Source organism: Streptomyces sp. NPDC101227 (assembly GCF_044767545.1).
In the GTDB taxonomy this organism is placed as follows: Bacteria; Actinomycetota; Actinomycetes; order Streptomycetales; family Streptomycetaceae; genus Streptomyces.
The window spans coordinates 1-425,812 of the sequence record NZ_JBIWOD010000005.1; the positions used below are offsets into that span (position 1 = coordinate 1).

General features: G+C 70.9%; 376 protein-coding genes, 7 tRNA genes, 1 other RNA gene, 4 pseudogenes and 1 riboswitch. Of the genes and pseudogenes, 184 read left to right on the forward strand and 204 right to left on the reverse strand.

Going from position 1 to position 425,812, the window contains the following annotated elements; translation table 11 throughout:
* Positions 1 to 202: 202 nt before the first annotated feature.
* From trxA to ACIRPT_RS12405, 7 genes are all read right to left on the reverse strand, one after another.
* Positions 203 to 529: a thioredoxin gene (trxA, locus tag ACIRPT_RS12375; RefSeq protein ID WP_403499809.1), complete on the reverse strand. Its 327-nt coding sequence runs from the start codon at positions 527 to 529 to the stop codon at positions 203 to 205.
* Between the two features lie 48 nt (positions 530 to 577).
* A complete protein-coding gene (trxB, locus tag ACIRPT_RS12380; protein WP_403825928.1) occupies positions 578 to 1,552 on the reverse strand; it encodes a thioredoxin-disulfide reductase in 975 nt (324 codons plus the stop codon).
* A gap of 114 nt (positions 1,553 to 1,666) precedes the next feature.
* Entirely contained in the window at positions 1,667 to 2,596 is a 930-nt protein-coding gene (locus tag ACIRPT_RS12385; protein WP_403825930.1) for an anti-sigma factor family protein, read from the reverse strand.
* Positions 2,593 to 3,288 carry an RNA polymerase sigma factor SigM gene (gene sigM, locus ACIRPT_RS12390; RefSeq protein WP_403825933.1) on the reverse strand — a complete coding sequence of 232 codons (696 nt, stop codon included), beginning with the start codon at positions 3,286 to 3,288 and terminating at the stop codon, positions 2,593 to 2,595. Before sigM ends, ACIRPT_RS12385 begins: the two co-directional genes overlap by 4 nt.
* A gap of 291 nt (positions 3,289 to 3,579) precedes the next feature.
* Positions 3,580 to 5,307: a protein kinase family protein gene (locus ACIRPT_RS12395; RefSeq protein ID WP_403825935.1), complete on the reverse strand. Its 1,728-nt coding sequence runs from the start codon at positions 5,305 to 5,307 to the stop codon at positions 3,580 to 3,582.
* Positions 5,308 to 5,414: 107 nt separating this feature from the next.
* On the reverse strand, positions 5,415 to 7,637 hold the full coding sequence (murJ, locus tag ACIRPT_RS12400) for a murein biosynthesis integral membrane protein MurJ (RefSeq protein ID WP_403825938.1): 2,223 nt from the start codon (positions 7,635 to 7,637) through the stop codon (positions 5,415 to 5,417).
* A 46-nt stretch (positions 7,638 to 7,683) separates the two neighbouring features.
* Positions 7,684 to 9,996, reverse strand: coding sequence for a DUF6049 family protein (locus ACIRPT_RS12405; protein ID WP_403825941.1), 2,313 nt, complete (start codon positions 9,994 to 9,996; stop codon positions 7,684 to 7,686).
* A 182-nt stretch (positions 9,997 to 10,178) separates the two neighbouring features.
* On the opposite strand from ACIRPT_RS12405, the gene ACIRPT_RS12410 reads away from it, so the two are divergent.
* On the forward strand, positions 10,179 to 11,654 hold the full coding sequence (locus tag ACIRPT_RS12410; RefSeq protein ID WP_403825944.1) for a CCA tRNA nucleotidyltransferase: 1,476 nt from the start codon (positions 10,179 to 10,181) through the stop codon (positions 11,652 to 11,654).
* Positions 11,655 to 11,777: 123 nt separating this feature from the next.
* Here the strand turns inward: ACIRPT_RS12410 and ACIRPT_RS12415 are convergent, their stop codons facing one another.
* The 3 genes from ACIRPT_RS12415 to ACIRPT_RS12425 form a co-directional block, all read right to left on the reverse strand.
* Complete coding sequence (locus tag ACIRPT_RS12415) at positions 11,778 to 13,058, reverse strand: MFS transporter (protein ID WP_403827048.1); 1,281 nt, start codon at positions 13,056 to 13,058, stop codon at positions 11,778 to 11,780.
* Between the two features lie 76 nt (positions 13,059 to 13,134).
* The gene (locus tag ACIRPT_RS12420; protein WP_403499788.1) at positions 13,135 to 14,217 is read right to left on the reverse strand and encodes an inositol-3-phosphate synthase; all 1,083 of its coding nucleotides are present in this window, start codon (positions 14,215 to 14,217) and stop codon (positions 13,135 to 13,137) included.
* A gap of 47 nt (positions 14,218 to 14,264) precedes the next feature.
* Positions 14,265 to 14,939 (reverse strand): PadR family transcriptional regulator, encoded by a 675-nt coding sequence (locus tag ACIRPT_RS12425; RefSeq protein ID WP_403499785.1) that lies wholly within the window; start codon positions 14,937 to 14,939, stop codon positions 14,265 to 14,267.
* A 361-nt stretch (positions 14,940 to 15,300) separates the two neighbouring features.
* Between ACIRPT_RS12425 and ACIRPT_RS12430 the strand changes: the two genes are divergently transcribed.
* Both ACIRPT_RS12430 and ACIRPT_RS12435 read left to right on the forward strand, forming a co-directional pair.
* Positions 15,301 to 17,964 (forward strand): transglycosylase domain-containing protein, encoded by a 2,664-nt coding sequence (locus ACIRPT_RS12430; protein ID WP_403825949.1) that lies wholly within the window; start codon positions 15,301 to 15,303, stop codon positions 17,962 to 17,964.
* Between the two features lie 139 nt (positions 17,965 to 18,103).
* Positions 18,104 to 19,594 (forward strand): glycosyltransferase family 87 protein, encoded by a 1,491-nt coding sequence (locus ACIRPT_RS12435; protein ID WP_403825952.1) that lies wholly within the window; start codon positions 18,104 to 18,106, stop codon positions 19,592 to 19,594.
* A gap of 82 nt (positions 19,595 to 19,676) precedes the next feature.
* Here ACIRPT_RS12435 and ACIRPT_RS12440 read toward each other — a convergent pair whose 3' ends face one another.
* The 3 genes from ACIRPT_RS12440 to ACIRPT_RS12450 all read right to left on the reverse strand — a co-directional run bounded on the left by ACIRPT_RS12440 (position 19,677) and on the right by ACIRPT_RS12450 (position 22,355).
* A complete protein-coding gene (locus tag ACIRPT_RS12440) occupies positions 19,677 to 20,708 on the reverse strand; it encodes an alanine racemase (RefSeq protein ID WP_403825955.1) in 1,032 nt (343 codons plus the stop codon).
* A 78-nt stretch (positions 20,709 to 20,786) separates the two neighbouring features.
* Complete coding sequence (locus ACIRPT_RS12445; protein ID WP_403499774.1) at positions 20,787 to 21,908, reverse strand: lipid II:glycine glycyltransferase FemX; 1,122 nt, start codon at positions 21,906 to 21,908, stop codon at positions 20,787 to 20,789.
* 129 nt (positions 21,909 to 22,037) lie between these two features.
* Complete coding sequence (locus tag ACIRPT_RS12450) at positions 22,038 to 22,355, reverse strand: hypothetical protein (protein WP_403499772.1); 318 nt, start codon at positions 22,353 to 22,355, stop codon at positions 22,038 to 22,040.
* 230 nt (positions 22,356 to 22,585) lie between these two features.
* Between ACIRPT_RS12450 and rpsF the strand changes: the two genes are divergently transcribed.
* The 4 genes from rpsF to rplI all read left to right on the forward strand — a co-directional run bounded on the left by rpsF (position 22,586) and on the right by rplI (position 24,369).
* The gene (gene rpsF / locus ACIRPT_RS12455) at positions 22,586 to 22,876 is read left to right on the forward strand and encodes a 30S ribosomal protein S6 (protein ID WP_003978891.1); all 291 of its coding nucleotides are present in this window, start codon (positions 22,586 to 22,588) and stop codon (positions 22,874 to 22,876) included.
* An 82-nt stretch (positions 22,877 to 22,958) separates the two neighbouring features.
* On the forward strand, positions 22,959 to 23,555 hold the full coding sequence (locus ACIRPT_RS12460; RefSeq protein ID WP_403825959.1) for a single-stranded DNA-binding protein: 597 nt from the start codon (positions 22,959 to 22,961) through the stop codon (positions 23,553 to 23,555).
* A gap of 112 nt (positions 23,556 to 23,667) precedes the next feature.
* Positions 23,668 to 23,904, forward strand: a complete 237-nt coding sequence (gene rpsR / locus ACIRPT_RS12465; RefSeq protein WP_003978893.1) for a 30S ribosomal protein S18 — start codon at positions 23,668 to 23,670, stop codon at positions 23,902 to 23,904.
* 18 nt (positions 23,905 to 23,922) lie between these two features.
* The gene (gene rplI, locus ACIRPT_RS12470) at positions 23,923 to 24,369 is read left to right on the forward strand and encodes a 50S ribosomal protein L9 (RefSeq protein ID WP_400069096.1); all 447 of its coding nucleotides are present in this window, start codon (positions 23,923 to 23,925) and stop codon (positions 24,367 to 24,369) included.
* An 89-nt stretch (positions 24,370 to 24,458) separates the two neighbouring features.
* Here the strand turns inward: rplI and ACIRPT_RS12475 are convergent, their stop codons facing one another.
* The gene (locus ACIRPT_RS12475) at positions 24,459 to 25,325 is read right to left on the reverse strand and encodes a trypsin-like serine peptidase (protein WP_403499766.1); all 867 of its coding nucleotides are present in this window, start codon (positions 25,323 to 25,325) and stop codon (positions 24,459 to 24,461) included.
* Positions 25,326 to 25,364: 39 nt separating this feature from the next.
* Positions 25,365 to 26,702 (reverse strand): MATE family efflux transporter, encoded by a 1,338-nt coding sequence (locus ACIRPT_RS12480; protein WP_403825964.1) that lies wholly within the window; start codon positions 26,700 to 26,702, stop codon positions 25,365 to 25,367.
* Positions 26,703 to 27,166: 464 nt separating this feature from the next.
* On the opposite strand from ACIRPT_RS12480, the gene dnaB reads away from it, so the two are divergent.
* Positions 27,167 to 29,578 carry a replicative DNA helicase gene (gene dnaB / locus ACIRPT_RS12485; protein WP_403827050.1) on the forward strand — a complete coding sequence of 804 codons (2,412 nt, stop codon included), beginning with the start codon at positions 27,167 to 27,169 and terminating at the stop codon, positions 29,576 to 29,578.
* 289 nt (positions 29,579 to 29,867) lie between these two features.
* Here the strand turns inward: dnaB and ACIRPT_RS12490 are convergent, their stop codons facing one another.
* The gene (locus ACIRPT_RS12490; RefSeq protein ID WP_403499746.1) at positions 29,868 to 30,113 is read right to left on the reverse strand and encodes a hypothetical protein; all 246 of its coding nucleotides are present in this window, start codon (positions 30,111 to 30,113) and stop codon (positions 29,868 to 29,870) included.
* A 939-nt stretch (positions 30,114 to 31,052) separates the two neighbouring features.
* Positions 31,053 to 32,024 carry a lysostaphin resistance A-like protein gene (locus tag ACIRPT_RS12495; protein WP_403825967.1) on the reverse strand — a complete coding sequence of 324 codons (972 nt, stop codon included), beginning with the start codon at positions 32,022 to 32,024 and terminating at the stop codon, positions 31,053 to 31,055.
* 289 nt (positions 32,025 to 32,313) lie between these two features.
* Between ACIRPT_RS12495 and ACIRPT_RS12500 the strand changes: the two genes are divergently transcribed.
* The 7 genes from ACIRPT_RS12500 to ACIRPT_RS12530 all read left to right on the forward strand — a co-directional run bounded on the left by ACIRPT_RS12500 (position 32,314) and on the right by ACIRPT_RS12530 (position 40,379).
* Positions 32,314 to 33,561 (forward strand): sensor histidine kinase, encoded by a 1,248-nt coding sequence (locus ACIRPT_RS12500; RefSeq protein ID WP_403825970.1) that lies wholly within the window; start codon positions 32,314 to 32,316, stop codon positions 33,559 to 33,561.
* Entirely contained in the window at positions 33,558 to 34,295 is a 738-nt protein-coding gene (locus ACIRPT_RS12505; RefSeq protein WP_403825973.1) for a response regulator, read from the forward strand. Before ACIRPT_RS12500 ends, ACIRPT_RS12505 begins: the two co-directional genes overlap by 4 nt.
* A gap of 187 nt (positions 34,296 to 34,482) precedes the next feature.
* The gene (locus ACIRPT_RS12510; protein WP_403825976.1) at positions 34,483 to 35,688 is read left to right on the forward strand and encodes a MerR family transcriptional regulator; all 1,206 of its coding nucleotides are present in this window, start codon (positions 34,483 to 34,485) and stop codon (positions 35,686 to 35,688) included.
* A 16-nt stretch (positions 35,689 to 35,704) separates the two neighbouring features.
* The gene (locus ACIRPT_RS12515; protein WP_403825979.1) at positions 35,705 to 36,415 is read left to right on the forward strand and encodes a hypothetical protein; all 711 of its coding nucleotides are present in this window, start codon (positions 35,705 to 35,707) and stop codon (positions 36,413 to 36,415) included.
* Positions 36,416 to 36,697: 282 nt separating this feature from the next.
* On the forward strand, positions 36,698 to 38,089 hold the full coding sequence (locus ACIRPT_RS12520) for a serine hydrolase domain-containing protein (RefSeq protein WP_403827052.1): 1,392 nt from the start codon (positions 36,698 to 36,700) through the stop codon (positions 38,087 to 38,089).
* A gap of 135 nt (positions 38,090 to 38,224) precedes the next feature.
* The gene (locus ACIRPT_RS12525) at positions 38,225 to 39,364 is read left to right on the forward strand and encodes a pyridoxal-phosphate-dependent aminotransferase family protein (protein WP_403827054.1); all 1,140 of its coding nucleotides are present in this window, start codon (positions 38,225 to 38,227) and stop codon (positions 39,362 to 39,364) included.
* Between the two features lie 307 nt (positions 39,365 to 39,671).
* On the forward strand, positions 39,672 to 40,379 hold the full coding sequence (locus ACIRPT_RS12530) for a TetR/AcrR family transcriptional regulator (RefSeq protein WP_403825981.1): 708 nt from the start codon (positions 39,672 to 39,674) through the stop codon (positions 40,377 to 40,379).
* Positions 40,380 to 40,531: 152 nt separating this feature from the next.
* Here the strand turns inward: ACIRPT_RS12530 and ACIRPT_RS12535 are convergent, their stop codons facing one another.
* Together ACIRPT_RS12535 and ACIRPT_RS12540 are read right to left on the reverse strand one after the other, a co-directional pair.
* On the reverse strand, positions 40,532 to 40,984 hold the full coding sequence (locus ACIRPT_RS12535) for a GNAT family N-acetyltransferase (RefSeq protein WP_403825984.1): 453 nt from the start codon (positions 40,982 to 40,984) through the stop codon (positions 40,532 to 40,534).
* Between the two features lie 49 nt (positions 40,985 to 41,033).
* The gene (locus ACIRPT_RS12540; protein ID WP_403499722.1) at positions 41,034 to 41,522 is read right to left on the reverse strand and encodes a MarR family winged helix-turn-helix transcriptional regulator; all 489 of its coding nucleotides are present in this window, start codon (positions 41,520 to 41,522) and stop codon (positions 41,034 to 41,036) included.
* A gap of 133 nt (positions 41,523 to 41,655) precedes the next feature.
* On the opposite strand from ACIRPT_RS12540, the gene ACIRPT_RS12545 reads away from it, so the two are divergent.
* Both ACIRPT_RS12545 and ACIRPT_RS12550 read left to right on the forward strand, forming a co-directional pair.
* Positions 41,656 to 42,876 (forward strand): MFS transporter, encoded by a 1,221-nt coding sequence (locus ACIRPT_RS12545; protein ID WP_403825988.1) that lies wholly within the window; start codon positions 41,656 to 41,658, stop codon positions 42,874 to 42,876.
* Between the two features lie 150 nt (positions 42,877 to 43,026).
* Positions 43,027 to 43,458: a heme-binding protein gene (locus ACIRPT_RS12550; protein ID WP_403499716.1), complete on the forward strand. Its 432-nt coding sequence runs from the start codon at positions 43,027 to 43,029 to the stop codon at positions 43,456 to 43,458.
* Between the two features lie 14 nt (positions 43,459 to 43,472).
* Here ACIRPT_RS12550 and ACIRPT_RS12555 read toward each other — a convergent pair whose 3' ends face one another.
* Positions 43,473 to 43,979 carry a DUF2269 domain-containing protein gene (locus ACIRPT_RS12555; protein WP_403825991.1) on the reverse strand — a complete coding sequence of 169 codons (507 nt, stop codon included), beginning with the start codon at positions 43,977 to 43,979 and terminating at the stop codon, positions 43,473 to 43,475.
* A 186-nt stretch (positions 43,980 to 44,165) separates the two neighbouring features.
* Between ACIRPT_RS12555 and ACIRPT_RS12560 the strand changes: the two genes are divergently transcribed.
* The 3 genes from ACIRPT_RS12560 to ACIRPT_RS12570 all read left to right on the forward strand — a co-directional run bounded on the left by ACIRPT_RS12560 (position 44,166) and on the right by ACIRPT_RS12570 (position 47,994).
* Positions 44,166 to 44,801: an HAD family hydrolase gene (locus tag ACIRPT_RS12560; RefSeq protein ID WP_403825993.1), complete on the forward strand. Its 636-nt coding sequence runs from the start codon at positions 44,166 to 44,168 to the stop codon at positions 44,799 to 44,801.
* Positions 44,802 to 45,248: 447 nt separating this feature from the next.
* The gene (locus ACIRPT_RS12565) at positions 45,249 to 47,057 is read left to right on the forward strand and encodes a globin domain-containing protein (protein ID WP_403825996.1); all 1,809 of its coding nucleotides are present in this window, start codon (positions 45,249 to 45,251) and stop codon (positions 47,055 to 47,057) included.
* Between the two features lie 64 nt (positions 47,058 to 47,121).
* Entirely contained in the window at positions 47,122 to 47,994 is an 873-nt protein-coding gene (locus ACIRPT_RS12570) for a pyridoxamine 5'-phosphate oxidase family protein (RefSeq protein WP_403825999.1), read from the forward strand.
* Positions 47,995 to 48,032: 38 nt separating this feature from the next.
* Here ACIRPT_RS12570 and ACIRPT_RS12575 read toward each other — a convergent pair whose 3' ends face one another.
* The 5 genes from ACIRPT_RS12575 to ACIRPT_RS12595 form a co-directional block, all read right to left on the reverse strand.
* Positions 48,033 to 48,512 carry an NUDIX domain-containing protein gene (locus ACIRPT_RS12575; RefSeq protein WP_403499702.1) on the reverse strand — a complete coding sequence of 160 codons (480 nt, stop codon included), beginning with the start codon at positions 48,510 to 48,512 and terminating at the stop codon, positions 48,033 to 48,035.
* 98 nt (positions 48,513 to 48,610) lie between these two features.
* The gene (locus tag ACIRPT_RS12580) at positions 48,611 to 49,507 is read right to left on the reverse strand and encodes a LysR family transcriptional regulator (protein ID WP_403826002.1); all 897 of its coding nucleotides are present in this window, start codon (positions 49,505 to 49,507) and stop codon (positions 48,611 to 48,613) included.
* A 217-nt stretch (positions 49,508 to 49,724) separates the two neighbouring features.
* The gene (locus ACIRPT_RS12585) at positions 49,725 to 50,855 is read right to left on the reverse strand and encodes a cystathionine gamma-lyase (RefSeq protein WP_403826005.1); all 1,131 of its coding nucleotides are present in this window, start codon (positions 50,853 to 50,855) and stop codon (positions 49,725 to 49,727) included.
* On the reverse strand, positions 50,852 to 51,352 hold the full coding sequence (locus tag ACIRPT_RS12590) for a low molecular weight protein-tyrosine-phosphatase (RefSeq protein ID WP_403827056.1): 501 nt from the start codon (positions 51,350 to 51,352) through the stop codon (positions 50,852 to 50,854). The genes ACIRPT_RS12585 and ACIRPT_RS12590 overlap by 4 nt, the downstream gene beginning before the upstream one ends.
* 149 nt (positions 51,353 to 51,501) lie before the next feature.
* The gene (locus ACIRPT_RS12595; RefSeq protein ID WP_403500652.1) at positions 51,502 to 51,879 is read right to left on the reverse strand and encodes a phage holin family protein; all 378 of its coding nucleotides are present in this window, start codon (positions 51,877 to 51,879) and stop codon (positions 51,502 to 51,504) included.
* Positions 51,880 to 51,928: 49 nt separating this feature from the next.
* On the opposite strand from ACIRPT_RS12595, the gene ACIRPT_RS12600 reads away from it, so the two are divergent.
* From ACIRPT_RS12600 to ACIRPT_RS12615, 4 genes are all read left to right on the forward strand, one after another.
* The gene (locus ACIRPT_RS12600) at positions 51,929 to 52,246 is read left to right on the forward strand and encodes a cupin domain-containing protein (RefSeq protein ID WP_403499691.1); all 318 of its coding nucleotides are present in this window, start codon (positions 51,929 to 51,931) and stop codon (positions 52,244 to 52,246) included.
* A gap of 200 nt (positions 52,247 to 52,446) precedes the next feature.
* On the forward strand, positions 52,447 to 52,671 hold the full coding sequence (locus ACIRPT_RS12605) for a DUF5326 family protein (protein WP_403499689.1): 225 nt from the start codon (positions 52,447 to 52,449) through the stop codon (positions 52,669 to 52,671).
* A gap of 308 nt (positions 52,672 to 52,979) precedes the next feature.
* The gene (locus ACIRPT_RS12610) at positions 52,980 to 53,750 is read left to right on the forward strand and encodes an IclR family transcriptional regulator (RefSeq protein WP_403500650.1); all 771 of its coding nucleotides are present in this window, start codon (positions 52,980 to 52,982) and stop codon (positions 53,748 to 53,750) included.
* Between the two features lie 104 nt (positions 53,751 to 53,854).
* A complete protein-coding gene (locus tag ACIRPT_RS12615) occupies positions 53,855 to 54,277 on the forward strand; it encodes an SsgA family sporulation/cell division regulator (RefSeq protein ID WP_403500646.1) in 423 nt (140 codons plus the stop codon).
* Positions 54,278 to 54,305: 28 nt separating this feature from the next.
* On the opposite strand, the gene ACIRPT_RS12620 is transcribed toward ACIRPT_RS12615, so the two are convergent.
* Positions 54,306 to 55,658 carry a YibE/F family protein gene (locus ACIRPT_RS12620; RefSeq protein WP_403826009.1) on the reverse strand — a complete coding sequence of 451 codons (1,353 nt, stop codon included), beginning with the start codon at positions 55,656 to 55,658 and terminating at the stop codon, positions 54,306 to 54,308.
* A 71-nt stretch (positions 55,659 to 55,729) separates the two neighbouring features.
* Positions 55,730 to 55,886, forward strand: a riboswitch (TPP riboswitch).
* Between ACIRPT_RS12620 and thiC the strand changes: the two genes are divergently transcribed.
* A complete protein-coding gene (gene thiC, locus ACIRPT_RS12625; RefSeq protein WP_403499684.1) occupies positions 55,881 to 57,689 on the forward strand; it encodes a phosphomethylpyrimidine synthase ThiC in 1,809 nt (602 codons plus the stop codon). Its footprint overlaps the riboswitch before it by 6 nt.
* Before the next feature lie 148 nt (positions 57,690 to 57,837).
* Here thiC and ACIRPT_RS12630 read toward each other — a convergent pair whose 3' ends face one another.
* The 3 genes from ACIRPT_RS12630 to ACIRPT_RS12640 form a co-directional block, all read right to left on the reverse strand.
* Positions 57,838 to 58,764: a hypothetical protein gene (locus ACIRPT_RS12630; protein WP_403826013.1), complete on the reverse strand. Its 927-nt coding sequence runs from the start codon at positions 58,762 to 58,764 to the stop codon at positions 57,838 to 57,840.
* A 220-nt stretch (positions 58,765 to 58,984) separates the two neighbouring features.
* The gene (locus ACIRPT_RS12635; RefSeq protein WP_403826016.1) at positions 58,985 to 60,094 is read right to left on the reverse strand and encodes a metallophosphoesterase; all 1,110 of its coding nucleotides are present in this window, start codon (positions 60,092 to 60,094) and stop codon (positions 58,985 to 58,987) included.
* A gap of 281 nt (positions 60,095 to 60,375) precedes the next feature.
* Positions 60,376 to 61,476, reverse strand: a complete 1,101-nt coding sequence (locus ACIRPT_RS12640; protein ID WP_403499675.1) for a LacI family DNA-binding transcriptional regulator — start codon at positions 61,474 to 61,476, stop codon at positions 60,376 to 60,378.
* Positions 61,477 to 61,847: 371 nt separating this feature from the next.
* Between ACIRPT_RS12640 and hisC the strand changes: the two genes are divergently transcribed.
* Positions 61,848 to 62,927, forward strand: a complete 1,080-nt coding sequence (gene hisC, locus ACIRPT_RS12645; protein ID WP_403826020.1) for a histidinol-phosphate transaminase — start codon at positions 61,848 to 61,850, stop codon at positions 62,925 to 62,927.
* Positions 62,928 to 62,996: 69 nt separating this feature from the next.
* Here the strand turns inward: hisC and ACIRPT_RS12650 are convergent, their stop codons facing one another.
* Positions 62,997 to 63,365 (reverse strand): cyclophilin-like fold protein, encoded by a 369-nt coding sequence (locus tag ACIRPT_RS12650; RefSeq protein ID WP_403826022.1) that lies wholly within the window; start codon positions 63,363 to 63,365, stop codon positions 62,997 to 62,999.
* A 247-nt stretch (positions 63,366 to 63,612) separates the two neighbouring features.
* On the opposite strand from ACIRPT_RS12650, the gene ACIRPT_RS12655 reads away from it, so the two are divergent.
* The 5 genes from ACIRPT_RS12655 to ACIRPT_RS12675 all read left to right on the forward strand — a co-directional run bounded on the left by ACIRPT_RS12655 (position 63,613) and on the right by ACIRPT_RS12675 (position 72,953).
* Positions 63,613 to 65,121, forward strand: coding sequence for a cytochrome ubiquinol oxidase subunit I (locus tag ACIRPT_RS12655; protein ID WP_403826024.1), 1,509 nt, complete (start codon positions 63,613 to 63,615; stop codon positions 65,119 to 65,121).
* Between the two features lie 9 nt (positions 65,122 to 65,130).
* Positions 65,131 to 66,171, forward strand: coding sequence for a cytochrome d ubiquinol oxidase subunit II (cydB, locus tag ACIRPT_RS12660; RefSeq protein ID WP_403826026.1), 1,041 nt, complete (start codon positions 65,131 to 65,133; stop codon positions 66,169 to 66,171).
* Positions 66,172 to 66,183: 12 nt separating this feature from the next.
* Complete coding sequence (gene cydD, locus ACIRPT_RS12665; RefSeq protein WP_403826029.1) at positions 66,184 to 69,804, forward strand: thiol reductant ABC exporter subunit CydD; 3,621 nt, start codon at positions 66,184 to 66,186, stop codon at positions 69,802 to 69,804.
* 134 nt (positions 69,805 to 69,938) lie between these two features.
* Positions 69,939 to 71,660: a GAF domain-containing sensor histidine kinase gene (locus ACIRPT_RS12670; protein WP_403500643.1), complete on the forward strand. Its 1,722-nt coding sequence runs from the start codon at positions 69,939 to 69,941 to the stop codon at positions 71,658 to 71,660.
* 147 nt (positions 71,661 to 71,807) lie between these two features.
* Positions 71,808 to 72,953, forward strand: coding sequence for a M23 family metallopeptidase (locus tag ACIRPT_RS12675; RefSeq protein WP_403826032.1), 1,146 nt, complete (start codon positions 71,808 to 71,810; stop codon positions 72,951 to 72,953).
* A gap of 62 nt (positions 72,954 to 73,015) precedes the next feature.
* On the opposite strand, the gene ACIRPT_RS12680 is transcribed toward ACIRPT_RS12675, so the two are convergent.
* Both ACIRPT_RS12680 and ACIRPT_RS12685 read right to left on the reverse strand, forming a co-directional pair.
* Positions 73,016 to 73,903 carry a Cof-type HAD-IIB family hydrolase gene (locus tag ACIRPT_RS12680; protein ID WP_403827059.1) on the reverse strand — a complete coding sequence of 296 codons (888 nt, stop codon included), beginning with the start codon at positions 73,901 to 73,903 and terminating at the stop codon, positions 73,016 to 73,018.
* Between the two features lie 72 nt (positions 73,904 to 73,975).
* On the reverse strand, positions 73,976 to 74,884 hold the full coding sequence (locus ACIRPT_RS12685; RefSeq protein WP_403826035.1) for an LLM class flavin-dependent oxidoreductase: 909 nt from the start codon (positions 74,882 to 74,884) through the stop codon (positions 73,976 to 73,978).
* A gap of 239 nt (positions 74,885 to 75,123) precedes the next feature.
* Between ACIRPT_RS12685 and htpX the strand changes: the two genes are divergently transcribed.
* Complete coding sequence (gene htpX, locus ACIRPT_RS12690; protein WP_046927012.1) at positions 75,124 to 76,023, forward strand: zinc metalloprotease HtpX; 900 nt, start codon at positions 75,124 to 75,126, stop codon at positions 76,021 to 76,023.
* A gap of 65 nt (positions 76,024 to 76,088) precedes the next feature.
* Entirely contained in the window at positions 76,089 to 76,652 is a 564-nt protein-coding gene (locus ACIRPT_RS12695) for a hypothetical protein (protein ID WP_403826039.1), read from the forward strand.
* Positions 76,653 to 76,690: 38 nt separating this feature from the next.
* On the opposite strand, the gene ACIRPT_RS12700 is transcribed toward ACIRPT_RS12695, so the two are convergent.
* A complete protein-coding gene (locus tag ACIRPT_RS12700) occupies positions 76,691 to 77,233 on the reverse strand; it encodes an RNA 2'-phosphotransferase (RefSeq protein ID WP_403499646.1) in 543 nt (180 codons plus the stop codon).
* 48 nt (positions 77,234 to 77,281) lie between these two features.
* Positions 77,282 to 77,854: a PadR family transcriptional regulator gene (locus tag ACIRPT_RS12705; protein WP_403826042.1), complete on the reverse strand. Its 573-nt coding sequence runs from the start codon at positions 77,852 to 77,854 to the stop codon at positions 77,282 to 77,284.
* A 160-nt stretch (positions 77,855 to 78,014) separates the two neighbouring features.
* On the opposite strand from ACIRPT_RS12705, the gene ACIRPT_RS12710 reads away from it, so the two are divergent.
* Entirely contained in the window at positions 78,015 to 78,599 is a 585-nt protein-coding gene (locus ACIRPT_RS12710; RefSeq protein ID WP_403826045.1) for a hypothetical protein, read from the forward strand.
* Between the two features lie 4 nt (positions 78,600 to 78,603).
* Positions 78,604 to 79,953, forward strand: a complete 1,350-nt coding sequence (locus tag ACIRPT_RS12715; RefSeq protein ID WP_403826048.1) for a carotenoid oxygenase family protein — start codon at positions 78,604 to 78,606, stop codon at positions 79,951 to 79,953.
* Between the two features lie 19 nt (positions 79,954 to 79,972).
* On the opposite strand, the gene ACIRPT_RS12720 is transcribed toward ACIRPT_RS12715, so the two are convergent.
* The 4 genes from ACIRPT_RS12720 to ACIRPT_RS12735 form a co-directional block, all read right to left on the reverse strand.
* A complete protein-coding gene (locus tag ACIRPT_RS12720) occupies positions 79,973 to 81,115 on the reverse strand; it encodes a MerR family transcriptional regulator (protein ID WP_403826051.1) in 1,143 nt (380 codons plus the stop codon).
* A 36-nt stretch (positions 81,116 to 81,151) separates the two neighbouring features.
* On the reverse strand, positions 81,152 to 82,069 hold the full coding sequence (locus ACIRPT_RS12725) for a metal-dependent hydrolase (RefSeq protein ID WP_403826054.1): 918 nt from the start codon (positions 82,067 to 82,069) through the stop codon (positions 81,152 to 81,154).
* An 89-nt stretch (positions 82,070 to 82,158) separates the two neighbouring features.
* Positions 82,159 to 83,997 carry an SDR family oxidoreductase gene (locus tag ACIRPT_RS12730; RefSeq protein WP_403826057.1) on the reverse strand — a complete coding sequence of 613 codons (1,839 nt, stop codon included), beginning with the start codon at positions 83,995 to 83,997 and terminating at the stop codon, positions 82,159 to 82,161.
* The gene (locus ACIRPT_RS12735; RefSeq protein WP_403826060.1) at positions 83,994 to 84,869 is read right to left on the reverse strand and encodes a M24 family metallopeptidase; all 876 of its coding nucleotides are present in this window, start codon (positions 84,867 to 84,869) and stop codon (positions 83,994 to 83,996) included. Before ACIRPT_RS12735 ends, ACIRPT_RS12730 begins: the two co-directional genes overlap by 4 nt.
* Positions 84,870 to 85,125: 256 nt before the next feature.
* On the opposite strand from ACIRPT_RS12735, the gene ACIRPT_RS12740 reads away from it, so the two are divergent.
* The 4 genes from ACIRPT_RS12740 (at position 85,126) to ACIRPT_RS12755 (ending at position 88,776) form a co-directional block, all read left to right on the forward strand.
* Complete coding sequence (locus tag ACIRPT_RS12740; protein ID WP_403826063.1) at positions 85,126 to 86,166, forward strand: ABC transporter ATP-binding protein; 1,041 nt, start codon at positions 85,126 to 85,128, stop codon at positions 86,164 to 86,166.
* Complete coding sequence (locus tag ACIRPT_RS12745) at positions 86,156 to 87,082, forward strand: ABC transporter permease subunit (protein WP_403826066.1); 927 nt, start codon at positions 86,156 to 86,158, stop codon at positions 87,080 to 87,082. Before ACIRPT_RS12740 ends, ACIRPT_RS12745 begins: the two co-directional genes overlap by 11 nt.
* Positions 87,079 to 87,990 carry an ABC transporter ATP-binding protein gene (locus ACIRPT_RS12750; protein ID WP_403826069.1) on the forward strand — a complete coding sequence of 304 codons (912 nt, stop codon included), beginning with the start codon at positions 87,079 to 87,081 and terminating at the stop codon, positions 87,988 to 87,990. Before ACIRPT_RS12745 ends, ACIRPT_RS12750 begins: the two co-directional genes overlap by 4 nt.
* Before the next feature lie 66 nt (positions 87,991 to 88,056).
* Complete coding sequence (locus ACIRPT_RS12755) at positions 88,057 to 88,776, forward strand: ABC transporter permease subunit (protein ID WP_403827061.1); 720 nt, start codon at positions 88,057 to 88,059, stop codon at positions 88,774 to 88,776.
* A 64-nt stretch (positions 88,777 to 88,840) separates the two neighbouring features.
* Here the strand turns inward: ACIRPT_RS12755 and mltG are convergent, their stop codons facing one another.
* From mltG to ACIRPT_RS12770, 3 genes are all read right to left on the reverse strand, one after another.
* The gene (mltG, locus tag ACIRPT_RS12760; RefSeq protein ID WP_403826072.1) at positions 88,841 to 89,671 is read right to left on the reverse strand and encodes an endolytic transglycosylase MltG; all 831 of its coding nucleotides are present in this window, start codon (positions 89,669 to 89,671) and stop codon (positions 88,841 to 88,843) included.
* 324 nt (positions 89,672 to 89,995) lie between these two features.
* Entirely contained in the window at positions 89,996 to 91,276 is a 1,281-nt protein-coding gene (locus ACIRPT_RS12765) for a CynX/NimT family MFS transporter (protein WP_403826075.1), read from the reverse strand.
* Positions 91,277 to 91,387: 111 nt separating this feature from the next.
* Entirely contained in the window at positions 91,388 to 92,098 is a 711-nt protein-coding gene (locus ACIRPT_RS12770; RefSeq protein WP_403826078.1) for a FadR/GntR family transcriptional regulator, read from the reverse strand.
* Positions 92,099 to 92,350: 252 nt separating this feature from the next.
* Here ACIRPT_RS12770 and ACIRPT_RS12775 point away from each other — a divergent pair, with 252 nt between their 5' ends.
* The gene (locus ACIRPT_RS12775; protein WP_403826081.1) at positions 92,351 to 92,800 is read left to right on the forward strand and encodes a VOC family protein; all 450 of its coding nucleotides are present in this window, start codon (positions 92,351 to 92,353) and stop codon (positions 92,798 to 92,800) included.
* A 322-nt stretch (positions 92,801 to 93,122) separates the two neighbouring features.
* Here the strand turns inward: ACIRPT_RS12775 and lysA are convergent, their stop codons facing one another.
* The 3 genes from lysA to ACIRPT_RS12790 form a co-directional block, all read right to left on the reverse strand.
* Complete coding sequence (gene lysA, locus ACIRPT_RS12780) at positions 93,123 to 94,508, reverse strand: diaminopimelate decarboxylase (RefSeq protein ID WP_403826084.1); 1,386 nt, start codon at positions 94,506 to 94,508, stop codon at positions 93,123 to 93,125.
* Positions 94,509 to 94,524: 16 nt separating this feature from the next.
* The gene (locus tag ACIRPT_RS12785; RefSeq protein ID WP_403826087.1) at positions 94,525 to 94,935 is read right to left on the reverse strand and encodes an SAV_915 family protein; all 411 of its coding nucleotides are present in this window, start codon (positions 94,933 to 94,935) and stop codon (positions 94,525 to 94,527) included.
* A 491-nt stretch (positions 94,936 to 95,426) separates the two neighbouring features.
* On the reverse strand, positions 95,427 to 96,965 hold the full coding sequence (locus ACIRPT_RS12790; RefSeq protein ID WP_403826090.1) for an MFS transporter: 1,539 nt from the start codon (positions 96,963 to 96,965) through the stop codon (positions 95,427 to 95,429).
* A 116-nt stretch (positions 96,966 to 97,081) separates the two neighbouring features.
* On the opposite strand from ACIRPT_RS12790, the gene ACIRPT_RS12795 reads away from it, so the two are divergent.
* Both ACIRPT_RS12795 and ACIRPT_RS12800 read left to right on the forward strand, forming a co-directional pair.
* Complete coding sequence (locus tag ACIRPT_RS12795) at positions 97,082 to 98,107, forward strand: Lrp/AsnC family transcriptional regulator (RefSeq protein ID WP_403499598.1); 1,026 nt, start codon at positions 97,082 to 97,084, stop codon at positions 98,105 to 98,107.
* Positions 98,104 to 98,925, forward strand: a complete 822-nt coding sequence (locus ACIRPT_RS12800; protein ID WP_403826095.1) for a rhomboid-like protein — start codon at positions 98,104 to 98,106, stop codon at positions 98,923 to 98,925. The genes ACIRPT_RS12795 and ACIRPT_RS12800 overlap by 4 nt, the downstream gene beginning before the upstream one ends.
* Here the strand turns inward: ACIRPT_RS12800 and ACIRPT_RS12805 are convergent.
* The 9 genes from ACIRPT_RS12805 to ACIRPT_RS12845 all read right to left on the reverse strand — a co-directional run bounded on the left by ACIRPT_RS12805 (position 98,913) and on the right by ACIRPT_RS12845 (position 109,207).
* Positions 98,913 to 99,722 carry an HAD family hydrolase gene (locus ACIRPT_RS12805; RefSeq protein WP_403826098.1) on the reverse strand — a complete coding sequence of 270 codons (810 nt, stop codon included), beginning with the start codon at positions 99,720 to 99,722 and terminating at the stop codon, positions 98,913 to 98,915. The genes ACIRPT_RS12800 and ACIRPT_RS12805 overlap by 13 nt on opposite strands.
* Entirely contained in the window at positions 99,719 to 101,008 is a 1,290-nt protein-coding gene (serS, locus tag ACIRPT_RS12810) for a serine--tRNA ligase (protein ID WP_403499590.1), read from the reverse strand. The genes ACIRPT_RS12805 and serS overlap by 4 nt, the downstream gene beginning before the upstream one ends.
* Positions 101,009 to 101,650: 642 nt before the next feature.
* Positions 101,651 to 102,577 carry a prephenate dehydratase gene (pheA, locus tag ACIRPT_RS12815; protein ID WP_403499587.1) on the reverse strand — a complete coding sequence of 309 codons (927 nt, stop codon included), beginning with the start codon at positions 102,575 to 102,577 and terminating at the stop codon, positions 101,651 to 101,653.
* 119 nt (positions 102,578 to 102,696) lie between these two features.
* Complete coding sequence (gene efeB, locus ACIRPT_RS12820) at positions 102,697 to 104,079, reverse strand: iron uptake transporter deferrochelatase/peroxidase subunit (RefSeq protein ID WP_403826103.1); 1,383 nt, start codon at positions 104,077 to 104,079, stop codon at positions 102,697 to 102,699.
* A complete protein-coding gene (locus ACIRPT_RS12825; RefSeq protein WP_403826106.1) occupies positions 104,079 to 106,112 on the reverse strand; it encodes a copper resistance protein CopC in 2,034 nt (677 codons plus the stop codon). Before ACIRPT_RS12825 ends, efeB begins: the two co-directional genes overlap by 1 nt.
* A gap of 55 nt (positions 106,113 to 106,167) precedes the next feature.
* On the reverse strand, positions 106,168 to 106,638 hold the full coding sequence (locus tag ACIRPT_RS12830; protein WP_403826109.1) for a copper chaperone PCu(A)C: 471 nt from the start codon (positions 106,636 to 106,638) through the stop codon (positions 106,168 to 106,170).
* Positions 106,635 to 107,276, reverse strand: coding sequence for an SCO family protein (locus tag ACIRPT_RS12835; protein ID WP_403826112.1), 642 nt, complete (start codon positions 107,274 to 107,276; stop codon positions 106,635 to 106,637). The genes ACIRPT_RS12830 and ACIRPT_RS12835 overlap by 4 nt, the downstream gene beginning before the upstream one ends.
* 63 nt (positions 107,277 to 107,339) lie before the next feature.
* Complete coding sequence (locus tag ACIRPT_RS12840; RefSeq protein ID WP_403827063.1) at positions 107,340 to 108,107, reverse strand: YcnI family protein; 768 nt, start codon at positions 108,105 to 108,107, stop codon at positions 107,340 to 107,342.
* A gap of 197 nt (positions 108,108 to 108,304) precedes the next feature.
* Entirely contained in the window at positions 108,305 to 109,207 is a 903-nt protein-coding gene (locus ACIRPT_RS12845; RefSeq protein ID WP_403826115.1) for a hypothetical protein, read from the reverse strand.
* A gap of 246 nt (positions 109,208 to 109,453) precedes the next feature.
* On the opposite strand from ACIRPT_RS12845, the gene ACIRPT_RS12850 reads away from it, so the two are divergent.
* Positions 109,454 to 109,954 (forward strand): ATP-binding protein, encoded by a 501-nt coding sequence (locus ACIRPT_RS12850; RefSeq protein WP_403499572.1) that lies wholly within the window; start codon positions 109,454 to 109,456, stop codon positions 109,952 to 109,954.
* A gap of 138 nt (positions 109,955 to 110,092) precedes the next feature.
* Here the strand turns inward: ACIRPT_RS12850 and ACIRPT_RS12855 are convergent, their stop codons facing one another.
* Positions 110,093 to 110,848, reverse strand: coding sequence for a TetR/AcrR family transcriptional regulator (locus tag ACIRPT_RS12855; protein ID WP_403826118.1), 756 nt, complete (start codon positions 110,846 to 110,848; stop codon positions 110,093 to 110,095).
* 114 nt (positions 110,849 to 110,962) lie between these two features.
* Between ACIRPT_RS12855 and ACIRPT_RS12860 the strand changes: the two genes are divergently transcribed.
* The 3 genes from ACIRPT_RS12860 (at position 110,963) to ACIRPT_RS12870 (ending at position 113,630) form a co-directional block, all read left to right on the forward strand.
* Positions 110,963 to 111,559 carry an NADPH-dependent FMN reductase gene (locus ACIRPT_RS12860; RefSeq protein WP_403826121.1) on the forward strand — a complete coding sequence of 199 codons (597 nt, stop codon included), beginning with the start codon at positions 110,963 to 110,965 and terminating at the stop codon, positions 111,557 to 111,559.
* A gap of 51 nt (positions 111,560 to 111,610) precedes the next feature.
* Positions 111,611 to 113,143 carry an MDR family MFS transporter gene (locus ACIRPT_RS12865; RefSeq protein ID WP_403826124.1) on the forward strand — a complete coding sequence of 511 codons (1,533 nt, stop codon included), beginning with the start codon at positions 111,611 to 111,613 and terminating at the stop codon, positions 113,141 to 113,143.
* A gap of 223 nt (positions 113,144 to 113,366) precedes the next feature.
* A complete protein-coding gene (locus tag ACIRPT_RS12870; RefSeq protein ID WP_403826127.1) occupies positions 113,367 to 113,630 on the forward strand; it encodes a peptide deformylase in 264 nt (87 codons plus the stop codon).
* 437 nt (positions 113,631 to 114,067) lie between these two features.
* On the opposite strand, the gene ACIRPT_RS12875 is transcribed toward ACIRPT_RS12870, so the two are convergent.
* From ACIRPT_RS12875 to ACIRPT_RS12885, 3 genes are read right to left on the reverse strand one after another with little or no spacing between them, the layout of a single operon-like run.
* On the reverse strand, positions 114,068 to 114,475 hold the full coding sequence (locus ACIRPT_RS12875) for an arsenate reductase ArsC (RefSeq protein ID WP_403826130.1): 408 nt from the start codon (positions 114,473 to 114,475) through the stop codon (positions 114,068 to 114,070).
* Positions 114,468 to 115,562 (reverse strand): ACR3 family arsenite efflux transporter, encoded by a 1,095-nt coding sequence (gene arsB, locus ACIRPT_RS12880; RefSeq protein WP_403826133.1) that lies wholly within the window; start codon positions 115,560 to 115,562, stop codon positions 114,468 to 114,470. The genes ACIRPT_RS12875 and arsB overlap by 8 nt, the downstream gene beginning before the upstream one ends.
* Positions 115,559 to 115,966 (reverse strand): ArsR/SmtB family transcription factor, encoded by a 408-nt coding sequence (locus ACIRPT_RS12885; protein ID WP_403826136.1) that lies wholly within the window; start codon positions 115,964 to 115,966, stop codon positions 115,559 to 115,561. The genes arsB and ACIRPT_RS12885 overlap by 4 nt, the downstream gene beginning before the upstream one ends.
* 79 nt (positions 115,967 to 116,045) lie before the next feature.
* Between ACIRPT_RS12885 and ACIRPT_RS12890 the strand changes: the two genes are divergently transcribed.
* Positions 116,046 to 116,486 (forward strand): ArsI/CadI family heavy metal resistance metalloenzyme, encoded by a 441-nt coding sequence (locus tag ACIRPT_RS12890; protein ID WP_403826139.1) that lies wholly within the window; start codon positions 116,046 to 116,048, stop codon positions 116,484 to 116,486.
* Between the two features lie 257 nt (positions 116,487 to 116,743).
* On the opposite strand, the gene ACIRPT_RS12895 is transcribed toward ACIRPT_RS12890, so the two are convergent.
* Positions 116,744 to 117,316 carry a hypothetical protein gene (locus ACIRPT_RS12895; protein ID WP_403827104.1) on the reverse strand — a complete coding sequence of 191 codons (573 nt, stop codon included), beginning with the start codon at positions 117,314 to 117,316 and terminating at the stop codon, positions 116,744 to 116,746.
* 246 nt (positions 117,317 to 117,562) lie between these two features.
* Here ACIRPT_RS12895 and ACIRPT_RS12900 point away from each other — a divergent pair, with 246 nt between their 5' ends.
* Together ACIRPT_RS12900 and ACIRPT_RS12905 are read left to right on the forward strand one after the other, a co-directional pair.
* A complete protein-coding gene (locus ACIRPT_RS12900) occupies positions 117,563 to 117,973 on the forward strand; it encodes a hypothetical protein (protein ID WP_403826141.1) in 411 nt (136 codons plus the stop codon).
* Positions 117,974 to 118,503: 530 nt separating this feature from the next.
* On the forward strand, positions 118,504 to 119,217 hold the full coding sequence (locus ACIRPT_RS12905; protein WP_403826144.1) for a TetR/AcrR family transcriptional regulator: 714 nt from the start codon (positions 118,504 to 118,506) through the stop codon (positions 119,215 to 119,217).
* Positions 119,218 to 119,273: 56 nt separating this feature from the next.
* Here the strand turns inward: ACIRPT_RS12905 and ACIRPT_RS12910 are convergent, their stop codons facing one another.
* Complete coding sequence (locus tag ACIRPT_RS12910) at positions 119,274 to 120,746, reverse strand: aminopeptidase P family protein (protein ID WP_403826147.1); 1,473 nt, start codon at positions 120,744 to 120,746, stop codon at positions 119,274 to 119,276.
* Between the two features lie 166 nt (positions 120,747 to 120,912).
* Positions 120,913 to 122,697, reverse strand: a complete 1,785-nt coding sequence (locus ACIRPT_RS12915) for a PP2C family protein-serine/threonine phosphatase (protein WP_403826150.1) — start codon at positions 122,695 to 122,697, stop codon at positions 120,913 to 120,915.
* A gap of 527 nt (positions 122,698 to 123,224) precedes the next feature.
* On the opposite strand from ACIRPT_RS12915, the gene ACIRPT_RS12920 reads away from it, so the two are divergent.
* Both ACIRPT_RS12920 and ACIRPT_RS12925 read left to right on the forward strand, forming a co-directional pair.
* Positions 123,225 to 123,938 (forward strand): bifunctional DNA primase/polymerase, encoded by a 714-nt coding sequence (locus ACIRPT_RS12920; protein ID WP_403826153.1) that lies wholly within the window; start codon positions 123,225 to 123,227, stop codon positions 123,936 to 123,938.
* A 201-nt stretch (positions 123,939 to 124,139) separates the two neighbouring features.
* Positions 124,140 to 124,817, forward strand: coding sequence for a hypothetical protein (locus tag ACIRPT_RS12925; RefSeq protein ID WP_403826156.1), 678 nt, complete (start codon positions 124,140 to 124,142; stop codon positions 124,815 to 124,817).
* Positions 124,818 to 125,009: 192 nt separating this feature from the next.
* On the opposite strand, the gene ACIRPT_RS12930 is transcribed toward ACIRPT_RS12925, so the two are convergent.
* The 3 genes from ACIRPT_RS12930 to ACIRPT_RS12940 all read right to left on the reverse strand — a co-directional run bounded on the left by ACIRPT_RS12930 (position 125,010) and on the right by ACIRPT_RS12940 (position 127,855).
* Positions 125,010 to 125,978 carry a DUF5926 family protein gene (locus ACIRPT_RS12930; protein ID WP_403826158.1) on the reverse strand — a complete coding sequence of 323 codons (969 nt, stop codon included), beginning with the start codon at positions 125,976 to 125,978 and terminating at the stop codon, positions 125,010 to 125,012.
* 291 nt (positions 125,979 to 126,269) lie between these two features.
* Positions 126,270 to 126,938 (reverse strand): ATP-binding protein, encoded by a 669-nt coding sequence (locus ACIRPT_RS12935; RefSeq protein WP_403499552.1) that lies wholly within the window; start codon positions 126,936 to 126,938, stop codon positions 126,270 to 126,272.
* Between the two features lie 53 nt (positions 126,939 to 126,991).
* Positions 126,992 to 127,855, reverse strand: a complete 864-nt coding sequence (locus ACIRPT_RS12940; RefSeq protein WP_403826161.1) for a glycerophosphodiester phosphodiesterase — start codon at positions 127,853 to 127,855, stop codon at positions 126,992 to 126,994.
* Between the two features lie 394 nt (positions 127,856 to 128,249).
* Here ACIRPT_RS12940 and ACIRPT_RS12945 point away from each other — a divergent pair, with 394 nt between their 5' ends.
* Together ACIRPT_RS12945 and ACIRPT_RS12950 are read left to right on the forward strand one after the other, a co-directional pair.
* Positions 128,250 to 129,743 carry a S1C family serine protease gene (locus ACIRPT_RS12945; protein ID WP_403826164.1) on the forward strand — a complete coding sequence of 498 codons (1,494 nt, stop codon included), beginning with the start codon at positions 128,250 to 128,252 and terminating at the stop codon, positions 129,741 to 129,743.
* A gap of 42 nt (positions 129,744 to 129,785) precedes the next feature.
* Positions 129,786 to 129,872, forward strand: a tRNA-Ser gene (locus tag ACIRPT_RS12950).
* Positions 129,873 to 130,020: 148 nt separating this feature from the next.
* Here the strand turns inward: ACIRPT_RS12950 and ACIRPT_RS12955 are convergent.
* The 15 genes from ACIRPT_RS12955 to ACIRPT_RS13025 form a co-directional block, all read right to left on the reverse strand.
* The gene (locus ACIRPT_RS12955) at positions 130,021 to 131,433 is read right to left on the reverse strand and encodes a tyrosine-type recombinase/integrase (protein ID WP_403826167.1); all 1,413 of its coding nucleotides are present in this window, start codon (positions 131,431 to 131,433) and stop codon (positions 130,021 to 130,023) included.
* A gap of 65 nt (positions 131,434 to 131,498) precedes the next feature.
* Positions 131,499 to 131,687 carry a helix-turn-helix transcriptional regulator gene (locus tag ACIRPT_RS12960; protein ID WP_403826170.1) on the reverse strand — a complete coding sequence of 63 codons (189 nt, stop codon included), beginning with the start codon at positions 131,685 to 131,687 and terminating at the stop codon, positions 131,499 to 131,501.
* A 477-nt stretch (positions 131,688 to 132,164) separates the two neighbouring features.
* The gene (locus ACIRPT_RS12965; RefSeq protein WP_403826173.1) at positions 132,165 to 133,640 is read right to left on the reverse strand and encodes an ATP-binding protein; all 1,476 of its coding nucleotides are present in this window, start codon (positions 133,638 to 133,640) and stop codon (positions 132,165 to 132,167) included.
* Between the two features lie 3 nt (positions 133,641 to 133,643).
* Positions 133,644 to 134,480, reverse strand: coding sequence for a bifunctional DNA primase/polymerase (locus ACIRPT_RS12970; protein WP_403826176.1), 837 nt, complete (start codon positions 134,478 to 134,480; stop codon positions 133,644 to 133,646).
* Positions 134,481 to 134,564: 84 nt separating this feature from the next.
* The gene (locus ACIRPT_RS12975) at positions 134,565 to 134,702 is read right to left on the reverse strand and encodes a hypothetical protein (RefSeq protein ID WP_403826179.1); all 138 of its coding nucleotides are present in this window, start codon (positions 134,700 to 134,702) and stop codon (positions 134,565 to 134,567) included.
* A gap of 9 nt (positions 134,703 to 134,711) precedes the next feature.
* Positions 134,712 to 134,900, reverse strand: a complete 189-nt coding sequence (locus tag ACIRPT_RS12980; RefSeq protein WP_403826182.1) for a hypothetical protein — start codon at positions 134,898 to 134,900, stop codon at positions 134,712 to 134,714.
* Positions 134,891 to 135,175, reverse strand: coding sequence for a hypothetical protein (locus ACIRPT_RS12985; protein WP_403826185.1), 285 nt, complete (start codon positions 135,173 to 135,175; stop codon positions 134,891 to 134,893). The genes ACIRPT_RS12980 and ACIRPT_RS12985 overlap by 10 nt, the downstream gene beginning before the upstream one ends.
* 150 nt (positions 135,176 to 135,325) lie before the next feature.
* Positions 135,326 to 137,404 (reverse strand): cell division protein FtsK, encoded by a 2,079-nt coding sequence (locus ACIRPT_RS12990; protein WP_403826188.1) that lies wholly within the window; start codon positions 137,402 to 137,404, stop codon positions 135,326 to 135,328.
* Between the two features lie 85 nt (positions 137,405 to 137,489).
* On the reverse strand, positions 137,490 to 137,666 hold the full coding sequence (locus tag ACIRPT_RS12995; protein ID WP_403826191.1) for a DUF6257 family protein: 177 nt from the start codon (positions 137,664 to 137,666) through the stop codon (positions 137,490 to 137,492).
* A 76-nt stretch (positions 137,667 to 137,742) separates the two neighbouring features.
* Complete coding sequence (locus ACIRPT_RS13000; RefSeq protein WP_403827065.1) at positions 137,743 to 138,129, reverse strand: DUF6251 family protein; 387 nt, start codon at positions 138,127 to 138,129, stop codon at positions 137,743 to 137,745.
* Positions 138,126 to 138,377, reverse strand: coding sequence for a hypothetical protein (locus ACIRPT_RS13005; RefSeq protein ID WP_403826194.1), 252 nt, complete (start codon positions 138,375 to 138,377; stop codon positions 138,126 to 138,128). Before ACIRPT_RS13005 ends, ACIRPT_RS13000 begins: the two co-directional genes overlap by 4 nt.
* 15 nt (positions 138,378 to 138,392) lie before the next feature.
* Positions 138,393 to 139,529 (reverse strand): hypothetical protein, encoded by a 1,137-nt coding sequence (locus ACIRPT_RS13010; RefSeq protein WP_403826197.1) that lies wholly within the window; start codon positions 139,527 to 139,529, stop codon positions 138,393 to 138,395.
* On the reverse strand, positions 139,526 to 139,972 hold the full coding sequence (locus tag ACIRPT_RS13015; RefSeq protein WP_403826200.1) for a Pycsar system effector family protein: 447 nt from the start codon (positions 139,970 to 139,972) through the stop codon (positions 139,526 to 139,528). Before ACIRPT_RS13015 ends, ACIRPT_RS13010 begins: the two co-directional genes overlap by 4 nt.
* Positions 139,969 to 140,343 carry a hypothetical protein gene (locus ACIRPT_RS13020; protein WP_403826203.1) on the reverse strand — a complete coding sequence of 125 codons (375 nt, stop codon included), beginning with the start codon at positions 140,341 to 140,343 and terminating at the stop codon, positions 139,969 to 139,971. Before ACIRPT_RS13020 ends, ACIRPT_RS13015 begins: the two co-directional genes overlap by 4 nt.
* Positions 140,340 to 140,738 (reverse strand): hypothetical protein, encoded by a 399-nt coding sequence (locus ACIRPT_RS13025; RefSeq protein WP_403826206.1) that lies wholly within the window; start codon positions 140,736 to 140,738, stop codon positions 140,340 to 140,342. The genes ACIRPT_RS13020 and ACIRPT_RS13025 overlap by 4 nt, the downstream gene beginning before the upstream one ends.
* 817 nt (positions 140,739 to 141,555) lie before the next feature.
* Here ACIRPT_RS13025 and ACIRPT_RS13030 point away from each other — a divergent pair.
* From ACIRPT_RS13030 to ACIRPT_RS13040, 3 genes are all read left to right on the forward strand, one after another.
* Positions 141,556 to 141,891, forward strand: a complete 336-nt coding sequence (locus ACIRPT_RS13030) for a GntR family transcriptional regulator (protein WP_403826209.1) — start codon at positions 141,556 to 141,558, stop codon at positions 141,889 to 141,891.
* Between the two features lie 234 nt (positions 141,892 to 142,125).
* Positions 142,126 to 143,349 carry a helix-turn-helix domain-containing protein gene (locus tag ACIRPT_RS13035; RefSeq protein ID WP_403826212.1) on the forward strand — a complete coding sequence of 408 codons (1,224 nt, stop codon included), beginning with the start codon at positions 142,126 to 142,128 and terminating at the stop codon, positions 143,347 to 143,349.
* 19 nt (positions 143,350 to 143,368) lie between these two features.
* Positions 143,369 to 143,872, forward strand: a complete 504-nt coding sequence (locus tag ACIRPT_RS13040) for an NUDIX domain-containing protein (protein WP_403826214.1) — start codon at positions 143,369 to 143,371, stop codon at positions 143,870 to 143,872.
* A gap of 174 nt (positions 143,873 to 144,046) precedes the next feature.
* Here the strand turns inward: ACIRPT_RS13040 and ACIRPT_RS13045 are convergent, their stop codons facing one another.
* Positions 144,047 to 144,979: a hypothetical protein gene (locus ACIRPT_RS13045; protein ID WP_403826217.1), complete on the reverse strand. Its 933-nt coding sequence runs from the start codon at positions 144,977 to 144,979 to the stop codon at positions 144,047 to 144,049.
* Between the two features lie 322 nt (positions 144,980 to 145,301).
* Here ACIRPT_RS13045 and ACIRPT_RS13050 point away from each other — a divergent pair, with 322 nt between their 5' ends.
* Positions 145,302 to 145,922 carry a hypothetical protein gene (locus ACIRPT_RS13050; protein WP_403826220.1) on the forward strand — a complete coding sequence of 207 codons (621 nt, stop codon included), beginning with the start codon at positions 145,302 to 145,304 and terminating at the stop codon, positions 145,920 to 145,922.
* Between the two features lie 316 nt (positions 145,923 to 146,238).
* Here the strand turns inward: ACIRPT_RS13050 and ACIRPT_RS13055 are convergent, their stop codons facing one another.
* A complete protein-coding gene (locus ACIRPT_RS13055) occupies positions 146,239 to 146,607 on the reverse strand; it encodes a hypothetical protein (RefSeq protein ID WP_403826223.1) in 369 nt (122 codons plus the stop codon).
* A gap of 288 nt (positions 146,608 to 146,895) precedes the next feature.
* On the opposite strand from ACIRPT_RS13055, the gene ACIRPT_RS13060 reads away from it, so the two are divergent.
* Positions 146,896 to 147,423 carry a GNAT family N-acetyltransferase gene (locus ACIRPT_RS13060; RefSeq protein WP_403826225.1) on the forward strand — a complete coding sequence of 176 codons (528 nt, stop codon included), beginning with the start codon at positions 146,896 to 146,898 and terminating at the stop codon, positions 147,421 to 147,423.
* A gap of 176 nt (positions 147,424 to 147,599) precedes the next feature.
* The gene (locus ACIRPT_RS13065) at positions 147,600 to 148,376 is read left to right on the forward strand and encodes a class I SAM-dependent methyltransferase (RefSeq protein ID WP_403826228.1); all 777 of its coding nucleotides are present in this window, start codon (positions 147,600 to 147,602) and stop codon (positions 148,374 to 148,376) included.
* A gap of 43 nt (positions 148,377 to 148,419) precedes the next feature.
* On the opposite strand, the gene ACIRPT_RS13070 is transcribed toward ACIRPT_RS13065, so the two are convergent.
* Entirely contained in the window at positions 148,420 to 149,406 is a 987-nt protein-coding gene (locus tag ACIRPT_RS13070; protein WP_403826231.1) for a bifunctional DNA primase/polymerase, read from the reverse strand.
* Between the two features lie 454 nt (positions 149,407 to 149,860).
* Between ACIRPT_RS13070 and ACIRPT_RS13075 the strand changes: the two genes are divergently transcribed.
* From ACIRPT_RS13075 to ACIRPT_RS13115, 9 genes are all read left to right on the forward strand, one after another.
* Positions 149,861 to 150,169 (forward strand): hypothetical protein, encoded by a 309-nt coding sequence (locus ACIRPT_RS13075; protein WP_403499531.1) that lies wholly within the window; start codon positions 149,861 to 149,863, stop codon positions 150,167 to 150,169.
* 246 nt (positions 150,170 to 150,415) lie between these two features.
* Entirely contained in the window at positions 150,416 to 151,627 is a 1,212-nt protein-coding gene (locus ACIRPT_RS13080; RefSeq protein WP_403826234.1) for an acyl-CoA dehydrogenase family protein, read from the forward strand.
* Positions 151,624 to 152,574: a bifunctional MaoC family dehydratase N-terminal/OB-fold nucleic acid binding domain-containing protein gene (locus ACIRPT_RS13085; RefSeq protein ID WP_403826238.1), complete on the forward strand. Its 951-nt coding sequence runs from the start codon at positions 151,624 to 151,626 to the stop codon at positions 152,572 to 152,574. Before ACIRPT_RS13080 ends, ACIRPT_RS13085 begins: the two co-directional genes overlap by 4 nt.
* Positions 152,574 to 153,623 carry an acyl-CoA dehydrogenase family protein gene (locus ACIRPT_RS13090; protein WP_403826241.1) on the forward strand — a complete coding sequence of 350 codons (1,050 nt, stop codon included), beginning with the start codon at positions 152,574 to 152,576 and terminating at the stop codon, positions 153,621 to 153,623. Before ACIRPT_RS13085 ends, ACIRPT_RS13090 begins: the two co-directional genes overlap by 1 nt.
* Positions 153,620 to 154,009, forward strand: a complete 390-nt coding sequence (locus ACIRPT_RS13095; protein WP_403826244.1) for a MaoC family dehydratase — start codon at positions 153,620 to 153,622, stop codon at positions 154,007 to 154,009. Before ACIRPT_RS13090 ends, ACIRPT_RS13095 begins: the two co-directional genes overlap by 4 nt.
* Complete coding sequence (locus ACIRPT_RS13100) at positions 154,006 to 155,172, forward strand: lipid-transfer protein (protein WP_403826247.1); 1,167 nt, start codon at positions 154,006 to 154,008, stop codon at positions 155,170 to 155,172. Before ACIRPT_RS13095 ends, ACIRPT_RS13100 begins: the two co-directional genes overlap by 4 nt.
* A gap of 175 nt (positions 155,173 to 155,347) precedes the next feature.
* Positions 155,348 to 155,881 carry a SigE family RNA polymerase sigma factor gene (locus ACIRPT_RS13105; RefSeq protein ID WP_403499514.1) on the forward strand — a complete coding sequence of 178 codons (534 nt, stop codon included), beginning with the start codon at positions 155,348 to 155,350 and terminating at the stop codon, positions 155,879 to 155,881.
* A 128-nt stretch (positions 155,882 to 156,009) separates the two neighbouring features.
* Positions 156,010 to 156,579 (forward strand): GNAT family N-acetyltransferase, encoded by a 570-nt coding sequence (locus tag ACIRPT_RS13110; protein ID WP_403826251.1) that lies wholly within the window; start codon positions 156,010 to 156,012, stop codon positions 156,577 to 156,579.
* A 142-nt stretch (positions 156,580 to 156,721) separates the two neighbouring features.
* Positions 156,722 to 157,078: a YciI family protein gene (locus tag ACIRPT_RS13115; RefSeq protein ID WP_403826254.1), complete on the forward strand. Its 357-nt coding sequence runs from the start codon at positions 156,722 to 156,724 to the stop codon at positions 157,076 to 157,078.
* Between the two features lie 75 nt (positions 157,079 to 157,153).
* Here ACIRPT_RS13115 and ACIRPT_RS13120 read toward each other — a convergent pair whose 3' ends face one another.
* Together ACIRPT_RS13120 and ACIRPT_RS13125 are read right to left on the reverse strand one after the other, a co-directional pair.
* Positions 157,154 to 157,981, reverse strand: coding sequence for a two-component system response regulator (locus ACIRPT_RS13120; protein WP_403826257.1), 828 nt, complete (start codon positions 157,979 to 157,981; stop codon positions 157,154 to 157,156).
* Positions 157,978 to 162,315, reverse strand: coding sequence for a HAMP domain-containing protein (locus ACIRPT_RS13125; protein ID WP_403826260.1), 4,338 nt, complete (start codon positions 162,313 to 162,315; stop codon positions 157,978 to 157,980). Before ACIRPT_RS13125 ends, ACIRPT_RS13120 begins: the two co-directional genes overlap by 4 nt.
* Before the next feature lie 324 nt (positions 162,316 to 162,639).
* Here ACIRPT_RS13125 and ACIRPT_RS13130 point away from each other — a divergent pair, with 324 nt between their 5' ends.
* Entirely contained in the window at positions 162,640 to 164,424 is a 1,785-nt protein-coding gene (locus ACIRPT_RS13130) for a SpoIIE family protein phosphatase (RefSeq protein WP_403826263.1), read from the forward strand.
* A gap of 25 nt (positions 164,425 to 164,449) precedes the next feature.
* Here ACIRPT_RS13130 and ACIRPT_RS13135 read toward each other — a convergent pair.
* Positions 164,450 to 165,043, reverse strand: a pseudogene (locus tag ACIRPT_RS13135) (protein-L-isoaspartate(D-aspartate) O-methyltransferase); the annotation flags it as partial.
* 26 nt (positions 165,044 to 165,069) lie between these two features.
* Here ACIRPT_RS13135 and ACIRPT_RS13140 point away from each other — a divergent pair.
* The 3 genes from ACIRPT_RS13140 to ACIRPT_RS13150 all read left to right on the forward strand — a co-directional run bounded on the left by ACIRPT_RS13140 (position 165,070) and on the right by ACIRPT_RS13150 (position 167,739).
* On the forward strand, positions 165,070 to 165,702 hold the full coding sequence (locus ACIRPT_RS13140) for a DUF5753 domain-containing protein (protein WP_403827067.1): 633 nt from the start codon (positions 165,070 to 165,072) through the stop codon (positions 165,700 to 165,702).
* On the forward strand, positions 165,699 to 165,911 hold the full coding sequence (locus tag ACIRPT_RS13145) for a DUF397 domain-containing protein (RefSeq protein WP_403826266.1): 213 nt from the start codon (positions 165,699 to 165,701) through the stop codon (positions 165,909 to 165,911). Before ACIRPT_RS13140 ends, ACIRPT_RS13145 begins: the two co-directional genes overlap by 4 nt.
* Before the next feature lie 178 nt (positions 165,912 to 166,089).
* On the forward strand, positions 166,090 to 167,739 hold the full coding sequence (locus tag ACIRPT_RS13150) for a long-chain fatty acid--CoA ligase (RefSeq protein ID WP_403826269.1): 1,650 nt from the start codon (positions 166,090 to 166,092) through the stop codon (positions 167,737 to 167,739).
* Between the two features lie 49 nt (positions 167,740 to 167,788).
* Here ACIRPT_RS13150 and ACIRPT_RS13155 read toward each other — a convergent pair whose 3' ends face one another.
* Together ACIRPT_RS13155 and ACIRPT_RS13160 are read right to left on the reverse strand one after the other, a co-directional pair.
* The gene (locus tag ACIRPT_RS13155; protein WP_403826272.1) at positions 167,789 to 172,024 is read right to left on the reverse strand and encodes a PAS domain-containing protein; all 4,236 of its coding nucleotides are present in this window, start codon (positions 172,022 to 172,024) and stop codon (positions 167,789 to 167,791) included.
* 191 nt (positions 172,025 to 172,215) lie between these two features.
* On the reverse strand, positions 172,216 to 172,761 hold the full coding sequence (locus ACIRPT_RS13160) for an SSI family serine proteinase inhibitor (protein ID WP_403826275.1): 546 nt from the start codon (positions 172,759 to 172,761) through the stop codon (positions 172,216 to 172,218).
* A gap of 241 nt (positions 172,762 to 173,002) precedes the next feature.
* On the opposite strand from ACIRPT_RS13160, the gene ACIRPT_RS13165 reads away from it, so the two are divergent.
* The 4 genes from ACIRPT_RS13165 (at position 173,003) to ACIRPT_RS13180 (ending at position 175,224) form a co-directional block, all read left to right on the forward strand.
* Positions 173,003 to 173,093, forward strand: a tRNA-Ser gene (locus tag ACIRPT_RS13165).
* A gap of 115 nt (positions 173,094 to 173,208) precedes the next feature.
* Positions 173,209 to 174,255 carry a GlxA family transcriptional regulator gene (locus ACIRPT_RS13170; RefSeq protein ID WP_403826277.1) on the forward strand — a complete coding sequence of 349 codons (1,047 nt, stop codon included), beginning with the start codon at positions 173,209 to 173,211 and terminating at the stop codon, positions 174,253 to 174,255.
* Positions 174,256 to 174,361: 106 nt separating this feature from the next.
* On the forward strand, positions 174,362 to 175,018 hold the full coding sequence (locus ACIRPT_RS13175; protein ID WP_403826280.1) for an HD domain-containing protein: 657 nt from the start codon (positions 174,362 to 174,364) through the stop codon (positions 175,016 to 175,018).
* A gap of 133 nt (positions 175,019 to 175,151) precedes the next feature.
* A tRNA-Arg gene (locus tag ACIRPT_RS13180) sits at positions 175,152 to 175,224 on the forward strand.
* 80 nt (positions 175,225 to 175,304) lie between these two features.
* On the opposite strand, the gene ACIRPT_RS13185 is transcribed toward ACIRPT_RS13180, so the two are convergent.
* The 13 genes from ACIRPT_RS13185 to ACIRPT_RS13245 form a co-directional block, all read right to left on the reverse strand.
* Complete coding sequence (locus ACIRPT_RS13185) at positions 175,305 to 176,588, reverse strand: tyrosine-type recombinase/integrase (protein WP_403826283.1); 1,284 nt, start codon at positions 176,586 to 176,588, stop codon at positions 175,305 to 175,307.
* Positions 176,588 to 176,785, reverse strand: coding sequence for a helix-turn-helix domain-containing protein (locus ACIRPT_RS13190; protein WP_399496559.1), 198 nt, complete (start codon positions 176,783 to 176,785; stop codon positions 176,588 to 176,590). The genes ACIRPT_RS13185 and ACIRPT_RS13190 overlap by 1 nt, the downstream gene beginning before the upstream one ends.
* A 486-nt stretch (positions 176,786 to 177,271) precedes the next feature.
* The gene (locus tag ACIRPT_RS13195) at positions 177,272 to 178,747 is read right to left on the reverse strand and encodes an ATP-binding protein (protein WP_403826286.1); all 1,476 of its coding nucleotides are present in this window, start codon (positions 178,745 to 178,747) and stop codon (positions 177,272 to 177,274) included.
* A gap of 3 nt (positions 178,748 to 178,750) precedes the next feature.
* Entirely contained in the window at positions 178,751 to 179,629 is an 879-nt protein-coding gene (locus tag ACIRPT_RS13200) for a bifunctional DNA primase/polymerase (protein WP_403826288.1), read from the reverse strand.
* Between the two features lie 89 nt (positions 179,630 to 179,718).
* The gene (locus ACIRPT_RS13205; RefSeq protein ID WP_403826291.1) at positions 179,719 to 180,018 is read right to left on the reverse strand and encodes a hypothetical protein; all 300 of its coding nucleotides are present in this window, start codon (positions 180,016 to 180,018) and stop codon (positions 179,719 to 179,721) included.
* A 58-nt stretch (positions 180,019 to 180,076) separates the two neighbouring features.
* On the reverse strand, positions 180,077 to 181,981 hold the full coding sequence (locus tag ACIRPT_RS13210; RefSeq protein WP_403826294.1) for an FtsK/SpoIIIE domain-containing protein: 1,905 nt from the start codon (positions 181,979 to 181,981) through the stop codon (positions 180,077 to 180,079).
* A gap of 329 nt (positions 181,982 to 182,310) precedes the next feature.
* Positions 182,311 to 182,622 (reverse strand): hypothetical protein, encoded by a 312-nt coding sequence (locus ACIRPT_RS13215; RefSeq protein ID WP_403826297.1) that lies wholly within the window; start codon positions 182,620 to 182,622, stop codon positions 182,311 to 182,313.
* Positions 182,622 to 182,987, reverse strand: a complete 366-nt coding sequence (locus tag ACIRPT_RS13220) for an RRQRL motif-containing zinc-binding protein (RefSeq protein WP_403826300.1) — start codon at positions 182,985 to 182,987, stop codon at positions 182,622 to 182,624. Before ACIRPT_RS13220 ends, ACIRPT_RS13215 begins: the two co-directional genes overlap by 1 nt.
* Positions 182,987 to 184,090 (reverse strand): conjugal transfer protein, encoded by a 1,104-nt coding sequence (locus tag ACIRPT_RS13225; protein ID WP_403826303.1) that lies wholly within the window; start codon positions 184,088 to 184,090, stop codon positions 182,987 to 182,989. The genes ACIRPT_RS13220 and ACIRPT_RS13225 overlap by 1 nt, the downstream gene beginning before the upstream one ends.
* Complete coding sequence (locus ACIRPT_RS13230) at positions 184,087 to 184,533, reverse strand: Pycsar system effector family protein (RefSeq protein WP_403826305.1); 447 nt, start codon at positions 184,531 to 184,533, stop codon at positions 184,087 to 184,089. Before ACIRPT_RS13230 ends, ACIRPT_RS13225 begins: the two co-directional genes overlap by 4 nt.
* Complete coding sequence (locus tag ACIRPT_RS13235; RefSeq protein WP_403826308.1) at positions 184,530 to 184,799, reverse strand: DUF6284 family protein; 270 nt, start codon at positions 184,797 to 184,799, stop codon at positions 184,530 to 184,532. The genes ACIRPT_RS13230 and ACIRPT_RS13235 overlap by 4 nt, the downstream gene beginning before the upstream one ends.
* A 91-nt stretch (positions 184,800 to 184,890) precedes the next feature.
* Positions 184,891 to 185,343, reverse strand: a complete 453-nt coding sequence (locus tag ACIRPT_RS13240; protein ID WP_403826311.1) for a protein kilB — start codon at positions 185,341 to 185,343, stop codon at positions 184,891 to 184,893.
* 461 nt (positions 185,344 to 185,804) lie between these two features.
* On the reverse strand, positions 185,805 to 186,584 hold the full coding sequence (locus ACIRPT_RS13245) for a GntR family transcriptional regulator (protein ID WP_403827069.1): 780 nt from the start codon (positions 186,582 to 186,584) through the stop codon (positions 185,805 to 185,807).
* Between the two features lie 78 nt (positions 186,585 to 186,662).
* Between ACIRPT_RS13245 and ACIRPT_RS13250 the strand changes: the two genes are divergently transcribed.
* Positions 186,663 to 187,082 carry an NUDIX domain-containing protein gene (locus tag ACIRPT_RS13250; protein WP_403826314.1) on the forward strand — a complete coding sequence of 140 codons (420 nt, stop codon included), beginning with the start codon at positions 186,663 to 186,665 and terminating at the stop codon, positions 187,080 to 187,082.
* 1,506 nt (positions 187,083 to 188,588) lie between these two features.
* Positions 188,589 to 188,662 (forward strand) — tRNA-Met (locus ACIRPT_RS13255).
* 84 nt (positions 188,663 to 188,746) lie between these two features.
* On the opposite strand, the gene ACIRPT_RS13260 is transcribed toward ACIRPT_RS13255, so the two are convergent.
* Positions 188,747 to 189,538 (reverse strand): NAD(P)H-dependent oxidoreductase, encoded by a 792-nt coding sequence (locus tag ACIRPT_RS13260; RefSeq protein WP_403826317.1) that lies wholly within the window; start codon positions 189,536 to 189,538, stop codon positions 188,747 to 188,749.
* Between the two features lie 44 nt (positions 189,539 to 189,582).
* Between ACIRPT_RS13260 and ACIRPT_RS13265 the strand changes: the two genes are divergently transcribed.
* From ACIRPT_RS13265 to ACIRPT_RS13275, 3 genes are all read left to right on the forward strand, one after another.
* Entirely contained in the window at positions 189,583 to 190,629 is a 1,047-nt protein-coding gene (locus ACIRPT_RS13265; protein ID WP_403826320.1) for a GlxA family transcriptional regulator, read from the forward strand.
* A gap of 208 nt (positions 190,630 to 190,837) precedes the next feature.
* Positions 190,838 to 191,680, forward strand: a complete 843-nt coding sequence (locus tag ACIRPT_RS13270) for a DUF2797 domain-containing protein (RefSeq protein WP_403826323.1) — start codon at positions 190,838 to 190,840, stop codon at positions 191,678 to 191,680.
* Positions 191,681 to 191,789: 109 nt separating this feature from the next.
* Positions 191,790 to 192,692 (forward strand): amidohydrolase family protein, encoded by a 903-nt coding sequence (locus tag ACIRPT_RS13275; RefSeq protein ID WP_403826326.1) that lies wholly within the window; start codon positions 191,790 to 191,792, stop codon positions 192,690 to 192,692.
* A gap of 15 nt (positions 192,693 to 192,707) precedes the next feature.
* Here ACIRPT_RS13275 and ACIRPT_RS13280 read toward each other — a convergent pair whose 3' ends face one another.
* Positions 192,708 to 193,244 carry an NADPH-dependent FMN reductase gene (locus ACIRPT_RS13280; protein WP_403499459.1) on the reverse strand — a complete coding sequence of 179 codons (537 nt, stop codon included), beginning with the start codon at positions 193,242 to 193,244 and terminating at the stop codon, positions 192,708 to 192,710.
* 357 nt (positions 193,245 to 193,601) lie between these two features.
* Here ACIRPT_RS13280 and ACIRPT_RS13285 point away from each other — a divergent pair, with 357 nt between their 5' ends.
* From ACIRPT_RS13285 to ACIRPT_RS13315, 7 genes are all read left to right on the forward strand, one after another.
* Positions 193,602 to 194,375, forward strand: coding sequence for a response regulator transcription factor (locus tag ACIRPT_RS13285; RefSeq protein ID WP_403827071.1), 774 nt, complete (start codon positions 193,602 to 193,604; stop codon positions 194,373 to 194,375).
* 5 nt (positions 194,376 to 194,380) lie between these two features.
* Positions 194,381 to 196,012 carry a sensor histidine kinase gene (locus tag ACIRPT_RS13290; protein WP_403826329.1) on the forward strand — a complete coding sequence of 544 codons (1,632 nt, stop codon included), beginning with the start codon at positions 194,381 to 194,383 and terminating at the stop codon, positions 196,010 to 196,012.
* A 26-nt stretch (positions 196,013 to 196,038) separates the two neighbouring features.
* Entirely contained in the window at positions 196,039 to 197,421 is a 1,383-nt protein-coding gene (locus tag ACIRPT_RS13295) for a glycosyltransferase (RefSeq protein WP_403826332.1), read from the forward strand.
* The gene (locus ACIRPT_RS13300) at positions 197,418 to 199,571 is read left to right on the forward strand and encodes an ArnT family glycosyltransferase (protein WP_403826335.1); all 2,154 of its coding nucleotides are present in this window, start codon (positions 197,418 to 197,420) and stop codon (positions 199,569 to 199,571) included. Before ACIRPT_RS13295 ends, ACIRPT_RS13300 begins: the two co-directional genes overlap by 4 nt.
* 177 nt (positions 199,572 to 199,748) lie before the next feature.
* On the forward strand, positions 199,749 to 201,308 hold the full coding sequence (locus ACIRPT_RS13305; protein WP_403826338.1) for an MFS transporter: 1,560 nt from the start codon (positions 199,749 to 199,751) through the stop codon (positions 201,306 to 201,308).
* 46 nt (positions 201,309 to 201,354) lie between these two features.
* Complete coding sequence (locus tag ACIRPT_RS13310) at positions 201,355 to 202,137, forward strand: TetR/AcrR family transcriptional regulator (RefSeq protein WP_403499445.1); 783 nt, start codon at positions 201,355 to 201,357, stop codon at positions 202,135 to 202,137.
* 281 nt (positions 202,138 to 202,418) lie between these two features.
* Positions 202,419 to 202,781, forward strand: coding sequence for a hypothetical protein (locus ACIRPT_RS13315; protein ID WP_403499443.1), 363 nt, complete (start codon positions 202,419 to 202,421; stop codon positions 202,779 to 202,781).
* A gap of 218 nt (positions 202,782 to 202,999) precedes the next feature.
* On the opposite strand, the gene ACIRPT_RS13320 is transcribed toward ACIRPT_RS13315, so the two are convergent.
* Both ACIRPT_RS13320 and ACIRPT_RS13325 read right to left on the reverse strand, forming a co-directional pair.
* Positions 203,000 to 203,263, reverse strand: coding sequence for a hypothetical protein (locus ACIRPT_RS13320; RefSeq protein ID WP_403826342.1), 264 nt, complete (start codon positions 203,261 to 203,263; stop codon positions 203,000 to 203,002).
* Positions 203,264 to 203,277: 14 nt separating this feature from the next.
* Entirely contained in the window at positions 203,278 to 203,460 is a 183-nt protein-coding gene (locus tag ACIRPT_RS13325; RefSeq protein ID WP_403499439.1) for a hypothetical protein, read from the reverse strand.
* 387 nt (positions 203,461 to 203,847) lie between these two features.
* On the opposite strand from ACIRPT_RS13325, the gene ACIRPT_RS13330 reads away from it, so the two are divergent.
* Both ACIRPT_RS13330 and ACIRPT_RS13335 read left to right on the forward strand, forming a co-directional pair.
* A complete protein-coding gene (locus ACIRPT_RS13330) occupies positions 203,848 to 204,474 on the forward strand; it encodes a DUF5753 domain-containing protein (RefSeq protein ID WP_403499436.1) in 627 nt (208 codons plus the stop codon).
* Positions 204,471 to 204,689, forward strand: a complete 219-nt coding sequence (locus ACIRPT_RS13335) for a DUF397 domain-containing protein (protein ID WP_403826346.1) — start codon at positions 204,471 to 204,473, stop codon at positions 204,687 to 204,689. The genes ACIRPT_RS13330 and ACIRPT_RS13335 overlap by 4 nt, the downstream gene beginning before the upstream one ends.
* A 79-nt stretch (positions 204,690 to 204,768) precedes the next feature.
* Here ACIRPT_RS13335 and ACIRPT_RS13340 read toward each other — a convergent pair whose 3' ends face one another.
* The 5 genes from ACIRPT_RS13340 to ACIRPT_RS13360 all read right to left on the reverse strand — a co-directional run bounded on the left by ACIRPT_RS13340 (position 204,769) and on the right by ACIRPT_RS13360 (position 210,448).
* Entirely contained in the window at positions 204,769 to 205,143 is a 375-nt protein-coding gene (locus ACIRPT_RS13340) for a hypothetical protein (RefSeq protein ID WP_403499431.1), read from the reverse strand.
* Positions 205,144 to 205,400: 257 nt separating this feature from the next.
* A complete protein-coding gene (locus ACIRPT_RS13345; protein WP_403499428.1) occupies positions 205,401 to 205,973 on the reverse strand; it encodes a dihydrofolate reductase family protein in 573 nt (190 codons plus the stop codon).
* A 198-nt stretch (positions 205,974 to 206,171) separates the two neighbouring features.
* Positions 206,172 to 207,293, reverse strand: a complete 1,122-nt coding sequence (locus tag ACIRPT_RS13350; protein WP_403826350.1) for a serine hydrolase domain-containing protein — start codon at positions 207,291 to 207,293, stop codon at positions 206,172 to 206,174.
* 153 nt (positions 207,294 to 207,446) lie between these two features.
* Entirely contained in the window at positions 207,447 to 209,729 is a 2,283-nt protein-coding gene (locus tag ACIRPT_RS13355; protein ID WP_403826353.1) for a DPP IV N-terminal domain-containing protein, read from the reverse strand.
* 47 nt (positions 209,730 to 209,776) lie between these two features.
* The gene (locus tag ACIRPT_RS13360; RefSeq protein ID WP_403826356.1) at positions 209,777 to 210,448 is read right to left on the reverse strand and encodes a DUF4097 family beta strand repeat-containing protein; all 672 of its coding nucleotides are present in this window, start codon (positions 210,446 to 210,448) and stop codon (positions 209,777 to 209,779) included.
* A 232-nt stretch (positions 210,449 to 210,680) separates the two neighbouring features.
* Between ACIRPT_RS13360 and ACIRPT_RS13365 the strand changes: the two genes are divergently transcribed.
* Positions 210,681 to 211,433, forward strand: a complete 753-nt coding sequence (locus tag ACIRPT_RS13365) for a helix-turn-helix domain-containing protein (RefSeq protein ID WP_403499417.1) — start codon at positions 210,681 to 210,683, stop codon at positions 211,431 to 211,433.
* Between the two features lie 106 nt (positions 211,434 to 211,539).
* Here the strand turns inward: ACIRPT_RS13365 and ACIRPT_RS13370 are convergent, their stop codons facing one another.
* From ACIRPT_RS13370 to ACIRPT_RS13380, 3 genes are all read right to left on the reverse strand, one after another.
* Entirely contained in the window at positions 211,540 to 212,382 is an 843-nt protein-coding gene (locus ACIRPT_RS13370; protein ID WP_403826359.1) for a YceI family protein, read from the reverse strand.
* A 195-nt stretch (positions 212,383 to 212,577) separates the two neighbouring features.
* A complete protein-coding gene (locus tag ACIRPT_RS13375) occupies positions 212,578 to 215,151 on the reverse strand; it encodes an MFS transporter (RefSeq protein WP_403499411.1) in 2,574 nt (857 codons plus the stop codon).
* Positions 215,152 to 215,171: 20 nt separating this feature from the next.
* Positions 215,172 to 215,654, reverse strand: a complete 483-nt coding sequence (locus ACIRPT_RS13380; protein ID WP_403827073.1) for a MarR family winged helix-turn-helix transcriptional regulator — start codon at positions 215,652 to 215,654, stop codon at positions 215,172 to 215,174.
* A 217-nt stretch (positions 215,655 to 215,871) separates the two neighbouring features.
* On the opposite strand from ACIRPT_RS13380, the gene ACIRPT_RS13385 reads away from it, so the two are divergent.
* Positions 215,872 to 216,096: a hypothetical protein gene (locus ACIRPT_RS13385; RefSeq protein WP_403499408.1), complete on the forward strand. Its 225-nt coding sequence runs from the start codon at positions 215,872 to 215,874 to the stop codon at positions 216,094 to 216,096.
* Between the two features lie 270 nt (positions 216,097 to 216,366).
* Complete coding sequence (locus tag ACIRPT_RS13390; protein ID WP_403826363.1) at positions 216,367 to 216,966, forward strand: hypothetical protein; 600 nt, start codon at positions 216,367 to 216,369, stop codon at positions 216,964 to 216,966.
* Between the two features lie 195 nt (positions 216,967 to 217,161).
* On the opposite strand, the gene ACIRPT_RS13395 is transcribed toward ACIRPT_RS13390, so the two are convergent.
* Positions 217,162 to 218,019, reverse strand: a complete 858-nt coding sequence (locus ACIRPT_RS13395; protein WP_403826366.1) for an alpha/beta fold hydrolase — start codon at positions 218,017 to 218,019, stop codon at positions 217,162 to 217,164.
* 140 nt (positions 218,020 to 218,159) lie between these two features.
* Between ACIRPT_RS13395 and ACIRPT_RS13400 the strand changes: the two genes are divergently transcribed.
* From ACIRPT_RS13400 to ACIRPT_RS13410, 3 genes are all read left to right on the forward strand, one after another.
* Positions 218,160 to 218,729, forward strand: a complete 570-nt coding sequence (locus ACIRPT_RS13400; RefSeq protein ID WP_403826369.1) for a helix-turn-helix domain-containing protein — start codon at positions 218,160 to 218,162, stop codon at positions 218,727 to 218,729.
* Between the two features lie 206 nt (positions 218,730 to 218,935).
* Positions 218,936 to 219,184, forward strand: coding sequence for a hypothetical protein (locus tag ACIRPT_RS13405; protein WP_403826372.1), 249 nt, complete (start codon positions 218,936 to 218,938; stop codon positions 219,182 to 219,184).
* A 53-nt stretch (positions 219,185 to 219,237) separates the two neighbouring features.
* Positions 219,238 to 220,065 carry a GNAT family N-acetyltransferase gene (locus ACIRPT_RS13410; RefSeq protein WP_403826375.1) on the forward strand — a complete coding sequence of 276 codons (828 nt, stop codon included), beginning with the start codon at positions 219,238 to 219,240 and terminating at the stop codon, positions 220,063 to 220,065.
* A gap of 58 nt (positions 220,066 to 220,123) precedes the next feature.
* Here the strand turns inward: ACIRPT_RS13410 and ACIRPT_RS13415 are convergent, their stop codons facing one another.
* The 6 genes from ACIRPT_RS13415 to ACIRPT_RS13440 all read right to left on the reverse strand — a co-directional run bounded on the left by ACIRPT_RS13415 (position 220,124) and on the right by ACIRPT_RS13440 (position 224,296).
* On the reverse strand, positions 220,124 to 220,597 hold the full coding sequence (locus tag ACIRPT_RS13415; RefSeq protein WP_403826378.1) for a VOC family protein: 474 nt from the start codon (positions 220,595 to 220,597) through the stop codon (positions 220,124 to 220,126).
* 164 nt (positions 220,598 to 220,761) lie between these two features.
* On the reverse strand, positions 220,762 to 221,580 hold the full coding sequence (locus ACIRPT_RS13420; RefSeq protein WP_403826381.1) for a hypothetical protein: 819 nt from the start codon (positions 221,578 to 221,580) through the stop codon (positions 220,762 to 220,764).
* A 135-nt stretch (positions 221,581 to 221,715) separates the two neighbouring features.
* Positions 221,716 to 222,573 carry an RNA polymerase sigma factor SigF gene (locus tag ACIRPT_RS13425; protein WP_403499392.1) on the reverse strand — a complete coding sequence of 286 codons (858 nt, stop codon included), beginning with the start codon at positions 222,571 to 222,573 and terminating at the stop codon, positions 221,716 to 221,718.
* A gap of 190 nt (positions 222,574 to 222,763) precedes the next feature.
* Positions 222,764 to 223,573: an RNA polymerase sigma factor SigF gene (locus tag ACIRPT_RS13430; RefSeq protein ID WP_362702785.1), complete on the reverse strand. Its 810-nt coding sequence runs from the start codon at positions 223,571 to 223,573 to the stop codon at positions 222,764 to 222,766.
* Positions 223,574 to 223,775: 202 nt separating this feature from the next.
* Positions 223,776 to 224,069: a Dabb family protein gene (locus tag ACIRPT_RS13435; protein WP_403826385.1), complete on the reverse strand. Its 294-nt coding sequence runs from the start codon at positions 224,067 to 224,069 to the stop codon at positions 223,776 to 223,778.
* A 62-nt stretch (positions 224,070 to 224,131) separates the two neighbouring features.
* Entirely contained in the window at positions 224,132 to 224,296 is a 165-nt protein-coding gene (locus ACIRPT_RS13440; protein WP_362702783.1) for a hypothetical protein, read from the reverse strand.
* A gap of 650 nt (positions 224,297 to 224,946) precedes the next feature.
* On the opposite strand from ACIRPT_RS13440, the gene ACIRPT_RS13445 reads away from it, so the two are divergent.
* Both ACIRPT_RS13445 and ACIRPT_RS13450 read left to right on the forward strand, forming a co-directional pair.
* Positions 224,947 to 225,726, forward strand: a complete 780-nt coding sequence (locus tag ACIRPT_RS13445; RefSeq protein ID WP_403499387.1) for a DUF2127 domain-containing protein — start codon at positions 224,947 to 224,949, stop codon at positions 225,724 to 225,726.
* 25 nt (positions 225,727 to 225,751) lie between these two features.
* Positions 225,752 to 226,210: a hypothetical protein gene (locus ACIRPT_RS13450; RefSeq protein ID WP_403826390.1), complete on the forward strand. Its 459-nt coding sequence runs from the start codon at positions 225,752 to 225,754 to the stop codon at positions 226,208 to 226,210.
* 116 nt (positions 226,211 to 226,326) lie between these two features.
* On the opposite strand, the gene ACIRPT_RS13455 is transcribed toward ACIRPT_RS13450, so the two are convergent.
* The 5 genes from ACIRPT_RS13455 to ACIRPT_RS13475 form a co-directional block, all read right to left on the reverse strand.
* Positions 226,327 to 227,583: an Nramp family divalent metal transporter gene (locus ACIRPT_RS13455; protein WP_403826392.1), complete on the reverse strand. Its 1,257-nt coding sequence runs from the start codon at positions 227,581 to 227,583 to the stop codon at positions 226,327 to 226,329.
* Positions 227,580 to 227,933, reverse strand: coding sequence for a ferredoxin (gene fdxA, locus ACIRPT_RS13460; RefSeq protein ID WP_403826395.1), 354 nt, complete (start codon positions 227,931 to 227,933; stop codon positions 227,580 to 227,582). The genes ACIRPT_RS13455 and fdxA overlap by 4 nt, the downstream gene beginning before the upstream one ends.
* Before the next feature lie 114 nt (positions 227,934 to 228,047).
* Complete coding sequence (locus ACIRPT_RS13465; RefSeq protein WP_403826398.1) at positions 228,048 to 229,289, reverse strand: MFS transporter; 1,242 nt, start codon at positions 229,287 to 229,289, stop codon at positions 228,048 to 228,050.
* Positions 229,286 to 230,647, reverse strand: a complete 1,362-nt coding sequence (locus tag ACIRPT_RS13470) for a 3-keto-5-aminohexanoate cleavage protein (protein ID WP_403826401.1) — start codon at positions 230,645 to 230,647, stop codon at positions 229,286 to 229,288. The genes ACIRPT_RS13465 and ACIRPT_RS13470 overlap by 4 nt, the downstream gene beginning before the upstream one ends.
* 513 nt (positions 230,648 to 231,160) lie before the next feature.
* On the reverse strand, positions 231,161 to 232,432 hold the full coding sequence (locus ACIRPT_RS13475; RefSeq protein ID WP_403826404.1) for an ATP-grasp domain-containing protein: 1,272 nt from the start codon (positions 232,430 to 232,432) through the stop codon (positions 231,161 to 231,163).
* A 410-nt stretch (positions 232,433 to 232,842) separates the two neighbouring features.
* Between ACIRPT_RS13475 and ACIRPT_RS13480 the strand changes: the two genes are divergently transcribed.
* The 8 genes from ACIRPT_RS13480 to ACIRPT_RS13515 all read left to right on the forward strand — a co-directional run bounded on the left by ACIRPT_RS13480 (position 232,843) and on the right by ACIRPT_RS13515 (position 243,293).
* Complete coding sequence (locus tag ACIRPT_RS13480; protein WP_403826407.1) at positions 232,843 to 233,835, forward strand: SGNH/GDSL hydrolase family protein; 993 nt, start codon at positions 232,843 to 232,845, stop codon at positions 233,833 to 233,835.
* A 199-nt stretch (positions 233,836 to 234,034) separates the two neighbouring features.
* A complete protein-coding gene (locus ACIRPT_RS13485; RefSeq protein ID WP_403826410.1) occupies positions 234,035 to 236,185 on the forward strand; it encodes an iron-containing redox enzyme family protein in 2,151 nt (716 codons plus the stop codon).
* 70 nt (positions 236,186 to 236,255) lie between these two features.
* A complete protein-coding gene (locus tag ACIRPT_RS13490; protein ID WP_403499357.1) occupies positions 236,256 to 238,091 on the forward strand; it encodes a carbamoyltransferase in 1,836 nt (611 codons plus the stop codon).
* A gap of 44 nt (positions 238,092 to 238,135) precedes the next feature.
* Positions 238,136 to 238,279 carry a hypothetical protein gene (locus tag ACIRPT_RS13495; protein ID WP_403499354.1) on the forward strand — a complete coding sequence of 48 codons (144 nt, stop codon included), beginning with the start codon at positions 238,136 to 238,138 and terminating at the stop codon, positions 238,277 to 238,279.
* A gap of 59 nt (positions 238,280 to 238,338) precedes the next feature.
* Positions 238,339 to 239,661, forward strand: a complete 1,323-nt coding sequence (locus ACIRPT_RS13500; protein ID WP_403499351.1) for an aspartate aminotransferase family protein — start codon at positions 238,339 to 238,341, stop codon at positions 239,659 to 239,661.
* A 66-nt stretch (positions 239,662 to 239,727) separates the two neighbouring features.
* Entirely contained in the window at positions 239,728 to 240,741 is a 1,014-nt protein-coding gene (locus ACIRPT_RS13505; RefSeq protein ID WP_403826415.1) for a dihydrodipicolinate synthase family protein, read from the forward strand.
* A 2-nt stretch (positions 240,742 to 240,743) separates the two neighbouring features.
* A complete protein-coding gene (locus ACIRPT_RS13510; RefSeq protein ID WP_403499346.1) occupies positions 240,744 to 242,030 on the forward strand; it encodes an ATP-grasp domain-containing protein in 1,287 nt (428 codons plus the stop codon).
* Complete coding sequence (locus tag ACIRPT_RS13515) at positions 242,031 to 243,293, forward strand: MFS transporter (protein ID WP_403499343.1); 1,263 nt, start codon at positions 242,031 to 242,033, stop codon at positions 243,291 to 243,293.
* Positions 243,294 to 243,469: 176 nt separating this feature from the next.
* On the opposite strand, the gene ACIRPT_RS13520 is transcribed toward ACIRPT_RS13515, so the two are convergent.
* The 4 genes from ACIRPT_RS13520 to ACIRPT_RS13535 form a co-directional block, all read right to left on the reverse strand.
* Positions 243,470 to 243,557 (reverse strand) — tRNA-Ser (locus ACIRPT_RS13520).
* 92 nt (positions 243,558 to 243,649) lie between these two features.
* Entirely contained in the window at positions 243,650 to 244,204 is a 555-nt protein-coding gene (locus ACIRPT_RS13525) for a nucleoside deaminase (RefSeq protein ID WP_403499341.1), read from the reverse strand.
* A 56-nt stretch (positions 244,205 to 244,260) separates the two neighbouring features.
* Positions 244,261 to 244,803, reverse strand: a complete 543-nt coding sequence (locus ACIRPT_RS13530; protein WP_403499338.1) for a hypothetical protein — start codon at positions 244,801 to 244,803, stop codon at positions 244,261 to 244,263.
* A 187-nt stretch (positions 244,804 to 244,990) separates the two neighbouring features.
* Complete coding sequence (locus ACIRPT_RS13535) at positions 244,991 to 245,182, reverse strand: hypothetical protein (RefSeq protein WP_403499335.1); 192 nt, start codon at positions 245,180 to 245,182, stop codon at positions 244,991 to 244,993.
* Positions 245,183 to 245,448: 266 nt separating this feature from the next.
* Between ACIRPT_RS13535 and upp the strand changes: the two genes are divergently transcribed.
* On the forward strand, positions 245,449 to 246,084 hold the full coding sequence (upp, locus tag ACIRPT_RS13540; protein WP_403499333.1) for a uracil phosphoribosyltransferase: 636 nt from the start codon (positions 245,449 to 245,451) through the stop codon (positions 246,082 to 246,084).
* An 81-nt stretch (positions 246,085 to 246,165) separates the two neighbouring features.
* Here the strand turns inward: upp and ACIRPT_RS13545 are convergent, their stop codons facing one another.
* The 8 genes from ACIRPT_RS13545 to ACIRPT_RS13580 form a co-directional block, all read right to left on the reverse strand.
* Complete coding sequence (locus ACIRPT_RS13545) at positions 246,166 to 246,822, reverse strand: LytR C-terminal domain-containing protein (protein ID WP_403826420.1); 657 nt, start codon at positions 246,820 to 246,822, stop codon at positions 246,166 to 246,168.
* Between the two features lie 132 nt (positions 246,823 to 246,954).
* Positions 246,955 to 247,269, reverse strand: a complete 315-nt coding sequence (locus tag ACIRPT_RS13550) for a type II toxin-antitoxin system VapB family antitoxin (RefSeq protein WP_403826423.1) — start codon at positions 247,267 to 247,269, stop codon at positions 246,955 to 246,957.
* A gap of 186 nt (positions 247,270 to 247,455) precedes the next feature.
* Entirely contained in the window at positions 247,456 to 248,031 is a 576-nt protein-coding gene (locus ACIRPT_RS13555; protein WP_403826426.1) for a DUF4232 domain-containing protein, read from the reverse strand.
* An 80-nt stretch (positions 248,032 to 248,111) separates the two neighbouring features.
* Positions 248,112 to 248,654 carry a hypothetical protein gene (locus ACIRPT_RS13560; RefSeq protein ID WP_403826429.1) on the reverse strand — a complete coding sequence of 181 codons (543 nt, stop codon included), beginning with the start codon at positions 248,652 to 248,654 and terminating at the stop codon, positions 248,112 to 248,114.
* Complete coding sequence (locus ACIRPT_RS13565) at positions 248,651 to 249,352, reverse strand: RNA polymerase sigma factor (RefSeq protein WP_403826431.1); 702 nt, start codon at positions 249,350 to 249,352, stop codon at positions 248,651 to 248,653. Before ACIRPT_RS13565 ends, ACIRPT_RS13560 begins: the two co-directional genes overlap by 4 nt.
* Before the next feature lie 8 nt (positions 249,353 to 249,360).
* On the reverse strand, positions 249,361 to 249,840 hold the full coding sequence (locus ACIRPT_RS13570) for an LAETG motif-containing sortase-dependent surface protein (protein WP_403826434.1): 480 nt from the start codon (positions 249,838 to 249,840) through the stop codon (positions 249,361 to 249,363).
* 121 nt (positions 249,841 to 249,961) lie between these two features.
* Entirely contained in the window at positions 249,962 to 250,195 is a 234-nt protein-coding gene (locus ACIRPT_RS13575; protein ID WP_403826437.1) for a hypothetical protein, read from the reverse strand.
* 231 nt (positions 250,196 to 250,426) lie between these two features.
* Positions 250,427 to 250,753 carry an ArsR/SmtB family transcription factor gene (locus ACIRPT_RS13580; protein ID WP_403826440.1) on the reverse strand — a complete coding sequence of 109 codons (327 nt, stop codon included), beginning with the start codon at positions 250,751 to 250,753 and terminating at the stop codon, positions 250,427 to 250,429.
* 239 nt (positions 250,754 to 250,992) lie between these two features.
* Here ACIRPT_RS13580 and ACIRPT_RS13585 point away from each other — a divergent pair, with 239 nt between their 5' ends.
* Complete coding sequence (locus ACIRPT_RS13585; protein ID WP_403826443.1) at positions 250,993 to 253,227, forward strand: MMPL family transporter; 2,235 nt, start codon at positions 250,993 to 250,995, stop codon at positions 253,225 to 253,227.
* Here the strand turns inward: ACIRPT_RS13585 and ACIRPT_RS13590 are convergent.
* Together ACIRPT_RS13590 and ACIRPT_RS13595 are read right to left on the reverse strand one after the other, a co-directional pair.
* On the reverse strand, positions 253,214 to 253,828 hold the full coding sequence (locus ACIRPT_RS13590) for a TlpA family protein disulfide reductase (RefSeq protein WP_403826446.1): 615 nt from the start codon (positions 253,826 to 253,828) through the stop codon (positions 253,214 to 253,216). The genes ACIRPT_RS13585 and ACIRPT_RS13590 overlap by 14 nt on opposite strands.
* A gap of 143 nt (positions 253,829 to 253,971) precedes the next feature.
* A complete protein-coding gene (locus tag ACIRPT_RS13595; protein WP_403826449.1) occupies positions 253,972 to 255,030 on the reverse strand; it encodes an NAD(P)-dependent alcohol dehydrogenase in 1,059 nt (352 codons plus the stop codon).
* 666 nt (positions 255,031 to 255,696) lie between these two features.
* Between ACIRPT_RS13595 and ACIRPT_RS13600 the strand changes: the two genes are divergently transcribed.
* On the forward strand, positions 255,697 to 256,143 hold the full coding sequence (locus ACIRPT_RS13600) for a nuclear transport factor 2 family protein (protein WP_403826452.1): 447 nt from the start codon (positions 255,697 to 255,699) through the stop codon (positions 256,141 to 256,143).
* Between the two features lie 81 nt (positions 256,144 to 256,224).
* On the opposite strand, the gene ACIRPT_RS13605 is transcribed toward ACIRPT_RS13600, so the two are convergent.
* Positions 256,225 to 256,419, reverse strand: coding sequence for a ferredoxin (locus tag ACIRPT_RS13605; protein WP_403499297.1), 195 nt, complete (start codon positions 256,417 to 256,419; stop codon positions 256,225 to 256,227).
* A 41-nt stretch (positions 256,420 to 256,460) separates the two neighbouring features.
* Positions 256,461 to 257,687 (reverse strand): cytochrome P450, encoded by a 1,227-nt coding sequence (locus ACIRPT_RS13610; protein ID WP_403826454.1) that lies wholly within the window; start codon positions 257,685 to 257,687, stop codon positions 256,461 to 256,463.
* 241 nt (positions 257,688 to 257,928) lie between these two features.
* On the opposite strand from ACIRPT_RS13610, the gene ACIRPT_RS13615 reads away from it, so the two are divergent.
* The gene (locus ACIRPT_RS13615) at positions 257,929 to 258,462 is read left to right on the forward strand and encodes a MarR family winged helix-turn-helix transcriptional regulator (protein WP_403826456.1); all 534 of its coding nucleotides are present in this window, start codon (positions 257,929 to 257,931) and stop codon (positions 258,460 to 258,462) included.
* Positions 258,463 to 258,487: 25 nt separating this feature from the next.
* On the opposite strand, the gene ACIRPT_RS13620 is transcribed toward ACIRPT_RS13615, so the two are convergent.
* Positions 258,488 to 258,838 carry a hypothetical protein gene (locus ACIRPT_RS13620; protein WP_403826459.1) on the reverse strand — a complete coding sequence of 117 codons (351 nt, stop codon included), beginning with the start codon at positions 258,836 to 258,838 and terminating at the stop codon, positions 258,488 to 258,490.
* A gap of 87 nt (positions 258,839 to 258,925) precedes the next feature.
* Here ACIRPT_RS13620 and ACIRPT_RS13625 point away from each other — a divergent pair, with 87 nt between their 5' ends.
* Positions 258,926 to 259,588: a hypothetical protein gene (locus tag ACIRPT_RS13625; RefSeq protein ID WP_403826462.1), complete on the forward strand. Its 663-nt coding sequence runs from the start codon at positions 258,926 to 258,928 to the stop codon at positions 259,586 to 259,588.
* 148 nt (positions 259,589 to 259,736) lie between these two features.
* On the opposite strand, the gene ACIRPT_RS13630 is transcribed toward ACIRPT_RS13625, so the two are convergent.
* The 5 genes from ACIRPT_RS13630 to ACIRPT_RS13650 all read right to left on the reverse strand — a co-directional run bounded on the left by ACIRPT_RS13630 (position 259,737) and on the right by ACIRPT_RS13650 (position 264,337).
* Positions 259,737 to 260,903, reverse strand: a complete 1,167-nt coding sequence (locus ACIRPT_RS13630) for a flotillin family protein (RefSeq protein ID WP_403826465.1) — start codon at positions 260,901 to 260,903, stop codon at positions 259,737 to 259,739.
* 11 nt (positions 260,904 to 260,914) lie between these two features.
* On the reverse strand, positions 260,915 to 261,166 hold the full coding sequence (locus ACIRPT_RS13635; protein WP_403826468.1) for a hypothetical protein: 252 nt from the start codon (positions 261,164 to 261,166) through the stop codon (positions 260,915 to 260,917).
* 187 nt (positions 261,167 to 261,353) lie between these two features.
* Positions 261,354 to 262,001 carry a peroxiredoxin-like family protein gene (locus ACIRPT_RS13640; RefSeq protein WP_403826471.1) on the reverse strand — a complete coding sequence of 216 codons (648 nt, stop codon included), beginning with the start codon at positions 261,999 to 262,001 and terminating at the stop codon, positions 261,354 to 261,356.
* On the reverse strand, positions 261,998 to 262,648 hold the full coding sequence (locus ACIRPT_RS13645; RefSeq protein ID WP_403826474.1) for a TetR/AcrR family transcriptional regulator: 651 nt from the start codon (positions 262,646 to 262,648) through the stop codon (positions 261,998 to 262,000). The genes ACIRPT_RS13640 and ACIRPT_RS13645 overlap by 4 nt, the downstream gene beginning before the upstream one ends.
* Positions 262,649 to 262,780: 132 nt before the next feature.
* Positions 262,781 to 264,337 carry an MFS transporter gene (locus ACIRPT_RS13650; RefSeq protein ID WP_403826477.1) on the reverse strand — a complete coding sequence of 519 codons (1,557 nt, stop codon included), beginning with the start codon at positions 264,335 to 264,337 and terminating at the stop codon, positions 262,781 to 262,783.
* 171 nt (positions 264,338 to 264,508) lie between these two features.
* Between ACIRPT_RS13650 and ACIRPT_RS13655 the strand changes: the two genes are divergently transcribed.
* Positions 264,509 to 265,405 carry a helix-turn-helix transcriptional regulator gene (locus ACIRPT_RS13655; RefSeq protein ID WP_403826480.1) on the forward strand — a complete coding sequence of 299 codons (897 nt, stop codon included), beginning with the start codon at positions 264,509 to 264,511 and terminating at the stop codon, positions 265,403 to 265,405.
* 254 nt (positions 265,406 to 265,659) lie between these two features.
* Here ACIRPT_RS13655 and ACIRPT_RS13660 read toward each other — a convergent pair.
* Positions 265,660 to 266,313: pseudogene (locus ACIRPT_RS13660) on the reverse strand (class I SAM-dependent methyltransferase); the annotation flags it as partial.
* Here ACIRPT_RS13660 and ACIRPT_RS13665 point away from each other — a divergent pair.
* Positions 266,276 to 267,880 carry a PLP-dependent aminotransferase family protein gene (locus ACIRPT_RS13665; protein WP_403826483.1) on the forward strand — a complete coding sequence of 535 codons (1,605 nt, stop codon included), beginning with the start codon at positions 266,276 to 266,278 and terminating at the stop codon, positions 267,878 to 267,880. The pseudogene ACIRPT_RS13660 and the gene ACIRPT_RS13665 sit on opposite strands and share 38 nt — an antisense overlap.
* Here ACIRPT_RS13665 and ACIRPT_RS13670 read toward each other — a convergent pair.
* On the reverse strand, positions 267,868 to 268,305 hold the full coding sequence (locus ACIRPT_RS13670; protein ID WP_403826486.1) for a nuclear transport factor 2 family protein: 438 nt from the start codon (positions 268,303 to 268,305) through the stop codon (positions 267,868 to 267,870). The genes ACIRPT_RS13665 and ACIRPT_RS13670 overlap by 13 nt on opposite strands.
* A 173-nt stretch (positions 268,306 to 268,478) precedes the next feature.
* Between ACIRPT_RS13670 and ACIRPT_RS13675 the strand changes: the two genes are divergently transcribed.
* Complete coding sequence (locus ACIRPT_RS13675; protein ID WP_403826489.1) at positions 268,479 to 269,114, forward strand: TetR/AcrR family transcriptional regulator; 636 nt, start codon at positions 268,479 to 268,481, stop codon at positions 269,112 to 269,114.
* Between the two features lie 45 nt (positions 269,115 to 269,159).
* On the opposite strand, the gene ACIRPT_RS13680 is transcribed toward ACIRPT_RS13675, so the two are convergent.
* Positions 269,160 to 269,630 (reverse strand): hypothetical protein, encoded by a 471-nt coding sequence (locus tag ACIRPT_RS13680; protein WP_403826492.1) that lies wholly within the window; start codon positions 269,628 to 269,630, stop codon positions 269,160 to 269,162.
* 259 nt (positions 269,631 to 269,889) lie between these two features.
* On the opposite strand from ACIRPT_RS13680, the gene ACIRPT_RS13685 reads away from it, so the two are divergent.
* Both ACIRPT_RS13685 and ACIRPT_RS13690 read left to right on the forward strand, forming a co-directional pair.
* Positions 269,890 to 271,146: a sensor histidine kinase gene (locus tag ACIRPT_RS13685; RefSeq protein WP_403826495.1), complete on the forward strand. Its 1,257-nt coding sequence runs from the start codon at positions 269,890 to 269,892 to the stop codon at positions 271,144 to 271,146.
* Positions 271,131 to 271,778, forward strand: coding sequence for a LuxR C-terminal-related transcriptional regulator (locus ACIRPT_RS13690; protein WP_403499257.1), 648 nt, complete (start codon positions 271,131 to 271,133; stop codon positions 271,776 to 271,778). The genes ACIRPT_RS13685 and ACIRPT_RS13690 overlap by 16 nt, the downstream gene beginning before the upstream one ends.
* Before the next feature lie 59 nt (positions 271,779 to 271,837).
* Here the strand turns inward: ACIRPT_RS13690 and ACIRPT_RS13695 are convergent, their stop codons facing one another.
* Positions 271,838 to 272,179 carry a DoxX family protein gene (locus ACIRPT_RS13695; RefSeq protein WP_403826499.1) on the reverse strand — a complete coding sequence of 114 codons (342 nt, stop codon included), beginning with the start codon at positions 272,177 to 272,179 and terminating at the stop codon, positions 271,838 to 271,840.
* A gap of 195 nt (positions 272,180 to 272,374) precedes the next feature.
* On the opposite strand from ACIRPT_RS13695, the gene ACIRPT_RS13700 reads away from it, so the two are divergent.
* Positions 272,375 to 273,619 carry an alpha/beta hydrolase family protein gene (locus ACIRPT_RS13700; RefSeq protein ID WP_403826502.1) on the forward strand — a complete coding sequence of 415 codons (1,245 nt, stop codon included), beginning with the start codon at positions 272,375 to 272,377 and terminating at the stop codon, positions 273,617 to 273,619.
* Positions 273,620 to 273,683: 64 nt separating this feature from the next.
* Here ACIRPT_RS13700 and helR read toward each other — a convergent pair whose 3' ends face one another.
* Positions 273,684 to 275,867, reverse strand: a complete 2,184-nt coding sequence (helR, locus tag ACIRPT_RS13705) for an RNA polymerase recycling motor ATPase HelR (RefSeq protein ID WP_403826505.1) — start codon at positions 275,865 to 275,867, stop codon at positions 273,684 to 273,686.
* Positions 275,868 to 276,208: 341 nt separating this feature from the next.
* Entirely contained in the window at positions 276,209 to 276,601 is a 393-nt protein-coding gene (locus tag ACIRPT_RS13710; protein WP_403826508.1) for a cupin domain-containing protein, read from the reverse strand.
* A gap of 70 nt (positions 276,602 to 276,671) precedes the next feature.
* Between ACIRPT_RS13710 and ACIRPT_RS13715 the strand changes: the two genes are divergently transcribed.
* Both ACIRPT_RS13715 and ACIRPT_RS13720 read left to right on the forward strand, forming a co-directional pair.
* Positions 276,672 to 277,631 carry a helix-turn-helix domain-containing protein gene (locus tag ACIRPT_RS13715; protein WP_403826511.1) on the forward strand — a complete coding sequence of 320 codons (960 nt, stop codon included), beginning with the start codon at positions 276,672 to 276,674 and terminating at the stop codon, positions 277,629 to 277,631.
* A 40-nt stretch (positions 277,632 to 277,671) separates the two neighbouring features.
* Positions 277,672 to 278,208: a hypothetical protein gene (locus tag ACIRPT_RS13720; RefSeq protein ID WP_403826514.1), complete on the forward strand. Its 537-nt coding sequence runs from the start codon at positions 277,672 to 277,674 to the stop codon at positions 278,206 to 278,208.
* Positions 278,209 to 278,227: 19 nt separating this feature from the next.
* Here the strand turns inward: ACIRPT_RS13720 and ACIRPT_RS13725 are convergent, their stop codons facing one another.
* Positions 278,228 to 280,120 (reverse strand): protein kinase, encoded by a 1,893-nt coding sequence (locus ACIRPT_RS13725; protein WP_403826517.1) that lies wholly within the window; start codon positions 280,118 to 280,120, stop codon positions 278,228 to 278,230.
* Positions 280,121 to 280,349: 229 nt separating this feature from the next.
* Here ACIRPT_RS13725 and ACIRPT_RS13730 point away from each other — a divergent pair, with 229 nt between their 5' ends.
* Together ACIRPT_RS13730 and ACIRPT_RS13735 are read left to right on the forward strand one after the other, a co-directional pair.
* Positions 280,350 to 280,832, forward strand: a complete 483-nt coding sequence (locus ACIRPT_RS13730) for a DUF3515 domain-containing protein (protein WP_403826520.1) — start codon at positions 280,350 to 280,352, stop codon at positions 280,830 to 280,832.
* Between the two features lie 101 nt (positions 280,833 to 280,933).
* Positions 280,934 to 281,794, forward strand: coding sequence for an aldo/keto reductase (locus ACIRPT_RS13735; RefSeq protein WP_403826523.1), 861 nt, complete (start codon positions 280,934 to 280,936; stop codon positions 281,792 to 281,794).
* Between the two features lie 61 nt (positions 281,795 to 281,855).
* On the opposite strand, the gene ACIRPT_RS13740 is transcribed toward ACIRPT_RS13735, so the two are convergent.
* The 4 genes from ACIRPT_RS13740 to ACIRPT_RS13755 form a co-directional block, all read right to left on the reverse strand.
* The gene (locus ACIRPT_RS13740; protein WP_403826526.1) at positions 281,856 to 282,623 is read right to left on the reverse strand and encodes an alpha/beta hydrolase; all 768 of its coding nucleotides are present in this window, start codon (positions 282,621 to 282,623) and stop codon (positions 281,856 to 281,858) included.
* A 278-nt stretch (positions 282,624 to 282,901) separates the two neighbouring features.
* Positions 282,902 to 284,146: an ornithine--oxo-acid transaminase gene (rocD, locus tag ACIRPT_RS13745; RefSeq protein WP_403826530.1), complete on the reverse strand. Its 1,245-nt coding sequence runs from the start codon at positions 284,144 to 284,146 to the stop codon at positions 282,902 to 282,904.
* Positions 284,143 to 285,000 carry a dimethylargininase gene (gene ddaH / locus ACIRPT_RS13750; RefSeq protein ID WP_403826533.1) on the reverse strand — a complete coding sequence of 286 codons (858 nt, stop codon included), beginning with the start codon at positions 284,998 to 285,000 and terminating at the stop codon, positions 284,143 to 284,145. Before ddaH ends, rocD begins: the two co-directional genes overlap by 4 nt.
* 182 nt (positions 285,001 to 285,182) lie before the next feature.
* Positions 285,183 to 285,698, reverse strand: a complete 516-nt coding sequence (locus ACIRPT_RS13755; protein WP_403499225.1) for an Lrp/AsnC family transcriptional regulator — start codon at positions 285,696 to 285,698, stop codon at positions 285,183 to 285,185.
* Between the two features lie 236 nt (positions 285,699 to 285,934).
* Between ACIRPT_RS13755 and ACIRPT_RS13760 the strand changes: the two genes are divergently transcribed.
* Both ACIRPT_RS13760 and ACIRPT_RS13765 read left to right on the forward strand, forming a co-directional pair.
* A complete protein-coding gene (locus ACIRPT_RS13760) occupies positions 285,935 to 286,732 on the forward strand; it encodes a GntR family transcriptional regulator (protein ID WP_403826536.1) in 798 nt (265 codons plus the stop codon).
* 12 nt (positions 286,733 to 286,744) lie between these two features.
* The gene (locus tag ACIRPT_RS13765; protein ID WP_403826539.1) at positions 286,745 to 288,331 is read left to right on the forward strand and encodes an MFS transporter; all 1,587 of its coding nucleotides are present in this window, start codon (positions 286,745 to 286,747) and stop codon (positions 288,329 to 288,331) included.
* Positions 288,332 to 288,384: 53 nt separating this feature from the next.
* Here ACIRPT_RS13765 and ACIRPT_RS13770 read toward each other — a convergent pair whose 3' ends face one another.
* On the reverse strand, positions 288,385 to 289,656 hold the full coding sequence (locus ACIRPT_RS13770; protein WP_403827075.1) for an amidohydrolase family protein: 1,272 nt from the start codon (positions 289,654 to 289,656) through the stop codon (positions 288,385 to 288,387).
* A 742-nt stretch (positions 289,657 to 290,398) separates the two neighbouring features.
* Here ACIRPT_RS13770 and ACIRPT_RS13775 point away from each other — a divergent pair.
* From ACIRPT_RS13775 to ACIRPT_RS13785, 3 genes are all read left to right on the forward strand, one after another.
* A complete protein-coding gene (locus tag ACIRPT_RS13775) occupies positions 290,399 to 291,403 on the forward strand; it encodes a RimK family alpha-L-glutamate ligase (protein ID WP_403826542.1) in 1,005 nt (334 codons plus the stop codon).
* A complete protein-coding gene (locus tag ACIRPT_RS13780) occupies positions 291,400 to 292,317 on the forward strand; it encodes a RimK family alpha-L-glutamate ligase (protein WP_403826545.1) in 918 nt (305 codons plus the stop codon). Before ACIRPT_RS13775 ends, ACIRPT_RS13780 begins: the two co-directional genes overlap by 4 nt.
* Positions 292,318 to 292,396: 79 nt before the next feature.
* Positions 292,397 to 294,631 carry a germacradienol/geosmin synthase gene (locus ACIRPT_RS13785; protein ID WP_403826548.1) on the forward strand — a complete coding sequence of 745 codons (2,235 nt, stop codon included), beginning with the start codon at positions 292,397 to 292,399 and terminating at the stop codon, positions 294,629 to 294,631.
* A gap of 78 nt (positions 294,632 to 294,709) precedes the next feature.
* Here ACIRPT_RS13785 and ACIRPT_RS13790 read toward each other — a convergent pair whose 3' ends face one another.
* Positions 294,710 to 295,888, reverse strand: coding sequence for a sulfite oxidase (locus ACIRPT_RS13790; protein ID WP_403826551.1), 1,179 nt, complete (start codon positions 295,886 to 295,888; stop codon positions 294,710 to 294,712).
* A 254-nt stretch (positions 295,889 to 296,142) separates the two neighbouring features.
* Between ACIRPT_RS13790 and ACIRPT_RS13795 the strand changes: the two genes are divergently transcribed.
* Positions 296,143 to 297,522 (forward strand): FAD-binding oxidoreductase, encoded by a 1,380-nt coding sequence (locus tag ACIRPT_RS13795; RefSeq protein WP_403826554.1) that lies wholly within the window; start codon positions 296,143 to 296,145, stop codon positions 297,520 to 297,522.
* A 41-nt stretch (positions 297,523 to 297,563) separates the two neighbouring features.
* Here the strand turns inward: ACIRPT_RS13795 and ACIRPT_RS13800 are convergent, their stop codons facing one another.
* Positions 297,564 to 298,004: a MarR family winged helix-turn-helix transcriptional regulator gene (locus ACIRPT_RS13800; RefSeq protein WP_403827077.1), complete on the reverse strand. Its 441-nt coding sequence runs from the start codon at positions 298,002 to 298,004 to the stop codon at positions 297,564 to 297,566.
* 175 nt (positions 298,005 to 298,179) lie between these two features.
* Between ACIRPT_RS13800 and ACIRPT_RS13805 the strand changes: the two genes are divergently transcribed.
* From ACIRPT_RS13805 to ACIRPT_RS13815, 3 genes are all read left to right on the forward strand, one after another.
* Positions 298,180 to 299,208 carry an SMP-30/gluconolactonase/LRE family protein gene (locus ACIRPT_RS13805; RefSeq protein WP_403826557.1) on the forward strand — a complete coding sequence of 343 codons (1,029 nt, stop codon included), beginning with the start codon at positions 298,180 to 298,182 and terminating at the stop codon, positions 299,206 to 299,208.
* An 86-nt stretch (positions 299,209 to 299,294) separates the two neighbouring features.
* Positions 299,295 to 300,227 carry a phenylalanine 4-monooxygenase gene (locus ACIRPT_RS13810; protein WP_403826560.1) on the forward strand — a complete coding sequence of 311 codons (933 nt, stop codon included), beginning with the start codon at positions 299,295 to 299,297 and terminating at the stop codon, positions 300,225 to 300,227.
* A 10-nt stretch (positions 300,228 to 300,237) separates the two neighbouring features.
* Positions 300,238 to 300,777, forward strand: coding sequence for a hypothetical protein (locus ACIRPT_RS13815; protein ID WP_403826563.1), 540 nt, complete (start codon positions 300,238 to 300,240; stop codon positions 300,775 to 300,777).
* 16 nt (positions 300,778 to 300,793) lie between these two features.
* Here ACIRPT_RS13815 and ACIRPT_RS13820 read toward each other — a convergent pair whose 3' ends face one another.
* A complete protein-coding gene (locus ACIRPT_RS13820) occupies positions 300,794 to 301,447 on the reverse strand; it encodes a hypothetical protein (RefSeq protein ID WP_403826566.1) in 654 nt (217 codons plus the stop codon).
* A gap of 350 nt (positions 301,448 to 301,797) precedes the next feature.
* On the opposite strand from ACIRPT_RS13820, the gene ACIRPT_RS13825 reads away from it, so the two are divergent.
* From ACIRPT_RS13825 to ACIRPT_RS13855, 7 genes are all read left to right on the forward strand, one after another.
* On the forward strand, positions 301,798 to 302,502 hold the full coding sequence (locus tag ACIRPT_RS13825) for a hypothetical protein (protein WP_403826569.1): 705 nt from the start codon (positions 301,798 to 301,800) through the stop codon (positions 302,500 to 302,502).
* A gap of 74 nt (positions 302,503 to 302,576) precedes the next feature.
* Positions 302,577 to 304,214 carry a PucR family transcriptional regulator gene (locus ACIRPT_RS13830; protein WP_403826572.1) on the forward strand — a complete coding sequence of 546 codons (1,638 nt, stop codon included), beginning with the start codon at positions 302,577 to 302,579 and terminating at the stop codon, positions 304,212 to 304,214.
* Positions 304,215 to 304,340: 126 nt separating this feature from the next.
* On the forward strand, positions 304,341 to 306,833 hold the full coding sequence (locus ACIRPT_RS13835; protein WP_403826575.1) for a SpoIIE family protein phosphatase: 2,493 nt from the start codon (positions 304,341 to 304,343) through the stop codon (positions 306,831 to 306,833).
* 512 nt (positions 306,834 to 307,345) lie between these two features.
* Complete coding sequence (locus tag ACIRPT_RS13840; RefSeq protein WP_403826578.1) at positions 307,346 to 308,815, forward strand: amino acid permease; 1,470 nt, start codon at positions 307,346 to 307,348, stop codon at positions 308,813 to 308,815.
* Positions 308,816 to 308,947: 132 nt separating this feature from the next.
* Positions 308,948 to 309,913 carry a hypothetical protein gene (locus ACIRPT_RS13845; protein WP_403826581.1) on the forward strand — a complete coding sequence of 322 codons (966 nt, stop codon included), beginning with the start codon at positions 308,948 to 308,950 and terminating at the stop codon, positions 309,911 to 309,913.
* A 1,166-nt stretch (positions 309,914 to 311,079) separates the two neighbouring features.
* Positions 311,080 to 312,891, forward strand: a complete 1,812-nt coding sequence (locus ACIRPT_RS13850; RefSeq protein WP_403826584.1) for an ABC transporter ATP-binding protein — start codon at positions 311,080 to 311,082, stop codon at positions 312,889 to 312,891.
* A gap of 227 nt (positions 312,892 to 313,118) precedes the next feature.
* Positions 313,119 to 313,874, forward strand: coding sequence for a DUF998 domain-containing protein (locus tag ACIRPT_RS13855; protein WP_403826587.1), 756 nt, complete (start codon positions 313,119 to 313,121; stop codon positions 313,872 to 313,874).
* Here ACIRPT_RS13855 and ACIRPT_RS13860 read toward each other — a convergent pair.
* Entirely contained in the window at positions 313,809 to 314,300 is a 492-nt protein-coding gene (locus ACIRPT_RS13860) for a MarR family winged helix-turn-helix transcriptional regulator (RefSeq protein ID WP_403826590.1), read from the reverse strand. The two genes, ACIRPT_RS13855 and ACIRPT_RS13860, sit on opposite strands and share 66 nt — an antisense overlap.
* Positions 314,301 to 314,391: 91 nt before the next feature.
* Between ACIRPT_RS13860 and ACIRPT_RS13865 the strand changes: the two genes are divergently transcribed.
* Entirely contained in the window at positions 314,392 to 315,528 is a 1,137-nt protein-coding gene (locus ACIRPT_RS13865; RefSeq protein ID WP_403826593.1) for a hypothetical protein, read from the forward strand.
* 119 nt (positions 315,529 to 315,647) lie between these two features.
* Entirely contained in the window at positions 315,648 to 315,968 is a 321-nt protein-coding gene (locus ACIRPT_RS13870) for a GYD domain-containing protein (RefSeq protein WP_403826596.1), read from the forward strand.
* Positions 315,969 to 316,043: 75 nt separating this feature from the next.
* Here ACIRPT_RS13870 and ACIRPT_RS13875 read toward each other — a convergent pair whose 3' ends face one another.
* From ACIRPT_RS13875 to ACIRPT_RS13945, 15 genes and pseudogenes are all read right to left on the reverse strand, one after another.
* Positions 316,044 to 318,044: a hypothetical protein gene (locus ACIRPT_RS13875; RefSeq protein ID WP_403826599.1), complete on the reverse strand. Its 2,001-nt coding sequence runs from the start codon at positions 318,042 to 318,044 to the stop codon at positions 316,044 to 316,046.
* Positions 318,041 to 320,098 (reverse strand): hypothetical protein, encoded by a 2,058-nt coding sequence (locus ACIRPT_RS13880; protein WP_403826602.1) that lies wholly within the window; start codon positions 320,096 to 320,098, stop codon positions 318,041 to 318,043. The genes ACIRPT_RS13875 and ACIRPT_RS13880 overlap by 4 nt, the downstream gene beginning before the upstream one ends.
* A complete protein-coding gene (locus ACIRPT_RS13885; RefSeq protein ID WP_403826605.1) occupies positions 320,095 to 322,668 on the reverse strand; it encodes a hypothetical protein in 2,574 nt (857 codons plus the stop codon). The genes ACIRPT_RS13880 and ACIRPT_RS13885 overlap by 4 nt, the downstream gene beginning before the upstream one ends.
* Positions 322,665 to 326,165 (reverse strand): tubulin-like doman-containing protein, encoded by a 3,501-nt coding sequence (locus tag ACIRPT_RS13890; RefSeq protein ID WP_403826608.1) that lies wholly within the window; start codon positions 326,163 to 326,165, stop codon positions 322,665 to 322,667. Before ACIRPT_RS13890 ends, ACIRPT_RS13885 begins: the two co-directional genes overlap by 4 nt.
* A gap of 128 nt (positions 326,166 to 326,293) precedes the next feature.
* Positions 326,294 to 328,564 carry a VWA domain-containing protein gene (locus ACIRPT_RS13895; protein WP_403826611.1) on the reverse strand — a complete coding sequence of 757 codons (2,271 nt, stop codon included), beginning with the start codon at positions 328,562 to 328,564 and terminating at the stop codon, positions 326,294 to 326,296.
* A gap of 129 nt (positions 328,565 to 328,693) precedes the next feature.
* Positions 328,694 to 329,245, reverse strand: a complete 552-nt coding sequence (locus ACIRPT_RS13900) for a Pycsar system effector family protein (protein WP_403499149.1) — start codon at positions 329,243 to 329,245, stop codon at positions 328,694 to 328,696.
* Entirely contained in the window at positions 329,245 to 330,303 is a 1,059-nt protein-coding gene (locus ACIRPT_RS13905) for a hypothetical protein (RefSeq protein ID WP_403826614.1), read from the reverse strand. Before ACIRPT_RS13905 ends, ACIRPT_RS13900 begins: the two co-directional genes overlap by 1 nt.
* Entirely contained in the window at positions 330,296 to 332,818 is a 2,523-nt protein-coding gene (locus ACIRPT_RS13910) for a hypothetical protein (protein ID WP_403826617.1), read from the reverse strand. The genes ACIRPT_RS13905 and ACIRPT_RS13910 overlap by 8 nt, the downstream gene beginning before the upstream one ends.
* A gap of 5 nt (positions 332,819 to 332,823) precedes the next feature.
* Complete coding sequence (locus tag ACIRPT_RS13915; protein ID WP_403826620.1) at positions 332,824 to 333,675, reverse strand: hypothetical protein; 852 nt, start codon at positions 333,673 to 333,675, stop codon at positions 332,824 to 332,826.
* Between the two features lie 116 nt (positions 333,676 to 333,791).
* Positions 333,792 to 334,538 carry a Crp/Fnr family transcriptional regulator gene (locus ACIRPT_RS13920; RefSeq protein ID WP_403826623.1) on the reverse strand — a complete coding sequence of 249 codons (747 nt, stop codon included), beginning with the start codon at positions 334,536 to 334,538 and terminating at the stop codon, positions 333,792 to 333,794.
* A 430-nt stretch (positions 334,539 to 334,968) separates the two neighbouring features.
* A pseudogene (locus ACIRPT_RS13925) lies at positions 334,969 to 335,308 on the reverse strand (restriction endonuclease); the annotation flags it as partial.
* Positions 335,309 to 335,469: 161 nt separating this feature from the next.
* Entirely contained in the window at positions 335,470 to 338,613 is a 3,144-nt protein-coding gene (locus tag ACIRPT_RS13930; RefSeq protein ID WP_403826626.1) for a type I restriction endonuclease subunit R, read from the reverse strand.
* A gap of 1 nt (position 338,614) precedes the next feature.
* Positions 338,615 to 339,790 carry a restriction endonuclease subunit S gene (locus ACIRPT_RS13935; RefSeq protein ID WP_403826629.1) on the reverse strand — a complete coding sequence of 392 codons (1,176 nt, stop codon included), beginning with the start codon at positions 339,788 to 339,790 and terminating at the stop codon, positions 338,615 to 338,617.
* The gene (locus ACIRPT_RS13940; protein ID WP_403826632.1) at positions 339,787 to 341,523 is read right to left on the reverse strand and encodes an N-6 DNA methylase; all 1,737 of its coding nucleotides are present in this window, start codon (positions 341,521 to 341,523) and stop codon (positions 339,787 to 339,789) included. Before ACIRPT_RS13940 ends, ACIRPT_RS13935 begins: the two co-directional genes overlap by 4 nt.
* A 393-nt stretch (positions 341,524 to 341,916) precedes the next feature.
* Positions 341,917 to 342,546: a TetR/AcrR family transcriptional regulator gene (locus tag ACIRPT_RS13945; protein ID WP_403827079.1), complete on the reverse strand. Its 630-nt coding sequence runs from the start codon at positions 342,544 to 342,546 to the stop codon at positions 341,917 to 341,919.
* 107 nt (positions 342,547 to 342,653) lie between these two features.
* On the opposite strand from ACIRPT_RS13945, the gene ACIRPT_RS13950 reads away from it, so the two are divergent.
* From ACIRPT_RS13950 to ACIRPT_RS13960, 3 genes are all read left to right on the forward strand, one after another.
* On the forward strand, positions 342,654 to 343,244 hold the full coding sequence (locus ACIRPT_RS13950; protein WP_403827081.1) for a dihydrofolate reductase family protein: 591 nt from the start codon (positions 342,654 to 342,656) through the stop codon (positions 343,242 to 343,244).
* Between the two features lie 98 nt (positions 343,245 to 343,342).
* Positions 343,343 to 344,101 (forward strand): VOC family protein, encoded by a 759-nt coding sequence (locus tag ACIRPT_RS13955; protein WP_403827083.1) that lies wholly within the window; start codon positions 343,343 to 343,345, stop codon positions 344,099 to 344,101.
* Between the two features lie 86 nt (positions 344,102 to 344,187).
* Complete coding sequence (locus ACIRPT_RS13960) at positions 344,188 to 345,069, forward strand: GNAT family N-acetyltransferase (protein ID WP_403826635.1); 882 nt, start codon at positions 344,188 to 344,190, stop codon at positions 345,067 to 345,069.
* A 93-nt stretch (positions 345,070 to 345,162) separates the two neighbouring features.
* Here ACIRPT_RS13960 and ACIRPT_RS13965 read toward each other — a convergent pair.
* Positions 345,163 to 345,250 (reverse strand) — tRNA-Ser (locus ACIRPT_RS13965).
* Between the two features lie 131 nt (positions 345,251 to 345,381).
* Between ACIRPT_RS13965 and ffs the strand changes: the two genes are divergently transcribed.
* From ffs to ACIRPT_RS14015, 10 genes are all read left to right on the forward strand, one after another.
* Positions 345,382 to 345,480, forward strand: an RNA gene (gene ffs / locus ACIRPT_RS13970) — signal recognition particle sRNA small type.
* Positions 345,481 to 345,568: 88 nt separating this feature from the next.
* Positions 345,569 to 348,073 carry a DNA polymerase III subunit gamma and tau gene (locus ACIRPT_RS13975; protein WP_403826638.1) on the forward strand — a complete coding sequence of 835 codons (2,505 nt, stop codon included), beginning with the start codon at positions 345,569 to 345,571 and terminating at the stop codon, positions 348,071 to 348,073.
* A 268-nt stretch (positions 348,074 to 348,341) separates the two neighbouring features.
* The gene (locus ACIRPT_RS13980) at positions 348,342 to 348,695 is read left to right on the forward strand and encodes a YbaB/EbfC family nucleoid-associated protein (protein ID WP_403499089.1); all 354 of its coding nucleotides are present in this window, start codon (positions 348,342 to 348,344) and stop codon (positions 348,693 to 348,695) included.
* Positions 348,696 to 348,746: 51 nt separating this feature from the next.
* On the forward strand, positions 348,747 to 349,346 hold the full coding sequence (gene recR, locus ACIRPT_RS13985; RefSeq protein WP_403499087.1) for a recombination mediator RecR: 600 nt from the start codon (positions 348,747 to 348,749) through the stop codon (positions 349,344 to 349,346).
* Complete coding sequence (locus tag ACIRPT_RS13990) at positions 349,339 to 350,001, forward strand: DUF5063 domain-containing protein (RefSeq protein WP_403499083.1); 663 nt, start codon at positions 349,339 to 349,341, stop codon at positions 349,999 to 350,001. Before recR ends, ACIRPT_RS13990 begins: the two co-directional genes overlap by 8 nt.
* Before the next feature lie 293 nt (positions 350,002 to 350,294).
* Positions 350,295 to 351,566 (forward strand): aspartate kinase, encoded by a 1,272-nt coding sequence (locus tag ACIRPT_RS13995; protein ID WP_403499081.1) that lies wholly within the window; start codon positions 350,295 to 350,297, stop codon positions 351,564 to 351,566.
* A gap of 30 nt (positions 351,567 to 351,596) precedes the next feature.
* The gene (locus tag ACIRPT_RS14000) at positions 351,597 to 352,718 is read left to right on the forward strand and encodes an aspartate-semialdehyde dehydrogenase (RefSeq protein WP_403826643.1); all 1,122 of its coding nucleotides are present in this window, start codon (positions 351,597 to 351,599) and stop codon (positions 352,716 to 352,718) included.
* Positions 352,719 to 353,316: 598 nt separating this feature from the next.
* Complete coding sequence (locus tag ACIRPT_RS14005; RefSeq protein WP_403827085.1) at positions 353,317 to 353,892, forward strand: SigE family RNA polymerase sigma factor; 576 nt, start codon at positions 353,317 to 353,319, stop codon at positions 353,890 to 353,892.
* A 224-nt stretch (positions 353,893 to 354,116) separates the two neighbouring features.
* Entirely contained in the window at positions 354,117 to 355,451 is a 1,335-nt protein-coding gene (locus ACIRPT_RS14010) for a hypothetical protein (RefSeq protein ID WP_403826646.1), read from the forward strand.
* Positions 355,452 to 355,668: 217 nt separating this feature from the next.
* On the forward strand, positions 355,669 to 356,556 hold the full coding sequence (locus ACIRPT_RS14015) for an SURF1 family protein (RefSeq protein ID WP_403826649.1): 888 nt from the start codon (positions 355,669 to 355,671) through the stop codon (positions 356,554 to 356,556).
* A 357-nt stretch (positions 356,557 to 356,913) separates the two neighbouring features.
* Here the strand turns inward: ACIRPT_RS14015 and ACIRPT_RS14020 are convergent, their stop codons facing one another.
* Positions 356,914 to 358,887, reverse strand: coding sequence for a S9 family peptidase (locus tag ACIRPT_RS14020; RefSeq protein ID WP_403826652.1), 1,974 nt, complete (start codon positions 358,885 to 358,887; stop codon positions 356,914 to 356,916).
* Positions 358,888 to 358,955: 68 nt separating this feature from the next.
* Between ACIRPT_RS14020 and ACIRPT_RS14025 the strand changes: the two genes are divergently transcribed.
* Positions 358,956 to 359,789 (forward strand): class I SAM-dependent methyltransferase, encoded by an 834-nt coding sequence (locus tag ACIRPT_RS14025; protein ID WP_403826655.1) that lies wholly within the window; start codon positions 358,956 to 358,958, stop codon positions 359,787 to 359,789.
* Between the two features lie 383 nt (positions 359,790 to 360,172).
* On the opposite strand, the gene ACIRPT_RS14030 is transcribed toward ACIRPT_RS14025, so the two are convergent.
* Positions 360,173 to 360,610, reverse strand: a complete 438-nt coding sequence (locus ACIRPT_RS14030; protein ID WP_403826657.1) for a CBS domain-containing protein — start codon at positions 360,608 to 360,610, stop codon at positions 360,173 to 360,175.
* 282 nt (positions 360,611 to 360,892) lie between these two features.
* Between ACIRPT_RS14030 and ACIRPT_RS14035 the strand changes: the two genes are divergently transcribed.
* Both ACIRPT_RS14035 and ACIRPT_RS14040 read left to right on the forward strand, forming a co-directional pair.
* The gene (locus ACIRPT_RS14035; RefSeq protein WP_403826660.1) at positions 360,893 to 362,962 is read left to right on the forward strand and encodes an APC family permease; all 2,070 of its coding nucleotides are present in this window, start codon (positions 360,893 to 360,895) and stop codon (positions 362,960 to 362,962) included.
* 52 nt (positions 362,963 to 363,014) lie between these two features.
* On the forward strand, positions 363,015 to 363,416 hold the full coding sequence (locus tag ACIRPT_RS14040) for a DUF4180 domain-containing protein (protein ID WP_403826663.1): 402 nt from the start codon (positions 363,015 to 363,017) through the stop codon (positions 363,414 to 363,416).
* 88 nt (positions 363,417 to 363,504) lie between these two features.
* On the opposite strand, the gene ACIRPT_RS14045 is transcribed toward ACIRPT_RS14040, so the two are convergent.
* The gene (locus ACIRPT_RS14045; protein ID WP_403827087.1) at positions 363,505 to 364,269 is read right to left on the reverse strand and encodes a MerR family transcriptional regulator; all 765 of its coding nucleotides are present in this window, start codon (positions 364,267 to 364,269) and stop codon (positions 363,505 to 363,507) included.
* A gap of 468 nt (positions 364,270 to 364,737) precedes the next feature.
* On the opposite strand from ACIRPT_RS14045, the gene ACIRPT_RS14050 reads away from it, so the two are divergent.
* The gene (locus tag ACIRPT_RS14050) at positions 364,738 to 365,073 is read left to right on the forward strand and encodes a hypothetical protein (protein WP_403826666.1); all 336 of its coding nucleotides are present in this window, start codon (positions 364,738 to 364,740) and stop codon (positions 365,071 to 365,073) included.
* An 89-nt stretch (positions 365,074 to 365,162) separates the two neighbouring features.
* On the opposite strand, the gene ACIRPT_RS14055 is transcribed toward ACIRPT_RS14050, so the two are convergent.
* Positions 365,163 to 365,615 (reverse strand): DoxX family protein, encoded by a 453-nt coding sequence (locus tag ACIRPT_RS14055; protein ID WP_403826669.1) that lies wholly within the window; start codon positions 365,613 to 365,615, stop codon positions 365,163 to 365,165.
* A gap of 180 nt (positions 365,616 to 365,795) precedes the next feature.
* Here ACIRPT_RS14055 and ACIRPT_RS14060 point away from each other — a divergent pair, with 180 nt between their 5' ends.
* A complete protein-coding gene (locus tag ACIRPT_RS14060) occupies positions 365,796 to 367,031 on the forward strand; it encodes an amidohydrolase family protein (RefSeq protein ID WP_403826672.1) in 1,236 nt (411 codons plus the stop codon).
* 90 nt (positions 367,032 to 367,121) lie between these two features.
* Here ACIRPT_RS14060 and ACIRPT_RS14065 read toward each other — a convergent pair whose 3' ends face one another.
* The 8 genes from ACIRPT_RS14065 to ACIRPT_RS14100 form a co-directional block, all read right to left on the reverse strand.
* Entirely contained in the window at positions 367,122 to 367,883 is a 762-nt protein-coding gene (locus ACIRPT_RS14065) for a glycosyltransferase family 2 protein (protein WP_403826675.1), read from the reverse strand.
* 306 nt (positions 367,884 to 368,189) lie between these two features.
* Positions 368,190 to 370,751 carry an ABC transporter permease gene (locus ACIRPT_RS14070; RefSeq protein ID WP_403826678.1) on the reverse strand — a complete coding sequence of 854 codons (2,562 nt, stop codon included), beginning with the start codon at positions 370,749 to 370,751 and terminating at the stop codon, positions 368,190 to 368,192.
* A gap of 70 nt (positions 370,752 to 370,821) precedes the next feature.
* Complete coding sequence (locus ACIRPT_RS14075; protein WP_403826681.1) at positions 370,822 to 371,667, reverse strand: ABC transporter ATP-binding protein; 846 nt, start codon at positions 371,665 to 371,667, stop codon at positions 370,822 to 370,824.
* A 130-nt stretch (positions 371,668 to 371,797) separates the two neighbouring features.
* Positions 371,798 to 373,060, reverse strand: coding sequence for a sensor histidine kinase (locus tag ACIRPT_RS14080; RefSeq protein WP_403827089.1), 1,263 nt, complete (start codon positions 373,058 to 373,060; stop codon positions 371,798 to 371,800).
* Complete coding sequence (cseB, locus tag ACIRPT_RS14085; protein ID WP_403826684.1) at positions 373,057 to 373,749, reverse strand: two-component system response regulator CseB; 693 nt, start codon at positions 373,747 to 373,749, stop codon at positions 373,057 to 373,059. Before cseB ends, ACIRPT_RS14080 begins: the two co-directional genes overlap by 4 nt.
* 613 nt (positions 373,750 to 374,362) lie before the next feature.
* Positions 374,363 to 374,436, reverse strand: a tRNA-Pro gene (locus tag ACIRPT_RS14090).
* Positions 374,437 to 374,448: 12 nt separating this feature from the next.
* Positions 374,449 to 375,114, reverse strand: a complete 666-nt coding sequence (locus tag ACIRPT_RS14095) for an integral membrane regulator (protein ID WP_403826687.1) — start codon at positions 375,112 to 375,114, stop codon at positions 374,449 to 374,451.
* Between the two features lie 71 nt (positions 375,115 to 375,185).
* Positions 375,186 to 376,112: a metallophosphoesterase gene (locus ACIRPT_RS14100; RefSeq protein ID WP_403826690.1), complete on the reverse strand. Its 927-nt coding sequence runs from the start codon at positions 376,110 to 376,112 to the stop codon at positions 375,186 to 375,188.
* Between the two features lie 111 nt (positions 376,113 to 376,223).
* Between ACIRPT_RS14100 and ACIRPT_RS14105 the strand changes: the two genes are divergently transcribed.
* Positions 376,224 to 376,688: a GatB/YqeY domain-containing protein gene (locus tag ACIRPT_RS14105; RefSeq protein WP_403826692.1), complete on the forward strand. Its 465-nt coding sequence runs from the start codon at positions 376,224 to 376,226 to the stop codon at positions 376,686 to 376,688.
* Positions 376,689 to 376,837: 149 nt separating this feature from the next.
* Here ACIRPT_RS14105 and ACIRPT_RS14110 read toward each other — a convergent pair whose 3' ends face one another.
* A complete protein-coding gene (locus tag ACIRPT_RS14110; protein WP_403826695.1) occupies positions 376,838 to 379,030 on the reverse strand; it encodes a transglycosylase domain-containing protein in 2,193 nt (730 codons plus the stop codon).
* Positions 379,031 to 379,414: 384 nt separating this feature from the next.
* On the opposite strand from ACIRPT_RS14110, the gene ACIRPT_RS14115 reads away from it, so the two are divergent.
* The gene (locus tag ACIRPT_RS14115) at positions 379,415 to 379,756 is read left to right on the forward strand and encodes a WhiB family transcriptional regulator (RefSeq protein ID WP_238574326.1); all 342 of its coding nucleotides are present in this window, start codon (positions 379,415 to 379,417) and stop codon (positions 379,754 to 379,756) included.
* Between the two features lie 204 nt (positions 379,757 to 379,960).
* On the opposite strand, the gene ACIRPT_RS14120 is transcribed toward ACIRPT_RS14115, so the two are convergent.
* Positions 379,961 to 381,253 (reverse strand): ArsA family ATPase, encoded by a 1,293-nt coding sequence (locus ACIRPT_RS14120; protein WP_403499023.1) that lies wholly within the window; start codon positions 381,251 to 381,253, stop codon positions 379,961 to 379,963.
* Complete coding sequence (locus ACIRPT_RS14125; RefSeq protein WP_403826699.1) at positions 381,250 to 382,311, reverse strand: ArsA-related P-loop ATPase; 1,062 nt, start codon at positions 382,309 to 382,311, stop codon at positions 381,250 to 381,252. Before ACIRPT_RS14125 ends, ACIRPT_RS14120 begins: the two co-directional genes overlap by 4 nt.
* Positions 382,312 to 382,484: 173 nt before the next feature.
* On the opposite strand from ACIRPT_RS14125, the gene ACIRPT_RS14130 reads away from it, so the two are divergent.
* The 4 genes from ACIRPT_RS14130 (at position 382,485) to ACIRPT_RS14145 (ending at position 384,957) form a co-directional block, all read left to right on the forward strand.
* Positions 382,485 to 382,643, forward strand: coding sequence for a DUF4177 domain-containing protein (locus tag ACIRPT_RS14130; RefSeq protein ID WP_003967454.1), 159 nt, complete (start codon positions 382,485 to 382,487; stop codon positions 382,641 to 382,643).
* Complete coding sequence (locus ACIRPT_RS14135; protein ID WP_403826701.1) at positions 382,640 to 383,104, forward strand: RidA family protein; 465 nt, start codon at positions 382,640 to 382,642, stop codon at positions 383,102 to 383,104. Before ACIRPT_RS14130 ends, ACIRPT_RS14135 begins: the two co-directional genes overlap by 4 nt.
* Positions 383,105 to 383,182: 78 nt before the next feature.
* Positions 383,183 to 384,130, forward strand: coding sequence for an NUDIX hydrolase (locus ACIRPT_RS14140; protein ID WP_403826704.1), 948 nt, complete (start codon positions 383,183 to 383,185; stop codon positions 384,128 to 384,130).
* On the forward strand, positions 384,127 to 384,957 hold the full coding sequence (locus ACIRPT_RS14145) for an MBL fold metallo-hydrolase (protein ID WP_403826707.1): 831 nt from the start codon (positions 384,127 to 384,129) through the stop codon (positions 384,955 to 384,957). The genes ACIRPT_RS14140 and ACIRPT_RS14145 overlap by 4 nt, the downstream gene beginning before the upstream one ends.
* 347 nt (positions 384,958 to 385,304) lie before the next feature.
* Here the strand turns inward: ACIRPT_RS14145 and ACIRPT_RS14150 are convergent, their stop codons facing one another.
* Complete coding sequence (locus ACIRPT_RS14150) at positions 385,305 to 385,979, reverse strand: Crp/Fnr family transcriptional regulator (RefSeq protein ID WP_006604164.1); 675 nt, start codon at positions 385,977 to 385,979, stop codon at positions 385,305 to 385,307.
* 509 nt (positions 385,980 to 386,488) lie between these two features.
* Here ACIRPT_RS14150 and nth point away from each other — a divergent pair.
* The 3 genes from nth to ACIRPT_RS14165 all read left to right on the forward strand — a co-directional run bounded on the left by nth (position 386,489) and on the right by ACIRPT_RS14165 (position 389,511).
* Positions 386,489 to 387,493, forward strand: a complete 1,005-nt coding sequence (nth, locus tag ACIRPT_RS14155; protein ID WP_403826710.1) for an endonuclease III — start codon at positions 386,489 to 386,491, stop codon at positions 387,491 to 387,493.
* 73 nt (positions 387,494 to 387,566) lie between these two features.
* Entirely contained in the window at positions 387,567 to 388,298 is a 732-nt protein-coding gene (locus ACIRPT_RS14160; RefSeq protein WP_403826713.1) for an NUDIX hydrolase, read from the forward strand.
* 13 nt (positions 388,299 to 388,311) lie between these two features.
* Complete coding sequence (locus ACIRPT_RS14165; RefSeq protein WP_403826716.1) at positions 388,312 to 389,511, forward strand: MarP family serine protease; 1,200 nt, start codon at positions 388,312 to 388,314, stop codon at positions 389,509 to 389,511.
* A gap of 72 nt (positions 389,512 to 389,583) precedes the next feature.
* Here the strand turns inward: ACIRPT_RS14165 and ACIRPT_RS14170 are convergent, their stop codons facing one another.
* From ACIRPT_RS14170 to ACIRPT_RS14195, 6 genes are all read right to left on the reverse strand, one after another.
* A complete protein-coding gene (locus tag ACIRPT_RS14170) occupies positions 389,584 to 389,781 on the reverse strand; it encodes a hypothetical protein (protein WP_403499000.1) in 198 nt (65 codons plus the stop codon).
* A gap of 167 nt (positions 389,782 to 389,948) precedes the next feature.
* The gene (locus ACIRPT_RS14175; protein ID WP_403498997.1) at positions 389,949 to 390,887 is read right to left on the reverse strand and encodes an alpha/beta fold hydrolase; all 939 of its coding nucleotides are present in this window, start codon (positions 390,885 to 390,887) and stop codon (positions 389,949 to 389,951) included.
* On the reverse strand, positions 390,884 to 391,342 hold the full coding sequence (locus ACIRPT_RS14180; protein ID WP_403826720.1) for a phage holin family protein: 459 nt from the start codon (positions 391,340 to 391,342) through the stop codon (positions 390,884 to 390,886). The genes ACIRPT_RS14175 and ACIRPT_RS14180 overlap by 4 nt, the downstream gene beginning before the upstream one ends.
* Before the next feature lie 45 nt (positions 391,343 to 391,387).
* Positions 391,388 to 392,782: a Na+/H+ antiporter NhaA gene (nhaA, locus tag ACIRPT_RS14185; protein WP_403826723.1), complete on the reverse strand. Its 1,395-nt coding sequence runs from the start codon at positions 392,780 to 392,782 to the stop codon at positions 391,388 to 391,390.
* 238 nt (positions 392,783 to 393,020) lie between these two features.
* Positions 393,021 to 395,009 carry an acetate--CoA ligase gene (acs, locus tag ACIRPT_RS14190; protein WP_403826726.1) on the reverse strand — a complete coding sequence of 663 codons (1,989 nt, stop codon included), beginning with the start codon at positions 395,007 to 395,009 and terminating at the stop codon, positions 393,021 to 393,023.
* A gap of 149 nt (positions 395,010 to 395,158) precedes the next feature.
* Positions 395,159 to 397,507 (reverse strand): SulP family inorganic anion transporter, encoded by a 2,349-nt coding sequence (locus tag ACIRPT_RS14195; RefSeq protein ID WP_403826729.1) that lies wholly within the window; start codon positions 397,505 to 397,507, stop codon positions 395,159 to 395,161.
* A gap of 324 nt (positions 397,508 to 397,831) precedes the next feature.
* Between ACIRPT_RS14195 and ACIRPT_RS14200 the strand changes: the two genes are divergently transcribed.
* Complete coding sequence (locus ACIRPT_RS14200) at positions 397,832 to 399,211, forward strand: hypothetical protein (RefSeq protein ID WP_403826732.1); 1,380 nt, start codon at positions 397,832 to 397,834, stop codon at positions 399,209 to 399,211.
* On the opposite strand, the gene ACIRPT_RS14205 is transcribed toward ACIRPT_RS14200, so the two are convergent.
* Positions 399,192 to 400,178, reverse strand: a complete 987-nt coding sequence (locus tag ACIRPT_RS14205) for an ATP-binding protein (RefSeq protein ID WP_403826735.1) — start codon at positions 400,176 to 400,178, stop codon at positions 399,192 to 399,194. The two genes, ACIRPT_RS14200 and ACIRPT_RS14205, sit on opposite strands and share 20 nt — an antisense overlap.
* Before the next feature lie 101 nt (positions 400,179 to 400,279).
* Between ACIRPT_RS14205 and ACIRPT_RS14210 the strand changes: the two genes are divergently transcribed.
* Complete coding sequence (locus ACIRPT_RS14210; RefSeq protein WP_403826738.1) at positions 400,280 to 401,137, forward strand: oxidoreductase; 858 nt, start codon at positions 400,280 to 400,282, stop codon at positions 401,135 to 401,137.
* Between the two features lie 437 nt (positions 401,138 to 401,574).
* Here ACIRPT_RS14210 and ACIRPT_RS14215 read toward each other — a convergent pair whose 3' ends face one another.
* Positions 401,575 to 402,432, reverse strand: coding sequence for an HAD family hydrolase (locus ACIRPT_RS14215; protein ID WP_403498974.1), 858 nt, complete (start codon positions 402,430 to 402,432; stop codon positions 401,575 to 401,577).
* Positions 402,433 to 402,950: 518 nt separating this feature from the next.
* Between ACIRPT_RS14215 and ssd the strand changes: the two genes are divergently transcribed.
* The 7 genes and pseudogenes from ssd to ACIRPT_RS14250 form a co-directional block, all read left to right on the forward strand.
* Positions 402,951 to 404,132 (forward strand): septum site-determining protein Ssd, encoded by a 1,182-nt coding sequence (gene ssd / locus ACIRPT_RS14220; RefSeq protein ID WP_403826741.1) that lies wholly within the window; start codon positions 402,951 to 402,953, stop codon positions 404,130 to 404,132.
* A complete protein-coding gene (locus tag ACIRPT_RS14225; protein WP_403826744.1) occupies positions 404,129 to 405,286 on the forward strand; it encodes a TadA family conjugal transfer-associated ATPase in 1,158 nt (385 codons plus the stop codon). The genes ssd and ACIRPT_RS14225 overlap by 4 nt, the downstream gene beginning before the upstream one ends.
* 236 nt (positions 405,287 to 405,522) lie before the next feature.
* Positions 405,523 to 406,164 carry a type II secretion system F family protein gene (locus ACIRPT_RS14230; RefSeq protein ID WP_403826747.1) on the forward strand — a complete coding sequence of 214 codons (642 nt, stop codon included), beginning with the start codon at positions 405,523 to 405,525 and terminating at the stop codon, positions 406,162 to 406,164.
* Between the two features lie 65 nt (positions 406,165 to 406,229).
* Entirely contained in the window at positions 406,230 to 406,988 is a 759-nt protein-coding gene (locus tag ACIRPT_RS14235) for a type II secretion system F family protein (protein WP_403827091.1), read from the forward strand.
* A gap of 64 nt (positions 406,989 to 407,052) precedes the next feature.
* A complete protein-coding gene (locus tag ACIRPT_RS14240; protein WP_403826750.1) occupies positions 407,053 to 407,241 on the forward strand; it encodes a DUF4244 domain-containing protein in 189 nt (62 codons plus the stop codon).
* Positions 407,228 to 407,608: a TadE family type IV pilus minor pilin gene (locus tag ACIRPT_RS14245; RefSeq protein WP_403826753.1), complete on the forward strand. Its 381-nt coding sequence runs from the start codon at positions 407,228 to 407,230 to the stop codon at positions 407,606 to 407,608. Before ACIRPT_RS14240 ends, ACIRPT_RS14245 begins: the two co-directional genes overlap by 14 nt.
* A gap of 46 nt (positions 407,609 to 407,654) precedes the next feature.
* Positions 407,655 to 407,855, forward strand: a pseudogene (locus ACIRPT_RS14250) (Rv3654c family TadE-like protein); the annotation flags it as partial.
* An 84-nt stretch (positions 407,856 to 407,939) separates the two neighbouring features.
* Here the strand turns inward: ACIRPT_RS14250 and ACIRPT_RS14255 are convergent.
* The gene (locus tag ACIRPT_RS14255) at positions 407,940 to 410,384 is read right to left on the reverse strand and encodes a DEAD/DEAH box helicase (RefSeq protein ID WP_403498957.1); all 2,445 of its coding nucleotides are present in this window, start codon (positions 410,382 to 410,384) and stop codon (positions 407,940 to 407,942) included.
* 80 nt (positions 410,385 to 410,464) lie between these two features.
* On the opposite strand from ACIRPT_RS14255, the gene bldG reads away from it, so the two are divergent.
* From bldG to ACIRPT_RS14290, 7 genes are all read left to right on the forward strand, one after another.
* Positions 410,465 to 410,806 carry an anti-sigma factor antagonist BldG gene (gene bldG / locus ACIRPT_RS14260; protein WP_046926810.1) on the forward strand — a complete coding sequence of 114 codons (342 nt, stop codon included), beginning with the start codon at positions 410,465 to 410,467 and terminating at the stop codon, positions 410,804 to 410,806.
* 107 nt (positions 410,807 to 410,913) lie between these two features.
* Complete coding sequence (locus ACIRPT_RS14265) at positions 410,914 to 411,357, forward strand: ATP-binding protein (RefSeq protein WP_403498954.1); 444 nt, start codon at positions 410,914 to 410,916, stop codon at positions 411,355 to 411,357.
* A 725-nt stretch (positions 411,358 to 412,082) separates the two neighbouring features.
* Entirely contained in the window at positions 412,083 to 414,488 is a 2,406-nt protein-coding gene (locus ACIRPT_RS14270) for a sodium-translocating pyrophosphatase (protein WP_403826758.1), read from the forward strand.
* 216 nt (positions 414,489 to 414,704) lie between these two features.
* Positions 414,705 to 415,304, forward strand: a complete 600-nt coding sequence (locus ACIRPT_RS14275; RefSeq protein ID WP_403826761.1) for a small secreted protein — start codon at positions 414,705 to 414,707, stop codon at positions 415,302 to 415,304.
* Between the two features lie 110 nt (positions 415,305 to 415,414).
* Positions 415,415 to 416,965, forward strand: coding sequence for a methyltransferase (locus ACIRPT_RS14280; protein WP_403826764.1), 1,551 nt, complete (start codon positions 415,415 to 415,417; stop codon positions 416,963 to 416,965).
* 155 nt (positions 416,966 to 417,120) lie between these two features.
* Complete coding sequence (locus tag ACIRPT_RS14285) at positions 417,121 to 417,318, forward strand: hypothetical protein (RefSeq protein ID WP_403826766.1); 198 nt, start codon at positions 417,121 to 417,123, stop codon at positions 417,316 to 417,318.
* A gap of 189 nt (positions 417,319 to 417,507) precedes the next feature.
* Positions 417,508 to 417,912, forward strand: coding sequence for a hypothetical protein (locus tag ACIRPT_RS14290; protein ID WP_403498945.1), 405 nt, complete (start codon positions 417,508 to 417,510; stop codon positions 417,910 to 417,912).
* A gap of 122 nt (positions 417,913 to 418,034) precedes the next feature.
* Here the strand turns inward: ACIRPT_RS14290 and ACIRPT_RS14295 are convergent, their stop codons facing one another.
* Both ACIRPT_RS14295 and ACIRPT_RS14300 read right to left on the reverse strand, forming a co-directional pair.
* Entirely contained in the window at positions 418,035 to 418,448 is a 414-nt protein-coding gene (locus ACIRPT_RS14295) for a DUF2752 domain-containing protein (protein ID WP_403826770.1), read from the reverse strand.
* The gene (locus ACIRPT_RS14300) at positions 418,445 to 419,095 is read right to left on the reverse strand and encodes a hypothetical protein (RefSeq protein ID WP_403826773.1); all 651 of its coding nucleotides are present in this window, start codon (positions 419,093 to 419,095) and stop codon (positions 418,445 to 418,447) included. Before ACIRPT_RS14300 ends, ACIRPT_RS14295 begins: the two co-directional genes overlap by 4 nt.
* Positions 419,096 to 419,582: 487 nt before the next feature.
* On the opposite strand from ACIRPT_RS14300, the gene topA reads away from it, so the two are divergent.
* On the forward strand, positions 419,583 to 422,417 hold the full coding sequence (topA, locus tag ACIRPT_RS14305; protein ID WP_403826776.1) for a type I DNA topoisomerase: 2,835 nt from the start codon (positions 419,583 to 419,585) through the stop codon (positions 422,415 to 422,417).
* Between the two features lie 127 nt (positions 422,418 to 422,544).
* On the forward strand, positions 422,545 to 425,703 hold the full coding sequence (tmk, locus tag ACIRPT_RS14310; RefSeq protein ID WP_403826779.1) for a dTMP kinase: 3,159 nt from the start codon (positions 422,545 to 422,547) through the stop codon (positions 425,701 to 425,703).
* Positions 425,704 to 425,812 lie beyond the last annotated feature (109 nt).

Sequence of the window (425,812 nt, forward strand, 5' to 3'; positions counted from 1 at the left end):
CTCGGCGGTAGATGTCGCAATCCCCACCGAGCCAGAAGGCCCTCACCTCGTTCAAGCACCCAGCGCGCGTGTCACCAACGTGCCGGGACAGCACATCTAGCGCCTTCAGCCGGGAACGCCGAGATCGGCTCAGTAAGAGAACGGGCCCGCCCCCTGGAAAGGGGACGGGCCCAATGTTTCACGTGAAACGTGACCGCGTGATTCAGGCGAGGTAGTCCGCCAGCTCGCGCTCGATCCCGGCCTTCGGCTTGGCGCCGACGATGGTCTTCACGACCTCGCCGCCCTGGTAGACGTTCATGGTCGGGATCGACATGACGCCGTACTTGGCGGTGGTCGCCGGGTTCTCGTCGGTGTTCAGCTTGGCGATGACGATCTCGTCGTGCTCGGCGGCAATGGCCTCCAGAGACGGGGCGACCTGGCGGCACGGGCCGCACCAGGTGGCCCAGAAGTCGACGAGGACGGGCTTGTCGCTCTTGAGGACGACCTCTTCGAAGTTGTCGTCCGTAACGGTCACCGTGGCGCCGGCCATGGCTGTCTCCTTACTCGGTGGGTGGTGAAAAGTTGGGGGTGACGATGGTCAGGCGGAGATGGTCTTCTCCGGCTCGGCCGTGGCCTCGCCGTCCGACAGCGCCGCAAGGAATCGCTCGGCGTCCAGGGCGGCGGAACAGCCCGTGCCGGCCGCTGTGATCGCCTGACGGTAGGTGTGGTCGACGACGTCACCGGCGGCGAAGACACCCTTGAGGTTCGTACGAGTGCTGGGCGCCTCGACCTTGAGGTAACCGTCGTCGTCCAGGTTCAGCTGGCCCTTGAACAGCTCGGTCCGCGGGTCGTGGCCGATCGCGATGAACAGGCCGGTCACCGGGAGCTCCGAGGTCTCGCCGGTCTTGACGTTGCGCAGCGTCAGACCGGTGAGCTTGTTCTCGCCGTGGATCTCGGCGACCTCGCTGTCCCACACGAACTTGATCTTCGGGTCGGCGATGGCGCGATCCTGCATCGCCTTGCTCGCCCGCAGGGCGTCGCGGCGGTGGACGACCGTGACGGAGTTGGCGAAGCGGGAGAGGAACGTTGCTTCTTCCATCGCGGTGTCGCCACCGCCGATGACGGCGATGTCCTGGCCCTTGAAGAAGAACCCGTCGCAGGTCGCGCACCAGGAGACGCCACGGCCGGACAGCTCGTCCTCACGGGGCAGCCCGAGCTTGCGGTGCTGGGAGCCGGTGCTCACGATGACGGCCTTCGCCCGGTGGACGGTGCCCGCGGTGTCGGTGACGGTCTTGATCTCTTCGGAGAGATCGACCGAGACGATGTCGTCCGGGACGAGCTCGGCACCGAAGCGCTCGGCCTGGGCGCGCATGTTGTCCATGAGGTCCGGCCCCATGATGCCGTCGCGGAAACCGGGGAAGTTCTCCACGTCGGTGGTGTTCATCAGTGCGCCGCCGGCGGTGACGGCACCTTCGAAGACGAGCGGCTTCAGGGACGCGCGGGCGGTGTAGAGCGCTGCGGTGTAGCCCGCGGGCCCGGAGCCGATGATGATCACGTTGCGGACGTCGCTCACGGGTGTCTTCCTTGTCTCTGCCGACGGCTTGCTGGGGTATCGGAACTCTCACCCCACCCAACGGATCCTACGGGGCGAGCATTCCCGGAGTGTCACAGCGCACGTCTCGTCGTTTCAGTCTCGCTGGTACGAGTGGGTCAGCAGGACCTTGCCGGGGGCCGGTGGGGTGGCAGAGACGCAGGAGGAAGACACGACATAGGCAGAGACGCGCGACGGGTCGGACGCGTGTGGCAGCACCACGAGATACGCGTCCTTGCCGTTGTAGGTGTTGTGGCTGGAGGCGAGCGGAGTTTCTGTGCGGCCGATGCCTTGGCGCACGCACGAGGGGACGGTGTCGGCACTACCGCGCAGCGGTGTTTCGGGAGAGCTGCGGGTGCCGATCTCAGGAGTCTTGTGTCCGTGTTTCGCCGCCAGCAGTCCGTGGACATGCGCTCCGAGGGATGCCGACGTCAGCGCCGAACCGCCGGAGCTGTGCTCGGCGGGTGCGCTCGCCCGGTCCTGGTGGGTGGCCCGGGTGCCGTCGGTGGCGGCGTTCTGGAAGAGGAGTCCGCCGATGCTGAGGGCTGCGGCGGCCGCTGCCGTACCGAGCAGAACGCGGGGCCAACGCCGTGCACGGGACGAGCGGCTGCTGGGTGTCCGGCGGCCGGGACCGGAGGCGCCCTTGGGGCGACCCGCCGGCCGGTCCGAGGGAGCGCTGTGTGTGGGCGATTCCACATCGGTTTCACGTGAAACCGAACCGGCGGCGGTCGATGTTTCACGTGAAACAAGAGTCCCCGTGGAGGGCGTCGTGGAGTTCAGCAGCGCCTCGGCTGCGAGCGCGGCATCGATGCGCCCCACGACATCGGCCGGCATCCTCGCCGGGCCGGGGAGTGTGCCGAGCAACCCCCGGATTTCCTCCAGTGATGCGTAGACGTCCGCGCACAGCGGGCAGCCGGCGAGATGGCGGCGAAGTTCCCTGGTGCGGGACGGGGGCAGCAGTCCGTCCGTGAGGTCGGAAATCTCGGAGACCTCCGGGTGCTCATCCGAGCCGGTCGTCGACGTCACGATCGCCCACCTCCGCCCTTCACGGCACCTGTGTCCTTCGGTCCTGCCGTCGGTGGGACGGATGTCCCCTGCGCCCGGTTCCTTCCCCCGCTTGCGGGCCGGCTATCCCCGCCGTCTGCGCGCAGATGGGTGACCAAGGGAAGGAGCCGCGCACGGCCCCGGGCGCAGCGGCTCTTGATCGTTCCCGTCGGCACACCGAGGACCGCGGCTGCTTCGGCGACGGGGTAGCCCTGCATATCGACGAGGACGAGCGCGGCGCGCTGTTCCTCGGGAAGTGTGCGCAGCGCGCCGAGCAGTTGCCGGTGCAGATCCTGGCGCTCGGCGGGAACGGCCGCGGATTCTTGGGGTTCGAGGAGCTGTTCCAGTCGCTCGGTCTCGGCCACGGGTGAGGTGCGCCGGGAGGCGGCCTTGCGTGCCCTGTCCAGACAGGCGTTCACCGTGATGCGGTGCAGCCAGGTCGTCACGGCGGACTGCCCACGGAAGGTGTGGGCCGCGCGGTAGGCGGAGACCAGTGCGTCCTGGACGGCGTCCGCGGCTTCTTCGCGATCTCCGAGGGTGCGCAGTGCCACGGCCCAGAGGCGGTCGCGGTGGCGTCGGACGATCTCCCCGAACGCATCGGGATCGCCCTTCACATGCAGAGCAAGGAGATCGGCGTCGGTTGGTGTCGAAGCCTCGTCGCTGTCGGTGGACACGGGCCCCCCGGCCGTAGCTGCCTGATCTCGGGTTCCATTGAAGCCCGCCAGGTCAGGAAAGTAAATGCCGATGAAATCGGGGCCCCGGCGGTTCCCGGCGACTCTGGAGATCGCTGCAGCACGTGACCGTCGTGTCAGGCCGCGAGTAGTTGTGCGGGCATTCGGATGGTTGCTCCCGATGGTCCCGCATGTTGCGTAGCCGCTCAGGCCCTGGTCCGTGAGCCGGAAGTATCCCTCCCGCTCACGGACCGGTTTCCGTTGACCCTGGCAGCCGCTGAGCTTGCTACCTGCTCAGCTGGTGAAGGAAACCTCCGTCACGCCCTGCTTATAGCCTTCGCCGCTGTACGTTTCCGGATCCGCCGGGGAGTACGGCATCGCGGTGATCCACACCAGGATGTACTGAGCCTTCACCGGCTTATCGATCTTGATCTCGGCCGTCTTCTGCGAGGTCTGAGCAGTACCGAGCTTCTGCATGGAACTCACCGGCTCAGACGGCGAGAGAGAGCTGGCCGCGTACAGCGTCACGGTGGTGCGGGGGCCACCGTAGTGCAGCCCGATCGACGCGCTGCTTATCCGTTGTTTCGACCCCACGTCGTAGATGAGGCCGACGCCCTGCTTGAAGGCCGGATTCAGGTCGGGGCCTTCCTTGAAGGTCTTGCTGTACCAGAAAGTGCCGGCGTCCCCGTCGTGGGTGTCCTGGGCCTGGCCGGGGTGCTGCGGCTTGCCGTCCGGGTAGTACTCCTCGGCGTCTGCGATCTTGATTGGCTTGTCGGCCGGCGTCTTGGCCTTGCCGCCGGTGGTGTGAGAGCTGCTCGGGCCGTCCTTGTCGCCCTCCAGCGAGAGCAGGGTGTCCGCGAGCTGCCAGCTGCCCAGTCCCAGGGCCGCGATGAGCAGCGCGGAGACGGACCATTTCAGCGCCTTGCCGGTACGGCTCTGCAGCGGGGGCGGCGGGGTGGGGATGGCCTGCGTCGGCCGGCCTGGCTGGCCGTTGCGGGCCGGCGACTGGCGGTAGGTGCCCTGCTGGTATCCGGTGCGCTGGTAGGGCGGCGGCGTGTTGAAGGTCGTCTCGGGGGGCCGGATGCGCGGCATCGCCGCGACTGCCTTGGCCAGCTCTTCCGGAGTGGTGCAGGGCTGCTCCTGCCGGGAAGCCGTGGCGCCATCGTTGACGACCGCGCGCATGGCGAGTTCGGACAGCCCGCGGTGGACCCCCGCACGCACCTGGTCCGGTGCGATCAGCCCGACGCCCTTGGGCAGACCGGTGAGACCGTAGGCGTCGTTCTCGTACGGCCAGCGCTGGGTCAGCGCGGCATACAGCAGTGCGCCGATCGCTTCGGTGTCCGTGCGCTGGGGGTGCTCACAGGTGATGCCGCGCAGCGCGGCCATGACCGCCAGGCCACGGATACGGTACTGGCCGGACTCCGTTCGCAGCACCGAGCCGGGAGTGATCCGCAGATGGGCCAGGCCCTCGCGGTGCGCGGCGGCCATGGCCTGGGAGACCTGGCTGACGAGCTGGTAGGCGTCGTGCGCTTCGAGCGGGCCGCCGGCAAGGACGGTGGTGAGCTCGGTGGCGTCCGGCAGCCATTCGTGGACGACGTAGACGAGGTCGTTTTCCTCCACGGCGTCGAGGACCTGGACGAACCGGGGGTCACCGAGAAGCGCGGACGAGCGGGCGGCGGACAACACCGGGCGGGCCCGCGGGTGGTCCGCGGGCAGGATGTGCACGCCGACGGCTCTGCGCAGCTTTTCGTCGACCGCGCGCCAGCTGCTGAATCCGTCCAGACGGGTGACGCACTCCTCGAGGCGGTAGCGTCTGGCGAGCTTATGGCCACTGTGCAGCTCCGGTGGCTGGGAGTCGGCCGCCGCGGCACCAGTCTCGTCACTGCCTGCGGTGTCCTTCTCCCCGCCGGATACCTTCTCGGCCTCCGCTCCGTCGTCCGTGGCCTGACCCGCCTTGGCGGTCAGCGGTTCCTCACCGCTCGTGTCGGCCACGTCGACGGCAGCCGTGCTCCGTTCCGCCACCGTCGTTCCTGCCTCCCCATCCGTTGCAGGCTCAATGAGCCAAGACAATTGTGCCCACAGTCCGCCACTATGCACGACACACGGTGGCGGTCGATGGTTGTGCCCGGTCAGCGACCCAGCTTGGCGCGGACCATCCCGACCAGGGCGTTCAACTCTTGGATCCGCATCTTCCGGGCGGCCGCGTAGAAGACCGCCAGAAGTACGGCGCTGCCGCCGACGAGGGCGGCGAGCGAGCCGGTGAACCCGCTGCCGAGTGCCTGCATGATGCCGTACACCGCGGCCCCGGAGACGATCGTGGCCGGAATGCTGGCGCCGGCCAGCCGTGCGTAGGTGCGCACGACATGCGCGGTGTCGAGGTCGCCTCCCATCCGCTTGCCCAGGCGGCGCCAGGCCACACCCACGCCGATGATGTACGCCAGACCGTAGGAGGCCGCCATGCCGATCACGGCCCAGCGCGCGGGGAGGATCAGGAAGCAGAGGGCGGAGGCGGCGGCGTTGACCGCGGCGACGATCACCGTGTTGTAGAAGGGGGTGCGGGTGTCCTCGTACGCATAGAAGGCACGCAGGACGACGTACTGCACCGAGAACGGGATCAGGCCGACGCCGAAGGCCATCAGCATGTAGCCCATCGGGATACCGGCGCCGGACGAGCCGTAGACGAGGGTGCACAGCGGGATACCGAGGGACAGGAAGCCGAACGAGATCGGCACGATGGCGACGGCCGAGGTACGAAGTCCCTGGGACATGTCGTCGCGGACGGCCGCGGTGTCGCCGTCGTGCGCGGAGCGTGCCAGGCGTGGCAGCAGCGCCGCCATCACCGAGACGGTGATGATCGCCTGCGGCATGTTCCAGATCAGCTGTGCGCTGGCGTAGGAGATGAAGCCGGTGCCGGGGTGGCCCTGCTCGTTGGCGGTGTTACCGGCCCATGTGGAGAGCTGGGTGACGACGAGGACGCCCGCCTGGTTGGCGAGGACGAACAGCACCGTCCACTTGGCGAGCTTGGCGGCTTTGCCCAGGCCGTGGCCGCGCCAGTCGAAGCGCAGCCGGAGCTTGAAGTCGGCGTCCCGCAGGTACGGGATCATCGCCAGCGCCTGGACGACGAGGCCGAGGAGGGTGCCGATGCCCAGCAGCCGGATGCCCTCGGTGGGGATGGTCGTGACGCCGATGTGGGAAGTCTTGGCCGAGCCGTAGACCCAGATGAACAGGCCGAAGGTGGCGATCATGACGATGTTGTTGAGGACCGGGGTCCACATCATCGCGCCGAAGCGGCCGCGGGCGTTGAGGATCTGCCCCATCACCACGTGCAGACCCATGAAGAAGATCGTGGGCACGCAGTAGCGGGTGAAGGCGACGGCGACCTCGTTGGCCGCCGGATCGCGGGAGATATCGAACGAGACCAGCTTCACCAGGACCGGTGCGGCGACCACGGCCAGGACGGTCAGTGCTCCGAGGATCACGATGACGAGCGTGAGCAGGCGGTTGGCGTAGGCCTCGCCGCCGTCGTCGTCCTCCTTCATCGCGCGGACGAGCTGCGGGACGAAGACGGAGTTCAGACCGCCGCCGATGGTCAGGATGAAGATCATCGTCGGCAGTTGGTAGGCGACCTGCCAAGAGTCACCGAGGACCGCGCCGCCGAGCGCCGCGACGATCAGCGCGGAGCGGATGAAGCCGGTGAGCCGGGACACCATGGTTCCGGCGGCCATCACCGCGCTGGACTTGAGCAGTCCCGAGGCCTTGCCGCCGGACTGCTTGCCGGCGGCTGCGGGAGCGGGCTCGGGCGTCGGCGCGGGCTGCGGGGGTACGGCTTCCGGCGTCGGCGCGCCCACTCCCCCGGCCACGGCGGGTGCCGGGGCCGGAGCGGGGTGCTGGGGCTCGTACGGCTGCTGGTCCCGGAAGAGATGCGCGAAGGCGTCGGGTTCCGAGCGCTCGTCGGATGCCTGGGTGATCAGGTCGTCGACACCCACGAATTGCGTGGTCGCGGCGTCAACGTAGTGGGGTTCGGGTCCCCCGGCACGGGAGTCGGGTGGGGTGGGCGTCGCCCAGAGCTGCGGGTCGGGGGCGTGCTGTGCCGCGGGGGGCTGCTGGTAGAGCGGCTGGGTGTGGTCCAGCGGGGGCGCGGAGTGCGCGGCGCGGTCGTAGGGCGCCTGGGCGCCCGGATCCGGGACCCCCGGGGGCGGAGCGTGGTGCGGGTCGTTGCGGTAGGCGTCCTGGACGTAAGGGTCCTGGGCGTAGGGGCCGGGAGCTGCGGGCACCTGGGGCGTCGCAGGGACCGGCCCAGCCGGGTCGCCATGGGCGTCCCGGCTGCGGTCACCGTCGTACGGCGCGTTCATCGCTGCCCCATCTCATCCGTCGCGGGCCATCCGGCCCCGCCATCTATCAACGGTCCACTTTCTCACCTGAGCCGGACGGGTCGGTGCTTTCCGAACCGGTGTCCGGCGCGGGGTCACTCGGCTGCTCGGGCTTGTCGCCGTCCGTGCCGCCGTTGTCGCCGTTCGTGCCTTCCTCGCCGTCCGGGTCTTCGCCGTCGGGTCCGTCCTCCGGGGGCGCCGCGGCCATCCGCTTGCGCTGGAGGTAGATCCGTACGCCGGCAAGGACCAGCAGCAGCACGCCGCCGGCGATGACGAGCATCACAGTCGCGGTGATCTCGGTGACGTTCACCTGGAACGTCATCGGTTCACCGTAGGGCTTTCCGTCGGCCGTGTAGAGCTGGGCGGTCACCCAGGCACGACCGTTGGCATTCGCCGTGGTGTCGAACTTGAACGACTGGCTGTGCCCGCCGTCCACCTTGATCTGCTGTGACTTCCCCACGTCCAGACGGTTGGGCTGGGACGAGGTCAGCTTCAGGGTCATGCCTTCGACGCCCTGGACCAGGTTGTTCTGCACCGTCACAGGAATCGTCGCGCTGCGCCCGGAGAGTGTCGCATCCGACTTCTGGATCAGGTGGACCTTCTTGGTCAGGCCGTCGAGATAGCCGCGCACGGAGTTACGGAAGGCCCCGGCACCGGTCGGGTCGCCCCGCCACTCGGTCGACATCTCGCGCAGTATGGCGGTGCCGAACGGGGTCACCACGCGCTCCGGCTGGGCCAGGATCACGCGGTAGTCGTCCAGTGCCGCCTGGGTTTCCTGGATCTTCCGGAAGGCCTCGGTGGGAAGCTCTTCCCTGCGCAGCGAGCCCGGGTAGGCGGCGCCGCTCGGCACCTGACGGGTGGCCGCGGGGTCGGGCTTCGCGTTGGTCGCATCGCTGAGGTCCAGTGGCTGTGTCCACCGCCCCGCGTCCTCCAGATTCCGCAGAGCGGTGGCCATCGCATGGGCCTGTTCGGCCGAGGGCATGCGCTGGGGGGCGACGACGATGCTGCGCTGCCGGTCCGGTGCCTGGAGGTTGATCATCTGCGTCTGGGCGACGAATTGCTGAATCGCGCGGGAGGCGTTGTCCGCCTTCGACATATCGCCTTCGAATGCCCGGGAGAGCCGCGCGTCCGCGACGATGGCGGTGTTGCCACCGCCGATGGGCCGCGCCGCTGTCGGTGTGTAGGGCAGTCCGCCGGTCTCGCGCAGGCTGTCGCTGCGGGTGATCACGTTGTGCGCACCGGCCGAGGTGGCGACATCGACGGTCGAGGAGTCGATGGCGCCGTCGACGGGCCAGGCGAAGTCCGTACGCGGTGTGACCCCCAGCACCGTGTCCACGGTCGTGGCGGCGAGCTCGGTGGCCGGACCGAGGTGGCTGAGGGCACTGGGGACGCTCTTGCCGTGGTGTGCGAGCGAGGCGAGGTCGGGGTCGGCGAACGGCAGGGCGACGACCTCGTGCGTCTTCACTGCCTTTTGGAGGTCGTTCAGCCACTGCTTGGCGACGGCTTGATTCTTGCCCGCCGGGCCGTCCGGGCCGCCAACCTTGTACGTCCTGGTCATGGCGTCGACACTGGCGAGCAGATCGGGATCGATGACGAAAGTCACCGGCAGGTTCTTGGCGAGCGTCACCATCTGCTGCAGCCGGCCGCCGGGCGCGAGCTCCGCAGCGAGATCGTCGTTGCGGAAGACCGGCGTCTGCGCGGCGTCGGTCTCAGCAGTGAGATGGGTGTCGGAAATGAGCGGCCACAGGTAGGTGAGCTGGGTCTTCTTGCCTGCGTCCCCCTTCTGCCAGGGCAGGAAGGTCCGGTCGATGCCGAGCACCTGCTCGAAGGGCGAGGTCTGGGTACGCCCTGACAGCGTGACACTGAGCCGGTACACACCGTCTTCGCCGAGGTCGAGGTCCGTCGCCGGCACGCTGAGGGAGAAGGGGCGGCTGGCACCGGGATCCAGCTTGTCGATCTTCTCCTTGTGGCCCTTGACCTCCGGTCCGTCGACGCCGGGTACGTAGCCGGTGTGCCGGGACGCGGTGTCGATGGAGCTGCGGCCGCCGAGAGATACGCCACGGTGCATTCCGACGTGCGCGTCCGTGATCGTCCTGCTGCCGTCGTTGGTCAGCGTGCCGGAGACCGTGACCGTGTCCGCCTTCGTGGGAGCCGACGGCGTCATCGATTCGATGCTGATGTCGACCGGGCGGGAGCCCGTCGGGGCGGCCTGTGCGGAGGGGGCCTGCGGGGCCAGCAGCAGGCCTGTGAGCAGGGGTGTTCCGGTGAACAGCGCCACGGTCCTGCGCAGCCATCGGCCGCGCGGCCGTTCAGTCCCCTGGAACCCTGCCGCCTCGGCCACGCGCTCGCCCGTCCCTCGTCGTCGTCAGTGGTCGTCGGAATGTGCGTCCACGAATGGTAACGAGGCCCGCTGCGCCGTAGTGCCGGGGACTGCTCCACATGATCGCCGGGACGGCGCCGGCCGCCGCGTCCCCTTTATTAACGTGACGCTTCCTACAGCGCAGCCACGTACTCTGTTTTGTTGTGCCGAACGCCAACAATGACCTCCCCACCCCGCCGACCGAGCGGACGCCGCAGTCGACGAACGCGTTGAACCATGTCCAGCGCCGTGCCGTGAGCGAGCTGCTGCGGGTGTCCCCCGTAGCGGACGATCTGGCCCGCCGGTTCCAGGAGGCCGGGTTCACGCTTGCCCTGGTCGGGGGTTCGGTGCGGGATGCGCTGCTCGGGCGGCTCGGCAACGACCTGGACTTCACCACCGATGCCCGTCCCGAGGACGTCCTGAAGATCGTCCGGCCGTGGGCGGACGCGGTGTGGGAGGTCGGCATCGCCTTCGGCACGGTCGGCTGCAAGAAGAGCTCGTTCGACATCGAGGTCACGACCTACCGCTCCGAGGCGTACGACCGCACCTCGCGCAAGCCCGAGGTGTCCTACGGCGACTCCATCGAGGAAGACCTGGTCCGTCGGGACTTCACGGTGAACGCCATGGCAGTGCTGTTGCCGCAGAAGGAGTTCGTCGACCCGCACGACGGGCTGGAGGACCTGGCATCGCGCGTGCTGCGGACGCCGGGGACGCCGGAGGAGTCGTTCTCCGACGATCCGCTGCGGATGATGCGCGCGACCCGTTTCGCCGCCCAGCTGGACTTCGAGGTCGCCCCCGAGGTGGTCGCCGCGATGAAGGCGATGTCGGAGCGGATCGAGATCGTCTCCGCGGAGCGTGTACGGGACGAGCTGAACAAGCTGATCCTTGGGGCGCACCCGCGCAAGGGGCTCCGGCTGCTCGTCGATTCAGGGCTCGCCGCCCGGGTGCTGCCCGAGCTGCCCGCGCTGCAGCTGGAAAGTGACGAGCATCACCGTCACAAGGACGTCTACGAGCACTCGCTGACCGTCCTGGAGCAGGCAATCGACCTGGAAGAGGACGGGCCCGATCTGGTGCTGCGGCTGGCGGCTCTGCTGCATGACATCGGCAAGCCCAGAACGCGGCGCTTCGAGTCGGACGGGCGGGTCTCCTTCCACCACCACGAGGTGGTGGGGGCGAAGATGACCAAGAAGCGGATGACTGCGCTGAAGTACTCGAACGACATGATTAAGGACGTCTCGCACCTGGTGGAGCTGCATCTGCGCTTCCACGGATACGGGACGGGTGAGTGGACGGACTCGGCGGTCCGGCGCTATGTGCGTGACGCCGGCCCGCAGCTGAAGCGGCTGCACAAGCTGACCCGCTCGGACTGCACCACCCGGAACAAGCGCAAGGCCAATGCGCTGTCGCGGGCGTATGACGGGCTTGAGGAGCGCATCGCACGGCTCCAGGAGCAGGAAGAGCTGGATGCCATCCGACCGGACCTGGACGGCAACGACATCATGAAGATCCTGGGGATTGCGCCGGGGCCAGAGGTAGGCAAGGCCTACAAGGCGATGCTGGAACTGCGACTGGAGCGCGGCCCCATGGATCGGGACGCGGCGGTTGCCGCTTTGAAGGAGTGGTGGACCGCGCAGGGCTGAATGTTTCACGTGAAACGTTCGGTCGATGAACCGCCATGTTTCACGTGAAACATGGGGCGGTGTTTCACGTGAAACATCGCCCTACGCGGATGGGTGGGCGCCGCCCCGTGGGCTGAGGCCCCGTTATTCAAGGGGAGACTTGCCCCATCGTCGCCAGGGTCGGGCCAATGCCGTGGCGACGATCGCGTAGAGAACGGTCACCACGATGAGCAGCACGACGGACCGTCCGTCCGGCGGCAGCATGAGCGCCGCGACCGCTGCTGCACCCACGAAGGCCACGTTGAACAGCACGTCGTAGATGGCGAAGATCCGGCCTCGGAACGCGTCGTCGACCGTGGACTGCACCACGGTATCCGTGGAGATCTTGGTTCCCTGGGTGCTGAGCCCGAGCATCAGCGCGGCGGTCAGCATCGGCTCGGGGGCGAAAAACAGCCCGAGCGTCGGCACCAGTACGGCTCCCATGGCCGCGCAGCAGGCGATCCATCCGAACGGGCTGAGCTTCTCGACCGCCCACGGTGTGACGAGAGCGGCCGCGAAGAAGCCGACTCCGGACACCACTACGGTGATCCCGAGCAGGGCCAGGCCGTCGGATTCGGTGTCGGCCCAGGAGTAGCGGCACAGCATCAGCACCGTGACCGTCAGAGCTCCATAGCAGAAGCGGATCAAGGTCATTGCCGTCAGGGCGCGGGCCGGCGTGCGCCGCTCCTTGAGGTGGCGCAGACCCTCTACCAGTCCCCGCACAGTACTGAACAGGGCTGCCCACACATGTGGTTGGAGCCGGGCGGGGTCGGGCCCGAGGAGTGTCGGTGCCATGCGCAGGGCAGTGAGGGCCGAACAGAGATAGAGAGCCGAGGCAAGCAGCACGACAAAGGCGTCGACATGTGAGCCGGCGAGCCGGACGGCGAATGCGAGCCCGCCGCCGGCGGTCGCGGCAAGCGTTCCGGCTGTGGGCGAAACGGAGTTGGCCATCACCAGCTGCTGTTCACCGTCGACCACGCGTGGCAGTGAGGCCGAGATACCGGCCAGTACAAAGCGGTTCACGGCCGTCACGGAGAGCGCCGAGGCATAGAAGAGCCAGTCAGGAACATGAGCCACGATCAATGCGGCGGTCGCGGCGGCGAGCACGGCGCGCAGCAGATTTCCATAGAGCAGAACCTGGCGGCGGCGCCAGCGGTCGAGCAGCACTCCCGTGAACGGCCCGAGGAGCGAGTAAGGCAGCAGCAGGATCGCCATGGCGGAGGCGATGGCCGCGGGCGAGGCCTGTTTCTCGGGTGAGAACACGACGTATGTGGCGAGCGCGACCTGGAAGACACCATCGGCAGCCTGGGACTGGAGCCGTACGGCGAGGAGGGAACGGAAGTCGCGGAGCCGGAGTAATACGCGGAGGTCGCGCACTGCATGCATGGCGCACAGCCTCACACAGCCCGCAGGCCCCCGGGTGGAATTCCCGGAGGCCTGCGGGCTGCGTGAGGCGAACGTCTTAGCGCTCGACCTCGCCCTGGATGAACTTCTCGACGTTCTCCCGCGCCTCGTCGTCGAAGTACTGCACCGGCGGCGACTTCATGAAGTACGAGGAAGCGGAGAGGATCGGGCCCCCGATGCCCCGGTCCTTCGCGATCTTCGCGGCACGCAGGGCGTCGATGATGACACCCGCGGAGTTCGGGGAGTCCCAGACCTCGAGCTTGTACTCGAGGTTCAGCGGGACGTCACCGAAGGCGCGGCCCTCGAGGCGGACGTAGGCCCACTTGCGGTCATCCAGCCAGGCCACGTAGTCCGACGGGCCGATGTGGACGTTGTCCTCGCCCATTTCACGGTCCCGGATCTGGGAGGTGACCGCCTGGGTCTTGGAGATCTTCTTGGACTCCAGGCGCTCGCGCTCGAGCATGTTCTTGAAGTCCATGTTGCCGCCGACGTTCAGCTGCATCGTGCGGTCCAGGATGACGCCCCGGTCCTCGAAGAGCTTGGCCATCACGCGGTGCGTGATGGTGGCGCCGACCTGGGACTTGATGTCGTCACCGACGATCGGGACACCGGCCTCGGTGAACTTGTCCGCCCACTCCTTGGTGCCGGCGATGAAGACCGGGAGGGCGTTGACGAAGGCGACCTTGGCATCGATGGCGCACTGGGCGTAGTACTTCGCCGCGTCCTCGGAGCCGACAGGGAGGTAGCAGACCAGAACGTCGACCTGCTTGTCCTTGAGGATCTGGACGATGTCGACCGGGGCCTCTGCGGACTCCTCGATGGTCTGGCGGTAGTACTTGCCCAGACCGTCGAAGGTGTGACCGCGCTGGACCGTCACGCCGGCGTTCGGCACATCGCAGATCTTGATGGTGTTGTTCTCGCTGGCGCCGATGGCGTCCGAGAGGTCGAGGCCGACCTTCTTGGCGTCGACGTCGAAGGCCGCCACGAACTCGATGTCACGCACGTGGTAGTCGCCGAACTGCACGTGCATGAGGCCGGGCACGCGGCTCTTCGGGTCGGCGTCCTTGTAGTACTCGACGCCCTGTACCAGCGAGGCGGCGCAGTTGCCCACGCCGACGATGGCTACGCGAACCGAACCCATTCCGGTTGCTCCCTGTGTTCTCGATGAGGACCTGGCACCGCAGGGCCTCATGTGGTGGTGTCATCGGACGGATCCGGCCGGGAACCACCCCGGTGCCGGGGCAGGCCGCCCGCATCTTCTGACTTCTTGTCCTGCTCTGCGGGATCCGGTGCGCGCTGATCGCGCCCGGTGCGCTCACTCTCGATGAGCTCGTTCAACCAACGGACTTCGCGTTCCACGGATTCCATGCCGTGGCGTTGCAGTTCGAGGGTGTAGTCGTCCAGCCGCTCGCGGGTCCTGGCCAAAGAGGTGCGCATCTTCTCAAGGCGCTCCTCCAGCCGACTGCGGCGGCCCTCCAGCACGCGCATCCGAACGTCCCGCGACGTCTGACCGAAGAATGCGAAGCGGACGCCGAAGTGCTCGTCCTCCCACGCATCCGGTCCGGAGTGGGCGAGCAGCTCCTCGAAGTGCTCTTTGCCCTCTGCGGTCAATCGGTAGACGATCTTTGCCCGGCGCCCTGACAGTGCCGCGCCGGGCGCGCCCTCCGGGGCGTCGCCCGTCTCCTCGACGAGCCAGCCGCTTGCGACCAGCGCCTTGAGGCAGGGGTAGAGGGTGCCGTAGCTGAACGCACGGAAGACACCGAGCGAGGTGTTGAGCCGTTTTCGCAGCTCATAGCCGTGCATCGGAGACTCCCGAAGCAGGCCCAGGACGGCGAACTCGAGGATGCCGGAACGTCTGCTCATCCTCCGCCTCCTTGGCCCGGTGCGTTCTTTATCTCGTGCTGATGTATCGACTCGATACATCCAGACGATAGAACGGTGCCTCGAATGGAACAAGCGGGGGCACGGTGAACGGCGTCACATCACCAATTCGCTGCACGCAACCTGACTGATTTGGAGTGAATTTCAACACTGGGCAGGTTTTGGCGGTGCGTAGTCTGTGCGGCATGCAGACTGCCGGGAACCGCGGACCGATATCTGGCGTCCCCGTCCTCGGTGTAGTGCGGCCCTCACCCCACGAGTGGGCCGTGCATCGGGGGGACCTGAAGACAACTGCCGCCTTCAGGCGACGAGAAAGCGCGCCTGCCCGAGGAGTAATCGTTCCATGAGCGAGCACCGTCGCAAACCGCCACAGCCACAAGGTGGCGGACGTGCCGCGGCCCGACGTGCCGCGCAGCAGTCAACAGGGCGTCGTGCCGCGCCCTCGCGAGACTCGGCTGCCGGCCCGCCGCCCACCTCCGATCCGCATGGTCAGGAGCGGCCGTACGGTGGACGTGCCGAAGCCCGCCGGGCCGCGCAACGCGGCGGCCGCCGGCGCGGATCAGATTCCGCTGCGATGGCCGCCGGCGGCGGCCCCGGTGGTCATGGTGGTGGAGGCCGTGGAGGCCGCCGCACCGGTGGCGGCGGCAACGGCCCCGAGGGAGGCGGCCGAGGGCGTGGCAGCGCGAAGCCTGTCAAGAAGCGCTGGATCGATTATCCGCGTGCCAACCGCAACGGCTGGCGCCGCTTTGTGCCGTCCTGGAAACAGGTCACCAGCCTGTGCGTAGGCTTCCTCGGTCTGATCGTCGGAGCTGCCGGCGTCGCGCTGGCCTTGGTGCATGTTCCCGACGAGAACAAGGCCGCCATGGCCCAGAACAACGTCTACTTCTGGGCCGGCGGCAAGGTCATGGCCCGCGACGGCGAGACGAATCGGCAGAACCTCAAGATTGCCCAGATCCCCGATTCGATGCAGGACGCGGCGGTCGCAGCCGAGAACGCCTCGTTCTGGCACGACTCGGGCGTAGACCCCATGGGTATCGCACGCGCGCTGTTCAACATGGCCAAGGGTGGGGAAACCCAGGGTGGTTCGACCATCACGCAGCAGTACGTCAAGAACGCGATGCTGACCCAGAACCAGACGCTGGACCGTAAGTTCAAGGAACTGTTCATCTCGATAAAGGTCGGGGCACTCAAGGGCAAGCCCGAGATCTTGCAGGGGTACCTCAACACCAGCTACTACGGGCGCGGTGCCTACGGCATCCAGGCCGCGGCCCAGGCGTATTTCGGCAAGGACGCCGGGAAGCTGTCGCGGAGCGAAAGCGCCTTGCTGGCAACGGTGCTCAAGGGCGCCGACCTCTACGACCCGGCCGGCGGTTCCGGGCCGAACTCCGACCGGGCGGACAACACCAAGCGGGCGAAGGCGCGATGGTCCTGGATCCTTGATCGGGAAGTCGCGAACGGGATGATCAAGAAGCAGGATCGACTCAAGATCACGAAGTTCCCGCACGTCGAAGACCCGAAGCCGGTGGCCAGTAAGGCCGGCCAGATCGGCTACCTCATGGACACCGCCAAGAAGTATGTCCTGAAGCACTCCAACCTCACCGAGAGGGAGTTCGACAGGGGCGGCTACACCATCCAGACAACCTTCGATGAGTCGAAGGTCAACAAACTCACCGACGCGGTCAAGAAGGTCGACAAGCGATACATCGACCCGAAGAAGCGTGCGAAGGACAAATACGTCCAGTTCGGTGCCGCCTCCGTGGTGCCCGGCGATGGCAGGATCGTCGCGCTGTACGGCGGTGAGGGTTACGACAAGGGACACTTCAGCAATAACGCCGACACCTATGGTGTGCCCGTCGGCTCGACCTGGAAGCCGTTCGTTCTTGCGGCGGCGATGAAGTACGGCACGGCCGCCAGCGAGGGTGCGCCGATCCCTCCGGAGAGCAAGTACAACGGCGACGACCATCTCAAGGTGAAGAACGCAGAGGGCGGCTACGTCCTGAAGCGGGACAACTCGCCCTTCTATCAGGAGAACGAGAGCAACCATCCCTGGGGCTACATCACCTTGACCAAGGCGATGGAGCAATCCATCAATACCCCGTTCGTTCAGCTCGGCATGGATGTCGGTATGGACAAGGTGCGGGACGTGGCGGAGTCGGCGGGTATCTCACGGGACAGCTTCGACAAGAACCTCAACCCGTCGTTCGCGCTGGGCACCTCCACGCCGAGTGCGATCCGGATGGCCAATGCCTACGCGACCTTCGCTGCTTCGGGCACCAAGGTCGATCCGTACTCGGTGACCAAGGTGACGTCGGAAGGCAAGGACCTGCCGGGCTTCGAGAAGCCCGAGCAGGTGTCGGCGCTGCAGCCCAACATCGCCGACACCGTGACCAAGGTGCTGCAGAACGTCATCCAGAACGGCACGGCGAAGGAAGCGAAGCGGTTGGGTATTCCGGCTGCTGGCAAGACCGGCACCACCGACGAGAACAAATCGGCCTGGTTCGTCGGCTACACGCCGCGCCTCTCGACGTCCGTGACGATGTTCCGTGAGGACCCGCAGAATCCCCGCCAGCTGTCCATGAACGGAGTCGGTGGCTTCGACTCGATCCACGGTGGCGCCCTGCCCACTGAGGTGTGGACCGAGTACATGCTGGCGGCGCATATCCCGTCGAAGGACTTCGAGGCGCCCACGTCGTCCGTCGGTCCGCCGGTGAACGAGGCAGGCATGCCGACGCCCAAGCCGACCCCGACCCCGACGCCGTCGCAGGAGCCCTCCGAGACGCCGTCCGAGTCCGCCACCCCCGGCGACTCGCCGTCCCCCAGCCCGAGCGAGACCTGCTCCAAGTGGGACATCGGCTGTGGAGGCAACGGTGGCGGCACGGGTAATGGCGGAGGCAACGGTGGCGGACCCGGCGGGGGACCGGGCGGTGACACCGGAGGCGACGTGACTCCGACGCCCGATCCCACCGGCGGCGGTGGCGGCATCTTCGGCGGCCCCAACGGCAGCTAGCGTCCATCACCGCGAGATGTTTCACGTGAAACACGCAGACCGTTTCACGTGAAACACGGACTCACGAAGCCCCCGACCCGGGATGACCGGGCGGGGGCTTTGCCGTCTGCGGCCGGGGACCGTACGGCAGGATGGGGCCATGACGAGCGTGCGACAGGACGAGCCTGTACGGCCGACGAACAGGGATGAGGTGGCGGCGGCCGGGAGCGAGCTGATCGGCGGTCCGATCGGCCGGCGCGCGCTGCTCGGAACGAACTGGCTGACGCCGGTGCGGGTCATCGCGCTGGTCGCCATCGGCGTATTTGCGCTCGGCATGGTGCAGAAGCTGCCCTGCTACAACGGCGGGTGGTTCTTCGGCGCCACGACCCAGTACACCCACGCCTGCTACTCCGACATTCCCCATCTCTATGTGGGGCGGGGTTTCGCCGACGGTCTGATCCCGTATTTCCAGCGACTGCCCGGCGATATGGAGTACCTCGAGTACCCCGTGCTGACCGGCCTCTTCATGGAGGTCGCCTCATGGATGACGCCGCTCCCGGGCACGATCCAGGACCGAGTCCCCAGTGAGCAGATCTACTGGCTGGTGAACGCCGGGATGCTGATGGTGTGTGCCGCCATCATGGCGGTCTGTGTGGCCCGCACCCACCGCCGCCGTCCCTGGGACGGACTGCTGGTCGCCCTGGCGCCCGCCTTCGCCCTCACCGCCACCATCAACTGGGACCTGCTGGCAGTCGCCCTGACCGCTGCGGGGATGCTGATGTGGTCGCGCAGCCGCCCGCTGGCGGCCGGCGTACTGATCGGCCTGGCGACCGCGGCAAAGCTGTACCCGGTGCTGCTGCTGGGGCCCTTGCTGGTGCTGTGCTGGCGCGCGGGGGCCTGGCGGGCGTACGGCCGAGCCCTCACCGGCGCCGTGGTGGCCTGGCTCGTGGTGAACCTGCCGGTGATGATCACGCATGATGCGGCCGGCTTCCACATCCGGGAGGGCTGGGCGAAGTTCTACACCTTCAGCCAGGAACGGCCGATCGACTTCGGTTCACTCTGGCTCCTGATCTCCCAGCGCACGGGCAACCCCCTGGAGAACGCCAACACCTATGCCACGCTGCTGATGATCGTCGGCTGCGGCGTCATCGGATTGCTCACTCTGTACGCACCGCGCCGGCCGCGCTTCGCGCAGCTTGCTTTTCTCGTCGTGGCGTTGTTCATCCTCACGAACAAGGTCTACTCGCCGCAGTACGTCCTGTGGCTGATCCCGCTCGCCGCGCTGGCCCGCCCACGCTGGCGGGACTTCCTGATCTGGCAGGGCTGCGAGGTCATGTATTACCTCGGGATCTGGATGTACCTCGCGTACACCAGCAACGGCGACAAGCATCAGGGGCTGCCGCCCGAGGGCTATCAGCTCGCCATCGCGCTGCACCTCCTGGGCACGCTGTATCTGTGCGCTGTGGTCGTACGGGACATCCTGATGCCGGAGCGCGATGTGGTGCGCAGGGACGGGGACGATGACCCGTCGGGCGGTGTCCTGGACCGGGCGCCCGATGCGTTTGTGCTCGGGCGGGTCGCCCATGAGCCACGGCACGCGGCGCACCTCGAAGGGGCGGCGGCGGTGCGCTGGGGCGCCGTACGGAAGTAAGCCGACCCCGGTGGACAAGCATCGGGCCCGGTGTCGCAGAAGATGTCTGCGGCACCGGGCCCTTGGCGTTACGGAGGCCGGGTCAGCGGTCCACGATGCGGTCGAACTGGGTGGTGGTGTGGCGCAGGTGGGCCACCAGCTCCTCGCCGACCTGGGGCTCCGGTGCATCCCCCGGCACGAACAAGATCGACACCTGCATGTGTGGCGGCTCCGCGAACCAGCGCTGCTTACCGGCCCATACATACGGGGCCAGATTGCGGTTGACCGTTGCCAGGCCGGCTCGTGCCACGCCCTTGGCGCGCGGCATCACGCCGTGCAGCGCCTTGGGGGACTCCAGGCCGACGCCGTGCGAGGTGCCGCCGGCCACCACGACCAGGTAGCCGTCGGAGGCCGCCTTCTGCTGGCGGTAGCCGAAGCGCTCCCCCTTCGCGACCCGGGTCACATCGAGGACCGAGCCGCGGTACTCGGTGGCCTCGTGGTCGCCGAGCCACAGCAGCGTCCCGATCCGTGCACGGAAGCGGGTCTGCGGGAACTGCTGCTGGAGCCGGGCGAGTTCCTGCGCCTTGAGGTGGCTGACGAACATGGTGTGCAGCGGCAGCCGGGCGGCGCGTAGCTGGTCCATCCAGCCGATGACCTCCTCGACGGCGTCGGAGCCGTCGGCGCGGTCCAGCGGCAGATGGATTGCGAACCCTTCGAGCCGGACGTCTTCTATGGCCGTGGCCAGCTTCGGCAGGTCCTCCGGCTTGACGCCGTGCCGCTTCATGCTGCTCATGACCTCGATGACGACCCGGGCGCCGACCAGCCCGCCCACACCCTCGACCGAGGAGACCGAGCGGATCGCCCGGTCCGGCAGCGGCACCGGCTCCTCGCCGTGCCGGAACGGGGTCAGGACGAGCAGGTCGCCGCTGAAGAAGTCCTTGATGCGGGCCGCTTCGTAGGTCGTACCGACCGCGAGGATGTCGGAACCGAGGCGGGTTGCCTCCTCGGCGAGGCGCTCGTGGCCGAAGCCGTAACCGTTGCCTTTGCAGACCGGGACCAGCCCGGGGAACTGCTGGAGCACGCTCTGCTGGTGTGCCCGCCAGCGCGCGGTGTCGACGTAGAGAGTGAGCGCCATGGCCGGGCCCGGGACCTTTCTCGTAGCTGGGTGTCTCAGGGTACGAACGGTGCGGTGGAGCTGTCGGCGGTGCGCAGGCTATCCGCGGAGAGACATCGCGATGTCGAATGCCTTCTGCATGAGCTTGTTGAGTGGGAAGTCCCACTCACCGAGGTACTCCGCTGCCTGCCCACCCGTGCCGACCTTGAACTGGATCAGGCCGAAGAGATGGTCGTTCTCGTCCAGCGAGTCGCTGATGCCACGGAGGTCGTAGACCGAGGCGCCGAGCTTGTAGGCGTCCTGCAGCATCTGCCACTGCATGGCGTTGGACGGGCGGACTTCCCGGCCGATGTTGTCGGAGGCGCCATAGGAGTACCAGACGTGCCCGCCGACGACCAGCATCGTCGCCGCGGAGAGGTTCACGCCGTTGTGCCGCGCGAAGTACAGCCGCATGCGGTTGGGGTCCTCGGTGTTGAGGGAGGTCCACATGCGCTGGAAGTAGCTGAGCGGTCGCGGACGGAACTTGTCGCGCTCCGCGGTGATCTCGTAGAGCCGCTGCCATTCGGCCAGGTCCTCGTAGCCGCCCTGGACGACCTCGACACCGGCCTTCTCGGCCTTCTTGATGTTCCGACGCCACAGCTGGTTGAAGCCCTTGTGGACCTCCTCCATGCTGCGGTCGGCGAGCGGCACCTGGAACACATAGCGGGGCTGGACGTCGGCGAAGCCTGCGCCGCCCTCCTCGCCCTGCTGCCAGCCCATACGGCGCAGCTGGTCGGCCACCTCGAAGGCGCGCGGCTCGATGTGGGTCGCCTCGACGTCGCGCAGGCGCTTGACGTCCTGGCTCTGGATGCCGGCCTTGATCGCCGCGGCGTCCCAGCGGCGGATGACGACCGGCGGGCCCATCTTCACGGTGAAGGCGCCCTGCTGCTTGAGATGCGTGAGCATCGGCTGCAGCCAGTCCTTGAGGTTCGGCGCGTACCAGTTGATGACCGGTCCCTCGGGGAGATAGGCGAGGTAGCGCTTGACCTTGGGCACCTGGCGGTAGAGGACGAGGCCGGCGCCTACCAGCTCGCCGCTCGGGTCGAACCAGCCCAGGCTCTCCGCGCGCCATTCGGCCTTGACGTCCGCCCAGGCAGGAACCTGCATGTGGCTGGCCGCGGGCAGGCTCTGGATGTATGCCAGATGCTGCTCTCGACTGATGGTCCTCAGGGTCAGGCTCATGCGGGGCGCTCCTCGGCAGGTGTGTCCCCATTGTCGGGGCTCCGGCTCTCGCGCCGAAGCCTACTGTGACCAGGGAGCGCCCCGACTGGCCCATGCGGGCACGGGCCCGTACGGCCCCTATCCGTTGCGCTAACCGATGACCCCGCCGAAGAGTCCGCCGTGTGCCAGGCCGAGGTAGAAGCCGAAGGCCGCCGCTCCGAGCCCGATGATCAACAGGAAGCGTTCACCTGTCGTGGACGAGATGAACTGGCCCCAGAGGCCGGTGCCGATTCCCACCAGGCCGACCCAGGAACTGACCAGGTGCAGACTGGGGGAAAATGTGGCGAAAGCGGCGATCGCGCCGAGGACTACGGTCACGATGGCGAGAGTGTTCTCGACGGGATGAGCCTGGCCGTCGCTGTTGAGCAGCGAGATCAGGCTGCGCTGGGTCCTTACTGCCTGTGCCATGCGGCACCTCCGATGACAGGGCGGCGCACTGTAACGCCGCTCACACCCGTTGTGTTCCAGATTGAGGGGTGTGGCACTCGGATTTCAACCGGAAGGCCTGAGGCAGGTACGCTGTACGGTCTGCGCCCATGTCTGTCCGGATACTCCGGCCGGGCTCGGTGCGGAACGCATCATGACCCTCCTGCCACGGAACGACCGTGGCCGCTGAGTCCAAAGGAGGTGGGTTCTACATGCGTCACTACGAGGTGATGGTCATCCTCGACCCCGATCTCGAGGAGCGCGCTGTCTCCCCGCTGATCGAGAACTTCCTCTCCGTCGTCCGTGAGGGCAACGGAAAGGTCGAGAAGGTCGACACCTGGGGCCGTCGTCGTCTCTCGTACGAGATCAACAAGAAGCCTGAGGGCATCTACTCGGTCATCGACCTGCAGGCCGAGCCTGCGGTCGTCAAGGAGCTCGACCGTCAGATGAACCTGAATGAGTCGGTCCTTCGGACCAAGGTCCTCCGTCCCGAGACCCACTGAGCGCGCAAGCGTCCAGCGGTAACCGGGTTCGAGTAGCAGCAACACCAGCAGCCAGCAGCACACCCGCCGAGAGGTTCCCCTAATGGCAGGCGAGACCGTCATCACGGTTGTCGGCAATCTTGTCGACGACCCCGAGCTGCGCTTCACCCCGTCGGGTGCGGCGGTCGCGAAGTTCCGCGTCGCGTCCACCCCCCGCACCTTCGACCGTCAGACCAATGAGTGGAAGGACGGCGAGAGCCTGTTCCTGACCTGCTCGGTGTGGCGTCAGGCGGCGGAGAACGTCGCCGAGTCCCTCACGCGGGGTACCCGCGTGGTCGTGCAGGGCCGCCTCAAGCAGCGGTCGTACGAGGACCGCGAGGGCGTGAAGCGCACGGTCTACGAGCTCGACGTCGAGGAAGTCGGCGCGAGCCTGAAGAACGCCACGGCCAAGATCACCAAGACCGGTGGTCGCGGTGGCCAGGGCGGCGGCTTCGGCGGCGGCGGCCAGCAGGGTGGCGGCGGCCAGGGTGGCGGCAGCTGGGGCGGCGGCTCCGGCGGCGGCCAGCAGGGCGGCGGCGGTGCTCCCGCCGACGACCCGTGGGCGACCGGTGCACCTGCCGGCGGCGGCCAGCAGGGTGGCGGCGGCGGTGGCTGGGGCGGCAGCTCCGGCGGCGGCTACTCGGACGAGCCGCCCTTCTAGGTCCGTACAGCCGGTCCGTCCGAGGCGTTGTTTCACGTGAAACAACGCCGTGGAACGGCCGGGGGCCTTGAGGGCGTCAGCACAAACTTCTTGAACTCACTGGAGAGAGACAATGGCGAAGCCGCCTGCTCGCAAGCCTAAGAAGAAGGTTTGCGTGTTCTGCAAGGAGAAGATCTCCTACGTCGACTACAAGGACACGAACCTGCTGCGGAAGTTCATCTCCGACCGCGGCAAGATCCGTGCCCGCCGGGTCACCGGCAACTGCACTCAGCACCAGCGTGACGTCGCCACGGCCGTGAAGAACAGCCGTGAGATGGCGCTGCTGCCCTACACGTCCACCGCGCGATAAGGGAAGGGTGACCGACACATGAAGATCATCCTCACCCACGAGGTCTCCGGCCTCGGCACCGCCGGCGACGTCGTTGACGTCAAGGACGGATACGCCCGTAACTACCTGGTCCCGCGTGGTTTCGCGATCCGCTGGACCAAGGGTGGCGAGAAGGACGTCGAGCAGATCCGTCGCGGTCGCAAGATCCGCGAGATCGCCACGATCGAGCAGGCCAACGAGGTCAAGGGCCAGCTCGAGGGCGTCAACGTGAAGCTGGCCGTCCGTGCCGGCGACGCGGGTCGTCTGTTCGGCTCCGTCACCCCGGCCGACATCGCCTCGGCGATCAAGGCTGCCGGTGGTCCGGACGTCGACAAGCGCCGTGTCGAGCTCGGTTCGCCGATCAAGACCCTGGGCGCGCACCAGATCTCCGTGCGTCTGCACGCCGAGGTCGTTGCGAAGCTCGGCGTCGAGGTCGTCGCCGCGTAATCGCAGCAGTTCAGCACAACGCTGAAGGGCCGTACCCCCCCTCGCGGGGGTACGGCCCTTCGCCGTGTTGCGGTGCCGTGGGCCGGCGCTCAGTCCACGTCCTGTGCGTGCTTGTACAGCTCGGCGATATCGTCGTCGAAATACGCGGCATAGGAGATGTCGTCCTCGTCGCCGCCGCCCTCATGGCCGCCCAGGACGCCGATGACCGTGCCGGTGTGGCTCTTGGGGTCGTAGTCGGCCAGCCAGGGACTGCCGCTGGTGCCGCCTTCGAAGTCGGTGCACTGGACGCGTAGCTGGGTGTCGCTGAACTTCGTGGTGCGGTTCTGGCAGGAGATCGGGGTCTCGCGGCTCGTGGGGTAACCGGTGATCTTGACCTCGTTGTCGAAGCCGCGGTCGATGCCGAGGGTGTTGCCGCCCAGGACGTCCTGGATCTGCTTGCCGTGCTTCTTGTCGAGTATCAGGAAGGCGACGTCGAGATCCTCGTCCTGCGACTTTGCCCAGCGGTCGTCGATGACCACTTTCTTGACCTTCCACAAGCCGGTGGGTTCGTCGCCACCGCGGTAGTCGGGGGCGAAGACGAGATCGTTCACCGTGGTCCCGGCATCGGCGTCGAAGGCGCAGTGTGCCGCCGTGATGAGCATGTTGCGGCCGGGACTCTGGACGACGCTGGCGGTGCAGAAGTGGTCGCCGGAGTCGTCCTTCTCAAAGACCACGCCGACCCGGGCGTTCTGCTCCGTTCTGCGCGGGGTGTAGGCGTTGCCGTCATCGGCCGGGGCCGTCGCGGCGGGATCCTGGTCCTGGGGATCCTGTCCCGGTTCGCCGGACTTGCCGAAGCTGCTGCGGCCACTGCCGATGTAGCCGGTGTCGGCGTCCTCCGCGGAGTAGCCCACCACAGCGGCTGCCACGACGACGATGAACGTCAGGGGCAGGAGGGAATTCCTGGTCAGGGCGCGCACACGGTCATTATCGACAGCCACTCGCGGTTACGGGACAGTTCAGCGGGAGGCTCCGGTCACAATCCATCGGCCCGAGCGGGTCCGGAGCCAGAGCGTCAGCATGCGCACGGTCATCATCAAGGCCATCGCCCACCACAGGGCGACAAGCCCGCCGCCGAGGGCGGGTGCGGCCAGCGCCACCGGCGCGAACAGGGCCAGCGTCACGACCATTGCCCAGGCGAGGTACGGGCCGTCGCCCGCGCCCATCAGGACGCCGTCGAGTATGAAGACGATGCCGGATATCGGCTGAGTGACGGCCACGACCAGCAACGTGGTCATCAGCGGTCCGCGGACGGCGGGATCGGCGGTGAACAGGGGGACGAACAGCGGCCGGGCGAGCGCCACCAGCACCCCGAGGACCACGCCGGAGGCGATGCCCCACTGCACCATGCGGCGGCAGGCGGCCTTGGCGCCGTCCCGGTCGTCCGCACCGAGGTAGCGACCGATGATGGCCTGGCCGGCTATCGCTATCGCATCCAGCGCGAAGGCCAGCAGCTGCCAGAGAGTGAGCACGATCTGGTGCGCGGCTATCTCCGCGTCGCCGAGCCGGGCCGCGACGGCGGTGGCGATCATCAGCACCGCGCGCAGCGAGAGAGTGCGCACGAGCAGGGGGATGCCGGCCTGTGCACAGGCGCGTATCCCCGAAGCATCGGGGCGGAGCGAGGCGCCGTTGCGCCGTGCGCCGCGGATCACGACGGTGAGGTAGGCGGCGGCCATGCCGCACTGGGCCATGACCGTGCCCCAGGCGGAGCCGGCGATACCGAGGCCGGTGCCGTAGACCAGGCCGGCGTTGAGCGCGGCGTTGGCGGAGAAGCCGCCGATGGCGACGTACAGCGGGGTCCTGGTGTCCTGGAGGCCGCGTAGCACGCCGGTGGCGGCCAGTACGACGAGCATCGCAGGGATGCCGAGGGCGCTGATGCGAAGGTAGGTCGTGGCGTACGGTGCTGCGGTGCCGGATGCGCCGAAGGCTTCGACGAGCCAGGGGGCGGTGGGCAGCACTGCCGTGATGACCGCGGCACCGAGGAGGAGCGCGAGCCAGATCCCGTCCATGCCCTGACGGATGGCGGCGGGGAGATCGCCGGCGCCGACCCTGCGGGCGACCGCGGCGGTGGTGGCGTACGCGAGGAAGACGAAGACGGAGACCGCGGTGGTCAGCAGGGCGGCGGCGACGCCGAGGCCGGCCAGCTGGGGGGTGCCGAGGTGGCCGACGACGGCGCTGTCGACCATGAGGAAGAGAGGTTCCGCGACCAGTGCGCCGAAGGCCGGCAGGGCGAGGGCGACGATCTCGCGGTCATGGCGGCGGTGGGCGCGCCGTGGCGTCGCGGGAGCCTGTGTCATGCAGGCAATCTAATCTTCCACAGGTAAGAGATGCAATCCTCTTGTGGTCCTTACTTTCCGCTGTGTGGAGTCGTCATCTCCGTACTGTTTGCCGTGATCTTGACCAGGTCGTCGAAGTTTTTCTCCCCCACAGCCTATGGATGAGGAAACTGCAGGTCAGAGGCGTGTGGGTGGGCTGATTGTGTGCTTGTCCACAGTAGTTTCCCCCGGCCCGTGCACAGGATCCGGGGACTTCTCCACAGCTGGAGGCCCGTCATCCACACGGCCTGTGGATAACCAGATTGGCGGACGGTGCCCGCGGGCCTACCGTGGTCCGGCACCCGCCGCCTGTTCCGGCCTGAAACATCGTCCGAACTCGACGCGCCGTAACCGGAGTCGGGCGTCTCGATTGTCAGAGCTGTGCCGTAAGAAAGAAGAGCACAGCAAGGTCCGCGCCGCGGACGGGAGGAGGTGCCGGGGTGAGCATGCCCGAGCCCATGGAGGACCCTTGGGCGGACTCCGGTCCGAGCGACCGGCTGCCGGCCCCCCGCTCCCGTCGAGGTGAGGGCAAGGGCCGCGGACGCGGCGACCGCCAGGACCGTGGTGACGATGAGGGCGGCTCCTGGGCGGGCGGCTTCGAGCGGGTCCCCCCGCAGGATCTGGACGCGGAGCAGTCGGTGCTCGGCGGCATGCTGCTGTCCAAGGACGCCATCGCCGACGTTGTCGAGGTCCTCAAGGGCGAAGACTTCTACCGCCCCGCCCATGAGCTGGTATTCCAGGCGATCCTCGACCTCTACGCCAAGGGCGAGCCCGCCGACCCGATCACCATCGCGGCGGAGCTGACCAAGCGCGGCGAGATCGGGCGGGTCGGCGGCGCCTCGTATCTGCACACCCTCGTCCAGTCCGTGCCCACGGCGGCCAACGCCGAGTACTACGCCGAGATCGTCCACGAGCGTGCCGTGCTGCGCCGGCTGGTCGAGGCCGGCACGCGGATCACGCAGATGGGATACGCCGCGGACGGCGACGTCGACGAGATCGTCAACAGCGCCCAGGCGGAGATCTACGCCGTCACCGAGCAGCGGACCAGCGAGGACTACCTGCCGCTCGGCGACATCATGGAAGGCGCCCTCGACGAGATCGAGGCGATCGGCTCACGCCAGGGCCAGATGACGGGCGTGCCCACCGGCTTCACCGACCTCGATTCCCTGACGAACGGCCTGCACCCGGGCCAGATGATCGTGATCGCGGCCCGTCCCGCCATGGGTAAGGCCCTTGCTCTCGACACCCCGCTGCCCACCCCCTCCGGGTGGACCACCATGGGCGAGGTGAAGCCCGGGGACTATCTCCTCGACGCAACGGGGAAGCCCACTCGCGTGGTGGCCGCCACCGAGGTGATGACGGGACGCCCCTGCTACGAGATGTCGTTCGACGACGGCACCACCGTGATCGCCGATGCGGATCACCAGTGGCTCACCGACACCCGGGCTGCTCGCAGGTCGGCGCAGGCCGCCGACGTCGGGCACAGCGGCTCCCGCGACCAGCGCAACTTCGCCTCGGTCAAGACGACCAAGGAAATCGCCGCGACGCTGCACTGCCACACGGCCGAGCGGCGCAACAACCACAGCGTAGAGAACGCAGCCGCTCTCGAACTCCCGCATCGGGACCTGCCGGTGGCTCCGTACACCTTGGGCGCCTGGCTGGGGGACGGCCAGAGAGAAGCCGCCGGCCTTCAAGACGCGCTGCGGAACATGGGTCTACTGGGGAAGGCACACATCCCTCAGGAGTATCTGCGCAGCGCCGTTGCCCAGCGCAGAGAACTCCTCGCGGGGTTTGTCGACACCCACGGAGCCGTCACCAGCACTGGATCGGTGCAGTTCACGGTCACCAACAAGGCGCTGGCTGAAGGGCTTTGTGAGCTGGTGGTGAGCCTCGGCCAGCGCTGCGACATGCGCGCCGAGCGGATCACGGGGCGCGCAGAGGAGTCGTCCACCGCGTACCGCATCGCCTTCACGCCGACCAACGAGGTGGTCGGCCCGGAGCGGATGCGGAGCGACCACGCAGAGAGCGGACGCCCCGGTACTGCGGAGGCGAAGCAGCGCTTCATCACCGACGTCCGCGAGATCGAGAGCGTCCCGGTCCGCTGCGTCCAGGTGGACAACCCGGATCACCTCTACCTGGCCACTCGGTCAATGGTCCCCACCCACAACTCCACCCTCGCGCTGGACTTCGCACGTGCCTGCTCGATCAAGAGCAATCTGCCGAGCGTGATCTTCTCGCTGGAAATGGGGCGCAACGAGATCGCGATGCGTCTGCTGTCCGCCGAGGCCCGGGTGGCGCTGCACCATATGCGCTCCGGCAGCATGACGGACGAGGACTGGACACGCCTGGCGCGCCGTATGCCGGATGTGTCGGCCGCGCCGCTGTACATCGACGACTCGCCCAACCTCTCGATGATGGAAATCCGCGCCAAGTGCCGTCGGCTCAAGCAGCGCAACGAGCTGAAGCTGGTCGTCATCGACTATCTCCAGCTGATGCAGTCCGGCGGATCGAAGCGTGCCGAGAGCCGCCAGCAGGAGGTCTCGGACATGTCCCGAAACCTCAAGCTCCTGGCGAAGGAACTCGAGCTCCCGGTCATCGCGCTCTCCCAGCTCAACCGTGGTCCCGAGCAGCGCACGGACAAGAAGCCGATGGTCTCCGACCTCCGTGAATCCGGCTCGATCGAGCAGGACGCCGACATGGTCATCCTGTTGCACCGCGAGGACGCCTACGAGAAGGAGTCCCCGCGCGCCGGCGAGGCCGACCTGATCGTGGCGAAGCACCGTAACGGTCCTACGGCGACGATCACGGTGGCGTTCCAGGGGCACTACTCGCGGTTTGTGGATATGGCGCAGACGTGAGTGAGGCCTTGTAGGGGCGTACATCGCCTGGCGTTGGAGCAGTTGACGGCGAGCCCGACATCGTGGTCCTGCTCCCAGCAGCCAGTTGTGCTCCATGTCCGAGTACCCACCAGTGCTGCTTGTCCGAGTTCCCAGCAGGCCGAAAGCAGTTCCTGCGATCGAGGCCCTGGTGTCGCGTATCGCGAACCGGCCCGCGCTCAGGTCCTGCGGGTCGGAAATGGGCCCCGGCGCCGGGCCTGTGGCTCGGACACCGCGGCCCATTTCCGTCACCTACGCGACTTTCCGGCGGTCACCAACCATGGCCGTTACAGCCCATGGACGAGCCCATGCCGGTGATCTGCCCGCCCGGTGATCCCTCGCTGTTGATCAGGTTGGACAGAATGCCATTGGCGATCCCAACCTCGCCGAGGACGTTGACGTCGAGGACGTGCGCCCCACACCCACCGGCGCCGCCGGCGTTGGCGGTGCCGGCGCCGAGGAAGCTGACACTGCCGAGGACGGCTGCCACAACAGCGGCCTTGTGAAGCTTGCGCATATCTCCTCCATTGATTGAGCGGATGCGATCTGCAACAGATCCACTTCGTACAGTTACTGGAAGCTAATACGAAAAATCCCGCCCCGCTCATCGGCGCTGGCATACGGGTCTTCGGGGGCGGCCGGTTCGCGGCGCGCAACGCCCGGCAGTCCGCCTTTCAAGGGGTGGCGGTCGACAGCGATTGTGTGACCTGCCGTCATCGCGGAGGGTGCCGCGATCGCCGGCGCGTCTGCCTCCCTCTCGCCTTCGCTTGTGAGGCGTGAGAAGAGGGGGAGTTGGCGACCGTGCCGGACTGTGCGCGTGTCATCTCCGGTCTGTTTGCGACGGGTTCGGACCGTCGCTCGGGAGGCGGGATGGAGGGGGCCGCTTTGCTTCCAGGAAGCGCCAACTCTCCTTGGAGTTAATGAGGTTGGTGGGGATGGGGCAAGGTGAGACGCCGTCGGTCATCAGCTCGGGCTTGATTCTTCTGGCTGGGCAACCCGGCGCGGTCGGGTTCCGCGACTCACTTCGCCCGCGTGCTCAACTAGCTTTGCTGCGAGGGCTTCATATTCGCCGTGGCGGGTCAACGCCCTCTGCATGTAAGGAACCTCGACGTTTCGATGAGGTCATGTGGGCCGGACGTGCTGGTGGCAGCGTTCCAAGTTGTTCTCGAAGCAGCTGTGGCCCACTTGGATGATGCGGCCGGCCAACACCCCATGCCGTACCGGCGGATCCGGAGCGGCGCAGTGGTGCGGGCGGAGCGCTCATTGTGGTGGGTCTGCTTCCGGGGGCTGAATGAGGTGAGGTCCAGACGAAGCGGAAGGGGCGGGTGTAGGGCCATTCCGGCTACGCCACCCAGATGCCGATCGTCCACGGGCGCTGGCTGTGGACCTGGCCGACCCGGCGGACCCGATAGGCCTGGGCTCGGCGGCTCCGGCGTACGACTGACGCCCCGACGGGTTAGCCCTCGAAGTCGCAGACAGCACCGGAGGGCTCAACGGATGGCTTAGCGTCGGGCAGCGCCGCTCCGAACTGACTGCCCGACAAGTGTTCGCCTCCGCGCGAGGCCGGAGCCGTCGTCGAGGTGATGACGCGGTGAGTGGACCGGGCGTGGTCGCGACGGGGCGTCAGCCCTCGGCCGAGGACGATCCATGCGCTCAGTGCGGCCATGGGGACGGTGGGGAGCAGTGTGGTGACGACGGCGCTGAGGCCGCCCCCGGTGCCGAGTAATTGCCCGGTGATCAAGAAAAGGACCATGTTGTTTCCGGCATGGGCCAGGCTTGCGACCCAGACGCTGCCGCTGCGCTGGTAGAGCCAGGCGAGAATGATTTCCTGGCAGAGAAAGGAAACGGTCCAAGTGGCCAGGCCGGGTATCAGGTCTGAGAATTCGATATAGCCTATAAAGGGCAGGGGGTAGTGCCACGTCGCCCAGATGAGGCTGGTTGTGATGAGGGACGGTGCAGTTCTGCCCGCGTACAGGCGCGGACGGAGGTAGCCGGTCCAGCCGAATTCCTCGCCCCAGTACAGCGGTATCAGGAAGGGGACCACCAACATCAGCAGGGCTATTGCAGCCCATCCGGGGATTCCGGGCAGCAGACTGTTGAGCGGTGAGAGTTCTGGGCGCCATAGGCCCAGTGCTGCCGCCAGGCCGACGGTGGCGGCGGCTGTGAGGAGCGGGCCGAGCCAGGCAGCGAGGTAGTAGGGCCAGCCGGTCTTCAGGTGCGGACGCAGTCCCGCATCGGCGAATCCCTCCTTGGTGACCCAGCGCCGGACGATCAGCGCGGCCATCCCTGGCATGCAGAAAGCGGGCAGTTGCAGTAAGGGATGGAGCGCCGAGAGTCCGAGGCTCAGGTGTGCGATCAGCAGCCAGAGCCATGCTCCCCCGAAGGAGATGGCGAGGAATGCTGCGATTCCCTTGTTTCTTGTTGACATGAGTATTTTCCTTCCAGTGGCAATCAGGGCGGGCTGAGTCCGAGGTGACTGTTATTCGGGCGAGCTCATATCTCGCGTAGAGTTTTGAGCACGGGTAGTCGATGTGGTCTCAGTGACCGTCTCACTGTGTGCCGGGTGCGCGCATCGCCGCGAAGGGGGAATAGCGGCCCCTCGAAATCGGGACGCCGTTCTGGCTCTTTCGGGGGAGGATTACGTACCGGCCGGGTGTCATCATCAGGCCGTGCGCAGAATGAATCGCCCGCGCTTCGGCAGGGCCATGAAACAAGGCATGACGGACTGGAGCCACGCGTTCCTCGGTGCGCTGCTGGGCGTAGTGCCGCTGACGACCGCGCTGCTGTTCGCGCCGCCGGCGTGGCCGGCGGCGCTGCGGATGGTGGGTTTCACGCTCGCGCTCGCGGCGGTGATCATGGCCATGGCTTGCCCCCGTGCGGCGCGCCGCGGCAGCGTGCGCCTGGCGAATCACCTGCTGGGGACAGATCTTCCCGCGCCGATCAAGCCGGCGTCAGGGGAGCGTCCCTGGGGCCCCTGGGCCAACCGTCTCCGTACGGCGGGGTGGCTGGTGCCGCATATGGCGCTGGGTGGGCTGGTGACAGGGCTGACGGGCCTGCTGTTGTTCAGCGCTGTCATGCTCGCCTCGGTCTGGCTGCGGGGCGGAGGCGCTGTCGACGCCTTCGGACGGCACATCAAGGTGGACTCCGGGCTGCCGGGCCTGTGGGCATGGGGCGCGGTCGCCGGGTGCCTGGCGCTGGCCGTGGCGGTCTGCGCCGGGTCGGCGGCCGTACTCCGGCTGCTCGCGCCGGTCTTTCTCGACCACCACCCGGCAGAACGGCTGGCCGCCGTTGAGGAGCAGATGCATCAGCTGGCCCAGCGCAATCGTCTGGCCCAGGAATTGCACGACTCCATCGGCCACACCCTCACGGCGTCCACCATCCAGGCCGCCGTGGCGGGGGAGTTGATGGAGCGTGACCCGGATGCGGCACGTCGGGCCCTGGCCAGCATCGAGGAGACCTCCAGAGCGGCGATGGACGACCTCGACCATGTGCTCGGGGTCCTGCGGGAGGGACGGTCGCCCAGAGCACCGCACCCCACGCTCGGCGATCTCGGTTCCTTGGTGGAGCGGGTCCGGCGGGCCGGAGCGGAGATGCGCGTCGAGACCTTGGGTGCGGTGGACCGGATACCGGCCACCGCCTCCCGGGAGGCGTACCGCATCGTCCAGGAAGGGCTGACCAATGCCCTGCGATACGGGACGAAGACGGGGATCGCGCTGAGGGTCACCGCACAGGACGGCTGGCTGGTGGTGGAACTCACCAATCCCGTTGATGTGGGCGGTGCTTGCTTCCGCTCGGGCGAGCGTCTGGGGCAGGGGCGCGGCCTCGTCGGGATCGCGGAGCGGGTGCGGCTGCTGCGCGGCGAGGTGTTCACCGGAATAGCACCGGGCAAGGGCGACGAGGGGGATGAGCACGGCGGCGGACTCTGGCGTCTCTTGGTGCGGATTCCACTACCGTCGGCGTCATGAGCAGCACACACACCGTCAGCACCGTGAACGCCGCGCCGGCCACGCTGGACAAGGCACCGGACAAGGCCCCGGACGCGTCGGTGAGTGTGCTCATCGCCGACGACGAGGAGCTCACCCGTACCGGACTGCGTGCCCTGCTGTCGGCCAAACCCGACCTGGATGTGGTCGGCGAGGCCGCCGATGGCGCGGAGGTGCTCCCCCTGGTCGTGCGGCTGCGGCCGGACGTGGTGCTGATGGACGTACGGATGCCCCGGCTGGACGGAATCGAGGCCACCCGGCGGCTGCGGGCCGAGCTGACCGACCCACCCAAGATCATCGTGATCACCACATTCGAGAACGACGAGTATGTCTATGACGCCTTGCAGGCCGGGGCCAGCGGCTTTGTCCTCAAGCGCGCCCCGGCGCAGCAGATCGCGCACGCCATCCGGCTGGTCACCACGGGCGACAGCGTGCTGTTCCCCGAGGCGGTGCGACGACTGGCCACCGGCCGGCCCGTGCGTCGCGACGCCGCCCGCAGGCTGGACGCGCTCACCCCCCGCGAGACCGACATTCTGCGGTGGATGGCGAAGGGCCTGACGAACCAAGAGATCTCCGCCGAGCTGATCGTGAGCCTGGAGACCGTGAAGACCCATGTGGGCAATGTGCTCGCCAAGCTCGGCGCCCAGAACCGTACGCAGGCGGTCATCCTGGCGTATGAGACGGGGCTCGTGGGGCCCGGAGCGAGCGGTCTGTAAGACGACGTCCGGTAGCCGCGCCGCCCGCCACGGATGGCGACGCGCGGGGAGCGCGCAGGGCCGGCCGGCGCGGCCCATGCTCATCGGCGGAACGCCCTCCCGAGGTTCGAGCCTCCCGATGCCGTAACTGATCTTCCGTGGCGGAGTCTTTGACCTTCAGGCTGGTTGAAGCCCGACAATCCCGCTCATGGACGAGGACGAAGAGCTCTTGGGTATCGGCGCGTTCGCGCGGCGGGTGGGGCTGGCGCCGAGCGCGCTGCGCTTCTACGACGACTGCGGCGTGCTGCGACCGGCCCGGGTGGATGAGGCCACGGGATACCGGCAGTACGCGGAGGCGCAGGCGGCCCGTGGTGTGCGGCTGCGCCGGCTGCGGGCGGCGGGACTGCCGCTGGTGGATGTCGCGGTGGTGCTGGATGGACCTCAGCACGCGGCGCGGGACGTGCTGCGAGCGCATCTGGAGCGAACACGGCGTACGGCGGATGAGGCGCAGACGGTGGTGGAAGGCTTCCTGTGGGAGGCGGCCGGAGACCCGCGGGGGCGCTGCGCACGAGCCCGCGTCGACGGTGCCGAACTCGCCGGTGCGGTCCGCCAGGTGGTGCCCGCCGCGGCAGTGGGGACGGCAAGCGAGGAGTTCCCGGTGCTGGGGAGTGTGCTGCTCGAACTCGTCGACGGCGAGGTGCGACTGGTGGCCACGGACCGCTATCGGCTGGCTGTGCGGGTGCTGCGGGCCGAGGTCTTTGAGGGTGGGCCGCGCAAGCTGCTGATCGGCGCGGGGGCGGCGCGGGACCTGGCGGAGTGGGCCGTACGGCGGATGACCGTCGTGGTGGAGTGCGGGCCGGAGACGATGAATGCGGAGGGCACGGCGGAGGCGGCGGGATTTCGGCTTCGGGGCGCCGCGGAGGGCGAGTGCTGGGAGCCACCGCGGGAGCGAGGCCGGAGCCCCCGCCAGGACCCCGATGCCTTTCTGGACTACCGGCTGATTCTGGAGGGGCTGGAGCCGGGTCGGTACCGCGTCATCGTCGACCGGGGCGGGCTGCGGGACGCGGTCGCCGGGCGGGGCGGTGTGGTGGCGCTCGAGGCGCGCATGGGGCGAGGCGGCGAGCAGGAACTCGAGGTGACGGGCGGAGAACAGCCGCCGGTCCGGCTGCGGGCGGTGTTTCACGTGAAACATGACGCCGTGAAACATGAGGCGGTGCCGCGGATCGCCTTTGATCCGGCGGTTCTTGTGCCCGCGCTGGAGGCCGGAGTGGGGCCCGATGCGCTGCTGGAAATCGCCTCGGAGGTCCGGCCCGTCGTGGTGCGCTCCGCTGACCAGGGGAGCTTTACGACGTTGGTGATGCCGGTGAGCGAACAGGCCGGCGCCGGTACGGGTGAGGGCCGCGCCGATGGCTGATGAGGGGAGCCGGGGGATGGATCCGGAGCTGCCGGTCGTGCGGCTGTGTGTGGCGGGGATGCAGGCGGAGGCGGAGGGACGCACCGATGCGGCGTACGAGCTCTTTAGACAGGCCTGGGACGCGGCCGGCGACGACTATGAGGCGTGCATCGCCGCCCACTACCTCGCCCGGCACCAGAGCTCGCCCGAGGAGACGCTCCGCTGGAACCAGGAGTGTCTGAACCGGGCCGACCTGGTGGCGGACGAGCGGGTGCGGGGGTTCTATCCCTCGCTGTACGTGAACATGGGACGGGCATACCGGGATCTGGGGCAACCGGCCCTGGCGTACGGGTACTTCATGCGGGCCGCCGAGCGGGTGGGTGAGCTGCCGGAGGGGCAGTACGGCAACTGGATTCGGTTCGCGATCGGGGAGGGCATGCGCGACACCGCGCCGGAGGCGAAGGATGCGGCGACGGGAGAGGGCCCCACGGGCGCCGTTTCTCCGGCACCGTGGGCCGTTGAAGACGACGTCGATACCAGCATCCGGAACCTGTTGTGGGGGTGGTGTGCGCGGGCCGATTTTGTGGCGCTGGGGCTGACGCTGCCGGCCTATCTCGGGTACCTGGGGACGGACGAGGACCGGATGCGGTTGCGGACCGCGCTGCACACGGTCCATGCGGCGCGCCGGCTGCCGGAGGACGAGCAGGCGAAGCTCGGTGCGGTGATCGGGGCTGCTGCGCTGCGGTGAGGGTGAGCGGTGGGGGCGGAATGGCCTCGCATGCCGGGCGGTACTCACGAGAAGGTGAGCCACGGTGGGCAGGAGCTCGCCGATCAGCCGCACCGGCCGTTGAGGAGCGCCATGTCCACCGCTGCGTCCGCCAAGTCCCAGCAGTCCGAGTCGCGGGATTCCGGGGGCGAAAGCCCGGAATCCCAGGAGACCGAGGCCCTGCCCGAGCCGCGTGCCGGCGAGCCTCTGCCGGCGGCCGTCCGGGCGGGAACGGCCGACACCGGCGAGGCGTATGCCGAACTGATGCCGCAGACGCGGCGGGCGCTGCTGCGCCGGCTGGCGGTCGGGCAGGCTGAGGGGCGGGCGCCGTCCATGATGGGCGCGGTCGTCCGCGAGGGGCGGGCGGTGTGGACGGGGGCTCGGACCTCGGTGCCGGGGGAGGTGCCGCACGCCGATGTGCAGTACCGGGTCGGTTCCCTCACCAAGACCTTCGTCGCGGTGCTGGTGCTGCGGCTGCGGGATGAAGGGCTGCTGAGGCTGGCGGACCCGATCGGCCGTCACCTGGAGGGAACTCCGGTGCCGCAGGCGACGGTCGCTCAGCTGCTGGCGCACAGTTCGGGGCTGGCGGCGGAGGCGCGGGGGCCGTGGTGGGAGCGGACCGCGGGCGAGCTGCGGCCCGAGCCGACCGATCTCTTCGGCGAGCGGCCGCAGCGTCTGCCGGCCGGACAGCGGCATCACTATTCCAACCCCGGCTATGCCCTGCTCGGCGCGCTCGTCGAACGGCTGCGGGGCGGCGAGCCATGGGGCGAGGTGCTGCGGCGCGAGGTGCTGGAGCCGCTGGGTATGGCGCGCACGGCGCTGCGACCGCAGATGCCGCATGCGGGCGGCTGGGCGGTGCACCCGTGGGCCGATGCGATGCTGCCCGAACCGGCCCAGGACACCGGGCTGATGGGCCCGGCGGGCCAGCTGTGGTCCTCGCTGGAGGACCTGTGCCGGTGGGCGGCGTTTCTGCTGCGGGGCGATGAACGGGTACTCAGCGCGTCGAGCCTGGCCGAGATGCGGGCCCCGGCGGTGCCGCCCGAGGGGGACGGCTGGGAGGCGGGCTACGGCCTGGGGCTCCAGCTCGTACGGACAGATCCACGGCGGACGGGCGGCGGCGAGCCGGCATCGGACGGACGCCTGCTGGCGGGGCACACGGGATCGATGCCCGGATTTCTGGCGGCGCTGTGGGTGGACGTCGAGGAAGACGTCGCCGCCATCGCACTGGCCAACTGCACCTCGGGGCCGGCCGTGGGCACCATCGCAGCCGATCTCCTGGAGATCGTGGCCGAGCGCGAACCGCGGATTCCGGAGCCCTGGCGCCCGCTGGCCGGACCCCTCGACCATGACCTGCTGGCGCTCACCGGGCCCTGGTACTGGGGCGCGCGCCCGTTCGTGCTGCGGTTGACGACGGAGCGCGGACTGGAGCTCGCGCCGCTGTCGGGGGCCGGTCGCGGCTCGCGCTTCCAGCCGGAGCCGGACGGCACCTGGACCGGCCTGGACGGCTACTACGTCGGCGAAACGCTGCGGTTGGTACGGGAGTCGGACGGCTCGGTCAGCCATCTGGACCTGGGGACGTTCGTCTTCACCCGTGGCCCGTACGAGCCCGCCGGGCCCGTGCCGGGCGGGGTCGATGAGGAGGGCTGGCGCGTCTGAGCGGTGCGGCGGGACCGCACGGAGAGTCCAGGGCCGTTCGGCGAGGGCGTTACGGGCGGACGTACAGTCGAGCGAGATACCAGGAGCCGCACCGGATCGCGCGGCTCGCTACCGCTGGAAGGCCCTGTGACTGCCGTGTCTGACCCGACCGCGAATCCCGCCGCCCCGGACCTGCTCGATCTGCCGCCGCTCACCGCCGCGCACTTCGCGCGGATCGAGGACAAGGTCGCCGAGCTGATGGGCACCCGTTGTGACGTCGTGGCGATGCAGGGAGAGGCGCTGCTGCCCCTGGAGGCCTGCATTCGCTCGGCCGTACGACCCGGCAGCACCGCGCTCAACATCATCACCGGCCCGTACGGCGAGACCTTCGGCGGCTGGCTGCGCTCCTGTGGCGCCGAGGTCGTCACCATCACCGTGCCGTTCACGGGCGCGGTGAGCCCCCAGCAGGTGGCGGACGCGCTGCGCGAGAACCCCGAGATCGACTTTGTGAGCCTGGTGCACGCCGAGGCGGCGACCGGCAACACCAATCCGGTCGCCGAGATCGGCGCCGTGGTGCGCGAGCACGGGGCGCTGCTGATGCTGGACGCGGTCGCCTCGGTCGGCGCCGAGCCGCTGCTCACCGATGAGTGGGGCGTGGACCTGTGCGTGATCGGAGGGCAGAAGGCGCTGGCCGGGCCGGCCGGGGTGTCCGTGGCATCGGTCAGCGCCCGGGCCTGGGAGCGGATCGTGGCCAATGAGCAGGCGCCGCGCCGTTCTTACCTCTCGCTGCGGGACTGGAAGGAGCGCTGGATCGACGGCGGGCGTACGGCTCTGCCGCACGCGCCGGCGCAGCTGGAGATGCTCGCTCTGGAGCAGGCCGTCGACCGTATCGAGGCGGAGGGACTGGACGCGGTCATCGTGCGGCACCGTGCGGCGGCAGCGGCGGTCCGGGCGGGCGTACAGGCGCTGGGTGGTCCGGTGCCGTATGTGATCCGGGACGAGGACGCTGCACCGGCCGCGACGACGCTGCGCGCGCCGCGGGGCCTGGACGCCCGGGAGGTGGTGTCCGCCGCGCTCGCCGCCGATGGCTCGGTCCCTGTGCAGGCCGCCGCGGGCGCGCTGGCCAAGGAGATGATCCGGGTCAACCACTACGGCCGCGCCGCGGACCGGGGTGTGGTGCTGGCATCGATCGCGGCGCTGGCCGTCGGCCTGCGGGCGCTGGGCACCGTGGTGGACGAGGCTGCGGCCGCCGGGGCGGCGGGCGCGGCATGGGATGAGGCGGTTACCGCGCGTTGATGGGCGCGGGGCGCCGCTGACGTCGGCCCGAGGCCGTCGGGGCGGCGGATGGGGCCCTGTTTCACGTGAAACCGAGCGTTTCACGTGAAACAGGGCCCCTTTTGTGTGGGCCGGAGCCGAGCCCCGCCCCGCGATCCGGGCCTGGCCCTCCACCCCTCCCTTCCAGGGCTCTCATAGAATCGGAATGACGGGCCCGGTTGACGTCCGGCGCGTCCTCAACCGTGAAACCGGGCGATCTGAGGAGACCGAAATGACGGATGGCGGCTCGGCTCCGTCGCGCGCGGATGCTCGGCGCAATCGTGCTCTGGTGCTCCAAGCGGCCCGATCCGCCTTCGAGGAACGGGGGTTGGGCGTCCCGCTCGGCGAGATCGCACGCCGTGCCGGAGTGGGGGCGGGGACCGTGTACCGCCATTTCCCTTCCAAGGACGCCCTGTTCAGGGCATCGGTCGTGGACCGGATACAGCTCTTCACGGACACCGCAAGGGACTTGGCCGATGCCGAGGACCCGGGTGGGGTGTTCTTTCGCTTCCTGGCGTCGGTGGTACGGCTCGCCGCGCAGAACAAAGCGCTCTGCGATGCGCTGGAGGCGGCGGGCGGGGCAGGCGCGGCGGATGCGGAGGTGTCGACGGGGCCCGAGAGGGACTTCGCGGAGGCCTTGGGCGTCCTGGTGGTACGCGCTCAACAGGCTGGCGCCGTACGGCCGGACGTGGAATTGGATGATGTCCGTGCGGTGCTGGTCGGGTGTATGACCATGGAGCGCCGGCGGTCCGGTGAGGGGACTGCGGCGGGGGCTCCGGGCCGGATGACGGCGCTGATGTGTGATGGGCTGCGGGCGAGCCGTACCGTAACGAAACTGCCGACGATGGCGGCCGGCCGTAACGAAACACGCTGCGAGGTATGTGATGGGCCGGTCGCGGCGGCCCCTACCGGCCGGCCCGCGCGCTACTGCGGTGCCGCCTGCCGGCAGAAGGCGCACCGGGCGCGGGCACGGGAGCGTGCCGACCGCGCCCGGTAGCGCCGCGCCGCCTTTCGGCCCGGAAGCGCCGCCGACCGGAAGATGCCAACGAGGACCTGTCGGCGAGAAGCTCTCAGCCCAAGACAATCGGCCCAGAAGTGCTCAGCCCAGAGCCCAGAAGAGCTCAGTCCAGTGCTCAGCCCCGGAAGCGCTCAGAGCATCAGCTTGAAGCCCAGGTGGGAGGCCTCGAAGCCGAGGCGCTCGTAGAAGCGGTGGGCATCGATACGGGTCGCGTCGGAGGTGAGCTGCACCAACGAGCAGCCCCGTGCCCGGGACTCCTCGATCGCCCAGTCGATGAGCCGGGTGCCCAGGCCGCCGCCCCGCTCGTCGGCGTGGATCCGTACGCCCTCGATGATCGAGCGGGCGGCGCCGCGCCGGGAGAGGCCCGGGATGACCGTGAGCTGGAGCGTGCCGATCGTACGGCCGGCGCGGACCGCGACGACCAGATGCTGCTGGGGATCGGCGGCGATCGCCTCGTACGCGGCGCGGTACGGGGTCAGATCGTCCGGCGACTCGCGGGCGGCGCCCAGCGGATCGTCGGCCAGCATCGCGATGATGGCGGGCAGGTCGGCCTCGGTCGCGCGGCGTATCTCGATATCGCTCATGGGCGCGACCTTATGCGGGCCCGCCGGGCGTCTGCCGTGGGCGTCCGCGTTATGCCGAAGGCGCGAGCGTCTCGACGGCCGTGACCAGAGGCGCCAGCTCGGGCCGCTTCGCCGCGTCGTGGAGGGCCTCGCGCAGGGCGCTGTCGTGCGTCGGCCGGGCCTCTTCCAGGAGTGCGAGGCCGTCCGGGGTGACGTTGGTGTAGATGCCACGGCGGTCGTCCGGGCACAGATAGCGCTCGAGCAGTCCGCGTTCCTCGAGCCGGGTGACCAGCCGGGTGGTGGCGCTCTGGCTGAGGACGACGGCGTCCGCGACCTGGTGCATCCGCAGATGGCCGCCGGGTCCGCTGTGCTGCTCGCTGAGCACATTGATGACCGAGAACTCACGGACGCTGAGGTCGTGCTTGGCCTGGAGCGCGCGCTCGATGTGCGACTCGATACGGCCGTGCAGGGCGGAGAGTGCGCACCAGCCCTGGGCGAGCCCGCCGCCGGGTGCCTCTGCGGCTGCTGCCTGCGGCGTCGCGTGCGTCTGCTGCGTCATCGGAGACCTCCTCGTGGGTCGTACGAATCAGGATAGGACACTTCCGAAATAGCCCGCGCTTGCAAGTAGTCCGCGTCTGCAATTATTGTGGACGCCCGTAAGGGACGGACGCAATCATTTGAAGGGATCCGTCATGCCTCTCGCACTCCTGGCGCTCGCCATCGGCGCCTTCGGGATCGGAACGACCGAATTCGCGGTCATGGGCCTGTTGCCCGACATGGCGGCCGGCTTCGGCGTCTCCATCCCGCTCGCCGGTTACGCGACCACCCTCTACGCCCTGGGCGTGGTGGTCGGAGCGCCGCTGATGACCGCGCTCGGCACACGGTTCACCCGCAAGCAGATGCTGACACTGCTGATGGGCCTGTTCATCGTGGGCAACCTGCTCACGGGCCTCGCGCCGAACTTCGGGATCATGCTGGCCGGGCGGATCGTTGCCGCGTTCACGCACGGCGCGTTCTTCGGCATCGGCGCCCTGGTGGCCGCCGACCTCGTCGCGCCGCAGAAGCGGGCCGCCGCCATCTCGATGATGTTCAGTGGCCTCACCATCGCCAACGTCGTCGGCGTACCGGCAGGCACCATGCTTAGCCAGCAGTTCGACTGGCGGACGACGTTCTACGCCATCGCCGCGCTCGGCGTGCTCGCCCTGCTGGGCGTCGTCAAGCTCGTCCCCGCCCACTCGGCGAAGGCGGCCTCGCGGATCGGCAGCGAGCTCGCGGTCTTCCGTAACCCGCAGGTCGGCCTCGCGATGCTGATGACGATCCTCGGCTTCGGCGGCGTCTTCGCGGCCGTCACCTACCTCGCCTCGATGATGACCGAGGTCACCGGCTTCGCCCCGTCCTCCGTCATCCTGCTGACGGCCGTCTTCGGCCTCGGCATGGTCGGCGGAAACCTGGTCTCCGGCCGCTTCACCGACCGCGCCATGATGCCGATGCTGTACATCGCGCTGACGGGGCTGGCGCTGGTGCTGGCCGCGTTCACCTTCACCGCGCACGACAAGGTGGGCGCCACCGTCACCGTCGCGCTGATCGGCTTCTTCGGCTTCGCGACCGTCCCGCCGCTGCAGAAGCGGGTGATGGACCAGGCGGCCTCCGCCCCCACCCTCGCCTCGGCGGGCAATATCGCCGCCTTCAACTTCGGCAATGCGCTGGCCGCTTGGCTCGGCGGGATCGTCATCTCGGCCGGACTCGGCTTCACCGCGCCCAACTGGGTCGGCGCGCTGATGACCGTGGCCGCGCTCGGTGTGGCGATCTTCGCTTCCGCGCTGGAGCGGCGCACGGCGAGCCGTAGCCGGGTGGTCGCCGGCGGCGTGCCCGCCACGGTCGCCGACCAGCCGGTGGCCGGCCAGGCCGTGTGACCGACGGGACGCACTCGAAGGGCGTGAGGAATATGCGTCGCCTGTGCCATCAAATTTACTTAAGCCGCTAATAGGGCCATAACTCCCCTAATCCGTAAGAACCTTCGCGGCACCGTCACCGCCACCGCACACCCCCAAGGAGCACCACCCATGAGCACCACCACCCCCACCGTCCGCCCCCTCACCACCCGCGACGCCGATGCGCTCATCGAGGCCGCCGTACGGGCCGCCGACGGACTCGGCGTGCAGGGCAGCGTCACCGTGCTGGACGCAGGCGGCCACCTTCTCGGCTTCCGGCGGGATGACCGCGCGGTGCTGATCTCCGGGGAGACCAGCACCCGCAAGGCGTACACCGCGCTCCAGTTGGACACGCCGACCGCCGACCTCGTAGATCTCGTACGGCCCGACGGGCTCTTTCACACGCTGCCCACCGCCCTCGACCGGCCGCTGCTCTTCATCGCGGGCGGGGTGCCGCTCCACCGGGACGGCCGGCTGATCGGCGCGATCGGCGTCGGCGGCGGCGCCCCGGAGCAGGACCACCGGATCGCCACCGCGGCGGTGGAGGAATCGACGCTCGCCTGAGCGCCGTGGCTCCCCTAGGCCGACTGCGCCCGGCGGCGCAGTCGGCCGCCGCGTTTGGTCGGCCCCCAGGGCTTGAGCACGGAGATGGCGGTGATGAAGACGTACGTCGCCGTGGCGACCGACGGCGCGACAAGGAGGCCGATGTCGGGCGTCGGGTTGCCCGCGGCGGCCTGTGCCGCGAGATGGTCGATGCCCGGCCGCAGGGAGAACGCCGACAGCAGGACGGTGATGAGGGTCAGCCAGAACTTGATGTAGACCCACCGGTGCCGGGCCAGCCCCCATCGCGTACCCAGGGACAGCATCAGCCCGCTGACCAGGGAAATCAGTGCCACCGGAAGGATCAGCCAGTCGCCGAAGATCTTCATCGCACGGTAGGCGACCGCGGCCAGATCGGGGGAAGCGGTGGTGTAACCGGTGATGCTCAGGGCGAGCAGCCCGAGCGTGAGTCCGAGCCAGCCGACGGAGACGGCGACGTGGACGACGAGGAGAGCCCGGCGGGCGGGGCGGCTGAGCTGTGGCATGCCCTCCACGGTGGCGGGCGGGGCCCGCGCGCCGCATCTGACGGTGGGAGTATTCCCGCGTACCCGGCGTTGAGTACGGCGAGTACGCGGGACCGGCGCCCCTGCCCGTGTGTGGTGCGCGGTGAGTGAGGGTGAGCCGTGAGCCCGGCCGTCGCGTGGGTTCGCCGCCGACGTACCCTCCCACGCATGACCAAGCTGCATCTGTTCGACATGGACGGCACCCTGCTGTACGGGTCCGCGGCCGCCGTCGAGATTTCCCGGCAGCTCGGGCTGGACCGGGAGATCGCCGAGTTGGAGCGCGGCTTCTTGGCGGGCACGCTGACACCGGCGCGGTTCGCGCAGCTGGCGGCCGATCTCTGGGCCGCCGAGCTGACCGAACTTCACCTCGCGGCGGCATTCGACAATGCGCCCTGGCTGGCCGGGATCCGGGAGGTCTGGGCGGACATTCGTGCACGGGGCGAACGGTGCGCGGTCATTTCCCTGTCCCCGGACTTCTTCGTCGAGCGGCTGCTGCCCTGGGGCGCCGACGCGGCGCGTGGTTCGCGCTGGCCCGCGGTGCCGATCCGTCAGCCGGTGGAGCCGGCCGGCATCCTCACGTCGGCGGCGAAGGTGCGGATCGCGGATGAACTCTGTGCGGAGTACGGGTTGACCCGTGCCGACTGCGTGGCATACGGCGATTCGATGTCCGACACCGACCTGTTCGCGGCGGTTCCGGCGTCGGTGGCCGTAAATGCGGACCACCATGTCAGTGACGTCGCCTCATATGCGTATGTGGGGCGTGATCTTCGCGAGGCATACGAACTGGTACGTACTGGCGAGTAATTCGGAGCTTTCTATGACGGCATTCGTCCGTGGTATGTGCGGAAAATGCACTCTGTGGGGAGTGTCACTGTTATCGAAGGGGGCGCGCTGAGTGTTCCCAGATCGGGGCTTGTGGTTTCAACCAGTGCCGGTATGGTCGAGTCCGGCTTGGCGAGGGTGAGATCTTCCGCGGGCCCGTGAGGGGCGTGCAAGCCCGCCAGCCTACCGGCGAAGCGGCCCGCGACGACCGAACTTCCGGCTATTTGTCCGTTGTGCTGAGCCGGGATGGCATGCTGCTGCGACGGTAACCGCATCGATTGCGCAGGGAAGTGAGCTTGTCCGCTATGGAGGATGTTGCCGGAATAGCTTGACTGATGAAGGATTCCGGGGCAGGGCGGGGGAATTCCGGGCAGTTCCGATCAACGGAAGTGCGAAGACAACCGAAAGACGTTCGAGGCGAGGCAGACCATGGACGCTCCGACCACCACATCGGCCGATAACGGCTCTTCTGGCGGCAGCAGTGGCGATTGGGGTTGGTTCACTCCGCCGTCGAAGAAGTCCCCCGAAGAAACGCGGGACCAGCAGCACCGCCAGGACCATCCAGGCGGCCAGGACGGTCACAGTGCGCAGGGCGATGCCGGTGGCCAGGAGGAGCAGTCCGGCCGGATACCCAGCCGCCCGGTCAATCCGATCAGGCCGGTAGGCACCGCCGCCGAGCGCGAGCGCATACCGGAGCCACGCCAGGAGCCCCAGTCGCGGCAGGAGCCGCAGCCACGGCAGGAGCCGCAGCCGCCCCAGGCGGTGGCGCAGTCGCCCCGCGAGCCCCAGCCTCTCCAGGCGGCGCAGGCGCTCCGCGAGGCACCGCCGCGCCAGGAGCCTCAGCCGTACCAGAGCCCGCGGCCTTACGGGGAGCCGGAGCCCGTACACGAGCCGGTGCACGCCACGCGCGCCGCCGCCGGACCGCGCGCCGCCGCGGAACCGGCAGCCGAGCCCGCCCCCCGCTCCTTCTTCACTCCCCCGGAACGCCAGGTGGAACGCCAGACCGAGCGCCCGGCGGAAAGCCAGGACCCCGCGCGCCGCCCCGCCACGGAGCCCACGCTCGGCGCGGTGGAAGCGGCCGCCTCCACGGCACCTCCTGCCTCCCCCGACGCCATCCTCATCCGGCGCACCATGGCGGAGATCGAGCCCGTCGCCGACAAGGTGACGTCGTACTTCTATGCGCTGCTCTTCGTCCAGCACCCCGATCTGCGGGCACTGTTCCCCGCCTCGATGGACACCCAGCGCGACCGGCTGTTCAAGGCGCTGCTCACCGCCGCCAAGCACGTCGACGACGCCGACATCCTCACCGACTACCTCTCCCACCTCGGCCGCGGACACCGTAAGTACGGCACCATGCCCGACCACTACCCCGCGGTCGGCGAGTGTCTGCTCAGCGCGCTCTCGCGCTATGCGACGTCCAGCTGGAGCCAGGAGGCCGAGGCCGCGTGGGTGCGCGCGTACACCGCGATCTCGCAAATCATGATCGACGCGGCCGCCGAGAATGAGGCGATCGCCCCGGCCTGGTGGCAGGCCGAGGTCGTCTCGCACGAGCTGCGGACGCCGGACACCGCCGTGGTGACGGTCCGTCCCGACCAGCCGTACCCGTTCCTCGCCGGGCAGTACACCAGCCTGGAAACCCCTTGGTGGCCCCGGGTCTGGCGGCACTACTCCTTCGCCTCCGCGCCCCGCTCCGATGGTCTGCTCGCGTTCCATGTGAAGGCGGTACCGGCGGGATGGGTGTCCAACGCGATGGTGCACCGTGCCCGCCCCGGTGACGTCATCCGCCTCGGGGCCCCGGCCGGCTCGATGACCGTCGACCACACCACCAACAACGGCCTGCTCTGCGTCGGCGGCGGTACCGGCATCGCGCCCATCAAGGCGCTGATCGAGGACGTCGCCCAGCGCGGCAGCCGACGACCCGTCGAGGTGTTCTACGGCGCCCGCAGCGACCACGGCCTCTACGACCTCGACACCATGCTCCGCCTCGAGCAGAGCCACCCCTGGCTCTCGGTGCGCCCGGTGGTCGCCACCGGGTCGGTGCGCGGCGCGTCGAACGGCGTCACCGGGCAACTCCCGGACGCCGTCCGCCAACACGGTCCGTTCCGGGAATTCGACGCCTACCTTTCCGGGCCGCCCGGACTGATCCGCAGCGGCGTGGACGCGTTGCGGGGGGTCGGCATTCCGTCCGACCGCATACGGCATGACTCCATAGAAGAGCTGGTCTCGGCAGGAGATTGAGGTCTTGGCAGCACAAGGCGAATTCGGTCGGGCCGACTACGGTCGGACGGGGGACGAACGGGGCATGCGCGGGCAGCGCCCCGGGAGCGACGGCGAGCACTTGGTGCAGCAGAGACTCGGTACGACGCAGCGTGCCGACCGTTTCTACGGTGACCAGGTCCTGGATCATCTCAACGTCCGGATGCGGGAGTTCGTGGCCCGGCAGGAAATGTTCTTCCTGGCCACGGCCGACCGGCACGGCGAGTGCGACTCCACCTTCCGCGCCGGACCGCCCGGGTTCATCCAGGTGCTGGACGAGCGGACGCTGGCCTACCCGGAATACCGGGGCAACGGCGTCATGGCGTCCATCGGCAACATTTCGGAGAACCCGCAGCTGGGCATCCTGATGATCGATTTCACCCGGGACCGCATCGGGCTCCACGTCAACGGCCGGGCGCGGGTGGTACTGGACGAGGAGATGCGGGCCGCCCACTTCGATCTGCCGGTCGACCCGATTCCCGGGCGGCGCGCGCAGTTGTGGGTGACGGTCGAGATCGAAGAGGCGTACATCCACTGCGCCAAGCACATCCCGCATCTGCAGAAGGTCCCGGCACAGGCGCGCGGGGCGCGGGCCTGGGGCACGGACGACTTCAAGCGGAAGGGCGGCGACTTCTTCGGCGCAGCGGCCGAGGCGGCGGAGCGCCCGCCCTTCCAGCGCGAGGAGCACAAGAACCCGCATCTCCGGGGTGGCCTGCACGAGGACACATACGAGCGGCACGCGGCCGACCCCGAGCGGCGGGTCGCGTCTTCGCCGGCGGCCGGACCCATGCGGCCCAGCTTCGCGGAGCAGCTGAACGAGGAGTTCCTCGACCGGGTCGAGCAGGTGCTCGCGCGGGCGCAGCCGCGGCGGCCCGCCGAGGAGGAGCCCGGATTCCGTGGCTGGTTTTCGCGTGAGTGAGCGGCGGACTCGAGCACGCGACCATTCAGGCGCCGGCCTCAGCCGAGATCCGGTGCGTGCATCGCCCGTACGCCCTCGATGTTTCCGTCGAGATAGTGCCGCAGCGACAGCGGTACGACCTCGACGGATGCGATCCCGACACGGGTGAAGGGCACCCGCACGATTTCGTAATCCCCGCACGGCTCCTCGACTTCGGGGCCGTGCCGGCGTGCGGGGTCCATCGAGTCCAGCCGGCAGACGAAGAAGTGCTGCACCTTCACCCCGTCCACCCCGCCGTCGCTGAAGTGCTCGACGGTGTCGACGAAGACCGGCACGACGTCTTTCACCTTCGCGCCCAGCTCTTCGTCCAGCTCGCGGTGGAGGGCGTCGATGACGGTGGCGTCCTCGGGCTCCACGCCCCCGCCCGGAGTGATCCAGTACGGGGCCCGGCCCGGCTTGGTGCGCTTGATCAGAACGAGATCCTCGCCGTCGAGCAGAATCGCGCGGGCGGTGCGTTTGACGACTGGCCGTACGGTCATAGGGGACAGATGCCGCAGTCATGGGCCGGCGAAACCCGCGGCACCGGATGCGCTTCCGCCGACCTCCCGTACCCGCGCCCCAGGCGGCGCTCCCCCGCTCACCAGCCCACCGCCGTCCGCAGCAGCCACTCATGCGCCCGCGCGATATGCGGCAGGCCGAGCGTGCCGGTCCGTATGGCGAGGAAATACGTGCGCAGCGGGGGCACCGGCGGGTCCAGCAGGGCGACGACCTCGCCGCTGTCCAGCGCGTCGGCACACAGATAGCGAGGCAGTACCGCGAGCCCGGCGCCCGCCGCGACGCAGCCCAGCACCGCGCGGAGGTCGGACGCGATAACGGCGGCGGAGGCCGAGGGCTTGGTGTCGAAGACCGCCGACCAGTAGCGGGTGATCAGCGGGAGACTCTCATGCACCTCGACCAGCGGTACGGGATCCAGCGCGCGCACACCCCTGGCCTGGAGGACTGCTGGGCCGCCCAGCCGGGCCGCCCAGCGCGGCGCGGCGACCAGCACATGTTCCTCGTCGCACAGGGGGGTCGAGGTCAGGAGGCCGCCGCGCGGGCGGACGGCGGTGACGGTCAGATCGTGGTGGCCGGCGGCGAGGCCGGTCAGCAGCTCCTCGGCGGGGCCGAAGGAGACACGTATGGACAGGCCCTGAGCGATGAGCGGGGTCAGCGCGGGCAGCGCGCGTTCGGCGGTGAACTCCGGGGGCCCCGCGAGATGCACGGTGCGGGTGACGGAATCCGCGGCCAGACCGGTCTCGGTGATCTCGGTGAGCGCGTCGAGGTGCGGGGCCACTTTGTGGGCGAGTTCGTCGCCGATGGTGGTGGCGGTGACGCCGCGGGCATTGCGCAGGAAGAGCGGTCGGCCCAACTGGCGTTCCAGCGCCTGGATCTGGCTGGTCACGGCGGGCTGGGAGAGGCCGAGCAGCGCCGCGGCGCGGGTGAGGGAGCCGGCCCGGTGCACCGTGACGAAGGTACGCAGCAGAGCCAGATCCATCGCGTACCTCCTGCGCCCCTCGGAAGCCTGGTCGCGGGTCCACTATAAATTTGTCGATAGGCATGTGTCGCTAGCGTGATTGGACACTGACGCTCGGTCAACTAGCCTTGTTGAAACGGGTAGTTTCACGTGAAACACCGCGAAGACTGTTTCACGTGAAACACCGCGGCCGGCAGGGTGACGAGGGGGGATATCCTGCCGGCCAATTCCGCCTCGTTCAGCCGCGCTTCTGGGCCGCGTCCAGCGCCCGTACGACATCCGCGACCAGGTCCTCCGGCTCCTCGATGCCGACCGAGAAGCGGATGAACCCCTCGGGCACGGCGTCGCCGCCCCAGCGGGCGCGTCGCTCGGCGGTGGACCGTACGCCGCCGAAGCTCGTTGCATCGTCCACCAGCGTTAGCGCGGCCAGGAATCGCTCGGCGTGCGCCTTGTCGGGCAGCGTGAAGGAGACCACGGAGCCGAAGCGGCCAGGGCGCATCTGCGCTGCGGCGAGCGCATGGGACGGGTCGGAGGGCAAGCCGGGGTGGCGCAGGCCGGTGATCTCGGGGCGGTCGGCCAAGGCTTCGGCGAGCGCCAGCGCACCGGCCGACTGCTGGCGGACGCGCAGTGCGAGGGTGGCGAGCGAACGATGGGCGAGCCAGCTCTCCATCGGGCCGGGGATCGCGCCTACCGTCTTGCGCCAAAGCCGTACGCCGTCGGCCAGCGCGGCATCGCGGGTGCTGGCATACCCGAGCAGGACGTCGCCGTGGCCGGTCAGTGCCTTGGTGCCGCTGGCGACCGAGAAGTCGGCGCCGAGGTCCAGCGGGCGCTGGCCGAGGGGAGTGGCGAGGGTGTTGTCGACGGCGACCAGGGCGCCGCGGGCGTGCGCCGCGTCGGCCAGCCGCCGGATGTCGCAGACGTCGAGGCCAGGGTTGGAGGGCGTCTCGATCCACAGCAGCCGCGCGCCGTCCAGCACGTCGAGCTGGGCGTCGCCCGCGGTCGGCGCGGTACGGACCTCGATGCCGTAGCTCTCCAGCCGGTCGCGGACGGCCGGCAACAGCTGGTAGCCGTCGTTGGGCAGCACCACAGCGTCGCCGGCGCGCAGTTGGGAGAAGACGACGGCGCTGATCGCCGCCATGCCGGAGGCGAAGGCGATGGTGTGCGCGGGCTCCTCCGGCGATTCGAGTTCGCCGATGGCCTCTTCGAGGCGCGACCAGGTCGGGTTGGCGTCGCGGCCGTAGGTGTAGGGGCCGGTGGCAGCGCCGGGGAGGTGGAAATGGGCCGCGAACACCGGGCCCGGGAGAGAGGGTTCGTAGGCCGCGGGCTCCGGAAGCCCGGCCCGTACGACGCGCGTGCCGTCGCCCGTCATGCGTTCTCCTTTGTCCCCGAGGCGGGGCTGAGGGGTGCTGGGGCGTCCGGGGCGCCGGTGGTGACGGCGGCGCGGACCGCTTCCAGGAGGCCGTCGGCGGCTTTCTCGATCATTTCGAGGCATTCCTCGAAGCCCTCGAATCCGCCGTAGTACGGGTCCGGCACATCGAGGCCGAGCTCCCCGACGTCCGCCGCGTCGGCCGCGTACGAGCGCAGCAGACGAACCTTGGCAGCGTCCTGCGGGGTGGGGGCCAGCCGGCGCAGCTCGCGCAGATGGCCGGAGTCGAGCGCGATGACCAGGTCGCGGTCGGCGAACCAGGAGGCGTGGAACTGCCGGGCGGAGTGGGTGGATTCATAGCCGCCCGCGCGCAGTACGGCGACCGTGCGCGGGTCGGCTCCGTCGCCCTCGTGCCAGCCGCCGGTGCCCGCACTGTCCACCTCGACCAGACCGGCGAGCCCTTCCTCCGCGATTCGGGAGCGGAAGACGGACTCGACCATCGGCGAGCGACATATGTTGCCGGTGCAGACGAAGCAGATGCGGAAGGCGCGGTTCACGAGGGTCTGTCCTTGTCGGGGCGGTCGGGTCGAGGAGGGTTCGGTCGCCGGCTGAGTGTTGGCCGGCTGTTGGCCCGGGGAGTCTGGGGCGGTCAGTCGTCTTCGGGAAGGATCATGTGCAGCGCCCAGGAGACGATGGAGACGATCACGCCGCCGAGCACCGCGGTCCAGAAGCCGTCCACGTGGAAGGCCAGATCGAATTTGCCGGCGACGAAGGACGTCAGCAGCAGCATGAGCGCGTTGACGACCAGGGTGATCAGGCCGAGCGTGAGAATGAACAGGGGCAGGGACAGCAGCTTCACCACCGGCTTGACGATGAAGTTGACCAACCCGAAGATCAGCGCGACGAGGACCAGCGTGAGTATCTTGCGGCCGGTGTTGTCGCCGGTGAGCGTGATGTCCTTGAGCAGCCAGATGGCCACGGCAAGCGCCGCGGCGTTGGCGATCGTCTTGACCAGAAAATGCTTCATGGTGAGATCGTCGCAGACGACTCTGAATTCCTTGAGGGGTGCGAACGGCATGAAGGCCTTCAGACTGGATGAGCTGGAAGCGGAGCGGGCCGCCAACGACGGTGCGTATCTGCAGTTCCTCAAGGAGCGCAACATGTCTGTCGGCTTGTATGCGCTGGATGCCGGCAGCGTCGATCCCCAGCAGCCGCATGCCCAGGACGAGGTGTATCTGGTGGTCAGCGGCCGGGGGGCGATCACCGTCGGTACGGAGACGCAGTCGGTGGCGCGCGGCAGCGTGGTCTATGTGCCGGCCGGTTTGCCCCATAAGTTCCACCACATCAGCGAGGACCTACGGGTGATGGTGGTCTTTTCTCCACCTGAGAGCTGAGACCGGACCCTCGAACCCGTAAGGGTCGGTTCAGGGGAGTACCGGGGCTGCGAAGCCCCCACGGCCTCTTTCGGCGACCTAGCATCGATGGTGAAGGGGGACCGGAGACGCGGCGCGGCAGATGCGACGTGTGCGGACGGTGCCATGGACGCGACCGCGACAGACCGACGCGACAGACCGAAAGAAAGCAGGGCAGAGAAGTGGCTGGTAAGGGGATATTCGCAGGGCTTCCGTGGTGGGTCACCTGGGTCGTGCTGCCCGTCATCCTGATCGTGGTGTTCGGCGGACTGATCGCCACGGCGGTCGGCTTTCTGATCGGCGTGCTGTTCAAGATCCTGATAGCGGCCGCCCTGATCGCCGGAGTCATCTATCTCGTGCGCAGGTTCAGCGGATCCTCGTCGTCCTCGTCGAAGGGCGACTGGTAGGCCGTCGGCCGCCGGCCACGGGTCAGCCCTCACTGATCCGGCCGACACCGTCCGATCGCCGTGCGATCTCCGTTTGAACCCCCGTCCGACGATGCCCCGCTCCGGCCCCGGAGCGGGGCACCGTTCGTTCACCGCAGGCGCGCGCGGCATCACGTCACGCCATAACCGGTCATGACGTGCGCCAGGTGGGTTAACTCATCGGCTTTCGCCGTGCGGTCCGGACCGCCCCGGCTAGAGTGCGGATCGCAGTCGTCTTCCGGACGATGACATTCCGGAAAGCAGTGGGTCCTGGGGGGTTGGCCTTGGCGATCGGGAACGGCGAATCCGCCGCTCACCCCACCCTGATCGGATCGGTGCAGCGCGCGCTGCGGCTCTTGGAAGCGGTCGGCGCGCACGCCGGCGGGGCGCCCGCCAAGCAGCTCGCCAGAGAGGCCGGGCTGCCGCTTCCGACGACGTACCACCTGCTGCGGACGCTGACGCACGAGGGCTATCTGCGGCGGGAGAGCGGTGTCTTCGTCCTGGGCGAGGCCGCCGAGGCCATCGGGCAGGCGGGGGCGCGGCGTCGGCAGCGCACTCGTATCTCTGAGGCGCTGGCTCTGGCGGGCCGTGAGCTGAGAGCCGCCGTCTACTTCGGCGTCTACCGCGAGGGGGAGGTGGAGGTGGTGGCCGTCACCGATGACCCGGAACGCCCGCCGGTCGAGGAGTGGGTGGACTTCCGTACCACCGCGCATGCCCACGCGATCGGCCAGTGTCTGCTCGCGCAGCTCGACGACGCGACCAGGAAGGAGCATCTGGCGCGCCACCCCGTGCAGTCCATAACCCCGTTCTCCGTGCGGACCGAGGACGATCTGCTGCACCGCCTGGATGCGGTGCGTCGTGGCCACGCTGCGTATGAGCAACAGGAGTACGCCCTGGGCACGGTGTGCTCCGCCATCCCCATCCAAGTCGGCTCGGCGGCCGCGGCGCTCGCGCTCTCGCTTCCCGCGGACGAACTGCACCGATTGCGCACCGTCACAGAACAACTACGGAAAATGGCGGAGGCGACGCTAACGACACTCGCGTTCTCTATCAGTATCTGAAAACTCACTCCTTGTGATCTGCTGGTGCCTGGCAGACGATGGCGTGAATAGGGCTGCGGGGGATGATTCCCGGCCATCTCCGATCAATTGCGGGGCAGTGGTTGATGACCGACACAGTTCAGGCAGAAGTGATCATGAGCTTTCTCGTTTCCGAGGAGCTCGCGTTCCGGATCCCAGTACAGCTGGACTTCGACATCGCCGATCCGTTTGCCGTCCGTTTCACCTTTGATCTCCCCGGCGATATGCCCGTGACCTGGGTGTTCAGTCGTGAGCTCCTGCTGGATGGACTGAGCCGGCCTGCCGGCGAGGGGGATGTACGCGTCGAGCCGTCGTCTCCGGAGCGCCTGGGCGATGTCTTCATCAGCCTCCAAGTGGGCGCCGAGCGGGCCCTGTTCCGGGCCGGCGCGCCGCCGCTCGTCGCCTTCCTCGACCGCACCGACCGGCTGGTCCCGCTCGGTGAGGAAGAGGTGTGCGACACCCTCGAGGCCGTACTGGACCGGATCCTCACGGAGGCGCCGGCGGGCTGATCCCGGACCGGCCCGTCCGCCGGTCCCGTCATCGCTTACGGCGCCTGCCGCGTGATCCGTGCCGCCCGGGGCGACCGCCCGTGGCGGTCAACGGTGCACCCGAGGCGGGCCCCGGCACGCCCTCTTCCCGACGATCCGCGGAGACCACCAGCGCCGCCAGTAGCGTTGTCAGCGGCACCGAGGCGACCAGCCCGATGCTGCCCACCAGCGTGCGCACGATTTCTTCCGCGACGACCTCACTCGTCGCGACCGTACCGACGCTGCTCCGGGCGATCGAGAACAGCAGGAGCAACGGCAGCGCCGCCCCCGCATAGGCCAGTACGAGGGTGTTCACGACCGACGCGATGTGATCCCGTCCGATCCGCATCGCGGCGCCGTACAGCTTGCGCCAACTCGCCGACGGGTCCGCCTCCTTGAGCTCCCATACCGCGGCGGTCTGGGTCACCGTCACATCGTCGAGCACGCCCAGCGACCCGATGATGATCCCCGCCAGCAGCAGGCCACGGATCTCGATGTCCGGGTAGAGGCCGTGCACCAGCCCCGTCGTGTCGTCCGTATTGCCCGTCAGCAGAGCCCACCCGGTGAACACCGAACCGAGCAGGCTGATCAGCAGCAGCGAGGCGAGCGTGCCGAGCACCGCCACCGACGTACGGGCCGTCAGACCGTGGCACAGATAGAGCGCGATCAACATGATCGCGCTGCCGCCGACCACCGCCACCACCAGCGGATCGGAACCCTGGAGGATGGCCGGCAGGATGAACAGCGTCAGCACCATGAAGCTCGCCATCAGTGCGACCAGCGCGAGCACCCCGCGCAACCGGCCGACGATCACGACTGCAATCGCGAAGATGGCGGCCAGAACCCACATCGGGAACGTCCGGTCGACATCGCTGACCGAGTACTGCAAATCCTTCGGGGCCCGGGGGGAGTACGACACCACCAAGCCCTGGCCGGTCGTGTAGTGCCGCAAGGCGTCCGGTGTCACCACCGTCTGGAAGGTGCGCCCGGCGTTTTGTCCTGTGATGACCTTGATTGTTGCCCGCTGGCACTTCTTGCCCTTTGGTGCTCCTCCGGACGGAGGCTGCCCCTGCGGCCCCGGTGGCTGCGGCTGCGGCTCGGCGTGCACATCCGCACAGTTCACCTCCTCCACCTTGATCACCCGGGCCTGCTCCGTGGGCTGGTCGAAGCCGACCCCGGACGGCTTGTGCGGGGGCGCGCCGCCCGGCCACAGCACGACCAGGCCGACCACCACGGCGGCCGCGAACGGGATCAGAATCGCCGCGATGACCTTGCGCAGATGGCGTGAGACGGGCGCGGCAGGCCCGTGGCTGTGGGCATGCGAGTGCGCGACGGAATGAGGGTGGGACTCGGGAGGGCTCACACCCCGATCCTTGCAAGAACTCCAGGGGCCCCCTGTTCACCCCGGCATATCGGCCGCTACCGTGGTGGCACCTTTGCAATCGCGGGAGCTCGGAGCACCGGGCTGAGAGGGCGCTGACCTTCGTCCCAGCGACGTTTCACGTGAAACGTCGGCGGACGGAAGCCGCTGCGTCGACCGCCGAACCTGTTACCGGGTAATGCCGGCGTAGGGAGTTGGGTCTTTATGACTCTGCAGGATGCACGCACGCCTGAAAACGCTCAGGACGGCAGCCAGAACGGTGCCGCCAACGGCAGCCAGCCGCTGATCGGCTGGCACAAGGGCTATGTCTCCGGTTCGCGGCCCGATCTGCGGGTCCCCGTCCGGAAGGTGCACCTCACCAACGGCAAGGACGTGACGCTCTATGACACGTCCGGGCCGTACACCGATCCGAACATCGACACCGACGTCCGCCGCGGCCTCGCGCCGCTGCGGGAGAACTGGATCATCGCTCGCGGCGACACGGAGGAGTACGCGGGCCGCCCCATGCGGCCTGAGGACGACGGTCTCAAGCACACCTCGCCGCGCGGCGGCCTCAAGAACCTCGACGCGGTCTTCCCCGGCCGCCCGCGCCAGCCGCGCCGCGGCCGGGGCGGCGCCGCGGTGACCCAGCTCGCCTACGCCCGGCGTGGCGAGATCACCGCGGAGATGGAGTACGTCGCCATCCGCGAGAACGTCAGCCCCGAGTTCGTACGGGACGAGATCGCGGCCGGCCGCGCCGTACTGCCGGCCAACGTCAACCACCCGGAGATCGAGCCGATGATCATCGGCAAGAACTTCCTGGTGAAGGTCAACGCCAACATCGGCAACTCCGCCGTCACCTCCTCCATCGAGGAGGAGGTGGACAAGATGACCTGGGCCACCAAGTGGGGCGCCGACACGGTCATGGACCTCTCCACGGGACGCAACATCCACACCACCCGCGAGTGGGTGCTGCGCAACTCCCCCGTCCCCATCGGCACCGTCCCGCTCTACCAGGCTCTGGAGAAGGTCGACGGCAAGGCCGAGGAGCTGACCTGGGAGATCTACAAGGACACCGTCATCGAGCAGGCCGAACAGGGCGTCGACTACATGACGGTGCACGCGGGCGTGCTGCTCCGCTACGTCCCGCTCACCGCCCGCCGTAAGACGGGCATCGTCTCCCGCGGCGGCTCGATCATGGCCGCCTGGTGCCTGGCCCACCATCAGGAGTCGTTCCTCTACACGCACTTCGAGGAGCTCTGCGAGATCCTCGCCTCCTACGACGTCACCTACTCGCTCGGCGACGGCCTGCGCCCCGGCTCCATCGCGGATGCCAACGACGAGGCCCAGTTCGCGGAGCTGCGGACGCTCGGTGAGCTCAACACCATCGCCAAGCGGCACGGCGTCCAGACGATGATCGAGGGCCCGGGACACGTCCCGATGCACAAGATCAAGGAGAACATCGACCTCCAGCAGGAGATCTGCGAGGAGGCCCCGTTCTACACGCTCGGCCCGCTGACCACCGACATCGCGCCCGCCTATGACCACATCACGTCCGGAATCGGCGCCGCGATGATCGCCTGGTGGGGCACCGCGATGCTCTGCTACGTCACGCCCAAGGAGCACCTGGGCCTGCCCGACCGTGATGACGTCAAGACCGGCGTCATCACGTACAAGATCGCGGCCCATGCGGCGGACCTTGCCAAGGGCCACCCGGGCGCGCAGGACTGGGACGACGCCCTCTCCGACGCGCGCTTCGAGTTCCGCTGGGAGGACCAGTTCAACCTGGCCCTCGACCCGGACACCGCCCGTGCCTTCCACGACGCGACCCTGCCCGCCGAACCGGCGAAGACGGCCCATTTCTGCTCGATGTGCGGCCCGAAGTTCTGCTCGATGAAGATCAGCCGGAGCATCACCGAGCAGTTCGGTGGCGAGGCGGACGCGTCGCCCGAGGAGATCGAGGCGGGGATGCTCGAGAAGTCCAAGGAGTTCGCGGCCAGCGGGAACCGGGTGTATCTGCCGATGGCGGACTGACACCCGTAGAGGACCAGCACTGCGCGGGCCGGCGCCGCTCCGAGGCGGAAGGATGCCTGGGGGCGACGCCAGTCCGTGTGGGCGCCGCAGAACAATCGGCCGGGGCTGTCGCCGAAGCGGGCGCCCCGGCCGTCGCCGCCGGTCCGGCCTACTCCGGTGATCCCCCGCCCGGACCCTGCCCCGCACCCGATTCCCCGTACTCCGGGCTCGTGAAATCCGGGCTGGAATAGCGCGGACGCGACCCCGATGAGCCGCTGTCGGGGCTCGAGAACGTGGGGCGGGTGTAACCGAGGGTCGGGATGCGGTGTTGGGGGGCGGGCTGGGGGACGTACCGGACGGGGTCCGGATCCGCGTCCGGGGAGGGGTCGGTGAGGGCCTCGCGGAGAAAGGGCAGGAGACCGCGTTCGAGGAGGGCGTGGCGCCAGGCGTCGCGGGCGCGGTCGAGGTCCATGGTCAGGAGTTCCTGCGCTCTGGAGGCGCGGGAGGACGTCGAACCGTTGCGCAGGGCCGTGATGACGAGGCCTGCCATCGCAACGAGGGCGCCGGCCGCTGTCAGGGCGGCGAATATCCAGCCGACGCTGATCAGCGGCTGGGCCATGGACTTGTCGGGGCTGACGGCACGCAGGACATAGCCGATGAGGAGGAAGAGGACGGCGGCGATGCCGGCGAGAACCGGGACGAGGACGGCGATCATGGCGGCCAGCCCGGCACCGGCCGTCTCCGGGACCTCAGGCGGGGAGGCGGCGTCGGCCGAGTGCGTACCGGTGGCCAAACCTGTTGCCTCGTCGGTGGTTTCGTTCCGCTCCGAGTCGTCCGTTCTGTCCGTGGACGGTGCCGCCGCGGGTGCCCGCAGGGCGGTGCGGAGCTGGACATAGCGCTGGTATTCGGCCGTGGCGCAGGCGGCGATGGCGGTGGTGGCGCTTATTGCCATCGCACGCAACTGCTCGGCGCTGAGGTGCTGACCCGCGGCGGCGGTGAGGCCGTCCGGGTGGTGTCCGGCGGTGCGCAGTGCCTCATCGAGGAGCCGCGTGAATTCCGCGCGATCCTCGTTCAGCAGGTGCGGAGCGCTGTTCATGTGGATCCCCCGATGCTCCGTAGGGCCGTACGTGCCGGCTGGGCCGGGCAGTGGGCGGAAACGGAGGAGAGCCTGCTACGGATAGCCCGATGGTAGAGCGCCTCCGGCACGGGGTGACAGTGAGTTTGCGGAATTTGAGTAATGCCGCGACCGGATCCCGCCCCAACCAAAGGCCCGCCGCCCACCCACCGGCCCGGGCAGGCATCTGCCCGGAGAACGCTCAGCCATTCAGGGGGAGCTGAACCACCAGCAGCTTTCCGGCCATGGTGACGCCGCCGTCCATCGCGATGGCCAGTCCGTCGGCGTAGACATGCGGACCGTCGACGGCGATGCCGTCGTTGTCGCCGTCCTCGGTGCCGACCTCGCCGAGGAGGTAGGGAATCGGGCTGTGGCCGTGCACCACGCGCTCGCCGCCGTAGGCGTCCAGAAGCTCGCGTACGGCCTGGGATCCGGACTCGTCGCGGAAGGCGAAGCGCTTGGTGAACTTTCGGAACAGGTCCCAGACTTCGCCGGCGTCGCTGCGGGTCAGCACGTCGTGGACGGTGTCGTTGACGGCCTCGATGGAGTCGCCGTATTCGAGGTAGGCGGTGGTGTCGGAGTGCACGAGCAGATGCCCGTCCTCCTCCATCACGGCGTCCAGGCGGGCCATCCACTGCAGGTGGTGGTCCTGCAGGCGTTCCATGTCGGACTTCTGGCCGCCGTTGAGGAGCCAGGCGGCCTGGAAGGAGGCCGTGCCGGCGCCGGACTGGATGGGGGTGTCGCCGAACCGCTTGGCGCCCAGCAGCAGAAGCTCGTGGTTGCCCATCAGGGCCTTGCAGTAGCCGCCGGCCGCCGCGGCCTCGGCGGAGAGCTGCATGACCAGGTCGATGACGCCGATGCCGTCCGGGCCGCGGTCGGTGAAGTCGCCCAGGAACCAGAGACGGGCGTTGCCGGCGGCCCAGTTGCCGTCGGCGTCGATCAGCCCTTCGGCGGCGAGCGCCTCGCGCAGCTCGTCGTAATAGCCGTGGACGTCGCCGACGACATACAGCGGGCCCATGCCTTCGGGCGCGTCCTGGTCGACGGCGGGCTCGGCCGACGGCACGAGGCCGGCAGCCGGGCGGTCGATGAGGGTGTCCGTACGGGCCGCGCCGATGACCGGGAGGTCGCGCGCGGTCGGGGTGTACTCCTCGGGCAGCTCGACCGGCGCGGCGGGGGTCGGCACCAAAGGCGGTGCGGCCGGGGGGCCGGCGGGCAGATGGGCCGGCGGTCCGGCCGGCGGCATGGGCGGCGGCGCCGCGGCCGCACCGGAGTGCGGTCCGGGCGGCACAGGAGACGCCGATTGTCCCGCCATGGTCCACACCATGGGTCCCTGACTGGCCCCCTGAGTCATTGACCCCTCCACCGTCGCGCCGCCGTGCACCTCTCGGACCTTGCCTGGTCGACGGCGGTCCGCGGTGTCGTGCGCCCATCATAGGAATGCCGCTCGCGGGTTGTGACGCACCCGGGGGTGGTCAATCGGCAGGAGCCCGGCGTTCGCGGCTGATTTCTCCCGGGATCGCCCTGTTTTTTCCTGACCGAACGAGGCGTGTGGGCGGCGATGTTACGCGTGATTCGTCGTGTGACGGCACGCACTCAGGCGCCGGCCGGTCCCCGCGGCGGGCTCACGGCCGTGCGGGATGAGCGTCGCTGGGACGAGGTCCGCACGATCAGGTCGGTCGGTATCACCTGTTCGATGGGCCGGCCGTTGTCGAGGCCTTCGATGGCGTCGATGAGGATCTGGACCACGGCGGTGCCGATGCGGCGGGGCTTGAGGGAGAGGGTGGTGATGGGCGGCTCGGTGGTGGCGTACACGGTGGACTCGCTGCAGCAGACCAGCAGCAGATCCTCGGGGACGCGCAGGCCGTAGCGCCGGGCTGCGGCGAGCAGGTCCGTGCCATTGGGATCGAAGAGTCCGTAGACGGCGTCGGGCCGGTCCGAGCGGGCCAGCAGCCGGTCGGCGGCGACGGCGCCCGCGCAGGGGTCGTGCGCCGGGTAGGACTCGTACACCGGGTCCTGGCCGACCCGCTCGCACCAGCTCAGATAGGCGGTGGTCGACAGCCGGGTATAGGTGTCGGTGGTGTTGCCCGTGAGCAGGCCGATGCGGCGGGCGCCGGCGTCGGCGAGGTGGTCGAGCAGGCCGAGGACGGCGGCTTCGTGGTCGTTGTCGACCCAGCCGGTGACGGGCAGCGCGCCGCCGGGGCGGCCGTCGGAGACGACGGGGATGCCGTGCCGAACGAGTTCGGTGACGACGGGGTCGCCGTCGGCGGGGTCGATGACTACGGTGCCGTCGAGCGCGACGTTGGACCACACGTCGTGGCGGGACGTCGCCGGCAGAATGACCAGCGCATAGCCGCGGGCCAGCGCCGCGGAGGTGGCGGCTCTGGCCATCTCGGCGAAGTACGCGAATTCGGTGAAGGTGAAAGGTTCATCCCCGTACGTGGTCACGGTCAGGCCGAGGAGCCCTGACTTGCCGGTACGGAGGGTGCGGGCGGCGGCGGACGGGCGGTAGCCCAGCCGATCGGCCACCTCGCGGACGTGGCTACGGGTGGCATCCGGGAGCCGGCCCTTGCCGTTGAGCGCGTCGGAGACAGTCGTGATGGACACACCGGCTGCGGCGGCCACGTCTCGGATGCCCGCCCGTCCCAGCCGGCGGCCGGTCGACCGGCTCACCTGGTGCTTCCCTGCTGCTGTCATGGCGAGCCGATAGTAGGGCTCGGCAGGGCCATTCGCGGGGCCCCGCCGAGGCTTGTTAAAAGGTACGTTTCTGCATGGTGATGGACCATCAATATCCTTTGAAACAAAGGCAGTTGACGCTTGAGGTGATCATACGGGGCGATTCTGGCCGCCCTTGCCTATCGGTCGGTCCAGGTCTCGAAGAGGTCTCAAGTCACCTTCACGGGGGATGCGCGCCACGGCGCAAGCCACCGGCGCGTAACGGAACGGGGAGCGCTCCGCAGAGCCTGTGCGCGGGTCGCCCTGATCGATCAGGGACTGCCGCCGGACGGGGCAATCCTCATAAGGTGTGCAGTATTGGAGTCGAGTGGGACGGTCGAGGAGGACCTGCGGTGAGCGAGAAGACCCCGAAGCTGCGTGCTGCGCTGGACGGCATCCCCACCTATAAGCCGGGCCGGCCCGCGGCGGCCGACGGTCCCGCCGCCTACAAGCTGTCCTCCAACGAGAATCCCTACCCGCCGCTGCCGGGCGTTCTGGAGAGCGCGGTGACCGCCGCCGGGTCCTTCAACCGTTACCCCGACCTGGCCTGCACGGGCCTGGTGGCGGAGCTGTCCGAGCGGTTCTCGGTGCCGCTCACGCACCTGGCGACCGGTACCGGCTCGGTGGGCGTGGCCCAGCAGCTGGTGCAGTCTACGGCCGGGCCCGGCGATGAAGTGATCTACGCCTGGCGGTCGTTCGAGGCGTACCCGATCGTCACCCAGGTCTCCGGTGCCACTCCCGTGCAGGTGCCGCTGACTTCTGGCGAGGTGCATGACCTGGACGCGATGCTCGCCGCGGTCACCGACCGTACTCGGCTGATCTTCGTCTGCAACCCCAACAACCCCACCGGCACTGTTGTACGCCGCGCCGAGCTGGAGTCGTTCCTGGACCGGGTGCCGAGCGATGTCCTGGTGGTGCTGGACGAGGCGTACCGCGAATTCATCCGGGACGAGCAGGTGCCGGACGGCATCGAGCTCTACCGCGACCGGCCGAATGTCTGCGTGCTGCGGACCTTCTCGAAGGCGTACGGCCTGGCGGGGCTGCGGGTCGGGTTCGCGGTGGCGCACGAGCCGGTGGCCGCGGCGCTGCGCAAGACGGCGGTGCCGTTCGGGGTGAGCCAGCTGGCGCAGGAGGCGGCGGTGGCGTCGCTGCGCAGCGAGGCGGCGCTGCTGGAGCGGGTCGGTGCGCTGGTGACCGAGCGGGCCCGGGTGGTCGAAGGCCTGGCCGGGCAGGGCTGGACGGTCCCCGAGTCGCACGCCAACTTCGTCTGGCTGCGGCTGGGGGACCGTACCGTCGACTTCGCGGCGGCATGTGAGCGCGCCGGGGTGGTCGTGCGGCCGTTCCCGGGTGAGGGCGTGCGGGTGACCATCGGTGAGAGTGCCGCGATGGATCTGTTCCTGCAGGCAGCGGAGGAGTTCCGCAAGGCGCTGTAACCCACTGCGGGGTGTTGCAAGGCGCTGCAGGGCGTTGCATTGAGGCCGTGGGTCGGTTGACCCGCGGCCTCAGGCTTTGTGTACGTGGATCGTGTCGCCGCCGCGGACGGTGGCCAGCGCGCGGGGGTCGCCGTCGATCCGGCCCAGCACATTGCAGGGGGAGGCGAGGCGGCACTCCTCACCCCGGGAGATCGGCGTGGGTCCGTATGGCAGCGCGAGGGCGTTGCCCTCGGTCCAGAAGGCGACCGTGCCGGGCTCGACGACCTGGCGGGCGTCGGCCTCGAGTGCGGGCGTGAGCCCGGTGTCGAAGTAGACCTCTTCGCCCCAGGTGTGGGCGGTGCCGTCTATCGGCAGGGCCGCGAGCAGCGCCGCGGCGGTCGGGGTCTCGTCGAGGATGGCGGTGACGTGTCCTGCGGGCCAGGAGATTCGGATCTTCATGGCGACGAATTCAACAATATGTTGAAGGTCAGGGGAAGGGGTGCGCGATAAGCCTGGCATAAGGATTCATGCGCCATGGATTTGCGCGTGACGGCGGTCACGTACCCCCCTTATCGAAGGTTGCAGGCCCATGAGTAATAATGCTTGTGAATGTGAACGCGTTCACAAGCGCACGCACGGTCTGTGTCTGGCAAGGGACGCAACGGGACCTTTCCGTAGTGCATCGGCGAAGTAAGGAGGAAGCGACGTGGAGCTGGCGTTGGCGCCAGAGACTCTGGCGCGATGGCAATTCGGCATCACGACCGTGTACCACTTCCTGTTCGTCCCTCTGACGATCTCCCTTGCCGCTCTGGTGGCCGGACTGGAGACCGCATGGGTGCGAACGGCGAAGCAGAAGTACCTCAAGGCCACCAAGTTCTGGGGCAAGCTGTTTCTGATCAACATCGCGATGGGTGTCGTCACCGGCATCGTCCAGGAGTTCCAGTTCGGCATGAACTGGTCCGACTACTCGCGGTTCGTCGGTGACATCTTCGGTGCCCCGCTCGCCTTCGAGGCGCTCATAGCGTTCTTCTTCGAGTCCACCTTCATCGGACTGTGGATCTTCGGCTGGGACAAGCTGCCCAAGAAGATCCACTGCTTCTGCATGTGGATGGTCTCGATCGGCACGATTCTGTCCGCGTACTTCATCCTCGCCGCCAACTCCTGGATGCAGCACCCGGTCGGCTACAAGTACAACCCCCACACCGGCCGCGCCGAGCTCACCGACTTCCTGAAGGTGCTCACCCAGGACACCACCCTGGTCGTCGCCTTCCACACCCTGACCGCCGCGTTCCTGACCGGCGCCGCCTTCATGGTCGGCATCTCCGCGTACCACCTGATGCGCAAGAAGCACATCAAGGTGATGCGTACGTCGCTGCGGCTCGGCCTGGTCACCCTGGTCATCTCCGGCCTGCTCACCGCCATCAGCGGTGACGAGCTCGGCAAGGTGATGTTCAAGCAGCAGCCGATGAAGATGGCCGCCGCCGAGGCGCTGTGGGACAAGGAAGAGCCGGCGCCGTTCTCCGTCTTCGCCTACGGCGATGTCGAGAAGGGCCACAACACGGTCGCCATCGAGGTCCCCGGCCTGCTCTCCTTCCTCGCCCACAACGACTTCACCTCGCCGGTCCCCGGTATCAATGACGTCAACAAGGCCGAGCAGCAGAAGTTCGGGCCCGGCGACTACCGGCCCAACATCCCGGTCGCCTACTGGGGCTTCCGCTGGATGATCGGCTTCGGCATGTCGTCTTTCGCCATCGGCCTGGCCGGGCTCTGGCTCACCCGGAAGAAGTTCTGGCTGTCGCCGGGTCTGCGTACGGGGGACGAGGAGCCACCGCATCTCGCGCTCACCAAGAACAAGGTGCTCGGCGCCCGGCTGAGCAAGTGGTACTGGTCGCTCGCGTTCGTCACCCTCGGCTTCCCGCTGATCGCGAACTCCTGGGGCTGGATCTTCACCGAGATGGGCCGCCAGCCCTGGGTCGTCTACGGCGTGCTGCGCACCTCGGACGCGGTCTCCCCGGGCGTCTCGCAGGGCGAGGTGCTCACCTCGCTGATCGTCTTCACCACGCTCTACGCCATCCTCGCCGTGGTCGAGGTCAAGCTGCTGGTGAAGTACATCAAGGCCGGCCCCCAGGAACTCACCGACTCCGACCTCAACCCGCCCACCAAGATCGGCGGCGACCCTGCGGACGCCGACCGGCCGATGGCCTTCTCGTACTAGGAGGCGGCTGTGCAACTTCACGACATCTGGTTCGTCCTCATCGCCTTCCTGTGGACCGGGTACTTCTTCCTCGAAGGATTCGACTTCGGAATCGGCGTACTCACCAAGCTCCTCGCCCGTGACCGGAGCGAGAAGCGCGTACTGATCAACACCATCGGCCCGGTCTGGGACGGCAACGAGGTCTGGCTGCTCAGCGCGGGCGGCGCGACCTTCGCCGCCTTCCCGGAGTGGTACGCCACCCTCTTCTCCGGTTTCTACCTGCCGCTGCTGCTGATCCTCGTCTGCCTGATCGTGCGCGGCGTCGCCTTCGAGTACCGCGCCAAGCGGCCCGAGGAGAAGTGGCAGCGCAACTGGGAGACGGCGATTTTCTGGACCTCGCTGCTGCCCGCCGTCCTGTGGGGCATCGCGTTCGGCAACATCGTGGGCGGAGTGAAGATCGACGCCCACAAGGAGTACGTGGGCACCGTCCTCGACCTGCTGAACCCGTACGCGATCCTTGGCGGACTGGTCACCCTGACGCTGTTCACCTTCCACGGCGCGGTCTTCGCCTCGCTCAAGACCGTGGGCGACATCCGGGAGCGGGCGCGCAGGATGGCGAGTGTCCTCGGACTGCTCGCGGCCGTGGTCGCGGCCGCCTTCCTGGCCTGGACCCAGGTCAGCAAGGGGGACGGCACCAGCCTGATCGCCATGATCGTCGCGATGGTCGCGCTGGTAGCGGCGCTCGGGGCCAACCGGCTCGGCCGCGAGGGATGGGCGTTCGCGTTCTCCGGTATCACCATCGCGGCCGCGGTCGCGATGCTGTTCCTTACGCTGTTCCCCAACGTCATGCCGTCGACGCTGAACGAGAGCTGGAGCCTCACGGTCACCAACGCCTCGTCCAGCCCCTACACCCTGAAGATCATGACCTGGTGTGCCGCGATCGCCGCACCCATCGTGATGCTCTACCAGGCGTGGACGTACTGGGTCTTCCGCAAGCGGATCGGCACCCAGCACATCGCCGACGCCCATGTCCCCACCGCCGACACGCCTACTCCTACGCCGACCAGCTGACGGAGGTTTCACGTGAAACCGATCGACCCGCGCCTGCTCCGATACGCCCGCGCCACCCGCCACTTCCTCGTCGCGGTGGTGGTCCTCGGGCTTGCCGGAGCGGGGCTGGTCGTCGGACAGGCCATGCTGATCGCCGAGATCGTGGTCGGTGCCTTCCAGCACCACCTCGATCTCGGCCTTCTGACCACACCGATCGCACTGCTCGCCGCGGTCTCGGTCGGCCGCGGGCTGGTCTCCTGGCTCACGGAACTGGCCGCCCACCGCGCGAGCGCCGCGGTCAAGTCCGAGCTGCGGATGCGGCTGATCGAACGGGCGGCACGGCTGGGGCCCGACGCCACGATCCGCCGTACGGACGCCGGCGGACAGGCCCCGGGCGCGGACGGAGCGGACGCGGCCGACGCCGGCACGCTTCAGATGCGTACCGGCGAGCTAGCTACCCTCGCCACCCGCGGTATCGATGCCCTCGACGATTACTTCGCCCGCTATCTGCCGCAGCTGGGCCTGGCGGTCGTCGTCCCCGTCGCCGTGCTAGCCCGGATCGTCCTGGGCGACTGGATCTCCGCGCTCACGATCGTCCTCACCCTCCCGCTGATCCCGCTGTTCATGGTCCTCATCGGCTGGGCCACCCAGTCCCGGATGGACCGCCAGTGGCGGCTGCTCGCCCGGCTTTCCGGCCACTTCCTCGATGTCGTCGAGGGGCTGCCCACGCTCAAGGTCTTCGGCCGGGCCAAGGCCCAGGCCGCCTCGATCCGCGACATCACCGGCGCATACCGCCGCGCCACTCTGCGCACCCTGCGGATCGCCTTTCTCTCTTCCTTCGCCCTCGAACTTCTCGCCACCATCTCCGTTGCGCTGGTTGCGGTCGGTATCGGCATGCGCCTGGTCCATGGCGAACTCGATCTCTACACCGGGCTGATGGTGCTGGTCCTGGCGCCCGAGGCCTATCTGCCGCTGCGGCAGGTGGGCGCGCAGTACCACGCCGCGGCCGAGGGGCTGTCGGCCGCGGAGGAGATCTTCGCGGTGCTGGAGACCCCGCTGCCCGCGTCCGGCACCGCCCCCGCGCCCGAAGGCACCGGGCTGACCGTCGAGAATCTGGTCGTCCGCCACCCCGGGCGCACCGCCGACTCGCTCCCCGCGACCTCGTTCGAGGTGCGGCCCGGCGAGACCGTCGCCCTGGTCGGCCCCTCGGGTGCGGGCAAGTCCACGCTGCTGAGCGTGCTGCTCGGCTTCACCGAACTGGCCGAGGGCCGTGCCCTGGCCGACGGCCAGGACATCGCCTCCCTCGCCCCCGACAGCTGGCGGCGTCGGGTCGCCTGGGTCCCGCAGCACCCGCACCTCTTCGCCGGCACCGTCGCCGAGAACGTACGGCTGGCGCGCCCGGACGCGGACGACGCGGCGGTACGGGCCGCACTGCGCGACGCCGGGGCGCTGGACTTCGTCGACGCGCTCCCGCAGGGCGCGGCCAGCCGCCTCGGCGAACGGGGCGCCGGACTCTCCGCGGGCCAGCGCCAGCGCATCGCGCTCGCCCGCGCCTTCCTCGCCGACCGCCCGATCCTGCTGATGGACGAGCCGACCGCGAACCTCGACGGCGAGACCGAGGAGGCCATCGTGGACGCGGTCCGCCGCCTGGCGGCCGGCCGCACGGTCCTGCTGGTCGTTCACCGGCCGGCGCTGTTGGCGGTGGCGGACCGGGTGGTGCGGCTGCCGGAGCCGGGCGCGGTTTTGGGCGCGGCCTCGGTTTCACGTGAAACCGGCACCACCGCGCCCGCGCCGTCCCCGTCCCCCTTCCCCACGACGATCGACGGTGACACCGCCCCGGCCGCCGACGCCCCGGCCACCGGACTGTCCGCCCTGACGCGCCTGCGCCGCCTGGCCCGCGCCCGCCGGGCGCGCTTCGCCCTCGCCCTGCTGCTCGGCAGCCTTGCGCTGGGCAGCGCGGTCGGCCTGATGGCGACCTCCGGCTGGCTGATCTCGCGGGCCGCGCAGCAGCCACCGGTGCTGTATCTGATGGTGGCGGTCACCGCGACGCGGGCGTTCGGCATCGGGCGGGCCGTCTTCCGCTACGCCGAGCGGCTGGTTGCGCACGACGCGGTGTTCCGGATGCTCGCCGACGTACGCGTCGCCGTCTTCCGGCGCCTGGAGCGGCTGGCGCCCGCCGGTCTCCGGGACCGCAGCCGCGGCGATCTGCTCTCCCGGCTGGTCGCCGATGTCGATGCGGTGCAGGACTACTTCCTGCGCTGGCTGCTGCCCGTCGGCGCGGCGGTGCTGGTCGGCGCGGGTGCCGTCGGGTTCACCGGCTGGCTGCTGCCGGAGGCCGGCGCGATCCTTGCCGTCGGTCTGCTGCTGGCGGGCGCCGGTGTGCCGCTGCTCTCGGGCGCGCTGGCCAGGCGGGCGGAGCGGCAGCTGGCCCCGGCCCGAGGCGTGCTGTCCACCCACGTCGTCGATCTGCTCACCGGCACGGCCGAGTTGACCGTCGCCGGCGCCCTGACGGCCCGTACGGAAGCGGCCCGCCGCGCGGACCGCGACCTGACCCGGATCGCCTCCCGCTCCGCGAGCGCGGCCGGTATCGGGGCCGGGCTCTCGGCGCTGCTGTGCGGGCTGACCGTCGCCGCGGCGGCGGTGGCCGGTGTCGAGGCCGTGCATGCGGGCCGGTTGCACGGGGTGGCGCTGGCCGTGGTCGTGCTCACGCCGCTCGCCGCATTCGAGGCGGTGGCCGGGCTGCCGCTCGCCGTGCAGTACCGCCAGCGCACCCGGCGCGCCGCCGAGCGGGTCTTCGAGGTGCTGGACGCCCCCGCGCCGGTGCAGGAGCCGGCCGCGCCGGAGGCCGCCCCCGAGGCGCCGTTCCCGCTGGCCGTACGGGATCTGAGTGCGCGCCACCCGGGACAGGCTGAGCCCGCGCTGGACGGCGTCGGGTTCACGCTGACGGCCGGTCGGCGGCTGGCCGTGGTCGGCCCGTCCGGCTCCGGTAAGACCACGCTGGCGCAGGTACTGCTGCGTTTCCTCGACCGGGAGGCCGGGGCGTACACGCTGGCCGGGACGGATGCCCAGGCGATGGACGGCGATGCGGTCCGGCGGCTGGTGGGGCTGTGTGCGCAGGATGCGCACATCTTCGACAGCTCGCTGCGGGAGAACCTCCGGCTCGCCCGCCGGGGCGGCTCGGACGCGGCGGAATCCGGCGACCAGGACCTGTGGGACGCGCTCGAGCGGGCGCGGCTGGCGGACTGGGTACGGGGCCTGCCCGACGGGCTGGACACCATGGTCGGCGAGCACGGCGCCAGGCTGTCGGGTGGTCAGCGGCAACGGCTCGCGCTGGCCCGCGCGCTGCTCGCGGACTTCCCGGTGCTCGTACTGGACGAGCCCGCAGAGCACCTCGACCTGGCCACCGCCGATGCGCTGACCGCCGATCTGCTGGCCGCGACCGAGGGCCGTACGACCGTTCTGATCACCCATCGGCTCACCGGTCTCGACGCGGTCGACGAGGTGCTGGTGCTGGACCGGGGCCGGGCCGTACAGCACGGCGGATATGCGGAGCTGGCCGCGGCCGACGGCCCGTTCCGGCGGATGCTGGAGCGCGAGCGGGCGGTCGACGCGGCGTACGGAGCGGGACCTGCGCCGGCGGGCGTCCTCGCATAGGGCCCATACCCCGGTAGGTCGGCGGCCGCATAACCGGACTTTCCCCGGAAATGCGCCCTTATTAGGCTCGTGGCATGGCAGCCACGGAAGGATCCTCGGACCCCATGGACGTCGGCCCGAAGGGCGCCGGCCCGATGGACACAGGGGCACCGGACGCGACCCCCGCCGCCGACCCCATGGCCGCGGCCACCGAGGCCACCCGCAGTCTGCAGGGCCTGTCGTCCGAGCTGACCGCCCGGATCCCGCAGCTGCTGGAGGCGATGCGCACCGTCGGCGCGGGGCTCGATCTGCACCTCACCCTCGACCGGATCGTGGAGACCGCGGCCGAGCTCGCCGACGCCCGCTATGCCGCGATCGGGATCATCGACGAAACCCGCGAGGGGCTGTCGGACTTCGTCACCCACGGGGTGACCGCGCGGCAGCACCGGCAGATCGGTGCGCTGCCCGACGGCCACAAGGGCCTGCTCGGCGCGCTGATCCACGATCCGAAGCCGCTGCGTCTCGGCGATCTCACGCAGGACCCGCGCTCGGCCGGCTTTCCGCCGGAGCACCCGCCGATGCGGACGTTCCTGGGGGTGCCGATCCGCGTCCAGGGAGAGATCTTCGGCAATCTCTATCTGACCGAGAAGCGCGGCGGCGGGGAATTCAGCGAGGAGGACCTGCACATGGTGCGGGTGCTGGCCACCGAGGCCGGTATCGCCATCGGCAACGCCCGGCTGCATGCGGCGACCCGGCAGCGCGAGCGCTGGATCGACGGCTCGGTCGCGGTGACCACCGAACTCCTGGCGGGCAGTGATGTCGACGATGCGCTCGCGGTGGTTGCCGAGCAGGCGCGGCGGCTGGCGGAGTCGACTGCCGGCATTGTGCTGCTGCCCGACGACGAGGGCGGGCTGGAGATCGTCGCGGTCTCGGCGGACGACCCGACCGGCATCATGGGCACGCAGATCCCGCCGGACAGCCCGGTGGCGGAGCAACTCCTCGCCGGGGAACCGGTGTTCGTGGACGATTCGGCCACCGATCCGCGCATGGTGACGGCCATCGCACCGCGCTTCGGCCCGAGCATGATGCTGCCGCTCAAGAGTGGTGGCCGGGTGCTGGGCACGCTCGCGATCCCGCGCAACCGCGGCGCCCGTCAGTACACGGCCGCCGAGCGGACGCTGGCCACCCAGTTCGCGGCGCAGGCCGCGCTGGCGCTGGTCCTTGCCGACGCCCAGCGCGACCGCGAGCGGCTGGCGGTCTTCGAGGACCGCGACCGCATCGCCCGTGACCTGCACGATCTGGTCATCCAGCGGCTGTTCGCGACCGGGATGATGCTGGAGAGCGCGCACCGCAAGGCCAAGGTGCCGGAGGTGACGCGGGGCGTCGGCAAGGCCATCGACGAACTGGATGTGACCATCCAGGAGATCCGGACCGCGATCTTCGCGCTCCAGCAGGGCCCGGCCGAGGCGCCGTCCGGGCTGCGCACCCGGGTACTGCGCGAGATCGGCACCGCCGCCGTACCGCTCGGCTTCCAGCCCTCGGCGAACTTCGTCGGGCCGGTCGACTCCCGGGTCGGCGAGCTGACCGGCAAGAACCTGATCGCCGCGCTGCGCGAGGCGCTCTCCAACGCCTTCCGGCACGCGCAGGCCTCGCGGATCGAGGTGGTCGTCGATTCGACGGTCACCTTGCCGGACGGGTCCGACGGGGTCCGTCTGACGGTCGCCGACGACGGCATCGGCATCCCGGAGGGCGGTCGCCGCAGCGGCCTGAAGAATCTCGCCAAGCGTGCGGAGTCGCTCGGCGGCTCCAGTACGTACGGACTGGGGCTGGGTGAGGGGGGCAGCGGTACGAAAGTGACGTGGGAGGCGCCGCTGTGAGAGGGAGGCGCTCGCCCGTTCGGGGCGTTGGGAGGGCTAAGCAGGCCCGAGATGCGCAGTTTTCCATTTATTTCGGGTCAATCTCGGGCTATGCGTTCATGGGCATGCTGGAAGGGGCGGGGGGTAAAGCGGGCGGGGACGTGCGGAGTGTGTGCGCTCGTCCTGGTGGTGTCGGCGGCCGTGGGGGTCGCCGCGCCGAACATCCCGGTCGCGAAGGCGGCGGCCCCGGGGCGGCACGCCATCGGCGACCGCCCCGGTGAGCCGCGCGCCATCGGCGACCGCCCCGGTGAGCCGCGCGCCGAGACCGGCCACTCGGCCCGGCCGCGGCTGGCGGAGGTCAGCCTGGCGGTGATTCGGCTGGGCGAGGCGGCCAGCCAGGCGGGCCGCTCGTACGAGGCGCGGCGCCGCGCGGTGCAGCAGCAGCGGGCGGAGAGCGACCGGCTGCGTACGGAAGCGGACCGGGCCCGGCGGATGGCCGAGGCGTTGCACCGCCGGGCCGGCGCGATCGCCGATGCGCAGTACCGCACCGGCAGCCGCGTCGCCTACACCTTGCGCACGGCGGCCTTCGACGGCCGGAAGCCGCTGGTCAGCGTGTACGAGGAGGCGGCGCGGCGGGAGCGGGCGCTGGTGGCGCGGGTGGGCACCGTGCAGCGTGCGGGCCGCATGCTGGCGGGCGGCAGCGCGACGGCGACCGCCCGTGCGGCCGCGTTCGCGGCGGATCGCGACCGGCTCAGGGAGGCGCGGGCGCGGGCCGACCGAGGTCTGGATTCGGCCCGTGTCGCGCTGCGGCAGCTGGCGTCTCAGGCGTCCCGCAGCGGGAACTGCGGCACCCTGCCGAGCGAGGTGACCTCCGCGGTCCGGGCCGTCGCCCCACTGGTCGCTCCGGGCGCACCCTGGATGCGCCCCGTGGAGCACTACGTACTGTCCGCCCCCTTCGGCGGCGCGGGCTCGCACTGGGCCGCGGGCCATACGGGCCAGGACTTCGCGGTGCCGGTCGGCACTCCCGTGCGAGCCGCGGGTGAGGGCCGTATCGAGAGTGTGACCTGCGGCGATGGCCTCGGGATCAGCATGGTCGTGCGGCATGGCGAGGGCCTGTACACGGAGTATGCGCATCTGTCGGCCACGCTGGCGCGCCCCGGACAGCGGGTCACCCCGGGGGAGCGGATCGCGCTGTCGGGCGACACCGGCAACTCCACCGGGCCGCATCTGCACTTCGAGGTGCGGCGGACGCCTTACCTGGGGTCGGGCATCGACCCCGTGCCGTGGCTGCGAAAGCACGGCGTCAGGCTGTGAGCCGCTGACCAGCTGGTGTCGCCCGTGGAGCGATACCGGGGCTGCCGTATCGGGGTGAGGCGCTACTGCGCGCTCAGGATCCGCTCGATGACCACAGCGACGCCGTCGTCGTTGTTGGACGCCGTGCGGCGGGTGGTGGCGGCCAGCACGTCGGGGTGGGCGTTGGCCATCGCATACGACGTGCCGGCCCAGCTGAGCATCTCTATGTCGTTGGGCATATCGCCGAACGCGACGACTTCCGCGGGCGAGATGCCGCGCTCCGCGCAGCAGCGGGCCAGGGTGCCGGCCTTGCTGACACCGGGACCGCTGATCTCCAGGAGAGCGGTGGGGCTGGACCGGGTGAAGGACGCGAGATTGCCCGCGGCCTTACGGGCCAGCGCGAGGAAGGCGTCGGGGTCCAGGTCGGCGTGGTGTGCGAGGAGCTTGAGTACGGGCTGGCCCCGCCCTTCCGGGTCCACGGATGCCGCGAAGTCCTCGGCCAGGAGCTTTTCCGCCGGGGCGACGTTCGCGGTCGGGTCCAGGCGGAGCGGCGGGTAGGCCGGTTCGTGGTGGAAGCTGCCGGTCCTCTCCACCGCGAAGGCGGTGCCGGGGGCGGCGCCGCGCAGCGCGGCGACGACATCCAGCGCGACCGTGGGTTCCAGGGGGCTGACCTCGACGATGCGGCGGCCGCGGTGCAGGTCGACGACGGCCGCGCCGTTCGCGCAGATCGCCAGGCCGTGGCCGTGCACATGGTCGCTGACCACGTCCATCCAGCGGGCCGGGCGTCCGGTGACGAAGAAGACCTCGATGCCGGCCTCCTCGGCAGCGGCGAGCGCGGCGATCGTCCGGTCGGAGACCGTCTTGTCGTCGTGCAGCAGCGTGCCGTCGAGGTCGGTGGCGATCAGCCGGGTCGGCCGGGAGGGAACGACCGGCTCGAGCGGCGTGGCGGAGGCATCAGTCACGGGGGTCATCTTCGCGTACGGCGGCGCGCAGGCGTGCGCTGGGGCGCGCATCCGAGCTCCTGGGGGCGAGCGTCCCTCCGGTCAGCCAAGCTGCGCGGCCGCCTCGGTGGCGATCCGCTCGAACACCTTCTGATCCGCGGCGAAAACGGAGTCCGGTATCGGCGCGTGGATGACGATCTCGGTGAAGCCGAGTGCGCGGTGCTTGCCCGCGAAGTCCACGAACGCGTCGAGGGACTCCAGCGGACGGCTGCCGTCCGGCGTGAAGCCGGTGAGAAAGATCTTGTCCAGCTGCGCGATGTCCCGGCCGACGTCCGAGCACGCCTTCTCCAGCTTCTCCAGCTGGCCCTGGAGGGCGGCCACCGAGTCCTCGGGTGTGCCGGTCGCGGCGATCTTGGGGTCACCGGTCGTCACCCATGCCTGGCCGTGGCGGGCGGCGAGCCGCAGCCCGCGCGGGCCGGTGGCGGCGACCGCGAAGGGGATCCGGGGCCGCTGCACACAGCCGGGAATGTTGCGGGCTTCCTCGGCCGAGTAATGGGTGCCCTGGTGGGAGACCGCGTCCTCGGTGAGCAGCCGGTCGAGCAGCGGCACGAACTCGCCGAAGCGGTCCGCCCGCTCGCGGGGTGACCAGGACTCCTGGCCGAGGGCGGTCGCGTCGAAGCCGTTGCCGCCGGCGCCGATGCCGAGGGTGATCCGGCCGCCGGAGATGTCGTCGAGGGTGATCAGTTCCTTGGCGAGGGTGACCGGGTGCCGGAAGTTGGGCGAGGTCACCAGCGTGCCCAGGCGCAGCCGCGAGGTGGCTGCCGCGGCGGCGGTCAGCGTGGGCACGGCGCCGAACCACGCCTGGTCGCGGAAGGACCGCCAGGACAGGTGGTCGTAGGTGTATGCGGTGTGGAATCCGAGCTCTTCGGCCCGCTGCCACTGTTCGCGGCCGCCGTCGTGCCAGCGGCGGACGGGAAGGATGACGGTGCTCAGGCGGAGGGAAGCGCTCATGCCCTAAAGCGTACGGGGAGGCCCACGAAGCGTGGGGTGACGTCGGTTACGGGGCCGTTCGCCGGCACGGCGGGCCTCGGGCGTTTGTTTCACGTGAAACAGATCGGCCCGCGCTTTACCCGCATATAGCGGCGAAGAGGGAGAATCGGGACAGTGGCGCAGTGTGCGCGGCGTGGCGTGCGAGCAGGGCAGCGCGGAACGTCCGGGCTGCGCGAAGAGTGGTGCGTTGTGGAGGAGCCATGGCACAGACCCGATTCGCCCCCGACCGCGGGCTGACCTCGCGCATGGTCACGACGATGTTCTTCATCGGGCTGCTGTACGTCGTGGTCGTTGGCGTGCTGGTGGTGCTGCTCAAGGGTGCCTGGGTGGTGGTGTTGATCATTGCGGGGGGTCTGTTCGTCGCGCAGTTCTGGTTCAGTGACCGGATCGCGGCGTTCAGCATGGGCGCTCACGAGGTGACACCGGAGCAGGCACCCGAGCTGCACGGTGCCGTCGACCGGCTGTGTGCGCTGGCCGATATGCCCAAGCCGCGGGTCGCGATCGCGAATTCGGATGTGCCGAATGCGTTTGCGACCGGCCGCAATCAGAAGAATTCGATGGTGTGCGCGACGACGGGGCTGCTGCGGCGACTGGAGCCGGAGGAGCTGGAGGGCGTGCTCGCGCACGAGCTCTCGCATGTCGCGCACCGCGATGTCGCCGTGATGACCATTGCGTCGTTCCTCGGTGTACTGGCCGGAATCATCACCCGGGCCGCCCTGTGGAGCGGCGTCGGGCGCAACAACCGCGACCAGAACGCGGCCATCGCCGTACTGATCGTCACCGCCGTCAGTGCCGTCGTCTACGCCATCAGCTTCCTGCTGACCCGGCTGCTCTCCCGCTATCGGGAGCTGTCCGCGGACCGCGCCGCCGCGATGCTGACCGGCCGCCCGTCGGCGCTGGCCTCCGCATTGACCAAGGTCACCGGGCAGATGGCGAAGATCCCGACGGAGGACCTGCGCAAGGCGGAACCGTTCAATGCGTTCTACTTCGCCCCGGCGTTCAACAAGGAGAGCTTCAGCAGGCTGCTGTCCTCGCACCCGACGCTGGAACAGCGGCTGGATCAGCTCGGCCGGATCGCGGCGCAGCTGGGGCGGCCGTGAGATGTCCCGTACCGGAATCGACCAGCGGGGGAATTCATCAATGAACGAGGGAGAGTAGGCCGCGCATGGGATTTCTGGACGCCATTCTGGGCCGCAGCAAGCCGGTGCGCCCCGACCTCGACCGGCTTTTTGCCCTGCCGTCCGCCGCCGTGACGCTGCAGGCCGCGGCCGGTTTTCAGCCCACCGGCCTGGGGTCGGTGTGTTTCGCGAGCGTCGAGGGCGGGGCGTTCTCGCGGATCCAGGAGGAGGCGCAGGGGCTGCTGGGTGGCTCGGTGGAGTTCACTCAGGACGCGTACGGCTACACGTGGCTGCTGGCGCGGCATGCGCCGGACGATGTGGCGGGCCTGGTCAATGACCTGCATGCCGTCAACACGTCCCTGGAGGAGGCGGGTTTCGGGCCGCAGCTGCTGTGCTCGCTGATCGGCTTCCGCGACGGGCGGGACCGGCCGCTGGCGCTGGTCTACCTCTACAAGCGCGGGACGTTCTATCCGTTCGCCCCGCAGCCGGGCGGTGGCGAGAAGCGGGACAACCCGCTGGAGCTGCAGACGCGGGCGCTGCTCGGGGACGATCTGACGGTCGAGAAGGATCTTGCGCGGTGGTTCCCGGTGTGGGGGGCGCCTGGGCTGTGAGCCAGGGGCGGGGGCCTTCGGGGGAGTGCGATGGTCGCTCAGCCCGGGAAGCGCAGGAATTCCGGCGGCACGTGGGCGGTGAGCCAGACGCCGTTGGCGCTGACCTGGAAGACATGGCCGGCCCGGTGCATCGCGGCCGCGTCGACCGTCAGCACGACGGCCTTGCCGCGGCGGGCGCCCACCCGGACCGCGGTCTCGCGGTCCGGCGAGAGATGGACGGCGTGCCGGGACATCGGCCGCAGCCCCTCGTCCCGGATGGCGGCGACGCTGCGGGCCACCGTGCCGTGGAAGAGACACGCGGGTGGCTCGGCCGGCGGCAGGTCGAGGTCGACGCGGATCGAATGACCTTGGTTGGCGCGGATGCGGTCGCGCTCTATGGCGTAGCGCCGCTTGTCGTTCTGGGCCACCACGGCCTCCAACTCGGCCCGGGTGAACCGGAATCCGTGCCGCGCGGCCGCCTCGATCAATTCGGGCACCGGAACCCAGCCCTGGGCGTCGAGGGCGATGCCGATCCGTTCCGGCTCATGCCGGAGATGCTTGGCCAGGTACTTGGAGATGCGCACGGTGCGCTGACTGTCCATGGCTCCAGGGTGCCGCCCGGCACGCCCGCAGGCACCTGAATTCCTGGTCTAGGCGTCGCCCTCGTCCGCCGCCTTCCTGGCGCGCTCGCTCGCCAGCCGGGCCTTCTCGCGCCCGACTTCCTCAGCGGCCCAGCGGGCCCATTCCTCCTGCATCGCCGTCTGGCGCAGGCCGTATTCCAGCGCAAGCCGTCCGTAGACCGAGATCATGTCGTCGTCCCATGGGGTCACTTCGTCGATGTGCTTCAGGGCGCCATGTGCACGCGACGCCGCCTCGGCCCGTGACAGGAGGTAGGCGCGGGCCTCGAGCGGGGTGAGCACGCCGAGGAAGAAGACCCGCAACAGGCCGTCGAAGCGCGGGGGGCCGCTGGGCTCGACCTCGATGAGCCAGTGCCGCAGTTCGCTCATGCCGTTGTCGGTGATCGCGTATTCCTTGCGGCCGCGGGGGCCTTCGGCGGCGACCTCGACCATGCCCGCGGTGGTGAGCTTGGCCAGCTCTCCGTAGACCTGGCTCTGTGTGGCGGGCCAGACGTTCGCGAGCGAGGCGTTGAACGTCTTCATCAGGTCGTAGCCGCTGGCGGGGGCTTCCGCCAGCAGGCCCAGCACGGCATGTCTGAGGCTCATGACCCACACATTACCTTCCACTGTTGACATGTCAAAGGTGGACCTTCTACATTCGACATGTCGAGATTGGAATGTGGTTCCGGCGATACGAGCCGGAGTCGGAGCGCATGCGCATTGCCTGGCCCGGCGGGCCGGGGAAGCGCTGAGGAAGAGGGGGGTCATGGGTTATCTGCGGAGCTTCATTCCGTGGCTGGTGTTCGCGGGGGTGGCGTCGTTCGGCTGGCAGTGGGGGGCGCTGGCGGCGCTGGTGGTCTCGATGGGGTTGCTCGTCGCCGACCGCGCCGCGGGCTTCGCGCTGGAGTCCCGGCTGCTGGAGTACGGCACGATCGTGTTCTTCGCCGCCCTGACGGTTCTGGCCTTCGTCCAGCCTCACAGCGATCTCCAGTTCTACGGCGCCGCGCTCTCCATGGGCTGGCTCGCGCTCATATCCTGGCTGTCCATCGCCGTCCGCCGCCCCTTCACGATGGCGATCGCGCGTCGGATGGCGCCGCCGGAGGTCTGGCACACCCCGCTGTTCCGGCGTATCAACGTGGTGATCACCGCGGCCTGGGCGCTGTCCTTCACCCTCGGCGCGGCGGCCCAGGTGGTCGTCACCGCCGAGCACCTGGGTCTCTTCGTCTCTCTCCCCATCCAGATCGCCGGATTCGTTCTTCCCGCCCGATTCACCGCTTCGTACCCGGACCGCGCCCGCGCACGGTTCCTGCGCGAGCAGTCCGGTGCGCAGCCCGGTCTCCAGGAGGCATGACGCCATGACCGCTACGACTCCCGGCACCGCATCTGAATCCCTGGCCCCCGCGCCCCACCTGGCCGGCAACTTCGCGCCGGTACCGGACGAGCTGACCGCCTATGACCTGCCGGTCACGGGCGTCATCCCGCCGGAGCTCACCGGCTGGTTTCTGCGCAACGGCCCCAACCCACGCGATGCCGCCTCCCGGCACTGGTTCTTCGGCGACGGCATGGTGCACGGCCTGCGTCTGGAAGGCGGCCGCGCCGTCTCCTACCGCAACCGCTGGGTCCGGACCTCCACCTTCACCGACGGCACGCCCGTCGTGGACGAACAGGGCCACCGCAATCTCCGGGCGGGAGTCGCCAACACCCATATCGTCCGGCACGCCGGCCGCACCCTGGCGCTGGTCGAGTCGTCCTTCCCCTACGAGATCGACTGCCGCCCCGGCCATGAGCTGGAGACCATCGGCGCCCATGACTTCGGCGGCCGGCTCAACACCGCCATGACCGCTCACCCCAAGACCTGCCCCACGACGGGCGAGCTCCACTTCTTCGGGTACGGCGGACCCAACCCGCCTTACCTCACCTATCACCGGGCCGATGCGTCCGGGGAGTTGGCGGTCAGCCGCCCCATAGACGTACCGGCGCCGACGATGATGCACGACTTCCATCTCACGGCCGCCCACGTCATCTTCATGGACCTCCCCGTCGTCTTCGACCGGAGCCGCCCCGGCATGCCGTACGCCTGGGACCGGGAGTACGGCGCCCGGCTGGGAGTGCTGCGCCGCGACGACCCGTACGGCGAGGTCCGCTGGCTTTCCATCGACCCCTGCTATGTCTTCCACAGCCTCAATGCCCACGACGACGGGCCGCAGCGCATAGTTCTTCATGTCGCCCGCTATGCCGAATTCGGCACCAATACCCCGTCCCATCTGTGGCGTTGGAGCATCGACCTGGTCACCGGCACCGTGGCGGAGGAGCAGCTCGACGACCAGTTCTGCGAGTTCCCACGGATCGACGACCGCCTCGCCGGGCAGCCCGCCCGCTTCGGGCACGCCATTTCCGGCGAGCTGCCCGGCACAGGGCCGATTCCGGGCGCGCTGCTGCGCTACGACCTACGGTCCGGCGCGGCGACCCGGCACGACTTCGGAGCCGGCCGTACGCCGTCGGAGGCGGCCTTCGCCCCCGCGGATGACCGTCCGGGCGGGCCGGGCTGGCTGATGACCTATGTCTATGACGCGTCCACCGACAGCAGCGATCTCGTCATCCTGGACGCGGAGGACATATCCGCCGACCCGGTGGCGACGGTCCATCTCCCCCAGCGGGTGCCGTACGGCTTCCATGGCAACTGGCTTCCGGACAGCATCGGTTGAGAGCCTCGGCCTGACCCGGTCAGCGGCGAGGCGCCTCGTCACCGGCCGGCGCATCCCGTACGGCCGAGGCGGCCAGCGCATCCATGGTGCGGGCCTGGACCTCACGCTGGACGGCGGCGGCGATGAAGGCGGCCGTGTTGTCGGGGCCGACCAGGTCTCGTACGGCCTGGACGGTCCCGGCGGGGAGCGGCACCGGCTCCGGGCCGGTCGCGGCACGGGGGTCCGCGACCGGGCCGGAGGCGGGGGCGTATCCCGCCGCGAGCTCAGGCCCCGGCAGGGGGGCTCGCCACCGCTCCCGAGCCGACACCGAAGCCCGACCGCCGTCGCCCCGCGCATCCGTCTGCGGGGCTTCCGGAAGCGCTTCCGGCGAGGCTTCTCGCAGCGCCTCTCGCAGCGCCTGCGGTAGTGCCTCCGGCAGCGCCTCGGCGAGATGACGCCGTAGGGAGCGCGTGGCCAGGGTGCGCATGGCGCGGGCGAGTTCGGCGTCGATGGTCTGCTGGGCCAGCGGGCGGAGGCGCCGTACGAGGGCCGCCGCCTCGGAGGCTTCGGATGGGGTGGGCGGGTGGTCCAGGAACGGGTGGAAGACGTGCTCGGTGGTGAAGTCGACGAAGCGGGCGGCGATGTGTTCGACCTGGCCGCGTACCTCTCGCAGATGGCCGGAGATGGCCTGCAGGGGGACGCCGGCGGAGTGAAGTTCGACGGCGACGGCGAGCTCCTGCGGGCTGGGGACGAAGAACTCGTCGTCGTGGCCCGGGATGCGTTCGAGGACGCCGAGCTCGACGGCCTCGGACACGGCCGCCTCGTCGGAGGTGCCGCCGAAGGCGGTGTCCAGATCGGCGCGGCTGATGCGGGCAGCCTTCTCGTCGGTCCACGGCCCGTCGATCTCGGCGACCAGGCCGAGCACCCCGCCCAGGTCGAGCCCCGCGTCCCAGGCCTCCAGGAGTTCCTTGATGCTGGCGAGGGTGTAGCCGCGGTCGAGGAGGTCGGCGATCTGGCGCAGCCGGGCCAGATGGGCATCTCCGTAGACATTCGCCCGGCCGCGGCGTTCGGGGCGCGGAAGCAGCCCGCGGTCCTGGTAGGCGCGGATCGTACGGACCGTGGCGCCGCTGAGATGGGCCAGATCCTCGATGCGGTATTCGGCCGCGGGCGGCTGCTCGGTCACTGCGGTGCTCCTCATGAGCGCGTGGCTGGTTGCGCGTTACGAGAGTGCCGCGCGGCCCACCGCACCCGCCGCCGCCCGTGCGGCCGGGGAGGACGCCAGGTAGGCGACGGCCGTGCGCAGCGACCCTTCCTGCGAGGGATGGTACGACCGCCGCAGGTAGCGCGGTATCGCCGCACCCAGCTCCCGCCAGGTGGGCAGCAGGCCCCTGTGTACGGCGCGGTTGTGCTCGCGCAGTGCGTAGCGGGAACGGGTGGCGAGCTGCGGGTCGTGCCGCAGAAGGTAGGCCGCGCCCCAGACCCAGAGATAGAGGAGGACGGGGGCCGTGACGGACATCCCCAGGATGCGGCGGAGGTAGCGGGCGGATTCCTCGCCGCCGGTGTGCTCGTACATGTCGAAGGCGACGGCACGGTGCTCGACCTCCTCGGCGCCGTGCCAGCGCAGCAGATCGAGCATCACCGGGTCGGGGGCGGCGCGGTCGAGCCCGTCGGCGGCCAGCACCCAGTTGCCGAGCACCGCGGTGAACTGCTCGATGGCGGCGATGAGGGAGAGGCGGAAGCGCAGCCATTCCTGTTCGGGGAGCGGTATGCCGAACGGCGGCTTCTCGCCCAGGAGGTACTCGAAGAGGAAGTCGACGTGCCGGGTGTACGGGCCGGTATCCAGTCCTTGGTAAGCCAAGTGCTCAAGTACGTAAGCGTGTTGGACGCTGTGCGTGGCCTCCTGGCCCATGAAGCCCTTGACGTCCTTGAGGAGCTCCTCGTCCCGGACCTGCGGGAGTGCCTCCTTGAAGACCTTGACGAACCACCGCTCGCCCGCCGGCAGCAGCAGATGCAGCACATTGATGACGTGCGTGGCGGTGGGTTCGTCCGGTATCCAGTGCAGCGGTGTTGCGCGCCAGTCGAACGAGACCCGGCGCGGCGCTATCGGGTGGTGCGCCGGTGAGGATGATGTGCTCATGCGCGGCTCCTGACGTGCGCAGATTTCTCCTGGAGGCGACGAAGGGGGACGAGAACGGGGGAGGAGGAACGGGGGGTGACGAACCGTGGCTACAGCGGTGGCTCGATGCGGGCGATGGCACGCAGGGCGCGCGGGGTGAAGCGGGACATCAGATGGGCGCCGCGCGCCTCGGGGGTGACGGGCACCACCGCCTGATTGCGGACCACCGCGCGCAGCACGGCGTCGGCGACCTTCTCCGGCGGGTAGTTGCGCATCCCGTACATCCGGGACGCCTTGGCCTGGCGGCGCTTTTCCTCGTCCGCCGGGACGCCGGCGAAGCGCGAGGTGGCGGTGATGTTGGTGTTGACCAGCCCCGGGCAGATGGCCGAGACGCCGATGCCCTGGCCCGCCAGCTCGGCGCGCAGGCACTCGCTGAGCATCAGGACGGCCGCCTTGGACGTGCTGTAGGCAGGCAGGACCTTGGACGGCTGGAAGGCGGCGGCCGAGGCGGTGTTGACGATATGGCCGCCCTGCCCGCGGTCCGCCATCCGCTTGCCGAAGATCCGGCAGCCATGGATGACGCCCCACAGATTGACGTCCAGGACCTTCTTCCAGTCCTCGGTGGTGGTGTCGAGGAAGGACCCGGACAGGCCGATACCGGCGTTGTTCACCAGGACGTCGACGGTGCCGTATTCGGCGTCCACCTTGTCCGCGAGCTTTTCCATCGCCGCCTCGTCCGAGACGTCGACGGTCTCGCCCCAGGCCTGCGGGGCGCCGATCAGCCGCGCCATGTCGGCGGTCCGCGCCGCGCCCTCCGCGTCCCGGTCGACGGCGATGATCCGCGCGCCGGCCTCGGCGAAGGCGAACGCCGTGGCCCGCCCTATACCGCTGGCCGCGCCGGTCACCAGGACCAGCTGCCCGCCGAAACGGTCGGCATACGGGCCGGAGGCCAGCACCTTCTTCGCCGGGTCGCCCTCCTCCTTGGCGACGATGAACTCGGTGATCCAGGAAGACAGCTGGTCGGGCCGGGTACGTGGCACCCAGTGCTTGGCGGGGAGGGTGCGGCGTACCAGTTGGGGCGCCCATTGCTCCAGGTCGTCGTACAGCCGCTGGGACAGAAATGCGTCGCCGGTGGGGGTGATCAGCTGGACCGGGCAGTGCGCATAGGCGTCGGCGCGCGGGCGGCGCAGCCGGGGGAGGACGTTGTCGCGGTAGAGCCAGGCGCCATGGGCGGCGTCGGTCGGCAGCGACGGCGTCGGATAGTCGCCGGCGGGCACCTTCTCCACCCGCTGCAGAATCCTTGGCCAGCGCTTGCCGAGCGGGCCCTTCCACGCCATTTCGGGAAGTACGGGGGTGTGCAGCATGTAGACGTACCAGGACTTGGCGCTCTGGTTGAGGAGCTGGGCGGTGCGCCGGGGGGTGGGCCGCGCCATCCGCTTCTTGATCCAGTGGCCGAAGTGGTCCAGTGACGGGCCCGACATGGAGGTGAAGGACGCGATCCGGCCTTCCGTGCGCCGGACCGTGGCGAATTCCCAGGCCTGTACGGAGCCCCAGTCATGGCCCACCAGGTGGACGGGCCGGTCGGGGCTGACGGCGTCCGCGACGGCAAGGAAGTCGTCGGTCAGCTTCTCCAGGGTGAACCCACCGCGCAGCGGCTTCGGCGCCGTCGAGCGGCCGCAGCCCCGGACGTCGTACAGCACCACATGGAAGCGCTCGGCCAGCCGCTGCGCGACCTCGGACCACACCTCCTTGCTGTCCGGGTAGCCGTGGACGAGGATCACCGTCGGCCGCGCGGCGTCGCCCAGCTCGGCGACACACAGCTCGATGCCCCCGGTGCGCACCCGGCGCTCCCGCGCCGCTTGGAGCCCTTGATCCTGCGCCTGTCCCGGCCCCCGCCCCGGCGCCTGTCCCGGCTCTCGGCCCTTCCCCTGGCCCTGTCCCGTGCTCATGCGGCCTTCTCCTCCTGCCAGCGCCGCACATGCGGCAGATCGTCGTCGAGCCAAAAGGCGCTTTCCACTGGGTCCTTGGAGTCGGTGACGACCAGGATCTCCTCGAACTTGGCGCCGGTACCCCGGAACCCGAGGTGCGGTTCGACCGCCCACAGTCCGGGCTGCGGCGGGTGGTCGGAGAAGGTGTACGGGCTCCACAGGGGGGACCAGCCGTCCCGGTGGCCGTGCAGCGCATCGGAGGCGAGGCCCTTGAGGGACTGGGTGCCGAACCCGAAGAGGGTGGGGGACCAGCGGCGCTCCTTGACCCGGTCGATCTTGTGGGCGATGACGCCGAAGGGATAGGCGCGATGCCGGTTGGCGTATCCCTGCCGCACCATCAGCCGCTCCACGTCCTCGTAGATCTCGCGCAGCGGGCGCCGCTCGCGCACCTCGCGCAGGATCAGCTCCCGGTGTGCTTCGAGGTCGGCGAGCAGCCTGTCGTGCACGGGGTTGAGGCCGAGGCAGCCGGAATAGCCGATGTCGGCGGTGAAGCCTTTGTGGACCGGCGCCATGTCGAGGATGAAGGCCATGCCCGGTTCCAGCTCGCGGTGGGTGGGGAAGAACTGGAGCGGGATGCGGAAATTGACGAAGGCCGTGCGGTCGCCGAACCACGCGAACGGCAGATGGAACCAGTCCCGTACGCCGCGCTCGCTCAGCCACTCGCGCTGCATCCGCGCCGCCTCGCGCTCGGTGACCCCGGGCTTGAGCTGGGCTGCCACCGCCTCCGCGCAGTCGTACGCGAGCCGCTGGACCTCTCTGAACCCGCGGAGTTCCGCGGTGAGTTGTGCGGTTTGTGCTGAGGTCGCCGAGATCGCTGAGGTGACTGAGGCCATCGCCAACCGTCCGTCCGTAAGCGGTTCATCGCGGTACGCGCCCGTAACTTGACACTGATGAATGTGACAATGACTGGCGGCTGCGTCAAGGGGTGTGCATAACGGCGTGGCCCACCGCACCGCTCCGGGCTGCGACCCTGACGTCGGGGACGCCCCAGGCATGAGTTCCCCTAGGGGTTCGTAATACCGGAGAGGTAGGCAGAGACCATCGCATGGGCTGACGCCCCGCGGGCCGGTCGCCTCTACCGTCGAAGACGTGACTGTGATCGTGACCGAAAGCCTGAGCAAGCGGTTCCCGCGGGTGACCGCCTTGGACCGGCTCTCCGTTGACATCGCCCCCGGCGTGACTGGCCTGGTGGGTGCCAACGGCGCCGGAAAGTCCACCCTGATCAAGATCCTTCTCGGCCTGGCCCCGGCCACCGAAGGGACCGCCCATGTCCTCGGCCTGGACGTGACCAAGGACGGCGCCGCCATCCGTGAGCGGGTCGGCTATATGCCCGAGCACGACTGTCTGCCGCCGGACGTCTCGGCCACCGAGTTCGTGGTGCACATGGCCCGGATGTCGGGCCTGCCGCCGACCGCCGCGCGCGAGCGCACCGCGGACACCCTGCGCCACGTCGGGCTCTACGAGGAGCGCTACCGCCCCATCGGTGGCTATTCGACCGGCATGAAGCAGCGCGTGAAGCTGGCCCAGGCGCTGGTCCACGACCCCCAGTTGGTGTTCCTCGACGAACCGACCAACGGCCTGGACCCGGTCGGCCGGGACGAGATGCTCGGCCTGATCCGCCGCATCCACACCGACTTCGGGATCTCCGTCCTGGTGACCTCCCACCTCCTGGGGGAGCTGGAGCGCACCTGCGACCATGTCGTCGTCATCGACGGCGGCAAGCTGCTGCGCTCCTCTTCGACGGACGAGTTCACGCAGGCCACGGCCTCGCTGGCGGTGGAGGTCACGGACACCGACCGCCACCCGGACGGCACCGCTGCGCTGCGCGCGGCACTGGTCGCCGCGGGGGCCGCGGTGACCGACGCGACCCGTGCCGAGGGCTTGGCCTCCTCGGGGCATCTGCTGTACATCGAGGCGTCCGGCGAGGAGACCTACGACCTGGTGCGGGACACCGTCGCCGGCCTCGGCCTCGGCCTGATCCGGATGGAACAGCGTCGGCACCAGATAGCGGAGGTCTTCCGCGAGGCGGACGCCGCCGCGGCCTCCGAGCCGCCGACCACCCCCGTCACCGCAGGCGCCCCCGGCGCCCCGCACGCCACCCAGGACGGAGGCGCATCCGATGCCCACTGAGTCTCCGATGCCAACCGGTTCCACGACCCCCGCCGCCGCTCCTGGCGGGGCCTACATCCACAACATCGGCTACCGCCACTACGACGGCCCCCGACTGGGCCGCGCCTACGCCCGCCGGTCGCTCTTCTCGCAGAGCCTGCGCGGCGCCTACGGACTCGGCCGCTCGGCCAAGACCAAGGTCCTGCCGATGCTGCTCTTCGCGGTGATGTGCCTGCCCGCCGCGATCATGGTCGCGGTCGCGGTGTTCACCAAGGCCGCCGCCCTCCCGGTCGGCTACACCCACTACGCCATCTACCTCCAGGCCGTCATCGGCCTCTATCTCGCCGCTCAGGCCCCGCAGTCCGTCTCCCGCGATCTGCGCTTCAAGACCGTCCCGCTGTATTTCTCGCGCCCGATAGAGCGCGCGGACTATGTCGCGGCGAAGTTCGCGGCCATGGCGAGCGCCCTGTTCGTCCTCACCGCGGCGCCCCTTGTGGTCCTCTACGTCGGCGCGCTACTGGCGAAGATGGACTTCCTGGACCAGACCAAGGGCCTGGGGCAGGGGCTGGTCTCCACCACCCTGCTCTCCCTCCTCTTCGCGGGGATCGGCCTGGTCGTCTCGGCGCTGACCCCGCGCCGCGGCTTCGGCGTCGCCGCGGTGATCGCCGTCCTCACCATTCCGTACGGTGCCGTGACTGCCGTCCAGGGCATCGCGTCCGTCCAGGGCAGCGAGTCCGCCGTCGGCTGGCTGGGGCTCTTCTCCCCCATCACGCTCATCGACGGGGTGCAGGCGTCCTTCCTCGGCGGGACCACCTCCTTCCCCAACGGCCTGGCGCCGTCGACGGCCGCCGGGTTCGTCTATCTCCTCGTCACGCTGATAGCCATCGCCGGCTCCTACGCCCTGCTGATGCGCCGCTACCGGAAGGCCGGCCTGTGACAACGCTCCACATCGACCACGTCTCCCGCTGGTTCGGGAATGTCGTTGCCGTCAACGACATCACCATGACCATCGCCCCCGGCGTCACCGGCCTGCTCGGCCCCAACGGCGCCGGAAAGTCCACCCTCATCAACATGATGGGCGGCTTCCTGGCCCCCTCGAACGGCACCGTCACCCTCGACGGCAGCACGATCTGGCGCAACGCCGGCATCTACCGCCACATCGGCATCGTCCCCGAGCGCGAGGCGATGTACGACTTCCTCACCGGCCGCGAATTCGTCCTCGCCAACGCCGAGTTGCACGGCCTCGGCCGGGCCGAGGCGGCCAGGGCGCTGGCCACGGTGGAGATGCAGTACGCCCAGGACCGCAAGATCTCGACGTACAGCAAGGGGATGCGGCAGCGGGTGAAAATGGCGTCCGCGCTGGTCCACGACCCGTCCGTGCTGCTGCTGGACGAGCCGTTCAACGGCATGGACCCGCGGCAGCGGATGCAGCTGATGGAACTGCTGCGGCGGATGGGTGACGAGGGGCGTACGGTCCTGTTCTCCTCGCACATCCTCGAAGAGGTCGAGCAACTGGCCTCCCACATCGAGGTGGTGGTGGCCGGCCGGCACGCCGCGTCCGGCGATTTCCGCAAGATCCGCCGACTGATGACCGACCGCCCGCACCGCTACCTCGTCCGGTCCGACAACGATCGCGCGCTGGCCGGTGCGCTGATCGCCGACCCCTCGACGGCCGGCATCGAAGTGGATCTCGTCGAGGGCGCGCTGCGCATCCAGGCGATCGACTTCGGCCGCTTCACCGAACTCCTGCCGCGGGTCGCCCGTGACCACGGCATCCGCCTGCTGACGGTCTCGCCCTCCGACGAGTCGCTGGAATCCGTCTTCTCCTACCTCGTAGCGGCCTGAGGCCGGAAAGGAGCCCGACGCATGTCCACGACCACTCCGACGGCCCCGCCCGCACCCCGGGCAACACTGTTCCACCCCACCGTCGCCCGGCTCACCTATCGCGCCCTGCTCGGCCGGCGCCGCGCACTGATCCTCTTCGCGCTGCCCGCCCTGCTGGTGATCATCGCCGTCGCCGTCCGTGTGCTGGCCGGCGCCGATGACTCCACCGCGAGCGGCATCCTGGGCGGTTTCGCACTGGGCACGATGGTCCCGCTGATCGGCGTGATCGCCGGCACGGGCGCGATCGGCCCCGAGATCGACGACGGCTCCGTGGTCTACCTCCTGTCCAAGCCGGTGCCGCGGCCGACGATCATCTTCACCAAGCTGCTGGTCGCGATAGGCGTGACGGTCACGTTCTCCGCCGTCCCCGTCCTGCTCGCCGGCTTCATCCTCAACGGGAACAGCCAGCAGATAGCCGTGGCCTACGCCCTGGCGGCGGCCATCGCGTCGGTCGCCTACAGCGCGCTCTTCCTCCTCCTCGGCACCATCACCCGGCATGCCGTCGTCTTCGGTCTGGTCTACGCCCTGGTCTGGGAGGCGCTCTTCGGGACGCTCGTCCCCGGTGCCCGGACCCTCAGCGTCCAGCAGTGGGCGCTGGCCGTCGGCCAGAAGATCGGCGCGGAGGGCGCGCTCGCCTCGGACGTTCAACTGCCGCTCGCCATATCCCTGTTGGCGGTCGTCACAGTCGGCGCCACCTGGTACGCCGGTCGCCGCCTGAAGTCACTGACCCTGGCCGGAGAGGAGTGATCCGGGAGGAGCGAGAGGGCGGCGCGGAATGCGGCGCTCCGGGCGTACCCCGGAGGCCGCTCGGTCAGCCGTCCTGCGCCTGACCGCTACCGGTGTTGCCGTCCTTCTGGTTCCGGTTGAACTCCCGGACGTTGCGCAGATGCTCCTGGAAGTCGGCGGTGAAGCGGGTGTCGCCCGGTTTGACGGTGACGAAGTACAGCCAGTCGCCCTTGGGCGGCGCGCCGGCCGCCTTGAGCGCTTCCGCCCCGGGGTTGTCGATCGGGGTGGGCGGCAAGCCCTGGCGCTTGTAGGTGTTGTACGGGCTGTCGGTCCTGGTGTCGGAGTGGCTGGTGTTGAGGGTGCTGCGGCCCAGCGCGTAGTTGATCGTCGAATCCATCTGCAGCGGCATGTTCTTGGCGAGCCGGTTGTCGATGACCCGGGCGACCCTGCCCATATCGCCCGGCCGGTCCGCCTCGGCCTGCACGATGCTGGCAATCACCACGGTCCGGTAGGAGGCGATGCGGTCGTCGGCGAGCCGCTGGTTGGCCGTGTCGACCATGTACGCGAGCAGGGACGCCGGAGTGGTGTCCTTGCGGACCGGATACGTGGCCGGGAAGAGATAGCCCTCCGGGTTGCCCTTTGCCTCGTCCGGCAGGTTGAGGTGCGCGGCCTTGGCGGCCTTCGCGGTGCTGCCGTGGGCCAGGTGCAGGACCTTGTCGGTGGCGGCGTAGACCTGCGACGCCCGCTGCCCTTCCGGGACGGTCAGCTTCGCCTCGGGCTGGGGCCCGCGCAGCAGTCGCAGCACGACCAGCACGGCGACAAGGACAAGAACGCACAAAACGGCAACGAGAACAAGCCGGCCGGTGCGGGAAAGCCGCGGTCCGGACCGGCGAACGGTGCGCTGAACATCGCTCATGGGGGCACGGTAAGCCAGGGGGCGGCCTTGCGGCGACGGCCTCCGCCGGATCGCTACCGATGACGGATTTCGGACGCGGGCGAGATGCCCGGAGTTCACCGGATCCGCGCAGGTGCCGGGGCTCCCGGGGCACGCGTGGCGAGAGCGGCGCCTCCGCGTCGGCCCCGTTGGCCTGGGGAACGGGCACGGCGTGGTGACGGAGCCGGCCGGGTGATGCGGCGGAGAGCGGACTGAGACTGCGGGGGGGAGGGAAGGGAGGCGGGGCAAGGGGTCGGCGCCCGTACCGTCCCCGCCCCTACGCCCCGCCCACCCGCCCCTACGTCCCTACGCCCCGTCCCCGATGCGCCGGTCGCGGCCCGCGCCCAGGCCCAGCAGGGCGAGCCCCGCGCATACGCCCAGGAGCAGCAGGATCGGGACGGTCCAGCCGCCGGTGGCCTGGTGGACGGCGCCGAGGGCCAGGGGGCCGACCGCGGCGAGGAGGTAGCCGCCGGTCTGGGCCATGCCCGAGAGGCGGGCGGCGGTGTGGGCGTCGCCGGAGCGGAGGACCATCATCGTCAGGGCCAGGCCCAGCGCGCCGCCCTGGCCGACGCCGAGCAGCGCCGCCCACAGCCAGGCGCCGGCCACCGGGGCCACGAGGAGTCCGGCGACGCCGGAGGCCATCAGGGTGGAGACGGCTACGCCCAGCAGCCGCTGGCGGCGCATCCGCCCCGCGAGCATCGGCACCACGAACGACCCCACCATCTGCACCAGCGTGCTGAAGGCGAAGACCAGCCCCGCCGCGCCCTTGCCCATGCCGTGATCGGTGAAGATCGTCGGCATCCAGGCGATGACCACATACGCGATCAGCGACTGCGATCCCATGAAGAGCGTGACCTGCCAGGCGAGCGGGGAACGGCTGAGCTTCGGCCCGTCCTCGACGGCGTGGAGGGGCGTCGCCGCGGCCGCGCCCGTCCCCGTACCTCGTCGGGCGATGACCGCCTGCGGGATCCAGGCCACCGCGGCGACGGCGGCGAGCAGCGACCAGGAGACCAGGGAGCCCTGCCAGCCGCCGAGCGCGTTCTCCAGAGGCACGGCGGAGGCCGCCGAGACGGTGGCGCCCAGGATCATCGCGGTCGAGTACAGCGCCGTCATGCCCGCGGCGCGCTCGGGGAAGTCGCGCTTGATCAGGCCCGGCATCAGGACGTTCAGCAGGGCTATGGACGTGCCGACCACCGCGCAGCCGACGAACAGCGCGACGACGGGCGGGGCGATCCGGAGCACGATGCCGCCGCAGAGCAGCACCAGCGCGCCGCACAGCGCCGCCTCGGTGCCCCAGCGGCGGGCCAGCTTCGGGGCGGCGATGGAGCCGAGACCCATGAAGATCAGCGGGATGGTCGTCACCAGGCTGCTGGCGGTCGCGGCGAGGTGGAAGTGCTCGCCGATCTCGCTGAGCAGCGGTGAGACCCCGGCGAGCGCCGCCCGCATGTTGAGCGCGGCAAGGACGATCCCGGCCAGGAGGAGGGCCGGGTGAGTCCGTAGGCGACGGCGGGCCGCGGTGACCGGCGGTGCCGCTACCAGGTCCTCCTCGGCGTCGATCAAGGGTGCTTCGGACAGGGGCCCTGACATGCGTGCGTACCTCGCCAAGATCGGTGTATTACAGGGGAGTTGAGGGATTTGGGGGAGTTGAGGGGGAGGAGGGCAGGGGGGAGTGGGGGAAGGTGACTTCGGCCGGGTCCGTCAGCGGGCGGCGAGCAGCGCTTCCACGGCGCGCTTCGGCTTCTCCAGGAGCGCGCGGGTGGCGCGCTCCGCGCCCTCCGGATCACCCGTGGCGATGGCGTCCAGTACCGCGCGGTGATCGCCGTGCACGATCTTCGGCATCTCTTGATCGCCGAGCGCGCTGACCAGCGCCTCCCGCACCGAACTGCTGAACCACCCGTAGGTCGCGGTCAGCGCGGCGTTGTGCGCGGCCTCGACGACGGCCTTGTGGAAGGCGATGTCGTGATCGGCGTACAGCTCGAGGCTGCTGGCGTCGGGCTGCCCCTCGGCGTCCGCCAGTTCGGCCTGGGCGTCCAGGGCCGCTCGCATCCGCTCCAGGTCGGCGGGTTCATGCCGGAGCGCGGCCAACCGGGCGGCCTCGGCCTCCAGCGCGATCCGCAGTTCCAGTACGTCGCGGATGCCGGCCCGCTGGACGCCGCGCATGATCTCGCCGGGGTCCGCGGTGGAGACGACGAAGGTGCCCTCACCCTGGCGGGAGCGCAGCATTCCGGCGTGTACGAGTACCCGGACCGCCTCGCGGACGGTGTTACGCCCGACCTCGAGCTGTTCGGCCAGGGCGTGCTCCGTAGGGATGCGGGCGCCGACCTTCCACTCCCCGGAGGTCAGCTGGGACCGCAGGGTCTCGACGACGGTGTCGACCAGGGACTGCCGTCCCGCCGCCTGCAGTGCCATGTCCGTCCGATCGCCCTTCGTCAATTCGCCCGTCGGCTCATCCGGCGGTTCGCCCCGCAGTTCGCCCCGCGGTTCACCCGGCATGGTCATTCGCGATGCCATCCGCAGTTGCCCAGTCATCCTACAACTGATGAATTCACTGTACACATACATGGGTGTGCCGGAGGCCCCGGGAACGCACGTCGCCCGGCGACCGTTTGGTCATGAAGGCAGCACCCGGTCAGAGCGCAGGCAGAACAGGAGGTGGCCGGTGTGACGGGCTTCTACCACGTGTGTTTCGTCGTCCCGGAGATCGAGGCGGCGATACGGGACCTCGGGACGGCTGCCGGAGTCGAGTTCAGGGAGCCCAAGGCGGACCGGCTCGGCGGCTGGGACTACCGGATCACCTTCACCCGGGGCGGCCCGCCCTACATCGAGCTCATCGAGGGGCCGCCGGGAAGCCCCTGGGACGCTTCGACGGGAGCGCGGTTCGATCACCTCGGCTTCTGGACGCGCTCCATAGAGGAGGGCTCCCGGCATCTGTCGGACCAGGGGTTTCCCGCCGACTTCTCCGGCTGCCCGTATGGGCGTCCCTTCGCCTATCACCGGATGGACAGCATCGGTGCCCGGGTCGAGCTGGTGGACCTGGCCCGCCAGCCCGCCTTCCTGGAGGCGTGGAATCCGGGCGGGGCGGCCATGCCGCCGGTCGAGGGCGCGGGGTAGGGCCGCCCCTCCACCAGTGAGGCCACCCTCCGCCGGCGGGGCCGCACGGCCCACGGGGCGGACCGGCCGCCGGGGCGGGCGGCCGACGGAGCCGCGCCACCGGCGAAGCCGCGCCTCCAGGCCCGTACGCTCGACCGGCCTTGCGCCTCCAGGCCCGTACGCTCGACCGGCCTCGCCCTCCAGGCCGTCACGTCCCCAGGCGGTCAGCCGTCTCCGACCGCCGTCCCACTCGCCGGCGGGTCACCGGACCTCCACCCGTCACACCGCCAGGCCCTCAAGCCCCAGCCCCCCCGCATCTTCAGGCCCCCACACCCCCAGCCCCTCACAACCCCACATCCCGCCCCTGGATGTCCGCCAGCACCTCCCGCCGCACCAGGAGCCGGGCGTGTCCCCTGGTGACCGCGACCACGGGTGGCCGTCCGACCAGGTTGTAGCCGGAGGCCATCGAGAGGTGGTAGGCGCCCGCTACGGGGACGGCCAGGAGGTCGCCGGGGCGGATGTCGCCCGGCAGGTGGACGTCTGAGGCGAGGATGTCCCCCGCCTCGCAGTGGCGGCCGACGACAGTGACCGGTTCCGGCGCGGCGGCCGAGCGGCGGCCGACCAGCCGGGGCGCGTAGCGCACCCCGTACAGCGCGGGCCGCGGGTTGTCGCTCATGCCGCCGTCCACCGCGACGAAGGTGTGCCCGCCGGTCTGTTTGACGGTCAGCACCCGGTAGAGGACGACGCCGGCCGGGCCCGCGATGGCGCGGCCCGGTTCGATGGCGAGCCGTGGCACCGGCAGTCCGGCCGCCGCGCAGCTGCCGGCCAGTTCGGTGCGGATCTTGGCGCCGAGGCCGACGATGTCGAGTGCGGGTTCGCCGGGCCGGTAGGCGACGCCGTGACCACCGCCCAGGTCCAGCTCGGGCAGCGTGATGCCGTGCTGCTCATGGATCCGGGCCAGCAGCCCGACCAGTCGCCGTACGGCCGACAGATACGGCTTGACGGCGGTGATCTGCGACCCCAAGTGGCAGTGCAGACCCACCAGTTGGAGGCGCGGCTGGCCCAGTACCCGGGTGACGGCGTGCTGCGCGGAACCGTCCGCCAGCGACAGCCCGAACTTCTGCCCGTCGGTCCCGGTGCGGATCTTGGCATGGCCGCCCGCGGCGATCCCCGGTACGACCCGGATCAGCACCTTCTGCCGACTGCCCGCCGGGACCGCGGCGGCCAGCCGGGCGATCTCGGAGGTGCTGTCGATGACGATCCGCCCGACGCCGAGCCGCAGCGCGGTCCGCAGGTCGTCCGGGCTCTTGGCGTTGCCGTGCAGCAGGATCCGCTCGGGCGGGAAGCCGGTGGTGACGGCCAGTTCCAGCTCGCCCGCCGAGCAGACGTCCAGGCCCAGGCCCTCTTCCCGCACCCAGTGCGCCATGGCGCGGCACAGGAACGCCTTGGCGGCGTAGAAGACATCGGTGTCGGGGAAGGCGCGCAGGTAGGCGCGGCAGCGGCGGCGTACCTCGTCCTCGTCGAGGACGTACGCGGGCGTCCCGAAGCGTTCGGCGAGCTCGGTGAGCGGGACGCCGCCGACGGCGAGATCGTCGTCCACCAGGGGGGTGGTGGACCCGGGCCAGATGGCCAGTGAGGAGGGGTGATGGGCGGATTCCCGAGTGGGCTCCGGTACGGCGGTCAGCGGGAGCGCGGTGCCGCTCATGGCGTGGCTCATGGTGTGGCTCATGATCGGTTGCCCTCCCTCAGACGGTCCGCAGGGGCTGCGTACGGGGCTGGGTGCGGGCCTGCGCCCGGTTTTGTGCCCGGGGCGGGATCCCGGCCGGCGTCCGGGGCGGCGTGAGGGCCGGGGCAAGGGCCTGCGCACGGGGATCGTCCGGGGCGAACCGGGGATCGACGGTCAGGCCGGTCGCTCCTACGGGTTCGGTCAGCGCGCGCAGCGCGGGTTCGGCGAGCCGTACCCAGGGCTGGCCGTTGCCGAGGGCCGCGGCGAGCCGCTGGGGTGAGGTGAAGGCGACCGCGATGCGGCCACCGAGCGGGGTGCGGAACAGGCGGGCCGTGCAGCCCGCGGGGCCCGACCGGACGGGGACGAACAAAGGTCCGGCCGGGAGCCGATCGGAGGGCTCGGGGTCTTCCGCGTAAAGGTGATGGGACACGGCGTTGCTCCTCGGACTGCGCATCGGCGGCCCCGGACCGGTGGAAAACGCTGACGCCGGGGCTCGGCTCTGCCGACGCTATGCCCGCTGAACGGGGCACCTCCTCGGGCGCTGACGCATCATTGACGGTTTGCGGACGGGACTTGACGCGATGCTGCCGTCGGGTGGCCGGTCGCGGGCGGTTTGCGCCGGTGGCCGCCCGTCCGGGTGCCGCGGTGCACCCGCCCTTGACGTGCGGAAAGAGTGAAAGGGCGACGGGGCGAAGGCGCGACGGGGCGGAAGCGCCGGAAGGTGCTGCTGCGGCTGCGGAGGGCGATGGCGGCGGTCACGGGGACGGCGGTCACGATGACGGCGGTCACGGGGACGGCGGCCGGTGTCGGGCGGGGCGAGGTTCCGGACGACCGAGAGCGAGAACCAGCGCCGCGGGTCCGGGCCACCGACGCCTGACACCCCCGTGGCCCGGCGTCGGCCCGCCCCATCGGCACCTCCGCCTACACCCCCGCCCCCGCTCCTGCCCCCACAGAAGCGGCCCCCGTCTCCGCCGCGGCCGCCCCCGCCTCCCGCTCCGATCCCCGCCGTACGACCGCCAGCACCAGCACCCCGGCCGCCACCGCCACCACCCCGGAGACCGCCGTGATGTGGGCCAGCCCCGACACATACGCGGCCCGGACCGCGGCCGGCGGGGCGCCGGGCGTGACGTCGTGCAGCGCATCGGCGAAGACCGTGCCGAGGACCGCGATCCCGAAGACGAAGCCCAGCTGCCGGAAGGTGTTCACCGCGCCGCTCGCCATGCCCGCCCGCTGCGGCGGCGCCGCGCCGAGCGCCGCCGAGACCAGCACCGGCATGGCCGCGCCGACGCCCAGCCCGCTCACCGCGAGCCCGGGGACCAGCGTGGCCCAGCCCGCGCCGTCACCGAGCAGCACGGCATGCAGCAGCGCGCCCGCACCGACCAGCAACAGGCCGATACCGACCGGGAGTTGTGGCGCCAGCCGCTGGAGCGAACGGCCGCCGAGCGCGCCGACCAGCAGGGACGTCAGCGCCAGCGGCAGCCCCGCCAGCCCCGCCTGTACCGGGCTCAGGCCGAGGACGTCCTGCGCCCACAGCCCCACGAACGTCAGATACGGGAAGGCCGCCGCCTGCATCAGCAGGGCCGCCGCCATCAGCGCGGCGAACGAGGGGCGGCGCAGCAGCCGCAGGTCCAGCAGGGGCCGCGGCGCCCGCCGCTCCACGACGACGAACGCGAGCAGCGCCGCCCCCGCGCCCGCGAGCGAGGCGAGCGTCCCGCCTTCCGTCCAGCCGCGTTCGCCGCCGCGCATCAGCCCGTACGTCAGGGCGCCCGCCGACACCGTGAAGGACGCCGCCCCGGGCCAGTCGATACGCGCCCAGGGGGTCTCCCCGGCCGGGTTCGTCCGGGGTCGCGGGAGGTCGCCGTGCGACTCACGGATATGGCGCACCGTCAGATACACAGCGAGAGCGGTCAGCGGCAGATTGACGAGGAAGATCGCCCGCCAGTTCAGATATTCGGTGAGCAGCCCGCCGAGTACGGGGCCCACCGCGGCCGCCGCGCCGCTCGTACCGCCCCAGACGCCGAACGCCACGCCGCGGTCGCGGCCCTGGTAGGCGGCCATCAGCAGCGGGGTGTTGGTCGCGAACATCGCCGCCGCGCCGATGCCCTGGACGGCGCGGGCCGCGATCAGGACGCCCGCGCCGGGGGCCAGCCCGCACGCGAGCGAGGCGAGCGCGAAGAGGGCCAGCCCGGCCACGTACAGCCGGCGCCGCCCGAAGAGGTCCGCGGCGGAGCCCGCCACCATCAGCAGCGCGGCCAGGGCCAGTGCGTAGATGTCCATCACCCACTGGAGTGAGGCGAAGGAGGCGCCCAGGCCCGTGGATATCCGCGGCAGCGCGGTGTTCACGATGGTCACATCGATCAGCAGCATGAAATTGCCGAGGGTGATGGCAACCAGCGGCCACCACTTGCCGTGTGTGCGGTACGTCCGCCCGTACTGCCCGTGCGCAGCGCTCGCGCCCATGATCGTTCCTTCGTCGGTTCCTGCAAGGGGACCGGCCCACGGTCCGGTGCCCGCCGCCCGAAGTCCCAGCCACCGGGCTCCCGGCGGCGCAATCCGACTCGCGTTAGCCTCGGACGGTGAAAACCGACGCGAAGGCCGGCGGCCCCGCCAACGGGTTCGACGGCCTCGACCGGCAGCTCATCCACGCCCTCCAGCTCGACGGCCGGGCGCCCTTCAGCCGTATCGCCGCCGTGCTCGGCGTCTCCGACCAGACCGTCGCCCGCCGCTACACCCGGCACCGCGGCACCGGCGCGCTGCGCGTGCTGGGACTGGCCGATGCGCGGGCGCTGGGCGAGATCGAATGGCTGGTGCGGGTGCAGTGCGCCCCGGATGCCGCGCTGCCCGTGGCCGAGGCGATGGCCCGCCGGACGGACACCGCCTGGGTGAGCCTGATGTCCGGCGGGACGGAGATCGGCGCGGTGTGCCGCGCGGCGAGCAGCGAGCACGGCGATGCGCTGCTCCTCCAGAAGTTGCCCCGTACGCCCAGCGTCGTCGGCGTCACCGCGCACTGCCTGCTGCACGAGTTCTTCGGCGGCCCGCAGGGCCTGGTCAGCAAGTCGGGCGCGCTGAGCGACGAACAGATCGCCCGGCTGAGCCCGCCGCCACCGGACCCGGCCGCCGCCCCGGTCGCGCTCACCGACGCCGACCGCCGCCTCTTCGACGCCCTCGGCCGCGACGGCCGCACCCCGCTGGCCGAACTGGCCGTTACCACCGGCTGGTCGCCCACCACCGTCCGCCGCCGCCTCGCCGAACTGCGCGCCGACGGCGTCCTGTACTACGACATCGACTACGACCTGCGGCTCTTCGGATACGGCGTGATGGTCGCCCTGTGGCTGTCCGTCGCGCCCGCCGAACTGGACGCCACCGGCAAGGCGTTGGCCGCCCATCCGGAGGTCGCCTTCGCCTGCGCCACCACCGGGCCGAACAACCTCTTCGCGTCCGTGCTGTGCGAGGACGTCGGCGCGCTCTACACCTATCTGACGACGCGCGTCGCGGCGCTGCCCGGCGTACGGACGATGGAGAGCGCGCCGCGGATCCGGCACATCAAGGGCGCGGGACCGGTGATGGCCACCGGGCGGGCGGCGGCGGGGCGACGCCGATGAAACCCGTGCTTCCCGGCAGACCGCTGCGGTGGCCCGCCCACGCCCTGCGCCGGTCGGTGGCCTGGGTGCGGGGCTGGGTGCGCAGCGCCCCCGGCACCCACATCTGGCTGCTGATCATCGGCATCACCAGCCTCGTCGTCGCCTCCGCCTCCGAAGGCCTGGGGCAGTTCCTCCTCCACCGCACCAGCAGCAACATCCACGAGCTGAACGAGCATCCCCTCCCCTCGCTCCTGATCAGCGGCTTCTGGATCGAGCGCCCGGAGTCGTTCCTGCTGTACGTGGTGATGTTCGAGCTGCTGCACGCCAACGTCGAGCGCTGGCTGGGCACCTGGCGCTGGCTGCTGATCGTCGGCGCGGCGCACTGTGCCGCCACGCTCGCCAGCCAGGAACTGGTGCTGCTGGCCATCGAGGGCCATCGGCTGCCGCGTTCGATGACCCATGTCGTGGACATCGGGGTTTCCTACGGGCTGGCCGCCGCCGCCGGCGTGCTGACGTACCGTCTGCGGCCGCCCTGGTGCTACGGATGGCTCATCGGCGTGCTGCTGTTCTTCGGCGTCCCGCTGCTGACCGGGGCGACCTTCACCGACTTCGGGCATGCCGTCTCCCTCGTCCTGGGGCTGGTGGCCTGGCCGCTGACACCGGCGGGGAGGGAGCCGCCGTACGAGCCCGGCGAGCCGGCCGGGGAGGGAGACCGGGCCGGGCCTGCGGACGAGGCCGGGCGCGCGGACGAGGCGGGGCCTGCGGATGACGCCGGGCCTGCGGACGCGGCCCGGCCACCCGGCGCGAGCGGTGCCCCGAAGGACGCTCAGGACAGGTAGAGCCGCTCCAGCACGACCGCGATGCCGTCCTCCTCATTGGAGACGGTGATCTCGTCCGCGACGGCCTTCAGTTCGTCATGGGCGTTGCCCATCGCCACGCCGCGCGCCGCCCAGGCGAACATCGCGATGTCGTTGGGCATATCGCCGAAGGCGACGGTGTCGGCGGCCTTGACGCCCAGCCGGCGGGCGGCCAGCGACAGGCCGGTGGCCTTCGTCAGGCCGAGCGGCAGCAGCTCGACGATGCCGTGGCCGGCGACCATGACGCCCACCAGGTCACCGGCGACCTCGCGGGCGATCCGGGCCAGGGAGTCGTCGTCGAGGGTCGGGTGCTGGATGTAGACCTTGTTGAGCGGGGCGGTCCACAGGTCGGCCGGCTCGTCGATCATGACGTTCGGCAGCGGCCCTTCCTGGACGCGGTAGCCGGGGCCGACCAGCACCTCGCCCTCGAGGCCGTCCCGGCTCGCCGCGAGATACAGCGGGCCGGTCTCCGCCTCGATCTTGGCCAGGGCCAGGCCGGCCAGCTGGCGGTCGAGCGTGACGGAGGTCAGCAGCCGGTGCTCGCCGGCGTGGTAGAGCTGCGCGCCCTGCCCGCACACCGCCAGGCCCCGGTAGTCCAGGGCGTCGAGGATGTGCCGGGTCCAGGGCACCGACCGGCCGGTGACGACGATGTGCGCCGCGCCCGCCGCGGTGGCCGCGTCGAGCGCCGCACGGGTGCGCTCGGAGACGGACTCGTCGTGGCGCAGCAGCGTCCCGTCGAGGTCCGTCGCGATCAGCTTGTAGGGCAGGGCAGCGCTCACCGGTCGACGGGCTCGAGGAGCTCGCGGCCGCCCAGGTAGGGACGGAGCACCTCCGGGACGCGCACCGAGCCGTCCGGCTGCTGGTGGTTCTCGAAGATCGCCACGATGGTGCGCGGGACGGCGCACAGCGTGCCGTTCAGCGTCGCCAGCGGCCGGACCTTCGGCTTGCCCTCGGCGGTCTCGCGCATCCGGACCGACAGCCGCCGCGCCTGGAACTCGTCGCAGTTGGAGGCGGAGGTCAGCTCGCGGTACTTGCCCTGGGTCGGGATCCACGCCTCGCAGTCGAACTTGCGGGAGGCGGAGGCGCCGAGGTCACCGGTGGCGACGTCGATCACCTGGAAGGGCAGCTCCAGGGCGTTCAGCCACTGCTTCTCCCAGTCCAGCAGGCGCTGGTGCTCGGCCCGCGCGTCCTCCGGGGCGACGTAGGAGAACATCTCCACCTTGTCGAACTGGTGGACCCGGAAGATGCCGCGGGTGTCCTTGCCGTACGTGCCGGCCTCGCGGCGGAAGCACGGCGAGAATCCGGCGTAGCGCAGCGGCAGCTTGGCCGCGTCCACGATCTCGTCCATGTGGTACGCGGCGAGCGGGACCTCGGAGGTGCCGACCAGGTAGTAGTCGTCCTTCTCCAGGTGGTAGACGTTCTCGGCGGCCTGGCCGAGGAAGCCCGTGCCCTCCATGGCGCGCGGGCGGACCAGGGCGGGGGTCAGCATCGGCGTGAAGCCGGCGGCGGTGGCCTGGGCGATGGCGGCGTTGACGAGGGCGAGCTCCAGCAGCGCGCCGACGCCCGTCAGGTAGTAGAAGCGCGAGCCGGAGACCTTGGCGCCGCGCTCGACGTCGATCGCACCGAGCAGCTCGCCGATCTCCAGGTGGTCCTTGGGCTCGAAGCCCTCGGCGGCGAAGTCGCGGATGGCACCGTGCGTCTCGAGGACCGTGAAGTCCTCCTCGCCGCCCACGGGCACGTCCGGGTGGACGATGTTGCCCAGCTTGAGCAGCAGCTGCTGGGTCTCTTCCTTGGCCTCGTCCTGCGCGGCGTCGGCGGCCTTGACGGCGGCGGAGAGCTCGCCGGCCTTCTTCAGCAGCACGGCCTTCTCGTCGCCGGAGGCCTTGGGGATGAGCTTGCCGAGCGCCCTCTGTTCGGCACGCAGCTCGTCGAAGCGGAGGCCGGACGACCTGCGCCGCTCGTCGGCGGAGAGAAGCGCGTCGACGAGTGCGACGTCCTCTCCACGGGCGCGCTGGGACGCGCGCACACGGTCGGGGTCCTCACGGAGCAGGCGAAGGTCAATCACCCCACCAGGCTACCGGGGCCGTGCCCGGCCGTTCGACGTGATATTGCCTCGCGTTGCAATTTGTCCGGTTTAGGGCACTTTATTCCGCGAGGGGAATGTGCGCCGCGGGACCTCCCGCAATTCTTCCCCATTGCGTTTGTCCACAGGTGTTGGGGGCCGGATGACCTTTATCCACAGGCTGTGTGTGAGATCTGTGGAAGTCGGAGGTGATCATTCCGCTCCCGGAATGTTCGACTATGGATTCTTCGTCCAAACCCCCTTCTCGCGCTCTTTCGTGTGGGATTGCCTCGCTCTAAAGGATTGATCGCGTGAATTGTGCTGACGCGGCCGGAGTTGGGGCGCCGTGAAGCGATGTGGACCGCTGTGGAACGGCGTGGGATCGGTAGAGGTATTTGTCGACTCTGTCCGAATCGCCATGCGCTTCTTGTCGACTTACCCACAGGTCGAGAACGGGGCCTGTGGATAACTTTGTGGACAGCGGAAGGGGCCGATGGGGCGGGTCGGGAAGTGCGCGCGAAGTGGCCGCGAAGTGGCCGCGAAGTGGGTGGTGAAGTGGCCGCAATGTGGGTGGTGAAGTGGCTGGTGAAGCGGCGGCCCGTGGAATGGTGCCGGTGCCGGTAATGCCGGGCCGGAGGCCGCGCGTCAGCTGCGTCCGTCGAGGCAGCGCGTCAGCCAGTCGGACGCCTCGGTGAACGCCGAGTCCGACATCGTCGGCCGTACGGTCGCCGTCACCTCGTCCGCCCGCGGATACGAGCCGAGGAACCGCACATCGCGGCAGACCCGCTTGAGTCCCATCAGGACCTCGCTGACGCGGCGGTCGGTGACGTGTCCCTCGCAGTCGACCGAGAAGCAGTAGCGGCCGATGCCCTCGCCGGTCGGCCGGGACTCGATCCGCATCATGTTGACGCCGCGGACCGCGTACTCCTGGAGCAGCTCCAGCAGCGCACCCGGGTGGTCCTCGGCCAGCCACAGCACCACCGAGGTCTTGTCCGCGCCGGTGGGTGCGGCCGGCCGGGCCGGCCGGCCGACCAGCACGAAGCGGGTGGCGGCGTTCTGCGCGTCGTGGATGTCGGTGACCAGCGGCTCCAGGCCGTACGTCGTCGCCGCGAACTCGCCCGCGAAGGCGCCGTCGTAACGGCCCTCCTGCACCAGCCGTGCACCATCGGCGTTGGAGGCCGCCGACTCCCATACGGATTCGGGGAGTTGGGACGCGAGCCACTTGCGTACCTGCGGCTGCGCCACCGGGTGCCCGGTGACCGTCTTCACATCGCTCAGCGTCGTGCCCGGACGCACCAGCAGCGCGAAGGCGATCGGCAGCAGCACCTCGCGGTAGATCATCAGGGGCTCGCCGGCGGCCAGCTCGTCCAGGGTGGTGGTCACCCCGCCCTCGACGGAGTTCTCGATCGGCACCAGCGCGGCGGCCGCCTCACCGCCGCGCACCGCGTCCAGGGCGGCCGGCACCGACACCATCGGCACCAGCTCGCGGGTCGCCGCTTCCGGGAGAGTGCGCAAGGCGGCCTCGGTGAACGTGCCCGCGGGCCCGAGGTACGTATAGCGACTGGCCGACATGCAAAGGACTCCTCGCGAAGGTGCGGGGGCGCCCCGCCGATCTCTCCCTGTGCTGCAACGATACCGAGCCCGTCCGGGGCCCGGTGGACCGTTTCCCCGGACCGCCGGGGGCCGCGGGCTCAGCCCTCCAGCAGCGGCCGCCCCACGTAGTCCCCGGCCTCCGCCGCCGGCGGCACCGCGTACAGCCCGCTCGCCTCGTGCCGCAGGAACGCCGAGAGCGCGTCCCCGCGGTCCAGCTTGCGCTGGATCTGGGTGAAGGCGCGCAGCGGATCGGCCTGCCAGCAGATGAAGAGCAGCCCCGCGTCCGGTGCGCCGTCGTCGCGGAACCCGTCGTGGAAGGAGTACGGGCGGCGCAGCATCGCCGCGCCCTGGTTGGACTCCGGCGCCGCGACCCGGGCGTGCGCATTGGCGGGGATCACCGGCAGCCCGTCGGCGCCGTTCGCGTCCAGCCGCATCGGTGTCGTCTCCGAACCGCCGGTCAGCGGCGCACCGTTGGCCTTCCGCCGCCCTATGACCTTTTCCTGTTCGCCCAGTGAACGCTTCTCCCACTCGTCCAGCAGCATCCGGATCCGCCGGACGACGGCGTAGGAGCCGCCGCGCATCCACTCCTGGTCGGCGTCCCGCCCCACGAAGATCCGCTCGTCGAAGTCCTCGTCGGAGGGCTTGGGGTTGTTGGTGCCGTCGACCTGCCCCATGAGGTTGCGGGTGGTCATCGGGTGCGCGGTGGCCCCCGGGGTGCGGTTGAAGCCGTTCATCTGCCAGCGCAGCCGGGCGGCGCCGCCGGCCTCCTTCTGCAGCGCCCGCAGCGCATGGAAGGCGACCAGCGCGTCATCGGAGCCGATCTGGATCCACAGGTCGCCGTTGCTGCGCCGGGGGTCCAGGGCGTCGGCGGAGAAGTCGGGCAGCGGGTCGAGCTGCGTGGGGCGCCGCTTGGTCAGCCCGGTACGGCCGAAGAAGCTGTGGCCGAAGCCGAAGGTGACGGTCAGCGAGGAGGGGCCGGCATCCAGGGCCACCCCGGTGTCGGCGTCCGGCGTCCGCCCGGCCATCAGCTCCTCGGCCGTCCGCGACCAGCGGCGCAGCAGCGCGGCGGCCTCCTTTCGGCCGCCGCCGGGGGCCAGGTCGAAGGCGACGAGATGCCCGTTGGCCTGCAGCGGGGTGGTGATCCCCGCCTGGTGCTTGTCCCGGGAGGGGCGGAAGGCGACCGCGGTCGAGCCGAGGGTGGTGAGCGCGGCAGGGGCGTCGCCCCGGGCGGTGGAGGCCGCGAGGGCGCCGCCCGCCCCGCCGACGACGAGCCCGGCCGCGCCCGCCGCCCCGACGGTGCCGAGGAGGCGCCGCCGGGAGAGCTCGACGGTGGGGGACCCGTCGGCATCTGGGGCGGGGCCGGCGGGTGCCGTCGTGGCCGGCTTGGGGGTCTTGGCGGCCGTGGGGGCCGGGGAGGCCGTGGCCGCCTTGGGGACCCTGGCGCCCTTAGGGGTCTGCTTGCCCGAGGTCTGCTTGCTCATCAGCCGATCTTCACGTTCCTGATCTCGGTCACCTGGTCGATGTCGGAGGTCCGTACGAGCAGCGCCAGCTGCCACCGTCCGGGGACGGGCAGCTGGACGCCGTCCGCGCTCCAGTGGCCCCTGCCGACGTGCCGGGGGACGACCGGAAGCGGCCCCAGCTTCTTGGCCTTCAGAGTGAAGGACACCTTCACCTCGGGGACGTCCCTGGTCTTGCCCGACGGGTCCGAAATGCGCACCCGCAGCGCGTTGCCGCTGCCGCTGCGCCCCGGGTCGAGGTCGAGACGGGCGGTGCCCTTGCCGTACCGGCCACCGGTGTCGAAGGGGATGGTCAGCACCTGCGGCCGGTTGGCCGCGCCGGACTGCCCGGCGGCGGCGCCGGCCTTGACCGCCTCCGCCGTACGGGCCGGTTCGGTGGCGGTCAGCACGGTGGTCACCGCGAGCAGCACGACGGCCACCGACACCTCGGCCAGCACGGACCGCCGCAGCCCGAGCCGATCCGGGTCGGCGTCCCGGATGCGCTTGGTGCGGGCGGCGCGCAAGGCGACCTGCTGACGGGCCAGTTGGGCGGCGCGGGTGGGGTCGGGGTCTGGGGCGGCGTCAGGGTCGGTTTCGGGCTCCGGGGCGGTTACGGCTTCGGGCTCCGTTTCGGCTTCCGGCCGGCCCTCGGGTCCGGCTCCGGGTTCCTCGCCGGGCCCGGCGGTCTCCCCCAGCCGCGCCGTCCACCGCCGCGACATCCACGCGATCCCGACGAGCACCACCACCAGCCCCGCCTTGAGCAGCAGCAGCCGCCCGTACGAGGTGTCGGTCAGCGCCCGCCAGGTGCCGACCTGCCGCCAGGACTGGTAGATCCCGGTGGCCACCAGGACCAGCACGGAGCCGAACGCGATCCGCGAGAAGCGGCGTACCGCGGACCGCTCGACGGTCGGGCCCCAGTACAGGGACACGACCAGGGCCGCCAGCCCGCCGAGCCAGGCGGCGACGGCGAGCAGATGCAGCACGTCGACCGGCATCGCGACGGAGCTCTGCAGTCCGGTCGAGGCGTGCTCGGCCATCGCCCAGGTGGCGGCGAGCCCGGCGGCGACGATCACCCCGCCGATGCCGAGCCCCAGCGCGAGGTCCTTGCGCCGCTTGGCGTCCTCGACGCCGTCCCCGGACTCCTCGGCCGCGCTGGACTCTCCTGCCTCTCCTGCCTCCCCGGCCTCCTCCGTTCCGCCCGCCTCCTGCGCCCGCGCATACGCCCCGAACAGCACCGCGATGAACAGCGCCGCGGCCGCCAGCAACAGCAGCCGGGAGACCAGCGCCGCGCCCGGCTTCGTCAGCAGGACCTGCTGGAGGCCGCCGAGATCGAAGACGTCGGAGAGCTCGCCGGACCCGGTGTACGGGGTGCGCAGCAGCAGCATCGCGACGGTGGTGCCGGTCAGCACGGCCCAGCCGTGGACGACCAGCCGCTGTACGGACCGCACGAGCGCGGCGGCCGGGCGGCAGGCGACGACGAAGGCCGCGCCGCCTGCCATCAGCACGAATCCGGCGTAGGCCAGATAGCGGGCGATGCCGTAGAGCGCGCCCACCAGGCCGCCGCCGGCCTCCTGTTGGGGAAGGGCGGCGGAGGTCTTGGAGGGCGCGCCGACGGAGAAGGTGAAGGCGCCCGAGACCGGGTGGCTGTCGGCGGAGACCGCCTGCCAGGCGACGGTGTACGTACCGTCGGCGAGCCCCGGCGGCAGCCCCGCCCCGTACTTGACGACGCTGCCGCTGCACAGATTGCGCAGCTTGCCGCGGTCCACCCGCTTGCCCTTCGGGTCGAGCACACGGATGGAGTCGTCGCCCATCGCCACGCCCTCGGAGAAGGTGAGCGAGACCTGTTCGGGGGCCTGCTCCACCACCGACCCCTGCGCGGGGTCGCTGCCGGTCAGCGCGGCATGCGCGGCGGCCGGCGCGGCGCCGCCGAGCAGCGCGCCGAACAGCGCCGCCACGACGACCAGCAGGCGCAGCGCGGCGCTCGGTCGCGGCGCGGAACCGGTGATGGCCACAGCCATGGTGATCGCTCCCTGTCCCTTGACTCCTGTGACTCCTGTGCTGCCCGGACGCCCGCTACTTCTTCGGTACGTAGTCGGCGGCCTTGACCGGGACATCCACCTTGATCGTGTCGGAGGTGGCGAAGTGCAGCTCGACGGTGACCTTGTCGCCCTCGACGGGCTTGTTCTTCAGGCCCATGAACATCAGATGGCTGCCGCCGCGGCCGAGCCTGAGCTCACCGTTCGCGGGCACGTCCAGGGACTTGACCTGCTCCATCTTGTTGCCGACCGTCTTGTGGATCGAGATGTCCTTGGACAGGTCGCTGGTGACCGAGGTCAGCTTGTCCGCGGTGCCACCGGTGTTCTTGACGACGAAGAACGCACCGGCCATGTCCTGGGTGACCGGCTGCGGCATGTACGGGTCGGCGACCGCGAGCTTCGGGGCGCCGTCCCCGGTGCCGCAGCCCGACAGCGCGAGGCCGGCGGTGAGGGCGAGGGCGGCGGCGAGCGATATGCGCAGGCGGGCGCGGGTGGTGCGGCGGTTCACGGGTTCTGCCCCTTGATGATCTTCGGAAGTGCCTTGGTGTAGTTGTCGGAGGTCGCCTCCTGCATGCCCATCCAGTGGACCTTGTCGTCCTTGGGGGAGCTGAGGAGCACCTGCGCGCCGTGCGTGGAGACGACGTCGCCGTTCTTCTTCTTGACCGGCTTCTCGATGCCGATGTTCACGCTGCGCGCGCCGGCCTGGATGGTGTCGAACTTCCCGGTCAGGCCGATGAAGTTCTTGTTGATGCCGCCGAGCCACTTCTTGAGGGCGGCCGGGGTGTCGCGCTCCGGGTCGGAGGTCACGAACACGACCCGCAGGTCGTCCTGCTCGGCCTTCGGCAACTCCTTCACCGCGACGGCCAGGTTGGCCATCGTCAGCGGGCACACGTCCGGGCAGTTGGTGTAGCCGAAATAGATCAGGGTCGGATGGCCCTTGGTCTTCTCCAGCAGGTCGTACTTCTTGCCCGCGGAGTCGGTCAGGACGAGGTCCGGCTTCTCCATCGGGCTGTCGAGCGTGACGATCGGCTTGGAGGTGGCGCCGGAGACATCGGCGGTGGGCTTGCCGTCGTCGTTGTCGCAGGCGGCCAGGGAGAGGGCCGCGGCCGCCGCGAGGGCGGACGCGAGCAGAGTCCTTCTACGCATGGGTCCTTCTGTACATGGTCGGGGGCCGGGCCGGCGGGGGTCGGCCGCCGGCCCGGTCGGTGATCAGGCGTTGCGGCGGCGGCCGGCGAACAGGCCGAGGCCGATCCCGGCGATGCCGACGACGATGCCGACGACGGCCAGGACGCGCGCCGTGGTGTCGCTGTCGGGCACGTCCTTGTCGGCGGCGGCCGTGGTGGTGCCGTCCTGGGCGCCGTTCTTGGCGTCCGCGCCGCCGTGGCCGTCCTCGGTCGCCGCGGTGAGCTTGAGCACCGGCGCGGGGTTCTCCGGCTCCGGGGCGCCGTCCTTGGTGGGCTCGATCCAGCGCACGACCTTCTTGTCGTCGTACGTCTGCAGGGCCTTGAAGACGAGTTGGTCGGCGTCCTTGGGAAGCTGCCCGACGGAGACCGGGAACTGCTGGAAGCGGCCGGGCTCGACGCCCTTGCCGTCCGCGGTCCAGGTGATCTTGGTGGGCGCCTCGGTGATCTTCTCGCCCTCCATCTCGATCGGCTTGGGCAGCTTGGCCTTCGTGACCTCGACCTTCCAGCCGGGCACCGACTCCGGCATCGCGGACGCCAGCGGGTGATCGGTGGGCAGGGTGACCTCGAGCTTCACCGTCGAGGAGTCGTCGCGCTCATTGGGCACCTTGAAGTTGACGGTCGCGAAACCGCCCTTCGCGGCAGCGCCCATCGGCTGCACGGAGACATGCGCGAACGCCGGGCCGGCGAGCAGCAGCACGCCGCCCGCGGCGATGCCGCCCACGACAGACAGCCGGCGGGCGAGCCGGCGGGCGGGGCGGGGCGCGGTGGCGGACGCGGCGGCGTGGTGCGACATCTTCGGCATCTGCTGCATCTTCGGCATCACAGAAACACTCCACAGAAAGGAGAACGCACAGGTACGTGCGGTTTACGGGCATACGGGTGCTGGCCGGCTGACTTGCGCGCATGCGGTGACGGCGCGAGAGCCCGTACCCTCCCCCACGCCTCAAGGGCAGGGAAGGGGGCCCCACGTGGGGGCGTGCTTCGCGTACGTCAGGCCGCGAGGGCAAGGGAGGCCGGGGCAGGCGGCCCCCGCCTGACGACACTGTGGTGGAGCGCGAGGTCCCGCGGACCGGGTTTGTCATCCCCGTACGAAACGGGGGCGCGCAGCGCCTCATCATGCGCCGCGCCGAGCCCCGAGAGCCGGGCGCGCACGAGGGTGAGCGCCGAGCGCAGAGCGCCGACCAGCGCCTGCGCCGCGACCTCGCGCGCCGCTGGGGCCGACAGCCGCACCAGCCGCCACAGAGCCGCCTCACCGCGCCGCAGCAGCCACCCGGCGGCGAGCGCCGCGAGCAGATGCCCCAACAGCATGGGCAGCGAGGGCAGCAGGCAGTGCGCCATCGCCGGGCCGGCGGCCGCACCGTCAACGATCTGATGCCCGGCGGCACCGGCGGAGTCCGCCATACCGGCCGCTCCGCCACCGGAGCCGGCGGGCGCGACAACCCCACCCGCCACGGCCGTGTCGAAGCCACCCGATCCCAGGATCCGCCGCGCCGCGGCGACGGCCGGCCGGCCACCGCCCAGCCCACAGCTGACGTGCTGCGCGAGGGTCACCGCGGCCTGGTCCGACAGCTCCCGCAGACCGCCGGACCTGCCGGCCGCCGCGGGCACCGCCATCGGATGCTGCCCCGTCGCGAAGAGCGCGTGCAGCGCGAGCTGGCCCACGGCCAGTCCGGCCGCGATCCCCGGCAGCGAGCGTTCCCGCCCGGCCAGGGGGGCCGCGACGGCGAACACCGCGGCGCAGGCGACGCCCAGCGTCCACAACGGAACGGCGGCGAATGACGCGATCATGTGCCCGGCCGCGGACAGCGCGACACAGACCGCGGTGAAGACCGCGGCCCTCAGCAACCGCAGATCGGCGGCTGCGCGCGCTGTGGGGGCGTGCGGGGCAGACATGGCGGCGACATCATCCCACTGTCCGCGCCGGCCGCCCACGGCAGGGCGCCGCTCAGCAACGCGTTCGGGGGGCGGCAACGGCGCCCGACGGGGCGCGCGGGAGCGCGCGGGGGTCGGTACGCCTCCACCCATGCGCTCGCTCCCCGCCTCCGCCGAATGAGCGGCGTCACGTCCGGGGCAGGCTTACGGACCATGCGGTGCGGCAATAGGTATCGGTATGTCTAGCGGTGGCCAGGAGGCTGGAGCATGAGCATCTGGTGGTCCCTCCAACTGCGACGCGAGGCTGCGAGCGTGCCGCTCGCCCGCCGTCTGCTGCTGGGCACGATGGAGACGGCCGGCGTCGACCCGGACATCTGCTACGACCTCTCCGTAGCCCTCTCCGAGGCCTGCGCCAACGCCGTCGAACACGGCGGGGACGCCGCCACCGGCGACTACCGCGTCACGGCCTTCATCGACGGCGACACCTGCCGCATCGAGGTCACAGACTCCGGCCCCGGCTTCCGCCGCTCGCCCCTCCCGGCCCCTCCGCACACCCCGGCGGACCGCAAGCCCGAGCCCGAGCCCGCCCCCGTGCCCACCCCCACACAGGCTCCCGCGGACGCCGAGGACGGCCGGGGGCTCTTTCTGATCGAGGCCCTCACCGACCACGTCCGCTACCGCAACCGCACCGGCAGACGCGGCGCCGTGGTCAGCTTCGACAAGATCCTCAAGTGGCGGGAGGGCGCGGCGCTTCCTATGGCGTCGTGACGGGCCGGGTGTGGGGAACTGGGAGCTGGGCTCTGACCTGCTGAAACCATCTGATGGGATGTTTCTCCGGGGTCTCGGCTGCCGTTCACCGGCTGGCTTTAGGACGGTCAGGGCACAGGCAGGGCACGTGGCGGAGGCTCATGACCCACCGCACAGGCCCTGGTCGCCGAGCCTGACCGCGATGCCGTCGAGCACGCAGTCGAGCCCCGTCTCGAAGTGCCAGGCCGCGTCGTCCTTGCGCGCCGCCCCGAGGGCATAGCGCCGGTAGGTCGGATATCGGCCGGTCTCCATCAGATAAGTCATCTGGGGCGCGAGTGCGCGGCGCGTCTCGTCGCCGCTGGCCCAGTCGTTGTCCTCCATGTACTGGCGCAGCGCCACCTCGGACTGCGTCGCGCCGTGCACATAGGCGTTGACCGCGCGGAACGCGGCCATCACCGAGTCGGTGTCCATGCCGTGGCCGTCGAGCGCGGCCAGTTGGCGTTCCGCGGCCGCCATCCGGTTTGGCGTCAGCACGAAGTGCGGCGTGGGAAGTTGGGCCAGCCAAGGATGCCGCAGCATCATGGCGCGGTTGCCCAGCGCGTAGGCGCGCAAAACGTCGCGCCAGCCGGTCACCTCGTCGGGGACGGCGAGTTCGGTCATGATCTGGTCGACCATCAGCGCCCACAGGTCATCCTTGCCCGAGACGTGGCGGTACGCGGCCATCGGGGCGACGCCCAGCTCGCTGGCGAGGCGGCGCATGGTGACGGCGGCGAAGCCCTCGGCGTCGGCGACCTGCACGGCCACGGCGGCGAGCTTCTGCGGCGTCAGTGCGGCGCGGGGCGCGGTGGCGGGGCGCTCCAGGCGCTCCCACAGCACGGAGGAATCTGCACTCCTGCTCTTCTTCTGTGGTGCCACTCGTGGGCTCCTCTCCTGCCGGTCGTCGTGTACAGCGTATCTCCAGTAGACGTCGTACACAGTGATGTGTACGGTGTACGCATCCGGAACGTTGTACACATTGGGGGGATTCCCGTGAGCAAGCACCCGCAGCAGATCCGCATCGCGGTCGTCGTCGGCAGCACCCGAGAGGGCCGCTTCGCGCCCGTCGTCACCCAGTGGATCAAGGGCCACATCGAGCAGCGCGACGACATGAGCGTCGACGTCGTCGACCTGGGCGAGATCCCGTTGCCCACCGTCTTCCCGGCCTTCGGCCAACCGCCCGCGCCCGGCACCGGGGAGGCCCTCGCCGCGGTCTCACCGCGCCTGGCGGCGGCCGATGCGTTCGTGTTCGTCACGCCGGAGTACAACCACAGCTTCCCGGCGTCCCTGAAAAACGCCATCGACTGGCACAACGAGCAGTGGCACGCCAAGCCGATCGGCTTCGTTTCCTACGGCGGCATCTCGGGCGGCCTGCGCGCTGTCGAGCAACTCCGCCTGGTCATGGCCGAGTTGCACGCGACCACCATCCGCAACACGGTGAGTCTGCACAATGCCTGGGGCTTGTTCGACGAGGAGCACGCGATGAAGGACGCGCAGTGCGACGCCGCGGCCAAGGCGATGCTGGACCAGCTCGACTGGTGGGCCCAGGCACTGCGTGACGCCAGGACCATCCGTCCGTACGCCGGCTGACACAACGCCAAGGCTCTCGGGGAAGATATGAATCAGCGTACGGAAGAAGCCGTGCTCAGGGCCGCAGAGCCCGGCACCGGCCAGCCCTCGGACCCGGCGCCGCCGTCGCGTCTCGCCATCCTGGGACTGCTGCTCGGCATTATCCTGGCGACACTCGACGGCACGATTGTCGGCACCGCCCTGCCGACAATCGTTGGCGACCTGGGCGGCATCAGCCACCTCTCCTGGGTGGTGACGGCCTATCTGCTTACGACTGCCGTCTCCACCCCGATCTGGGGCAAGCTCGGTGACCTGTACGGCCGCAAGGGCAGCTACCTGGCCTCGATCGCGGTCTTCCTCATCGGTTCCGTGCTCTGCGGGCTCGCCCAGGACATGGGGCAGTTGATCGCATTCCGTGCGTTCCAGGGGCTTGGCGCGGGCGGCCTCTTCGTGGGCGCGCTCTCCCTGATCGGGACGCTCCTCCCGCCTGCGCAGGCGGGGCGCGCCCAGTCGATGATCGGTGTGATGCTGCCGATCGCCATGATCGGCGGCCCGCTGCTCGGCGGCTTCCTCACCGACCAGCTGGACTGGCGCTGGGTCTTCTATGTCAACGTGCCCGTCGGCGTCGCCGCACTACTGATCGTCGGGCTCGGCATCCGGCTGCGCGCCGCACGTACCACCACGGCCCGCATCGACTACATAGGCGCCGCACTCCTTACTACGAGCATTCTGGCGCTCACCCTGATCGGGACTTGGGGCGGCACGACGTACAACTGGGTCTCTCCACAGATCGCGGGGCTCGCCGCACTCTCGGTGGTCGCCCTTGGCTGGTTCGTCCGGGTGGAGCGGCGGGTGCCCGAACCCATCATCCCGCCGCGGCTGTTCCGCGACCGCAACTTCACACTCGCCCAGGTGCTGAGCTTCCTTGTGGGCGCGGCGATGCTGGCGGCAGCGAGCTATCTGCCGCAGTACATGCAGTTCGTACGGGGCATGTCGTCGACGGAGAGTGGGCTGCTGCTGCTCCCGCTGATGCTCGGCATGATGGGCGCGCAGCTGTTCATCGGGCGGACGGTCGGCAACGGTGGCGGGTACCGCGCGTACCTCATCACGGGCGGTGCGGTCGCCTCGGCGGGCGCCCTGGCCCTGCTCATGGTCGGCGCGGACACCGCCACGGCCGTGGCCTCCGCGTTGACGCTCGTCCTCGGCGTAGGTCTTGGCTGCCTGACGCAACCCTCGATGCTCATCACCATGAACAGCGCGGATCCCCGCGACATGGGCGCGGCCAGCGGCACCACCACGCTCCTGCGCACCATCGGCGGCTCGCTCGGCGTCGCCGTGCTCGGCTCCGTCTACGCCAGCCGCATGGCCGCCACCCTCACGGACCGGCTCGGCCGAGACAGGGAGCGCTTCCCCGGCGGCCACGAAGTGACCCCCGCGGTGCTGCGCGGGCTGCCCGAGCCGATGCGGGACGCCTTCCGCGCCGGGGTTACCGGCGGACTGCACGGCGTCATGATCGGCACGGCCGTGCTATGCGCCGTCACCTTCGCGGCCGCCTGGCTGATCCGCGAGGTGCCGCTGCGGACTGCCCCGGAGGCGGCGGACTAGCTAGGGCCCGGGTGGTGGGTCATGAGCGGAGCCGGAGTCGGATTGCTGCGGTTGTGACGGTGCCGTGGGGGACGTAGGCCGGCTTGTCATAGGGAGTGGCCGCGGCCCGGTCCACGACTTTTTGGTTCTCACATGGCGCGAGGAGCGCGGCGCTGCCGATGGCGTGGTGATCGATCAGAGAAGGAGAACCGGGCTCTGACCGGCTGAAACCAGCTGTGTTGGGATGGGTGAAGGGTGGCCTGAGCCACCCTTCACCGGCCGGTTCGTTCGGGGCCTCGTCCCCCGCCCGTTGAAGATCACCATCGAGACCAAGGCCCTGACCGGTGAGACCGTGACCACCGTGTACGAACGCGGCCTCGCCCGCCTCATCCACCACGAAATCGACCACCTCGACGGGCAGCTGTACACGACCCGGATGCGGACCGCGGTACAGCCGATCCCTGTAGAGGAGTACCGGCAGACTGGTCGGGCCTGGGCGTACGAGTAGGCCATTGGCGGCTGTTCCGCGAACGGAAGCACTGTCACGGATGGGGCTGGGTCTACTGCGTTGCGTCACACGTTTCGCAACGGCTGATCCCAGCAAGGCCGATATTGCCCCCGGTCGGCCGTAGCGGGTTGGAAGCTGACAGCCGCCGCCAGGCGCCTGGAGCGGGATCGGTCACCCAGCCGAACCTCGGGGCCTGAATGACGCTGTCGCTCAGGTGGGCACACCCAGGTAGGTGCGCCTTGCCCTCGTCATGAATGATGATCGCGCCGTTCGGCCAGCCCGCCCACTTCGGCTCGCCCTCGCCAGACCGGTAGCCGGCACGTCGTACACGACCGTCAGGTGTGCAATCGGCGCAGTTGTGCAGTTCATGGCGTTCGCAGTACAGCAAGGCCACCCCCGGTCCGAGCGTCCAGCTTAGGGGCTAAGTCCTCGCCCCGTTACGTGATGTCGTCGATCAGCCTGCGGATGCGCTGCTCGATCTCGTCGCGGATGGGGCGGACGGCGTCGACTCCCTGTCCGGCGGGGTCGACCAGCTGCCAGTCGAGGTAGCGCTTGCCGGGGAAGATGGGGCAGGTGTCCCCGCAGCCCATCGTGATCACGACGTCGGATGCCTGGACGGCTTCCGTGGTGAGCACCTTGGGCACTTCGGCAGAGATGTCGATGCCGACCTCGGACATCGCTTGCACGACGGCGGGGTTGACGGTGTCGGTGGGGGCGGAGCCAGCCGAGCGCACCTCTACGTGGTCGCCCGCGAGATGGGTGAGGAAGGCCGCGGCCATCTGGGAGCGGCCGGCGTTGTGGACGCAGACGAAGAGGACGGACGGCAGGGAGGCGGTGTCAGGCATGGGTGGACTCCTCCTGCGGTAGGGCGAGGGGTGAGGTGTAGAAGCGTCGGGCCCAAAGGGCGACGTAGACCAGGCCGATGAGGACCGGCACCTCGATGAGGGGGCCGACGACGCCGGCGAGGGCCTGCCCGGAGGATGCTCCGAAGGTGGCGATGGCGACCGCGATGGCCAGCTCGAAGTTGTTGCCCGCGGCGGTGAACGCGAGCGTTGTGGCACGCGGGTAGTCCAGGCCGACCGCGCGCCCGAGGGCCATGGACCCGGCCCACAGGACGGCGAAGTAGGCCAGCAGCGGCAGGGCGATGCGGGCGACATCCAGGGGGCGGGAGGTGATGGCGTCGCCTTGCAGGGCGAAGAGGACGACGATCGTGAACAGCAGCCCGTAGAGGGCGAACGGGCCGATCTTCGGCAGGAGTGTGGACTCGTACCAGGTGCGGCCCTTGGCGCGTTCGCCGAGGCGGCGGGTGAGGCAGCCGGCGGCGAGGGGGATGCCGAGGAAGATCAGGACGCTGCGGGCGATCTCCCACACGGAGACGTTGAGACCGGCCTGTTGCAGGCCGAGCCAGCCGGGGAGAACGGACAGGTAGAACCAGCCGAGGGCCGAGAAGGCGATCACTTGGAAGACCGAGTTCAGGGCGACCAGGACGGCAGCGGCTTCGCGGTCGCCGCACGCCAGGTCGTTCCAGATGATCACCATGGCGATACAGCGGGCCAGGCCCACGATGATCAATCCGGTGCGGTACTCGGGCAGGTCCGGCAGGAAAAGCCAGGCCAGCGCGAACATGACGGCCGGGCCGACGATCCAGTTCAGCAGCAGGGACGGCAGGAGCAGGCGGAGGTCGCGGGTGACGGTGTCGAGCCGGTCGTAGCGGACCTTGGCGAGGACCGGGTACATCATCACCAGCAGGCCGAGCGCGATCGGCAGCGAGACGCCGGTGACGGTGACCTTGGCGAGCGCGTCCCCAAGGCCCGGCACCAAGCGGCCCAGGCCCAGCCCGACCACCATCGAGGCCACGATCCACACGGCGAGGAAGCGGTCGAGGAACGACAGGCGGCCGGCCACCCCAGACTCGGGTGCGGGGGCGCTCACGAGCAGCCCCTTGCGGCCTCGGTAGGAACGGGCAACGGCTCGCCCGCAGGGCGGGTGAGGATGCCGGCGAGACGGTCGGTCATCTCTGGCAGCAGCCAGTAGTAGACCCACGTGCCGCGCCGCTCGCAGTCGATCAGGCCGGCCTGCCGCAGCAGTTTGAGGTGGTGGGAGATCGTCGGCTGGGAGAGGTCGAAGGCGGAGGTCAGGTCGCAGACGCAGACCTCGCCGCCGACCCGGGAGGCGATCATCGACAGCAGCCGCAGCCGCACGGGGTCGCCCAGCGCCTTGAACACCTTCGCCAGATCCACGGCCTGCCCCTCGTCAAGGGGGGCCGTCAGCAGCCCCGGGCAGCAGGCATCGGCCGTGCCGTCCTGGCCGAGCACCTCAAGCTCTTGATTCGACATATGTCTATGTTGACGTTCTTCGATTCAGAGCGCAATCTTGCATCGACAGACTTCAATGCAAACCGTTCGGAGGCATGCCATGTCCCGTGCCCAGCTCGCCCTGCGCGTCAGCGACCTGGAAGCGTCGATCACCTTCTACGCGAAGCTGTTCGGCACCGAACCCGCCAAGCGCCGCGAGGGCTACGCCAACTTCGCCATCGCCGAGCCGCCCCTGAAGCTCGTCCTGATCCAGGGCGAGCCGGGGCAGGAGACCGGCCTCGACCACCTCGGCGTGGAGGTCGACTCCACCGAGCAGGTGATCGCCGCAGCCAACCGTCTCAAGGGCGCCGGCCTGGCCACCTTCGAGGAGAACGACACCTCCTGCTGCTACGCACTCCAGGACAAGGTCTGGGTTCACGGGCCCGGCAAGGAGCCGTGGGAGGTCTACGTCGTCAAGGCCGACGCCGACACCCTTGGCAAGAGCGCCACCCCGAACGCGGACGTGGTCAGCGACGGCTGCTGCGCGGGCGCCGCCGAATAGTTGCCCCTTCGCGTGCCCGTGCCGTTCGCAGACGTGCCCCCACGGGCACACCCAGGGCACAACACACCGAAAAACCCTGCGGACCAGTGAGAACTACCGAGCGTAGTTTTCCCTGGTCCACACGGTTTTCGCAGCAAAGTCGCAGGTCAGCCGCCATCCCCCGCCATTCGATCCTCAAGTGGCGGGAAGGCGCGGCGCTTCCCATGGCGTCGTGATCAGCGCCCGTCCGCCGGGCGGTTCGGCCGAACGCACCTCGCTCACGCCTGTGGCGACGCACACAGCTCCTCGATCCGCTCCGCGAGACGGGCGACACGGGCCCGAGAGCCGTCGCGGTCGCCGACGAGTCCGGTGATCGCCTCGTCCACCTGCCCGCGGTCGTAGCCCCGCCGCACCAGCTCGAAAGCGAAGGGCGGATCCCCCGCACGTTGACCGAGCCGGTCGGTAGCGGCCGTGCCCACACGCTCGGCTCGGGCACGGGCCTCGGCAATGGTGGCTACGGCCCGGCGCCGGACATCCGCGGCCTGACCGGCGTCCCCTCCCCCGTCCATCGACGCGAGCTGAAGCTCCTCGATGAGCGTTTCCAGTGCGGCGATGCCGTCCAGCGCGGTGTCACGGTCTGCGACGAGCCTGGTGATGGCCTCGTCCACCTGCCCGCGGTCGTAGCCCCGCCGCACCAGCTCGAAGCCGAAGGGCGAATTCTTGCCCTGCGGAACTTCGGCGGGACGGATCGTGCGCTCACGCTCGGATCCGGAATCGCCGTGCGGACCCGTGCGGCCTGTGCGTGGCCAGCGGCGACGATGTCCTCGGCCGGGCAGCGGCTCCTCAGTCATCCGTCCCCCTGATGTCCCCTGTCGAGCGTGCACGGGTCTGCTGCCCACACCGTATCCGCGCCGTCCGACAGCGGGGGCAAGAACTCCGGCCGAGGGGCGCCCGGGGGGCACGAGGGGCTCGCCCGGTCCGTCGCGGGTGCCGTGCGAGCGATCGAACGAAAACCATATTTTCCGGGCCGAACTGGGTAGGTTTCTCCTGGTCGTTGAGACGGGTGGAGACGGTTCGACGAGGTGGGGGACCAGTACATGAGCAGTACGTCATCGCCGGATCCGAACGGCGCGGCGGGTGGGGGGCCCGACTCCGAAACGCGGCGGCAGGACCGGCCGCGTCAGCTTCCCAAGGACCGCGAGACCGCGGGCCCGCAGCGCCGCGCAGCCGCGGCGAACACGCCGCCGGCAGCACGCCATTCCGCATCGGACCGCCCCAAGGTGAAGCGGATCGCGCACACGCCGCCCGGCCCCGGGCCGCTGCCCGAGCGCCGCGGCGATGAGCAGCCCGACCCGCACACCTCGTTGACGGAGAAGGTCGACGGGGGCGAGGAGATCACCGTGCCCGGAGGGCGGCAGGAGAGCGGAGAGCGCGACCTCCACGACGAAGAGTGGCGCGCCCATGACCGTCACGGTCCGTACGGCCAGCGACGTCGCCGTCGGAACTGATCGCTTGTCGTCCGGCGCCGCACCGATCGTTGCCGAAGGCCGCACCGAGGATCTGACTGCTTGAGCGTCGTCCGCGGTCCCGGGGCCTCGCGTCTTTTCGGGACCGGCGAGCATCAGACCGCGGGAAGCCGGCGCGTGGTGGCCGTGGGCCGGCGCCGACGCTCAACGGCAGTCGGATGGCAGGAAGTTACGGGGGTTCCCGGCGTACGAGCGGCTTTGCGGTGCGCGGCACCGGGGCGGCGGCTGCGGGGCGTGGTGAGCATCGGGCGGGGGCGGCTCCGGGGCGAGAGGTGCGCTCGGGTGATCACCCGCCGTAGAGTCAAACCGGGGCGAACGTCGGCAGAAGGCCATCTGACCGGAAATCGCCTATGCGAGGTATTGGGCAGCGTCGTCTCGCAGCGTGAGGACCTCCCCCGCGGCGTCCCCTGCCCCTGCGAGACCGACGTGCACCACGATTAACGCGAAGTTGCTCGCGTTAATCTGGATTGGACAATACTTGGCGTGAACCCGCACTGCAATACGGAGGCGCCGTGACCACTGCGCACCAGGCCTCGGGAGAGACCCGTCCCGGGGGTCGTACTGCGCGCACCCGGCAGGTCGTACTGGCCGCCGTCTTCGAGGAGTTGGGTGAGGGCGGCTTCGCCATGCTCACCATGGAAAAGATCGCTCAGGCCTCGGGAATTCACCTTGCGACGCTCTACCGGCGCTGGCGGTCCGTCGAGAGGCTGGTCTGCGATCTGCTGACGGAGCTGAGCGCCGATGTGCCGCTGCCCGACACCGGCACGCTGGAGGGGGACCTGCGGGCGCTGGCCCGCTCGATAGGCGCGTTCTACGGGGACGACCGGATGCGCAGCCTGATAGAGGCGGTGGTGTCGGCCGCGGCGCGCGACCCTCAGGCCGCCACGGCACTGCGGAGTTTCTTCGCGGAGCGGCTGGTGCTGGCCGGCCAGATGGTCAACCGGTCCATCGACCGCGGCGAACTGCCCGCCGATACGGACCCGGAACTGGTGATGGCGGGCCTGGGCGCGCCCTTCTACTACCGGATACTGATCGCCCGGCAACCCGTGGACATGGCCCTGAGCGAATCCGCCGCCACCGCGGTCTGGGCGGCGGCCCGCGCGGGCGCGTACAAGAGGGCGGCCGGCTCCGAGGACACCCAAGCCACCCAAGCCACCCGGGCGACCCCGGAGACCCACGAGACCCTGGTCACGGACGAGCCCCCCGAGACGCAAGACGGCCGGTGACCCCGCCCTCGGGGTCACCGGCCGTCATCGCCTCGGCCGCAAGCCGGCCGAGCCGGCTACTTCTTCCCGAGCAGCTCCGCCATCCAGGCCTCGACCTCGTCCGACCGCCGCGGCAGCCCGTCGGACAGGTTGCGGTTGCCGTCCTCCGTCACCAGGAGGTCGTCCTCGATCCGGACGCCGATGCCGCGGTACTCCTCGGGCACGGTCAGGTCGTCCGCCTGGAAGTACAGACCCGGCTCCACGGTCAGCACCATGCCCGGCTCCAGCGTGCCGTTGACGTACGTCTCGGTGCGCGCCGCGGCGCAGTCGTGGACGTCGAGGCCGAGCATGTGGCCGGTGCCGTGCAGCGTCCAGCGGCGCTGCAGGCCCAGCTCCAGCACGCGCTCGACCGGGCCCTCGACCAGGCCCCACTCGACCAGCTTCTCGGTGAGCACCCGCTGCGCCGCGTCATGGAAGTCGCGGTAGGCCGCGCCCGGCTTGACCGCCGCGATGCCCGCCTCCTGGGCCTCGTAGACCGCGTCGTAGATCTTGCGCTGGAGGTCGGTGTAGCGCCCGTTGATCGGCAGGGTGCGGGTGACGTCGGCGGTGTAGAGGGTGTGCGTCTCCACGCCGGCGTCCAGGAGGAGCAGGTCACCGGAGCGGACCGGGCCGTTGTTGCGGACCCAGTGCAGGGTGGTGGCGTTCGGGCCCGCGGCGCAGATGGAGCCGTAGCCGATGTCACTGCCCTCGACGCGGGCGCGCAGGAAGAACGTGCCCTCGATGTAGCGCTCGCTGGTGGCCTCGGCCTTGTCGAGGACCTTGACGACGTCCTCGAAGCCGCGCACCGTCGAGTCGACGGCCTTCTGCAGCTCGCCGATCTCGAACTCGTCCTTGATCACCCGGGCCTCGGACAGATACACCCGCAGCTCTTCGTCGCGCTCCGCGGTGACCTTGTCGTTCAGCGCGGCCTCGATGGCGGCGTCGTGACCGCGGACGACCCGGACCGGGCCGGTGGCCTCGGCCAGCGTGCCCGTGAGGTCGCGTACGTCCTTGCAGGGGACGCCGAGCAGCGCCTGGGCCTCGGCCAGGCTGTGGCGGCGGCCGACCCACAGCTCGCCCATGCCGTTGAGCCAGAACTCGCCGTTCTCGCGGTTGGAGCGGGGCAGGCGGTAGATCGTCGCCTCATGGCCGTCGGCCGCGTCCTTACCGGGTTCCAGGACCAGCACGTTGCCGTCGGTCTGGTCGCCGGTGAGGTAGACGTACTCCGTCGCGGCGCGGAAGTTGTACTCGGTGTCGTTGGAGCGGATCTTGATGTTGCCGGCCGGGATGACCAGCCGCTCTCCGGGGAAGCGCGCGGACAGCGCGGCGCGGCGGCGGGCGGCGTTCGGGGCCTGCTCGATCGGCCGCAGATCGTGCAGCTCGGTGTCGGCCCAGCCGCTCCTCATGTTCTCCGCGAGCTCATCGGATACGCCCGGGTAAAGGCCGTTCTTGCGCTGCTTGATCGGCTGCTCGTCCTCGTCCGGGGTCTCCGGAGTGAGCTCGTCGGTCACAATGCCTCCTTTTAAGAGTGAACCGCCATCCATCGTATGGGTGGACGGGAATCGGTCCAGGGGGCGGAGGGCGTGACCTACCAGGCACCCGGCGGAGACCCGGGCGGAAACGGGGCGGAGACCGGGCTGAGGCCCGCCGGCAGCCGCTTCGGGGCGCCCCGCGGGCTTACTCCTCGAAGCGCGCCGCCATCAGCACCACATCCTCCTCCGACGCCGGATCGTCCAGCCCGCCCTGCGGCAGCATCGTGCGCACGATGTGATCGACGATCGCCTCCGGATCATGACGGCTCGTCCTCGGGACGCTCGCCGCGGCGGCGTGCAGCCGGGCGAATGCCCGGTCCATGGCCTCTCCGGTGCGATGCAGCAGCCCGTCGCTGTAGAGGAGCAGGGTCTCGCCGGGCGCGAGTTCGATCTCCACGCTCGGCGCTTCCCAGCAGGCGAGCATGCCCAGCGGCGCGGACAGCGTCGTCTCCACGAATTCCGTCCGCAGCTCGCCGACCAGCAGCGGCGGGCAGTGGCCGGCCCCGGCGAGCACCAGCTTGCGGGGGAACGGGTCGTCGAGACCGGGCGGCATCGGGGGCGCGGGGGGTCCGCCCGGTGCGCCGGGCGGCGGCTCGGTGAAGGCGAACAGCGCGGTGGCGCTGCGCGCGGGCTCGGTCAGCCGCAGCAGCAGCTCGAGGTCGGAGAGGACCGCCACCGGGTCCTCGCCCTCCATGACCGCATACGCGCGAAGCGAGGCGCGCAGCCGCCCCATGGCCGCCACCGCGCTCGGTCCGGAGCCGGTGACCGACCCGACGGCCAGGCCCAGCGCGCCGTCGGGCAGCGACAGCGCGTCGTACCAGTCGCCGCCGCCGCGCGGCCCGGTGCTGTGCCGCACCGCGAGCCGTACGCCGGGGACCCTCGGCAGCCGGCTGGGCAGCAGCTCCTCGCGGAGGGTCGCGGTGTCCTGTTTGCTGCGGTGGAGTTCGAGGAGCCGGGCGAGATGTTCGGCGGCGTGCGCGCGGTAGAGGCCGATGAGGTGGCGCTGCCGGTCGGTGGGGACGGCGGGTTCGTCGTAGAGCCAGACCGCGGCGCCGGTTCTGCCGACGGGATCGGCGATGAGCGGTACCGCGTAACTGGCGGCGTAACCGAGGCGGGCCGCGACCTCGCGCAGGCGGGGGTCGAGGTCCTTCTCGCCGGGGATGTCGGGCTCGGAGATCTCCGTACGGGAGTCCGCGCCCTTCTCCGTGCGGGAGTCGTCGGCGGCGCCCGGCTCCGGAAGGCCGTCCAGTATCCGCGCGTACGACAGGGCGCGGCGGGGGATGGTCTCGATGTGTCCGATGTCGGCGTGTCCGAGCCCGAGGCCGATGGTGGTCTCCGGGCCGAGCCCGTCCGATGGCGCGAGCACGACCAGACCGCGGCGCGCGCCGACGAGCGAGGCGCCGGCCCGCAGGAGTTCGTGCAGCGCCTCGTTCAACGTGCGGGTGCGGGCGAGCTGTTCGGTGAGGTCGTGCAGCGTGCTGAGGTCCGAGATCCAGCCGGCGAGCTGGTCCTGAACGGCGGCGATGCGGTCGACGGGGGAGGCGTCCGGGGAGCCGGAACGCGAGCCGTCAGGAGGAACGCCGTGGGGGGAATCGGGGGATTCGGGGGAGTCGTGGGCGGTGTCCGAGGAGGTGTCCGCGGCGGCCTTCGGCGTGAGCGGATCGGCAGTGTGCGCGGGGGCGGGGAGAGCTGGTTCGATTCCAGCCACTTTCGGTACGTGAGGGACAGTCATGGCTGACGGCTCATGTCCGGCCCGCCATAACACCAGGTCAGGCCGCAGTATGTTAGGGAGTGCGGCATTTTGTTGAGTGACGCTGTGCGGTATTTTTGGCCGCTCAATTTCACCAATAGCATCGCAAACCCCCATGTCATGCTGCTCCGCTATCAATGCCTCCACATGTACACGCACCAGCGATGTGATGTCCAGCATTGTCCCGGTGGGGTTTGTGGTGTCAACGAGGTCTGTAGATTGGCCTAAAAATAGCCCCCCTGGCGTCAATTTGAGGTCGACTGACGGCCATCGACAGCGCGTCATATGCACGATGGCGGGTACGTACTCGGAAAGGTGCGGGGCCAGTTGGGCCCGCGCCGGAACCCTCCAGCGAGCGCGGGCGTCTCATACGGCGACGACCGCGACGCACTCCCAAGTGGCGGGATTGCACCACAGAACCGCAAGCGCCATGCGTGCGCCACCCTCCGCCACGTTCCACGCTCGACGTACGGCGTGATGCGCTGCCTTGTACACGCGGTGACAAATGATCCACGTGGCGTGATCGGCCCCGGATCTTCCGGGACCGGGTCGCAGGACCGGGGCGCAATGACCCGGTTCCGGCCGTTTGAACGCCATACGGCGGCAGGCGTGAAGCAGCACGTGAACATGCGTGAAGCAGCAGGTGTGCCGCGGCATGCAGTGCGATGGACATAGCCCTCGGCGTTAACGGAAAGGAACGAGCGCTCATGCGCGAGATCCTCGGAAGGCGACGCAAGCTCCTGTTTCGGCGCGGTGGAAGGTCGGCTGCGCTCGGTGCGGCGCTCCAGTGCGCCACCGAGTGGCGGTGGCCCGTACTCCCGGGTGTCGGCCTGCGGTCCGGTGGCCGCGGCGCCCGCAGGTGCAGCTGTCCCGATCCCGACTGCGTGGTGCCCGGCGCGCACCCCTTCGACCCCGGGCTGCTGGCGGCCACGACCGACGAGCGGATGGTGCGCTGGTGGTGGGCCAACCGCCCCGACGCCCCGGTCGTGCTGGCCACCGGCGGCCGCGCGCCGTGTGCGGTGAGCCTGCCGGCCGTCGCCGGGGCGCGGGCGCTGACGGCCCTGGACCACTTCGGCGTGCGCATCGGCCCGGTGGTGGCCACGCCCACCCGCTGGTCGCTGCTCGTATCGCCCTATGACCTCGCGGAGTTGGGCGAGTTGTTGCACTCCCAGGACTGGGTGCCCAGCTCGCTGCGGTTCCATGGCGAGGGAGGCTATGTGGTGCTTCCGCCTTCGGGGATCGGCGCCGGCAAGGTGCGCTGGGAGCGGCCGCCCGCCTCTCCCAAACTCTCCACGCGCTTCGAGCAGGGGGGACCCCCACCCTCGGCCGGGCCCTGGCTGCCGACCGTGACCACGGTCGTCGACGCCCTGGTGGCAGCGAGCACCGGCACACCGGACGGCGGCAGCCGGCTCGCCTATTAGGCGGCGGCGGGCCCTCCGGCAGGTGGCCGGAAAGAACGCCCGCGCGATTCACCCTTACGGGTGCGAGCGGCGCGGCCGACTACGGGAAACGGGTGTCCGGGAGCGCGGGGACACCCTCGTGGCCCGATAGGTTCGGCGCACCGTCCAGCCGTAGCGGCCGTCGATCGCCTCGGCACCTCAATCGCTCCGCAGGTGGGTCCCATGCAGCGTGCGCCGAAAATCCGCCTGATCTCTCTCGCGGGTACGGCCGTGCTCGCCGTCGTCGTACCGCTGGCCGCCGCGACGGCCGGTCCCGCGGACACCGCCACATGGGTCGATGACGCGCTCACCGGGCCCGGTGCCCGGCCCGCGGCCGATCCCGGGAGCAAGCGGGAGAACGGGCACGGGAGCGGGCCCGATGCCGCGTCCGACAACAAGGCCGGAAAACCCGCCTACAAGGCCGAAAATGGTCGTAGCGGGAGTAACTTCCGCGGGCCTCTGGCCGGCCTCGGCCTCCCTCTCCTCTCCGGCGGCCGCACCTTCCGCTGCGGGCCCGAACTCGCCTCTCCCCGGGGGATCGAAGCGCAGACCTGCGTGCTCGCCGAGAAGGGGCTGACGTGGGCGCGGACGTACTACCGCAATCCCACCGGCGACCCGCTGCGGGCCGTGCTGACGCTGCTGCGGCCGGACGGCCGGAGCGACCAGGTGCACTGCGAGGTGCCGGCGGCGGGCGAGCCGGGGGTGTGTGAGACGCCGAGCGCGGCGACCGTGGGCCGGAAGCGGCAGCGGTACGACGCGGTGGCGGAGGTCTCGGATGCGGCCGGGGCGCGGCTGCTGCTGCGCTCGGGCGCCAACTCGGCGCCGGGCCATGAGCGTTCGGGCCCGCGGCGGAAGAGCTGAGCGCCGTCCTGGGTCCGGACATGGAAGCGCCCGGTCGCTGGCGACGGGGGATGCACCAGCGACCGGGCTTTTAGAACCGTAACAAGAGATCGGCGGTTCGCAAATTCGATCGTGGATTTCCGGACGCCTATTTACTGACGCGTAGGGGCAGTTGTGACGGGTGTCACTCGTGAGGCGTCCGGGGTGCCACGGTCAGCTCAGAGTGATCTGCCGGTTGGTGAGGCCGCCGCGCGCCCGGCGCTCCTCCGGGGTCAGCGGGGCGTCGGAGGCGAGCGCCGCCGTCAGCCGCTCGCCGAATTCCGCGGCCGGTGCGGCGACCTCGTCGGCGCCCATCGAGGTCGGCAGGTCCCAGACCGGGACGACCAGGCCGTGGGCACGGAACGAGCCGACCAGCCGGGTGCCTTCGCCGAGCGAGGACGTGCCCGCGGCGTGCAGCCGGGCCAGCGCGTCCAGCAGCTTCTCCTCGGGGTGCGCGGTGACCCAGCGCAGATGGTTCTTCTCCGGGGCCTCGCACCAGTAGGCGCCCTCCAGGCCGGGGATCCGGGCGGTCGGGATGGCCGCGGCGTTGGCCCGCTCCAGAGAGGCGGCCACCTCGCCGGTGGCGTTCTCGGCGTTCTCCACCCAGAACTCGAAGCCGGTGTGGACGGCCGGCTCGAACGGGGCGTGCGGGTCGAGCAGATCCTGGAGCCGGGGACCGTCGGCGGCGGGCCGTCCGGCGGCGACCGGGCTGCCCGGCTCGGCCTCCAGCGCGCGCTGGAGCGTGTCCGCCAGGTCGCGGCTGATGTCGCCGGAGGCGGTGTCGTTCTGCAGGCCGAGCAGGACCGCGCCGTTGTCGCGGCGCAGCGCGGGCCACGCCATCGGCAGCACGGTCGCCAGCGTCACCGACGGAACCCCCTCGGGCAGCCCGCCCTTGAGCGTCAACTCGACCGTGGCGGCGGGCACCAGCTCACGCAGCGCCACCCAGTCGCACTCGCCGGCCAGGCCCTCGAACGGGCGCTGCACCAGCTCGGTGACGGCATGCGCCGCCTGCCGCCCGTGACACGCTTTGTACCGGCGGCCGGAACCGCACGGGCAGGGCTCGCGGGCGCCGACGACGGGCACCTCCCCGTCCTTGGTCTTCGGTGCTGCGGCCTGGGGCTGGGGGCGGCGCTTCTTGGCCATGGCGGCGGTGTCTCCTGGTCGTTCCTGGGCGTCCGGATGCGCCCGGAGTCATGCAGAGACATGCGCGGACGCGTTTCGGCGCGAGCCTAGAGGAGCGCCACCGAAATTGCGCCGCTTGCGCCGCTGGGGGCGTCGGGTGCCGCGGTCGTTGTGCCGCCGCCGGGGAGTCGTCCCTCGACCGGTACGTCCCTCACCGGCACATCCGTCACCCGTATGTCCCGTACGCGGATGTCCCTCAACGGCCCGCTCCCGCCCCCGTCTCCGGCCGGCCGCGGTTCAGCGTCGGCCGGTTTACGACTCGTCGAAGTCCGCGAAGGTCAGCCCGGGGGGCAGGCCGCCGCCCAGTCCTCCCGTGAGGGACGGCGGCAGATCCACGCGCGTAGCGAACGAATCCTGGAGCGGCAGCACCGCCCAGACCGTCACCTCGCCGTCGGCCGTGTCGCGTACGCCCCAGTCCTTGGCGAGCGACCGGATGATCGCCAGGCCGCGGCCGCCGTGTGCGGTGACCGAGGGAGTGGCCGGAAGCGGTCGGGTCGGCCCGCCGCCGTCCGTGACCGAGACGGTCAGCCGGCCCTCGGCGTCGATGCGCCAGGATGCCCGTACGGACTCCCGCAGCGGACCCCGTGAGGCGCCGTGCGACGCGCCGTTTCCGTAAACCGGTGTGCCGTTCTCGTATATCGGACGTGCATGCCGACACGAATTGCTCAACAGCTCCGAAAGAATAAGAACCGCGTCATCGACGACTGTGTCCTGAACTCCACTTGCCAACAGTTCGTCACGCATGCGCCGCCTGGCCATGCCCACACCCGCTGGACCATGGGGTACGGCCATGATCGACGACGTCGGCACCTCTTGTGCCACCACCAACGCCACCCCCGAGACCTCCTTTGCCCCACGCCACGGGTTGAATGCCCCAATGGACTGGACCGGAAACCGGCCAAGCGGCATACAGTGACGCACTCGACACTCCGGAATACGGGTCGAATGCGCCGGTGCACACCCTGTGAAGGGCTTTAGGCAAGGCCGAGTTGGGTTCGTACCTGTTTGGGACGATTTGTAATCACTGCATCGACGCCCAGGTCGCGGCACAGCTCGACATCCGCCGGTTCATTAACGGTCCATACGTGGACGCGGTGGCCCGCACGATGGGCCCTGGCGACGTACTCCGGGTGTGCGCGCAGGATCCGGATGCCGGGGCCCGCGATGCCGATGCCGGGCGGCAGCCGGCCGTCGCGGAGCCGCGGGGTCAGGAATTGCATGAGGTAGACACCGGGGATGTCCGGCGCGGCGGCCCGTACGCGGTGCAGCGAGCGCGCGGAAAAACTCATCACGCGGACCGACGGCGTCCACGCGCCCGTCGTGGCCGGTTTTGTATGCCCGAACCGGTCGAGCAGCTCGACCAGCCGCTCCTCCACCTGTCCGGCCCAGCGCGTCGGGTGTTTGGTCTCGATGGCCAGCTCGACCCGCCGGTCCGCGTCGGCGACCAGCTCCAGCAGCCGTTCCAGCGTCAGTACGGACGTCCGCTCGGGGTCTTCGTGCTGCCGGTCCGGCGCCTCGTTGGGGTCCAGCGAGTCCGGGCCGTCCGCGCCGGCCTTCCAGGATCCGAAGTCGAGGCTGGCGAGGTCGGCCAGCTCCAGGGCGGAGACCGCGCCCCGCCCGTTGGAGGTGCGGTTCACCCGCCGGTCGTGCACGCACACCAGGTGACCGTCGGCGGTCAGCCGGACATCGCACTCCAGGGCGTCGGCCCCGTCCTCGATCGCCTTGCGGTAGGCGGCCAGCGTGTGCTCCGGAGCGTCCTCGGAGGCGCCCCGGTGGGCGATGACGGAAATGGCCGACGGACTCGAACGGGCGTCCTTGGCGGGGCGTGCAGAGGTCACCGAGTTATCGTGCCACCCGCCACCGCGGGACCGGTCGGGAGGTACGCGGTGGGCAACGCGGCGCACGCGCCTGAAATGCCCGACATAAAGAACGAGGGAAGAGTCACAGCCTCGGCTTACGGTGCCCTGACGCGCCATGGGAAAAGCTGGATGTGGTGCCGTGCTGTTCCGAACGGCGCGCACCGCCGGCAGTCCCGTACGGACCACCCGCCCGTATGGCCCGTACCGGCGGCATCCTTGATGCTGGGTCCTGGACCTCGGGTGCCGCATCCGGCGGCATCCGCATCCCAGGGCGAAGAGGAACCGCCGGACACCGGACCGAGGACCGCCGACCCGGGAAGTCACGGCCCCCTGGGCCGTGGACCGGCACAGTCGTGAAGCTGAGGAGAGATCTGTGAGCACCGAGAACGAGGGAGCCGACGTCCCGTCGGAGGCCACGCCGCCGACCGGGCCGCAGGCGTCGGACAGCGCCCGCGCGTCCGCCTCCGGCGCCCAGACTCCGGACGTCCCGCCCGCGCCGGCCGCGCCCCCCGCGGCGCCCCCGCCGCCGGGATTCGAGCCGGCCGCCGCCGGGGGCCGGCCGGGTGGCAGCCCCTGGGAGCAGTCCCACGCACCCGGCGGACCGGGCCCGTCCCAACCCGAGCAGACCACCCAGATCCCCACGTACGGGACCGCCGGCCACGGCTCGCCCGATGGCGGCTGGGGCTCCTACGGGGGCGGCGGTGGCGGCGCTCCCTGGGGCGCGCCGGGCGACCCGGCCCCCAAGCGGCGTAACGGTGGCGTGATCGCCGCCCTCCTGGTGGCCGCGCTGGTCGCCGGCGGCATCGGCGGCGGCATCGGCTTCTGGGCCGCGGACCGCAATGACACGAGTTCGACGACGGTCTCCGCGTCCGGCAACCCCGAGGCGCTGAACCGCAAGCCCACCTCGGTCTCCGGGATAGCGCAGAAGGCGCTGCCCAGCGTGGTGACCATCGAGGCGCAGGGCGCGACCGGCGAGGGCGGCACCGGCACCGGCTTCGTCTACGACAAGCAGGGCCACATCCTCACCAACAACCACGTCGTCTCCAGCGCGGCCGACGGCGGCAAGCTCACCGCGACGTTCTCCAACGGCAAGAAGTACGACGCCGAGGTCATCGGCCGCGCCCAGGGCTACGACGTCGCCGTGGTCAAGCTCAAGCACGCCGAGGGAGCCCCGCTCAACCCGCTCCCCCTCGGCAAGTCCTCCCACGTCCAGGTAGGCGACGCCACGATCGCGATCGGCGCCCCGTTCGGCCTGTCCGGCACGGTCACCACCGGCATCATCAGCGCCAAGGACCGCCCGGTGGCCTCCAGCGACGGCGCCGGCACCAGCGCCTCGTACATGAGCGCCCTGCAGACGGACGCGTCGATAAACCCCGGTAACTCCGGCGGCCCCCTGATGGACGCCAGCGGCAACGTGATCGGCATCAACTCCGCCATCCAGTCCGCCGGCAACGGCGGCGGCATGGGCGGCGAATCGCAGCAGTCCGGCAGCATCGGCCTGGGCTTCGCCATCCCCATCGACCAGGCCAAGCGGGTGGCGCAGGACCTGATCAGGACCGGCCGGCCCATCTACCCCCAGATAGGCGTCCAGGTCGGCATGAAGGACACCGGCGACGGCGCCACCATCGCCCAGACCGGAAACAACGGCTCCGACTCGGTCACCCCGAACGGCCCCGCCGACAAGGCCGGCCTGCGGCCCGGCGACACCATCACCAAACTCGACAACACCGTGATCGACAGCGGCCCCACCCTGATCAGCGAGATCTGGCAGCACAAGCCCGGCGACCAGGTCACCCTCACCTACCTGCGCGGCGGCAAGGAGCACACGGCCCAAGTCACCCTGGGCCAGCGCACGGGCGACAAGTGACGCGCTAGTCTGATCCCGCGACACCGCACACCGGTGCCGCGGGGAGGCTTGCCCGAGCGGCCTAAGGGAACAGTCTTGAAAACTGTCGTGGCGGCGACGTCACCGTGGGTTCAAATCCCACAGCCTCCGCCGAGGTCAGCGACTTAGCTGGTCAGAAGGGGTGTCCCCGGTTGTGGGGGCACCCCTTCTGCATGCGCTCTGTCTCACCCCGATTCGCCCGTATCCCGCTTCTGACCAGGACGTACGGGCCAGGTGCGGGCCAGGAACCGCGGCTTGGTCACTCCCGCCCCTCCTCCGGTCGTTCCCGCGAACCGTCCAGCTCTTGATCAATGAGCTGGTTGGCCCGCGCCTGCATGCCGCGCAGCAATTTCGCGTAGAAGCGATACAGAACGGCGATGCTGTGTCCGGCGCGATGGGCTACCTCGACGGGATCGACACCGGCTCTGATCCAGAGGGAGACGCCCGCATGGCGGAGGGAGTACGGGACGTCGGCGAGCGGAGTCTTGGCCTCGCCCTCGGTCAGGGCGGCTTTCCGGGCTGCGTCCCAGATATCGCAGTACTCGGTGGACCGCACGCGGCCTCCTTGGGCGGCACGGAAGAGCCGGCCGTCGGCCGCCGTTCCGTATCGCTCCTCGTGTGCTCGCAGCATGTTCACGAGCACAGGGGGGATCGGCACAGTCCTGGTAGCGCTGCGGGCACGGCGCTTCAGGCCCCGTACCTCGTACGACTTGCCGTCATCGGTCCACCCCGAGCCAACCTCTGGCCGACTGCCCTCCAGGATCAGTTCGCCCCAGCCGACCTCCGGCAAGGAGCAGTCAGAGAGCTTGAGCGCAGCGATTTCGGAAGGGCGCATGGCCGCGTAGTAAATGCAGCCGAAGAACGCCTCCAGGTGTTCGCCCCGCGACGAATACGTCCCCACAGCCTTGATCAGCGCACGCGCCTGATCAGGCGCCGGGACGTACCGGAAGTCGACTTCGTCCTCCGTTTGCGGAGCGACCCAATCGACGCGCGGCAAGGGGTTCGCCGACAGGGCTCCCCTCTCAACAGCGAAGCGCATCGCGTTGCTCAAGACCATGCGCTTGCGGTGGATCGTCGTCTCGGCCGCCGTCCTACCGTCGAGCCTGAGCGACAGCGCGTCGAGCGCCTTCCGTAGCTGCTCGGGCTTAGCCGCATCGGAGATTTTCAACGAGTGCTTCGCGATCCACGCCAGAGCCATGACGACGTCTGTCGGGGGAGCCTCCGCTGCGTTCCGGCTGACCAACTCGCCGTCGGGTGTCCGGACCGCCCGGAACGCCCACGAGTGCAGAGCGTGCCGCATCAGCTTCGGGTCAGGAACCCCACGGGTAGTGGAGACGAGCGCCGGCGTGACGACGGCGAGTGACTCAGCGATGTTCGCCCGCTGCTTCGCTGCTGACTGCGGCCACTTCATGAGGGTGTACTCGATGGCGTGCTCGTACCAGGTCGGGCAGTTGAGAGCTTCCAGCTCCCCCAACGGCAATCCCGTGTCCTCATCGAACTGCTCGCGTTTCCGGAGGGCTGTCAGCAACTCCGAGCGGCGGCCGTCAGCTTGGGTCGAGGTCTTGTAACTCTTGGAGTGGGCGCGTGAACCAACGCGCCACCGAAGCTCAAACGGCTTCCGGCGGTTCTTGCGGGAACGGATGGACCAGAATTCGACGTCGTAGGTCAGCACGGTGCTCCATGGAGGCATGAAGAAGGGGCCAGCCGATGGCTGGCCCCTTCGAAGGTGTCAGGAGATCAGGCGGCGGAGCGCTCGCATTCGGTCCACCAGGCGTCGAGGTCGGCACGGCGGACACGGAGTTGGCCGTTGGGCAGCTTGATGATCTTGGGTGCTTTTCCGCGGGCCCGCATCCGGTAGAAGGCGGCGCGACTCATGTCGAGCTCTTCGAGTACTTCGGGGAGCTTGAGCATCTTCGGGCTAGGCACAGCGATTTCTCCTTTGTCTGCCTTCGGTTCTTGGGGGTAGGGCGAACGCTGCTGCTGCTGCCACGCGTCGCGCCTGTCCGAGGTTCGGATTTCTGCGTCATTGCGTCATCAGCGTCATTCGGGCTTCTGACCTGGTGTTTTGTGTGACGCAGTGGTTTGGGGGTGCGTCATCGGCGCGTCATGGCTTGCGTCATCCGGTGACGCAGATGACGCAGGATGACGCAGCGCCCGTCGTCTGCGTCATGGCCGTAGCCGCAGGTCAGGGGCCGTTTCCGTGCCTGCATGACGCAGATGACGCAGCGTCTTCCCCTTTAGGACAAAAGAGGGGGTGTCTGTTGTGGTGCGGTGTCGCTTCAAGCGTGAAGAAGGAGCCGCCGCCGGCGGCGCGACCATCGGGCGGCGTTCCGCCGAACAGCAAGAGGAGCACGCCTGGGCGGTGGTGCTCCTCTTGCTTGTCCGGCCGATCGCCGGCGCGGATCAGAACATCCGCTTCGGCTCGTGCGGCGGCGGGGCCTGCAGGCGGGTCATTTCGAGGTAGCGGCCCTCGCTGGTGCGGCCCGAGTCGATGAGGACACCGCGGGCGGCAAGGGTCGGCTGGAGGCGCTTGAGCCGGTCGGAGAGGACCTTGCCCGTGGTCGGCCAGCCCTTGGGCAAGGGGCACAGACCGTCGCCGCTGTAGAGGTGATTGAGGCAGTGCAGCCACTCGGTGGAGGTCATCCGCTGCTCTCCCCCCGCCTCAAGGCTGTCGGCGTGCCTGAGGACGGTCTGCGCGAGCAAGTCACCCTCGATCACGTCGTCGTTGAGATCATCCAGGCTCCTCCGGTAAGCGGAGAGCGCGCCCAGGCCGGTCGCTGCGTCAAGCTGCGCGCACAGGTGCGCGAAGTCCGCCATCCGCAGATCGGTCGGGGTCTCCGCCTCAGCCGCACGGACCTTGACGGTGAGATCGAGCAAGGACCCGAGAACGACCGGCAGAACCTCTGCGTACTCCGCCCATAGCTCCGCCTCAGTGCGCCGAACCTTGGGCCGTTCCAGCCGCAGGGGCAGGAGCCGCTCCGCGAGGTCGGGCCGGATGACGCCCACATCGATGCCGGTCAGCAGCACGGGGCGGCGGTAGCGGGCGCGGACCACGTCCCCGTCGGTGTACAGGGCACGCTTGACGTTCTCAGCTCCCGTGACGATGCAGCACATCGCGTCCGACAGGTCCGGGGTCATGTAGGAGAGGTTGTCCAGGGCCGTGACCCATCCGGCCGCCACGGCCGCAATCAGGTTCTCCTCATCCTTCGGGGCCCGCCGCAGGTCGCCACTCATACCCTCGATGATCCGCACGAGCATCCGCCCGCCGGTGGACTTGCCGGCCCCCTGGGGGCCGGTGAGAAATGGGGCGGGCACGGGCACGGACGGGCCAAGGCAGCCGATCAGCCAGGCGATGGCCAGGCACTCGGTCTCCGCGCTCGCGAAGTTGCACAGCCTCAGCAGCAGATCGATGCCCTTGCCGTCGGTGTCCTTGGCCGGCAGGGGCAGTTCCCCGGTGAGCTGGGTGCGTCGCCAGCACACCTCCTGCGGGTCGGGGGTGAGGATGTCCCAGCCGGTGGGGTGGATACGGACCGACTGCCCGTCGCTGCGGCCCAAGTCCAGCCAGGTCGCCCCGTCGAACCCAGGCGCGACACGGATGTGGACGGGCTGTACGTCCTCGGTCAGTGCGAGTGCTTCGATCAAGTCCAACGCCTCCTTGAGCGCGGTTCCGTTGAACACGCCGTATCCGTCGCGGAAGAGACCGACCATGAGTTCCTGGCGGTGGCTGCCCGTGGTGCCCTGGGAGCGGATGGGGCGGGCCACGGGGTGGCCGTTCTTCTGCGCGTAGACGGTTCCGTCGGCGGTGCGGAAGTACCGGAAGTGCTCTTGCGCGTAGTCGGTGATGATTTCGCGGGCCGGGGTCTTCTCGTCCTCGGACATCGCTCACATCCCCAGAGCACTGCGCGCGTTGGTCCACGCGTCCGTGCAGTGCCGGGGCGACTCGCCCTTGGTCTGGGCGGCGGCGAACAACCGCGCGACGTGGGTGTCGGCCAGGCAGCCGCACCGGCCGTGGGCGGACAGCACGGCGAGGAACGTGCGGTAGACGGCCGCGTGCACGCCGCTGGTGGCCTCGGTGATGCGCTGCTCGGCCATGGCGATGCCGCGCTCCAGGTAGGCGGGCGTGCGGTGGGGGCACTGCCCGCCCCCGGCAGGCACAGGCACGCTGACGGTCCAGACCGGCGACGGCTCCTTGACGATCAGGGCGCGCACGGCGTCCGGCAGGGTGGTCATGGTGCCGGTTCCGGGGCCGAGCCACCGGGCGTAGGCCATGAGGCTCTTGATGTCCACGCCCGGCCGCACGCCGTTCGCCGAACGCATCGTTCCCCAGTAGATCCAGTGCTCCCCGCGGGTGGTGGCCACGGTTCGAGTCGGCGGCAGCGCGGCGCGGGCCCAGGCGACGGCCGCGTCGTCGTCGAGGTCTACGACGGTGAGGCCGGCGCCGCCGGGGTGGTAGGCGAGGGCGGCGGCGGCACGCCAGGCAGGGAGCCAGGCTGTGGAGGTGATGACGCCGGGGTCGGTGCTGGCGGCGGCCCAGCCGTGGCACGGACGCGGACACCGGCACGGCCCGGCGGCAAGCATGTGCGGACGATCCCCGCAGGCGCTCTTAGTGCAGTTACCGCAGTTGGCGACGGGCCTTTTGCCCCGGCTCAGGGGCAGAACCGGCGTGCCAATGGCCGCTACGGCCAGGGCTACTCGCCGAATGTCAGTGGATTGGGTCATGCTGGTTGTCTCCTCTTCATGCTGGAGCTGGAGACCAGGGCGGGCCGCTTCTCGCCAAAGAACCGCGGCTCGCCCTAGCCGTTGCTACTCGCAGTCGCAGTCGTGGGGGTGTTGCTGGCAGCAGGGGCAGCGGGGGCAGTCGCACCCGCAGGGGTGCCAGGCGCCGATGCAGTAGCACTGGCAATGGCCCTCGCCACAGGCGATCTCGTCGTCCTCGTACATGGGGGCTCCTCAGTGGTCGCTGATGGCGTGAGCGATGGCGGTGGTGAGGTCGTTGATGGTGTGGCGGGCGTCGGTGTTGGCGAGGTAGAAGCCGAAGAGGACGGCGATGGCGGCAGCGCCGAGGCCGAGGGACTTGTAGCGGATGAGCAGGGCGAGCAGGACGCCGAGGATGACGACGACGGAGAGGGTTATTGCCACGGCAGGGTCTCCTTGCGGCTGGTGGTGTGGGTGCGGGTGCCGTCGGTGTGGATGCGGCGGGTGTGGTTGTGCAGGCGGCGGCCGAGGCGCAGGCGCTTGCCGTGGCCGTGGCAGCGGCGGCAGACCTTGCCTGCCTTGGGCTTGCCGTTGCGGCGGTAGCGGACGCGGTGGCCGAACCCGTCGCAGCGGCGGCAGGTGCCGAACGGCTGGACTATGCACAACAGTGTGTAACCGGCGAGTGCGGCGATCAGCGGGAAGAAGCTATCGGCGAGCATGCGGGGTCAACTCCCGTTCCAGGGATGGTTTTCGGGGTTGGGCGAGGCCAGACGCTAGACGCTAGGTGCCTGATCACAGGCCCTTTGAGGCGCTAGCGGGGGTGCTAGACCTAGCAGCGACCGCTGCTAGGTCTAGCGCTGGTTTTCGGGTCAGGCGGCGGCCCGATCGGCGTCACGGCGGGTAATCGCGGCGGTGATGTCGGCCCGCTCGACGCCGCGGCGGTTCTTGCCCTCACCGTCGTCACTCTGGCCCCAGACCTGCTTGGGCGTGATGCCCCAGGGCTTCAGCGCGGCGGTGACGTTCTCGCCCTTCCATCCCTCGTACGTCTCCGGCCGGAGGTCGACGAGGCGGGCGGCGATGCGTTCGCACCACACGGCCTTCTCGTCGGCCGCGATGACGGCGAGGACGTCGGCGAGGATGTCGGCGCCGGCGGTCTTGGCCGGGCTCTGGCCGATGGCGTGGCCGGTGACGTTGCCGTACTCCTCGCGCATCTTGCGGGCCCGCGCCACCACGGTTTCGGCGGCGACGGCGTCCACGTAGGCGCTGGCGACGATGCGGGGGTCGTCTCCCTCGCCGGACATCCAGCAGATGCCCTTGTCATCGCGGGAGAACATCGTGGCCCGGTACCCGGCCTTGTACATGCTGGTGCCCAGCACCATGTCGTTGGCGGGCTGACCCATCACCTTCAGGCAGAACCGCAGCACCGCGTTCGCGGAGATGCCGGTGGGCAGGGACTTTGCGTCGGGGCGCTGGGTGCCGAACATGGCCACCATGCCCAGTGCCGGCCCACGCTTGGTGATGTCGACGCAGATCGCTTCGATCTCGGCGCCGTACTTCTCGTGCTCGAAGGGGACCTGGCACTCATCGGACCCGATCACGATCGGGTGCAGGCCCAGCTTCTTGTCACTGGCCAGCTCCGGGGTCACCTTCGACTCCGGGCACCGCGAACGCGGCAGGGACTTAATCACCTTCGCCCGGCGCCGCAGCTCCTCCTTCAGCTCCCGCAGCGCCTGGACGACGTATTCGATGTCCGCGTCCTCCTCCCCGGCCCGGTAGCGGTGGCACACCGGCTCCAGGGGCCCGAAGTCGCCGGTGCCCTTGAAGTCGAACGCGTGGATCTCGGCCCGCGGGTCGAGGGCGGCGATGAGCAGGAGCAGCCGCATCAGGAACGTCTTGCCCATACGGGGGATGGAGCCGACCACGACCGAGGCGAACATCAGCGTCACGGCCTCGTCGCGCATGCGCTGGTCGTTGCCGAAGACGACCGGCTTGAACAGGTCCACCTGCCCGGACTTCAGCAGCGGCCAGGCCGGCTTGGTGGTCTCGTTCATCGGCTTGTCCCCCACCCACAGCACCAGGCGCCCTTCATGCTCGGTGGGGTCCGGGGCCGGCCACACGCAGCCGACCTTGCGCCGCAGGCCCGAAGCGAGCGGCTCGCGCTCCTTCATCACGTCATCGGGCGTGACGCCGTAGGGCAGGTCGAGATCGGCGCGGTAGCCGGGCCCGTCCCGGACGATCTCCGAGGTGAAGCGCATGCCGTTCATGTCGCCGCCCTTCTTGATGGCGGCGGTGATCTGCTTGTTGCCGATCGAGTCCAGGCCCCGCAGGACGATGGAGCCGGTCAGCTTTTGCACCTCGGTCTTGAGCACCGCGGGGCCCACGACCGGGGCGTCGGGCTGCTGGCCGGCCATGCCCAGCAGCAGCACCCCGCCCGCCCCGAAGGCGTACAGCAGGGCGGGGGCCATGACGTAGAGCCACAGGGCGAACCCGGTGCCGAAGACCAGGGCGACGAGGGTGACCAGGCCCCGCAGGCGCACCCGTCCGGCCCGCAGCCGGGCCAGGCGCATGTACTCCTGGACATCCTGCTGCTGCACCGCGAATGCCCGCAGCGGGGCCGCCTCGCGGTCCCACATCCACCGGTTGGTGGAGGCGATGAAGCGGCACGTGCCGCGCGGAGCCATGAAGGCCAGGCGGCCCGCGTACACGGGAAGGCGGGCGCCGTGGAAGAGGGCGGCGTAGCCGAGGTTGGCGCCGGCGTGGCGGGCGGTGGCGACGAAGTCACGGCGATTGGTCAGCCACCCGGCCAGGATCGGCTTGCGCTTCTCACTGACCACACCCGGCTTGGGGAGCTTGGGGTTGTCCACGGCGGCCGGTACGGCCGGGGCGTCATCGTCGGGGATGTCCGGTACTGCGTGCAGTGTTGCGGTCGTGGTGACGGTGTCCGTCATGCTGGTGTCTCCTGTTCCGTGAAGCGGGGCAGGGGCCCGGGGCGGCCGGTTTCGCCTGGCAGCTGACGGCCGCCCCGGGGCAGAGCTACTTCTTCGCGTTCTTCTCGTCCCGCTCGCGGGCGCCGTCGAGGATCCGATCGACGCGGCGTTCAAGGTCGCCCTGGTGGACGTCGGGACCGGCCACGTAGCGCTTGGCCATCCGGCCGACCAGAACGGCGAGCTTGGCCTTCTCGGTGGTGGTGAGCTTCGGGTCCTGGCTCATGCGGTCCTCTCCCGGGTCCGGACTGTCCGGCCCTACCGCACCCCCACGACGCAGGTCGCGGAGGGCGGAGGGACCGTCAGCCCTTACGCCGCAGAGCCTTGGCCGCGGCCTGCCCCTCCGGGCCGCCGATCGAGCGCACGACGGTGACCACGCCCCACGCGGACACGACCACGACCAGGGCGACCACGGCGAGGGAGATGGCCATGGAGGAGAGGGCGGCCACCAGCAGCGGCCCGAAGTACACGCCGGCCGCCACGGCGCCGCCCCCGGCGCCGGCGCCCAGCGCGATGCGCTGAACGGTCCGGTCCGGTGGGGCCTGGTGGATGTGCTGGACGACCACGGGCGGTTGCTCAGAGGCGGCGGGGACGCCCATCGGCTCGGGCTGGTAGACGACCGGCTGCGGTGCCTTGATGGTGGGGAGTTGGTTGTCGAACTGGTAGCGGCGAGGCGTGGACACGGTCACCACCACCAACCGGACGACTTCTTGGCGGGCGAGGCGTCCGCCGTCGTGGTGTTGGCGGGCGCCAGCTCGTACTCGCGGAACGAGGGGTAGCCGCACAGTCCGTCCATCGTCGCCGAGTTGATCCCCGACAAGGAGATCCACTCGACGCGGCCCGGCTCGGGATCAACGATGGTGCCGATCTTGCCGATGGCGCCGGGGTAGTCGTGGCTGGCGATGACGCGGACGGCGTCACCTTGTCGGAATGCCATGGCGGATGTCCTCTCTCAGACGTTGGCGGTGACGGCGGGGCGGCGGGCGGTGTCGGCCGCCGCGACCTTCGCGGCGGAGTGGAATCGGGGGGTGTCGCCCTTGCGGCGGCGGGGCGGTACGGGCCGCTTCCGGGAGGCCTTGGCGGGCTTCTCGTCGAGTGGGGGGACTTGGGTCGCGACCTGCGGCTTTTCACGTCGGATCGGCACGACGTTGCCGGTGTCGGGAAGCACGAACTGCGGGTGCGCGAGCCCCGCTCGGATGCGTCGTCCCACGGCGTCCGCGTCCGGCTTGCGCGCTTCTGCGAGCTGCGTGGCAGCGGCTACCGCGCGCTTCTCCAGACGGGGCGTCATGCCGGGTTCGCTCGGCCCGTGCACGACCTCCCACGCACGCTTCCACGCGTCCTCGGCGGCCAGCGCACCGAAGGGCGCGGCGGACACCAGGCGGCGGGCGACGCGGAGTACGTCGCGGTGGTGGCGACGGCGGCGGGCCGCGTGGCGGCGGCGCTGGCGGGTGTCCGCGTCGCGGGCGGCGAGGGTGGAGACCCACTGGCGGATCTCGAAGACGACCGGCCCCAGAACGGTCACGGCGGCGAGCCCGGCTCCGGCCGCCGTGGCGTTGCCGGCCGACAGCCCGTGCGGGCCGTCGGCGAGAGACAGACCGTAGCCGTAGTTGATGGACGCAGCGAACCCAGCGCACGCGGCGACCAGGGCCCGCAGGAGCCAGCGCACCCAGCCGGGCGCGGACCGCGCATCGGCGTAGGCGACACCGGCCGCCATCACCCACGCCGCCCCCTCCAGCCCCAGCGGGACAGGCAGCAGCATCACGGAGATGGAGACGAAGTGCACGATCTGAGCGGGCAGGGAAGCCAGCCCGGAGGCCACGACCAGGGCGAGGGTGCCGTTGCGGTAGATCCGCTCCGGCGTCAACGCCACCGCCCGGCGCTCGGCCCGCTCGCGGCGCCGCGCCTGGCGGTCGGTGCGGTCGGCCTGCTTGTCGGTGCGGGCCTGCTCCCGCAGCCGCGCCGCCCGCTCATCGGCCGCCCGCTGCCGTTCGGCCCGCCGCTCCTCGGCGGCAGCGGCGTCGATCCGGCGCTGTTCGGCCTCGGCGGCCTGGTCGGCCCGCCGCTCCTCGCGGTAGGTGCTCATGCTCATGAGGCACCGCCCCACGCAATCACCGCGGCGATCACCAGCAGCGTCCCACCGGCGCAGGTCAGGTCGACCGCGCGGCGCAGGCAGGTGAACTTGGTGACTGCGAGCCGGGACAGTCCGGCGATGTCGGCGGCCAGATCCCGGGCAACGGCGTTGCTGATCTCCTCCGCTGTGAGGGTGGCCCACAGGGGGAAACCGTGTCGGCCGCGCAGGTTCGGCCGCACAGACCGCAGCAGCAGACCGGCCGCCGCAATCAGCACCGCCATGCCGAGCCCGCCCACCGCGTAGGCGGGGAGGTTCATCGGCAGGTCACGGGCGACCGTCCAGGCGCCGGCGAGCACTGCTCCGAGGAACGCCAGCAACAGGCCCGTTTTGGTGTCTGTCCGGGCGATCTCTGCCTTCACCTCAGCGTGCGCGGCGGTCAAGGCACTGTCGACGTAGTTCATGCCTCGGTCTCCTCGGGCTCGTAGACCATGCCGAGGTGCCACAGATGACCGCTGGCCTCCTGGAGATAGCCGCGCAGATCGGCCAGGGCTACACGGGCATCCCCGAATGCCAACTCGGCGCCGTACGCGTGCTCCTCGGGCGCCGTCCCGTCATCCGGGGCAAGGGTTCCGGCAGCCAGGTCATGCAGCACACGCTCATCCATGTGGTCGATCGCCTGCTGCAACCGCGTGCACATCTCCGCCACGGCGATCACGGCGCGGCTTACCTCGGGCGTGCTGTCGTACCCGCCGTCCATGGCGGCGTGGTTGTGCCGGCGCACCGCTTCGGATGCCGCCTGCACGTGCTCGGCGGGGCTCAGGGACTCGCTCATGCCGCCAGCTCCCTCGAGGAGCCGGTCAGCCGGTAGCGACGGTCCGCCGCTGCATGAGCCGAACGGCAAGCCGTGCACGGGGTCTCGCTCCGCCGCAGGTGTCGGTGGTATCCACGGTCCGTGCCGCAGCCCGCAGGCTCAGGCAGGTGCTTGGCCTCGGCTGGCCGGGCCAGGCGCTGGGGGATCCGCAGATGGCGGGCGATCATGTTCAGGGCGACGCCATGGTCCGCGAGGATCCGGGCGGCCATCAGCTTCTCGTCTGCTGTCATCCCGGCCGGCGGCACGTCGTTGACGGCACGCTCGACCGCGATCAGATCAACTCCACCGCGGTAGGTCTCCGTCGTTGCTACCGGGATGTACGAATCGAGGACGGGCCTGGAAGTAAGGTCGGACATGGGTCGTGCTCCTCTCGAACGGAACGGCCCTACAGCGGCCCCGGGATTCCGCCCCGGGGCCGCGCGCCGTTTGGATGGAGGCCGCACACGGTGTGTGCGGCGGGCCGCGTCAGCGGCCGGTGCCCCGGGCCGGATCCGATCCGGCGTCGTCGCGGCCCCCCCACGTGGCGGGTCCGGGGCTGATATGACGCAGTCGGCGTGGCTGCTGTGCCGGTTCAGCACCGCAGCGGCCTAGGTATGTCGCTGACCCATGGCGGGTCTCCTTCCAGTGGTTCGGATCTCGGGCGATCCGTGGCCGTCGGACGCCGCCGGCCGGAAGGCCGGGGTAGCGACGACCCCCGCCCACCCCCGAGGGTCAGTGGGCGGCGCTCCTTTTTTCACGCCGGGGAGGTGAGTTGCCCCGGGCCGCCCAAAGCAGGGGACGGCGTCCTGTTGCCCGGATCGCTCCGGGCTACCTCCCGAACCTTGCGAGGGCTGGAGGTGGCCTCCCGGGCCCGTTGCTGCTGGCCGGAGGCGGCCCCATCGATCACCCGTGTGCAGGTGACTGGGACGGCACGCTGTTCAGTTCTGAAGCAACGACCGCTCCCTTTCGACCCGTGTCACGGGGCCGTCCGGGCGGTACAGGTCACGCATACGTGCAGGTCAAAGCGATTTCGCGCTGCTTTCGGTCGTCCCGAACGGGATGACCAGCAGTGAGACTGTTCTAGCACGACTGCTACAAGCAGCACAATGTGTTGTGCTGTGTGTGCCGGTTGGGCTGGTGGAAGAGGGCGGATAGCATCGCCGTATGACGCCAACCGCTGGTGACTCGCGCCGAGTGAACGAGCAGATCGCGGATGCCCTTCAGAAGGACATCGAGTCAGGCAAGCTCAAGGCGGGTGCGAAGCTGCCGGCAGTCCGCTCGATCGTGGATGACTTCGACGTAGCCCCAGGCACCGCGACGAAGGCGCTGAAGCTGCTCGTGCAGCGCGGTCTCGCACGCCCGGACTCGACGCGTGGCTACTTCGTGAAAAGCCAGACTGAGGAGCCGGAGAGCGGCGCGCCCAGCCCCGAGTTCGTGGCGATCATGCAGGAGATTGAGGGCATCCGGGCTCACCTGGCTCGTCTTGACGAGCGCCTGAACCAGCTGGAGGGGCCGCAGGGCTCTGCGTGAACGTCGTCGAGAGTTCTTGCGCCCTCTCTGACAACGCGTCTACCTCGGTGGAGAGTTCGCTGATCGCGGCCCTCACCGCTTGCCATTCACGTGCCGTCAGACCCACGACCGTGCCCCCTTGTTGCTGTCTCGGTGCGTCTCACTCTGTACGCCTTCGACGCTATGGCGCCGGTCCCGGGTGACCCCGGAAAATCCTTCCGGGGTCCCTTTCTGAACTGAGCTGAGGCTGAAGCCATGCGAGGAATGACGCAGCACCTAACGACCGGCGAGCGTGTTGCCTGGTACCGCCATCGCCGTGGTCTGTCTCAGGATGTACTGGCTGGACTCGTCGGCCGCACGGCCGACTGGCTCGGGAAAGCGGAGAACAACCGCATCGAACTCGATCGCCTCTCGGTGATCCGAGCGCTCGCCCACGCGCTGGACGTGTCCATCGGAGACCTGATCGGCGAGCCGACCCTGCTGGAGTGGTCCAAGGACAGCGGCCGGCGAACTGTGCCAGCCCTTCGAGAGGCGCTCATGGACTACCGGCTCCTCACCCCGCTCATCGGTACGCCGGACGACGGCGAACCTCCGACATTGGCGGCACTGCGCTCGGATGTCGGCGAAGTCTGGGACGCCTACCAGGACTCGCGTTACGGATTCGCGGCCCGTCAGCTCCCACTGCTCCTGGCGGATGCCCTGCTCGCGGTCCGCGCCTGCGCTGGGGACGAACGAGACGAAGCGAATGGTCTGCTTGCCATGACTTACCAGGGCGCTGCCATGGTGCTCGGCAAGCTGGGCGAGAACGAACTGGCGTGGATCGCAGCAGACCGGGGGCTCGCTGCGGCGCAGCTGAGCGGTAACAACGTGATCATTGGCTCGCTGTTCCGATCCGTGACGCACTGCCTACTCTCCACCGGGCGATTCGAGACGGCCGCGCAGCTGGTGAGGGACGCGGCCGGCTTCCTGGAGCCGGGACTCGGCGAGCCGACGCCTGCGTACCTCTCCATCTACGGGACGTTGTTCCTGACCGGCGCCATGGCGGCGGCTCGGGCGGAGGACCGAGCGACCGCTCAAGAGTTCCTCCGGGAAGCCGAGAATGCAGCGTCGCGGCTCGGCGCCGACGCCAACCACATGTGGACGGCCTTCGGCCCCACGAATGTGGCGATTCACCGGGTCGCCACGGCCGGCGAGCTGGGCGACATGCAGATCGCGGCGGAACTGGGTCCGCAGGTGGACACCAGCGGCCTGCCCGTAGAGCGACGCGTGCGGCACAACCTGGAGGTCGCGCGGGCTCTCAGCGCGTGGAACCGCACCGACGCCGCACTCGAAGTGGTGCTGGAGGCGGAGGAGCTTGCGCCCGAGCAGGTCAGGCACCACTACATGAGCCGTGAACTCGTCCTCGGCTGGATCCGCGGCACCCGGGGACGCCCGAACCGACCGATCGCGGACCTGGCCGAGAGGCTCCGCGTCGTGTGAGCTGGTTAGGCTCATTCGCATGAGCGACAACGAGCACGAGGCGAAGATGGCGCGCCCGAGAATGGCCTCGGGCGCGCTGTTCTTTGATGACCAGGGCCGGGTCATGATGCTGGAGCCGACGTACAAGGACTATCGGGAGATCCCCGGCGGATACGTGGAGACCGGCGAGTCGCCGCGCCAGGCATGCATCCGGGAGGTGCATGAGGAGCTGGGCATCAAGCCGGAGATCGGGCGACTCCTCGCGGTGGACTGGGCTCCCAGCCCGAAGGAGGGCGACAAGGTCCTCTACATCTTCGATGGGGGCGTTCTGACGCCGGAGCTGCAGGGACAGATCCGATTGCGATCCTCGGAGATCCGCTCGTACGATTTCCACCCACTGGACGCCATCGCAAGCATCACGATCCCGCGTCTCGCTCGGCGAATCGAGGCCGCAGCTGTGGCGCAAGCCGAAGAGGAAGTTGCTTATTTGGAGCATGGACACTGGGTCGATCGCGGCGTCCCGGATTCATCCAAGGAGAATTAGGGTTCCGATGCGCATTCGGATAGGTCTCAAGTGATGCTGGAGAGGCTTTGGCTGTAGGACTTATCGACGGATAGGCCTTACGCCGTGTCCTGCTGGCCATGAGGGCGGCAGCTGGTTTAATTGACGGCGAGTGGGGTGTGCGATCGCTGACGGACCGCGCACCCCACTCGTCCATCAGTGGACTGGAGGAAGCTTCTCCTTCATTCCAGTTGACCCTCGTGCGCCGCTTACGGGGAGCATTCCTTCTTCCGTCTTGTCATCATAAATGAATCGGAGGAATGACATTCGCTCACCTTTAGCGTGGGCGTTCCATGCCTTGACAGTCGTCCCGTACAGGATCGCCTTATCCCTAGCTGCCAGGGACCGGTCGAGTCGCGCAACCCCTCTATTGCGAAGTAGCAGTACGGGGTCTCCCTTGGAGAGATCTTCCCCTGAGACCATCTTCTCAGTGAACGGATCGATTAGTTCGGGCGCCTTCCCGCGCGCGGCTTGGGCCAGGACTGCCAGCATGTTGGACGCAGGGCTTCCGCATGCTCTGTAGATGCGCCCTGCTACGCCCGCGTACTGCTGAAGCTCGGGCCACGCGTCGACCGTCTCAAAGATCACATCGTTCTCTACGTCATTGCGCTGAATGAGGATCACTTCGCCCCCATTAGCTTGGCAAGCTTGGGCGAACAGAATGATTCTTGCAGCGCTTCTGATGATGTTTGCGTTACTGACACGCATAAACTGTGAGGCGACGCGCCCGTAGCCGGTATCGATGACCGCAAACGTCGCGGGGTCTGCTCCCACGTGCACCCTGAGCGGCACCACTGTCTGCGAGCGAGCAACTGCGAGAAGTCGATGCTGGCCGTCGATCAGGTTATCGTTTCGATCGAAGGCAATTGACTGGTGCGTCAGCTTCCAGCGCCCCTCTTGCATGGCCTTCGCATAGCGTCCAACTCGGATCGATGACTTCTTCCTGTTGCTGTCCAGGTTTCTGAGTAGCCAGCGCTCCGCTAGTTCAGAGTCAATCCAGTAGTTCCCGGGACGTACAGGCACGCCATTGTGGTTGAGGATGGGAACGCTGACGGAGTACCCATCCTCAACTGTATTGAGGTTTTCCACAGGCGTGAGTGAAGCATGCCCGAGACCCGTCAGAGATGTGCCTTTCGCCATCATCGTGAGTGTTCACTCGCGTGGTCCATATTTATGTGATCGGCTACCGTCGTATCGGATGAGCCCCGAGATGCAAGCGATGAATGGCGCCACAGGGCAGCTCGGTTTTATTGTGATGGTTGGGAAATTAGAGCGGGATGGTGAAAGTCTCTGGCGGTACTCGAGTGCAAATGGTGTCGAGAAGCCGCGTGCGTCGTAGGGTGCCGCTCATTCTCGGGGTCGGCTTGGCTCAGTGGCACTTGAGTGGTCGTGATCGGGCAGACTTCGGTCCATGGACTCAGGACTGATCGGGCTTCTCGGTGGCGTAATCGGCGCCGCGGTCGGCGCGTTAGGTGCGACGATGTCGGCATGGATCACTGGGCGGAAGGCTGAGGCGCAGGCTCGAATGCAGGCGCTGGCGCAACTGGAGCAGGCCCGCCTACAGCTGAAGGCAAGCCATGTGCAACAGCAGAGCGATCCTCGCCGGGGAGCGTATGCGGAGTTCCTCGCACAGGCGCGAACGCTGGCAAGCGCCTGGATTTCGGTGCCCGACGTCGTTGACGAGATCGTCACAAGTCAGCCCGCGGACTGGCAAGAGCACGCGGACTCGTACGTCGCGGACTTGCAGGAGAGGACTGAGGGGCTCCACGCCTCGTGGGCAGCCGTCGCCATCCATGGACCGGAAACAGTGCTTGAGCCGGCCACGAAATTGCTTGAGGCGATGTTCCTCCTCAGGAACATCGCGTACGAGTGTATGGAGGCAGTCGTAGAGGCCCACGAGCACGGGACGCCTGCCCAGACGGACACCCCCGCGCTGCGCGAGGCATTCGATCGGCACACGGTGGTAGCTCTGGAGTTCGTGCTCGCGGCACGTGAGGCGCTTGATGAGGACGGTATATCGAGTGTTCTCTAGTCCGCTGTTTCGGGCTATGGGCCATATGCGGGCCAGCACTGGGCTGCACGCATCGTCGGAGCCCATTCATGCAGGTAGCGCGACCGCATCGGCGCAGAGAACGACGCTCTTGAAAACTGTCGTGGCGGCGACGTCACCGTGGGTTCAAATCCCACAGCCTCCGCCGAGGTAGACAAACATGCAGGTCGGAGCGGGTTCCCGGAGCTATCCGGGCCCGCTCCGGCTGCGTTTGCTGTCTCACTGCGTGCCCCTGGGTCCCACCGCTGACCAGCGCGTATGGCCAACCTGCGGCCAAGATTTCCCGGGCAGCGAGCCGTCACATGGTGGAGGTCTCCTCGGCGGCCCCCAACGCGTCATCGATGAGCTGGTTGGCCTGGTCCCGTTTGCCGTCCAGCACCTTGGCGTAGAAGCGGTAGAGCACGGCCACGCTGTGGCCGGCGCGACGGGCGACCTCGGTCGGATCGACCCCGGAGGCGAGCCACAGCGACACTCCGGCATGCCGGAGCGAGTACGGGACGCCTGCGAGCGGGGTCGCTGCCTGCTCCTCTGTCAGGGCAGCCTTGCGGGCGTCCTTCCAGACTTCGGGGTACTCCTTGCTGAGGAGAACGCCCCCACGCGCGGCCCGGAAAAGCCGGCCGTCCGGAGGGGCCCCATACCGGTCGAGGTGGTCCCTCAGTAGACGCACCAGCTCCGGGGGGATAGGGACATCACGAGTCGCTGAGCGGGCGCGCCGCTTGAGCCCCCGCTCCTCGTAGGACTTCCCGTCGTCCGTCCACGCGCAGCCGACTCGAGGTGAGCTGCCCGAAAGCAGCAGAACACCCCGGCCGGTCTCCGGCAGAAGCGACGCGCAACGCACGGCCGCCGCGGTGAGTATTTTCCTTTCTTTGCCGGGATAAGTGAAGTGCCGGGGCGCGGGAAAGGGAATTTGTTTGTCGAATCGGTGAGGTATTGTTGGGGTAACTGGAATGCATGGATGTTGTGGCAGATTGTGGGGTGGGGCGCGATGGTGATGATTCGGCGGGCGGGGGCGTCGGACGGGCGGCGGCTCGGGCGGATGGTGCGTAGCTCCGCGGCTTATCAGGGACCGTATGCCCCGATGGTGGACGGGTATCGGATGGGGGCCGATTACATAGCGGCGCATCGGGTGTTCGTGGCGGTGGACGGTGCGGACGGTGCGGATGCGGAAAGGCTGCTGGGGTTCTACTCGTTGATCGTTGATCCGCCCGAGCTGGATTTGCTGTTCGTGGCCGACCATGCGCAGGGGAGGGGCATCGGACGGCTGCTCATGGACCACATGCGGGGCGAGGCACGGCGGGCGGGGATCGACCGTGTCCGGGTGGTGTCGCATCCGCCTGCCGAGGGGTTTTACCGGAGCGTGGGAGCGCAGCGGACCGGAACGGAATGGGCGAGGCCGCCGGCGGTGATGTGGGACCGGCCGGAGATGGTGATCCCGGTGGGCGAGGAATCCGATATTGCCGCTGAGGGGGCGTCGGGTCGGTGACGGGTGAGCGAATTGTTTGGTGTGTTTGAGTGGTTGGCCTTTTGGAGGGGAGGCCAGGGGAATGTGCGGCGTTGTTGAGCGGATTTCAGGGGGCTGCGCAATAGGCCGGTCGCTCAGGAAATTCCCGGCCGCTTAAATCGTTGGCGTGTCAAGGGGGCCGCCGCGATGATGTGGCTATGAGTACGTCACGGACTTTTGAGGAACTGGTGGCCGAGGCCGACGCCGTATCGGTCGCGGGATGGGATTTTTCCTGGCTGGCGGGCAGGGCCACGGAGGAGCGGCCTTCGTGGGGTTATCAGCGGGCAATGAGTGAGAGGTTGGCGCGGGCGTCGGCGGCGTTGGACGTGCAGACCGGGGGCGGAGAGGTCTTGGCGGGGGCGGCGCAGCTGCCGCCGGTGATGGTGGCCACGGAGTCCTGGCCGCCCAACGTCGCCAAGGCCACCGCGCTGCTGCATCCGCTCGGTGCCGTGGTGGTGGCCGATGAGGACGAGCCGCCGCTGCCGTTCGCCGATGACGCCTTCGACCTGGTGACCAGCCGTCATCCGGTGACCGTGTGGTGGGAGGAGATCGCGCGGGTGCTCCGGCCCGGGGGTACGTATTTCTCCCAGCAGGTCGGCCCGGCCAGTGTGTTCGAGCTGGTGGAGTACTTCCTGGGGCCGCAGCCGGAGAACGTACGGCGCGCCCGCCACCCCGAGGACGCCCGCCGGGACGCGGAGGCGGCGGGGCTGGAAGTGGTCGATCTGCGTGCGGAGTCGCTGCGGACCGAATTCCTCGATATCGGGGCGGTTGTTTACTTCCTGCGGAAGGTGATCTGGATGGTGCCCGGGTTCACCGTCGACGGATATCGGGAGCGGCTGCGGGAGTTGGACGAGCTGATCCGCCGGGAGGGGGCATTCGTGGCCCATACGACGCGGTTTCTGATCGAGGCGCGTAAGCCCGCCCGTTCCGCCTGAGCCCGGAGCGGTTTCCGTCGTCTTCATGGCCCGCGGGCAGCTGTCATGGGCTCTGTGTGCGCCCCTGGCGCCGGCCCGCCGAGGCGATGGCCGCCCGTGCCTCCTGTTCGGACAGCCCCGTATGGCATGCCGCCTCGACCAGCCGGGCGGCCAGCTCCTGAGCCAGGCCGGCCTCGTGGGCGCGGCAGGCGGCCCAGAAGAGGCGGGCGTTGCGCTGGCCCTCGGGGGACGTGCGGACGAAGCGTACGAGGGCCGAGGCGGGCTGCGGCGGGAGGGCGGAGGGGGCCTCGCGGCGTGGCGGCGGGGGAGTGAGCAGGGCGAGCAGGGCGTGCGGTGCGGGTGCGGGCACGCGGGGTGCGCCCGGCGCGAGGACATAGCGGCCGCGAGCCGTGAGGGAACCGGGGCCGACCAGATAGCCGCCGGCCCCGCGGATGTCGATGCCCGGGGCGAGCCGCCCGACGGAGTTGGGCACGGCGGGCGATGGCGGGCCGGTGAACCAGAGGTGGTGACCGCCGCTCGGGGTGCGGACCGTCACCGTCGGCGGCAGCGGGAAGTGGTGCGCCTCGGCGATGAAGCGCAGGGCGGTGAGGGCGTCGGCGCCGTTCTTGGTGTCGAGGTCGATGCCGATGAGGTGGTGCGGGGGCAGGCCGCAGGCGATGCCGTATCCGGTGGCCCAGGGGGCCGCGGCGAACATCCGGCGGATGGTGAGCGGGTCGGTGCTCGCGTCGTGGACGCCGTGCCCGATCCGGCCGCAGGCGCCGCGGCAGGGCGGCGACTCGGGGTGGCCGCGGTGCGGCGAGCGGACGGCGGGGTGCTTGGTGCGGGTCAGCGGGATGACGGCGTAACCGCGCTCGGCGGCGTGCAGGGCATGGGCGAGGGCGGCGGAATGGGGGTCTCCGCTGAGGGTGAGCGGCGGAGAGCTCGGCGACGGGTCCGGATGTGGCCGGGACGGTGGGCGCCGGTCGGGCCGGGGTCCGGTGGCGGGCTCGGTGGGCGGGGGTTCGGCGGCATTGCTTCGTGGCGTGCCCATGGCTCCATTTTCGTATAAATGTTCGAAGAAGGGAAGGGGGGTGGAGGTGGGCGAGGGGGCGAATGGGCAGGTCAGAAGGGTTCGGGGGCGTGTGTGGGGGCGCTGGGGCGCGGAGATGGTTTATCCGATGTTCCTCATACTTGCGAGGGAATCGACCCTTGATGACGGGTTCGCCGGGGATTCGGTGGGCAATCCTGAGGTCGCGACGTCGAGGCACGCGCCGGGTGGTCGGCCAACTACCCGGTGAGTAAGAGGAGTTGGCAACGGAGTTGGTACTCGGAGTTTGGCGATCGGAGTTGGCGAACGGGTCGGATTCGGCAGGGCCGAGCAGGGCGAGCGGGCCGAGGGGGCCGCGCGGCCGAGCAGGTCGGAATCCGGCGCGTCAGGTCCGTGGGTCAGATCCGGCGAGCAAGTAGTTCAGATCCCAAAGTTGTGTTCCGTAGGAGGAATTGACATGGCAAGCACCCGTACCGCCCGCGTCATCGCTGTCGCCGCCGCGCTGCCCTTCGCGGCCGTTCTCTTCAGCGGTGTGGCACAGGCCGACAACGGCGGCCTTGCGAACAACGGGTCGAGCGCGGCCGCAGTGAGCCAGACGGGGACCGGTGTCGCCGGCGACAACCACGGAAACTCCACCACCGGCCAGCAGGTCGCCAACGGTGCCGGTGCCTCCAACCAGAACAACACCGCGAGCGTGAACGGCTCCGGATGGACGGCCATCGACCAGGACAACGCCTCCGTCAGCTTCGGGAACAACATCGGCTGATCCCTCCCGGGCCCTGAATGAGCAGGGGATGCCTCGACGCCGCCATGGGGAGCGGCCGCTGACTGCGAGGTGAATCGAAAGGTGATCTGTCGGGGTCGGTGTGGCGGGCGGGCTGCCCGGGGTTCACCGCACCGACCTTGACAGCGAGCGGGTTTCTGACGGACAGTCAGAAACCCGCTCGCTCGTTCGTACGCCCGGATTCCCTGCGCACCGGACGTACGGCCACCAGAAGGGGAGGCCGCCGACGTGCACCTCGCCCCCACCGCGCGCCAGGAGCAGTTGCGTACCGAACTCCGCGCCTACTTCCGGGAGGTGCTGCCCGACGGGCCGGTCGAGGGCGCCGCCGCGCAGCGCGCGGTCCTCCGTCGGATCGGCGCCGACGGCATGCTGGGCCTGGGGTGGCCGACCGCGTACGGCGGCCAGGGGCGCGGCGCCGACGAACAGTTCGTCTTCTTCGACGAGGCCTACCGCGCCGGCGCGCCCGTCTCCATGGTCACCCTCAACACCGTCGGCCCGACCCTGATGAAGTACGGGACCCGGCGCCAGAAGGACTTCTTCCTGCCGCGGATCCTCAGCGGGGAGATCGTCTTCGCGATCGGCTATACGGAGCCGGGGGCGGGCACCGACCTCGCCGCCCTCCGCACCCGGGCCGTGCGGGCGAACGGGGAACGGGATCAGGAACGGAGCGGGGGCGCGGATCAGGGCCAGGATCGGGATCCGGACTGGCTGATCGACGGGGGCAAGAGCTTCACCAGCAACGCCCACCAGGCCGACTGGATCTGGCTGGCCTGCCGCACCGACCCCGACGCCCCCAAGCACAAGGGCATCTCCATCATCCTGGTCCCCACAGATGCGCCCGGCTTCTCCTGGACGCCGATCGAGACCGTCGGCGGGCTGATGACCACCGCCACGTACTACGACGGCGTACGCGTTCCGGCCGGCAATCTGGTCGGCGAGGAGAACGGCGGCTGGCAGCTGATCACCAATCAGCTCAACCACGAACGGGTCGCGTTGGCGGCGATCGGCATGCAGGCCGAGGACTCCTTCGACGCGGCCCTCGCGTACGCCCGTGCGCCGGACCCGACGACCGGCGAGCGGCCGGCGGACCGGCCGTGGGTGAGGTCCCGGCTCGCCGAGGCGCACGCCCGGCTCGCCGCCACCCGACTGCTGAACTGGCGGCTGGTCGGCGATGTGGGCGCCGGAACGCTCGGCCCCGGCGACGCCAGCGGCGTGAAATTCGCCGGCACGGAGAGCACCGTCGAGGTCTACCGGATGTGCCAGGAGGCGGTCGGCGACGCCGCCCTCGTACGGAGCGGATCGCCGGGCGCCTTCGGGGACGGCGAGCTGGAGCGGATGAACCGAGCGGCGCAGATCAACACCTTTGGGGGCGGCGTGAGCGAGGTCCAGCGGGAGATCGTGGCGACGATGCGGCTGGGGATGCGGAGGGGACGGCGATGAGCGGGATCCCGTACGAGCGGCTCCGGGCCTTCGAGGGGCGGGCGACGGCCGCCGCAGGACGCGGCAAGGACCCGGTCAACGAGCCGATGATCAGGCACTGGTGCGAGGCGATGGGCGACACCCACCCCGCTTACCAGGGCCCCGACGCGATCGCCCCGCCGACCATGCTCCAGGCCTGGACGATGGGCGGGCTCTCCGGGAACACGGAGCGTTCGGGCGCCTACGACGAGCTGTCGCGGCTGCTGGACGATGCCGGGTACACCTCGATCGTCGCCACCGACTGCGAGCAGGAGTACCTGCGCCCGCTGCGACCCGGTGACCGGGTCACGTTCGCCGGGGTGATCGAGTCCGTGTCGGAGCGCAAGACGACCAAGCTGGGGACCGGGCACTTCGTCACGACCCGGATGGACGTCCGGGTGGACGGCGATCCGGAACCGGTGGGGACGCACCGGTTCCGGGTCCTCAAGTACGCGCCGGCGCCGAAGAAACCGCAGGCCAAGCGGCCGCGGCCGGTGATCAACCGGGACAACGCCGGGTTCTGGGAGGGGGTGGGCGCGCACCGGCTGCTGATCCAGCGGTGCGTCGGGTGCGCGACGCTGCGGTTCCCCTGGCTGCCCGGGTGCAATGCGTGCGGGTCGCGGGAGTGGGACACCGTCGAGGCGAGCGGCGAGGGCACCGTCTACTCGTACGTCGTCATGCACCATCCGTCGTTCCCGGGCTTCGCCCTGCCCGATCAGGCCGGGGACATCTCCGGTCAGGCCGGGGAGGCGGGGCCCTATGCCGTCGCCCTGGTCGAGCTCGCCGAAGGGGTGCGGATGGTCAGCAATGTGGCCGGGGTGCCGTACGACAAGGTGCGCATCGGGATGCCGGTGCGGCTGGAATTCCTGCGGGTGGACGGGGAGTGGGAGCTTCCGGTGTTCCGCGCGACGGCGGGGAGCGCCGGCTGATGGACTTCACGCCCACGGAGGAGCAGGCCGCGGCCCAGGAGCTCGCGGCGCGGATCTTCGGCGACCTCGCCACGCACGAACGGCTCGCGGCCGCCGGCACGGGCACGGACGCCGAGCTGTGGAAGGCCCTGTGCGCGGCCGGGCTGCCGGGTGCGGTCGAGGAGATCGGGCTGCTGGGACTCGTACTGCTGCTGGAGGAGCAGGGGCGGACCACGGCGCAGGTGCCGTTCGCCGCGACCTGCGCGTACGGCGTGCTGGCCGTCGCCCGGCACGGTACGGATGAGCAGCGCGCACGGCTGCTGCCCGGCCTGCGGGACGGCACGCAGGTGGCGGCCGGCGCGTTTCCCGCGCAGCCCGGCGTACGGGCCGAGGAGCGACCGGGCGTGGCGGGGCGGCTGACCGGCGTGGTGCGGGCGGTGCCCTGGCTGCGCGAGGCCGGCCAGGTCCTGGTGGCGGACGCCCGGCAGGAGCTGTGGCTGGTGCGGACCGATGCCGCCGGGGTGCGCCGGGAGCCGGTGGAGACGACCGCGCCGTGGTCGGCGGGGCGGCTCGTCCTGGAGGGGGCGCCCGCCGAGCGGCTGGGCGGGGCCGGCGCGTACGGCGATGTCCTGGCCATCGCCCGTACCGCCTGCGCCGCCCTCCAGGCCGGAGTGTGTGCGGGCTCCCTGGCGCACGCGGTCGCGCACACCACCACCCGCGAACAGTTCGGGCGCCCGCTCTCCACCAACCAGGGTGTGCTGCTGCGTGCGGCCGATGCGTACATGGACACCGAGGCGATCCGGGTCACCGCCTACGAGGCGGGCTGGCGCCGGGACGCGGGGCTGGACGCCGCCCCGCACGCGCTGACCGCCGCCTGGTGGGCCGCCGAGGCGGGCACCCGGGTGGTGCACACGGGCCAGCATCTGCACGGCGGCATCGGCGCCGACGTCGACCATCCCGTACACCGGCACTTCCTCTGGGGCCGGCAGCTGGCCGCGTATCTGGGACCCGGCGCCCAACTACTGGAAGAAATCGGCGAGTTGCTGACCAAGGAGGAGACCCGGGCATGAGAGCAGGCGACGAGCTGCCGCAGCTCACCGTCCCCATCACCCGCACCCTGATCGTCGCCGGCGCCCTCGCCTCCCGCGACTATCAGGACGTGCACCACGACGCCGAGCTCGCCAAGGCGAAGGGCTCGCCCGACATCTTCATGAACATCCTCACCACCAACGGACTGGTCGGCCGCTACATCACCGACCACTTCGGGCCCACCGCCGTACTGCGCAAGGTGGCGATACGGCTCGGAGCGCCCAACTACCCCGGCGATACGATGGTGTTGAGCGGTACGGTCACCTCCGTCGACGGGGGTACGGCGCAGGTCCGGGTCGTCGGAGCCAATGGGCTCGGCCATCACGTCACCGGCACGGTCACCGTCCAGGTGGGAGCCGGCCGATGAGCCTTCGCCGCCCCGACTCCCTCTCCGGCCGGGCCGCCATCGCCGGCATCGGCGCCACCGAGTTCTCCAAGGACTCCGGCCGCAGCGAACTCAAGCTCGCCGTCGAGGCCGTCCACGCCGCCCTCGATGACGCCGGGCTCACCCCCGATGACGTCGACGGCCTGGTCACCTTCACCATGGACACCAACCCCGAGATCACCGTCGCCCAGGCGGCCGGCATCGGCGAGCTGTCCTTCTTCTCGCGCGTCCACTACGGGGGCGGCGCGGCCTGCGCCACCGTTCAGCAGGCGGCGCTGGCCGTCGCCACCGGCATCGCCGACGTCGTCGTCTGCTACCGGGCCTTCAACGAGCGCTCCGGCCGCCGCTTCGGCTCCGGCGTCCAGCACCGCGAGCCGTCGGCCGAGGGCGCGGCGCTCGGCTGGAACCTCCCCTACGGGCTGCTCACCCCCGCGTCCTGGGTCGCCATGGCCGCCCAGCGCTATCTGCACACCTACGGCCTGACGCCGGACGCCTTCGGCCCGGTCGCGGTCACCGACCGTCGGCACGCCGCGCGTAACCCCGCCGCGTACTTCTACGGCAGGCCCATCACCCTCGCCGACCACGCCGCCTCCCGGTGGATCGTGGAGCCGCTGCGGCTGCTGGACTGCTGCCAGGAGACCGACGGGGGCCAGGCGATCGTCGTGACGTCCCCGGAGCGGGCCCGCGATCTGCGCCACCGGCCCGCGCTGATCACGGCCGCGGCCCAGGGGGCCGGCCGGGCGCAGGAGCAGATGACCAGCTTCTACCGCGACGACCTGACGGGGCTCCCCGAAATGAACGTCGTCGCCCGGCAGTTGTGGCGCACCTCCGGCCTCGCACCCGCCGACATCGACGTCGCGATCCTCTACGACCACTTCACGCCGTTCGTGCTGATGCAGCTGGAGGAATTCGGCTTCTGCGGGCCCGGCGAGGCCGCCGATTTCGTCGCCGCGGAGGCGCTGCCGCTCAACACCCACGGCGGGCAGCTGGGCGAGGCGTATCTGCACGGCATGAACGGCATCGCGGAGGCGGTGCGGCAGCTGCGCGGCACGTCCGTCAACCAGGCACCGGACGCGGCGCGGGTCCTGGTGACCGCGGGGACCGGGGTGCCGACCTCGGGGCTGGTGCTGGGCAGGGACGGCTGACCATGGCCGGCGGGGCCGACCGGGCGGGCTGCGGCCCGCGATCACCTAGGGGTGGCGGGGGGTCCGTCCGCCCTGAGGAGGTGCAGCCCGGGCCGCCCGTACAACTTGAGAGGGAGAGGGTTTCGGCACCTGGGGCCGATCCCTCACCCCCCGCCGCGCTTCTAGCGTGGATCCCATGACCACGCCAGTGTGCAAAAGCGCTTCGGCCGCCGCTGTGTTCCCGTCGTTCTCGTCCTATGTACGGGCCCGGGGGCCGGTCCTGCTGCGCGCCGCGCGGTCGCTGTCCGCCAACCCCAACGACGCCGAGGACCTGCTCCAGACCGCGCTCGCCAAGACCTTCGTGGCCTGGGAGCGGATCGAGGACCACCGCGCCCTGGACGGCTATGTCCGCCGCGCGCTGATCAACACCCGCACCTCCCAGTGGCGCAAGCGCAAGGTCGAGGAGTTCGTCTGCGACGAGCTGCCCGAGCCGGATACGGCCCCGGCCCCCGACCCCGCCGAGCTGCAGGGACTGCGGGACGCGATGTGGCGCGCGGTGATGCGGCTGCCCGCCCGCCAGCGGGCCATGGTCGTCCTGCGCTATTACGAGGACCTCAGCGAGGCCCAGACCGCCGAGGTCATGGAGGTCTCGGTCGGCACGGTCAAGAGCGCCGTATCCCGCGCCCTGGCCAAACTCCGGGAGGATCCGGAGCTGACGATGATCGGGTAGGGGCGGGTGGGTGCCGGCGGCCGGCCGCTGAGCGCGACGAAGACGGCGTCCGGGCAACGCGGCATCCGGGCAACGCGGCGTCCGGAAAAGCGCATGCGGATCCTCAGGGCCCCCGCTACGTTGGCGCGATGGCCGAACCGGGAAGCGCACCCCGAAGCGAACTCCGCACCCCGCGCCTGACACTCCGCGGCTGGCGGGAGTCCGACCTCGCCCCCTGGTCGGCGATGAACGCCGATCCCGAGGTCCGCGCCTACTTCCCGGACGTGCTCACGCGCGAGCGCAGCGAGGCCTCGGCGGCCCGCTTCCAGGCCGCTCTCGACCGGCGGGGCTGGGGGTGGTGGGCGGTGGAGGTGCGGGCCACCGGAGAGTTCATCGGGTTCACCGGGCTGGACTCGCTGGACGAGGACGTGCCGTTCACGGGAGTGGAGGCCGGCTGGCGGCTGTCCCGGCGGGCCTGGGGACACGGCTACGCCACCGAGGCCGCCGAGGCCGCGCTGTCCTTCGGCTTCGAGACCCTCGCCCTGCCGGAGATCCTCGCCGTGACGTGTGCCGCCAACCTCCGTTCCCAGGCGGTGATGCGCCGCATCGGCATGCGCCACGACCCCGCCGACGTCTTCGACGACCCGGCATTCCCCGAGGTTTCCCTGCGCCGCCAAGTGGTGTACCGGATCTCGGCCGAACGGCAAGCCGGACGGTAGGGGGGCCGCCCGGCGGCCCGGACACGACGAGCCGGGGAGAAAACGCCGAAGTTTTTCGGCGGGCGCTGTCGATCCGGCGGTCTCCCGTTCGACGTAGGGGTGAGAGGCGGGGAAAGCCCCGCCGTCCGACCGAGGAGTCCTCATGCCGCGCTACCTGTCGCTGGTCCACATCGACGAGCGGAACGCGTCCGCCCAGGCGCCCAGCCCCGAGTTCGAGAAGCGGATGGGCGCGCTTTTCGAGGAGATCACCAAGGCCGGGGTCATGCTCGATACGGCCGGGCTCACCCCGACCTCGCAGGGCACCCGGGTCACCTGGTCCGGCGGCAAGCTGTCGTACACCGACGGGCCTTTCGCCGAGAGCAAGGAGGTCATCGGCGGTTACGCCATCATCCAGGCCAAGGACAAGGCCGAGGCCCTGGAGTGGACCAGGCGGTTCCTGGAGGCCCACGACGCGCATCTGACGGTCACCGCCGAGGTCCGTGAGATCGCGGAGGGCTGACGGCCGGGCGTACGCGGCCGCCGGTTGCCCCGTCCCCGGCTACGTCCCCCGCCAAGCCCCCGGCTGCATCCCCCGCTAAGTCCCCCGGCTCACCAGCAGTCTGCCCACCGCCTGCTCCAGCTCCGCGATGCGGTCGGCGAGGGCGGGGGGTTCGGCGCCGTGTGCGTCGCGCAACATGGTTTCGATCTCGGTGAGTTGGCCGACGACGTCGGCGAGGCGGGCGGCCTCGCCGGCCCCGGCGGTGGTGAGGGCGTCCTGCCCCGGGGGGATGGCGGTGTCCGGCGGCGGGGCGGGGGAGGCCGCTGGGGTCTCCGCGATCACGGCGGGCTCCGGGAGCTCAACGGACTCCACGGACTGCGCGTGCTGGGGGTTGGTGCCAGGGACGGGCGGAGCGCAGAAGGGCTCCGCTGCCTGCGCGGAGTGGTCGGCGGCCACCGCGGTCTCGGCGGCCTCATCCGACGTCAGCAGCCGCTTCAACTGCTCGGCCTGGGCCGCGAGTTGGCGGTTCTTGCGGTGCAGCTCGAGGAAGACGTTGACCTTGGTGCGCAGCAGCCACGGGTCGAAGGGCTTGACGAGGAAGTCGGCCGCGCCGACCGTGTAGCCGCGGTAGGCGTAGTTGGGGTCCACGGAGGCGCCGGTCAGGAGGATGATCGGGACGTCCTTGGTCTGGTCGAGGCCCTTGATGTTGGCGGCGGTCTCGAAGCCGTTCATGCCCGGCATCAGGACGTCGATGAGGACCACGGCGAACTCCTGGCGCAGCATCGCCTTGAGCGCTTCCTCGCCCGAGCGCGCGCGGACCACGTGCTGGCTGAGCGACCCGAGAACGGCCTCCAGCGCGACCAGGTTCTCTTCCATGTCGTCGACGATAAGGATGCTGGTGGTGCTGTCGGGTGTGGTGGTCATGTGGCCTCCCCCGCCGTGCCGCCGGCCGGTTCTCCGCCTGCAAGGTCTCCGCGGGCCGCCTCTCCGTGAGCCGTCTCCCCGCGGGTCGTCTCTCCGTCGGTGGGCGCGCCGTGGGCGTCATCGCCGGGGTCGGCCGCCGCCCCGGCCGCTTCGGGCTCCGGCCGTACGACTTCGGTACGGTCCTGCGGATCCAGGAGGCGGCAGATCACGGCCAGCAGCCGGTCGACGTCCACCGGCTTGGGGATGTAGTCGTCGGCGCCGCTCTCGATCGCCTTCTCGCGGTCGCCCGGCATGGCCTTCGCGGTGAGGGCGATGACCGGCAGGTCCGCGAAGCGGGGTGCGTGACGGATCGCCTTGATCATCTCGTAGCCGTCCATTTCGGGCATCATGATGTCCATCAGGATCAGCGATACATCGGGCGTCCTGTCCAGGACCTCGAGGCCCTCGCGGCCGTTCTCCGCGTACTTCACGCTGATGCCGACCCGGCCCAGGACGTGCGTCAGGGCGAAGACATTGCGGATGTCGTCGTCGACGATGAGGATGCGGCGGTTGGCCAGCACCCGGCCGGGGCGGCCGCTCAGCCATTCCCTGAGCCGGGTGGTCTCCGGCCAGGCGACGTCCGAGCCGTCGGGCCGCGGGGCGGCCTGGACCCCGGTGCGGGCGGGGGCTTCCGGCGCCTCGAAGGAGTCCCCCGGGTGCTTGGCGAGCGCATCCCCGCCGGCCTCCGCGGCGTCGGTCCCCCGCTCCGGGGGCCGCTCGCTCGGGGCGGGAACTTCACGGTGCGTAGTCACGTTGGCACGTACGGGGGGCAAGGCCGCGGGGGTCGGAGCCGGGGAGACGGTAATGGGGGAGGCGGTGCTGTAGCGGGCGGGGACGAAGAGGGTGAAGGTCGAGCCGATGCCGGGCTCGCTTTCGGCGATGATCCGGCCGCCGAGCAGGGCGGCCATGTCGCGGCTGATGGAGAGGCCTAGGCCGGTGCCGCCGTACTTGCGGTTGGTGGTGCCGTCGGACTGCTGGAACGCCTCGAAGATGCCGTCGAGTTTCTCCGGCGGGATGCCGATACCGGTGTCCTTGACCGCGAGGGCGATGACGACATCGGCGTTGCGCAGGGACTCCTCCGTGAAGCCGGCGGAGGGGACGCGTTCGACGCTGAGCTCGACGCCGCCGGTGGAGGTGAACTTCACGGCGTTGGAGAGGAGGTTGCGCAGGATCTGCTGGAGGCGCTGTTCGTCGGAGAACAGCTCGCGGGGGACGCCCTCGCCGACCTTGACGTCGAAGGAGAGGCCGCGGTCGACGGTGAGCGGGCGGAAGGTCGCCCGTACGTAGTCGAGGAGCTTGTCCAGCGGGAGGGCCTTGGGGTGGACGTCCATCCTCCCCGCCTCGATCTTCGACAGGTCGAGGATGTCGTTGATGAGCTGGAGGAGGTCGGAGCCGGCGCGGTGGATGGTGACCGCGAACTCCACCTCCTGCCCGGAGAGCCGGCCGTCGGGGTTGTCGGCGAGGAGGCGGGAGAGCACGAGCAGGGAGTTGAGGGGGGTGCGCAGCTCGTGCGACATATTGGCGAGGAATTCGGACTTGTACTGGGAGGACGTGGCCAGCAGCGCGGCCTTCTCCTCCAGCTCGGCATTGGTGAGCTGGAGCTCGTCGGAGCGCTGGCGCAGCTCGGCGGTCAGCCGCTGGGACTCCGAAAGGAGGGACTCCGTACGGGAGTTGGCGATGATGGTGTTGATGGAGACGCCGATGGTGTTGGCGAACTGGTCGATGAACGCGAGGTGCACTTCGCTGAACCGGCTGAACGACGCCAGCTCGATCACGCCGAGCACCTGGTCCTCGAAGAGGACGGGCAGGATGACGACGCTGGCGGGGGCGGCGGCGCCGAGGCCGGAGCGGATGGTGATGTAGTCCGGGGGGACGGCGTCGACGAGGATGCGCTTCTTCTCCATCGCGGCCTGGGTGATCAGGCCCCAGCCGGGGGCGCCGGGGCTGGGCAGCGAGCGCCGCCCGTCGGCCTGCTCGGTGCCGTAGCCGGCGATGAACTCCAGCCCTTCGCCCGCCTCGGCGCCCGCCTCCGCCAGGAAGAACGCGCCGAACTGCGCGTTCACCAGCGGTGTCAGCTCGCGCAGGATCAGGTCGGCGACCTCGACCAGGTCGCGGTGGCCCTGCATCAGGCCGGCGATGCGGGTGAGGTTGGACTCCAGCCAGTCCTTGGCGCGGGTGGTCTCGCGGAGGTTGGCCACCATGAGGTTGATGTTGTTCTTCAGCTCGGCGACCTCGCCCTGGGCTTCCACCGAGATGGAGCCGGACATATCGCCCTGGGTGACCGCGCTGGCGACATCGGCGATCGCGCGGACCTGCGTCGTCAGGTTCAGCGCCAGCTCATTGACGCTGGTGGTGAGCTTCTTCCAGGTGCCGTAGACGCCCTCGACCCGGGCCTGGCCGCCCAGCTGGCCCTCGCTGCCCACCTCGCGGGCCACGCGCGTCACCTCGGAGGAGAACGAGGACAGCGTGTCGACCATGGTGTTGATGGTGGTCTTCAGCTCCAGGATCTCGCCGCGCGCGTCCACGTCGATCTTCTTCGACAGGTCGCCCTTCGCCACGGCCGTGGCCACCTGCGCGATGTTGCGGACCTGGGAGGTCAGGTTGTCGGCCATGAAGTTGACGTTGTCAGTGAGGTTCTTCCAGACGCCCGATACGCCGTGGACCTGTGCGCGGCCGCCCAGCCTGCCCTCGGTGCCGACCTCGCGGGCCACGCGGGTGACCTCGTCCGCGAACGCCCGCAGCTGCTGGACCATGGTGTTCACGGTGTCCTTCAGCTCCAGGATCTCGCCCCGGGCGTCCACGTCGATCTTCTTCGACAGGTCGCCGTTGGCCACGGCGGTCGTCACCTGCGCGATGTTGCGGACCTGGGAGGTCAGGTTGAGCGCCATCGAGTTGACGTTGTCCGTGAGGTCCTTCCAGACCCCCGATACGCCCCTGACCTGGGCCTGACCGCCGAGGTTGCCTTCCGTGCCGACCTCGCGGGCGACGCGGGTGACCTCGTCGGCGAAGGCGGACAGCTGGTCGACCATGGTGTTGATCGTCGACTTGAGCTCCAGGATCTCGCCCTTGGCCTCCACGGTGATCGTCTTGCCGAGGTCGCCCTCCGCGACGGCCGTGGCCACCAGAGCGATGTTGCGGACCTGGGTGGTCAGGTTGTCGGCCATGAAATTGACGCTCTCGGTGAGGTCCTTCCAGACCCCGGACACGTCCCTGACCTGCGCCCGGCCGCCCAGCCTGCCTTCCGTGCCGACCTCGCGGGCGACGCGAGTGACCTCGTCGGCGAAGGCGGACAGCTGGTCGACCATGGTGTTGATCGTCGACTTGAGCTGGAGGATCTCGCCCTGCGCATCCACGGTGATCTTCTGGCTGAGGTCGCCGTTGGCCACCGCCGTGGTCACCTGCGCGATGTTGCGGACCTGCCAGGTCAGGTTGGACGCCATGAAGTTGACGTTGTCCGTGAGGTCCTTCCAGACCCCCGATACGCCCCTGACCTGCGCCCGGCCGCCCAGCTGGCCTTCCGTGCCGACCTCGCGGGCCACGCGGGTGACCTCGTCCGCGAACGCCCGCAGCTGGTCGACCATCTTGTTCACGGTCAGCTTCAGCTCCAGCAGCTCGCCGGTGGCCTCGACCGTCACCTGCTGGGTCAGGTCGCCGCGCGCCACCGCCGTGGTGACCACCGCGATGTCCCGCACCTGCGCCGTCAGCCGCGAGGCCATGGTGTTGACCGCCTCGGTCACGTGCAGCCAGTCGCCGGAGAGGCCCTGGGCCTTGGCCCGGCCGCCCAGCCGGCCTTCCGTACCGACCTCGCGGGCCACCCGGGTGACCTCGCCCGTGAACAGCGACAGCTGGTCCACCATGCGGTTGACGCCGCTGCCCAGGCGGCGCAGATCGCCGCGGAGCTGGCGGTTGCCGTCGTGCAGATCGACGTGCTGGGTCAGATCGCCGTCCGCCACCGCGTCCAGCACCCGGGTGGCCTTCGAGATCGGGACCACCAGCGCGCCGAGCACGGAATTGGCCGCGTCGACATTGCTCGTCCAGCCGCCCTGGCCGGGGCTCGCCGTGATCCGCTCGTCCACCCTGCCCTGGCGGACGATCTCGCGGCGGACCCGTTGCAGCTCTTCGGCCAGATGGGCGTTGCGGGCCACGATCTGGTTGAAGACACCGGCGAGATCGGCCAGCGCGCCGTCGTGGACGCCGTCCGCATGCGCCGTGAAATCCCCGTCGCACAGGGCATTCATCGCCGCGAGCAGCTGCCGCAGATCGCCCATGCGGATCTGCTGCAGATCGCCCGGCATCGGCTGCTGGGCGCGCGTGTCCCCCTCCTGCCCGTCAGGCGTGGTGTCGCAGGGGGCAGGAGATGCGGTAGGTCCCGGGTGTGGAGGTGGAGAAGCGGAGTCAGGCCGGGTCGGGTCGAGGGCCATGGCGCACCATCCCCCCAGTGATCCATTTGGGCAGATATGTCATAGTATAAAGCGCTCACCATTAGTTCTTCCCAGGCATTCCCGGGGGGTGCAGTGGGGCCGTTGTCCGCACCCGCGACGGAAGCCGTGTCCCGGAAGGGGCTACCGGCGAATCAGCTCGCGCCCGCCGGTGCCCGGAAATTCGTCCGTACGGTGCTCATGGAACGCGCCCGGCGGCGCCCGGTCACCCCGGGGGCCGCCGCGCTCACCGAGCGCTTCATCGACGACGTCCTGCTCCTCGTGAGCGAACTGGTCACCAACGCCGTCATGTACGCCGGCACGGAGATCGACGTGACCTGCCGCCTGGAGCCCGCCGGGGCGCCGGGCGTGAAATCGGACGACGGCGGCAACGGCGCCGACGGCGGGGCCGTCCACCCGGACGACGGCCCCGCCGTCATGGGCGTCGTCGTCGAGGTGGCCGACCGCCACCCCTCCCGGGGCGTACACGGCGGGGTGGACGCGCGCAGCGGAGAGCCCGGCTACGGCCTCCAGCTGGTCAGCGCGGTGGCCGACTCCTGGGGCGTGACCTACCGGCAGTCCGAGAAGACGGTGTGGTTCCGCCTCGTGGCCAGGGAGGGCGAGCCCGAGATCCCCGGCCCCCCGCCGTCCGCCCGGCCCGCCGGCGCCGGTCGCCGGAGGCAAGCCCCGCCCGGCCATCCCGCCGCCCTCTCCCGCGCGCACGCCGCCGAATGGGCCGACCGCGGCGGCCCGTCCTTTCTGGCCGAGACCAGCGAACTGCTGGCCGGCCAGCTCGACCAGGAGATGGTCACCGCGCTCGCGGCGCAGCTGCTCGTCCCCCGGCTCGCCGACTGGTGCGCCATCTGGCTGAACACCGAGGGCACCGGAATGAAGCTGTCCCGGGTCTGGCACGTCGACGAGCGGCGCATCCTGCCGCTGCGCGCCGACCTGGAGCGGGACACCCCGTCCGTCGGCGTCAGCACCGCCGGCACCCCATGGCCCTGGCCGGAAAGCGCCGGCGCCCGGCACACCGGCGGCTCGGCGCTGGCGTTCCCGCTGGTGGCCCGCGACACCGAGCAGGGCCTCCTGCTGCTCGGGCGCGCCGGACAGCTCCAGATGACCGACACCGTCGTACGGATGGTGGAGGACGTGGCCCGGCGGGTCGCCCAGGCCGTGTTCACCGCCCGCCAGTACACCCGGCAGACCACCATCAGCCAGGCGCTGCAGCGCCGCCAGCTGCCCGCGTCGCTGGCCAGCATCGAAGGCGTCGACACGGCCATCGTCTACGAGCCGCACGGCGAGGGACAGACCGTCGGCGGCGACTTCTACGACATCTTCCCGATGGGCGAACACCGCTGGTGCTTCCTGCTCGGCGACGTCCAGGGCAAGGACCCGGAGGCGATGTCCGTCACCGGACTGGCCCGCCACCTGGTGCGGCTGCTGGCCCGCGAGGGACACGGCGTGGAGTCCGTGCTCGACCGGCTGAACACCGCGATGGCCGAGGACAGCGCGGAGGCCGTGGAACTGAGCGGCGAGCAGGCCAGCTCCCGCTTCCTGAGCCTGCTCTACGGCGAACTGGAGGTCGAGCCGGGCGTGGCCGGCGCGCACTGCACGGTCGCCACCGCCGGCCACCCGCCGCCGCTGCACCTCTTCGGCGACGGGAGGGTGGCGCCGGCCTCCGACCCCCAAATGCTCCTGGGCATCGACGAGGGCACGGAATTCCAGGCCAGCTCCTTCGACCTCGCCCCCGGCGAAACGCTCCTGTGCGTCACCGACGGCGTCACCGAACGCCGCTGCGGCAACTGGCAGTTGGACGACAACGACGGCCTGGCCGAAATCCTCCGTGACGGAATGGGCCTGGGCGCCAAGGCGCTGGCGGAACACGTACGCCGCGCGGCACACGACTTCGGCACCGGACCGGTGGAGGACGACCTTTCGGTACTCGTACTCCAGGCGGTCCGCGGCGGGAACGGACGGCGGGGGTGAGGGCGGCGCTCTTGCCGGGCCGTTCTCACACGGTCCAGGAGTCAGCCGGATCGTCCAGCCACGCGGATTGCCCTTCCGCTGTCACGGTCAGGCCGAACCGCTCGTGCCCCGGCTTGGAATTCTCTTCCCACCATCGGTAGGCGGCTTCCGCTTCATCCCAGAGCCGGCGGGGGCCGGACTGCCAGACACGGGCCGTATCGCCATCGCGGAACCAGGCGCACGCCCATGAGCGATCGGTCATGCCGTAGAGCCAGACCGGCCGCCCGCCGTCGCGTTTCTCGGCCACGGCATGCAGGCAATTCGGCATGCGGAGACCGAGGGCGAACCGTTGGGGGGTGAACTGTCCCCCGACGAATTCCGATTCCGTGAGCGTCGTGGCCGTTTCGTCGCCGTCGGCAACACTGCCGGGCACGTAATCGGAGTGGATCACGGGCCTGGCCCGCTGGGCCCGCAACTTCATGAACTCCACGGGCCCGGTGAACCGCCCGGATGCGCTCCGCCCGTCCGGCGCGACGACCAGGCGGGCGACGGCGTCACCGTTGCTGTAGTGCGTCCCCCACGGGACCACGATGATGCCGCCCGGCTCGCACTGCTCGACCCACGCGAACTCTCCGTTTCTCGCGCAGCGCAGACAGGGCGTTCGGCATCGAGGGCACAGCCGACGCGTTCGAGCGTGAGTGCCGCGAGATCAAGCAGGGCGGCCTATTGGAAGGCTTCCCGGAGTACGTCGGGCACGAGGGCCGAGCGGCGGAGATCCGGCTTTACGAAATCGGGATCATTCCTGGACTGCTCCAGACACCGGAGTACGCGCGGGTACTGGCCGACAGCGCCGTGCGGCGGGGTGCCATCGCGCCCGAACAAGCGGATGAACGTGTTGCGTTCCTGACGGAGCGGCAGGCGGCGCTGACGCGGCCCCGCCCTCCCATGATCCTGGTGGTGATGGATGAGAGCTGCATTCGTAGACGGGTCGGCGGTCACAAGGTCATGAGCGCTCAACTCGACCGGCTGGCGGAGTTCGCCGAGCTGCCGAACACCGTGCTCCAGATCGCCCCGTACGACACAGGGGAGCGTCGCCCGTTCGACCTGCCGATGAACTTGCTCACGCTGTCAGACCTGTCCGTGATCGCGTACGCAGAGTCCCAGATGCGGGGACACCTGGAACGCGATACGACAGCCGTACTCCCCCTGTTGACGGCCTACCATCAGTTGCAGGCCGAAGCGCTGCCCCAGGCGACATCGGTGGCCATGATCAATGAGGTACGAAAGGGCACCCCGTGACCACGACCGAGTCCCCCCGCTGGTTCAAGTCTTCGTACAGCAACAACGGCGGTAACTGCCTCGAGATCGCCGCCAACCTCCTCCCTTCGCGCGGCATGGTCCCCGTCCGTGACAGCAAGGACCCGCACGGCCCGGCGCTCGCCTTCGAGGCGTCCGTCTGGTCGTCGTTCGTGTCGGCCGTCCGCGTCGGCGAATTCGGCGGCATCTGAAGCCCGCACGTCAAGAAGCGATCACGGGGGCACTGGCGGTCACGCTGCCGCACCCGGCGCGACCGCCCCCGATTTCCGCCCTGCGGGCAAGAACACACCCCAGGGACGTGACATACCAAGCGGTATGCGTCGACAATCGCAGCACCACTACCCGTCCGTAACCAAGCGGAGGCACCCGGTGCTCAGCACGATGCAGGACGTATCGCTCACGGTCTCGCGAATCCTGGCCCATGGATCGACCGTCCACGGCGAGTCGGAGGTCATCACCTGGACCGATACGGATCCGCACCGCCGTACCTTCGCCGAGGTCGGCCGCCGCGCCGCGCAGCTGGCGCATGCGCTCCGGGACGAGCTCGGGGTGACGGCCGAGGAGCGTACGGCGACGTTGATGTGGAACAACGCCGAGCATCTGGAGGCGTATCTCGCCATCCCCTCCATGGGGGCGGTGCTGCACACCCTCAACCTGCGGCTGCCCGCCGACCAGCTGACCTGGATCATCAACCACGCCGAGGACCGGGTCATCCTCGTCAACGGCACCCTGCTCCGGCTGCTCGCGCCCCTGCTGCCGCAGCTGCCCACGGTGGAACACATCGTCGTGGTGGGCCCCGGCGACCGGTCCCTGCTCGCCGGCACGTCCGCCCGGCTGCACGACTACGAGGAGCTGCTCGCCGGCCGCCCGGAGACCTATGAGTGGCCCGAGATCGACGAACGCGAGGCCGCCGCCCTCTGCTACACCTCCGGAACGACCGGCGACCCCAAGGGCGTGCTCTACAGCCACCGTTCGCTCTATCTGCACTCCCTCCAGGTCAACACCACCGAGGCGTTCGCGCTCGGCCCCCGCGACCTCGCGCTGCCGGTCGTGCCGATGTTCCATGTGAACGCCTGGGGCCTGCCGCACGCCGCCTTCATGGCCGGCGCATCGCTGCTCATGCCGGACCGCTTCCTCCAGCCGGCGCCGCTCGCCGAGATGATCGCGTCGCAGCGGCCCACCATCGGCGCCGCCGTCCCCACCATCTGGCAGGGCCTGCTCGCCGAACTGGACGGCAACAAGCGCGATGTCCGCAGCCTGCACACGGTCATCATCGGCGGCTCCGCCTGTCCGCCCGTCCTGATGCGCGGCTTCCAGGAACGGCACGGCATCCGCGTCGTCCACGCCTGGGGCATGACCGAGACCTCCCCGCTGGGCACCGTGGCCCATCCGCCGGCCGGGGTGAGCGACGAGGAGGAGTGGGCCTACCGCGCTACCCAGGGCCGTTTCCCCGCGTCCGTGGAGGCGCGGCTGATCGGCCCCGGCGGCGAGGAGCTGCCCTGGGACGGCCAGGCCGCGGGCGAACTGGAGGTCCGCGGGCCATGGATCGCCGGCGCCTACTTCGGTGGCGCCCAGGGCGAAGCGCTGCGCCCGGACGACAAGTTCAGCCCCGACGGCTGGCTGCGCACCGGTGACGTCGGCACCATCACCCCCAACGGCTATCTGACGCTCACCGACCGCGCCAAGGACGTCATCAAGTCGGGCGGGGAGTGGATCTCGTCCGTCGAGCTGGAGAACCACCTGATGGCCCACCCGGGCGTCGCGGAGGCCGCGGTGGTCGCCGTACCGGACGAGAAGTGGGGCGAGCGGCCGCTGGCGACGGTGGTGGTGACGGAGGGCTCGGCGGTCACCTACGAGGAGCTGCAGGCGTTCCTCGGCCAGCGGATCGCGCGCTGGCAGCTGCCCGAGCGGTGGGCGGTGATCCCGTCGGTGCCCAAGACCAGCGTGGGCAAGTTCGACAAGAAGGTGCTGCGGCGGCAGTACGCGGACGGGGAGCTGAAGGTGACCCGGCTGGGGTGACGCCGCTCGGTGGGGCCCGGCCGGGGCCCCACCGCCTCTCAGCCACCCCTCAGTTCGTGCCGATCTTGGCCAGCAGATCGACGATCCGGGCCTGTACCTCGGCGCTGGTGGAGCGCTCGGCCAGGAAGAGCACCGTCTCGCCGGCGGCGAGCAGCGGCAGCTGGGCCGGGTCCATGTCGGCGGCGGTGTAGACGACCAGCGGGGTGCGGTCCAAATGCCCGTTGGCGCGCAGCCAGTCGACGATGCCGGCCCGCCGGCGGCGCACCTGCATCAGGTCCATGACGACGAGATTCGGCCGCATCTGCGTCGCCAGCGTCACCGCGTCGGTGTCCGCGCCGGCCCGCGCGACCTGCATCCCGCGCCGCTCCAGAGAGGTCGTCAGGGCACCCGCGATGGCGTCGTTCTGCTCGATCAGCAGGACTCGGGCCGGGTGGTTCTCGCCGTCGCGCGGCGCGAGCGCCTTGAGGAGTACGGCCGGATCGGCGCCGTACGCGGCCTCGCGGGTCGCCTGGCCGAGTCCGGCGGTCACCAGCACCGGGACCTGGGCCGCGCCCGCCGCCTGGCGCAGCGACTGCAGCGCGGTACGGGTGATCGGCCCGGTCAGCGGGTCGACGAAGAGCGCCGCGGGGTACGCCGCGATCTGCGCGTCCACCTCCTCGCGGGAGTTGACGATCACCGGCCGGTAGCCGCGGTCGCTCAGCGCCTGCTGGGTCGGGACGTCCGGCGCGGGCCACACCAGCAGCCGGCGCGGATTGTCCAGCGGCTCCGGCGGCAACTCGTCGTCCATCGGCGGCGGCTGACGGTTCATCACCTCGATGGCGCCGTTCGGGCCGTCCAGCGGCTCGGGACCCTCGCTGCCCTCGTCGGGCGCGGAGATCGCGAAGGCGCGGCCCTCGCCGACGTCCCGCAGACGCGGCTGCGGCGGGGACTGCGGCTTGGGGCGGTCGGCCGGCTGCGGGGGCTTGGCCTGCGGCGACAGCTGGGCTCCCGGCTCGGTGCCGGGCTGGGCCCCCTGGGCGCGGGCATCGCCGGCCGGGGCGCGCTCGTCGTCCTGGGCGCGCCGCTCCTGGGGCGTGGCGAGCTTCCGGCGGCGGCCCGAACCGGCGGAGGTGCCACCGGGCGGCGTGCTGCCGGGGGGCGCGGGCGGGCGCTGCTGGTCGGCGATCTGCTGGGCGAAGGGCACGCCCTGGCCGAGGGTGCGCACGCTGAAGGCCCGCCCGTTGGAGTGGCCCGCTGCGGAGCCCTCGTCATCGGCGGCGGGCGGCAGCGGCTGCCGGGCGGCGGGGGCCTGCGCCGCCTGCGCCCGGCCCTGCGGCGGGACGGGGGCCTGCGCCGCCTGGGCCGGGGGTTCCTCGGCGGGGCTGGGGCGGCCGCGCCTGCGGCCCGTGGGGGCGGGGCCGGGTGCCGCGGCGGCGCCGGGCGCCGCAGGGGCGGCGGCGTCCGGGCTCTGGGCCGCGCCCGGCGCCGGGGCGACGCCGGGGGCCGTACCCGTCGCCGTACCGGTCTCCTCCGACGGCTCGGTCGGCTGCGCCACCAGCCCCTCCGGGCCCGCCACGAAGGTGCCGGACGCCTCGGAATCGGCCATCGCGGCCGCCGCCCGCTCCTCGGCCGCGGCCCGTCGGGCCCGGCGTCGCCCGGTCGGCTCGCCGTCCCAAGTTCCTTGCTCCGCACCGGAGCCGGCCGCTTCCAGTTCGAATCCGGGCCGCGCGCCGGGCATCTCGCCCGCCTCGTCGGCCGGCCGCCGCGCCCGGCGCCGCCCCGTACCGCCGCCGTCCTGCGGGCCGCCGGCCTGCGCGGGCACCTGCCCGTTCGCCGCGGCGAGCGCGGGCAGCGACGGACCCGGCTGCGGGGTCTGATCCGCCGCGGCAGGCGGCAGCGCAAAGGCGGTACGCGCCCCCGCGGGCGCCAGCGCCTCCGCGGACCGCGCCGCGGGCTGCTGCCCGCCCGGCGGCACCGGCGTCTGACCGCCGCCGCCCTGCGCGCCCCGCTCCGGCGCGGCCCCCAGCGCCCGGCGCGCCCGCCGGCCACTCGGCTGCACGGGCGAAAGGCCCTGCGGCTGCCCCTGACCTTGACCCTGACCTGGGATTCCCGGCCGTCCTTGCACCTGACCGGGGTTTCCCAGCTGTCCTTGCACCTGACCGGGGATTCCCGGCTGTCCCGGAACCGGACCGGGGGCGTGCCCCTGCCCGGCGCCCGTGTCACCGGCGGCAGCCGCGTCGCTCACCCCGCCGACACCGCTCCGCTCGTCGGCACCGGCACCGGCACCGGCAGCCCCGGGCACCCCGCCGTCACCCGCATCGTTCGAGTCGCCCGCGGCGCCGCCCTCGCCGGACCCCGCCGGGAGAGCCGGCGCGCCGTCCTCCGGCGCACCCTGCCGCGCCCGCCGCCGCCCGCTCGGGGAGGGCGGTGCCTGCTGCTCGAAACCGTCGTCACCCGGCGCACCGCCCGCCGCAGCGGCCCCGGCGCCGTCGGCGCCCTGCGCACCGGTCCCCGCGCCGAGCGCCCGCGGCCCCGCGGCCTGCTCGGCCCCGGAGTGCCGCGCCCGCCGCCGCCCGGTGGGCTGCGCGCCGCCTTCCGTACCGGAATCCCCGGCGGGAGCGGCGGCGCCCTGGCCAGTGTCGCCCTCGCCCGCACCGTCCCCGGCGGGCTGCGTGCCCCGCGCCCGCGCGGCCGGTACCGGCATCACCGTCGTCTCGCCGGTCGCGTCGCCGGCCTTGTCCGCCCCGGCCGCCTTCTCCGCCCCGGACGCCGCCGGGCCGTCCGCCGCCACCGGCAGCTCCAGCACATATGCGCTGCCGCCCGCGCCCGAGCCGCCGGGCACCTCATGGGTCTGCAGCAGCCCGCCGTGCTGCTGCACGATCCCGCGCACGATGGGCTCATGGACCGGGTCGCCGCCGCCGAACGGGCCGCGCACCTCGATCCGTACGACGTCCCCGCGCTTGGCGGCCGCGACCACGATCGTCGAGTCCCCGGGGATCGGCCCCGTACGGCCCGCGGTGCCCGAGCCCGGCGCGACGGCGCCCGCCGGCATCCGGCCCGTCGAGTCCACACCCGCGACATCCGCGATCAGATGCGACAGCGCCTGCGCCATCCGCTCCGCGTCGACCAGCGCGTCTATCGGGGGCGCATGCACCGCGAACTGCGCCCGGCCGGGACCGATCAGCTCGATCGCGCCCTCCACGCCCGCCGCGACGACCGTGTCCATCGAGACCTTGGTGCGGTTGAGCCGCTCCGTCCCGGAGTCCAGCCGCTGATAGCTCAGGACGTTGTCGACCAGCGTCGTCATCCGGGCGTGTCCGGCCGCCAGATGGTGCAGGATCTGGTTCGCCTCCGGCCACAGCTGGCCTGCCGGGTCGGACGCGAGGGTGCCGAGCTCGCCGGTCAGCTCCTCCAACGGCCCGCGCAGCGCCTGGTCGAGCACGGCGAGCAGCTGGGCGTGCCGTGCCGCCAGCGCGTCGTAGGGGCGCCGGTCCGTGAAGGTCATCACCGCGCCGACGAGCTGGTCCCCGTCACGCACCGGCGCCGTCGTCAGATCGACGGACACCGATCGTCCGTCCTTCGCCCACAGGGCCTGCCCCCGCACCCGGTGCTTGCGCCCGGATTTGAGGGTGTCGGCCAGCGGCGTGTCCTCCCACGGCAGCGCCGAACCGTCCGCCCGCGAGTGATGGATCAGCGGATGCAGCTCCTTGCCGCCCAGCTCGCTCGCCCGGTAGCCGAGGATCTGCGCCGCGGACGGATTGACGAGAACGATCTTGCCCTCGGCGTCGACCCCGACCACGCCCTCGGCCGCGGCCCGCAGAATCATCTCGGTCTGCCGCTGCTGGCGGGCCAGCTCCGCCTCGGTGTCCAGCGTCCCGGTCAGATCGCGCACGACGAGCATCAGCAGCTCATCGCCCGTGTAGCCGTTGCGGTGATCGGCGTACGCGGCCTCGAAGGAGGACTCGTACGGGGTGCGGCCGTCTTCGAGGTTGGCGCTGGTCACCTCGACGAGCAGCTCGGTCCCGTCCGTACGCCGTGCCACCATCCGCGTCGGCTTCGTCCGGCCGCCCTCGGTCTCCTCGTCCCGGCGCCGCATGGAACCCGGGATCCGCTTGGAGTCGAAGGTCGGCAGGAGGTCCAGCAGCCCGCGGCCCACCAGAGCGGTGCCCGGCGCCTCGAACGTCTCCAGCGCGATGGTGTTGGCGTTGACGACGGTGCCGTTGCAGTTGACGAGCAACAGCGCGTCGGGAAGGGCATCGAGTATGGCTGCGAGGCGAGCAGCGCCTCGGGATGGCCTGCTGCTCACGAGACGCTTCCTCCCTGTTACCGCACCTTGCCGGCCCGCCGTGGCGGACCGCTGGGGTGGAGTCTACGGGCATGTGCCCGCGAAGCGGAGGCGCATGACGAGGAGGTATTGCACGGTCGGGTGCGACTCGCCGCACGCCCGACATGTGCACCCTCGTCCTGACCTGGCGCGCTACTCCGCCATGAACCGGGTCACGAAGTGGTGCGCGGAAGCAGGGGTACGAAGCGGCGCCAGCGTTCGATCTCACACCCGTTCGTGCGCCGGAAGTGGGCGTCGACCGGGCGTCCCGCCCAGGTGCCGGTGACATGCGCGGTGACCGCGCTGCCGTAGATCGCCGTGCACACGGCGTCCGGCCGTACCGCCGCGAAGGTGTCCCGCCCCCACTGCGTCATCCCGTCCAGCTTGTCGCAGGCCGCCTTGGCGTCGGGGTGGTTGCCGCCGTCGGGGTGGCAGCGCAGCTCGTAGGTGCGGTCGGTGGCCCGCGAGCCGGAGTCGCGGACGGAGACGGTGAGGTGGTCGGCGGCCGCGCGGTGGGCGGGGAGGGTGCCGAACAGGTCGTCGGCCGTGCCGATGCCGGTGTCGGTACCGCCGGGCCGCTGGTCGGCCAGCGGAATCGGCAGCGGGATGGGGAGCGGGATGGGGGCGGCGAGTGCGGGCGCCGCGCAAACGAGGGACACGGCGGCGGTCGCGGCCGCGGCGAGGAGGGACTTCCCGGCGTACGTCCGGCGATACGGCATCACGGGCTCCAGAGAGGCGAGTGCGGGGCGGTACGCGGTACGTACACGCCGGGGGCGCACGACACGCAGGTCGGCGCAGCCCCGACACTCCTAACGCGTCGCGAGCCCCGACGTTGCGCCGCAGGAACGTCTTTGCCGGGTGGCCCGCGGGCCTAGTACCGTAGGGGGCGATTGGTGACAGCCCGCAGAGCTGTGCCATCATCTGGACACACCACAGCGTGCGTGCGCGCGTGGGGTGTGTGGAGGCGTCGCCTAGTCCGGTCTATGGCGCCGCACTGCTAATGCGGTTTGGGGCTTACCCCCCATCGAGGGTTCAAATCCCTCCGCCTCCGCTCCTTTTCGTTCAGGCCCAGGTCCACCGCGACCGGGGCCTGAACGCATTTCCGGGCACCGTCGCATCCCGCGCTCTCCGCATGCGCTGCCCGCCCCTCCCCGTACGCTCCGATCATGGCCATGAAGCCCGCGGAGCCCGTCGAGCCCGTGCCGGGAGCCCCGTACGCGGACGAGCCCCGGCTCGCCGCGGCGCCGATGGGGGCCCGCCGCCTCGTCGTCATGCTGGCCTTCGAGGGGGCCCGACTGCTGGACGTGACCGGCCCGTTGGAGGTCTTCAGCGCCGCTGCCCGGCTGGGCGGCCGCTACGAGATCCAGGTCCGCACCCCCGACGGCCGCGACATCACCACCACCGCCGGCACCCGACTGTCGGCCGACGGGCCCGGCACCGCGGCCGACCCGCCCTCCCTCCACACCCTCCTCGTCCCCGGCGCGGAGGAACTCACCCAGGGCCGCTTCCCGCCCGGCCTGCTCGACGCCGTAAGGGCCCTCGCCGCCCGCGCCCACCGGACCGCCTCGGTCTGCGCCGGCGCCTTCGCCCTGGCCGAGGCGGGCCTCCTGGACGGCCGCCGCGCCACCACCCACTGGCGCCACACGGCCACCCTCGCCGCCCGCCACCCCACCCTCTCCGTCGACCCCGACGCGATCTACGTCCGTGACGAGCGCCTCTACACCTCCGCCGGCGTCTCGGCCGGCATCGACCTTTCGCTCGCCCTGGTGGAGGCGGACGAGGGCCCGGACCTGGCCCGCGAGGTGGCCCGCGACCTGGTCGTCTTCATGCAGCGGCCGGGTGGCCAGTCCCAGTTCTCGGTGCCCGCCCGCACCCCGCGCCCCCGCCACGACGCGCTGCGCGCCCTCCTGGACGAGATCGCCGCCGACCCGGCCGCCGACCACTCCCTCGCCGCCCTGGCCACCCGCGCCGGCCTCAGCGGCCGCCACCTCACCCGCCTCTTCCGCGAGCACACCGGCGCCACGCCGGCCGCATACGTCGAAGCCGTACGCCTGGAGGCCGCCCAGGCCCTCCTCGCCAACGGCGAAACCGCCACCGTCACGGCCCGCCGCACCGGCATCGGCAGCGACGAGTCCCTCCGCCGCCTCTTCCTCCGCCGCCTGGGCGTCACCCCCTCCGCCTACCGGGCCCGCTTCCGCACCACCACCCGCTGACCGCCCCACCCCGCCCTTCGCCCTGGCCGTTCGCTGTCCACATCTGTGGGCAACCCGTCCCCCGCAGACCGGGCATCCGCGCCCCGCCCCGCGCCACCCTGAACCCATGACCACCCCAGACCCCACCCCCTCGGCCATCGGCGGCATCCCCGTCCCCGACAGCAAGCTCGCCCGGGAGGCCACCGAACTGGTCCGCGACCTCACCGACGACCTGCTCTACGACCACTCCCGGCGCGTCTACCTCTTCGGCGCCCGCCACGGCCTCGACCGCGGCCTGGACTTCGACCCGGAGCTGCTCTACGTAGGCGCCCTCTTCCACGACCTCGGCCTCACCGCCAGGTTCCGCGCCTCCCAGCGGCGCTTCGAACTCGACGGCGCCGACGAGGCCCGCGCCTTCCTCACCGCCCGCGGCATCCCCGAGGACCGCGCCCGCCTGGTCTGGGAGGGCATCGCCCTGCACACCACCCCGGAGATCCCGCACCACATGGCCCCGGAAGTGGCCCTCGTCACAGCCGGCGTCGAACTCGACGTCCTCGGCCTCGGCTACGGCACCCTCCCCGCCGAAACCCGCGACGCCATCGTGGCCGCGCACCCCCGCCCCGACTTCAAGCGCCGCATCCTCCGCGCCTTCCACCAGGGCCTGGCCCACCGCCCCCAGACCACTTTCGGCAACGTCAAGGCCGACGTCCTGGCCCGCTTCGAAGAGGACTACACCCGCCCGAACTTCGTCCGGATCATCGAGGACTCCCCCTGGCCCCAGTAGCTCCCCGACCCCCGCCACAAACGCATTTCCGCAGTTCAGAGCGGCTGCGGGCAATGGATTTCGCCTCACGGCGCAGGTCATGTAATGTTGTTCTCGCAACGCCGACCGGCAAGAAAAACCGCCGGAAAGCCAAGCGCTCGTAGCTTAACGGATAGAGCATCTGACTACGGATCAGAAGGTTGCAGGTTCGAATCCTGCCGAGCGCACACAGGTCAAAGGCCCCCTCGCTTCTAGCGAGGGGGCCTTTGACATCAGTGGGTGACATCAACGCGGGCGCTGGTGTCCATCACGCGGCCGGCGCGCACCCCGGACCGCCCTCCTCGTCCTGGGTCGGCTCGTCAACCCCCAGGGCGTCGTCCATCCGGTCGGCCGCCGCCTTGAGAGTGGTCTGCATCACGTGCGCGTAGGTATCCAGCGTCATCGTGATGGTGCTGTGGCCGAGTGTCTCCATGATCGTGCGGGCGTCGACGCCCTGGGCTAGCAGCAGCGAGGCACACGTGTGCCGGAGGTCGTGCACCCGTACGCGCCGCACCTTGGCGTCTCGGCAGAGGATCGTGAGCATGCGGTTGAGGCTGCGGGGGTCGGTGGCCCGGCCGGTGGCTGTGGTGAAGACCAGGCCGTTCGGGTGGTCGGGGAACGGCTGCCATTTGGTGCCAGCGACCTTCCGTTCCTGCTCCTGCTGCGCCTGGTGGATGATCAGGGCCTCGACGCATCTCTTCGGCAGTGACACCGTCCGGAGCGACCGAGCTGTTTTCGGCGTGCCGAAGAGCAGTTCGCGCTTGATGCGCTGGAGGTTGCGTCGGACCCGGAGCTGGCCGGTGGCCAGGTCGATGTCCGACCAGGTGAGGCCGAGGGCTTCCCCGCGGCGCAGGCCGGTGGAGATGAGCAGCAGCCACAGGGCGTAGAGCCGGTGCTTGCGGGCCGTCCTGAGCAGGATTTTGGTCTCCGCGGCGTCCAACGGGCGTACCTCCTGGCGCTCGACGGTGGGGGTCTCCACGATGCGAGCGACGTTGCGAGCGATGAGTTCCTCCCGGACGGCCTGTTGGAGTGCGGAGCGGAGTACGGCATGGACGTACTGGACGGTGCGGGCGGACGGCCGGCGCTTGCAGCACTTGTTCACGGCGCAGCAGGTCCGGTCCTCCTTAGCGCGTGCCGCGTCGACTCCGCGCAGGCAGCAGAGGCAGCCGCCCTTGAACTCCGCGAGGAACAGACGGATGTCGGTGGGGGAGAGGCGGTTGAGCTTCTTCTTGCTGAGGGCGGGTTTGATGTAGAGCCGCGAAAGGCCCTCGTAGCTGTTGAGCGTCGCAGGCTTGAGGCGGGTGGGCGCGATGGCGGCGAGCCAGTAGGTCAGGAAGTCGCCGAACGCCATGGTGGAGGTGGCGGCCGGGATGCCCTGCCGTGTCTTCTCCTGAAGTTCGATGAGCTTGTTGCCCACCTCCTCGCGCGTCTTGCCGTAGACGAACTTGCGGACGCGGGTGCCATCGGGCCGGTAGACGTACGCGGCGGCCTGATACCGGCCGTCAGTGCGCTTCGTGATCGTGCCTTCTCCGTTGGCGCGCCTCTTGGCCATCAGGCAGCCTCCTCAAGCTTGTTGTGGATGTAGGTGCGGAGTGAGTCGAGAGGGATGCGACGGGCGCGCCCCTCGGTGAAGCTCGGCAGGGTGCCGGAGCGGATCAGGTCGTAGACCTTGCTGCGGCTGAGCCTCAGGGCGGTCATGACCTCCGGGACGGTGAGGGCTTGCGGGTCGCTCGCGACGACGGTCAGCACGTTGAGACCTCCGGAAGAGGGCTGGACCTGCGAATGGAGTTGGTTCGGGGGCTCTTTGGAGGCCCGCGCCTGTCCGAGGTGTGGATTTCTGCGTCATCGCGTCACGCACGTCATTTGTGGCTCTGACCTGTGGTTATGCGTGACGCGGGCAGCTCGGGGCGTGTCACGGGGCGAAGCGGAGTTCGGTCACCTGTGACGCGGGTGACGCGGGGTGACGCAGGTTTGGCCGTCAGCGTCACTGCTGTCACCGCTGGTCAGGGACCGGGTTCAGGTGGCTGGTGACGTGGGTGACGCAGGATCTCTTCTCTTAGGAAAAAAAGGGGGTGGTGTCTGTGGTTGTGCGGCGGTGCTCAGGACGTGAAGAAGGAGCCGCTTCGCGGCACGTCTTGCGCAGCGGCGGCATGCCGCCGGAACAGCAAGAGGAGCACGCCGGGCGCGATGGGGGTGCTCCTCTTGCTTGTTCAGTGCGGCGCCGTGACGGCGGGGTCAGAACGCCGCTTCCTGCTGGTGCGGGGGCAGTGTCGCGGGGCGGGTCATCTCGATGTAGCGGGCGGCGCTGGTGCGGCCCCAGTCGATGAGGACGCCGCGTGCGGCGAGGGTCGGCTGAAGGCGCTTGAGGCGGTCGGAGAGGACCTTGCCGGTGGTGGGCCAGCCCTTGGGCAGGGGACGGCACTCCTCGCCGCTGTAGAGGCTTGTGAGGCAGTGCAGCCACTCCGATGACGTCATACGGACTTCCGTACCCGCGTCGAGTCCGGCCGCGTGGTTCAAAACCGTCTGCGCCAGCAGGTCACCTTCGATGACGTCGTCGTTGAGGTCATCGAGGCTGGCCCGGTAGGCGGCCAGCGAGCCGAAGCCGGTGGCCGTGTCGAGCTGGGCGCACAGGTGGGCGAAGTCTGCCATTCGCAGGTCGGTGGGGGTGTCTGCCTGGGCGGCACGCACCTTGACTGTCAGGTCCAGCAGGGAGCCGAGCACGGTGGGCAGGATCTCCGCGTACTCCGTCCACAGCTCTGCTTCGGTTCGCCGCACCCGGGGCCGCACGAGACGGAGGGGGAGGAGGCGTTCGGCGAGGTCGGGGCGGATGACGCCGACGTCGATGCCGGTCAGGAGCATGGGGCGGCGGTAGCGGGAGCGGACGACGTCGCCGTCGGTGAACAGGGCGCGCTTGATGCTCTCGGCGCCGGTCACGATGCAGCACATGAGGTCGGACAGGTCCGGGGGCAGGTGGGAGAGGTTGTCCAGGGCAGTGACCCATCCGGCGGCGACGGCCGTGATCATGTTCTCCTCGTCCTTCGGTGCCCGGCGCAGGTCACCGCTCATCCCCTCGATGATCCGCACCAGCATCCGACCGCCGGTGGACTTTCCCGCTCCTTGGGGGCCGGTGAGGAACGGGGCGGGCACGGGCACGGACGGCTCAAGGCAGCCGATCAGCCAGGCGATGGCCAGGCACTCGGTCTCGGCGCTGGCGAAGTTGCACAGGCGGAGCAGGAGGTCGATGCCCTTGCCGTTGGTGTCCTGGGCGGGCAGGGGGAGTTCGCCGGTGAGCTGGGTGCGCCGCCAGCAGACTTCCTGCGGGTCGGGGGTGAGGACGTCCCAGCCGGTGGGGTGGATGCGGACCGACTTGCCGTCATCGCGGCCCAGGTCCAGCCACGTCGCCCCGTCGAATCCGGGCGCCACGCGGATGTGGGTGGGCTGTACGTCCTCGGTCAGTGCGAGTGCTTCGATCAAGTCCAACGCCTCCTTGAGGGCGGTTCCGTTGAATACGCCGATGCCGTCGCGGTACAGGCCGACCATGAGTTCCTGGCGGTGGCTTCCCGTCGTGCCCTGGGAGCGGATGGGCCGGGCCACGGGGTGGCCGTTCTTCTGCGCGTAGACGGTGCCGTCGATGGTGCGGAAGTACCGGAAGTGCGCCTGCGCGTAGTCGGTGATGATCTGGCGGGCCGGCGTCTTCTCGTCCTCGGACATGGCTCACATCCCCAGCGCGGTGCGGGCGTTGGCCCACGCGTCATTGCAGTGCCGGGGCGATTCGCCCTTGGCCTGAGCGGCGGTGAACAGCCGCGTGACGTGGATGCCGGTGAGGCAGCCGCACCGGCCGTGCGTGGAGAGTACGGCCAGGAACGTTCGGTAGACGGTCGTGTGCACCGCCTCGCTCGCGCCGGTGATGCGCTGCTCCGCCATCGTGATGCCGCGTTCCAGGAAGGCGGGCGTGCGATGGCGGCACTCCCCGCCCCCGGCCGGCGGGGACACGGTGAGGGGCTGCGGCTCGGGCCGGACCGGGGCGGGCTTGCTCACGGCGAGCGCGCGCACGGTATCCGGCAGGTAGGCCATGGCGCCGGTACCGAACCCGAGCCAGCGTGCGTAGGCCATCGTGGACTTGATGTCCACGCCCGGCCGCACGGCGTTCGCGGACTGCATGGTTCCCAGGTACAGCCAGTGCTCACCCCGGGTGGTGGGCACGGTCTGCGTGACGGGCAGGTTCTTGCGAGCCCACGCGATCGCGTCGGCGTTGTCCAGGTCCACGACCGTCAGCCCCGCACCGCCCGGGTGATAGGCGACCGCGCTCGCGCACAGCCAGGCACGCCGCCACATGCCGGAGTCGATGACGTGCGGGTCGGTGGTCGCGGCCGCCCACGCGTGGCACGGGCCGGGGCAAGCGCACGGCCCCGGGGTCTTCATGTTCGGCCGGCCTCCGCACGCGTTGTTGGCACAGGCCGGGCAGTTGCCGAACGGCACCTTGCCCGCCCGAAGCGGCAGGACCGGGATGCGCGAGGCGGCGAGGTCGAGCGCGGTGCGCAGGTGCTCGCTCATGCCGCCGCGCACTCGCCGGATGTCGGTGGGTTGCGTCATGCTGGGAGACCTCCACAGGTCTGTAGATGGCAGGTGGACAAGGGCGGCCCCGCGACTTTGGCGAGACGGAGGGGCCGCCCTTGGCGTAGCTAGCGGTTCGTGGCCCACCGGGCGTACTGCTGGCGGACGTAGGCGCGGGGGTTGCAGCCCACGACGGCCCCGTCGAGGGCCATCAGTCGGCAGGCGAGGCGAAACGCGTCGCTGGTGGTGGCCGTGTAGCCGGGGATGAGGCCATGGGCCATGCGGTCCCAGAGCGCCGCGCGCCGCAGCAACCACTCACGCCCTCGGTCCTCGGTATTGCTGAGCCACACCAGCTCGCTGCCGTGCTCGGGTGCGGAGGCGTAGGCCTGGATGGCGTTGGGCCAGTCGGTGACGTCGTTCTCGAACACAGGGACCCCTGTCAGCTGTTGAAGTGCGGGTGAGCAATCGTTCGGGCGGCGGTGGTGCTCACGCGGCCTCGCGGCCGGGCAGGAGCATGCCGTCGTCGCTTTTGCGGAGGGCTCCCGTGGTCGTGAGGGTCTTGATCTCGCGGGAGACGGTGCCCTTGTTAATGCCGGTCCGGTCGGTGATGTCCCGCAGCGTGCGGGCGCCGTCGTGGACAGCCCGCAGGACCCGGTCACGATTCGTCTGTGCCCCGGTCGATGCGGGCGCGGAAGCCGTAGCGGCTGCCGGCTCCTTGACCAGGCGGAGCGTGCTCGCGGCGGGCCGGGAGGACGCGCGCTGCCAGATGGGCCGCTCAGGGAGGGCGATCACGTCCGTGGGGGAGAAGGCGCGGGTGTGGATCGGGTGGGGCTTGGCCTTCGGTCCCGAGCGCAGCATCGCCACGCCGGGCATGGGCAGTTCGTGCGCGTGCCAGCCCTTCTCCGTGGCGTCCTCTCCGAAGACCACGCGGGACTCACCCGAGGTGGACAACGCGAGCGCGGCCCGGTAGGTAATCTGCGCGCTGATCTGCGGGTCGATGCCGCCCTTGGCGTCCATCGTGGGTTTCTGCGTGGCCCAGATCAGGATGATCTCGGCTGCCCGCGCCATGCGGGCCAGCGTGCCCAGGTTCTCCATGATCTGCGACCAGTCGGGATCGCCCGGCTCGCCGTCGCTGCCCTTGGCCCGCTTCTTGCGGGCCATGGTGATGACTTCGGCTCCCTCGTCAACGAACACCGTGATCCGGGGCCGCTCGTCGGAGATCTCAATCGTGTCCCGACCGCGCGGGACCAGGGCGAGCCGCTCGTGCATCTCGACGACCAGTTCGTCGGTGACCTCCAGCACCTCATCAATCGTGATCGCAGTCCGGGCGCGGTGTTCCCAGTTGATCGCCTCAACCCGCTTCGGGTCGATGACCACCAAGCGGTGATCAGGCGCCTCGGACGCCTCAGCCAGAAGAGCGCGGGTCGACCAGCTCTTGCCCGAGCCAGACGTGCCCGCAATCAGCATCCGGCGGCCCAACGGGACCATGACCGACTCGCCCGTGACCGTGTCGACGCCCCACGGGTCGCCCGGCTTCCAGCCGCTCAGGTCGATGCCGTCGGCTGCGCTACGGGTCCGCAGCGTGATGGTGGCGCGGTCGCCGTGGCTGCCGGAGGTGATCTCCATGCGCAGGTCGGTGCGCGCCCCGAGCAGGGCCCGGATCTCATCCGCCTTGGCACGGAACGTCTTGGGCGTCCAGCGGCCGTCGAGGCGCACGTGCGAGACCAGCCCGGCCGGGGTGAGCTTCGCCGGAGTGGGAACCGTGCCCGACAAGCCGCGGGCATCGGCGTTCGGCACCCAGAACGACGGATCGAGCCGGGAGGCGAGGCGCTGCTCTTCTGCGCTCATCCCGTCATCGAGTCGCACCGACGGCTGACGGCGTCCCAGCCACAGAGCGGCGAGGTTCAGGCCGATGAGTCCTGCGGACAGGGACGCCGGCCACAGCGTGAGCGCGTGCGTGGCCTCCGACATCAGCCACGACGCCAGCCCGCCCGGCACCGTGTGCGCGACGTGCGTCTGGACCGCGCGGGCCGCGAGGGTGGCGGGGTAGTCCTTCCGCGCCGCCTTCAGCCCGGCCCGTGCCTGACTGTGATGCTGCCGGGCAGCCTTGTTCGCGGTGCGCGCGGCCCGACGGGGCCCCGACAGCGGATTGCTGGACGCCTTGCGGGCCGCGCTGCACTGGTTGCGGGCCATCACGGCGATGGACCGGGCGGAGTTGTGCTCTCGCTGCGCCGCCATGAGCGCCTTCAGGTTCTCCGGAGTCCGCAGCTGCGCCCGGCGCTCCGCTTCCCTGTCCCACCATGCGGTGAAGGGCGTGCACATCGGCGCGAGTGCATCCAGTGCCGTATTGGTTGTGTCGGTGGTGGTCGACCATGCTTGCTTCCAGTCCACGAAAGGGTCCTCCAAGACCGTGGATGAGGGCCGGTGCGCCGTTGCGTGGCGTCACCGGCCCGCCCGAATTGCGATAGTTGGTGCCTTCGGTTGCGTCGACAGCACCGGTTGAACCCCCTGCAACACGTCCTGACCTGCGAAGTTGCGGAGTTGCACCGTTCCGGGGAGAGGGGCCCTACGCGCACGCGCGCGTAGGGCGGTGGAAATCGCGGTCGCGCGGCGCCTCCTTGGGGGCATGAGCGGCCGTTCGCGGCCCCCGGGGTCTTCCACCCCGCGCGAGGGGGTCCAGGCGCCCTATGGGCCGCCTACGGGTCCCGCCTTGGGGGCCCTCAATTGCCTTTGGGCCGGGTGAGTTTGAGGGTGACGCCGCCGACACCGATGGGCCCAGCTGTCTGGGCGATGACAGTGACCGTGTGAGCGGCCGCATCGAGCAGCGCGCACAGAGCGGCGACCAGTCCCCAGCCACCGATAGCAGCGGCCCCGGCGATGACCACCGGGAACAGGTAGTGCCGCAGTGGACGTCCAGTCGTGTCGGTGGTGTGGACGACGATGACGACGGGCTGTCCGACGGCTTCGGCGCGGCGGTAGTCGTCGGCGGGGATGTGCGGGGCGATGATCCCCGGCGGGGCACGGTGGGACATCAGCGCTCCTTGCTGGGTAAGCCGCGCTCAGCAGGCACGGAGCAATCGGGAAAAGCACAGGTGGAGCACATGCCGAGGGACGGAGGGATGACGTATCCCGCATCCCGCCGGCACTCGGGGCAGGTGCGGCGGGCAGCGTTGGCCTTGGCCAGAGCCGCCCATCGGGCCGGGGTCATCGGACGCACCGGCTTGGCGTGGTCGATGCGGTAGAGGTAGGCCACCAGTGGGCCCCGGCGGCGGCGCGGCCGTTCGAGCTGAGCAGCCACACACTGACCACCGGGCCGCAGGCCCCGGGCGCGGAGTTGGCGGCGGGTGGCATAGCCGTCCGGGGCCAGGCGCCACCGGAACACCGGCAGCGCCCCCATCACGCGGCCTCAGCCGCCGTGGCGGCGCGGTCGGCGAGGATCGTGTCCCGCAGCGACCGGGCGTTCGCCGGCGACGTGTGGATGGCGCGGCGGATGCCCTCGCCGGTCACCTTCGAGTCCGGCCAATCGGCCGTCACCTTGCGTGCTTCGGCGAGCAACTGTTCCGCCGTGCGCTTCGGACGAGTCGGCTTCGCCGCCTCCGGGACGCGGCCAGTGGCGCGGCGCGGTCGGGTCGACTCTGCCGCCACCGCGCGCCGCTCGATCGAGGTGACCGGAGCAGGGTCGACCGGCGGGAGCGGCTTGAGCGGCATCGACTTTCCCAGGTCGACCGCGACCGGATCGGGCAGAGTCAGCCGGGTCAGCATCACCACCGGGTCCGGCGTCGATTCGGGCAGGTCAGCCGTAGACCCTTTCCTCTCGGTCTCGGTGGATTCCTCCGCATTCGTGGCCGGGGTGGGATCGAGGGTGATCCCGTCGAACATGGCGGCGAGCGCGGCGTCCGCACCGGCGGTGACGCGGTCGCGCTGCACGTCCAGCAGCCTCGATCCGAGCGCCACGTCCCCGACCCCGACCTTGCGGGCCAGCCGCCACGACTTTCGGTCGGACCACCACTGGACCCGGCCGCTGGGGTGGTGGGCGGCGCGGGCGCGGTGGTAGGCGAGTGCCTGCACCAGGTCGGCGGTGTGGCGCTCGTTCTCCGCGTCGCGGCCGTCGGTGTGCACCACGATCCGCCGCGCCAGGAACGCCATGCCCTCAGCCGAGACAGACATGCCCATCGGGGTCAGGGCGTAGATCACGGTGCGGCCCGGATCGGGGGCGGCCATCGCTCCCATGAAGGCAGCGGCGGCCGGCAGTGCCCACAGCCCGGCGCGGATGATGCGCGGGGAGGACTGTCCCAGCATGGTCAGCCCGAGCAGGACCAGGGCGAGCACCGCCGTAGCGCCCTCGCCGGCGGCGAGCGCACCGAGTGCGGTGCCCTTGCCGTAGGCGTGGCCGATGTTGCTGTAGGTGCCGATCCCGCCGAACACGCCCGTGGCCAGCATCGGCACGAAGGCGGCCGTCAGGACCCCGATCTGTGCCCGGGTCAGTTTGGTGCTGGTCATCGGGCGCCCCCGGCGGTGAGCAGGGCGGCGAGGATGAGCAGGGCGCCGCCGGTCTGGGTGAGGTCGACCGCGCGGCGCAGGCACGTGAACTTGGCGACCGCGAGCCGGGACAGTCCGGCGATGTCGACGGCCAGGTCCCGGGCGACGGCGGCGCCGATCTCGTCGGCGGTCAGCGTGGCCCACAGGGGGAAGCCGTGCCGGCCGCCCAGGTTCGGGCGGACCGACCGCAGCAGCAGACCGGCCGCGGCGACCAGCAGCGCCAGGCCGAGGCTGCCGGTGACGATGGCGGGCACGGTGAGCGGCACGTCGTGGGCGGCCGTCCAGGTACCGGCGAGCACCGCGCCGACGAACGCCAGCAGTAGCGCCGTCTTGGAGTCCGTCCGCGCGATCTCCGCCTTCACCTCAGTGTGCGCGGCGGTCAGGTTCTTCTCGGTGGTGCTCACGCGGCACCCCCGGGAAGGCTCGTGCCGGCCGCACGGTTGACCAGCGCGACCCGCGCGGCCAGCGCGCGGCGGCGGGCCCGGCGGATGCGGCGGTCGTCCAGCTCGGTTGGCGTGCGGTCGAGGGTGACGATGTGCGCGTCCAGCAGCTCGACGTCCGCCAGGATCACGGGCATCTCCTGCTCGATCGCGTCCAGCTCCGCATAGGTCGGCTCCATGAAGTCGGCGAACGCGGTAACAGCATCCTGAACAGTGACGATGTGGTTCATCGGGTCGTGCTCCTCTCACAGTGGAACGGCCCAACAGCGGCCCCGGGATTGCGCCCCGGGGCCGCGCGCCGTTCATGGGTGTGCGGGCGTCTTAGGCGGCGAGGACGGTCGCGGCGTCGGCGACCAGGCGGTTGGCGGCCACAAGGGCGTCGTCCCGCAGATCCGCCAAAGTGCGGGCGTCAGGGGCACCGCGCAGTGCGTAGGTGGCCTTGGCGGCGTCCTGGGCGGACTCGGCCAGGGCGGGGAGGATCAGCGACACCGTCAGCAGCGGGACGGTGAGGGCCGAGCGGGTCTCGTGACTGGCCGCGCGGGCCGCCGCGTAGGCATCGGTGGGGCCGGACAGGGCCAGGTCCTCACGAACCCACATGGCGCGGCGGTGATCGGCCAGAGCCGCCACCAACTCGGCGATGGCGGCGAGCTGTCGGGTGCGGAGGTCCTCCGCACGGGTCTCGGCCCGCTCGGCGCGGGCCGCACGCTGCTGGAGCACGTAGGCGGTGACCGACCCCAACAGCGTGCCGATCACGGCGATGATGCTGGACCACATAACGGTGTCCCCCTCGGGTGCGGTGGGCGGGAATCTCCCGGCTCCCCTCAGCCCCGCCCGTACGAGCCGCCCCGCAGAAGGGGCGCCCGGACGGGCGGGGGAGGCAACCGGCCGCAGCGGTGAAGTGCGGCGGCGGGATGAGGTAGTGCGTGTGCTGTCTCCTTCGGGAACACGAGCTCCCGTTTCAGGCGTATGGAGACGTGACCTTTCGGTCTAAGCCCTCCGGTGAATGACAAGGCGCCGGGCCGCCTCCCCCCGTCCGCTGCGGGGCTCCTGGGTGGTGCACCTGGGCGTCGATCAGGGCGTCCAGGCAGGCAATGCACGGGACCGTTGGCCCCTGAACTCCTGCACTCATGTGCTTATGTGCAGGAGTTGCTGCCATGAGAATGCCCAACTCCTGTACATGAGTCAACCCGCCGCGACAGCTTTCGTCGCGACGGGCTGAAGGGGTTGAGGCTGCGTCAGTCTCCGGCAGGGATGCGGTAGTCGAGAATGAACTGGTCAGCGGCCATGACGGTGTCGCAGACCTCGACCACCCGGCCGCCCTCGCTCTCCGCGTTCCGGATCAGGTGGATCACGGGCGAGCCGGGGCTCAGGCTCAGGGCGCCGGTCTCCTGCTTCGTGGCGAGCCGGGCGCGCACCGTCTCCGTGAACTCCTTCAGCATGTGCCCGTTCTCCTCCAGACGGGCGTAGATGCCGCCACCCCCGGGGTTCTCCGCGAGCAGCTCGGGGATCTCCTCGGCGATGTCCCACGGGAGGTACGACGTCGCCTCCTCCGTGGGCGTCCCGTTGCTGAAGTACAGGCGCCGACGCGCCAGCACCTTCGCGCCGGCGGGAACCCCCAGTCGCTCCGCGATCTCCTCAGGCGCCTCGGTGGGGCCGACGTACAGCACCGTCACGCCCGCAGTCTTCCCGGCCTGCTCGGATTCCGCGAGGTAGGCGGCCTTGCCAGCCTTGCGGTGGGAGCGTCGGAAGCGGTCGGACGACTTGCGGCGTACCGGCGGCTGGCTCTTCACGAAAGAGCCCTTGCCGTGGTGGGTGTCGATCAGGCCGGTGGGCCGGAGCTCCGCCACGGCCTTACGCGCCGTGCCCTGGGAGACGGAGTAGCGAGCCATGAGCTCCGACTCGCTGGGAACCTTGGCTCCAGCGGGGAGGACTCCGGACCTGATCTGCTGAGCCAGGTCTTCCGCGATCTGTAGGTACCGTGGCCGACCTGAGTCTCTAGAGGCTGTTGTGCCCATGTCCTTCAGTCCTCCTATGCTCCTGTACATGAGTAACGCTAACCGGAGGGCCGGTCAATGTCGCTTCACTCGGTTTCGGTGGCCGGAGTGGTGGTCCGCGAGGACGGCCGCGTTCTCGTGATCAAGCGTGCGGACAACGGCGCCTGGGAAGCCCCGGGCGGCGTCCTCGAACTGGACGAACGCCCGGAGGACGGCGCCTGCCGAGAGGTACTGGAAGAGACCGGCATCAAGGTCGAGACGGAGCGCTTGACCGGGGTCTACAAGAACATGAAGCGCGGCGTTGTTGCCTTGGTCTTCCGCTGCCGGCCGGTCGGAGGCGAGGAGCACACGTCAGACGAGTCCGTGGACGTGCGCTGGTTCACTCGTGAAGAGGTGGCGAGCCACATGGTGGAGGCGTACGCGGTGCGGGTCCTCGATGCGCTTGATGCTGGGGGGCCGCAGGTGCGGGCTCATGACGGCCGACGGCTGCTGACCACAGACCTTTCGACGGGCCGCTGACCTTTGGGGCGATCGTCTTGCGGGCCCTGGGCGACGACTGCATAGGGACCGGGCGTGGAGGACGCGATGACCTTCCGGCGGTTGGCGGGCCAGGTGGCCCCCACCGCAGTTTGAAGGATCGTAGTTTCAGGCCGCAGGCGCCGCTGAGCTCGCAAAGGTCTGTTATTTATGCGCCAAAACAATAGGACGGGCGCTCAGCGGGATCGGTAATAGGTCAGATCGCTAGTAGCCTATTACTCGCTCAGGCTGATCTTGCCGGAAGTCTCTATTCCGGCTCCGGATTCTGCGGTTCTTGTCGTCAAAACCGAAGTTTTTCTGTGCCACAACCTGTGGGTCGTGAATCTGCAGGTCAGGCGCCATGGGGGTGGCGCATTATGGATCTTTCCACAGGCTCTTCCACCCTTTTACCCACAGGTCATCTCTATTTATCCTCAGGTAATCCGAAGTTATCCACAGGGGTTGTGGATAAGCGAATTGGTGACGACCTGACTTGGTGTCACGATTGGGCCCAAGGGGTTGGCGTGGCCGCAAAAAGGCGGCCCCCGCTGCAACGGGAGCCGCCCCGACCTAACTCGTAGCGCAAGGAAGGTCTCTTATGACACTACCTAGCTGGCCCCGGGAAACAACATCCGGCTGTGAGGATGCGGACGATGGGCCGATCTCGGGTAGGCGCGTGTGGTCCCTTTGGAGCGGCGGATTCCGTCTGTTGGCGGGGTGCGGAGCTCTTGCCCTCGGAGTTATGGCCCTTGTCTTTCTGTTCCCGGCAGTCGCCACTCCGATTGCGACGGCATCTGGTGTGTTGGCGATCGTGTACCCGATCGCATCAACCCGGCGCAGCGTTTCGAGGGTGAGCGAGGTGCCCGAGCACGCCGCTTCCGAGTGCTCGCCTACGCGTGCTGAGGCTCCAGAGGGTGACATCAGCGGCTGACATCAACGGCGGTGTACGCCAGCGAACAGCGGTGGACCTCGTGAGGCCGCGGCCTTGTTTGGTGCCCTGAGGGGCGACGGCTCCCTGAGGCGTTTAGGGATGCGGCACCCGCCTACGGATCAGAAGGTTGCAGGTTCGAATCCTGCCGAGCGCACAGCATGACAAAGCCCCCGCCGGTGATCCGGCGGGGGCTTTGTTGTGCGTTCTGTCGTTCCGCCGTTCGGCCGTTCTGTTGGTGGTTTGACGGGTGGTGGATGTGGTGCGGATGTCGGCGTTCTTGAGGGTCAGTTCTTGCCGGTGACGGTGGGGTCGAGCCGGTGGCCTCGATCGGGTCGTGGGCAAGGTCGAAGTCGGCCTTGCCCGTTGGGGGCAGGGTTGCCTGCCGCCACGGAGGGTCGCGCGGGCGCGTTCAGCAGCTGCCCGGCGGTGTACGTCCACGGATGGCGCGCGTACCGGCCGCATCGCGCTGTGGGCAGGGCTTTCGGGCCGGCCGTCAGTGGGTCGGTGGGGGGTTCCGGCTGGGGTGGCAGAAACGATTAGGTGTTGGTGGGGGAGTCGCGTACTGTTAGGGCAACCGACGCGGGGTGGAGCAGCTCGGTAGCTCGCTGGGCTCATAACCCAGAGGTCGCAGGTTCAAATCCTGTCCCCGCTACTGATGCCGCAGGCCCAGTGGATCTTTGAATCCGCTGGGCCTGCGGCTTTTTTGCGTTCCGGGGTGGCGGGTGGCGGGTGCGGTTCAGGGGTGGGCCGGTGGGGGCGGGGCGGTGTAGTGGGCGGTGGGGCCGGGGTGGGGTGGGGTCAGGTGGGGGTGGAGGAGGAGGTCGTCGTCGTAGTCGCCGGTGTTTTGGTGGCGGAAGGGGAGCGGGGTGGTGGTGGGGAGGGTGAGGAGGCGGTCGCGTAGGCGGGTGGTGGCGGTTTCGTAGGCCTCTGCGGTGGTGCGGTCGGCGCCGGGGATCAGGAGGGGCGGGACGACGGAGATGCCGGTGTACCAGAGGGTGCCGTGCTGGAGGGGGAAGAGGAGGTCGTTGAGCTCGCCGTTGACGCCGCGCGGGCCGAGGGTGGCGGCGCGCGCCCCGGCGGTGACGATGACCAGGGCGCGCTTGCCGGCCAGCTTGCCGTCGCCGTAGCGCTGTGGGCGGCCGGTGGCGGGGTCGGTGATGCCGAAGGCGAAGCCCTTGACGAAGACGCGGTCGAACCAGCCCTTGAGGATGGCGGGCATGCCGTACCACCAGAGGGGGAACTGGATGACGAGCGTGTCGGCCCAGGTGAGTTTCTGCTGTTCGGCGCGGATGTCGGGGGACAAGTGGCCGTGCGCGTAGGCGCGTTCCGAGGCGTCGCCGATGAGGAGGCGGTCGGCCGGGTCGTGGGCGTAGTCGGCGGGGTTGACCAGCGGGTTCCAGCCCATGGCGTAGAGGTCGGAGACGCGGTGCCGGTGGCCGTGGGCGTCGAGGGTGCGCAGGCCCTCGGTCTTGAGGGCGCCGCTCAGGGAGCGCTGGTCGGGGTGGGCGAACAGCCAGAGGACCTTCATGCGGTCCACTGTCCGGGGCGGCGGGGCGGCGAACGAGTGGCCGGATGGTCATAGTGTGCAAGGATCGGGCCATGGGTGAGAGAGGCGTGGGGAGCGGGGAGCCGGCCCGGCATCGGGTGGTGGTGCTGGTGCGGGACGGGATGCTGCCGATCGAGGTGGGGATCGTGCACCGGATCTTCGGGGAGGCCAGGTCGGCGGCCGGGGAGCCGCTGTACGAGCTGGTGACCTGTGCGCTGGAGCCGGGGGAGGTGCGTACGGATACGGACTTCACGGTGAATGTGGCGCATGGAGTGGAGGCGTTGGAGGAGGCGGACACGGTGGTCGTGCCGGCTTCGGGGGTGGATTACGACCCGGGGACGGAGCGGAGCCTGGGGCTGCTGAGTCCGGCGATGGCGGAGGCGCTGGGGCGGATCCGGCCGGGGACGCGGATCGCGTCGATCTGTACGGGGGCGTTCGTGCTGGCCGCGGCGGGGTTGCTGGACGGGCGGCGGGCGACCACTCACTGGCGGTCGGTGGAGGACTTCCGGCAGATGTTTCCGGCGGTCGAGCTGGACGCGGATGTGCTGTACACGGATGAGGGGGATGTGCTGACCGCGGCCGGGGTCGCCTCGGGGGTCGATCTGTGTCTGCACATGGTGCGGTGCGATCACGGGGCGGCGGTGGCCAATGACGTGGCCCGGCGGACCGTCGTGCCGCCGCACCGGGAGGGCGGGCAGGCGCAGTACATCCGGCGGCCGGTGCCGGAGCCCCAGGTGTCGTCCACGGGGGTGGCGCGGGCGTGGGCGCTGGCGCATCTGGACCGGCCGCTGAGCCTGCGGGAGCTGGCGGCGCGGGAGGCGATGAGCGTACGGACGTTCACCCGGCGGTTCCGGGAGGAGGTCGGGATGTCGCCGGTGCAGTGGCTGACGCAGCAACGGATCGAGCGGGCGCGGCAGTTGCTGGAGGAGACCGACCTGACGGTGGACCGGATCGCCGCGGAGGCGGGGTTCGGGACGGCGGCGTCGCTGCGGCAGCATCTGCAGTCGGCGTTGGGGGTGTCGCCGAGGGCCTATCGGAGCACGTTCCGGGGGCCGGAGCTGCGTACGGCCTGAGGGTGCGGGGGGTGTGGGGGCGCCGTTCGGCGGGGGCGTTGTCGTACCCCCGTCGTACGCTGACGGTGTGTGGCGATGTACGGGACCGTGCTGGTCGCGCGGGGCGGCGGGGGGCGCCGCGGGGCGGCGGTACGAGCAGGGGCTCGGGTGGCGGTATGACGCCGGGCGGGGCGAGCGGGGGGTGCCGCCGGACGGAGTCCGGGGGAGGGTGAGCCCGCTGCCCGCCGGGAAGGTGCTGGCGTTCGCGGCGCGGGGCGAGCGGCGGTGTCTGGGGGTGCGGCGGGGCGGCCGGTGGACGGTGTGTCCGTATGCGGCCGTGCTCGATGGCGCGGGCGCGAGGAGCCAGTGCGCGAGCTGTGCCCAGCTGGACCGGTCGCGGTCGGTGGCGGCCGACACCATGGCCGATGATCCGCGCCCGTACGGCGTCTATCTGGCGTACTTCGGTCCCGGGCTGCTCAAGGTGGGGATCACGGCCGCCGAGCGGGGGCCCGTGCGGCTGGTGGAGCAGGGGGCGGTGGCGTATGCGTGGCTGGGGCGCGGGCCGCTGATGGCGGCGCGGCGGGCGGAGGCGCTGCTGGGAAGCGCGCTGGCGGTGCCGGACCGCTTCGGGAAGGCGGCGAAGCGGGCGGCGCGGGGGGCGTTGCCGCCGGTGCGGGACCGGATCGCCGAGCTCGCCCGACTCCACGGTGCGGCACGGGAGTTGGCGGACTGGCCGGAGGCGCTGGAGCCGGTCGGGTTCGAGTGCCGTGACTATACGGAGCAGTTCGGGCTGGACCGTATCCCGTCGGAGGTCGCGGAGCTGGGCGCGATGGCGGCGGGGGCGGAGATCGTCGGGGAGGTGGTGGCCGGGGTGGGGGCGGATGTGTATCTGCGGCTGCGGCTGGGGGCTTCGGAGGAGCCGGGGGGCGGTGCGGGGATCGCGGTGCTGGATCTGCGGGTCCTGTCGGGGTGGGTGCTGGGGGCGGCGTCGGGGACGGTGACGACGGCGCCGGTGCGGGGGCTTGCGGGCGGCCGTGCCCGTGACGAGGAGGGGCAGGAGGGGCTGTTCTGAGAGGGGAGAGCTCTGGTAGGTCTGGGGCGGCGGGATCTGTGTGGGGCGCAGGTAAGTAGCTCCGGGTGAGTGGGCGCGGGCGTGGGAACGAGCGGGAGGAGGGCCGGGCGTGGCGGATGGGGTGGGTGAGGTGAGCGAGGTGGACGGGGATGCGCGGGTCGGTGAGTTCTGGCGGCGGCTGGGGCTGCCGGGGCTGGTCGATGTCCATACGCACTTCATGCCCGAGCGGGTGATGGCGAAGGTCTGGGCGTACTTCGACGCCGCCGGGCCGCTGCTGGGGCGGGCGTGGCCGATCGCGTACCGGTACGAGGAGGATCAGCGGCTGGCGGTGCTGCGGGGGTTCGGGGTCCGGGCGTTCACGTCGATGATCTATCCGCACAAGCCCGGGATGGCACGGTGGCTGAACGGCTGGGCGGCGGAATTCGCGGCCCGTACGCCGGACTGTCTGCGGACCGCGACGTTCTTCCCGGAGGACGGGGTGGCGGATTACGTAGGGGGCGAACTCGCCGGTGGCGTACGGGTCTTCAAGGCGCATGTGCAGGTGGGCGGGTACGACCCGGCCGATGAGGCGCTCGATGCGGTGTGGGGCGCCCTCGCGGAGGCCGGTACGCCGGTCGTCATCCACTGCGGGTCGGGACCGGCGCCGGGCAAGCACACCGGGCCGGATCCCATCGCGCGCGTGCTCGCCAGGCATCCCCGACTACGGCTGATCATCGCCCACTTGGGGATGCCGGAGTACACGGAGTTCCTGGATCTGGCGGAGCGCTACCGGGGCGTGCATCTCGATACGACGATGGCGTTCACGGACTTCGCCGAGCGGTCCGCGCCGTTTCCGCGGGCGGAGCGGGCGCGGCTCCGGGACCTCGGCGACCGGGTGCTCTTCGGCAGCGACTTCCCGAACATTCCCTACGGGTACCTGCATGCCCTGGAGGTGCTGGAGCGACTGGAGTTGGGGGACGACTGGCTGCGGCGGGTCTGTTACGGGAACGGGGCGCGGTTGTTCGGGCTGTGACGCCCTTCTTGCGGATCAGGCCGGCCGGGGGGCGGCGGTCAGGTGGGAGAGGGCGGTGCGCAGGTCCGCCAGGGTCGCCTCGTCCGTGACGCGTTCCGTCGTGGGGTCGGTCTTCGGGCCGATGGCGGGGATTTCGAGGCAGGCGGCCGCGATGACCTCGCCGCTCATCATCCGCAGGGTCTCGCGGAGTTGGGCGTTGGCGTGGTCGCCGCCGGCGGGGAAGGGCGAGGCGGTGATCACGGCGATCGGCTTGCCGACGCATTCGCCGCTGCTGACCAGCCAGTCGAGGGCGTTCTTGAGCACGCCGGGCACGCCGTGCGCGTACTCGGGGCTGACGACGAGGATCGCCTCCGCGGCCGCGGCGGCGGTACGGAGGGCGGCGACGGCGGGCGGCGGTGTGGCGTCCTCGCCGTCGAGGTCCGGGTTGAAGTGCGGCAGGGCGCCGATGTCCGCCGTGGTGGCGGGGCCGTCGTGGAGGTCGAGGGCGGAGCGCAGGACCGCGCCATTGGTGGAACGGGCGCGGAGGCTGCCGGAGAGGGCCAGGAGTCGCATGCGGGGACGCTACGGCCTGACGTCGGCGGTAAGGCAAGGGGGGCGGGGGTGGGGTGCTGCGGGAGGGGGTGGTCTGGTCGGCCGCTTCACGGGGCGTACGGGGGTGTCTCCGCTGGTCAGGGCGATTGTCAGTGGGCGGTGGGATGCTGAGGAAGTGGTGATCGGGCTGGACCGCGCGGGGGGCGGCCCAGGCCGGTCGCGCACACCTGGCGTCGGTTCTCAGGGAGGTCCTCACGCCGGTTCTCGGGCCGGTTCTCAGGAAATTCACAGAAATCCCCAAGGGAGCTTTCACGGGCGCGGGTCAGCCTTCGCCCTATGACCGTGACTTCGCCGTCCTCAGCGGCGGCCTCCGCGCCCATGGGGTCCGCGCGCCCCTCCGCTTCCGCCGCCGGCAATGCGGGGCGTGGGCCCGCCAAGCAGCCCGAACTGTTGCGTGCCGACGGAAGCCCGGTGCGGGTGCTGGTGGTCGACGACGAGTCGTCGCTCGCCGATCTGCTGTCGCTGGCGCTGCGGTACGAGGGCTGGGACATCCGTGCCGAGGGGGACGGGGCAGGTGCGCTGCGGTGCGCGCGGAGCTGGCGGCCGGATGCGGTGCTGCTCGATGTGATGCTGCCGGACATGGACGGGCTGACCGTGCTGGGGCGGCTGCGGCGGGAGTTGCCGGATGTGCCGGTGCTGTTCCTGACCGCCAAGGATGCCGTCGAGGACCGTATCGCCGGGCTGACGGCGGGCGGCGACGACTACGTCACCAAGCCGTTCAGCCTGGAGGAGGTGGTCGCCCGGCTGCGCGGGCTGCTGCGGCGGGCCGGGGCGGCGGCCGCGCGCAGCGCGTCGCGGCTCACGGTCGGCGATCTGGTGCTGGACGAGGACAGCCATGAGGTGTGGCGGGGCGCGGACGAGATCCATCTGACCGCCACCGAGTTCGAGCTGCTGCGCTACCTGATGCGCAATCCCCGGCGGGTGCTGAGCAAGACACAGATCCTGGACCGGGTGTGGAGCTATGACTTCGGCGGCCAGGCGAACGTCGTCGAGCTGTATATCTCCTATCTGCGGCGGAAGATCGACGCCGGGCGGGAGCCGATGATCCACACCCGGCGTGGCGCGGGGTATCTGATCAAGCCGGCCGGGTAGCGCGGATGACGCGCGAGTCCGCGGCGTGGCCGGGTTCACCGCCCGCGCCGCGGCGCAGGTGGACGCTGCGGACCCGGCTCGTGGTTTCGGCGGTCGCGCTGATCGCCGTCGTCGCGGCCGTCATCGGGACGGTCACCTCCATCGCCCTCCAGTCGTATCTGCAGGGCCAGTTGGACGGCCAGGTCGGTGAGGGGCTGGTGCGCGCCCAGGCGCCGCATCCGCGCGGCCCGGAGGCCGGCCCGAACCTCGATTTCGTGGCGCTGAGCGGGCAGCCGCTCGGATCGGGGCCACCGGCGGTGGGCATGCGGTTCGGGCCCGACGGGGCGATCGAGAAGGCGGCGCGGAGCAACAAGTCCACGAGCCGGCTGCCGTCGGAGCGGCTGGACGGCCTGAGCGGCGCGCAGGCGGCGGTGCTGGCCCGCGTACCGCGGGACGGGCGGCCGCACACCGCCGACCTGCCGGACCTGGGCGACTATCGGGTGCAGTCGTCCCGGGACGGCACGATCGTGCTGGGGCTGCCGCTCCGCCAGGTCGACAACACGGTCACCAGGCTCATCCGCGTCGAGGCGTGGGTGACGGTCGCCGGGCTGGCCGCGGCCGGGATCGCGGGCGCCGTGATGGTCGGGGTCGCGCTGCGGCCGCTGCGCCGGATCGCGGCCACCGCCACCCGCGTGTCCGAACTCCCCCTCCACCAGGGCGAGGTGGCGCTGCATGTGCGGGTGCCGGCGGCCGAGGCGGACGCCCGTACGGAGGTGGGGCAGGTCGGTGCGGCGCTCAACCGGATGCTGGGGCACGTCGGTTCGGCGCTGTCGGCGCGGCAGGAGAGCGAGATGCGGGTCCGCCGGTTCGTCGCCGATGCCAGCCATGAGCTGCGTACGCCGCTGGCGTCGATACGGGGCTATGCGGAGCTGACCCGGCGCGGCCGGGAGCGGCCGGGGCCGGAGACGCGGCATGCCCTGGGGCGGATCGAATCCGAGGCGGAGCGGATGACGGGGCTGGTGGAGGATCTGCTGCTGCTGGCCCGGCTCGATTCCGGACGCCCGCTCGCGTACGAGAGCACCGATCTCTCGGCGCTCGTGGTGGACGTGGTCAGCGATGCGCAGGCGGCCGGGCCCGCTCACCACTGGCGGCTGGAGCTGCCCGACGACCCGGTGCTGGTGCACGGCGACGCCGACCGGCTGCACCAGATCCTGGTCAATCTGCTGGCCAACGCCCGAACGCACACCCCCGAGGGGACGACGGTGACCGCCCGGGTGCGCGGCCGCGCGGAGCGGGCGCCCGGCGGTAGCGACGGCAGGCCCGTCACCGGGGCGTCATCCGTCCTCCTGGAGGTGCGGGACGACGGGCCGGGCATCCCGCCCGAGCTGCTCCCGCGGGTCTTCGAACGGTTCGCCCGCGGGGACGCCTCGCGGTCGCGGGCCGCCGGGAGCACGGGGCTGGGGCTGGCCATCGTGCAGGCGGTGGTCGGCGCGCACGGCGGCACGGTCGCCGTCGAGAGCGTGCCCGGCCGGACGGTGTTCACGGTCGGCCTCCCGGCGGCGCGTCCCGAGGCCCCGCCGGCTTCCCTGGAGAAGCACCACCGACGACCGCCGGCTCCCGACTCACAGCCCGGCCACAGCCTCACCACACCACCGTGACAGCCCGGTTGGCGAGTGTCGTCGCCATGACGACGACACAGCCGACCGGCACCCCGCTGGGCGCCCTGCCGCCCCGCGAGCATCTGCGTCTCGGCCAGACCGAGATCGTCCTCGACGTCGTGATCCCCGTCTACAACGAGGAGACCGACCTCGAGCCCTGCGTACGGCGGCTGCGCGAGCATCTCGCCCGCACCTTCCCGTACGGCTTCCGGATCACCATCGCCGACAACGCGAGCACCGACCGCACCCCCGAAGTCGCCGCCCGGCTCGACGACGCGCTCGAAGAGGTCACCGCGGTACGGCTGGAACAGAAGGGGCGCGGGCGGGCGCTGCGCACCGTGTGGGCGCTGTCCGAGGCGCCGGTGCTGGCCTATATGGACGTCGATCTGTCCACGGACCTCAACGCCCTGTTGCCGCTGGTCGCGCCGCTGATATCCGGCCACTCCGACCTCGCGATCGGCTCGCGGCTCAGCCGCAGCGCGCGGGTCGTGCGGGGGCCGAAGCGGGAGTTCATCTCGCGCACCTACAACCTCATCCTGCGCGGCTCGCTGGCCGCGCGTTTCTCCGATGCGCAGTGCGGGTTCAAGGCCGTGCGGGGCGATGTCGCCGAGCGGCTGCTGCCGATGGTGGAGGACACCGGCTGGTTCTTCGACACCGAGTTGCTGGTGCTCGCGGAGCGGGCCGGGCTGCGGATCCATGAGGTGCCGGTGGACTGGGTCGACGACCCCAACAGCACCGTGCACCTCGTACGGACGGCCACCGACGACCTCAAGGGTGTGTGGCGGGTGGGGCGGGCGCTGGCCACCGGACGGCTGCCGCTGGACCGGCTCGCGCGGCCGTTCGGCGACGATCCCCGCGACCGCGAGCTGAACGGAGTGCCGGGCGGACTGGCCCGTCAGCTGGTCGGCTTCTGTGTGGTCGGTGCGCTCAGCACCCTGCTCTATCTGGGCCTCTACTCCCTCTTCCGGCTCGGCGTCGGCCCCCAACTCGCCAACGCCGCGGCCCTGTTGGTGTCCGCCCTCGGTAATACGGCCGCCAACCGGCGGCTCACCTTCGGCGTACGGGGACGCGACCGGGCGGTCCGCCACCAGGCCCAGGGGCTCGTCGTCTTCGCCATCGGGCTGGCCCTGACCAGCGGCTCCCTCGCCGCCCTCGACACCGCCACCGGCAATCCCTCGCACGGCACCGAACTCGCCGTCCTGGTGGCCGCCAACCTCGCGGCGACCGTGCTGCGGTTCCTGCTCTTCCGGGCCTGGGTGTTCCCGGAGCGGGAGAGGGAGCGGGGCACCGATTCCCTCGAGTCCCACCGGACCGCACCGAACCACCAGAGCTACCCGAGCCACCCGAACCACCAGAGCCGCCCGAACCACCAGAACGACCGTGACGACCTGACCAGGAGCGCTCGATGACCCCGCACCAGCCCGCCGACCCGGAGGCCCCGGCCGACCGGCCGCAGGACCCCCGCTGGGCGCGCCCCGCCCTGCTCGCGCTCCTGCTGGCCACCGCCGTGCTCTACCTGTGGAACCTGAGCGCCAACGGCTACGCCAACCAGTTCTACTCGGCCGCCGTACAGGCCGGCGGCGAGAGCTGGAAGGCCTTCTTCTTCGGCTCCTCCGACGCGGCCAACTCCATCACCGTCGACAAGCCCCCGGCCGCCCTGTGGCCGATGGCGCTGTCCGTACGGCTCTTCGGGCTCAGTTCCTGGGCGATCCTGGTGCCCGAGGCGCTGATGGGCGTCGCGACGGTCGGCGTGCTGTACGGGGCCGTACGGCGGAGGTTCGGCGCGGCGGCCGGGCTGCTGGCGGGCGGGGTGCTGGCGCTGACGCCGGTCGCGGCGCTGATGTTCCGCTTCAACAATCCCGATGCGCTGCTGTGCCTGCTGATGGTGTGCGCGATCGCGGCGGTGCTGCGCGGCCTGGCGGACGGCCGGACGAAGTGGCTGGTGCTGGCCGGGCTGTGCTTCGGGCTGGGGTTCCTCACCAAGACGCTCCAGGCGTGGCTGATCCTGCCGGCGCTGGCCGCGGTCTATGCGTGCTGTGCGCCGGTCGCACTGCGCCGCCGGTTCGGGCAGCTGCTGCTCGGCGGGCTGGCGATGGTGGTTTCCGGCGGCTGGTGGGTGGCGCTGGTCGAGCTGTGGCCGGCGTCCTCGCGGCCGTACATCGGCGGGTCGCAGCACAACAGCTTCCTGGAGCTGACCTTCGGCTACAACGGCTTCGGGCGGATCAGCGGCAATGAGACCGGCAGCGTCGGCGGGGGCGGCGGCCGTGGCGGTGGCGGCGGCTGGGGCGAGACCGGCATCACCCGCCTCTTCGCGTCCGACATGGGCGGCCAGATCGCCTGGCTGCTGCCCGCCGCGCTGATCCTGCTGGTCGCGGCCGTGTGCGTGCTGTGGCGGGCGCGGCGCGCGGTGGCCGCCGAACCGGCCGGTCAGCGGGCGGAGTTCCTGCTCTGGGGCGGCGCGCTGCTGATGACCTTCGCGACCTTCAGCTTTATGTCCGGCATCTTCCACCAGTACTACAACATCGCGCTGGCGCCCTATATCGCGGCGCTGGTCGGCATGGGGGCCGTGCTGCTGTGGCGGCGCGGCGGGACGCTCGCCTCCCTCGTCCTCGCCGGAACGACGGCGGTGACCGCCGTGTGGTCGTACGTCCTGCTCGACCGCTCGTCGAGCTGGCTGCCGTGGCTGCGCTGGACGGTGCTGGTGCTGGGGTTGCTGGCGGCGGTGGGTCTGCTGCCGGCGGTACGGAACCGAGCGGCGACGGCAGCCATGTCCCCGCGTACGTCCCTTCCGGCGCGCCTCGCCGCGCTCGCGGCCGGGCTCGCCGTGGTGACCGCGCTGGCCGGCCCGTTCGCGTACGTCCTCGACACGGTCGACACCGCCAAGGGCGGCTCGATCATCACGGCCGGGCCCCAGGTCCGGGGCTCCTTCGGCGGGCCGGGCGGCCGGTTCCCGGGCGGGATGCGTGAGGCCGGCCTGTGGCGCGGCGGCAACGCCCCGGGCGGGCCACAAGGCGGGCCCCAGGCCGGACCCCAGGCCGGACCGCAGGGCCAGGCCCCCGGCCGGCAGGCCCAGGGCGGCCGGCGGGCCTTCCCCGGCCCCGGCAATGCCGGAACCGGCCGGATGGGTGCCTGGACCGGCGGCCGGAAGGGCGGCCGGATGGGCGGCGGGGGCGGCATGGGCGGCCTGCTCGACGGCGCCAAGGTGAGCGCCGAGGCCAAGGCGCTGCTCGTGCGGCACGCGGACGACTACACCTGGGCCGCCGCGGCCACCGGCTCCCAGAACGCCGCGAGCTACCAACTCGCCACCCAGAAGCCGGTGATGGCCATCGGCGGCTTCAACGGCAGCGACCCGTCGCCGACCCTGGCCCAGTTCAAGCAGTACGTCGCGGACGGGAAGATCCACTACTTCATCGGCGGCGGAAGGGGCGGCTTCGGCGGCCGCGGCGGCCCCGGCGGCGGCAAGGGAGGCTCGTCGAAGATCACCTCCTGGGTCGAGAAGACCTTCAAGAAGGTCACCGTCGGCAGCGCCACCTTCTACGACCTGACCCAGAGGCGCTGAGGGGCCGCCCGCACCGCGGAAGGCCGGTATCTCCCCCGGGATACCGGCCTTCCGCGCGTCCGCCGGGCCGCCCTCCGCTGGGAGGAGTCGAGCTCGGCCGGAAAATAAAATGTACGGCGTATAAGAACGTTGTACGGTGTAGATCTCGTCCCCGCCCGCACCGTACAGGGAGCCCCCATGCCCTCCGTGGCCTCCAACGCCACCTCCGCCGCCACCGCCCTCCAGCCACCCGGCCGCAACGCCGCCCGCTGGCTGATACTCGGGGTCATCTGCCTCGCCCAGCTCACGGTCGTCCTCGACAACACCGTCCTGAACGTCGCCATCCCCTCGCTCACCAAGGAACTGGGCGCGACCACCGCCGACGTCCAGTGGACGATCAGCGCCTATTCGCTCGTCCAGTCCGGCCTGCTGCTCGCCGCCGGCAACTCCGCCGACCGCTACGGCCGCAAGAAGATGCTCGCCATCGGCCTGGCGCTGTTCGGGCTCGCCTCGCTCGGCGCGGCCCTCGCCCAGTCGCCGGGCCAGCTGATCGCCGCCCGCGCCGGTATGGGCGTCGGCGGTGCGCTGCTGATGACCACCACCCTCGCCGTCGTCATGCAGATCTTCGACGACGAGGAGCGCCCCAAGGCCATCGGCATCTGGGGCTCGGTCAACTCCCTCGGCTTCGCCGCCGGCCCGCTGATCGGCGGCGCGCTCCTCGACCACTTCTGGTGGGGCGCGCTCTTCCTGGTCAACCTCCCCGTCGCGCTGGTCTCCCTCGCGGCCGTGCTCGCCCTCGTCCCCGAGTCCAAGAACCGCGTCGGCGACCGGCCCGACATCCTCGGCGCGCTGCTGTCCATGATCGGCATGGTCGGCGTCGTGTACGCGATCATCACCGGCCCGGTGTCCGGCTGGCTCTCGGCCGAGGTCCTGGTCTCCGCCGCCGTCGGCATCACCGGCCTGGCCGCCTTCGCCCTGTGGGAGCTGCACGTCCCGCACCCGATGCTGGACATGCACTTCTTCCGCGACCGCCGCTTCATCGGCGCCGTCTCCGGCGGCATCCTCGTCGCCTTCGGCATGGGCGGCTCCATCTTCCTGCTCACCCAGCACCTCCAACTGGTCCTCGGCTACGAGCCGTTGGAGGCCGGACTGCGGATGGCGCCGCTCGCGGTCACCGTCATCCTGATCAACTTCACCGGCCTGGGCGCCCGGCTGATGCCCCGGCTCGGCACCCCCGGAATGATCGTCTCGGGGATGACGCTGCTCGCGGCCGGTCTCGCCGCCATCTCGCTCCTCGGCGGCCACAGCTACGGCGGCATGCTGACCGGCCTGATCGTGATGGGCGTCGGCGTCGCGCTCGCCATGCCCGCCATGGCCAACGCCGTCATGTCCGCCATCCCGCCCGCCAAGGCCGGTGTCGGCGCCGGCGTCAACGGCACGCTGATGGAGTTCGGCCAGGGCCTCGGCGTCGCCGTCCTCGGCGCGGTCCTCAGCTCCCGCTTCGCGGCGCTCCTGCCGGTCGTCGCCGCGGGCGCCGGCTCGCTGCCCGCGGCGCTCGCCCGGACCCGTACGGACGCCGAACGGACCGCCGTCCAGGACGCCTTCGCCACCGGCATCGGCACCAGCCAGCTGTTCGGCGCCGCCGCGGTGTTCCTCGGCGGACTCGTCGCCGCGCTGCTGCTGCGCCGCGCGGAACGCACTGGCCAGGAGGCCGACGGGGCGTCCGTGCCGGAGCCGTCCACCGCTGGGGCGGAATAGCATCGACGGTGTACGGGACCGCGCACGACGACCAGGGAGGGGCGCCATGGCAGCGACGGACGGCCGCGCCAGGAAGCGACCGACACGACCGGCGCGGCCCAACAGCGTCTGGCTGACCGAACGCCCCCCGCTCAAACGCAAGGCGGACCAGCCGGCCGGACTCGACCTCGACAAGATCGTCGCGGCGACGGTCCGGCTGCTGGACGCCGAGGGCCTGGCGAAGTTCTCGATGCGCCGGCTCGCCGCCGAGCTGGGCGTCACCGCGATGTCCGTCTACTGGTACGTCGACACCAAGGACGACCTGCTGGAACTGGCCGTGGACGCGGTGTCCGGCGAGATGCTCCTGCCCGACGAGTCGGACGCCGGCGCCGACTGGCGCGACCAGCTCACCGTCCTCGCCACCGGCTACCGCGACATGCTGCTGCGCCACGCCTGGGCGGCCCGGCTGCTGGCCGAGTTCATGAACGTCGGCCCGCATTCGATGGCCTTCGCCAACGCCACCATGAGGGTGATGGGACGCACCGGCCTGGACCCGGACCGCGCCTCGGGCGCGCTGTCCTCCCTCTTCCACTTCGTCTACGGCTTCGCCACGATCCGCGCCACGCACGAAGCCCGCTGCCGGGCCGCGGGCATGAGCCTCGACGACTACTTCGAGCAGGTCATGACGGCGCTCGCCGGCCGCCAGGAGTTCGCCGAGACGATGGAGCTGTCCCACCGGACCGCCTCCGTCCGCGAGGGCCGCAGCGCGCTGGAGATGCTCGACCAGGACTTCACGATCGCGCTGGAACTCCAGCTCGCGGGCATCGAGGCGATGCGGGGGCGGGGCTAGGTCTGTCCGATGGACAGACCCTGGGGCTGCCTCGCCCGGCTGTCGGGCAGGGCCCGGTCGAGTTTGTCCCCGAGCGGCTTTTGGACCTGCTGATGCTGTGCGGTGGAGCTCTGAGTACCGGACCTTGGACCGGCACCGCCATGCCCGAACCGCCGGTCGGCAAGGTGAGTAGACGTACTCAGGCCGAGGCCTCGGATGATCCCGAGAATGGATCCGTGAGCGCAGAAGGCACAGCGAGCACAGCGAGCCCAGCGCGAGCTACCTGGGGGAAGGGCAGCGGTATGTCGAAGACCGTCCTTGGCGTGCCGCACCAGGCCCGTCCGACCGGCGAAGTGGTGTGGCCGTGGGTGCTGTGGGGCGTGTTGCAGCTGATGGCCGCTGCCCCGATGCTCGTGATGATCGCGGGCAACGGCTTGGTGGTCGGCATCTTCGGGCTCGCCGCCGGCGAATCCGCGGGCTTGGTGGCCCTGGTGGTGCAGCTGATCTCGGGGCCGGCACTGGGCCTGGCGGTACCGGCCCTGATGCTGCTGTCGCCGGTGGTGCGCCGGGCGAACCGGCCCGCGCTCTTCGCGCTGTTCGCCACCGGCCTGCTGTGCGGGACAGCGATCGAGTACTTCCTCTGGGTCGCCCCCGCGGTGGGCTGAGTCCCGAGGCCAGGCGGTGTCACGGCGCCTGGTGCATCAAGGCGGGCTGGTCACCGGACCTGTGGCCGGGCCATGCCACCCCCTGCCGGTCCACGTGGTCTCCGGCGTGGTGTTCGGCCCGCGCACACGGACGGGGATTGTTGCTCTCCACGGGCCGGGCGGCCCCGCACAGGCGGGGGCGTGGAGGCGGCGCGTGGTGTGGCGGCGGCTCGGGCATGTCAGCCCACCGCCGCGTCGAGGGCCCAGTGCCGTTCTGCGCGGACGTAGGGACGTACGGAGCCGAGCGCGTCCGCGTCCGTGAACGGCGCGTCGGCGGTGGCCTCTTGGGCGTAGGGACTCTTGTGGGCCGGCAGAAAACTCCGGCGGGGCGGCGGTTCGGGAGGGAGCGCGGGCGACGGGGCGCCGGCGCGGCGCCGCCCGGTCCCGGGGAACAGGCGCCCGACCCAGCGAAGCAGGGCGCGGCGCACGGTAGGGGCACGCATGTCGTCAGCTCAGCTCAGCTCCCGCTCCCGAATGTCTTGGGGACGGGAGCGCCGTCATGGCGCGGGTGGCGGCGCAGCAGTACGCGGTAGTCAACGGCTTCGGACCGGTCGCCGATGTTCAAGGCGGCGGCCAGTTTGACCTTGAGGTCGTCGCATTCGGGGCAGGCCGACTCGTTGTCGTGCTCAGGGGCAGCCATCCCAACTCCTCACTGAATGTGTCTGGTTGATTACAAGAATGGCTCAAGGAGGAGTAGCGTTGGGGCTATTCGGTGACCGATCAGTGGCTTGAGTAGTGGGGCATATGCACCTCCAGTTGACCTGCGGAAACACCGACTCGTTGTGCGTGATCAGTGCTGTGGTCAGGGGGAGTTATGGATGGACTGGGGGATACGGCCGAGAGTGAAGCATCGGACCCCCGACGCCGCTTCGCTGAGGAGTGCCGCGACAGACGAGAGCTGTACCCGGAACGGCAGCTGAATCAGGGCCAGCTGGCCCGCATGCTCCGGACGTCGAGGTCGACGGTCAGTCGCCTGGAGACGTGCAGGGGTCCGATCCCGTCGGACCTCCCACCGCTGCTGGACCAGGTGTTCTCGACAGACGGGCTGTTCAAGCGGCTGTACGAGGAGATCGTGGCGAAGTCTTTCCCGGCGCAATACCGACGGGGAGTGGCGTTGGAGCGGGAGGCAATAGTCGTCCGGCAGTGGTCTCCGTCGGTCGTGCCCGGTCTTCTGCAAACCGGGGACTACGCCCGCACCCTTCTCCGCGGCGGGGCTCCACGCGCCAGTGAGGAGGAGATCAAAGCGAAGGTCGCCGCCCGGCTGGCCCGACAAGACATCCTGAAGCGGGACGCGCCTCCAGACGTACGCGCCGTACTCTGCGAGTCCGTAATCCGTCGCCAGATTGGCAGCCGCGACATCATGCGTGGGCAACTTGCCGCGCTGTTGGCCCATGGCGCCAAAGCCGCTATCCGGATTCAGGTTCTGCCGTTGGACGCAGAGGCGCATCTGTTCATTGATGGCGGGGCCAGGTTCCTCACAGGGCCAAATCATCTGACCCTTGTCTGCGTTGAGGCATACCGTACGGTGGCGATTATTGACGACCCGGAGCGCGTGCGGGAAGCGCTGCGTGCCTACGATGGCCTGACAGGGGAGGCGCTTTCAACACGGGAGAGCGCACGCCTGATCAGGGGACAGATGGAGGCACTGACGTGACCACAAACCCTGCCGCTCGCCAGTGGGTGAAGTCCAGCTACAGCGGTGCGGAGCACGGTAGCGACTGCCTCGAGTGGGTTCCCGCTGCCATCCCCACCGGCTCCATCCCCGTCCGGGACTCAAAGCACCCGCACGGCCCGGAGCTCAGCTTCTCCACCGCCGCCTGGGCGGCGTTCGTCGGCGGAGTGCGGGGGGACGGCTTCCGCGCCGCGTGAGACGGCGCTCGGGCCGGGCCTCCAGTGGGAGGCCCGGCCCGAATGCGTTCGCTGCCGCCCGGCGGCTGCGGGCTACCGGCTACGGCTTGACCAGCAGTACCGAGTTGATCGGCGTCAGGTCCTTGACGAAGTACTGGCCGGCGGCCATCCAGCCCTGGCAGTCGCCGGAGCCGTTGTAGCCGGTGCAGGTGCGTACCCACGCGCCGCCGGTCTGGTTGTTGAAGATCATGTGGTTCCCGACCTGGTTGGACAGGTTGTGGGCTCCGTAGGAGTAGTAGGTGTTCGACGGGCGGTCGTTGTTCCAGCCGGCGTTCTGCGGGTAGATGCAGAAGGCTCCGGACGGGCAGCCGTGGACGGTGCCGGCCGCCTGCGCGGCGTTGGCGCTGGTGGCGGTGGCGGTCAGCGCGCCGGCCGCGAAGGCGAGGGCCGCGGCGGCCTTGGCGATCTTTCGCATGGTGTTCCCCCTGGTTTTCGTGGTCGTGGTGCACGACGTGCCGTACGGAACCCCTGCCGCGGACGCGGTGCAGGGGCCGTACTCGCCGTCGCGACAGGCAGTTTGCCCGAGTCGCCGGGGTCGCACCATCTATTCGATCTGAACCGAAATGGGAGGCGGGGGAGCCGGTCGTGTGCTAGGCCGCTTCATCTGGATCCGTCTGGATCCGTCTGAAGCGTTGGCGTAGCACGCGACGGCTGGACGGGTGCGGAGCCTCGTCAGTGGATGACGTCGAACACGTTCTTCTGCAGGCCGTTGGCGTAGGCCTCGTGCTCGACCAGCTTCAGCTTCTGGGCGTCCTTGTCCGTGGCGCTGAACAGACGCTTGCCCGCGCCGAGCAGGATCGGGAAGACGAGCAGGTGGTAGCGGTCGATCAGGCCGGCGTCCGAAAGGCTCTGGTTCAGGGCGGCGCTGCCGTGGACGATGATCGGACCGCCGTCGGTCTCCTTCAGTGCGGCGACCTCGTCGAGCGAGCGAAGGATCGTGGTCTCGCCCCAGTTCGTCACCAGGTCGTCGTCGGTGAGCGTGGTGGAGACGACGTACTTCGGCATCACCTTGTAGTCGGCGAAGTCCGCCATGTCGGGCCACACCGGGCTGAAGGCCTGGTAGCTGGTCCGGCCCAGCAGCATCGCGGTGGCTTCCTTCTGCTCGCGGCCCTTGATCTCGAAGGCCTCGGGGAGGAACTCGATGTCCTTGAAGGTCCATCCGGCGTTCCGGTAACCGGGCTCGCCGCCCGGGGAATCCACGACGCCGTCGAGCGAGATGAAGGCAGTGCTGATCAGGGTGCGCATCTTGGGTCCCTCGGTGTCTCGTATCCGGTTCTCAGCAGGTCAGGCCGGTGCGCGCGGCGACCGCACTCGCGGCTGCGGCGCACCGACCATGATTTTGACTGCGGACCGCGGAGAAACTCATCGGCCGTCGCTTGTTTTTTCTGGAGGCGTCGATCACCGCGTCATCCCGGGAGCCACACACGTGCCCGGCTCGGCCCGTCAGCCCGCGGCCTGCCCGCTGCCGAACACCTCCTTGATGAGCCTGTCCAGTGCCTTCGGGAACTCCTGCGCCGGATTGGCTGCGGAGTCGCCGGTGGTGAACCCGGCGGTCAGGGTCTTGCTGCCGTCGGGCGTGCTGATCATCAGCGACCCGTAGCCGCCCGGGGCGCCGCCGTTGTGGTGGACGATGGTGCCGCCGTCCGGGCCCAGGTCCTGCACGAACAGCCCCAGGCCGTAGCCGAGCATCCCGTGCGGCGTGCGCATCTCGGCCAGTAGCGGGGCCGGCAGGAGCTTGCCGCCCAGGAGCGCGGAGATGAACGTGTGGAGATCCTGGGTGGTCGAGATCAGGTCGCCGGCGCCGACCAGCAGGGAGAGGTTCTGACGGGAGACGTCGACCACCTTCCACTCGCCGGCGTCCTCGTAGCGGTAATACCCGTGGGCGTGCGGACTGGGGAGCTCCGGCGAGGTGCCCGGCACCACGGTGTCCCCCAGCCCGAGCGGGCGCAGGATCCGCCGCTGCATCTCCTCGGCGTACGAGTGGCCGGCGACCTTCTCGATCAGCAGCACGGCCAGTGTGTAGTTGGTGTTGGCGTAGCTCTGGTCCGTCCCCGGCTCGAACCGCGCCGGCTTGGACAACGCGAACCGCACGAGCTCCACCGGCTGGTAGGTGTGGAACCGGTTGTCCACCCACTCCTTGCCCGCGGCGGGGATCCCCGGCACGACCGTCCCGTCGGGGTAGTGCTCGCCGCCTGCGTAGTTGAACAGCCCGCTGGTGTGCTGGAGCAGCATGCGCACCGTGATCCGACGGTCCAGCCCGAGCTCGGGCAGGTAGCCGGCCACCGAGTCGTCCAGCCCGATCGTGCCGTCGGCCACCAGCTGCAACACCAGGGTCGCGACGAAGGTCTTGGTGGTGCTGCCTATCCAGAAGCGCCCGTTCGTCGGCGGCTCGGCGGCCTCGCCCAGCTTGCGCACCCCGGCGCTGCCGACCCACTCGCCCCGCTCGTCGTGCACGCGCATCTGCATCCCGGAGAAACCGGAACCGACGAACGCCTGGATGGACTTCTGCAGCTCCGGGCGATCCTGCCGGGCGTCATTCCTGACGGGGTGGAGGGATTCACTCATGGTCATTCCTTGTCTCGGGACAGGGCGTGCTCGGCGGATGTGCTCGGCGGATGTGCTCGGCGGATGTGTTCGGCGTGGCGCGAGGGCGTGCGGACCCGGGCCTGGTCGCCGACCTGCCGGCTGCCCGAGCCCCGCTCCCGCCTACTGGGTCGCTCAGGCGAACAGCTCACCGAGCAACTCGGGGCCGATGGTGATGCGGGCGGGGCGGTAGGCGGGTGGCTGCGTGCCCATCAGCTCGCGCACCAGGAAGTCCCAGCAGTGCTTGCGGACGTAGGCCAGGCAGTCGATGAACGTGTGCTCGGCCCCGGGCACGAGGAGCAGCTCGAAGTCCTTGTCGGCGGCGAGGAGCCGGTCGGCCAGCCGCAGCGTGTGGTCCGGGTGGACCTGGTCGTCCATTTCGCCGTGGATGAGCAGCAGCTTGCCGGCCAACCGGTCCGCCATCTCCACGTTGGAGGTGCGGGCCCAGGCCTCGGGGTTGTCCGCGCCGTCGTAGCTCTCCACGAAGCCCAGGTTGAAGTAGCGGGCGTCGTGCGAGCCGGAGAGGGCGACTCCGGTCTTGTACACCTCGGGGAAGTCCAGCATCGCCCGCGCTGCGGCGAACCCGCCTCCGGAGTGGCCGAACACGCCCACCCGGTCCAGGTCCATCCACGGCCGGGTTCGGGCCAGCTGCCGCAGCGCCGCGACATGGTCGGCCAGGCAGCCCGCGTCGGCCAAGTGGCCCTGGGAGGCGTCGTGGAAGGACTTGCTCCGCCCCGGGGTGCCCCGCCCGTCCAGCGCCACCACCACGAAGCCCAGCGCCGCGATGGGTTCCGCGTCGAGGCCCATCCCGCCGGGGTCGAAGCACGGGGCGACCCGGTTGACCTGCGGGCCGGGGTAGACGTTGTCCACCACCGGGTAGCGCTGGGCGGGGTCGAACCCGCGCGGTCGGTACAGCACTCCGTAGATGTCCGTCACCCCGTCGGCCGCCTTGACGCGGAACCGTTCCGGCGGCGTCCAGCCGGTGGTGGTGAGCTTGCTGATGTCGGCGCGCTCCAGCTCTGCCAGTACCCGCCCGGTCCAGTCGCGGACGCGGGTCACCGGCGGGGTGTCGACCGTGGACGCGGAGTCGATGAAGTACTCCTGGTCCTGGTTGTCCGGCAGGGTGACGATGTGGTCCAGACCGTCGTCGGTGACCTTGGCGAAGCCGGAGCCGTCCAGACCGACCCGGCACACCGTGCGCCGGTACGGATCCTCTTCGACCAGCCCGGAGGCGGTGAAGTAGACCACCCGCTCGGCCTCGTCGACGCGCAGGATCTGCCGCACCGCCCACTGCCCGGAGGTGACCTGCCCGAGCAGCGCTCCGGTGCGCAGGTCGTACCGGTACAGGTGGCCCCAGCCGTCCCGCTGCGAGTACCACAGCACCTCGTCGGCCAGCACCCGCACGATCGGCGGCTCGTACATCCACTGGTTGGGCTCGACACGGGTGGTACCGGTCTCGCTGAGAACAGTGGTGACCTCGCCGGTGGCCGGGTCCAGTCGGTGCAGGGTGAGCGTGCGCAGGTCGCGGGGCCGGCCGAGGTAGTACACCGCCGAGCCGTCCGGAGCCCACCACGCCCACTTGGTCGTGATCGGCGACATCTGCGGCATGAGCAGCGGCTCGGCCTGCGCGCGGACCACTGTGCCCTGGGCGACGTCCAGCACGACCAGCTGGGCCTGCGGCATGTTCTCGTCCCCGGGGTGGGCGTACCGCTGGGTGCGCAGGAGGGGCGCGCCGCCGTCGGCGGGCCTGGCCTCCACCAGGTGGGTCTGCCGAACGTCGCGCTCGTCGGTCCGATGCGCGAGCACCTTCGTCGAGTCGGGCGACCAGGCCACCGCGGGCGGCAGGTGCGGCAGGCCGATTTTGCGCAGCAGGGTGCCGTTGCTCGTGCAGTCCGGGCCGGAGCCGTACTGGTAGTCGGGTTCGCCATCGGTGGTCAGCGCCCACTCGCGGCCGTCGGACAGCGAGCGCGCCCACAGGTCGTGCCCCCGCTGGGACACCGCGAACTTCTTGTCGGGTGACGGCACGTCCAGCGGGTTGCCCGGTGGCGTGAACTCGGCCCGTTCGCAGGCGTAACTGTCCAGGCGGCAGCGCCAATGCTCGCCGAACGCGTCGAACTCCACGGCGTTCCGGGCCAGTTCGATGGCAGTGAACGGCAAGGCCTCAGGGTCGACCTGTTGCCCGGAGGCGGCGGCCAGCGCGGCGGCGAGCGGGGCATGGTCGAAGGCCGGCTCGCGGGTGCCCGCCGCCGGGTCGACCAGGACGAACCGTCTGCCGACGCCATTGCTCACCGCGTACCAGAATCGGGCGCCTCCATCGATCCACTGCGGCCTGACCTTGTCGCCGGTGACGAGCTCGCCAGGGCGGGCGGGGCGGCGGAGGAGCTGCTCTGCGGCCTGGTAGTCCTGAGTGCTGCTCATTCTTTTTGTCCCTTACCCGTGTCGGTTTCGGTTGCGAGGGGTGTCGCTCAGAGGCTGCGGGCGGTGATGTTGCCGTAGGAGGTGGTCGCGTGGATGTTCAGGCCGGCGGCGGCGCCTTCGGCGTTCTGGAGCGTGTTGTGGATCCGGCCGTAGGTGGTGCCGGCGTCCAGGGAGGCGGAGACGCCGCGGGCGGCGCCGATGGAGATGTCGCCGTGCTCGGTGCGCAGGGTGACGGTGCCGCCCTGGGCCTCGGTGATGTGGAGGTCGCCCTTCTGGGTGCTGATCTCGGCGGGGCCGCCCAGGCGGCCGACCGAGACGTCGCCGGCGGCGAGGGTGAGGTGGGCGGCTTCGGTCTCGTCGAGCTTGACCGTGCCGTGCGCGCCTTCGAAGGTGACGTCGCCGAGCCGCCCGACGCCCCGGAGTTCGGCGCTGGCCGCCTTCGCCTCGACGCGGGAGCCGGCGGGCAGCTGGATCGTCACCTCGATGGATCCGGAGTTGCCGAGGATCTGGTTCTTCGCCGCCGGGGCCTCGACCCGCAGGACGCCGTCGCCGTACGCGACCTGGATCCGCTCCGCCGCCTTCACGTCGCGGCTCTTGGAGGCGTCCGCGGGCAGGACCTCGACCGTGGTGTCGGCCCGGTCGGCGGCAATGAACCGGATGTGGCCCGCGGGGATGTCGAGGACGGCGGTAACCGGGGCGGCGGTGTCGAACTTCTGCATGGTGTGCTCCTTGGACTCGCTGTTTCCGATGAGGGAAAAGCTACGTTGCGTTTATGAAGTCGGCAACAAGTTCGTTGCGCGTAATCACCATTAATGCAGGTCACAGGCAAGAAATCATTGCAACGGGGTAAGGGGTAATGCAACGACCTTCGTCGTGTTCGTTGCAATGATGTGGGAGTGAACGCTATATTGGCGACGCCAGGGGCCAGGAAAGACCACGAAGGAGACCGCGATGCCGGGAGGCAGACTCACCCAGCAGGAACGCCGGCAGATCGCGCTGGGACTGGCCGACGGCCTCGCCTACGCGGAGATCGCCCGGCATCTCGACCGTCCGACCTCGACGATCACGCGCGAGGTGATGCGCAACGGCGGCCCCGCCACCTACCGCGCCGACCGGGCCCACCGGGCCACCGAACAACGCGCCCGGCGCAGGCAGACCGCGCCGCGGGACCCCGAGGCGCCCCCGCAGGCCCACGGGCGCGACGCCGAGGCGGTGCGCGAGTACGAGGAGACGTTCACCACCGTCCTCATACAGACGGGCACGCCCAAGATGATGGCCCGGGTGCTGGCCTGCCTCTGCATCAGCGACGCGGGCAGCCTCACCGCGTCCGAACTCGTCCAGCGCCTTCAGGTCAGCCCGGCGTCCGTCTCCAAAGCGATCGCGTTCCTCGAAAGCCAGGGCCTCGTCCGCCGGGAACGCGACGAACGCCGTCGCGAGCGCTATGTCGTCGACGACGACGTCTGGTACCAGTCGATGATGGCCAGCGCCCGCGGCACCGCCCAACTCGCCGAAACCGCACGGGACGGCGTCGGCATCCTCGGCCACCGCACCCCGGCCGGCGCCCGCCTCGAAAACATCGCGCGCTTCGTCGAATTCGTCTCCGAGAGCATCACCCGCGCCGCGGACCAGGCCCGCGAAGTCCTCCACACGAAGCCCGGGACGACCTCGGAGGGCACGGCCGGGCCGAGTGCGGACCGCGGATAGTCAGCCGTCGTGTGGGGCACGGGGCCGCAGCGGCCCGAGGTCCGGCGGCGGGCTCGCCGGGGGCCGCCGCCGGACCTCGCCGGCGCGTCGCTTTGCGCGGTGCCGCTCAGCCCATCGGCAGGGTCTCGCCCTGCACCGCCTGGATGTCCAGCTCGACCTTCAGGGTCGTCCCGATGGCCGCGATGCCGGCCGCCACGACCTGGTTGTAGTTCATCTTGAAGTCCTCGCGGCGCAGTTCGGCCGTGGCGCGGAAGGCGGCGCGGACGCCGCCCCACGGGTCGGGGCCGGTGCCGAGGTAGCTCAGGTCGAGGTCGACGGGGCGTACGACGCCGTGCAGGGAGAGCTCGCCGTGGACGGTCCAGCGGTCCGGGCCGGCCGCGGACAGGCCGCTGCTGCGGTAGGTGAGTTCGGGGTACTCCTCGACGTTCAGGAAGTCGTCGGAGCGCAGATGGCCGTCGCGCATGCCGTTGCCGGTGTCGATGGAGGCGGCCTTGATGGACGCCTCGACCACCGACTTCTCCAGGACCTCGGCGATCTCGATCCGGCCGCTGAACTCCGTGAACCGGCCGTGCACGCTGGAGATGCCCAGGTGCTGGGCGACCGCGGCCACGGTGGAGTGCATCGGGTCGATGGTCCAGGCGCCGGGCGGCGGCAGCTCGGCCCCGCCCTGGCGGGCCAGGACGACCGTGCCCACGTCCATCCGGCCGCTCGCCGTCACGATCGCGCTGGAGGCGACCGGGGCGTAGCCGACGGCGGTCACGATGACCGTGTATGGGCCGGCCGGCAGCGGCTGTTCGCTGCGGACGGCGCCTTCCTCGTCGGCGGAGGCGCGCAGCACCTGCGCGCCCGTCATGTCGGTGACGGTCATTACGGCGTGCTGGACCGCCCAGCCGTCCCGTGTGCGGACCTGCGCCCGCAGGCCGGCAGCTCCCGCGCCGCTCGAAGTCATTGCATCTCCCGTTTGTTGCTCGGTACGTGATCGGGCTCCGGACGGCGGCGTGCAGGCCGTCCCCTGCCTGTGCGCAGCGCCGCCGCCGGAGCCCTGGGGTCCGGCCTGAGACGCGTCTCCGCTCAAAGCGCGCCCCGGGCCGGGGTTCTGGTCGCCCGGGAGGCCGCCGTCCGACGGCGTCCCGGGCGCTCCGGGTCAGTCCCCCGGATGTGCGAGTTCGACGTCGTAGCCGTCGACTCCGCGTGCGTCGACCGCGAGGCCGGTGGCGACCGGCGGGTAGCCGCTCGCGATGACCGTGTAGTCGCCGGCGTCCAGGTCGGTGAAGGCGTACGCGCCGTCTCCCCCGGTGGTCGAGGTGGCCACGACGTTGCCCGCCGCGTCCACCAGCGTGACGCGGGCGTCGGGCAGCGGGGTGCGCTGGGCACCGGCCCGTACGACGCCCTGCACCCGCGCGCCGGACAGCAGCTCGACCTCGATACGGGTCGTGCCCTGGCCGCCGACCTCGACCGGCAGCGCGGCCGGGCGGTAGTTGGCGGCGTTCACGGCGATGGTGAAGCTGCCGGTCGCCAGCTCGTCGAAGGCGAAGTAGCCCTCGAGGTTGGTCTTTCCGGTGGCCAGCACCTCGCCGCGGACGTCGGTGACGACGACCATCGCACCGTCGACCGGCTGCCCGGTGACCGCGCTGCGGACCTGGCCGCCGAGGCCGCTGGTGCCGCTGAGCAGGATGTCGTAGCCGAAGGGCGCCTCGCCGACGACGACCGTGGAGGCCTGCGGCTGGTGGCCGTCGGCCGCGGCGATCAGGACGTACGAACCGGCGCCGGGGGCGTTCAGCACGTACGAGCCGTTGGCCTGGGCGACCGCGCGGCCCAGCTGGCGGCCGCTGAGCGAGATCAGCGTGACGGCCGAGCGGGGTACGGGGTTGCCCTCCGCGTTACGGACGAAGCCGTGGATGGCGGGGCCGGGCGGGGTGCCGTCGCCGGCGGAGGCGTACGCGGCCAGCGGCTGGGCGGCCGCCGCGACGGCCGGCTGTGCCCAGGAGGGGGTGTGGGCGTCGTCGTCCGAGGTGAGGGGCGCGCCCACCAGGGCGGGCTCGCGGTCCTCGGCCGGTGCCGCGGCGGCGGCAGGGGTGGTGGCCGGTGCCGAGGTGGCCTCGGCCTTCTCCGCGCTCTGGGACAGTCCGCCACGGGTCTTCAACGCGACCTCCTTGATGAACAGGGTGAAGAGGAAGGCGAGCAGCGCGCAGGGCGCCGCGTACAGGAACACATCGCCGACACCGTGGCCGTAGGCGCTCTCCATGACGGTGCGCAGCGGCGCCGGGAGGGCGTCCAGGTCGGGGATGCCGCCGCCGCTGTTGCCGGCGCCGTGCGCGGCGGCCTTGGCGGCCTTGGGGCCGAGTTCGGCCAGCCCGTCCTTGACGTAGTGGGTGACGCGGTTGGCGAGCACCGCACCGAGGGCCGAGACGCCCACCGCACCACCGAGGGAGCGGAAGAAGGTCACGAGGGACGAGGCGGAGCCGAGGTCCTCGGGGGCGACCTGGTTCTGCGTGGCGAGGACCAGGTTCTGCATCATCATGCCGATGCCGAGGCCCATCAGCGCCATGAAGATCGCGATGTGCCAGTACTCGGTGTCGTAGCGGATGGTGCCCAGCAGGCCCAGGCCCGCGGTCAGCAGCACACCACCGGAGACCAGCCAGGCCTTCCAGCGGCCGGTCTTGGTGATGATCTGGCCGGAGACGGTCGAGGAGATGAACAGGCCGCCGATCATCGGGATCGTCATGATGCCCGACATGGTCGGCGTCTTGCCGCGCGCCAGCTGGAAGTACTGGCTGAAGAAGACGGTGCCGGTGAACATCGCGATGCCGACGAACAGCGAGGCCAGCGAGGCCAGGGTGATCGTCTTGTTGCGGAACAGCCGCAGCGGGACGATCGGCTCCTTGGCCTTGGACTCGACGAAGACGAAGATCGCGCCGAGCACGATCGCGCCGCCGACCATCGCGGCGGTCTGCCACGACGCCCAGTCGTACTTGTCGCCGGCCAGCGTCACCCACACCAGCAGCAGCGAGACCGCCGCGCTGATGAAGAAGGCGCCCGCCCAGTCGACCTTGACGCCCTCGCGCTTGACGACGGGCAGCTTCAGGGTCTTCTGGAGCACGATCAGGGCGATGACCGCGAACGGCACACCCACGTAGAAGCACCAGCGCCAGCCGAGCCAGCTGGTGTCGGTGATGACGCCGCCGAGCAGCGGGCCGCCGACGGTGGCGACGGCGAAAACGGCGCCGAGGTAGCCGCTGTACCGGCCGCGCTCGCGCGGCGAGATCATCGCGGCCATCACGATCTGGGCCAGGGCGGACAGACCGCCCACGCCTATGCCCTGCACCACACGGCAGGCGATGAGCATGCCCGTGTTCTGCGAGAGCCCGGCGACGACCGAGCCCGCGACATAGATGACCAGGGCGAACTGCACCAGCAGCTTCTTGCTGAACAGGTCGGAGAGCTTGCCCCACAGCGGGGTGGTCGCGGTCATCGCCAGCAGCGCGGCGGTGACGACCCAGGTGTAGGCGCTCTGTCCGCCGTCGAGGTCATGGATGATCTCGGGCAGCGCGTTGGAGACGATCGTTGAGGACAGGATGGCGACGAACATGCCGAGCAGCAGCCCGGACAGCGCCTCCATGATCTGACGGTGCGTCATAGGGGCCCCGTCGGAGGCGCCGTGTCCGCCTCCGTGCTTGGCGTGGCCGCCCCGCACACCTGCTGGTGTGGTCGTAGCCATGTGGTTCCTTTGGTTCCTGTTCATCCTGCGGGTGTACGGGTGAGGGGGTGGAAAGAGTCGTGATGGGCCCGGGTGCGGCAGTCGCCGAAGCTCGTGCGGAGCCTGGCGAGCAGCTCGATGAGGTGCCCGACGTCGGTGTCGGTCCAGTCGTCCAGGTACCGGGCGAGGGTCTGGGTGTAGCGCTCGGAGAGCTCCGCGAGGAGCTCTCTGCCGCTCGGGGTCAGGCGTAGCAGCCGCGACCGCTTGTCCGCCGGATCGGGCTCGCGCTCGATCCAGCCGCGCTCGGCGACATGGGCGACGTGCCGGCTGGTCACCGACATGTCGATCGCGAGCAGCTCGGCGAGCTGGCTCATCCGCATCTCGCCGTGCCGGTCGAGGAGGGTGAGCACGCCGGCCGATGCGGGCGGGCAGTCCTGGGGCAGCATCCGCCCCATTTCCCGCTTGACGGCACCGATGGCACTGAGTTGCCTGGCCAGCTCTTCGTACTGACTCCGAGCGGCCACGGGCTCCTCCACGCTGATGGTCTTTGTTGCTTGAGGCAACCATAGATTATGTTGGTTGCTGAAGGCAAACTTGTTTCGGACGTCCGGGGTAAAGCGAACGAAAAGTCTGTCCCGTGTCGAGGTCAACGGCCCCGTCCGGTGGGGTAAAGGTGCAGGTCATGTGGGTACGCGCCCCAGGGGTGCCCCTCAGGGGCCCGATTCGCTAGGGTCCTTCCCCATGGCGACCAACCCCCAGAACCAGGCCGGCGGCAACTACGACCCGGCGGGCAGCACCCAGATGTTCCGCGCTTTCGTGGACGAGGGCGGCACCCCTCAGGGCCCCGAGGGCCGCCGCGCGGCGGCGCCGCAGCAGAGCGGGGGCGGGCCGCGCGTGGGCCTCATCGTGGGCGTGATCGTCGCGATTCTGGTGGTCGCGGGGGCGGCCTACCTGGCGCTGGGCTAGGGGCCGCGCGCCGACGCGTACGCCCGCTGGGGTCCATCGGGCCCACTCTGACCGGTCCGAGGCTCGTCCGGACCACGACATGACCCCTCGCGGGTCTCCCGCCCCGCTGTCGACAGGCAGCGGGGCCGCTTTATTGGTGCTGTGAAGCGCGGTGCCGTACGCCGAGGGCGCCGGGGCCGGCGGTGATTGGCCTTCGGCCCGTCTCGTCGGGTACAACACATCAGCAATCAAACGTGATTGCGATACTTTTCGGCCATCGGGGGAACTGGCGTGAAGTCAACTCGACGTCTTTTGTGCACTCTTGGTCTCGTCGCCCTGCTCGGAACCGGCGTCACCGCCTGCGGCCCGGAGGACGCCCCCGGTGGGGATGCCGCGGATCCCGGCGCCTCCGCTCAGCCGTCGACCTCGGCTCAGCCGTCGCAGTCCGCCCAGCCGTCCCCGTCGGCTCGGCCGTCACGGGACCCGGCCCAGGGTGACGACTCCTCCCGTGCTCCCGGCTCCGGCGACTGCGGCCGGCCGCCGAAGCTGCCGGCCGGCCACAAGATGATCGAGATCGCCACGCCTCCGAAGCAGGACTCGATGACCGCCAAGGACGCCGAGCCGTCCTGTACGCCCAACGACTGGATCTACCACGGTCAGGGCGCGGCGAAGTACTACCTGTTCTCCCCGGGAGAGGTGAAGGCGGAGGTGTCCACCGGACCCGGCTCCTTCACATCGGTGGTCGTCGGGGAGCTGTGGAACCACGTCAGCGACTGCATGACCGACATGAGCGCCGTCAAGGCGCCGTACACCTGCTCCGGGAACATCTACGACATCACGCTGGACGGCGAGGGCAAGGTGAAGACCATCAAGGAGATCTGGCACCCCTGAGCCCCGTCGGACAGGGCACCCTTCCGCGCTTCGGGCGCGGGGCAGTCCGAGGACCGCGCCCGACAGGCCCTGGACGCCAACCGGCACGGAGACGAGCGGGCGGGCCGCGAGTACGAACAGGTCGTCAAGCGCCGCCTCGACGAGGCGCTCCACAGGGCCTGACCGCCACCGGGTCCGGACTGCCCGGCGCCCGTGTCACCCCCCTGCGCGCAGCAGGTCCGTGATCGCCTGGAGGACGGAGTCCGGCCGCTCCTCGTGGAGCCAGCCGTGCCCGGCGTCGTTCAGGGTGCGGTGCTCGCCGCGCGGGACGGATGCGGCGAGCTCGGCGTGCAGCGCGGCCTTGGCGCCGTTGATCTCCCGCAGCGCTTCCTCGGACCACAGCTGGGCCTGGGTGGCGTCGTGTCCCAGCACGGTGAGCACGATCAGCGGCACGTCGGGGAGGGCGGGTCCGTGCCGGAGTTCGCCGGCGACCTCGTCGTAGAGGTTGCGGCCCTCGTGCAGGCCGGTCTTCCATGAGGCGAGGTGATGCTCGATGAGCGGCTCACGGACGGCGTCCGGCCACTTCGCGAAGAGCGGTGCGGCCTGCTCCCGGGCCTGCTGGAGCTGCTCCTCCGTCGCCTCCGGCACCTCCTGGTCGTGCATCTGCGCCAGCTTCTCCCGCGCTTCCCGGGGTCCTCGGTCGTGGAGGTCCTCGTGGAAGGGGTCCAGCAGGAGCAGGCCGGCCACCTCGTCGGGGAAGCGCTGCGCGTAGCGCCTGGCGTAGGCGCCGCCCAGGGAGTGGCCCACCAGCACATAGGGGGCGGGCACGGCGGCGGCGCGCAGCAGGTCGCGGAGTTCGTCGGCGACCTCGGCGGCGGTGCGGGGCAGTTCGGCCCCGTCGCTCCAGCCGGTGCCGGCACGGTCGTAGAGCACGCTGGTGGTCAGCTCGGCCGCCCGGTCCTGGGTGTTCAGGTAGTCCAGGCCGACCAGGCCGGCGCCCGGCAGGAACACCACGGACGGGCCCCCGGTGCCGGAGCGGTGCAGCATCAGCCGGCGGCCTCGGACGTCATACAAGCGCCCCAGCGGGGGCGGGGAGGGGGCGGCTCCGGGCCGGGCTGCGGCCGATGGGCGGTGTGGCATGGGGGTCCCTCGCGTATCGATCAGTCAGAGATTCTCAAGTTTGAGAACGGTATCGAAGCTGAGAACATGTGTCCATGGACACGGTTGATCTGCTCCTGCACCCGGTGCGGCTGCGCATCGTGCACGCCATGTACGACGGACAAACGCGTACGACCACGGACCTCTGCGCCCTGCTGCCCGATGTATCGAAGGCCACCGTCTACCGGCACGTCGGCCTCCTGGCCGACGGCGGGCTGCTGCTGGTGGAGGACGAACAGCGGGTGCGCGGCTCCGTTGAGCGCCGGTACCGGCTGCACCGCGCCCGAGCGGTGATCGACGCCGACGCGGCCGGGGAGATGTCGTCGGACGACTACCGCCGGGGCTTCGCCGTGGCGATGGCCACCCTGATGGCGGAGTTCAACGTCTACCTCGACCAGGACGGCGCCGACCCGACCGCCGACCTGGTGGGTTTCCGCCAGCACGCGCTCTGGCTGAGCCGGGGGGAGCTGACCGAGATGATCGGCGAGATGCGCGCGGCGATCGCGTCCCGGATGGGCCAGGAACCCTCACCCGAGCGCATGCGATACCTGCTCAGCCCCATCCTGTTCCCCGCCCGGACGCCACCCCCGGGCGCACCCGGCAAGCGGGCCGAAGACGGCGGCTGAGCCCCGGCCACGAGGTGGCGGTCCGGTATTACTCCCCCCAGGTTCTCTAGCGGGCATGTCGCGGTGCGATGCGCGATGGCTTGGGGCGCAAGTGATTCGATCGCGGCATGGGACGTTCAGGACACGGCAGTGGGTGGCGTCAGCGGCCCGACCGGCGCGCGGTCGCGCCACCGGTACCCGTCTGCGGACAGCGAGGGTGATCGGGTGTGAAGGACGAGTTCCCGGCGGCCGTCGATGAGGCGGCGGGTCACCCGGCCAGGCCCCTGCTCTCCCTTCAGGTGGAGCACGGCACCCTCCAGCTCAAAGCCCCCAAGGGGGCGACGATTCAGCCGCACATCACGGTGGTGAACGAGGACGGGACCGCCGTGGCGACGTACACCGCCGGGCCCGCCCTCTTCGAAGAGGGCACCGAGGTGCACGGCGAGGGCTGCGGCGTGGAATTCGGCGATGTGTAGGCCGGTGCGCGGGAGGCCCGGCCGGGACGGCGCGCGCGGGGAGGGGGCGATGCGTGGATTCCGTGGCTGAGCTGGCGGCGGCGTACGACCGGCAGGTGGGGAGCCGAGGGTTCGGGGCCCGGGGGGACTTCCTGGGCCGGGCGGGACCGCCCGCCGAGCGCATCGGAACGGTGCTGCGCAGGTTCCTGCCGGGCCAGGGCGGGATGGTGCTCGCCGAGGATCTGGATGACCTGACCGGCGGGCAGCTGGACGCGCTGATCGCCGAGCAGTGCGCGTACTGCACGAAGTACGGCCTGCCGCTGGAGTGGGACCACCACGAGGGGCTGCGCGCCGACCTCCCGACGCGGCTCGAGGCGGCCGGCTTCAAGCCGCAGGACCCGGTTGCCGTCATGATCGGTGACGCGGGCGACGTTGCGGCCGCCGAGGGAACCAGGGCCCGGCTGCCGGGCGACATCCGACTGCGGCCGGTCACCCGGCGCGCTGAGTTCGAGGCCGTCCAGGAGCTGATGCGGACGACCCGGCCCGGTACGGACTGGGAGTGGCTGCCGGACGCGCTGGAAGACTGGCTGACGGTGACGGGCGACCCCTGCGCGGTCGTGGTGGCCGAGTCGGAGGAGGGCGAGGTGGTCTCCGCCGGGTGGATGCGCTTCCACACGGCGAGCGAATTCGCCTCCCTGTGGGGTGGCGCCACCCTGCCGTCGCGGCGCGGCCAGGGCCTGTACCGCGCGCTGGTCGGGCACCGCGCGGCGCTCGCCGCCGAACGCGGCTTCCGCTACGTCCAGACCGAAGCCCTCCCCACCACCCGGCCGACCCTCGCCCGCCTGGGGCTGGCGACGGTGCGGATGCTGACGCCGTATTACTTCACACCCGATATGGCGTGATGCGGGCCCGGATCTGGCGTGATGTGGCTTGGCCGCGCGGGTCCGGGCCCGCGTCCCGCTACTCCTGGTCGGCCGCCGCCTGCAGGGCCGCCATGTCGATCTTCTTCATGCCGAGCATGGCCCGCATGGCCCGGGTGGCGCGGCCCTGGTCCGGGTCGTTCATCAGCTCGGCCATCCCGGTGGGGGCGACCTGCCAGGACAGGCCGTACTTGTCCTTCACCCAGCCGCACGGGCCCTCCTCGCCGCCTTCGGAGAGCTTGTTCCAGTAGTGGTCGATCTCCTTCTGGTCGGCGCAGGCGATCATGAACGAGACCGCCTCGTCGAAGGTGAACTCGGGGCCGCCGTTGATCGCGGTGAACTCCTTGCCGTCGAGCACGAAGTCGACGGTCAGGACGGAGCCGGCCGGGCGCGGTCCGGCCTCGTTGTAGTAGGAGATGTTCTTGATCTTCGAGTTCGGGAACACCGAGACATAGAACTCGGCGGCCTCCACGCTCTGGGTGTCGAACCAGAGGTTGGGGGTGATCTGGGGCATGTCTCCTCCTGGGGCGGTCCGGCCGGATCGGCGGTCGTCTGTAGCAGTACTGACCGGCGTGGCGGGCGGAACTCATCGGCCATCGGGAGGAAATCTCCGCGGGGTCTCCCGGCCCGCGCCGGGGGGCGCGGCGCGGCCGGCCGGCGGTCGTGCCGGGGCCCTCGTCAATCCCAGTGGAACGTCGCGTCCTTGGTGTCGATGTGCATCCCGAGCGGCACCCGCCAGGCGTCCACGCACACCCGCCAGGTGCCCCTCTTCTTCTCGCCCGGGGCGAGGGGCAGGGGGAGCTTGTGGGTGGAGTCGATGGTGGACCAGTCGACGCCGAGGGCACCGATGACGTGGGTGCCGAAGGTGACGGTGCCGTCGGTGACCGCGCGCTTGCCGGTGTTGAGGAAGTCGACGCTGACCTTTTCGCACCAGCGGACGTCGGTGTCGGCGAGGCCGGGCTTGCCGATCAGGAGGCCGGCGGGGGCGCCGGGGCCGGCGGGGATGGTGGGGGAGGGGGGTTCGGGGGCGGGGGAGGTGCCGCCGTCTCCGGTGCCGCCTCCGCTGCCGTCTCCAGGGCCGGTGCCGGTGCCGCTGCCGTTGCCGGGGGAGCCGGGGGCCGTTGACGAGCCGGGGGAGGTGGTGACGGGGGCGTCGGGGGTGGTGCCGCTCGCGCCGCCCGCGGTCCCGGGGGAGTCGCCGGGGGCCGTGCCGTCGGCGCCCGTTCCGGAGGGGGAGGCCGAGGAGGGGCGTCCGCGGGGGGAATCCGTACCGGCGCCGCCGTGACCGGCTCGCCGGCCGTCCCGGTCGCCGTCCAGGGGCGTCAGCTCGACCCGGTCCTCGGGTGGTACGGCCTTCGTCGGGGCCCGGCCGTCGGCGGGGCCCGCCGCGCCGAGCGCGACGTAGCTTCGGGGGGCCGCGCTGCCGCAGCCGGTGAGCAGAACGCCCAGGCACATCACGGCCGCCGAGGCGGAGGCAACTGTCGTCGTCCGTCGCATGGTGGGGACCTCCCAGCGATAGCTGGGGGTCAGTGTTGCTGACGGGGCATCAGGAGTACAGGGGTGTGCGGGCCGTCATCGCGGCCTTACCTTGCAGCTGTCCGCCGAGCGGCGCGCCCCTCGGCGGACCGGACCTCAGTCGGCGATGAGCCCGTCGCGCAGCTGCGCCAGGGTGCGGGTGAGAAGCCGGGAGACGTGCATCTGGGAGATGCCGACCTCCTCGCCGATCTGGGACTGCGTCATGTTGGCGAAGAAGCGCAACATGATGATCTGGCGCTCCCGGGGCGGGAGTTTGGCCAGCAGGGGCTTGAGGGACTCGCGGTACTCCACGCCCTCCAGCGCGGTGTCTTCGTAGCCGAGGCGGTCCGCGAGGGAGCCCTCGCCGCCGTCGTCCTCGGGGGACGGGGAGTCGAGGGAGGAGGCGGTGTAGGCGTTGCCGACCGCCAGGCCGTCGACGACGTCCTCCTCCGACACGCCCAGGCACAGGGCGAGTTCGGGAACCGTCGGGGAGCGGTCCAGCTTCTGGGCGAGCTCGTCGCTGGCCTTGGTGAGGGCGAGGCGGAGCTCCTGGAGCCGGCGCGGGACCCGTACCGACCATGACGTATCGCGGAAGAAGCGCTTGATCTCACCGACCACGGTGGGCATCGCGAACGTCGGGAATTCCACGCCGCGTTCGCAATCGAAACGGTCGATGGCCTTGATCAGACCGATCGTGCCGACCTGGACGATGTCCTCCATCGGCTCGTTACGGCTGCGGAAGCGGGCCGCGGCGTAACGGACGAGCGGGAGGTTCAGCTCGATGAGGGTGTCGCGGACGTAGGTGCGCTCCGCGCAGTCCTTGTCGAGCGTGGCCAGCCGCAGGAACAGGGAGCGGGAGAGCGTGCGGGTGTTGATGGCGGCGTCGTCGTGCACCTGGTCGACCTGGTCGTGCAGGTGCGGCGCGGGCGCGGGAATCGCGGGAAGCACCTTCGAGCTGCCCAGTTCTACGGACATGCCACCCCCTTGAGGTGTCGCTGCGGTGTCCTCGGGCCGGGGCGGACCGAGGAGTTATGCCTCCACCTGAATACCGGAGGCAGCGCCACGGCAAACGCGGTTTCTGCAGAATGTCACATGTCGGCAACACGCTGTAGCGCCATGTCGACATATCTGCGCAGGCTGTGCCGGGGCGGGTCGCTCGTCCCGGTTAGGCGTCGATCCTGTTTGCGGATCGCAGTCGGGCGAAGCTCCGCGACAGTAGCCGCGAGACATGCATCTGCGACACCCCCAGTTCCGCACTGATCTGTGACTGCGTCAGATTGCTGTAGTAACGGAGGAGAAGGATGCGCTGCTCGCGCTCGGGGAGCTGGACGAGAAGGTGCCGTACGAGGTCGCGGTGCTCCACGCCGGCCAGCTCGGGATCCTCGTATCCGAGGCGGTCCAGGAGGCCGGGCAGGCCGTCGCCTTCCTGGGCGGCCTCCAGGGAGGTCGCATGGTACGAACGGCCCGCCTCCAGGCAGGCCAGCACCTCGTCCTCGCCGATCTTGAGTCGTTCGGCGATCTCGGCGGTGGTCGGGGAGCGGCCGTGCAGCACGGTCAGGTCCTCGGTGGCGCCGTTGACCTGCACCCACAGCTCGTGGAGGCGGCGCGGTACATGCACGGTACGGACATTGTCCCGAAAGTAGCGTTTGATTTCGCCGACGACCGTCGGCATCGCAAAGGTCGGGAACTGGACGCCCCGGTCGGGGTCGAACCGGTCGATCGCATTGATCAGGCCGATGGTGCCGACCTGGACGACGTCCTCCATGGGCTCGTTACGGCTGCGGAAGCGGGCCGCGGCATATCTGACCAGCGGAAGGTTGGCTTCGATCAGGGCGGCGCGGACCCGGGTGTGCTCGGGGGTGCCGGGTTCCAGGCCCGTCAGCTCCGCGAACAGCACCTGTGTGAGCGCCCGCGTGTCCGCGCTACGGCTCTCGCGGGATGGAGCCTTGGGCGCAGTACGGGCCGTCACGGTCACGCCACCCTTCACAGTGCATGTATCGGGCAAAAGCGGTCATAGCATCACAAGACATGTGCACTGTGTGCAAGCACCCCATAACTCCGTGTTGGGTGGAGAGTTGGGCCGTCGGAGGGGTGGGAGATTTCCCGTACGGGGGCGGGGTACGGCGAAGCCCCCCGCCCGTAAGGGGCGAGGGGCTCGGAGTGCGGGGTGCCGGGGCTCAGAACTCGTAGTCGGCGATCACCCAGGTGGCGAACTCGCGCCACTGACCGGCGGCAGCCTGGTGGTCGGGGTGCTCGAGGTAGCGCTTGAGGGCGTCGGTGTCGGCCACGGCGGAGTTGACCGCGAAGTCGTAGGCGATCGGGCGGTCCGTGATGTTCCAGGCGCACTCCCAGAACGTCAGCTCCGGAATCTGGCCCTCGAGGGCGGCGAGCGCGCGGGCGGCGGCCTGCACCCGCTCCTCGTCGCGGGAGACACCTTCGTTGAGCTTGAACAGGACCAGGTGGCGGATCACTGGGACCTCCGTACGGCGGACGATGCGCGTCCGGTCGGGCGACCGGCCGGCGCCCCAGCCGACTACTTGATCAGCTGGGTCATGAACTCGCCGACGCCCTGAGCAGCGGACGAGATGCCCTCGAAGCCTATCTGGACGAGGTCCGCGGCCCTTCCGGGGGACGTGATGATCGTGTAGAGCACGAAGACGATGACCAAATACAACGCGATCTTCTTTGCCTGCGCCATCGGTCCTGTCTCCCCTGTCCCCTACGGCAGTCCCTGGTGTTCCCCTGCTTTCCGCTGCGCTCCAGGCCCGGATGCAGTCGGGTGAGTCTAACCACAGGTGTTCGAAGGAGGCAGCCGTAAGGGATCTGCCGGTGGGCGGCCGCTGCCCCGCCGGGGCGGCGTTGATCTGGTCTTTAAGGACCAAAGGCCCGTCAAGGGAGGTCCTTTGCCGGGTGGGTGTGGCGGATGGCGGAGGCACGATAGGGGTGTGTCCGGCGGATCTGGCAGGAATCCGCGGGGCCGGGACGGGATCCCACTGCGGGGTCCGCGCCGCGTGCTTCCCCCTGACTGCGGCGTGGGCTTTGGGATCCGGTCCTCTTCGGGGGGAGCGGTTCGCCCCCCGATGCCGCTTCCCCCGACCGACCAGGAGCCCCGGCTCCCGGGCCCACTGAGCGGCGGCCCGGAGCCGGGGCTCCGTCGTTCGGCCGTCCCCCTGGCCCCCGCGCCCCGCCCCGCTGCAACCGGCCGTGGGGTGCCCCGCGTCCTTCCCCCCGTACGACCCGGATGCCCTGCGCGGCATGCATCATGTACGCGACAGACCGGAGCGTGGCAGCGCGCCGTGGCGCGGCGTGTGCCGTGCGGGAGGACGAAAGGAACACAGGGCACCGACGATGAAGATCGACTGGGACCGGCGTACCTGCGCGCGCCGCGGGCACATCACCTACGTCCCGCAGGAGGACAACCTGCGGGAGAAGCTGCGCGCGGACACCGCGCTCGGCGAGGCCTGGCGCTGTCTGCGCTGCGGCGACTTCGCACTCGGCGAGCCGCACGGCTCCGGCCCGGCCGCCGACGCCCCACTGGTCCCGCGTGGCAAGGTCCTGCGCGATCTGTTCATCCTGCGCTTCCTGGCCGTCGAACGCGCGGTCCGCGGCGTCTTCATCGTCCTGGCCGCGGTCGGGGTGTGGCAGTTCAGCAACCGCAAGGACGCGGTCCGCCGGTTCTTCGACGAGTACATCGCGGTGCTCCGTCCGGTGGCCCGGCACTTCCACTACGACCTGGACCACTCACCGGTCGTCGGCACCATCCAGAAGACCTTCGGCTATCAGCACTCCACGCTGATGCTGGTGGCCGCGCTGCTGCTGGCGTACGCCCTGGTGGAGATCATCGAGGGCGTGGGCCTGTGGCGCGCCAAGCGGTGGGCGGAGTATCTGACGGTGGTGGCGACGGCGGCCTTCCTGCCGCTGGAGATCTACGAGCTGACGGAGAAGGTCAGCTGGCTCAAGATCGCCACGCTGGTCATCAACATTCTCGCGGTGCTCTACATCGCGCTCACCAAGCGGCTGTTCGGCCTGCGGGGCGGCCGCAAGGCCTTCGACGAGGAGCGCCAGAGCGCCTCCCTCATGGAGGTCGAAACCTCGGCAGGGGTTCCCGCCCCCGCCCATAATGGCTGACGCCACGACCCGAGGGGGATCAAGCATGTCCACACCCACATCCACTACGGCCGCCGCGCACCCGGCGTCCCGCGTCCGTAGCCGGCGCCGGCCGGCCGTCATCCTGGCGCTGCTGTTCGGCCTGCTGGCCGCGGCTGCCGGGCCGGCCGTGGCCGCCGAGAGCGCCGCCGCGCCCCGCGCCGCGGTGAGCGCCGCCGACGGCTCCGTACGCGTCGCGGCCGCCGCCCCCGCGTCCTCGCCGGCCTTCGGGCGGCACGGCCACAGCTCGTTCTCGCACCACACGACCCACGCTTCGCACTTCGTCTCGAAGGGGAAGAAGACGTCGAAGTGGAAGAAGAAGGTCAAGAAGAAGTCGAAGAGCTTCTTCAAGAAGCTCGGCATCATCGCGATCGTGCTGTTCGTGATCTTCCTGGTCATCGCGGTCGTGGTGATCTGGCTGATCGTCCACTTCATCCGCCGCGCGCTGGGCCGTCGCAACGACTGACGCCCCGTACGGCCGGGTCCGGCGACGTTCGGCCGGCTACGGATGGTGTTCCGCGGCGGCGCCCCGAATCGGGGCGCCGCCGCGCGGTTTCTCCGGCCACCCGGCGCGCCGTCGCCTCACCCCGCCACCGTGAGCCACAGCAGCGCGGCGTTGAGCAGCGTGCTGACCGAGGCGGCGACCACCGCGCAGACGGTGGTGACGCGGCCGTTGACCAGGTCGCCCATCACCTCGCGCCGCCCGGTGAAGGCCACCAGGGGCCACAGCGCGAACGGTATGCCGAAGCTCAGCACGACCTGGGAGAGCACCAGGGCCCGTCCGGGCTCGGCGCCGAGGGCCAGCACCGCCAGCGCCGGGACGAGGGTGAGCAGACGGCGTACGGCGAGCGGAAAGGTGCGCCCGACGAACCCCTCGAGGATCACCGCCCCGGCGTAGGTGCCGACCGAGGTGGCGGCGAACCCCGAGGCGAGCAGGGCCACGGCGAAGAGCATCGCCGGCAGCGGGCCGAGCGCGGCGGCCAGCCCGCCGTGCGCCGCCTCGATCGAGTCGCCCGCCCCCACACCGAGGGTGGCGGCACCGACGACGAGCATCGCCAGGTTCACCACCGCCGCGGTGCTCATGGCCGCCGTCACATCGAGCCGGGTCGCGGCGAGCAGTCTCCGCTTCGCGCCCAGGAAATCGCCGTGGCGGTCGCGGACCAGGGCACCGTGCAGATAGATCGCATGCGGCATGACGGTCGCGCCGACGATCCCGCAGGCGAGAAGGAGGCTGTCGCCGCCGGCGAACCGTGGCACGATCCCGGACGCGACGCCGCCGGCCGAGAACCCGCCGCTGAACGCGTCGTAGAGGAACCCGATCAGCACCACCGCCAGCAGCCCGGCGACGACCGCCTCGAACGGCCGCTGACCGCGCCGCGACTGCACCACGATCACCAGCCACGAGGCCAGCCCGGTGATCAGCCCGCCGGGGAGCAGCGGAATCCCGAAGAGCAGATGCAGGGCGACGGCGCCCCCGACCACCTCGGCGAGGTCGGTCGCCATGGCGACGATCTCCGCCTGCGCCCACAGCGCCAGCCGGGTGCCACGGCCGAAGCGGTGCGCACACATCTCCGGCAGGGTGCGGCCGGTGGCGATGGTGAGCTTGGCGGACAGGTACTGCACCAGCATCGCCATGGCGCTGGCGCCGACCACCACCCAGACCAGGAGGTAGCCGTAGCGGGCGCCCGCGGTGATGTTCGTGGCGACGTTGCCGGGGTCGACATAGGCGACGGCCGCCACGAACGCGGGGCCCATCAGGCGGATCACGGTCAGCGGACGGGCGCCTTCGGCGGCACCCGGCCGGCCGGGTGCGAGGCCGGGGGGTGAGGGGCTGCTCATCGGGCCGGGGGTTTGTCCACGGCGGCCTGCCGTCCGGCGTCGCGCGGCAGGCTGATGACCGGCTCGACGTCATGGCCGAGCTTTCCGACGGTGATCGCTCCGCCGGGCGAGCCGATCTCCGTGAAGAATTCCGCGTTGGCACCGGTGTAGGCGGACCACCTGTCCGGAACGTCGTCCTCGAAGTAGATGGCCTCCACGGGGCAGACGACCTCGCACGCGGCGCAGTCCACGCATTCCTCCGGGTGGATGTACATCATGCGTTCGCCCTGGTAGATGCAGTCGACCGGGCATTCCTCGACACATGCCTGGTCGAGCACGTCCGCGCAGGGCTCGGCGACCACGTACGCCATTCGGGACTCCTGTCTTTGCGTCAAGAAAACCGGGTCGGGAAAGAGGGATCTCGCAGCACGGTCGGGAAGGGGGAATCGGGCGTTGCCAAAGGGGAGTTGGGGCCGGGTCGGGGGTTACGGCCGCGATCGGGCCGCGGTCCTGCGGGCGCCCCATGACGTGGCGACCAGTGCCACCAGCGTCATGACCGCCAAGAGGCTCCAGCTCGGCGTGTAGCTGTGGGTCGCATCCTTGAGCAGGCCCAGTACGGGGGGAACGGCGATGACCGCGATCTGATTGACGGCCATGGCCAGGCCGAGCGCGAAGCCGGTCTTTTCCGGGCTCGCCGACTCGGCCACATAGGCCACCCACGGGCCGTACCAGCCGAATCCGAAGAAGCCGAGCCAGGCGACCAGGATTCCGGCGAGGACGGCCGAATGCAGCGGGACGACCACCAGCACGATCAGGCCGGCGATCACCGCGCTCATACAGACCAGTACCGGAAGATAGCGCCCGGACCTGCAGCGGTCGCTCCACGCGGCCAGGACGATCCGCCCCGCGACGCCGCCGCATTGCGCGACGAAGAGCAGCAGCGCCGACGTGCCGATGCTCAACGCTGCCTTGTCGTGCAGATAGAGCACCGTGAGCACCTGAATTCCGTACTGCACGGAAATCAGGCTCACGCCCGACAGCATGATCTTGCCCATGGCCGGTTCGCGGAGCATCTTCAGCCGGGACTTCAGTTCCGCGCCGATCGATGTGCCCGAGGACTTCGGGCGGGGCGCGCCGGCCGGTCCGGGCGCCCGGTAGAAGCTCATGAAGACGCAGGCGCCGAGCAGTGCCACCAGGCCGCCGGTGACGAAGGACGACCGCCAGCCCAGCTCATTCGCCAGATAGGGCAGCAATGCGGCGGCCAGCGCGCCGCCCAGCGGCAGGCCCGCCTGGCGGATTCCCATGGCGAATCCCCGCTGTGCGGAATCGAACCACTGGGCCACCGATTTGCTGCCGCCCGGCTGGGCCGTGCTGTAGCCCGTACCGACGACGATCAAAAGCAGCAGCAGGGAAACATAGCCCGTCGCCAGGCTGCCGCCGAGCAGGGAAAGCGCCACGAGCAGGGTCCCGATTCCCACGACCCAGCGTTCGCTGTAGCGGTCCAGCAATTCGCCGGCCACCAGCAGTCCGACCAGGGGCACGAGCTGCGCCGCCGAAATGAGCAGACCGATCTGGGTGGTGCTCAGATGGAGATCACGCTGGAGATAGACGCTGATCGCGCCGATGCCCTGGACGAAAAATGCGGCACTGGCCTGGGCGAAGGTGGCGATGCCCAGGATCACCCAGCGATAGCTCTGCGCGCGTACGGGGACCGTGACCGCGCTCATCCGACGGTTACCAGGACGGCCGGGTCGGCCTCCGGTGCCGCCTCGGACGTGACCTCTGGTGCGGCCTCGGGCAGGGCCGCGCCGAGCGGGCGTTCGCGCTGTACGGACAGCAGCTCGTCCTGGACGCCCAGCAGACCCATCCGCGCGAAGATCGCATCGTGGTCGAGCTCGAGGCCGGCGCCGTTGGCGTCCACTTCCTCGATGGCCTGGCCGATGAGCTGGATGTTGTCGGCCAGCTGGACCTGTCCGGCGCCGTCGACCAGGTAGGGCGTGTCCTCCATTCCCACCCGCAGAATGTCGACCCGACTGTCCGGCTGCGACGCCCAGGCCGCGAGGCGGCGTACCGCGCAGGCCTTTGTGCCGCGTCGCGGGCCGACATCCAGCTCCTTGAAGTGCTGGTCCGCGTGCTGCGGCAGCACGGCGGCGCCCACGCTGATGGTGACCTTGCGCTTTTTCACGCCGGGCTCGGCGAGGTCGTATTCGAGGCTCTTCGCCGCGTCGACGACCTTTTTGAATTCGGCGTAGTTCTCCGGGAACGGAAGCCGCGGCGAGAAGCCGAAGAGGAGGGTGATGTTCAGCTGTCCGGAACTGCCCAGGCGCATCGCCGGGTGCTCGACCGCGTACCGGGTCATCGCATAGCTGCGCAGCAGCTGCACCCATTCGATCTCGTGGAAGAGGACGAGCTGCTGCCGGGCCCGAATGGCATTCCGGTAGACCTGGAACTGGATCAGCGGCGAGGTCTTGCCGTAGTCCGCGCCCTTGCTCGTCGAGTGGGTGTCCAGTTGGGCGTCCTGCACCCGGTCGGAGGGCTCGTATGTGTCGAGGGCCTCGAGGAATTCCGGGCCGGCGACGAAGTCAAGGTCCAGTACCCGGCCCTGCTTCTCCAGCTGCCGTTCCAGCTCGCAAATGATCTGGAGTTCGACGGCGGCCTGAATCGTGACGTAATGCGCCCCGCCCAGATGGAGCGGGATGGCGCACTGGCTCACCCGTTCCCACTCCCCGAAGGCGCGGATGCGCTCGCGTACCTCACCCCCGTTACGGCTGGCACCGAAGCTGATCAGGAGGTCCTTGCACCGGCGCTGCACGCCCCGGCTGATCTCCTGGTAGATCTCGTTGTCGGTGGTCTGCTCGTGTGTCAGGGGATTTCTGGCGTGGTAGTGGTAGTAGCGGCAGCCCATGCCGTACAGCGCCTCTGCCTCGGCGATGGAGGCCATGGCCGACGTTTTGATGGTTTTTCCGGTGCAGATGCTGTCCAGCGTGCTGTCGCCGGTCAGCCGGTGATTGTTCGGCGTGAATTTTGCGCCGGTGGAGGCGCAGCCAAGTATCAGAGTCTTCCCGTGCGATAACGCAGTCGGCATTGAATTTCCCCAATGGGTATTCAGCCGGGGCAGACGTCACCCCGGTGCGCTGGTGGTCTACGGTGTGGTGGCTCTTGGCTCAATGCGTCCGCTATCGGGACGTCACTGGCTCGATCTCGGCGGTCATGGACGGTCCGAAGGAAAGGGAGTAACTCCCGGGGATAATCCGACACGCTTCTGGTCGAACCCCGGGGTGACCGTTCACGACTTTAACCGGCCTCGGCGATCTTTGCAGGCGCCGATTGTGAACGGAAGCGGAATGAGCCATTTCGCTTTCACGCAACGTATGAGCGGTCCGGGGGAGCGTGTCAATGATCGGCGCATCGCAGACGGGTAATGATCGGTAAAAGTCGGGGGCGTGAAGCGCGGCGGCATCAACCCAGTGTGATCATTGTGGCGTCCCTCACAATCGCCATTGATATGCCGCCGTAACGCTCCATTCACCTGCGATCTCACGGCAAAGTCCCGGACTTCGTCCCCGCCCGGCCGGGAGCGCGCCCCGCGGACGCCTCGTTAGGGGACCGTCCTGAAGCGCACCGCATCGGTCAACTCCCGCGCCCGGCGGCGCGCTTCGGCGGCATCCGGCGCGCCGACGACCAGGAAGCCGACCCGGTCGCCGGACCGCCGGAGCGGCCGGATGACGTCTCCCGCCGCGACGGTCAGCTCGGCGTACAGGACGTCCGGATGCGCCCGCACCTCCTCCCAGCCCTCGACCGCGACCAGCCAGCCGGGCGGTGGGGTGAAATAGCGGACCGCGGCGCCGCGCACCGCTTCCAGGGGGCCCCGGGTTGCCGGCGGGGCGCCGTGCCGCGGGGCGCCGGCCAGCATGTCGTCGTAGAGGAGCCCGTACACGTCCAGTCCGGGGATGGCGTAGGCCAGCATCCGGTGGATCCAGTCCCCGCCGTACCGCCCGTGCACCTCGCCGAGCACCACCCCGGTGGCGGTGAGCCACAGCTCCACATGGAAGGCCCCGGTGCGCAGCCCCAGGGTGGTCAGCGCGGCGGCCACCTGACGTTCGATCTCGTTCCGTGCCGGTTCCGGGAGTTCGGCGGGCAGGACGTGCCCCACCTCGACGAAGTGCGGCGGCGGCACCTTCTCCTTCGCGGTAATGGCGAGAACCCTCGGAACACCGTCCAGAAACGCCCCCTCGACGCTGAACTCCGGCCCCTCGACGTACTCCTCCACCAGGAACGGCTTGGTGTCGGGCAGCAGTTCCAGGGCCGTGGGCAGCTCCGCGGGCACGGACAGCAGGCTCACCCCGATGCTCCCCATCGCATCGCGCGGCTTGACGATCCAGGGACCGGCCGACTCCCGCAGAAACGCCCCGGCCTCGGCGGCGTCGGCGCACAGCCTGACCTCGGGCTGGGCGAACCCGGCCGCCGCGAGCGCGCGCCGGCAGGCGTCCTTGGTGCGGATACGGCGGATCGCCTCGGGCGGGTTGCCCGGCGCACCGATGGCCTCGGCGGTCTCGGCCACCGCCACCTGGGCCATCTCCTGGAGCGCGAAGACCGCGTCGAAACGCTCGCCCTGCGCCGCCCGGCGGCGCGCCCACTCGGCGGTCGCGCCCGGCGCGGCGTGGTCCACCGGGGACGCCGCATCCGCCGCGGCGAGCGCCGACCCGGTGGCGGCAAGCGCCTCGGCCGGGCCGGTGACATGCGTGGCGAGGCCGCGCGCCCGGGCCTGGGCCAGGGCCTGCTCCAGCATGTCGACGCTGAGGGACACGGCCCGCGCGCCGCCGACGAGCAACAGGCGCGGGGGGACCGGATCGGTCGGGGCTTCGGACATCGTGGGGATCCTCCGGTGGCCGGTTCGTAGCAGGGGGTGAGTTCACACACTGAACACACTTGAGAACAGGGGGAGTTGCCGCGACGTCGCGGACCTCGCGCGGTCCAGGTTACGAGCAGCGTCTGGCCTTGGGGGCGCGGCGCATCGTGCCGGCCTGGTACGGCGAAAACGGGAAAACGGGAGAACGGTGCGAGATTGATCATTCATGGATGAAATTCGCGCTTGCGCAGGAAGCTGACGAGCCCTGTCAACAATGTATTGAGCCAATGCGGGCATCTTCCTTTAGTTGGCGCATAAATATTTTTCTTGTGCCGGACCTCGGTCGGATCTATCGTTGCCCCACGGCGCACACGAGAGAATGGATCCCTCGAGCACCTATGAAATCCGACAGAGCAACGCTCACTCCTCATATGTTGAAGTACGAGGAGAAGTTCGATGACCGCGGTCAGATCCGTTGGCTGCCGTATCTGATGTATTTCCATCCGGTGAACCATGTCTCCGAGGTCGTCAATACCGACGAGCTCGGTTTTCGGTTATCCCATGGCGTGGATACCCATGCATCGGTGGGCGGGAGAAAGGCGCAGGGGCCGGTCAGGCTATTGGTCGGCAGCTCCACGGTGTTCGGCATCGGGGCGACGAATGACGCGGCGACGCTGTCGTCCAGGCTGTGGTCACAGCACGCTCCGTCCCGCCCCTGGCTCAACTTCGGCGGCCGCAGCTTCAATTCCACCCAGGAACTTCTGCTCTTCACCCTCCACCGGCATCTGCTGCCCGAGATCGACGAGATCGTCATCTTCTCCGGCTTCAACGACCTGGGCCTGGCCCGGCTGCCGGAGAGCCTGCGCGGGGACCACGGCGCGTTCTTCAACTGCGGCGACTTCTTCTCCCGGATGGGCACCCCGAAGGACGACGGCCGCCCGGCCGGGCCCCGCAAGCGCGGGTGGCTACGGGGCCCGGCAGGCCCCGGGACGCCGGCGCCCGCCGTGCCGACCCTCGATGAGCAGATCGCCACGGCGGCGGAGCTCACCCTCCGCCATCTCGACACCTGGCGGCTCTTCGCCGACGCGATGGGCGCCCGGATCACCTATGTCCTGCAGCCACTCGCCACCTGGGTCCGGGAACGGCCGGCGCCCCAGGAGACCGCGCTGTTCGACGAACTCGACCGGATTTCTCATTTCGGCACGGTCTACGGCGACATCGCGAAAATGGAATCCGGCCGGCGCTACGCCGATTCCCTGCGGCGCGGTTGCGAAAAGCTCGGCATGCGTTTCTTCGACCTGAGCCCGGCGCTGTCGGAAGCGGTGACGCAGAACGACTGGCTGTTCGTCGACCGTATCCATTTCACGGATGCGGGGCACGACCTGGTGGCCGGCGCACTGGCCGACCTGCTGGAGATTTCCTGACCGGCGCGCTCCCGGCCCGGCACCCGCAGAAGAGGGAGAAGGACGATGTCGTTTCTGAAGAGAATCCTGGACAAGATATTCCGGCGCAAACCCAAGAAACGGGATGACGCATCCATCTACCCGATGTTCTGACACGGGCCAGGGATCGCGCCGTTCCCGGAAAGCGTGAAGGGATAGCAGCTTGCAGGAGCAGATGGCGGTGAAGCAGGCAGCGCCGGCCGCATTACGGCCGGACGCCGCCGCATCACGAAAGGTGTACGTCCGGGCGAGCGACCCGGAGGCCTTGCTCGCGGGACCGGGCGTCGAGGACGCGATCCGCGCCGGTCTCGGCGGCTGTGGCGACGCATCCGAGGAACCCGCCGGACCGGCGCAGCTACGGCAGGACGCCGCGCGCTGGTCGGCCGCCGAAACGAGCCGGCACCGCACGCTGTTCGCCGAGGCGGGCACCGAGGACGCCCGCCGCGTGCTGGTGCGCCGGGCCGCCCTGGGCTGCGCGCCGCTCGCCCTGATCTCCGGCGCCTGGCTGCAGTGGCTCAGCGCCCCCGGCAACGCCGACGAGCACGCCATCCTGCGCATCCTCCGCCTCTACGCCTCCGACGTCGGCGTTGGACACCCCGGCATATCCCGCGGCAACGCCTACACCGCGCTGCTGCGCACCCTGCGCCTCGCGGACCGTGCGACCCCGGCCGGCCGCCTCGGCGGAGAGCGTTCCGTCAACGACGCGGCGTTCCACTTCCCCGGCCTGCTGCTGGCGATGAGCCGCCGCCCGGACGCCTTCACCCCGGAAATCCTGGGCGCCGACCTGTGCCTGCGCACCGTCGGACTGCTGCCGGCCCTCGCCGCACTGCGGGAGCTGTTCCCACAGTCCGCGGACTGGTCGGCCATCGACCCCGGTGCCGCCCGGCAGCCGGGCGAGCCCTCCGGGGCCGCGCTGTGCCGGGCCGCGGTCGACGAGCTGGCCGCCACGCTCGAGGACGGCGAACGGCGGATCGCCAGGGGATTCCGCTGGGCGCTGACGGAGCTGCGGCACGCCACGGACGACCTGTACGCCGGGCTCGTCGCCGCCCTCGACCCCGCGTACGAGATGGCCGAGCTGATCCGGCTGCGCGCCCGGGAGGGCGCCGTCTACCACCAGTCGTTCGTCCTCCAGGACCGTCCGCTGTCCGCATGGCTGACGGAGGCCAGGACCGACCCGGGACCGCTGCTGCGCGTCCTCGCCGCCAGCCGGCTGGTCAGACCCGGCAAGCCGGAGACGAGCCCGCTGGTCAACGGCCTGGTCGGGGAGAGCGGCCCGATGTTCCGGGTGTTCGCCGAGGAGGACCTCGCGGTCATCCGGCGGTGGATCTCCGCGCTGCCGGATGCCGCGGACGCCACCGTGCCGGACGCCGGTGCCGCGCCGAGCCCCTCGCGGGCCGTACCCGCCCGCATCCTCCAGGACCCGGCCGGGCAGGGCACCGCGCCGGCGGATCTGCGCGAGGCGTACCCCCTGCTTCAGGGTCGTTCCGACACGCCCGCGCTGCGCCGGTTCGCCGAGGCATACGTACGGGGCTGGCTGGCGCGTTCCCGGTACGGCATCGAGCACAGCGAGCACCCGCTGCCCGAAGCGTGGCAACCGCAGACGCTGCGCGCCTGGCTGGCCGACCAGCACGACCGGCACAGCGTGGAGTTCGAGGGCACTTCCCGGGCCCCGCTGCCCTCGCGCGAGGCGCTGATCGATTCCACCGTGCAATTGGCGCCGCTGACGCTGATCGACGGAAGCTGGCTCCAGGGATTCACCGACTACGACCATGCCTCCTCCGAGATCGGCTTCTCCCTCTTCGAGACCTACTGGGACGAACTGGGCAACGGCGAACCCCGGTTGAACCACCCGCTGATCTATCGCGAGGTGCTCGCGGAGATGGATGTGGTGCTGCCGCCCACCGGATCCGCCGCATTCGCCCGGTGGCCGGGGTTCGAGGACCGTTCCTTCGAACTTCCCGTGTACTGGCTGAGCGTGGGCCGTTTCCCGCGGACGTTCATGCCGGAGGTGCTGGGGCTGAACCTGGCCATGGAACTGTCCGGGGTGGGCGGCAGCTACCGGCGGGCCCGGCTCGCGCTCAAGGAATACGGATTCAGCACCCGGTTCGTGGACATCCACAACGTCATCGACAACGTCGCCACCGGCCATTCCGCCTGGGCCGCCGACGCGATCGACGCCTATATGGCCACGCTGTCCGCCTCGCACGGCAACGGCGCGCGCACCCGGGCCTGGGAGCGGGTGCGTACGGGCTACCGCTCGCTCAATCCCCCCTCGGGATATCTGGCGCGCCGGGCCTTACGCCGGGTGTGGGGCACCGTCCGGGCGCGCTGAGGCGCGCTGAGGCGCTCTGAGGTCATGTCATCAACCACCACGCGAACACGACGGAGCGGCGGGCAGGTTCATGTCTGAATTGACGCTGGGAATTTCTGCTTTCTACCACGACAGCGCGGCGGCATTGGTGAACGGCGGCGAGGTGGTGGCCGCCGCCCAGGAGGAACGCTTCACGAGGGTCCGTCACGACCCGGCGTTCCCCGCGGAGGCGGTGAAATACTGCCTGCGCGAGGCCGGGGCCGGACTGGGCGACGTATCGGCGGTCGCCTATTACGAGGATCCGGTGCTCAAGTTCCGTCGGGTGCTGGCCACTTACCTCGGCGCGGCGCCCCGTGGATACGCCTCATTCCGGGACACCCTCCCCTCCTGGCTCTCCTGGAAAGCGCGCACCCCCAAAACCCTGGCGCGCCGGCTGGCGGAGCTGGATCTGGGGCCGGTACCCGAGATCGTCGTCCGTCGGCACCACGAATCGCACGCGGCCTCGGCCTTCTTCCCGAGCCCGTACGCCTCGGCGGCCGTGCTGTGCATCGACGGAGTCGGCGAATGGGCCACCACGACGCTGTGGCGCGGGCAGGGGAAGCGGCTGCGTCCGGTCGCCGAAATCCGCTTCCCGCATTCCCTGGGACTGCTCTACTCCGCCTTCACCTACTTCTGCGGATTCAAGGTCGACTCGGGCGAGTACAAGCTGATGGGGCTCGCGCCGTACGGAACTCCCCGCTATGCACCGGTAATCCGCGAAAGACTGATCGACATCAAGCCGGACGGCTCCTTCCGGCTGAACATGCGCTACTTCGCCTACCTGCGCGGCCAGGTCATGACCGGCCGGGCATTCGAGGAACTCTTCGGCGGGCCGCGGCGCTCCCCCGAAGGCCCGCTCACGGAGCGGGAGTTCGACCTGGCGGCCTCCGTGCAGGCGGTGACCGAGGAGGTGGTGATCCGGCTGGCCCGCACCGCGCGCGAGATCACCGGTGAGTCGAAGCTGTGCCTGGCCGGCGGCGTGGCCCTCAACTGCGTGGCGAACGGCAAGGTGATCGAGGAAGGGCTCTTCGACGAGATCTGGATCCAGCCGGCCGCCGGTGACGCCGGGGGCGCGCTGGGCGCCGCGCTGGCCGTGACGGCGGAGCGCGGCGCGGTACGCCCGCAGGCCGGCACCGGCGCGGACGCGATGTCCGGCGCGCTGCTGGGGCCCGCCTTCTCCGACGACGAAATCGCGGCCTCCCTGGATGCCCAGGGCGCCGTCTATACGCGGCTCGACGAGGACGAGCTCGACCGTGCGGTGGCGGCCGAACTCGCCGAAGGGAAGATCGCCGGCTGGTTCCAGGGGCGCATGGAGTTCGGCCCCAGGGCGCTGGGCGCCCGCTCGATCGTGGGCGACCCCCGGGATCCGGCGATGCAGTCCGCGATGAACCTCAAAATCAAATTCCGGGAGTCCTTCCGCCCGTTCGCCCCCTCCGTGCTGGCCGCGGACGCCAAGGACTATTTCGAGCTGGCGCAGGAAAGCCCGTACATGCTCGTGGTGGCCAGGATCGCGGCCGCTCAGCGGCTGGCGGACGGCGACACCGACGAGGTCGCCGGCCTGGCCCGGCTCGGCGTGCAGCGCTCGACCATTCCGGCCGTCACCCATGTCGACTCCTCGGCGCGGGTGCAGACGGTGACCGAGGACGGCAACCCCCGGTACCACCGGCTGCTGACCGCATTCAAGGAGAAGACCGGCTGCCCGGTGCTGGTGAACACCTCCTTCAATGTGCGCGGCGAACCGATCGTGCACACCCCGCGCGATGCCTACACCTGCTTCATGCGGACCCATATCGACCTGCTCGCGATCGGCGGCTTTCTGCTCCGCAAGGAGGAACAGCCGGAGTGGCGCGAGGACGGCGACTGGCGCACCGAAATCCCGCTGGACTGAGCGGAGAAGAAGCCCGGCGAAGCCGTAATGAGGAGGAAATATCCATGCGCACCGTACGAAGAGCGCTGCTCGCCGCCGTCTACGGGCCGGTGGCTCTGGTCGGCCCGATCGTCTGCGCGGTACGCGATCCGCTCAAGCGCCGGTGGAATTCCCGGGCGGCGACCTACTGGGAATTCACCCGCAGCTGACCACCGAACCGACCCGGAGCGGTTCCGGAATTGTTGACCACCAGGAAGGAATGCTCCGCATGGCCGCGAGCAGCGTCATCTACAAGACCATCGACCAACAGCCGGCGTGGGCCGGCGGCGGCACCGGGGTGTGGCTGGAAGACCGCGACGGCAAGCGCTATCTGGACACCTGCGGCGGCGTCGGGGTGTCCAGCCTGGGGCACCGGCACCCGCGGATCATCGAGGCCGTGGAGCGCTCCGCACACGACCTGGCCTGGGCACACGCGGGCGCCTTCACCTCCGCGCCCGCCGAGGAGCTGGCGGCACTGCTGGCCGGCTGGTCCGGCGGGCTGACGCATGCACAGTTCCTGTCCGGCGGCTCCGAAGCGATGGAACTGGCCCTCAAGATCGCGTACCAGTACCACGCCGAGCGCCGCGACACGGACCGCACCCTGGTCATCTCCCGCCGCCAGAGCTATCACGGCAGCACCATGGCCATGCTCGCCATATCCGGCAACATCCAGCGCCGTTCCGTCTTCGAACCGCTGCTGGGCCCCGCGGAATTCGTCTCGCCGTGCTACGAGTACCGCGACCGGCTCACCGGCGAATCCACCGAGGATTACGCCGAGCGGCTGGCCGCCGAACTCGACGCAAAAATCCTTGAGGTGGGCCCGGAAAAGGTCGCCGCATTCACGGCGGAGACGGTGGTCGGGTCGACCAATGGCGCCGTACCGGCGGTCCCCGGATACCTCAGCCGGATCAAGGAGGTCTGCCGGTGCCACGGCGTACTGCTGATTCTCGACGAGGTCATGGCCGGCCTCGGCCGTACCGGACAGCATTTCGCCTACCTCGACGACGCGGTCACCCCGGACATCGTGGCCGTCGGAAAGGGCCTGGCCGCGGGATACGCCCCGATCTCGGCCGTCCTGGTCTCCCCGCAGGTCCTGAAGGCGCTGGGCGACGGGTCCGGCGTCCTGCAGAACGGTCAGACCAACGTCAACCACGCCTTCGCCTGCGCCGTGGCCCTGGAGGTCCAGCGGACCATTCACGACGAGAACCTGCTTCACTCCGTACGCAAACGGGGCGAGCAGCTGCGGAGTTCGCTCGCCGAACGGTTCGCCGGAAATCCGGCCGTCGGCGATATCCGGGGGCGCGGGCTGTTCGTCGGAGTCGAGTTCGTGGATCCCGGGGACGGCCATTCGCCGCTCGAGGGCGGCGGAAAGCTCGCCTCCGCGATCAAACGGGAGGGGCTGAACCGCGGCGTGCTGCTCTATCCCGGCTACGGGACCGTCGACGGGCAGCGGGGGAATCACGTGCTGCTCGCGCCGCCGTTCATCGCCGACGCCGAGGAGATCGAGGAAATGGTCGCCCGCCTCGGCGGAGTGATCGAGTCCTGCCTCTGATCCACGGACGCGCTGCACCACCCCAACGGCACGGCACGGCACGGAATCGGCGAGAAAGGCGAACTCATGCGGAACGACCGGCGGAACGACCAGCTGCACCACCAGCGCAACGACCAGGACCCCTTCGAGGCGGCGCGCTCCTTCACGGGCTCACTCGTCGCCCTCGTCACCCCGTTCAACCAGGACGGCAGCATCGACTACGGCGCCCTGTCCGAGCTCATCGCCCGGCAGGAGCGGAACGGAACGGCGGGCATCTTCTTCCTCGGCGTCGCCGGTGAGGGGGCGACCCTCGACGACGGCGATTTCGCCACCTTCGCCGAGACCGTTCTCGAGGCGGACCGCACCCTCCCGTACTTCATCGGCTGTACCGGCACCTACACCGGCCATGCGCTGCGCCGCGTGCAGATAGCGGCCGCGCACGGCGCCGACGGAGCCATCCTCACCGTCCCGGCGAACATGGGCCCCAACCAGGAGCAGGCGGCCCGCTACTTCCTGGACATCGCCGACGCCAGCACGATCCCCATCGGCACCTTCAACAACCCCGCGCGGCTGCTGACCGACCTGGACACCGCGACGCTGCTGGAAATCCTGGAACACCCCAGGATCGTGCTGCACAAGGAAGGCTCGCCGCGCACGGGCCAGATCGGCGCCCTCCTGTCGGCGGGCCGCGATGTCTGCTTCCTGGCCGACGACAGCCCCGACCAGGACATCCTCACGCCGTCCCTCGCCCGGGGCGCCCAGGGCATCGCCAACGCCACCGGAAATCTGCTGCCGCGCGAACTCGCCGCCCTGTCGCGGCCCTGGAAGGACTTCCAGGGCGTCGAGGAGTTCCGCGAGCTGCACTCCCGGCTGATCCCGCTGATCAATTTCCTGTACGGCGTCCGCAGCCCGATCGGCATCAAATCCCTGATGAACGCGGCGGGGCTGCCGGCCGGCCGGTTGCGCAAACCCCTCACCCCGCTCTCCGAGGAGCGGACCAGGGCCGGCATCACCCTGCTGCGGGAATACCTCGGGGCCTGCGAGGAGCTCGGCGCGCCGGACTCGTCCGTGACCGCCTTCGAGAAGCTGCCGCGGGGCTGAGCATGGCGCACGTCGTTTTCGTCGACAGCGGTCCGGCCTACCTCCCGGCGTTCGCACGGGCCAAGGAGCTGGGCCACCACGTCACCTTCGTACGGGCCCGCGACATCTCCATGCTCCAGGAGACCTCGACCTCCGAGGAGCGCATCGCCGAGGCCCTGGAGCGCGTCGACCAGGTCGTCACCCTCGATGAGCTGGCGGCGGAGCTGGAATCCGCGATCGGCCGGATCCACCGCGCCCGTCCGGTCGATGCGCTCCTGACGACGTCCGAGCTGGCCGTGCTCCCCACGGCGCGGGCCGCGGAATCGATCGGCGCCAGAGGCACCCCCGTACGCCATCTCGCCCAGGCGGCCCGCAAGGACGAGTGCCGCAGACGGCTCCACGAGGCGGGCATCCGTTCGCCCCGCCACGCCACGGTGACGAGCGCCGGACAAGCCCGGCTCGCGGCGCGGGAGCTGGGATTCCCGCTGGTCATCAAGCCCAGCCGCGGGGTGGCGAAGGAGGCGGCGGGAATCGTCCGCTCGGACGAGGAGCTCGACGCGTACTTCGCCGGACTGAAGGCCTCACGGGCCGTCAGGAGCAAGGCCCTGGACGCCTTCATCGGCGCCGATCTGCTGATGGAGAGCTATCTCGAAGGCGACCTCTATTCCGCCGAGGTCGTGGCGCACGGCGGCGACCCCCGGCTACTGATGATCACTCGTCGGGAGCGGGCCGTGCACAACGAACTCTTCGAGGTGGCGGCCCTGATGCCGGCGGGCCTGCCGGAGGAACGGGCCGCGGACGTCGAGCGCTATATGCGGGACATCTTCCGCGAGCTGCGGCTGACCGTCGGTGTCTACCACGTCGAATTCATCATGACCGGGGACGGCCCGACCCTCGTCGAGATCAATTCCCGGATGATGGGCGGCTCGTCCCCGACGATCTACCAGCACGTCACCCGGGCCGACCCCTTCGAGATCCTGATCCGCGAGCATCTCGGCGAGCCCTGCGCGGCCCCCGCCCCGCCCTTCGGGCGCGCGGGCATCGTCGTCGTGTTCGGCAGCGTGGCGGGCGGGGTCGCCCCGCCGGACATCGAGCGGCGGGTCGAGCGCATCAGGGACGCCTACCGGCCGCTGCGGTACGCGGTCGGTCTCCGCAACGGCGGGCCCATCCGGCAAATGGCCGGGAACTTCAGCGCGCTCGGTTACTTCTGCCTGTCCGCGGCCACCGCCGACGAGGCCCGTGCCCGCGGGCTGGAGCTGCTGTCCGACATGGAGGACGCCTGCGAGGTGCCGTTGGCGAGGTACCGGTAAGTGCCCGCCCTCCGGATGCCCGCCCTCCTGCCCGACGGCGGCCCCCGCCGCCTGATGGCGCTGTCGATCCTCATCAACATGCTCGGCTGGGGGATCTATCTGACGGCGGGCGTCCTGTACTTCACCCGGTCCGTGCAGCTGCCCGCCGCCCAGGTAGGCGTCGGGCTGAGCGTCGCCGGCGGCCTGGCCCTGGCCGCCGGCGTCCCCGTAGGCCACCTCGCCGACAGCCGGGGGGCGCGCGGCGTCTACGCCGGGACCCTGGCGCTCGGCGCCGTCGCCACGGCCGGCCTCTGCCTGGCACAGACCTTCTGGTCGTTCCTCCTCTGCGCCTCGCTGGTCGCCGTCGCCCAGACCTCGGGCCCCGCCGCGCGGGGGCCGCTGATCCAGCGGTACGGGGGCGAGCGGCCGGCGGAGTTCCGCGCCTATCTGCGCTCGGTCGCCAATATCGGCATCTCCGTGGGCGCCCTGCTGGCCGGCTGGGGCGCCCAGATCGACACCCGGAGCGCCTATCTGCTGCTGATCGTGGGCAGCGCCGCCTCCTGGGCGGCCGGCGCGGCGCTGGTGCTCTTCCTGCCGAGGGCCGCGCCGGCACGCTCCGCGGCCGGGCCGCGCTGGCTCGCCCTGCGCGACCGGCCCTATCTGCTGCTGACCGCCCTCGACGGCATCATGGCCATGCAGTACCGCGTGCTCACCGCGGCCGTACCGCTCTGGCTGGTCGAGGAGACCTCCGCACCCCGCTGGTCGGTCTCGGGCGTGATGCTGGTCAACACCGCTCTGGTGGTGCTCTTCCAGGTCCGGATGAGCCGGAGCATCGACACCGCCCGCACGGGTGGCGTCGCCTTCCGCCGCGCCGGCTTCGCCTTCCTGGCGGCCTGCGTGCTGCTCTCGGTACTGTCCGGACTGCCCCCGGGGCTCACCCTGACCCTGCTGCTGGCGGCGGTCGTGGTGCACACCCTCGGCGAGCTCTGGCAGGTCGCCGGCGGCTTCGAGATCTCCTTCGCCCTCGCGCCCTCGCACGCCGTGGGCCAGTACCAGGGCCTGTTCGGCATGGGCTCCGGCCTGGGCGTGGCGCTGGGCCCGGTCGTGCTGATCACACTCTGTGTGGAGTGGGGAATGCCCGGCTGGTGGCTCGTGGGCGCCCTGTTCGCGGTGACCGGCCTGCTCACCCCGGCGGCCGTCCGCCGGGCCGAACGCAACCGCCGCCCGATCACCGCCGAGGCGGCCGCGAAGCCCCCGAGCACCCCGTCAAATACGCCGAGTTGACCGCTGCCCCGCCCAAGGGGCGGGGCGCAGCGCCGTTCGCGTGCGGTGCCGCGCAAACCCCTGACACCTGAGGCGCATTGACGATCCGGGATCCCCCGTCCGTGGGAAGGCGTCCGCCCCGTGGCCACACGAAAACACCCCCCTGAGCGCGTTTCCGCAGCTCAGAGGGGTGTCTCTGGCGGTAGCGGAGGGATTTGAACCCTCGGTGACTTGCGCCACACTCGCTTTCGAGGCGAGCTCCTTCGGCCGCTCGGACACGCTACCGAGAGAGAGCTTAGCCCAAGGGTGCCCGTGCGCCGAAATCGGATTACGGGCGAGCGGCGGACGGGGCCCGTACGGGGGACCGGGCCCGCGGGTCAGCGGTCGCGGAAGAAAGCGGTGAGGAGGGCGGCGCAGTCGGCTTCGAGGACGCCGGTGATGACTTCGGGGCGGTGGTTGAGGCGGCGGTCGCGGACGACGTCCCAGAGGGAGCCGACGGCGCCGGCCTTGGCGTCGCGGGCGCCGTAGACGACGCGGTCGACGCGCGAGAGAACGATCGCGCCCGCGCACATCGTGCAGGGCTCGAGGGTGACGAGGAGGGTGCAGCCGGTCAGCCGCCACTCTCCCGCGCGTCGCCCGGCGCCGCCCCGGCCGGAATCGCCGGACGAGGCTTCCTCGCGCAGGGCCCGCGCGGCGGCCCGCAGGGCCAGGACCTCCGCGTGCGCGGTCGGGTCGCCGGTGGCCTCGCGTTCGTTGTGGCCGGTGCCGAGGAGGGTGCCGTCGGCGGACAGCACAACGGCGCCCACCGGGACGTCTCCCGTCCCGGGGGCGCGGGCGGCCTCGTCCAGCGCCCGCCGCATCGGGGCGATCCAGGGATCGCGCAGCGGGTCGGGCGCGGGGGAGGGATCAGGGGTGGATGGCGGGACGGTCATGTCCCCAGTGTCGGGTACGTGATCTGGGGCGGGCCCGGTGCCGGGCCCGGCCTTAATCAGCGCACCGCTTCCAGGACTTCCGTGCAGCCCAGTGATTCGGCGATGGTGCCGAGCGCGTCGCCGTTCAGGGCGAGCAGCTCCTTCTCGCCGACGCCCAGGTCGGCCAGGAGCGTGGCGTCGCCGAGGGGGCCGATGGTGGCGTGGTTCTCGGAGCCGTTCACCGCCTCAATCGTGTCGTCGTCAACGTCGTTGTCAGTTTCCGGTTCGCCGTCCTCCGTGCCGTCCAGATTGAGGCTGTCGAGGTCGTCCTCGTCATCGTCGTCGCGGCCGAGCAGTTCGTCGGTCAGCATCGCTCCGTACGAGCTCCTGGCGGCAGCGGCGGCATTGGAGAGGAAGACCCGGGGGTCGTCCTCGCCGTCCACGCGGATGACGCCGAACCAGGCGTCCTCCTGCTCGATGAAGGCCACCACCGTGTCGTCGTCGACCGCCGCCTCTCGGGCCAGATCGGCCAGATCGGCGAGGGTCTCCACATTGTCGAGCTCCGTATCGCTCGCTTCCCACCCGTCTTCGGTGCGCGCGAGCAGTGCGGCGAAATACACCGTGACTCTCCCACCTGTCATAGCGTCCGGGCCGGGCGGGGACGGCGCTGGTGCGCCGCGGGTCCCGCCCCCTCGGAATCGTGGCAGAAACATCGCGCTCGCGCGGGGTCTTCGACGCTGCGTCGTGCGGAGGTTGTGAGAGATGTCGCTCACGTGCCGCAGCGCAGACGGGTGGGCGGGGCGTGGACTAGCCGCGGAACGTGCGCATCCGCATGGCCTGACGCATTCGGGCGGCCCGCGCGCGCCGCGGCTGGACGCGCTCCCTCAGCTCCTTGGCGTCCTGCCGCTCGCGCAGGAATTGCGCCCGGCGCCTGCGGCGCGCCACCTCGCTCTCGATATCGCGAGCGTCGTCATCGGCTGCGGGCTGACGGTCGAACACGGCCCACCCCCTCGCATCTCTGCACCTCAACGGATGGAGAAATCGCCTCTACGCCGTAGTCTTCCCCGTTTTTGGCGTTTCCCCCGTCTCCCCCGTCTCTCCCGATTTCCTCGGTTGGCGGTGGCACCGGGGGAGGTCACACGGGCTTCCGTCGGCTCCACCGGATGGCTCCGGTCGGCGGACTTGTCCGACCTGTGACGCCAGGTAGCCTATTTTGCGGGCCGCCACTGCGGCCGTTGTTGCAGTTCAGGCCCATGGAGGATGTTGTGCGTTTGCAGATCGTCGACCACCCGTTGGTGGCGCATAAACTCACCACGCTGCGCGACAAGCGCACCGACTCCCCCACCTTCCGGCGGCTCGCCGACGAGCTGGTCACCCTGCTCGCCTACGAGGCCACCCGCGACGTGCGCACCGAGCGGGTCGACATCGAGACCCCGGTGACGGCGACCACCGGCGTACGGCTGTCGCACCCGCGCCCCCTGGTCGTACCGATCCTGCGGGCCGGCCTGGGCATGCTGGACGGCATGGTGCGGCTGCTGCCGACCGCCGAGGTCGGTTTCATGGGCATGGTCCGCAACGAGGAGACGTACGAGGCGCACACGTACGCGACGCGGATGCCCGACGACCTCTCGGGCCGCCAGGTGTACGTCGTCGACCCGATGCTGGCCACCGGCGGGACGCTGGTCGCGGCGATCCGTGAGCTGATCAAGCGCGGTGCGGACGATGTCACCGCGATCTGTCTGCTGGCCGCGCCGGAGGGCGTCAAGGTCATGGAGAAGGAGCTGGCCGGCACGCCCGTCACGGTGGTCACCGCGGCGGTCGACGAGCGGCTGAACGACGACCGCTACATCGTGCCGGGCCTGGGCGACGCGGGCGACCGGATGTACGGCACGGCCGGCTGACCGTCCGCCCCGGTCACTGCGCCACTCGGGCCCCTCGCCGATCGCCGGCGAGGGGCCCGAGTGATGCGAGGGGTAGGAGCGTCAGCACTTGGCGGCGACGCGCGGCGGCGCCGAGGCCCGTGCCAGCTGGGCGACGGCCTTCTCGGCGTCCTTCGCCGTGGTCAGGTCCTTGAAGGCGGTGCCGATGATCAGGTCGATATCGGCGCCCTTGCGGTTGTCGGTCTTCTGCGCGGCGCCGGCGAGCTGGGTGGCGAGCACCTTCAGCGGGCCTTCCGCCGCGGCCTTCGGGCCCAGCACTATCCCGGCGCCCTTGACCTGCTTGTCGTAGGAGGCCGGGGCGTTGCCCACCTTGCCGATCTTGAAGCCGCGCTTCTCGAGCTCGTCGGCGGTGCGCTTGGCCAGCCCGGAGCGCGGGGTGGCGTTGAAAACATTGACGGTCAGCGTGCCCGGCTCGGGCAGCGGCTTGCGGGCGGCGGCCCTGGCGCGCGCCTGCTTCGCCGATTCCGCCTGGGGAGTGCATTTCTTCTTGCCCGGGGCGGCCTGGGCCGTGCTGCCCTCGCCGCCGAAGACGTCGATGAGCTGCAGGGATCCCCAGCCGGCCAGGCCGAGCGCACAGGCCGCGGCCACAACGGTGAGGACGATGCGGCGACGGTGTCGGGGACGGCGCATCCGCGGGTACCTGTCGCCCGTGATGCGGTACTTCTTACCGCCCATGCCAGGGGGCGTCAGCATGCTCATGCCCGCAGCGTAGTGCGGGCGGGCAGCCATGCCTACTAGATGATCAGCCGGTGGTGTGCGAGGCAACCCGAACGGGTCAATGTGGCCTGGGGTGAACGGGTCAATTCGGGCGGGGCGGCGACGCGAGGGGCGTCAGTACGCCTCGGTGCTGCCGTCCAGTTCGAGCACCCGGGCGTGCAGCACCTGACGCTGCTGAAGGGCGGCGCGCACCGCGCGGTGCAGCCCGTCCTCCAGGTAGAGATCGCCCTCCCACTTCACGACGTGCGCGAAGAGGTCGCCGTAGAACGTCGAGTCCTCGGCGAGCAGCGTCTCCAGGTCGAGCTGCTGCTTGGTCGTCACCAACTGGTCGAGGCGTACCGGGCGCGGGGCGACGTCCGCCCACTGGCGGGTGCTCTCCCGGCCGTGGTCGGGGTACGGCCGCCCATTTCCGATGCGCTTGAAGATCACACGGAAAGCCTACCGGGCGAGCGGTGGCGGGCGCAGCCATGCCGCAGGGGCGTAAAGGCGATCAATAGCCGCAAAACAGGAGTGATCATGAGCGACGGCCCTGCACGGGGCTGTTCTTCGGGTTACCGGAAATCGACCCGAAAGGGGTGCCGCGGGCGGAATTGTGCGGGCGGGTGTTCGTGCCGTTCACCACTTCAGGGCGGCCTCGCGGCGGCTCTGCCAGTAGGTGACCCTGGCGGTGCGCGGGTTCACCCGGACCGGGGGGCCGCTGTCCAGGCCGACCTGGCCCGGGGCGGTGTGGGGGGCGAGCGCGACGCCGAACTGGGAGATCCTCTCGCCCCTGCCGGATGCGCCGTCGGCGGCGGTGGTGACGGCGGCGTAGGCGGTCGCGTCCGGGGCGAGGGTGATGACGGTGCCCGGGTCGCTGGGGCCGATCGCCGGGGTGACGGCCCGTTGCCCGGGGCCGAGGCGCAGCAGCGGATACGGCTGGGCGGCGAAATCGCAGGGCCGGTCGGAGTAGTTGGTGACGGTCAGCAGCATGCGGTGTGCCGGGTGCCGGACCCCGCGCGCATGGAACCGGAGCATTTCGGGCGTGCAGGCGGTGCGGTCGCCCGGGGCCGGCGGCCGGGGCGCGGCGGAGGGCCGCGTGGGGGCGCCGGGCCGGCTGCCGCCGCCGTGGTGGCAGCCGGTGAGGGGCAGGACGGCGGCCGCTATCAGCGTGACGGCGGCGATGCTGCGCCCGGTGGTGGCGGCATACGGCATAGAGGTCCCCCGGGGCGGGCGCAGCTGGGTGATGAGGACACGATCCTCGGCGGGGGCACTGGCGATCGGCTAACGCGCCGCTAACGCGGGAGTCCGGTGGGGCTGGGGCTGCCTGAGGGGCTGCCTGTCGTGGGGGTGCGGGGTGTGGAGGAGGGGGCGGCCGTGGGGGCACCTCCCGTTTCCTCGGGGTCAGGGGGGAGATCGGGGCTGGGGGACCCGGGGGACGGGGTGCCGGCCGTGCGGTGCGGGCGCGGATGAGTGGGCGTGGCGGAGGGGCGCCGGGTGGGTGTGGCGGAAGGCGACCCGGTGGGGGGCGTGGTCGGGGAGGGGGTGGGGCCGACGGGGGTCGGCGGGGCCGCGGGGGCGGGCCGGGGCGCGGGGCGTACGGGCGGGTCCTCGGGGGTGAGGGCCAGATACCCGAGCGCCACCGCGGCGGCCGCGGCCAGCGGCAGCCCGAAGCGCCGCAGCCAGGGCCGGGCGAGCGCCGTCCGGCGGCGCAGATGCGGCCCCGGCGGTTCGGCGGGCCGCAGATCCCGTACGTCGACGGTGGCGGCGCGCGCCGCGAACGCCCGCCGCAGCCGGTCCTCGACGGGACGCCCGTGCTCGCTGCCGGTGCCGTTCATGACCTCGCCTCCAAGATCTTCTCCAGGGAGTCCAGGGCGCGGCTGGCGAGGGACTTCACCGCGCCGCGGCTGATGCCGAGGGTCTCGGCGATCTGGGCCTCGGTGAGATCGCTCCAGTAGCGCAGGACGAGGACCTCGCGGCGGCGCGCGGTCAGCCCGCTCAGCGCGGCGAACACCTCGCGGTGCTCCTCGTCCAGCACGATGCGCTCCTCGGCGGACGGGGCGTCCGTCTCGTACGGGGGTGTGTAGTCACGGGCCGTACGGCGGCGGCGCAGCACCGAGCGGGCCGCGTTGACGACGGCGGTGCGCAGGTAGGCGAGGGCGTTGTCGACCTCGCCGAGTTGTTCGCCGTGGCGTTTGTAGAGCGCGGTGAACGCGTCCTGGACGACGTCCTCGGCGGTGGCCCGGTCGTCGACGAGCATGACGGCCAGCCGGACCATGTTCAGGCGGTGCGCGTGGTACAGCTCGCTGATCGTCGGGTGGTGGGGCGGGTACTCGGCGCCGGTCTGCCCCGGGTCCGCGTACCGGGGGGCCGTGGGCCCGGCATCCGCGTACTCGGGGCGGGGGCAGCCGTGGCGCGGCGCCGCGCGGCGGGCGGGCGCCGGGCGGGCGGTGCGCAGCAGCCACCGCCACAGGGCATGCCGCGGCCCCGGTACGGCGCGCCGTACCGGGGCGATGCGTGGGGCGGCGAACTCCATCAGGGGCGTCAGGCGCGCCGGCGGCGGGCCGCGTAGACCGCTCCGCCGCCCGCGGCGATCAGCGCCGCGGCGCCGCCGCCGAGCGCGTAGGTGGTGGCGGGGGAGGCGCCGGTGTGCGCGAGCTCCTTGCCCTTGCGGGCCGGTTCGGCGCCGGTCTTCGGGGCCCGGCTCGGCGCGGGGCCGGGGCGGGAGGGGGAGGCGGTCGGCTTGGGGTGGGCCTCGGTGGGCCGGGCGGTGGGCGGGACGCTGGGCGGTGCGGTGGGTGCCGGGGTGCTGCTGCCGTCCGGGGCGGGCGAGGGGGTCGCGGACGGGGGCGCGGTGGGGGCCGGGGCCGTGGGGCGCGGCGACGGGGAGTCGGCGTGCGCGGTGGTGGCCGCGGGCAGTGCGGTGAGGGCGAGCGCGGCCAGCAGCCCGGCGCCGGAGACGCCCCGGAGGCGGGTGCGGGCGGCGCCGGGCCGGTGGCTGCGGGTGGTGCGAGTGGACTTCACAACGGGCTCCACGTTCTTCGACGGTTCGGCGCCTGATGGCGCCTTCACCCGTCACGACGCGCGGCGGGGGCGGGGGTTGCCGACCGGTGCGGAAAATTCTCGGCCGGCCCTCCCGCGGCCGTCAGCCCACGCTCTGCAGCAGCTTCTCGACGGCCTTGACCCGGTCGCCCAGCTCCGTCAGCCGGTCGTTCGTCGCCTGCTGGCCGGCGGCGATCTGCTCGGCGAGCTTGCGGTACTCCGCCAGCGCCGCGGCGTCGGCGCGGTGCCGCTGGAGCTTGAAGTACGACGCCACGATCGTCACGACCGAGGCGAAGACGATCGTGAGGACGGCAATCGGGATGATGGTGCTGCCCATCGGAATTCCTCCGTGAATGTTCCGCCCTTCAGGGCAGAGGGGAAACGGACGTGTGGGGAACGGGGCGGGGAGGGGCGATGCGCCGCCGGGGCGATGCACCGTCCGCCGTCAACTGCCCACAGTGAGGCGCCAGTTGACGTATCGGCGGGTGAGGCGCGGCGGTCGCCCGCGCGAGGCCGGCGCCGCACTGCCGCCGCCGACCGACCGGTGCCCTCCCGCTGAGGGGAGGAGTCAGGCACGCGTTCCCTCAAGGTCGTTCGGTCCCGACCGGTCCTCCTGGAGGGCGGTGAGGACGGTGGCCACGTTCAGCTTCAGCTCGAACGGGGTCAGTTCGAAGTACTTGAGCGCCTTGCCGTCGTCGGACAGCTCCAGCCGGCCTTCGACCAGGCCGGCTTTCTCCAGTCGGTCCAGGTGCATATAGAGCAGCGGCCGGGACATCTCCAGCCGGCGGGCCAGTTCGCTGACGTACAGCCGGCCCTCGGCCAGCTCGCCGATCACCCGCAACCGCTGCGCATGCCCCACGGCGGACAGCAGGGCCAGCAGCTCCTCGCTGTTCATGGCCCACCTTCTTGCCGTTCTTGCCGTTCCGGACGCCTGTCAGCGGAGGTTTTCGCATGCCCGGACGGGCTGTCAAGCGAGTCCGCCGGGCTCGCCCACTCCGATCTTACGGTTGACGCGTTACACGGACACCTGTAATTCTCGACTTACATGCGTCAGTGGCACCGGTTGTGCCGCTCGTCCGCATGACTTCTTGCGTCCGGTGGGGGGCGCGACATCACGTCGAAGGAGCTGGGCACATGAAGGCGAGGGGGAATGCGGCCATGGCACAACGGCCGATCGCCGTACGGATGGCGGGCTGGAGCGCCCGGCATCCCTGGCGCGGGCTGGCCGTCTGGCTGGCGTTCGTGGTGCTGTCCCTGGGGGTGGGCAGCGCGATGGGCACCCACAGCGCCACCGCGGACGATTACCGCACCGGCGAGGCGGGCCGGGCCGAGACGATGGCGGCCGAGGGGCATCTGGACCACGAGCCGGTCGAACAGGTGCTGATCTCCGCCCGGTCGGGCCCGCTGGATGCTGCCGCCGCCGACGCGGCCGCGCGGGACGTCACCGCCCGGATGCGCAAGCTCCCCGAGGTCAAGCGGGTCGCGTCCGCGGTCCGCAGCGCCGACGGGGGCACGCTGCGGATCGAGGTGACCATGAAGGGCGCCGACGCGGACGCCAAGAAGCATGTCGCGCCGCTCGCCGCACAGGCCGAGGCGGTGCAGCGCAGCCATCCGGCGCTACGCGTGGAGGAGACCGGCAGTCCGTCCGTCAGCGTCGGTGTGGAGACCCAGCGCGGCGACGACCTGGCGCTCTCCGAGGCGATCACCTTGCCGATCACGCTGCTGACGCTGCTGGCCGTCTTCGGATCGGCCGTGATGGTGGCGGTCCCGCTGCTGCTCGCGCTGACCTCCATCGCCGCCTCGTTCGGCCTGTCGATGATCGTCTCGCATGTGCTGCCGGACGCCGGCGTGGGCATGAACGTCATCATCCTGATCGGCATGGCCGTCGGCGTGGACTACACGCTCTTCTATCTCAAGCGCGAACGCGAGGAGCGGGCCCGCTCGGGCGGCCGGCTCGGCCCCGAGGCGCTGGTGGAACTGGCCGCCGCCACCTCGGGCCGGGCGATCGTCGTCTCCGGCTTCGCCGTGGTCGTCTCCACGGCGACCCTCTACCTGGCCACCGACATCGTCTTCTCGTCCCTGGCCACCTGCACCATCATCGTCGTCCTGGCCGCCGTGCTCAGCTCGCTGACCGCGCTGCCCGCCCTGCTGGTCACCATCGGACGGCGCGCCGAACGCCGCGCCGCCAGGACCGGCAACCGGCGAGCCGTGAAGGACCGCGCCGCGGCCGGCCGCGTCTGGACCGCGCTGCTCCGCCCCGCGAGCAAGCACCCGGCGATCACCTTGTGCCTCTCGGTCCTGCTGATGCTGGGGCTCGCGGCGCCCGCCCTGGGCATGCAGCTCCGGGTCCTCAACAAGGACAGCATGTCCCGCGAGATCCCCGCACTCCAGGCGTACGACCGGCTCACCGCGGCCTTCCCCGAACTGCGCATCCAGCACCAGGTCGTCGTGCGGGCCGCGCCCGCCGAGGCCGGTGAAGTGGCGGACGCCCTGCGGGAGTTGGAGCGCAAGGCCGAGCGTGATCCGCTGTACGCCAAGGGCGTGCGGCCGACCGTGCGGGTCTCGGAGGACCGCCGCACCAGCGCCATGTACCTCGCCGTGCCGCACAGGCTCAGCTCGCCCGAGGCGCTCGCCTCGCTCGACCACCTCCGCAAGGACTATCTGCCGTCCACCGTCGGCAAGATCCCCGGAGCCCGCTTCGCCGTCACCGGCGACGTCCCGCACGACACCGACTACCTCGCCCACCAGGACGAGAAGCTCCCCCTGGTCGTGGGGATGCTCCTGCTCCTCACCTTCGTCCTCACCGCGCTGGCCTTCCGGTCCCTCGTCCTCGGGCTGATCGGCGTGCTGCTCAACCTGCTGTCCGCGGCGGCGGCGTTCGGCCTGGTCGTGGTCTTCTTCCAGCACGGGCTGGCCAGCACTCTGTTCGGCTTCGATCCGGCGGCGACCAACGCCATCGGCTCCCGGGTGCCGCTCTTCCTCTTCGTCATCCTCTTCGGGCTGTCGATGGACTACCAGGTCTTCGTCGTCAGCCGGATCCGCGAGGCCGCGCTCACCGGCGTACCGACCGGGCAGGCCGTACTCCAGGGCACCGTCACCTCCGCCAAGGTCGTGACCAGCGCGGCCGTGGTGATGGTGACGGTGTTCGCCAGCTTCACGCTGCTGCACCTCGCCGAGATGAAGCAGATCGGGTTCAGCCTCGCGGTGGCCGTCCTCCTGGACGCCTTCGTCATCCGGGTCCTGGTACTGCCGGCGGCGCTGACGCTGCTGGGCGGGGCGACCTGGTGGCCGTCGCGGGGAATGCGGCGGGCCCAGGAGGGCGCCGTGCCGGCCGGCAACTCTCCGGTGAGCGCGCTCACTTCTCTCTGACCACGGGATCAATCACCGCACGCAGGGCGTCCTCGTCGACCGGTCCGAGAAGCCGGGCGGCGAGGCGCCCCTTCCTGTCGAGAACGAGCGTCGTGGGGATGAGCTGCGGGTTGAGGCTGCCCTTGGGGAACCGCAGCAGCAGCTTGCCGGTCGGGTCGGACAGGCTCGGATACGGCAGGTGGTGCCGCTCCTCGAAGCCGACGGCCTGCGACGTGTCCGGGTCGCGGGTATTGATGCCGACGAACCGCACGCCCGCGCCGCCGGTGCTCCGGGCCACCTTGGCGAAACCGGGCGCCTCCGCGGCGCACGGGCCGCAGAGCGAGCTCCAGACGTTGAGGACCACGACCTTGCCCTTGTAGTCGGCGAAGTCCAGGCGAGCGCCGCGGGTGGTGGTACCGGAGAGGTCCGGTGCCGCCTTGCGCTCGGCCACGGGGACGGCGACCGTGGCGTTGGTGTTCCGGGTGACGCCGGAGCCATCGGGGGAGCCGCCCGGGTCGCAGGCGCTCAGGACCGAGGCGCAGACGGCCGCCGCCGCGAGCACGGCGGTGCGACGAAGGCCGGTACGACGAAAGCCGGCACGGCGGGCAGGTGGGGCGCTCATCTCGGCAGTCTTGCACGGTGAGTTGACGCGTCGGTGACCCGGTCCCGCGGGGCGGTTGGCGCGGCGGTGGCGGGGGCACGCCAAGGCCCGGGGCGGCCGCTGCGGGGCCGCCCCGGGCCGGGGTCACCGAGGTGTCCGGGGCCTCAGATCGTGGCGGTGTCGATCACGAACCGGTAGCGCACATCGCTCGCCAGCACCCGTTCGTACGCCTCGTTGATCCGGTCCGCGCCGATCACCTCGATGTCCGCGGCCAGGCCGTGCTCACCGCAGAAGTCGAGCATCTCCTGGGTCTCCGGGATGCCGCCGATCATCGAGCCGGAGAACGACTTCCGCCCCGGGATCAGCGCGAACGGCGCGATCGTCAGCGGCTTCTCGGGCGCGCCCACCTGGACCAGGGTGCCGTCGGTGCGCAGCAGACCGAGGTAGGCGTTGATGTCCAGGTCGGCCGAGACGGTGTTCAGGATCAGGTCGAAGGAGCCCGCCAGCGCCTCGAAGGTGGCCGGGTCGGACGTCGCGTAGTAGTGGTCCGCGCCGAGCCGGGCACCGTCGTCCTTCTTGCGCAGCGACTGGCTCAGGACGGTGACCTCCGCGCCCATCGCGTGCGCGATCTTCACGCCCATGTGGCCGAGGCCGCCGAGGCCGACGACCGCGACCTTCTTGCCGGGGCCGGCCTTCCAGTGGGCGAGCGGGGAGTAGAGGGTGATGCCGGCGCACAGCAGCGGGGCGGCGCCGTCCAGCGGGATGGACTCGGGGATGCGCAGCGCGTAGTTCTCGTCGACGACCAGGTGGGTGGAGTAGCCGCCGTAGGTGGGCTGCCCGTCCCGGCCGATGGCGTTGTACGTGCCGACGTTGCCGGACTCGCCGGTGCAGTACTGCTCCAGGCCGGCCTTGCAGTTCTCGCACTCCCGGCAGGAGTCGACGAAGCAGCCGACGCCGACCCGGTCGCCCGCCCGGTAGCGGGTGACCGCGGAGCCGACCTCGGCGACCACGCCGGCGATCTCATGGCCGGGGACGATCGGGAAGTTCCCGCCGTCGCCCCACTCGGCGCGGACGGTGTGGATGTCGGAGTGGCAGATGCCGGCGTACTTGATGTCGATCAGGATGTCGTGGGCACCCAGCTCGCGGCGCGGGATGGTGGTCCGCTCCAGCGGAGCCTTCGGGGCGGGTGCGGCGTACGCGGCGACAGAGGTGTGGGTGGTCATGAGATCGAGACTGCGCCGGTTCGTGGCCGGTAACCAGTGCCCCGTTGTGCGTAGGTCCGGCCTGCCTGGTTCCGGCAGAACCACCCACCGGGGCGGGGCGGACGGACGCCCGTCCGCCCCGCCCCGGTGTCAAGGGGCCCACGGCCTCATGGCCTCACGGCTCTCCTGACCTCAGGGCTCTCCTGGCCCTCATGCTTCTCATGGTTCTCAGTAGAAGAGCACCGACCGGAGCTTCAGCCGCTCCGGGCCATGGCCCCCGTGGGGGCGGAGGCTGAAGTCGTTCCCCGTGCAGCCGGGGCCCGTGAAGACCACGGCGGTCGCGTCGGTGTCGTTGCGCGGCGAGTGCGCGGGCGGCGCCTCGGGGTCGGTGGTCTCGGGGAGCGCGATGCACTCGCCGCCCGGCGGGTCGGCCAGCGCCTGGGGCTGCGGGGCGTCGTCGACGACGTAGGTGAAGTAGCCCGTGGCGGCGTCCGCCGAGGCCGGGCAGGGTCAGGACGAGGGCGAGGGCGCTGAGGGCGGTGGCGGCTGCGGTGGCGACGGTCCGGCGGCGCCGCGAGCTGGAGGGCCACGGGTCCGGTCCGCCCTGTCCCCGGGGTTCCCATAATCAAGAATCTGACTAATCATAGTCATGAGTAGGCGTAGGAGACGGGACGAGGAGAGGGCAGCATGACGACGACTGGGGCCACGAGCGCGGCGGACCGTTTCCGGGCAGCGGTGGAGACGCGTCAACTCGACGTGCTGGAAGGGCTGTTCACGGAGGACATCCGGTTCTACAGCCCGGTGAAGTTCACGCCCTTCGAGGGCCGTTCGATGGTGCTCGGCCTGTTCGGGGTGCTGCTGCGGACCTTCGAGGACTTCCGCTACGTGGGGGAGCTGGCCGGCCGTGCGGAGACGGCGGCGGGGCCGGAGGCGGGGGCCGCCGACTCGGTGATCCTGATCTTCCGGGCCACCGTGAACGGCAAGGAGATCCACGGCATCGATCTGCTGCAGTTCGACGAGTCGGGGCGGATCAAGGAGTTCACGGTGATGGTGCGGCCGCAGTCCGCTGTGCACGCGCTGAGCGAGGCGGTGCTGGCCGGTCTGGTGGCCGACGGGCTCGTGCCGCAGTCATAGCGCGACGGGCGCCGGCCCCCGCAGCGTCTGCGGGGGCCGGCGCCCGGTGGCTCGGCCGGTGCCGGTCAGCCGGTCGGTAGGTCAGCCGGTCACCGAGATCGCCGCGGCGGGGCAGATGGCCGCGGCCTCTCGCACCGCGTCGTGGAGTTCCGCGGGCGGCTCGGCGTTCAGGACGACGACGATGCCGTCCTCGTCGCGCTGGTCGAAAACGTCCGGCGCGGCCAGCACACAGCTTCCGGCGCCGCAGCACTTCTCCTGGTCGGCGTGAATACGCATGGTTGTTCTCCCAAGTGGTGCGGACGGAAAGGCGGGTGGGGCTACCAGGCCACCGGCAGCGCGTGGACCCCGTAGATCCCCATGTCGTGACGGAACGGGACGTCCTCGAACGGGGTGTCCAGCCGCAGGCCGGGCAGCCGGCGCAGCAGCGTTTCGATCGCGATCTGCAGCTCCACCCGGGCCAGCGGCTGGCCCAGACACTGGTGGACGCCGAAGCCGAAGGCGAGATGGCGGCGGGCGTCGCGGCCGACGTCGAGGGTGTCGCCCGCCGGGAAGACATCGTCGTCGCGGTTGGCGGTGTTGATCGTGCAGAGCACGCCCTCGCCGGCGGGGATCGTATGGCCGCCGATGGTGACGTCCTCTGTGGCGACCCGCGGGACGCCGTTGTGCACGATCGTCAGATAGCGCAGCAGCTCCTCCACCGCGCCCTTGATCAGCGACGGCTCCTCGCGCAGCCGGGTCAGCTGGCCGGGGTTGCGCAGCAGCGCGAGCGTCGACAGGGCCGTCATGTTGGCGGTGGTCTCATGCCCGGCGATCAGCAGCAGCCGCCCCATGGCGGCGATGTCCACGGAGTCCAGCTCGCCGCGCGCCACCAGCCGGCTGAAGATCCCGTCGTCCGGCTGCTGCCGTTTGGCATCGGCCAGCCGCTTCATATAGGCGAGCAGCTCGTCCGACGAGGCGCGCACCTCGTCGGCGGTCGACCGGAGGCTGAGCAGGACCTGGCTGTGCCGCTGGAAGAAGGAGTGGTCCTCGTAGGGGACGCCGAGCAGCAGGCAGATCACCAGGGACGGCAGCGGCAGCGCGAACTCGGCGACCAGATCGGCCGAGGTCTTGCCGTCGGTCATCGTGTCCAGCAGGTCGTCGGCGATGCGCTGCACCTCGGGGCGCATCGCCTCGACCTTCTTGACCATGAAGTCGGCGGTGAGCATCCGGCGCAGGCGGGCGTGTTCCGGGTCGTCCAGGCGGATGAAGGTCCGGTTGCTCGTGGCGAGTTCGCGGGCGCCTGCGGTGAGGAAGGGGAAGCCGGGGAGGGTGGCGTCGGCGCTGAAGCGGGGGTCGCCGAGCACCGTGCGGACGTCCTCGTGGCGGGTGACCAGCCAGCAGGTGGAGCCGTCCCAGAGGGTGGCCCGGGTGACGGGTTCCTCGCGCCGGGCGCGCGCCACTTCGGGGGCCGGGTCGAAGGGGCAGCCGGTGGCGCGTGCGGCCGGGACGGCCAGGGAGTGGGGGTGCGCCACGCGCGCTTCTTGGGGTCGTTGTGCGGTCGTCATGCGGCTGTCCTTCCACGTTCGGGATGCGGCGTCGCTGCCGCAGGAGTTGCATGTGCCGACACTCGCTACTTAGTTACCAAAGTTAAGTAACCATGTACCTCACGGTAACTCCGGTTCGACCGGGGAGGGAAGGGTTGATCACGTTCCGTACGAGGTTGGCTCAAAGCGGTCGCCGTCGTGCACGGACTGCCACCGGTCCGTACCGCTACGAGGTCGACGGCGTGGCCGCTACAGTCGCCCCATGCCGGACCCTGCAAGAGAACAGACGCACGACCAGGACTGCGCGCGGGACCGCGGCCGGGACTCCACCGCCGCGCTGCAGAGCGTGCTGGCCACGCTGTCCTACCTGCTGACCCGCTCCCGGGCGCATGAGCGCCAGGCGGCCCGGGCGGGCGTCACGGTGGCCCGCTCCGACCTGTGGCTGCTGATGGCGCTGGAGGACGGCGGCGGCGTCAGCAGGGTCGGCGACCTGGCCGCCCTGCTCATGGTCGAGCCCCCTCATGTCACCCGGCAGATCGGCCAGTTGGAAGCCCAGGACCTCGTCGAACGCACCGCGGACACCCTTGACCGGCGTGCCCGCAAGGTCGCGATCACCCCGCGCGGCAGGGCCGTCCTCAAAAGCGTCATGGAGACCGGTCAGGCCGGCCTCCATGAGGCCCTCGTCGGTTTCGACGACGCCGATGTCGCCACCACCGTCGCCGTGCTCAACCACCTGGTGGCCTACGCCCGGGAGAAGCATGCGCAGGAGGACCGTCACCGGGGGCGGGGGGCGTAGGGGGCCGGCGGCGGGGGCGGCGGCTTTACGGCGCGTGGGTCACCATGTCGCTCGCCGACATCACGGCAAGGCCGATGAGGGTGGCCGTGAACGCCAGACGGGGCAGGTCGCGCCTGGCGAGGAAGGCGCCCAGTGCGGCAAGGCAGATGCCCGCGGCGATGAGGGCGGTCCAGGCGCCCGCGTGATCGCCGCGGATGAGGCGGTAAGCGAGCAGGACCGCGCCGATGACGGCCACTGCCACGGCAACCACGGTGTGCGCCCGGCGCTTCTGCGCCCGCTCGCGTCCGGCGTCCTGGGCGAGCGCGGCCACGCCCTGCTGCTGAAAGCCGGCACGCAGTTGCTCGGTTCGGCCGGCGTCGTCTCCAAGTTCCGTCATGGGGCGGAAGCTTACGGGCGCGCGGAGGCGGCCGGGCGCGCGGCCTGCGGAGATCTTCGCTAAGTGGCTTGCCTAGACTGCTGCATCATGTCCATGCCACAGTCTTCCTCCTCCCCTTCCCCCTCCCTCTTTCCCTCCCCCTCCCCCGACGCGACCGTGGTGCGTACCGGCCGCCGTCGTGCGATGACCGCCCTCCCCGTCTGCCTGGTGCTGATCGCGCTGGGCCTGCTCGGGGTGGTCGGACTGGTCATGCTGCTCACCGGCACGGCGAAGGGTGAGTTCTCGGTAAAGGGCCTGGTCGGCATGGTGATGATGCTGGCGTTCGGGGCCGTTGGCGTGTTGCTCGGGATCCCGGTGTGGCGTGCCAGGCGCGCGGCGGTCCTGGTGGACCGCGCCGGAGTGTGGCTGGACAACGGCACGGCGCGGGGCATCGTCCCCTGGGACGCGCTGGCCGGAGTCGGCGTGTACTGGAGCAAGTTGGGGCGGACGAAGCAGTACTCCGTCGAGCTCTGCCCGAGCGGTCCGATCGACGACCGCGATCCGGTGCTCTGGGCGCTGGTCCGTGACGAGGACCCGATCGCGCCCGGCCTGCCGCGCCTGCGCTACCGGCTGGCGTTTCCGGCGGGCAGCCAGGACAAGGTGACCGCGGCCGTCCGGCAGTACGCCCCGCCGCACCTGTGGCTGGGCGAGGTCCAGCGCGAATCCGGTCACCTCGGCCGCCCCGACCCCAGTCGCCGCCCCGGGCGCTGACGGCTTGGTGGCGCTGCCGGCGGCGCGAGGTCCCAGCCGGATGCTTCTCGGCTTCCCGCATCCCGCTCCGCGGGCGATCGGCCGCGGAACGGTCCCGGGTGGGGGAGGGGCGCGGCGGGGCCGCCGTTTCCCTCCCCCCGCCTCGTGGTTATTCGATCTCGATCCGGCCCGTGTGGCCCTGGCCGTTGGCCGAGCCGGTGGTGTCGTTCTTGCCGGTGCCGTTCTCGGGGGCATCGGTGGCGCCGAGGTTGCGGCGGACCGAGTCGAGGATGGTCAGGCCCTGGCCGACCAGGCCGGCGGCGATCTCGCCGAGGCCGTCGGCGCCGTTGAGGACGTTGACGTTGGCACCCTGGAGGCCGGCCGAGGCCTCCTTGACGATCTGCGGGAGCTGGTCGATCACCATGCGGTCCAGCGCCACCCGGTCGTACGACGCGGCGGCCTCGGCCTGGATCTTCATCCGCTCGGCCTCGGCCAGGGCCAGCAGCCGGATGCGCTCGGCCTCCGCCTCGGCGGGCTTGACGACCTCGGCGACCAGCTGCTGCTGCCGCAGCTCGGCGGCGCGCTCCGCGAGCTCGGTCTGCGCGGCCAGCACCTCCTGCTGGGCATGCGCCTGCGCCAGCGGACCGGCCTGCGCGGCCTTGGCCTGGGCGCGCTCGACCTCGGCGTCGTACTCGGCCTGGACGATGGCCGTCCGGCGCTGGTACTCGGCCTGATTACGCGCGGCCTCCTGCTGCGCCTCGACCGACGCCTGGGTGGCCTGGGCCTGCGAGATCTGCGCCTTCTGCTGGATGGCTGCCTTGTGCGGGGCCGACATCGCCGCGATATAGCCGGTGTCACCGTCGTCGATCGACTGGATCTGCAGCGAGTCGACGATCAGGCCGATCTTCGCCATCTCCGTCTTGGACGTCTCCAGCACCTCGGTGGCCAGCTTCTGGCGCTCCGTGACGATCTCCTCGACCGTCATCGAACCGATGATGGAGCGCAGATGACCGGCGAAGATCCGGCCGGTCAGCACCGCCATCTGGTCCTGGTCGGACAGGAAGCGCTGGCCGGCGTTGACCACGCTCTCCGTGTCATTGCCGACCTTGAACGCGATCACGGCGCGGACCGTCAGCGCGATGCCCTGCCGGGTGACGCACTTCTCCGCGACCTCCGCCTCGCACATCGCCAGCGTCAGAAAGCGGACCTTGCGGAAGACCGGCAGCACGAACTTGCCATGACCGGTCACCACCCGGAACGGTGCGCCCCCCTGCCCACGCTTGCCTCCCGAGATCAGCATGGCTTGATCGGGGGCAGGAACGCGGTATCCGAACATCCTTTGACTCCTCAACCGGCGTTGCCGGGATCGCCGGACAACGCCTCCAACGGATCAGCCCACTCAATGACGTCGACCTGGCGCGCGCCACGCGACTCGATCACGAGCACCGTCGCGCCCACCGGGAGGGGCTCGGCCGACCAGGCGACGAAGGCCTCGGAGCCACCTCTGACCGACACCAGAACCTCACCGGGGCCGGCGGCCCCACGAGTGCCGATCAACAGCACCCCCGTACAGCCGATCACGGCCTCATCCTGCGCCATCGGCGGCTGCCTTCCCCGTTACGTTCCTGGAAATCCGACCATAGCGCTCCGTTGGCCGGGGGCCTATCCTCGGGGGCTTTCGAGCTACCGGCGCCCGTCATGGGTGGGCCGGTGGGGCGTGCCGGACGGCGCGTCGGAGGGGCGTTCCGGAGGGTGAGCGGGCCGGTGTACGGGCCCGGGTGCCGGGTCAGGACAGGGCGTCGAGGGCGGCCAGGATGTCGGACGGTTCGGCGCGGGCCTTGTAGTCGGTGTCGACGAAGGCCCACCGGATGACGGCGTCGCGGTCGATGACGTAGGTGGCGGGTATGGGGAGCGTGTGCGGATGGCCGCCATTGACGCGCTCGAGGTCGAAGCCCAGGGAGTCGTAGACGGCGGCCAGGTCTTCGGTGAGGCCGAAGCTGAGGCCGTACTGCTTGGCGGTGTCGCAGCCGAGGTCGCTGAGGACCGGGAAGGCCAGCGCGTGCTTCTCGGCGAGGGAGAGGGACTCGTCGGGGATCTGCGGCGATACGGCCACCAGCTGGGCGCCGCGGGCGGTGATCTCGCCGTGCTGCTGTTGAAGGGCACGGAGCGCCAGGTTGCAGAACGGGCACCAGGCGCCGCGGTAGAAGGTGAGCACGACCGGTCCGTCGGCCAGCAGGGCGTCCAGGGTCACGGTGGTGCCGTTCGCGGCGGGGAGGCCGAAGCGGGGGGCGGGATCGCCGACGTTCAGGGCGCGGGCGGCCTGGCCGGAAGCGGCGAGCTCGGATGCTGCTCGCCCCATGATCTGGTGTGCGGCTGCCGGGATCTCGTGTTTGCGGGCGTCGTAGAAGGCCTTGAGCTCATCGTTGAGGCTCATTGCGGTGGTACCTCCTGGGGTGTGGGTGTGGGTGTGGGGGAGGGGGCGGGCGCCGGGCGGGCACGCAGGGCGACCAGGGCGCCCGCCACGGACTCCCGCAGCGTGTCGGGGACGGCGCCCGCGCGGGAGCGCAGATTGACCCCGTACGCCAGGGTCGCGAGCACGGCCGCCGCGGCGTCCACCTCGACGGCCGCGTCGAGCTGCCCGAGCCGGGCGGCCGTGCTCAGCGCGGAGCGCATGGCCGACTGCAGGGACCGGTGATGCGCGTCCAGCAGAGCGCGTATCTCGGGAGCGGCGCATTCCGGCCCGGCGTGGGCGTTGGTGACCATGCAGCCCCAGCCGGCGACCGGACCGGAACAGCGCACCCCGATCAGGCCCGTGAAAAAGTCCTCGATCGCGGTCAGCCCCGAGGGGTCGGCGGCGAGCGCGGCGAACGCGGGTGTGGAGTGCTGGGCTATATAGCGCTCCAGGGCGGCGGCGTAGAGACCGTCCTTGTTGCCGAACGTTGCGTAGAGGCTGGAGCGGCTCAGGCCCGTCGCGGAAACCAGTGCCTGTATCCCGGTGGCGGGCAGGCCCTGGCGCCAGAAGACGCGTACCGCGTCGTCGAGTACGACATCGGGGTTGAAGTGCTTGATGTCCGGCGACACGGAGCCTCCCTGTGCTCGCGAGGGCGAGGGCGTCCATGGACGCGCCCGGGGACGCGCCCGTGAATCTTGGAACGTTCAGTCCAAGTTAAGTCAACTACGGGCGGCTGCCAAGGGGTTTTCGGCGACGGTCGGCTAAGTTCCCGAAGTGGGTGGGGTGTTGGGGTGTCCGGCGGGCGCGTGGGGGCGCGCCGCCGCGGTGTCGGGAAGGAAGGGCAGCAGGGCCGAGATCGCCGCCGCCAGCGCCAGGTTGAAGACGACGGCCGTGGTCAGCGCGTGTCCGTAGACGACGGTGTCGTTGTGCGCGGCGTCGCCCAGCGAGTGGTAATAGAGGACGCCGACGACGGCGACGCCGACCGCGCCGCCCACCTGCTGGCAGGTGGAGAGCACGCCGGAGGCCATCCCCACCTCTTCGGTTCCGACGTTGCCGAGCACGGCGTTCAGCAGCGGCGTGACCAGCAGCCCGTTCCCCGCACCGACCAGGACCAGGGGCGGCGCCAGCGCCCAGGCCGTCAGCCCCGTACCGGCCGTGCTGACCAGCACGATCGCGGCGACGTACCCGAGCCCGCCCACCAGCGCGCCGGCCTGGAGCACGCGGCGCCCGAATCCGGCCAGCCGCCCGGCGAGGATGCTGGCACCCAAGAACGCGACGGCGAGCGGCGTATAGACCAGCCCGGCGCCGAGCGCGTCCATCCCCAGGCCGTCCTGGAGGGTGAGCGAGAGGATGAGGAAGAAGGAGTTGATGCCCGCGTACGCGACGACGACCAGGGTGGTTCCGACGGCGAACGGACGCGCGCGGAGCAGGCCCGGATGGACGAGCGGAGCGCCGCCGGCAGTCGCAACCCGCCGCTCCACCAAGGCGAATACGGCGAACGCCGGCGCGCTGCCGGCCAGGCTGAGCCAGGTCCACGCCGGCCAGCCGTACGCCCGCCCTTCGACCAGCGGTACCACGAGGAGGAAAAGGGCCACGGTCAGCACCACGGCGCCCGGCAGGTCGAGGCGTCTGGCGTCCGGCGCCCGCGACTCGGGCACGCGCAGCACGGCGAGGAGGAGAGTGGCCAGCCCTATGGGGACGTTGACCCAGAACACCGACCGCCAGGAGGAACCGAAGAGGCCGGCGGAGAGCGCGGAGGTGAAGCCGGTGGAGATGAGTACGCCGCCGAGCAGCTGGCCGACGATGGTGGCCATGCCGATCACCGCACCGAGCGCACCGAACGCCTTCGGCCGCTGCGCCGCCGGGATCAGCACCTGAATCATCGCGAAGACCTGCGGGAACATCGCGGCCGCGGTCAGGCCCTGCGCCAGCCGCGCGGCGATCAGGCTGCCCGGGTCGGGGGAGACGGCGCAGCCCACGGAGGCCAGCGTGAACAGGGCCATGCCGATCAGGAAGAGCCGCCTGCGGCCGTAACGGTCGCCGAGGCGGGCGCCGGTGATCAGGGCGATGGCGTAGGTGAGTTGATAACCGGCCAGGATCAGCTGGATGTCGGCGGCGGAGGCGTGCAGATCGGCCTGGATGGCGGGCGCGGCGACGAGCACGATGAACGTGTCGAGCACGGCCATGAAGGCCCCCACCAGGACGATGGCCAGCGCCTGCCAGGGGGAGGCGGCGGGGCGTGCCGGAGGGTGTGGCATTGCGGTGTGCCGCCTCGCGGCCCGCTGTTCGGGGGTGCCCGAGGGCGTGGTCCGGGTCATGCGGTAAGCGTCGGCGAGGCCCGAACAGAGATACAGAGACCGATTATGCTGGTGTTCCGGCTACCCCTCACGGCATGCCCGCCTCACGTCAAACCCCGCTGCACCAGCCCCTTTGCACTACCCCCGCTGCACCACACCCCTGCACCACACCCCCTACGTCAATCGAGTGCGATGGCCGACCTTGAGCGACGGCGCCGCCTGGCCGAATACCTGCGGTCGCGCCGGGAGCGGATCACGCCGGGCGAGGCGGGCATCCCCGCGGGCCCCCGCAGGCGTACGCCGGGGCTGCGGCGCGAGGAGGTCGCGCAGCTCTCCGGGGTGAGCGTGACCTGGTACACCTGGCTGGAACAGGCGCGGGACATCACCGTCAGCCGCCAGGTCCTCACCAGCCTGGCGCGCGCCCTGATGCTCAGCTCGGTCGAACGCCGCCATCTGTTCGCGCTGGCCGACGAGCGGCCCCCGGACCAGCCGCCGGGTCGCGGGCCCGGCCCCGCCCTGCAACGTCTGGTGGACGCGCTCGAACCGCACCCCGCCTACCTCCTGGACGCCAACTGGGACCTGGTCGGCTGGAACCGCGCCGAGGCCGGGCTGATCGGCGATCCGTCGCAGCTGGAGCCCGCCGAACGCAACCTGCTCTGGCTGGTGTTCACGGATCCGGCCCTGCGCACGCTGCTCGTCGACTGGAACGGGCAGGCCCGGAACCTGGTCGCCCAGTTCCGGGCGGACGCGCGCGGGCAGTTCGGCGCGCCCCGCTTCGAGCGGCTCACGGCCGAACTGCGGCGGCTGAGCCCGGAGTTCCGCACCTGGTGGGAGGCGCATGACCTCGCCGACTTCGACAGCAGCCGCTGGGAGTTCGACCACCCCGCGGTCGGGCCGCTGACCTTCGACTATGTGAAGCTCGCCGCGCTGGACGCGCCCGGCGTCAAGCTGTTCGCCTGCATGCCGGCGGACGCGGAGACGACCCGGAAGCTGCCCGGGCTCATCCCGTCCGCCCCGTCCGCCCCGTCCGCCCCGTCCGTCCCGTCCGTCCCGTCCCCCTTGACGGCGACGGCCTTGAAGAACGTGTAGTGGAAGCTGCCGTCATCCTCCGCGGCGCGCCGCAGGTCGGCGATCCCCCGGTCCCAGTCCGCGGCGGTGGCCAGTCCGGCCCGTAGCGCTTCCTCCCGTACGCCGTCGACCATGGCGATGAACGTCCGCCGGGTGAGCATGTCGGCCAGCTCGGGCCGGGTCCCGTCCGCGTACGCGGTGCGCGGCCGGACCACCACGTCACGGAATCCCGCGGCGGCGAGCAGCGGTTGCAGCTCCCGGCCGATCAGGGCGTTCCCGCCGGCGTCCGCCTGGAGCCGTACCAGGTGGCCGATCACGTCCCGCGCGTAGCGGCTGTCCGGGTGGCAGAGCGCCGATCCGTGATCTCCCTCGATGACGGTGAGGGTGCCCTGGGGGCGCAGTACGCGGCGCAGCTCGGCCAGTACCTGCCGCGGGTCGCGGAGATGTTCCAGCACGAAGCAGGCAAAGACATGGTCGAACGTCGCGTCCCCAAAAGGGAGTTGGCGCAGGTCGGCGCGCTGCCAGTCGACGCGCCCGGCCGTCCCCTGCGCGGACAGGTGCGCGCGGGCCTGCGCCAGCGACTCCGCCGACCGGTCGACCGCGACGATCCGCGCCCCCGGGCTGTTCTCGACCAGATGCACGGTCTGTGCGCCGACCCCGCAGCCGGCCTCCAGGACGCGGCTGCCCGCGGGGTACGAGGTTCCGGAGTGGAGGAGGGCGGCGAGGGTGTCGGCCTGATCGCCGAGCCGGCGGGCTTCCCGCTCCGAATATCCGTGGACGTACCCGCGGCCGGCCCCGCCCGGGTCCGCCGCGCGCATGTGGGTGTGCACCTGGTTCGTCATCAACTCGCGCTCGCTGTACATGAGTTCACCGTGTCGCGAGAATGGACCCGTGAACAGGTCCAAAGATGACCCTGTCGACCGGTCCATAACCCCGCCGGACGCCCCCGCCCCCGAGGCCGCCCGGCCGGGCTCCGCCTCCACCGGCGCCGACTTCCTCCAGCTGTCGATCGCCGACGCGCCCACGGGCGGGCGCTCCGACTGGCTGGTCCGGCAGCTGCGGCTGGCGATCTCCGACGGCCGCCTCCCGGTGGGGAGCAAGCTGCCCGCCACCCGGGCGCTCGCCGCCGACCTGCGGGTATCCCGCGGCGTGGTGACCGAGGCGTATCAGCGGCTGAGCGAGGACGGCCAGGTGGCGGGGCGGGGGCGGGCCGGTACGGTCGTGGTCGCCGCGCCCCTGGCGGCGCCCGCGCCCGTACCCGGCGCGACGCCGCCGCCGCCCACGAACACCCTCTTCACCGCGCCGCCCGGCCCGGACGTCTTCGACGCCCTGCGCACCGCACCGGCCCGCATCGACCTCTCGCCCGGACAACCCGACCTGACGGCCTTCCCCCGCGCGGCATGGCTGCGCGCCGAACGCGCCGTACTGCGCACCGTCCCCGCCTCCGACCTCGGGTACGGCGACCCCCGCGGCGCGGCGCCCCTCCGCCTCGCCGTCGCCAACTGGCTGGCCCGCAACCGCGGGATCAGGGCGGATCCGGCGGAGGTGCTGATCGTCGCCGGGACCGCGCAGGCGCTCGGCCTGATCGCCCAGGTCCTGCGGCGCGACGGCATGTCCGCGATCGCCGTGGAGGACCCCGGATCGCTCGGCGTACGCCAGCATCTGCAAAGCCGGCAACTGGAGACCCCGCCCGTCCCGGTGGACGCCGACGGCGTACGCGTCGATGCCCTACGGGCCGCCGGCGCGCCCGCCGTCGTGCTCACCCCGGCGCATCAGTTCCCCACCGGTGTGGTGCTCGGCGGCCGCAGGCGCCGCGAGCTCCTGGCCTGGGCGCGCGAGGGCGGCCTGATCGTCGAGGACGACTACGACGCCGAGCACCGCTACGACCGCCCACCGGTGCCCGCGCTGCGCGCCATGCTCGCCGAGCACGTCTGTTACGCGGGCAGCGTGTCCAAGCTGCTCGCGCCCGCCCTCCGGGTGGGCTGGCTGCTCGCGCCGCCGCGCTACCGGGACGCCCTGGTCGAGGCCAAGCGCTTCGCCGACCTCGGGAACGCCGTACTGCCGCAACACGTGCTGGCCCGCTTGATGGAATCGGGCGAACTGGAGCGCCGGCTCCGGCTGCTGCGCACCCGCCACCGCCGCCGCCGGGACGCGATGATCGAGGCGATCCGTACGCACCTGCCGGGCGCGGTGGTGCACGGGGCGGCGGCGGGGCTGCATCTGACGATCACCTTCGAGCGATCGGCAGAGGGATCCGCAGAGCGATCGGCGACGGGGGCCACGGGCGCGGCCGTCCCCGACCTCTCCGGCACCGTCATCTCCGACACCGTCCTCGCCGCCACCGCGCTAGCCGCCGGGGTGAAGGCCCAGCCCCTCTCCTGGCACAGCCAGCGCCCCCATCCGCCGGGGCTCGTCCTCGGCTACGCCGCGAGCTCCCCGGCGGCCATCGCCGAGGGCGTGGCCCTGCTCGGCGAGGCCCTCCGTCAGCTGCGCTGAGCGCTCCGCGCCCCGAAGATCCGCCGCTCCGATTCCGCGATCGCGACGTCGTTGATGCTCGCCTCCCGCCGCCGCATCAGCCCGTTCTCCGCGAACTCCCACAGCTCGTTGCCGTAGCTGCGCCACCACTGCCCGGCCGCGTCGCGGCACTCGTACTGGAACCGCACCGCGATCCGGTTCCCGTCGTACGACCAGAGCTCCTTGCGCAGCGCGTAGTCCAGCTCCCGTTCCCACTTCCGGCGCAGAAAGGCGACGATCTCGTCGCGGCCGGTGAGGAAGGTGTCCCGGTTCCGCCAGACCGAGTCCTCGGTGTACGCGAGCGAGACGCGCTCGGGATCGCGGGTGTTCCACGCGTCCTCCGCGGCCTGCACCTTCTGCCGTGCGCCGGGCCCGTCGAAGGGCGGGAACGGTGGCCGTGACGTCATGTCTTCCGTCTCCTTCTCATCCGTACGTCCTGATGACGACCCCCATCGGAGAACGCTCGTTCTCCGCTCGTCCCGGCTAGTCTAGAGAACGCGCGTTCTCAAGGGAAGCACTCAAGGGAAGCGCTCGATTGCACGTGCTCGATGTACGCGCCGGACGGAAGTGGGAGTCACACATGCGCCAGGACAAGGCCGTCGACGCCGTCGCGACCGGCGACGGCGGCGCGGGCGGGGCACCCACCGCGGACGAGCCCCGCACGCGGATACTCGACGCCGCCGAGAAGCTGTTCTACGACCGCGGCATCCAGGCCGTCGGCATGGACGAACTCCGCACCGCGGCCGGGGTCTCCCTCAAGCGCCTCTACGGCTGCTTCCCCTCCAAGAGCGACCTCGTCGCCGCCTACCTCGAGCGCCGCGACCTCCGCTGGCGCGCCGCCCTCGCCGCCCATGTCGGCGAGCGCGCCGCCACCCCCGAGGACGGCCTGTCCGCCGTCTTCGACTGGCTCCACACCTGGTTCGCCGCCCCCGACTTCCGCGGCTGCGCCTTCATCAACTCCTTCGGCGAACTGGGTGCCACCTCGGAGGCCGTGGCGTCCGCCGCCCGGCGGCACAAGAAGGCGTTGCTGGACTACCTCACCGGGCTGGCGCGCGACCTCGGGGCGCCCGAACCGGACGTATTGGGCGGCCAGTTGGCGCTTCTGGTGGATGGCGCGATCACCTCGGCGGCGCTGTCCGGGAGCCCGGACGCGGCGCGGTGGGCCCGGCAGGCGGCGCGCGTCCTGGTCGCGGCGGAAGCAAGTCCCGCGGGGTGATACGGCGGTCGCCGTGACCCGGTCGGACACGTCCATCGGGCACGTTCACGACCGGGGGGTCTTGGGGAGAGCGGCCCGAAGACCGGAACCGTTGCTGATGAACGCGGCCCCGAGGAGGGGGACGGCGCAGGTGGCCTGCGCCAGGGCGAACCACAACGGGCAGACGCCGGGGATCATGTCGACGGCGGTGATCACGAACGGCATGAGGACCGAGAGGATGCGCACCCGCAGGTAGGCCCATCGCGTTCCCCGTGAGGCGAGGACGGTCAGCCAGTAGAGCACCGCGGCGCTCGCGAGCACTCCGCCCGACCGGCCCCACATGAACGAGGTCGCCGAGTGGCCGGTGATAGCGAGGACGGCGACCGTCATGAGGACGGCGAGGCTGAGCGCACCGTAGGCCGCGATGAGGATCTTCGCCTTGCCGAAGGCCCGTTGGGTGCTCGGGTGGTGGAGGCGGGCCGCGCCGGCCGTGGTGCGGTGGGCGGCGGGGGCGGTGGCGTGGTGGGTGGTTCCCATGTCGTTGGTCCTTCTTCCTTCGTGCTTCCTTCGTGCCGTCGTTGTGGTGTCGACGCTAGGAAGCGCCTGCGCGGCGCGGTATGGGCCTGGACGCACAGGTGGGTGGGGCCAGACCCACTTCCGGGCCGATCCGGCGGAGATCGGACTCCCCGCGGCGCACAGTGGAGGCACCAAGTCGAACCGGCCGGACCGGGGCGGCGGAGCAGCGCGGTGCGGCAGCGTGCGGAAGCGAGGAAGCGAGGAAGCGAGAAGAATGGTCATGCGACAGCTGGTGTCGTGGGTGACGAGTGCCGGCGTGGGTTTCGTACGAGCGAGCATGGTCCTGGTCGTCAGCATGCTGGTGCCGGCCGTGTGGGCCGCCGCGGTGGTGCTGGGGATCTGGTGGGCGGGGAGTCCCTGGTCGTGGATCCCGGAATTCGTGTGGGCCTGCCTCGGCACGCTCGCCCTGTCGCGCCCCGTCTGCCGGATGTTCCGCAGCCTCGTCGCGCAGTGGACGGGCACCGTCATTCCCGCCGGATACCGGCAGCCCGGCCCGGTGGTGCGGATGTCCACCGGGTATTGGTGGAACGGTTTCTCCTACACGCGCAGCAGCCGGGACGCCCGCCGCGAGCAGCGGATGCGGATCCGGTGGAGCGATCCGGCCGGCTGGCGCGACCTGCGCTTCACGGCGATCGCACCGCTCACCGTGGGCGTGATCGCGGCCGTCCCGCCGGCCGGCGTCGCGGCGGCGGTCATCGGCCTTTCCCAGCCCACGCTCGCCGCGCGCGCCCTCGGGGTGCTCGCCCTGGTCGTGGCCGTCGCCTGTGCCCCGTACGCCTGGCGGTCCCTCGAGCCGGTGGCCGTCCGCTTCCTGGGCGCGTCTCCTGCGATGGCGCTGGCGGACCGGGTGGATGAGCTGACGGCCCAGCGCGCGGATGCGACGGCCGCGCAGGCCGCCGAGATCCGCCGGATCGAGCGGGACCTGCACGACGGGGCGCAGGCACGCCTGGTCTCGCTCGGACTCTCCCTGGCGACCGCGGAGAAGCTGATGGAAACCGACCCCGACCGGGCCAAGGCGCTGATGCGGGAAGCGCGGACCGGCGCCGCCACGTCACTGACCGAGCTCCGCGAACTGGTCAGGGGCATCAACCCGCCGGTGCTGAACGAACGAGGGCTCATCGACGCCGTCCGCGCCCTCGCCCTGGACAGCCCGCTCGAAGCGGCCGTCAGCGCCGACCTCCGGCTCCGCCTGGACCCGCCGATCGAGTCCGCCCTGTACTTCGGGATCGCCGAACTGCTGACCAACGCGGTCAAGCACGCCCGCGCGACCCGGGCACACATCACCCTCACCCGGGACGACAACGCCATCGTCGCCGAGGTGGAGGACGACGGCCGCGGCGGAGCCACCGAGCGCGCCGACGGCGGACTTGCGGGGCTGCGCCGCCGCCTCACGGTCTTCGACGGCACCCTGGAGATCGACAGTCCGGCGGGCGGCCCGACCCGGGCGAGAATGGTGATGCCATGCGAATCGTTGTAGCCGAAGACCTCTATCTCCTGCGCGACGGAATGGCCCGTCTCCTCGAGGCATACGGACACCAGGTGGTGGCGACGGCGGCCACCGGACCCGAGACGCTCGACGCGCTGCTGACATGGCGGCCGGATGTGTCCCTCGTCGACGTCCGCATGCCGCCGACCCAGTCGGACGAGGGCCTGCGGGCGGCTCTCGCCGCCCGCCGCGAACTGCCCGGACTGCCGGTCCTGATCCTCTCCCAGCACGTCGAACAGCTCTATGCCCGCGAACTCCTGGCCGACGGCGCCGGCGGCATCGGCTACTTCCTCAAAGAGAGCGTCTTCGACGCCGATCAGTTCATCGAGGCCCTGGAACGCGTCGCCGGAGGCGGGACCGCCATGGACCCGGCCGTCATCACCAAGTTGCTCTCCGCCGGGTCCTCGAACCGCCGGCTCGAGGGGCTCACCGAACGCGAACACTCCGTGCTCGCCCTCATGGCCGAGGGACTGTCCAACCAGGCCATCGCCCAGCGGCTCTTCCTCAGCGACAGCGCCATCAGCAAGTACACCACCTCGATGTTCGGCAAACTCGGCATCACCGATGACGACAACAACAACCGCCGCGTCCTCGCCGTCCTGGCCTACCTCAACAAGCCCTGACGTGCGGCGCCCTGGCCCTCGCCGCACGCCCTCGGTGACCTGCCGACGCGCTTCGTCGCTCAGGCTCCCAGCACCAGCGCACCGACCACCGGCGCCGCGTACACCAGCGGGAACGGGATGTGCGCGTACGAGCGCGCCCGGATCACGGTGATGACGGCCCCGGCGAAATACAGCACCAGACCGACCCCCGCCAGCAGACCGACAACCGGCACGAGCAGGCCGACCAGCAGGCCCGCGGCACCCGCGGCCTTGGCCGAACCGAGCAAGGTCCACCACGAGCGGGGGACGCCGTAGTCGGCCAGGGGCTCCACCACCCACTTGGCGCGGAGGAAGACGGAGGCGGCCGAGAAGCCCGCCATGGCGGCGGCCAGGAGGGTGACGACGACGTAGGCGATGGACATCGAAATGCTCCTCATCGGGAGGATGCCGGTGCGGACTTGCACCGGCCGGGCCTGGTGAGCCCGTCACTGACCTGACGTAGCGCGGGGCGCGAGTGTGACGGGCGGTTCGCGGACCGGCTGCGGTGGCAAACCCCCTCACCGAGACGGGGGGCTGCCCCAATGCGCCGGGTGCGCCGGGAACGGCAGAGTCCAGCCATGGCTTTCACTCGGTTACAGAGAAGGTTCACTGCGTCCGGCGCGCTCGCCCTGGTGTGCGCCGCGACCGTACTGGCGGGAACGGGACTTGCCGGTGGGCGGCATTCCGCTGCGCCCGCCGCCCGGGCCGCCGCTGCGCAGACTGCGGCGCGTGGCTCGGTGGTCTCCGCGACCCTCGTGGCGGACCTGGACGTCAAGGAGGTCGCGGCCCGCCTGAAGAAGGCGGGTATCGATGCGGCACAGGCCCGCTACGGCGTGCGGGCCCACCGGATCGTGTACCGCACGGTCGACACCAAGGGCCGGCCCACCACGGCCAGCGCGCTGATCGCGGTGCCCAGGAACGGCGAAAACCGTCTTCGGACCGTGTCCTGGCTGCACGGCACCGAGGTGTACCGGGGCGAAGTGGCCTCGGTCAACGACCGCTCCCCGGACCGGACCACGGCGTTGCTGTTCGCCTCGACCGGCCTCGCGGTGTCCGCCCCGGATTACCTCGGCCTGGGCAAGGGGCCCGGAACCCATCCGTACGGGCATCCCCGGGCGACCGTCACCGCGTCGGTGGACGCGCTGCGGGCGGCGCGCGCGTTCGTTCGGCGGGACGGCCGCGACCTCGACCGGCGCGTACTGATCAGCGGTTTCTCCCAGGGCGGACCCGCCACGATGATGGTGGGGCGGGCCCTGCACCAGGGCACCGACCGGTACTTCCGCCTGGGCGCCCTCGCCCCGATCGCCGGCCCGTTCGACCTGAGCGGTTTCGAGGCCGCCGCGGCGGACGACAAGGTCAACCGGTCATCGCTCTACCTTGCCTACTTCGCGACGGCGTGGAACCGGATGTACGGCCTGTACGACACGCCTGGCCAGGCATTTCGCGCCCCGTTCGACAAGAAGGTGGAGAAGCTCTTCGACGGCTACCACACGGGGGAGGAGATCGCCGACGCGCTGCCGAGGACGTCGAAGGAGCTGTTCACCGAGGAGTTCCTCAACAAGGTGCGCAACCCCAGGGGAGAACTGCGGCGGAAGCTCCGGGTGTTGGACACCACCTGTGACTGGAAGCCGGAAGTCCCGGTGCACCTCTTTCACGCCAGGGGCGACAAGGACGTCTCCTTCGCGAACTCCGAGCACTGCGGGCGTCAGCTGACCGCCCACGGCGCCGGGCACGAGCTCAGCGACGTCGGGGACGTCGACCACAGCACGACGGTGCTCAAGGCCCTGCCGCAGGTGGTGCGCGAGTTCAACGCCATGCGCTGAGCACCTCGCCTCACTCCGGTGTCCCTCGGGCCTGCCGAGGGACACCGGAGAGCCGGCCGGCCGGCTAGCTGGTGAGGATGAGCAGTTGCTGAGTCGCTCTGGTCATCGCGACATAGCGGTCGACCGCTCCTTCGATCCCCTCGCCGAACGCCTCGGGATCGATGAGGACGACCAGGTCGAACTCCAGCCCCTTCGACAGCTCCGGGGTCAGCGACCGGACGCGGGACGTCGCCCGGAACGCGCCCTCTTCGATGCCGCCGGCGCCGATGACGCAGGCGATCCCCTCGTCGTGCGCGGCGAGCCAGGTGTCGAGGACCGAGCCCAGATCGGCAACGGATCCATGGACGACGGGGACGCCGCCGCTGCGGATGGAGGTCGGCACATTGGCGTCCGGGAGCACGGCCCGGATGACCGGCTCGGCTTCCGTCATGACCTCCTCCGGCGTCCGGTAGTTGATGCTCAGGGAGGCCAGGTCGATCCGGTCGAGCCCGACCCGTTCGAGCCGCTCCCGCCACGACTCCGTGAAGCCGTGCCGCGCCTGGGCGCGGTCCCCGACAATGGTGAAGCTCCGCGACGGGCAGCGCAGCAGCAGCATCTGCCACTCGGCGTCGGTCAGTTCCTGAGCCTCGTCCACGACGATGTGCGCGAACGGGCCCGCCAGCCGGTCGGGTTCGGCGGTGGGCAGGGCGCTCTCGTCGATCAGGGTGTCCTGGAGGTCCTTTCCGCGCAGCATCCGCACCGCGCCCTCGCTGTCGTCACCCGCCGAGGAGAAGTCGGCGGCCGACAGGACCTCGTCGATGACGCGCTCCATGCGGGCGCGTTCGGCGGCGACAGAGACGGCGTGCCGGCGCTTGCGCAGCGATGCCTCCGGGTCGCCGAGCCGCTGCCGGGCCGCGTCCAGGAGCGGCAGGTCGGAGACCGTCCAGGCCTGGGGCTCGGCGCGCTGCAGCTTGCGGATCTCGTCGCGGCTGAGCCAGGGAGCGCATTTGCGCAGGTAGGCGGGTACCGTCCACAGGTCTCCGACGAGGTCGGTCGGTTCGAGCATCGGCCAGGCGCGGTTCAGGGTCTCGACCAGCTCCCGGTTCTGCCGCAGCGACCTGCGGAACAGTTCGGGCGGGACGTCGTCGCCGTCGTGCTTGTCCAGCAGGATCGTGACCAGCTCTTCCCAGATCTGGTCGCGCGCTTCGTTGTGCGGTGTGCCGGGGTCCGGGGCCTCGAACGCCGCGGCCCAGTCGTCGGCACTCAGCCAGATGTCGGACCAGTGGGTCGAGACGGTCATCCCCTTGGTGGGCGGCTCCTCGTAGATGCCGACGGCGGGCTCGATCGCCTTCACCATGTCCGCGGTCGACTTCAGGCGGACCACGTCCGGGTCGGTCTCGATCGTCGCCGTGGCTCCCTCCTCGACGAGGTCCTGGAGGATGCAGGTCTGCACGCCCTCCTCGCCGAGGCTGGGCAGGACGTCGGCGACATAGGCCAGGTAGGGCCGGTGCGGACCGACGAACAGTACGCCGCCCCGACGGTGACCGAGGCGAGGGTCGGAGTAGAGGAGGTGGGCGGAGCGGTGCAGAGCGACGACGGTCTTGCCCGTACCCGGGCCGCCGTCGACGACGAGAGCGCCGCGGGACCCCGCGCGGATGATGGCGTCCTGGTCGGCCTGGATCGTGCCGAGGACGTCGCGCATCCGGGACGAGCGGTTGCCGCCCAGGCTGGCGATGAAGGCGGACTGGTCGTCGAGCGCGGCATGCCCTTCGAACCCGTCCGCCGTGAACACCTCGTCCCAGTAGTCGCTGATGCGGCCACTGGCCCAGCGATACCTGCGGCGGCTCGCCAGCCCCATCGGGTTGGCGTGGGTCGCCGCGAAGAACGGCTCCGCCGCGGGGGAGCGCCAGTCGATGAGCAGCCGACGGCCCGCGGCGTCGGTGAGGCCGAGCCGTCCGATGTACGCGGGCTCGGGGTGGTCCCCCGCGCCGACGATGCGCCCGAGGCACAGGTCCAGACCGAAGCGCCGCAGGGTGCGCAGGCGGGTGGTCAGCCGGCGGATCTCCGTGTCCCGGTCCATCGCCTGCCGGCCCAGGCCGCCGGGCGCCTTGTGCAGGACGTCGAGACTGTCGGACAGCTCGGCGATCGTCTGCGCGAGGCACTCCGCTATGGCCGCGAAGTGCTCCTCGTCGCCGGCGATCAGCGTCGGGTCGGCCTTGGCGGAGAGGCGATCGGGAAGGTCGAACGCGCTGGTGGTCAGGGAGCTCATGTCATCGCCTCTCATCGGAGATCGTTACCGCGAAGTCCGACGACGCGCAGCCCCGCGCCCCGGCGCCGAGCGCCCGCGGCGCGAGCCCCGCCACCGGCCCGACGCCACCGCACGCCTCATGAGCGAACAACAATGAATGCACTTCGCGAATCTCACATTTCCGTAGGTCACGGGCCTAGGCCAGAGATTCTGCGGTACGACCGGGGCCTTGCCGCAAGCCCCCCAGTGCGCTATACGTTGAGAGTGGCGAGGGGTGGGGTTTCACCTGCCGTCACGGTCCGCGCGTGATGAGCCGCCGGACGGGCCGAGCCATCGTGCGGGCCCCAGCCACCGGACACGCCCTAGCCCTCGGGATAGAAGACGAACAGCGTGCAGCCCGTCGTCGTCTGCGGGACGTGCGAGGAACCCGCGGGGGCATGGACGAACGTCCCCGCGGGATAGGCCCGTTCGCCGTCGTGGAATTCGCCCGAGACCACGAAGACCTCTTCGGGGCCCGGTTCGTGGACGTCGATGCCTTCCCAGCAGGTGCCCGGGTCCATCTCCAGCACCTGGGCCTTCGCGCCGTTGTCCCCGGTCCACAGCGGGCGCACCCGGATGCCGGGAAAGAGTTCGCGCACGGGGGCGTCGCGCACGGCGGACCACACATAGCCGGGTGTCTGTCGGGGTGCCGGGGTCCGGGGTGCCGGGTGCCGGTCGGTCGTCTGCGGCGCTGCGGACTGCTCTTTCGCTGTCATGAGGCCAGCTTGTCCGCCGGCTCCTGCCCGGCCGAGTGTCGGAAGAGACATGTTGAGGTACTTTCCTGCCATGCATCGCGTGGTCGCACTCGTCCACCCTCCGCAGTCCACCTTCGAACTCGGCTGTGCGGCAGAAGTGTTCGGCATCGAGCGGCGGGGGATTCCCGCCCGGTACGCCTTCGGGGTCTGCACCGAACACCCGGGCCCGGTGCCGACGCTCGCCGGGTACGACATGCTCGTGACCGACGGACTGGCCGCTCTCGACCGGGCGGACACCGTCGTCGTCCCCGGGTGGCTGCCCACCGAGGAGGCGCCCTCGCCCGCGGTGGTCCGGGCCCTGCGCCGCGCGCACCAGCGCGGCGCGCGGGTGGTCAGCATCTGCTCCGGCGCCTTCGCGCTGGCGCACGCCGGGCTGCTGAACGGCCGTCGGGCCACCACGCACTGGGCGCGGGCCGGCGAGCTGGCCGACCGCTTCCCGGACGTCCAGGTGGATCCGGACGTGCTGTACGTGGACCACGGCGATACGGCCACCAGCGCGGGCTCCGGTGCCGGAATCGACCTGTGTCTGCACCTGGTACGCGGCGACCAGGGCGCCGGGTACGCCGCGCAGGTCGCCCGGAGCATGGTCATGCCGCCGCACCGCGAGGGCGGGCAGCTGCAGTACTCGGCGCCGCCGCACCCCGTCCAGATCGACGGGTCGCTCGCACCGCTGCTGGAGTGGGTGACCGGTCGCCTCGACGAACCGCTCTCCGTCGAAGAACTGGCCGCGCACGCGGGCCTCTCGGCCCGTACGCTCGCCCGCCGGTTCGCCGACCAGCTGGGTGTCAGCCCGGGGCAGTGGCTGCTCGCCCAGCGCATCGCCGCCTCCCGCGAGCTGCTGGAATCCTCCGCGCTCCCCCTGGAGGCCGTCGCCCGCCGCGTCGGCCTCTCCTCGGCCACCAACCTCCGCCGACGCTTCCTCCGCGCCGTGGGCACCACACCGGGCGCCTACCGCAGGGCGTTCCGGACCGATCCGGGCGACGGTCACTAGAGACCGCGCCGCGCGGGTATCCGAGCTATACGGTTTGGCCATGTCGGCGTTCATACAACAACTTCCCGCCCTGATCGGCGTGGTGATCGGCGCCCTGGGGTCGTACTTGGCGACCACGCACGGCGATCAGGCCCGCTTCCGCCGGGAGCAGGCGGCGCGTTGGGAGGAGCGGCGGCTGACGGCCTACGCCGAGTACGCCAGGACGCTCAAGAAGAGCGTCACCCTGGCGTACCGGATCGCGGCCCACCTCGGCAACGACCCTCACCCGCACCCCTTGTCACCCGAGGAAGCGGCGCCTCACCTGGCCGATGCCACCGATGCCCGGGATCCGGCCGGCGAGGCGTTGTTGATGCTCGGCACTACGGATGTGGTCGAGAAGGCCCGGAAATGGGTCGTCGCGGTGATGGACATGGAAGGGTTCCTGCGGGACCGGACGCATGACCCGGAAGCGTGGTCGGCCCTGCTCGAGCGCCAACGCGCCGCACGTGAGGGGTACTACGCGGCCGTCCGGCGTGACCTGGCGCTCCCACCCGGCCATTCCGGGGAATGGCGGCTTGCGCCGCCCCGGACTCCCTGAGCCGGGCCGCCGGGCCGGCTCACAGCTTCGACCAGCGCTGCGAGGCCTTGCCCGAGTCGCAGGTCGCCGTCGTCACGCTGCCCTGGGAGCCCAGATCGAGGCACTGGTCGTTGAACGTGCTCCGGAGGGTGCCGCCGGAGCCGGGGTCCCATCTCTGGTCGCCCTGGCCGCAGGTGACGGTCATGACGTCATTGCCGGGCATGCCGCCGGACAGACAGCCGCCGGTGCGCTCGTTGACCAGCGTGTAGGTGCCGTTCGACGCGGGCTTGAAGGTCCACCGGGAGGACGAGTCGTCCGCGCAGCTGCGGTAGGCGGTGGCGTTGCCGATGACGAGCACGGTGAGGCAGTCGCCGTTGTTGCCGTTCTTGAGGCGGTAGGTGCCCGAGGCGGGGGGCTTGGGTGACGTACCGCCCGAGCTACCCGAACCACCTGAGGCGCTCGAACCGGAGCTGCCGCTGGAGCCGTCGGTGCCGCCGTGTGCGTCGGAGCCGCCGCCCGAGGCCGAGGACGCCCCGGTGCCCCCGTTCCCGGCTGGGGAACCGTCCTTTCCGTGGTCCGGCGACGCGGAATGCCGCTTGCCCTGCTTTTCCTGCTTACGCGACTTACCCGGCTTCGTCCCACCCGAGGCGGCCGCGTCGGACGAGGACGGTGCGGGGTGGAGGGGTGCGGTGGCCGAACTGGGCGGATTGGCCTGTGGGTTGTCCTGCGGTGCGGCGGTGAAGGGGAGGAGGCGCATGGCCAGGGGCGCACCGGCCGCCACGACGACGACGGGGACGACGGCGAGCAGGGTGCGGCGGCGTTTCCGTTCGGGTGCGGCGGGGGCCGTGGTGGGGGCGGGGGCGGCCGGTGGCGTGGCTTCCGCGTCCTTTCCGCCCTTCCCGGCATCCCTGTCATCCCCGTCCTTCCCGCCCTGTGCCGGTTCCGGTGGTGGGGCGGGAAGGGTCCGGGCGGGTGGCGCTTCCGGCTCGGGGGCCGGCTGCACCGTTGCGGCGAAGGTGGCGCGTGCGGACAGCAGGTCGCTGATGGCCGACGGCCAGGAGCGGGTCGCGGACGGGCCGCGGTCCGTGGCGAGTGCGAGGAGTTCGGCCGCTGTGGGGCGGCCCTCGGGGTCCTTGTCCAGGCAGGAGGCGACGGCCGCGGCGAGGTCCGGGTCCAGATCGCGTACGGGCTGGAGATCGGGCTGGTCGTGCACGATGCGGTACAGCATGTCGAGCCCGCCGCCGTCACCGAAGGGCGGCCGGCCGCCCGCCGCGTAGGCCACGAGGGACCCCAGGGCGAAGACGTCCGTGGCGCCGCTCAACTGGCGTTTTCCCGCGGCCTGTTCGGGAGACATATAGGCCGGCGTGCCCACGATCATGCCGGTTTTGGTCAGCCGGCTCTGGTCGGCGGCGCGGGCGACTCCGAAGTCGATGAGGGTGAGGCCGTCGAGGGTCAGCATGACGTTCGAGGGCTTGAGGTCCCGGTGCACCATGTCCAGTGCGTGCACCGCCTTCAGGCCGGCGGCCGCCTCCCGCAGCAGCAGCCACAGCGCGTCGGCCGGCAGGTGGTCGTCGTGTATCCGGACGGCCTCGCTCAGGGGGAGGCCCGGTATGTACGAGGTGGCGAACCACGGCGGCCGCGCGGCGCGATCGCTGGCGAGCAGCGGCGCGGTGACCTCGACGGGCAGCCGGGAGAGGTTGTCGAGTTCGTGCCCGAAGTGGCGCAGGAATTCCTCGTCCTCGGCGAGGTACGGCAGGACCTGCTTGACGGCGGCATAGCGCCCCGAAGCAATTCCCAGATAGACCCGCCCCATGCCGCCCGAGCCGAGCCTGCCGACCAGCGGTATCGAACCGATCCGCCGCGGGTCCTCCGCCGCCAGCGGCTCGGCGCCGCTGCCGCTCAGGTCGAACCCGTTTCCCCCGTTCACCGTCATGGCGGGAAGGCTACCCAAGAACCGGAGAGCCGAGCGGGAAGGGGGTCTTGGGGGCAATGCAGAACCGGGCGCGGGAGAAAGGGACTTGGGGATTCCGGGCAATGTTCCGGCCGTCGGTCCTGATGGGGAGTCCGGAATGCGCAGGGGCGGCCGGAGCTTCGCCGTGCGGTTGGCCGCAGTTAGGGCCGCCGCGTCATCCGGGCCGCGGGGCGGCGGATATCGTCGGGATATGAATTCTCGTCGCGCGGCGGTGGGTGGGGTTTCGGTCACGGTGGTGCTGGTGGCCATCGCCGCGGTGTTCGTCTTCTCCGGGGACGCGGTGCCGGTGGCGGCGCCCGTCCCGGAGGCGAAGGCCAAGCGGATGTGTAAGAAGCTGATCGAGGCCCTGCCGGATTCCGTGGCCGGGGGCAAGCGGAGGGACACGGACCCCTCGTCGCCGTATACGGCGGCATGGGGCGATTCCGCCATCGTGCTCCGCTGTGGTGTCGTACGGCCGGCGGAAATGCTCAACGCCCAGGCGCCGGGTGGCGAAATTCGTGGGGTGCGCTGGCTGCTGGAGAATGCGGAAGGCGGCGGTCATCGCTGCACCACCGCACTGCGCAAGGCGTATGTCGAGGTGAGCATTCCCGCGGAGTACGGCGACGTCGGCGCGCTGATGGATCTGGCCGATGCGGTGAAGAAGACCGTGCCCGGGATTTCCCAGCCCGGGTAGGCGCGGGAAGGCCGCCGGGCATTTCCGGGGAACGGCGGTGGGCGGGGGGCCGGACGCGTAGGGTCTCGGGCGTCGCACGCGTCACTCCAGGGGGTAGGGACATGCACAGTCGCCGCATCGGCAGCGCCGCGATCAGCGCCATCGGGCTCGGCGGGATGCCGCTCTCCATCGAGGGGCGGCCGGACGAGGAGCGCGCGGTCGCGACCGTCCATGCCGCGCTCGACGCGGGGATCACGTTCATCGATACGGCCATGTCGTACTGCCTGAACTCCTCCGAGACCGGCCACAACGAGTCGCTGATCGCCCGTGCGCTGGCGGCGTACGGGGGCGACACCTCCGGTGTGCTGGTCGGCACGAAGGGCGGGGCGGCGCGCGGCGCCGACGGTGAGTGGTCCTTCAACGGGGATCCCGCGACGCTGCGGGAGGCCTGCGAGGGCTCGCTCAAGCGGCTGGGCGGGGACACCATCGGCCTCTACCAGCTGCATGTGCCGGACCCGGGCGTGCCGTACGCCGACTCGGTGGGCGCGCTGCGCGACCTGTACGACGCGGGAAAGATCCGCGCGGTCGGCATTTCGAACGTGGACTCCGGGCAGCTGCGCGAAGCGCATGCGATCCTCGGCGAGCGGCTGGTGTCCGTCCAGAACAACTTCTCGCCGGCCGTCCGTGACAGTGAGCCGTTGTTGCGGCTGTGCACCGAGCTGGGCATCGCGTTCCTGCCGTACAGCCCGCTGGGCGGTATCTCCCGGGCGGGTGACCTGGGTTCGTCGCACGCCGCCTTCGCCCGGATCGCGGCGGAGCGTGGCGTCAGTCCCCAACAGGTGTGTCTGGCATGGGAGTTGGCGAAGTCTCCGGTCGTCGTTCCGATCCCGGGGGCGTCCCGGCCGACGACCATCCGCGATTCGGCGGCAGCGGCAGACCTGAAGCTGACCGAGGCGGAGTTCGCCGAACTCGACGTCGTTTAGGGCCGGTCAGGGGTCGCGCCGCGGCGCCCGGCTCGGGCGCCGGGCGCCGCGATCGCGCACGTCAGGCCGGTGCGGTGACCGCCCGGCCGCCAAGGTGCCGGGCGAAGAACCGGGCCGCGCTGTCGGCCTCGAACCGGGGCAGCTCCTTGTGCCTGCCCGAGTTCACGTGCAGCGACTTCTCCTTCGAGGCGAAGGCGTCGAACAGCGCGAGACCGGCCTCGCGCGGGATGTGCTCGTCGTCCCACTGCAGGTCGAACTCGACCGGGACGGTGATCCCCTTCGCCTTCTCGGCCAGGGCCTCGGGCCAGTGCTGGCCGAAGACCGCGGCCGTGATCCGGGGTTCGCTCGCCACGAACGGCACGCCGATCGCGGTGCCCATGTTGATGCCCCAGTAGCCGACCGGCCCATCGGCGCCGATCTCCGGAAGTTCCTGGAGGGCGTCCAGGGTCGTGCGGTACTCAGGCACGGCGAGCTCCGCCAGGTGGGCGTTGTAACGGACGACAACGGGGCCTTCCGGCTCGCCGGCCGCCCTCGCCCGGTACAGCTCGGCGATCTCCCGCTCGTCGTGCGCGGTGCGCGGCCGGTCGCCGTGACCGGGCGCGTCGATGACGGCGGCATGGAAGCCGCAGCCGGTCACGAGAAGGCGGGCGCGGCCCGCCATCGACGGGTGCTTCTTGTGGGTGCCGCCGCCGTGGCCCATCAGGACCAGGGGCGCGCGATCGGCGCCGGAGGGCGGCGACCAGAGGACTCCGGGGACGTCGCCCACGGTGAAGTCGCGCTCGATCATGCCGTTCGACGACGACTCGGCGGTGAATTGCAGAGAGTACATAAGTGTGGCCTTTCGGGAGTGCCTTGTTGTCGAGGCGCTCCCGGCGACACCTACGTCAGTCGCCGGCCGTGACGGGAAGGGGGAGCACCCACGTCGATACAGCGTTCATGGGTCTCACCTCCTCGGGCGGTGTCGCGGTCAGCTGGAAGGTACCAGCCAGGTCGGCATCGGGCCCAGCCCTTTTTCCTGCCCGCGATCACCACTGCGGACAGGCCCTGGTCCGGCTCCGGACGCGACGCCCGGAGCCGGATCCCTGAGGACTGACGGCGGGCGCTTGTCTACGACAGCGCCCGTTCCAGGGCCTCCAGGGCGCCCGTCAGTTCCTCCCGGGTGATGGTCAGCGGCGGAGCGAGGCGGATGGTGGAGCCATGGGTGTCCTTGACGAGGACGCCTTCCTTGAGCAGGCGTTCGCTGATGGCGCGGCCGGTGCCGAGGGCGGGATCGATGTCGATGCCGGCCCACAGGCCGCGGGTGCGGAAGCCGGTGACGCCCTTGCCGGTGAGGGCGGCGAGGCCGCTGTGGAGGAGTTCGCCCAGGTCGGCGGCGTGGGCCTGGAATTCGCCGGTCTTGAGGAGGTCGACGACGGCGGAGCCGACGGCGGCCGCGAGGGGGTTGCCGCCGAAGGTGGAGCCGTGCTGGCCGGGGCCGAGGACGCCCATGATGTCGCGGCGGGCGACGACGGCGGAGACCGGGACGATGCCGCCGCCGAGGGCCTTGCCGAGCAGCAGGACGTCCGGGACGACGGATTCGTGGTCGACGGCCAGGGTGCGGCCGGTGCGTCCGAGGCCGGACTGGATCTCGTCGGCGATGAAGAGGCAGCCGGTGCGCCGGGTGAGGTCGCGGACGCCGGTGAGGTAGCCGTCGTCGGGGATGAGGACGCCCGCCTCGCCCTGGATGGGTTCGATCAGGACGGCGGCCGTGGTGTCGTCGATGGCCGCTTCGAGGGCCGGGAGGTCGTTGTAGGGGACGACGCGGAAGCCGGGGGTGAAGGGGCCGAAGCCGGTGCGGGCGGTGTCGTCGTCGGAGAAGCTGACGATGGTGGTCGTACGGCCGTGGAAGTTGCCGGCGGCCACGACGATGGTGGCCCGGTCGGCCGGGACGCCCTTGACGTCGTAGGCCCATTTGCGGGCGACCTTGATGCCGCTCTCCACCGCTTCGGCGCCGGTGTTCATCGGGAGCACCATGTCGAGGCCGGTGAGGCCCGCCAGGCTCGCGGCGAACTCGGCGAGGCGGTCGTGGTGGAAGGCGCGCGAGGTGAGGGTGAGCTGGTCGAGCTGGCGGTGGGCGGCCTCGATCAGGGCGGGGTGGCGGTGGCCGAAGTTCAGCGCCGAGTAGCCCGCCAGCATGTCGAGGTAGCGGCGGCCCTCGACGTCCTCGACCCAGACGCCTTCGGCGCGGGCGATGACGACGGGGAGGGGGTGGTAGTTGTGGGCGAGGACCGGCCGTTCGGCCTGGATGAGGTCATCCGAGGAACGGGGGGAACGGGGGGTGCGAGGGGGCGCGATGCGCGCGGGTGCGGTCACGGGCGGATCTCCTGAGTGCAGCACTTGATGCCGCCGCCGGCCTTGTGGAACTCGGAGAGGTCGACGGGGACGGGGACATAGCCACGGGCGGTGAGCTGGTCGATGAGGCCGGTCGCCTGGGGGGCGATGAAGACATGGCGGCCGTCGGAGACGGAGTTGAGGCCGAAGGCCATGGCGTCGTCGCGGGTGGCGAGGATCGCGTTCGGGAAGAGCCGCCGGAGCACTTCGCGGCTGCCGGAGGAGAACGCCTCCGGGTAGTACGCGAGGGTGGGTTCCGCCGCTTCTTCGGATTCTCGCCCTTCTTCGGGTTCCCCGGGTGCGCCGAGGACGAAGAGGGCGGTGTCCAGGTGGTAGAAGTGCGGGTCCACCAGGCGCAGGCCGATGGTCGGTACGCCGAAGAACTCCTGCACCTCGGCGTGCGCCTCGCGGGTCGTGCGGAAGCCCGTACCGGCGAGGATGTAGCGGCCGGCCGGTACGAGATCGCCCTCGCCCTCGCAGGTCGATTCCGGCTGGTAGACGTCGTATCCGGCCGCCTTGAACCAGGTCTCGTACTCGGTGGATTCCGGGCGGCGCTGGGGGGCGTGGAAGCGGGAGCCGAAGACCTTGCCGGCGAGGGTGAGCGCGGAGTTGGCCGCGAAGACCATGTCGGGGAGGCCGGGGACGGGGGCCACGGTCTCCACCTCGTGGCCGTGGTCGCGGTAGGCGTCGATCAGGGTTTGCCATTGGCGGCCCGCGAGGGCCGTGTCCACCTGCGCGTCGTCACGCATCCAGGGGTTGATGGCGTAGTGCACGTCGAAGTGCCGGGGCTGGCAGACCAGATAGCGCCGGGCGCGCGAGATACGACTCGTTGGCACAGAAGCATCCCTTCGCTTCCTGCAAGGGCAGGTGGGGGTGGCCGGGGTGACCGGTGTGAGCGGGGTGACCGAGGGTTAGTGATCGTCACTCGGTCGCAGTTCACACGGTACGGAGCACCGGATTCCGGCCACAAGGACCGAAGGCTGCTTGTTTGCGCAGGAATGCTGCGTATCTGGGGCGGCTAGCGCGGGTTTCCTGCGCGGGGTGGGGCGCCCATCGCGGCGGAGGGGCGGTCCGTGCCCGCGTCCGGGCTGTCCGGGAGCAGATGGGACAGGACCATGTAGCTGATCGTCTTGCGGATGAACGGCTCGGTGCGGATGCGCTCCAGGACTTCCTCGAAGTGCTCGACGTCGGTGGCCCGCACGTGCAGCAAGGCATCGGCGCCGCCGGTGACGGTCATCGCCGCGGCGATCTCCGGGTGGTTGCGGACGACCTCCGCGAGGCGGCGGGGCGGGGCGGCGCTGTCGCAGTACACCTCGACGTACGCCTCGGTGAGCCAGCCGAGCGCGGCGGGCCGCACCGTGGCGGTGAAGCCGGTGATCACGTCGTTCTCGCGGAGCCGGTCGACGCGGCGTTTGACCGCGGTGGACGACAGCCCGATGGCCGAGCCGATCTCCGCGAAGCTCGCCCGGCCGTTCTCCATCAGGGCCGCGACGATCTTGCGGTCCAGTGCGTCGAAGGGGGCGGCCTTGTTCATGGCCCCACCGTAGCGATCGCCGGCGCGCGGGGCCACGGTGGTGGCGTTGCCGCGGCCGCTGTGCCGGAATTCCCAGGTCAGACATCGATGCAGGTCAGATGTGGTGGCGTAACTTCGCCGCAACATCTGGCGCCTAGCGTCGGGCGGGTCCGGCGGCGGAAGGGAACGCGGCGTCGGGCGTGGGTTCGGAGTGCGTCCGGGGGAGCGCTCCGGCGTCCGTTCGGAAAGGTGGCGCGGTGCGGGATCCGAAGCCGGGGGCCGGTGGGGCGGCCGGGGAGTCGCTGACGCGGGCCGACCGGGCCCGGCGGGTGGCGAACGTGCTGCGCGGGCAGGTGCTGCGGGGGGCGTTTTTGGGCGGGGTGCTGCCGGACGAGCGGGCGCTGATCGCCGAATTCGGGACCTCGCGGAACACGGTGCGGGAGGCGCTGGGGCTGCTGCGCGACGAGGGGCTGGTGGCGCGGCGGCGGGGTGTGGGCACGGTGGTGGTCGGGCGGGCGTATCAGCATCCGCTCGGGGAACTCTCCGGGCTCGCCGAGGTGCTCCAGCGGCACGGAGCGGTCGCCAACGAGGTGCGCGAGGCCAGGACCGTACGGCCGCCGCACTCGGTCGCCCGGCGGCTGGGCCTGGCCGACGGGGCACCGGCCGTCTATGTGGAGCGGCTGCGGCGGGTGGACGGCACGCCGCTGTCCCTGGACTGCACCTATCTCCTCGCCGAGGTGGGGGAGCCGCTGCTGGCGCTGGGGCGCGAAGCCCTGGAGAAGCAGGACGTGTTCGAGCTGATCGAGACGGGCGTGGGGATGCCGCTGGGCCGCGCGGAGGTCTCCGTACAGGCCGTGGTGGCGGATCCGGCGACGTGTGCGGTGCTGGCGATGCCCGAGGGCGGTGCGGTGCTCGCCGTCGAACGGCTCACCCGGCTCGCCGACGGCCGCCCCGCCGACCTGGAGTTCATTCATCTGCGGGGGGACCGCCTGACGCTGCACGCGACGCTCGACCGGGCGCGGGGCGCGGTCGACGGCCTCCCCGACCCGTCCTAGGAGGCCGGACCGTTGAGGCGCTCCGAGACGGAGGACGGCGAGCGGACGGCGGAAGCGCGCGGCGACGCGGAGAGGGCCGGCGCCGGGCGCGCCTGGGTACGCGGGTCCCACGGGCCGCACGGGCCGCGCCGGCCCCGCGCCCTGATGACCGTCGCCATGTGTCTCTGCGTCACGCTGGTCGTCGGCATGGTCTCCGCCGTGAACCTGGCCATCCCGGACCTCTCCGCCGGGACGCTGCATCCCTCGGCGGAGGCGGTCGTCTGGGTCGTCGACGGCTATGTCGTCGTCTTCGCCTGCCTGCTGGTGCCCGCGGGGGCGCTCGCCGACCGGCGCGGGCGCAAGGGCACGCTGCTGTGCGGAATGGGCGTCTTCGCGGCCGGCTCGGTGGTGTGCGCGGCGGCGCCCGGGGTCGGCGCGCTGATCGCCGGACGGATGATCAGCGGGGTGGGCGCGGCCGCCGTGCTGCCCACCACCCTGGCCCTGCTGGTGGAGGGGCTGCCGGACGGGCCGCGCCGCAAGGCCATCGCCATCTGGGCGTCGATGACCGGCCTCGCCGCCGTGCTGGGGAATGTCGGCGGCGGCGCGGCCATCGAGTACGGCACCTGGCGCACCCTGTTTTGGGCCGTGGTCCCGCCGGCGCTGGGCGCGCTGCTGCTGGCCGCCGCGGTCACCCCCGTCACCGCCCGCCATCCCCGTCCGGCCGCGCCGCTCGGCAGCGCGCTGCTCACCGGCGGCTTTCTCGCCCTGCTGTACGGGATCGTGTCGGGGCCGCAGGCCGGATGGGGGAGCCCGGCGGTGCTGGGCGCCCTCGCCGTGGCGGCGGTGCTGCTGGCGGCCTGGGCGCGGCACGGACTGCGGGCCGCCGAGCCGCTGCTCGACCCGCGGCTGTTCGCGCGGCCGGGCGTGCGCGCGGGGGCGGTAGGCATGGCGGCGCTGTTCACCGGCATGTTCGGGCTCTTCTACCTCAACGGCCAGTACCTCCAGTACGCCAAGGGGTACGGGCCGTTGGGAGCGGGGGTGCGGCTGCTGCCGATGGCGGCGGCGCTGCTGGCCGGGCCGCGCTGCGGGCTGCTGCTGGAGCGGGTGTGCGGGCGGCGCGGCACGGTCGTCGTCGGCATGTTCGTGCTGGCGGGCGGGCTGGGTACGGTGTCCGCCGCCGACGCCCGTACCCCGTACGCGCTCTATGCCCTGGGCGCCGGGCTCACCGCGCTCGGCTGCGGCATCGCCACCCCGCTGCTCTCGCACGCCATGATGGCCGCGCTGCCCGCCGACCGGGCGGGCACCGGGTCCGGACTCCAGAGCCTGGCACGGGAGTTGGGCAGCGCCCTCGGCATCGCGGTGACGGGGACGATCACGACGGCGGTGTTCACGGCGCGGCTGCCCGCGTCGCTGTCGGGTCCTGGCCGTCCGACGACGGTGGCGGCCGCCGAGGCCCGCACGCCGGACGGGCGGGTGCGGGCGGCGGTCGTCGATGCGTTCACGGACGGGCTGCACATGGCGACGCTGGGGCTGGCCGCGGGAGTTGTCCTCGCGGCGCTGCTGATCGCGCGGTGGATCCCGAAGGAGACGGTGACCCGGGACGGAGGCAAAGGGCGCTGACGAGGGGCGGTGACCGGCTCCCGACGAGCGGCCACCGCCCCGGCCGTGGCCCGCTATCTCGGCTCGACGCGCTGGATGTTGGCCTTCCGTACGACCTCGGGCCCTACCTTCGCCGCCCGCTCCACCAGCGCGCGGGCGTCCCAGTCCGTGGGCCAGCCCTCCCACAGCCGGAGCCGGCCGTCGACGACCACCGCGGTGATCAGATCGCGGTTCGCCAGGCGGACAAGTTCCCATTGCAGGTCGTAGGAGGGCGTCAGTTCGGGGACGTTGATGTCCACGACCAGGAAGTCCGCCGCCTTGCCGACCGCGATCTCGCCGGTGATGCGGCCCAGCCCGAGCGCATCGGCGCTCCGCGACGTCGCATGCTCCAGCCACCGCCGCCCGGCCCCGCACACCGAGTCCCCGGTCGCCAGGCCGCTGGTCAGCCGCTGCGCCGATTCGGCCGCGTCGAGCAGCCGGAAGCCGTCGCCGCGGGTGCCGTCGGTACCCATCCCGAACCGCACGCCCAGCGCCGCCAGCATGTCGGCCTGCGCGACGGCGTTGCCCTTCCAGGCGCTGGCCACCGGGTTGTAGCTGATCGCCGCCCCGGAGTCGGCCAGCATGCGCATCTCGGCGGGGGTGAGCAGGGTGGCGTGCGCGCCGAGAACGTGCGGCCCGAGGGCGCCGATGTGGTGCAGATAGTCCACCGGCCGGCGGCCCACGCTCTTCAACGAGCGCTCCACGGAGGCGAGATGTTCGTTCACATGGATCTGGAGGATCGCCCCGGCCTCGCGGCAGAGGTCCCCGGTGTGCTTGATGACGGCGGGGGTCGCGTCCTCGGCGACGGCGATCGCCAGCGAGGGGTGGATCAGCGGGTGCTTCTCCCACCGCCCCAGGTGCGCGGGGCCGCCCGTCCCATCGGAGACGATCTTGGACAGTACGCAGCGGATGCCGGCTTCCTCGGTCCCCTTCGCCAGCGCCGCCACATCGACCGGAGCGCGGGTACCTGCGTCGGCGACGGTGGTGAAGCCGCCGCGCAGCGCCTCCAGCGCGGCCAGCTTCGCGGAGAGGTAGGCGGTCTCCTCGTCCAGCGCATGTTCCAGCGGCTCCCAGATGGTCTTGAAGATCTCCGAAGGCTGCCCGAACGACTGGGCCTTGCCGAAGCTCTGGGTGAGGTGATGGTGGGCGTCGACGAACCCGGGCATGAGGAGATGGCCGTCCAGCCGCACCGGGTCGAGGTGGGGGTGCGCGGCGATCAGCTTCTTCGCGGGGCCGATCGCGCGGAATTTCCTGCCGTCGACGAGGACGGCGTGGTCCCGGACCGGCCCGTCCGGGAGGAGGAGCAGCTCGGGGACGAGGAGCTGCTGGGCGCCGCCGAAGTCCTCGGGGCGCGGGCCGTTCTTCTTCCCGCCTGCTGCCGCTGCCGCCGCGCCGGTGGCCGGTGCCGCCGGTGCCGTTGAGGCGGCCTGGGCCGTGGGGGCCGCGCCGCCGGCTATCGCCGCGCCGAGGAGTCCCCCGGCGCCGGTCAGGCCCACCTTGACGAGGAAGCCCCGCCGCGCGACACCGGCCCGGCCGCTTTCCTGACCGCTTTCCTGACCGCTGTCCTGGCCGTCGTTCCGGGGGGCCGTGGCCTCCTGCTGCTGGTCCTGCTGCTGGTCCTGCTCTTCGTTCGCCAACCCGCTCGCCTGCTTCCCGTGAATCCGCCGTTGGTACGCGTCCGCACACGGGCAGCGGCGGGGTGTGCCGCGCGCGCGTCGACGCCAGAAAGCACCCGTGAACGAGGTCAGCCGCGCCGGGTGGCCCGACCTTAGGACCGCGCCAGAAGCGGAACAAGACTTCCGACATCCGGGATTTAGCAGGTGGGAGGGCTGGTGGCGGAGCCCTCGGCCGCGTAGGGCAAAGCCCAGGTCATGGCGCGCGCACCGGGTGCCGTTGGTGGCGTAACTTCGCCGAAACACCGCGGGCGCCCCCGGCGCCGGATGCGGGCCACGGCCCGTTGCCGGATACGGGCCACGGCCCGTTGCCCAAGAGGCACATGGGATCCTGGTGTGTCATGCGGCGATCACGAGGGCATTTGAGGGTGTGTTGATGAAGCTGTGCTTCCTGGTGGAGGAGCAGTATCGCCACGACGGCATGCCCCTGGATGTGATCCGCCAACTCGGCGCCTGGGGTCACGAGGTGGATGTGGTGTGGCCCGGCCGGTCGCTGCTGCGCATATCGGAGGCGATAGAGGCGGGCGGCCACGACGCCTGGGTGCTCAAGACCGTCTCCGGCGGCCCCGGGCTCACGCTTCTGGAAGCCGCCGCCGCCGTCGGCCTGACCACGGTGAACGACGCGCGGGCGATCCGGGGCGTACGCGACAAAGCGCTGGCGGCGGTGCTCGCCCGCCGCGGCGGACTGCCCGTTCCGGTGACCTACGCGGCGGCCCGGCCCGAGGAGTTCGCCGAGATACCCGAGACGGAATACCCGCTGGTGGTCAAGCCCGCCGACGGCAGTTCCGGGCGCGCGGTACGGCTGGTCGCGTCGCCGGACCGGCTGCTGGATCCGGGTTTCGAGGAGGCCGGCGGCGGTCTGCTCATCGCGCAGCCGTACGTACCCAACTCCGGTACCGACCTGAAGGTCTACAGCGTCGCCGGCGACATCTATGCGACCGAACGCTGCTCACCGCTGCATCCGGCGCACACCGTCCTCGAACGGCAGGTCCCGTTGACACCCGAAGTCGCCCGGATCGCGGCGGAGATCGGCGAGGTCTTCGGGCTGGATCTGTACGGGGCCGACATCCTGCTCGGGCCGGACGGGCCGGTGGTCGTCGACGTCAATGACTTCCCGAGCTTCCGTCAGGTGCCGGATGCGGTGGCCAGGGTGTCGCAGGCGGTGCTGCGGCTCGCGCGTACGGGCGGTCGCACGGCGGCCGACACGGCGATTCCCCTGGGTGTTGCGCCGGGCGGCCCCGCGGACGTCGCTGTGGTCCCGGCGGTGGCGACGGTTCCGGCCGCCGACGAACAGGCCCCCGCCGGGCGCGCCTCCGCCGGACGGCCCCGCGTCGTGCTGGCCAAGGCCGGGTCCGGGGCGGCGCTGGACGGCGCGCGATGAGGATCTGTCTGCTGACGGCGGACCCGGAGCACCCGCTGCTGGCCGCCGCCGCCGAGCTGCTGGCGCCTCGCCACCGGGTGGAGTCCCTCGATCCCCGCGACGACCGCTGGGCCTGCCCCGCCGAGGCGCTCGACGCCACGCCCGGTGACCTCGCCGATGTCTACCTCCTCAAGGCGCGTACGCCGCGGGCGCTGGCCCTCGCGGCCGTCCTGGAGGAGCGCGGCGCGGTGGTCATCAACTCCGCGGCGGCCACCGCGCGGTGCCAGGACCGGGTCGAGATGGCCGAGCTGGCGCGGGGGGCAGGCCTCCCGTTCGCCGGGACGCGGTACGTACCCACGCTGGCGCAGCTGGCGGCGGACGGTGAACCGTCCGCCCCGCTGGTGATCAAGAGCCGGCACAGCCGCCGCCAAGACCTCGTGGCCCGCGTCGACAGCGCCGCACGGCTGCACGCGCTAGCGGCCGACTGGGCCGACGAACCGTTGGTCGTCCAGGAGTTCACCGCGAACAGCGGCTGGGATCTCAAGCTGTGGGTGGTCGCCGGGCGGCTCTTCGCCGCCCGGCGCCGTTCGGAACTGGCACCGGAGGGGCGCGGGCCGACGCTGCCGCTGCCGGTCACCGACCTGCCCGCGGCCTGGACCGGCCCGGCGCTGCGGGTCGGCGAGGTCTTCGGCCTGGAGGTCTACGGGGTGGACATCCTGGAAACCGGGGGCGGTGCGCCGCTCATCGTCGACATCAATGCCTTCCCCGGCATCCGCGGCCAGGCGGGCGCGCCGAACGCCCTGGCGGAACTGGCGCTACGGGCGGGCGGTCGGGCGGCCGGACGGGCGCCGCGGCGGAAGCCGGACCCGGCGCCCGTGCCTCTTGCGCGTATCCCGGCGCCCATTACCAACACCACGCCCACAGGCGCAAGTTAATGCCGGAAAAAGCCTAGTCCGCTTCGTCCCCGGGTAGTGCTGTGCCGTTAAGTGCACCTATGGGGAGAGGCGAGCGGCAATGACACAGCCATTCGAACTGCCGAACTTCTACACGCCGTATCCGGCGCGGCTCAACCCGAATCTGGCTGAGGCCCGACGGCACTCGAAGGAATGGGCCAGGGGCATGCACATGCTGGAGGGTTCGGGTATCTGGGAGGAAAGCGATCTCGATGCGCACGACTATGCCCTGCTGTGCTCCTACACCCACCCGGATTGCTCCGCGGCGGCGCTCTCGCTCGTCACCGACTGGTATGTCTGGGTCTTCTTCTTCGACGATCACTTCCTGGAGAGGTTCAAACGGACGCTGGACCGCAAGGGCGGCAAGGAATGCCTCGACCGGCTCCCGGCCTTTATGCCGATGGACCTGGCCACGCCCGTACCGGAGCCGACGAACCCGGTGGAGGCGGGGCTGGCCGACCTGTGGGCGCGCACCGTTCCGGCGATGTCGATGGAATGGCGGGCGCGATTCCGGGAAAGCACCGAGAATCTTCTCAACGAGTCGCTCTGGGAACTCTCCAACATCAACATCAACCGGGTACCCAATCCCGTCGAGTACATCGAAATGCGCCGCAAGGTGGGCGGTGCGCCGTGGTCGGCGGGGCTGGTGGAGTATGCGGCGGGCGCCGAAGTCCCGGCCGTCGTCGCCGGTTCGCGGGCGTTGCGCGTCCTCAAGGAAACGTTTTCCGACGGCGTACATCTGCGCAATGACCTCTTCTCCTATCAGCGGGAGACGGAGGACGAAGGGGAGATGAGCAATGGCGTGCTGGTCCTGGAGACATTCCTGGGCTGCACGACGCAGGAGGCCGCGGACGCCGTCAACGAGCTGATCACCTCCCGGCTTCAGCAATTCGAGAACACGGTCGTCACGGAACTCCCGGTGCTTTTCGCGGAAAAGGGCCTCGACCCGGGGGCCTGCGCGGCCGTCCTCGCCTACGCCAAGGGGCTTCAGGACTGGCAGTCCGGCGGCCATGAATGGCATCTGCGCTCCAGCCGCTATATGAACGGCGGCGGGGCGGCGGCCGCCGCCGACGCCTCCTGGTCGCCGTTCGCCCTCGGCGGCCTGGGCACCTCCGCCGCCGACCTGAAGGCCGCGCTCACCGCCTCCGAGATGCGGCGCGTGCGGCGCTACACCCACACTCCGCACCAGAAGGTCGGCCCGTCCCGCATCCCCGACTTCGCCATGCCGTTCACCACCGTCCTCAGCCCCCACCTGGACGGCGCCCGCCGCAACTGCATCGCCTGGTCCCGCCGTATGGGCCTGCTGGAGCCGCAGCCCGGCGTGCCGCTCTCCGACATCTGGGACGAGCGGGCGCTGGCCGGATACGACTTCCCGCTGTGCGCGGCCGGTATCCATCCGGACGCCACTGCCGAGGAACTCGACCTGGTCTCCCAGTGGCTGTCCTGGGGCACCTACGCGGACGACTACTACCCCGCGGTCTTCGGCCGGACCGGCGATCTGGCCGGGGCCAGGGCGACCAACGAGCGGCTGTCCGCCCTCATGCCCGTCGACCCCCCGACGCCGGCCCCCGAACCGGTCACCGCCATGGAACGCGGCCTGGCCGACCTGTGGGCCCGTACCGCGGGCCCGATGACGCCGGATGCCCGCCGCTCCTTCCGCGCCGCCGTCGACACGATGACGGCCGGCTGGCTCTGGGAGCTCGACAACCAGGTGCAGAACCGTATCCCCGACCCCGTCGACTACATCGAAATGCGCCGGGCGACCTTCGGCTCGGACCTCACGATGGCGCTCGGCCGCCTCGGCCGCGGCCGGGAGATCCCGCCGGAGATCTACCGCAGCGGGACCGTGCGCTCCCTGGAGAACGCCGCCGCCGACTACGGGATGCTGATGAACGACGTCTTCTCGTACCAGAAGGAGATCGAGTACGAGGGCGAGATCCACAACGGCATCCTGGTCGTCCAGAACTTCTTCGACTGCGACTACCCGGCCGCGCTGGCCATCATCAACGACCTCATGACCTCGCGCATGAGCGAGTTCCAGCACGTCGCCGCCAACGAACTCCCCGTGCTCTACGACGACTTCGGCCTCTCGACCGAAGGGCGGGCGTCTCTCGACGGCTATGTCCGGGAGCTGGAGCACTGGATGGCCGCCATCCTCACCTGGCACCAGGGCTGCCGCCGCTACCGGGAGCAGGACCTGCGCTACCCCAACGGCTCGCCGCTTCGCCTCGGGGTGCCGACGGGGCTGGGCACGGCGGCGGCGCGGATCCGCCAGGCGGTCGCCGTCGCGGGGTAGGCCGCCAGGAGAGCGGCAACGCGGCGTTCCCGCCCCGGACCCGGCGGGGCGGGAAGGCCGGGCCCCGGCGTCGGAGATTCACGCCGGCAGGCAGGCGACCTCGACCCGCTGCACCAGGTTGTTGCCGAAGCCGCCGCGGTTCCAGGGCTGGGTGGTCGGCTGGGTGTGGCCCTCGGCGTCGGTGGCGCGGGGGGTGAGGAAGTGGGTGCCGGGGGTGGCGGTCCAGGTGGTGTGCCAGCGGCGCCAGGACCAGGGGTGGGCGGGGTCCGGCGGGGCGAGGTCGGCCGGGCGCCAGGTGGTGGCGTCGTCGCAGCTCAGGTCCACCCGTGTGACGGGGCCGTGGCCGGACCAGGCACGGCCCTCCAGGGTGACCGGCCCGGGGCGTACCACGCGGGTGCGGGACATGAAGTCGGGGAAGCCCGGGGGGATCAGCAGGGCGCGGGGGGCGATCCGGGTGACGGGTTCGCCGGGCTCGTCGGGGCCCTGGCGGTAGCGGTAGGCGACGGCCTGCTGGAAGCCGGCGAAGGGGGTGCCGGTGAGGGTGATGTCGCGCAGCCACTTCACCTGGGCCATGCCGTACCAGCCGGGGACGATCAGGCGGAGCGGATAGCCGTGCTGGGGCGGCAGCGGGGCGTCGTTCATGGCGTACGCCACCAGGACTTCGGGGCGGGCGGCGGTGGCGACGGCGAGCGGCAGGCTGCGCCGGTAGTCCTGCTCGATGCCGCGCTCGATGCCGTGGTCGGCGCCGGTGAAGACCGCTTCGACGGCATCGGGGGCCACCTCCGCGGTGGCGAGGAGGGTGCGCAGCGGTACGCCCGTCCACTCGGCGGTGCCGACGGCTTCGACCAGCCATGGCTGGCTCACCGGGCGCGGCGAGAGGCGGGCCCGGCCGTTGCCCGCGCATTCCATCGTCACGCGGTGGGTGGCCGCGGGGAGGGACATCAGGGCGTCCAGGTCGAGGGCCAGCGGGGTGCGTACCAGGCCTCCCACGGTCAGCCGCCAATCCACGGGGTCGGCGGCCGGGATGTCGTAGTGGACGAGGACGTAGTGGAGGCCGGTGGGCGTGACGGCGTAGCGCAGGGCCTCCAGCGGCAGGCCGTGGTTGCGGGTGGCGAGGGCGAGTTCGTCCTGGCCGATGGCCTCGTCGGGGGCGGCGAGGCGGCCGGGTGGGCTGAGGTCGGAGAGGGGGGCGGTACGGGCGGGGTGGCCCCGGTCCGCCGGGCGCCCGGCGCCCGCGCCCCCGTGGTGCGCGCCCATGTCTCCATGGTGCTCGCCCGTTCCGTATCCGGCCGTTCGTGCCCCGCGCCCGTCCCGCGCCCGTCCCGCGTCCGTCCCGCGCCGTGGAATTGCGCGGCCCGGCGGCCGGCGCGACGCTGGAGACAGCAGCCCTGCGGGGCTCGGCCCTGCCGTCGCGGCGCCGTAGCGGCGGGGCGGACGCGGCACGGCCGTAAGGGCCGGAAAGCCTGGGCGGGTTGCGGTCGACCGGCATCTCCCCGAGGAGAAGGTGCGCCATGGACGGCACCACTTTGGAAGCGATGCGGACCGCGCTGCGCGGCCCGGTCATCGGCCCCCACGACCAGGCCTATCCCGAGGCCCGCACGATCTACAACGCCATGATCCATCGCCGTCCGGCGGCCGTGGTGCGATGTTCGGACGCGGCGGACGTCATGGCGGCCGTCGACTTCCTCCGCGAGCACGGCCTGGAAGCGGCGGTACGCGGCGGCGGACACAGCGGCGCCGGCCTGTGCGTACAGGACGACGCCGTCACGATCGACCTGACGCCGATCCGCTGGGTACGCGTCGATCCCAAGGCGAAGACGGCACGGGTCGGCGGCGGCAGTCTGCTCGGCGATGTCGATCACGCCGCGCACGCCTTCGGACTGGGCATTCCGTCCGGCATCGTGTCGACGACGGGCGTCGGGGGCCTGGCCCTCGGCGGCGGGCACGGTCACCTCACGCGCAAATACGGCCTGACGGTGGACAGTCTGGTGGGGGCGGACGTCGTACTGGCCGACGGCAGCTTCGTGACGGCGAGCGCGACCGAGCACCCGGACCTCTTCTGGGCGCTGCGCGGCGGCGGGGGGAATTTCGGGGTGGTGACGTCCTTCAACTTCCAGCTGCGGCCGGTGCATACGGTGGGTGTGGGGGTGACCCTGTGGCCCGTCGACCAGGCACGCCAGGTGCTGGAGTGGTACCGGGAGTTCCTGCCCGCGGCGCCCGAGGACCTGAACGGCTTCTTCGCCCAGCTGTCGGTGCCGCCCGCGCCGCCGTTCCCCGAGGACATCCACGGGCAGAAGATGTGCGGGGTGGTGTGGTGCTGGACCGGGGATCTGGCGGCGGTGGAGACGGTGCTCGCGCCGCCCGACGGGCCCGGCGCGCCGACCTTCCACTTCGCGGCCCCGATGCCGTACCCGGCGTTGCAGGGCATGTTCGACGAGCTGATGCCGCCCGGGTTGCAGTGGTACTGGCGCGGCGCGTTCTTCGACCGGATCACCGACGAGGCCATCGGCGTGCATCTGAAGTACGGGGAGAACCTCCCGACCGATCTGTCGACGATGCACCTCTACCCGGTCAACGGCGCGGCGGCGCGGGTCGGCAGGGACGACACCGCCTGGGCCTACCGGGACGCCGTCTGGTCCGGCGTCATCGCGGGCATCGACCCCGACCCGGACAACGCGGAGTCCATCAGGCAGTGGGCGGTCGACTATTGGGAGGAGCTGCACCCGCATTCGATGGGCGGGGCGTATGTGAACTTCATGGGGACGGGGGAGGGGCAGGACCGGGTCAGGGCCACCTACCGGGACCACTACGGCCGGCTGTCCGGGGTGAAGCGGACGTATGACCCGGACAACTTCTTCCACGCCAACCAGAATGTGGCGCCGGCGGCTTAGGTCGTGTCCGAGGGCCTGCCCGATGGATCAGGGCCGGGACCTCAGGACGCGTCCGGGTGCACGGAGTCGAGCAGGGCGGCGCAGCGGCCCAACAGGCTGACGAGCGAGGCCCTTTCCTCGTCCGTGAACTCCGCGGCCAGCGCCCGCTCCACCCGCACCGCCCGCGCGTCGGCGTTCTCCATGACGGCCCGGCCCTCGGCCGTGAGCCGGGTCTCCAGGACGTTCTTGTGCCATTCGTGGGGGGTGCGCTCGATGAGGCCCCGTTCCTGGAGGTTCTTCAGCACGGTGTTCATGGTCGGCGGCGTCACCCCGCATGCGCGGGCCAGCGCGGCGGCCGAGATGCCCGGCTGCTCGGAGCTGTGGAGCAGGGCCGCGTACTGCGGAACGGTCAGGCCCGCGGGCTTCAGCGCCGCGTTCTTGGCGCCGTTCAGGGCCTGCTCGGCGCGCTTGATGGAGGAGCCGAGGCGCTCGGAGGCAGGCATGGAGGTCACCTCCGCATCGTAACGGCCGGATGGCGGACGGCACCCCTCCCGGTCATGAGGATGCATATGAAAATTAGAACCTTGACTTCCATTAGAACTCTAATCTACCTTCGTGCTCATTCGATGGCCCGTGGACGACTTCCGCGGGCATCCGAGAACGGGGAGGCATCCACCCATGTCCCGAGCGATCCCGCGCCGCGCACTGGCCGCGGCCACCCTGGCCCTGACCGCCCTCGCCGTCCCGCCCGCCGCCCCGGCGCAGGCGCAGTCGACCGCCCCGGGCGCCGCCGTCCGACACGAGGCCGGCGCCCGGATCTCCACCGCGTACGACCTGCCGGGCGACCGCGTCTACCCCGAGGGCATCGCCGCCGACCCGCGCACCGGTGACATCTATGTGGGCTCCTACGCGACCGGCGCCATCTACCGGGCCGCGCCGGGACACCGCGCCGCCCGGGTCTTCCTGCCGTCCGGCACCGACGGGCGCACCACCGCGAACGGCCTGAAGGTCGACCGCGCCGGGCGGCTGTGGGTCATCGACTCGACGGCCGGGGTCGCCGTCTACGACCTGCGCGACCGCAGCCTCATCGCCCGCTTCGACGTCCCCGGCGGCGCCGAGCCGTTCGTCAACGACCTGGCGATCACCCCGGACGGCAGCGCCTATCTGACCGACAGCAAGCGGAACGTCGTCTACCGCGTCACGCCCCGGCAGCTGGCCCGAGCCGCCGCGCACGGCGGGCGCGCCGCGCTGACCACGGCGTACGACCTGAGGGGAGCGCTGCCGGCGGATCCTCCCGACGCAGTCCGGCTCAACGGCATCGTGGCCGACCCCTCCGGCCGCTACCTGCTGACGGTCGACATGACCGCGGGCGCCCTGTACCGCATCGACCTGGCGTCGGGCGCGGTGCGCCAAGTCGCCCTGCACGGCGGGGACGCGCTGCACGGCGACGGCCTCGAGCTGCGCGGCAACACCCTCTGGGTCGTGCACAACGCGACCAACACCATCAGCCGGTGGCGCCTCGGCGGCGACGGCGCATCCGCCCGCATGGAGCGCCGCGTTTCCGACCCGGCGCTCCAGATCCCGACCACCCTCGTCCGCAGCGGCGGCCGGACGCTCGTCGTCCGCTCGCAGTTCGACAAGGGCGGCCCGATGGGGCCCGGAACGCCGCAGACGCCGTTCACCGTCGCGGAAGTGGACGGCATCTGACCGTACGGCGGGGCCGGCGGGGCGCCGCGCGCCCTGATCGGTCGCGGCGGTGTTGATCTCTCGCCCGGGGCGGGCACGCTAGCGATATGGCCGATATCAACGCAAACATCCCGGACAGTTCGAAGAGCCCGTACAGCCCGAAGATTCCGATCAACTCCGAGGGGAGGCTGGGCCCCGTCAGCCGCCACCCCGGATTCCGGGACCGCAGCTATCTGGCGCGCCGCAATGCGGTCGCCGCGCTGGCCAGCGAGCATGCGCCGGGGGATGCCTCCCCGCCGGTCACGTACACCGAGGAGGAGCACCGGACCTGGCGCACGGTCCATGCCGCGCTGGGGCCCGCGCACCGGGAGCATGCGTGTCGCGCCGTACTGGAGGCCCGGGAGGACGCGGCGATCCCCGCCGACCGGGTCCCGCAGCACTGGGAGGTGGGCGCGCATCTGCGGACCCGTACGGGCTTCGACTTCACCCCGGCCGGCGGGTTCGTGCCCAACCGGCGGTTCCTGGGGACCATGGAGCGCAGCTTCTTCCATGCGGTGCAGTTCGTGCGGCATCCGGCCGTGCCGCTGTACACGCCCGAGCCGGATGTGATCCATGACGTGTTCGGCCACGGGGTGCATCTGGCGTCGGAGGAGTTCGCGGTGCTCTACCGGCTGATCGGGCGGGCCGCCGGGCAGGCCCGCACCGAGGCGGCCCTGGACCTGCTCAGCCGGGTGTACTGGTTCACGCTCGAGGTCGGGGTGATGGCGGAGGGCGGCGCGGTCAAGGCGTACGGTGCGGCGCTGCTGTCCTCGTACGCGGAGATCACCCAGCTGGCGCGGAACGAGATCCGGGAGCTGGACATCCGCGACATGATGCGGACCCCGTACGACGTCACCGGGTACCAGCCGGTGCTCTTCAGCGCCCGGTCGATGCGGCATCTGACCGATGTGCTGGGCCCGTTCTGCGAGGAGTACGACGACGAGACGGGGGCCCGGCTGGGGGTGACGGCGGGGCCGCCCGGGGCGGGGCGCCGGTCGTAGGGTGCGCGGGATGACGGCTGTATGCGGCGACCCGCGCGATGACACCCAGGGCGGCGACGACGGCGACCACGGTGACCGCAGCGACGACGGCCACGGCGGTCCGGACGGGCATCTGCGGGGTGCCCTGGCGGCGTTGGTCGGCTCCGTCCCCCGTACCCGTGACGTCGCCGCCGCCGAGCTCGGTGACCGGCTGCGCGGGGGTTCCCTGGACCGGGCGGCCGCCGAGCTGGTCGTCACCCGGCTCGTCGCTCTCGTCGTCGACGAGCCGGACGACGACCATGGGGTGCGGGAATCGGCGCTGCATTCCGTCAGCGAGGCATTTCCCCAGTACCCGTTCCCGTTGGCGCTCTTCCTGCCTCTGGTGCCGGGCATGGCGGAGCGGGAGGCGGAGTTGCTCGTACACACCCTCTGCATCCTGGGCTCTACGCAGGATCCGGCGGCGGCCGCGCTGGTGCGGCCTCACCTGGGCCACGCCGACGCCCGGGTGCGGGAGGAAGCAGCGTGGGCCCTGGACGAAATCCGGGCCGGCCGGCCGTCACCCGGGCCGTGAGCCGTTGCTCCGGCCGCTAGCCGTTGCCCCGCTGTCTGACCTCCATCAGCTCCGTGCCGTCCGGGAGGGCGAGGACGCCGAGCGATCTGCCGCCGGCGAGCAGCGCGCCCCGCTCCATGGCCTCGTGCCAGCGGCGCCGGTGGACGGGATTGCGGGCGGAGAGGATCTTGGGCGGGCGCTTCGCCTTCCGGGCCGGTGAGCCGTCCGCCCGCTCGTTCCCCTCGTCGCGCGCGACGAGGTCCACCTCGACGGGCACCCCCACCGAGTCCGTGACGCCGGCCCGCCGGCGTGCCGCGGCGATCGGCCGCCACGGCTCGCGGCGCAGGATGTGCCGGATGCGGCGCAGGCAGCTCAGCGAGCCGAGGCGGAGGTAGAGGATGCAGAGGTAGGACAGGAACAGCAGGGCGCCGAGGCCGCCGACGAGGTTGTGCTCGGCCTTGGGGGAGAGGTCGAGTTCGCCGAGCATGCTGACGCCGACGAACAGCGCCGCCCACAGGACGGACCAGAGGGCCAGGCTCCGGCGCACCCGGCGGCGGGCCTTCGTCCAGGCGGCGCGGGTCGCGGGATGGTCGAACGCGGCCTCGCCCGGGGTGAGTTGCCGCACCCCGGCCTTCTGGGCCGCCGCGCGCCCGGCCTTCTCCCGGGCGGCCCGAATCCGGGCATCGTCCACCGGTCCTCCTCATCCCAGCCTTTACTCATACATTAAACTGCCGCCGATCGGCGCCGTGAAACAATGCCTGTTCTGTCCTGCATGTGCGGTTATTCGCTTCGCCTGTCGTTACGGAGGGGCATTTTCATGGGGGGCATTTCAAGGCCGATGTGGATCAGTTGGGCGGATTCGTCGCATCGGGGCCTGACATGCGCAAAGAAGAGCTCACCGGGAATATCGCCGAGGTCCGCGCCAGGGCCCCTGCGCAGGCCCCCGCTGGCCGACGGGGCGGGTGTGGCGCCGGCCGGCATTGAGGGCGCGGCCGCGGCAATTGCGGCCGATGCCGGCGAAATGGTGAGGGGAATTCGGCTGTGAACGACCCATTCAATGGTGTGGCGACCGAGTCCGAACCGCTTTTCTGGTACGCGCTTCCGGACGGATATCGGCGGGTGGACCTCGACTCCTCGCCCGAGGGGCTCGAAGCGGTCGCCCGGCAGATACGGGAACTGCCCGAAGAAGAGGGCGGCGAGAGCGCCGACCGGCTGGTGCGGCTTTATGCGCTCGCCCAGCTGAAGTTGCGTAAGCACGAGGTGCTGGACTCCGCGTTCGCGGTGCACCCCGAGGGCGAGGGGGCCGGCCCGCTGTCCGTCATCACGGTCTCCCGGCTCCCGATGCCCGGCGTGAACCCCGCGGCCGTGCTCACCAAAATGCTGGCCGATTCCGCCGGGGCCGGCACCGATGAGGGCCTGCGGCCGGTGGAACTGCCCGTCGGCACCGGCTTCCTGGTCGAGTCGGAGCGGCGGGCCGCGCCGCCGGAACCGCCCGCCGAGGGCCCGGACGAGCCCCTTGAGGGCGCCGTCTGGCAGGGGCTGGTGGCCGTCCCGGACAGCGTCTCGTCGTCGGTGATCACCGTGCAGTTGGTGACCGGGTCGGTGGAACTCGCCGACGACTGCCGCGAGGTGCTGCTCGGCACCGCCCGTACGCTGTCGCTGACCGATCCGGAGGCGGACGACGAGGAGTCCGGTTCCGGGGCGGGCCACGGCGCCACGGAGACGGTGCGCAGCGTCTTCGGCTGACCGCGCGACGGCGGTGACGATTTCCCGGCGGATAGCATCAGAAGCAGGTCACGACCCCACCAAAGGCGCCGATCATGGATTCAGCCGCCGCGGCACCGCCACCGCGCACCGGCATCAGCCTGCGCCAGCTGCTGATGTCGCTGGGCGAGCCCCTGGTGGAGTTGCAGGCCGCGCCCGCCGGGCTGGATGTGGAGATCCGCAGCGTGGCGCTGCTCGATCCCGAGGACCCGCCGGCCGCCCGTCCCGGCGCGCTGGTCCTGGCCATCGGCGCGCGGGGCCGCGCCGCGTTCCCCGCGCTGCGGGCCGGCGGGCGGGACGGGGCCGCCGCCGTCGCCGTGAAGCTGGCCGCCCCCGGACAGGCCGCCGCCCTCAGCGAGACCGCCGTCGAGGCGGGGGTGGCGCTGCTCTCCGTACGGGGCGAGGCGCGCTGGGAGCAGGTGGACGCCCTGGCCCGCGCGGCGCTGGAGGACACGCCGCCGGGGCGCAACGCCGAGGGCCGCGAGGAGGGTGACCTCTTCGCGCTGGCGCAGACCACCGCCGTCCTGACCGGCGGGATCGTCAGCATCGAGGACACCGCCAACCGCGTCCTGGCCTACTCCCGCTCCACCGAATCCGACGAGGTCGACGATCTGCGGCGGCTGTCCATCCTGGGCTGGCAGGGCCCGGAGCCGTATCTGGCGCGGCTGCGGAAGTGGGGCGTCTTCCAGCGGCTGCGCGCCTCGGACGAGGTGATCCGTATCGACAGCCATCCCGAGCTGGGCATCCGCCGCCGGCTCGCGGTGGCCATCCGGTCCGGGGAGCGGCAGCTGGGCACCATCTGGGTTCAGGAGGGGTCGGCGGCGCTGTCCGAGCACGCGGACCAGGCGCTGCTGGGTGCCGCCCGGGTCGCCGCGCTCCATCTCGTACGCCGCCGCCGGGAGCTCTCCGCCGACCTGGTGCTGACCCGGACGCTGACCGCCGGACTGCTGGAAGGCAGCACCGGTCCCCAGCCGCTGGCGAACCATCTGGGGCTGGACGCGGCCCGCCCGGCGGCCGTCCTCGGCTTCGCGTACGGGGCCGCCGAGGCCACCGCGTCCGCCTCCGAGCTGACCCGCGCCGAGGTCAGCAACCTGATCTCGGTGCACACCGCCGCCCGGCACCGCAGTGCCCTGGTCGCCCAGGTCGACGCGCGCATCTATGTGCTGCTGCCGCAGCTGCCGCGCAGTATCGACCTGGGGACGCTGCGCGGCTGGGGCCAGGAGATCAGCGAGGCCGCGCGCCGTCATCTGGGGCTGCCGCTGCGCGGCTCGGTCGGCTGCATCGTGCCGGCTCTGGGGGACGTTCCCGAGTCGCGCCGGGAGGCGGACCGGATCCTGGACGCCATGGTGCGGGTCGGCGTCGCCACCACCGTCGCCGCGCTGCCGGACATCCAGGCGGAGGTGCTGGTCAGCGAACTGCTGGCGCTGCTGACCGCGCACCCCGACCTGCGCGACCCCCGGCTGACCGCCCTGGTGACGCACGACAGCCGCGGCCAGGGCCGGCTGGCCGAGTCCGTCCTCGCGTATCTGAACGCCTTCGGGGACGTCCGGGCGGCCGCCACCGGGCTGCATGTGCACCCCAACACGCTGCGCTACCGGCTCCGCCGGGCGGAGGAGCTGACCGGGCTGGATCTGAGCCGCCCGGATCAGCGGCTGCTGGCGATGCTCCAGCTGCGGCTGCCGCCCGCGGTCTGAGCCGGTCCCACCGGCCCGGTCCCGTACGAGTCCTCCGCGGCGGTCCTTGAACGCGCAAACGCTCCTAAACTGGGTAATAAGCCCCATTGAGTGACTTGCGGGCCGAGGGGTGGTGACGGGCCGGCGATGATGACCTCAGGGAACGCCCCGCCGGGTGGGGCCGGCCAGGCGTGCGACATAGCGAAGGCCGCGACGGCCGAACTGGACGCGCGGGGACGGGTGGTGGCCTGGACCCGGGCGGCGGAACGGCTGCTCGGCTATCCGGCCGCGGAGATCCTCGACCATCCGGCGGCGGAGCTGCTGGCGGTGCCCGGGGACGCGGCGCGGGTGGCCGCGGTCGCCCGGTGGTGCCGGGCGGGTGCCGGCTGGGGCGGCTCGGTCGCGGTGCGCCACCGGGACGGCCGGGAGGTCCAGCTGGCGGTGCAGGTCACGCTCGTCGTCGACGGAGCCGGCGAGGCGGCGGAGGGCGAGCGGTGGTCGGTGCTCGCCCTCCAGGAGTGGCGGCTGCCCGGCGGCGGCGTCAACCAGCTGATGCTGGAGCCGTTTCTGGCGCATGCGCCGGTCGGCATGGCCGTACTCGGCACCGACCTGCGCTTCGTCTGGGTCAACGACGTACTGGAGCGGCTGATCCCCCTGGAGCGGCGGCTGGGGCGCACCGTGCACGAGGTCCTGCCGAAGCTGGAGGCCGAGGCGTTCGAGGAGCGGATGCTGCACGTCCTCGGGACCGGTTCCCCGGTGCTGGACTACGAGTTCCGCAGCCCCACCTACGCCGACCCCGACCAGGAGCGCGCCTACTCCGCGTCCTTCTTCGTCCTTGCGGACCCGCAGGGCCGCCGCGTCGGCATCTGGTACATGGTCATCGACGTCACCGAACGCTGGCGCGCCCAGGAACGCCTGGCCCTGCTCAACGACGCCAGCGCCCGCATCGGCAGCACGCTCGACATCACCGGCACCGCGCAGGAACTCGCCGATGTCGCCGTGCCGCCGCTCGCCGACTTCGCCGCGGTGGACCTGCTCGACTCCGTCATCAGGGGCGAGGAGCCGGTCCCCGGGCCGGTCGGCGGCACGCCCACCCTGCGCCGCGCCGGGCAGCAGTCCGTCCACGAAGGCTGCCCGGAGGCGGCGCTCGCCGTCGGTGAGGCCGTCCAGCGCGCGCCCTCGTCGCTGATAGCCCGCTGCCTGCTCACGGGCGAGTCCCTGGTGGAGGCGGCCCTGGACCTCGACAAGAGCGGCTGGGTCACCGAGACCCCGGAGCGGGCCGCCATCATCCGCGCCTTCGGCTACCGCTCGGTGATGGTGGCGCCCATCCGGGCGCGCGGCATCACGCTCGGCGCGGCCACCTTCGTCCGCTCGCGGCGGCTGGGCCCGTTCGTGGCGGACGACGTGCGGCTCGCCGAGGAGCTCGTCGCCCGCGCCGCGGTCTGCGTCGACAATGCGCGCCGCTACACCCGCGAGCGCACCGCGGCGCGGGTCATGCAGCGCAATCTGCTGCCCCACGAGCTGACCGGCGGCTCCGCGCTGGAGGTGGCGTCCTGGTACTTCCCGGCGGACGCCCCCAGCGGTGTGGGCGGCGACTGGTTCGATGTCATTCCGCTCTCCGGCGCCCGGGTCGCGCTGGTCGTCGGGGACGTCGTCGGGCACGGCATCCACGCCGCGGCCACCATGGGCCGGCTGCGCACCGCCGTCCGTACCCTCGCCAACCTGGACCTGCCGCCCGATGAACTGCTGGCCCGGCTGGACGACCTGGTCATCGGCCTGGTGGAGACGCGCAGCGCGGACGCGTCCGTGGAGGCGGAGAACGCGAGCGTGGCCGCCACCTTCACGGGCGCCACCTGCCTGTACGCCGTGTACGACCCGGTCAGCAGGAAGTGCACCATGGCCCGCGCCGGCCACCTCCCGCCCGCGCTCGTCGGCCCCGACGGCGCCGTCGACTTCCCGGAGCTGCCCGCCGGGCCGCCGCTCGGCCTGGGCGCGATGCCCTTCGAGTCCGTGGAGCTGGAACTGGCCGAGGGCAGCCTGGTCACGCTGTTCACCGACGGTCTGATCGAGGCCTGCGACCAGGACATCGGCGTCGGACTGTCCCGGCTGGGCGAGGCCCTCGCGGCGCCCGGCCGGACGCTCGAGGAGACCGGCGGGAACGTCGTCAAGGCCCTGCTGACCGGCCCGCCGTCCGACGACGCGGCCCTCCTGCTCGCCCGTACGCGCGCGCTGGGCGCCCAGCAGGTCGCCTCCTGGGACCTGCCCGCCGAGCCGGCCGTGGTCGCGAGCGCCCGGGCGCTCGCCGCCCGGCAGCTGACGGAGTGGGGCATGGACGACCTCGTCTTCACCACGGAACTGATCGTCAGCGAACTGATCACCAACGCCATCCGCCACGCCGCCGGACCCCTCACCCTGCGCCTGATCCGGCAGGACGTGCTGACCTGCGAGGTCTTCGACGCCGCCGGCACCTCGCCGCGGCTGCGCCATGCCCGGACGACGGACGAGGGCGGCCGCGGGCTGTTCATCGTGGCGCAACTCACCCGGCGGTGGGGGACGCGGTACACGCCCACGGGGAAGATCATCTGGACCGAGCAGAAGGCGACCGGGCCCAGGGGCGATTCCCCCGGCGCCGCGCGCTGACCCGCGATCTTTCCCGACCGCATTCACCTGGCGTTCCGCCGCTCGACCCGCCGTTGTCGGGTACCGCTGGTGTGCTGTGGATGCGGCAGCCGGACGCCGGGCCGGTGCGCGAACGGACAGGCCACGGGCCCGGCCACCCGCGAATCGCTTTGGCCGACCGCACAGCCATCGAGGGCGAATTTGGCGGGCCGCACAAATACGCAGCCGGGCATTGCCGCATACGCTTGCGCAAATCCCATCCGGACGTGATGCGGCTCACCTCTCACGAGGAGCACGGGCCATAGCGTGGCCGCGCGGTAGCGCTTCCCCACCCACGCAGGCATCAGAAGACCGCGGCCCTCATTGCCGCGGCCGATATGCGTCAGGGCCACGATCGCCACCTGCCAACCCAGGCCCTTTCGCGCGTCCGGATGTCCGAGCAGCCACCGAGAACACCTGTCGAGCAGCCAGCTACCGAGGCGATCCCAGCAGTCACCCCGTGCATGACCCCTCAACTCTCCATGGATGTCACGATGACTACACCTCCCCCCGGCCGCGTGGCCGCGCCGCCCGCTCCTCCCGGTAGCGGCCAGGCCCCACGGCAGTCAGGCCTTCAGTCGGGCCTCAAGAACCGCCATCTGTCCATGATCGCCGTCGGCGGGGTCATCGGCGCCGGTCTCTTCGTGGGCTCCGCCTCCGGTATCAAGGCGGCCGGCCCCGGCATCCTGCTCTCGTACGCACTGGTCGGCGCGCTCGTCGTCTTCGTGATGCGGATGCTCGGCGAGATGGCCGCCGCCAACCCGACGTCCGGCTCCTTCTCCGCCTACGCGGACCGGGCGCTCGGCCGCTGGGCGGGCTTCTCCATCGGCTGGCTGTACTGGTTCTTCTGGGTCGTGGTCCTCGCCGTGGAGGCGACGGCCGGCGCGGCCATCCTCACGAGCTGGGTCCCGGCCGTCCCGCAGTGGGCCTGGGCGCTGATCGTGATGATCGTCCTCACCGCCACCAACCTCGCCTCGGTCGCCTCGTTCGGTGAGTTCGAGTTCTGGTTCGCGGGCATCAAGGTCGTCGCCATCGCGGCGTTCATCGTCCTCGGCGGTCTGGCGATCTTCGGCGTCCTGCCCGGTTCCGAGAACGCCGCCACCGGCTTCGCCAACCTCACCTCGCACGGCGGCTTCCTGCCCCACGGGCCCAGCGCGATCCTCACCGGCGTCCTGATGGTCGTCTTCTCCTTCATGGGCAGCGAGATCGTCACCCTCGCCGCCGGTGAGTCCGAGGACCCGGAGCGCGCGGTCACCAAGGCCACCAAGAGCGTCATCTGGCGGGTCGGCATCTTCTACCTCGGCTCGATCCTGGTCGTCGTCTCCCTCCTCCCGTGGAACGACCCCTCGATCGCCAAGAAGGGCTCCTACGTCGCCGCCCTCGACTCGATCGGCATCCCGCACGCCGGCCAGATCATGAACGTCATCGTGCTGACCGCCGTGCTCTCCTGCCTCAACTCCGGCCTCTACACCGCGTCCCGGATGGCCTTCTCCCTCGGCCAGCGCGGCGACGCGCCGAAGGCCTTCGCCCGGACGAACTCCCGGGGTGTCCCGCAGGCCGCGATCGTCGCCTCGGTCCTCTTCGGCTTCATCGCGGTCGGCTTCAACTACGTGTGGCCGGACACCGTCTTCCAGTTCCTGCTGAACTCCTCGGGCGCGGTCGCGCTCTTCGTCTGGCTGGTCATCTGCTTCTCGCAGCTGCGGATGCGCGGCATCATCCTGCGGGAGAACCCGGACAAGCTCGTCGTCCGCATGTGGCTCTTCCCGTACCTCACCTGGGCCACCATCGCGATGATCACGTTCGTGCTGGCCTACATGCTCACCGACGACAGCGACGGCGGCGGCCGGATCCAGGTCCTGCTGTCCGTGCTGCTGGCCGTGGTGGTCGTCGGCATCTCCCTGGTCCGCGACCGGCTCGGCCGCAACGACACCACCGCAGGGAAGACATCCGTTTCATCTCGTTAATCGAACGTGCTGTACGGGCGCCGGTGTGCATGGCACGCTGCCGCCCGTACAGCTGTTTAAACCCGTACCCCTCGTTTACCCGGCGCGACGTCCCCACCGCTACGCCCCAACCCGGAAGGCCGCTCGCGAAGAATGCCCGCCTTCATAAGACGCCGCCGCAAAGGCAACACCCCCCGACTGGCCCCCGAGCTCGACGACCGCGATCTGGGCAAGGTCCGGCGGCGCGTCCAGAGCTGCTGGGACCGCGGTTCGCTGGACACGGCCGTCATGGCCCTGCTGTCGCAGGTGATCGACGACGCCGGCCAGGACTGGGACCGCAAGGCCCACCGTCTGGAGGTGCTGGCCGCGACCGCGGGGCGGGCGCTGCCCGGCATCTGGCGCGAGCACAAGCCGAACCATCAGGGCGCTTTGCTGCTCCATGCCTGGTCCGAACTGTTCCAGGCCCGGCAGCAGGACTCCATCGGTGACCTGAGCGCGGTACGCGAGACCTGCCGGCTGGCCGCCGATCTGGTGCCCGCCGACCCCATACCGTGGACCCTCCACCTGGCCACGCTCCGCCTGGAGCGGCGCCCCACCCGGGAACTGTCGCCCATCTGGCGCGAGATCAAGGCCCGCGACCCCTGGAACCGGGAGGCCCACCTCCAGGCCCTGGGCTATCTGTCGCCGGAAGAGTGCGGCTCCAGCGTCCTGGTCCTGGACCTGCTCGACGGCATGCGTGCCGAAATGCCCGCGGACGCCCCCGCCGCCGCCCTGGAACTCACCGCCATCGTGCGCAACCACCAGCGCGCCGTCTCCGTCGGCGGCCTGATGGCCCTCGGCGCGGCGGAGATCTGGCGCCGCCCCGACGCGGCCAAGGCCCTCGACCAGGCGGCCCGGGACTGGCCGGCACCGGGGTTCCTCCAGCACGCGGCCGCGGTGGCCGATCTCAACCTGCTGGCTTACGCGTTGCTCAAATCCACCCGCCTCGCCGACGCGGCGACCGCCCTGCGCGCCACCGAGGGCGTGGCCACCCCCTGGCCGTGGAGCGCGGACGGCGATCCGCTGGAGCGGTTCGCCCACTTCTACGGTCGGCACTGCGGCCCGGACGCCACCCGCTGAGCGCGCCGCCCTCGCGCGGCGGGGCCGGACGGGCCGTTCGCCGATGCGGACGGCCAACTTCCCGCGCGCTGAAACTTCCTGACGCTCACTCGGATTTCTCTCAACTCGCCTGCGGAAGAGGCTAGTTGAGGGGGGCGCGAGTTGAGTGGTCTTCGCCACGAACGGGATGCGCCGGGTACCCCTCAACCGCCATCGGTTTATCCGGTATGTGCCATCGGCGCGCCCCGAGGGCGGCGAAGCGCCCCCTCGGGCCCCGTGATCGCCCCGCCCGGCCTCCCGCTGCCCGCCCGCTCGGGCGGAATGATGCGGCCATTCCCGCCGCGGGGCCATTCGGCACCGAAAGGTCACACTGTGCGGCGGACCGGACACGGAATGGCATATTTCCGTTTTGCGTGAAAATTCACGCATAAGTCCTTGTTGACCCGAACCGGGCGTCGTAGCCTCGAAAGTGTCGTAGTCAGACAAGACACGACGGGACCGAACGGAAACAGGAGGCGACTATGAGCTTCCGGAACGTCTTCCCCCGCAGGCGCAGGCACGGTGGAGGCTGGGACGACGACTGGTACGGCTATGGACGTGGCTATGGAGGCTACGGACGCGGTCGGTTCGGACGTCGGCACCGTCGGCACCGCAGGCGTCGGTTCTTCGGGTATCGCTGAGTCAGATTTCTGATCAGCAGTCCTGATGAGATGTCCTGAGAACGAGGCAGGCTCGCGCACCGCGCGGGTTTGCCTCGTCACATGAGTCCCGGCTTTCGAGGTCCGGGACACCGTTCCGAGCAATTCCCCATTCCGGTATTTCCCGGACGACGGGTTGACGTAGCAATGCGCATTCATCGCTCGCGTCGGCGCCCAGCGCGCTCCTCCTCGATGTCATTCCGAAATGACGAGGGCAGCGAGCCCCTTGGGCCTCAAGTCTCCGACCTGCAAGCCCCAGAGCTTCCGGCCGCAGGGCCGCAAGGCTCCGGCCCGGAACGCCAACGGCGAGGGTTTGGGGCCAAGGCACCGGCGGACGGCGGCGCAGCACCTGCCGCAGAGCCACCGGCGCCGGACGCATCCCCGGCGCCGGACCCATGGGGGGCGCAAGGCGCGCTCGCCGGGCCGCGGAACCTCCGGGGGCTGACGACGGACCGCCAGCTTCCCTATCCGCAGCACTTCCGCGCCAAGGTGGCGTTCAAGCGCTTCTGGCCCCTGACCAAGGGCGACCGGCGCTGGCTGCTGTGCGTCGGGCTGTGTGCCGTCGTGGCCGCGCTCGCCGAGACCGTGGCCATCCTTCTCTTCGCCCAACTCACCGACCACGCCCTCCAGCAGGGCTCCGTCAGCGCCTTCTGGGGCCCCGCCGGCAAATGGCTCGCGGTGGCCGTCATCGGCGCGATCGTGGGATACCTGGGCAACTCCCTCGGCGCCTGGACCGCCGAACGCTTCGTGGTGCGGCTGCGTGGCCGCGTCTTCGCCCATCTCCAGAAGCTGCCGCCGCACTTCTTCCAGCGCAACCGGCGCGGCGACCTGGTGGAGCGGCTGACCGGTGACGTCGACGCCATCGAACAGCTGGTGGTCTCCGGCCTGGTCCAGGCGGCAACGGCCCTGTTCAGCGTCATCTTCTACGCCTGCGCCGCCCTGCTGATGCGCTGGGACATGGCGCTCGCCACCTTCATCGCGGCGCCCCTGTTCTGGATCGTGACCCGCCGGTTCACCGACCGTCTGCGAGAGGTGGCGCGCCGTGAACGCCGGGCGGACGGTGCCATCACCTCGGTCGTCGAGGAGACGTTGGTGAACGTCGTCCTGACCCAGGCGTACAACCGGCAGCACGACGAGGAAGAGCGGCTGCACCGCGAGTCGGGTACGTGGTTCCGCGCATCGGTGACCAGCGCCCGCCTCAACGAGTTCTACGCGCAGCTGCTGGAGGTCCTCGAAACGATCTGCATCCTGGCGATCATCGGCCTGGGCGCCTGGGAGATCTCCGCGGGCCGGATGACCCTGGGGCAGCTCCTGGCCTTCGCCGCCTTCATCGGTTACCTCTACCCGCCTATCCGCAATCTCGGTCAGCTGGGTCTGACGGTCACCGCCGCGACCGCCGGCGCCGACCGCCTGCTGGAGATCCTCGATGCCCGCCCCGCCGTGACCGATCCGCCCGCCTCGCAGATCATCCGGGTCCCGGAACGTGCCGTCGGCGAGGTGGAGGCGCGACGGGTGACCTTCCGCTACCCCGGCACCGGCACCGACGTGCTCGAGGACTTCTCGTTCTCCGCCGTCCCCGGGGAACTGGTGGTCGTCACCGGCCCCAGCGGCGCGGGCAAGTCGACCCTGGCCGCCCTGCTGCTGCGGTTCTACGACCCGGACGCCGGCAGCATCCGGCTGGACGGCATCCCCGTGAACCGGCTGCCGCTCGACCAGCTCCGCCGGAACATCACGCTGCTGCCCCAGGAGACGCTCGTCCTGCACGACACCGTGGAGGAGAACATCGCCTCCGGCCGTCTCCATACCACCCATCAGGACGTGGTGGACGCCGCCCGCGCGGCCGACGCCGACGGTTTCATCACCGCCCTGCCGGACGGCTACGAGACCGTCATCGCTCCCGGGACCGCTCGGCTCTCCGGAGGCCAGCTCCAGCGCGTCGCGATCGCCCGCGCCGTGCTGCGCGACGCCCCCGTACTCCTCCTCGACGAGCCCACCACCGGCCTGGACCATCTGGCGGCCGAGCGCATCCTCGGACCGCTGCACCGCCTGGCCGAAGGCCGTACCACCATCGTGATCACCCACGATCTGGCCCTTGCCGCCGGCGCCGACCGCGTCCTCGTGCTGGACGAGGGACGCCTGGTCCAGTCGGGCACCCACGCCCAACTCCTGCACCAGAGCGGCCTGTACGCCACCCTCATCGAAGCCCACCCCACCGGTCGCAACGGCACGGTGCACCCCCGTGTCGGCCCGGCCGCTTCCGCCGCGCCCTCGGGCCGGCCGCCCGGCGGTCCCCGGCGGTAGGCACGTCGGCTCCTCCCCCGAAAGAGCCAGGGCGGCATCCCGATCCCGAGGGACTGCGATTCCCTCGGGACAGCGATGACCGCGCACCCGGCCGGCTGTGACGATGAGCCCGTGCCGCCGACCGGGCCGCGCGACGCGACGTCGTCAACTCCCGGGGCGGCCCGTCGGATCCGCATCGGATCCGCACCGGAACGCATCGGGACGCATCGGAACCGAGGAGGGGGATCGTGAGGCCACAGCCGGCACCGCACCCGGAAAGCCGCACCACACCGCGCACAGGAATCGGCGCCGCGCTGTGGATTCTCGCCGCGGCGCAGTTTCTGGCCGTCCAGCTGATCGCGGGCGCCGCCTGGCGCACGCCCTACAGCTGGGTCCGCAACAACATCAGCGATCTGGGCAACATCCACTGCCGGACCTGGGACGTCTCCCGCCCGCGGTATGTGTGCTCACCGCTGCACGACCTCATGAACGCATCCTTCGTCGTCCATGGCGTACTGCTGCTGGCCGGGGCCCTGCTGACCGGGGCCTGCTGGGGCCGCGGCGGGATCTCCCTGACCGCCCGGATCGTGTTCGCGGTCAATGCGGCGGCATGGGTCCTCGTGGGCCTGGTCCCCGCCGATGCGGACGAGAACCTCCATGTGCTGGGCGCATTGATCATCATGGGCGTGGGGAGCATCGGGCTCCTCGTCGCCGGATTTCTCCCGCGCGGCTCCCGGCTCGGTGGGCTGCGCCCCGTCACGTTCGTGATCGCCGCCAGCGCGCTGACCGCCGCGGTGATGTTCTTCGGGCAGTACGACCCCGGAATCGGGATGGGCACCTTGGAACGGGTCGCCGCCTTCGGGGCGGATGCCTGGGCGGTGGCGGCGGCCCTCGCCATATTCCGGGGCGTCGCCCGACGGCCGTCGGCGCCCCGGTCGTCACCCCTGCACTTCTCGCACCCAGGCCCTGAGTCCCGCCAGGAACCCCGCACGTTCGCCCGGTGACAGACCGTCCAGCGCACGCAGCAGCGGCTCGCTGCGCCGGGCGGCGAATTCCTCGAACGCGGGGCGGAACTCCTCGGCCAGCGACACCAGGACCCGGCGGCGATTCGCCGGGTCCTCGGCGCGTTCCACGATGCCGGCCCGGCTCAGCCCGCCGACCAGTTCGCTGGCGGTGGGCAGCGACACCTGAAGCCGCCGGGCGATCTCGCCGACCGTCAGCGGCCCGCCGGCCAGCAGTTGCGGCAGTACGGCGCCGTGCCGCGGCGTCAGCCCGTGCGTCTCCATCGCGGTGCGCAGCGGATCCGGCATGAGGTCCCGTACGACGGCCTTACGGAAGTGCGGTTCCAACAGCGGGACGAGGCCGACGACTTGGAGGTCCTCGGGGGTCGGCACCCGGGGTGTTTTCCCGGCGTCGGGGGTGTGGTGCATACTGCGAGTGTAGATGCTTCGTAAATCCAAACTGTTTGGATAGCCGAAGTGGGGTGCTGTGTGCGCAGGGCAAGGGAACTGGGGGTTGCTCATGTCATCGATCGGCTACCGCGACGCGGTCAACGATGCGCTGGAACGGATGGAGGACCTCGGATACGAGCGGGGCAAGGGGGTCGACCTCGCCAACCACGGCCCGATGGGTGCCGAGGCGCTCGCCCTGCTCGGGCAGGAGGACGAGGTCGCCCGGTGGGTGGAGCGCTACCGGCGCGCGATGGAGCACCACGAGCCGCCCGCCGCGCGGTTCGCCCTCGACCCCGCGGACGAGTCCTCCTGGCGCCCCGCCCTCGGGGACTTCCGCCGGGCCGGGGACTGGGAGAGGCTCTTCGCGCGCGAACTGGCCGACGCGCACTGGCGGGACGTCCTCGCCCGGTGGTGGCCGCGCCTGATCCCGGGCCTGTTCGCCGGGCTGACCCACGGCCTCATCCGCACCGGCCACGCGGTCCGCGGCCTGTCCGCCGCCGGCGGGAACCCGACCCGCCTCCAACTGACCGAACTGGCCCGGGGACTGTCGTACTGGGCCGCCCGCTACGCCCCGCTTCCCGGCCGGCCGCGGCTGAGCGGCCGCCACGAGCTGTCCGCCGCGATCGCCGCGCTGCCCCGCATGCCCCAGGAGGGCGGCATGGGACCGGGCATCGTCCGTGAACGCCTGGACACCCTCGACCGGATGCCCGGCTACCACGAGGCGCTGGAGTCGCTGACCCCCGAGCAGGCACCCCGGCTGCTGAGCGAGATGACGGTCCAGTTCGCCGACGTCTACCTGGGCCACCCCGAGGTCTATCCCGTCCCGCTGATCCACGGCGTCACCGCGCCCGCCGCCGTACGCCTGGTCCTCCCGCATCTGCCGAGCGAGGTGCACCTTCCGACGGTGGCCCGACTGTGGCAGGTGCAGGCGGCGTTCCTGCTGGCCTTCACCGTCGACCGGCGCGGGGAGGGCACGGACGTCTGGCGGTCGGAGTTCGCCGAGGAGCCGCCGTCGATGGCCGAACTGGGCGCGCGGGCCGCCGAACACGGCGACGAACACGTCATCAAGTTCACCGAGGCGTGCCTGCGGGAGTACGCGCTGCGGCCCGACCCCCGCTACCCGGCCGCCGCGTTCGCGGCGCAGCGGCGGATCGGCCGGCTCGATGACGGCGGCGGGGTGGGCGGACTGCGCGCCGACACGCCGTAGCCGCGGCGCGGGGTGCGGTCCGTTCGGCGGAACAAAACATTCGGACCGGCCCGGGACCGGGTGAAGGTGGACGCCCAGCCGCTGCACCGGCGACGGCCCACGGAGCCCGGGAGAGCAGGATGCCGAAGTACCTGGTCCAGACGACCTACACGCCCGAGGGAACGAAGGGCCTGCTCGCCGAGGGCGGCAGCGCCCGGCGGGCCGCCGTGGAGAGGGTCGTCGCCTCCTGCGGCGGCAGCCTGGAGGCGATGTACTTCGCCTACGGGGACGCGGACCTGTACTGCATCGTCGACTTCCCCGACCATCTGTCGATGGCCGCCGTGGCGATGACCGTCCGGGCGACCGGCGCGGTGCAGTCCCAGGCGACCCCGCTGCTGGCCGTCGAGGAGATCGACGAGGCGGTCAAGAAGATCGTCGACTTCCGTCCGCCGGGCAGCTGACCTGCACCGCCGTCCGCCAGGGCCCGGTCGGTCAGGACCCCGTCGGTCAGGCCCTCACCCGTGAGACCTCGTCCGTCAGCGGAAGATCACCACGATCACGATCACCAGGAGTACGGCGATCACCCCGAAGCCGGTTCCCACCACGCAGCCCGGCCTGTTCGTGAGGGCGGAGAACCGGGAGCCGAAGGCGGGCGGGTCCGGCGCGGCGGCCGGGGGCTCCGGGGGAGGGGCGGACACCGGGGCGGTGAGGGGCGCCTGGGAAGGGGCGGTCGGCGCGGGGCTCCGGTTGATCTCATCGCGCAGGATCTGCTGCCACAGGACGGGCGGGAGGTCGGGCGCCTGGCCGTTTGCGGGCGCGATGATGCTCTGCCACAGCCAGCCGCCGTTGGCCGGCCCGCGGTCCCGCCCCATCCGGTAGAGCAGCTCCTGCAGATCGCGCAGATAGGTCTTGTCCCGGGCCAGCGGGGCGACGGCCCAGGTGAAGAGGTCGGCCGCCCGCCGGGTCATGGCCGGCCTGGAAAACGGGTCCACGCCCTGCCCGTTCGGCGTGAAGTACAGGCCGTTGCGGAGCACCTCGGCGCACAGCTCGTGCCGCAACGCCGTGTCGCGCGTCCGGACGCGGTGCTCGTCCCCCAGCTCGTCCAGCAGCAGCTCCACGGACTCCGGAGGCAGCTGGCCGGAGCGCAGCTCGTCCATGAGCAGCCGGTCGGACTGGTTGCGCAGTCGCTCCGCCAGCAGGCCGCGCTGGGTGGCGTTCCGGCGCTGATGGACCCGCAGGTCCTCGTGGAGCGCGCGCGCGTCGTGGGGGTCCGCCGCCGGGTGGCCGGTACCGGGCGCCGCCGCTCGGGGGGCGGGCGCGGGGTGCTCAGGGGGCGGCGGCGGGGGCGCCGCTTCGGGGACGGGCGCGGGTGAGGGCGGGGGTGAGGACGGGGGCGAGGGAGCGGTCGTCGGTGGGGGAGGCATGTGCGCGGGTCGGGCGGCCGGTTCCTGAGCCTGCTCCTGAGCCGGCGGTTCGTGGACCGGTTCGTGGACCGGCCCCCGGACCGGTTCGTACGCCGTTTCCCGTTCCGGCTCCGGCGTCGTCTCCCGGACCGCCTCCCGCGCCGCCTCCCGTTCCGGCTTCCGTTCCGGTTCCGGCCGGCGGCGCGGCGCGGCGTCGGTCCAGCGGTCGGAGTTCAGGACGTCCTTCAGCAGGTCGCGCCGCCGCGCCCAGTCCAGCGCCGCACCGTCCCGGAGCCCCTCGACCAGCTGCGGCACACCGGGCTCGTCCGGCGGATGCGTCAGGAGGTGGTCCACCAGCTTGGCCGCCGCCCGGTGCTCGAACCGGATCTCGGCCGGCGGCCGGCCCGTGAGCCGGGCCAGCGGACCGGAGGCGCCCGCGTCCGGCTCCCAGCGCGGGACGCACATCAGGCGCAGCTGATGGGTGTCGACCGTGTCGTACGTGGCGAACGTCCACTTCTGCCCCAGCCAGCGGCCGAAGAGCAGAAACAGCCCGAGGTACACCAGCGGCGCCGCGTCCCGGTCCGGCCAGCCGGGCAGCTCCTCGTCGTCCGTGAGCAGCGACACCCGCTGTGCCGGATCGCGCAGCCACTCCGCGGTGACCTTGTACAGCGCGTGCTTGACCGTCGGCAACAGCTCCTCCATGGCCAACAGCCGCTGGCCTGCTATCGCCTCGAGCTCCGCGCACTCCACCATCGGCTGCGGTCCGGTGGCCTTCTCGGCGGACTCCGGCTTGCCCCAGCCGCCGTACGCGAGCCCGAGGCACAGCCGGGTCTTCAGGGCCTGCGGGTCCCCGATCAGCACATGGCTGACCGTGCTGGGCCGGCCGCCCCGGTCGGTGGTGGGCCAGCGCTGGACGAGCATGACCTCGCCGTCGAGGGAGAGCGTGCGGACCACGCTCTGGCGCGGCGCCTCCGTACCGGACACCCACAGCAACGGGCCCAGCTCCCGGCCCAGTTCCTCGGCGCGCTCGGCCGAACAGGAGTGGGCCACGGCCTTCATTCCGGTGCCCTGGCGGCCCTGATTGCCGTCCCATCGGAAGACCACTTGGTGCACCGAGCCCTGGAAGTCGCTCACATCGCGTCCTCTCCGACAGATCTCCTGGCTTGCGACGGCGGCACCGCGTCCCTCGCGGGCGCCGTTCCCACGGCGAACGCCTCGGCGCCGCCCGGCACTTCGATCAGCCCCTGCATCGCCAGCAGCGACACCAGCGGCTCCAGCACCCGCCGGGGCCTGGCACCCGCCGGATAGCGGCCCTGGTCCTCCTGGCCGCCGGTGGCCGACGCGACGTGCAGGGTGCACCGGCGGATCGCGTCGAAGGGGCGCAGCCACGCCTGGCCGGAGTGCCGCCGCAGCAGCCCGTAGACGTCCCGGCTCTCCGCGCGCACCACCGCGGGGTCGAGCGCGGTCGGCGGTGCCGCGTTCAGCCAGCGGTCGACGGGTGGCTGGAACCGCAGGAGGTCGGCCTTGGCGAGCACCATCGCGGCCGCCACCTCCAGGTACGGGCCGTTCTTCGGCAGCCGGTCCAGGACGGTGCCGAAGGCGAGATCGCCGTCCCGGTTCACCTCCAGGCCCCAGCGCTCCCTGGCGTGGTCCAGCTGCGGCAGCGGCAGCGCCAGCGCCGGGTCGACGACGAAGACCAGCGCGTCGACCCCGAGCAGGAAGCGCAGCGCCGCATCGGTCCGTACGAGGTCCTCGCCGCCGAGGTCGAAGAAGGCGACCGGGCGGACCTGCCCGCGGGCGTCGGTGATCAGGAGGGACTCCACGAAGCGGGCGAAGCCGTCCAGGCCGAGGGCGCCGGTGTGGTCGAGGACCTTGCCGTTGCGCAGCGGCTGCACCCGTTCCCGTACGAACCGCGCGTGCTGCTCCGGGTTGACGGACTGCCACTTGAGGCCGTACGGCTCCAGTCCGCCGTCGGTGATCTCCGCGATCATCTGGGTCAGCAGATGACTCTTGCCGGTGGAGGACTGGCCGACCATCGCGACCGTCAGCGGCCGGCCGTGGGTGAGATAGGGCACCGGAATGAAGTGCTCGGGAAAGTCCGGGTCCGCCGTGCACTTCTGGACGGCGCCGCGCATCACGTCCTGGAGGCGCAGGGCGTTGCTGATGCCCGTGACGTCCAGCGGCTGGTACTGCATCTTCGCGTCGGTGTCGTACAGCGAGGTGAGGTCGAGCTGGATGGTCTCCAGGCAGTACGGGCAGAGGACCTCGCCGTTGCCCCGCTCACCCGTCGGCCCGTCGAGCGGACCGGCGGGCGGCGCCTGCCGTTTGAGGCGCAGCGCCTGCGTGAACGCCTCCCGGTGCGGGCGGGACTCGTCGGCGGGCACGGTGAGCGCGATGCGCCGCGCGGCACCCGGGGCGAGGAGGTCCAGCAGCCGGGCGGGCGTCGGCCGGTCGGCCGCCAGCGGGGCGAAGGCGCCCCGCAGCGTCTCGGCGAGCACCCGGTGCCCGGCGAGGTCGGCGGGCGCCCGGTCGTTGGGACCGGCCCGGCCGGTGGCCAGCTGGTAGAGCACCTGGGCCGCGCTCCACACCATGTCCCGGGAGTCGACGAGCCCCTCGCCCCGGCGCTGTTCGGGCGGGCAGTAGGGCGCCCGGCCCCACGCGGACCTCGGCCGTCCGGCGCGGGCCACCCCCTCCAGCCCCCAGAGCTGGACCGAGGCGCCGTCCCAGAGCACGGTGGCGGGCGAGATGCCGCGCAACACCAGGCCCTGCCCTTCCAGCAGGCACAGGGCCTGCATCAGATCACGGGCGAAGACCGGCTGGTCGGTCGCGGACATCACATGGGTGCGCACGGCGGCGGTGCCGCGCGGCGCGGCGTACAGCAGGAACGGCTCGGCCGTGTCCAGCTCGTAGCCGATGATCCGCGGGAAGAGCGCCGCGTACTCCGTGTCGTCGAGGACCCGGTGCAGTTGCAGGGCGGTGCTCGCCTCCGCGTCCAGCAGTGCGCGGGCCGCCGGGTTCGCCGCGTCGGCGGCGGTCAGGCGCACCTGGACGCACTGCTGTCGCTCGTCGTCGAGCATGCCGTTGCGGATCCGCTGGGGCAGCAGCGGATCGCGGCGGGTGTCGCGGCCGAAGCGGACCGGGGCGGTGCGGCGCCGCCCCGAGGGGGTCGTGAAGGCGAGTGTGGTCACCAGCGGTCGCCGTCCTGTCGTTCATCCGCGTCCGGCCAGTCGGGCTCGGGGCTCTGGCGGGGCCGGACGGTGTCCACCACGCCCATCCGCAGCGGGGTGAGCCGGATCAGACCGGCGTACCGTCCCGACGATGTCCACAGGGCCTCCTCCGGCTGGCCCGAACCGCCCGTCCGCCAGGCCGACTCGACCTCGCCGCGCACGGGCTCCGGAGCGAACCTGATCCACACCACCGCCGCCGGGTCGCGGCTGAGCAGCGCGCCCTGCTCGGGTGAGGACAGCTGCACCACGGCTTGCCGCTCGGCCTCCGCGCCGACCAGCTCGGCCACCCGGTGCGGGTCGGTGCCCAGCAGGTTCGCGGAGGTGGTGCGGGTGCGGTGGGCGGCGGCGAACGGGGGCGGGGCGAGCACCCCGTTGAGCTGGAGGTGCCGGCGGGCCGCCGACAGCAGCTCGCGGACCCGTTCCTCGGTGCCACGGACGGCGAGGGCGCCGGCCTGACCGCGCTCGACGGCACCCCAGTAGGGCGCCATCGCGGCCATCGCGGCGTCCGTCAGATCGTCCGCCAGCGTGGCGACCAGCTTCGGCCCGCCCTCGCCGCTCTCGCGGTCCAGCCAGCGCGGAATCCCGGCGTCGCGGTCCTCCCACGCGGGCCGGGCGGAACCCTTCTCCTCGGCGGACTCGTCCCCGGAGGGCTCGTCCTGCCAGGCGTACGCGCTCGCCCAGTCGCCGTCCCCGTCGTCGGACGCGGACGAGTCGTCGCCCTCCAGGGCCGAGGCGCTGGAGAGCCAGTCGTCCGCGGCGTCCGGCTCGTTGCCGGACGCGTCGTTGCCCGGCGCGTCGGGGACCGTGAGCCGTTCCGCCTCGGGTTCGGGCACCGCCTCGGCGTCCGCGGCGGCCGCCGTCGCCCGCAGCATGCCGGCGACGGACCGGGCCGCGTCGGCGCAGTACAGGCGTTCCTCGGCGGCCCAGTGCTCCCGGACCGCCTTGGCCAGCAGGCCGTCGAGCCCTTCGAGGGCCCGGCGCAGCGCGGCGGTCCCGTGCGCCGCGGCCCAGTGGTCGGCCGTGGCACGCCAGAGCCGGCGCGCCGTCTCCACCGAGACGCCGAGGCCCACGAGCAGCGCGATGGTGCTCATCCAGACCGGGGGATCACTCGCGTACGACAGCGCCACCCCGGCCGCGGCGCCGGCGAGCGCCGCGATCCGGGGGCCCAGGGGCCAGCGGTCCCGGCGCCCCGCGTCCCGCAGCCGGGAAGCGCCGAGCAGCGCCACGCCGAAGAAGATCAGCGGGACGACGACCGCCAGCGGCAGGAAGAACCCCTGCCACAGCGCGCCGAGCAGCCCCGCAACGGCCGCCGCCGACGGCCCGGCAAGCGAGACCGGCAGCGGATCGCCCGCCGCCCCCGACTGCCGGGCCACCGCGTCGGCGGAGTACTCGCCGAGCCGGGGCCGCAGCGCCGAACCCGGCACCGGCTCCACCCGCCCGGCCAGCCCCGTGAAGCGCTGGGCCACCGCGCGCAGGGCCAGCCCCTGCCGCAGCAGCTTCCCGGCGAACTCCCGCAGGCCCTCGCCGATCCGCTCGCCCACGCCCTCGGCGGAGGGCACCCGCAGCCCCAGCGCCGCGAGCCGGGCCGCCGCCTCTGCGGCGGACGGCGCCGGGCCGGACCCGCCGCCGTGCAGCGCCGTGTCGACGAGGTCCCGGTATGCGCCGAGCGCCTGGCGCGCCCGGTCGAGGTCCGCCTCGAACGTCGCCCGGCGGGCGGTGCTCAGCAGCCCGGGCAGGCCCCGCAGTCCGGCCAGCTCGTCCTCGGCGTCGGCGAGGGCGTCCGCGCACGCCCGGTACGCGTCGTCCGCCGCCCCGCCCGCCTCCCGGTGCCGCTGATCGCGCCCGCCCCGGCCCGCCACCAGCCCCCGCAGCGGCTCCGGCAGATCGGCGCCGGACCAGGTGGCGACCGGCAGATCCGGCGCGTGTTCGGCGTCCTCGCCCGCGAACCGGGTGAGCGCATCGCGCCAGGCCCGGTCGCGCACCTGCGGCGGCAGGTCCTGTTCCAGCAGCCGCACCCCGGGCGCGGCGACCGCCTCGGGCAGCGACCCGATGTCGTCCAGCACCCGGAGGAAGACGTCCGGGACCGACAGGACGTCCACCAGCACGGACAGCGCCGCCGGGTCGTCGGGCGCCGGCTGCTCCAGCGCCGTACGGGCGGAGCGCAGATCGCCCGCCCACAGCAGTGCGGTGCCGGGGGCGCGCAGCACCGCGGGCCGCACCAGCCGGCGGTCCGGCTGGAACGGCTCGTCCTCACCGGCGTACGAACCGGGCGCGCTGCCCACGAGCAGGACCAGGATCCTGACCTCGCCCACGGCCCGGTAGGCGGTGAGCAGTTCGTACTGCCGCTGATGGTCGGTCAGCCCGGCCGGGGTGTCGACCACCAGGAACAGCGGATGGTCGGGTTCCGGCAGACCGGCCCGGCCCAGCTGCCGGGCGACCTTCGCCCGCAGGGCCTTGGCGTTGTCGAGGGCCGCCGCCCCGGCGCGCAGGTCAAGGTGAATGACGGCGCCGATGTCCTCGGACGTGATCACTCCGCATCACCGTCCCAGGGGTTGCGGCGGGAGCGGTCGCCGTCCTCGCCGTACGGGCGGTGGTCATCGGCGTCGTCCCAGGGCACCGACGGGCGGTCGGCGCCGCCGGAGTGCCCGTTGAGACGGTCGCCGGAGGAGCGTGGGCCGTCGCGGTACGTCCCGCGGTCGTCCGCGCCGTACCCGCCGTCGCGGTCGTCCACGGACTCGCGCGGCGTGAACCCGTCGGTGTCGCGGCCCCGGTACGCGTCGAGGGCGGCGCCCCCTTCGGTGCCCCAGTCGTCGTCTTCCGCCACGGCGCGCCGGGGCTCCGGGAATTCCTTGCGGCGCGGCGCCGGAGTTCCGCCGCGTACGTGCTCCAGCAGCGTGCGCAGGGTCGGCTGGACGGCCCGCTCGCCGCCGAACTCCATGTCCAGCGCGGCCGGCAGCGTCTTCGCCCAGAACTCCCACAGCGGCCGCACCCAGCCCTCGACCCGCTCGCCGCCGCGCTCCCGGCGGTCCTCCAGCAGCTCCAGCTGACGCGGCGCGATCTTCTCGACCAGCTCGATGAAGAGCGGATGCGGTTCGCTGCCGTTCTGGTAGAGCCCCAGCGGCCGGGCCTCCATCAGCGTGCGGCAGTAGACCTCGACGGTCCGCTCGTCGTCGAGGACGTTCCAGCGTTCGTACGAGCGCAGCAGCTCGGCCCAGCTCGACACGCCGCCGGGGAAGTCCCCGAGCCGCAGCCGGACGCCGGGCACCTGGCCGCCCTTCTCCGCGTACAGCCGCAGCCGTACCCGGCCCGGCGACGCGGTGTCGCCGTCCACCACGTCCACCTGGCCGTTCCACATGCAGCACAGCAGCCGGTGCAGGATGGTGCGGCGGTCCTCCTCGGTGCTCACCAGCCAGCTGTCCCGGTACCCGGTCCGCTGCCGCCACCGCAGCACGTCCTGGGGCTGCTCGGACTCCTTGGCCCTGGCCCACTGGCGCAGCACCTTGCAGGCCTCGGGCACCTGGGTCAGGCTCATCTGGCTGCGGAACAGCACCACGGTGATCGAGTCGCTGTCCACCCCCCGGTAGTCCACGGAGTTCTTGGCGTCGGAGGGCAGCCGCAGCGCCTTGCCGAGGTACTCCTTCACCTCGTCCACCGCCTTGACGCGCGGATGGGTGACGAGGGCCCGCAGGGGTCCGGTGCCCTCCGGGGTGAAGCCCACCGGCAGCAGCCCGGTGAGTTTGCGGGTGAAGAGATCGAGGGCTTCCTTGCTGACCTGGTCGGTGGCGTCCGGGTCGCCCGCCGCCGCGGCCAGCAGGGTGCTCATGGCGGGCAACAGGGGCCGCTCTTCCAGCTGTTCGCCGTGCTCGGCGAAGAGCCGGGTGATGCGGCCCTCCAGCTGCGCCTTGATGGCCGCCACCGCGGCGTCCGGGTTGCGCCGGCTGGTGGCGTGCACCTGGCGCCACAGGTCGCCGTTGACCATCTTGAGGAGGAGCGTCGCCTCGTCGTCGTGCTCGCGCAGGCCCTCCCGGCGGATCAGCCGGTCGACCAGGTCCTCGTAGAACTGGTTGATCGTGCGCTGGGGCGGCAGCAGGTAGGAGATGCCCGTACGGTCCTCGTAGAGGTCGAGCGCCTTCTGCTCCGAGACCTTCTGCTCCCGGTCGGAGTGCTTGAGGAAGGCGTTCACCAGCCGCCCGAGATCGGTTCCGGCGGCGTTCGCGTGGGGCTGCCAGCGTTGCTGCTGTTCCCGCCAGGCCTCGTGCCATACGCACCGGCTGCGCCACTGGTACCAGGCTTCCTGCTCCCCCAGGGCGGCCTGCACATCGGCGTCGCCCCAGCGGGCCGGCGACATGCCCGCCATCCGGCCCTTGATCCGCGGGATCTTGGGCGGCTGCTCGGTCACCCCCTGCGGGCGCGGGGGAGTGGCGGCGCGGCTGCCCAGCAGGCCCAGGAAGCCGAGCCGCGCGATCGGTTCGTCGCTGCCCGGGACGCCCCTGACGACCCGTTCGGCGAGGAAGGGGTCCACGCTCTGCAGCAGCTTGTCGATGGCGGGGTGCGGGGAGAACCGGTCGGCCATCGAGGCGGCCTGCCGGGTGGCGACGGACTGGAGGTCGGACAGCAGGCGCTGCATGTCGGCGAGCCGCTCGCCCAGCGCCATCTCTATGGCCCTGCTGCCGCGGGGCAGCGGCTCGGGGTCGGTGACGGTCAACTGACGGCGTTCCCAGAGCTCTTCGAGGTTCGAGTCGGTGAACAGCTGCCGGACCAGCGGCACCGTGGAATCCCGCAGGAGATTACGGGGCCGCTCCACGAGATCGGTGACCGCTTCCCGCAGCAGCCGGCCGGCCACCAGGTCGGCCAGCTGGTCCATCGGGGCCGTCATGGAGGCCACCAGACTGGTGGAGACGCCCTGCCGGCCGATGCCGGTGGGGGACACGGAGCCGCGCTGCACCCCGCCGTTGATGAAGCTCGCGGCGAAGGTCTGGGAGTCGTCGTCGGCGGTGGTGGTACGGCCCTGCGAGCGGCCGTCCCCCAGCTCCGTGCCGATCAGCGACATCACCAGCGACACCATGGACCGGCGCAGATCGTCCCGGCGGATGCCCGCGGTCGGGCTGAACAGGAACGCCGTGGGCAGGATGCCGGGGCGCAGCCGGATCGGTGTCATGCCCGGGTAGCGGATGCCGGCCCCGGCGTCGTCGTCCAGGTGGCCGGTGTCCAGGTCGCCGGAGTCCTCGTCCTCCGACGGTGCGTTCTGGTCGTCGACCAGTCGGAACAGGTCGACCAGCGCGCGGGCCGCGTTGAGTTCGGCCTCGCGCCCGCCGCCGGCGGTCGAGGGGAACGACGACGGCATGACGACCAGCGGGTAGATCTTCACCCCGTCGAACCGGCGCATCCTGAAGGCGTGGTTGATCAGGTGCAGATAGTCCAGGAAGATTCCGGCCCCGGTGCCGCCGGCCACCGAGAACGAGACGAACACATCGCAGCCGTTGACCTTGCCGCCACCGAGTTCGCTCAGCTCACCGGCCGACTTGGCGATCGCGTCGATCGCCTGGAGCAGCGGCTCCAGGACCGGGGCGAGGCTGTGCCGGAGCGTGGCGAAGAGGGCGGCGCGCCCGACGGTGGGCAGCTGGCCGGCGCCGTTGTGGAGCGGGGTGACCTTCGGCTCGTCGGTGCGCGGCGGCAGCCAGTCGGCGACCTCGTCGCGCAGGCTCGCCCGGAGCATCTTGGTCACCTCCGGTGAACTGTCGAAGTTCGGCAGGAGGTTGTGGGTGGCCCGGGAGGTGCGGGCGTACGCGGCCCGCAGCGACGGGTCCACGTTGAACTGCGGCAGCCGCTGGAGGTCCGTCTCGCTGTAGTCCGCGTACACGAACTGCAGGCAGTCGGGCAGCTGGTAGGGGGCGTGACCGCCCAGGTGGCTGAGCGCGACGCCGTCCGGACCGCACAGCTCGGCGCGCAGCTTGCGCTCGAGTTCGGCGCCGACCAGGCCACCGGTGCCGCCGAGGCCGACGAAGAGCATCGGCTGGAAGATTTTCATGGGTTCCCTCCCGTTGCGGCCGTACCGGCGGCCGGTTCTTCCTCGATACGTCTGTGGTTTCCGCGCGGCACGGCGGCCGCGCTGCGGTGCGCGGGGCGGGCCGGCGACGCACCGGCCCGCCCCGCGCCTCACTCGTACGACTCGTAGGCGCTCCCGCTGCCGCCCTCGCCGGCCGCGGGAGTGGTCGGGGCCGAGGTGGTGCGTGACCGGAACCGCGAAGGCCGCGTCCGGCGGGCCTTCGGGGGACGGGTCTCCTCGCCGAGGGACAGGCTCAGCGTGTCGGTCAGCGGCACGCTGCCGCTAGTGGGCAGCCGGCTGCGGCCGCCGCCGCGCTTGCGCAGGACCGCGCCGCCCTCGGGGCTGCGCTGGACGGCGTACGGGCCGTTGTTGCGGCGCTCGATGCGCGGGCTGCGGTGGGGTTCGACGACGGCGAATTCGTACCACTGCTTCTGCCCGTGTCCGGCGGGGTGCTCGCCGACGATGTCGCCGTCCTCGGAGACCAGTTGCAGCACCAGGCCGTACGGGTCCCGGCGGGTGCGGCGCTGCCGCAGCCAGGCGAGGACCGCCACGGCGGCCAGCGCGATCACCGCGGCGGCGATCACAAACACCCACCAGTACTTCTCCCAGAACCCGGGCTCCGGCGTCACCCGTACCGACAGCGGGGAGCGCACCAGTGTCCGGTCGTGGTCGGTGGTGTCGACGACCGTGACGGTGCCGCCCAGCCGCAGTTCGCCGTCGGCGAGGCGGCCGCCGAAGACGCCTGCGGGGCCGACCTCGACCGTTACGTTCCGGGTCCCGGACTCGCCGGGCTTCACCGTGATGTCGGCCGGGCTGACCGAGACCAGTCCGGCCCGCAGGTCGGCGACGGACAGCTTCAGGGTGTGCGGGGTGTCGCTGGTGTTGTGGACGGCCAGGGTGCCGGTGACGGTGGCGCCGGGGTGGACGTCGGCGGGCGGCAGGGTGAGCGCGGTGGTGACGGGCAGCACGCCGGGCGCGGTCACGCCCTCCTCGCTGCGGGTGTCGGCGCTCAGCCCCGACGCCGTCAGCGTGCCGCTCACCTTCAGCGCCCCGTCGGCGCTCTTGGGAATCGTCACGGAACCGGTGAAGGAGCCGTCGCTCGCCTTGGGATCGGGCCCCTTCCCGTCGTCGGTGAGGCGCAGCGCCACCGGCGCGAAGCCGTCCCCGGTCAGCTCGCTGCGGACCCGCAGCCCCGCGTAGTCGCGCGGGTCCTCGATCTCGTAGCCCTCGCGGGTCTGCAGCCGCATGGTCACCGTGGTCTTCTGTCCGGCCTGCGGTGACGGCGGGTCCATGGTGATGGCGCCGCGCAGCTCGCCCTGCCACAGCACGCTGACGCCGACGGGCAGCGAACGGTGCCCTTCGGGGGCCTCGGCCTTCACCTTCCAGACGCCGGGCACCGGATCGGTGATCTTCAGCGCCTCGACGGCGCGACCGGCGCCCGCCAGCTCGAACCGCGATTTCTTGTAGGTCCCCGAGGTGGGGACCTTGTGGCCGCTCGGGTCGAAGTAGGTGACGGTCACCGCGGGGTCGCTCTTGTCGACCACGATGCTGCCCACGGTCGCCAGCGGAGAGATGCCGATCTCCAGGGTGGCGGGCGGCCGTTTGCTGGTGCCCTGCTGGTAGCGCAGGCAGTGGGCGGCGGCGAAGACCTTCTCCAGCATCGGGCCGACGTCCTTCGCCCCCGAGACCTTGCCGGCCTTCGGGCGGGCGGAGGGCAGTTCGACACAGCCCTTCTGGAATCCGCCGGCCGCCATCCGGTCGAGCTGCGCCTTGTCCGGGGCGGGCCCGAAGCCCAGCGGCCAGATCTGGACGCCCTTGGCGGCGGCGGCCTTGAGCTCCTGCGTCAACTGCCGTTCGCCCTCGGCCTTACGGTGCGCGGCGTCGCCGTACTTGGGGCTGCCGGTGACGTCCATCTCCCCGTCGGTGAGGAGGAACAGCACACGGGGCACCGACGGGTCGGTATTGGTGCTGAGCTCGTGCACGCCCTGGCGTATCGCGCTGGGGAAGTCCGTGCCGGTGCCCTCGTTCTTCTTCCGGCTGCGCAGCTTGCCGACGCACCCGCCGATCGACTCGCGCCCCGCCGCGTCCAGCGTGGTCCGCGGGCACACCGGGTCGACCGCGCGCTGGTCACCGGACTCGGCGGCGGCGAAACCGTAGACCGTGACATGGGAGGACGAGGAGACGTCGCCCAGCGCGATCCGTGCGGCGGCGGCCTTCTCGGCCTTCATGTCGTCGGGTGCGAGGCTGGCGGACTCGTCCACGGCGACCGCGTAGTTGACCGAGGCGAAGGCCGGTTTGGACTCCGCGACCGGCACCGGGTCATGTCCGGCGGGTGCCAGTAGCGACACCAGCACCGCGGCGCCGCTCAGCGCGGAGACCACACCGCGGCGCGCCCAGCCCCCTCTTGACTGCCGTCTTGCCCTGACTGTTGCCACAGCCGTCCCCTTATTTCGTTCCTGCGTGGTGTGCGTGGTGGCGGGCCGTCGTCGACGGCGCGGGCGGGCCGCGGGTCAGCGCGCCGTCAGACTCCAGGCCATCGCCAGCGCCGCCGAAGGCGCCAGCGCGCCCACCCCCCAGCGGATGGCCCGGTATTTGGCGGCCAGGATCGAGCTGACGTCCACGGCCTGGACGAGCAGCCAGCCGGCCGGATCGCGCCCCGCCTCGGCGACCTCGGCGGACAGCCGCGCGAAGTCGTGCGGAGGCAGCAGATCGCCGAAGAACGTCACCCCGTCCCGGCTGCGGACCGTGCCGGTGCGCGGCATCAGCGCCCGCACCAGCGCGGTCACCGCGACCGCCCAGAGCGCCGCGGCGACGATCAGCGTGGCACCGGCGGGCCCGCGCCAGTCGGGTGCGTCGTGCCGCCCGATCAGGAACGCGGGCAGCGCCAGCGCCCCGGAGAGCAGCACGGCCGCCTTGGAGTCGGCCCGGCCGAGGTCCTCCCTGACCGTGCTCAGCAGCCGTTCGGCGATGCGCTCCCCCGTCCGGTCGTGGCCGTGCCGACCCCCGTCCGGCACCGGCACTATCGGATCGGGGGAAGCGGGCGCCCCGCCGTCGGCAGCCATCAGTCCTCCTCCGCCCAGGACCATCCGTCGTCCCGGCTACGGTTCCGGCGGCGCGGCGGCCGCGCCTCGGCGTCCTCGTCCCCCGGCCGGTGGGGCGCCCGCTCCGCCCGTGCGGACGGCTCGTCCGCCACCCAGTCCGGGGTGAACGGCTCGGGCTCGGCCGGCTCCAGCTGCGGGGTGTCCCGGCGGGCGGGCAGCGAGCCGATGGGGCCCTGGACGCGGTGGCGGCCCTGGTTGAGGAGCTCCAGTGCCTGCGTCTCCACGTCGTTGGACTGGATCTGGCCGCCGGCGACCATGTCGAAGAGCCGCTCGACGCGTTCCTTCTCGTCCTGCCTGCCCTCCTGGCGGATCTTCTCCAGGAAGTCCTTGGCCGCCTCGGGTTCGGCCGCCAGCATGTAGCTGAGCTGGTCCAGCTCCCCGCCCTGGAGCATCGCCCGGAACTTGCTCTGATGCACCCGGGTCACCTCGGCCGAGGCGTGTGCGTCCCGGATGCCGTCCATGTGGTCGATCGTCCGGTCGTCCACCCGCACCCGGACGTACAGCCGTACCCGCAGGCCGAGTTCGGCGCCCAGGTCGTCCCAGCGACCGCTGGCGCAGTGCCGGGTGATGGCGCGGTCGGCCGCTTCGGCCTGGGTCACCGGGAATTCCGAGGAGATCTCGCGCAGCCGCTCCAGCGTCGGGGCGGTGAGCCGTTTGGTGACGTCGGTGACGACCTCGGTGGCGGCCAGATGGGGATCGGTCACGGTCCAGTGGATGTCCACCTCGGCCTTGAAGAACGTGGTGCCGCCCGCGGCCGGCAGCTCCATCTGGAGCGTCGTCTCGAAGGTGCCGAGCGCGATCTCGCAGATGGTGTGCGGCCGGGCCAGCGCCCGCTTGTTGTGGTGCTGGACACCGGAGACGGTGGCCACGCTGTAGCCGCCGTTCCGGTAGAACATCACCAAGGCCATCCGGGCACTCGCCTGCCGGAACGGACCCGTCGGCGTGTACTCCCGCAGGAACGGGCCCGCGGGCCCGGGGTCGGCGGCCCAGTCCACCGCCACGCCCTCGTCCTCAGCCATGCGTCTCCTCCTCGTCCATCTCGCCCGTCCGGTCCCGCGGCGGAACGGCGAGCCACCACAAGGAGCGCGCCTGCGCGTCGGGGAGCGGATTCTCCGGATCGTTCATCATTCGGCGCAGCAGCCAGTCCAGCCGCCGCCGGTCGTGCTCCGCGGCCGCCAGCGCGGGCAGCAGCGCCGCCAGGCCCGGCCGGGTCCACTCGGCGCCGTCCTTGCGCACGGCCGAGCGCAGCAAGGACTCCAGCGCGTCCATGGCCACGTCCTTCGAACGCGGGGTGTTCAGCGCGGTCCACATCAAGTCGGCCATCGGGCCGACGAGTTCGGGGCGGGTGGCGGCCAGCGCCAGAGGCAGCGGCCAGTCCCCGCGGTCGCCCAGCGGGGAGCCCGGCTCGTCGTCCAGCACCTCGTCCACCCGCGTCAGGGCGAGCCGGACGGTGGTCACCAGGCCGAGGTCCTGGTACTCCTCGCGCTTGTGGTGCGTCCAGCCGGCCATCCGCCGCAGCACCTGCGCGCTGTCCGGGAGCGCCAGCAGCCGTACGACGTTGAACGAGGCGACCGCCAGCTGCTCGCCGTCGTCGCGGACCCCGATCCGGGCCAGCGCGTCCAGGGTGTCGTCCGTGGTGGTGGCGGCGTTCCCGTAGCCCAGCGCCATCGCCGCGGTCCAGCGCAGCGACTTGGTGCCGTAGCGGCTCCAGTCGTCGACCAGCTTGCACACCGCCTTGCGGTGCGAGGCATGGCCGGCCGCCTGGTCCATCGTGGTGGCCGCGAAGACCCGACGGCGCGGGGTGGCCGCCTCGGCGAGCGGCCGGATCAGCTCCGCGTAACCGTGGTCGAAGTCCCGTACGCTCAGCTCCCCGGCGGCCACCGCTGCGCGCATCCACACCTGGGGACGGGGATCGTCCGCCAGCAGCCGCAGCCAGCGCACGACCGGCGCCCGGACGGGGAAGTGCCGCTCCCAGATCTCGGTCAGCACCGCGGCGGGCAGGGCCGGGCCCCGGTACCAGATCAGCCGGCCGGGCACCTCGGTACCGGCCACCTCGACCCGGCCGTCGGTCAGTACGGCGCGCGAGAGCGCCAGATCGGATTCCGGGTCGTCGCAGAACAGCGGGCGGGCCGGGGTGTTGTCCGGATCGCTCTGTACGGACAGTTCCCAGGTCAGCAGGTGGGCGGCGGCGGCCACGGCGCTGTGCGAGGCCCCGCCCAGCACGGCGAGCGCGATCCGGAACGCCACCGGGTGGAACAGGGCCGCCGTACCCGGCCGCCCCGCGCTCCCCTCCGCATCGGCCGGGGCCGCGGTCAGCGCCCGGTCCACGCCGGCGAACCACTCCTGGGCCTGCCCGGCGGCCAGGCTCCGGCACCCGGCCAGCAGCTCCTCGTAGGAGACGTCGCCCAGCAGATGCCCGGCCAGCAGCGACGCGAGCAGCTCGGCCTCGGCCGGGCGCAGGTCCGTCAGCCCGACGGCGTCCCGGACCTCCGGCCGGTCCGCCAGCTCCTCCGCGCTCGCCAGGAGCTCCGCGGGCCCGGGGCCGTCCGGGGTCGCGGCGGCGTGGTTCTCCAGCTGCTCCTCCAGCCGGGTGGTGAGGAGCTCCTCGGTGGGCGCGGGCGGGCAGAGCATGCCGTACCGCCCGGTCAGCAGCGGGTTCGCCGCCGATCCGACCGCCACGACGATCACCGCGAAGGACGTGCAGCGGTCCAGGGCCGCGGCCAGCCCGTCCAGGTCCATCGCATCCGGCGGCAGCGCACCGGGCCTGGTGAGGGAGAGCTCCAGCAGATACCCGGTGCCGGGCTCGTTCTCCCCGGCCTCGCCGCCCAGCGAGTCGGCCAGCTGCCGTACCCCGCCGTCCGGATCGACCCGCCGCACCCGGGAGCCGGATTCGGGCCGCGCGCCGTTGCCGTCCACCGCGAGGGTGGTGACCTCGTCGAGGAGGGAGAGCGCGGTGCTGGTACGTCCGGTGCCGGGCGCGGCACCGAGCACCAGCAGCCGGCGGGCGCTGAGCGCGTTGCGCAGCAGCAGGTACCCCTTCGGCTCCACATGGACCCGGCGGAGCCTGCTCAGCTCCTCGTTGGGCACGGGTCCGCCGCGGATCCCCGCACCGGACCGGGGGGCGCCCATCCGCAGATGGATGTCGCCGATATGGGCGCTCTGGATGTACGAACGGTCGAAGCTGTTCAGGTCCCGGCCGGTGTCGAACAGCATCCGGGTGGAGCGCCGCGCCCGCGAGGCCGCGGCGAGATCGGTGGCCCCGGCCCCGTCGTCACCCTGCTCCTCCGCGAGCGGGTCGCGGGTGTACTCCTTGAACCGTCCCGCGGCCCGCTCCCGCTCCCGCTCGCGTTCCCTCTCCCGCTCCTTCTCGGCGTCACTGCCCTCCGCGGAGCCCCCGTCACCGTCGCGTTTGCCCTCGTCCCCCCGGGCCCTGTCGTCCCTGGCCTTCTCGTCGCCCCCGGGAGACCCCGGATCGGCCGCCGGCTTCTCGGCCGCGCGCTCGGGGGGACCGCCCGCCTGCTGCTCGTCTGCCACGTGGCTCAGTCCTTCCGCGGCCCGGCGTCGCCGGTGATCCGCCCGATGTGCACGGGCTGTTGGTAGACGTTGCCGCTGTGCCGGGACATGTCGCCGTGCACGGTGTAGCGGTCGCCGGAGGCACCGGGCCGGTCGTCGGCGTCCGTATCGGCGGCCCCGGCCCCGGCGTCACCCTCCACCGGCGGCCGCGTACCGGCGGCCGGCGCCGCCTCACCGACGGCCGCCGCCTCACCGGCACCCTGCGCCGCACCCGCACCCCCCGCCTCACCCACCGGCATCACCGGAGCCGTTCGCCCGGGAAGCCGGAACCAGGCGGTGACCTCGCCCTCCTTGAGTTCCAGCCGGGCCGGGGCATAGTGCGCGGGCTCGATGAACTTGCCGCCGCTGCTGACCACGTCCTCGTACAGCGACTGCGAGGTCACCAGCACGAGGTCGGCCCGCTCGGCGTCCAGCAGCTGCCGGGCGACGGGCGAGTCGGCCAGCCGGCACGCGAGGTCGACCGCGCGCCCGCTGATGCCCCGGTCGTCGTGCCGGACCGGGCCGACATGCATGCCCACCCGAAGCCCGAGGGGGACGCGCAGGGCGCGGTTCTCGTCCCGCAGGTTCTCGTGCACCTCGACCATCCACAGGCCGAGCAGCCGGGTCACCGCGATCCGGCCCGCCACCGACAGCAGCACACCGTCGCCGCGGTCCTCCATGTGCACGGCGTCCCGCGCCACGTTGGCGCCGACGAACGCCGCTTCCAGGATCCGGTAGATCCGGGCGCGCATCCGCGGCTTGTCCACGTCGTCGTAGTCCCCCGAACGCCGGGCGTCGACGCTGATCACCAACTCGTAGCGCGCTTCGGTGACATCCATCGAGCGATCCACCCCATGCCCCCTGTCCCCTGTCCTGATTCCCTTGTCGTCCCCATCAGCTTCGGGCCCGGGACGAAGGCCGTCTGTAGCGGTTTACACACGACAGGCCGGGAGCTTTATCTCTGTTGACCGTCCGCGTCGTGATGGCCGTCCGCGAGGAGGGCGAGGAGTTCGGGGTCGAGGATCTCCACCATGCGGTTGCCGGTACGCACGACGTGCTGGGCGCGCAGCAGCCGCAGCGCCTTGGCGACGGCCTCGCGGGTGGCTCCGACGGTGGCGGCCAGCTCGTCCTGCGCCAGATGCACGACGGTGCCCGAGCGCGAGGGACTCGGTGCGGAAGGGGTGTAGGGGCCGGAAGGGGTGTAGGGACCGGACGGTTCGGCCCGCGACAGTTCGGTGAGCCGACTGGCCAGGCGCTGCAGCACGGTGAGCGAGGCGAGCGCGGACCGCTCCTGGTCGGCGCTGCGCAGCCGGAAGGTGAGCTGGCGTATCACCAGCCCGCTGACCCGGGGATGCAGGGCGAGAAAGCGACGGAACGCGTCCCCGGAGATGACCTGGGCCTCCGTGGGGCCGAGCGCGCGCACGGTGGCGCTGCGGGGATGGCTGTCCAACGCGGCCATCTCACCGACCAGTTCACCGGGACCGCGCAGGCCGAGTATCAGCCGGGTGGCACCACGGTCCGTCGATACGGAAACGGTCACCCACCCCCGAAGAATGATCATGACGTGATGGGACCGCTCGCCCTCCGTCAGGAGAGGAGCATCGGCCACATAGTGCTTCCGGTTTCCGAGCGCCATCACGCTCTCGTTCTCCCGGGTCGTCAAAGCCCGTGCGAACGCCAGCTCATCGCCGAGCAGCCCCATGGCCACTCCCCCCACGGCAGTTCCGTACAGCTGATTTTCGTAGCGATGATGCTCGCAGAGCGAGGCTCTGGGTGGAGCAAATTGCGCCAGCTTGTGCGTACTGGCTGGTATCTGTCGAACGTCCAGCTAGACCGCCCGAACGACCGGCGCGCTCCCCGGACTTTCCCCGCCCGCCCCCGCTCGCGGTACCCCCAGCCGGCGCGCCCCGCACCCCACCCCCGACGACGACCCTGAGGTCAGCCCCCACGCCCGACGGTGCGGGCGGCACGGCGCAAGGATCCGGACAGGCGAGTGAGACTTGGCGAAAACTCAGGTTTCCGTCGACGGCACGGCGATTCCCCCCGTATCAAGGGGAGTTGATCCCTCCACAACAGCCCCGTCACGAGGGCGCCGGGCGTCGCGATCGGCGGCCCGACTGGCTCCGGCTGTCAGCCGGCCGGTGCGGGGCGCGGGCCGCCGTGGAAGACCTGACCGGCGTGCCAGGAGCGGTGGGCCGCGGCGGCGGGGCTGTGGCCGACGAAGCGCTGCGAGACCACACCCCGCCGGTGACCAGGTGATGGAACGGGTGGGCCGGCGTCGTCCTGTGGGGCGGCCCGTACTCGGCCGGCAGCCGCTTCAGGTCCCCCTCCACCGCGCTGTACCGCAGCTGACCCTCGCCATCCCGCTGAAACCGCCCGAGGCCCTACAGAAACAACAGCGGCTTGTGCGGGGCACGCGCCCCGCTCCTGGTCCAGTGCCGCAGCTTCGCGGTCCGGCTCCAGCCAGTCCATGACGGGCGATCGTGGCGACGCCCCCGGGCTGCCGAGGGCAGCGGAGACCCGGCAGGAGTCGAGGGGCGGGCCGGGGCGCAACGTCGGCCGCGATCACCAATGGCCGTTCAGGGCCCGTGAGTTCGAGGCCGGCTCACCCGCCGGGCATCCCGGTCTCCGCATCACCCATGGTCCGGCTCCGTGTCCTCACCGGCCTTCGCCGCTTGGTCGATGGCAACGGAGTAGAACCACTTGGCGATTTCGGTGATCAGCTGCGCCCGGCCCGGAGTGCTGGTGAAGAAGTAGTCGCTCATCTTGTGGTGTGCGTCCTGGTTGTCGGCGATTGCACCCGTGACGGCATCGTCGAAGTCCGGGGATTCGGCGAACTGGGTAGGGCTGTTGACCTTGGCCTGTTGTACGAGGTCCGCGTCGTCCAGGAGGGTGCCCAGCAGCGCCTCGAGGAAGGACACCTTCTGGGACGGCGTGAAGTCCTCGTTGCCGAAAAGGTCGTTGAGTCGATCCAGGACCGCCTGGAACGCAACCATCTTCGGGTCCCTCTTGGCTGCCGACCCGGCGCCCGTCATGGCCTTGAGCGCAATGTCCTCCCCGCCCAGGACAATGTCGGTCTTGCCCTTGTCGGCATGTTTGACGTTCTGCAGTACGACGTCGGACAAGTCGATCGGGGCGGTGAAGTTGTCGGGCTGGATGCGGCGGGCGAGGAGCCGCAAGTAGATGCTGCGTTTTTCGAGGTCCGCGTCGCCGTAGTCGACGATCTGACTCATGAAGTCGTAAAGGCGCACGAACGTGCTGACATCCTTGCGGAACGTGTCGAGCTCGTCCAGAGCGGCCTGGTCTCCCTCGCCGCCGTTCGCGGCAAGGGCAGCGGTGTACCGGTCCTGGAACCGCTGCTTGCCCGGGGTCACCGCGGCCGTCAGAGCGTTGTTGCCCTTGCTTTTCACGAACGCTTCGGCGCACTGATCGATCTCGGTGGGCGTGTAGATCCCGGAGGTGTCCAGCTTGGCGGAAAGATCGTGCACCAGGTTTGGATCGGTGCACTGCTCCAGGTGCGCGTCGGTGTAGTACGGCTCGAACGCCTCCTGGATGGCCTTCGGGGGGTTCACGAAATCCACGACTTGGGTCATCGCCGAGGTCTTCTGGGCGCCCGATGGAGTGAGGTAGGTGCGGTTGAGGCGCGAGAGTGTCTGCACCGCCGTCACGCCCGACAGGAGTCGGTCGACGTACATGGCGCACAGCAGCGGCTGGTCGAAGCCGGTCTGGAACTTGTTTGCGACGATCATGACCTTGCACTCGTCGCCCTGGAACGCGCTGCGCAGGTCACGTATGCCCGGGTTCATGGAGGCTTCGGTGAAGTCCCCCGGACCGGACTCGGGGTCGTCGACCTTGCCGGAGAACGCCACAAGGGTGCCGTAGTCCAGGCCCTTTTTGGCTATGTAGTCGTCGATGTCCAGTTTGAAGCGCACTGCGCCCTTGCGGGAGTCGGCTACGACCATGGCCTTGGCATGTCCGTCCAGCAGGTGCGCGACGTTGGCGCGGAAGTGCTCGACGATGATCGCGGCCTTCTGCGCGATGGTCTGCGGATTGAGCTTCACCCACCGCATGACCTGCTTGGTCGCCTCGCTCTGGTCGACCTCAGGGCCGCCGGCGGCGTTCTGACCCACCTGGAAGGCCAGCTTGAACGAGTGGAAGCCCTGCAGAACGTCCAGGATGAAGCCTTCCTGGACGGCCTGCTTCATCGAGTACACGTGGAACGCCTGCGGCGGCAGGTCCTTGCCGTCGGGCACCCGGCCGAACAGCTCCAGGGTCTTGCCCTTGGGCGTGGCGGTGAAGGCGAAGTAGGAGATGTTCTCGCTGACGGCCCGCTCGGACGCCTCGGCAGCCAGTATCGACTCGACGTCGATCTCGCCGCCCTCCTCGACCTCCTTGAGCTCCTCGGAGGTCAGCACGGCCTTCAGCTTGCCGGCCACCTGCCCGGACTGCGAGGAGTGCGCCTCGTCGGCGATGACGGCGAACTTCTTGCCCTTCAGGCCCTTCGACTGCCGGATCTCGGCCATTGCGTGGGGGAAGGTCTGGATCGTGACGACGATGATCAGCTTGCCGTCCGCCAGGGCCTTGGCCAGCATCCCCGACTTGGAGGAACCCTCGCGGGCGGCCTGCCTGCGGTCGATGGCCAGAACGATGCCCTGGTCGTTGTCGATCTGCTTGATCGCGTCCTGCAACTGCCCGTCCAGCACGGTCCGATCGGTGACCACGATGACCGAGTCGAAGACCTTCGAGTTGCCCGCCTGCAGGCGGGCCAGGCGGTGGGACAGCCAGGAGATCGAGTCGGTCTTTCCCGAGCCCGCCGAGTGTTGGATCAGGTACCGGTGGCCGGCGCCTTCCTCGATCACGGCATCGGTGACCTTGGTGACGGCCTCCCATTGGTGGAAGCGCGGGAAGCGCAGCGTCGCCGACCGTGTCGTCTTGCCGGAGATCGGGTCGGTGCGCCGGTCGTGCTTGATGTACATGAACCGGCCGAAGATGTTCAGCCATGCTTCCCGCTGCAGCACGCGCTCCCACAGGTAGGACGACGGCGACCCGTCCGGGTTGGGCGGATTGCCGGCCCCACCGCCTTCGGTGCCCCGGTTGAACGGCAGGAAGAATGTCTTCTCGCCGGCCGGCTTCGTGGTCATCCAGACCTCGTCGTTTGACACCGCGAAGTGCACCAGCGCGCCGCGCCCGGAAGTGAACAGTGGCTGTACGTGCTTGGTCCCCGGGTCCTTCGGCTGCCGGCTCGTCTTGTACTGCCGCTTGGCGTCCTCGACCGTCTGCGTGAAGTCGGTCTTGAGCTCGGCCGTCGCCACCGGCAGGCCGTTGATGAAAAACACCAGGTCCACGCTGCGCTGGTCAGTAGCGGAGAAGTGGACTTGCCGCATCACGCGCAGCCGGCCCTTCTCGTAGTCCGCCACCGTCTTGGCGTTCAGGGTGGACTCGGGCTTGAACTGGCACATGCGGAACTTGGCGGACAAGTGCCTGAACCCGTGGCGCAGCACGTTGAGCGTTCCGCCACCGTTCTCCATGTCGATCGCCAGGAACTTCACCAGCCGGTCCAGCACCTGCTCGCGCTGCTTGGCCTCGTCCGCGGCGCCGGCCTTGACGACCTTGGCCAGCTCGTCCGGTTGTGTGTCCTTGAGCCATCCGAAGAAGTCCGCGGGGAACAGGGCACGCTCGCGGTCGTAACCGGTGTCGTTTTTCGAGTACAGCCAGCCATGTGCGGCCAGGTACTCGCACAGCTCCTTCTCGAACTCGGTCTCGTGGTGCTGTGCCAACTCAGGCCTCCTGGCAGACGTCAATCTGGCCGGTCACGGCCGCTGTGATGAGAGCGGAACGACGCTCTTGGGAAAGCTCGATCAACCGCTCGGATTCAATGATCAGAGAGTCGATCCGAGTGGTCTGTTCTTCGAGATAAGAGACGATCTCATCCCATTCCTCGGGGGGCGGGAACGAGATCCGCATGCCCATGAGCGCATCGGCGGTCAACTTCGGCTGCCGCGAACCGGAGATATACGGCACCAGGCTTTCGGCCTCGATACGGGCCGCAAGAAGGGTATGCGGCACCTGCTTCGGGCGAAGGACATGCGCATGGTTATTTACCCAAATCCTGCCTTCAACGGCAACAGCGATGGGCTTACTCCTGAGAAGAAGGCCAAATCCGTCCTCGGCCACCAAGGCAAGTGGCTCATCGAACAAATACTCATCGACGCTGTCGATGACGGCGGTGGCGCCGTAGTACGGATACGGCCCCTTCCTCCCTGTTCGCTCCTCACTGCTGAGCGGAACGCGGCGCGAGTCGAGGGAATCAGCGAGGCGACGCACGGTGGTGAGGGACCAGGCTTCCGGAATGGAACCCACCACCGGATCCCCTGAGTCCACCAGCTTTCTCTCGCCACACACCCCTTGGCGGACCGCGCGTTGCAGTACGGCGGCACGCCTTTCTCTCAGCATTTCCACGAGACGCTGTTGTTCTGCGATGAGCGTGTCGATCCCGCCGATCTCAAGGTCTAGATACTCGGCGATGGCGCGCTGATCAGATAGCGCCGGCAGGAACACTTCGACGTTCCGTATGAAGTCCCAGTTGGCCCGGGGCATTTTCGCGCCGAACACGGAGGATTCGACCGGGTCGAGAAAAGCCCTGCTGAGCAGGGCGTATCTCAGGTACTCGGGTACCACCTTCGACAGATTCGGGCGGTAGACATGGAAGTCGCCGACCGCAGCGCCGGGGGAATCGGCGAGCCATGCCTTTGCTAGATACGGACGCAATTTGCCGAAAAGTAGGTCCCCTGGCTCGAATGCCGAGCCCTCGCCTTTATAGTCGGTGACCGGAGAGTCGACGAGGCGTCCGGTCTTCGGCTCGATGGCTTCCAGGCCGATCCGAAAATCGCGGTCGGCGGACTTCTCCTTCACGAGGGATACGGCTCTCCCGAAGGGCATCCAGCCGTTGCTCATTTCTCTACCTCGCGTAGGAGGCCCATGATTTTTTGGATCTGCGCATCCAAGTCGCGGTCGATCTCCTCCAGCGGGCGCGGGGGAGTGTAGGTGTAGAAGAGCTGGGTGAAGGAAATCTCATAGCCCACCTTGGTCTTCTTGGTGTCGATCCAGGCGTCCGGCACGTACGGCAGTACCTCGTCCTTGAGGTAGGCCCGAGCGGCTTCGTCGCGGCCCGCATCGCCTAGCGTGTTGCCGCCGTAGTTGAACGGAACGTTTTCCGTGTCGCGCTTCTTGGGATCTGGCTTGGGGTTTCCCTTGCGGTCGGTTACGCGTTCGTCGTCATTGCCGAGCAGCGGACGTTCGATGGTGATCTGCCAGTACCCGAAGTCGGTGGTGTTGCAGATTTTGGAGTGTTCAGTCTCGCCGAAATAGTCGTACAGCTTCACGATCTGCTCGCGCGTGGCTGCGTCGATCTCCTTGCGCTTGGAACCCAGGCTTTTGCGCATCTTGGTCCACATTCCGGAAGCATCGATCAGCTGGACCTTCCCGCGCCGCTCGGGCTTCTTGCGGTTGTCCAGGACCCAGACGTAGGTGGCGATGCCGGTGTTGAAGAACATGGCGGTGGGCAGCGCGATGATCGCGTCCACCAGGTCGTTCTCCAGCAGCCAGCGGCGGATCTCCGACGGGCCGGATTCCGGAGCGCCCGTGAAGAGAGGGGAGCCGTTCAGGACGATGCCCGCGCGGCCGCCGCCCTCGTGGGCCGGCCGCATCTTGTGGGCCAGATGTGTCAGGAAGAGCATCTGGCCGTCCGATACCGGCGGCAGGCCAGGGCCGAAGCGGCCGCTCGGCTCACCCTTCTTGCGCTCCTCTCGCACACCGGCCTCCGAGGCCCTCCAATCCACCCCGTAGGGCGGGTTGGACATACAGAAGTCGAAGGTCTTGTCGAAGAATTTGTCGTCGGCCAGAGTGTCGCCGAGGCGGATGTTGCTGACTTCCTGCCCCTTGCCGATCATGTCGGACTTGCAGATGGCGTAGGACAGGTCGTTGATCTCCTGCCCGTACAGGCGCAGCCGGGCCTGCGGGTTGCGCTCGAGCAAGCGCTCCTCGGCCACTGAGAGCATGCCGCCCGTGCCGGCGGTGGGGTCGTAGATCGTGCGGATGGTGCCCGGCTCCAGCAGGGCCTCGTTTTCCTCCGCGAACAGCAGGTCGACCATGAGACGGATCGCGTCGCGCGGGGTGTAGTGCTCGCCGGCCTCCTCGTTGGAGGCTTCTGCGAATTTGTAGATCAAGTACTCGTACAGGTCGCCCATCGCCGCGTTGGGGACGGTGTCCGGGTGCAGGTCCACCTCGGCGAACTTGGCGACGATCAGGTACAGCCGGTTCTTCTCTTCGAGCCTGTTGATCTCCGCCTCGAAGCCGAAGCGCTCGAAGACGTCGATGTTGCCGGAGAAGTGCGAGATGTAGTCGATCAGGTTGGCGCGCAGGCCCTCGGGGTCCTCGAGCAGCCGGGCGAAGTCGTACTGCGAGGTGTTGTAGAAGGTCAGGCCGGTCTTGCGCTTGACCTGGACGTCCAGGGCGCCACCGTCGAACTTCTCGGCCAGGGCGCGGACATCGTCACGGGTGGGCTCGAGCAGGCAGTCGAGGCGTCGCAAGATCGTGAACGGGAGAACGATGCCGCCGTACTGGTGTGGCCTGTAGACGCCTCGCAGCTGGTCAGCGATCGACCACACGAAGTTACCCAGGGTGCTCAATTCGGTCCTGCTCTCTGCCTGCTAGTGGGACATGCCAGCATGGCAGAGGCCACCGACATGATTGGCCGGATCGTCCGTCCCGGCCGGTGCTGATCTCCCCTCGGGGCCCGCTGGCAGTTGCTGGATCACAGCTGGGTAGGTGGCTGTCGGACAGGCAGAGGCGCGCCCGGGGCGCGGCGTGCCACGGAGCTGGTGCGGTGTGCCTGGCCCTCCCCAGAGGTATGGCGCCCGTCGGACTGCCGACGCATTTCGTCGCCCACGCCACAGCAGATCCTCTCGTTGGGCCCTGCCGGGCGACTGCAGCCAGAACCGTGGCCGGGCGGCTCGTCCCCCGTCGTCCGCTCTCGGGCCTGATGCGATGCCACGAGGCCGCGACGCCACGACGCCACGAGGTCATTCGGTCCCGGCGTCGAGGTGGGTGCCGAAGGCGGCGGCGAGGAGGGTGCGCAGGTGGTCGGCTTCCGGGATCAGCGTGGCCTCGATCTGGTCGTCGGTGCGGCCGGCCAGGGTGAGTTCCTGGATGCGGCGGAACAGCAGACGGTCCGCCGCGGCGATCAGGGCGGCGCCGGCGCGGGGCGCGATGGCCGGGGTGGGATCCGGGGCGGCGGCGGTCAGCGCTGCGGCGAGCGCCTCCTCCCGCTGGTCGTGCAGTTCGCGGAGCCGGGCGGTGAGGGTGGGGCTGTCGGCGACCATGCGGGCGAACGCGGGGCCGGTGAAGCCGACGACGGGGCTGTGCTCCAGCAGTGCGGTGCGGAATGTCCGTCCCAGCGCGGCGAGCGGCTCCTCGCCGGGCTCGCGCCCGGCGACGGTACGGGCCAGGCCCTCGGTGAACGCCTCGTGGTGGTCGAGGGCCAGGTCTTCCTTGCGGGGGAAGTAGTTGGTGACCGTCTTCTTGGACACGCGGGCCGCGGCGGCGATCTCGGCGATGGTGGTCTGCTCGAAGCCCTGCTTGATGAAGAGCTTGGTGGCGCAGTCGGAGATCAGCTGCCGGGTCTCCTGCTTCTTGGACTCGCGGAGCCCCATCTCGGTAGTCATGGGCCAATATTACATCCGTCGTAAAAATAGTCTTGACCGACTGGGTGGCCCTGGCTAAAGTTACGTCCATCGCAAAATTCGCCCGAGTGAACGGACTGGGATTGCGCAAGCTCACGTACTTCGTCGGCACCACCATCGACGGCTACATCGCCGCCCCCGACGGCGACTTCGACTTCTTCACCCCGCACGTCACGGAGGACTACCTGCCCTTCCTGACCACTGAGTTCGCCGACACCCTCGCCACGCCCGGCCGTGCGGCGCTCGGCGTCGGGGACGCGCCCCGCACGCGCTTCGACACGGTCCTCATGGGCCGCGGCACGTACGAGCCGGGCCTGGCCGTGGGGCTCACCAGCCCGTACGCCCATCTGCGGCAGATCGTCTTCTCCCGCTCGCTCGCCACGAGCCCGGACCCGGCCGTCGAGGTCACCGACGAGGACCCGCTCACCGCGGTGCGCAAGCTCAAGCAGGAGGACGGGCTCGGGATCTGGCTCTGCGGCGGTGCCGATCTGGCCGGGCAACTCCTGCCCGAGATCGACGAGTTGATCGTCAAGCAGTACCCGGTCGTGGCCGGCACCGGCATCCCGCTCTTCCGCGCCGACTTCGCGCCACGCGCGTTCCGGCTCGCGGAGAGCCGCGTGTTCGACGGCGGCAACGTCGTCCTCACCTACGCCAAGGCGTCCGACTAGCCCCGCGCCCGCCAGGCCCCGCACACGACGCACCGCCCGACCTCGCCCTGCCACGCCCGCACCTGCCAGGAGTTGCCCTGAACGTCACCGCCTCCACCCTGTCCCTCACCGTCGTCGACGTGGACGCCTCGCGTGAGTTCCTCTGCGCCCACCTCGGCTACCAGGTCGCCATGGCCGCCGACGGCTTCGCGTCCCTGACCCGCGGTGACGCCGCCGCAGACATCGTGCTGCTCCGTCGCGGCAGCGAGGTGCTCCCGCCCGAGCAGCGCGACCAGCAGGCCGCGGGCCTGATCTTTGCGCTCACCGTCACCGGCATCGAGGCCGAGGAGCGCCGCCTGCGCGAGGCCGGCGCCCCGATCACCATGCCGCTGCGCGAAGAGCCCTGGGGCGAGCGGCTGTTCCAGCTGACCGACCCGAACGGCATCGTCGTCCAGCTCGTCGAATGGGCCGCGCCGGACGAGCCCGCACAACCCGAGGAGCCCGCCATGCTCGTGATCACCCCCACCGCCGAGAACGTCACCGAGTCCCCGAACGCCCGCATGACCGGTCTGGCCGCCCCCAGCCGGGGCAGCACGGAACTCAGCACCTGGACCGTCGAGATGGAGGCCGGACAGACCGGCCCCGAGCACGTCATCAGCCGCGAACAGGTCTGGACGGTGACCAGCGGCGTCCTCGAGGTCACCTGCGACGGCCGCACCGAAAAGATCTCGGCAGGCACGACCGTCGTTCTGCCACCGGACGTTGTCCGCCGGGTCCACGCCCCGGAGGCCGCCGAGGCCCACGTCGTCATGCGCGCGGACGGCGTGGCCTCCGTGCCCGGCACCGAGGGCACCCGCACCCTGCCCTGGGCCCAGTGACCGCCCCGACGCAACACAGACCCCACCCCACCTCATCTCACCCCACACAGTCCTTCCCACGCAGTCCTTCCCCTGACGGAGACAACTTGTCCGTGCGCATCACCGCCCTGACCGACCCCGAGGAGACCTCCGCCGGCCGTCGCCTGGCCTGGCTGGCCGCCGGCCCCGACGGCTGTCCCGCCGGGTACGCCTTCCTGCGCCTGTTCACCAGGCAGGGCCAGCGCCACCTCGCCGAACTCGACGTTCAGGTCCACCCCGCCGAACGGCGCGGGCGGGCGGGCACCCTGCTGCTCGACGCGGCCGTCGCCGCCGCCCGCCAGGACGGCCGGAGCACCGTCATCTCCCAGGCCACGGCCGGATCCCCCGGCGCCGCCTTCCTCACCGCCAGGGGCTTTCGCGCCGCACTGGCCCTCACCTACACCCGGCTGCCGCTGACCGAGGCGGACCTCCCCGCTCTCACCGCCATCACCGAGACGCCGCACGCCGGCTACCGGCTGACGGCGTGGGAGGGGACGGTGCCCGACGAACTCGCCGACACCTTCGTCGCGTCGCGCCGGGCCATGGACGACATGCCGATGGGCGCCGTCGACTACGGCACGGTGGTCTGGGACCTCGACCGGGTACGGGCGGCGGCGACCGCCGTCTCCGCACGCGGCGACATCCTCCACACCGTGGCGGCCGTCGACCGGCAGGACGGCGCCATCACCGGCTTCACCGAACTGGTCGTCCCCGGCAGCGGGACGGGCGACGCCCAGCACTACGGCACGGCGGTGCTGCCCGAGCACCGCGGCCGCGGCCTCGCCCGCTGGATGAAGGCCGCCTCGATCATCCAGGCCCGCGGACGCCACCCCCACCTCGCCGGCCTGCTGACCGACACCGCCGACAACAACCCGCACATGCGGCGCGTCAACGACGAGCTCGGCTACCTCCCGACGCACACGGCCCACGAGTACCAGCTCGACCTGTAGTCCGCCCCTCCCGCACGGGACGCGGGCCGAGGAACGCCGAAGGGCCCCACCGCAAGCGGTGGGGCCCTTCGACGTATTGCCCGGTGAGAGCAATGGCGGAGGATACGAGATTCGAACTCGTGAGGGGTTGCCCCCAACACGCTTTCCAAGCGTGCGCCCTAGGCCACTAGGCGAATCCTCCGCCGCAAACAATACAAGACGTTGGGGAGTGCTCGCGAACATGATCCGGAGGAGGGGGCCGCGGAGGATCGGAGCGGGGGTGGGGGCGGGAGCCGGGTTCGATTGTTGGGCGGGGGATCCGCTAGTGTGGAGCGCAGCCCCTCACGTGGCGCTATCTGACTGAACTCCCCCAGGGCCGGAAGGCAGCAAGGGTAGGTTGGCTCTGGCGGGTGCGTGGGGGGCGCTTGCGTTGGGGCACGGGGCCGGGCCTGCTCACGGGGGAGAGGTCGAGCGTTCGGGCAAGGGCCGGTTGTCAGTGCGGCCCGATATCGTCGTATGCGTGTCGTCCCTTGCGCTGTACCGCCGCTACCGACCCGAGACCTTCGCCGAGGTCATCGGGCAAGAGCACGTGACCGACCCGCTGCAGCAGGCGTTGCGGAACAACCGGGTCAACCACGCGTATCTCTTCAGTGGGCCGCGCGGCTGTGGCAAGACGACCAGCGCGCGGATCCTGGCGCGGTGCTTGAACTGTGAGGAAGGTCCCACTCCCACGCCCTGCGGGACGTGCCAGTCGTGCGTGGACCTGGCCAGGAACGGGCGGGGCTCGATCGATGTGATCGAGATCGACGCGGCGTCGCACGGTGGCGTGGACGACGCCCGTGAGCTGCGGGAGAAGGCGTTCTTCGGGCCGGCGAGCAGCCGCTACAAGATCTACATCATCGACGAGGCCCACATGGTCACGTCGGCGGGCTTCAACGCGCTGCTCAAGGTCGTCGAGGAGCCGCCGGAGCATCTGAAGTTCATCTTTGCGACGACCGAGCCCGAGAAGGTCATCGGGACGATCCGGTCGCGGACGCATCACTACCCGTTCCGGCTGGTGCCGCCGGGGACGCTGCGCGAGTACCTGGGGCAGGTGTGCGGGCAGGAGGACATCCCGGTCGAGGACGGCGTGCTGCCGCTGGTCGTGCGGGCGGGTGCCGGTTCCGTACGTGACTCGATGTCGGTGATGGATCAGCTGCTCGCCGGGGCGGCCGCCGACGGTGTGACATACGCCATGGCGACGGCTCTGCTGGGGTACACCGACGGATCGCTGCTGGATTCCGTCGTCGAGGCGTTCGCCGCGGGGGACGGGGCGGCGGCCTTCGAGGTGGTCGACCGCGTCATCGAGGGCGGCAATGATCCCCGCCGTTTCGTGGCCGACCTGCTGGAGCGGCTGCGGGATCTGGTGATTTTGGCGGCGGTGCCGGACGCGGGGGAGAAGGGCCTGATCGACGCTCCCGCCGATGTGGTGGAGCGGATGTCGGCGCAGGCGTCCGTGTTCGGGGCGGCGGAGCTCAGCCGGGCCGCTGACCTGGTCAATACGGGTCTGACGGAGATGCGCGGGGCGACCTCGCCGCGGCTGCAGCTGGAGCTGATCTGCGCGCGGGTACTGCTACCCGCGGCGTACGACGACGAGCGGTCGGTGCAGGCGCGGCTGGACCGGCTCGAGCGCGGCGCGGGCGCGATGGCGCCGGTCGGTATGAGCGGCGGGATGCCCGCCGGTGGCGGTGTTTCGGGGGCCGGGGCGCCGGTCGTCTCCTCCGGGGGCGGGCCGGCGGCCGGGTATGTGCCGGGGCCGGAGGCCCATCCGGTGGCGGCGCCCGGGGGACCGTCCGGGCCGGCGGCCGCGCGGGCCGCGGTACGGGGGGCCACGGGCAGTGGCAGTGGCAGCGGCAGTGGCAGTGGTGGTGAAAGTCAGGTGCCGCCGGCTCAGGCCCCGGCTCAGTCCCCGCCGGCGGCTGCGCCCGCCGCTGCGTGTGCGCCCGGCGGTTCCGGTGGCGAGCATCAGCGGGCCGACGTGGGCGGCGCGGCGGCGCAGGGCGGCGGACCGGCGAATGCGCCGACGCGGCCCGGGGCGTGGCCCGGCGCCACCGGCGGCGCTGCTGGTGGCGGTGCCGGCGGCAACGCAGGTGGCAGCGCGGGGGCAGGTGGCGGCGGTGGCGGACGGCAGCCCGGCGGCTGGCCGTCGGCCGTGGCGCCGGGGCAGGGCGGCCAGGCGGCGCAGGGAGGCGCCCCCGCGGGGCCGCCGCCCGCCGCTGCGCCGCCCGCCACCGGACCGGCCGCCGGCCCGCCCGCGCCCGTACAGCAGCAGTCGGGGGCCGGGGCCGCTCAGGGCGCCGCGCAGGTGCGGCAGATGTGGCCGGACATCCTGGACGCGGTCAAGGGCCGCCGGCGGTTCACCTGGATCCTGCTGAGCCAGAACGCTCAGGTGTCCGGCTTCGACGGCACGACCCTGCAGATCGGCTTCCCCAACGCCGGAGCGCGCGACAGCTTCGCCAACGGCGGCAGCGAGGACGTCCTCAAGGACGTGCTGGCCGAGCGGTTCCATGTGCAGTGGCGGGTCGAGGCGATCGTCGACCCGTCGGGCGGTGCCAACCCCCCGGCCGGTGGCGCGCCCCGTAGCGGCGGTGGCGGGGCGGGCGGCGGCTTCGGCGGGGCGCCCGCCGCGCCGCAGCAGTCCGCGCCGCAGCCGCCCCGGCAGAGCGCCCCGGCGGCGCCCGAGGGCCCCGGTGGGCAGTACGGGCAGGGCGGGCAGGACGGCCAGGGTGGCGGGTCCGGCGGCGGGAGCCAGGGCGCGCGGATGGCGCGGGAGGCGGTGGCCCCCGCGGCGTCCGCCGGAGGCGGCCGGAGCGCGCCCGCGCCGGAGCCCTCGTACACGCCGCCGGAGCCCCCGCCGATGTCGATCGAGTACGACATGCCGGCCGAGGACGACCCGGATCTCGTCGACTCCGCGCTCAGCGGCCACGACCTGATCGTCCGGGAGCTGGGCGCAACAGTGGTGGAAGAGTTCGACAACAACGAGTGAGCGAATGGACGGCTGAGGGGGAGGTGCGCGGGCCCGTGAGTGACGCATTGTTGCGGGCGGTCGCGGTCCGTCATACGGGGTGGTCGGGCGGCCGGTGCGAACCGGCGCTCGGATGCCCCGATTGGCGTGGAATAGCGGCGAATGCCCGTGCGCGCGGGGGCCCGCGGGGCATATCCGGGCTCCTCCGTACGGCGTAGGGCGCGGCGCGCGGGAAACACGTAGGCTCGGGCTACCGCACCAATCGTTGTCGTATGGCAGGAGTCACGTCGTGATCCCCGGTGGTCAGCCCAATATGCAGCAGCTGCTTCAGCAGGCCCAGAAGATGCAGCAGGATCTCGCGGCCGCCCAGCAGGAGCTGGCGGAGACGCCCGTCGAGGGTTCCGCGGGCGGCGGTCTGGTCAAGGCGACGGTGACCGGCTCCGGCGAGCTCAAGGCCCTGGTCATCGACCCCAAGGCGGTCGACACCGACTCCGCGGAGGAGACGGCCGAGACCATCGCGGACCTCGTCCTCGCGGCGGTCCGGGACGCCAACGCCAGCGCCCAGCAGTTGCAGCAGCAGAAGCTCGGTCCGCTCGCCCAGGGTCTGGGTGGCGGCGGTGGCATCCCCGGTCTCCCCTTCTGAGGAGTAGCCAACTAGCGTACGCAGCACGGCAGAAGAGAGAGAAGACGTTCCGTGTATGAAGGCGTGGTTCAGGATCTGATCGACGAGTTGGGCAGGCTGCCCGGCGTCGGTCCCAAGAGCGCGCAGCGGATCGCCTTCCACATTCTTCAGGCCGAGCCGACCGATGTCCGCCGGCTCGCGAACGCGCTGATGGAGGTCAAGGCGAAGGTCCGGTTCTGCATCACCTGCGGCAATGTGGCGCAGGAGGAGCAGTGCCGGGTCTGCCTGGACCCGCGGCGCGATCCGGCGGTCATCTGCGTCGTGGAGGAGCCCAAGGACGTCGTGGCCATCGAGCGGACGAGGGAATTCCGCGGCCGCTACCACGTCCTCGGCGGGGCGATCAGCCCGATCGAGGGTGTGGGCCCCGACGATCTGCGGATACGGGAACTGCTGGCCAGGCTCGCGGACGGCACGGTCACCGAGCTGATTCTGGCCACCGACCCGAATCTCGAGGGCGAGGCCACGGCCACGTATCTGGCCCGCATGATCAAACCCATGGGCTTGAGAGTGACGCGACTGGCGAGTGGACTGCCGGTCGGCGGCGATCTGGAGTACGCAGACGAGGTCACGCTCGGGCGGGCCTTCGAAGGGAGGAGACTTCTCGATGTCTGATGCCACGCTGCACAACGCGACACAGGACCCGGACGACTTCGCCGTATCGATCTCCGACTCGATCGAGAGCTTCATCGTCGCGGTGACGGAGGTCGCCAAGGGCGACGAGCCGGACAGCGCGGTGCCCTTCCTGCTGCTGGAGGTCTCGCAGCTGCTGCTCACCGGCGGCCGGCTGGGTGCCCACGAGGACATCGTCCCGGAGGAGCGCTACGAGCCGGACAGCGGGCCGGAGGCGGACGTGGACGAGCTGCGGGAGCGTTTCGCCGCGCTGCTCGACCCGGTGGACGTCTACTCCGAGGTCTTCGACCCGTATGTGCCGCGCTCGGAGCCGGTGCCCTGCCGGATCTCCGACGACCTGGCCGACATCATCACCGATCTGCGGCACGGCCTGGCGCACTACCGCGCCGGCCGGATCATCGAGGCCCTGTGGTGGTGGCAGTTCTCCTACCTCACGAACTGGGGCCCGACCGCCTCGGCCGCGTTGCGTGCCCTCCAGTCGCTGGTCGCCCACGTACGCCTCGACCAGCCGCTGGACGAGCTGGACGGCCTGGACACGGACAGCGGCAGCGACGGCGACGAGGACCGGCTGGCCGAGGAGGCCGGGAAGGTCATGGCGGCGGAGATCGCCGGGCCGCTGGGGCTGCGGGGAATGTGAGCGGCCGGGGGTGTGGCGGACGGCTCGCGGCGTGTGACCTGAGTTACGTTCCCGTGTGCCCCGGCTCGTAGCGGGCATGTGCTGGCCGAGCGGGCGTGAGGATGCGCCCGCGGATCCGCCCCGGACGCGGTGCTCACGGTGATCCCCGAGTGATCACTTACTGAGTTTCGTGTCTCACGATGTGGTATTCACGGGGCGGGCTCCGCTTGCTCGATAGACTGAGCCGACCGCAGTACCCCCATTTCCGGGGGTCCGGGAGAAAACTCCCGAAGAGACAGTTGCGAGGAGCGCACGTGGGCCTTGTCGTGCAGAAGTACGGCGGCTCATCCGTTGCGGATGCCGAGGGCATCAAGCGCGTTGCCAAGCGAGTCGTCGAAGCCAAGAAGAACGGCCACCAGGTGGTCGTCGTGGTTTCGGCGATGGGCGACACGACGGACGAGCTGATCGATCTCGCTCAGGAGGTGTCCCCGATTCCGTCGGGGCGCGAGTTCGACATGCTGCTGACCGCCGGAGAGCGGATCTCCATGGCCCTGCTGGCGATGGCGATCAAAAACCTCGGCCATGAAGCGCAGTCCTTCACCGGTAGCCAGGCCGGTGTCATCACCGACTCCGTGCACAACAAGGCACGGATCATCGATGTCACGCCGGGCCGGATCAAGGACTCGGTCGACGAGGGCAATATCGCCATCGTCGCCGGCTTCCAGGGTGTGTCCCAGGACAAGAAGGACATCACGACGCTGGGCCGCGGCGGCTCGGACACCACCGCCGTCGCGCTGGCGGCGGCGCTGGACGCCGAGGTCTGTGAGATCTACACCGATGTGGACGGTGTCTTCACCGCCGACCCGCGGGTCGTGAAGAAGGCCCGGAAGATCGACTGGATCTCCTTCGAGGACATGCTGGAGCTGGCCAGCTCCGGCTCCAAGGTGCTGCTGCACCGCTGCGTCGAGTACGCACGTCGTTACAACATCCCGATCCACGTCCGCTCCTCCTTCTCGGGGCTGAAGGGCACGTGGGTCAGCAACGAACCGCAAGGGGACCAGCCGATGGAGCAGGCAATCATCTCGGGCGTCGCACACGACACCTCCGAGGCGAAGGTCACGGTCGTCGGAGTTCCGGACAAGCCGGGCGAGGCCGCGCGGATCTTCCGTGCCATCGCGGACTCCGAGGTCAACATCGACATGGTCGTGCAGAACGTCTCGGCCGCGTCGACCGGGCTGACCGACATCTCCTTCACGCTGCCGAAGGACGAGGGCCGCAAGGCCGTCGCCGCGCTGGAGCGCACCCGGGCCGCGGTCGGCTTCGACTCGCTGCGCTACGACGACCAGATCGCCAAGATCTCGCTGGTCGGCGCCGGGATGAAGACCAACCCGGGCGTCACGGCGACCTTCTTCGAGGCGCTGTCGAACGCGGGCGTGAACATCGAGCTCATCTCGACCTCCGAGATCCGCATCTCGGTCGTCACCCGCGCCGATGACGTCAAGGAAGCCGTGCAGGCCGTCCACAGTGCCTTCGGTCTCGACACCGAGAGCGACGAGGCTGTCGTCTACGGCGGTACCGGTCGCTGAGCGGCGCCGGACGATAAGCGGTACCGGACGATGATTCCGGCCGAGGCGGGCCGTCCGTCCCACGAGGTCTTCGCGGGGGCGGACGCCCGCACGGCCCGCAAGCCGCATCTCGCCGTCGTCGGTGCCACCGGCGCCGTCGGCTCGGTGCTGCTCGGCATCCTGTCCGAGCACGCCGACATCTGGGGCGAGATCCGGCTGATCGCCTCCCCCCGTTCGGCCGGCCGCAAGCTGACCGTACGGGGCGAGGAGGTCGAGGTCGTCGCGCTGAGCGAGGACGTCTTCGACGGCATCGACGTCGCGATGTTCGACGTTCCGGACGAGATCGCCGCGCAGTGGGCACCGGTCGCGGTGGCCAAGGGCGCGGTGGTGGTGGACAACTCGGGCGCGTTCCGGATGGATCCGGACGTGCCCCTTGTCGTGCCCGAGGTCAATGCGTGCGCGGCCCGGGTGCGGCCGCGCGGGATCATCGCGATCCCCAACTGCACCACCCTCTCGATGATCGTCACGCTGGGCGCGCTGCACGCCGAGTACGGGCTGAGCGAGCTGATCGTCTCCGCGTACCTGGCCGCCTCGGGCGTGGGGCAGGCCGGCACCGACACGCTGCGGGCGCAGCTCTCGGCGGTGGCCGGTACGGAGCTGGGGACGACGCCGGGCGATGTGCGGAGGGCCGTCGGCGACACGCTGGGGCCGTTCCCGGCGCCGATCGCGCTCAATGTCGTGCCGTGGGCCGGGTCGCTCCAGGAGGGCGGCTGGTCCTCGGAGGAGCTGAAGGTCCGTAACGAAACCCGCAAGATCCTGGGGCTGCCCGATCTGCGGGTGACCGCGACCTGCGTACGGGTGCCGGTGATCACCGCCCATTCGCTGACCGTGCACGCGCGGTTCGAGAACGAGGTCACGGTCGCCGGAGCGCACGAGATCCTCGCGGCGGCCCCGGGTGTGGTGCTGAGCGATGACCCGGCGGAGGGGGAATTCCCGACGCCCGCCGATGTGGTGGGGACGGATCCGGCCTGGGTGGGGCGGGTGCGGCGGTCGCTGGACGATCCCCGGGCGCTGGAGCTGTTCGTGTGCGGGGACAACCTGCGCAAGGGCGCGGCTCTGAATACGGCGCAGGTGGGGGAGTTGGTGGCGGGGGAGCTGCGGGGGCTGGGGTAACGGCGGGAGTGGGGGCGGAGGTGCGTCCGGGATGGGCGTGACTCCGGGGCCCTGGGGTGCCGGTGTGGGTGTTGCCGCCGTATTTTGCCGCCGCGGACTGTTCCCGTGGGCTGTTCCCGAGGTGTGTCCCGAGGCTTGTCTCGCTGACTTGTCGGGTTCGGGTGTCGCGGGCTTGATCCCTCAGAGATACTTTGTGGATGCCTTGTGTGACGTGTGAAGATCCTGTGCACAATCATCGGCCTGGACCCCTTGGTCCGGGTTAATGATTCGCTCGACTGTTCGCCCCCGTCACACTGCAACCGGCGGCTGGGCGGGAAGCGTCTTTGGGGCCATCCCGTGCGGGTGGTTCGAGGGTGCCCGTGGGCCGTCTTGGGCCCTCGGTCGCCGGGGCAAATGCGTCGGAAATATGGGGCATTGGGGAAGAGCTGGTACGCATGAGGACATTTGATGCATCGTCAAAGGCGGTGCCTTGCGCGTACAACCCTTGTGGGGGGAAGCGTGTCCAACAGGCGTGGCAGAGGTACTCGGATTCACCATCGCCCCAGGAGGCAGCGCAGGCGCGGCAGTGCGCCCGCCGCGCTCCCGTGTGTCCGGCGGCATGCCGGTGATCGCTCCCTGGCCCACCGCGCGTCCCACACAGGTTCCCTCTCAGCGTGGGGACACTGACGACGCGATGGCAGCGGGCACAACAGTCGACCACCTCACCGAGACCTACCGCGCGCACTACCGCTCACTGCTCGGCCTCGCCGCGCTGCTCCTCGACGACACCGCCTCCTGCGAGGACGTCGTCCAAGAGGCCTTCATCCGCGTGCACTCCGCGCGCGGGCGGGTGCGCGATCCCGAGAAGACCCTCGCCTACCTCCGTCAGACGGTCGTCAATCTCTCGCGCTCCGCGCTGCGCCGCCGCATCCTCGGGCTGAAGCTGCTCTCCAAGCCGATGCCGGACATGGCGAGCGCCGAGGAGGGTGCGTACGACCTGCTGGAACGGGATCAGCTGATCCAGGCGATGCGCGGACTGCAGCGGCGGCAGCGCGAGGTGCTGGTGCTGCGCTATTTCGCCGATATGACCGAGGCGCAGGTCGCCGAGACGCTGGGCATATCGCTCGGGTCGGTCAAGGCGTACGGGTCGCGGGGGATCGCGGCGCTTCGCGTCGCGATGGAGGCTCCGGCATGAGTGGGAAGGCGTTCGGTCCGTACGAACCGGCCGATCGGTTCGATCGGGCCGGCCGAATCGATCGACTCGAGCGGTCCGAGAGGCCCGAGCGGCTCGAGCGGTGGGGGTCGCAGCGGGGGCCGGGCAGAGCGGTTCCGTCGTCTCGGGCGGCGAGTTCGTATGGGGCAGTCGGCGGCGCACGTGGTGGCCGCGGGGTGCCGGGTGAAGTGGTGCGTGGGTTGTACATGGTGCGTGAGGGACAGGGGCAGAGCCAGGGAGGCTCTGGAGGGCCTGCGGGCTCTGGAGGCTCTGGTGGTGCCGAGGCCGGCGGGGTTGCCGGTGTTGGTGGTCTTCAGTCGGGGGGCGGGACCGAGGTCGGCGAGGGTGCCGAGTTCGACGACGGCATCCCGTTCGGCGAGGGTCCCGGATGCGCGGATGACGAGGGCCCCGACAGTGGGCGCGCGTACGAGGGCAGCGGTGGCGGACTCGGTGGGGGCGGTGGCCGCGGGCTCGAAACCGGCGGCGGCGGCCTCGGCGGCGGTCTCGGCGGCGAGGACGAACTGCGCCGGCTGCTGCAGGCCCGGGTCGGTGACCTGGAGCCCGCGCCGGACGCGCTGCAACGGCTGCGCCGCGCGGTGCCGGCCCGCCGTCAGCGCCGTCGGCACGTCGTCGTGGGCGCGGCCGCCGCGTTGCTGCTCGGCGGTACGTCGATCCCCGCCATGGTGCACGTAGCGAACCTCGACGGCTCCGCCGAGGACCGGCCCGCCAATGCCGCCAGCAGCCAACGCGCCCACGGCGATACGGAGGGCACACACGGCGAGGGCACCGAGCACGCCTTCCCGCAGCCGACCGGCAAGGACGGCAAGCGTCCGGGCACGGACCTGCCCAAGGGCAAGGACGGCCGGCCGAAGGACAAGAACGGCGCGGGCCCCGGCGCCGACGCCGGCACCCCGGCCCCGGACGAGACGATGGACGTCACTTCCCCGGCCTGCAGTCGTGATCAGCTCGGACAGGGCACCGGTTCGGTCGGCGCGGCGGACTCGGCCGGCCGCGTCTATGGGTCGTTCCGCGTGGTCAACACGTCCGGCACGGCCTGCTCGATCGAGGGCGGCGGCGATGTCGGCGTGACCGCGCAGGGCGCCACGAACGCCGACCGTATCCATGTCGTCGACCACACCTCGGGCGACGAAGCCACCGGCCTGCCCGACCCGGCCACCACTCCTGACCAGCTGGTTCTCAAGCCGGGCGAGGCGTACGAGGTCAAGTTCGCCTGGATCCCGGAAGCGGGCGGCGGGCCGACCGGGTGCGTCAATCCGGGACCCACGCCGACCCCGGAGCCATCGAAGGGCGCCGGGGAGTCCCCGGACGCCGGGGCCGCGGCGGCGGGTGACGGCACCGGAAGCGGCGAGACGGGCGGCACTACCGGCGGTACGGGCGGCGGTGATGGCGGGGGCGCGGCGCCCGGGGGCGTGGTCCTCAGCCATACGCCGGAGGCCGGTGAGCCCGCGGCGGCCGACGCCAGGATCGCCGATGCGTGTGCCGGCACGGTGTACCGGACCGAGGCGCTGGCGGCGCAGTAGCGGGTGCGGGTACGGGGGTCGGTGCCGGTGACGGTGCCGGTGACGCAGTTACGGCTGCCGGCCGCGGTGTGCTTGGGGTGTGCGGTACGGGGGCGTGGTGCGCGTGGGGTGTTGCGTGGGGGGCGTGTGGTGTGCGCGGCTTGACTCCGTATGCCCGGAAGTGGGCTGAGGAGGGGGCGGTGCTGTGCCGCCGTTCGGGCCCCGTACCGTTGGTGGGGTGTATCGGTTCCTGCTGACCCCGCGGTGGTGGGGGATCAACGTCTTCGCCGTGCTGGCGATTCCCTTCTGCATCTTCATGGGCAGCTGGCAGCTGGGCCGCTTCGAGGACCGCGTCGATACGCACCACCGGCAAGAGGACCGCTCCTCCCGGGCCAAGGCGGCGGCCGCCCGGCCGCTGGCGAGCCTGCTGCCGGTCGACCAGATCACCTCCGGCCGCCAGGCCCGCGCCCGCGGGCGCTATGACGCCGCCCACCAACTGCTCGTACCGGACCGCACCTTGAGCGACAAGGGCGAGCGGCGGGGCTTCTATGTGCTGACCCTGCTGCGTACGGACGCCGGCCAGGCCCTCCCCGTCGTACGGGGCTGGCTGCCCGGCGACGCGAACGACAAGGCCGACCGGGCGAAGGTGCCCGCGCCGCCGAAGGGCGAAGTGACGGTCACCGGGGCGCTGCAGGCGTCCGAGAACCAGGGCACCGACGGGGTGCATGCCGACGGCGGGCTGCCGCAGGGCCAGCTCGGCATGATCAGCGCGGCGTCGCTGGTGAACATCGTGCCGTACAAGGTCTACGACGCCTGGATCACGCTCGGCGAAGCCCCGGCCCCGCTGCGCGCCGTTCCGCCGACCGCCGCCGAGGGCAGCGGCTTGGACCTGAAGGCCTTCCAGAACCTCGGCTACACCGGCGAGTGGTTCGTCTTCGCGGGCTTCGTCGTGTTCATGTGGTTCCGCCTCTTCCGCCGCGAGGCCGAGGCGGCGAAGGACGCGGCACTGGGCATCCTCCCGGAGGACACCACGGCGGTGGCGCAGCGGGACGACGGTGACGGCGACGGCGACGGCGAGGGCGACGGCACGGACGGGCGCGGGGAGAGGCCCGTGGCCCACGCCTGAACGGTGCGCCTGGGGGGCTCCCCCCCCGCCCTCCCACCCCCCACGCCGTCACTCGGACCTCGTAGTCACCAGAGCCTGCGCACCCGACCCTGCGGAGACCTGAGCCCGCGCACCCGAGCCAGAGCAGACCCGAGCCCGCAGACCCAAGCCTGAGCAGACCCGAGCCTGAGCAGACCCGAGCCCGAGCAGACCCGACCCACGCCCCCGCCCGACGCCCTCGGCGGACCCACGCCCCCGCCAGGCGGGTGTCCTGGCCGGGCGCGGGCCCCTCCGCGAAGCTCGGCCGCCGCCGCAGCCCCCACCGGCCAACGTGACCCGTCCGCAGTCACCCCCGCCCGGCGGACACGAGTCGTCTCGCTATCGCTCGCCCTCCCCCGTCACATACCGCTGCGCGAATTCGAGCTCCAGACGGACCTGCTTGATGCGCTCCTCCACCACGAGGGAGCCGTGCCCGGCGTCATAGCGATAGACCTCGTGGGGGTGTCCGCGCTGTTGCAGCCGCTCGACGTAGTTCTCCACCTGACGGATGGGGCAGCGTGGATCGTTGACGCCCGCGGAGATGTAGACCGGCGCCCGCACCTCGTCGACGTACGTCAGCGGTGACGACGCCGCGAAGCGCTCCGGGACCTCCTCGGGCGTGCCGCCCAGCAGCGTCCGGTCCATTGCCTTCAGGGCTTCCATCTCGTCGTTGTACGCCGTGACGTAGTCCGCGACCGGGACCGCCGCCAGGCCCACGGCCCACACGTCCGGCTGCGTGCCGAGGCCGAGCAGTGTCAGATAGCCGCCCCACGAGCCGCCGGCCAAGATCAGCCGCTTCGGGTCGGCGAGCCCCGACGAGACCGCCCACTTGCGTACCGCGTCGATGTCCTCCAGCTCGATCAGCCCGACGCGATGCTTGAGCGCATCCGTCCACGCGCGGCCGTAGCCGGTCGAACCCCGGTAGTTGACGCGGACGACCGCAAAGCCGTGGTCCACCCAGGCCGCCGGGGACGAGGCGAACGTGTCACTGTCGTGCCAGGTCGGGCCGCCGTGGATCTCGAAGATCGTCGGGAAGGGGCCCTCGCCGGCGGGCCGCTGCACCAGCGCGTGGATACGGCCGCCGGGGCCCTCCACCCAGGTGTCGGTCACGGGCACCGACCCGGGTGCCTTCATCCCGGGCGGGTCCAGCACGACCTTGCCGCTCGTGGACCGCACCTCCGGCGGCTGGGCCGCGGAGGACCACAGGAACTCCACCGTCCCGTCCGGCCGGGCCGTGGCGCCCGAGACCGAACCCGCCGGGGTCTGCACCCGGGTGAGCGGGTGCCCGGACCCGGCCCCGTCGGCCGTACCGTCGCCGCCGGCCGTGACCAGGTCGTAGTGCCACAGCTCGCTCCGCGCCTGGTACTCGTGCTCCACCAGCAGCGCCGACCCGTCCGGGTACCAGTCCGCGCCCACATCACCGGGCAGGTCTATCGCCAGGGGCGTCTCCACCCCGGTCACCGGATCCCAGATCATCGGCTCCCAACGGCCCCGCCGCTGATGGCCCACCAGCAGCCGGGCGTCGCCGTCCACCGGGGCGAAGCCCATCACCGACAGGCCCAGCTCCTCGGTCCCGCCGTTGGTGTCGTCCAGCTCCGCAACCGTCGAGCCGTCCGCCCGTACGACACGGATCGCGGAGTGCATCGCGTCGCCGTGCTCGGTGTGCTCGATGGCGATCAGCGAGCCGTCGTGCGAGAGGTCGCCGACGCCCGCCGATTCGCGGTGGCGGTAGATCTCCACCGGCGGCTCCCCGGGCCGTACGACATGGACCGTCGAACCCTCCTCGTCGGTGGAGCGCCCGACGACCGCCGTGCCGTCCCGGCCGATCGCCAGCCCCGCGGGATACGAGGCATCCAGGCCCGGAGTGGCCGGCTCATCCGGGCCGCCCTCGAACGGCTGGCGCATCCAGACGCCGAACTCGTCCCCGTCCGTGTCCGAGAACCACCAGATCCACTCGCCGTCCGGCGACAGCGTCCCGTCCGTCGTGCCGTTCGGCCGGTCCGTCGCCTGCCGCTGGGCGCCGGTCGCCCGGTCCCATGCGTACAGCTCGAAGGTGCCGGTGGCGTTCGAGACGAACAGGGAACGGTCCGGGGCGTCCTCGGCCCAGTCCGGCAGCCCGATCCTGGGCGCGCGGAAGCGCTTCTCCCAGTCGGGGAGGTCCCTGGAGAGGGTCGAGCCCGTGATGCCCGTAGTGCCCGCGGAGTCGGTCGAGGGGGCGGAGCTGCTGGAGCCGGTCGAAGGGGTCTGAGGGTCTGGACTGCTGGGACTGTTCGGGTCGGGGGCCTGGGCGGAGCCGGTGGTCTCGTTCGTCATGGGCCCATTCTGCGCCCGGCGCCACAAATGCGTTGGCGAGGCCCTCAGCCTGTGGATAACTTCGCCGCATGCACACCCATACCGGTCCCGACGACTGGCGCGAGGCCAACCGCGCGATGTGGGACGAACGCGTGGCTGTCCACACCGCGAGCGATTATTACGACCAGGACCGGTTCCGCCGGGCCCGGGACGTGATCCGCGACTTCGAGATCGCCGAGGTCGGCGAGGTCGCCGGCCGCACCCTTCTGCATCTCCAGTGCCACTTCGGCCAGGACACCCTCTCCTGGGCCCACCGCGGCGCGGCCCATGTCGTCGGCCTGGACTTCTCCGAACCCGCCATTGAGGCCGCCCGCGAGATGGCCGCCGAGCTCGGCTACGGCCCCGACCGCGCGTCCTTCGTCGCCGCCGACGTCTACGACGCCGCCGAGGCCGTCCCCGACTCGTCGTACGACATCGTCTACACCGGCATCGGCGCCCTGAACTGGCTCCCGGACCTGACCCGCTGGGCCGATACCGCCGCCTCCCTCATCGCCCCGGGCGGCTTCCTCTACCTCGCCGAATTCCACCCGCTGTGCGACGCCCTGGACGAGGAAACGGGAGCGCGGATCACCTACGACTACTTCAGCCGCGACGCGTGGGTGGAGGAAACCCCGGGGACGTATACGGACTTCGGCGCGCCGACGGTCCACAACCGCCGGGTCGAGTGGCAGCACCCGATCGGCGATGTGATCACCGCCCTGGCCGGTGCCGGGCTGCGGATCGACTTCCTGCACGAACACGACATGACCATGTTCGAGCGGTTCAGGGCGCTGCGCCGTAACGACGACGGCTACTACCGGTTTCCCGACGACCGCCCGCGTATCCCCCTCATGTATTCGCTGAAGGCGACCCGTCCTCGGTGAGCCGACCGCGGTGACCGCCCCTCGCCCCTCAGCCGCCCAGCCCCGGCACCCCGAGACCACCACGTCGATGAGCTCGATGCCGGCGAACGGCGCGACCGGCCCGCCGAGCCCGCAAATCGCCAGGTTGCGCCGCAGCGGATCGTCCGCCGAGGACGGGGTGTAGCGAGGCCCGGCGGGCACCGACGAGGCTCGATGTGAACCGACGGGACTCGACGAGAACCTGAGTATGCGTCAGCGATGCGTAAGGGAAGGAATGCACACGCATTCCGGTCCGGCTCGGAGCCGGTGGGCCGGGCCGGGGCGGACGACCGACGGATTTCCGATCAGAGCGCCGGCTCCCGGCCGCGGCCGTGCGGGACGCATTGCCCGCCGGGGCGGAACGGCTAGCTCGCGCCCGCGTACACCCGGCTGGCGAATTCCGCGATCTGTTCGTCGCTGAGATTCTTTGCGAGATTGGCTTCCGTGATCATTCCGACCAGCTGGTGGCCGCCCTTGACGTCGATCACCGGAAGGCGCTTGATCTGGTGCGTCTCCATGGTTTCCAGGACCTCGTTGGCGCCCGCCTCGGCGTCGATCCAGTGCAGCGCCCCGTCCAGGGAACCGGCCTGCACCGTCGCCGGATCGATTCCCTCGGCACAGCACTGAATGACGATGTCACGGTCGGTGATCAAGCCCATGAGCCTGTTGTTGTCGCCGCAGATGGGGAGGCAACCGACATTCATGTCGCGCATCATTTTCGCCGCGTCGAGAAGCGTCTGGTGAGCGCCTACGCACTGCACGCCGGCGGACATGATGTCTCGGGCTCGTAGCGTCATAGCCATGATTTCTCCCGCCTTCGGAGCGTTGATTCCCCCGCCTTCGATGACACCACGATTGGCTCTACGTCGCTCCCTGAGGTATGGCCGCTACGGGCAGGGGCCCTCGCTCGGCCCGTTCCGTGCCTCACCGGGCCGCGCCCACCGGCCGCCCACGGCAATCGCCCGGATCACCGGCACCGCGCTGAGCCAGATGTCCCCGCCCCCGCCCCGCCCCCATTCCCCTAGCCCTTCTGGCGGTCACGCCAAATCCCCGCTCCGCGCTGACGTGCCCGTACGCTCGCCCGCGTGGCGAAAATCGTGGACGCAGTCAAGCGATTGCTGATCGGCCGGGCGCTGCCCAGTGAAGGCCTGCACGAGACGCTGCTGCCCAAACGCCTGGCACTGCCGATCTTCGCCTCTGACCCACTGTCATCGGTCGCCTACGCCACCCAGGAAATCCTGCTGGTCCTCACCCTGGGCGGACTGGCCTATCTGCACTTCGCCACCTGGGCCGCGGTCGCCGTCGTCTGCCTGCTGGCGGTGGTGGTGCTCTCCTACCGCCAGGTCGTCTACGCGTATCCGTCGGGCGGCGGCTCGTACGAGGTGGTCTCGACCAACCTGGGGCCGTCCGCGGGCCTGGTGGTGGCCGCGTCCCTCCTGGTCGACTACGTGATGACGGTCGCCGTCTCGGTCGCCTCGGGGGTGGACAACATCATCTCCGCCGTCCCCTCCCTCAACGAGTACCGGACGGTGATGGCGGTCGTCTTCGTCGCCCTGCTCGCGACCGTGAACCTGCGTGGCGTGCGCGAATCGGGCCGCGCCTTCGCCGCCCCCACGTACCTCTTCATCGCCGGGGTGCTCATCATGTGCGCCACCGGACTGTTCCGCTGGCTCATCGGCGACGCCCCGGTCGCCGAATCCGCCGCGTACGGCATCGAGCCCGCCCCCGGGGACGCCCACCTGGCCGGTCTCGCGCTGCTCATGCTCGGCCTGCGGGCGTTCTCCAGCGGCTGTACGGCGCTGACCGGTGTGGAGGCGATCTCCAACGGCGTCCCGGCGTTCCGCAAGCCCAAGTCGAAGAACGCGGCGACCACGATGGGCGCCATGGGGCTGATCGCGATCGTGATGTTCTCCGGCATCACCGCCCTCGCCCTGATCACGAACGTCCACATCGCCGACGACACCTGCCGGCTCACCGGCTTCGTCGGCAACTGCCGGACCACCCCGCAGCGCACCGTCATCGCCCAGCTCGCCGCGTCGATCTTCGGCGGCGCCCACAGCGTCGGCTTCTTCTACCTCCAGGCCGCCACCGCCCTGGTCCTGGTGCTGGCCGCCAACACCGCCTTCAACGGCTTCCCGCTGCTGGCCTCGATCCTGGCCCAGCACCGCTATCTGCCGCGCCAGCTGCACACCCGCGGGGACCGGCTGGCCTTCTCCAACGGCATCGTCGCGCTGGCCCTGGTGGCCGGAGCCCTCCTGTGGGCCTTCCACGCCTCCGTCACCAACCTCATCCACCTCTACATCCTGGGCGTCTTCACCTCCTTCACGCTCTCCCAGACCGGCATGGTCCGGCACTGGAACCGCGCCCTGCGCGCCGAGCCGGTCGCGGCACTGCGGCGGCGCCACCACATCGCCCGCGTCATCAACGCCGTGGGCGCCGTGGTCACCGGCCTGGTCCTGGTCATCGTGCTGCTCACGAAGTTCACCCAGGGCGCCTATCTGGCGGTGATCGCGGCCGTCGCGCTGTGGGTGATGATGCGCGGCATCCGGCGCCACTACGACCACACCGCGGCCGAACTCGCCGTCGTGGACCCGCGGGCCGAGGTCGTCCTGCCCTCCCGCGTCCACGCCGTCGTCCTGGTCTCCAAGATCCACAAGCCGACGCTGCGGGCCCTTGCCTACGCCCGCGCCACCCGCCCCGACGTCCTGGAAGCGCTGACCGTCGCCGTCGACCGCGACGAGGTCGAGAGCCTCACCGCGCAATGGGACGCAACGGGTTTCGACACCCCGCTGAAAACTCTTGCGTCCCCTTACCGCGAGATCACCCGCCCCGTTGTCGAGTACGTGCGCTCCATCGGCCGCACCAGTCCCCGCGATGTGATCAGCGTCTTCATCCCCGAATACGTCGTCGGACGCTGGTGGGAGAACCTCCTCCACAATCAGTCCGCCCTCTGGCTCAAAAGCCGCCTCCTCTTCGCCCCCGGCGTCATGGTCACCAGCGTCCCCTGGCAGCTCAGCAGCTCCGAACGCAAGCCCCAACGCCCCAGTGTCCGCGCCCCGGGCTCCGTCCGGCGCGGGGAGCCGGCGCTGCCGCCCCGGTCCGGAAAGGGTGCCCCGGGACCGCAGGCGGGGGACGGGGAAGAGGCCGGGGGCTGACCCCGGGCAGGCGGGGGATCCCGTTCGGCGCACGGATTCACCCTTGGCGACCATGAGCGCCGTGCAGAAGATCGATGACGTCCCCGTCCTGATGTGCGCCCCCGAGGGCGAGGCGATCGGCAGCGCACGCGACGTCATGGATTTCCTCGGCGCTGCGATGTGCCAGGGGGGCCAGTGGGCCGTCATCCCCGCCGGGCGCTTCGACGAGGCGTTCTTCCGGCTGCGCACCCTTCCCCGAGCTCTCGGCGTCGCTCGAGCAGGGGAGGCCCCATCCGCCGGCGAGATCATCCAGAAGTTCGTCAACCACCGCGTCGGCATCGCCGTCCTCGGCGATATCTCCCGTTACACGGAGGACAGTTCGGTGCTGCGGGACTTCGTCCGCGAGTGCAACCGCGGCCGTCAGACGTGGTTCCTTGCCGACGTCGAGGAGCTGCGGGAGCGGCTGAGGGGGTAGTGGTCACCGTCCGGTGGGACGGGCCGAGGGCGGGGGGGAGTTGCCGGCCGCCGGGGGTCTGCAGCCCCCCGGCAGGGTGAGCCGTCGGTCAGCTCAGCCGGGCTTCGGCGTAGACGACCATCGCATCGCGCTGGTAGACGGCCAGCCCGTCGGCGATCTTGTCGAAGTTCGCGCGCATCTGCGGGTCATCGACGTAGGTCTGGCCCAGTCCCTTGTACGCGGCCGCGTTCGGGGTCCAGAAGCGGCAGATGCCCTGGTAGTGGGCGTCCAGCTCGGACTGCACCGCGGGATCGGCAACCGGGGTACCGGCCACCATGAACTCCGCCAGGCGGATCATCTGCGCCGTCACCTCACGCTGCCACCGCTCCGTGTCCTCGGCGGTCATCGTGTCGAGGACCTCCTGGGTCTGCTCCCACGCCTGCGGCCACCGCTCCTGCACCTCGGCGTCGGCCTCGGAGGCGCGCTCGAAGCCGTCGAACAGGTTCTCCGGCCTGTTGATCTTTGTCATGCCGTTGTTCTCCTTGGATTCCGTCAGTTCGGCGATGGTGCGGTCGACCGTGCGGGCGAGCGTGTCCAGCCGGTCCCGTTCCGCCAGCAACCGTTGGTGGTGCTCACGGAGCACGGCCAGCTGATCGACCTGGCTGTCCAGGACGGCCCGGATCTCGCGCAGTCCCACGCCCAGCTCGCGCATCAGCAGGATCTGCTGCAGCCGCAGCAGATCGGCCTCCTCGTAGTAGCGGTGCCCGTTGCTCCCGATCCACGCCGGGGGCAGCAGGCCGATCTCGTCGTAGTGCCGCAGCGTCCGGGACGTCACCCGGGACATCCGGGCCACATCCGCGATCGACCAGGCCATTGCCGTGCCTCCCACCGCCGGGCCGGTCTCTCCGGCCACACGGATGACAGTAGGAGTTGACGTAGCGGAAACCGCAAGCCGGAATGACGGTCGAGCGGGAGCGAGGACGCCGACGCCCCCGGGGCGAGCGCGCTGGCCGTCCCCCGATGACCTGAGGGCCGGTGACATTGCGAGCGGCTCTGGCTTGTTGGGGCCCGGCATGCCACCCTGCCCGCGCCCGCAGGTTCCCCCGCGCGGAGCGGGGCCGGAGGCCTGCGACGGGCATTCGTTCGGTCGGCGACGCCGTCCTGGAGAGGGGCGAGGGCATTGGGCGAGCTCAGTGGTGGAGACCGGCAGACCGCATCGGAGGTCGCGGTAAACGTGGAGAGGTCCTTCCGGGAGGGGCACGCCGCTCGCGGCCGGAGCGCTATCCATCGCGCGACGGCAGCGTGCCGCCACGCGGGCATCGGGGAGGAGGACGCCCGGTCAGTGCCGGGAAGCCCCTTCGCGAAGGCGGCCAATGCCGTGCGGGTGTCCGCCAAGGCGCTCGCGCAGCTTGCCGAGGGTTCCCCCGACCCCGCCGCCGACGCCCGCGGTGCAAGAAATGCCGCCGCTGCGGCGGCGATCGCCGCCGAGGTGGCCCGGTCCCACGACGGCGACGGCGCGCTCGCCGAGGCCGCCCATCGCGCCGCGGTGGCGGCTTCCCTCGCTGCCGGAGCGGCGGCGGGGCGGGAGGGCATGGGCAGGGATACGGCGTTGAACGCCGAGGCGGACGCCGCGGAGGCGGCGGCCGTCTCGGCGGCGACGCGGGCGGGGTGGGTGTAGGGGGCTGCGCCGGGCCCGGCGCAGCGGAGCCACGCGCGGTGCCGGGCCGGCGCGGGCGGCGCAACGCCACCACGCCGGCCCCCTACGGCCTACGCCGGAAACAGCCCCAAGACGCTGTCGAGCGACCAGCTCTGCCAGGACACGGCCATCAGCCCCGTGGCGGAGATCAGCGCCATCATCAGGTTCTGCCCCTGCTCTCCCCAGTCGTGGATCATCAGCACGAGATAGAGCAGGTTGAGTACGAGCCCGCAGACCAGCGCGATGGGCGTCAGCAGCCCGACGATCAGGCCCAGGCCGAGGGCCAGTTCCGCATAGGCGACGACGTACGCCATCAGTCGCGGCCGGGGCTTCACGACGCGGTCGAAACCCGTCCGCACCACGGACCAGCGATGCTTCGCCGCGACGCCCGCCGCCCAGGCGATGCCGCCGCCGGCGAACCAGTCCTTCTTGTCCTTGTGGCGCCAGCTCTCCAGCCACCAGAGCCCAAGGCCGATACGGAGGACCGCGAGCCATTCGGCTCCGCCGAGCCAGATCGTGTGCATGCTGTTCCCCTCGCCGCAGTGATGAACTGACGGGACGTCAGTTGAGCGGAACTCCCCGGATCTGGCAAGGGGTGCGGTTTCCTCGCGCTTCTTGTGGTCACGAGGGTCGGCCCATAACCTGAAAACTGATGGACCGTCAGATAGGGCCCAGCCGAGTCGGCGGGCAGTTGGGGGTACAGCGTGATCAGCAACGGCAGTGGCGTGACGGAGCTCCCCAGGATCATCAGCGTGGATGACCACGTGATCGAGCCCGCGCACCTCTTCGAGACCTGGCTTCCGAAGAAGTACCAGGACAGGGGGCCGAAGCCGTTCACGGCCGGCATCGGGGAGCTGCAGTACGTCGGCGGGAAGTACCGGTTCACCACCGACCCGGAAGGCCAGATCACCGACTGGTGGGAGTACGAGGGCCTGCTCTTCCCGTACAAGCGCATCATCGCGGCCGTCGGCTTCTCCCGCGACGAGATGACCCTGGACGGCATCACCCGCGACCAGATGCGCCGCGGCTGCTGGGATCCCAAGGCGCGGCTCGAGGACATGGACGTCAACCACGTGGAGGCGTCCCTCTGCTTCCCGACGTTTCCGCGGTTTTGCGGTCAGACCTTCGCGGAGGCCGAGGACAAGGAGGTCGGGCTGGCCTGCGTCCGCGCCTACAACGACTGGATGGTCGAGGAGTGGTGCGGGGACAGCGGCGGCCGGCTCATCCCGCTGTGCCTCATCCCGCTGTGGGACATCGACCTCGCGGTCGCCGAGATCAGGCGCAATGCGGCGCGGGGCGTCCGGGCGGTGACGTTCAGCGAGATCCCGACGTACCTGGGGCTGCCGTCGATCCACTCCGGCTACTGGGACCCGTTCTTCGCGGCGTGCGAGGACACCGGCACCGTGGTGAACATGCACATCGGCTCGTCGTCCCAGATGCCGGCGGCCTCACCGGACGCGCCGCCCGCCGTGCAGGCGTCCCTGAGCTTCAACAACGCCATGGCCTCGATGATGGACTTCCTCTTCAGCGGCGTGCTCGTGAAGTTCCCCCGGCTGAAGCTGGCGTACAGCGAGGGGCAGATGGGATGGATCCCGTACGCCCTGGAGCGGGCGGATGACGTATGGGAGGAGCACCGGGCCTGGGGCGGCGTGAAGGACCTCGTGCCCGAACCGCCGTCGACGTACTACTACCGCCAGATCTTCTGCTGCTTCTTCCGCGACCGGCACGGCGTCGAGTCGATCGAGACGGTAGGGGTGAACAACGCGACGTTCGAGACCGACTACCCGCACGTCGACTCGACCTGGCCGCACACGAAGGAGGTCGCGACGGAGCACGTCGGGGGCCTTTCCGACGAGGTGACGTACAAGCTGATGCGCGGGAACGCCATTCGCATGCTGGACCTGCCGTTCGACCGGGACCGGACGGCGGGCATCGGCTGAGCCGGGGGCGGAGCGGCGGGGTGCCGCCGGGTGCGGTGGGCGCCCGGGAGCGGCTGCCGGCCGCCCACGGCGACCGCCCGGAGGCCCGCGTCAGTTCGAAGCTGCCGAGTAGCTCCACCGGAGGCGCGCCAGCTCCCGCGCCCGTGCCTCCACGACCGCCATGCGCGCCTCGCGCTCCGCGGCTTCGGTGTGTGACGCCTGAGCGGTCGCCTGCCCGGGCCACTTCCGGTAAAGGAGCCCGACCTCGGGCGAGAAGTGGCCGCGGCTCGTCGCGTTCAGCGCCAGCAGCAGCCCCGTGTCCTCCGACGCCGGCAGGGCCATCCAGCCGCCGAGGGCAAGAAGCAGATCGCGGCGGACGAAGAGGGTCGCGGGGTGCACCTGGGCGCGGAAACCGTTCGCCTTCCAGAAGTCGAGCACGGTCCCGCGCTCGATCGGCCCCGGCTCGGGGTCCCCGGGGAAGCCGGCCGTGGAACCGTCCGGCAGCAGATCGAGGACCCGCGACGTCGTCCAGCCGAGGCTCCGGTCGGCCTCGAGCGCGGCCAGATCGCGGGCCAGCGCGCCGGGCGGCAGCTGATCGTCGGCGTCGAGGACCTTGACGTATTCGCCGTCCGCCTGGGACAGGGCGATGGTGCGGGCGACGCCGGGCCCGCCCGGGCGCCCCTGACGGAAGGTCACGCGCTCATCCTCCGGGACGTGCGGGGCAACCTGATCGCTCTTCCCGTCCTCCTGGATGACCCAGTGCCATTCCCACCCCTCGGGCAGGTCCTGCCGGCACAACGACGTGTACGCGTCCGGCAGGAAGCGGGCCGAAGGCGCATGAACGGCAGTGACGATGATGATGCGCCGACGCACGGCGTCACCACTTTTCCAGGGGAGGGTGAACAGCAATTCCGAACTCGGCCGCGAGGCCCTTCTCCGACGGCACGCGCCGATCAGGCCTCGGGGGCGGGCTCGCCGGCCAGGCGGCACCAGCTTACGAACAGCGGGCGAAGGCGGCGTCGCCCATCCGGGTGCGGGTGGTCTCCGGTGGTCGGCCCGACCGGGCGCGGGCGTCTCCGGTCGCGCGCGTCGGTGCGGTGACGTAACGGTGCCGGGCCGAGCCTCCGAGGCCCGGCCCGGCACATGCGTTGAGCGCGACCCCCGCGTCATGCCCCCGCGTCATGCCTCCGCGACGGCCTCCAGCGGGCTCAGGGCGGCTGCCCGGCGGGCCGGGACGGTCGCCGCGATCGCGCCGATCGCGAGGGAGGCCAGGCACACGAGGAGCAGCGTCCCCCAGGGCAGCGCCAGGGAGTACTGCTCCATCGCGCCGTTGGCCAGTGAGCCGACCGCCCAGGCGCCGAACAGCCCGCCCGCCAGGCCGAGGAGGGTGCCGAACGCGGCGACGGTCACCGACTCCAGACGGATCATCCGGCGGATGCCGGCGCGGTCCATGCCGAGGGCGCGCAGCGCGCCGATCTCGCGGGTGCGTTCGGCGACGGACATGGCCAGGGTGTTCACGATGCCGAGCGCGCCGATCACGGTGCCGATGGCGAGCATCCCGTACATCACGTTCAGCAGGTCGGCCATGGTGCCGGCGGCCTCGTCGACGAGTGCCTCGCGGTCCTGCACCTTCAGCAGCGGGCTGTTGCCCACGGCGGTGCGCAGGCGCTCCTCGGTGCTCTTCGAGACCGTGCCGCCGTCGGTGCGGACCAGGATCCGCTGGACGGAGCCGGGAACGAAGCTGTTCTTCGCGACCTCGCTGCGGGCGCCGAGCGCGTCGTGGGCGATGGGGTTGTCCTGGTAGACGCCCACGACGGTGTACTTCTTGAACTCCTGGCCGCGGCCGAGGCGGGCGTTGAGCCGGCCGCCCGTGGTCACGCCGTTTTCCCGGGCGAGGGTGCGGGAGACGGCGATCCGGCCCGGCCCGAGATCCTTGACGGAGCCGCTGACGAAGTCGAGCTTCATGACGTCGTTCACGGTGTCGGGGTCGACGCCGGAGATGTCCTCGGTGCCGCCGCCGGTGAACAGGGTGGAGTCCGTGACGGCGCTCGCGGTCCGCACCCCGGAGGTGCCGGCCACCCGTCGTACGGCGGCCGGGTCGACGCCGGTCGTGGGCGTGCGGGAGCCGATCACGTAGTCGGCGCCGAGGCCGGCCGCGGCCTGGCGGTCGAGGGCCTGTCCGGTGGAGTTTCCGATGACGGCGAGGCCGGCGACCAGTGCGGTGCTGATCAGCAGGGTGGCGGCGGTGGCCGCGGTGCGCCGCGGGTCACGCAGCGCGTTCTCCCGGGCGAGCCGGCCGGTGATCCCGAAGCGGCCGCTCAGCCGTCCGGTCAGCCGGATCACCGGGACGGCGAGCAGCGGCGCAAGGACGATCAGGGCGGCGACGAAGAGACCGCAGCCGAGCATCGCGCTCCGCAGGTTCTGCTCCGAGGCGTCCTTCGCCCCCGAGAGCGAGATCAGCCAACCGGCGCCGAGGACCAGGAGGACAACGCCCGTCGCGGCGCGGATCCGGGACCGGGCGGCGGACGGCGGCTGTTCGGCCGTGCGCATCGCCTCGACGGGCGCGACCTTCGCCGCCCTGCGGGACGGCAGCCACGCGGCGAGCACGGTGACGCCGACACCCACGCCGAGCGCGGCCACGACGGAGCGCGGGCCGATCACCAGGGGGCCGTGCGGCAGTGTGTTTTCGCCGGTGCTCAGGACGTCGGGCAGCACCGAGGCGATGCCGAGGCCGAGCAGAAAACCGGCCGCCGAGGCGACGAGGCCGACCAGGAGGGCTTCCAGGAGGACGGAGCGTGCCACCTGGCGGCGCGAGGCGCCGATCGCCCGCAGCAGCGCGATCTCACGGGTGCGCCGCGCCACGAGCATGGTGAAGGTGTTGGCGATGAGGAACGAGCCGATGAACAGCGAGACCCCGGCGAAGACCATCGGTATCTTCTCGTAGCCCCGCGTCAGGGTGTCGACGAGGATGGCCTGCTGATCGGCCTGGGCGGCGCCGGTGGTGGCCTCGGCCCGGTCGGCCGGGAGCACGTCGGTGACCCGGCGGGAAAGCTCGAACTGGTCGGTGCCGGGCGCGGCGGACAGATCGATACCGGTGTAGTGGCCCGGGGACGCGAACAGCTTCTGGGCGGTGGCCTTGTCGAACAGGGCGAGGGTGCCGCCGGCGGTCACCCGGGTGTCCTTGGTGGTGACGATGCCGACGAGCCGCTCGGTCATGACGGGGCCGTCGGTGGCCAGCGTGATGGCGTCGCCGATACGGAAGCCGCCGGCGGCGGCGGTGCCGCTGTCCACGGCGACTTCACCGCTGTGCGCCGGGGCGCGGCCCTCGGCCAGCGGGTAGCGGCTGTCCTTGCCGTCCTTGCCCGGTACGTAGCCGGCGGCCGGGTTCGCCCCCGGCCTGACCCGCAGCGGGGTGCCGTCCGCCGCGTTCAGGGCGGCCGAGCCGTCGGCCGACGGGCGCACGGCGGCGACGCCGGGTACGCCGGCCAGTTTTCGCGCGAGCGCGTCGTCGAGGACGCCGGCCGGCCGGTTCGCGGCGGCTCCCGGCGGGGGCTCCTTCGCGGTCACGGAGACCGCGATGTCGGCGAAGCTCTTCGACGCGGCGGCGCGGTGGGCCTCGGCGGTGGAGTCCGCGAAGACAAGGGTGCCGCTGACGAACGCGACGCCCAGGCAGACCGCGAGGACGGTCATGATCTGACGGGCCTTGTGCGCCAGGATGTTGCGCAGGGCTGTTCTCAGCATGGGTAGCTTTCGGGGACGTGGGCTCGACGGATGCGAGCGGGTGGCGGGTTCGGTCCTGGGGCGGGGCGGGTCAGCTGGTGCGCGAGCGGGCGTCGGCGGCGGGGGCCTGGGGGGCCTGGGGGCTCGCCCCGGAAGGCCCACCGGAACGCTCCCCGGAAGAACGCCGCATCAGGTCCAGGACCCGGTCCGGGGTGGGGTGCGCCATCTCGTCGACCAGGCGGCCGTCGGAGAGGAAGACCACGCGGTCGGCGAAGCCGGCGGCGACCGGGTCGTGGGTGACCATGACCACGGTCTGGCCGAGTTCGCGCACCGAGTCGCGGAGGAAGCCGAGGATCTCGGCCCCGGTGCGGGAGTCGAGGTTGCCGGTGGGCTCGTCGCCGAAGATGATCGCGGGCCGGGAGGCCAGGGCGCGGGCGACCGCGACGCGCTGCTGCTGCCCGCCGGAGAGCTGTGCGGGCCGGTGGTCGAGGCGCTGGGAGAGGCCGACCATGGAGATCACGCGGTCCAGCCACTGCCGGTCGGGCCGGCGTCCGGCGATGGTCATCGGCAGTGTGATGTTCTCCAGCGCGGTCAGCGTCGGCAGCAGGTTGAACGCCTGGAAGATGAACCCGATCCGGTCGCGGCGCAGCTGGGTGAGCTGCCGGTCGTTGAGCGTGCTCAGTTCGGTGGTGCCGACGCGTACGGAGCCGGAGCCGGGCGAGTCGAGCCCGGCGACGCAGTGCATCAGGGTGGACTTGCCGCAGCCGGAGGGCCCCATGATCGCGGTGAACTCGCCCTCCCGGAAGTCGATGCTGACCCGGTCCAGGGCTACGACCTGGGTGTCGCCGCTGCCGTAGGTCTTCGTCAGGTCGGTGGCGGCGGCAGCGATCCCGGGCGTGGTGTGCGGCGCGTACGGGGCAAGGGAGTTGGCGGTCACGGGGGACTCCTCTCGGGTGCGGAAGGGTGCATTCCGAAGGGTGTCCGGGGAACGTATCGGGGCCTGGGCCGCTGTGTATCGGCGGCCGCGCCGCTTCGTAGCAGTTCTGTAGGGGCCGCGTTCCGGCCGGTCAGTCCGGCAGGCGCAGGGTGGCGACGGCGCCGCCGTCCGGGGCGTTGGCCAGGCGCAGCTCGGCGCCGAGAAGCCGGGCCTGGCCCAGCGCGATGGTCAGGCCCAGGCCGTGGCCCGAGCCGCGCTCCGTCGCGCCCGTGTGGAACCGGCGCGGGCCGTGGAGCAGCAGGTCCGCCGGGTAGCCGGGGCCGTGGTCGCGCACGACGACCGTACGGCCCTCGACGGCGACGTGCACCGGGGCCTGCCCGTGCCGGTGGGCGTTGACGACGAGATTGCTGACGATCCGCTCCAGGCGGCGCGGGTCGGTCTCCACGCTCCGATCGGCTTCCGTCTCGGCAGCCGTGACCTCGGTGTCGAGCCCGGTACGCGCCACGGCCTCGGAGACGACGGCGCCGAGCGGCACCCGGGCACGGACCGGCTGTTCGGCGCCCGCGTCCAGCCGGGAGATCTCCAGCAGATCCTCGACCAGACCGCGCAGATCGCGCACCCGGGCACGGAGCAGATCCTCCGTCTCACCGGACGGCAGCAGGTCGGCGGCGGCCAGCAGACCGCCGACGGGCGTGCGCAGCTCGTGGGCCACGTCCGCGGTGAACCGGCGCTCGGTGCGCAGGCGTTGGCCGAGGCTGTCGGCCATGAGGTCGACGGTGGCGGCGATGTCGGTCACCTCGTCGTGGCCCTTGGTGGGCCCGGTCCGGGCGTCGAGGTCGCCGGCGGAGATCCGGCCCGCGGTCTCGGAGACCCGCCGCAGCCGGCGGCCGAGCAGCCCGGCACCGTAGGCCGCCAGGGGCACGGCCGCCCCGAGCGCCACCAGCGAGGCCACCGCCATACTCACGTCGAGCCGGCGCAGACCGTAGAGCTCCGGGCTCATATTGACCCGGATGGCCAGCACTCGGCTGCCCGGGCCGCCGGTCCGCTGGGCCGCCCAGACACTCGGCCCCAGATTTCCCTCGACGCGCCCGTCGTCGGCCGCATGCCGGTTGCTGTCGGGCGGGTGCCGCAGCGCGGCGGGCAGCTCGGCCGGATCGAGCGCGGCGCCATCCGTCAGCGTTCCGGTGCGCCGGTAGACGTCCATCGCGGAGTAGAGGGTGTTGAGGGCCTGCGCCTGGGCCCGGTCGCGGATGTCCTGCGCGGTCCACAGGTGCACCAGCACCCCCACCGCCGCCGCGACCAGGCAGGCGGTGGCCGCGGCCAGTGCGGCGATCTTCCAGCGCAGGGACGCGCGGGCCGGCCGCAGCCGGTGAAGCGGGCGCACCGGCGTCAGCGCCTGAGCTTGTAGCCGAAGCCGCGGACCGTCTCGATCCGGTCCCGGCCCAGCTTCCTGCGCAGCCGCTGCACACACAGGTCCACGACCCGGCTGTCGCCGTCCCAGCCGTACTCCCAGACGTCGCGCAGCAGGGTGTGCCGCTCCAGTACGACACCCGGGTGGGCGGCGAACTCCAGCAGCAGCTTCAGCTCGGTCGGGGTCAGCGCCACCGGGCTTCCCGAGACGAACACCTCCAGGCCGCCGGTGTCGATGGTCAGGTCCCCGAAGGCCAGCACCTCCCCCGCGGACGGCGGCCCCTCGTCCGCGGCGCGCTCGGGTCCCGGGGCGGGCGCGTAGGTCGCCCGCCGCAGCAGCGAACGGATGCGTGCCACGAGTACGTAGGTGTCCACGGGCTTGACCACGTAGTCGTCCGCCCCGGCCTCCAGACCGGCGACGACATCGAGCCCGTCCCCACGGGCGGACATCATCAGGACGGGCACCAGGCTGGTCTCCCGGACCCTGCGGCACAGTCCGATCCCGTCCAGACCGGGCAGCATCACATCCAGGATCAGCAGGTCGAAGTCCTCGTCCCGGAAGAGTTCGAGCCCCGTAAGACCGTCGGCCGCGGCCGTCATCTCGTAGCCGTAGCGCTCCAGAGCGACGCTGAAGGACCGGCGCATCAGCTCGTCGTCCTCCACCAGCAACACGCGAACGGGCCGCGAAGAGGCCCCAGCCGGGGCGGACGAGGACACGGGCGGACGACTCCTGTTCGGACGATCCGGGCGAGATGCCAGTCGGTCCCGGCACTCACACTCGCACCGGCGACCCGAAACGAACGATACGACAGACACCGCGCGCGGCGACCGCGTCGCCCGAGGGACACGCGGCACCCGCCCAGGAACCCTCTCCCGTCACGAACATGCAGGTCAGCCCGGGCCTCACGGCTCGGAAGGGCGCCGGCCCCATGACACCGCGGCTCCCCGCAAACCCTCTCCCCTGTGGCCCGGCGCCCCGATCCGATGGACAGCCAAGCGCTCCCTGATACGCACCGGATACAAATCCCCGCGCAAGGCAGCAGGCCGGTCCGTATCTCGGCAGGGAAAGAGGCGCCCCGACGGGTGGTGCGGTGACGTTACGTCAGATCTGTGGGCGTTCAAGCCCGTCCGCGCCCGGCCTCGGCCGAGCGGCGAGCCCGCCCGCCCGTTCCCGGGAGAATCCCAACCAAGATCCCCTCCCGGGTCCCTCTATGGCGATCACCGGAGACACAGCAAGGGCCTGATCCTCAGTGAGGATCAGGCCCTTGACCTGTTGTTTCTTCAGTCGGGGTGGCGGGATTTGAACCCACGACCTCTTCGTCCCGAACGAAGCGCGCTGCCAAGCTGCGCTACACCCCGAAGCAACGAGCTCTACTTTAGCGGACTGATCCCCGTAGGCGAAATCCGGTTCCTGTTGAGCCGGGGAGCGGGTCTGACCTGGTCGATCGCGAGGGCGATCGGGGGGAGGAGGCAGGCGCTCGCGGCGATGGTGAGGGTGGTGGAGAGGGGGCGGGGGTGAGAGCCGATGAGGGTGGTGAGGGAGAGGTGGAGGAGGGGGTAGGCGGGCCACTGCCAGGCGTAGGGCAGGCGGAAGCCGCGGGGCGCCGTCAGGAGGAGCCAGTCAATGAGGGCGCCGAGGGGGGTGGCGGTGGTGAGGAGGGGGTTGGTGGTGTCGGTGGGTGGGGTGAGGTGGTGGGTGAGGGCGGCCAGGGAGAGGAAGACGACGAGGGCGCCGGTGAGGCGGGGGGACACGGGGCGGCGGCCGGTCCAGGCGCGGTGGGCGCAGAGGGCGAAGCCGAGGGCCGCGGCGAGGCCGGCCTGGACGGTGAAGTCGGCGAGGAGGCGCGGCGGGTAGGAGTACGAGGCGGCCGTGAGGGCGAGGCCGGTGAGGGCGGTCGCGGCGATCAGGGCGCGGACGGCGGCCGCGAGGGGGCGGCGGACGGTGGGGGCGACGGCCGCGGCCGGGGTCCGGGCGGCGGCGCCGGCCGGGCCGGCCGCGTGGCGCGTGGACTGCGAGGTCCGGGTGGGGTCGGACATTCCTCCACGTTAGGGGGCGGACCCCCGGGCGGGGGAGGGGCGGGGCCGCGCGGCGGCGCCCCTCCCGCCGCTCAGTCGCGCGCGGTGAGGGTGAGCAGCGTCGCCTCCGGGGGGCAGGCGAAGCGGACCGGGGTGTAGCGGTTGGTGCCGCAGCCTGCGGAGACGTGGAGGTAGGAGGTGCGGCCGCCGGCGGTGTGGGTGGACAGGCCCTTGACGCGGCCGGTGTCGATGTCGCAGTTGGTGACCAGGGCGCCGTAGAAGGGGATGCACAGCTGCCCGCCGTGCGTGTGGCCCGCCAGGATCAGCGGATAGCCGTCGGCGGCGAAGGCGTCCAGGCAGCGCAGGTAGGGGGCGTGGACGACGGCGAGCGAGAGGTCGGCGCCGGATTCCGGGCCGCCGGCCACCTCGGAGTAGCGGTCGCGCTTGATGTGCGGGTCGTCCAGGCCGGTCAGGGCGATCTCGAGGCCCTCCAGCTTGAGGCGGCCGCGGGAATTGGACAGGCCGACCCAGCCCACCGCGTCGAAGGCGTCGCGGAGGTCTTCCCAGGGGTTGTGGACGGCACCGACGACGGGCGCGTTGCCGTTGAGGCCGTGCCGGCCCTGGACCTTCTCGAGCAGGTAGCGGGCGGGGTTGCGCGGCTTGGGGCCGTAGTAGTCGTTCGAGCCGAAGACGTACGCGCCGGGGAACTCCATCAGCGGGCCCAGGGCGTCCAGCGTCTCCGGGACGCCCTCGGTGTCGGAGAGGTTGTCGCCCGTGTTGATGACGAAGTCGGGGCGCAGTCCGGCCAGCGACTGCAGCCAGCGCTGTTTCTTGCCCTGTCCGCCGACCATGTGGATGTCGGAGACCTGCAGGACGCGCAACGGCCGCATGCCGCGGGGCAGTACGGGGACGGTGACGCGTCGGAGGCGGAAGGAGCGGACTTCGAAGCCGGCGGCGTAGGCCAGGCCGGCCGCGCCGACTGCGGTCAGGGTCAGGGGTACTCCGTATCGCGCGCGCATGTACCCATCGTTGCAGAGGAGCGGCGGGATGGAGGAACGGGAGGTGGCCGGGGCGGGGCCCGCGGGGAAAAGGCGCGGCGGTAGTCGGTGGGTGGGGGCATACTCGACGGCATGACCACGCTCAAGTCCAAGCTGCAGGACGACCTCACCACCGCGATCAAGGGGCGCGACGAGCTGCGCTCCTCCACCCTCCGTCTCACGCTGACCGCGATCCAGAAGGAGGAGGTCGCGGGCACCGAGGCGCGCGAGCTGTCCGACGGCGAGGTCGAGAAGATCATCACGCGGGAGGCGAAGAAGCGCCGCGAGGCCGCGGAGGCGTTCGAGAAGGGCGGCCGGGCCGAATCGGCGGAGCGGGAGCGCGCCGAGGGTGAGGTGCTCGCGGACTATCTGCCCAAGCAGCTGAGCGACGACGAGCTGGAGCAGCTGGTCGCGGCGGCGGTGGCGGAGGCCAAGGGGGCCGGTGCCGAGGGGCCGCGGGCGATGGGCGCCGTCATGAAGATCGTCAACCCGCAGGTGGCGGGCCGGGCCGAGGGCGGCCGGGTGGCCGCGGTGGTGAAGAAGCTGCTGGCGGGCTGAGCCCGCGGGGCGGGGGCGGGCCGAGGCCGCGCCGCCCGCTCGACCGTATGAGTAAGGGGCGCCCTCCTTGGGAGGGCGCCCCTTCTCCATGTCGTCGGCGTGGCGGCCGGTCCGTTCTGCGGGCGGCCGCCGGGCGCCCAACGGGGGAGTTACCAGCCGCCGTTGCCGCCGCCCAGTACGTCCGGAAAGCCCGGAATGTGCCATCCGCCGCCCGGCTTGTTGTCGCCGCCGCCGTGCCCCCGGCCGGGCCGGGGCCTGCCCTTGCCCTTACCGCCGTCGCCCTTGCCCTTGTCCGGATCATTGATCGGGACGGTGGACAGGGCCGGTGCGGGGCGGTTCGCCAGGGCGCCGGTCATCGCGTCGCGCCAGATGGGGCCGGGGGTGTCGGCGCCGTAGACCTTGTCGTGGTAGACGCCGCCGATGTTGATTTTGTACATCTTGCGCTGGTGCTGCGGGTCGCCGACCCACACCGCGCCGGCCGCGTTCGGGGTGTACCCCACGAACCAGGCGGCGTAGCGGCTGTCGCTGGTGCCCGTCTTGCCGGCGCTGTCGCGGCCCTTGAGGCCCGCCTTCTGGCCCGTGCCGTCCTGGACGACGCCCTTGAGGAGCGTGTTGACCGTGTCCGCGGTCCTCTTGGACATCGCGCTGCGGCAGCTGCTCTGCGGCACGGCCATCGCCCTGCCCCGCGCGTCCTTGATCGACTCGATGGCGATGGGGGAGCAGTACTCGCCGCCGTTGGCGAACGCCGCGTAGCCGGCGGCCATCGTCAGTGGCGACATTTCTTGCACGCCCAGCGTCATCGACGGAACTTGCTGCAACGGCTTGCCGTCCGCCCGCTCGATGCCCATCTTCTGGGCCATCTTGACCGCGGGGCAGATACCCATGTCGCTGATCAGCTGCACGAAGTAGGTGTTGACCGACTTCGCGGTCGCCTCCTTCATGCCGTACGGGCCGACCTCCGACTTGTTCTCGTTCTGGGTGGCCTCCGAGCCCTGCCACTCGCCGTTGCACGTCTGCACCGGGCTCGGATACTGCATCCGGTACGGCGAGGAGTACTTCTGGTACGGGCTGGTGCCCTGCTCCAGTGCGGCCGCCGCGACCACCGGCTTGAAGGTCGAACCGGGCTGGTAGCCGGCGCCGCCGCCCATGTCGTGGTCCACGGAGAGGTTCATCTGGGTCTCGTGCGGCCCCAGGCCGTACGGGCGGGACTGGCCCATGCCGAGGATCTTGCCGCTGCCCGGCTCGACGATGGTTGCGGCGCTGGCGACCGGGTCGTCCTCGTTGACGTGATCGCTGACCGACTTCTGGATCGCCTGCTGGGTCTGCGGGTCGAGGGTGGTGCGAATCGTCATGCCGCCCTCGTCCCAGCGCTTGGAACGGGCTTTCCGGTTCTTTCCGAAAGTCTTGTCGTTGAGAAAGACCTTGCGGATGTAGTCACAGAAGAAGCCCGCGCCGTCCACGGCGGTGATGCAGCCGTTCTTGGGGCGGCTGACCTTCAGCTGGATCGGCTTCTGGGCGGCCGCGTGGGCCTGTGCCTGGGTGACGTCCTTCACATCGGCCATCCGCTGGAGGACGACATTGCGCCGCCGGGTCGCCTCCTGCGGGTCGTTCACCGGGTCGTAGCGGCTCGGCGACTGCACGATGCCGGCCAGCAGGGCCGCCTCCTCCAGCTTCAGGTCCTTGGCGGGTTTGCTGAAGTAGCGCTGCGAGGCGGCCTCGATGCCGTACGCCTGCTGCCCGAAGAAGGTGATGTTGAGGTAGTTCTGCAAGATCTTGCGCTTGCCGAGCTCCTTCTCCAGCTGGATCGCGTACTTGAGCTCCTTGACCTTGCGGCCGAGGGTCTGCTGCGTGGCCTGCGCGACCTTGTCGGGGTTGTCGCCCGCCTCCTCGATGAAGACGTTCTTCACATACTGCTGGGTCAGCGTCGAGGCGCCCTGGGCGACACCGCCCGACTGCGCGTTCTTGTTGAGCGCGCGCAGGATGCCCTTCAGGTCGACGGCGCCGTGCTGGTAGAAGCGGGCGTCCTCGATGGCGACGATCGCCTGCTGCATGTACGGCGAGATGTCCTTGAGGCCCACCACCGTGCGGTCGCGGGAGTAGACCTTTGCGATCTCGCCGCCCTTGGCGTCCAGGATGGTGGTCCGCTGGCTGAGCGGTGGCGTCTTCAGGTTGGCCGGTATGTCGTCGAAACCCTCGACCGAGCCCTTGGCCGCCAGGCCCAGGGCCCCGGCGGCGGGCAGCGCGATGCCGGCGAGCACAGCTCCGGCGAGGACGCTGACACCGAGGAACTTGGCGGCGGTCTGGGTTTTGGACAGACCTCCGCCATCGCGCTTCTTAGCCATGCGGACAACCCTACGTTCTGAATCGCCGGACAGGGGTGCACCTGTTCGCTTAGCCTGGTCTCACCTGTCACAGCGGGATGGTTACGCCTCGGTTCGTCAACCCCCTCTCTCTGTGCGGACCCTGCCCCTCTTGCCCCCTTCTGTCGCCAGAAATCCCGTGTGTCCACGGTGAAGTGTCCGGACTTGGACGGAAAGCGACGTATGCCGTCCGGTCACTCCGTTGGGTGATCTGCCGCGTACGCATAGTCCGTTCGGGCCATTCAAGATTGGGCCCGAAGGGGGTGTTGCGCCCTGCCTGCCTTCCGTAACGTCCTCAACTGGCAACGGTGAATATGCCGCTTGCCGCCGTGGGGGAGCCTCGATTCGGGAGAGGACGGCGCCAGCATGAGCTGGGTAACCGACTGGAGTGCACAGGCAGCCTGCCGCACTACCGATCCGGATGAATTGTTCGTACAAGGGGCGGCTCAGAACCGCGCCAAGGCGGTGTGCACCGGTTGTCCGGTGCGTACGGAGTGCCTGGCCGATGCCCTGGACAACCGGGTGGAGTTCGGCGTGTGGGGCGGTATGACGGAACGGGAGCGAAGGGCGCTGCTGCGCCGTCGGCCGACCGTGACGTCATGGCGCCGGCTGCTGGAGACAGCGCGTACGGAATACGAGCGCAGCACGGGCATCCTGCCCGTGGACTGCGAGGACGAGGCCTTCGACGAGTACGCCGCGGTCGGATAGCCGGAGTCGAAGTCGAAGCCGAAGTGGCCTCCGGGTCGCGAGGTGTACGGGTCGCGAGGTCAGCGGGCCGTGAGGCCGGCGGGTCGCTGAGGCGGTGAGCCACCATGCCGGTGGGTTCGTCCAAGTGATCGCGGGCCGAGTGTCGGTGGCCAGCTGCCGGTGGTCCGTTGCGGACGGTCCGCTATGGGCGGCCCGTTGCGGTGGTCAGTCGTCGGTTTCGGCTGGGCCCAGCGCGAGACGGTCGCCGATCGCGCGCAGGCCGGCGAGGTCATGGACGTCACCGGGCAGCGCGGCGACCTCGGTCACCGGGACCTCGGGATGCAGCGCGGTGAAGCGATCCCGTGTGCGCCGTTCGCGCGCGAGGACCTGCATGCGTTCCGCGTGCAGTCGTAGCAGCCGGGCGGCTAGTTGCGCCGCTGAGGCCGACGTGGACGGCACCTGCTCCGCCGCGGCAGCGGGGGAGAGGCCGCCGGCGGTTCCTGAAGCAGCCTGCCCGTTGTGATGATCGACAATGCCGTCCGGTTCAAGATTTTCGGCGTGGTCCGTGAGGTTCTCCGCGGCGGCCAGCGCGCGCTCCGCGCTCAGTTGGGCGGCTCCGCTGCCGTGTACGCGGTTCAGTACGAGACCGGCCAGCGGCATCTGCTCGGCGGCCAGCCGCTCGACGAAGTACGCCGCCTCGCGCAGCGCGTCCCGCTCCGGCGCGGCGACCACGAGGAATGCCGTGCCGGGCGCCTGGAGCAGCCGGTAGGTGGCGTCCGCGCGGGTGCGGAAGCCGCCGAACATGGTGTCCATCGCGGCCACGAAGGTCTGTACGTCGCGCAGCAGCTGACCGCCCATCAGCTTGCTGAGGGTGCCCGTCATCATGGACATGCCGACGTTCAGGAATTTCATGCCGGCCCGGCCGCCGACCTTCGCGGGCGCCATCAGAACGCGGATGAACTTGCCGTCCAGGAAGGAACCCAGGCGCTTGGGCGCATCCAGGAAGTCCAGCGCGGAGCGGCTCGGCGGGGTGTCGACGATGATCAGGTCCCACTCGTCGCCGGCGCGGAGCTGGCCGAGCTTCTCCATGGCCATGTACTCCTGAGTGCCCGCGAAACCGGCCGACAGCGACTGGTAGAACGGGTTTTCCAGGATGGCGCGGGCCCGGTCGGCGTCCGCATGGCCTTCGACGATTTCGTCGAAGGTGCGCTTCATGTCCAGCATCATCGCGTGCAGTTCGCCGCCCGCGGCCTCGTCGACGCCCTTGACCTGGCGCGGGACGTTGTCGAGCTCCGAGATGCCCATCGACTGCGCCAGCCGCCGGGCCGGGTCGATGGTCAGCACGACGACCTTGCGGCCGCGTTCGGCGGCCCGTACGCCCAGCGCCGCGGCGGTCGTGGTCTTGCCGACGCCGCCCGAGCCGCAGCACACCACGATGCGGGTGCGCGGGTCGTCGAGCAGCGCGTCGACCTCGAGCCACGGGGCCGAGGCGTCCAGGTTCGTGTCGTCCGAGGTCATATGGGCCCCTGTTTCCGCAGGTCTCTCGCCAGGCGGTAGAGCCCGGCGAGGTCCACTCCCTCGGGGAGCAGCTCCAACTCGAAGGTGGGCAGGCCGATCGCCTTCAGCTCGGCGTGTTCCGTGCGCTCCAGCTCGACCCGCTCGGCGTGCTCGCGGGCCTGCTCCAGCAGCGGGTCGATCAGCCGCTCCGCCAGCCCGCCGCGCCGCGCGCCGCCCAGGCCGGCCTGGGAGAGCGCCTTGGCGATGCCCGTACGCGCCTCGCGGGCGGCGATGTCGAGGTCGCCGTTGTCCAGCAGGGCGGGGCGGGTCATGTTGATGACGATGCCGCCCACCGGGATGCCGGCGGCGCGGAGCTCGGCGATGCCGTCGGCGGTCTCCTGGACGGGCATCTCCTCCAGGAGGGTCACCATGTGGACCGCGGTCTCGGGCGACTTGAGAACCCGCATCACGGCCTGCGCCTGATTGTGGATGGGGCCTATCTTCGCCAGGCCCGCCACCTCGTCGTTGACGTTCAGGAAGCGGGTGATGCGGCCGGTCGGCGGGGCGTCCATCACGACGGCGTCGTAGACGAACCTGCCGTTCTTGTCCTTGCGGCGGACCGCTTCGCACGCCTTGCCGGTCAGCAGGACGTCCCGCAGGCCCGGCGCGATGGTGGTGGCGAAGTCGATCGCGCCGAGCTTCTTGAGCGCCCGGCCGGCGCTGCCCAGCTTGTAGAACATCTGGAGGTAGTCCAGGAGGGCGCGCTCGGCGTCGATGGCCAGCGCATGGACCTCGCCGCCGCCCGCGCGTCGCCCGCCACCGCCGACGGGCGTGTCTCCCGCGGCTTCTGTCCGAGGGGACCCCCACCGCGAGGCACCTTCCGACGCCGGTCCCACCGCGATCTTGCGCTCCTCGTACGGAAGCGCCTCGGTTTCGAACAGTTGGGCAATGCCCTGGCGGCCCTCGACCTCGACCAGGAGGGTACGGCGCCCCTCCGTGGCAAGGGCGAGGGCGAGGGCAGCGGCGACCGTGGTCTTGCCGGTGCCGCCCTTGCCGCTGACGACATGGAGCCTGCTCACGCCAAGGAGCCTAACCAGTCCGTGTCGCGGATACGCACGGGATACGCCTGGGATGACCCGGAGATCAGCTGAACATTTTTCCGGGACAAGTCAGGGTCACGCCGGGAACGCACCCCCGGGACCGCGCGTGGACGGCGTCCGCCGCCGCCCCGTACAGGTATTACCCTCGGCCCATGACCAAGTGGGAATACGCGACCGTGCCGCTGCTCGTGCACGCGACGAAGCAGATTCTGGACACCTGGGGCGAGGACGGCTGGGAGCTGGTCCAGGTCGTGCCGGGCCCGAACAACCCCGAGCAGTTGGTGGCCTACCTGAAGCGGGAGAAGGCGTGAGCACGGCGGAAGACAAGATCGCGGCGCTCGGCCTGAAGCTGCCGCAGGTCGTGCCGCCGCTGGCCACGTACCAGCCCGCGGTGCGCTCCGGTGCGTACGTCTTCACCTCCGGCCAGCTGCCGATGGTGGACGGCGCCCTGCCGGCCACCGGCAAGGTGGGCGCCGAGATCAGCCCGGAGCGGGCCAAGGAACTCGCCGCGATCTGCGCGCTCAACGCCCTGGCCGCCGTGAAGTCGGTGACCGGTGACCTGGACAAGGTCCAGCGCGTCGTGAAGGTCGTCGGGTTCGTGGCCTCCGCGCCGGACTTCACCGGTCAGCCGGGTGTCGTCAACGGCGCCAGCGAGCTGCTGGGCGAGATCCTGGGCGACAAGGGCGTGCACGCCCGGTCGGCGGTCGGCGTGGCGGTGCTGCCGCTCGATGCACCGGTCGAGGTCGAGATTCAGGTCGAGATCGCCGAATAACGACCCTGGACGTCGAATAGCGGCCAAGGGGACCAACAGGCCCTCGAACATCCGCGCGCGAGCGCATAGCATCCGGCCATGTCGTCGACGACCAATGGCCAGTGGTACCCGCCGGAGTGGCCGGACCGCATCCGGGCGCTCGCGAGCGGCGAGCTGACACCTGCCACACCCCGGCGGGCCGCGACCGTCCTGCTGCTGCGCGACGCCGCCGCCGGCTCGGGCTCCCACGGCCCCGCCGTTCACATGCTGCGCAGACGCGCCTCCATGGCTTTCGCCGGAGGCGCGTACGCGTATCCGGGGGGCTCCGTCGACCCGCGCGACGAGCGCCCGGTGGCCTGGGCGGGGCCCTCGCGCGCCCAGTGGGCGGTCCGGATGGGCGTCGACCCGGCCACCGCGCAGAGCATCGTCTGCGCGGCCGTGCGCGAGACGTTCGAGGAGGCGGGGGTGCTGCTCGCCGGCGCCTCGGCCGACACGGTCGTCGCCGACACCACCGGCGAGGACTGGGAGGCCGACCGCGCCGCCCTGGTGGCCCACGAGCTGTCCTTCGCCGACTTCCTGGGCCGCCGCGGCCTGGTCCTGCGCTCCGACCTGCTGGGCGCCTGGGCGCGCTGGATCACCCCGGAGTTCGAACCGCGGCGCTACGACACCTGGTTCTTCGTCGCCGCGCTCCCGGAGGGCCAACGCACCCGCAACGCCTCCACGGAGGCGGATCGGACCGTGTGGATCCGGCCGGAGGAGGCCGCGGCCGGCTACGACCGCGGCGAGCTGCTGATGATGCCGCCGACCATCTCGATGCTGCGCAGACTCCAGCCGTACGGCACGGCCGCGGACGCGCTGGCCGCGGCGGAGGCGCAGGATCTGACGCCGGTGCTGGCCCGCGCCCGCCTGGTGGACGGCGAGATCGTGCTGAGCTGGCCGGGGCACGACGAGTTCACCAAGCGCATCACGAACGGTGACGGCCCTGGGGACGGCGAGTCCGACGGCCCCTCCGGCACCACGAGCCCCGCGGGAGGGACCCCCAGATGACCGAAGCAGCCGCCCTTCCCGGCCAGCCACGCGGCGGAGTGATCTCGGGGCAGGCCACCGCGCGTGCCCACTGTGTGCTGGCGCCGAACCCGTCGGCGATGACGCTGGACGGCACCAACACCTGGATCGTCGCCGAGCCGGATTCCGACCTCGCCGTCGTCATCGACCCCGGGCCGCTCGACGAGGCCCACCTCCAGGCGGTCATCGACACCGCCGAGCGGGCCGGCAAGCGCATCGGGCTGACCCTGCTGACCCATGGTCACCCGGATCACTCCGAGGGTGCCGCCCGGTTCGCCGCGTTGACCCGTTCGGCCGTACGGGCCCTGGACCCGGCGCTGCGGCTCGGCGACGAGGGGCTGGCGGCCGGCGATGTCATCACCACCGGCGGCCTGGAGCTGCGCGTGGTGCCCACGCCGGGGCACACCGCGGACTCGCTCTCCTTCCACCTGCCGGCCGATGCCGCGGTCCTCACCGGCGACACGATCCTGGGGCGCGGCACCACCGTGGTCGCGCACCCCGACGGGCGCCTGGGCGACTACCTGGACTCGCTGCGGCGGCTGCGCTCCCTCGCCGTCGACGACGGTGTCTCGACGGTTCTTCCCGGCCATGGGCCCGTCCTGAACGACGCCCAGGGGGCGGTGGAGTTCTATCTGGCGCACCGGGCGCACCGGCTCGCCCAGGTGGAGACCGCGGTCGAAGCCGGCCATGGCAGCTCCGGCGAGATCGTCGCCAGCGTGTACGCCGACGTCGACCGTTCCCTGTGGCCGGCCGCGGAGCTGTCGGTGCGGGCACAGCTGGAGTATCTGGGCGAGCACGGGCTGATCTGACCCCGTGTGAAACCGGGCGCGTGGTGCGCGCTTTCCGTGCGGAGCGGGGGAGGCGGGGGGCTGGGCGGCGGGATCGTGTCCGTAGGCCAGTAGGCCAGTAGGCCAGTAGGCCCGCACGCTTTCATGCCCTCGTGCCTGCATGCCCTCACGCCTGCATGCCCGTACGCGTCCGGCCCCGGTCGCCCGTCAGCTGCGGCCCGGGGAGGCCACGGGTGTGGCCCGGCGGCGGCCGCGGCTCGTTGGCCTGCGGGGGGCATCGGAGGTGCGTGGGCGAGGGTGCACCAATGGCGAAGGGCCCCGCCGTAGCGGGGCCCTTGTGAGGCCTTCGAGGAGCCGGTGTGCCGGTGTCAGCGCGACCGCTTGGCCAGTCGCTCGACGTCCAGGAGGATCACGGCACGGGCCTCCAGGCGGAGCCAGCCGCGGCCGGCGAAGTCGGCGAGCGCCTTGTTGACCGTCTCGCGGGAGGCGCCGACCAGCTGGGCCAGCTCTTCCTGCGTCAGGTCGTGAACGACGTGGATGCCTTCCTCGGACTGCACGCCGAAGCGGCGCGACAGGTCCAGGAGGGCGCGTGCCACTCGGCCCGGCACGTCGGAGAAGACCAGGTCGGACATCTGGTCGTTGGTCTTGCGCAGGCGGCGGGCGACGGCGCGCAGCAGCGCCGTGGCAACCTCCGGGCGGGCGTTCAGCCAGGGCTGAAGGTCGCCGTGGCCCAGGCCGAGCAGCTTGACCTCGGTCAGTGCCGAGGCGGTGGCCGTGCGCGGGCCCGGGTCGAAGAGCGAGAGCTCGCCGATCAGCTCACCAGGGCCCAGGACGGCGAGCATGTTCTCGCGGCCGTCCGGGGAAGTGCGGTGCAGCTTCACCTTGCCCTCGGTGACCACGTAGAGGCGGTCGCCGGGGTCCCCTTCGTGGAACAGGGCGTCGCCGCGGGCGAGCGTGACCTCTCCCATTGAGGCGCGCAGCTCGGCCGCCTGCTCGTCATCGAGCGCCGCAAAGAGCGGTGCGCGCCGCAGAACGTCGTCCACGAGATCTCTCCTTGTCGACATGCTCCGGGGGACTGTGGTCCCCATCATGCCGGAATGCAAAACAGTGCGATCAATCACAAGTTTGCCGGACCGGTGCCGCAAGCCATAAGGCAGGGGGCCGATTGGGGTCACGAATCACAGTGGTCGGGGCGGATGTCAGTGGGTGGCCTTAGTCTGGCCGAGTGTCCAATACGCCGGTGAGAGCAAGGGACTGGGGGGCTGAGTGAGTGAACGCCGTGGGCGATTCCGCTGTGGGCGAACACGCGTCCACAGGTGCGGCGAGTGCGGATAAAAGTAACAAATCCCCCTCCAGGGTGACGGCGTCCCGGAAGGCGGCTGCGCGGCGGTCCGGCGCGTCGCGGCCGACGGCGGGCGAGGCGACGGACACGACGACGGACACGATGACGAAGGACGCGACGGCGAAGCGCGGGATACCGGCGGGCGCGACCGTCAGGACCTCAGCATCGAAGAGCCCGGTAGACAAGATCTCGGCAGGGAAGAAGGCCGGCGTGAAGGAAACCCCGCCCGCGACGTCGGCGGCAGCCAAGAGCACCGCCAAGAAGGCCGCCAAGTCCGCGAAGGCTGCGAAGACCGTGAAGTCCGCGAAGACGGCCGAGAAGGCGGTGGCCAAGGCGCCCGCCGCGAAGAAGACAGCCGCTGCCGCGAAGAAGGCTGCCGCGAAGAAGGCCGTGGCCAGGAAAGCCCCGGCCAAGAAGGCCGCCCCCGCCAAGAAGGCCCCCGCCCGCAAGCCCGAATCGCGGGTCGCCATGGTGCGGCGGGCGCGGCGGATCAACCGCGAGCTGGCCGAGCTGTATCCGTACGCCCACCCGGAGCTGGACTTCACCAACCCCTTCGAGCTGCTGGTCGCCACGGTGCTGTCGGCGCAGACGACCGATCTGCGGGTCAACCAGACCACCCCGCGCCTGTTCGCGGTCTGCCCGACGCCCGAGGACATGGCGGCGATGGAGCCGGAGCGGCTGGAGGAGCTGATCCGGCCGACCGGCTTCTTCCGGGCCAAGACGAAGTCGCTGCTGGGGCTGTCGGCGGCGCTGCGCGACCGCTTCGGCGGCGAGGTGCCCGGCCGCCTGGAGGATCTCGTCACGCTCCCCGGTGTCGGCCGTAAGACCGCCAATGTGGTGCTGGGCAACGCCTTCGGCGTCCCGGGGATCACGGTCGACACGCACTTCGGCCGTCTGGCCCGCCGCTTTGGCTGGACCACCGCGGAGGACGCCGAGAAGGTCGAGGCGGACGTCGCCGAGATCTTCCCCAAGAGCGAATGGACGATGCTCTCGCACCGCGTCGTCTTCCACGGCCGCCGCGTCTGCCACTCCCGCAAGCCCGCCTGCGGTGCCTGCGCCATCGCCCCGCTGTGCCCCGCGTACGGCGAGGGCGAGACGGACCCGGAGAAGGCGAAGAAGCTGCTGAAGTACGAGCTGGGCGGTCAGCCGGGGCAGCGGCTGAAGCCGCCGGCCGACTATCCGGGGCAGCCCGCGCCTCCGATGGCGGCCCCATGACGGCAGCCGCGTGACCACAGGGCGACCCCGATCGGGGGACCGACCATCGATGCCAGGGCCTGAGGGGGCGCGTATGAGGAGTGCACGGGAGCAGTACGGCGAGGAGACCGGGACCCGCGCGGGGACGGCGGCGTACGGCCGGGAGATCGCCGTCACGGCCGACGGCCTGCCCGAGTGGCTGACCCCGGTGGCCCGCGCGGCCGCCACGATCGAGCCGCGGCAGCTCAGCCGCTTCCTGCCGCCCGAGAGCGGCGGCCGGCAGTCCGCGGTGCTGATCCTCTTCGGCCAGGGCCCGCGCGGCCCCGAGCTGCTGCTTCTGGAGCGCGCCGGCACCCTGCGCTCGCATGCCGGCCAGCCCTCTTTCCCCGGTGGCGCCCTCGATCCGGAGGACGGCGATCCCGAGGGGCACGGCCCGGTGCGGGCGGCGCTGCGCGAGGCGAAGGAGGAGACCGGTCTGGATCCGGCCGGTGTCCAGGTCTTCGGCGTGCTGCCGCGGCTCTACATCCCGGTCAGCGGCTTCGTCGTGACGCCCGTCCTGGGCTGGTGGCGTGAGCCGACTCCGGTGGGCGCGGTGGACCAGGCGGAGACCGCACGGGTCTTCACGGTTCCGGTGGCGGATCTCACGGATCCGGGGCATCGGGTCACCACCCGTCACCCCAGTGGACACGTCGGCCCGGCCTTCCTCGTCCAGGACGCCCTGGTCTGGGGCTTTACGGCGGGTGTGATCGACCGGATACTGCATTACGCGGGCTGGGAGATTCCTTGGGACCGTGACAAGCAGGTCCCGCTCGACTGGCGCTCGTGAGACGGTGTCCGGCGTGAACGTCCTGGACATCCTGCTGTTGGTCGCCGCCGTGTGGTTTGCGATCGTCGGCTATCGGCAAGGTTTTGTCGTCGGCATCCTGTCCGTGATCGGCTTCCTCGGAGGCGGCCTGATCGCGGTCTATCTGCTGCCATTGATCTGGAACGAGATCACCGGCGATGCGACGCCCGGCACCTTCGCGGCCATCGCGGCCGTAGCCATCGTGATCGTGTGCGCCTCGGTCGGCCAGGCGCTCACCACCCATCTGGGCAACAAACTGCGCCGCCACATCACCTGGTCACCGGCGCGGGCGCTGGACGCGACCGGCGGCGCGCTGGTCAACGTCCTGGCGATGCTGCTGGTCGCCTGGCTGATCGGCTCCGCCCTGGCGGGCACGTCCCTGCCGACGCTCGGCAAGGAGGTCCGTAACTCCAAGGTGCTGCTCGGGGTGTCCCGCGTGCTGCCCCAGGCGGCCAACACCTGGTTCGCGGACTTCTCCGCCGCGCTCGCGCAGAACGGCTTCCCGCAGGTCTTCACGCCGTTCTCCAACGAGCCGATCACGTCCGTGCCCGCGCCGGACCCCAGGCTGGTCAACGGCTCGGTGGCGGCGGGAGCCCGGCGCAGCATCGTCAAGATCGTCGGTACGGCGCCCAGCTGCGGCAAGGTCCTCGAAGGCAGCGGATTCGTCTTCGGCAAGCACCGCGTCATGACCAATGCGCATGTCGTCGGCGGCGTCAGCGAGCCGACCGTCCAGGTGGGCGGCGAGGGCCGGCAGTACGACGCCAAGGTGGTGCTCTACGACTGGCGGCGCGATATCGCGGTCCTGGAGGTGCCCTCGCTGAAAGCCCCGGCGCTGAAGTTCGCCGACAAGGACGCGAGCAGCGGCAAGAGCGCCATCGTCGCGGGCTTCCCGGAGAACGGCGGCTATGACGTCCGCGCGGCCCGTATCCGCGGCCGTATCCAGGCCAACGGCCCGGACATCTACCACCGCGGCACGGTCGGTAGGGACGTCTACTCCCTCTACGCCACGGTCCGGCAGGGCAACTCCGGCGGTCCGCTGCTCACCCCCAAGGGCGAGGTCTACGGCGTCGTCTTCGCCAAGTCGCTGGACGACTCCCACACCGGCTATGCGCTGACCGCCGACGAGGTCCGTGAGGACGTCACCAAGGGGCGTACGGCCACGGGGCAGGTCAACAGCCAGGGCTGCGCGATCTGAGGCGGACGGGCGCCGAACGCGGCGCGGGAGACGGTGGTTTCCCGCGCCGGGCGCGCGCCGGGGCGCGGCGGCTCAGCTTCGGGGATGGCGCAGGCGCGCGCTCATCCAGCGCGCTCTGCGGCGCAGGATGCGCGGAATGCCCATCGGGTCCGCGGGACCGGGGGAGTCGTCGGACCTGAGGTCCGGGGTTTCCCTCTCCCGAGTGCCCACTGCAGCGGCACTGCTGCGGCGGTTGCGTGCCACGTCACGGTAGTCGTGCGTCCAGCCCATACCCACGACACTGCCCGTGGCCCAAGGTCCGTAACCGCCTGGGGAGCCGCCAATTGGCCTATGCGCCAGGCAATTGGCCGTTCGTCATACGAATGTTCGAGGTGGTCGCGGGCGAGCCCGCGGGACGCCTTTCGAGGCCGTCCCGCTCAGCGGCGTACGGCGTCCGCTCAGCGGTCCGGTTCTGGGTCCTTGAGCCAGTTGATCAGTTCCGTGGAGAACGCCACGGGGTCCTCCTCGTGCGGGAAGTGCCCCAGCCCGTCGAAGAGCCGCCAGCGGTACGGGGCCTCCACGTACTCGCCGGAGCCGGCCGCGCTGCGGGTGCGCATCACCGGGTCGAGCGAGCCGTGCAGATGCAGGGTCGGGACCCGTACCGGCATCTTCATGCGGCGGTTGAACTGGATGCCGTCCGGGCGGGCCATCGAGCGCACCATCCAGCGGTACGGCTCGATCGAGCAGTGCGCCGTGGAGGGGATGCTCATCGCCCGCTGATAGACGGCGATGGCGTCGTCCTCGGGCGGCCGGGGACCGGACCAGTCGCGGATCATGCGGCCGACCAGCGCCGCGTCGTCCGCGGTCAGCCGGCGTTCGGGCAGCCAGGGGCGCTGGAAGTTCCAGATGTGCGAGCTGCGGGCGCTCTGCCGTACGTCGGCGAGCATCGCCGAGCGCCAGCGCCGCGGATGCGGCATCGAGGACACCGCGAGCCGGCGCACCAGCTTGGGCCGCATCACCGCCGCCGTCCAGGCGAGATAGCCGCCCAGATCGTGCCCTACCAGCGCGGCGTCCGGCTCGCCCAGGGAGCGCACGACGCCGGTGATGTCAAGGGCGAGGTTCGCCGGGTCGTAACCGCGCGGGGTGCGGTCGCTGCCGCCGACGCCGCGCAGGTCCATGGCGACGGCCCGGAAGCCCGCGTCGGCGAGCGCGGGAAGCTGGTGGCGCCAGGTCCACCAGAACTGCGGGAAGCCGTGCAACAGCAGCACCAGGGGGCCGTCGCCCATCTCGGCGATGTGGAAGCGCGCGCCGTTCGCCGCGACGTCCCGGTGCGAGACCTCTCGCTCCCCGGGAACGTCGAGTCGTACGACGGAGGCGGTGCTGTCAGGAGCTGTCATACCGACGAGCGTGTCACAGACTCCAGGACCGGGTGGCCGTCCGCCGCGACGCGCGGGTGAGGCTTGGCCTTCTGCAGTACGGCCGCGGTCTCCTTGGCGGAGTTGATCGACCGCTCCGGCTTCTTGATCTTCTTGATCTTGGCCATCGCGATGAGGACCAGCAGCCCGGCGAGGACCAGGAAGGCGCCGCCCACGATCAGGAACGACCAGGCCAGCCCGAGGCCGAGGTTGTGGATGCCGTACGCCGCCGCGAAACTCAGCACCGGCAGCGCGAACAGCGCCAGCGCACCCGCCACCACGAACGCGGCGCTGCCGATGCCGGCCCGCTTGGCGTCCTGCCGGAACTCCGCCTTGGCCAGCGCGATCTCGTCGTGCACCAGTGCGGACATCTCGGCGGTGGCCGTGGCCACCAGTTGCCCGAGGCTGCGGTCCGTGCTGCCGTCGGCTGCGCTCATCGCCGTCTCCCTCTTCTCTTCGCCTGGATGGCAAAGCCTCTCAGATCATGCCGGACCATCGTCTCCGGCGTGGGTGTCGGCGGCTACTTCGGCAAGGCGGCGGTGCTCGGCGGCCTTTGCCTCGTGGATCGCGGCCATCCGCAGGTGGTACTCCGGCTTGTCGAGTTCGTAGATGTCGGGGATGCCGTCCTGGTCCTCGTCCCGCTCCTCGTCCTCGCACAGCTTCTTGTACTTGTTGTTGCGGACCTTGAGCAGTACGCCCGCGAACACGGCGGCGAGCAACGAGCCGATCAGCACCGCTGCCTTGATCTCGGCGGCCAGCGTGAGGTCTTCGGAGAAGGCCAGTTCGCCGATGAGCAGGGAGACCGTGAAGCCGATGCCGGCCAGGGTGGCGACGGCGAAGACGTCCGGCCACTTGAGGTCGGGGTTGAGCTCCGCTCTGGTGAAGCGGGCGGTGGCCCAGGTGCCGCCGAAGACGCCCAGCGCCTTGCCGACTATCAGGCCGAGGACGACGCCGAGCGTCTCGGGCCGGGTGAACACGTCGTGGACCGCGCCGTCGGAGATGGACACGCCCGCGGAGAAGAGGGCGAACAGCGGCACCGCGAGACCGGCGGAGAGCGGGCGGACCAGGTGCTCGATGTGCTCGCCGGGGGCCTGGCGCTCGCCCTCGCGGCGGTGGCAGCGCAGCATCAGGCCCATGGCGACGCCCGCGATCGTGGCGTGCACCCCGCTGTTCTCCATCAGCGCCCAGATGACCAGCGCCAGCGGGACGTAGAAGTACCAGCCGCGGACGCCCTTGCGGAGCAGCAGATAGAAGACCGCCAGGCCGACGACGGCGAGGCCGAGCGCCAGGAAATTGATCTTCGAGGTGAAGAAGACCGCGATGATCAGGATCGCGAAGAGGTCGTCGACGACGGCGAGGGTGAGCAGGAACGCGCGCAGCGCGGAGGGCAGCGAGGTGCCGATGACGGCGAGGACGGCGAGCGCGAAGGCGATGTCGGTGGCGGTGGGGACCGCCCAGCCCTGTAGCGAGCCGCCGCCGATGCCGTTGACGACGGCGTAGACGGCCGCGGGCATCGCCATGCCGCAGACCGCGGCGACCACCGGGAGGGCCGCGGCCCTGGGGTCGCGCAGCTCGCCGGCGACCAGCTCGCGCTTGAGCTCGATGCCGGCGACGAAGAAGAAGACCGCGAGCAGGCCGTTGGCGGCCCAGTGCTGCACGGACAGGTCCAGGCCCAGCGCGGCGGGGCCGAGGTGGAAATCGCGGATCGACGCATAGCTGCCGCTCAGGGTGTTTGCCCAGATCAGGGCCACTACGGCGGCGACGAGGAGAAGGACGCCGCCGACGGTCTCGGCGCGCAGCGCATCCGCGATGAAGTTCCGCTCCGGCAGGGACATCCGGCCGAGGAATATGGAACGGCGGTTCTTCGGCGCGCTCACGGGTGGCCTCCGGTCAATTCGGCAGCTGAGTACGGCTGTTGCAGTTGCCGACCAGACTTCCCGGCGCACCCTGAGATTCTTTGCGCTTCATTAGCGCGCTCACCACTTTACCGGGCGGGTGCAAGGGGCTATCCAGTGGCCCTCACCTTACGGGCATATCGGGCGAAGGGCCGCCGGAGTGCGACGGAGGGGGCACCCGGCCTGCGCGGCCCGGCGCTCCCTCCATGGGCGGTACGGCTCAGTCCTCGCTGGCCGCGCTCGGCAGCTTCGCCTGGATCAGGTCCATGACCGAGGAGTCGGTGAGCGTGGTGACGTCACCGAGGTCGCGGTTCTCGGCGACATCGCGCAGCAGCCGCCGCATGATCTTGCCGGAGCGGGTCTTGGGCAGCTCCGCGACCGGCAGGATCCGCTTGGGCTTGGCGATCGGGCCGAGCTGCTGGGCAACGTGCGCGCGCAGCTCGTCGACCAGGCCCGAGCCCGACGCGTCAGCGTCCGATGTCTCAGCCGCCGCGCCGCCGCGCAGGATGACAAAGGCGCAGATGGCCTGGGTGGTCTGTGGGTCGGTGGCGCCGACGACCGCGGCCTCGGCCACCTTCGGGTGCGAGACCAGAGCCGACTCGACCTCGGTGGTGGAGATGTTGTGCCCGGAGACGAGCATGACGTCGTCCACCCGGCCCAGCAGCCAGATGTCGCCGTCCTCGTCCTTCTTGGCGCCGTCGCCCGCGAAGTACTTGCCCTCGAAGCGGGACCAGTACGTCTCCAGATAGCGCTGGTCATCGCCCCAGATGGTGCGCAGCATCGCCGGCCATGGCTCGGTCAGTACGAGGTAGCCGCCGCCGCCGTTGGGTACCTCGTTCGCTTCATCGTCCACCACAGTGGCTGCAATACCGGGCAGCGGACGCTGCGCCGAGCCCGGCTTGGTTTCCGTGACGCCGGGCAGCGGGCTGAGCATCATGGCGCCGGTCTCGGTCTGCCACCAGGTGTCGACGATCGGCGTGGCGTCGGCCCCGATGTGCTTGCGGTACCAGATCCAGGCCTCGGGGTTGATCGGCTCACCGACCGACCCGAGGATCCGCAGCGAGGACAGGTCGAACTTCGCCGGGATGTCGTCGCCCCACTTCATGCAGGCGCGGATCGCGGTCGGCGCGGTGTAGAGGATCGTCACGCCGTACTTCTGGACGATCTCCCACCAGCGGCCCTGGTGCGGGGTGTCGGGCGTGCCTTCGTAGAGCACCTCGGTCGCGCCGTTGGAGAGCGGGCCGTAGGTGATGTACGAGTGGCCGGTGACCCAGCCGACGTCGGCGGTGCACCAGAAGACGTCGGTCTCCGGCTTGAGGTCGAAGACGGCGTGGTGGGTGTACGAGACCTGGGTGAGATAGCCGCCGGTGGTGTGCAGGATGCCCTTGGGCTTCCCCGTCGTGCCGGAGGTGTAGAGGATGAAGAGCGGGTGCTCGGCGTCGAACGCCTCGGGGGTGTGGGTCTCGCTCTGCCGCTCGACGATCTCGTGCCACCACACGTCGCGGCCGTCGTGCCAGGCGATGTCCTCCTGGCCCGTACGGCGCACGACCAGCACGCTGCGCACCTTCTCCGTGCCCGGCCTGGTCAGCGCCTCGTCCACGGCGGGCTTGAGGGCGGACGCCTTGCCGCGGCGGTAGCCGCCGTCGGCGGTGATCACCACGCGGGCGTCGGCGTCGTCGATACGGGTCGCCAGCGCGTCCGCGGAGAAGCCGCCGAAGACGACCGAATGCGGCGCGCCCAGGCGGGCGCAGGCCAGCATCGCGATGACCGCCTCCGGGATCATCGGCAGATAGATGGCGACCCGGTCGCCGGTCCGGACACCCAGCTCGATCAGGGCGTTGGCGGCCTTGGAGACCTCCCGCTGGAGCTCGGCGTAGGTGATCGTGCGGGTGTCGCCGCCCTCACCCTCGAAGTGGATGGCGACCCGGTCGCCCAGGCCGTTTTCCACATGCCGGTCCACGCAGTTGTAGGCGACGTTCAGCTTGCCGTCCGCGAACCACTTCGCGAAGGGCGGATTGGACCAGTCGAGTGTCTCGGTGGGCTCCACCGCCCACTTGAGGCGTTTGGCCTGCTCGGCCCAGAAGCCCAGCCGATCCGCCGCGGCCTGTTCGTACGCGGCAGCCTTGACGTTGGCATGCGCGGCCAGATCGGCGGGCGGTGCGAACCGTCGCTCCTCTTTCAGCAGGTTGGCCAGGCTTTCGTTGCTCACGACATCTCCCATTCCCAGGGCGTCCGATGTGTCCCCGGGCCATAGCTCATCAGCCCACGCCCGGCCGTGACAAGGCCTGTGGATAAATATTGGTGTAGACCTGTCGAATGGCGGTCTGTTCCAGGGCCGTTCGGGGGATGCCGCGCAGGTCAGACCGTGGCCGGCGCCGGCTCGCCGCAGACCGCCGCGAACCGCCCGGTGGCCTCGTCGAGTACGTACGCCTGCGCGTCGCCGACATGAAAATACATGCCGTGCAGTGCGAGCGAGCCCTCCGCCACCCGGCGGGCCACGCACGGGTGCTCCCGCAGATGGTCGAGCTGTTGCAGGACGTTGACGAGCGCCAGGCGTTCCTGGTCGTCGGCCACCGGCCGGTTGTTGAGGGAGACCTCGCCCCGGCCCAGCCGTCCGATGCGCGCCATACGGGCCAGACTCGGCCGGCCGTGCCGCAGCCACCGGGCGAGCGGGGTCGGCTCGGCCTCGTCCGGTGCCGCGGAGGCCAGCAGCGCCCCCATCGCGCCGCACCCCGAATGCCCGCACACCGTGATCGAGCCGACCCGCAGCACCTCCACCGCGTACTCGATCGCCGCCGCCACCGAGTCGCAGGAGGCGTCCGAGCCGGGCGGCGGCATCAGATTGCCCACATTGCGAACGGTGAACAGATCTCCCGGCCCACTGGACGTGATCATGCTGGTGACCAGCCGGGAGTCGGCACAGGTCAGGAACAGCTGGGTGGGCCGCTGGCCCTCGCGCGCCAGCCGGGCCAGCTCCTCGCGCACCAGCGGGGCCGTATGGCGCTGGAAGGCGCTGACCCCGCCCAGCAGTTGGCTGCCGCTGCTCTGGGGCGCCGACTCCGGGGCCGGGGCGGGCCGGGTGCAGTGGTGATTGCGCCACGGGGTCCAGGGGCGGCAGGAGTGCGCGCTGGCCGGTTCGGCGATCGGGCGGCCCGAGCGGCCTCCGAGGGTGACCCAGCCGCCGTGCGCCCGGTGCCCGGCGGACCAGGACCGCAGTGCCTCGTAGGCGGCATGGTCCATGAACGATCCGCACAGCTCGACGACCACGTTGGCGCGGGCCGGCACCAGCGCGAGCGCCCGGGTCAGCCGCGGCACCGCCAGGAACGTCAGCTGCCCGCTGACACGTACCCGGTGGCAGTCGGCCTCCTCGGTGACCGCGATACGCGTGTGGGTCAGCCGTCGCAGGGCCAGGAACACCGAGACCGCGATGCCGGTTGCCACGCCCTGAAGTACGCCGAGGATCACGACCGCGCCCAAGGTGGCGGCGTACACCGGGAATTCGCGGTGCCGCTGCACATGGCGGATATGCGCGAAGCTCACCATCCGTACGCCGACGACCATCACCAGGGCGGCCAGCGAAGCCAGCGGGATCAGCTCCAGCGTCCCGGCCAGCAGGCCCGCGCAGACCAGCACCCACACGCCGTGCAGCACCGTTGCGCGCCGGGTCGCCGCGCCCGCCTTGACGTTCGCCGAGCCGCGCATCGCGCCTCCGGAGACGGGCATGCCGCCCAGCAGCCCGGAGACGACATTGGCGACGCCCTGACCGGCCAGCTCGCGGTTGAGCTGCGAGCGGCCCTCGGGGGCGCCGGGCTGCTCGGCCGCGAGGCGGTCCACCGCCACCGCGGACAGCAGGGACTCCATGCTGGCCACCAGGGTGACGGTCAGTACCGCGGCGGCGGCCGCCGGCCAGGAGGCGTCCGGCAGCGCGGGCAGTTCGGGCAGCCGCCAGGACGGCAGATCGACCCGCGGCACCGCCATCCCGGCGCTGATCGCCGTGGCGGCGAGGACGGCGGCCAGCGGGGCCGGGATCATCCGCGCCAAGCGCCCGCCGCGGCCCGGCAGGCGCTTCCAGCCGGCCAGTACGGCGACGGTGACGGCGCCGATCAGCAGGGCAGCGGCGTGCGGGTGCTCCAACTGGCCGGGCAGCGCCGCGACGTTGTCGAGCGCCGAGCTGTCGGGGCTGCCGCCGAGCACCACATGCAGCTGCCCGACGGCGATCGTCACGCCGATCCCGGCCAGCATGCCGTGCACGATCGCCGGGCTGATGGCCAGCGCCGCGCGGGCCACCCGCAGTGCCCCCAGGGCGAGTTGGGCGAGGCCGGCGAGGACGGTGATGGCGCAGGTGGCGCGCCAGCCATAGCGCTGCACGAGATCGGCGGTGATCACCAGCAGGCCGGTGGCGGCGCCGGTGACCTGGAGCGGGGCGCCGCCGAGCAGGCCGGCGCCGATGCCGCCCACGACCGCGGCGACCAGGCCGGCCTGCGGCGGGGCGCCGGTGGCCAGGGCGATGCCGAGCGACAGCGGAACGGCGAGCAGGAAGACGACGATCGAGGCGGACAGGTCCCGGCGCAGCGTCGCGCTGCGGGGCTTCTCGGCGCGCGGCCCGGGCGCGGGCTGCGTAAGGATCTCGGGCCGGCTCGCGGACGGGATCTCGGCGGGGTGCGGGGCGCGCGGCTTCGGCGGCGGCGACTTCTCGATCTGCGACATTCCCGTCTCCTCCGGGGCGACGCGGTCGCGCAAGAGCGCGATCGTGGGCGGCGGTGTACTGCGGCGGGACGCGAGCCGGCCGGGTGGCCCTCGTGCGGGTGATGGTCCGGCGACTCTCAAGCTTCGGTAAATGGATCGTAATGACACGTAAAGGTAAAGGGAAGGTTTTTCGGGCATACGACGCAGTGATTCCACCTATCGGGTGAATTTGGATGACTATTGGACTGTCCCTTTTCTCGACTCCCTCGATTTCGCGTGGATTACGGGTAGTTCTTCCGATTAATCACTCGGAAGGTGCCGCGGCACCGGGATTGAGGTGGGCCGATGGCGGCACCGGCGAAGGTCACGACGTCCATAGCGGCGGCGGTGGCGCTGGCCGCGATAGCCGGCTGTGCCGGGCCCCTCCGGGGCGGCCCGGCCCCGCACACGAAGAAGGGCCGGGTCGCGCCGCATGCCCCCGCCCAGACGCTCCGGCTCATCGGCGACGGCTCCACCGCCTACACCGGGGAGCAGCCCAACCAGCCCACCCCCGTCCGCCTCGAGCCGGGCAAACGGCCCCCGCAGTTCGTGGTGTTCTCCTGGGACGGCGCGGGTGAGGACGGCCGGCGGCTTTTCTCGCACTTCCGGGCGGTCGGCAAGAAGTACCAGGCGACCATGACGTTCTTCCTCAGCGGCGTCTATCTGCTCCCGGAGGACAAGCGGGACCTGTACGCCCCGCCCCGGCACGCCCCCGGCACCTCGGCGATCGGCTTCAACGACGTCCAGGGAATCAAGGACACCGTGACGCAGATACGCGGCGCCTGGCAGGAGGGCCACGAGATAGGCACGCATTTCAACGGCCACTTCTGCGGCCCCCGGGGCGCCGGCGTCTGGACGCCGGCCGAATGGATCAGCGAGATCGAGCAGGCCGAGGAGTTCGTCAAGCGCTGGAAGACCAACTCGGGCCTGACGTCCGAGCGGCCGCTGCCGTTCGACTACTCCCGGGAACTGGTCGGCGGGCGGGCCCCCTGTCTGGAGGGGCAGCGCAATCTGCTGCGCGCCGCCAGGGCGATGGGCTTCCGCTACGACGCCAGCTCGCCGGGAGGGCGGCAGACCTGGCCGCGGAAGGCCGGCGGCATCTGGGATTTCCCGCTGCAGGCAATACCGCTGCCCGGTCGGCGCTTCGAGACCCTCTCGATGGACTACAACTTCCTCGCCAACCAGTCCGGCACCACTCACGGCGACCGCGCCCTGCACGCCGCCTGGGGCAGGCAGATGCTCGGCGGCGTCATGGAAGGCTTCAAGCGGGCCTATCACGGCAATCGCGCACCGCTGTTCATCGGCGACCACTTCGAGTCCTGGAACGGCGGCACCTACATGGCGGCCGTCGAGAAGGCCATCAAGGCCATCTGCCTCAGAAAGGGCGTCCGGTGCGTCAGCTTCAAACAGCTGGCCGACTGGCTGGACGCGCAGCAGCCGGACGTACTGGCCAGGCTGCGGGGGCTGCGGGTGGGCGAGTCCCCGAAGGGCGGCTGGGCGTCGTATCTCGCCGACGCGGCCGGTCCCCCCGGCAGGGCGGGTGTCCCCGATACGGCCGGTGGCACCCCGTACGCCACCCCGTATGCCCCGACGGGCAGGCCGGACGGGCCGGTGCTGCCCGCCGACGCGGACGCGCGGAGCGGGCCCATCAGGCCCATCGGACCCATCAGGCCGGCTGCGGAGTAGCCACCTCCTCCAGCAGTACGAAGGCGGGGTCGACCTGGGCGGCAAGGTCGGCGCCGGTCTTGGCGTTGCCCCAGCTCTCGGCGTTCTTGAGGTGGAAGTGCACCATCTGACGGGTGTAGCGCTCCCAGTCGCGGCGCTCGTACGAGGCATCGGCCGCGCCGTGCAGCGCCGCGAGGGCGCGACGGTTGGTCTCCTCCAACTGTGCGAAGGGGGCCGTGCGGCCCTTCTCCATGCCGCGCACCCAGTCGGAGTGCCCGACGGTCACCAGCAGATCGTCGCCCACCTCGGAGCGCAGATACGCCAGGTCGTCCGGGCCCTGGATCTTGTTGCCCACCACCTTCAGGGGGACGCCGAAATCCCGGGCGTACTCCTTGTACTGGCGGTAGACGCCGATGCCCTTACGGGTCGGCTCGGCCACCAGGAAGGTCATGTCGAAGCGGGTGAACATCCCGGAGGCGAACGAATCCGAACCGGCCGTCATATCGACGACCACATACTCCGTGCGGCCGTCCACCAGGTGATTGAGGCACAGCTCGACCGCGCCGACCTTGGAGTGGTAACAGGCCACGCCGAGATCGGACTCGGTGAACGGGCCGGTCGCCATGAGCCGTACGGAGCCGTCGTCCAGCGGGACGGTGCGGGCGCAGGCGTCGTAGACGGGGTTGTCCTCGCAGACCCGCAGCAGGCGTGAGCCCTCGCCGGGCGGGGTGGTCTTGATCATTGTCTCGGCGGAGGGGAGCCGGGGGTTGCTGCCGCGCAAGTAGTCCTTGATCAGCGGGAGATGGGCGCCCATCGCGGGAAGCGCGGCGGCCGCCTCCTCGTCCAGGCCGAGGGCGGCGCCCAAATGCTGGTTGATGTCGGCGTCCACCGCGATCACGGGGATCCGGGACGCGGCGAGATGCCGGATGAACAGGGAGGACAGGGTGGTCTTGCCGCTGCCGCCCTTGCCTACGAAAGCGATCTTCATGTTCACCAAGGGTAATCGTCATATTGCGGTGGGTGAGAGCTTTACGTGAAGAAGACCACTCCTTCGAGGGGTTCGGCCTGGTGGTGCGTAGGGTCGTGCCCATGGCTGCAGACTCCCGGGGCACGACCCCCGCACCCCCGAACGCCGGCGCCGATCCGCTCGCCGCCCTGGCGTCGCTCCCGGGGGTCGCCGACGCGGTGGACTCCGTACGCAAGGGCGTCGACCGGGTGTATGGACACCGGATCATGCGGCGCCGCAGCAATGAGGTCACCTCGGAGGCGGCGCTGCGCGGGGCGCGCGGTTCCGCGGCGCTCGCGGGGGCCGACTGGGCGCTCGAAGAGGTCCGGCGGCGCACCGACTTCGGCGTCGACGGCGAGCCGCGGACGGTCGGCGCCGCGCTGCGGCTGACCGCCGAGGCCGGGCAGCTGCTGAGCGTATGGCGGCAGTCGCCGCTGCGGGTGCTGGCGCGCCTGCATCTGGTGGCGGCGAGCGGGGAGGCGCCGGACGAGACGGTGGGGCGGCCGCGGCTGGGCGCCGAACCCGTGGACGAGCCGCTCATCGAGCTGGCGCTGCCGGACGCCGATGAGGTCGCGGGGAGGCTGGACGGCCTGGCGCGGCTGCTGCTGGCCGGCACCGAGGCGCCGGCCCTGGTGACGGCCGCGGTGGTGCACGGCGAGCTGCTGGCGCTGCGGCCGTTCGGCTCGTACAACGGGCTGGTCGCGCGGGCCGCCGAGCGGATCGTGCTGGTCGGCAGCGGGCTGGACCCGAAGTCCATCTGCCCGGCCGAGGTCGGACACGCCGAACTGGGGCGCGCGGCTTACGTGGCGGCCCTGGGGGGCTATGCCTCGGGGACCCCGGAGGGCGTCGCGGCGTGGATCGCGCACTGCGGCCGCGCGGTGGACCTGGGCTCCCGGGAGAGCACCGCGGTCTGCGAGGCGCTGCAGCGAGGCGCGGCATAAGGCCGGTCCGGCGAGGCACGGCACAGGCTTTGCGCCGCACGCGCGTGTCTGCCGCGGCATAAGCAGGACTAAGGGCGCTCGCCCCAAAGGGCGGCGCCCTTAACTGGTCTTTAGCAGTGCCGAAATCCATGCCCTGAAAAGGGGTTGCGGCGGTACCTGTACTGCTTGGTACCGCCGCTGGCATGTCTGTCGCGTGACCATGCGTGCACGATATTTTGCCGATCAGGTCGGAAACTTTGTCCGTTACCTGGTGCGGCTGGCCCGTAATCGACGGGTCGGCGTCGCGTGGGTGCCCGACTTTCATGCATCGGTCCGTGGGCCTTGCTGCGTTTTCAGGTAGTCCTCTCGGATGTCCTTGGTCTCGCGGGCCGTTAAGTCCTTTGTACTACTGATGCGGGGCAAGCGGAACCCCGTGCCGCAGATATTTACGTTTGGCCTCAAAAATGGGCAATGCGGGCAAGCTGTTTGGTCGTCGTCCGGCGCCGGCTCGCGTACCAGACCAGGCCCGCGGTGGCGGCCGCCGCGCCCACCGCGGCGACGGCGGCGAGCACCGGCCGAGGGGGCAAGGTCAGCGCAGGCAGCCGCTGCTTGAGCGGGACCGGCCGGTTGAAGGAGAGCACCGGCCAGCCGCGCGCCACCGCCTCGCGGCGCAGCGCCCGGTCCGGATTGACCGCGAAGGCGTGGCCGACCGCTTCCAGCATCGGGACGTCGGTTGCCGAGTCGCTGTACGCATAGCAGCGCTCCAGGTCGTAGCCCTCGGACGCGGCGAGTTCCCGAACGGCCTGTGCCTTGGTCGGCCCGTAGGCGTAGTACTCGACCTCGCCGGTGAAACACCCGTCTTCGCCGACCACCATTCTGGTGGCCACCACCCGGTCGGCGCCCAGGAGTTCACCGATCGGCTCGACGACCTCGGCGCCCGAAGTGGAGACGATAACGACGTCCCGCCCGGCGGCGTGATGTTCCTCGATGAGCGAGGCCGCCTCGTCGTAAATGATCGGGTCGATCAGACGGTGCAGCGTTTCGGCCACGATCTCCCGGACCTGGGCCACATCCCAGCCGCGGCAGAGAGAGGAGAGATATTCGCGCATGCGCTCCATCTGGTCGTGATCCGCGCCGCCGGCGAGGAACACGAACTGGGCATACGCGGTACGCAGGACAGCCCGGCGATTGATCAGGCCGCCTTGGTAGAACGACTTGCTGAAGGCCAGCGTGCTCGACTTTGCAATCACGGTCTTGTCCAAGTCGAAGAACGCGGCAGTACGGGGCGACGAGTGAGGCACGGAGTGGTTTTCCACGGGGCGAGCATAGGGGCAACCATTCGGCGTAAGGTGTGGCGCGTGGGTTTGCCTGAGAAGGCTCTCGGGTACACCATGGAAGTCACGGATCGTTCGCGACCGTGCTAACCCGGTCCGGCTCCTCCCCCCCCGAGTCGGCCGTGGGGACGACCCCCGCTCTCCCCCCCGGCGGGGGTCGTCGCATGTCCGGACGCCTTTTGCGCCGCCGGACCCGGATCCGGATCTTCCCCTTCGCCCGCGCGGCGGCTCCTTGATGACGCGCGCCACCCATAACTCCCTGTAGTCGCCGCGCTGCGCTGCGAAAGCTCTTCTTCGTCTCCGATCTCCTTGTCGGTCTTCGTCCCGCTCTGTGCCCCCAGAAGTAGTCGTTCATCGCTGGAATAGGTGACGGGGATATTCACAGCCGGGGAGTTGTCCACAGATTTGCGTCAAGATCCACGGGATTTTCCCGATCGCTGCATCGTAAAAGTCCGCGAGTTCGCGGATGCGTGAGTTGTGTAGCGATAGGGGGACGGAACGTGGCCGGAACCAGGGCATCCGATCGACCGGATCAGCGGGAGAACGGAAACAGCGAAGAGCGGGGCGCGCCGCTGATCATCACCGAGGACGAAGGCCTTCTCGACGATCTACTCCGGCTGTGTGCGGCGGCCGGCACGCGACCCGAAGTGGCACACGGCCGGCCGGCCCGGAACGGGCACTGGGAGACGGCGCCCCTGGTGATCGTCGGCGAGGACTGCGCGGCCCGGCTGAGCGGCGTCGGGCGGCGCGCGGGCGTGGTGGTCGCCGGCCGCGACGCCGACGATCCCGCGCTCCTGCGCCAGGCGGTCGCCCTCGGGGCGGAACGGGTGCTGGCGCTCCCCGACGGCGAACGCTGGCTGGCCGACCGGATCGCCGACGCCGTCGAGGGCGTCGGGCCACCGGCCCGCACGGTCGGCGTCATCGGCGGCTGCGGCGGGGCCGGGGCGAGCACCCTGGCCTGCGCCCTCGCCGTCACGGCGGCCCGGACGGAAGCGCGCACCATGCTGGTGGACGGCGATCCCCTCGGCGGTGGGATCGACGTCCTCCTGGGCGGGGAGAAGGAGCAGGGCCTGCGCTGGCCCGCCTTCTCCGAATCGCGCGGCCGGGTGGCCGGCGGGGTCCTGGCGGAGTCGCTGCCGCGGCTGCACTCCCTGCGGGTACTCAGCTGGGACCGGTCTGGCGAGGCCGCCATCCCGCCACCGGCCATGCGCGCGGTGCTCGCGGCGGCGCGCCGACGCGGCGGCGTCGTGGTGGTGGACCTGCCCCGCCGGGTCGACGACGCGGTGGCGGAGGCGCTGGCGCAGATGGACCTGGGGCTGCTGATCGTCCCGGCGGAGCTGCGCGCGGTCGCGGCGGCGCGGCGGGTGGCGGCCGGGGTGCGCGAAGTGCTCGGCGATGTCCGGGTGGTCGTACGCGGAGTGCCCGGACCGGACCCGGGGCTGGATCCGGACGAGATCGCCCGCCTGCTGGAGCTTCCGCTGGCCGGTGAACTCCCCTGGGAAGCGGACCTGTCGGGGGATCTGCGACGGGATGTGCCGCCGGGGGCCTATCCACGGCGGCCCCTGGCCCGGTTCTGTACGGCGTTCTGGGAGCGGGTGTTGGCACCACCGGGCTCGCCCCCGCCCCTGTCGGCTGCGGGCCGGCCGGACGTTACGGCCATCCGGGGCGGTGTCCGCGCATGACCGCACCGGATCTGCTGGAGGTGGTGCGCAGGCGGCTGGCCGAGGCCGGGGCGGAACCGACGCCGGCCCGGGTGGCGGTGGCGCTGCGGGAGGAGGGGCGGCTCCTCGGGGACGCCGAAGTGCTGGGCGTGGTGGCCGCGTTGCGGTCCGAGATGGTGGGCAGCGGGCCGCTGGAGCCGCTGTTGGCCGCGCCGGACGTCACGGACGTCCTGGTCACCGCGCCGGACGAGGTGTGGGTGGACCGGGGTGGCGGGCTCGAGCGTGCGGCGGTGCGCTTCCGGGACGCGGCGGAGGTGCGCCGGCTCGCGCAGCGGCTGGCGGCGGTGGCCGGACGTCGCCTCGACGACGCCCACCCGTGGGTCGACGCCCGGCTCCCGAACGGCACCCGGCTGCACGCCGTGCTGCCCCCGGTGGCCGTGGCCGGGACCTGCCTCTCCCTGCGGGTGCTCCGCCCCCGGGCCTTCACCCTCGCGGACCTGGTGGCGGCCGGGACGGTCCCGCCGGGCGGCGACCGACTGCTCACCGACGTGCTGGCGGCCCGGCTGTCCTTCGCGATCAGCGGCGGAACGGGCTCGGGCAAGACGACGCTGCTCAGCACCCTGTTGGGGCTGGTCGGTCCGAACGAGCGGATCGTCCTGGCCGAGGACTCGGCCGAACTTCGCCCGGACCATCCCCATGTGGTGCGGCTGGAGACCCGGCCCGCCAATCAGGAGGGCGTGGGGCGGGTGACGTTGCGGGACCTCGTACGGCAGGCGCTGCGGATGCGGCCCGACCGGCTGGTGGTCGGCGAGGTGCGCGGCGCCGAGGTCACGGATTTGCTGGCGGCCCTGAATACGGGCCATGAGGGCGGTTGCGGCACCGTCCACGCGAATGCCGCCTGCGATGTGCCCGCCCGCCTGGAGGCGCTTGGCTCGACGGCCGGGCTGGACCGCGCTGCCCTGCACAGCCAGCTGGCCGCCGCGCTCTCGGTCGTCCTGCATCTCGTACGCGACCGGTCCGGGCGCCGGCGGATCGCCGAGATCCATGTCCTGGAGCGGGACCGCGACGGCTTCGTGGTGACCGTACCGGCCGCGCTCTGGGGCCCGGGCGGATTCCAGGAGGCGCGTGGCCGGCGGCGGTTGGCGGAGCTCTGCGCGCGGGGCGGCGGGCGGTGATGGGCTCGGGGGCGACGGTGGCGGCGTTGATGGCGGTGCTCTGCGCGGGGGCGGCCGGATGGCTGGCCGCTGAGGGGCGGGACGTTGCGCGGCGCCGGGCTCGGGCGTTGCTCGGGGGCGGTGGAGCGGCGTCGGAGCCGGCGGTCCGCCGGGCCCGGTGGCGGTGTGCCGGTCGCCGGTGGCGTGGGCGTATCGGGCCGGAGGCCTGGTGCGTCCCGGTGGGGCTCGGGGTCGGCGTGGCCGGCGCATCCGTGGTGCCCGTGCTCGCCTCGCCGGCCGCCGCGTTCGTCGTCCGCCGGTGGCTGGCGGCCCGCGCCGCGGAGCGCGAGCGGGACCGGCGTACGGCGGCGGTGATCGGGCTGTGCGCCGCCGTGGCGGGCGAACTGCGCGCCGGACAGCAGCCGGACCGGGCGCTGCTCGCCACCGGGGTGCCGGGCCTCGGCGAGGACGGGGCGGCGGTGTCGGCGGCCGCGCGCTACGGAGGCGATGTCCCGCGGGCGCTGCGTAGGGCGGCGCGGCTGCCCGGGGCCGAGGGGCTGACCGGTATGGCGGCGTGCTGGCAGGTCGCGGTGCAGGGCGGCGCCGGGCTCGCCTCAGGGCTGGAGCGGATCGCGGCCGGGCTCAGGGCCCGACGTGACCAACGGGAGGAATTGCGCGCCCAGTTGGCGGGACCCCGGGTCACGGCGTTGATGCTCGCGCTGCTTCCGGTGGCCGGGCTGCTGATGGGCGGCGCGCTCGGCGCCGACCCGTTACGGGTGCTGCTGCACACCCCGGCGGGATGGGGCTGCCTGGTGATCGGCGGACTACTGGAGTGGGCCGGCGTGGCCTGGACGGCGGGGATCGTCGCGGCCGCCGGCGAGGAGAGGGGAGCGCGGTGAGCGTGGGGGTTGTCGACGCAGAAGTTATCCACAGGCTGGGGATGGTGATTTCGGCCGTGACGGCAATGGTGTGCGCGATCGCTCTGGCGCGGCGGGCGCGCCGCGGACGGGCCGTACGGAAACGGGCCCGGGCGATGCTCGGGGACGGTGGCGGGCGGGCCGTGCGGCGCCGCCAGGCGTCTGGGGCGCGTGGGGCGCGGAGTGGCGGGCGGCTGAGGCGTCGGCTGAAGGAGTGGGCGGGACCACTGGGCGCGGCGGGGTTCGTGGTCATTCTCGTCGGCGGAGCGGCCGGAGTCATGGCGGGGCTGGCCGTGGGCTGCGGTGCCCGGCTCTGGCTCGCACGACAACGGGCCGCGGAAGCCGGACGGTTGGCGGAGACCGCCGTGCGTGCCGAACTGGCGCCGGCCGCCGACCTGTTGGCCGCCACCCTCGCCGCCGGGGCCGGTCCGCGGGAGTCGGCCGAGGTGGTGGGCCGGTCGCTGGACGGGGCCGTCGCCGAGCGATTGCGCCAGGTGGCGGCGGAACTCCGCCTCGGCGCTGAACCAGCCCTCGTATGGCCGAGGTTGGCGGCCCTGCCCGGAGCCGAGGGGCTGGCGCGCTGCCTGGAGCGCGCCGGGATATCGGGCGTGCCGGCCGTCGAGTCGGTGGCCCGCATCGCGGCAGAGCTGCGCGCGGAGCACGGCAGAGCGGTGGCCGCACGGGCCCGGCGGGCGGGGGTGCTGGTCACACTGCCGCTGTCGGCGTGCTTCCTGCCGGCGTTCTTGATCCTCGGTGTGGCGCCGGTGCTGATCGGCCTGGCGGGCGGACTGCTGGGACGCAACTGACCTACGAGTCGCGGGTCATGCGCGGTTGGCCATGACTCATGCGCATGAATTCAAGGGGGATGACATGTTTCGACGTTGGTGGATGCGGCTGCGCACGACGGAGCGGGACCGGGGGATGGTCACGGCCGAGTACGCCATCGGCACGCTCGCGGCCTGTGCCCTGGCGGCGGTCCTGTACAAGGTCGTCACCAGCGGCGTGGTGGCGGACCTGCTGCAAGGCGTGCTGGAGAAGGCGCTCGGTGACCAGGTCTGAGACCGGGCCGCGCGGCCGGGCCGACCGGGACGCGGGCTTTGTGACGGCGGAGACGGCCGTGGTGCTGCCGGTGCTGGTGGCCGTGGTGGCGGCGCTCGTCTGGGGGCTGATGGCGGTCTGCGCCCGTATCGAGTGCCTGGATGCGGCGCGGGCCGGGGCGCGGGCGGCGGCCCGCTCGGAACCACGGGCCGCGGTGATCCAGGCGGCCAGGGGCGCGGCTCCGCGGGGCGCGCGGATCGAGCTGGCGCGGGAGGGCGACCTCGTACGCGTACGGGTCGCGGCCGAGCTGCCCGGTGTGGGGCGGCTGACGGCGCAGGTCAGAGGGGAGGCGGTGGCTCTTGCTGAGGAGACGGTGGGGCGGCGATGAGGGCTCTGCGACGGTGTGGACGGTCTTCGCGGCGGCGGCGCTCTGCGTGGTCTTCGCGGCCCTGATCGGTGTGGGCCAGGCCATCGCGGCGCGCCACCGGGCGGGCGGTGCCGCGGACCTGGCGGCGCTGGCCGCCGCGGACCATGCCCTACAGGGGCGAGCCACGGCCTGCGCGGCGGCCCGCCGGGTGGCACGCGCGCAGCACACGCGCCTGGTGCGCTGCTCGCTGGCCGGGGCGGTCGCCGACGTATCGGCCGAGGCGGGTGAGCGGCCGTACACGGCGCGGGTACGGGCCCGAGCCGGACCGGCCGCGCCCGTGCCGGCGCACCCGCTACGCCTCCTTGGGCGCGCCCCGCAGCAGCTCGCCCAGCAGCCGGATCGCGCCCCGTTTGTGGAGCGGATCGTTGCCGTTGCCGCACTTGGGGGACTGGATGCAGGACGGACAGCCGGCGTCGCACTCGCAGGCGGCGATGGCGCCGCGGGTGGCGGTGAGCCAGTCGGCGGCGGTGTGGAAGGCGCGCTCGGCGAAGCCCGCGCCGCCGGGGTGGCCGTCGTAGACGAAGACGGTCGGCAGGAGCGTGTCCGGGTGGAGCGGGACGGAGACGCCGCCGATGTCCCAGCGGTCGCAGGTGGCGAACAGCGGCAGCATGCCGATGGAGGCGTGCTCGGCGGCGTGCAGCGCGCCGCCCAGCTGCTGGGGATTGACCCGGGCGGCGTCGAGCTGGTCCTCGGTGACCGTCCACCACACCGCGCGGGTGCGCAGCGTCCGCGGCGGCAGGTCCAGCTTGGTCTCGCCCAGGACCTCGCCGGTGATGAGCTTGCGGCGCAGAAAGGAGACGACCTGGTTGGTGACCTCGACCGAGCCGAAGCACAGCCGGGCATCGCCCCACGGGATCTCCGTGTCGGTTTCGAGGATGGAGACGGCGGTCGTGTCGCGGGCCGTCGTGGAATAGGGCGGGTTGGCCTCCTCGACGAGGGCGACGTCGTCGTCGAGGTCGAGCCGCTTGACCAGATAGGTGCGGCCCTGGTGGAGGTGGACGGCACCGTCGTGGACGGTGGCGTGCGCGGCGCCGGCGTCCACGGTGCCCAGCAGCCGCCCGGTGCCGGCCTCGACGATCTGCACCGGCGAGCCGCCCTGGCCGCGGATGTCGGTGAGGTCGGCGGCCCGCTCGCGGCGCGTCCAGTGCCAGGCGGTGGCGCGCCGGCGCAGCAGCGCGGCGGACTCCAGCTGCGGCAGCAGCCCGGCGGTCGCGGGGCCGAAGAGCGGGAAGTCAGCTTCGGTGAGGGGGAGTTCGGAGGCGGCCGCGCACAGGTGCGGGGCGAGGACATACGGGTTGTCCGGGTCCAGGACGGTGGACTCGACCGGCTGGTCGAAGAGCGCCTCGGGGTGATGGACGAGATAAGTGTCCAGCGGATCGTCGCGGGCCACCAGGACGGCGAGGGCGCCCTGCCCGGAGCGCCCCGCCCGCCCGGCCTGCTGCCAAAGGGACGCGCGGGTACCGGGATACCCGGCGATCACCACGGCGTCCAGGCCCGAGACGTCCACGCCCAGCTCGAGGGCGGTGGTGGCGGCCAGGCCGAGCAGGTCGCCGCGGTGCAGCGCGCGTTCCAGGGCGCGGCGTTCCTCGGGCAGATAGCCGCCCCGGTAGGCGGCGACCCGCCCGGGCAGCGAGCGGTCCACCTCGGCCAGCCGTTCCTGCGCGATCAGGGCGATCAGCTCGGCGCCGCGCCGGGAGCGTACGAAGGCGACGGTGCGCACGCCCTGGACGGCGAGGTCGGTGAGCAGATCGGCGGTCTCGGCGGTGGCGGTGCGGCGTACCGGGGCGCCCTGCTCGCCGTGGAGCTCGGTCAGCGGCGGCTCCCACAGCGCGAAGACCAGCTCGCCGCGCGGCGAGGTGTCCTCGGTGATCTCCACCACGGGCAGGCCGGTGAGCCGGGTGGCGGCCTCGCCGGGCTCGGCGGCGGTGGCGGAGGCGAGCAGGAACACCGGCTCGGCCCCGTAACGGGCGCAGATCCGCCGCAGCCGGCGGATCACCTGCGCGACATGGGAGCCGAATACGCCGCGGTAGGAGTGGCACTCGTCGATGACGACATAGCGCAGGGCGCGCAGAAAGGAGGACCAGCGTGGGTGGGCCGGCAGGATCCCGCGGTGCAGCATGTCGGGGTTGGTCAGGACGTAGTTGCCGTACTGGCGCACCCATTCGCGTTCCTCGACCGGGGTGTCGCCGTCGTAGACCGCGGGCCGTATCGCCGTGCCCAGCGGGGCGGCCAGCTCGCGCACGGCGCGCCGCTGGTCGGCCGCCAGCGCCTTGGTGGGCGCCAGGTACAGGGCCGTGGCCCCCCGGCCGTTGGGCGCCTCGGAGCCGTCCAGCAGCGTGGAGAGGACCGGCGCGAGATACGCCAGGGACTTGCCGGAGGCGGTGCCGGTGGCGACGACGACCGATTCGCCGCGCAGCGCGTGTTCGGATGTCCGTGCCTGGTGGGCCCAGGGACGATCGATTCCGGCCGAACGGATGGCGTCGATCACTTCCGGCCGGATCTCTTCCGGCCAGTCGGCATGGCTGCCGATGCGCGGGGGCAAGTGCTCCGTATGAGTGATGCGCGCAGCGCGGGTCGCGCCCCGGGCGAGACGGTCGAGAATCATGCCTGGGGAGGGACGCGCACCCGCGTCCTGCGGCAGTCGATTGGAGGCCATCGGCACCGAGTGTGTCACCGGACTGACCGACAATGCTGACAAGGCGTCGTGCACGCCTGCTGGTAAGTGATTGAATGCCATCGCGGCTGCCAGATCCGCCCCTACTTCGGTGGGGAGGCCCCAGGGGGGCGACCGCTCGATAGCAAGGTGCTGGAGGATCCGTGGACCTGTCCCTGTCGACCCGGACCGTTGGCGACCGTACGGTCGTCGAGGTCGGTGGCGAGATTGATGTATACACCGCGCCCAAGCTGCGTGAGCAGCTGGTCGAGCTTGTGAACGACGGAAGCTACCACCTCGTGGTGGACATGGAACGTGTCGACTTCCTGGACTCCACTGGGCTCGGCGTGCTGGTCGGCGGGCTCAAGCGAGTGCGTGCCCATGAGGGCTCGCTGCGCCTGGTCTGCAACCAGGAGCGCATTCTCAAGATCTTCCGTATCACCGGTCTGACCAAGGTGTTCCCGATTCACACCTCGGTCGACGAAGCCGTCTCCGCGACGGACTGAGGCCGACTGATGCCCCGCGCCCCAGGCGCGGGGAAGGAAGTAGTGGGGGGTACCGGACGTCCTGTCCGGCCCCCTGCGTTGCACGTCCGCATATCGAGGGGGATGGCATGGCCACCGTCGAACTTCGCTTCAGCGCCCTTCCCGAGCACGTCCGGACCGCGCGTCTGGTCGCCGCTGCCGTGGCAAGGCGCGCCGGAGTGGACGAGGCCGTGCTGGACGAGGTGCGTCTCGCCGTAGGTGAGGCGTGCAGCCGCGCCGTGGGCCTGCACACCAGTAACGACATCGTGGCCCCGGTGCGGGTGCTGTTGATCGAGGACGAGAAGAAGTTCTCGATCGAGGTCGGCGACGAGGTACCGGGCGGGGCCGGCCCGGCCGGGGCGCATGCCGCGGACGGCGCCGAGGGCGGCGCGGACGGCGAGCCCGAGGGCGAGGACGAGATGGGCCTCGCGGTCATCAGCGGGCTGGTCGACGACGTCGAGGTGACGACCGGCGAAAGCGGCGGTGTGATCCGGATGAGCTGGCCGACGCCATCGGCCGCGGTCGTGCCGTAGCGCAACGCCGCAACCCGATCGGTTCGCGCCGATCTTCTCGGGTGCACACGGGTGCGCACGGGTGCACTTCGATCTTCGTTGCGCCGATCTTCAGCGTGCCGAGCCCTTGTGGCCGTCGCGCGCTTTGTTGTGCGCGCCCACGGAGCCCCCTGGGCGGCCCCTCTGCGCCCACTACGCCACCCGGCTCACCGACGGGCCCGGCCGGGCGGCTCCGCCGATGACGCGGGCCTGGCGCTCGCGCCGAGGAGGCCGTGCGTCCGCCGTACGAGCCGGGGACGCCGCCGGCCGGCCGGCGGCCGCCACCACCCCCCAGGGTCCCGATCCGGACCCGATCGGGACCCGATCCGGACCCGATGTGACGCGGCATCAATCGTGATCGAGGGGGCGTCGGGAGTCCCGGGTCACTCGTTCGGCGGTGGCCGGGGGGACCAATTATCTCTGTCGTCACGCCGGTCACATCCGGCCCAGGTGATCGCATAACGTCTTTGAACAGCGGCGATCAGTACGACAGGGAGATCATCTGTCACCGGTCAGCGAATTCGCCGCTTTCCTCCGTCCGGGCGAATTCTGTGGCCGACATCCTTTTGATCATCGCGGCTACCGGCGAATTCCCTTTGAGGCGCACTGTTTTGATCAGGTGTGGCTCCCTACAATCCGTCCACATCTTGCTCAGGACGCCTGAGCGTGCTTCCGCGCGCCCATGTGCCAAACGTCAAGGAGGACGAATGGCGGGGCCTTACACCCCTCAGTTGCTGGACACCCCCTCATTTCTGGCCGGACCGACGCTGACGTCAGGCAATCGCGGCATCGTGCTGGTGATCGCCGTCGTCGCGCTGGCCGCACTGGCCGTCGCGGCGGTGCTGGTCCGCCAAGTGCTCGCGGCCGGCGAGGGAACCGACAGTATGAAGAAGATCGCGGCGGCCGTGCAGGAAGGCGCAAACGCCTACCTGGCCCGGCAGCTGCGAACCCTCGGCGTATTCGCCGTTGTGGTGTTCTTCCTGCTCATGCTGCTGCCCGCGGAAAATTGGACGCAGCGCGCGGGACGCAGCGCCTTCTTCTTGATCGGTGCCGGATTCTCCGCGGCCACCGGCTATATCGGCATGTGGCTCGCGGTGCGCAGCAATGTGCGAGTGGCCGCCGCCGCCCGGGAAGCCACACCGGCCGAGGGCGATACCAAAGAAAAAGATCTTACGGCTGTCGCGCACAAGGCTATGAAGATCGCTTTTCGTACGGGCGGCGTCGTCGGCATGTTCACCGTCGGGCTCGGCCTGCTCGGCGCCTCCTGCGTGGTGCTCGTGTACGCGGTCGACGCGCCCAAGGTGCTGGAGGGCTTCGGCCTCGGTGCCGCGCTGATCGCGATGTTCATGAGGGTCGGCGGCGGCATCTTCACCAAGGCCGCGGACGTCGGCGCCGACCTCGTCGGCAAGGTCGAGCAGGGCATCCCGGAGGACGACCCGCGCAACGCGGCGACCATCGCGGACAACGTGGGCGACAACGTCGGCGACTGCGCCGGCATGGCGGCCGACCTCTTCGAGTCGTACGCCGTCACCCTGGTCGCCGCGCTCATCCTGGGCATGGCGGCCTTCGGCAACGCCGGGCTCGCCTTCCCGCTGCTGGTCCCGGCCATCGGCGTGCTCACCGCGATGATCGGCATCTTCGTCGTGGCGCCCCGGCGCAGCGACCGCAGCGGCATGACAGCCATCAACCGCGGCTTCTTCATCTCCGCGGGGATCTCGCTGGTCCTGGTGGCCGCCGCGGTGTTCACCTACCTGCCGTCCAGCTACAAGGACCTGAAGGGCGTCACCGACGCGGACATCCTCGGCCGGTCCGGCGACCCGCGGATGCTGGCCCTGGTGGCGGTCGCCATCGGTATCGTGCTCGCCGCGCTGATCCAGCAGCTGACCGGCTACTTCACCGAGACCAGCCGGCGTCCCGTGCGGGACATCGGGAAGACCTCACTGACCGGCCCGGCCACCGTCGTCCTCTCCGGTATCTCGATCGGTCTGGAGTCGGCGGTCTACTCGGCGGTGCTGATCGGTCTGGCCGTCTACGGGGCGTTCCTGCTGGGCGGCGCGTCCATCATGCTGGCGCTGTTCGCGGTGGCACTGGCCGGTACCGGCCTGCTGACCACCGTCGGCGTGATCGTGGCGATGGACACCTTCGGCCCGGTCTCCGACAACGCGCAGGGCATCGCCGAGATGTCCGGCGATGTCACCGGTGACGGCGCGCAGGTCCTGACCGACCTGGACGCCGTCGGCAACACCACCAAGGCCATCACCAAGGGCATCGCCATCGCGACGGCGGTGCTGGCGGCGGCCGCGCTGTTCGGCTCGTACCGGGACGCCATCGGGACCGCCGTACGCGAGATCGGCAGTGCCGCGAGCGGAATGGGGCTGAGCCTGGACATCTCGCAGCCGAACAACCTGGTGGGGCTGGTGCTCGGCGCCTCGGTCGTGTTCCTGTTCTCGGGGCTGGCGATCAACGCCGTGTCGCGGTCGGCGGGCGCGGTGGTCTTCGAGGTGCGCCGGCAGTTCCGGGAGAAGCCCGGAATCATGGACTACACCGAGACGCCGGAGTACGGGCGGGTCGTCGACATCTGCACCAAGGACGCGCTGCGCGAGCTGGCGACCCCGGGGCTGCTGGCGGTGCTCACCCCGATCGCGGTCGGCTTCTCGCTCGGCGTCGGCGCGCTCGGCTCGTTCCTGGCGGGTGCGATCGGCACCGGCACGCTGATGGCGGTCTTCCTCGCCAACTCCGGTGGCGCCTGGGACAACGCGAAGAAGCTGGTGGAGGACGGCCATCACGGCGGCAAGGGCAGCGAGGCGCATGCCGCAACCGTCATCGGTGACACCGTCGGCGACCCGTTCAAGGACACCGCGGGCCCGGCGATCAACCCGCTGCTGAAGGTCATGAACCTGGTGGCGCTGCTGATCGCCCCGGCGGTGGTGAAGTTCTCGTACGGCGCGGACAAGAACACCGGCGTACGGATCGTGGTCGCGGTGCTGGCGCTCCTGGTCATCGTCGGTGCGGTGTACGTCTCGAAGCGGCGTGGAATCGCCGTGGGTGACGAATCCAACTCCGGACATCCGGAAAAAGTCGCCAAGTCGACAGAGACGGCCCCCGTCTCCTAGCTGACGGCCTCTCGGAATAGGCCCCGCAGCGGCTCAACGGGCGGGTGGACGGCGCATTTTGCGGGCGCCGGCCACCCGCCGTTGTTGCGCTCGGCCGGCCCTGCGCTCCTTGGTGCAAATGGCTGCAATGAGGGCCGGGCGGGATGCCCGACCCATCGACCAGGCCGTTTGGACGTGTATGTTCCGGGGCCGAGAGCCATGGAAGGGACCAATCCGGTGAACAAGAAGCTTGTGGCTGCACTGTCCGGCGGTGCGGCACTCCTGCTCGCGCTGACCGGCTGCAGCGACGACAGCAACAAGGAACTCGACAGCTGGGCGAAGAAGTTCTGCGACCCCGCGCAGGCCCAGTTCAAGGCGATCCAGGACGCGAACGCCGCCATGCAGGCGACCGAAGGCGGCAGCACCGACTCCAAGAAGATCCAGCAGACGGACTCGGCGGCCTTCCAGAAGATCTCCCAGGCCTACGCGTCGTTGGCCACCTCGCTGGACAAGGCGGGCGCCCCGCCCAGCGACGGCGGCCAGGACGCCCAGAAGAACGCGGTGAACGAACTCAAGTCGCTCTCCAAGGGCTATGAGAGCCTCAAGAAGCAGATCGACTCGCTGTCCACCCAGGACAAGGCGAAGTTCGCGGCGGGCCTGAGCGATCTGTCCGAGGGCATCAAGAAGCTCAACACCCAGAGCGAGCAGGCCTTCAAGAAGCTGGAGTCCGGCGACGTCGGCAAGGCGATGGCCAATCAGAAGGGCTGCCAGAGCCAGGGCGGGTCCAGCGGCCCGACGGCCAAGCCGGCCACGCCGGCCACGCCGTCCAAGTCGTAGGCGGCACAGCCGGCCACGTCCGCAGGTCCGCAACGGCCCGGCGACGCGCCCGAGAGGGGCGTGGCACCGGGCCGTCGCCGATTGTCAGTGGTTGGCCTGACAATAGGAGCGTGAGTACGCACCTCCCCACCGCAGATGCCCAGGACCCCGAGAGCGCCGCGCGCACCGAGCGGCTGCGCCAGGCGCTGCTGGCCGCCGCCTTCACCGCCGACGGCCTGCTGGACCTGCTCGGCGCGCCGGCCTATGCCGCGCTGGCGCGCAACGAGACCGTCCCCGCGCTGCGGGCGACGCGCGGCGACGGCCCGCTGGAGACCCTGGTGCGGCTGTTCCTGCTCCAGCATCCGGTGGCGGAGCGGCGGGCCCGGGCCGCGCTGCCGGTGGCGGACTGCCTCGCCGACGGCTGGCTGGAGCGGGACGGCGACGACGTGCGCGCCACGGTGGACGTACGGCCGTACGGCGGCCCCGAGGGGCAGGACTGGTGGATCGTCTCCGACCTCGGCTGTGCGGTCGGCGGTGCGGGCGGCATCGGCGGCGCCCGCGCCAAGGACCGCGCGCAGCTGGTGCTCGGCGTGGGCGGCGCGTCCACGACCCTCGCCGGGATCACGGCGCGCACGCCCGTCGCCAAGGCCCTCGACCTCGGCACGGGCTCCGGCATCCAGGCACTGCACGCCGCCCAGCACGCCACCCGCGTCACGGCCACGGACCTCAACCCGCGGGCGCTGCGGATCGCCGCGCTGACGCTGGCGCTCTCCGGGGCGCGCCCGGCGGACCTGAGGGAGGGCTCGCTCTTCGAGCCGGTCGGGGAGGAGAAGTACGACCTGATCGTCTCCAACCCCCCGTTCGTGATCTCGCCCCTCCGCCCCGAGGGAGCTCGGCTCACCTACCGGGACGGCGGGATGGGCGGTGACGACCTGTGCCGGACCCTCGTCCAGCAGTCCGCGGCGCATCTCAATGACGGCGGGTACTGCCAGCTGCTGGCCAATTGGCAGCACGTGGCGGACGAGGAGTGGCACGACCGGCTGCGCTCCTGGGTGCCGCGCGGCTGTGACGCCTGGATCGTGCAGCGGGAGGTGCAGGACATCACGCAGTACACCGAGCTGTGGCTGCGCGATGCGGGCGACCACCGCGCCGGTGACGAGTCGTATGCCGCGCGGTACGACGCCTGGCTCGACGAATTCGAGGCGCGCGGGACCAAGGCCGTCGGCTTCGGCTGGATCACGCTGCGCAAGTCCGGTTCCGACAGCCCGGCCATCACGGTCGAGGAGTGGCCGCATCCGGTGGAGCAGCCGCTGGGGGAGTCGGTCGTGGGGCATTTCGACCGCCAGGACTATCTGCGGGCCACGGATGACGCGGCGCTGCTCGCCGGCCATTTCCGGCTCGCCGATGAGGTGGTGCAGGAGCAGGTCGGGCTGCCCGGGGCGGAGGATCCGGAGCATGTGGTGCTGCGTCAGCACCGCGGGATGCGGCGGGCGACGAAGGTGGACACGGTCGGCGCGGGCTTCGCCGGGGTGTGTGACGGCTCGCTGCCGGCCGGGCGGATCCTGGACGCCATCGCCCAACTCGTCGGCGAGGACCCGGTGCTGCTGCGGGACCGTACGCCGGAGTCGATCCGGATGCTGATCGAGCAGGGGTTCCTGGAGCCGGTGGCGTCGCGGGGCTGAGGCGGCACGGCCGGGGCGGTTTCCCGGTGCGGGAGGTCGGATTCCCATAGCGGGTCCTCGCGCGGGGCACCCGTACGGGCGCATTCCCCGGGCCAAACGGAAGTCGTTCATCCGGCGTTCTCCCGGGCGCTGCCCGCGGGTGCCACGCTGCGCGTATGGAGAGTGGACCCGAGGCGTTCGCGGGGGCGGCGTTCGCGCTGTTCGGCGCTGGACTGCTGCTGTGGACGGGCGTATGCGTACGGACCGGGGCGCCGGTCGCCGATGGCGTCGGCCGGGCGGTGGGGGCCGTGACCGCGTTGCTGTTCGCGGTGGCGTTCCTGGGCGCGGGGGTCTGGATGCTGGCGTCGCTGTAGCCGCTCCGGCCGGACGCCGGGGCCGGCGGACTCCCGAGGGGGCGTCAACTGGTCGCCGGGCTGCGGTCGTTCACTTCCGGCCAGTTGTGTTCGGGGTGGCCGACACGCGGCGGGCCGGGGAACCTCCGTATCGTGCCGCTCGTGTTTCTCGGTGAAGGTCACGAATCGGCTTGTCAGTGAGGAACCCCCATGAACCGTTCACTTCGCTACGTCGCCGTCGGTGTGGTCGCCGTCGCCCTGCTCGCCGGAGGATCGGCCGCCGCGTTCGCCGCGCCGAGCCAGCTTCACGCCCCGACGCCCGTAGTGGCCACCGCCCCGGCCACGGCGCAGCTGACCGCCAAGGCGAGCGCGACCACGGTCAACGCCTGGCAGGAGTTCCGGATCTCCGGCACGGCGAAGGGCATCGCGGCGGGCAGCAAGGTCACCGTCCAGCAGAAGCAGGGCTCCAAGTGGGTCGCGCTGCCCGCCCAGGCGCCGGTCCACACCACGGGTACGTACTCGGTGCGGGTCAAGCTCGGCATCAAGGGCGTCAATCAGCTCCGCATCGGCGCGGGCAGCGCGATATCGCCCGTGGTGACCGTCACCGTTCGCTGAGCGGCGGCCGAAGGCGGCCCGGGCCGGTGTCCGACCCGGGCCCGTGTCCGGTCCGGTACGGCGTCCTCCCCGGGCGACGTCCCGTCCGGTATCGGCCGGGGAGGACGCCGTCCGGCCCCGGCTCAGCCGACGAGATTGCGGGCGACCATCCACACCAGCCCGATGCCCAGCGCCACGGCATTGCCGCGGGCGGAGAGCCGTAGCCGGAAGTACCGCCCGCGCAGTCCCGCGTTCAGCCAGCTCGCCAGGGCCCACACAACGGCCGGTACACCCAGCGTGAGCACCACGATGTTGTCGTGGAAGGCCGCCAGGACATCGCCGTGCATCAGGTCGTACGCCATCCGCGTCCCGCCGCACAGCGGGCACAGCAGCCCGGTGGCCAGCTTGAACGGGCAGGGGAGCAGGATCTGCCCGGGCTGGTGCGGGTCGGTGTGCCAGAGGTAGACGGCTCCCAGCGCACCGACGCCGAGCCCGAGGGCCGCGATGCGCAGGGTGCGCCTGCGGATGGCGGTGGCGGAGAGCGACACGGAACTCACACGCTCAGCGACCTGGCGTAGTTGACCTGGTTGATCACGAACATGACCTGCTCGGGCGACTGCACCGGGATCATCGTGGAGTGGTGCCGGCCGCCGCTGTTGACCGTGACCTGCACAAACCCGGTGGTGGTGCGCTCCTTCATCAGCAAGAAGAGCAGTCCGAGCAGACAGAAAAAGAAGAAGACGATGGCGAGCACGATGCCGGCCGTCTGGATCTTCTCCTCCGTCCGCGACATGTCGGTCGCCGTCCACACCGCACCCTTGAGCGGCATGGGACCGGCCGGCGTCATGATCGTGTCGCCGGTCACGGCTATGTCGCCGAGCGACAGCGCCATACCGGCGGGCTGCATGGCCTGTCCCGGGACGGCGACGGGCGCCGGCTGCGGCGGCGCGCCCGGCGGGAAGCCCGGCGCGGCGGCGGGCGCGACGGGCGGCGGGGTCTGCTGGGGATAGCCGTATCCCGGCGGCGTCTGCGCGGCCTGCGGATATCCGTAGCCGGGTGCACCCGGGGCGCCGCCCTGCGGGTAGCCGTACCCGGCGGCGGGGCCGCCGTCCTGCGGAGCGGCGTAGGGATTGTCGGCCGACGGCTTCGCGAGCGGATTGTGGCCGGGCTCTTCCGGCGGCGGTCCGGGGTACTGGTTCGCCATAGGTGTTCTGACCCCCCGAGTCTGTGTGATGGCGGCAGTTGCCGGGCGCAGCGGTGGGCCGTGCCGCGTCCATCCTGCCAGCCGCCTGACGGGCCGTATCAAGACGGCGGCGGCTTCCGCAGCAGCCTTGTGACCCTCGCCGGGCCCACGGCCAGCGCCGATCCGGCGGCGCCCGCCGTGGGGATCGTCACTGTGTGAGATCACCGGCGGCGGCGCTATGGCGCCGGGCGCGGGTTCGGGGCAGGGTACGGAAGGGGTGCCGCCCTGATGGTGAAGATCGTCAAAGCCCCGTGAGAAGCGCCGTGTGCGGTCCGGGGCGGCACGAAGACATGTAGTCGGGTTACCGTTCGAGTGGCGTTGTGGGGTTTTTCCGTTTGACACGGGGGCGGGAGGTACCGTCACACTCCGCAGCGTCAAGCGTCACCGCAGTGGCCCCCAGCGTCCTGCCGGGGGACATTCCCAGCGTCGACCGGAGAGAAGAGCGAAGTTGTCCGCGACCAGCGAGACCCCAGAGGGCGGCACCCGCCGACTTGTCATCGTCGAGTCGCCTGCCAAGGCGAAGACGATCAAGGGCTACCTCGGCCGTGGTTACGTGGTCGAGGCCAGCGTCGGGCACATCCGCGACCTTCCCAATGGGGCGGCGGAGGTCCCCGCCAAGTACAAGGGCGAGCCGTGGGCCCGCCTCGGGGTGAATGTCGACGCCGACTTCGAGCCGATCTATGTGGTCAACAGCGATAAGAAGGACCAGGTCAAGAAGCTCAAGCAGCTGCTGGCCGAGTCCGACGAACTTTTCCTCGCCACAGATGAGGACCGCGAGGGCGAGGCGATCGCCTGGCACCTCCAGGAGCTCCTCAAGCCCAAGGTCCCGGTCCACCGGATGGTCTTCCACGAGATCACCAAGGACGCGATCCGCGAGGCCGTCGAGAACCCCCGCGATCTGAACCAGAAGCTGGTCGACGCCCAGGAGACCCGCCGTATCCTCGACCGCCTCTACGGCTACGAGGTCTCGCCGGTCCTGTGGAAGAAGGTCATGCCCCGGCTGTCGGCCGGCCGTGTGCAGTCGGTGGCGACCCGCCTCGTCGTCGAGCGGGAGCGCGAGCGCATCGCCTTCCGTTCCGCCGAGTACTGGGACCTGACCGGCACGTTCTCCACCGGCCGGACGGGCGACGCGAGCGATCCGGCCACCCTGGTCGCGCGCCTGAACACCGTCGACGGGCGCCGTATCGCCCAGGGCCGCGACTTCGGTCCCAACGGTCAGCTCAAGAACAGCGACGTACTCCATTTGGACGAGGCGAACGCCCGCGCGCTCGCCGCCGCCCTGGAGAGCACCGACTTCGCGGTCCGTTCGGTCGAGTCCAAGCCGTACCGCCGCTCCCCGTACGCCCCGTTCCGTACGACGACCCTCCAGCAGGAGGCCAGCCGCAAGCTCGGCTTCGGCGCCAAGGCGACCATGCAGGTGGCGCAGAAGCTGTACGAAAACGGCTACATCACCTATATGCGTACGGACTCCACCACGCTCTCGGACACCGCGGTCACGGCGGCCCGGCGGCAGGTGACGCAGCTGTACGGCGCCGACTACCTGCCGGACAAGCCGCGCACCTACGCCGGCAAGGTCAAGAACGCCCAGGAGGCGCACGAGGCGATCCGTCCCTCCGGCGACCGCTTCCGCACGCCCGCCGAGACGGGACTGACCGGCGACCAGTTCAAGCTCTACGAGCTGATCTGGAAGCGGACCGTGGCCTCCCAGATGAAGGACGCGACGGGCAACTCCGTCACCGTCAAGATCGGTGGCCGGGCCGCCGACGGGCGGGACGCCGAGTTCAGCGCGTCCGGCAAGACCATCACCTTCCACGGCTTCCTCAAGGCCTACGTCGAGGGCGCGGACGACCCGAACGCCGAGCTGGACGACCGCGAGCGCCGGCTGCCGCAGGTCGCCGAGGGTGATGCGCTGGCCGCGCGGGAGATCACCGCCGACGGACACGCCACCAAGCCGCCCGCCCGCTACACCGAGGCCACGCTGGTCAAGGAGCTGGAAGAGCGGGAGATCGGCCGTCCGTCGACGTACGCGTCGATCATCGGCACGATCCTGGACCGCGGCTATGTCTTCAAGAAGGGGACGGCGCTCGTCCCGTCGTTCCTGTCCTTCGCCGTCGTCAACCTCCTGGAGAAGCACTTCGGTCGACTGGTCGACTACAGCTTCACCGCCAAGATGGAGGACGACCTCGACCGCATCGCCCGCGGCGAGGCGCAGTCCGTGCCGTGGCTGCGGCGCTTCTACTTCGGTGTGGGCCATGGCGAGGGCGGCGCGGCGGACGCCGGGAACGGCGACGGCGACCACCTCGGCGGGCTGAAGGAGCTGGTCGAGGACCTGGGCGCGATCGACGCCCGGGAGATCTCCTCCTTCCCGGTCAGCGACGACATCAAGCTGCGGGTCGGCCGCTACGGCCCGTACGTCGAGCGCGGGGAGAAGGACGAAGAGGGCCACCAGCGCGCCGATGTCCCCGACGACCTCGCGCCCGACGAGCTGACCGTGGACTACGCGGAGGAGCTGCTCGCCAAGCCGAGCGGCGACTTCGAGCTGGGCATGGACCCGCATTCGGGCCACCAGATCGTCGCCAAGGACGGCCGCTACGGCCCGTACGTCACCGAGATCCTGCCCGAGGGCACGCCGAAGACCGGCAAGAACGCCGTCAAGCCGCGCACGGCCTCGCTCTTCAAGTCGATGTCCCTGGACACCGTCACCCTCGAGGACGCGCTCCGGCTGATGTCGCTGCCGCGGGTCGTCGGCAAGGACGCCGAGGGCGTGGAGATCACTGCGCAGAACGGCCGCTACGGCCCGTACCTGAAGAAGGGCACGGACTCGCGTTCCCTGGAGACCGAGGACCAGCTCTTCAACATCACGCTGGACGAGGCGCTGGCGATCTATGCGCAGCCCAAGCAGCGCGGTCGGGCGGCCGCCAAGCCGCCGCTGAAGGAGCTGGGCACGGACCCGGTCAGCGGCAAGCCGGTGGTCGTCAAGGACGGCCGGTTCGGTGCGTATGTCACCGACGGCGAGACCAATGCGACGCTGCGGCGGGACGACGACGTCGAGACCATCACGCCCGAGCGCGGCTATGAGCTGCTGGCGGAGAAGCGCGCCAAGGGGCCGGCGAAGAAGACCGCCAAGAAGGCGCCGGCGAAGAAGGCCCCGGCGAAGAAGACGGCCGCGAAGAAGACCGCGGCGAAGAAGACCACCACGGCCAAGAAGACGACCGCCAAGAAGGCCACCGCGAAGAAGACCACGGCGGCGGCGAAGAAGACGGCGGCGTCGGCCGAGGACTGACCGCCGGGCGGCGGCGGGCCGCCGACGCGCAGGACAAGGGCGGGCAAGACGGACTCCGGTCCGTCGAGCCCGCCCGTTTGTTCGGGCAGGCGTCCGGTAGTGCGGACGGTCCCGATAGGCTGGCAGGATGACGCGTGCCGAGCAGCCAACGGTCGTGCCCCCCACTTCAGACGCCCTCGCCGCGGATTCCCGCGAGCGCGCCGTACGGGCCCTGCTGCGCTTCCCTCCGCTGAAGCGACTGTGGAGCGCCCAGTTTGTCGGGGGTATCGGCGATGCCCTGTCCATGTTTGTCCTGGTGCTCCTCGCCCTTCAGGCGGCACTGTTCGTACCGATGGGCGGCGAGCCCGTCTTCGGCGGCGGTTATCGCGGCGCCGCCCTCGCGGTCACCGCGGCCTTCGGGGCCCGGATGCTGGCCACCTTGCTCTTCGGGGCCGTCCTGCTGGGTCCGCTGTCGTCGCTGACCTCGCCCTCGGGGCCGCTGGACCGGCGCTGGACGATGATCGGCGCGGACGGCCTGCGGCTGGCGCTCCTGGTCATCGCGCCCCTGTGGATCGACTGGACACCCACCGACGCACTGGCCTGGCTGCTGGTCACGATCTTCGTCACCGGCGTCGCCGAGCGCTTCTGGACCGTCGCGCGGGAGAGCGCGGCGCCCGCCCTGCTGCCCGCGCCCCCGCCGGAGGGCGCCGCCGTCCGGCCGCTCCCGGACAACATGGACGCCCTGCGCCGCCTCTCGCTGCGCACCAGCTTCATCGCGCTGCCGATCGCGGCCGCCGCCCTGGTGGTCGTCACCCTGATCAGCAAGCTGCTGGGCACCGGCCTCGACTGGTTCCACCTCCACCAGGCGGCCCTGGGCTCCTACGTGGCGGCCGGACTTTTCGCCGCCTCCGTGTCGATCCTCTACTTCATCGAACTCCCCGACGCGCAGACGCCGCGGCCGCGCTCCCCGCTGGAGGGGCTGCGCCGACCCAAGAACGCCGGGTCGGGTGCCGACAAGGGCCGCACCGGCGCGATCCCGCTGCTGGTGCTCGCCTGCGCCGCAGTCTCCGCCGCGATCGCCGCGGCCGTGTCGCTGGCCGTCCTGCACGCCTACGACCTGAGCGCCGGTCCTGCCACCTTCGGGCTCCTGGTGTTCGTGCTGACCGGCGGTACGGCCGCCGGGATCCGCGGCGCCCACAAGGTGCTGCCCGCCCTCTCGCGGCGCCGGCTGCTCGCCCTGGCGGTGGCCGTCACCGGGCTCGCGCTGCTGGCCATGGGGCTCGTCCCGGACCCGACGACGGTGCTGCTGCTGGGGCTGCTCGCGGGCGTCGCCGCGGGCATCGCGGCCAACACCGGCCATGTGCTGCTGGAGCAGGAGGTCGAGCGGTCCCGTGCGGCGCGTGCCACCGAGCATCTGCACGCCGTCGTCCGCCTCGCGGTCGCGCTGGCCGCCATCGTCGCCCCGCTGCTGGCCGCCGTCATCGGGCCGCACCGCTTCGACAACGGCACCTTCGCCTTCGCGCACGGCGGCGCCGCCTTCACGCTGATGCTGGCCGGCGCGCTGCTGCTGCCGGTCGCCGCCTGGGTGCTGGGCAAGGTCGACGACCGGCACGGCGTCCCGCTGCGGCGCGATCTGCGCGAGGCGCTGCGCGGCGGCGACCCGGACCAGACGCCCGCCGCCACCGGCTTCTTCATCGCCCTGGAGGGCGGCGACGGCGCCGGCAAGTCCACCCAGGTCGAGGCGCTGGCCGACTGGATCCGCGCCAAGGGGCACGAGGTCGTGGTGACCCGCGAGCCGGGCGCCACCGCCATCGGCAAGCGGCTGCGCTCGATCATCCTGGACGTGTCGACCACCGGGCTCTCCGACCGGTCCGAGGCGCTGATGTTCGCCGCCGACCGTGCCGAGCACGTCGACAGCGTGATCCGGCCCGCCCTGGAACGCGGCGCCATCGTCATCACCGACCGCTACATCGACTCCTCCGTCGCCTATCAGGGCGCCGGGCGCAACCTCGCCCCCACCGAGATCGCCCGCATCAACCGCTGGGCCACCGGCGGCCTCGTACCGCATCTGACCGTCCTCCTGGACGTCTCCCCGGAGACCGCCCGCGAGCGCTTCACCGAGGCGCCCGACCGGATGGAGTCCGAGCCCGCCGAATTCCATGAGCGGGTACGGGCCGGGTTCCTGACCCTGGCCGCCGCCGACCCGGCGCGCTATCTCGTCGTCGACGCCGGACAGGAGCCGGAGGCCGTCACCACGGTCGTACGGCACCGCCTCGACCAGGTCCTGCCGCTGTCCGAATCCGAGGTCAAGGCCCAGGTGGAGGCCCGCCAGGCGGCCGAGGAGGAAGCCCGCCGCAAGGCCGAGGAGGAGGCCGCGCGCAAGGCGGAGGAGGCGCGGCTGGAGCGCGAGCGCCAGGAGCAGCTCGCCAAGCTGCGCGCCGAGGAGGCGGAGCGCAAGCGCCAGGAAGAAGAGGCCGCCAGGGCACGCGAGGCCGCCCGCCAGGCGGAGGAGGCGCGGCAGCGCGCCGAGGAGGCCCGGCAGGCGGCGGAGGCGGAGCGGCAGCGCCGCGAGGCCGAGGAGCGCGCCCGCGAGGCCGAGCAGGAGCGGCTGAGGCAGCGCGCCGAGGAAGAGGCGAAGCTGCGCCGGGAGGCCGAGGAGCGCCGCCTGGAGAAGCAGCGCAAGGCCGAGGAGGCCCTGCTGCGCGCCGAACAGGCCCGGGTTGCCGCGGCCGAGGCGGCCGCCGCTGCGGAGGCCAGGGCGGCGGCGGAGGCGGCCGCGGCGGCCGATGCGCCGACCGCGGAGACGCGGGTCGCGGATCTGCGGAAGCGGTACGTGGAGGACGGCGGTACGAGCTCCGCCGCGGCCTCCGGTTCCGACGGCGAGCGCACGGAGTCGCTGCCGCGGCCCGAGGCGTCGGGGAGCGCGGCGGACGAGACGGCGGTGCTGCCGCGGTACGGCGCCGGGCCGGACGCCGAGGAGACCAGCGTCCTGCCGCCCGTACGGGACGGGGGCGACCCCGCCGACCGGGTGCCGCCGTGGATGTTCCGCAAGGAGCACGCCGCCGGCGCGGCGCCGCAGCAGTCCGGCCCCACCGAGTCGGGCGCCGAGCGCACCCGCGAACTCCCGCAGATCGACCCGGCCACCGGCCGCCCCGTGGAGCCGCAGCGCTCCCGCCCCCGCCCGGACTGGGCGGAGGAGACCCCGCTGGACGATCTGCCGACGCTGGCCGACGAGCTTCTGGGCCCGCACGCGGACGCGGACGCGGATGGGGACGGGGACGGGCGCCGCCGGAAGGGGCGCGGCTGAGCCCGCATCGCGTACGACACCGGCCGTGGGGCGGCCCCAGAACAGGGGCGCCAGGCCCCTGTAAGGTGCGGGGGGGGGGGCGCCACGGCAGACCGCCGGCGCCCCCCAC

What these genes read in the sequence shown, in the direction of transcription:
- trxA (WP_403499809.1), bottom strand. Translation starts at nt 529, where the DNA reads ATGGCCGGCGCCACGGTGACCGTTACGGACGACAACTTCGAAGAGGTC.
- murJ (WP_403825938.1), bottom strand. Translation starts at nt 7,637, where the DNA reads ATGAACGCGCCGTACGACGGTGACCGCAGCCGGGACGCCCATGGCGAC.
- ACIRPT_RS12415 (WP_403827048.1), bottom strand. Translation starts at nt 13,058, where the DNA reads ATGCATGCAGTGCGCGACCTCCGCGTATTACTCCGGCTCCGCGACTTC.
- ACIRPT_RS12420 (WP_403499788.1), bottom strand. Translation starts at nt 14,217, where the DNA reads ATGGGTTCGGTTCGCGTAGCCATCGTCGGCGTGGGCAACTGCGCCGCC.
- ACIRPT_RS12425 (WP_403499785.1), bottom strand. Translation starts at nt 14,939, where the DNA reads ATGAGCAGACGTTCCGGCATCCTCGAGTTCGCCGTCCTGGGCCTGCTT.
- ACIRPT_RS12430 (WP_403825949.1), top strand. Translation starts at nt 15,301, where the DNA reads ATGAGCGAGCACCGTCGCAAACCGCCACAGCCACAAGGTGGCGGACGT.
- ACIRPT_RS12435 (WP_403825952.1), top strand. Translation starts at nt 18,104, where the DNA reads ATGACGAGCGTGCGACAGGACGAGCCTGTACGGCCGACGAACAGGGAT.
- ACIRPT_RS12440 (WP_403825955.1), bottom strand. Translation starts at nt 20,708, where the DNA reads ATGGCGCTCACTCTCTACGTCGACACCGCGCGCTGGCGGGCACACCAG.
- ACIRPT_RS12445 (WP_403499774.1), bottom strand. Translation starts at nt 21,908, where the DNA reads ATGAGCCTGACCCTGAGGACCATCAGTCGAGAGCAGCATCTGGCATAC.
- ACIRPT_RS12450 (WP_403499772.1), bottom strand. Translation starts at nt 22,355, where the DNA reads ATGGCACAGGCAGTAAGGACCCAGCGCAGCCTGATCTCGCTGCTCAAC.
- rpsF (WP_003978891.1), top strand. Translation starts at nt 22,586, where the DNA reads ATGCGTCACTACGAGGTGATGGTCATCCTCGACCCCGATCTCGAGGAG.
- ACIRPT_RS12460 (WP_403825959.1), top strand. Translation starts at nt 22,959, where the DNA reads ATGGCAGGCGAGACCGTCATCACGGTTGTCGGCAATCTTGTCGACGAC.
- rpsR (WP_003978893.1), top strand. Translation starts at nt 23,668, where the DNA reads ATGGCGAAGCCGCCTGCTCGCAAGCCTAAGAAGAAGGTTTGCGTGTTC.
- rplI (WP_400069096.1), top strand. Translation starts at nt 23,923, where the DNA reads ATGAAGATCATCCTCACCCACGAGGTCTCCGGCCTCGGCACCGCCGGC.
- ACIRPT_RS12480 (WP_403825964.1), bottom strand. Translation starts at nt 26,702, where the DNA reads ATGACACAGGCTCCCGCGACGCCACGGCGCGCCCACCGCCGCCATGAC.
- dnaB (WP_403827050.1), top strand. Translation starts at nt 27,167, where the DNA reads ATGCCCGAGCCCATGGAGGACCCTTGGGCGGACTCCGGTCCGAGCGAC.
- ACIRPT_RS12490 (WP_403499746.1), bottom strand. Translation starts at nt 30,113, where the DNA reads ATGCGCAAGCTTCACAAGGCCGCTGTTGTGGCAGCCGTCCTCGGCAGT.
- ACIRPT_RS12495 (WP_403825967.1), bottom strand. Translation starts at nt 32,024, where the DNA reads ATGTCAACAAGAAACAAGGGAATCGCAGCATTCCTCGCCATCTCCTTC.
- ACIRPT_RS12500 (WP_403825970.1), top strand. Translation starts at nt 32,314, where the DNA reads ATGACGGACTGGAGCCACGCGTTCCTCGGTGCGCTGCTGGGCGTAGTG.
- ACIRPT_RS12505 (WP_403825973.1), top strand. Translation starts at nt 33,558, where the DNA reads ATGAGCAGCACACACACCGTCAGCACCGTGAACGCCGCGCCGGCCACG.
- ACIRPT_RS12510 (WP_403825976.1), top strand. Translation starts at nt 34,483, where the DNA reads ATGGACGAGGACGAAGAGCTCTTGGGTATCGGCGCGTTCGCGCGGCGG.
- ACIRPT_RS12515 (WP_403825979.1), top strand. Translation starts at nt 35,705, where the DNA reads ATGGATCCGGAGCTGCCGGTCGTGCGGCTGTGTGTGGCGGGGATGCAG.
- ACIRPT_RS12520 (WP_403827052.1), top strand. Translation starts at nt 36,698, where the DNA reads ATGCCGCAGACGCGGCGGGCGCTGCTGCGCCGGCTGGCGGTCGGGCAG.
- ACIRPT_RS12535 (WP_403825984.1), bottom strand. Translation starts at nt 40,984, where the DNA reads ATGAGCGATATCGAGATACGCCGCGCGACCGAGGCCGACCTGCCCGCC.
- ACIRPT_RS12540 (WP_403499722.1), bottom strand. Translation starts at nt 41,522, where the DNA reads ATGACGCAGCAGACGCACGCGACGCCGCAGGCAGCAGCCGCAGAGGCA.
- ACIRPT_RS12545 (WP_403825988.1), top strand. Translation starts at nt 41,656, where the DNA reads ATGCCTCTCGCACTCCTGGCGCTCGCCATCGGCGCCTTCGGGATCGGA.
- ACIRPT_RS12550 (WP_403499716.1), top strand. Translation starts at nt 43,027, where the DNA reads ATGAGCACCACCACCCCCACCGTCCGCCCCCTCACCACCCGCGACGCC.
- ACIRPT_RS12555 (WP_403825991.1), bottom strand. Translation starts at nt 43,979, where the DNA reads ATGCCACAGCTCAGCCGCCCCGCCCGCCGGGCTCTCCTCGTCGTCCAC.
- ACIRPT_RS12560 (WP_403825993.1), top strand. Translation starts at nt 44,166, where the DNA reads ATGACCAAGCTGCATCTGTTCGACATGGACGGCACCCTGCTGTACGGG.
- ACIRPT_RS12565 (WP_403825996.1), top strand. Translation starts at nt 45,249, where the DNA reads ATGGACGCTCCGACCACCACATCGGCCGATAACGGCTCTTCTGGCGGC.
- ACIRPT_RS12570 (WP_403825999.1), top strand. Translation starts at nt 47,122, where the DNA reads ATGCGCGGGCAGCGCCCCGGGAGCGACGGCGAGCACTTGGTGCAGCAG.
- ACIRPT_RS12575 (WP_403499702.1), bottom strand. Translation starts at nt 48,512, where the DNA reads ATGACCGTACGGCCAGTCGTCAAACGCACCGCCCGCGCGATTCTGCTC.
- ACIRPT_RS12580 (WP_403826002.1), bottom strand. Translation starts at nt 49,507, where the DNA reads ATGGATCTGGCTCTGCTGCGTACCTTCGTCACGGTGCACCGGGCCGGC.
- ACIRPT_RS12585 (WP_403826005.1), bottom strand. Translation starts at nt 50,855, where the DNA reads ATGACGGGCGACGGCACGCGCGTCGTACGGGCCGGGCTTCCGGAGCCC.
- ACIRPT_RS12590 (WP_403827056.1), bottom strand. Translation starts at nt 51,352, where the DNA reads ATGGTCGAGTCCGTCTTCCGCTCCCGAATCGCGGAGGAAGGGCTCGCC.
- ACIRPT_RS12595 (WP_403500652.1), bottom strand. Translation starts at nt 51,879, where the DNA reads ATGAAGCATTTTCTGGTCAAGACGATCGCCAACGCCGCGGCGCTTGCC.
- ACIRPT_RS12600 (WP_403499691.1), top strand. Translation starts at nt 51,929, where the DNA reads ATGAAGGCCTTCAGACTGGATGAGCTGGAAGCGGAGCGGGCCGCCAAC.
- ACIRPT_RS12615 (WP_403500646.1), top strand. Translation starts at nt 53,855, where the DNA reads ATGACCGACACAGTTCAGGCAGAAGTGATCATGAGCTTTCTCGTTTCC.
- thiC (WP_403499684.1), top strand. Translation starts at nt 55,881, where the DNA reads ATGACTCTGCAGGATGCACGCACGCCTGAAAACGCTCAGGACGGCAGC.
- ACIRPT_RS12630 (WP_403826013.1), bottom strand. Translation starts at nt 58,764, where the DNA reads ATGAACAGCGCTCCGCACCTGCTGAACGAGGATCGCGCGGAATTCACG.
- ACIRPT_RS12635 (WP_403826016.1), bottom strand. Translation starts at nt 60,094, where the DNA reads ATGGCGGGACAATCGGCGTCTCCTGTGCCGCCCGGACCGCACTCCGGT.
- ACIRPT_RS12640 (WP_403499675.1), bottom strand. Translation starts at nt 61,476, where the DNA reads ATGACAGCAGCAGGGAAGCACCAGGTGAGCCGGTCGACCGGCCGCCGG.
- ACIRPT_RS12650 (WP_403826022.1), bottom strand. Translation starts at nt 63,365, where the DNA reads ATGAAGATCCGAATCTCCTGGCCCGCAGGACACGTCACCGCCATCCTC.
- ACIRPT_RS12670 (WP_403500643.1), top strand. Translation starts at nt 69,939, where the DNA reads ATGGACACAGGGGCACCGGACGCGACCCCCGCCGCCGACCCCATGGCC.
- ACIRPT_RS12680 (WP_403827059.1), bottom strand. Translation starts at nt 73,903, where the DNA reads ATGACCCCCGTGACTGATGCCTCCGCCACGCCGCTCGAGCCGGTCGTT.
- ACIRPT_RS12685 (WP_403826035.1), bottom strand. Translation starts at nt 74,884, where the DNA reads ATGAGCGCTTCCCTCCGCCTGAGCACCGTCATCCTTCCCGTCCGCCGC.
- htpX (WP_046927012.1), top strand. Translation starts at nt 75,124, where the DNA reads ATGGCACAGACCCGATTCGCCCCCGACCGCGGGCTGACCTCGCGCATG.
- ACIRPT_RS12695 (WP_403826039.1), top strand. Translation starts at nt 76,089, where the DNA reads ATGGGATTTCTGGACGCCATTCTGGGCCGCAGCAAGCCGGTGCGCCCC.
- ACIRPT_RS12700 (WP_403499646.1), bottom strand. Translation starts at nt 77,233, where the DNA reads ATGGACAGTCAGCGCACCGTGCGCATCTCCAAGTACCTGGCCAAGCAT.
- ACIRPT_RS12705 (WP_403826042.1), bottom strand. Translation starts at nt 77,854, where the DNA reads ATGAGCCTCAGACATGCCGTGCTGGGCCTGCTGGCGGAAGCCCCCGCC.
- ACIRPT_RS12710 (WP_403826045.1), top strand. Translation starts at nt 78,015, where the DNA reads ATGGGTTATCTGCGGAGCTTCATTCCGTGGCTGGTGTTCGCGGGGGTG.
- ACIRPT_RS12715 (WP_403826048.1), top strand. Translation starts at nt 78,604, where the DNA reads ATGACCGCTACGACTCCCGGCACCGCATCTGAATCCCTGGCCCCCGCG.
- ACIRPT_RS12725 (WP_403826054.1), bottom strand. Translation starts at nt 82,069, where the DNA reads ATGAGCACATCATCCTCACCGGCGCACCACCCGATAGCGCCGCGCCGG.
- ACIRPT_RS12730 (WP_403826057.1), bottom strand. Translation starts at nt 83,997, where the DNA reads ATGAGCACGGGACAGGGCCAGGGGAAGGGCCGAGAGCCGGGACAGGCG.
- ACIRPT_RS12735 (WP_403826060.1), bottom strand. Translation starts at nt 84,869, where the DNA reads ATGGCCTCAGTCACCTCAGCGATCTCGGCGACCTCAGCACAAACCGCA.
- ACIRPT_RS12745 (WP_403826066.1), top strand. Translation starts at nt 86,156, where the DNA reads ATGCCCACTGAGTCTCCGATGCCAACCGGTTCCACGACCCCCGCCGCC.
- mltG (WP_403826072.1), bottom strand. Translation starts at nt 89,671, where the DNA reads ATGAGCGATGTTCAGCGCACCGTTCGCCGGTCCGGACCGCGGCTTTCC.
- ACIRPT_RS12765 (WP_403826075.1), bottom strand. Translation starts at nt 91,276, where the DNA reads ATGTCAGGGCCCCTGTCCGAAGCACCCTTGATCGACGCCGAGGAGGAC.
- ACIRPT_RS12770 (WP_403826078.1), bottom strand. Translation starts at nt 92,098, where the DNA reads ATGGCACTGCAGGCGGCGGGACGGCAGTCCCTGGTCGACACCGTCGTC.
- lysA (WP_403826084.1), bottom strand. Translation starts at nt 94,508, where the DNA reads ATGAGCCACACCATGAGCCACGCCATGAGCGGCACCGCGCTCCCGCTG.
- ACIRPT_RS12790 (WP_403826090.1), bottom strand. Translation starts at nt 96,965, where the DNA reads ATGGGCGCGAGCGCTGCGCACGGGCAGTACGGGCGGACGTACCGCACA.
- ACIRPT_RS12800 (WP_403826095.1), top strand. Translation starts at nt 98,104, where the DNA reads ATGAAACCCGTGCTTCCCGGCAGACCGCTGCGGTGGCCCGCCCACGCC.
- pheA (WP_403499587.1), bottom strand. Translation starts at nt 102,577, where the DNA reads ATGTCGGCCAGTCGCTATACGTACCTCGGGCCCGCGGGCACGTTCACC.
- efeB (WP_403826103.1), bottom strand. Translation starts at nt 104,079, where the DNA reads ATGAGCAAGCAGACCTCGGGCAAGCAGACCCCTAAGGGCGCCAGGGTC.
- ACIRPT_RS12825 (WP_403826106.1), bottom strand. Translation starts at nt 106,112, where the DNA reads ATGGCTGTGGCCATCACCGGTTCCGCGCCGCGACCGAGCGCCGCGCTG.
- ACIRPT_RS12835 (WP_403826112.1), bottom strand. Translation starts at nt 107,276, where the DNA reads ATGCGTAGAAGGACTCTGCTCGCGTCCGCCCTCGCGGCGGCCGCGGCC.
- ACIRPT_RS12840 (WP_403827063.1), bottom strand. Translation starts at nt 108,107, where the DNA reads ATGTCGCACCACGCCGCCGCGTCCGCCACCGCGCCCCGCCCCGCCCGC.
- ACIRPT_RS12845 (WP_403826115.1), bottom strand. Translation starts at nt 109,207, where the DNA reads ATGTCTGCCCCGCACGCCCCCACAGCGCGCGCAGCCGCCGATCTGCGG.
- ACIRPT_RS12850 (WP_403499572.1), top strand. Translation starts at nt 109,454, where the DNA reads ATGAGCATCTGGTGGTCCCTCCAACTGCGACGCGAGGCTGCGAGCGTG.
- ACIRPT_RS12870 (WP_403826127.1), top strand. Translation starts at nt 113,367, where the DNA reads ATGGGTGAAGGGTGGCCTGAGCCACCCTTCACCGGCCGGTTCGTTCGG.
- ACIRPT_RS12875 (WP_403826130.1), bottom strand. Translation starts at nt 114,475, where the DNA reads ATGCCTGACACCGCCTCCCTGCCGTCCGTCCTCTTCGTCTGCGTCCAC.
- ACIRPT_RS12885 (WP_403826136.1), bottom strand. Translation starts at nt 115,966, where the DNA reads ATGTCGAATCAAGAGCTTGAGGTGCTCGGCCAGGACGGCACGGCCGAT.
- ACIRPT_RS12890 (WP_403826139.1), top strand. Translation starts at nt 116,046, where the DNA reads ATGTCCCGTGCCCAGCTCGCCCTGCGCGTCAGCGACCTGGAAGCGTCG.
- ACIRPT_RS12895 (WP_403827104.1), bottom strand. Translation starts at nt 117,316, where the DNA reads ATGACTGAGGAGCCGCTGCCCGGCCGAGGACATCGTCGCCGCTGGCCA.
- ACIRPT_RS12900 (WP_403826141.1), top strand. Translation starts at nt 117,563, where the DNA reads ATGAGCAGTACGTCATCGCCGGATCCGAACGGCGCGGCGGGTGGGGGG.
- ACIRPT_RS12915 (WP_403826150.1), bottom strand. Translation starts at nt 122,697, where the DNA reads ATGCTGGACATCACATCGCTGGTGCGTGTACATGTGGAGGCATTGATA.
- ACIRPT_RS12920 (WP_403826153.1), top strand. Translation starts at nt 123,225, where the DNA reads ATGCGCGAGATCCTCGGAAGGCGACGCAAGCTCCTGTTTCGGCGCGGT.
- ACIRPT_RS12925 (WP_403826156.1), top strand. Translation starts at nt 124,140, where the DNA reads ATGCAGCGTGCGCCGAAAATCCGCCTGATCTCTCTCGCGGGTACGGCC.
- ACIRPT_RS12930 (WP_403826158.1), bottom strand. Translation starts at nt 125,978, where the DNA reads ATGGCCAAGAAGCGCCGCCCCCAGCCCCAGGCCGCAGCACCGAAGACC.
- ACIRPT_RS12965 (WP_403826173.1), bottom strand. Translation starts at nt 133,640, where the DNA reads ATGTCCGAGGACGAGAAGACCCCGGCCCGCGAAATCATCACCGACTAC.
- ACIRPT_RS12970 (WP_403826176.1), bottom strand. Translation starts at nt 134,480, where the DNA reads ATGACCCAATCCACTGACATTCGGCGAGTAGCCCTGGCCGTAGCGGCC.
- ACIRPT_RS12975 (WP_403826179.1), bottom strand. Translation starts at nt 134,702, where the DNA reads ATGTACGAGGACGACGAGATCGCCTGTGGCGAGGGCCATTGCCAGTGC.
- ACIRPT_RS12985 (WP_403826185.1), bottom strand. Translation starts at nt 135,175, where the DNA reads ATGCTCGCCGATAGCTTCTTCCCGCTGATCGCCGCACTCGCCGGTTAC.
- ACIRPT_RS12990 (WP_403826188.1), bottom strand. Translation starts at nt 137,404, where the DNA reads ATGACGGACACCGTCACCACGACCGCAACACTGCACGCAGTACCGGAC.
- ACIRPT_RS12995 (WP_403826191.1), bottom strand. Translation starts at nt 137,666, where the DNA reads ATGAGCCAGGACCCGAAGCTCACCACCACCGAGAAGGCCAAGCTCGCC.
- ACIRPT_RS13005 (WP_403826194.1), bottom strand. Translation starts at nt 138,377, where the DNA reads ATGGCATTCCGACAAGGTGACGCCGTCCGCGTCATCGCCAGCCACGAC.
- ACIRPT_RS13010 (WP_403826197.1), bottom strand. Translation starts at nt 139,529, where the DNA reads ATGAGCATGAGCACCTACCGCGAGGAGCGGCGGGCCGACCAGGCCGCC.
- ACIRPT_RS13015 (WP_403826200.1), bottom strand. Translation starts at nt 139,972, where the DNA reads ATGAACTACGTCGACAGTGCCTTGACCGCCGCGCACGCTGAGGTGAAG.
- ACIRPT_RS13020 (WP_403826203.1), bottom strand. Translation starts at nt 140,343, where the DNA reads ATGAGCGAGTCCCTGAGCCCCGCCGAGCACGTGCAGGCGGCATCCGAA.
- ACIRPT_RS13025 (WP_403826206.1), bottom strand. Translation starts at nt 140,738, where the DNA reads ATGTCCGACCTTACTTCCAGGCCCGTCCTCGATTCGTACATCCCGGTA.
- ACIRPT_RS13035 (WP_403826212.1), top strand. Translation starts at nt 142,126, where the DNA reads ATGCGAGGAATGACGCAGCACCTAACGACCGGCGAGCGTGTTGCCTGG.
- ACIRPT_RS13040 (WP_403826214.1), top strand. Translation starts at nt 143,369, where the DNA reads ATGAGCGACAACGAGCACGAGGCGAAGATGGCGCGCCCGAGAATGGCC.
- ACIRPT_RS13050 (WP_403826220.1), top strand. Translation starts at nt 145,302, where the DNA reads ATGGACTCAGGACTGATCGGGCTTCTCGGTGGCGTAATCGGCGCCGCG.
- ACIRPT_RS13060 (WP_403826225.1), top strand. Translation starts at nt 146,896, where the DNA reads ATGTTGTGGCAGATTGTGGGGTGGGGCGCGATGGTGATGATTCGGCGG.
- ACIRPT_RS13065 (WP_403826228.1), top strand. Translation starts at nt 147,600, where the DNA reads ATGAGTACGTCACGGACTTTTGAGGAACTGGTGGCCGAGGCCGACGCC.
- ACIRPT_RS13070 (WP_403826231.1), bottom strand. Translation starts at nt 149,406, where the DNA reads ATGGGCACGCCACGAAGCAATGCCGCCGAACCCCCGCCCACCGAGCCC.
- ACIRPT_RS13075 (WP_403499531.1), top strand. Translation starts at nt 149,861, where the DNA reads ATGGCAAGCACCCGTACCGCCCGCGTCATCGCTGTCGCCGCCGCGCTG.
- ACIRPT_RS13085 (WP_403826238.1), top strand. Translation starts at nt 151,624, where the DNA reads ATGAGCGGGATCCCGTACGAGCGGCTCCGGGCCTTCGAGGGGCGGGCG.
- ACIRPT_RS13090 (WP_403826241.1), top strand. Translation starts at nt 152,574, where the DNA reads ATGGACTTCACGCCCACGGAGGAGCAGGCCGCGGCCCAGGAGCTCGCG.
- ACIRPT_RS13095 (WP_403826244.1), top strand. Translation starts at nt 153,620, where the DNA reads ATGAGAGCAGGCGACGAGCTGCCGCAGCTCACCGTCCCCATCACCCGC.
- ACIRPT_RS13100 (WP_403826247.1), top strand. Translation starts at nt 154,006, where the DNA reads ATGAGCCTTCGCCGCCCCGACTCCCTCTCCGGCCGGGCCGCCATCGCC.
- ACIRPT_RS13105 (WP_403499514.1), top strand. Translation starts at nt 155,348, where the DNA reads ATGACCACGCCAGTGTGCAAAAGCGCTTCGGCCGCCGCTGTGTTCCCG.
- ACIRPT_RS13110 (WP_403826251.1), top strand. Translation starts at nt 156,010, where the DNA reads ATGGCCGAACCGGGAAGCGCACCCCGAAGCGAACTCCGCACCCCGCGC.
- ACIRPT_RS13115 (WP_403826254.1), top strand. Translation starts at nt 156,722, where the DNA reads ATGCCGCGCTACCTGTCGCTGGTCCACATCGACGAGCGGAACGCGTCC.
- ACIRPT_RS13120 (WP_403826257.1), bottom strand. Translation starts at nt 157,981, where the DNA reads ATGACCACCACACCCGACAGCACCACCAGCATCCTTATCGTCGACGAC.
- ACIRPT_RS13125 (WP_403826260.1), bottom strand. Translation starts at nt 162,315, where the DNA reads ATGCCGGGCGATCTGCAGCAGATCCGCATGGGCGATCTGCGGCAGCTG.
- ACIRPT_RS13130 (WP_403826263.1), top strand. Translation starts at nt 162,640, where the DNA reads ATGGAACGCGCCCGGCGGCGCCCGGTCACCCCGGGGGCCGCCGCGCTC.
- ACIRPT_RS13160 (WP_403826275.1), bottom strand. Translation starts at nt 172,761, where the DNA reads ATGCCGTATCGCCGGACGTACGCCGGGAAGTCCCTCCTCGCCGCGGCC.
- ACIRPT_RS13170 (WP_403826277.1), top strand. Translation starts at nt 173,209, where the DNA reads ATGGCCATGAAGCCCGCGGAGCCCGTCGAGCCCGTGCCGGGAGCCCCG.
- ACIRPT_RS13175 (WP_403826280.1), top strand. Translation starts at nt 174,362, where the DNA reads ATGACCACCCCAGACCCCACCCCCTCGGCCATCGGCGGCATCCCCGTC.
- ACIRPT_RS13185 (WP_403826283.1), bottom strand. Translation starts at nt 176,588, where the DNA reads ATGGCCAAGAGGCGCGCCAACGGAGAAGGCACGATCACGAAGCGCACT.
- ACIRPT_RS13195 (WP_403826286.1), bottom strand. Translation starts at nt 178,747, where the DNA reads ATGTCCGAGGACGAGAAGACGCCGGCCCGCCAGATCATCACCGACTAC.
- ACIRPT_RS13200 (WP_403826288.1), bottom strand. Translation starts at nt 179,629, where the DNA reads ATGACGCAACCCACCGACATCCGGCGAGTGCGCGGCGGCATGAGCGAG.
- ACIRPT_RS13215 (WP_403826297.1), bottom strand. Translation starts at nt 182,622, where the DNA reads ATGTCCCACCGTGCCCCGCCGGGGATCATCGCCCCGCACATCCCCGCC.
- ACIRPT_RS13220 (WP_403826300.1), bottom strand. Translation starts at nt 182,987, where the DNA reads ATGGGGGCGCTGCCGGTGTTCCGGTGGCGCCTGGCCCCGGACGGCTAT.
- ACIRPT_RS13225 (WP_403826303.1), bottom strand. Translation starts at nt 184,090, where the DNA reads ATGACCAGCACCAAACTGACCCGGGCACAGATCGGGGTCCTGACGGCC.
- ACIRPT_RS13235 (WP_403826308.1), bottom strand. Translation starts at nt 184,799, where the DNA reads ATGAACCACATCGTCACTGTTCAGGATGCTGTTACCGCGTTCGCCGAC.
- ACIRPT_RS13240 (WP_403826311.1), bottom strand. Translation starts at nt 185,343, where the DNA reads ATGTGGTCCAGCATCATCGCCGTGATCGGCACGCTGTTGGGGTCGGTC.
- ACIRPT_RS13245 (WP_403827069.1), bottom strand. Translation starts at nt 186,584, where the DNA reads ATGGGCACAACAGCCTCTAGAGACTCAGGTCGGCCACGGTACCTACAG.
- ACIRPT_RS13260 (WP_403826317.1), bottom strand. Translation starts at nt 189,538, where the DNA reads ATGAAGGTCCTCTGGCTGTTCGCCCACCCCGACCAGCGCTCCCTGAGC.
- ACIRPT_RS13265 (WP_403826320.1), top strand. Translation starts at nt 189,583, where the DNA reads ATGGTCATAGTGTGCAAGGATCGGGCCATGGGTGAGAGAGGCGTGGGG.
- ACIRPT_RS13280 (WP_403499459.1), bottom strand. Translation starts at nt 193,244, where the DNA reads ATGCGACTCCTGGCCCTCTCCGGCAGCCTCCGCGCCCGTTCCACCAAT.
- ACIRPT_RS13285 (WP_403827071.1), top strand. Translation starts at nt 193,602, where the DNA reads ATGGGGTCCGCGCGCCCCTCCGCTTCCGCCGCCGGCAATGCGGGGCGT.
- ACIRPT_RS13290 (WP_403826329.1), top strand. Translation starts at nt 194,381, where the DNA reads ATGACGCGCGAGTCCGCGGCGTGGCCGGGTTCACCGCCCGCGCCGCGG.
- ACIRPT_RS13295 (WP_403826332.1), top strand. Translation starts at nt 196,039, where the DNA reads ATGACGACGACACAGCCGACCGGCACCCCGCTGGGCGCCCTGCCGCCC.
- ACIRPT_RS13300 (WP_403826335.1), top strand. Translation starts at nt 197,418, where the DNA reads ATGACCCCGCACCAGCCCGCCGACCCGGAGGCCCCGGCCGACCGGCCG.
- ACIRPT_RS13305 (WP_403826338.1), top strand. Translation starts at nt 199,749, where the DNA reads ATGCCCTCCGTGGCCTCCAACGCCACCTCCGCCGCCACCGCCCTCCAG.
- ACIRPT_RS13310 (WP_403499445.1), top strand. Translation starts at nt 201,355, where the DNA reads ATGGCAGCGACGGACGGCCGCGCCAGGAAGCGACCGACACGACCGGCG.
- ACIRPT_RS13315 (WP_403499443.1), top strand. Translation starts at nt 202,419, where the DNA reads ATGTCGAAGACCGTCCTTGGCGTGCCGCACCAGGCCCGTCCGACCGGC.
- ACIRPT_RS13320 (WP_403826342.1), bottom strand. Translation starts at nt 203,263, where the DNA reads ATGCGTGCCCCTACCGTGCGCCGCGCCCTGCTTCGCTGGGTCGGGCGC.
- ACIRPT_RS13325 (WP_403499439.1), bottom strand. Translation starts at nt 203,460, where the DNA reads ATGGCTGCCCCTGAGCACGACAACGAGTCGGCCTGCCCCGAATGCGAC.
- ACIRPT_RS13340 (WP_403499431.1), bottom strand. Translation starts at nt 205,143, where the DNA reads ATGCGAAAGATCGCCAAGGCCGCCGCGGCCCTCGCCTTCGCGGCCGGC.
- ACIRPT_RS13345 (WP_403499428.1), bottom strand. Translation starts at nt 205,973, where the DNA reads ATGCGCACCCTGATCAGCACTGCCTTCATCTCGCTCGACGGCGTCGTG.
- ACIRPT_RS13350 (WP_403826350.1), bottom strand. Translation starts at nt 207,293, where the DNA reads ATGAGTGAATCCCTCCACCCCGTCAGGAATGACGCCCGGCAGGATCGC.
- ACIRPT_RS13355 (WP_403826353.1), bottom strand. Translation starts at nt 209,729, where the DNA reads ATGAGCAGCACTCAGGACTACCAGGCCGCAGAGCAGCTCCTCCGCCGC.
- ACIRPT_RS13360 (WP_403826356.1), bottom strand. Translation starts at nt 210,448, where the DNA reads ATGCAGAAGTTCGACACCGCCGCCCCGGTTACCGCCGTCCTCGACATC.
- ACIRPT_RS13365 (WP_403499417.1), top strand. Translation starts at nt 210,681, where the DNA reads ATGCCGGGAGGCAGACTCACCCAGCAGGAACGCCGGCAGATCGCGCTG.
- ACIRPT_RS13370 (WP_403826359.1), bottom strand. Translation starts at nt 212,382, where the DNA reads ATGACTTCGAGCGGCGCGGGAGCTGCCGGCCTGCGGGCGCAGGTCCGC.
- ACIRPT_RS13375 (WP_403499411.1), bottom strand. Translation starts at nt 215,151, where the DNA reads ATGGCTACGACCACACCAGCAGGTGTGCGGGGCGGCCACGCCAAGCAC.
- ACIRPT_RS13385 (WP_403499408.1), top strand. Translation starts at nt 215,872, where the DNA reads ATGGCGACCAACCCCCAGAACCAGGCCGGCGGCAACTACGACCCGGCG.
- ACIRPT_RS13400 (WP_403826369.1), top strand. Translation starts at nt 218,160, where the DNA reads ATGGACACGGTTGATCTGCTCCTGCACCCGGTGCGGCTGCGCATCGTG.
- ACIRPT_RS13415 (WP_403826378.1), bottom strand. Translation starts at nt 220,597, where the DNA reads ATGCCCCAGATCACCCCCAACCTCTGGTTCGACACCCAGAGCGTGGAG.
- ACIRPT_RS13420 (WP_403826381.1), bottom strand. Translation starts at nt 221,580, where the DNA reads ATGCGACGGACGACGACAGTTGCCTCCGCCTCGGCGGCCGTGATGTGC.
- ACIRPT_RS13425 (WP_403499392.1), bottom strand. Translation starts at nt 222,573, where the DNA reads ATGTCCGTAGAACTGGGCAGCTCGAAGGTGCTTCCCGCGATTCCCGCG.
- ACIRPT_RS13440 (WP_362702783.1), bottom strand. Translation starts at nt 224,296, where the DNA reads ATGGCGCAGGCAAAGAAGATCGCGTTGTATTTGGTCATCGTCTTCGTG.
- ACIRPT_RS13445 (WP_403499387.1), top strand. Translation starts at nt 224,947, where the DNA reads ATGAAGATCGACTGGGACCGGCGTACCTGCGCGCGCCGCGGGCACATC.
- ACIRPT_RS13450 (WP_403826390.1), top strand. Translation starts at nt 225,752, where the DNA reads ATGTCCACACCCACATCCACTACGGCCGCCGCGCACCCGGCGTCCCGC.
- ACIRPT_RS13455 (WP_403826392.1), bottom strand. Translation starts at nt 227,583, where the DNA reads ATGAGCAGCCCCTCACCCCCCGGCCTCGCACCCGGCCGGCCGGGTGCC.
- fdxA (WP_403826395.1), bottom strand. Translation starts at nt 227,933, where the DNA reads ATGGCGTACGTGGTCGCCGAGCCCTGCGCGGACGTGCTCGACCAGGCA.
- ACIRPT_RS13465 (WP_403826398.1), bottom strand. Translation starts at nt 229,289, where the DNA reads ATGAGCGCGGTCACGGTCCCCGTACGCGCGCAGAGCTATCGCTGGGTG.
- ACIRPT_RS13470 (WP_403826401.1), bottom strand. Translation starts at nt 230,647, where the DNA reads ATGCCGACTGCGTTATCGCACGGGAAGACTCTGATACTTGGCTGCGCC.
- ACIRPT_RS13475 (WP_403826404.1), bottom strand. Translation starts at nt 232,432, where the DNA reads ATGTCCGAAGCCCCGACCGATCCGGTCCCCCCGCGCCTGTTGCTCGTC.
- ACIRPT_RS13480 (WP_403826407.1), top strand. Translation starts at nt 232,843, where the DNA reads ATGTTGAAGTACGAGGAGAAGTTCGATGACCGCGGTCAGATCCGTTGG.
- ACIRPT_RS13490 (WP_403499357.1), top strand. Translation starts at nt 236,256, where the DNA reads ATGTCTGAATTGACGCTGGGAATTTCTGCTTTCTACCACGACAGCGCG.
- ACIRPT_RS13495 (WP_403499354.1), top strand. Translation starts at nt 238,136, where the DNA reads ATGCGCACCGTACGAAGAGCGCTGCTCGCCGCCGTCTACGGGCCGGTG.
- ACIRPT_RS13500 (WP_403499351.1), top strand. Translation starts at nt 238,339, where the DNA reads ATGGCCGCGAGCAGCGTCATCTACAAGACCATCGACCAACAGCCGGCG.
- ACIRPT_RS13505 (WP_403826415.1), top strand. Translation starts at nt 239,728, where the DNA reads ATGCGGAACGACCGGCGGAACGACCAGCTGCACCACCAGCGCAACGAC.
- ACIRPT_RS13510 (WP_403499346.1), top strand. Translation starts at nt 240,744, where the DNA reads ATGGCGCACGTCGTTTTCGTCGACAGCGGTCCGGCCTACCTCCCGGCG.
- ACIRPT_RS13525 (WP_403499341.1), bottom strand. Translation starts at nt 244,204, where the DNA reads ATGACCGTCCCGCCATCCACCCCTGATCCCTCCCCCGCGCCCGACCCG.
- ACIRPT_RS13545 (WP_403826420.1), bottom strand. Translation starts at nt 246,822, where the DNA reads ATGAGCATGCTGACGCCCCCTGGCATGGGCGGTAAGAAGTACCGCATC.
- ACIRPT_RS13555 (WP_403826426.1), bottom strand. Translation starts at nt 248,031, where the DNA reads ATGCCGTATGCCGCCACCACCGGGCGCAGCATCGCCGCCGTCACGCTG.
- ACIRPT_RS13560 (WP_403826429.1), bottom strand. Translation starts at nt 248,654, where the DNA reads ATGAACGGCACCGGCAGCGAGCACGGGCGTCCCGTCGAGGACCGGCTG.
- ACIRPT_RS13565 (WP_403826431.1), bottom strand. Translation starts at nt 249,352, where the DNA reads ATGGAGTTCGCCGCCCCACGCATCGCCCCGGTACGGCGCGCCGTACCG.
- ACIRPT_RS13575 (WP_403826437.1), bottom strand. Translation starts at nt 250,195, where the DNA reads ATGGGCAGCACCATCATCCCGATTGCCGTCCTCACGATCGTCTTCGCC.
- ACIRPT_RS13580 (WP_403826440.1), bottom strand. Translation starts at nt 250,753, where the DNA reads ATGAACAGCGAGGAGCTGCTGGCCCTGCTGTCCGCCGTGGGGCATGCG.
- ACIRPT_RS13585 (WP_403826443.1), top strand. Translation starts at nt 250,993, where the DNA reads ATGAAGGCGAGGGGGAATGCGGCCATGGCACAACGGCCGATCGCCGTA.
- ACIRPT_RS13590 (WP_403826446.1), bottom strand. Translation starts at nt 253,828, where the DNA reads ATGAGCGCCCCACCTGCCCGCCGTGCCGGCTTTCGTCGTACCGGCCTT.
- ACIRPT_RS13595 (WP_403826449.1), bottom strand. Translation starts at nt 255,030, where the DNA reads ATGACCACCCACACCTCTGTCGCCGCGTACGCCGCACCCGCCCCGAAG.
- ACIRPT_RS13600 (WP_403826452.1), top strand. Translation starts at nt 255,697, where the DNA reads ATGACGACGACTGGGGCCACGAGCGCGGCGGACCGTTTCCGGGCAGCG.
- ACIRPT_RS13605 (WP_403499297.1), bottom strand. Translation starts at nt 256,419, where the DNA reads ATGCGTATTCACGCCGACCAGGAGAAGTGCTGCGGCGCCGGAAGCTGT.
- ACIRPT_RS13610 (WP_403826454.1), bottom strand. Translation starts at nt 257,687, where the DNA reads ATGACGACCGCACAACGACCCCAAGAAGCGCGCGTGGCGCACCCCCAC.
- ACIRPT_RS13615 (WP_403826456.1), top strand. Translation starts at nt 257,929, where the DNA reads ATGCCGGACCCTGCAAGAGAACAGACGCACGACCAGGACTGCGCGCGG.
- ACIRPT_RS13620 (WP_403826459.1), bottom strand. Translation starts at nt 258,838, where the DNA reads ATGACGGAACTTGGAGACGACGCCGGCCGAACCGAGCAACTGCGTGCC.
- ACIRPT_RS13625 (WP_403826462.1), top strand. Translation starts at nt 258,926, where the DNA reads ATGTCCATGCCACAGTCTTCCTCCTCCCCTTCCCCCTCCCTCTTTCCC.
- ACIRPT_RS13630 (WP_403826465.1), bottom strand. Translation starts at nt 260,903, where the DNA reads ATGTTCGGATACCGCGTTCCTGCCCCCGATCAAGCCATGCTGATCTCG.
- ACIRPT_RS13635 (WP_403826468.1), bottom strand. Translation starts at nt 261,166, where the DNA reads ATGGCGCAGGATGAGGCCGTGATCGGCTGTACGGGGGTGCTGTTGATC.
- ACIRPT_RS13640 (WP_403826471.1), bottom strand. Translation starts at nt 262,001, where the DNA reads ATGAGCCTCAACGATGAGCTCAAGGCCTTCTACGACGCCCGCAAACAC.
- ACIRPT_RS13650 (WP_403826477.1), bottom strand. Translation starts at nt 264,337, where the DNA reads ATGACCCGGACCACGCCCTCGGGCACCCCCGAACAGCGGGCCGCGAGG.
- ACIRPT_RS13655 (WP_403826480.1), top strand. Translation starts at nt 264,509, where the DNA reads ATGGCCGACCTTGAGCGACGGCGCCGCCTGGCCGAATACCTGCGGTCG.
- ACIRPT_RS13670 (WP_403826486.1), bottom strand. Translation starts at nt 268,305, where the DNA reads ATGACGTCACGGCCACCGTTCCCGCCCTTCGACGGGCCCGGCGCACGG.
- ACIRPT_RS13675 (WP_403826489.1), top strand. Translation starts at nt 268,479, where the DNA reads ATGCGCCAGGACAAGGCCGTCGACGCCGTCGCGACCGGCGACGGCGGC.
- ACIRPT_RS13680 (WP_403826492.1), bottom strand. Translation starts at nt 269,630, where the DNA reads ATGGGAACCACCCACCACGCCACCGCCCCCGCCGCCCACCGCACCACG.
- ACIRPT_RS13685 (WP_403826495.1), top strand. Translation starts at nt 269,890, where the DNA reads ATGCGACAGCTGGTGTCGTGGGTGACGAGTGCCGGCGTGGGTTTCGTA.
- ACIRPT_RS13690 (WP_403499257.1), top strand. Translation starts at nt 271,131, where the DNA reads ATGCGAATCGTTGTAGCCGAAGACCTCTATCTCCTGCGCGACGGAATG.
- ACIRPT_RS13695 (WP_403826499.1), bottom strand. Translation starts at nt 272,179, where the DNA reads ATGTCCATCGCCTACGTCGTCGTCACCCTCCTGGCCGCCGCCATGGCG.
- ACIRPT_RS13700 (WP_403826502.1), top strand. Translation starts at nt 272,375, where the DNA reads ATGGCTTTCACTCGGTTACAGAGAAGGTTCACTGCGTCCGGCGCGCTC.
- helR (WP_403826505.1), bottom strand. Translation starts at nt 275,867, where the DNA reads ATGAGCTCCCTGACCACCAGCGCGTTCGACCTTCCCGATCGCCTCTCC.
- ACIRPT_RS13710 (WP_403826508.1), bottom strand. Translation starts at nt 276,601, where the DNA reads ATGACAGCGAAAGAGCAGTCCGCAGCGCCGCAGACGACCGACCGGCAC.
- ACIRPT_RS13715 (WP_403826511.1), top strand. Translation starts at nt 276,672, where the DNA reads ATGCATCGCGTGGTCGCACTCGTCCACCCTCCGCAGTCCACCTTCGAA.
- ACIRPT_RS13720 (WP_403826514.1), top strand. Translation starts at nt 277,672, where the DNA reads ATGTCGGCGTTCATACAACAACTTCCCGCCCTGATCGGCGTGGTGATC.
- ACIRPT_RS13725 (WP_403826517.1), bottom strand. Translation starts at nt 280,120, where the DNA reads ATGACGGTGAACGGGGGAAACGGGTTCGACCTGAGCGGCAGCGGCGCC.
- ACIRPT_RS13730 (WP_403826520.1), top strand. Translation starts at nt 280,350, where the DNA reads ATGAATTCTCGTCGCGCGGCGGTGGGTGGGGTTTCGGTCACGGTGGTG.
- ACIRPT_RS13735 (WP_403826523.1), top strand. Translation starts at nt 280,934, where the DNA reads ATGCACAGTCGCCGCATCGGCAGCGCCGCGATCAGCGCCATCGGGCTC.
- ACIRPT_RS13740 (WP_403826526.1), bottom strand. Translation starts at nt 282,623, where the DNA reads ATGTACTCTCTGCAATTCACCGCCGAGTCGTCGTCGAACGGCATGATC.
- ACIRPT_RS13755 (WP_403499225.1), bottom strand. Translation starts at nt 285,698, where the DNA reads ATGAACAAGGCCGCCCCCTTCGACGCACTGGACCGCAAGATCGTCGCG.
- ACIRPT_RS13775 (WP_403826542.1), top strand. Translation starts at nt 290,399, where the DNA reads ATGAAGCTGTGCTTCCTGGTGGAGGAGCAGTATCGCCACGACGGCATG.
- ACIRPT_RS13780 (WP_403826545.1), top strand. Translation starts at nt 291,400, where the DNA reads ATGAGGATCTGTCTGCTGACGGCGGACCCGGAGCACCCGCTGCTGGCC.
- ACIRPT_RS13785 (WP_403826548.1), top strand. Translation starts at nt 292,397, where the DNA reads ATGACACAGCCATTCGAACTGCCGAACTTCTACACGCCGTATCCGGCG.
- ACIRPT_RS13790 (WP_403826551.1), bottom strand. Translation starts at nt 295,888, where the DNA reads ATGGGCGCGCACCACGGGGGCGCGGGCGCCGGGCGCCCGGCGGACCGG.
- ACIRPT_RS13795 (WP_403826554.1), top strand. Translation starts at nt 296,143, where the DNA reads ATGGACGGCACCACTTTGGAAGCGATGCGGACCGCGCTGCGCGGCCCG.
- ACIRPT_RS13800 (WP_403827077.1), bottom strand. Translation starts at nt 298,004, where the DNA reads ATGCCTGCCTCCGAGCGCCTCGGCTCCTCCATCAAGCGCGCCGAGCAG.
- ACIRPT_RS13805 (WP_403826557.1), top strand. Translation starts at nt 298,180, where the DNA reads ATGTCCCGAGCGATCCCGCGCCGCGCACTGGCCGCGGCCACCCTGGCC.
- ACIRPT_RS13810 (WP_403826560.1), top strand. Translation starts at nt 299,295, where the DNA reads ATGGCCGATATCAACGCAAACATCCCGGACAGTTCGAAGAGCCCGTAC.
- ACIRPT_RS13815 (WP_403826563.1), top strand. Translation starts at nt 300,238, where the DNA reads ATGACGGCTGTATGCGGCGACCCGCGCGATGACACCCAGGGCGGCGAC.
- ACIRPT_RS13830 (WP_403826572.1), top strand. Translation starts at nt 302,577, where the DNA reads ATGGATTCAGCCGCCGCGGCACCGCCACCGCGCACCGGCATCAGCCTG.
- ACIRPT_RS13835 (WP_403826575.1), top strand. Translation starts at nt 304,341, where the DNA reads ATGATGACCTCAGGGAACGCCCCGCCGGGTGGGGCCGGCCAGGCGTGC.
- ACIRPT_RS13840 (WP_403826578.1), top strand. Translation starts at nt 307,346, where the DNA reads ATGACTACACCTCCCCCCGGCCGCGTGGCCGCGCCGCCCGCTCCTCCC.
- ACIRPT_RS13845 (WP_403826581.1), top strand. Translation starts at nt 308,948, where the DNA reads ATGCCCGCCTTCATAAGACGCCGCCGCAAAGGCAACACCCCCCGACTG.
- ACIRPT_RS13860 (WP_403826590.1), bottom strand. Translation starts at nt 314,300, where the DNA reads ATGCACCACACCCCCGACGCCGGGAAAACACCCCGGGTGCCGACCCCC.
- ACIRPT_RS13865 (WP_403826593.1), top strand. Translation starts at nt 314,392, where the DNA reads ATGTCATCGATCGGCTACCGCGACGCGGTCAACGATGCGCTGGAACGG.
- ACIRPT_RS13870 (WP_403826596.1), top strand. Translation starts at nt 315,648, where the DNA reads ATGCCGAAGTACCTGGTCCAGACGACCTACACGCCCGAGGGAACGAAG.
- ACIRPT_RS13890 (WP_403826608.1), bottom strand. Translation starts at nt 326,165, where the DNA reads ATGAAAATCTTCCAGCCGATGCTCTTCGTCGGCCTCGGCGGCACCGGT.
- ACIRPT_RS13900 (WP_403499149.1), bottom strand. Translation starts at nt 329,245, where the DNA reads ATGGCTGCCGACGGCGGGGCGCCCGCTTCCCCCGATCCGATAGTGCCG.
- ACIRPT_RS13905 (WP_403826614.1), bottom strand. Translation starts at nt 330,303, where the DNA reads ATGGCTGAGGACGAGGGCGTGGCGGTGGACTGGGCCGCCGACCCCGGG.
- ACIRPT_RS13915 (WP_403826620.1), bottom strand. Translation starts at nt 333,675, where the DNA reads ATGGATGTCACCGAAGCGCGCTACGAGTTGGTGATCAGCGTCGACGCC.
- ACIRPT_RS13920 (WP_403826623.1), bottom strand. Translation starts at nt 334,538, where the DNA reads ATGGGGCTGCTCGGCGATGAGCTGGCGTTCGCACGGGCTTTGACGACC.
- ACIRPT_RS13935 (WP_403826629.1), bottom strand. Translation starts at nt 339,790, where the DNA reads ATGAGCAACGGCTGGATGCCCTTCGGGAGAGCCGTATCCCTCGTGAAG.
- ACIRPT_RS13945 (WP_403827079.1), bottom strand. Translation starts at nt 342,546, where the DNA reads ATGGGGCTCCGCGAGTCCAAGAAGCAGGAGACCCGGCAGCTGATCTCC.
- ACIRPT_RS13990 (WP_403499083.1), top strand. Translation starts at nt 349,339, where the DNA reads ATGTCTGATGCCACGCTGCACAACGCGACACAGGACCCGGACGACTTC.
- ACIRPT_RS14000 (WP_403826643.1), top strand. Translation starts at nt 351,597, where the DNA reads ATGATTCCGGCCGAGGCGGGCCGTCCGTCCCACGAGGTCTTCGCGGGG.
- ACIRPT_RS14005 (WP_403827085.1), top strand. Translation starts at nt 353,317, where the DNA reads ATGCCGGTGATCGCTCCCTGGCCCACCGCGCGTCCCACACAGGTTCCC.
- ACIRPT_RS14010 (WP_403826646.1), top strand. Translation starts at nt 354,117, where the DNA reads ATGGTGCGTGAGGGACAGGGGCAGAGCCAGGGAGGCTCTGGAGGGCCT.
- ACIRPT_RS14020 (WP_403826652.1), bottom strand. Translation starts at nt 358,887, where the DNA reads ATGACGAACGAGACCACCGGCTCCGCCCAGGCCCCCGACCCGAACAGT.
- ACIRPT_RS14025 (WP_403826655.1), top strand. Translation starts at nt 358,956, where the DNA reads ATGCACACCCATACCGGTCCCGACGACTGGCGCGAGGCCAACCGCGCG.
- ACIRPT_RS14030 (WP_403826657.1), bottom strand. Translation starts at nt 360,610, where the DNA reads ATGGCTATGACGCTACGAGCCCGAGACATCATGTCCGCCGGCGTGCAG.
- ACIRPT_RS14040 (WP_403826663.1), top strand. Translation starts at nt 363,015, where the DNA reads ATGAGCGCCGTGCAGAAGATCGATGACGTCCCCGTCCTGATGTGCGCC.
- ACIRPT_RS14045 (WP_403827087.1), bottom strand. Translation starts at nt 364,269, where the DNA reads ATGGCCTGGTCGATCGCGGATGTGGCCCGGATGTCCCGGGTGACGTCC.
- ACIRPT_RS14055 (WP_403826669.1), bottom strand. Translation starts at nt 365,615, where the DNA reads ATGCACACGATCTGGCTCGGCGGAGCCGAATGGCTCGCGGTCCTCCGT.
- ACIRPT_RS14070 (WP_403826678.1), bottom strand. Translation starts at nt 370,751, where the DNA reads ATGCTGAGAACAGCCCTGCGCAACATCCTGGCGCACAAGGCCCGTCAG.
- ACIRPT_RS14095 (WP_403826687.1), bottom strand. Translation starts at nt 375,114, where the DNA reads ATGTCCGACCCCACCCGGACCTCGCAGTCCACGCGCCACGCGGCCGGC.
- ACIRPT_RS14100 (WP_403826690.1), bottom strand. Translation starts at nt 376,112, where the DNA reads ATGCGCGCGCGATACGGAGTACCCCTGACCCTGACCGCAGTCGGCGCG.
- ACIRPT_RS14105 (WP_403826692.1), top strand. Translation starts at nt 376,224, where the DNA reads ATGACCACGCTCAAGTCCAAGCTGCAGGACGACCTCACCACCGCGATC.
- ACIRPT_RS14110 (WP_403826695.1), bottom strand. Translation starts at nt 379,030, where the DNA reads ATGGCTAAGAAGCGCGATGGCGGAGGTCTGTCCAAAACCCAGACCGCC.
- ACIRPT_RS14115 (WP_238574326.1), top strand. Translation starts at nt 379,415, where the DNA reads ATGAGCTGGGTAACCGACTGGAGTGCACAGGCAGCCTGCCGCACTACC.
- ACIRPT_RS14120 (WP_403499023.1), bottom strand. Translation starts at nt 381,253, where the DNA reads ATGACCTCGGACGACACGAACCTGGACGCCTCGGCCCCGTGGCTCGAG.
- ACIRPT_RS14130 (WP_003967454.1), top strand. Translation starts at nt 382,485, where the DNA reads ATGACCAAGTGGGAATACGCGACCGTGCCGCTGCTCGTGCACGCGACG.
- ACIRPT_RS14140 (WP_403826704.1), top strand. Translation starts at nt 383,183, where the DNA reads ATGTCGTCGACGACCAATGGCCAGTGGTACCCGCCGGAGTGGCCGGAC.
- ACIRPT_RS14145 (WP_403826707.1), top strand. Translation starts at nt 384,127, where the DNA reads ATGACCGAAGCAGCCGCCCTTCCCGGCCAGCCACGCGGCGGAGTGATC.
- ACIRPT_RS14160 (WP_403826713.1), top strand. Translation starts at nt 387,567, where the DNA reads ATGAGGAGTGCACGGGAGCAGTACGGCGAGGAGACCGGGACCCGCGCG.
- ACIRPT_RS14170 (WP_403499000.1), bottom strand. Translation starts at nt 389,781, where the DNA reads ATGGGCTGGACGCACGACTACCGTGACGTGGCACGCAACCGCCGCAGC.
- ACIRPT_RS14175 (WP_403498997.1), bottom strand. Translation starts at nt 390,887, where the DNA reads ATGACAGCTCCTGACAGCACCGCCTCCGTCGTACGACTCGACGTTCCC.
- ACIRPT_RS14180 (WP_403826720.1), bottom strand. Translation starts at nt 391,342, where the DNA reads ATGAGCGCAGCCGACGGCAGCACGGACCGCAGCCTCGGGCAACTGGTG.
- ACIRPT_RS14195 (WP_403826729.1), bottom strand. Translation starts at nt 397,507, where the DNA reads ATGTCGCAGATCGAGAAGTCGCCGCCGCCGAAGCCGCGCGCCCCGCAC.
- ACIRPT_RS14200 (WP_403826732.1), top strand. Translation starts at nt 397,832, where the DNA reads ATGGCGGCACCGGCGAAGGTCACGACGTCCATAGCGGCGGCGGTGGCG.
- ACIRPT_RS14205 (WP_403826735.1), bottom strand. Translation starts at nt 400,178, where the DNA reads ATGAAGATCGCTTTCGTAGGCAAGGGCGGCAGCGGCAAGACCACCCTG.
- ACIRPT_RS14210 (WP_403826738.1), top strand. Translation starts at nt 400,280, where the DNA reads ATGGCTGCAGACTCCCGGGGCACGACCCCCGCACCCCCGAACGCCGGC.
- ACIRPT_RS14225 (WP_403826744.1), top strand. Translation starts at nt 404,129, where the DNA reads ATGACCGCACCGGATCTGCTGGAGGTGGTGCGCAGGCGGCTGGCCGAG.
- ACIRPT_RS14235 (WP_403827091.1), top strand. Translation starts at nt 406,230, where the DNA reads ATGGTGTGCGCGATCGCTCTGGCGCGGCGGGCGCGCCGCGGACGGGCC.
- ACIRPT_RS14240 (WP_403826750.1), top strand. Translation starts at nt 407,053, where the DNA reads ATGTTTCGACGTTGGTGGATGCGGCTGCGCACGACGGAGCGGGACCGG.
- ACIRPT_RS14255 (WP_403498957.1), bottom strand. Translation starts at nt 410,384, where the DNA reads ATGGCATTCAATCACTTACCAGCAGGCGTGCACGACGCCTTGTCAGCA.
- ACIRPT_RS14265 (WP_403498954.1), top strand. Translation starts at nt 410,914, where the DNA reads ATGGCCACCGTCGAACTTCGCTTCAGCGCCCTTCCCGAGCACGTCCGG.
- ACIRPT_RS14270 (WP_403826758.1), top strand. Translation starts at nt 412,083, where the DNA reads ATGGCGGGGCCTTACACCCCTCAGTTGCTGGACACCCCCTCATTTCTG.
- ACIRPT_RS14285 (WP_403826766.1), top strand. Translation starts at nt 417,121, where the DNA reads ATGGAGAGTGGACCCGAGGCGTTCGCGGGGGCGGCGTTCGCGCTGTTC.
- ACIRPT_RS14290 (WP_403498945.1), top strand. Translation starts at nt 417,508, where the DNA reads ATGAACCGTTCACTTCGCTACGTCGCCGTCGGTGTGGTCGCCGTCGCC.
- ACIRPT_RS14300 (WP_403826773.1), bottom strand. Translation starts at nt 419,095, where the DNA reads ATGGCGAACCAGTACCCCGGACCGCCGCCGGAAGAGCCCGGCCACAAT.
- tmk (WP_403826779.1), top strand. Translation starts at nt 422,545, where the DNA reads ATGACGCGTGCCGAGCAGCCAACGGTCGTGCCCCCCACTTCAGACGCC.